Consider the following 357,294-nt stretch of genomic DNA (forward strand, 5'->3'; position numbering starts at 1 on the left):
GGTGAGCCATTACCTCACCAACTAGCTAATGCGCCGCAGGCCCATCTGTAAGTGATAGATTGCTCCATCTTTCCTAACTCTCTCATGCGAGAATGTTATTTATCCGGTATTAGCACACGTTTCCGTGGGTTATCCCAGTCTTACAGGCAGGTTGCCTACGTGTTACTCACCCGTCCGCCGCTAAGCTATCCCCGAAGGAATAACTCCGCTCGACTTGCATGTATTAGGCACGCCGCCAGCGTTCGTCCTGAGCCAGGATCAAACTCTCCATTAAAAGAGCTGATTGCTCAAAATTTACTTACTAGCTTGTCTCAATCAATCGCTCGAAAGCGACGATCTCGACTGTTTGAGATTCGTTAGAATCTCATCTATTCATTCACTCGTTGTTCAGTTTTCAAAGGACAATTCTTTATTTCATTGTCTTCCGTGTTACCGGCGACAACTTTTATATCATATCATGTTGGAATACTTAATGTCAATAACTTTTTTTCAACTTTTTTTTCGAAAGTCGTTTTTGTTATTCTCATTTTTTGTCGTGTTCCGAAGTGACAAGGAGTATCTTATCAAAATTAACGACACAATGCAACATTTTATGCACAGGTAAAATCATACAGTTACTATACAATAAAAAAACCACTTGTGAGTTAATATCTAACTCCACAAGCGGTTCTTATCACAAAGCATTTTACAACAAACAAATCATGTATCTATGTTCATCAATTGAACTGGTTCTATGCGCGTCCAACTGAATTATTCCGAGTGCACTTTAAAGTTCCTTGCAATATATAAGAAAGGCGTCGATGCTGCCGATACCACAAACTTCAATATATAAGTTGTAATTACAATCTCAATCCAAATATCAAATGGATACAACTCGGATCCTGCAAAAGCAATGGTACAGAATACGATAGTATCTAGCAATTGACTGATTCCTGTACTTCCGTTATTACGAATCCACAATTGATTTCGATGTGGGAACACTCTCTTTAGGAAAGAGTAAATCTTAACGTCTAAGAACTGACTCAAATAATAGGAAACTAGGCTACCTAGCGCTAAACGAGGCATTAAACCAAAGATCGTCTCTAATGAAGTCTGAGCGATATCACCATCTTGCAAAGGTTTAAAGACAAGTACCATCTGCATAATGATCAGCGCCATAACAAGTGAGAAGAAGCCGAACCATACAGCTTTCTTCGCTTCCTTCTCTCCATACTTCTCATTAAGAAGGTCGGTCGTCATATAAATCGTCGCATACATCGTGTTACCGAGCGTCATCGCAATACCGAACATCTCCATCGTCTTAACGACTTGAATATTCGCGAGCACCGTAGCAACTCCGATCCACATAAAGAGTCCATTCTTACCAAAGAATCGATAACAGAGCAAGAACAAAACAAAGTTCACTAACACAAAACCAATGCCCCAATAAAAATTAAACATGAATAAATAAAACCTCCTAGTTTTGATAACGCGGGAGTTCTCGAACCGCGTCCGTTAATTCCGGAACAGGCGTTATTATATTGCCCACTTCAATTAAAAAAGACTGCGCATAGAAAGCCGCAGTCCATTATAGTACGTTTTGTTATTCAGCGCCAATGAAAATATAACGTGCAAGTACAAGAATTGCCAGAACCCACATTAACCAATGTACTTTGTGCTCACTTTTACCACTTGCGCGACCTACTGTTGCAAGCACGACATACGTTACGATTCCAAAAGAAATACCGTTAGCAATCGATGACGTGAAAGGCATTAATACAATTGTCAAGAAAGCTGGAATTGCGAGTACCATATCCGTAAAGTCAATTTCACGGATTGATTGCATCATGAGAACCCCTACTATAATAAGTGCTGCTGCCGTTGCCTCACCTGGAATCAAGAAGATAACCGGTGCCAAGAACAAGGAGAGCAAGAAACATACGCCAGTTGTTACAGCCGTTAGACCTGTACGACCGCCTTGAGCAATACCCGCTGAACTTTCAACGAATGCTGTTACAGTAGATGTTCCTAGCAAAGCCCCGCCACTAACGCCGATCGCATCAACCAGCATTGCTTTACCGACTTTTTTCGTACCTTTTTCTTTATCCTTCATAATACCTGCACGATTTGCTGTACCTACCATTGTGCCGAATGTATCGAACAATTCAACGAATGTAAAAGTAAGAATGACCGTAACAATACCTGTGTTCATGACACCAGCAAAATCGAAATCAGCAAAACGAATTTGTGTAAAGTCAGGAACCCACTGTGTACCCGAAGCATTTAATGAGTCAAAATTAACAAGACCTACACACATTGCGAAAATAGTAGAACCGATAATACCATATAAAATTGCACCACGTACATGCAATACCATTAATACAGAAATGAGAATAAGACCAAAGATAACGGTTAGAACACCTGGATCTGTCAAACTACCTAATGAAAAGATTGTTTCGAAATACTTAAGTTTCGTGTGCGTGTGCGCTGCTACATCATTACTTGTCTCAACTGCAATGGAGAGTAGACCCGAGTTTTTGATACCAAGTAGTGCAATAAACAATCCGATACCAACTGTAATCGCATGTTTGAGCGCATCCGGCACTGCCACAATCATTAACTGACGCACTTTCGTTACTGTAAGAAGAATGAAGATAATACCGGAAATAAATACAGCTGTTAAAGCCATTTCGAACGTAAACTTACCTTGCGAGCTAAGAATGACTGCTGCAAAATATGCATTGAGTCCCATACCTGGAGCAAGTGCAACCGGGAAGTTAACGAGTAGACCCATAATAATCGTCATTACGCCTGCAGCAATCGCTGTCGCCAAGAACACTTGATTCCAATCGCCGCCTGTTGCCCCAGATCTAAATGCAGTAAGAACGTTCGGATTTACAGCCAAAATATACGCCATTGCCATGAATGTCGTAATACCCGCCATAATCTCGGTACGAATATTCGTACCATTTTCCTTCAACTTAAAAAAACGGTCCATTTGTAGTTTTCCCCCTAGATACAGATCATTACGGTGATCTCGTAGATACTCTCAGGCCAATTCCCGAGATTATAGTATTTGTGCTCATTGTAAGGGACAAACTCGAATTTTGTCAACAGAAAACACGAACATTAATATTAAATTATTAAATAGCGTTCGGTTTTGTGAATTGCATACTAAGTCACCTAAAATAAGTAAAAAACAAAAAAACGGAGTTCGAGTACCTGTTAAGTACTTGAACTCCGATTTAATTAAATCGTTATACGATCCTATTCCCACTCAATGGTGAGGGTAGGGCTTATAAAGCCTGTTGTTATCACATTTCTACGGTGTCTACACTACCTTGGAGACAGTTTTGGCGACATTCGTTTCACCGTTTGATTACCGACAAATGTAAATTGCTTACTCGTTGCAGTTTCAATTTTGATAATGCCCGCCATTGATTCGGCGACAGCATCATCAATCCCACGCCACAAATGTGCATAGTGTTTTAGCGTAATTTCTGGCGAACTGTGCCCGAGACGTTTTGAGACAACCAAGACAGAAGCATTTAATTCATTGATGAGAAAGCTTACATGTGAATGTCGTAGACCTTTTGCCTGTATTACTGGAGCACCTGCAAGCTTCGCATAACGAGCAATAATTCGGGCAATCGTTGATTTAATCATGGGTAAGCCATCATAGGAGAAAATGAAGTCCATATTTCCATGTTGTGCTTGTCGCTCTTTCCATACACGTAACACTTCAAGCGTATCATTATCTAAAGCAAGTACCCGTTTTCCATCAACTGTTTTCGTGTGGTTCTTCCGAATGTAATTCTTGCGACTCTTAGTAACTAGCATATGATGAACACGAAGCTGTTTTTTCTCAAAATCAACATCATTCCACCAGAGAGCTGTTCCTTCGTTCACACGAACACCTGTCATATAGTAGACCCACAACATCACAAAACACATATGCTCATAAAAATCTTCGGTGTAAATCTTTGAGATTACTTTCTCAATTTCGTCTTTCGTCCAGTAAGGAACATCCGTCTTCACTTTAGGAATTGGTTTTACTTGCTGAGCAACATTCTTATCAAGATAATTGAGAGTAACGGCAAATTCAAGAATTTTTTTCAACATTCCAAAGACCAATGAAGAGTATGACTGTGAATATCCTGCCGCATTTTTATCTAGAAGCCACGTTCTGAAAAATTGAATATCGTGCAAAGTAATCTTCCGTAATGCTTTCTTTCCAAAACGTTCGAGCAGAATTTTCAAAGATGGATTCCGTGACTCAAATGTATCTTCTGTCACCTCAGTCTTATAATGTGGAATGTAGACATTATTCATGAATTGTTCAAAGGTCATACCATAATCAGAATATCCTTGAGTTTGCAAAAAGTCATTTTTTACACGGATAGCTTCCGCATAGGCTTCTTTTGCTGACTCAAATTTCTTTCCAGATTGCGACTTGCGACCTTTACGCTTGATACGTTTTCCTGTGATTTTGTCCGTACCTAAGCTTACCTCATAATAGTATTGCCCATTTTCATCTTGATAGATATCTTGGTAGCTAGTTTTTGGCAAAGTTAATCCTCCGTTTCGGACAACTCAACATCACCGATAACGGATTTTACTGCCTGTAAGGGGACAACAGAAATACGCCGCCCCTCGTAAAACTCATACCCTTGTTGTACCATATAGTGTTTTGCTTGTCTAATGATATTGGAAGCCGTGTAAGGTGAGAAGCCAGCACGCTTTAAGTCTTCTGAGTTCACCATTGTTTTACTCATCGCCATCCCCCATTTCTTTATAAATTTTCTTAATAGGTCTTTCTGAACTGTATCGCCTTGAGTCTAGTAACCTTGAGAAGAAATACGTTTTATCTACGATCAACTCAAGTAACAAATAATCATTTTTTCTTGCGTACATTACAAGTTCTTCAAATTCCTTAAAATCTTGTTCTGCAATCACATCAATAATGCTGTTCAAAAATTCACCCGTATTATGCTCAACAATGAATTTTCCAAGTTCAAATCCACACCCCCACTCAATATCTTCTGTTTGGTAGGGTGTCTTATCTGGATTTTCTGCGTGTGTGAAATACTCATACATTCCTTTTGGAGACATAACAACCTCAACATGCTTTGGAGCGTTAAGCTTTTCGCTAATCAGGCATGAAACCTGCGAATAGCTTTTCAAAGAATCAAAGTATAGTGCACCGTGCTTGTGTGGCTTTTTAATTTCCCCAGTCTCTTTATTCACGTCCTTATCGTGCCAAGGGCTCAACACAAAAGGTATGTGCATTTCTTCTATAATTTCTAAATAGTTCTTCGGGGCACTCTCTTGATAGAAAATGAACGCCCATTTATTGCTTCTCTGCTCTTTTTTCTTTTCCATAGTTCATTTCCCTCGATTATTGATTATTGATTCCACGGGGGTCGTAGTAGCCCCGTGGAATATCGTTTTCTGCCATCTTTCAAGAATAGCGGAGCTCCTTTGCTTCTGCCCAAGGCAGGCAAAAGCTCCGCTATTCTTTATCTAATTTTTGTTCCTTCAATCCTCAGCCAGTGTTTGTACCGCTCAAAATTCGAGAATGAGTAGGCTGGAAAGCGACTTGATATTTCTTCACGAAGAATTTCTTTTGATTCAAGGAGTAGTTTTTGTGCCAGTACATCATTTGGCAATTTAACGAGATAGGTGATTTTTTTATTCCTAATATCTATGACAGATTTTCGTATTGATTTGTTATGCTGTTGAATCTTGAAAATCCCTTCACCTTCATGGTCTGCCTGTCTTATTAAGAATTTTCTCAAACGGAGGCTGACCCATATTGAAGAGAACCAATTTGATAATGAATCATTAACAATCCTTGTTACCAGTTCAGGAACTACCAGTAGTAGCAATGTTGCGACAGATAGCACAATCACCCCATCCAATGCATTGAATATTGCCCCCACTGCTTTAGACATAAATTCTGAGTATTCTGTCAGGAATGAACTTGTCTCATTGTGTAAAAAACTTTCTATCATTTTGAACGGAACTCGAACTAAGAGGAGTATCAATGAAATAAATAATAGAAATCCGTTAATATGAAACGTCCGAATGAAGAATGATTTACTTGGGTTTTTCATCTACATGATCCCTTTCAAATTATTAAATGTTGGTGTTAGTAATGGAATAATTTGAAATGGGTGCTCCGAGTCAATAACCTGTATCAGTCCCGTCCCAATTCCTTGCGGTATGACTATCCCCTCAAGTGAGAGGTCGGGAAATAGAAATTGCGTTGTCTTGGAATTAATATTCCCAACCTGAATTAACACATTGAGTTGCTCTCTACAAGAAATAGGAATTGCATTGTTATCAAACCTCTGTGATACCAGTAGCAAATGAACCTTTGAAGCTCTACCTAATAATGAAATCTGCGACAGAAGACTAAAGAATGCTTCCTTAATCGGCTTTGCCACACCATCACTCAATGCTAGAACCTCGTCAATTACCAACGTATAGTGTTCAAAGTCGGCTTGAGGGTTATCGTAAAGCACCTGCTGCCGTTGATGAATTAGCTCCAAGCACTGGCTAAGCTCTGCATTCACACTTGAGACAAAATCATTCTTGTTCCTGTTATCAGTTGGGGCTATGACTTTGACATGGTTTTCCCTTCCCCATCTGCTAGGCATATCAAATTTCGGATCAATAATTACGATCCTTGAACTCTTTTTCAATACACATAAAAAATATGTCAACACATAGGACTTGCCTGAACCTGAATTTCCTGCGATAGCAATACTTGTAACTTTATTTAGATTGATAGTGTAATTCTCCATCACAGGAACTTGGTTAAGTGGCAAGTCATCAACATATTTTTCGATATCCCGTATAATCAATCTTTTTGAAATGCCTTGCCTCCAAGGGAAGAACAATGCCCTTTTTACATGAATATCTTCTGTATCCAGTGGGACAAAATACGATCCCGTTTGCTTTAAAAGCGTGTAATCTGGATATAAAACAGCATTACTGATGAGGTAGATCTTTTGATAAAGCTCATTATCAACGACATAGCTTGCAGGAAGGCGAGGGACGAAGTAAAAACCTTCGTCCGCTACCCTTACATCAAATGAGTTCGTATAAGAAGTCTCACCATTTATCTGTAATGCCATGTTCAGAGCTTGGATCAAGTAGCCTTCAAGTTCTGAGTTTTTCATTATTTAACAACCCGTACCCCTTCTGAACGGAAATACACATTCGAGCGGATTTCGATTGCTTCAAGTTTATCTAGCCTTACTTCAGAAAGGAACGGTGCTAATGATGGTTTATTAACAAATTTAACCATAAAGGGGTTAACTCCTTCCTGTACAAAATAAAGCTTGTACCCTGTTACTTCATCTGTGCGTTTACCATCGATCCAGTTATATTGTGTTTCTACTTCGGGAGAAACACTGATGATTGGTTTCTCGTCTGAAATATACTGCTTTGCTGTATTCTCGTTGTATGCGTTTCGCGAATTTTTTGTTTTCATAAAGGTCTCCTTTTGCAGTATGACTAATGCATATTGCATAGATTTATTTATCCCTGGACTCATGCTTCCTTTGACTTTTTTATTCTCCGCTGCATAGGCTACATACAGGCTGCATTCCATTTACCTGTGAACCGTCATTCACCTTAAAGCCAAGCTCCCTAGCACCTAGTAAAAGCATTTTCTATTATGTGTTCATCACCTTGTAATTAAATTCAACATAGCCATGTCGTAGCTATATTGTAAAAAAACCATATTCAGATAACGAGAACCTAAACGGCTAATTGAGGGCATCATTTTCCGCGATTGTCACTATACGACTTTGTATAGTAAAATAACTTCATGGACTACGAAAGGAGCGGAAAAATGACCGACAAAAAAGGATCGAACAAGCGAAAAAAAGATATTACACTTGGGCGCGTTAAAGAATTAAGAGAAATAAAGAATCTTACACAACTCGAATTTGCAGAAAGTATTGATGTTTCATCCAACACCATTAGCCGCATTGAGCGTGAAGAAATGAGCCTTTCATCTGACCTAGCTTTGAAAATTGCAGATACATACGGAATTAGCCTTGATTGGCTTTTTTATCGTGGCAATGAACAGTTAAGTCCTAAGTTTCGAGCAAATTTGGAAGAAGCCTTTAAATGTATACAGGAAAGCACCTCAATTCCTATACGCTTAAAAATCAACAAAAAAACGCCCTCGGATTAAAATCCAAAGACGATGTGATAATATCAATTTCTAGAATTCAAATTTTTAACCGTTATTATAGATTTATTAAATCTTTCCTCCTACTCCCTTAAACTTATCTACAAAGGCTGAAATTTTCTGAAAAACGCTTTGTTTTTTTGTTAAATACTGAGGATTAAGAGGACTCATTTTAGGAAGAACTTCATTAAGCTCCGTTCCATTTTCACTGGCATATTCTCTTTTTAATGAAGTTAAAATATATCTCTTTGCAGCCTCTTCATTAAGATTTTCAGTATTAATCAATTCTTCTGCTTCACGTTTTTGCTCAGTTTGAGCAAATGAGAAGAAGGCTTCAATAATACTAGTTTTGTCTTGAATACTATCTAGATCAGCTTGATTAATAAAATCAACTACCAAGCTTTCTTTAGCTCGGTTTCCTATGCTAGAACGAATTAAGCGACGAACTTCTTCCACCAAGGATGCTTTATCTTTCACTTTTTTATTATGCTCAAATATTAGTTCAAGAATGTAATCCAAATTGATCTCTTGGGATTTTAGAAGATCCACTTCAAAAACAACATCATCCCAATCCACAGAGGAATTACCTTTTTCTTTGCCAGTCTTCTCACGGCGAATCCAATCACGAATATCATTGTAGGAAGAACGATAATCTTGAACATTTCTTTCTTCTAACACTTGAATCTGTTGCATAACAGCTATATCTTCATCCGTTACATAGTGAGTAGACTTAAAATCTTCTACTGCTTCGGGATTAGTCATATCTATTGTTTGTAAAGCTTTTAAACCTGAAAACTCATCATAGTTCTGTAGTATATTTTCAACTCGCAAATATTCACCAAACAGCTTTACAAAATCTTTCTTATCTTTTTCAGTTTCAATCAAATCCACATCAGGAAAACGTTTCTTTAATTCTTTGACTACGTCAACGTATCCACGACGGGCGTCACCCGTTACCACATCGGTGAATCCTTCCATATACTCTTTATAACTTTTTTCTAGCACCACATTCTTAGTATTTTTATCTCCGAATAGCGTAATTGCGTCTACTGTTGCTTGTTCTAAATCTCTAAAAGTAACAATATTCCCAAAGGTTTTGGTGGAATCATAAATACGATTTGTTCTTGAGAAAGCTTGCATTAATCCATGATATTTAAGATTTTTATCAACAAATAACGTATTTAATGTAGGTGCATCAAACCCAGTTAAGAACATTCCTACAACTATCAATAAATCAATCTCTTTATCTTTAACTCGTTTCGCAAGGTCGCGATAATAATTTTGAAATTCCTTACTTTCTACGCCGTAGTTGGTCTTAAACATAGCATTATAGTCTTTGATGGCTAAACTCAAAAACTCTTTTGCACTACTATCCATTGCTGTAGGTTCAAACGTTTCATCAAGGATTTCACCTATCGCGCTTTGTTCTTCATTCGCAGCGAAGGAGAAGATTGTCGCAATCTTAAGAGGTTTGCTACTCTCATGTTGTATGTTTTTTAATGATTCATAGTAGAGTTTGGCTGCGTCAACACTACTCACAGCAAACATGGCATTAAACCCTTGTCCAGTCGCATTTAAACGATGGGTCTTTATTCGGAAATTATGAACAATATACTGAGATATTTCTTTAATCCGCTCAGGATGTAGTAATGCTTCTTTATTTTCTGCCGCCGAGAGCTTCTTCTCGTCCTGCTCTTTTTCAATAGATTTGAACTTGGGACGTACATCGTTATAATCTACTTTGAACTTTAATACTTTCTCATCTCTAATGGCATCCGTAATGACATAAGAATGTAACTCTCGGCCGAAGACAGAAGCAGTCGTGTCAGAACCTAATGCATTTTGTGGGAAAATAGGCGTACCCGTAAATCCGAATTGATAGAACTTCTTAAACTTCTTTTTAATATTTTTTTGCGCTTCACCAAATTGTGAACGGTGGGCTTCATCAAATATAAATACCACTTGCTTATGATAGATAGGTAAGTCCGCTTCGCTTTTCATTAGGTTGTTCAGTTTTTGAATCGTCGTCACAATAATTTTGTTATCATCTTTATCCATGTTACGCTTTAAGCCTGCGGTACTCTCTGAACCATTAACACTGTCAGGAGAAAACCGCTGATACTCCTTCATTGTCTGGAAATCCAGGTCTTTCCGATCTACAACAAAAAATACTTTATCGATAAAATCCAGTTCAGTAGCCAATCTAGCTGCTTTAAAACTAGTAAGTGTTTTCCCCGAACCTGTTGTATGCCATATAAATCCTCCGCTTTCAATGGCACTCCACTTGCGGGATTGGTATGTACTCTTTATTTTCCACAATATTCTCTCAGCAGCAGCAATTTGATAAGGACGCATGATCAACAGATTATCACTCACATCAAACACGGAATATTTCAGTAGTATATTCAACAAAGTATCTTTCTGAAAAAATGTAGCTGTAAAATCTTTCAAATCTTTAATTAAGATATTGTCCGCTTTAGCCCAATTCATCGTAAAATCAAAACTATTTTTGTCCCGTTTCGTCGTATTCGCAAAATATCGGCTATCTGTCCCATTAGAAATTACGAATATCTGCACATATTTAAAGAAAGAGTTGTCAGAATTAAAACTCTCTTTGCTATAGCGATGAACCTGATTAAAGGCTTCACGAATCGCAATCCCGCGCTTTTTGAGCTCTACTTGCACTAACGGTAAGCCATTGACCAAGATGGTTACATCATAACGATTAGTATGCGTTCCTTTTTGTTCAAATTGCGCAATGACCTGCACTTTATTGTTAGCAACATTGTTTTTGTCTACTAGATATATATTTTGAATATGTCCGTCATCGAATACAAAGTCATAAATATAATCGTCATGGATTTTACGAGTTTTATCAATGTGGTTATCGCTAGGTTTATCTAAGTACTGCTCACAAAATCTAATCCATTCCGCATCGGAAAACTGCATATGATTCAGATTTTGCAACTGCACACGAGCATTAGCAAGCAAAGCTTCAGGAGTTATGATACTTGGTAGGTGTTCGTACCCTTGATTAATTAGATCTTGAATCAATTCTCGCTCTAAGTTAGCTTCTGTTTGATAGCCAACCCCTTGTTCTGCTATCTTCGTATACTTATCTAACACGATATAGTTATTTGCTTCTGCGATGGGTTTGTAATCGTACATCCGACTTCCCTCCTTAAATCTTTTTAAACCTATATAATTCATTAATTTCACTAAACAGATGTCTTAATATATTCTTGTCATCATTTGTGAGCTCAACAATTTCTTCACCCGAATGCTTTGAATGACTGGATAAGTTTAGAATCCTGTTTTCATATCCTACACCGCTTCCTCTGACTGGCACTAATAAATCTTTCCAATGAGAATAGCCTAAGAACGTGGAGGTTTTCTCCAATGCATTTCGAAGGAAGTTAAAATGATATTTATATATTTGCCCCGATTCAATAGCTTTTTCGATTTCATTCATTAGAAAAAGATGATATGAAAACGGTGAATCATTGTTCTGATCTTTTAGTTGGAATGTGCCCACTTCATTCTTTTCTAATCTATGCTTTTTAAAATGTTTCTTATCGTTGTAACCTGTTCGTCTATCAGAATTATTAAACTCACTACACAACACATTATAAAATAGAGGATTATGTGTGGTTATAATAAACTTAAGGTCTGACTCATTAGATTTTATTAATTCTGCTAAATTTACTGCTAATTCAATCAAGTGGTTATCATCTAAAGAACTTACAGGATCATCTATGAATACATACTTCAGCTGGTCGAACTGATTTGTTTCTCTATCACTTGGTTCAGCTACATTTAATATTTCAATAACTTGTTTAAGTAGAGAATAAAAAACACTCCATACAAAGTTACTTTCTTCTCCTTTTGAAATTTTAATGTTATCTGAGCGCTCTTCATTCCCCCTCTGATATGAAAATGTGATTTCTGTAAAAGATTCGACTGTTACGTTATTTCCATTCATATCTTTAAAAGTATATTCTTCATTAAAATGTGGTGTTAATTTTTCGTCGGTATAATTTTGAAAAATAGATATAATGTTTCTATCTTGTCCTTGCTCTTCAAAAATCCATTTTGTAAATGAATTGGGATGGATTTTAAGTTTTGGTTCAGCATCATCTTCTAAATCATTATCCCAATAAAATAGATCTTCTGTAAAAGCATTGTAGTAGAGAATCTTCTTACCGCTCGCCTTTAACTCCTCAATCTCTACATTCTCCTCGACAGATTGTGTAAGTAACGATTTGAACTCCCTTGAAAGTCTTGTTTTACCTGTTCCATTAAATGCATAAATTAATTGGACTTTCTTGTTGTTGCTATCCAAATTCCGTGCAACTTCATTTAAACTTATTCCCATATTAAGCTTCTACCTCACTTTTCGGAAATGAAAGCAACATATTACGGTAATATTCATATTGTGTTTGACGCAACTCTATTTCACGAGGTAATCCCTCGGTAATTGAAGAGGTCAAGGCATCGAATTTGTCTAAAATTGATACAATGCGATTTTGATCTTCAAGTGAAGGTAGCGGTATCTCGAATTTCTCCAATTTCTCTCCATGTACTCGAATAACCTTTGTTCCTGTTCTACTTTTCTTTTTGTAATCAAAAAACATAGGTGTTTGGAGATAATACGCTATATACTTTGGATTTTGGTTATGCTTAAATATATAAGTCTCTCCACTGACACAGACCTCATCTTCACCCAACCAAACTAAAGGCTTACAAACATCTTCGATATTTTCACTTGTAGTCGCGATAATCAAATCGCCTTTCTGAGCTTTTCTCAACTTGGTTGCCAATGTTGGTGAAACGAAAGATTTTGTCTGATATGCAAAATTCCCGTAGTAAGTATAAATTTGACCATAATGGATACAGCCTACACCGCTCTCTGCAAAATCACTTTTTTGCAAGCCGCTCCCTCTAACAAAAACACCTATATCCCCAAGCGCTTTCCACTCAACTTCACCCTCTTCAAAAGTTAACAACTTATCACGGTAATAAGTATATTGACTTTTACGAGCTGTAAGCTCTGCTGTAAGCTCTGCTGTAAGCTCTGCTGTAAGCTTTATGAAAGCGTCCAAAATACGGACGATTTCGGTTTGGATTTCAAGGGATTTTTCTGGATTTTCTGGACATGGGATAGGAATTTTAAATCCAATTAACTCTTTTCTATTTAATGCAGGAACACCTGTCATATTTGCTAGTCCAATTATATCAGCCATGCTATTCGACATCACATAATAAATGAATCGAGTTTTAATATTTTTATCTATGCTGCGTATTCTGTAGCAAAGCGGCCCACACCAAAAATGGTTATTTTGATAGCCAACAAATCCAATACCACCTTGACCACGCGAAGGAGTAGTTATGGTGTCGGGCTCTGTGTTAAAATTAGACAAATAACCTGATGGAGTTGTGCCTGCATTAACAAATGGGTATTCACCTGTTCCAGTGTCATTTGGACTCTGCCCTACACCAATACTACAAACTTCTCCTAACGTTTTCCATTCAACCTCAACCCCATCAAGCAATTTTTCCAAATAACTCAGCTTACTCATGATTCAATCCCCTTAATAATGTCATCAATTTCGGCACGAAGTTGGTCTATCTTTGCCACTGTCGTTTTTATCTCTGCATTCAGCTCATTTATATCTATGACTTCCCTAGTATCTCTTGCTTCCACATAGGAGCTAACAGATAGGTTGTACTCATTCTGAACGATTGCATCATAATCAACGGATCTTGCAAGATGGTCAACATCTTCTTTGCTGTCAAACATACTCATAATTCGCTCAATATGGACATCTGTGAGGATGTTATTATTGGTTTCTTTTTTATAGAAATCCACACCACTTGCGTCAATAAATTGAGTGGCATTATTTTCTTTATGTTTAGATAGAACTAAAATATTAACTGCTATTGATGTCCCAAAAAACAGGTTAGGTGCTAATGAAATAACAGTTTCAACAAAATTATTATCAATTAAATATTTCCTAATTTTCTGCTCAGCCCCAGCTCTGTAAAATATACCAGGGAAGCATACGATAGCTGCACGACCTTTACTTGATAGATAACTAAGCGAGTGAAGCACAAAGGCGAAGTCAGCTTTCGATTTAGGAGCTAATACGCCTGCTGGAGCAAACCTTTCATCATTAATAAGCGTTGGATCATCACTACCAATCCAATTCACGGAATAAGGTGGATTAGATACAATAGCATCAAATGGCTTTTCATCACCAAAGTGAGGGTCTAATAGCGTATTTCCCAAAGCAATATTAAACTTATCGTAGTTGATGTTGTGTAAAAACATATTCATACGCGCAAGATTATACGTTGTATGATTAATCTCCTGCCCGTAGAAACCATCTTCGATGATGTGGTCATCAAACTGTTTTTTGGCTTGTAATAAAAGAGAACCAGAGCCAGCTGCCGGGTCATAAATTTTATTAATGGTTGTTTGATTGTGTATTGCTAATTGAGCAATAAGTTTAGATACACTTTGCGGTGTAAAAAATTCTCCTCCAGATTTCCCTGCATTGGCAGCATAATTAGAAATTAAATACTCATAAGCATCACCAAAAAGGTCAATGTGACTATCTTCAAAATCACCAAAATTAAGCCCTTCAACGCCTTTAATAACAGCAGCTAAACGACTGTTTTTATCTTTCACTGTATTCCCTAATCTATTGCTTGTCGTGTCAAAGTCAGCAAATAATCCTTTAATATCCAATTCAGAAGGATAACCATTTGCTGAACTTTCAATAGCTGAAAATATGGCAGCTAAATCCGTATTTAAGCTTTCATTTGTGTTGGCGGTTTTCGCAATATTAGCAAACAGCTGACTCGGATATATGAAATAACCTTTTGTTTTAATGGCATCCTCTTTGATTTCTTTCGTTATAATACTATCAGGAAGGTCTGTATATTTGATGCTTTCGTCTCCAGCTTCAATATAGCCAGAAAAGTTCTCACTAATGAAACGATAAAAAAGCGTTCCTAAAACATATTGTTTAAAATCCCATCCATCTACTGAGCCACGGACATCATTGGCTATTTTCCAGATTTGAGATTGTAATTCGGCACGTTGTGTTGCACTTGACATTTGTATACCTCCAACTTTCCTTCTTATACATTGATTATAAAAGCAATTCTAGATAGGTTTGTAGTTTACCTTCCACCATTAGTTTCTTTACTAAATTAATGACATGATTGTACCTCCATATTATACACCATGCCGCCGTGGTGAAGCCGCTCGATCAGAAATATCCTAAAGGAAATCCCAAGGCATCCTCTTCATGTTTCGCGCGTTTCACGTACTCAACCGGCTAAAGCCTAAAGAAAAACTCCCACCGACAATCATTCGGCGAGAGTTTTTGGCGACAATCTTGGAGACAATTGAAAGGAATTTTGGTCTCAGAAAGTCATATGAGTTTTACCTAAACGGCGTAAAATCAACGTTTTTCAGTGTATAGAGTGTCGCTTGCCTATTCCCACTCAATCGTTGCTGGTGGTTTGGAAGTTACGTCATAAACGATACGGTTTACGTTCTCCACTTCATTCACGATACGAACGGAGATTTTCTCAAGGATATCCCAAGGGATACGTGCCCAATCCGCTGTCATGCCGTCGATGGAAGTAACTGCGCGAATACCTACTGTGTAGGAATACGTACGCTCATCACCCATTACGCCAACACTCTTCATGTTCGGAAGTGCAGTGAAGTACTGCCAAATTTCGCGGTCAAGACCAGCCTTAGCAATCTCATCACGTAGAATCGCATCGGATTCACGAACGATGTGTAATTTATCTTCTGTCACTTCGCCAAGAACACGAATCGCTAGACCCGGACCTGGGAATGGCTGACGCCAAACGATAGCTTCAGGAAGACCGCATTCTTCGCCGACTTTACGAACTTCGTCTTTGAACAATGTCTTAAGTGGTTCGATCAATTCGAACTTAATATCTTCAGGCAATCCACCTACGTTGTGGTGAGATTTGATTGTTTGTGCTGTTGCAGTACCACTTTCTACGATGTCCGTATACAGTGTACCTTGTGCCAAGAAATCGAATTGACCCATTTTCTCAGACTCTTCTTGGAAGCAGTAAATGAATTCGTTACCGATAATTTTACGCTTCTGTTCTGGATCATCAACGCCTGCAAGTTTACCTAAGAAACGATCGCGAGCATCGATCTTCACAACGTGCATATCGAATTTGCCTACGAATGTTTCCATTACGCTCTCTGCTTCACCTTTACGAAGTAGACCGTGATCAATAAACATACAAGTCAACTGATCGCCGATTGCTTTGTGAATCAGAATCGCAACTACGGAAGAGTCCACACCGCCGCTTAGTGCACATAGCACTTTACGGTCGCCAACTTGCTCACGAATTTCACGAATCGCGTCTTCAACGAATGTTACCATGCTCCAGTCGCCTGTGCATCCACATACGTTATACACGAAGTTACGAATCATCTCATTACCTTGAACAGAGTGACGAACTTCTGGGTGGAATTGTACCGCATAGAATTGTTTATTTGGATTGCTCATTGCCGCGATTGGTGCGCTCTCTGTGCTTGCATCGAGTACGAAGCCTTCTGGAAGCTCAACTACGTGGTCGCCATGGCTCATCCATACAAGTTGGTTATTCTCTAGTCCTTCAACTAGACGAGAACCCGCTACGAATTCAACTTCAGATTTACCGTACTCACGCTTGCTTGCTCTTTCTACTTTACCGTTCATTTGGTGAGCCATTAGCTGCATACCATAGCAAATTCCCATGATCGGAACATTAAGCTCATATACACCTGGATCTACTTGCGGCGCGCCTTCACCGTATACAGAAGAAGGTCCACCGGAGAACACGATACCACGTGGGTTCATTTCCTTGATCTTTTCCGCTGGTGTATTGAAAGGAATTAATTCACTATAAACACCAAGATCACGTATTCTTCTTGCAATAAGTTGGTTATATTGACCGCCAAAGTCGAGTACGACGATCATTTCATTCGGTTTAGACATAATCCGCAATCCTCCAATATTTAATAATGCTCAGGCTTATTTCGGAAAACTAAACGACGTTAGCTGTCCGTATATCTTGTCCATTATATAGAACGACTGGAGGAGGGTCAATGGTAACTGCTAGTGATTCATGCGTCTCCATAATTTTGTCAACTCCTGTGTCGAAATGGTTCTAGTTGCTTGATCATGCTTAATTCCTTCGTACAAAGTGACAAACTCATCGAGTGCTTTTTTTATGGAAGCGCTTGATGTATTTAATGACATTACATATTCACGTGCTGTCTGATTGGGTTGTTTCGAGCCATATTTGTGAAAAATTCGTCTCCACATCCGCTCCATTTGCCTCACAATCGTTCGATTCTGCACAGGAACAGGATAAGAACGATACGAATTGAATATCGGATCTTCTTTAAGTCGTCTATGCTGTCTGACCATTCGACGTCTGAACACGATCACGACTACAATCAAGAACAGCAGGACACTACTTACTACAACCGGTATCCATGACGATAGTAGGTTTGTATCTACCCACTCACGTACATGTTGTGCAGATTTGATCAATATTTGTATCCCATCATGCAGTAGTCCTGTTTGATTCGAGTTATCAGCAGCCTTACTCTCGTTCCATGCAGGGCTCGATTGTTCAGTAACCTTGTCACCAACAGCAGCCTGCAAGCTAGTACCTGAATTCATCGAAAATCCTGGTGTCGGTTCATAGGATATCCAACCTACGTTAGTTTCATAGACCTCAACCCATGAATGTGCATCTCGATTGCGAACATTGACGATGAAATTGCCGTCTTCTGCTTGGTCTACGACTTCACCGGGTGTGAAACCTTTAACAAACCTCGCAGGGATATCAATTGAACGCAACATGACAACCATCGCACTTGAAAAATGATTGCAATAACCACCGCGATCAACGAATAGAAAGTGATCGACAAAGTCTTCACTTTTCCCGGGAAATGTTGGTTTGTCGAGACTGTAGGCATAATTTGTCCGCAGATACTCCGCAATCGCTTTTGCCTTCGCAGAATCTGTCACCGCTCCAGCTGTTACTTGCTTGGCTAATTCGCGAATACGCGTCGGAAATTGCGATGGAAGTTGTACATACTGCTCCATACTCGGGGTCGCTTGATCCTTAACCAATCTAAAACTTGCATCGGAACTTGCATTTGACCACTTGAGTGGCTGAACTCTTACTTTATAGAAACCAATTGAATCCGATGAGGAGACAAGTCTATTTTTCCCAGATACCGAATCTCTATGAATTAAATTCGACTGAATTGCCTTGCCATCTGCGGTTAATAACGTGTCGATTCGCTCGACTGTGCCCCCACTAAACAGAAGATTACTACGTGAGCTGTGCTTCCACATAACTTCTTGATCAATGAAGTTAGAGGAGGATTGGGCATCATTAGATATACGTTCATTCTCATACTCAGTTTGATCATCTACGCTCGCATTTTCTCTCCATCCACTGCCTGTGTATAAACTCTTGGATTCTCCACGCCAATATGTAAGCTGTGGCGTACGAGCTGTAAATACAATCTCGTCATTCATCTTAATTGGACCACCAAGAAGTGAATCATCTTCCCCATAACCAGTCGTTGCGTTCCTATCACTTGCCCCGATTCGATCATTCATCCAAGTTGTTAAATTGACACCCGTAAGCTTCCCAATATTTGCGGCAAACTGCTCAGATGAGAACGGTTGCATGAGAGGTTTAGGCGCTTGCTGCGATGCAAATTGTCCACTTGCATAAACAATCACACCTATTAAGATACTTCCAATAATCCAATGTGTTGGCCAATTTTTCGACTCTGTCGGAATATCGTAAATCCATTTCAATTCCTTTAAGTGCAGTAAAGCCGCCATCATGAGCCCAATGGCAATGACGCGGATCATGGAGCTTATCGTGTCAAACTCTAAGAATATTTGCAGCACAGCTAAATAGAGTAATGTCAAACTAACAAACCAAACAATCGCATTATATTGCAACATGACATGCTGAACCAGATGCAGCATCACGGTTAAACATATCAAGAAACTGAGCATTCTTAATTGTGAACTGATCGATAATAAATCGCCCATAGAAAAGCGAATGATATCCTGCATGAGCGCATGACTGATGTCTGTCACCCATTGACCTGTCCACGCTGGATCGAACATGGATCCGAGAGTAACTAGCAGGATTAAACTTTTGATTAACCATCCTAAATATTTAGGAATTGGCAAGCAATTAAGCAACAGAAAGATGCCGCTCATGATCAAAATGGAAGAGACAAACTGTGGTTCACCGATACCGATCTGACTTTGCATCGGTCTTAACCACTCCCAAATAAGTAGGAATAACCCTACTGACAACAGAAGCCGACTAGCAAACTGGCCGCTTGGCACTATTTTCTTAGGAGAATCAAGAGATTTGATTGGCAGCATCACCTTCACCCCCTCTAATCGAAGTGTGTTCCAGCATGCTGACCTGACATCCCATATCTCTTAAATACGAAGCAAAGGCTACAGACTCAATCGCGACTCTACTTGTAGATTGTGGATCATGCACCATATATAGCTGTACGGATTGATTGCGCTTGTTCCACCGTAATAAAACCTCAGCCAAGTATTCATTTAACGTGGAGGTCACACACACAAGTGACATGGACTGATCCAATTGCGCACTTTCCCGTATTAATAAATCGGCAAACGATATACCCGCTCCAGCATGCAAATATGCCAACCCTTCACTGAAAACTTCAATCCCCATATGTTTAGACTTCATAAAATAAGCACTTGCTGCATCACCTTGCAAAGCATTGGTGGCGAATCGTACTTCCCTACCCGTATATTTAGCTTCTTGTAAGATACCAGCGGTAAGTTCGACCCTGCGTTCAAACAAATGATCCATTGGCTGAACAGGTGCATATTTGACTACAGACTTTCCCTTTCCTTTATTACGAGATCGATTCAATTGAATATGCGCGGCATCAATAGAGCCATCCAGCACTAACAGCATGCGTCTAGACTGCGTGTTCTCCCGATCTTTGGTAAACCATTTACCCGTCTTAGCAGAAGCTTTCCAATGGATCGCATGCATCGGATCACCTTGTACATACTCGCGTATCCCAGAACGAGCAGCATGATATGTCGGCATGGAAAGATTCCGCAGTCGCTGTCCCTCACCATCTACTTGGTTATTATCCACCCACTGTCCTAACCAAGCTTTCGGTGTAACGAGGAATGCCTGCTTCGCATCCACTTTCCGCTTGCGCAATGTAAACCCGAGAAAATCACCTGTGATCAGCTCGGTATGTACTAGACGATACGTGCCGCGATGCAAGTTATTCATCACATATGAACTGTTTAGTCTGCTATAAAACCATGGAAAAACAAGCTGTCGAAATTCGAGTTCCCCACTACCGCCTTCGTGCTGCCACGTTTCTTGAATAATGAGCCAAGGCAGAGGAATAAGTGATCTTTGTTTAATGTCTAATGAGACGAAAAGTTCAGTACCACTTTGAATTCGATTAGTAGATAACGTATGTGACACTTCCACTTGAATGAGTGCTACTAACGGAAATAATATGGAGGTAATGAATAACAATCCAAATACACCCGTAAGAAACCAACTCACCACACCGCCGAATGTGAGACTAATCGTAAGCCAGATCGCGCTCATGACCAGTAAAAACAACCATTTTCCACCGATTCTCATGTCTTCACCTACCTAGATGAAACATGCGACATGAATGGCGTCACAACTTGCTTCAATATTTCATGCAAAATATGCAACACATCATGCCCTGCCATCTCTGCTTGTGGAGTTAGGGCTAGTCGATGTGAGAGCACATCTATACTTAACATCTTCACATCATCGGGAATGACATAGCTGCGACCTTGCATCAAAGCCCTCGCTTGTGCAGCACGCATTAAGGCGTACGATGCCCGTGGACTTGCCCCGCTCCGAAGAAAAGGGTGATTACGTGTACTAGACGTCAGACCAACAATGTACACTTTGATTGATTGATCCACGTGGATAGCAGCTGCCTCCCGCTCGAGTAACAACCATTCTTCAGGTAATACAACGGGTTTCCATTCTTCAATTGCACGCTGTTCTCGCACACGCTCAAGCATGCGCACTTCATCTTGAATGGCAGGATAACCAATACTTAAACGCATCATAAATCGATCAAGCTGCGCTTCTGGCAGCGGATAGGTACCTTCATAATCTAGTGAATTCTGTGTGGCAATGAGATGAAAAGGCTGCGGCAGTGCATACGTTACACCATCTACACTTACTTTGCGTTCTTCCATTGCTTCAAGCAATGCTGCTTGTGTCTTGGGTGTTGTTCGGTTGAGTTCATCTGCGAGGATAAAAGAAGTAAAGAGAGGACCTTGTCGAAATTCAAATTCATGGGTTAACGGATTTAATACAGATACACCTGTAATATCTGATGGCATTAAATCTGGTGTGCACTGAAGTCGTTTCAAATCACAGCCCATTGATTGTGCAAGAGCACGTGCGAGTAAAGTCTTACCTACACCTGGTGCATCTTCTAGCAACAAATGCCCGCCTGTAAGCATCGCTATGAGCGCTTTTTCAATGACGTCTTTCTTACCGATTAATACTTTCTCTAACTGCTGAGCTATTCGCTCTAAAATTTTGGCTGGTTCATCATATAATAGAATCGGAACTCGCATGCAGAAGCCTCCTCTTATTCTCACGTACAGAAGATTATGCTTCTAGCATTTCCTATTCTCTATCAATTTAGACGTACTTAGGTTAGCACATAGTACTAGATTTTAAGAAGCTCTGCATGGATGGCGGGTGTGACCGTTAGCTTCAGCATTTTCTCCCCTGAGGAGAAGACCCCCTTCTGCCTGAGCTGTTCAACAATCACTTGCCAAGGGACGTATATACTACCATCTCGCCATTCTATATCCATCCACGCATACGACTTCAATTGTTTACCCATATAATAAATAGTCGCTTTATGATGCACCGTGTCATAATCAACGTTCAGTGCCCCATAATGAATGACGACTTTCTGCTTCACTTCATCCCACTTGATCGTTCCACCCATACTCTCAACGATGGTTCGAAGAGGTACTTTCAAATTGTTATTACCCGATAACATATATTGGACAGGTGGCATGATTAACTGCTGCTTACCTATATCAAGCTCAAGTGATGGGCGCGTTTCTACTGCAGGTTCCTTCTCTTTGACTGCCACAGGCTTCGGATTAGGATTATGATCAACCGCATATTTCTGCATGACACCTAATTGTTTGGTAAAAGAAGCATCCTTCACACTACGCGTCCACTTTAATTTCTTAACCGCAAATTGCTCAGGGTTCGTTTTGGTCGTAATAGGTGCAAAGGAATAGCCTTTATTTTTAAAATAGTGAATGATCGTTGGCAATGCTTCGACAGAAGTCTTATGACCCGTTCCATCGTGCATCAAGACGGTTAGTTCATGACGCAATGGACTGCCCTCTACCGTAGAAATGATCTCCTTCGTCGGTACATTTAACTTGCGTGAATCTCCGCTATCAATGTTCCAATCATAGATCGTATAACCTGCTTGATCTAAGTAATAGAAGTAAAATGCATCAAAGTTCGTCGCTGTACCACCTGGTGCGCGTAGTAAAGGTGTACGTACTCCTGCTACCTCTTGAATGATTTTCTCCGTCTTCTGAATCTGTCCCCAGAAATGATCGAAATCGGAATACAAGTCCTTATATTCATGATTATACGTATGATTGCCAATGGCATGGCCCTCATCTACAATGCGTTTCAATATATCTTTCCTTATCGCAACTTGGTTGCCGCACACGAAGAATGTTGCGCGAATGCCTTCTCTTTTCAAAATATCAAGAACTTCAGGCGTTAAATCACTAGGACCATCGTCAAAGGTCAAGTAAACGGTAGGTTTCTCTGGCTTGTCATAGGAACGAGATTGCATGATCTTCTTGCCAGACACAAGCTGATCATAAACAGGCGTGGAGGAATCTTTGGCAGACACTGCTCCAACTGGAACGATGACCACGAAGACGATGATAGCTAGAAAAAGAAACATCGAGCGTGTAACGATACGTTTGGCATTCTTGTAATTATTTCGCATAACAAGGGGTCCCTCCATACAATCTACTATTTGGCCTGCTGCTAGATTATATGGTAGTAGGAACTAGAGTATGACTGAAATCAATCGAAAACTCATAGAAACCCTACCCCACTCTAGCAAACTCGCTGCGCTGTGGATTCGACACCTACTTCGCGACTGTTCACATGATTCTGGATTATGAAATTAGATTCTTACATATAAAAAATTACACACAAACGCACCAATTCCCTCCTTTTTCCTAAAAAGTCATTGTTACCGATTGAAGCCCATCCGAATATAAATAACTAACATTTGCCTATGGGATGTTAGAGGTGAGACGAACATGATCAAGATTAGTCTGTGCATGATTGTAAAGAATGAAGAAGAAACGCTCGGACGATGTCTGGCTTCCATTGCTCCATTCATGGATGAAATCATCATTGTAGATACAGGCTCAACGGATCGGACGATTGAGGTGGCTTCTGCTTATACGGACCAGATTCATCACTTTACTTGGATTGAAGACTTTGCAGCAGCTCGCAATTATGCCTTTAGCCTTGCCTCACAAGACTATGTAATGTGGCTGGATGCGGATGATGTGCTAAGAGAGCAGGATCAAGCTAAGCTTCAATTACTCAAGCAAACGTTAGATCCAGCTATAGATTCGGTAACGATGGAGTATCACCTTGCTGTCGATGAATATGGCAATATCACAGCACGCAATCGTCGCAATCGAATCGTCAAACGCGCGAATCAGTATCAATGGATCGGTAAAGTTCATGAGTATCTAGAGGTATGGGGCCAAGTATTAAACAGTGATATCGCTGTCACCCATGTCAGTATTCATCACGAAAGTGACCGTAACTTGCGAATCTATGAGACTGCTCTCGCATCAGGTGAAGCCTTTTCACCACGTGACTTATACTACTACGCTAATGAACTTCGGGATCATCAGAAATTCGATAAAGCAATCATGTACTACAATAAATTTCTTAATACGAATCAAGGTTGGATAGAGGATGTCTTATCTGCATGTGGAAAAATCGCGGATTGCTATCATGAACTTGGGGATCTAGATCTGGAACTGGAAAGTGTACTCCGATCTTTGCGTTATGCATCTCCTCGTGCAGAGACTTGCTGCCGGTTAGGGTTTCATTTTCTACAAAAAAATGATCTACACTCTTCTATTCACTGGTACAAATCAGCCTTACAAGTCGGTTCGCCCACTAGCAATCTCGGCTTCGCAAGTCCTGCCTGCTCAACATGGCTGCCGCACCTTCAGCTCTGCGTCTGTTACGATCGATTAGGGCGATTCAAGCAAGCTTATGAACACAACGAACATGCCTACAAATATCGTCCTCAAGATCAGCGTATCATTTACAACCGTAAATATTTACGCGGTATGATAAAAGCTAGCAAGAGTAAAAAGGAGGAGCATGTACACTGTGAGTAAACATATCGCTATTGGCTCTCCTATTCACCAAGAACCTGAGATCTTAAAGCATTTTCTCACTTCATTAATGCGGTTAAATAGGGGTGATTACCGATTCTCATTCTTTTTTGTGGATGATAATCAAGATGAAGTCTCACGCGGGCTTCTTGCTCAATTTGCGAGTCTAGTACCCGATGTACACATTCATAAGTCCACTCAACATGATGCTTATATCCGCAATGGACTTACGCATTACTGGAATGAACAGCTTGTGTGGAAAGTTGCTCATTTCAAAGATCTCATGATTGAACACGCTACGCTTATACATGCAGATCATTTACTCCTCGTTGACTCCGATCTCCTCTTCCACCCCGATATGGTAAGTCATTTATTTCATGCTAATAAAGATATTGTGTCGGAAATTTTCTGGACTAGGTGGGAACCTGAAGCTGTGCTGCAACCACAAGTGTGGCTGTGGAACGAGTATCAGCTATGGGATCAAGTACGAGGTGAGCATGTATCCAGTGAAGAAATTAGTCATAGGTATGATCGATTCGTTAGTCAACTAAGAGAACCAGGTGTCTACGAAGTTGGTGGACTCGGCGCTTGTACCTTAATTAGTAAACATGCGATGCAAGCAGGTGTGAATTACAAACCGATCCCAAACTTATTGTTCTGGGGAGAAGATCGACATTTCTGTATTCGCGCGGCAGCATTAGGGCTGACACTACATGTGGACACCCATTGTCCGGCTTATCACATCTATCGAGACTCCGATCTAGATGGAGCGATAGGATTCCTACAAGAGACAGCTTCAGCAAGCACAGAGCCTATATTCAATTGGGAGCCTGTTCACCCTTCCTCTTTAGAATCCTCCATCGATCAATCTCACAACTACCCCAAACCCCTCATCAAACGTAACAAATTATGTTTATCCATGATTGTTCACAATGAGAGTAAGCGTTACCTCGCCTCCATGCTTGAATTACATCGTCCATACATTGATGAAGCTATCATTATTGACGATGCTAGCACGGATCAGTCAGCTTCCATCTGTCTGGACACTTTATCTGGCATACCGGTACGCCTTATTCGCAATCCACATTCCACATTCCACAATGAGGTCAAACTCCGTAAACAGCTATGGAAAGAGACGATTAACTCCGACCCGAACTGGATTCTGCATATGGATGCAGACGAACAATTCGAATCGATTATTCCTGAACAAATTCATGCGCTGCTCGAACAGACCGGCTGTGATTTATTCAGCTTTCGCTTATATGATATGTGGAATAAGACTCACTACCGAGAGGATGAATATTGGCGGGCTCACCTCACCTACCGCCCTATGTTGTTAAGGTATCGCAGCAGCATTCCTTACTTCTGGCGAGAAATCGCGCAGCATTGCGGTCGTTTCCCTGAAAACGTGTTTAAGCTGCCGAATGATATTTCTCCGATTCGTGTGCAGCATTGGGGTTGGGCTGATCAGCTAGATCGATGTCGCAAATTCGATCGGTATATGCGGCTTGATCCCGAAGCCAAGTATGGATGGAAGGGGCAATACGATTCTATACTGGACAGCAATCCGCATTTGGTGAAGTGGGAGGAGGGAATATAGAGTGTGCTCAAAAAGTTTGGGGGCACTGCAGAGAAAATAGCACTTCCGGTCGCTGTCTCAATCGTGAATTTGAATGGATTATATGGTAGTTTCACGATTTCAAAGGCGAACGCTACGCTCCTCCAGAGCTTTTTTCTCTTTCGTTTTCACTTTTTGAACACACTCTGCTTGTATAGCAGTAAAAAAAGGCTCTCCGATCCTGTTGGACGGAGAGCTTTGCTTTCAGTACATAAGTTCAAACAATTAAATTCAAACCAATAAGATCAAAGAAATAAATTATGAAGTAGATGATGCCTGTAAGACTTGATCGACGTGGCCTTTGACACGCACTTTGCGCCAAGCTTGAGTAAGCTTGCCTTCTTCGTCGATGAGGAAGGTAGAACGTTCAATGCCCATATATTCTCGTCCGTACAGCTTTTTCAGCTTCCAAACACCGAAGAGCTCTGCGACTTGATGTTCAGGGTCAGACAGCAGCGGGAATGACAATTCATGCTTCGCTGCAAATCGATCATGCGATTTCATAAGGTCAGGCGAGATGCCTAGCACTACCGCATTATGATCTGCAAAAAGCTTGGTCTGATCACGGAAGTCACATGCTTCTTGCGTACAAGCAGGTGTTGAATCCTTCGGATAAAAATAAATGATGACTTTCTTGCCGCGATAATCACTTAACGTAATATTACTGCCTGTCGAAGCTGGCAAGGTGAAATCCGGCACGACTTGACCGATTTCAAGTTCGGACATGGTGAGTCAGCTCCTTTATATATATTTAATTAAGTAAAGTTGCTAAACGAGCATATTCAAAATGGTTAACGGAAGAGAAAAATGCACTGTAGGAACGAAGTGTTCGCCTTTGAAATCGTAAAAATACCATTAAATAAATTCAAAATTTACGATTGAGACAGCGACCGGAAGTGTAATTTTCTCTGCAGTGATCCACTTTTTGAATAGGTTCGTAGCTTCGCTACGAACCGGCTCCGCGGTAACGATGTACACCGGTATTCCAGATGAATAAACCAAGCGAGAAGAAGACAATTCCCACAACTGGCGTCATTAGCGCGTAGCCCATCCAGTTGGCAGGATCTAAGAAATACGCAGCTGGGTAAAACCCGACAAATGCGAACGGTAAGAGGAATGTAAGGATTCCTTTAAGCAGCTTATTATAAATCGTAATTGGGTAACGTCCATAGTTCTGAATGTTCCAGATCAGCGGCATAATCCCAGTCGGCGCATCTGAATAAAAAGATGTTGCTGTAATGGCGATAAACACACCAAAGTAAATCATGACTGCACCAATAATGAGTACGATAAACACGAACGGGTCATACCAAGACCACGCGATGTCTAGCTGCGCCCATGAATACCCCATTACGATAGCTCCTGCAAGCGAACTAAACAGTGCCGCGGGGTCCAAGTTCTCCAGTATGATCTGATACAAGTTATACGCCGGGCGTGTGAGGATACGGTCCATCTCCCCTTTGACAATATATCGCTCGGAGAAGCCGTACAAGTTAAATAATGCCGAGAACAATCCATAAGGGATCATGAAGAACCCATATATGAACAAGATCTGCTCCCGATTCCAGCCTCCCAGGGAGTCCGTCTGATTAAACACGATCAAAATAAACAATAAGTTAAGACCATTAAATAATAAGTCGGACAATACTTCGATCCAGAAGTCCGCACGATAAGTCAGCTTGGTCTTAATATAATTTTTCAAATAGCCAGTTGCCAGATTAATATAGAACATCGTGCATCACCCTCCCTGAACGAACAGACGCGTGCGTGCTGCTCTCCATAACAGGATCATCGGAATTATGAGCAGGGCAAACCACATGATCTGAAGCCCAATTAATCCCCATACCGCACTGCCTGTCACTCTACCTGTAAACACAGAGCCCGGTAAGTACGTAATGGCTTGGAACGGTAAGTATTCGAGGATCTTTGCTGCCCACCCCGGGAACAATGCAATCGGTACGATGAGTCCGGAAAATAAATCAATGGCTACGCGCTTCATGCGCATTAAGCCTTCGGCATTTTCCAAGAAAAAGGCAGTTAAGCCGGTAATGATGTTGATCTGCGAGTTAATTAAGAATGCAAACACTAACATCAATAAGTATATCCCCCACACCCCGATATCCCGTGGCAGTTCAACTGGGAACAGCAGGGACACGATAATAAGTCCTGGTGTTGTGAACAGTAGCAATCGGAAGATGCCTTCTCCGAAGCCTTGCATCATTTTGACAATGATATAGTTATAAGGACGAATGAATTGCACCGCAACGGAACCATCCCGAATGTCATTGGCAATTTCCCGATCCAAGTTGTTAAAATAAAACGCGCGACTCATCCACGAAACAACGACGTAAGTCGTCATCTGTGTCAGTGTTAGACCACCTAGCTGCTCGGTACTGCCATAGATCGCTTTCCATAAAAAATAATAAGACCCAATATTAATGGCATAAATCAAAATGCCGCTATAATAATTGACGCGGTAAGCAAGCATCATCAAGAACCGCATCCGAATAATTTCTACATACGCGCTAAACATGAATGCTTAACCTCTCTTCTACCTCCGCTCGCGGTACACTGGCTGATCCAGACTTATAAATTTCGCGTACGATGTCATCCGTATTCGTCTCAATGATCTGAATGTCGCGAATCGCAAGGTTACCTACAACACGTGCTAGCATATCGGATACGTTCGCAGTTTTCTGAGGAACAAAAGCGGTCGCGCTTTGATCATCATTCATTTTCCAAGCGACATCTAAGCCTTCGGTTAATGCCACAAGTGTCTCGAGTGTAACGGACTGTTCAAACTTGAGGACGACTTCTTTCCCTTGACCCCAACGCTCCTTCAATTCCTCTAGACCACCATCGTAAATGATACGACCATCATCGAGCATTATAACTCGTGAACATAAAGCTTCAATATCTTGCAGATCGTGCGTTGTCAGCAGGATTGTCGTGCCGTAGCGGCGGTTCAGGTCTTTTAAAAATTCACGAATTTCAGTCTTTACCACGATATCCAGTCCAATTGTCGGCTCATCCAAAAATACAATCGATGGATTATGTAGCAATGATGCTGCGAGTTCACAACGCATCCGCTGACCCAAGCTCAGTTTACGAACAGGTCTGGACAACAATTCACCGAGATCAAGGCGCTGAACGATTTCATCCAACATCGCCTTAAAATCATTCTCTGGAACTCGATAAATTTTGCGTAGCAATTGGAACGACTCAATCACGCCTAAATCCCACCACAATTGAGAACGCTGACCGAAGACGACACCAATCTCGCGCACAAATTTCTCACGCTCTTTATAAGGCACATGCCCATTAACAATGATGTCCCCTGACGTTGGAACAAGAATGCCTGTAAGCATCTTGATCGTCGTCGATTTCCCTGCCCCATTCTCACCGATATAGCCACAAATCTCCCCTTGCGGGATGGAAAAAGAAATGTCTTTCACTGCTGTTACTTGCTTATATTGACGATTAAATAAGTCACGCATGGCACCCTTTAGCCCGCCTCGATTAACTTGTACGTTAAATTCTTTGCGCAAATCATGCACATCGATTGCTAGCATATGTTTCCTCCTTACAGCTACCCTACTGTGCGAAGCTGGGTTGCTATCCCTGTTTTGAAACCTCTATAATTGAGTCATAATATGCGAGACCCTCACTCGCAAAAGACATTATTACATCATACAACAAGACCTTGAGTTTGGAAAAGGAGGGGACAATTTGCGAAAAAAGTGGAAATGGTTTCTACTTTTGCTTCTTATCGTCCTATTAGCTGGGGCTGGCTATTATGGTTATTCGTTATACAATTTCGCCAATAATATCTCCAATAAATCGGAGCAGAATTCCTATTTTTCTAAGGAACAACAACAAGAAAACTTGCCTCCTATATGGGAAAAGAAAGATCGGGTTAACATTCTGCTTTTAGGCGGAGATGCTCGCGTATCCACGATTAAAGAGCGTCCAAGGTCGGATACGATGATCTTGCTGTCCGTCGATCCGGTCACGAAAAAAGCATCGATGATGTCGATCCTCCGTGACTTGTATGTCAAGATTCCGGGCAAAGGACAGAATCGAATTAATGCCGCTCTAGCGTTCGGTGGACCTAACCTTGCGATGCGAACAGTTAGTGAGGCGCTCGACATTCCTGTTCAATATTATGTGTATACGGATTTCAAAGGATTTATTGCACTTGTTGATTCCATTGGCGGCGTTACGATTGATGTTGAGAAGAACATGAAGTATACAGATTCTGCAGATAAGCATCTCTTCGACATCAATTTGAAAAAAGGTGTTCAGCAGATGGATGGTAAGACGGCGCTACAATACGTTCGCTTCCGTCATGACGCTGAGCACAATATTGGTCGCTCCGAGCGGCAAAGAAAGTTTATCTCAGCAGTCGCTCAAAAAATGCAATCCACATCCTCGATCCTAAAGATGCCGACGATTCTAAACAATATTGAGCCTTTTATTGAAACGAATCTTAAGGTCAGTGACTTAACGAAGCTGGCAGGACTTGCATTCGAAGTGAATACGAAGGAAATGAGCTCTGTACAATTACCTCCAATGCACTTGTATAACGACCGAATGATTGAGGGCATGGCCGTTGTAACGACAGACAAGAAAAAGCTACAACAATATGTACAAGGTATCTTTAATGGTACGATCAGTCCAGATGGAAAACCTGTTAATAAATAAGCATAGGATCAAATAAGCATTAGCAGCTTGTCAAGAGCACTTCACATGGGAAGAAGTCGCTCTTGATCCGCTTGCTGTTATTCATGAAAAGAAAAGGGGAATTTTCATTATGGAACGTACAAGATCGGCAGAGTTGTATACGGAAGCACTTGAGCACATTGTAGGCGGTGTTAACTCACCATCACGCTCATTCAAGGCTGTTGGCGGCGGTGCGCCCGTATTTATGAAGCGCGGTGAAGGTGCTTACTTCTGGGATGAGGATGGCAATAAATATATCGATTTCTTAGCAGCCTATGGTCCGATTATTACTGGACATGCGCATTCGCACATTACGGAAGCGATCTGCAATGCGGCAAAAAACGGGACACTATACGGAACACCAACTGAGCTTGAGATCAAATTTGCGAAGATGCTAAAAGACGCGATTCCATCGCTCGATAAAGTTCGCTTTGTGAACTCAGGAACGGAAGCGGTTATGACGACGATTCGCGTTGCACGTGCCTTTACAGGACGGACAAAAATTATTAAATTCGCAGGCTGTTACCACGGACATTCCGATCTTGTGCTTGTTGCGGCAGGATCTGGTCCATCTACACTGGGAACGCCAGACAGTGCAGGGGTCCCTGCTTCGATCGCACAAGAAGTGATCACAGTACCGTTCAACGATCTCGACGCGCTAAACGCAGCACTTGATCGTTGGCAGGGTGAGATCGCTGCCGTTATGGTCGAGCCCATCGTCGGTAACTTCGGCATGGTGATGCCGAAGCCAGGCTTCCTCGAAGGGCTCTGCCAAGCGGCACGCAGCCACGGCGCCCTGGTCATCTACGACGAGGTTATCACAGCGTTCCGGTTCCACTACGGAACGACGCAAACCTACGATGACCTAGGCGCGGACCGCGCAGCCATCGAACCCGATCTGACGGCCCTAGGCAAAGTGATCGGCGGCGGACTGCCGATCGGTGCTTATGGTGGCCGTAAGGAAGTGATGGCGCAGGTCGCTCCGCTTGGACCTGCTTATCAAGCCGGCACGATGGCGGGTAACCCTGCCTCCATCTCCGCAGGCATTGCCTGCCTCGAGGTTATGCAAGAGGCAGGGTTGTACGAGAGGCTGGAGCGCATGGGCGCACGCCTCGCAGATGGTTTGGCAGCAGCGGCAGCGAAGCATAGCGTGCCACTTACGATCAACCGCATCGGCGGTGCAATCTCGACGCACTTCTGCGATCATTCCGTGACGAACTTTGATGAAGCTCAAGATACGGATGGCGAGCAATTCGCTGCATTCTTCCGTCACATGCTTGAAGAAGGAATTCTTCTCGCTCCATCCAAATATGAAGCATGGTTTATCACGATTGCGCATACAGATGAAGATATCGAAACGACAATTGCAGCGGCAGAACGTGCTTTTGCCAAAATGAATAGCTAATCCCTTGTAATAAACGAACCTTATACACTCAAATTCACGAACTATACTCGAATATCGGGTATAGTTCGTTCGTGTTTAATGAAATATTTATCAGCCATATAAAATATTTCATTCATAAATATGCAAAATGCAAACGCTTCCACGTCAGATAACCTGACATAGGATATTGTATGTCGAAATAATTTCATGCTATTCTTAATGTACTAGTTTTTCGTATTTTCTATTTAAAAATAGCGTATTTTCCCACTTTTCTAATCAATTTATTAGATGCAATTCCATTCCACCCTCATTCTCTTGCCAAATTAGGCAGCAAACTCGGGCATACAATCCCTCTTTCGCCACATATAATTATTCAATATGTTGAATTTTTATACAACATTAATGCATAACCTATTATTCCGTTTTTTCGCAAGATCCATTGCTAAAATAGAACTAATTATTGCTCACATTTTGAGGAGGTGAAGGTCAGGTAACTGACCCTGTGCTATGAACGAATCTATGCGTAATGAAGGCCGTTTTGAGAATTTATTGCTTACTGAGCACGATAGCTGCGGCATTGTATGTATCATCGAAAAAGATGGTCATCCGTCCACTAGCAACATCCAAAAAGCGATTGATGCCCTCGTCAAATTGGAGCACCGCTCTGGCTTTATTGCTGGTGAAGGTGATGGATGCGGAATTCTTACCGATATCCCGCGCGCGTTATGGGAGCGTAAACTTGTTGATGCGAGCTTAGATGGTGCTCTTGCTTATACAGATGCTTTCTCTGTCGCTCATATTTTCGTTCCAAGACGGGATGAATTTTCAGTCGAAACGATCCAAGCAGGCATCCGCCAATTGTTCGCGGATCACAAGGTTTCGATTATTTTAGAACAAGAAAACGGTGTTGACCGCTCTGTCCTCGGTGCTAATGGTCTGAATGATGAGCCTTTATTCTGGCAGATCGCAGCTCTAGGCGATGAATCCCATGAGAATCTGGCAAATGCCCTTTATGAACTTCATGTTGCCATTGAACAAGAATACCGCGTGCATGTCGCAACGCTTAGCCATGTAACGTCTGCTTATAAAGTGATGGGTTCTGCAACAATCTTGCAGCAATATTTTGACGACACACGCGATCCACTATTCGCTTCTCAAGTGACAGTTGGTCATAACCGTTATTCCACGAATACATTGTCGTCCTTCTTCCGTGTACAACCATTCTCGCTCCTCGGACACAATGGTGAAATTAACACGGTTAAGAAAATGCGTATTGAAGCGGATATGATCGGTGTTCCGCTTGTCGATGGCGGCTCTGACTCACAGGACATGAACCGTGTTATTGAAACATTCATTCACCGCTTTGGCATGAGCTTATTCGAAGCGATGGAGCTTGTCTTCCCTCCTATTATTAATGAAATGAAAAGCTTCCGACCGGAGCTTCAAGACTTATATGTGTACTTCCGTCAAATCTGGGGTCACTACGCACAAGGCCCTGCAGGGATCGTGTCCCGTTATGGCAATGAGTGCATCTTCTCCGTTGATGCTCTTGGCCTTCGTCCTGTGTGGATGGTTGAAACGGCTGAATCCTTCTACTTCTCTTCAGAGCAAGGGGTTGTGTTCGTCAGCGACATGGTTGCTGAACCGAAACCGATTGCTCCTGGTGAAAAAATAGGGGTTCAGCTCACGCCAGGTCAACCTGTTAACATCGTTCCTTACTATCAAGTACAAAATCTCGTGCTGGAGCGCGCATCCAAACGTGTTGATTTTACAGGATTACGTAAGCATCTTAATCCATCTCTTGAAGGCCTTGCAGTTGAAGCTGCTCCTGCAAATGGTGAAGCTACCGATTCTATATACAGCGCATTTGGCTGGGATCGTGACGGCATCTCGATGATCGAACAAATGGCAGAGACAGGTGCAGAGCCGATTCGCTCCCTTGGGCATGATGCACCGCACGCGGCTCTTCACTGGGAACGACAGAACATCCCTGACTTCATTAAAGAAAGTGTTGCTGTCGTAACGAATCCAGCGATTGACCGTGACCGCGAAATGGAGCACTTCTCTACTCGTATCGTCGTTGGACCTCGTTCGGCTGTGTATGGCAGCTTAGATCATCGCTTGCGTGTTGAACTACTTGCACCACTTGTACTTGAAGGTGCGAATGGTGTAGATTCCGAGCAGCAATTGTCCCAACCAAGCTATGAGGCGTTACTCGCAATGTTCGCTGGGTCTACGACTGTATTATCGACGATATTTGCTCGTGGCACTTCGCTCCGTGATGCTCTCGATCAATTAGCTGAAGCTGCTGCTAATGCAGTTCACAGTGGCTCTACCCTACTCGTTCTTGATGATACAGGTGCACACGAGAATGATCGCCTATGGATCGAACCACACCTAGCTGTATCCAAAGTCGATATTCGCTTACGTTCAGAAAAAATTGCACTCGGTGACAACTTACGCCGGCAAGCATCGATCGTTCTCCGCTCCGCTGGAATTCGGAACTTGCATGATATCGCGGTTGCTTGTGGCTTAGGTGCTGATGTGATCTCACCTTATATCTTGTTCCAGACTGCGTCTGTTAAAGAAGGTGCTGTTGCAGCGCGTAGAGTATATGCGGCTTTGTCCAAAGGCTTGGAGAAAGTGATCTCTACAATCGGTACGCATGAATTACGCGGTTACACGCGCTTCTTCTCCTCTATTGGCTTAAAACCTGAAATTGCAGAAGTACTTGATATCGTCAACTATTTAGGTAATGAAGAAATTGGAACAGGATTTAGCGAGCTAGAAGCAGATGCGGAGAAGCGTTATGCCGATTTCTCAAATCCAAAGGCAAAGGCGGCGAAGAACTTCCGCTTCTTCCAGCGTATGTGGAAAGCGCTTGGTGATGCAGCTTCAGGTGCTGCACCATATAGTGACTACCGGGATAAACTCCGCGAAGAAGAGAAGAAGAATCCGATCTCCATTCGTCACGTTGCTGAATTCAACTATGCAAAGTCATTACAAGAAGGTCGCACAGCTCTTCAGCCGTCTGACGTCAATATTGCGGTAGGTAATCACTCCTTACCTATGTTGATCTCTTCCATGTCATTCGGATCGCAGAACGAAACGGCATTCCGCGCTTATGCAGAAGCTGGCGAGCGTCTGAACATGGTTACGATGAACGGTGAGGGCGGCGAAATTAAAGATATGCTCGGCCGCTATAAGAACACCCGCGGAGCGCAAGTCGCTTCTGGTCGATTCGGCGTCAACATTGAACTTGCGAATGCTGTTGCCTTCTTAGAGATTAAGATCGGTCAAGGCGCAAAGCCCGGTGAAGGCGGACACCTTCCTGGTTCCAAGGTAACACCGAAAGTCGCTGCGGCTCGTAATGCAACGATTGGTTCTGACCTCATCTCGCCTTCGAACAATCACGATATTTATTCAATTGAAGACTTGGCACAAATGATCTCTGAGCTTAAAGAAGCAAGCGGTCGTAAAGCGAAGATCATCGTGAAAATCCCAATTGTCCCTGGTATCGGTACGATTGCTGTCGGTGTTGCCAAAGCAGGCGCTGATGTCATTACCTTATCCGGCTTTGATGGCGGTACAGGTGCAGCTCGTGTACACTCCTTGACTCACGTTGGTTTACCAACAGAAATCGGTACGAAACTGGCACATGTTGCCCTCATTGAAGCAGGTCTACGTAATCAAGTCGAACTGTGGTCTGACGGTGGCTTAAAGTCAGGTTCTGATGTTGTCAAAATGGTGATGTTAGGCGCAAACCGCTGCGGATTCGGCTCCATCTCGATGCAAGCAATCGGTTGTACGACATGCCGTGGTTGTCACCTTGATACATGTCACGTGGGTATTGCTACGCAAATCGACTCGATGGAAGAAGCGGAGGAAAAAGGTCTTCGCCGCTTCGTACCTCGTCAATTCGATCTAGCTGTTGACTCTCTCGTTCGCCTATTCGGTGGCATAGCAGATGAAATTCGTGAGATTGTCGCAGCACTTGGCTTTAAAGACCTGCAAGAACTAGTAGGTCGATCTGATCTACTTGAACAAGTGAGCCACCAAGAGCGTATTGATCTATCCAGCATCCTACGCCCTGCTCCAATGCCGCTTGCTACACTTGAGCTTGCACATGCACATGCTGAAGTTGCAATCGCATCTTCTGATATTAAGATCGCTGAAGGCGAACTTGGTCAAGAGTGCTTCCCAGATGAAGTATCATGGGATGCGCCAGTTGAGCGCAATTGGAGTAAAGTGAATGCGGAGACTCGTATTCTTGGTGCAAGATACGGTTCACATCGCGTAAGAGACCGCTTCGATGGCTCTTATGATGAACTGCCAGCTGTGTCGCTCAACATGCACGATGGCTCCGTTCCGGGTAACGGATTAGGGGCATTTAACGCACGCGGAGTTAACATTACGGTACACGGCGGTGCGGAAGATGGCGTTGGCAAAGTGGCATTCGGTGGTAAGGTTGCTATCTTGAAGTCCCCTGGCCAACATGGCGTGTATATCGACGGTTCTGTAGGTAAATCATTCGGCTACGGTGCACAGAAAGGCTTGTTCTTAATCCAAGGCAGTGCAGATACTCGTGCTTGTATCCGCTTCTCAGGTGCTGATGTTGTATTCGGTGGTGAGATTAAGGAACCGATCCGTGATGAACTTGGTGGTCTTGCAGCTCGTGCAAACCTAAAGGGCTTCGCCTTCGAATACATGACGAACGGTCGTGCTGTTGTACTCGGTGATCCAGGTCCTTGGATGTGTGCAGGGATGACTGGTGGTGTCATTTATCAACGTGTGAACTACGCAATGGGTCTTGATCTCAAAGCAATCGAACGCCGTATTGCCAAAGGCGCTAAAGTGAAGATCGAATCCGTCGGACCGCAAAGTAAACAAGACCTAAATGAACTATTAGGTGCTTATCGCGCAGAACTTGCGAACTCGGGTCAAGCTGAAGCTGCTGCTCGTGTGGATGCCCTTCTTGCTGATCTCGACAACAACTTCGTGCGTATCGCACCAGTTGCTTTACAAGCCGATCAAAGCGTAGCAACCGAATAATCTAGCTTAATCGTAAATAAGCATGCCTCTCTTCATCTGAGAGTGCATGCTTTTTTTCTTCTATATAGAGCACTAGTCATCAGTGAAACGAAATCGGCTTCTTTTACGTATAAATAGTTAACAAATAACGGATTAATATCCTTTATCAAGAAAGGTGATACAAACATGAGTAAATCTAGCTTTAACGTAAACCTATCTCCGAGAGAAGTCTTTCACCTCGTCATGAATGAACAAAACGCTGATCTGATCCATGATGAATTCCAAGAACTCGGCGATGGACGCTCCATGGGAACCCTTGTTTTTGAAAAATACTACATGCGCACCAGCAATCGTGCTGCGCTAGTCGTCCTCATTGATAATGTGCAGGGTGTTACCAATGTCCGAGTGATCTCTACTGGAAGTTCAGAGGGCGTATTTTTCAAATTCGACTGGGGTGCAAGTGCTAACTTTGTGGACAGCGTAGAAAACATTCTTGCACGCTATATCATTTCATAGCCCGTTACACAAAATGTCGTAAAATATTCTGAAAACATTCGCGTTTTCGCATTTTAGTGAGACATTTGTCACAGTGAACCTGTGCGATTTGTTGCATGATGATGATGGATATCATTTTATCATGCGAAGGTGATGCTTTTTGAAATTGGGATTAGTGAAGAAAATTTTGCTCGGTATTATTACAGTATCCATCATAACGTATGGGACGAGTGCAATTTTTATTTTTTACTTAAAAGATATTATTGCACCATCCATGCCTCAGTGGATCTACAACTGTGGGGTTCTTGCCCTCGGGATATTCTGGACAAGCTTACTTGCCTATTTGGCTGCCAAATGGTTTACCCGACCTCTAATTGCACTCTCGCATTCCATGAATGAGGCGGCTGGTGGAAACCTGCGCGTGGATGTACCCAAGCACCCTTTTGACGATGAAATTCAGACCCTTACCTTATCATTTGGTACCATGCTTCATAATCTCAATCAAATGATCAAAGAAATCGCTGATCATGCCGTTGTCACGAATCAAAGTGCTGACACAGTAAGTCAAGCAATCATGCAAGCCGCACTGCAAGTCGAGAGCATTGCCAAAACCATTGATCATGTTTCCAAAGGAGCAGATGTGCAAGCAAATTCCGTCTCTCATGCGCTTCATGCCGTCGGACAAATCTCCGATGCAGCAGCAATTGTAAGCGAGAAGGCGACACATACTTACAAAACGACACAGGATCTATGTCATCTACTCGAGGAAAGCATGCAATCTGTGCAATCCTTGATTCATGGGATGAATACGGTCGCAAAATCTAATGCCCTTACGATGGAAGATGTACATAAGTTAGAACAACATACGATGGAAATTAGTGAAATCACGCAGGTTGTTAGGGAGATTTCCGATCAGACGAATTTACTCGCACTTAACGCTTCTATTGAAGCAGCACGTGCTGGTGATCATGGACAAGGCTTCTCCATCGTTGCCCAAGAAATTCGTAAACTGGCTGTGAAAAGCTCACAAGCCGTGGATCACATCACAGAGCTGATTGTTCAAATTCAAGATCAAGTCACAAGCGTAGTTGCCCAAACGAATGAGCAGCTGCACATTGTTGAGAAAGAAGCTGCGAAAAGTGAAGATATGCAGGAAGCCCTTCACGGTATTAATTCTTCAATTCAAGAGACGTCCGAATCTGTAACGAGCATTGTTGAAGTCGTCTCCAATCAGAATGTCCAGATCAAGCATACGCTTGATCAAACATCTGGGATTGCGGGGATTGCAGAGCAAATTGCAGAAGGTGCTCGCGAGATGGCAGCATCCACACAGGAGCAGACCGCTATCATGGAGGAAATTGCCGCATCATCCGAAATTCTTAGAGAGTACTCGTCGAACTTACAGACGAAGACAAAAGTATTCCGATTCGAACAAGCTTAAAATGTTCCCTTACATAGATGCAAAAAAAGCATGTCATCTGAAGTGGATGGCATGCTTTTTCATTGGATTGTTTATTGAAGCTATTGTCTTGCCTTCGTAAGTTCACTCACCATTTCATCATGAATAAGTCCGTTTGTCGCAAGCATGTTGCGCACAGCAAGTGAATATGGTTTACCGTCTGTATCTGTCACTCGCCCACCCGCTTCTTGAATGAGCAGTGCTCCTGCAGCTACATCCCAAGCATTCAGACCAATTTCCCAGAAACCACTAAGTCTGCCTGAAGCCACATAGGCCATATGCAAGGCTGCAGATCCTGCAACACGTAAGTTACGTACTTGTGGGCTGATCACATTCACACCGGCTAAATTCAGTGGCAATGCATATTGTTGATCGGGTGGGAATCCTGTAGCAACAAGGGCTTGTGCTAACGTCTCTTCACCTGATACTTCAAGCACTTTGCCTCGAAGATAGGCACCTTTACCTTTTTCCGCAACGAATAATTCATCTCGCATCGGGTCGTAAATGGCAGCAACGATCACTTCTCCACGATGTGCCAGGGCAATAGACACACAGAAGAATGGGAATCCATGTACGAAATTCGTCGTTCCATCAATCGGATCTACGATCCATAAGTATTCAGCATCACTCATCTCTCGCAAAGCTTGAGCAGATGCCGCTGGACCTGGCTCTACCCCTTCTTCACCAAGTATCGAGTGATCAGGAAAGTGAGTTAGAATTAAATTACGAATAAGTTTCTCTGCACCTTTGTCAATTTCAGTGACCAAATCTTGTGAGGATTGTTTCAAGTTAACTTCTCGAATGTTGCCTAGTTTGCTTTTAATCCACTCCCCCGCTTTAGAGGCTGTGTTAATTGCGACGGCAGTGAAGCTTTTTGATCCAATCGTATACATCTATAATCAACTCTTTCTACTATATTCAACATCATTATTATAGTCGATAATACGTGAGAAGAGAGTAGGACGTTTCATTAAGATTTGACAAAAAAAAGAAGCGCACACCGATTCGCAAATCAGTGCACGCTTCACTTGTTCGTTATTTGACTGGGGATGTTATTAAACGCCCATAATGTGGAATCCAGCGTCCACGTAGATCACTTCTCCTGTAATACCGCGGGAAAGTGGGCTAAGCAAGAACATTGCTGTGTCGCCAACCTCAGCTACATCTGTTGTACGGCGAAGAGGTGCTCTCTCTTCTACTGTATGAAGGATAGAGTTGAAGTCTTTGATGCCTTTTGCAGCAAGTGTACGGATTGGGCCAGCAGACACACCGTTCACACGGATGTTGTGAGGTCCAAGGTCAGCTGCTAGGTAGCGAATACTTGCTTCAAGTGCAGCTTTCGCAACACCCATTACATTGTAGTTCTTCATTACGCGCTCAGAACCAAGGTATGTCATCGCCATGATCGCGCCGCCTTCTGTCATAAGCGGATAAACACGCTTCGCAACAGCTACTAGGGAGTATGCGGAGATGTCGTTTGCAAGTGCAAATCCATCACGGGATGTGCCTAAGAACATACCATCAAGCTCTTCGCCCTTAGCGAATGCGATAGAGTGTACGAAACCATGTAATACGCCGAACTCTTCCTTCAGCTTGTCCACTAGTGTATCGATCTCAGCATCTACTGTTACGTTACACGGAAGAACGACTGAACCTGGAAGTTGGTCAGCTAGCTTACGAACACGCTGTTCTACACGCTCGCTCTCATATGTAAAAGCAAGTCTTGCACCTTGTGCAGATAAAGATTGTGCAATCGCCCAAGCAATACTGCGGTCATTGGCTACACCCATTACGAGTACGTTCTTACCTGTCATTAATCCATTCATTACGTTTATATTCCCCTCTCAAACTGTATATAAAGTTCGTTACGTGCCTATGTGTGTTACTACATATTCTACAAATTAACCGATTTCCCCTCTTATTTCAAGTTTTGATGGAAATGGAAGCTTCATCTATTTGCTCCACATCCGTCTCATTAATCAAGTCTTGAACCAATTGTATCAAGGCACTGTCCTTCATCTTAGCCTCAATCATTACATCTAAATGGGGTGTAAATGGCGCAATCCCCCTCATAAAAGCAAGCAGTCCCACTGGGTCTACATAATCCGCATGACTGCGCGGGTTTGTTTCATTTTTCGGGGAAGAGACATGAATTTTCGGTGGTAAAGGTGCGTCTTGTTCCCATGTTTTTAATATGCGCGGCCACAGCTCCACACTCGTCTGCTCGCTTAGATTTACTTCATCATGATGAATATCGAGTACCATGGGAACTCCAACCTGTTCACATACTTCCAAAGTCTCAAGCGCTGTAAACGTCTTATCATCATTCTCTAAAGTAAGTCTCGCACGCACTTCCGGACGAAGCAAGGCAAAGTGCTCTACAAAACGTTTACTTGCCGTCACCTTGTCACCATAGGCACCACCGATATGAATATTGCTCTTCGCATCGGTATTTAGCCCCATGGCTTCAAGCATCGCCGTATGCCGCTCTATATCTCCAATTGAAGATTGCAAGACCGACTCTCTTGGCGTTGATAACACGGTAAAATGGTCCGGATGAAAGCTCACCCGCATCTGATGCTGCTTCACATAATCTCCAACCGCTTTGAAATCATCCGCAAGCACAGGCATCGGGTTCCATCCTTCTACGGATTCATGCCCAATTAACGGAATGAGCTTAGAGGAGAAGCGAAATACCACTATGTCGTGTGCGCGATTATGTTTGAGCAGACGTAAGGAATTGTGCAAGTTCTCAGCAGCTAACCGTTCAAGCTTACGAAGTCCCGCTTCTCGATCTTGGAGCTTGTTAAATGAAGTGACGGTCATTGTTCGGGAAGGTGATGCCTTCTCTACAATTGTTGACATGGCAACATAGCCGAATCTTACGATCAAAGGTATACCTCCTACAAAAGATACATACGAGTTCTTTGGTTATTATTTCATTAATTATCGTTATCATGTACAAAAGGCGAACTCCCAACTAAATTGGAAATTCGCCCTCTTATTTAAGCTATTCGTTTAATCTACTCGTTAACTGCTGCTGAGGCTTCAACCGGCAAATGGGTATGAACAATTTCGTGATACGAAATTTTGGAACCGATAATTGGGCTATCAGCTTTCTCACCATGCCCATGACCTTGCCCTTCTTGCTTGTTCTCTTCTTTTTTCTTATGACCATGCGCCGCTTTGAACGAATCGCTCGCTACCCACGCCTCAAAATGCGCTTTGGACTCCCATACCGTGTTCACTTTGATTTCTTCATACTCGGTAAGTCCTTCTGTGCGCAGAAGATCAAGTCTTACAAACCCTTCAAAGCTTTGCACACCTTTAGCCACTTTAAATCTTTCTAGAATCGCGCTACTACATCCCAATTTCACTTGAATCGTATTCGTTACAATAATCATCCTCATACGCCTCCCTTAATCTCCACATGGTTTAATTCATCTTCACAACAACGAACTCTTCTCGGTGTAAAAAATGGCTTATTCCCATCATCGTATATATCGACGTCAATTTCAAATACGTGCTGAAACATCGATTTGCACAGCACACACTGCGGGATGCCGTCGTAGACGACCTCCCCTTTCTTCATGACAATGAGTCGATCGCTATACTGTGCCGCCTGATTAATATCATGAAGTACCATAATAATCGTCATCTTGAACTGTCTGTTCAAATTCTGAACAAGTTCCATGACTTCCAGTTGGTGTGAAATATCCAGATAAGTCGTAGGCTCATCCAAGAGCAACACTTTCGGACGCTGGGCAATCGCCATCGCAATCCACGCTCGTTGCCGCTCCCCTCCTGATAAAGAAGGCAAGGTGCGATGCTCATATGTGGTCAGATTCGTGACCGAAAGCGCCCACTTGATAATCTCCTCATCTTCACCACCAAGACGCTCGAACCAATTCTTGTGTGGATGTCGCCCGAATTCCACCAGCTCTCGTACGGTAAAATCGAGCTGATGATCATGCATTTGCGGTAGCATGGCAAGCTTCTTGGCAATATCTGCACTGCTCATCACCCGCAGTTCTTTCCCATCCAGCCACACTTCACCTCGAACCGGATCGAGCAAGCGAGCCAAGAGCCTAAGCAGCGTAGACTTCCCAGACCCGTTTGGTCCAATCAGGCTAACAATTTCACCCTCTCGAACTTCCAGACTAATCGTATCGAGCCCAAAATGCTCAGAGTACCGATAACTAAGTTCTTTAGTATGCAGAACGTTGTCCTGATTGATCTCCAATTCGCTTTCCTCCCTTTTGCAAAATGAACAAAAAGAACGGGCCACCAATAAACGACAGTAGAATACCAACAGGCAGCTCAATCGGATCAAACCAGCTTCTTGCAATGGCATCTGCTACAACAACGAGAAGTCCACCTCCAAGTGCTGATATCGGAAGTAGGAATCGATAATCATTGCCTACAATCAGGCGAACGATATGTGGAACAACAAGCCCCACAAAACCGATTAAACCTGCAACACTCACAGCAATTCCAGATAATAAAGTACTCAGAACGATCAAGAAGAACCGACTTCGCTCCACCTTATGACCGATGAGCTTCGCAACTTCATCCCCTAACATCAGGATACGTACGTGCTTAACCGCAAATGCAGATAGTCCAAGTGCAAACACCGCATAGTAAATGATCATCTGAAACTGTGACCAGCCTGCGCCAGATATTCCTCCAGCAAGCCATGGCAGCACTGCTTGAACCCGATCACTATATAGCAGCATAATCGCTGACATCGATGCGCCAATAACCGCATTAATCGAAATCCCAACCAAGATAATCCGTCCAGGTGATGCGCCTTTATTCCACGCTAAACCATAAATCACAAACGCTGTGATACAAGCACCTAGAAAGGCTGCTAGAGGGAGAAAAATAATATATTGCGGGAATACGACCATAATCAGTGTTGCCATCAGACCTGCTCCAGACGATACCCCAATAATGCCCGGATCAGCGAGTGGATTACGCATAACCCCTTGCAATAAGGAGCCTGCCGTTGCCAGACACATCCCCACAATTACCCCAACAAGCACTCGAGGTATTCTTAGGTCCCATATGATGGAACGAGCCATGGAAGACTCGGGATTCCATATCCCTTCGATCACCTCTTTATAAGTGAAACTCACAGCGCCGACAACCAGTCCATACAAGCAAGCAAGTATCAGCAGGCCGCCTATTGCGATCATGATGATCCAGCGTACAGAAGTTTTCATCTTATTTCGTTACCTTTTGCAAGCTAGTTGCCATGAAATCAATTGCTTCCGTAATCTTCGTTCCTGGATTCGCACCGAATAAATTTGCTGGTAAGATGACAACTCTTCCCGCTTTCACTGCATCGAGATTTTTCCACGCTGCATTCTTCGCCATCTCTTCTTCAAAAGCTTTCTTCACTGCTTCTGGATCTGCATGTGTAATGAGATAAACGATGTCGGGTTTACTCTCGATAATCCGTTCCACACTAAGTGTTGCATATTGTGGGAAGTCGGTTGCTTTCGGATAATCCGCAGCAACGTTCTCGCCGCCTGCCTTCGCAAGAATGTCACCCGTTAGTGAGTTCGGTAATGCCACCATATAAGTACCTGGGGCACCGTAGACAAGTAATGCTCGCACTTTCTTGCCTGCTGCTTTGTCATAGCTGCTAACTTTATCCGAGATTTGCTTGTTTAATGCTTTGGCTTGATCCGATTTATTCAAAAGCGTTCCATATACATCAATGCTCTTCTGAATATCTTGAATCGAATTGGCACCTGCTACGAAGATCTTAATTCCTTGAGCCTCGATATTCTTACGATCTTTCTCAATGCCCGCACTTGCAATGAGTACATCCGGTTTGATACTCACAATTTTCTCAATGCTCACTTGATGCGCAGTTCCGATTTCCGTAGCTGCTTTCAATTCCTCCGATGGAAGTGGTGCTTTGGATGTCGGGCGACCTACGATCTTGCCACCTAATTTATGTATGATTTCCATATCTCCAGAGCTTAGCGTAGCGAAAGTTTGAGGTGCTTTATCAAACACAAGCTCACGATTTGCAAAATCTTTGACTTTAATACCTGTTTGCCTTGTTGCCGGTACAGGTGTACTCGTAAATGGCTGAGCTGTAGCGGGTGTTTGAGTTGCTGGAGCAGTTGTTGCCGCTTCTTTCCCACAACCAGCTACTGCCATAACAATTAATCCAACAACGATGAAGCGAATGAATAATTTTCTCACTTTCTTAACACCCCTTATTTTAGTCGATAATGATAATCATTATCAGTTATTATGCAATCATCATAATTGATATTGATTCTCATTGTCAATTAGAAGTTTTCAGTTTTATTCATAAAAAAGAAGACGCTAGCATCTTCTGCTACCGTCTTCTCTCATAAGTCCATATTTATCGTTCGTTCCTACTCATCCATCGTATATTGAATTTGCTGCTTCGCCGCATGACGTTCAATCGCAAGACCTATCAAATCATTAAGAAGCTCTGTATAAGGCTTGCCTGTTTCTTTCCATAGCAATGGATACATGGAAAATGGCGTAAAACCAGGCATTGTATTGATCTCGTTGAGCATCACCGCTTGATCTTCCTTACGTACGAAGAAATCGACACGGGACAAACCAGAACAATCGACCGCTTGGAATGCACGAATTGCCATCTCACGCAGCTCTGCAGCTAGTTCAGCAGGAATTTCCGCTGGAATGATCATAGTGGATGTACCGTCTACATACTTCGCTTTATAATCATAATAATCGCTGGAAGACACAATCTCACCCGGTACAGAAGCTTGCGGCTCATCGTTACCAAGCACTGCGACTTCAATCTCACGAGCGTCAATGTTCTCTTCCACGATCACTTTACGGTCAAAACGCAGTGCATAAGCGACTGCTTTAACGAGTTCATCGCGATTGCTTGCCTTGGAAATTCCAACGGAAGAACCTAAGTTAGCCGGCTTTACGAAGCACGGGTAGCCAAGGGAAATTTCCATCTCCATGATTAGATCATGCTGCGACTTCTCCCATTGTGTTCTTGTAAAATGACGATACACACATTGCGGCAAACCTTCTGCTGCGAATGCTTTCTTCATAAATACTTTATCCATACCGACTGCAGATGCCAGCACACCAGCACCAACATAAGGTATATTCGCCATCTCAAGTAAACCTTGAATCGTACCATCTTCTCCGAACGTTCCGTGCAATAATGGAAAAATAACATCTAGTGCGTCACCGCTTGCTTGCTGGGAAGTTACAGTTGGCAAGCCTGAAATTTGCGCTTTCTCTTCGGTTTGAAGTCCGCTGAAGATCGCTGTCATCGCTCTACCGCTTGATGATTGCTCATAAGCCAGTGCAGTTGCAGATTGTGGTGCGCTAAGAAGAGGTGTCCCCTTGTTCCACTCGCCTTGTTTCGTTATATAGAAAGGAATAATTTCATATTTGCTGTAATCCAATGCTTTTGATACAGCGAAAGCTGTCTGCAAGGATACTTCATGTTCACCTGATTTACCACCATAAATAAGTCCAACTCTTGTTTTCGTAGTCATAATATCCCCCTAGAACACTCACTATGTTTCCATCATATCATCGATATGTATTAATGAGTATCTTGTGTTAGCTGTCCAAGCATAAGAATCACGATACGCCCAGAAGCGATGCTTACTGTTCGTCGTATGTGCATTAACAAGTGGCATCCCATAGCTGTCTTTCGCCACAACGATTGTAGAATGGGTATAGCGCCCATCCCCCTCCCAATCGTATGAGATCATGTCGCCAATGTCGAGTTCCTTCGGTGAGGAGACGATCCTGCCTCGCAGTCCCTTTTTACTATTAGGCACATGATGACCCAAAGCGTTAGCGACCGCCCAGGAATAACTCCACAATTCTTGGTTGTAGTTCTTGCCGACATACCACCAGCCGATGTCCCTTTTTCCAGTATAATTCATTGGTGCTCCCCCTGCAAAGATACATTGGGAGACATAATTCGTGCAATCGACATCAAATTTCATATACGATGGATTGTAAGAATCCCACCACTGCTCCGCATATTCCGCAACACGCGCTCGATTATACGTCACACGGCTTGGATAAACGTCGAAGCCTCTTTTTAGTATACTATAGTTGTAAAAAGGAAGCGACGGCGCAGCTAGGTTGTCATCCTCTAAGTCCCCTCTTAATGAGAAGATCTCAGATTCAGGATGCTCAATGCGCGTAATCCACCATTTGTTCTGAAAATAGTGCAACGTAACTCGCTCATGTGTCATTCGCTCTTCCATATATTGACCTCGGGGTGAATCGTGAAGCAAGGACTGCGTTAGTACGATATGGGCAATTACGCTATCTTTCAACACCTCAGCATCTGTAATGCGAAGCTTCACTTCACCCGAATGCGGCCAAACATTGCGTTCGCGCGCGAGTTCATGCAGTCCAAGCTGCATCGACTGCTCTCGCATAATAAACGATTCATCCGAAATGTAATCGGTTAATTGATCTGCCGAAAATTCGATACATATTTGGTTTTTGCATTGTACATATCCATAAATCGTGTTTGTCCAAGACATACTGAATTCCCCCAGCTTAAATTAATAAAATATATGAAAAAATTGCGAAAAAAATGATAGAAATCATCTTTACGCTAAGGGACACACAGAGTATACTGAATATAGAGCAAATTATGAAATCATGTTTCACGCAATGAAACGATACAATGAGTTTGCAGAATGACCTATATCAAGGAGGCAACCCATCATGGCGAAGAACGATCATTTTTCCGTTCGTAAAGAGCTGAACGTCGGAAACAAGCCTTACCACTATTACAGCTTGCAAAGCTTTGAGGAGCAAGGTAACGGTTCGATTACAAACCTTCCATTCTCCATTAAAGTGCTATTAGAAGCTGCTATTCGTCAATACGACGGTAGAGCAATTACACCTGAACATGTTAAGCAAATCGCAGGCTGGGCGGAAGGTCGCGATGATAACAAAGAAATTCCGTTCATTCCAGCACGTATCGTGCTACAAGACTTCACAGGCGTACCGGTAGTTGTAGACTTAGCAGCAATGCGTGATACAACAGCTCGCGCTGGTGGAGATCCGAAGCGTATTAATCCACTTGTTCCAGTTGACCTTGTAATCGACCACTCGGTAATGGTTGACGCATTCGGTTCCAAGGATGCTTTAGAATACAACATGAATGTTGAGTTTGAGCGTAATGAAGAGCGTTACCGTTTCCTTCGTTGGGCACAAACCGCATTCAACAACTTCCGTGCAGTACCACCAGCAACAGGTATCGTTCACCAAGTAAACTTGGAGTACCTAGCGTCTGTTGCAGCTACAAAAGAAGTAGACGGTGACACAGTTGTGTATCCAGATTCTCTAGTAGGTACGGACTCCCACACAACAATGATTAATGGTCTTGGCGTTGTAGGTTGGGGCGTTGGCGGTATCGAAGCTGAAGCAGGTATGCTTGGTCAACCGCTTTACTTCGTAGCTCCTGAAGTTATTGGTTTCAAACTAAATGGACAATTGCCAGAAGGTTCAACAGCAACTGACTTGGCACTTACAGTTACACAAATCCTTCGTAAAAAAGGCGTAGTTGGTAAGTTCGTTGAGTTCTACGGACCAGGACTTAGCAACATCTCCCTTGCTGACCGTGCTACAGTAGCGAACATGGCTCCTGAATACGGCGCAACAATCGGCTTCTTCCCAGTAGACAGCGAAACGCTTAGCTACATGAGAGCTACAGGTCGTGAAGATCAACAAATCGCGCTTGTTGAAGCTTACTACAAAGAGCAAGGCATGTTCCGTACGGATGCGACTCCAGATCCTATTTTCTCAGACAAAATTGAACTGGATCTATCTACTATTGTGCCAAGCTTAGCTGGACCAAAGCGTCCGCAAGACCGTGTTGAATTGACTGCGATGAAAGATGAGTGGAACACCATCATCCGTAATCCAATCGACAAAGGCGGCTACGGCTTAACAGAAGAGAAAATCGCAGAAGAAGTGCCTGTCACACATGCAAATGGCGTAACAGAGCAAATGAAAGCTGGCGCAGTTGTAATCGCAGCGATCACTTCTTGTACGAATACTTCCAATCCAAGCGTAATGCTAGGTGCCGGTATTCTTGCGAAGAAAGCAGTTGCTCGTGGACTTAAGAAGCCTGCTTATGTGAAGAGCTCCTTAACTCCAGGTTCCCTTGTAGTAACTGAATACTTGAACAAATCCGGCCTCATGGATTCCCTAGAAGACCTCGGATTCCACGTAGCAGGTTATGGCTGTGCTACTTGTATCGGTAACTCCGGTCCACTTCCAGAAGAAGTAGGTAAAGCAATCGCAGACAACGATATGACTGTAGCTGCTGTGCTATCCGGTAACCGTAACTTTGAAGGTCGTGTACATGCTCAAGTAAAAGCAAACTACTTGGCTTCCCCACCACTCGTTGTTGCTTACGCAATTGCTGGTACAGTGAATATTGACTTGTCTACAGAGCCACTTGGCTACGATGCAGACAACCAACCTGTATTCTTGAAAGACATTTGGCCAACTAAAGCGGAAATCGATGCTGCAATGGGTAATGCGATGAATGCAGATCTATACCGTGCTAAATATAACGATGTATTCCGTGCGAATGAGCGTTGGAATGCAATCGACGTTCCAGAAGGCGAATTGTATGCTTGGGATAAGAAATCCACATACATCCAAGAACCTCCATTCTTCACTAGCTTAAGTCCAGAACTTACTGATATTGCTGAAATCCGTGGTGCGAAGACACTTGCGCTTCTAGGTGATTCCGTAACGACTGACCATATCTCTCCTGCTGGTAACATCAAGGCTGACAGCCCTGCTGGTGAGTACTTGATCGAGAACGGTGTACAGCGTCAAGACTTCAACTCCTACGGCTCCCGTCGTGGTAACCATGAAGTAATGATGCGTGGTACGTTCGCGAACATTCGTATTCGTAACGCAGTTGCTCCAGGAACAGAAGGCGGCGTAACGACTTACCTTCCAACTGGTGAAGTGATGTCGATCTATGATGCTTCCATGAAGTATCAAGAGAGCGGTACATCCCTAGTTGTAATCGCTGGTAAAGAATACGGTACAGGATCTTCTCGTGACTGGGCAGCGAAAGGTACATTCCTGCTAGGCGTTAAAGCTGTTATCGCTGAGAGCTTCGAGCGTATTCACCGTTCGAACCTTGTGGGTATGGGCGTTCTTCCACTTCAATTCACAAACGGTGACTCCTGGAAGTCCCTAGGCTTAACAGGTCGTGAAACATTCGACATTATCGGCCTAAGCAACGATGTACAACCAGGCGAGAACATGAAAGTGATCGCAACTCGTGAAGATGGTTCAACATTCGAGTTCAACACGGTTAACCGTCTAGATTCCATGGTTGATGTAGACTACTACCACAACAGCGGTATCTTGCAAACTGTACTTCGCCAAATTATGGCTGAGTAAGAGCACTTATAAGCTTATACAAATAGCCCCGATCATCATTCGTGATGATTGGGGCTTTTAATTTGTGAGGAGCTTGTTCAAAAAGTTGGGTCACTGCAGAGAAGAATGCACTTCCGGTCGCTGTCTCAATCGTGAAGTTTAATTAGGTTTTATGGTATTTTCACGATTTCAAAGGCGATCGCTTACGCTCCTCCAGTGCATTCTTCTCTTTCGTTTAGCTTTTTGAACTCTCTTTATGAAACAATCAAGCCTCTGCTTATTCGGAAGAAATTCGTTAAACTTCTCACAGTAATAAATACAAATAAATTAGCTTGGTCAACCCCAAAATTCGTACTGGAACACGCAAAAATAGCGGAGGAGACGATTCGTTCTGGAGGAGCGAAGCGTTCGCCTTTGAAATCATGAAAATACCATAAAATAAATTCAAAATTCATGATTGAGACAGCGACCGGAAGAATGAATCGTCACCGTAGCGGTCTCTATGCGCAGGCAAAAACTAAATATTGATAGCAGTCGACTTCGAATTTGCCATGACTTCCTCTGCCGTAACTTCACGTCCAAGCTCGCTGGACATGTAGATGCCTTCGCTAATGAGCATTGTCCGCAGGGTGATCTCCGCGGTTGGCAGCATCGGTACTCGTCCTTGTAGTGCTGCGATGAGGTGGTGCTGGGAGGAACGGTACGCATCATAATCCAACAACATACGCTCACGTCTTATGAGAAAATGATATTCCCCCAGATGAAGGAACACACGCCAAAGAATTGATCAAAGTAACCCTAAGGTTGTCCGATGCTTATTCTAAGACTTGTATTTTTAATAGTAAACTATTTAGATAAATTTGTTGTTACTTCATCATATTGTTATAACTACTAATTAAACTAGAAACCTTTTTGCTGTATTTATCCAGATATCCTACTGTCTCACTTGACTTTACTTTACCGTCAGCAGGCTTGTTTAAGTTGGTACTCTTTGTTTGTAAGACCTGCATGATATCTGTAGCGCTTGCCTTCACGTCCGGTATGATCTCATCAAATCTCGCTAAAATTTTGATGCCTTCTTTTTCAAGTCTCTTCTTGTCCTTGGCGTATTCCAAGAACTTATCCATATCTGCCGTTAATGAGTCATACTTTGTTTTGTATTTATTGGCGTCATAATCCAGTATGTTACTGTCATTTACCTTAGCTAAGTCAAAATCAGTTTGAATTTCCTGCGCTTTCATTACTATGCTCTTCGCATAATATCTGACCAGATAATCTTCCTTTTTTAACTTTTCCAAGTCCGCCTGTTCCATTTTCTTCGTTACTTCAGAGAAGTCTATGAAAAATTTATCTCCTAAAGCTGTGTATTCATTGTACGTCTTATAAAACTTTTTATGTAATTCTTTTCCTTTTGCGAAATCATCCTGTGCAAAGGCTTTGGAACGATAATAGCCATCTAATTCATTTATTAAATTTAAGTAATCTTTCATTTTAGGCAGTAAATTCTTCATAGAATCATCTGCTGCACCGAAAGAAGGCTTCTTAGACGTGTATGCCAGCGCCGTTTCCACTTGATCAAAAGCGAATTTGGCAATTGGAGATAAGATCTGACCATCGAACTTTTTCGCGTCAAAATTCTTTTTAAATTTAAGCTCTTCTTCAGTTCCAAAATTATCTAAATATTTGCGAATACCTGTCTCCAAAAATCCCGTCATATAATTGCTTATGTCTACATAGGAATTGTATTTCTCTACATCTACTGCTGCTGAATCAATTTTTCCTTCCTTCTCCTGAGAACCACATGAAATCAAAAGAACAGACAATACCATTAATACTGTAAAAACGGATACTAATTTCTTCAAAACAATACACTCCATCTTTATTTTATTATAAAGCTCTATTTTACCAAAATTTACATCGAAAAAAAGGGGGAAATTTGACGTAATGGTTAACAAAGTAGGCTGGAATGGTGGCTTCTATGTGCTATTGACTGTTGTTATTGAAATCCATATATTAGTATAAGTAACGAATGACTACTATCTCTCTTTCAAGAGGTGTCGTATTGGGCACAATGGCATGGATTGATCTAAGTGTTTTTCTCCTGTTATTCACTTTATTCGTATATGTATTTGCTACTGTCACGATAACTAGCCTGCATAAGGTTTATTTGGCATTCCATTTTGCGATGATGCTATGGCCCTTCTGTCAGTTTGCAATCAAAGCGACGGCAAATACCGAGCTTCAATTGTTTTATGTCAAACTAGCATTCGTCGATGCTGTGCTGCTAGCCATTGGATGGCTATTTTTCACATTGTTTCTTACCGGTCAAACGCTAATCCGAAGAATACATATATCGATTATAATTCCGGCATTGCTAATAATACCGATCATTATCATCAATCCAAATGCCATGTTTGTTCTTCCCGTAGAAGGTGGATATGTAGAAAGAGATTATGGTACCCTGTTTTGGTTCACGATGATCATCCTCTTAGGCTATGTTATCGTCTCGCTATTTATCATGCTTCAAGCTTTAATACGCGACAATTCGACACGGATCAAAAATCAAGTGAAGCAAGTCCTTATCGGGATGTTAGTGATGACTGCATTCGTATTATCGGATCTATTGCTTAATGTCGCATTTCCGCAAAATCAAACGGTCATTCAAGGATTAACTTCCTTCGGAATCCTGTTTTCTGCAATCTTTTTTGTCATTGCCATTCATCGCAATAAAGTATTTGACATTGTGACTATCGCTCATCAAGATATAATTGATACGATCGATCTAGGGATTCTAGTAATCGATGACAATGAAATCATTATTGAAATCAATCAATTGTTATCTCCCTATTTGAACTTACATGTAGGCGATCAATTTGATATTGAAGATATCCTTCCGCAAGAAACGCAAGCCGATATGGCCGAACCCTTCATTCAAGCTTACCAAGAACATCCGCTTGAACGAACTGAAATAGAAGTCGTCTATCATGCAATCAAGGATTCCCACGTTCATATTCAAGTTTCTCCTATTCTGGTTGAAGGCTCAATGGTCGGACGGATTATTACGTTCCAAGATATGAGCGAATTGCGTAGTCTGATCGAGGAGACCAAGCTTCAGAACGAAATCCTGCGGAATCGTAATGATTCCTTAATCACGATTCAGCAAGAGCTTTCCAGAACCAATCTAAAGCTGGAGCAAATGGCGGTAACGGACAGCCTGACGGGTTGTTATAACCGTCATTACCTGATGCAGCAATTAGAGCAAGATATCAATCAGAATTTACAGGATCAAATACCATTCTCGATCCTGCTGCTCGATATTGATCATTTTAAGTCAGTCAATGATAATTACGGTCATTTGGTCGGAGATGACGTTCTATGCCGAACTGTCGGAATCATCCAACATTATCTGAGACAAGATGATATTCTGGCTCGATACGGTGGCGAAGAGTTTATCGTCTATTTGCCAGATACGGAGCAATCAGAGGCTGAAATCTTAGCTGAACGAATCAAATCCGCTGTGGAAATGAACACCATAAACATATCGAAAGGCGCCTCATTATCTATTACGATCAGTATCGGTCTGCAATCCAATCGTACATTCGCTTCGGATCCTTCTATGCATTCTGAAACTGCTTTAAATGAAATGTTTCAGGCAGTAGACGAAGCCTTGTATCAAGCCAAAAGAGAAGGCCGAAACCGAATTGTCAGTACGAGACTGACCCACCCCATAACGTGACACAAACAAATCAAAACACCTTCAAGAGATTGCTCTTATATCGTAAGATATAGGAGACAGCCTTGAAGGTGTTTTTGCGTTGGCAACTAGAGTGAGCTACCCAGTAGAAGTCAAGCTCCTCCAGTGCACTCTTCTCTTTCGCTCCTTTTTTAATTAAATAATGATTGCCGTCGACTTTGACTGTGCCACGACTTCTTCAGCGGTGACTTCGCGTCCAAGTTCGCTGGACATGTAAATGCCTTCGCTGATGAGCATCGTCTGAAGGGCGATCTCTGCGGTTGGCAGCATCGGTACGCGTCCTTGAAGCGCTGCGATTAAGTGATGCTGGGAAGAGCGATACGCATCATAGTCGGATGACATCCGCTCACGTCTGGTGTTACTCGCATTCACATCGATGATGCTGTCGAGATCCATGTCGCTTAATGTACTATGGAACGTCATTGGCGATTGTGCCTGACCGCTCTTGTAAGCAGGCAAGCGAATACCGCCGTCTGCTCCGATGACACAACTGCCTTCGAATCCACCTAAGTGAACCGACCAGGCTTCCATGATGTCGAGCGTTGCTCCACCGTCAAACTTAACGAAGCCAAGACCGAGTTCTTCGACGTTAAAGCCGCTAATGGTACGACGTTCTTGATCCATGTCCATTTCTTGATAGGTCTGACCTGTGATCGTACGAACGTTAGGAATACCGAGTAAGTACAAGATTTGTGAAATATGGTACACGCCCATATCGAACAGCGCTCCACCACCTGCTGTTTCTTTGCGCGTAAAGCTTGGCGTGCCGTATCCATCCACATATGGACGACCGCGTCTGCGATATCCGTTCGAACGTGCATGGTACAATTTACCCAGCTTGCCATCTTCGATAAGTTCCTTCGCAAGCTTCGTTTCCTTGTGATACAAAGTCGCAATTTGAATATGCAATTGATTGCCGGTACGCTTCGCCGCATCGACCATCGCTTTTCCATCGTAATAAGAGCCTGCAATCGGCTTCTCACAATACACTTGCTTACCCGCTTCAAGCGCTGCGATTGTAACGGGTGCATGGAAGTTATTATGTAAGCACACGTCTACACAATCTAGATCGTCACGCTCTAGCATTTTTCTAAAATCCGTATATACATGTGGAATGTTGTATTTGGCAGCAACAGCGTTCACTTCAGCCTCATTAATATCGCAGACTGCAACAACTTCTGCTCCTGGTATGTCCGCATACTCATCCAGATGCATTTTTCCAATTAAGCCAACACCAATAAGTCCAATTCGAATCGTTTTCATGGCATTACCTCCCTACCATTCAATATACCATGTGTACTAGGCACTTTGAATTATTTTGTAAAAAAATCGACCTATATGTTGTAATTAATTGTAAAAAGTATAAAATATATACTAGATCTTGTTTATCGATGTCGACACCTATCTCTTACCAAGATGAGGAACTCCTATGCTACAAAATATTCTAATTCAATTCGCAATCATTACGATCTCGCTCTATTTATATGAATATTGTTTCACCCGATTAAAAACTTACTTGCCCCGTACCGCCCCATTAATACTAGGGATTTTCTGTGGAATAACGACCGTACTCTGCATGTTGCTCCCTTTCTATACCGTAGGTACGATTATTTTCGACCTCCGTCACATTCCGATTATTATATGTATGTTCTATGGAGGGGTTAGCCCTGGAATTATAGGTATTACCATTATGATCATTGCTCGGCTTCTCACTGGCGGAGATATTGTGCTATTAGTGCCTACAAGTCTATCCATCCTATGCGTGTTCCTCTTCATCTATAAAGCACATTATCAACGCGCACTGCCTCTTCAACGAAAATTAATTATTCATATTTCATCATGTATCGTCTTCTTGTTAATCGTCTTAAGCTGCTGGCTCTATTCGGATTTTCATCAAATTCGTTATGATCGTTCCGAGTTCTTGATCGCAATCGGTTACTTGTTCATAGGCTCGATTATTACGCTCCATCTCTGTATGCATTACATGGAAAACATGGTAGAACGCATGTTTCTGCGAGTATCCATCGAACATTCCGATAAAATGCACACGATTAGTGAAATTGCAGCTTCTGTCGCCCATGAAGTGCGTAATCCCCTTACCGTTATGAAGGGATTCCTACAATTGATGAAACGTGATGCCAAGGAGCAGCAGCTGAAATATATGGATCTCGTATTATCTGAACTAGATCGTGCCGAGTTTATAATTACCGATTATTTAAGCTTCGCTAAGCGATCTGGTAGCGATAAAATTGAGATTCTAGATATAAGTAAGAACATCATTGAAACTACACAAATTATGACCGCTTATGGTCTCATGCAGCGAGTTGAATTACAAATTAGGAATGAGCCTAACTTATTCTTACTCGGAGATCATGCGAAATTCAAACAAATTCTTATGAATGTGATGAAGAATGCCATTGAGGCTAGTCATTATGGGGATATTATTACGGTTACCTCAAGCTGCGATATGGAACGTATTACAATCAAAGTAGCTGACACCGGCGAAGGAATGACCAAAGAACAACTTTATTCCATCGGTAAGGCATTCTATTCCACGAAGACGAATGGTACAGGACTCGGGGTAATGGTCACCTTCCGACTTGTTGAAGAGATGGGCGGGACCATCCATTTTGACAGCCAGATGGGTCAAGGCACTGTAGTAACTCTGTCTTTCCCGATCGCAAAGCCTCAGCTTGCTACTAACGCTTTAACCAGTTAACTCATTAACCTTAGAAAATGTAAAAAACGAGCAGCAATGATGCAGCTCGTTTTTGTATGTTGAGTCGTACATTATTCCGACTCGACTTGATTATGAGGTTATTCATCCTCTGGGTACCACGGATTTAAGTGAACAAGCACTTCATCTACTTCCGGGTAGGCAGTCATAATATCGTTCTTCATAACACGGATAATATCATGTCCTTCTTGTACAGTCAGCGTACCAAGTACACTTACGCGGGCATCGACCAGCTTGTAATGACCATGTTCACGTGCGCGCAAGCGATCGATTCGCTTAATGCCAGGTACAGCAAGGATGTGCTCAGCAAATGCATGAAGCTCCTCCGGCGGAAGTGACTTCTCCATCAGAATATCGTAGGAGTCCTTCCCCATATCCCAAGCTAATTTCAGCACAAGAAAAGATACAATAAGTCCTGCAATTGGATCCCCATATGCTAGAATCGGAAACCCATACATATTTCCCAACAACCCAATTCCAATACCAGCTGCAGCAGCAATTGAAGCATACACATCTGCCAGATGATCATACGCAGTTGCAATTAACCCCTTCGAATTCGCTTCACGCCCTACACGCATCGTATAGACGTATAAGACTTGCTTCGCAATTAGTGAGACAATCGCTGCACCAAACGCAATGATATGCACACTTGGTGCCGGCTCGAAGAATGCTTCTATCGCATGAAAGCCCATATAGACGGCGGCAAGCCCCAGAATAATAGCTACCATAAGCGCACCGAGCACTTCGGCCTTCCCGTGACCATATGGGTGATCATCATCAGCTGGTTTATTCGAGACTCGCATCGCACTGTAAGCTGTCGCTACAGCAATCACATCACCTGCATTATGTATGCCATCCGCTATTAATACTTGCGAATTAAACAATAGACCGATGACTAGCTTAATACCAGTTAGCACAATATTTGCAACTAGTGAAATCCAAACAGCAATCAAAGAAGAGCGGTTTTGCAAAGACATGAGGATTCCTCCTTCATGCTTAGTATAGCCGCTTACCCGTGATTAATGCCACCTACGTTATTCTTTAACAGCACCTGCAACGATGCCAGCGAATATATATTTTTGGAAAATAAGATAAATAAGCAGGGTCGGCAACATGACCACCACAATCGCCGCGCTTAAGTACTCCCAAGCCCCGAACTTCGAGCTACTGAAGTACATCAGCGTTGTCGTAAGTGTCCGCAGCTTCTCAGATGGCATATACAAGTACGGCACGTACATATCGTTAATGACATCAACGGCCTTAATAATGCCGAGAGTCGCGGTAGCTGGCGCCATGAGCGGGAAGACTATTTTCCAAAAAACAGTGAAGTAGTTCCCCCCATCAATAAGTGCACTCTCATCCAAGGATCGTGGGATCTTCTCCATGAACTGAAAGTAGATGTAGAGCTGCATCAAATTCGCAGCCGCATAAATGACAATCGGAGCCCATATTGAATTGTATAATCCCAAGTTCTTAATGACCGAGAAACGAGAGATCTCTGTTATCATCGCCGGCATGATCATTCCAACAACAAACAGCCCTAGTACAACTTTCTTCAATTTAAAATCGAAGCGATTGAGGCAGTATGCCGTCATTGCACTGAGCAGCGCATTCACGACAACACTCACAACAACTAGAATCATCGAGTTCATAAATCCTGTAAAGATTTTACCCTGCGTAAATACGATCTTATAATTATCGAAGTTTAGCTGTGAAGGCGGCTTTAGTGAGAACTCCCCACCAATCTGAATCGTCGTCTTAAAGGAGGAGAAGATCGCAATCAGAAGTGGAACTATGACAATCACACAGATCGCTATAAGCACAATATACCGTGCTGCAAGACTTAACCAAGTGCTGCTATTCAACTTAATCGTGGGAGTACGATGATTAATCTCCATATTGGCTTTCATTCTTCCCCCACCCCCTTCGTCCGCAACGCTCGGTTCTGGATCCAGTTCAATATAATGATGAAGAACAACATCGTAATCCCCATCGTAGACGCCATGCCAAAGCTGTTAAATTTGAATGCTGTCTCCAGTGTATATAGCGTAAACGTACTGCTATCATGTCCCGGTCCACCTTGCGTCATGATATACGGAATATCGAACACTTGCAGCGCACCGTTCACATTGAGGAACAGTAAGATTTGCAGCACACGTTGTACACCAGGGATCATGATGTAACGAAACCGTTGTGTAACTGACGCTCCATCAATCATCGCAGCCTCAATCTGATCACGAGGTATCGACTGTAACCCAGCAAGGAACAAGATAATATGGAAACCGCTGAATCGCCACAAGGATACAACAACCAAGCTATAATTGACGACATGCTCATTCGTTAACCAGCCTGTAATCCACGATTCGAGCCCCAGAAGCTCCAGAATACCGTTCAATCCACCATTCATCGGACTGTAAAAGAAGGCAAAAATATACGAAATCGCAACCCCATTAATAATATAGGGCATAAATACCATCGTCTTGAAAAATTTACTGCCGCGAATTTTACTATCCAGCACAATCGCAATGATTAATTCAATCGGGATAAAGATCAGATGGACGACAAAGTAAATCAGGTTATTTTTAAGAGAAAGCCAAATATCTGCAGAATCCGTGAACACTTTAACAAAATTACTTAACCCTACATAAGTTTGTGTCTTGCTGAGTCCATCCCAATCGGTCAGACTAATGCGCAGCAACTCAAAGGTCGGGTAGATGACGAACAAGATGAGTAAAACAACGGGGATAAATAAGAAAGTAATGAGCAATAACGTTTTTTGCCGAGCTAGTGTAAGCATGGATCGCTGCCGCCTCCTTTATTCATGTGTGCAAGATGACTTACACCTCATAATAGCGCTTACAACAAGTCGATTGAATGATGTTTCTTTCGGTTAGCATGATATATCATTGGATTGCGGATATCGACTCCTGATGCTTGAAGTGCGCAGGGGAATAACCCGTTACTTTCTTGAACACGCGGCTAAAATGCTCCGTATTCGTATAACCGACTTTCTCTGCAATTTCGTACACCTTCATATTCGTCGTCGCAATCAGTTCCTTCGCACGCTCCACTCTTGTTTTCGTGAGAAAATCAGTGAATGTGCCTCCCGTTTCTTTGGAAAATAAATGACTGAAATGACTTTCGCTCAGTTCCACGAAATCACTGACCATCTTGAGCGTTAAGTCCTCACAATAATTCGTACGAATAAATTGCTGGGCACGATTAACAGCACTAATTAACGTCGAATCTTTGTGTGATTTCATATATTGGACGATCTGCTCCGTCATCAGACGCATGGCAGCATGAATTTCTTCGCAGGTCTCTAGCTTCGTCATGGAGTAATAGAGCTGCTTCGCCTCACGATTCAATTCCTCCGCTTCAACACCAAGATCATAAAGAAACCGCATGACAATAAATTGCAGCTCCCGATATTGGCTATACCACTCATCAAGCTGATCCGGCATCCCTTGCATAATAATCGCAAATAATTGATCCAGCTCTTGCATCGCCTTCTCTTTGTTTGAATCTTTGAGCGCTTGAATATAAGCAGCTTCCTTACCCGTTAAACGTGCCCCTGTCGAGCCAACAAACGCCTTCGCATGCTCTGGAAAAATAAGCTTCGATTTCCCCAATATAAAGCGGAAACTCGCATTCTTCTGGGCTTGGGTAAAGAGCGGATGGATCTGATCGAAACCAGATCTCACATCACTTATTCCGATTGAAACGCTGATGTTCATATAATGCTTAAGATTGGAGAAGATCTGGGACAGTAATTCAGTGAGCGTCAGTCGCAGTTGACTATACCCGGAGTTCGGAAGGGACAGCATACACACATACTGCTGCTTGGTGAGGTGATAAGCTTCTCCCATATTCGCTTCATCCAGACATTGATACATGACATTAAGTGCGGTTGTTTCAAATGTCCTCTGCTGCGATTCATCGTATTTGTCCGTGATGAGCTCGTAATCATCAATCCACAAATAACAAACCGCTAGATTACGTGAGGTGATGCGAAGCTCTTGGTCTTCCACCTTCTCATACAATTCTTCGCTCCACTTCGCAGTCGTGATCTTCTTAAGCAATTGGACTTTGGATACTCTCGTTGTAATCACCTGAGGTCCGTTCTTGTCCGTCTCGTGACGCTTCTCCTTACTCACATCAAGCTTCGCCTTAATGTCTTGAAGCAGCGCAATCATATGCTCAGGGTCCATCTCATTCTTGAGCATGTAATCCGATGTTTGCAGTTTGAGTGCTTGTCGAACCAGCGCATAGTCATCGTAAGCACTCAAAATAATAATCTGAGGCGATAGTCCAAGCTGCCTGATTTCCTTAATCATCTGCAAGCCATCCATAATCGGCATGTTAATATCTGTGATAACAACATCAATATCAGGATGCTGCTGCAGAATGTCTAGGCCCTGCTTCCCGTTCGACGCTTCATACGTGTAATCAAAACCGTAATCGTTCCAGTTAATTAATGACTTTAGAGCGACCTTGACGATGTGCTCATCTTCGACAATCAACATCTTATACATCCCGATTCACCTCGTCTTCATTCGTTAGGATCGGTAGAATCATGCGTACATGCGTATACTGATCGACGACACTTTCTACTTCAAGACCGTATTGCTGACCATAATTAAGCTTGATTCGTTGATCGACGTTACGCATGCCAATGCTGTTAAATCCGTACTTCATTCGATTACCCCGTGACAATAACTGCTCAAGTTGTTCTTCTGTCATGCCAACCCCGTTATCTCTCACTTCAAAACACAGTCGATTATCCGCTATATAACCACGAACCGTAATGATTCCTTTGTGCTCAACTTGATTCACTCCATGCAAGATCGCATTCTCAACAATCGGTTGCAACAGCATCTTGAGCATAAGGTTGCTTTGAATCTGATCATCGATATCATACTGAACATCAAATTGCTCGCCATACCGTACTTTCATGATGTAAATGTAGTTGTTCAAACTCTCCATCTCTTGCTGAGCAGACCCTAGCGTCCCGCCTTTGCCAAATGAATTTGAGAGCAGCTTCGTAAAGGCTTCAATCATCTTGCGAATGTTATCCGCCTTCGCAATCATTGCCATCAGTCGAATGGAATTAAGCGTATTTGCGATAAAATGCGGGTTAATCTGCGATTGCAGCGCCTCAATCTCTGCTTGACTGCGCTGCCGCTCTTTGAGATCTCTCTCTGCAATGAGCACCTTAATTTCTGTGGTCATTTTGTTAAACGTATGTCCAAGATGGCGTATTTCTCCGTCGCCTTTCAGGTCAATTTTGGCGTCAAAATTGCCACGCTCTACATCTTTCATTTTCCTAATGAGATCATTAACAGGGTTTAATATCCCTCTAAAGAACAAGATCGAGAAGATGAAGAATAAGATAACGATCGCGACTGATATGTAAATTGAAATCCAGAACACTTTCGAAATATCTTGAGTAATCACTTCATAGTCCATCTCGTTGACGATACTCCAGTGAGTCGAATGAATCGGGAACGTCGTGATCATCTTATCTCTACCGCCAACTTCTACTTTGGCTGATTTCGCTTCACCATCTAGATAAGGCTTAAGTGCATCATAATGATCGAGCTTCGTCCCCATCAAATTCTTGTTCTGACTGACGACAACCGTCCCATTCTCATCAAGAATGATCGTGTCACCAATTCGATTGTACTGAAATCCCGAGTAGAAAGTGTCCAAGTAACTGGTCTGCAGCGCCATGTAGATCATCACCACATCATTACGTGCACCACTTACATCTGGACTGAGCAGGATCGATAGCAAATACTTATCGTTCGTATTCTTCGTAATCGTCTTGAGCGCCCCAGGAAACACCGCACGCCCCTTGTTCTTGACTGCTGCTTGGTAAGAATCCAGCTCCCGCACATCATCTTCAGATAGATTCAGACCGCTTTTGTAAAAGTAATGACCCTCGTCTCGGAAAAAGAAAATGACCGCTTGCAAGTCACTGCGGAAATTAAATAGAAAACCAAGTCTCGCATCAATATTGTCCGAAATCTCGAATTTAGCGGATGAGTCTTCGACTCGATTCCAATTGGTCACAAGCTCCACAATCTCATTCTTATTGCCATTAGCGATACTGGCCGCAGCGAATATAAGTCGCTTCACTTCACTCTCAATCGCGAACGAGATTTGCTCAACAGCTTGCATATTCCTATCGATCGAATTGTTCAATATAATCTGGGAATAAATCGTGTAGATTAAGAAATTAATGAAGAATATGGGGATGACGATGAGCAAGATGAACACTTTCAAATACTTGTAGGTTAAACCTTTACGCTTGATGACAGCCCACCATCCATTCAGATAACAACGAATTCATGAATTAATTATAATAGATTAAGTAGAGGGATTCCTAGACAAATATAGCAGCTGCCAGCGATCAGCAGCTACTATATATAGAAGGGAGTTTTTATTCGAATAATCGATTACTTGATCTTAGACTTCGCATCTTTCCACTGCTTGTTCATATCGGTCATCATCTTCTCGAAGTCTTTGCCTGCCATCATGTCTTGACCCATCTTCTTCACGTCAAACTTCGTCGCAGACTCAATTTTCTTGTACGTTTCGTTCGTACCTGCATACACGACATAATTCACATCTACACCCTCATATGCCGCTTTAAAGGTAGCACCTAGATCGATGTTAATATCCTTCATTGTGGAGGCGATCTTAGATTCCGTCATAAGCTTCGTGTACCAGTCTTTACTGAAGTACCATTCCAAGAACTCCTTCGCTTCTTGCTGGTTCTTCGAAACTTTAGGGATCGTGTAGAACGAATCCACCATCGTGATGGTGTTTAGCTTATCGGTTTCCTTCTCTCTGACAGGTAGTAAGAACGTGCCGATATCGCTCATGTCGCCGTTCATCATTTTCTCAACATCGGATACGAACCATTGTCCGGAAGCGATCATTGCACCTTGTTTCGCGCCGAATGCTGCTTTCGCTTGATCCCAACCGATCCCTAGTGGATCTTTGCCCATGACTTTAGCATCGTACAATTTCTTAATCTTCGTATAGGATTTGTAGAATGGCTGGTCCTTGGAGAATGGCTCATCGACTGCCGCCATCGAGTTCCAGATATGACCGTCGCCGCCTTCAAGAGCTGGCATGAACTCGTTGAACGGATAATCCGGCCAACCGTCTTTTCCACCCATCAGGATCGGTGTGTACTTGCCACTAGCCTTAATTTTCTGAGCGGTTTCGATGAATTGATCCCATGTCTTTGGAACTTGAAGGTTCAGCTCTGTGAACACACTTTTTCTGTACCATACGAACTCGTTAAAGCGATCTTGCGGAATACCGTACACTTTACCGTCAATGGCATATTCTTTGGCAAACAAGTTATTCTGCGTTGCTTTTAGGTCATCAAGTGGAATGATGTTATCCTTGAAATTCAAGAGCCAACCTGGTTTAAGTGGTAGAATGTCTGGCAGTTCACTCGCTGCATTGCGAATTTTCATCGTATTCTCGAACTCGGTGTCTTTCAGAAGCTCAAGCTCAATCGTGACGTTCGGCTTCACTTTCTTGTATTCTTCAACTAACTTTAATTTTGTAAAAATATCTTGTGTGATTGTTGACCAGATAGGGAATTTGAGTGTAACCGGTTTGGCTGTAGGTGCTTGCGAAGGCTGCTGCGATGCTGGTGCTGCGGAAGGTGTTGCCGCTTCTGGACTCGTTGTAGCTGCTGTATCTGTCTTTGAACCGCAAGCAGCAAGTCCTGCACCCATTGTCATTGCTAGTGCTCCGATCAAAAGCTTCTTCGTCACAACTAATTGTTTCATTTCGTAATCCCCCTTACAAGAATCATGCTTTTGTATGATACATCCCAATAATAGCGCTTACATGGATTTCTCTGTAATGATCTATTTTTCGATTCCATGATCATTTATTCGATTTACCTTGTTGCACGGGAAAATCGAAATCAGACCTTGCGCGTGGCAAGGTCTGATCTTAGAAGTTAGTCGTAGGGTGTATAGGGATAAGTGATCATACACGATTTAATTCAAGTAAAAAGAGTATCAGCTTGTCACGGTTAGGACAGCATCGTACCCATGCGGCGAGCTGCTTCGAGCAGAGTCGGCGCGTACGCCTGCATCATCTCAGGTGTCAGGCGGTTCGCCGGGCCTGACACTGCAATTGCCGCAGCGAGCTTACCGCTGCGTCCGAGAACCGGCGCGGCAATCGCCGCAGCGCCGGGCTCGCGCTCTTCAAAGGATGTGGCGAAGCCCATCCTGTGGGTCTCCCGCAGCTGCTGCAGATAGGAGTCTCGGTCGAACCCAGGGGTCGACCGCTCCGCTTCCTGCAGCACCTGCGCCTGCACCGCCTCGTCGGCGTAGGCGGTGAGCACTTTGCTCGATGCCCCAACGAAGAGGGGCATCCGTGCCCCCACCGGTGCAACACGCCGGATGGCGTGGTTACTTTGCACCGCTTGGATGCGAACGCGCTCCATACTGTCGCGTAAGTATAGCGATACCGTTTCGCCGATCACATCGCGCAGACGCTCCATCTCCGGCAGCAAGATGGCGCCAAGATCATCGCCCTGCGATAAATTCGCTGACAGTTCCCATAGACTAAAGCCCAAGCGATATTTATCGCTTGCCGCATCTCGAATTAAGAATCCTTTCCCTTCAAGAGAAGCGAGCAAGCGATGAACCGTACTCTTATGTAAATCCACACGCTGTGAAATTTCCGTTAATGACAGCTCATGAACGTGAGTAAAGCATAACAAAATATCCAAGGCCCGCTCTACAGCACGAACCGTTAATTTACCATCTTCCATTTCATCATCACCCTCGATATTGTTTCACCATATGAAACACAGTTTCTTATAGTATAACTGAAAATGGAAAGGATCGTAAATAGCAGATTGTATCATTTAACCCAATTGAGCATGATTTTGTAGTGTAACAACAGGCGAATTAGCCCCATGCAGTTCGAAGATCACAATCTCATTCTCACCTTCGCGCAAGAGTGGTGCAGGTACGTAAAGTGTCTGCTGCGGTCCAACCTCCCAATAACGTCCCAAGTTAAAGCCATTGACGTAGGCAACGCCTTTCGTCCAGCCTTCAAGCTTTAGGTAAGTGTCCCCAATCTCTCCCACATGGAAAGTACCTTTATAGAAGGTTGGCTGGTAATGTGAGGCAGGACTATTTTCACTATAAGATAAGGCACTTAGATCCGTTAATGGCAGCGAATGAATCGTCCAATCGAACAAGAACTGATAGCCATAACGCACACCCTCGGTAATGCCCTTCGAATCTCTAAGACGCGGTCCATAATTCACTCTACCCATGTTCTCGACGAGCAATTGCAGGGTCGCACCCTCAGGTGGCACTGTAAGCTTCACTTCTCCTTCTGGATTCCAACTCTCTATAACACCTCGATACTGACCATCTAAGAACACAAGCGCACGGTCGCGCACTTCTTGAATATTGAGCTTCAGCTCTTCTCTTGGCCCAGATAATTTGGTTGTATACAAAATAAATCCGTAATCCTGACCGAGTGCCTCCATCGTCTCCGGACAAGTGCGCTGAACAGGCGTAGAAAGTACATCTAACGAATTGAACAAGCCAGCCTGCGCAGTCATCTGAACTTCGCCATAACTACGCTTTGGCATCTGCTCAGGAAGCTGTAACTCAGGTACATCGACATACTTACGAATGACATCACGCACTTTAAAGTATTTATCTGTAGGCTCACCCGATTCATCCAGCAGTACATCATAATCATAACTCGTAATCGTCGGTTCATATTTGGTGGAATAATTCGCACCGTTATAGAAGCCGAAATTCGTTCCACCGTGGAACATATAGAAGTTAACAGAAGCGCCTGCAGCCAGCATCGTCTCGAATATTTGCGCGACGTCATCCGCATCACGTGTATGGTGCTTCTCACCCCAGTGATCAAACCAGCCATTCCAGTATTCCATACACATCAGAGGTTGATCGGGTTGATACGCTTGTAACTTCTCGAATGCCTCTACAGGTCTGGAGCCGAAATTCACCGTTTCCAATACACCTGGCACCATACCACCTTGCAGCATAATATCCTCAGGGCCATCGGATGTGAATAGCAATACATCAATACCACGACTAATCATACTTTCTTTTAAATGGGTTAAATATTTCACGTCGTTCCCATAGCTGCCATACTCATTCTCAATCTGCATCGCAATAATCGGTCCGCCATTTGTGCAGAGCAGCGGAACTAATTTAGGTAGTAGCACATCATAGTAAGCATCTACATGATTGAGGAATGGCTTGTGGTAGCAGCGAAGACGCATTCCTGGATCTTCAAGTAACCATGCTGGCAAACCCCCGAATTCCCACTCTGCACAAATATATGGGCTTGGACGCACGATTACATGTAGACCTAGATCACCTGCAATCTCAACAAACCGAACTAAATTCGCAATCCCTTCAAAGTTAAACTGCCCTTTTTGCGGCTCATGAATGTTCCACGCCACATAGGTCTCTACCGTATTAAATCCGCAAGCTTTAAGCTTTAGCAGTCGATCCGCCCAATACTCAGGCAACACCCGGAAATAATGAATAGCACCTGAAATAAGCTGTACAGGCTTACCGTTACTTACAAAATGTTTCCCTTCGATACCAAATGTGTTCATTCGATTCGCTCCTTTATGATTTAAATGAATGATCTATCTTACCTTAGCCTTCAGCTACTCGAGATAGCTTCGAAGAAGCCTTCACTAACACACAATCTGACCGGAGAGTCGACATGCATAACAATCTTCGGCCTGCTGCAAGTTCTGCTGGAGAGATTAAACACAGATCCGGATCTTCTTGAACGACCGTTCCAGATCCAACGGTATATATACAAGTACGACACGTTCCATTACGGCAGGAAAAAGGAATCTTCACCCCTTGCCGAATCGCAGCATCGAGCACTAATTCATTTGATTCCACGGTAAACACTTCTCCTGTTGCCTCAAGCCTCGCCTTGTAATCAGCCATGATGTCTCGCCTCGATCTCAGCAATTTTCTGCTGAATTCTTGACATAAACGGCTCGTAATCCCACTGCTCTTGACGCTCTTGCCACCAGGCACGCCATCGGTTCAATGTCTCTTCCTTCTTCGCTTCAAGCAGCTCCATATCGCCACCTAATCGGTGTAATGTCCACTTGTACCCATAAGCAAGGTGAATGCTTTCATCCGCCCAGTCATAGTCAAAATCCTGCGAGCTTGCGGTATCGCCTTCTTCTTCAAAATCCTTCTTCAGTCCGCTCTTCCAAGCTGGACCACTTGTTTCAAGGGTATGAAGTAGGGCTAGTAGATTGAGTTCACCGTGAGCTGCTTGTGATGCGTAATGATCCCCATAGACGGGTACATCCACACCAATCTCAAATCCCCATGCTTTCAATCGTCTCTCGCCCATTAACGCATGACGGCATTCGTCATACGCCCATCTCGAACAATCAAGATAAAATTCCCACGGCATGTCATTCCACTTCCAAAGTACAGTCGCTGGCACTTCTGCCGCCCAAATTTCATTCACATGGTTAATCCCTTGCCATACTTGACGCTCGATGAAGTTACGTGGCTCACGTGGTGGCATATGGTATTTTGCAGGTAGAAACCTTGGATCCCGTACGGGCTCAATCGGCAAAGTATATACAGGACGCTGTGGCAGACTTGTAGGGATCGCGGATCCTGTCTTCTCACCAAGTAAGCCACCCATTTCGCTTAAACATGCTGTCAATGCTTGCCCCCAAGTGGTCACTTCTGGACGGTCAAAATGCTCGAGCCTCGAATATATTTTTAATATTTCGTTAATTTGATCTCGAGCTTCCTGTACAAAGCGTGGTAAGAATGCGAATGTCGGTGCATCAACGAGATCATCAATTTCTTTGAGATAATCTTCATAAGCAATCACAAGTTGTACCTTCGTTACAAGAAACACACCTTGTACCAACTCTGCATCATTGGCAGCCAATATTAACGTCTGCAAATAACTTTGAAGCGGTGCATAATGCTTCTGATCTACATCCCGACGTGGATAACGCATCTCAAGCACCCGTGTCCGTAACATATCTGCTCTTTGAGCGTCCTGCCACAATAAACGCGGTATGCTTTTTTTCAACTCCCAATTCGAAGCACTGACCAAATAACCAGCTAACGTGCGCATCGTCTCTCTTTCTACCAAGTACATCTTTTTCAACATATCGGATGCTTCATCAACCGTTCTTCTGCCCGGATTGCCCATTACAATTGTTTGATTTGCCATTAGGTATTCCTCCCTAACATGACTTCACAACCTTCATGTCTTCATCCTAGCATCGAATAAGCAAGCTAACCATTTCAGATCGTCCTGAATTTTTATATAATTGTAGTTAAGATGGATATGACATTAAGATAAAGGGGTCGTTAATGGGGATGGATAACTTATTTATCTTAGACAATTTATATAGCGCGATTCGACTTCCAGGAATTGAATATGCCAAGCAGCTTGCTGGTTGGACGTATCCGAATCATCGACATCCTTTCTTCGAATACATCGTCTGTGTCGAGGGTGTGATCCATCAATGGGTCAGTGGACAACTGTATGTCTTGTATCCAGGCGATGGCATTATCATTGGGTCTGACATGTTTCATCAGATGGAGATGATGGAGGATTGCTCATTCTTCGTCTTTCATTTTGACGTGGAACAAAGTGATATTCATGCCATTTTCCAAATGTCCGCTCACCCTATCATTCGACATGCAGAATATCCAGAGCTGTACGAGCGTGTGCGTCAATTCTTAACCGCGTATGGCGAGCATTTGCGGCTCATTAGTCGAGGTAGTCCCTTAAGCAATAAAGTGCTCTCATCCCAACACGACATTCGTGTTCAGATGGAGCACTCCATTAAGCTGCTTCATATTCATTCTAGCCTGCTCGAATTAGTCGGGATGCTGGCAAGCTGGTTCTTACAAGCCAAAGAAGGGCAATTAACCCTCGCGCAAGTGAAGCCGTCCCAACTCAAGCTTGCTCGCGAAGCCGCCTATTGGATCGAAGAGCATCTCTTGGACGAAGTACGAATGAGTCTGCTTGCCAAACACTTAAACGTTCATCGCACCCATCTGCATCATTGCTTCAAAAGTGTATATGGCACCTCGCCAAGTGACTTTCTACGTCATGTACGAATTCGCGAAGCGAAATTACTGCTCACTACAACCGATTGGAGTATGGAGAAAATTGCCCTAACCTTGCGCTTCTCTTCATCTGCTCATTTCAGTCGAGCGTTCCGCAGCGTCGTCGGTATGCCACCGCTTCAATTCAGGCAACATGCCAAGGAGAAGTAGTCCCTTACTTCCTTTAGACTCGATACTTCTCCCGATACTGCCCTGGTGTAATACCTTCACTCTTCTTAAAGATTCGAACCAGATAAGAGGCTTGATAACTAAGCTGTTCAGCAATTTCACCTACTTTCAGATCAGTCGTTACGAGCATTTCTTTACATCGATTGAGTCGTACGGTGGTGACATAATCAATGAAATTAACCCCCATTACCTGCTTGAACGCTTTACTCAGCTTATACGGACTTATCTGATATTCATCAGCGTAATATTCAAGGGAATAATCGTGCATATAAGCGCTGTGAATACGATCGACCACTTGATCGACGATGTCCTTCGTTGATGTATTGTAATGGGTCGATATTGCTTCGATATACGGCTTAATGATTCTTACCTCGAACCACTTCACCATCTGGTCAGGCTTGCGAATCTGCATGAATTCCTCGTAGACGTGTACACCTTCATAGAGGGAATATGGATTCATGCCTGACTTCAGAATCGTATCGTGTATACTGCCGAGCAACTTCATCATCCCTTGATGGATGTATAGATGCGTACCAATACTTGCTTGCAGGGCAGCAATATAACGCTCGATCTGCTGCATCGCTTCTACTTGTTGTCCCATCCTTAGCGACTGCACAATATCCCTCTCAATTTCAAAAGGAAACTGCACGGCCTGCTCCCCATTTGGAATTAAGTCCTTCACTGCAAGTATTTGATGGGAAACATTCATATCTCGATAGCGCCACGTCTTCTGCGTCTCGTCCACTAAATCTGGAAGCTCTGCAAAAACTTCTGTCATGTTGCTAACAACGATCGTCGTATTGCTGCGAAGCAGCTCACGAATAACACGATTCATTTCCTCCGCGAGTTCCAATAAAAGCTGATCATGTTCCTCCATAGAGCAATCGGCATTCAGCACGATCATCGCACCGATTGTTGAATCCTGATAGTCCGTCACATTTACATATACCGCCCTCTGCAAGCACAACTCTTCCACAATGTTCGATGCCCCGAAGTTAATTAGTTGCTCCGTATGACTTGCGAACTGCTGATCCGCATCTGTCATCCCATGGATCTGAATGAACAAGTACGCAAATCGCTTCGAAGTAATGTCCCATTCCAATTGCTGCATTCGACTAATGAAATCTTCTTCCCGCCAATGCTTGAAATTGCCATGTTTGAATTGGAGTAAGAAACTTGCACGTAAGGCAGGAATCGCATCATGGATTTGATTACGCAGTACTTGTCTCTCATCTAGGCTTAATTTCCACTGCTTTTCGATAAATTGAATTTCATCCTCATCCCATTCCGTGTCAGGTTCGCCTTTGGACGGTTGGAATATCGCAAGTAAGCGACTTAGCGGATTATAGATACGTTTGGAAGCAAACCATGCGAGTAGTAAAGCAACGGTAAGTCCGATTGAGCTAATGATGAGAATCGTGCGGGTGATGTCAGTAACAGGTTGTAGAATTCGATTCACAGGTGTTGCGGATGCATATACCCATTCATTACCGAATCGCTGCAACTTGCCGTAGGATACCGAGTAGTTCATCTTTTGATCTTGATAAATAAAAGAATTTCTATCTAGATTTTGCTGCATAATCTGCTTAAAAATGGGCTCCGTCATGTTCATATCCTGATTTTCGTTGTATCGATTCGTAAGGGAGGTCGCAGCCTGTCCTTTTTGATTCATGAGAAAAGAAATCCCTGTGCCTGTCGTCTTCTTCTGCACAAGTTTATCAAGCGTCGACTGATCGATATAAATAAGAAACATGCCGTAAGGGGATTGTGTAACCGATTGAGATAACTTGATCACAAGCATGTGGGAATTAAAATTCGTGTTTTTCAAGTTCTGCATCGGATACATCCAGAACAATTTGCGAGGCTCTGCAAGCAGAGCATTATAAATATCCAGCTCGCTTTCATTCACAATACTGTTAACTCCGTATTCGTCGCTGATGAGTTTGCGGGGTTCTTTTAAATATAAGGACACATGGTGAATCAGTGGATTGGCATTGCGAAGTAAGGAGAGTGAACGGAATAGTTCATTGGTTTGAACGAATTGCTGCGGGAAATCAAGCTGACTTATTGTCTCGTCAAATCCCGGATTGAACCCTAATTGCGCAGAGAACAGCTCTAATTGGGATAAATAATCGTCAAAATGCTGAATCGTCTCGTTCACCTGAAGTTGATGCGAATGATTAAGCTCACTCACAATCTGCTTGCTCCCTGTGTAGTAAATTCCGATACTGATCAGGGCGATTGGCAGGCAAGTAATGAAGAGGACAAGCATAAGACTGTTCCGGTAAAAAGAACCCCGACGCGACGATTGCTTCATCAGAAATTGCTTCAACGTCATCACCTTTTCTCGTCCAAGTTTGTATTTCATATCGTAATGGATACGCTAAAAACTTACAATAACAAGAAATTACTATCGCCGGAAATGCGTATACAAAAACGGACAATTGAAGGAAATAACAGGCTTCCCTACAATAAAAACATTCATTCCCCCACCATTAAGTATCAGATTGGAGATGAGCCAAGCAGATGGTAACCAAGCGATCAGGCGTAGAACAAATTCGGATGGAACTATGGAAAAACAAATACTTATACTTACTCGCGCTTCCAGGTCTCATCTATTTTTTCATTTTCAAATTCATTCCGATTGGCTGGCTGCCGATGGCTTTTCAGAACTACTCCCCCTATTTAGGTATCTTAAAAAGTGAATGGGTCGGTTTTGAGCACTTCGCACGATTTTTCGGTAATGAAGATTTCATCATCCTACTGCGGAACACGCTTGCAATCAGCTTCTTTAATCTCCTATTCTTCTTCCCGCTTCCGATCATCCTTGCCCTCATGTTAAACGAACTTAAGAATATGGTGTTTAAACGTTTCGTGCAGTCTATTATTTACATCCCTCACTTCCTATCATGGGTCATCATCTATGGTCTAACTTACCTCATGTTATCGAAATCCGAAGGACTCATTAACAAGATCATCGCAGCAGCCGACTTTGCTCGCATCGACTTCCTCACAACGCCGAATTTCTTCTGGGGACTCGTTACTGCACAAGTCATGTGGAAAGAAGCGGGCTGGGGCACGATTATATTCCTTGCCGCGATTTCCGGGGTCGATCAACAGCTATATGAAGCTGCCAAAGTTGATGGTGCAGGGCGCTTCAGACAGATGTGGCACATCACGCTTCCCGCCATTCGCAACGTCATCATCATCTTGTTCATTCTTCAATTGGGGTCTGTGCTCGATACAGGCTTTGAACAAATTTACTTGATGACGAACGGCGCTGTCTCACAAGTTGCCGATGTGTTTGATACGTATGTATTCCGTGTGGGTATTAAACAAGGTCAATTCAGCTACAGCGCAGCAATTGGGCTGTTCAAGTCAATCGTTGGCATCATCCTCATCTTCCTCGTCAATTACGGGGCTAAGCGTTCAGGAGAAGAAGGCGTATTCTAATTCACTTAATGGAGGCTATCGATATGAAATCTAATTGGGGTGATCGCACCTTTCGGGTCGTAAATGCTGGGTTTCTCATCCTATTCACAGTCATCTCGTTTTTTCCGATCTATTTTACAGTTGTCCTATCGTTCACAGACCCCGTCGAATACTATCAGAAGCCTTTAATCCTTTTTCCTGAAAAATGGTCCTTCGATGCTTATCACCACTTGCTCAGCAACAGCAACATTCTCAAAGCGCTTCAGGTTAGCGGATTTCTCGCTTCCGTCGGTACACTGCTGAGCCTACTCGTCACATCCGGCATTGCTTATGCAATCTCACGAAAACGACTCAAATACCGCCGCGTTATTATGTTAATTATCCTGTTTACTATTATATTCACACCGGGACTCATTCCCTCTTATATGGTCGTTCGAGAGATGGGGTTAATTGATAGCATCTGGGCACTCATCGTCCCTACAATTACAAGTGGCTGGTACGTTCTGCTCATGAAGGGATTCTTCGACAGTCTGCCGGAGAGCTTGGAAGAGGCAGCATTCATTGATGGTGCAAATGACATTCGCATCTTCTTCAGCATCGTGCTCCCCCTATCCCTACCTGCACTTGTCGCCTTCGGTCTGTTCTATGCGGTCGGCTACTGGAACACGTTCTTCAACGCACTGATGTACATGAATAGCCCTGAGAAATGGCCGCTACAAGTCCTGTTGCAAAACATGCTGGTCGATCCTTCTGCCTCCATTGACGGTGCGGCCGCGATGCGTGCTACGAAGAAAATGCCCACTGAGACACTCAAGATGGCTGCCGTTGTCATTACGACATTGCCGATTATGTTGGTGTATCCATTCTTACAGAAACATTTTGCCAAGGGAGCGTTAATTGGTTCTGTAAAAGGATGATTACATAAAATCAATTATGATGGAGGGGCTACTATGATCATAAACAAGAAAATGAAGCATTCCCTTGTTTGCCTGACCTTACTTGGAACTATCGTGCTGCCAGCATGTTCTTCCAAGGAGGCGTCGACAACTACTTCACCTGCTGCTACATCTGATTCTACGGCTAAATCTACCGACACCCCGAAGCAAGAAGCTCCAACTGACATCAGCATCGAAGTCATTAACTATGCAGATACGTTCGTCGATGAGAATAACCCCTTATGGAAAGAAATTGAGAAACGGACCAATACCAAGCTCAAGATCAACTGGCTCTCTGCTAACACGTACGACGACAAAATTAACGTCCTCTTGGCATCAGGTGACTTGCCTGATCTGACGTATGTTGATGACTCCAATACGAAACAGCCCAGAGAATTAATCAGCCAAGGTGTGTTCTGGGACTTAACGCCGTTTATTAAAGACTACCCGAACTTAAATCGTCCTGAAATGAAGGATGCTTGGGCGAATACGAAGGTTAATGGCAAGAACTATTCCGTACCACGCTACTTCCCAACTGCCGGTGGAGGCGTATTCCCTCAATTGCGTCAAGACTGGCTCGATCAATTGGGACTTAAAGTACCGGAAAATATGGATGAGTTCTTTAACGTGCTTAAGAAATTTAAAGAAGCCGATCCAGCTGGAGGCGGCAAGACGGTACCTTTCTCCACAAGTGCCGATTATATTGTCTGGGTGAATGGCATTTTCAATGAGACACAAGGCGTATGGAAACTGAAAGAAGACGGGAAGCTTTATGCGACCATGACGCAACCTGGTTCACGCGAAGGATTGCTATGGATCAAGAAGGCCTATGATGCTGGTCTCTTTCCACAGGACTTTGCGATCTTGAAACTGACTCAAATTATGGATCTCGTTAAGAGTGGGAATTCTGGAGGATTCGCCGTATCTATGGCGCAATCTTGGATCAATACCGAGCCGATTCGCAAAACCAACCCGAAAGCCGAGGTATTACCACTGCCCTACCTTGCCAGCCCGAATGGTGTGAAGTTTGCCCCTTCCAACTCTGGATTCTATGGTGAGTTCTTCATTCCTAAAAAAGTGCCAGAAGCCAAAGTAAAGAAAATTCTAGAGTTCTTGAATTGGGGCTATGGTAAAGAAGGCAATGAAATGGCATTCTTCGGTATTCCAGGCGTTCATTACAAAGAAGAAGGTGGTAAGAAAATACCGACTGAGCAAGCAGCTAAAGATTTAGTTGGCGACAGCAACATGAACTCCCTCTTCCTGCTCGTCAATCCAGACATGAACATCCAATCGATTGGGGTTCCAGAAGATTTTTACGCGAAGCAGAAGAAAATTCTCGATGGGCGCTCAGCTGTTAAGACACCGAAGCCAGCCGAGGGCTTGCTCTACTCCGAAGCCTACAATACGTACTACCCTGACTTTAATAAAAAAGTGCTCGATATGCGAACAAAAGTCATTTTGGGGCACCAGAAAATTGAGGATTTTGACGCTCTAATTAAAAAGGTTAAGAATGATCCAAACTTCCTGAAGATGGAGAAAGAAATTAACGAAGACTACGCGAAGAAAATGGCGAAGTAGTAAGTGAGATCGATAATAGGATTTGAAAAAATGAAATAGATATGCAAATAGGTAAGAGACTTTGGAGTAGATCCGAAGTCTCTTACCTACGTATAAAGTACCTTATCCTAGTAACGATGTACGATGTCGAGCAGAGTATTGCTTGTTGTATGTTTTATACCCAGAACCGATTGCGTGCGATCACTTCAACCAGACGCTCCATATCTGCTGGATGTACATCACCGATATTGCCGATGCGGAAAGTATCCGCTGCCGATATTTTACCTGGATAAATAACGAAGCCTTCCTCTTTAAGCCTGTTATATAACTCCTTAAACGTAAAGTTGGAGCTATCTGGATAACGGAATGCGGTAATAATCGGAGATTGAACATCTCTCGTAAGCAGCGTCTGTAATCCGAGCCCCTCCATCACTTCGACGAGAATACGTTGATTAAGCGTATAGCGCTCCTCACGTGCTGCAATGCCGCCTTCTTCTTCGAGCTCTATGAGTGCTTGATGGAATGCCCGTACCACGTGAGTTGGCGATGTGAAGCGCCATTTGCCCCCTTGTTTCTCCATCGTTGCCCATTGATCATACAAATCGAGTGACACCGAGCGCGCCTGCCCTGCGCACACCTCTAAAGAAGTTCTTTTTGCCACTATAAACCCGAATCCCGGTACGCCTTGAATGCATTTGTTCGCCGAAGAGATAAGGAAATCGATCCCGAGCTCCGTCACATCCATCTGCACCCCACCGAACGAACTCATCGCATCAACAATCAAGACTTTATCGTGGCGCTTCACAACTTCAGATAGTGCTGCAAGTGGATTAAGAATGCCTGTTGTCGTCTCACAGTGGACAAATGCGACATGCGTAATACTAGTGTCTGCTTCTAGTGTTGCCTCTAGATCCTCACATGTAGCCGGACTTACCTCGCCAAAATGCACGACTGTCGTCGCAATCCCTAGCACTTCTGCCATTTGCGCAATACGCTGACCGTAAGCACCATTCACCAGTACGAGTAGCTTACCCGTCTTCGGAATAACGGACCCGATCACCGACTCCACACTGAATGATCCACTGCCTTGCATAAGAACGGCTGTATAATCATCAGTTTGCGGTGTGGCAAGACTCACCAGCTTCTGACGAACTTCTTGCACAAGATTGTTGTAATCATCATCCCACGTACACCAGTCCCGCATCATCGCGCCTTTTACAGTAGGGGTCGTGCTAAGTGGCCCTGGAGTCAGCAGTACATACGGATTGTCTTGTCTGATTGCCGTGATCATCACTTACACCTCACCTTGTTTTTGTAAAATAGGCTGCTCGCCTCGTGCCAATCGCTCATTAATCGCTGTTACGACTTGATCTAGCTCACCAATCGACTCGATCACATAATCAGCGCCTTCGCGAAGGAATGACGTACGGATCGCTTCTAATTGCTGTTGCAATTGTGTGCGTCCTTCTTCAGTCGCTTCAAGCGCTGTCACTTCCTCTTCCGTTAAGCCAAGCTCATTGCTGCCCTTCAGAACGCCGACTGTCCATACGCCTGCGTTTACCCCTTCCCCAATGTCCACGATCGTATCGCCGCACTTCACGACTGCAGCAAGCGGGTAAACACCAAGCTCCATCGTATTGCGATAGATCATCCAAGGATACGGTCTGCCTCCTGGCACTTCATTAGGCGTCACGACATAATCAGGTGCATAGCCAAGCTCACGTGCTTTCGGCTCGACTACATCCATCATCTCACGTGTGTAGCCTGTTGAAGAACCGATCTTAATGCCCTGATCACGTAAACGTGCAATCATCTCAAGTGAACCTGGAATCGGTGCTACATAGTTATGCAAAATAGCAAACAAGCTTGGCTCGAACACTTCATACAGCTCGTCCACATCAGTTTCTTCCGGTTTACGATCATATTTATCGACCCACATCTGCTCAATACGAGGCATTTGCAGCATCGTACGCAGGTGGTCTTTCTTAAGCATACCCATCGGTTTGCGTACTTCTTCATTCGTAACTTCTAGTTCACGACTTGCGAACACTTCCTTAAAAGCCGCAACGGGTGCAAAACAACCATAATCGACAACAGTTCCTGCCCAATCCAAAATAACACCTTGTACCTTCACTTGCTGCACACTCCTTCTATGATCTGCATTTGTTGATCTACATTTGACGATCTACATTTTATGGGAAGTATTCTGCCAAGCCTCTGTCCGTTTGCGCAAATTACGCGTTACGACTTCATATAAGATTCGGACGAGAATATTCGTAACGAGAATGAGCAAAGACATCGCTGCTGCAGGGGCAATATCTCCCGCATCATCCATATTCACAATGGCTACAGAAGCTAGCTTAAAATCTGCCGCATACAAGAACACAACTGCTGAGATCGTTACCATCGCATTCACGAAGAAGTACGAAGCAATCTCCAAGATCGCAGGCAACGACATCGGAACCGTTACTCGGAAAAATGTTTTGTAGAATGGCACTCGCATCGATTCAGAGACCAATTCAAATTCTTTGTCAAGCTTCTTCAGAGCGGTTGTGGCTGTGATAAACGGTACCGAGTAAAAATGTACGATATTCGCAAGTACAATGATGATCGCTGTGCCATAAATCGCATGCAGTGGATTGTCTGGGTTATTAAAGAAGAAGATATACGCAAGTCCAATGACCATACCCGGCAACGCCAGTGGAATGATGGACAAGAAATAACCGACCTGACGCAAACCGCGCCAAAACCTTATTTTTTCAATGAGATAAGCAAATCCGAAAGTGAGCATCGTCCCGATAACCGCGGTATAAATGGACACGGTCAGTGAGTTCCAGAACGGGGTTAGCCCCTCACCCGCTGTCTGTGTGAAGTCAAAATGCTTCCATGTGAGTGATAACTGATACGGCCAAACTTTGATAAAGGCTGCTAATATAACGGTTAGATTAAGTATGAGGATCAGAGTGACGATTAGGATGCAATATACGTAACTAAGTGTATCTCGCATGCGACCGTCTTGAATCCGATACGGTGTCGATTTCGCCGTAATACGTGCACTCTGCTTACGCTCTACGAATCGATCCACGATAAAAGCAAGTAGTGCGGGTAACGTAAGGAGAATGCCGACTGTTGCGCCCATTCCCATATTCTGCTGACCCACCACTTGCTTATAAATATCCGTTGCCAGGACATTAAATTGTCCACCTACTACCTTCGGTGCCCCAAAGTCCGTGAATGAGATTGTGAAGCAAACAAATATCGCGCTAACGAGTCCGTATTTCATATTCGGCAGCGTTACTGTCGCAAATTTACGAAGCTGACCTGCGCCTAGTGTCTCTGCCGCTTCATAAAGACGATTATCTGACACCGCAAGTGCAACACTTAAGATCAAGAATGCCTGTGGGAACGCATAGATCACTTCGGAGATAATAATGCCTGTCGCTCCATACAGCCCAATATCCCAAGAGAAAGGCAATGCGCCAAAAAAGCCCGTTGTGATTAGCCCCTGCTTGCCGAATAAATACGTTAGCGCAATCCCGTGCATCATCGTCGGTGCGAATAAAGGCAGAAGTGCGATGTAACGAAACAGCATCTTGCCCCGAATTTGAGATCGGTTAATGGCATAAGCAAAGGCAAATGCCAAGATAACTGTAATAACGGTCGTAACGGACGAGATATATAACGTGTTGTTAAAAGATTGCGCAAGCGCAGGTGTATCAAAGTAATGAATAAAGTTACTTATTCCGATAAATTGACCATTCTCATCTGTAAAAGCTTTGCTAAATAGGCCGTACAGAGGCAATAAGATGCTTACAAACAAGATGACAATCATGATGACCATTAGTAAGGTTTGCAGCCATTGATCGCCGCCTCGCCTTTGACGTACTGATTTTCCACCTATCATTGCTATTCATTCAGCTCCTCATGTCAAATGCCTGCTAGTTCGCCATTGCTTCTGCTTCAAATTCCAATACACGCTCCATCGGCAACTCCAGTGATAGTTGCTGATTTTTCGAGAGCCCAAGCCCTTGTGATACATGAATGGACAGATCAACTGTCATCACATGATCCGTTAACTCTTCTTGTTCATTGAGCATTTGCAACATGACACGATTGAAAGGACCTCTAAATTCGACATGGCGAACAAGGGCATTCACGCTGTTAGGCGTACCTGCTTCGACGACACGTATATGTTCGGGGCGCACTGCATACATCCCTTGATCCTGCGCCTTGCCACGTAGGCGTGTACCCGGAAAGAAGTTAATTGCTCCTATAAAATCAGCTACGAACGGAGTTGCTGGCTTCTCATATACCTCTTGCGGAGAGCCGATTTGCACGATATTGGCATGATTCATCACAACAATCCGATCCGCTAGTGTCAGCGCTTCTTCTTGATCGTGTGTCACCATAATCGTCGTGATGCCTATCTTCTCTTGCAATTGACGTAATTCTTGACGCAGCTTCAGACGTACCTTCGCATCAAGTGCTGACAAGGGCTCATCAAGCAATAAGAAATCTGGCTCTAAGGCAAGGGCGCGTGCAAGGGCAATACGCTGCTGCTGTCCGCCTGATAGTTGAGCAGGATAACGGTCGTGAACATGCGCTAAGCCAACAAGCTCCAGTACTTCGCGTACTTTTGCATCCACGTCTTTTTTGCTCATTTTTCGACCCTTTAGACCATAAGCAATGTTGTCATAAGCCGTTAAGTTCGGGAATAACGCATACGATTGGAACACCATCCCGAAGTTGCGTTTAGCTGGAGGTAAACCTGTGATATCTTGACCTGCAAGATGAATTCGACCTGTATTGGGCATCTCAAGTCCTGCCAGAATTCGAAGTAAAGTCGTCTTGCCGCAGCCACTTGGGCCAAGCAAGCATACAAATTCACTTTGGTTGATATTAAGCTCAATATGATTTAATGCGGTAAAGGAACCGAATGATTTGGAAATGTGTTGGATCGATAAAAAGGGTTGCGTCATCACTTACCTCTCCTTTATAAAAAAATAACAATTCGTTAATTAAAATATAGGGAGGAAGTGTTAAGAGGGGGTAAAGTTGGTATTAAGATATTGTTGAGTGTGGTGGGAAGAGCATCTCACTGCGTGGAAGCCTAGTACTTCGGTCTCCGTGAAATCGTGAACTCTGAATTGATGTTATGGTATGTTCACTCTTTCAAAGTCGAACGCTCCGCTCCTACAGTACTAGGCTTCCCCTCCGTTCGATCTCTCTACATTCCTCCCCAGGTGGAGGCAGGCAGAAAAGAATGAGCGAATGAAGCAGTTTCACGGCATTCGCTAAACCAACTTAATTTAATTAATTTAAGTCAAACCACACAAAAAAAGCCGAGCAGGATGACCTGCTCGGCTTGATAATAACGTTTATAACTATTGAAATTATCACTATTCTTTGATTAAAGATAAGAACTCGGCGCGCAGATTGGAGTCTGTGCGGAATTGGCCGCGTACGCCGGAAGTGATGGTTTTGCTGCCTGGTTTCTTGACGCCACGTGCGCACATGCACAAGTGCTCGCCTTCAACGACAACCATTACACCTTGCGGGTTTAATACTTTCTCCAAGATGTCCGCGATCTCAGAAGTGATACGCTCTTGAACTTGCAGTCTGCGTGTTACGGCTTCAACTAAACGCGCAAATTTACTCAGTCCTGTGATTTTACCGCTTGGCAGGTAGCCGATATGAATTTTACCGAAGAACGGTGCCATATGGTGTTCGCATTGGCTGTAGTACACGATGTCTTTAACAATGACCAGCTCTTCATGCTGTTCGTCGAAAGTTACACCTAGTACGTCTTCCACGTCTGCGCTATACCCTGCAAAAATTTCCTCATACATGCGAGTTACACGTGCTGGTGTATCTAGTAGGCCTTCACGGTCTGGATTTTCCCCGATTAAACGTAAAATTTCACGAATATGTGATTCGATCTGTTCCCGATTATTTCCTACATACTCATTCTTGTATTCTTTAGCTGGCATCTGCCATTCCTCCCCCAACAACCATATAAACATAATGATGTGCAGACAATTGCTTGTTGCCGCATGCCTACACATCATTGTGTTACTTATTTAAACTTTTGTTTTTTCATCATACCTTGCATTTTATTCATTTGCTGCTTATTAAGATTGTATCCCATTTGTTTTGCCATTTTTTGAATCATCTCTGGATCGTTCTGCATTTTTTCCATCTGTTTACGTAAGTAGAATACGCCGATGAAGAATCCGCCTGCTAGTCCTACAATTAGGGCTAGGACGATAAATAACCAAGTCATACCGCAATCCCTCCGAAAGCTACAATAATGTTAAATTTTAAACACATCATACCATGCTATCCTACCATTCTCAAATAGCAATATTTATCGTAGTGGGGTGTGTAAAAAAAGTTTGGGACACTTCAAAGATCAAGAACACTTCGGTCTCCGTGAAATCGTGAACTCTGAATTGATTATATGGTATGTTCACTCCTTCAAAGTCGAACGCTCCGCTCCTACAGTGCTCCTGTTCTTTTTCGTTAAGATTTTTTTACACACCTTATGTGAGGACATCCTCAACGAAGACGGTAGTATGCTTGGAGAGATCGACTTCGGTAACATCCATATCACGACCGCCGTCGCTTTTGACGATACGGATGACAGGACGACCAGGTAAACCACGGTGTTGACCGACGACTACGCCGGTTTCTTTGGTGGATAGACGAACGGATGAACCTGTTGAATAGATCGACACGGTCTTAAGGAAATGAATCAACACATCCCGATCCAGCATCGTATTCGACCAGCCCATCATATGCTCACAAGCCTCATGCGGCAGCATGTTCTTCCCATCTATTTGATTAAACAATAAGTTATCATAAGCATTTGCAACGGCAACAATCTTAGCGTAGAGATGAATGTCCTCACCGATTAAGCGACGTGGCTTACCTGTACCATCGATGGCTTCATGATGCTGGAATGCGCAGTGTGCGATGAGCAGTGAATATTCCCGTTTACTTTTCAACAACTCATAACCACGCCACGTGTGATGAAGCTTTACATCCTGGGCTTCATCATCTGCAGTTCCATCGACTTTGCCGACATCATGCAAGAGTGCACCTGTGGCAAGTTCCTTCAACTGCAAAGAATTCAGTTCCATCGAAATCCCAATTAGTGTAGACATCATACACACATTCAGTGCATGTACGTACATCTCATTATCTTTGGAACGAATGTCAGTTAGCTGGAGCAAAATATCTTTATTCTTCAACAACTCATCTAGCATTCGTTCAATAGACTGCGACAAAGTGCGCGTATTTAACTCCTTACCTGAACGAAGGGATTCGAACGTATCCCCCATCTGTTTCATAACAACTTGCTTCGTTTCATCGGATACAACATCTTCAATCACAACGTCTTGGTAATTCGGATCTTTAATATATACCATCGTTACGCCAATTCGACGCAGCGTCGTAATCATATACACCGTTAGTTGTACGCCTTCAGACAGTAGTACTACGCCATTGCTAGTAAAAATCGTTCTTCCTAAATATTGTCCTGACTCTACAGCGTCAATATGCACATATCTCATAGGACCAACCTCCCAGAGATTATGTCGGCTTTTTTGAAGGTAAATGTTATGGATATGGATTATTTCCCTACAATACTTCCTTTAATATTCAATTTCTCAATCTGTTCAGGTGTGTAATCTTTAATCTTGTTATTAGCAGGTACACCTTTGAGAGTAATGTTATATTTTTGGCTAATATAATCAGTAAGCTTCTCAAAATCCTGTTCTTTCAAATCCACTAGATTCTTCTTGCCCTTAATCTGCCCCAAGATATAACCGATCGTCTCCCCTGCAAGTGAAGTGTTGGGCTGAATCCGCGCACTACCGAATGCAATTGCCGATGCACCTACATTCTTGCCTGCTACAATGACGTTGCTGTATCCCTTGGTCATGAATGAGCGTAGCGGCATCCCGTATTTATCAGGTTTAGCAATTGTCTTGCCCCAAACTTGAGATTGGATACCTTGTAAATCGATTGAATAGCCCGCGATACTCACATCATCCCAGTGCATTGTACCTGACATCAGATCAGATGCTTGCAGCACATAGTTCGTCTCATAACGATCCGAATCCCGGATATACAGATAAGGTGTCGCCTCATTTAGCTCCGCCTTCTCCCAGCCTGGCAATGTTTCACGTAGATGTTTCACAACATGTTCGGATTCCGATTGCCCTAATTCAACACTATCCTTAATGCTTGCTGGGTCACTCGGATTTACACCGAAGACAAGTAACGCATTAATCGCTGCTTCACCATTGAGCATATTGATCGTGTTCAATCCTCGTAAGTATACTTTCTCGTTAGTCGGTTTATAACTTCGTCCAATGTTACCGAACCCATAAGTAAAAGTATGACTTACATTCGTGTTACCACCATACTTCTCATCCCGCTTTTCCTTACTCAGTGCATTCACTTGTTTATCAAATTGTTCCCAGTTCACGTTCTTGAACTTCATCATATAAGTGGCCGCCATGTGCTCTTTATTCTTACTTCCAAAGAAGGTTTCAATTCCCGGAATTTGTTCCACGCCTAGCTGACTTGTGAGAGCTGCGAAATCCGTATTTTCAACAAAATATGAAGCCGTTATATGCTTCTTCTCTCCTGATACCGTCTCATATGCGATAGACTTTACTTGCTTAGGAGATTTAATAGAATCGATCTCGATGTCCGTCACACGAATACCCGATTCAACTTGGATGCCTTCGAGTAGAGATTCATAGTATTTCTGAAAATCTGCCGACTTACGAATCGTGCCTTTCTTGTATTCATCAAAAAGATGCTTCACGCGCCCTTGCAGGAGCGACTTCCCTTGATCATCAAATGGCTCGTCTAGATAAAGCATTTGCCCTTGAATGAGCTGACCGCCTAGGTGCTCCCGAGGGTCAAGAATCGTAACAGAGAGCCCCTCATCCTTGGCAGCTCGTGCCAAGTAGACACCTTCAATCTCGGAACCGATAATCACTACATCAGTAGTAGGTAAGTTCGCATGATCTTCCTGCGTCGGTTTGGTTGTATTTTCACATGCCATAAGTACGAACACCAATAGCAACGATACGAATATTACACTTCTCTTACTCCATCTATTCTTCATTCATTAATTCTCCATTCTAAATTCTGATTCAGCCATTTATCTTAACTTATCTTGTGCGATAACCTGTAGTTTGTTCGTTCTTGCTGCAGTTCGTTCTTGATTCAAATTCAATTTCGCTTGAATATGTTTCGGAAAGATCAAATTCATATCGTTTGCATACAAATTGCCGTCACGTGGTGAATCATAGTCTCTCACGATTGTCCGACCATTCTCGTTATGGAGTAAAAAAGCGACAGGTAAGCTCACCGCTGTACCATCCATTACCTTCTTACCGTCTTTATCGATCGTGTACTGACTTTTCAATACCCAAGTATAGAGATAGGTCTGTGCACCTCTACGATCAAAACCAACCTCATCATACGCCGCAACGGTCGGCTTCCCACCAAATGTGCTTACATTAAGTTTCTCTTCAATATAAGCATCCAGATCAGCTTGATTCACATAGCTATATGCCGGAGCAGGCTTATAATCAAGCTGAATTAGTAAAAAGAATGCCGCAACAACGATTAGGAACATGCCGATATCAAACAATTTTCTCATTAAGTATCACCTTCCACACAAAAATACCCCTACCTCGCTCGATAGGGATATGACTGAACATGATGTGCAAAGCTTCGGTTAAATTAATAAGTAGCCTTCAAGCTTAAGTAATGATTCTTTAATCGGTAAACCTCCGCCGAACCCGACCATTGCGCCATTCGCACCGATCACACGGTGGCATGGAACAATGAGTGCAACCGGATTATTGTGATTGGCACCACCCACAGCTCGTACTCCTTTTGGTGATCCAACCGCTATGGCAATGTCTTTGTATGATGCTATACACCCATAAGGAATGCCGCGCAGCGCCTGCCATACACGCATCTGAAAATCCGTGCCACGCAAATCCAGTTCAACATTGAATTCGGTCAAATCTCCTGTAAAATAAGCTTCCAGCTGCTCAAACACATGACGTAAACGCTCAGGTGAGTGCTCCCATTCATAATCGCCCACATAACGAGATGCCCAAGCTTTCACCTTAGGTTCCGCATCCGCTTGATTGGAAAATGAGAGCGAACACAGACCCTCATCTGTAGCGGCTAGGGCAAGTGGTCCAATCGGTGTGTCCAACATCTCGTCCCAGTACAATTTAGTAACTTTCGCCCTATCCATCACGATCAATCTCCCTCATCCACTGTAACTGCCTGCATTAACCTCTCATAAGATCGTTCAAGCTCTGTGCGTACGAGGTTTTCTTGTTCGAACTGGATCGCTTTACGAACCACATCAAGTGCTTCTTCACCGCCGATATTGCCAAGTGCCCATGCGGCTGTTGCCCGAATATCGGGTCTTGGATCGTCCTTAAGCAACTTCCCTAAGACGGGAACTGCAGAACGATCCTTGAAATTACCCAGTCCGAGAATGGCATTACGCTGAATCGGCTTCTTGCCCCGCCAAGCAGCGGCACTCATGCCGTATTTCTCTTTAAACTCACGATTACCCATCGTAAGAAGTGGAATCAATAACGGCTTCACAAGCTCAGGATCCGGTTGTAACTCCTCATTCTGCGTCCAGTTCTTTCCTTTATTAAAAGGACATACGATCTGGCACGTATCACATCCGTACAACCGATTGCCAATCTTCTTCTTCAGTTCATCATCTTCAATAACGCCCTTGGTTTGGGTTAGAAAAGAAACGCATCTTGTTGCATTTAGCTGTCCCGGGCCTACCAATGCACCAGTCGGACAAGCATCGATGCATTTGGTACATTCTCCGCACATTTGCGTAATCGGCGTGTCCTCTGGGAATGGAATGTTCGTTATAACTTCCCCCAAATACACCCATGAACCCCATTCTGGGGAAATAATCATGCAGTTCTTACCTATAAAACCTACGCCAGCACGCTCAGATACCGCGCGATCCACAAAAGCACCTGTATCGACCATACTCAATGTGCGAACACCGCTAACACGTTCTTTGAGCCAATTCTCAAGCTTCGCTAGCCTGTCCCGTAATACGTGATGGTAATCGATCCCCCATGCACTTCGCGCTATCATTCCACGATAGGCACCCGTTTCAGATCGCGGAGGATCTTGCATCTTAGACGGATACGCAACTGCGATTGCAAGAATGGACAAAGGACCTTCAAAGTTCAGGTCTGGCCTTACTCTTTTATCCAAATCCGATTCTTCGAATCCCGACTCGAAACCTTTATCCCGATGATTCTGTAAAATCTCCTTTAAGCCTTCGAACGGCTTGCCAGATGTAAAACCAATTGAATCAATGCCTAGATCCACGGCTGCTTCCTTCAATTCTTGCTTTAATTTACTCCAGTCTCTAGGCGTTGCCTCATCTATATCCCATTGCAAGTCTACTCACCTCTGCCGATCAGGCATACTTCCTTTCCATGCATGATAGTAATTCATTATTTGCTCTTCTCCAAAAGGCACAGTATGCAGCTTAATTCGCTCCAATAGGGCATCTAAGCCTTGCTTTACCTTGGTCTCCACTTCAGGAGTGTACTGATACTGCTGCTTGTGAAGATCATACTCATCTTGATCTACCACTTGGACATAGCCGCTAGGTGAAACCGTAACATCTAAATCATAATCAATATAAGTGACCAAATGGTCGTTAATTTCGGGTGGCGAAGCGATGTTACAATAGTAACGAACGCCTTCATCTACGAGCAGTGCAACAATATTAAACCATTCATTCGGTATAAAAAATGTGACACCTGGTATGCGGCTTGTCCACTCTTTGCCGTCTGCTTCGATAATTTTTGTATATTCATTAATGGTGACTGTCATCGATTGTGCAGCATGATCAGCATGCAACAATTCCTTCGGTACCATCCAATTCTGGGCCCACATCCGGTGCAAGTGACCGTCGTGTTTATAACTTTTAATGATACAAGAAGTAAATGCATGCATGATTCCGACAGCCCCTTTCACCTTCATGATTACTACTTTTATTGTTAGAGGTTTTTCTTATAATTGTACCCGATACAAATAAAAAATCATATCTTTTCCCAAGATACACAAGAGAAACGATATGACTATAAAAGTTAAAATAATCGATCGATGATTACATTACATTCTTCACGATACTAAGACGTTCTGGTGATCTTGCAAAATCAGATTCTTGATAACCTGCTGATAAATAAGTCGGAATTGCAATCTCATTATGACGATCAATGCTGATCATAACCTTCTGCACTTGTCTAAGTTCAAAGCGCTGTTTAAGCGCGTTAACCATCGACATTCCGATGCCCTTACCTTGATGTTCTTTGATCACAGCAATTCGGTAAAAGTATCCCTTATTGTTATCAATCGTTCCAATAATCATACCTACAACCTCACCGTTTAATTCTGCTACCAAAATTAATTCGCTATCCCATGATAATTGTCTTCCTAAAGCTTGCATTGTCTCTACAAAACATTCTTCGCTAAGCGTATCTTCTAGTAGTGCAGAAATCAGACCATAATCAGAGAGTTTAAAATCACGAATCAGCATTGTACTCGCTCCCACTTTTTGGTATTTTTCAATCGGCTACCGTCAAAGCAATGGAAGTCGATCAGTACGACAAACAGTACAGTATAAAAGATTAACAATTACGACAAGATTTTACGAAATCCTGCTATTATTTTAAACGAAAACACGATTATCGTCAAAATTCTCCGTTTTTCTCGTGAAAGCGCTTAATATCAAGCGTTTTCATTAAAATATAAGGCTAAAGTACTAGTATTTGTAAATTTTTATTGGATCAAATGACTGAAATATCAGAAGGGAATTCACAAAACTCTGAACCTCTCTTTTTCAATAGATTAAATGCTTATCTACTAAACTATTTAATTCCATAATATCGTTATAGCTAATCTTCTGTATATTTGATATGATCGAAACATAACTGAAACTTAGGGACCGGGCTAACTCCGTGTTTCTAAGTTTTTCATATTTTTGTAAGTCAGACATAGGAGGAAATCGCATGACCAAATGGGACATTTTTATGAAAGCAACCCGCTTTCAAGTTGCGCCTGTGATGGTGCTTCCTGTTGTTATAGGAGCTGTCGGAGCGGTGACTTGGGAACAAACTTTCTCCATCGGTTGGTTCCTGCTCACACTACTTGGTGCGGTAAGTCTCCATCTGTTCTCCAATATGGTCAATGACCTATGGGATTATCGCAGCGGTGCAGATAAAGTACAAGCCGTAACGCAAGACACGCTACGTACCCATTCGGGTCTATTAACAGGAGAGTTGGTCCCGGAGAAACAATTTGCTAGATGGACATGGGGGATGCTGCTCTTAACTGTCGTCTGTGGGGCGTTACTCGCTGTGATGCGTGGGCCGATGGTATGGGTGTATGGGATTCTCGGTGCGCTGATCGCTTATTTCTATGTTGCTCCTCCGCTACGTCTTGCTTATCGCGGCAAAGGATTTAGTGAAGTTTCAATTCTTGTATCTTTTGGAATTCTACCTGTGCTCGGTAGTTACTATGTGCAGACCGGCACTTATGATATGAAGGCATTGCTAGTCTCCCTACCTATTGGATTATTAACGACATTAATATTGTTCAATCATCATTTCTTACACTGGCAAGCGGATGAGGAAGCTGGTAAACGAACATTAGTCGTTGTACTTGGTGAAGAACGTGCTCTTGCATTCTCTCGTTTCATTCTTATTCTAGCGATTCTATCCTTACTAACAGCAGTATGGATGGAAGCATTCCCAATCTATGTGCTGCTAGCTCTTGTGTTCGTGTATCCGATCTGGGCGATCTATCGTAAATTAGGTGCACAGAACCCAGCACATGCATATGGGCCGCTAATGGGTGCATCACTTAAACTAACGCTTCGCAGTGGACTTGTGATGATTGCGGCGTTGTTGATTCAGCGATTCATAGGTTAGCAAAAATTGTTCAGAAAGTCTGCTCACTACGAAAAAAAGAATCACTTCCGGTCGCTGTCTCAATCGTGAAATTTGATTATATTTTATGGTATTTTCACGATTTCAAAGGCGAACGCTACGCTCCTCCAGTTGATTCTTTTTTTCTTCGTTCGACTTTATGAACAATTTTATTCATGACAAATCAACAACTTGAAGGGAGATTATTCATATGGAAAAGCAATTTACAGTTGGTAACTTTGATACGATTCTAAATGAAGGACAAGTATGGCAAATGGGTGGCTTCCCGCTTCCTGATGGTTCGTTCTGGACGTTCCGTGAACCGAATGCGACGGTTATCGTACGCAATGGCATTCTATACGTGCGCGCGCCACTTAGTCGTTCTAATGATAAGATTCAGTTCTTAGATAATGCGAAGCATATGTATTATTCGGTTGAGAACTTCCCTGTTGAAGACGATCAGGAAATTAGCTTTGAACTGCAAATTCGTGCACGCACGCAAGGTACTGCACCGAACGACTTATACGATGGCTTCGTATCCTTGAACTTGATGGACTTCTCTACGGGTGCAGCGCTTGATTTCTTTGTCAGTAATGACACGTACGCAAGTGTGTACGCGATTCTGCCTTTCCCAGGTGTTACCGTTCCAGAGATTGATACGACGCGTCATTTCTGCATTTTTAAAGAAGATACGAACTTCAAACAGCGAGAATTTAATACGTACCGTATTACGTACAACCGCGGTACGGACGAGATTGTATTCTATGTAAATGGTGAAGAAGTTCGCCGTGAGCAGCGTGTACCGATCAAATTCAACGGCTTCAAGATTGCACTTGGTATTATGACAGAAAAAGACATTTCACCTGAGGGCAGCACTTCCCTGCATGGTCAAACAGTCGCAGCAGAATGGACGCCGATTACGGTGACTTATAAGTAATGGGATTAGATTGTGTTCAAAAGCAGGTCACTGCAAGAAATGAGGGTGCTTCCGGTCGCTGTCTCAATCATGAAATTTGAATTTATTTAATGGTATTTTTTATGATTTCAAAGGCGAACGCTGCGCTCCTACAATACACTCATTTCTTTTCGTTCACTTTTTTAACACACTCTATTTTGTAGAAAAAGGGCTAGCCAATGAATGTTGGCTAGCCCTTTTTTATTTCAACATGATTACTACTTACTCACAAACTCTGCCTCACCCGGCACAAGCCGATCCTTACAAATCTGCGCGTACAATCTACCACTTGGACGAATCGTACGCTGTAGCGTTTCGTAATCGACATGAATGAGTCCGAATCTCCTGCTAAGTCCCTCTGCCCACTCGAAGTTATCGATTAGAGACCAATGGTAATACCGCTCGACGGAAATACCTTCTTCCCTGAGTCGAATCACTTGCTTCAGATGATCAATAAGAAATTGAGATCGCTTCTCATCTGTCGCATCACAGATGCCATTCTCCGTAATAAAGATCGGCATCGGATACTTGGCATACAATCTCGCACATACCAGATACAACCCTTCGGGGTAAATCTCCCACCCCATTTCACTCGTAGGCGCACCTTGCTCGACAGTCAACTTGCCGAACGCGTTAGCTGGATTCCATGTGAAAGCAACACGGTCTCTGGAATAATAATTGATACCTAGAAAATCACAGAATGTCCCTTGTCCATAAGGGTAACCTCCAAGTCCTATAGGAAATAAGAAATTTCCTTTTATCATGCCTTCTAGAAAAATACGATGAAATACATGATCCAATATACCGCTTGCCATCCGATCCCTTATGTCTGTACTTATCGGATCAAACACTCTAATATGGTTCGCTACTCCAACACGCGTGTCGGTGTATCCCATTGATTGACGAATTTGGTGAATAGTCTTATACGCCTCTATATGCGCGGCTATCATATTCCTTGCACCTTTCATATAGGACACGATGTTAGACTTCGCAGGAGGCGCATTGACTTCAATATATCCTTCATATAAATAGACGCTAGGCTCATTAATCGTTACCCAATCTGAGACAAGTCCCCCAAACACTTGAATGACTTTGGCTGTATAACGCACAAAGCTAGCCACTACACGCTGATCAATCCAACCACCGGCATTTTCTAACCATAATGGATGGGAAAAATGATGCAGCGTCACGCATGGTCGTATACCTGCTGCAACTAATTTCGATAACTCGTCGTGATAATGTTCCAAAGCTTCTTCGTTAAACACACCCGCTTCTTGCTCAATTCGACTCCATTCCAGGCTCATCCGATACGTATCTTGATGCATCTCTTTCATGAGCGCAATATCTTCCTCAACCCGATTCCAGTGATCCGCTGCAATTATGCAATGTGTACCATCCTTTATTCGACCTTCCTCACAGAACCGATACCAATTGTTGTTCCGATCCCCACCCTCTATCTGAAGCGAAGCTGTCGCCGTTCCAAGTAATAAATCCTGTGGTAACTGCCAGTACTTATTCATGCCTATCCCCCTTTCCTTGTCCACCTGCTGGCAACGCTTGATGAATACGTGTAAATATTGCAGAGGTCATGTCCCACTTCTAAGGGCTTACAAGATGCATATGTTTCGTGCATAATAAAAATCCCGAAAATCAATTACTCGATCTTCGGGATGGATGGTTATGTTATGAATTTATTAGTGCCTTATTCTGATTAAAAAAATTTCGGTAAGTACGCCTTATTCTGCTCTAGCATTTCGTCTAGCATTTTCTCCGCAACATTCACGGAAGGTACAAGTGGATTGCACGCCATCGCTTGCAATGCAATGCCGCGATCACCCGTTACTGCCGCTTCGATCGCTAGGCTTTCATATGTCTTAACAGCTAGAATCAATCCCGGTGCAGCAGGTGGAATGTTCGTTACCGCAATTGGAATTGGACCTTGCTTCGTTACGATACAGTTCACTTCAATGCTTGCATCCTCTGGTAAGAACGGTAAGATGCTACCATTACTAACGTTCAGTGTGTGAATGTCGCGCTTGTCATTATACAAGGAGCACATGAGGTTAACAGCCGCTTCGGAGTAGAACGCTCCGCCACGCTTCTCTAGTTGTGCTGGCTTCACATTAAGATCTGGGTCTTTGTATAGTTCGAACAACTCGTCTTCTACACGCTTCACCACTTCAGCACGAGAGCCTTCTTTTTGCGCGGACTCTTGTAATTCAGCCAGCATCTCTGGTGTGAAATAGAAGTATTTCAAGTAATACGTAGGAATCGCACCTAGCGCTTGAATGAAGTTCGGATTCCAATCCATACCCGGTACGTTCTTAGCCGAATAGCTTTCTCCACCTTGCAGCAATTCCTCAAGCTTCGATTCGCCATTCACATTCACTTGGGTTACCCAGTGCAAATGGTTCAAACCTACGAATTCTGCGTACACTTGCTCCGTCGGTACCTCATACTGCTTCGATACCCACTTGTACACACCAACCGGCGAATTGCATAGACCGATCGACTTGATCTTACTATGTTTGTTAATGGCTTCAGTCACCATACCTGCAGGATTCGTGAAGTTGAGCATCCATGCATCAGGGCACAGCTCTTCCATGTCACGACACACATCAAGCAGCACAGGAATCGTACGAAGAGCTTTCATCATGCCGCCAGGACCTGTTGTTTCTTGTCCGATCACTCCATATTTAAGAGGAATTGCTTCATCCCAAGCACGTGCTTCCAGCAAGCCAACGCGCATTTGAGTCGATACGAAGTCTGCTCCTGGTAGGGCTTTGCGACGATCTAAAGTCAGCTCAACACGAATTGGTAGTCCCGACTTCTCAACCATTCTTTTTGCCAAGTTACCAACAATGTTTAGCTTGTGCTCACCTTGTGGAATATCGACTAGCCATACCTCTCCGATAGGAAGCTGCTCATGATTCTTAATAAGTCCCTCGATTAGTTCCGGTGTGTAAGAAGAACCCCCGCCAATAACGACTAATTTCAAATGTTTACTCATGTTATCCACCATCCTAGTCCATTAGAAATTGAGAAAGCTTGTCGTACGCTTCACTTGATACTTCCGTTCCTGCACGTTCCATTGCCATATAAATCGCCCCAACAAGTGGCTCCACTTGAAGTTTTCTTATACCATGATTCGGTGCGACCTTCCCAACAACCTCTGTAATGCGATTCTCAATCGTTGGATCTTGACCACGTGTCAGCACAGATCCTGCCAGCACAATATCAAATGTATCCTGCTGCATATTCAAACGCTCGATTGTCGCTGCTGCTGCAAGCCCTAATTCTTCTCCCTGCTCTAGAAGAATCTGCTTCGCTACCTCATCCCCTGCTTGTGATGCTGGCATGAGCAGTTTGGCTAATTGAAGCGGAATCGGCAATTCTCGATCCAAGAAGTCGTTGAACATCGCTTGAACAGAGTTATAACCAAGCTCTTGAAGCGTAAGCTCCGTAAGCATTGTTGCTTGACCACGACCTTCCCAATTACGAATAACAGAGCGGAACACTTCTGTTGCAAGTCCGTATCCTCCACCAAAATCTCCGAACGCGTAACCAAATCCACCACATTGGAATACATCACCGCTGCGGTTCATCCCTACACAGTTCAAGCCGCTGCCGCACAGCAGCACAACACCATCTGCCTGAGTCGTACCCGCACGCATCGCGATCATCGCATCACCGCATATGTACGAATTTTTGAATCCTAATGTATCAATAAATGGCGTTAATATATTGTAATCTGCTTCCCGATCCGCACCTGCTAATCCGAAAACAGCATAAGTAATGTCTTCCTTCGTAAGCTTCGCATCTTCTAGTGCAAGACGCACCGATTCGCGCATGCTATGAAAAGCAGGTTCTTTGCCAAGCTGGTGATTGCCACCGCCGCCTCTTCCTTTTCCAACAATCGTTCCTGTCTCATCTGTAATCACAACGAACGTTTTACTTCCACCTGAATCCATTCCTAAGTAATAAGCCAATTGATTCACCTCTTATGGTGTAAATTTGGATGTTGACTCACGAACTACCAATTGCGGTTTTAGCTCGATAAAAGAATCCTTAATCTCTCGTCCATTAATTCGTGCAAGCAGCCTGTTAACCGCTTCACGCCCCATCTGATCAGCGGGCTGCTTGATCGTTGTCAGTGCCGGATAGATTTGCGATGCAAATTCCTGATCGTCATAACCAATGACTGAGATATCTTCCGGAACTCTACGTCCATGCTTCTGCAAAGCTTGAATCGCACTAAGCGCTAGGAAATCGTCTGCTGCCGCCATTGCTGTAATCTCAACACCTTGCGACATCCACTCATTCACAATGTGGAAACCATCACGAATATTAAAATCACCCTGTGTTTCAATAACGGGTTTAAGGTTCGCTTCTTCCATTGCTTTCATAAATCCCCTGCGACGCTCTCTTGCACTAAGGTACATATCCGGTCCATATAGATGTCCGATACGTGAATGACCCAGTTCGATCAAATGCTTCGCAGCCATGTATCCGCCGGTATAGTTGTCAACACGAACCATCGGTGCCTCAATATGAGATAAATCATTATCGACGAGTACATAAGGTATGCCTTTACTGCTTAAAGCCTCTGCATACAGCTCCTCATGTCTTGGTGACAACAGGATGACCCCATCCACACGATCTTCTTGGAACAAGAAGTTAGCCGGATCTTCACTTCCGCTTTCCCTCTGTTTGTTCACATCGTCGATTGATAAGGCTAGAAAATATCCGTGCGCTTCAAGCTGCACATTCGCTTCTTTTACCACTCCATCAAAGATACTGTCCTGCAAAGTCGTAAGTACTAAGCCCACAACACCTGTCTTCCCCCGAGCAAGTGATCTTGCTGCCGAGTTCGGAATATAATTAAGCTCTTTCATCGCCTGCAGTACTTTCTGACGATTGCCTTCTCGAACAGAAGATGCGTTATTGATGACTCGTGAGACGGTGACGACAGACAGTCCGCATTTGCTTGCTACGTCGTAAATGCTTACTTTCATCCTGCTTCTCCTTTAAAATACTATAAAATTAAACCGCTTTAACTTTTGATCTAAAAAAATAGGAACTACACCACTATTGTGCTCGCGAATGCACAAATTGTCAACTATTTTTACAGGAATCGTTCAATTTAGAATGTTTGCTTTACGATGCAAAATAAGCCATAATTTAGAGTATCGTTACCATCACTCTACATACATTCTAGGAGGTTATTCAATTATGGCATACCAATTACCAGCTCTACCTTACGCAAACAATGCACTTGAGCCGCACATCGACGAAACAACAATGATGATCCACCACGATCGTCACCACAACACATACGTTACGAACGTAAATGCAGCACTTGAAGGTCACGACGAGCTTGCAGCGAAATCCGTTGAAGAATTGATCGCTAACCTAGATGCAGTTCCTGAGAACATCCGTACAGCAGTACGTAACAATGGTGGCGGTCACGCGAACCACTCCCTATTCTGGGAAATCATCGGTCCTAACGGCGGCGGCGAGCCAACTGGCGCAATCGCAGCTGCAATCGATAGCGAGCTTGGCGGTTTCGCGAAGTTCAAAGAAGATTTCGCTAAAACAGCTACAACACGCTTCGGTTCCGGTTGGGCATGGTTGAGTGTTAATGCAGAAGGTAAACTTGTTGTTTCCTCCACACCTAACCAAGACTCCCCAATCATGGAAGGTTTGACACCTGTTCTTGGTCTTGACGTATGGGAGCACGCTTACTACCTGAACTACCAAAACAAGCGTCCTGACTACATCGCAGCGTTCTGGAACGTTGTGAACTGGGAAGCAGTTAACGCTCGTTACGCTGCGGCGAAGTAAGATTTTTCTTCGCAAAACAGCTTACAAAAACTTCTCCAACTCATTTGAGTATGGAGAAGTTTTTTCTTTTATCAGGACTTTCAAGTCTATTATCATTTATGGTAATATATAGTTAATAAAGACCAAGTGCGCTAACACTTGGCCTACAATTGGCTTGGATGGTTGTTTCCTTCTAAGTCTTAGAACGCACAAACCCACCTTCTGCTGCTAATCTTCGGGTGGGTTTACTTCTTCTGGTTGCGATTAATGTATGTTAAAAGTGCAAGAATAAACTTTGGAAACCATGCCCACCCAAGATTCAATTGTAGTTATATTTTACCTTTTTAGGGATATACAAACAAGTGTTCTCTATTACTTTTTTGCGTAATTATACTAAAAAAGCACCCAGTCGGGTGCTTTTACTATTTTCTCATAAAACGAATATCCTTACTTCGGCGCAATCGGAATCAATGCTTCAATCACAATAGTCAGTGTCTCCTGACCACTTACATACCACTCTAGCATTGGTTGATCGACAAGCTGAAATGCACTCGTTGGCAACCAATCTTGTAAAATATGCTTGAACGCATGATCCACCTGCTGAACCGCTTGTCCCATTGCACCGGGAAGTGAGCTATCCACTTCCACACGGCATGAAGCATATTGACCTGTTGGAATCTCTTGAATATCAATCCCATCTGTTCCTGTTAGTACCTCACCTGGAACTGTAACAGCTGCATCATAGCGACGATTACTGCTAGATGTGACTAGATTATCGTCAAAGAACATGCCGAGTACCATCGTCTCAGGTGCATATAATTCTCGTGCTCCAACCCATCCACATACTTTATTGAAAGCCGCATCAATACTAGCACTTAATTCACTAGGTTCATAACCTTCATATACACGGACATAAGCTACACGCAGATCAGGCAACTTCTTTACTATAACATTCATGGACTCGAAACCCCTTTGGATTATACTCTCAGCGGCCGCTGCTGTATAAGTATCATAACGCTCTGCTGGGGAAATCGCTTGCCAATCCTTGCTGTCCGTTTTGCAAATCTTGCTATTTGGACTTGCTATATATTGCTCCCGATACTGTGTTGCACTCATGCCGAATCTCTCTTTGAACGCACGGGAAAAAGTCGATACAGACGAAAATCCAGAGTCCAGTGCAATAGAAGTTAGTTCTGTATTCAGATTGTGCACCAACATCTTAGCAGCACGCTCAATCTTCTCACGTCGTACATAAGCATTCACTGGAATTCCAACGACTTGCTTGAAAATCCGGTGAAAATGATACGGGGAAAACGCCGCCTGCTCCGCTAACACCTGCAAAGACAAATCCTGATCCAAGTTATGCTGAATGTAATTAATGACTTTATTCATGCGAACCACATGCTCATCCTTGTGCATTACAGCAACCTCACTAAGCGATATTTTTACTGGTCAAAATAATGGTCTAACACACGAATGAACACGTTCGGAAACGCGTACTTCTCCATCTCCTCTTGCGCCATCCAGCGATAATGGAAAGGCAAGAAACCCTGAACGCCCGCCTTCTCATCTGCGATACGACCGCGATACACACTCATCTGCCACTGAATATGAGAGAAAGTATGCTCCACATCCATCACCCAATCCGATGCTGTAACCGGAATATGTTCCTCTGTCGCCATGTATCCTTGGATTTGTGCGTGGTAAGCTTCATCCTCCTGCTTGTACACAAGCGGATCAGTCCCTTCTTTACGCTTCACCCACTTGCCCGCTTTCGCTTGCCTTTTCTTATCTGACTTCACGTCAGAATTTGCTTCAAGCTCCATATGCGGCAATTCCCACATACGTGCAAGAAGTCCTTCTTGTGGACGTTGACGAATGAGAACTTTCCCTGCGTGCTCACCGGTTCCTTCGATCAACAGCATCAGTCTGCGCTCAGGGCGCGGCGGCTTCGCCTTCGTCTTGACAGGCAGCTGATCTTCTTTACCCGCAATTCGACCTGCACAATGCTCCATTACTGGACACGTTAAGCAGCTCGGCGACTTCGGTGTACATACCGTTGCCCCGAGTTCCATTAAGCCTTGATTAAAGTCCCCAGCTGCTCCTTCAGGGATTAACTCTTGTGCTAACTTCTCCATCATTACACGCGTGCGCGGTTTAGCAATATCATCATCCAGGTTAAAATATCTCGACAGCACCCGCATCACATTCCCATCAACTGCAGGTTCTGGTTTATTGTAAGCAATACTAAGAACAGCACCTGACGTGTAAGGTCCAACCCCTTTTAACGAGGAAATGGCTTCTTTCTCATCAGGGACAATTCCACCATAGCGCTCATGTACCTCACGAACCGCTAATTGCAAGTTACGTGCACGAGAGTAGTAACCTAGCCCTTCCCAAGCCTTCAGTACTTCCTCTTCCGGTGCATCTGCCAAAGCTTGTACCGTTGGGAACTTGTCTAGAAACCTATGCCAATACGGAATAACCGTGTCCACCCTTGTCTGCTGCAACATCACTTCAGATACCCAGATATAATATGGATCACGACTTCGGCGCCAAGGCAAGTCCCGCTTATGCTCGCGATACCAGTCTAATAAATGCTTTGAAAAATAGTTTTTTTGTAAGTTTTGATTCATCTCAGTCATCGTTTCTTTCTTCTCCATCCGTTAAGCGTTATAATAATTATACTTGAAACCCGTTTAGGAGGCTTGTTATTTTGTACAACCAAAGAAAAAATACAGTTAGCAGCCTATCCGTCCTCATCCCACTTTTCTTCATTTGGGGCTTGGAGTGGATTGTTAGAGCTGGTCTTTTGCTTGCCGAAAAAAAATATAATGTCGAAGGATGGAGTACATACGCGTTCTATGGCGCTGTCGGTTTAAGCGTAATTGCGATCATCGTGAGTCTAATGCGACCAAGTTGGAGTGCGAGCTCACATATTACAGGATTGTTCCTAATCCCCATGCTCTTATTCGTCCTAGCTTGCTGGATCTTGCAATATATCGGTGCAGTTAACCTGTTCTTTATCCCTATCTTCCAATCATTCTTACTCGCAACAGGCCTTGTTGCACTTGGGATTATGTTGGGTCGGACATTAACGTTTATCGGATTGTGGCTATTCGCTATGGCAGCAACACTCAGCATTCTGTACCTTGGCTACTCCCCGCTTATTTTATACGCAAGTGGCGGAATTGCAATGTTCGTAGCTGCTATTCAGCTTAGAATGTGGAATCGATTTTAAAAGCTTAACATCGTGCTCGGCCATAGACCGTGTCCATCCTGTCCCTTTATTCATATGCTAAATGAGTTAGGGAAGGAGTGGGAACCATGCCAAGTAACAGCTCACTCTGTGAGCAATTCTCAAGAATCATCGGAGGGCAAGCCGGCTTCGCTGGTGGTAAGTGCGTCTCAACGATTAATCGCAACGAGATTAAAGCTACGATTCTAGGAAAAAGATTTCAAGTCACGTCTTCCTTTTCCTTTGAATCCCTCGATACACGTACGGGTAGAGCACTTTGCCTAGGACGAGCTGCCTTCTTGGAACAAGAAGTGAATCCGTTTATTACGGCTATACGAAGTCAAGGCATCATCGTCTCGTCCATTCGCTCGGAATGGCTGTTTGATCGCCCCCAACTCATCTATGTGAACATTGAAGCTGTGGCTAAGCCGCTTGTGTTTGCTAGAAAAGTGAGACGGGCATTAGATGCCATTCATGGTAATGGTAAAATAGCTAAATAGCAAAAAAGTCACCTCGTAAAGGTGACTTTTATTTATTATGCCAACTTATTACTAACTACACCGTGAACCGGTACCCCGCTCCCCACACCGTCTCAATATATTGTGGATTCGAAGGATCAGCTTCCATCTTCTCGCGTATGCGACGGATATGGACGGTTACAGTCGCAATGTCGCCTGCGGATTCGAGCCCCCATATTTTCTCAAACAAATGCTCTTTATTAAAAACATGGTTCGGGTTCTGTGCCAAGAATGCGAGCAAATCGAATTCCTTCGTCGTGAAGACGACTTCCTTCTCGTTCACGTACACCCTTCTCGAACTTTTGTCGATCGACAATCCACGAATCCGAACCTCATCCAGCACAGGCTCTTTTTTCCCGATTAACCGTTCATAACGAGCAAGATGCGCCTTCACTCTGGCTACTAACTCACTTGGGCTAAATGGCTTGGTCATGTAGTCATCCGCACCTAAGCCAAGACCTCTAATCTTGTCGATCTCTTCTTTCTTAGCTGAGACAATGAGAATCGGAACATCCTTCACCGCACGAATTTGCTTACAGATGTCAAAGCCATTCACCTTAGGCAGCATTAGATCGAGAATGAACAAGTCATAATCCTCTTCTAATGCACGGCGCAGCCCCTCATCTCCAGAGAAGCACATCTCCACAGCGTAGCCGTTAATTTCTAAGTAATCGCGTTCTAGCTCGGCAATACTGGATTCATCTTCAATGATTAGAATGCGTGTCATCTTGCCTCACCTGCCTTTACTAGCTGCTTTTTTAATGTGAAAATAATCCGTGTGCCTGCATGTAGCTGGCTTGTCACTCGTATATCCCCGCCATGTTCTCGAATGATTTGCTTCGCAATCGCAAGACCAAGACCACTGCCCCTTTTATCCATGTTCCGAGAAGGGTCTGCTCGATAGAATCGGTCAAAGATGTACGGTAAATCCGCTTCCTCAATGCCCGCTCCATTATCTTCGATTACAATTGTCACCTGCTCCAGTTCCTCTGTTACGTCCATCTTGATGCTTTTGTCCAATTTATCCATGTACTTTACACTGTTGTCGACAATGTTCATGATTGTACGCTTGAGTTGTTCCCGATCTGCTGTAACGAAAGTTGGCTTTGCCAAATGAACGTTTAGTTCCATCTGAATGCCTTTCTGATCAAGATCAAATCGGATCTCATCCATGCAGTCTGTCAGGTATTCGCTGATCTCTACCTGTTCAAAAGTAAATGGGAGTCGCTTTAAGTCCAGCTTCGAGAATAAGAACAATTCATCAATTAATCGATCCATGTCGCTTGCCTTGTAATAAATCGTCTTTACGTACTTGTCCATTTTCTCAGGTGTATCCGCAATGCCATCTCGAATGCCCTCCACATAACCTAAGATCGTCGTGATCGGTGTCTTCAGATCATGGGAAATATTCGAGATCAACTCCTTGCGATTCTCCTCATATTGCAGCTGCATATCGACCGAACTCTTGAGTCTTTGGCGCATTTCCTCGAAGGAGAGGAACAGCTCACCGATCTCGTCCTTTTTTGTAGAAGTCATCTTGAAATCGAGTGTACCTTCCGTAATCTGTTCGGCACCTTTCCTCAAAGCATGAAGCGGTTTAATAATACTCTTCGTCACAAAATAATAGAGTACAAGATAAATCCCAACTAATAGGACAAACAAGCCCACGAGCCATAGAGGGAATAAGCTTCTAGACAACTGCGCGAACGGACTGACTTCTTTCATGGTGAAAATCGTTCCGCTCGTCTGATCTTTGAAGAAGAAATCAAATTTGACGTATGTGAAATAGCGATCCCCTGCTCGTACAGTGTCTCGCACATTAATATTCGCTGGTTCATGGGCAGGCAAACTTGCTTCTAAGCCTGCATTCTTCAAGGATTCCGACATGTACACAATATCCGAACCTTTGCGTACAAGCATGCCAGAGTGAATAAGTGCCATTTCGCGATCGGCTTGCTGCTGGACTTGCGGTTCAAGAAGCTGTTCAGGAGTACCTTTCGCGATCAGCTTCACATCGATAAAAGCATTCTCTTCCTGTGGTGTTAGTGGTTTTAATGCGTATTGGTTCGTATAAATGTTCGTGATTGCTTTGAAATCTCCCGTAATGGCAGAGGAGATGAGTAGTCCCGCTGCCACGAACAAGGAGATCGTGAGGATCAGCATGACCGTATACGATAATAGTAATTTATTGCGAATCGACATGCTTAGCCTCCCTAGATTAAAAGTTAGGTCGTTCCAGATAAAAGCAGCACTTCCGGTCGCTGTCTCAATCGTGAATTTTGAATTTATGTATTGGTAGTTTCACGATTTCAAAGGCGAACGCTACGCTCCTCCAGTTGCTCCTTTTACCTTACTCTTAACTTTTAATTATCTTTTTTAAAACTAAAAAAATTCAATAAACTCCAGTCGGTTGCCGAACGGGTCTTCCGTATGGAAACGCAGTCTGCCTTCGATCTGTTCGTCTTCGACGATAGATCGTCCTGCTTCAATAAACTTCGCACGTAATGCTGGTAAGTCATTCACTTCAAATCCTGGATGCGCTTTGCGTGCTGGCTTAAAGTCAGCTTCTACACCAATGTGAATTTCGTGCTTTCCACACTGGAACCATACACCACCACGCTTTTGCAAATTAAGAGGTTTAGGCAGTTCAGGTAATCCAATTAGTTCACCATAAAAAGCTCTTGCCTCTTCTTCACACCCTGCTGGTGCTGCTAGCTGCACATGATCAAGCCCTACAAATGTATAACTCATTTAAACCAACCTCCTCTGATTTAAGTTTCATCAAACGAAACTAAGTTTCATTTATCTGAATATTATAATATTATCGGAGTTTGGAGCCGATGTAAATATATTAGAATCTTGAATCCCTACCTAATTCTCCACTACAGCAAATGCTGCCGCAAGCCCCTCACTATGGGAAATGCTCACATGTACGCGGAAGCCTTCAGTCAGTCCTAAACGTGCTACACAAGCATCAGATAGCATGCAATGTGGTTTTCCTAGCTCGTCTGGTGTAATCTCCATATCTTGAAAACCGACAATTGCACCGATCCCGCAGCCGAGCGCCTTAACGACCGCTTCCTTCACGGCGAACCGACCTGCAACGAATTCGGCTAATCTGGCTTTACGCTCCTCTGCCAGCTTGCGTTCAGCTGGTGTCAGCACACGCTCTATAAATCGCTTTGCACTTGCTGATTCTAGCATGCGGCCAATGCGCTCGATCTGAATAATATCGTTACCAATGCCTTTAATCATGAACGTCTGTTCCCTTCACTTGCATAATTAATCCTTGCATTCATCATTACGTAACGCACATAAAAGGTCAAGCGATGAGCAAAGATAACGGATAGCTATAAGCCAAACTTTTGACAATAATGGTATTTATTATCTGTCTCTGGTACAATGAAAATCATAACGGATTATGCTGGAAAGAGAAAAACAGGGGGCTGAAAAATCCATGGAACTCATCATCCTTACAGGTTCATCGCGTGGGCTTGGCGAAGCCTTTGCCCAGCAATTACTCGCACCAAACCGCCATATTATCTGTATCTCACGTCATAAGAATATGAAGCTCATTGCCCTCGCCTCAGAAGCTGGCATTAAGCTGGACAACCTCGAATTTGATCTTACTGCAACCGAACATATCGATGCGCTGACAGCTCGAATTTTTGCCAAAGTAAAGTTATCAGAACTTACAGCTGCCTATCTGATTAACAATGCAGGCACTTTGCATCCAATGGCACCACTTAGCAAATGCGACTGTGAAGCAATCGACCAGAACATCAAGATCAACCTCACAGCGCCAATGCTGCTTACCACTAATTTCATGAAATGGGCAGCAAAAGCAGCAATCGATAAGCGTGTACTCAACATCTCCTCGGGCGCAGGCAAGAAACCGTATCACGGATGGAGTGCCTATTGCACGGCTAAAGCCGGCCTCGACCATTTCACTAGATGCGTAGCTCTCGAGCAGGTTGATGCTGAATTCCCCGTTAAGATCGCTTCGGTCTCCCCTGGGGTTATTGATACAGACATGCAAGAGCAGATTCGCAAGACAAGTGCAGAGGATTTCAAGCAAGTTGGGCGCTTCATTGATCTGAAACAATCTGGCGATCTCCTAACTGCTGAAGCTGCTGCTACACGTTTAATTGAGCTATTAATGTCGGATGAATTCGGACAAGAACCGGTTATTGTATAGGTTTGTTAAATGAATATAACGCTCGTGGACATCAGTCTACGAGCGTTTTTTGCGTGATCAGAAGCAGGTTCATATCTGGATTACAATCTAATCTTGCACAAAACCTTCGCTTGTTATATATTATATATAACAGATATTTAACTTATTGCAGGAGGTGTACCCATGATCATTCAACTAGACTTACAATCCGAAACACCCATCTACGCACAGCTATGCAATCAAATTATGGAAGGTATCGCGAGTGGACAATTAAAGCCTGGCGACCCTCTTCCATCCGTTAGAAGCTTGGCAGCAGATATTGGTATTAACCTGCACACAGTGAATAAATCCTACACACTGCTTAAAGCAGATGGATTTATTCAGATTCATCGGCAGAAAGGGGTCGTCATTCAGCCCGATTCCATGCCAACGGTGACCAAAGAATACGAAGCCAAGCTAAGTCAGGAGCTAAGGCCGATTATCGCTGAAGCCATCGTAAGAAACATGTCCGCCGAACAGCTTAAGCAGATTGTAAGTGAGTTGTATCAGCACATTAAAAATCCCGACTAAAGGAGAAATGCTCCATGAATACTTGGATCTGGCTTTATATGATTACGATGTTCATTCCGATTGGAATTTTGCTCATTTTTGGACCTTATTTTACAAGAAAAACCGTCAGCTTTGGGGTGTCGATCTCGGAAGAGATTTATTACTCCCCCATTGTGCGTGGCTTGCGTAAGCAATATGCGATCCTTACAGCAGTCATCCTCGCGGTTTTATTAGCAGGAAGTATCACGCTCTTAGTGGGTAATCGTGACGCGATTGAGATGGTGTTCCCCATTAGCATCATTGCGATGATCGTCCTCTCTATCTTGCAGTATCTCTATTTCCATAATCGGATGAAAAAGCTGAAAGCTGCCCATAACTGGAACGCTCAGCAATTAAGTCGGGTCGCTATCGATCTTACTACTCGCAAGAAATCTGTGATCTCAAACTGGTGGTATCTCCTCTATGTAGCGATTATCGCGGGATGTTTCTTCTTCACATTATCAAACTATGACATCATTCCGAATCAGATTGCCATGAAATTTGACTTCAATGGGAATGTAACAAAAATGTCCGATAAGTCCTATGGTGTCGTGTTTATGCCGCAAATCATTCAATTGTTCATGCTGGCATTATTTATCATCATTAATTACACCATTCGTGCAAGTAAACAAATCATCGATGTATCCAAACCCGAAGTATCGAAAAAGCAAAATCTTGCCTTCCGTCGTCGCAGCTCAGTGTTGATGTTCATCTCAGGTTTAAGTATGACGCTGCTCTTCGGACCCATTCAATGGAATTTCGTCTATCCAATGGATGTTCAGATGATGAATTATATCATTCACTTCTTCGTGATGATCACGATATTCGGTTGCCTGTGGCTTGCGATTTCAACAGGACAAGGCGGCAGCCGTATTGCTGCTCTTGACGATCAAACGGGATCTGGCCAATATTTTAAAAATGATGATGCGTATTGGAAGCTTGGTGTTGTGTATATCAACTCGAACGATCCTGCAATTATTGTTGAGAAAAGAGTCGGCATCGGCTGGACGCTGAACATGGGCAATCCAATTAGTTGGATTTCGCTATTGGGACTGCTTGCCCTTATAGCAGGCGTTGCAATCTATGCTGCAGTTGTAGGTGCTTAAGATTTTTGCACATGAAAAAAACGAGCCTTAGGATCTTATAAAAGTTCCTAATGGCTCGTTTGTTTGTTTATAGGATTAAATACCTGGAATTGCTGAGCGCTTATGCTCGGTCTTCATGTACTGACGCTCTAGCTTCTCTTGAATCTCAGGTGCAATTTGCTTGCCCTCTAGATAGTTGCTGTTATCCTCGTACGTGATACCTAGCTCACCTTCATCCGTTTGTCCATCCCATAGACCAGCCGTTGGCGCTTTGTCCAGAATACTTTGTGGAACCCCAATCTTGGCAGCAACCATACGTACTTGACGCTTATTCAGTGTGCTAAGTGGTGTAATATCGACCGCGCCGTCGCCCCATTTTGTATAGAAGCCAGTGATTGCCTCAGACGCATGATCGGTACCGACTACTAGCAAGTTCAAGTCGAATGCCAGTGCATATTGCACGACCATCCTCGTTCTCGCCTTAACGTTTCCTTTGCCAGCGCGGCTAATGTGCTGATGCACACCAATCTGCTTCATACCGTACTCTGTTAGAATACCGATCTCATCGACCGCATCCTCAATGTTCGTCTCCACTTGGTGCTTCATATTGAACGCACGCGCGGTTGCGTAGCTATCCTCAATGTCTTCTTGTGTACTATAAGGTTGGAATACGCCCACTGTCTTGTATTCTTTACCTTGCTCCGCCGTCAACTCATCTGTCGCTTGCTGGCACAGCCCCGCTGCAACCGCGGAATCAATCCCACCGGAAATCGCAATTAGAAGTCCACTAACATCTGTCTTTAATACATAATCCTTCAAAAAGTCGACCCGCTTGCGAATCTCCTGATCCACATCAATCTCAGGCTGGACGCCAAGTCTGGCAATGATCTCTTGTTGTAAGCTCATATACGTTTACCCCCTTCAATATGTACGGCAATAGCTTCTATCCCTTAGTATAATCCGAACTCGTAAGATTACAAAATGCATGTAAACTCTTTTTAAAAAGTCCAATGATCGACAATGCTTACATACTTGTGCTAGCATCAAGTTAATTGTTATTTCAGCTTATTTTATCGAAAAAAGGAGCGTTTATTCGAATGTCTACTAAGCCAACAGTCATTGTCTATACCAAGCTCGAACCTTTCCTTATGGATGAAATTCGTGATAACTGCGAAGTGATTGAATTAAACTCCAAAGCGCCTGATTTTCGTGATCAAATGAATGAAGCTTTAGCGCATGCGGATGGCATTATTGGTGCTGGATTGAAAGTAAGTCATGATCGACTTGAACTTGCGCCTAAACTGCGTGTTATCAGCAACATCACCGTAGGTTACGATAACCTTGATATACCTGCGATTACGCAGCGTGGAATTATGGCAACGAATACGCCTGATGTGCTTACAGAGACGACTGCTGATCTGATGTTCGGACTCCTGATGGCAACAGCTAGACGCCTTCCAGAGCTTGATCGTTATGTAAAAGAAGGTAAATGGACAAGTTCAATTGCAACCGATCTGTATGGACTTGATGTCTATGGCAAAACGATCGGTATCATCGGTATGGGTCGCATCGGACAAGCCATCGCAAGACGTGGTAAGTTTGGCTTCAACATGCCCATTGTGTACCACAACCGCTCGCACTCAGTGGATGCAGAACAAGAACTTGATGCTTGTTACTGCTCACTAGATGAGCTATTGTCTCGCTCCGACTTCGTTATGCTCATGACCCCACTAACGCCTGAGACGGCAAACTTAATGGGTGACCGCGAATTTGCTCTTATGAAGAAGTCCGCTATCTTCATTAATGGATCACGCGGTAAAACTGTCGATGAAGATGCACTTGTCCGTGCGCTTGAAGAAGGCGTAATCGCATCAGCGGGACTCGATGTGTATGTCAAAGAACCACTTCCACAGGATCATCCGCTGCTTCAAATGAATAAAGTTGTAACCCTGCCGCATATTGGTTCGGCTACGATTGCTACTCGTACTGAGATGCAAAGACTTGCTGTTCGCAATCTATTATGTGCAGTTCAAGGCGTACGTCCGCCGTCATTAATCAACCCGGAGGTCTTGGTAGACAAGGCTTAACAAGCGTTGTCACTAAGTTGTCATTTGTTTTGCTTTTTCTTGTTGTACAATGTGGATACGCCAGAGGATATATGAAACACTTTCCTGTTTTTCCAAATATTTATGGCCAATCCACTACCAAGAGGTGTACATCATGAAAAAACTTGTTATGGTTACAACATCAGTTGTACTAGCATTATCCACTCTATCTTCCGCTGCTTTTGCAGAGCAGGCAACGTCGCTCGTAAATGGGAAACCTTTTGCAATGAAAGGGATCGAAACAAAGCCAAATACATATGTTATTCAGCAAAAATGGGCTGACCTCAACCATGACGGTGAGCAAGAACATATCATTCTAATTGGTACGAAAGAAGATCCAGGCGATTCTTACGTTGAGAATTTGAACCTCGTCGTGCAAGATGGTAAAACGAGTAAAATCAAACAAACTAAAATGACCGAGTATTCAGGTTATGCTCCATATATTTCGTTCGTTGGCGATTTTAACGGCGACCATAAAGAGGATGTCATGTTAACCATCGACCCAGGCGACGATAGCATAAAAATTATGAATCGCATCTTCTCATTTGCTGGAGACGAACCAAAAGTTATTTTTGAAGATGCAACGAAAGATCGTAACTACTATCTACTTGATCCTGTTGATCAGAACTCGGATGGCATCTATGAGTTAGTCGGTACAACTAGAGTGCATGGTGAAGATAAGACCCAAACGCTGGGCTTTGAGCAGTCTACGCTTGCCTACGACAAATCCAAAGGTACTTTCGTTGTAAAAGATAAGACAAAGAAAGCTACTATGAAGGATGCAATCAACCAATATCACAGTAAAATTGGTGGATACACGTTCATCATTCCACGCGGCATGAGCAAGCAGGTAAAAGTGTATGAAGCCGATGCAGCGAAGCTAAAAGAACTAGGTGAAGATGCTCAATCTGCGACGTATATTGAGTACACGCCGAAGCATAAAGATGCTGATGGTAAACAGTACCCTGAATTCCTTGCGAGCTTCAAAATATATGACAAGGCTTACTACCAGCAGCATCAGGATGGACCAGGTATGGGTGAAGTCGTAGCCGATGAGGATGGTAAAGTGGTTACATGGAACACGCCGCAATCCAATCCATTTGAACCGGGCGGCGAAGATTATGCCAATTTCGATGAGCAATTGAAATACTTCTCTAGCTTAACGATGAGCTTCTATATGAATGGAGTAACGAATGATTATCACAGCGAAGTTGGTGGATATTCGTTCGTCCTTCCAACTGGCTTAAGCAAGCAAGTTAAAGTAAGTGAAGTAACTGCAGCAAAGTTGAAAGAAGATGGTGATGCGGCTGTTTCCGCAACACGTATTGACTATACGCCTGTACACAAAGATGCTGAAGGCAAACAGTCCCCTGCGTTTCTTGCTAGCTTGAAGGTGTATGACAAAGCTTACTACGAGCAGCATAAAAACGAGCCCGACATGGGTACGGTCGTATTGACAAATGGCGCTAAAGTGATCGTACTAAATGCAGCTCAATCCAATCCATTTGAGCCAGATAGCGAAGATTATAAACTTTTCGAATCGCAAGTGGAACTACTATCTAACTTAAAGGAAAGCTTGACTATTACACCAGTCGATTCCAAAGACGGTGAAGCTGCTAAACAAAAGCTAAAGCTTACTCAGCAAACATCCGTATTCGATGCTATCAATGGTAAAATTTTATTCTCAGCTTCTCCTCAAGAAGTGACAGTTGTAAGTAAGAAAAAAGATCCTAAAGGCAATGAGTGGATCGAGATCGTTACTTGGTTAGGCAACTCTTGGATCAAAGCACCTCAAGCAAGTAAATAATATAAATAACGGCAGTCAGGATGTCTTTCAACATCTTGAGCTGCCGTTTTATTTTTTTAAAAAGCAAACAAAAAACCAGCCCTCACAGGCTGGTCTCACGCTTATTACTCTCGTTTTACTTGCAGAACTCGTTGTATGCACCAACTAAAGAGTCAGCGATCATCTCAGCTGAGCGGTCTTCGATTTGGTGACGTTGGATGAAGTGAACAAGCTCGCCATCCTTGAACAACGCGATTGAAGGTGAAGACGGAGGATAGTTCGTGATGTACTCACGCACTTTCGCTGTCGCTTCTTTCTCTTGACCTGCAAATACCGTGTAAAGGTGCTCAGGCTTGAGCTCGTTCTCAAGGGAACGAACTGTACCTGGGCGGCACAATCCCGCTGCACAGCCGCATACGGAGTTGATCACAACAAGCATTGTTCCTTTGGTATTATCCATTACTTCTGTTACTTGCTCAGGTGTAAGCAATTCTGTAAATCCGTTGCGCGTTAAATCCTCACGCATCGGACGAATCATATCTTTCATGTATGCATCAAATGACATCGACACGGGTACATTCACTCCTCTAAGTATAATAAATGGTTGATAATAATCATTCTTATCTTATTATACCGCTCACAGAAGTGAAAGCAAAGAGCTAATCCCTTATTTGATCACGGGTTTAGAGCTATTATGTGTCGGATGAGGCATGATCCCACTTGACGGTTCAATTCCTTTTTCAAAATAATCCTTATTCGCTGGAGTATGGAACCCGACATCCTTATAGGGATGCACCCACTGGTCACCTGCCATGATCGCGGGATCGGTATTCTCTGTCCACTGCTCGAGTGGTGAATTCGGTGAGGCGTACTCATGATCCCCAATGACCACCCCGTACTCATTCACGAAAACTTCTCTTGGTCCGCGCCCCTGCTCAAACTTAGACAAAAATTCGATCTCAAAAGGGTCTATATTCGTTTGTTTCTGCTTATGTTCACTCATCGTCTTGTACAAAAACCCTCCGACCTACGTCGAAGGGCGATTAGGACCATTTAGTTTTTTATCAATACCCGGTTGATCTTGTCTGGACTTGTCGTGCTTCGCTTGTTGTTCTTGCTCTTTGGAATTTCCACTTGCTGACATGGCTCTCACTCCTTTCCGACGTTAGTATGTGCCTCCCCAATTACGTCTATCCAAGTAGAACTAACCTTCGGAAATGCAATACTTGCCAACGTCAGAACGATAAATAATAACTGCATGCTGCTTAGATATAGAAAAGCGATGGTTTGTGGAGTTAGCAAACTAACTGCAAGTCCCCCGACACCAAATCCCAGTAAGACGAATTGTGCAACAGCACCATCGCCGTTCATCCATGTATTCTTTTTTATAATCAAAATACAAATAATCGCTGCGCTCAATAATGCCATGTACCAATGACTGGAATCATCACTTAGAGCTTGATATAAGAGTACAGCAGCAGTGGCAAAATAACCAGCAGCATCCATAACTGTTAGCGCGGATAGACCTGTCTTACGCATTCTCACTTGCATGTAAACAAGCGCGATGACTACCCCTGCAAACAGACCATCGTTGGATCCTGAAACCATAAGTAACTTGAGAGGATCCGTCCATATTAACGAAGGCTCCGATAGTAATGGACTTAGCTTCCAACCTGCAAAAACGATAAGAATGACGCTTGCAAAAAGATCAAAGATTGGCGATTTCGTATCGCCTATCCTGCGCAACTGCCACATTAATATTCCAAACCCAGCAATACAGCTGAGCACGAGTGTAAGTAAACTTCCTCTTATTACAAATGGTCCGATTTCCACAATAGACGGCATGTTTCCCCTCTTTTCAATTGTACGGTCTAAGGAACTGATACGTACTTGATGAACGTCTTAGCACATCAAATTGATATCCTTGTCCCCTTAAATAATTAATAATAGCAGGAAGCGCTTCTGCCGTCATCTGCTTTCCTGGCGCATCATGCATGAGAACAATAATACGACGTTGACCTGCTGTATAATACCGTACACTTTGATAAATATCTCGACTACTCATCTTCCGACCTGATGCGTCCTCTGAATCCACGTTCCAGTCGAAATACGTGTAACCATCCGCCAACATTCGCTCGGTAATATCGTTCATAATGTATGGCCCACCCGCGCGATGACTCACTGTATTATTCGATCCTCCAGGAAAGCGCATGATGGTAGGACGATAACCGACGACTTGCTCAAGCAGCTTGCCAAGTCGTTCCACATCCCGTTTATATGCCTTGGGAGAGCGGTAGATGGCTGCATAGTGATGGGAATACGTATGATTGCCAATCGCATGACCTTCTTTTGCCATACGCTTATACATTGCAATTCCGAGCGCCGAATCATTCCCATTTACGAAAAATGTCGCATGTACGTTATTCTTTTTCAACGTATCCAATACCTGAATAGTCGTCAAAGATGGACCATCATCAAAAGTTAAATAAGCAATTTTCTTGCCCGTATGAGATAAATTGGTATACGGTCTTACTCGGACATGGCTTCCCTTCGGTGTATTTGGTAACTGTGAAGGTGATGGTTTATTTAAAGTTTTAGTTTTCGGTTGTGGTGGATTTGATGGTATGGGTTTTGGAGTAATTGTATGGGTACGTGACTTTAATAAAGACGAAGGTGGTGATGGTAATTTCTCTATCTTGATGGGTGGAAAATGCGTGGGAATTAGCGGTATGCTTGAACGTGATGGTGATGCTAATGGGGTAGGGATCTTGTTCAAATCGTCTAAAGCTTGGTCTTTTGCCTTCTGCACATGCTGACAGCCGAGCATTCCCATCATCAGTAGTCCCAAACCCATCATAATTACGAGCAATTGCTTATTCATACAGTCTCCCCCTTCACACAGTTCCCCTTAATCTTTATAAAAAAGGTAAACCTAGTATGACCGAGAAAGAACATGCATCTAGCGCTAAATTATTGGGATTCAGCCTGCAAATTACCAGTACCTATTTAGCATGAAAAAGACGGCTTCTGCCTAAGCAGAAACCGCCTTTCGCTCCTATCCGATATCGGATTTCTATATTATTCGTTGCTGTTAAGTTTTTGCTTCAATTGCTCAAGCTGCTCATCCACTTGTGCTTGTTTCGCAGGGTCTACGAAAGTTTGACCGCCGTAAGCACCTGTACCGGAGTAAGGTCTGCGAACAACATCTGCTTCAGCTTCCATTTGCATGATTTTCTCTTCCATACGGTGGAAGCCGCGTGATGCAGTTCCTGCTTCGATGGAACCGTTGTAAACCGTTTGAGCCATTTGCTTCTTCGCTTTTGCCATTTGAGCACGAGTAACTAGCTCGTTACGCTTATTGCGCATTTTGTAGAAATCGTTCTTAATTTCGTGCAATTGTTGAGTCAAATCTTCAGCTTGTGCTTTGGACGATGCATGCAAGTCAGCAAGATCGTTAGCACGCTCAGCATAGTGTAATTTTTCTTCCAACGCTTGACGCGCTGCTGCTTCATTACCACTTTTCAGTGCTGCACTTGCTCTGAACTCACGTTCTGCTGCAAGACGAAGGTTCTCTTCCATTTGACCTTTCAATTTACGCTCATTTGCCATTTGGCGAGCAACTGTTACTTCGGACTTCGCAATTTCTTCTTCCATTTCACGAATGTATTGGTTAAGCATTACGATTGGATCTTCCACTTTATCTAACATTTCATTAATAGACGCTACTGTCATTGATTTGATTCTAGAAAATACTCCCATTGTTACACATCTCCCTTAGGTTCATTATTTTGATTTTTGTTTTGGTTTTTTTCTAATTGATTCAGCTTGATACGAAGATCTTCAATTTCTCTTTGCATCGCTTTTTTCTCAATGTCTTTCATCATGTCATCAATGTTGTCACTGCTTTGAGGTTCTTGATACGTTGCACGATATTGACCCGGTCTTGGTGGTGCTTCTGGTCTTCTGTAATCATTTCTACCATAATTATTGCTGTTTCCATAAGGATTGCCGTATGGATTATTGTGATTATTGTTATAAGGCCCTCTTTGGCCATAAGGATCGTAAGGATCCGTAAATCTTGGTTCTTTCGGGACGATCATGGCGGCCACGAAGTAAACGAGGATGACTGCGCCGCTTGTAAAAATCGCTGCTACTGCAACAACTAAACGAAGCAATGTCACATCAATATTGAATACTTCGGATAATCCACCACATAGTCCAGCTACTTTTTTGTTCGTACGGGAACGAAATAGTTTCGACGAGGACATGGATACTTACTCCTCTCCTTTAAGTTTATTGCGTAAATTCTCAAGTTCTTGCTCAAGTCCTGGATGCCCTTGACCATAACCGGAATTGTACGTACCCTCCTGCGTCATTCTACGTAAATCACGCATGCTTCTTGCTTCAAGTTCCATATCTGTTACATGCTCATTGATGCGATCATACACTCGTGGCATGTTGCCACCCATTGTATTCATGCGAGCATTCATTCGATGTTGTAATCTTGCAGATTCCATACGAGCGATGTAGTAGCTGCGCTTGCTTGCCGCTTCTTCATAATCGACGCGAAGTTCAGCAATCTGCTCTTCCATCTCCGTTAGCGATTCTTTGGACTGTTCATATAAACCTTTGAACTGTTCACAACGCTCTTCTGCTTGCATCTTCTCTTGAAGAATGATGCGCGCCATGTTGTCCTCGCCTGCTTTTAGAGCAAGTATCGCTTGGGATTCGCGCTTTTCTTTTATTTCAAGTGCGTTTAAATATTGTTGTCTCAGACTATTTGCATGAATTGCGCATTGTTGGTGCAATCGCTCAGATTGTCTAAGCTGATCACGCATTCCAGCAAGATAATGATCTAACATCCGTACCGGATCTTCTGCTGCTTCCAATCTTTCGTTTAATGTTGCAACTGTGATGTCTCTCATCCGTTTCCAAATACTCATTGTTTTCACTACACCTACCTTATGTTTTACTTGTATTCATTTATGTTCTTATACTCTTCTACGTTTACCGGTTAACATGGTTACACCTAAGCCTACAAGGACGATTGCGATGATGATGATGAAGAATGTTGAAAGCTTCGCTAGAAGAATCAAGACCCCCACCGTTGCAACGATCCAGCCCATCGTGCTACCTCTCTTAATTCCGTAAACCCCTAGTCCGATTAAGACTGCTGGAATAAGATATGACATGATCGGACCTAAGATAAATCCGAACTTGCTAAGTAGGATGATACCACCGATTGCGATTAACGCTAGTGCCAAACCTGAGTTACGATTCCAAGCCATTTTGTTGTCACCACCTTTCGTTTTGTTTCTCGTTTGCTTCATGTCCTTATTGTAGACTGAATCCCACTTGTGCAAAACGGACTCACGGCGGTATTTGATACTAGACCAAGGTCGAGGTGCCCCTCCGCCTCTGGTGCAAGATGGACTCAGACCCTTGTCGGACAAGGGATTGAGGGGAAAATGAAAAAGCCCCGTGGGACGCGGAAATTGTCGTCTCATGGGGCGATAGGTGTTTGAAAGTCTATTTGAAATAGATACACTTCTATATGTTTAAAAAGTCAGGTTACTGCGTGTAGCAGATACGCTACTATGTGCTCGATAAGTTGGGAGCTTCGTAAAACAGATACACTTCCGGGATTCCAATTCGCCCTCCAGCGGATCTGTTTTACTTCGCGCGTGCTTTTCACACTACTTTTAAACTATAGAACTAAAGAACATGCTATTAAACATTTTAACTCTAACACCTTTAAAACTTGAATCAAAGTCTCCGTAGAAACACTTCAGCGGCTTAGATCAACAAATTAAACAACAATGGGTCTTTGTTGAGCTCGTTATAGGTAATACCTTTCTGGTTCATCCGTTCAAGCAGAGGTTCGTAGTCTTCGCGGCATTTGAGTTCAATGCCGACGAGGGCTGGGCCGTTGTCTTTGTTATGTTTTTTCGTATATTCGAATCTAGCGATATCGTCGCTTGGTCCAAGCACTTCATCTAGAAATTCACGTAGTGCTCCAGCACGTTGTGGGAAGTCGACGAGGAAGTAATGTTTGAGTCCTTCATAGATCATGGAACGTTCTTTCACTTCCTGCATGCGGTCGATGTCGTTGTTGCCGCCACTGATGACACAGACGACGTTCTTCCCGACGAGTTCATCTTTATAGAAGTCTAATGCACTAATCGGCAGTGCGCCTGCTGGTTCCGCGACGATGGCATTCTCATTATATAGTTCAAGCAATGTGGTACATACTTTGCCTTCTGGTACGGCTACGAGTTCATCGATTACATCTTTACAAATCTCGTAAGTGAGTTCGCCAGCACGCTTCACGGCAGCGCCATCTACGAATTTATCGATCGAGGGCATTGTAATTGCACCTTGATTATCAAAGGCTTCTTTCATAGAAGCAGCACCGCTTGGTTCTACGCCGATCATTTTCGTATGGGGGCTGAACATTTTGACGAAAGTACCAACTCCAGAAGCCAATCCGCCACCACCAACGGTTACGAACAAATAGTCGACTGGTGCTTCCATGCTCTCCATGATCTCCATCGCGACTGTTCCGTTGCCCGCGATAATGTGCGGATCATCAAACGGATGGACGAATGTCATTTCCATCTCATTACAAGTCTTCATAGCTTCTGCGTAGGCGTCATCATAAGTATCACCGATCAATACGACATCAACATAGGATCCGCCGAATTTTTTGACTTGCGAGACTTTTTGGCGTGGGGTTGTACTTGGCATGAAGATCTTACCCTGGATACCAAGGGATTGGCATGAGAATGCAACGCCTTGTGCATGATTGCCTGCGCTTGCACAGACGATTCCTTTGGCGAGTTGCTCTTCGGTTAAGCTCTTGATCAAGTGATACGCACCGCGAATCTTGAATGATCGTACGATCTGCAAATCTTCTCTTTTTAAGTACAAGTTACAATTGAATTTGTCGGATAAGTGCGGGTCACGAATTAAAGGTGTTTTCCGTACGACTTCCTTGAGTGCGTGATGTGCACGAACGATTGATTCTGCGGTTACTGCGGTTGTGGTGTATAGCTCCATTTTCTCCACCCTCTCCTTGTTAGAGTTAGTTCAAAAAGTAGAACCACTTCAGTAAAAAGAGTGCTTACAGGCTCCAATGTAATCGTGAAAATTTGAATGGATTAGTATGGGGTTTTTCACGATTCCAATTCGCCTTCCAGCTCTCTTTTTACCTCCGTTCACTTTTGGATCAAACTCAGATCTTTATAAAAAAACAAAAAATCTCGCCCCTGAAAGGGACGAGATTAGCTCGCGTTACCACCCTAATTCTGCCGAAGTCTGGTTATTCCTTTTGTACAAAAGGATAAGAAGAGCAAGGACAGCATCTTCATCACGTACAATCATACGTGTTCCTGATAACGGTGGATGCCGTTAAAGCTTACTTGAAATTTCAGCTTTACTTCTCAGAGATGATATTCGGCTAGGTTCTGAACATTGGCTTTCAGCAGGTGCCAACTCTCTAGGGAACAGAATCGCAAGCGTACTCCTTCTCTTCAATGAATTATTTGAATAATGTATATCTTATTCTCAGTTATACTGCTAATTGAATTTGATGTCAATGTCCATTTATTGACCGTTTACGATCTACGTCCTCCGCGGCCACGTCTAGTCTTGTTGCGGCGTTTTCTCATTTTCCAAAGGGCTATACCCAAAATTGCAATGACTGCAACAAATAACAACGATATCGCGAATCGGAAAATGAGCGAATGTCCATCCATCGATAGCTTGTCACCTAAGTTACTGAAGAAGCCCGGTTTCTTAGGCGCATTCTGTGGCTGTTCGAATGTGTGAATTCGATCAATGGAATCGACTAAAGCCAAGGAGCCTTTAAGTTTGCCATCTTGTTCTGGAGTATGAAGAATATCGTTCCAACGCGAAATCTCATCTCGCTCTGTGCTCGTGTAAAGCAGCAAGGACTTGTTCTTGTTCCAAGGTGAAACCGATAAGCTTAGCATCGCGGATTGGTTCTGCGCTTGCGGTAATAGCTGCATATTAGGCATCGTTGGAACAATAGTCTTGCCTTCCATCCGATATGGAAGTGAACCACTTTCCCAGAAAGCTGCCGGAACGGTCTCAACACCACCGATCATAATGAGATTGTTCTTCTCAAGCGTAGCTTTCATATTTGCTGAAGCAAGTGCAACACTTACACCTTCGTCGGAATCGATGATTTTACCCATATTGCTACGAATGAATGTAAACAAGCTTAGCTCTTTGGACGTCGGATTCTCAGGAAGAACGAAGGTCGTTGTATCCCATTTGCCACCTTTAATGAAAGGTGCAGGCAGGTTGCTTAGCTGATAATTGTTACGATCTTGAAAAGGTACTGTCAGATAAGAAGCTTTATCCACAATCGCCCATTCGCCAAGATGTGGACTTGCTTCCGCGCACGTATCACGGTCTTTGGTCGTCCATAACTGGAAGGATATATCGATGATCATGCTTGGTTTGCCAACAACTGCATCCTTCGGAATTGTAATTTCGAGGATACCTGTATCACTGGATTCTGCATTAAGAAACTTGCTGGCAGCAGGTGTATTGTTAACAGATACTGTCATCACGGACTCCGCATAATTTAACGCTTTGGAATGGCGGTATAGCAGCTTGAGCTTCATCTTGCCGTTCACATCCCACTCGGACGGGAATGTATATTGAATTCGAGTATGCCCGACAGCCACGTTCTCCATCACCATATCCTGATAACCTAGCTGCTCAAATGTTACTTTATGATTCGTCGCATCCTGTGGTTTAGCAGAAGGTGCAGGAATCTTAATCGTATCAGGGATGATAGCTCCCGTGCCTTGCAATTGACCATACAGGGACGGCTCGGAGAGCAGGTCTGCTCCCCTTTCAATTGTTTTCTCATCTGCTTCCAGCATGAGTAAGGACTTGCTCGCATTCCATGGGGATGGAGCAAGTGCTATGTATCCTTTTGCCGGATCAGTCACTTGTTTACGCGTTTCGGTTGCTGCCCTCAATCCCTTGTCTTTCCAGCCATCCTTATGCCCGATCCAAATACTGTGGCGATTAGCTAGAAGCTCCTCTGTCACTTCGGATTCTTTGTAAACGGCATAGTTCAGACGACTATCCGGTACTTGCTTCGCAAAAAAGCGTGATAGCTTGCCCAGTGCCTGCAACTGCGTAGCTTGCATCGTGTCAGGTACGACGAAGATTGTGCCAAGCGGAGTTAGACTTCCTTTTTCAAGAAAAGGATTCGGATACCACTTTAGGTCTGGCGTGCTGTTCGACTTTGCGATGTTCAAATGAACGAGACTATCTTTGTGTAAAATGAGCCAGTTGCCTGGATTGCGCAGGTCATCACAGATGTTCCCACGCGACTCTAGATTCGACACCAACGACAATTTATGAAATCCGGGTTTATTCAAATGCTTGCTCAGATCGACGAGGTAACTAGTCCGTTCTTTGTTCGTCTCATCTAAATATTGACTATCCAGCGGAACATCATCAAGCAAGACGGTAAGCACAGAGTGCTTCGGATTTAGCATGCCAGAATGACTGATAAACAGCTCCACATAGGACCCTTCAAGCACTCGACGCGCCGGATTAATTTCAAAATAAAAATCGTTACTGTTGCGCACTTCCTTATTCACTACATCGCTTGGGAACAAGGGAAGATTCTCTGTACCAGAAGCATCCGCATTCGGCGGAGTCTGCAATGTAGCGATTGTCGGTTGTGTAGTTTCTCCCGTTTCTGGAGCGGCATCCACCACCGATTGTCCCCCATTTACCTCTTCCGCACGCACTGCTGGGGTGAGCACGAATGAGGCGAGGAGTACAAAGCATAATATTCTCTTGAATGTATGGTTCCAAAGTTGATTCGACATACAAATTCTCCTTACTTAGGATTGAAACCTCTGGGTTTTGTCCCATTTCACTTCTTGTTTCTTGATAATACTTTTCACTTGCATATACATAGCGCGAACGACAAGAATGAGCCACAATTGCGAATAACTCAAATACATCAGCATGACGATCAGAAAGTTCTTGGAGTTCATCTCGGTTCGTTCAATGCCCAGCGTAATCATAATCTCGACAATGAAGAGAACATACGCCAGCATCCAGATAAGTAAGAATGGCCCTGGAACTGATACATGCAACCAATCCATTAGACCGGCAATAAATAGGAAGTGAGATAAGGCCACGCCACCAAGGAATAAGAAGTAGGTGAAAAAATAATAAATGATATCAAATAAGATCCGTTTTCTTTTTAACTTAAAAAATTGTTTCATGTATTTAAAAATGACGTATTGATTACCCATCGCCCACCGCGTGCGTTGTTTAAACCATACTTTCCATGTCTCAGGCTCTTGTTCCCATGTGATAGCCAGCGGATAAAATCGAATAATGTACCCGGCTTCATACACACGAATGCTTAGCTCTGTATCTTCTGCAAGTGCCTTAACATCCCATCCCCCGACCTCATCAAGCACCTTTCTACGAATCATAAAATTCGTTCCAGGAATCGTACTGATCTTAAACCAGAACCACCTGCCTGCTTGCACCATCCATTGGAAACTGATCGTCTCAATATTAATGAACTTAGTGAGCAGATTCTTCTTCGCATTAATAACTCGGAATTTACCGACGACAGCGGCTACTTCAGGTCGATTAATTAAGCCAGATACCAGATTCTTAACAGCTGCTGATTCCGGTGTGTTATCCGCGTCATAGACGGCGATCAGCTCACCTTTGGATATTTTTAAAGCACGGTTAAGCGCATGTGACTTGCCCTTACCTCCCTCTGGCGGAAAAGTATGCAAAGGGATGATGAACGGATATTGCGCGGCAAATTCATCTACAATCTCACCCGTGCGATCCGAAGAGTTGTCATTAATGACAATGACTTCAAGCTTATCCTTCGGATAATCGAGCGCGACCATGGCGTTAAGCGTCTGCCTGATCACGATATCTTCATTTTGTGCAGGAATCATGATCGAGACAGATGGCCATGTTGTACGGTCGGCAGGCATTGGATCTGGGCCACTAAGCTCCAGCTTGTTGGAATACAAGTACCCGCCAAGCGTCAGAAACATGTGATACAGCAACATGACCCATATCGAAGTTAAGGCAATTAAGAATAAATAGTTACCGATCATTCGAAGAATCCTCCTCCTGGAATAGTCGATATTTCTTGCGCTTTTTGAGTAGGATCATAAACAGAATGAAGAGTAGAATGAAAATCCCAACAACAATCGCAATCCCCCATGTAAAAAAGAACGAAAAATTCGTAAGCCACTTCGGCTGACTAGAAGGTTTATGTGTGCCGCTTTCGCTAGCGATTTCGAATTTGTCTTGATTCGTTATCTTTGGAATTATTTGACCATCGTTCAATTGAATGGATGCGAAATCGGTTCGCACCGAGTGAGACTCTTTTTTCAAATCAATAAAAGATACGTGCTGTTTCTGAAGTCCATCCACAAGTTCTCGCAATAAATCAATGGAGATCGTCGTATGGTAAAAAGCGCTAAACAAACTGTCGCGCACAATCTTCAAATCATTCATGCGAGTAAGCATGAGCGGCACATGACCCGGGTCTTCCTCTACATAGCCAAGTGTCTCTGGAATAATGTTCATCCCATCGCTCTGGTAACGGCTTCGATAAGGAATCGCCTGTGAGATCGCATACGTACTATCCGTTAGTTGAACCGATGCGACCATTGTAGAAAAGTATCGATTAGCAATCTGGTATCCACGCTGTGACATCGTATAATGTGGCGGCTCGAAAGCCAGCGGATAAAGGCCAAGATCCATCAAGAGCGCAATACCCCGCTCCAATTTCTCCTCGGTATATAGTTCTTCATTGGGAACTGGCTGATCATTCTCCGCATCCCAGAACTCAAAGCCCTCGCCAGTCTCAGACTGGTAATATTGATGAGTGTAACCATGCATCACGATACTTGCCCCATGTGCTACGGCATATTGAAGTGCCTCTACCACCTTCGGTTGATCGCGGAGCGACATTTTCTTGCCCGTATCAGGATTCACATAGAGCGGAATCGTTGCAATCATAAACGGAATGTCCCGCTCCGATAATAAATCCGCAATCGCCTTGAGTTTATCCGGGTCTGTTGTAGGACTGACATCTTCAATCCGGATGAATGCTTCATGACCTTGAATGTGTGGCTCTCCAAAGAATAGATGCAGCCAATCTGCAAAGATAAGTCCGATCTTGTCGAGTAACTGAGTCGAAGCGAAGCCCCACTCCCGATCATCGGAATACCCAAGCGGATAAACGTCGTTTCCATTAGAGGCTGTTATCTGCACTTCACTTGTGCTTGGAGGGGAAATAGGTGCAATCATGTGGTTGCGCATTGGGTGCTTCTGTCCCATATAGGTTGCATCGATGATGTTCATCTTCTGCATGCCAATCGTACCCGTGTCACCGCCAACCCACATCATTCTAATCGAAAAAGGTTCCGCTAGTGCACGAAGCTTAGCAAAGTCAGCCTCTCCTCGCTCACTAATAGCAAACAGATAGTTTATACCCTCAAGCGCCTCAGCCGTCACTTGATCTTGGCTCATGATCCGCGCATCGATGTTAAAGTGCCCTGTTAAGTTCCAGATCACCCGTGCAGTTGCCTGATGTTTCACATCGTTGTAGACGATTAAACCTTGCTTCTTCGGGACTGGATTAGCGTTCTTGGCTGCATTCTGTTGGGCTTGATCAGCCGCGTAAGCAATTGACACTGGCGCTAAGCTTGTCAGGATAAATGCTGTTAGTAAGCTGATCAGCAGCAGGTAGCTGGTCCGCTTTCTTTTACTTAACATACTGAAGTAATCCTTGTTTCGCCTGATCGTACAATTCGTCTGCATCTGTGCCATCAGCTGGGCAACCTGCATATCCAAATTTCAGATTGAGCTTCACCTTCCGCGTCCGGTTCGCCCGATTTACTTCAATCATGTCGAATTTCTCAGTCATCCGATTGATGACGACTTCCACATTGCCAATTTCGGTTTCAGGGAGGATACCCGCAAATATACCGTCCTCAAAGTAATACTTTTTGTCAATTTGGCGCAGCACTTCGTCCACGTGTTCAGCAACTTTTTTTAGTAGAACATCGGTCTGAACGGGTCCGTATTCTTTTTGAAACTGGTCGAAATATTCAATCTCCATAAGAAGTACCGTCACATTACGTCCGTATCGAACCGAGCGCTGCACTTCATCGTGCCACTCCAGCTCAAACTTACGCGTATTCATAAAACCTGTCACTTCATCCACCCATACGAGATCTTCATATTTGTTCTCGTATTGATTAATACTGTTAACAATCCGCCCTACTTCCTCGCCAAGATGTGCCGCGACGAACGCTGCAAGCGGGAAAGACAACAGCCATACGATGTCGTTAAAGGTGATTTCAGATACCGTCTCCAGCATATACATCTGGACTAGGATATACGTACTATACCCAAATACCACAATTATCGAGCTAACAAGTGCAGGTAAGAGTGTGCTCATGAATGAAAATAAGGAAAGTACAACCACGATCATGAACCACACATAATTAAGTGGGTGCCACTGAATCGTGAACACTAAATACAGCGATATTAAGATGAAGAACAAAAATTCGTACAAAAGTCTGACATAGATGCGATCATTTTTCATGTGATGCGTTCCTTTCTGCCTGAACTAGAAGTGCTTGTAAATTATCGAAGGAATAACATTGTAACGTGGGTAAATCGACATAACCGCCGACATACTCTGAATTTGGATCTTGGACGGCGAACTGCTGCATACGAGCTGTAAGCTCTGCTTCAAGCTCATGAAGATTTACTTTGTGGGCAAGGCGTGCGGCAATTGCGTAAGCGGCAGGCGACTCCACTTGGTCGGCACTGTGACCTTTTTCACTATAGTGCGCATATAACTGACGGTCCTTCGCCCAAGTTTGTTGCAGCCAATTTATTGTCGGAGTAATGGATATACCTGCTTCAGCGGCATGATAAGCCGCAATTAGGGAATCAATCGCATTGTATTTCCCTTCTCCTGGCACCCATTGATTACTCTTCAAATCATGTGTTTTCATGTACAAACCTGATGGCATCTGCGCCTTCGTAAGAAGCGCTTCTGATGCCTGTTTAACCGCTAGCCATTCTGGATTAAAGGCTGCTAACCGCTTCATAGTCGGAACATCAAGATACGAGATCGTCACTTGGTTAGCGCGGTACTTACTTGGGATATCATAATAATCGACTAAGAGGTCGCCCTGACGATTCGCCTTAAGTAGCGCATCCCCAAGTAGTAGCGCGTACGTCTGGTACGACTCATCTCCCCACTTATCATGTGCATTTAACAGGTTTCGAATTACACGAAGATCATCAAGCGAGGCATTCGTCTTCGCCTTCTCCCCACGTGGTCCGTCATACTTCCAGCGAAGCAATCCACCAGCAGCCTGCAAATGTTGGGTTATAAAATGTAATTGCTGATCGAATAAGTAGCGGCGGTTAGTAAGAAGTGCGTACTCTAAGAGTAAGCCTGTTGATTCCAGTAGCATGTCATGATTCTTCGCCAAATGAGGTTCTTTGGGTAAATCTGAGCGCAGATTTGTGTAGATACCGCCGCTCTTGTCCATCAGGTGAGTGATGATGAATTTATATAATGAAGTATCGCTCTGTGCGATGGTGGCACGGTTGTCCTCATCTGGGGTGCTACTCTTGTTGTACCAGTATGTTCCGCCTAATACGAGAAGCGCAAATAGTGGCGTTAGGATCGAGATGTTGATCTTGGTTCTCTTTTTCATATGTAAGGAAAGTCCTTTCGTTCTTTGTGCATGATTTTAGATATTATAGCGAATTTAGTATGGGCAGAAAAACGAATAAAATCACTATTGAGGGATAATATGGAAAGTTAATGTAAAAAAACTGATACCTATATAGTATCAGTTAAGCAACAACAAATTGATTTCGTGAATATATTTTTTCTACCAAAGCCCTCCAGCCCGTTTATAATTGTTTTCCTTTATCCACAACTTAGATAATTCAAATATACGCTCTTCTTCATTAAAACTACCCTCTGGAATAATCTTCTCAAGCTTCTCAAATTCATTTTTATGAATTGTAACTTGGATGTCTCCATATCCACCTAAAGATAAAAAACCTCCTGCAATAAAAATAACTTGAACTTTATTTATTTGATAAGGTAATTTATATTTTTCGAGATACAACCAAATTCTCATAGCTTGATAAACTTCTACTGGCTTTTGAAACAATCCCATACTTGATACTTTTATTATGTTCTCTACAAACTTGTTATCATTAACCTTCTGATTATTTTGCTCCTCAGACTGCAACAATTGAACGCGATAACCCTTCCCACCACTCATACTATTCAGATAAGTAATATCCTTTAATAATTGCTCTTCAGTAACTTGAACCCCAATTGAAGCGAAAGTGTATTCCTTATTTTCATAAAAATAATAACCTACTACTATAGCTATTAAGAGGACTAACCCAAAAATTATTTTCTTTAATTGAAAAAATGCTGCAAAAACAATTCCAGTAATAAAAGATATCAATGCTAAGATATATTCTCCATTTAATAAAAAGTTTACCGATACCAATAATGAAAAAATTAGATATAAGAACGAACCAATCTTCGCTATCTTCTTCATAAGAGTCCCCTCAAAATTATTTAAATGCTCATAGATACACCTCTTAGCAAATCGTTTTCATTATTATGAGTTTAAGTCTCTAATTAGTGATTGCCATTGCTTAAAACCAACTATAAAACTTCTTGCTAAATGAAGGAGAGGAACCAACTAACACATAAACAAAACTTTCTTTTTCATAAATAATTATTTGCCAACCTTCTTCAAAATCATTATATGGATCTGTTATGGAACCAAGTGGAATGTTTTCTATAGTAAAATCCTTTATGTCACGATCAGCATGATCCCACCATGGGAAATCCACCGATATTCCATGATTATGGCTGAAGAACTTGATCTGATTCCCAAATTCATGATATTCACAATCTATTATTATAATTTCGAAATCATCTTATAGTTGGAAAATTAGAAGTATCACTTGAGGTAAAATTGTATACATCTATTCCGTCATAGATAAACTCAATAGATGGTTCATAATAATTTATTGAGTAGTATTCTCTTCCTCTAGTACCATAAATAATTTTCATACTTTTACTCCAATCTTCAAAGTTATTATAGATGATAATCTAGTATTTCTTCTCTGATCTGTATTACATCCATCGTATCTCCCCAGTACGCACTTAAAAAATTTCCTTGAAACCATATTTCTATCATCCGATTATCGCTCTTAATGTAGTTTGCAATTGCTTGATCTATGTCTATTGATACAAAAAGATTACCGTTCATTCCCGTTTGCTCCTTAACGGTAAACAAATAGTATATCTCTTGAAAAACTACACTTTGCGGTTTAATTTTGTTTATTATTGCCTCGACTAATATATTAGCTTCAACTTTAACATTCTCATCCGTAATATTAGTTATTAATGATTTTAAGTGTATAATATTACTTATAACTTCTTCTTTTAAATGATTTGTTATCATTACCTACCATCGCTCTCCTTTTTATACTCCTTTTCTAATTCTGTTCGGACTTCTTTTGTTCGTTAAAGCGATTCCGCTACTATTTCCTTATCTTTCGGATCATTTTTCTTTCTAATGTTTAATTTTGGGAGATACCTCATTTCAATTTTCAACATTATCCTATGTTTTCCTCTTTTAACCTACACTTTCAACAAAAAAACGCCCCCTCCACACCTGTGGAAGAGACGTCCCTCTTTTATAATTTTAAAATAATTCCCTCTAAACTCTTACCCCGCAGGCATTGCACCAATGTAAGTGGATTGCGGACGGAAAATGCGGTTGATTGGGGCTTGCTCTAGCACGTGTGTGGACCAGCCCACAACGCGGCTTGCTGTAAACGTAGGTGTATACAATTCTTCTGGCATATCGACTGCGCGAAGAACAGCTGCTGCATAGAACTCCACGTTCGTGTACAGCTTGCGACCTGGTTTGTATTCATCTAGTAGACGAATCGCGATATCTTCTACTTCAATTGCAAAGTCTAGCCACGGATCTTCGCCTTCCAATTGCTTCGTCACTTCGCGAAGTGCTACTGCTCTTGGATCTTTGGTCTTGTATACGCGATGTCCGAAGCCCATTAGGCGACCGCCTTTTTCAAGCTCCGCACGAATCCAAGGCTCTGCCCCTTCAACCGTTCCGATTTCATTAAGCATCGCGATAACTTCAGATGGTGCCCCTCCATGTAGAGGACCTTTCATAGCGCCGATTGCGCCTGAAATCGCAGATACAATTTCAGATTGTGTAGATAGAATAGTCCGTGCTGCAAAGGTCGAAGCATTCATGCCATGCTCCATTGTCAGAACAAAGTAAGCAGAAAGCGCTCTCACATGAGCGTGTAAAGGTTCTTTTCCAGTTAACATGTACAAGTAGTTCGCCACATGACCTAGTTCCTGGTTCGGTTCTACGAACGCTGTACCCTGCTTGCTGTGGTAACGGTATGCAATAATAGAAGGCATAATTCCGATCATACGAAGCGCTTGACCATAAGTCGGATCGAAGCGATATTCGCTAGTTCCTAGACTTGAGATAACCGTACGCATTACGCTCATCATGTCCATGTCCTTAGGCAGGGAATCGATAATGATTTTCGTATATTCAGGTAATTCACGTTCTGCTTTAAGTGCTTGATCAAATGTTTGCAATTCCGATTCTGTCGGCAAAGCTCCGTTCAGCAGTAAATAAGCCACTTCTTCGAACGTCTTGTTAATCGCCAAATCACTCGCCCAGTGACCTCGATAAACCAAATGACCCTTTTCACCATCAACCAAACTAATCGCCGTCTCCGCAGCCACAACTCCAGCTAATCCCGTCACCATCATGTTGTTCATGACTCCTTTTCAATAATCTTATGTTTAGTGTACAATAACGAGATAGTTATGAATATTAAATTAAAACACGATTTTTGATTATAGATCTTTATTAATTGACCCAAGGAGAATAAAATGGATATTCAATGGCTAAGAACGTTCGTTTCAACAGCACAACATGAGAATTTCCGCAAAGCTGCCGAGCAGCTGTATCTGGCTCAGCCGACCGTCACGATGCATATTAAGCACTTGGAAGAACTGCTCGGTATCTCTTTATTCGAACGGCGTGGTCGCAATGTGCATCTCTCGCAAGCTGGCAGACGGTTTCTACCTTATGCCGAGGGGATGATTCATACGCTCGAGACAGGTGTTCACGATCTGGAAAGCTGGAGACAAGGTTATCGGAAAAAGATCCGTATTGCGGTATCCCCACTAGTCGCTGCCTCCACCCTCCCTCCGATCGTTAGCCGGTTTCTTGCAGAGCACACGGATATTGAAGTTGCAATTGAAGTGATGGAATCGCTCGAAATTGGGGAAGCTGTCATTCGTGGCTCAGCAGATATTGGTCTGACGCGAATGCGCCCACCGCAAGTTGGCTTGCACACCCAAAAGCTCAAGGAAGACCCTGTTCTGCTGATCGTTCCGCATGACGGAAGCGATTTTGAAACGGCACCGCATATGGATCTTGAAGCCATCCTGCAAAATCATCTTATTCTTACACATAATCACCCCGAATATTGGGACACATTGCTTAACGTAATTCGAATTAAGTACCCACGTATTCGGACGATGAAAGTGTCGCAGGTGTATATTACGAAGCGTTTTATTGAAGAAGGTTTAGGGATTTCATTCTTACCTCGTTCGACGGTTATTCGTGAATTAATGGAAGGTCGTGTACTGGAGGTCAATCCAGATGATCTGGTACTACCTGTTGCTTCCACCTACCTCGTTCACCGTAATGAAACCGAAGAGATTGAGCAATTCATGCAGTTTATTATTGATTTTTATAGTTAACACTGGTTTCTAATCATGCAAAAAGCAAGGAGATAGTATGGCATACGATGTAATAGTAATTGGCGGCGGTCCATCGGGTCTGATGGCATGTGTCGCAGCTGCTGAGCACGGCGCGAAAGTTTGCTTAGTGGATAAAGGAGACAAGCTCGGTCGCAAGCTAGGAATTTCAGGCGGCGGCAGATGTAATGTGACTAACGCCAAAGATTTGGACGAACTCATTAAGCATATTCCGGGCAATGGACGGTTTCTGTACAGTGCCTTCGATACATTTTCCAATCAAGATATTATTTATTTCTTTGAAGAAATGGGCATTGCACTGAAAGAGGAAGATCGCGGTCGTATGTTCCCGGTATCGGATAAGGCGAAGACGGTTGTGGATGCGCTTGTGAATAAGGTTCGCTCGCTTGGCGTGCATATCCGCACGAATTCCCCTGTAAAGGCTGTCCGTTATGATAACGCAGGGATGGTTAAGGGCATTGAACTTCAATCTCGTGAAAAAATAGACGCACGTGCCGTTGTCATCGCAACTGGCGGTAAATCCGTTCCTCATACAGGGTCCACAGGTGATGGTTATGCTTGGGCTGAGGCAGCAGGTCATACCATTACTGACCTCTATCCGACAGAAGTTCCGCTTACTTCGAATGAACCTTGGGTTCGCAGTAAGGAGCTTCAAGGGTTGGCGCTTCGCGACATTAACATTACCGTATGGAGTCCGAAGGGGAAGAAAATCATTCAGCACGAGGGCGACATGCTGTTCACGCATTTTGGCATCTCAGGTCCTGCGGTACTACGTTGTTCGCAATTCGTAGTGAAACTGCGGAAGCAATTCTCTGTACGGGATATCACATTAACGATTGATCTATTCCCTCTGCAAAATAAAGACGAACTGAATCAAGAAGCAACAGCGATGCTCGCAAATGAACCGAAGAAAGCGATCAAGAACGTGCTGAAGGCATTGCTGCCTGATCGTCTAATCCCGCTACTAATGAAGCAAGCAGAAATTGCGGAAGATGTGACGTATCACAATCTGCAGAAGGCGCAGTGGCTAGCGCTGATTGATCTGTTGAAATCTTATCCGATCGTGGTGAGCGGTACATTATCCATTGAAGAAGCGTTCGTCACTGGCGGTGGTGTGAACTTGAAGGAACTTGATCCGAAGACGATGGGCTCGAAGGTCATGGACGGACTGTACTTTTGCGGGGAAATTCTTGATATTCATGGATATACCGGTGGATATAACATTACGGCTGCATTTACGACGGGATATACGGCAGGTAAGAGTGCGGCGGAGGGTTTGTAAGTTTAAATTACATTTATATTTTTAAATTAAGCTGCTGAAGTATCAATCACTATGATACTTCAGCAGCTTTTTTGCTACTAACATAATCAAAAGAACCAAAGATTTGTTCTAACTGTGTCGGAAAAGAAGAACTCCTAGAACAATTCAAAACCACTATTCCCCCGAACTTCAAATGACTCTAGAATTGTTTTCCGAATATTAAAAGGTCGGCAATCAATACTAATACTAAAAGAAACAATATAACTGTATACTTCCAAGATATTTTCACGAAAAAAAGCAAAGGAAAACCAACCATATACACAATTATTATCAAAATACCAATAGTTCGTTCTGACTGATTCGATGGGGAAATAAAACCATCAATCATAAATAAAACCGGTAGTGCAAGAAGTACCCCTAGAACAATATAGAGTACCTTAGCAATATTTATTACGACTTGCTTCCAATCCATCAATAACCCCCTACGACTGAAAAATCATCTCTACTTCTGGTTGTCCGTATCCAACAGAATGATAGATACGATTGCAGCTTTTTTGACTACCTATCCTAATAAAAAAAAACATATTATCAATGCTATCAATAGTGCAAACAGAGAAACAGTAATTTTCCAAGAGAATTGAAAGAAAAACAACAGGGCAAAACCAAGAATATACACAAATATAATCAAAAAGACTATGAATTGTTCTATCAGTGACGGCCGTGAGAAAAAACCGCCAGACAAAATCAATATAGAGAGTCCAAGGAGAGTTCCAAAAATAATATAGATCATTTTGGTAATCCCAATTAAAATTTGCTTCATATTCATTTTTATTTCCAAATCACACAACCATCCATTCATAGAAAATACTAGTAAACTTATCTATCCGATATATGTATTTCTTCACGATTCTTATCTATGAAATAGCCTCCAATATAGATACTCGTCATCAAAGCTAGCATTATAACAAACAATAACACAGTAATTTTCCAAGAAAATTTAACAAAGAATAGCAAGGAAAAACCAACAACATACACAATTGCTATCGATATACCAATGATCTGCTCTAGCTGTGTTGGTGGCTTAAGAAATCCTGAAATCAGAAACATCATAGGAAGTGCAAGAATAACTCCTAGAACAATATAGATCCCCTTAGCAGTAATAACTACGATTTTACGAATATCCACTCTTGTATCCCCTTAGTTGAACGTTAACTACCAATTATGTATAGGTAAATTTGAGTTCAATACATCAGCTACCCAAAACATAATAAAAACTGAAACGATTAGAAAGCTCGCTAATTTCCAAGCAGGTTTTGAAAAAAATAATAATGAAAAGCCAACACCATACCCTCATATAATCACAAAACCTATAACTTGTTGCAGACGGGTAGTTTTAATAGCATAATAGGGAACATCAGAAAAATACCAAGCAAAAAGTAGAGTATTCTAGCTATTATTATATAAATATTATGATTATCCATCCTTAACTCCTCTCCTCTCCTCTTTGAATCCTTAATAACTATCAATATTATTGTTTTCCTCTTATATCAAAGTCCCTCCCACCATTAATTTAGTGAATATTCAGTTTTAATTAACTACAAAGTTAGTATACATGGATCTCTTCTATCCTAATATAGGTACTTTTTCATAAGAAATACAACATCTGAATTTACATAATCATAGATACTATTTTGTAACACCTTTTACTGCAAGATTTAGTAGGATATTACTTATGAAATCACATCGTAGGTAATTATTTTACAACAAGAAAGGAAAGGATTGCAGTGATAAGTGAAACGCAGCAGGTTCCCCAACAGAAACGACGATATATGCCAGGATTGGATGGGCTTCGAGCACTCTCCTTGGTCGTCATTATCATTTATCATCTTAATCCGAATTGGCTGCCAGGAGGTTTCCTAGGGGTCGGCATTTTCTTTGTCCTCTCCGGATATTTAATCACAGACCTTCTAGTCACAGAATGGAACAACAGCGGAAAGCTGAATTTAAAGAACTTCTGGATAAGACGGTTCCGTAGGCTGCTGCCTTGTATGTTCACCATGCTGCTCTTCGTTGTTGCGTGGCTGTCTCTCTTCGACCCATCTCGGCTTGCAGCTTTACGCGGGGAAATCGCGGCATCGGTATTATACTTTAATAATTGGTATTTGATCTTTCATGAAGTCTCTTATTTTGAACATTTTGGACCACCATCTCCACTTACACATCTATGGTCACTATCCGTAGAAGAACAATTCTATATATTCTGGCCATTGATCCTATTTGTTGGATTTAGAATTATCCCAAAACGGAAGAAGTTAGCAGGTTGGATTATTGTTGCAGCCGCTGTCTCTGCATGTGTAATGGCTCTAATCTATGAACCAGGTTCTGATCCAAGTCGTGTCTACTACGGCACCGATACACGTGTATTCGCACTCCTAATCGGAGCCGCACTGGCATTAATCTGGCCGAGCCAGAAGCTCTCTAACCGAACTTCACCACGCGGACGTATCGTTCTGGATACGATCGGAGGGATAAGTTTAGCTGTCCTACTCATTATGATTTATACCGCTAACGAATATGATGCTAGACTTTACTATGGTGGGTTAGTATTCGCTTCCCTAACTGCGGCTATGTTAGTCGCTGTTATCGTCCATCCTTGCAGTCGTCTTGGTCAGATGTTCAGTATAAAACCACTACGTTGGATTGGTGTACGTTCGTATGGCATTTACTTATGGCACTATCCTATTATCGCGCTAACTACATCGAAGATAGGCACAGAAAGTAACCTGCAACTACTTATTCTACTTCAAGTAGCAGCTAGCTTCATTCTTGCAGCACTTTCATACCGTTTTATTGAAACCCCTATTCGTAGTGGTGCAATGGATCAGTTATGGAGACAGATGCGTACATGTGAATGGTGGCAGGGATGCCTAACTGTAAACAAAGGCAGAGGGCTGATTGTAGGATGCAGTTCCATCCTCCTGCTCATATCTATTATTGGTCTCATTCTTGTGCCCGTGCCCGCACATCGTGTCGGGAATGCTTCAGAAATTCCTTCTGTTCAGAGTGATACGTTGAATGACTCTCTTCAAAAGAAAGAGCAAGAGAAAAAGCAAGAACAAGAACAGAAGGTACTTGTTAAAGAACCTGCACCTACGACAAACGTGCAACCTTCTCCAAAACCACCTATTAAAAGTCCGAACAATTCCGATTCAAATAAATCAACAACCAAGGAATCGAAAGAGAGCGCCAATCCCAAACCGACTTCATCTGGTAAAGGTATTACTGTTATTGGGGATTCCATTATGGTAGATGCCGCACCTTACTTACAAAAGTATTTGCCAGGCATTCAAGTTTACTCCAAGATCGGTCGCCAAATGTCTCAAGCATCCGGCATTATCGATCAGTTAAAATCAGATGGTAAGCTTGGAGATAAGATTGTTATTGGACTCGGCACGAATGGCCCTTTTAGCCAGAAACAGCTTGAATCTTTACTTAACTCGCTTAAAAATATCAAACAAGTTGTACTCATTAATACTCGTGATTCTGAGAAATGGGAGAAAACGGTTAACGATACCCTCGCAGGCACTGCCGCTAAATTTGCTAATACGACTGTTCTAGACTGGTATGCAGCAAGTAGTGGTAAGAAGTCAATTTTTGAACCTGACGGGGTACATCTTGTTCCTGAGGGGGCTAAGCTATACGCATCACTTATTGTTGATAAGGTCACTTCTTAAAAGTCAGTTTGCATATTATATCTCCTCCCTATTTGTTATAATAGGAAAAAAACGGATATGGAGGGGATCTACAATGTCTAGAAGTGATTATCTGATGAACCAGATCGAACAATTAACGAAAGTGATTGGCACTATATTGGGTCTTCGCCAAGAGCAAAAGCCGATTGAAGTGCAGAACACCATTGATGAATTCCTCAAACGACAATTTGGACTTACGCTAAATCTATTGCGTTCCCTCCAAGTGAATGAACTAGTAAAGATGCATACCAAGCATGAAATGCTGGATACCGAGAAACTGTTCTCACTAGCTAAACTATTACGCGTTGCAAGTGATCCCAATCCAAGTCATACAACAGATGAGAAACGAATCGAGAAAGCTCGTGAAGAGCACTACCACGATCAGTTGAAAGCTCTTCATCTAATTCTCATTTGCGCTAATAGTGATTCTAAGCCTAATGAAGAATTCATAAGTGAAATCGATTCGATCTTAAGCGATCTTCGTTCCTATGTCATCCCTTATGAAATTGGTAGACTCGTATGGGCGTACTATGAGCAGCAAGGTAAATTCGCGCAAGCAGAGGACTTGCTATTCACCATGCTTACCGATGATCGAGCCATTGGCGGTACGCGTATTCCGGCACTTACTACAGAAGGTGCTGCTTTCTATGACCGATTACTTGCACGAGATGACGCACAACTCGAAACTGGTAATCTTCCACGCATTGAAATTGAAGCTTCACTTATCGAACTGAATAAATGGAAGTAACCCATCAATAAAACTATATTTCTATATAAAAGAAGACTGTTTCCCTCTAAGCCCACTTCATCTGGACTAAGAAAGAAACAGTCTTCTATTTACCTTTGATAATGTCATAACAGTAATCGTAATATTAAACCTTTCCCACATAGCACCTCGTCTTATTACGCATGACCATCAAGCCATTTACACTATTCCTCTGAAAAAGGTTCTTCAATTCGCTAACATACTCATCATAATTGGAAGAAGTCTTGTGCGGTGCGTAAGATGCTGATAAGCTGCGGCCAATGAAACTTTCTTCATCCAGAGTCAGATCATAATTGAACACTTTAAATTCATAATCTCCATTGCTAAAAAATGCATCAAAAACATCTGGATTGTCTCCGATCCCACCCGAGAAACCTTTAAATTCTGGGCAAAATCTTTGATTCATTTCTGCGCACTCTATCGTTACTTGATCCGTGTAGTCCCTACTATTCCACACAAGAACAACTTTGCCGTTATCTTTCAATATTCGTTTACATTCTAGCTTGAATAGAGCCGGTTCAAACCAATGGAACGCTTGAGCGACGGTAATATAATCAACGGAATGATCAGCCAAAGTTGTATGCTCAGCAGGTGCTTTTACAAAGCTGCATGTTGGTTCATGTGCAAGATTCTCTTTTGCCATATTCAACATATCAACATTCGGTTCCACACATATAACTGAGCTGTTGCGAGAGGCTAGAAGCTTACTCCATATGCCTGTTCCTGCACCAATATCCGCTACCGAATGTGCCTGATTAAACCCCACCTCAGAATAGAGATAATCCAATAACTCCTCTGGATATGACGGTCTATATCGCATATAATCTTCAGCTTTACCTGAGAACTTTTCTTCGTTCATTGGTTTTCCTCCTAATAATTAAATTTTTCACCCTGACCAGCCCAGAACGATAAGACGAAGGCGTATAGGATGACTAAGGCTATTATGATTAGGATAATGAGGATAGTGAAATTGATGCTAAGCAGAGATATCATGTTTAGTTGCACGACGAAAAACGGGATAACGATTAAGAAGCTTGCTGTAATCATAAAACATGACCAAGTACGGCGGTAAGTTACGTCTTGTCTGATGGAACGGTTAGGATCAGTCGGTTGAACCTGCTGCTTCACTCTGCGAATACGCCAATTCTCAAATATGAATATAAGTGCTATGAGCACTTGGATTATCGTAGGCATAAACACAGAATTATAAGATTTAACTGCATAGCGGTCTGCGTCCCAACTGCTGTTGTAATGGATCGGAATCTGATCAGGAATCTGATCGTAGTAGCGTAACACAGTTACAATCCCAACAACAATAATTAAACCATGAATGAGGAACCAACTACTAGACAAGCCAATCTTTCTTTTCCGAAATCCAGTGTCCACTGCCATGAACGATGGTTCCGCAGCAATAGGTAGCATAGGTAGTAAACTTTTCATTCTGAAATGATAGCTACTGTTTATGACTAGGGAGATTACGACCATGGCAAGTGAATAAGTGATAATGATCCAACTTTGTTGCTTGGAATGTTCATCACCGAATATTAGGCAGATGATACAAGCAATGAATAGGATGGTATGCAAGGTAGCACTAATCCAAGCATATGACTTCCGCATCTGGCGCAGAGGTTCACTGTGGAACTGTACAGCGCTGACGGTGACCCCAAAACTAATCGTCTCTCTAGATAAATAAGGCATGCTTACCATGAGTACAATGGTAGGTACAAATACTAAGATCATTACTATAACTGGCATTATCGTCATATCATTCGCCTCCACTTATGCATAAGTGTGTATTCGAAAATTCTATAACACTTGTAGCATAGGCGATTCATCACTATGCCTTTTTACGTATGGTTATCATATTAACTTAGGATAGGTAATCGACGCGATAATCTCCTCTAATTCCTTTATACCATAATCGCGCACCACCTTTGTAAAATTTTTCAACTTACCCTCTACCTTCAAACCCTATTTATAGCAAAAAAAAGAGACTGACCCTCACGCTTTCCATCCAACAAGAAAACGTTTAGATCAGTCTCATTCTTTATTCCTATCCTCAACTCGTTATCACCGGCAGCCTCACTGTAAACTCCGTCCCTACACCAACAGTGCTCTGCACCTCAATCGTCCCCCCATGCAGCTCCACAATCTTATTCGCTATCGCAAGCCCGAGTCCACTTCCACCTAGTGTGCGGTTACGAGACTTGTCTGTCTTATAGAATCGATCGAAGATGAACGGTAGATGCTCTGCTGCAATACCTATACCTGTATCACGAATCCGCACGACGACTTGATCTTGCTCTTTGCTAACAGACACGCCAATCGTCCCACCACTTGGTGTAAACTTGATGCTGTTATGCACTAGATTAATCCACACTTGGCTCATCTGATCTTCATCAGCCTGCACAGTGACTTCTTCCAGCTCAATATCCATCTCCAAGTTCTTCTCCATCCACTGCGGTTCACACGCTAGTATGATATGGCGCAGCTGCTTATCCAAGTGATATTCTTTCTTCTCAAAAGGATGGTGATCCGACTCGAGCGAGGTGAGCTTAAGCAAGTTTTCACTAAGTTTCGCTAAGCGTAAGCTTTCTTTATCAATAATGGATAAGTAATGATCGCGCTCCTCTAATGTCAACTGATCACTGCGCAGCAGCTTGGCAAACCCGCTAATTGAGGTTAATGGCGACTGAATTTCATGCGATACGTTGGAGATGAAATCCTGCCGCATCTGCTCCAGCTGCCCAAGCTCCTCTGCCATATCGTTAATGCTCTTCGCGAGCTCCTGCATCGGATGCTCCCTACCGCCTTCGTCAACCTTAATTTTTACAGAAAAATCACCCTTTGCCATCCTTCTGAGGGCATCCGTCATCATGTAAAACCGATCCATGTGCATCTTACGAGTAAATTGAGAAATAATCCACATGATGGTACCAAGGATAAAGAATCCTCCAACCAGTATGATCCACTGCGCAATCAAATCATGGGGTTCCCAGCCAATTAATGTATAGATCCATGCAGATAAATAATAGGAACCTAGCCAACAGACCGAGATCAGTGAGAGCATCAAGATCGATCCACCGATACTTTTCAGCGCCCGCCACAGCTTCGACTTCTTCATTCGCGTTCCTCCAACCGATAACCTAACCCACGAATCGTCGTAATGACGAAGCCATACTGCCCTTCAGGAAACCGCTCACGAAGCCTTCTAATATGCACATCAACGGTTCGATCATCGCCTTCATAATCAAAACCCCAAATTTGTTCAATTAACTGGTCTCTTGCAAAGGTTTTGCCCGGACTACTCGCTAGCTTGAACAACAACTCAAACTCCTTGAGCGGCAAGGTCATCGGCTGATCCCCTGCTTTAATCTCGAACGTCTTGCGATTCAGTTCAATTGTCCCAATACTCACGTTCTGCGACACTTCAATTCGATAACGCTTAAGCAGAGATTTCACCCGTACCACGAGCTCCTGCGGGTCGAATGGTTTAACTAGGTAATCGTCTGTACCTAGATTAAATCCCTTCACCTTCTGTGCAGTTTCACCCTTGGCAGTCAACATTAAGATTGGCAGGGAGGACGAATAGTCCCGTAGCCTGCGGCACAGTTCCCATCCATCCATATTCGGCATCATAATATCGAGAACAACCATATCGTGCTTCGTAGACTCATACATGCGAAGCGCCTCTTCCCCATCTGAAGCCTCGCTAATCTCAAGTCCTTCTCTTTGTAAGAATAAGCGTACGAGCTCCCGAATATGCGGATCATCATCCACCACTAACAAGTGTGTCATGGTCAATCTCCCCCTTGCTCTGATAAGCGGAACTGTTCCGTTGCAAATTCCCGATACAAGTCATGAGACTCGAACAACTCATCGTGTGTGCCTCGACCTGTAATACTCCCTTTTTCCACAAATAGAATTTGATCAGCATCTACGATCGTCGATAATCGGTGCGCAATCACGAAGGTTGTACGCCCAATCATTAGATTGTTTAACGCTTCTTGAACCGCAATTTCTGACTTGGTATCAAGCGCCGACGTTGCTTCATCTAGCATTAAGATTTTCGGATCACGTAGCAGTGCTCTTGCAATTCCAATCCGCTGACGCTGACCGCCTGATAATTTCACACCGCGCTCCCCAACTTCTGTCGCATACTGCTCTGGGAACTCCTCAATAAAGTCACTTGCATACGCCATTTGCGCTGCAAACTTAATCTGTTCGTCCGTCACATCGACATCTAATCCATAACAAATATTATCTCGAATTGTACCTGCAATAAGCGGGCTTTCCTGTGAAACATAACCGATCTGCTTTCTCCAAGAATGAAGCGTGAAATTCTCAATTCTCTCATCCCCAAGCTTGATCGATCCACTGCTAGGTTCATAATAACGCTCTAATATGGAGAATAACGTTGTCTTCCCGCCCCCGCTCGGCCCGACGATCGCCGTTACTTTACCAGGCTCCGCCACAAAGCTCATGTCTTGCAGAATCGCCTCGCCTGACTCATAAGCAAACGTCAGATTGTCCACGACAATCGGCAAGTTTGCTTCCTTAAGTTCACGTCCAGAAGCATGATCCTCTTCAGGAGCATCTAGCGTCGTAATGATACGTTCCGTAGCACCCATCGCTTTCTGTGCTTGCGTGAAGAACGTTGATAGTTGCGTTACTGGCATAATAATTTGGAACATATATAAGATGAAAGCAACTAAATCCCCTGCCGTTAATACGCCCGATGATACACGCACACCGCCGTACCCGATAATAACGACTAACAACATCAATAAAACAAACGAGATAATTGGTGAGATTAACGCTTGAATACGAGCTTCTTTTAGCCCAAATTTGAGTAGATTTGTGATGCCTTTATTGCCGTTCTTATATTCACTTGCCTCAGCATTCGAAGACTTCACAAGACGAATTTCAGATAACACTTGATTCAGAGTCGCTGTAAAGCTTGCCGTCTCATCCTGCATCCCCTTAGATATTTTGTGCATCTGTTTGCCCAGTGGAACAAGTACAAGTGCTGCAATCGGCACAGCGATAAACATGATTAGTGTCATCTGCCAATCCAGATACAATAGGAATGCTAATGATCCAATAATCGAGATTACACCTGTAACCATGCTAGATAAGTGATCGGTAATAAGTCCTTTTACCACAGCAGTGTCATTCGTCATTCGGCTAATCGTCTCGCCTGTTCGGTGATTATCATAGTACGGGACAGGCAGTACGAGGAGCTTTTTCCATAAACGATCACGTAGTCCTGCTACAATCTTCTGCCCAATATAGTTCAAGATGTACAGCGACACCCCACCCGCAATCGCCTGTGCAACGAATGTAAGCGCCATGAGCGCGATTTGCATCGGTTCCATCGACGTGACGGATGAGAAACTATCCACTAGATTTTTTGTAAAAAGAGGAATGATTAGCCCCACTGTCGTTGCGATAACGCTCATCCCTAAAGCAATCGATAGCAATAGCTTAGAAGGCTTCGTATCTCTAATAAGTCTATAAAATTGCTTCCAACTTGCCCTTGATTCTACCTTCTCTTCTGCTTGTTCTTGTGTTTGTTCTGTTGCAATATGTTCGTTCATTGTATGTTCACCTCATCCAAATTCAGCATACCATGCTTGCTTGATCTAATCATAGTTTTGGAATATGAACTGAGTATGAACTTCTAATCAGTATGCAAAAAAAGCAGCCCGAAGCATATCGCTATCGAGCTGCCCTATTATCCAATCCATACTCCGCTTCTAAATATGTATACCTGCATCAAAGCCGTTCAAATCCTCATCCGAAGACAGTGTGTTGACCTCGATCTCACTATCATCGATGGAAGCAAATAAATCCTGCCAATCCTCATTCACAGTGTGCGCTGGGATCCGCACACCATCGTACACATTGCCAGACGTCATATGCATGTTGTAAGCATTCGCTAGCGTATCAATTTCCGACCCGACTATCCCCTCCACTAAGTTCCCGCCATAGGATTGGGCAATCTCAAGGGCAGACGTTAAATCTTGCTGTTCAATGTGGATATGCACCACAGCCTGCCCTCCCTGCTCAGTAACGATAGCTTGATAACCTAGCTCCTCGAGTGTACCTTGTGCAAGGTTCGCTTCTGATTCAGACTGGAATTGAAAAAAGATCGGAGCAGAGCTCATCTTCATTATCTCCCTTTCTATATAAATATTGTCCTTAAACCTATGTTGCGCAAGATTCATACATTTCATTCCCCTGCATAGGATGAACATATAGGACAAATCCTGCTTGGACCGAGGTGGATCTGATGTATCGTAATCCCGAAGTAAGACGCAGTAAAATGGTTGCCGCAAGCGCGTATCTTCTATTCTTCATTCCTCTACTAATCGCAAGACATAACCGATACGCCATGTATCATTGCAATCAAGGACTTGTTCTATTCCTAACATTCCTCGCCTGTAATGTGTTTCTCACTTTAATTCCAGTCATCGGTTGGGTACTCATACCCATTCTCAATATCGCCTTCATCTGCCTTGCCATCTTCGGCATATTAAATGCAATTGGCGGTGTCATGCGTCCGCTGCCGATCATCGGCAAACTCTCTTTTATCTAAATAGTTTGACAACCCCTCTCAACTAGTGTGATAATAGTTGCTAAAAAATAACGCCGGATAACCCGGGAGAGGGGCATTAATCAATGAAGCAATATGATCACAAGATTATTGATTGTACGATTCGCGACGGAGGACTCACAAACAACTGGGACTTTAGTGTTGAGTTTGTTCAAGACATGTACAAAGGATTAAGCGCCGCTGGCGTTGAGTATATGGAAATCGGGTACAAAAACTCACCAAAACTCTTAAAAGGCGCACCCGCTGGACCTTGGCGTTTTCTTGATGAAGGCTTTCTAAGAGAAGTGCTTCCTCAAAAAACAGATACAAAACTATCTGCTCTAGTTGACATTGGTCGTGTGGATGAGAATGATATTCTACCACGTGAAGAGTCAATGCTAGATATGATTCGCGTTGCTTGTTACAATCATGACCTCGACAAAGGTCTTGAGCTTGTGAAGAAGTTCCACAACATGGGATATGAGACTTCCCTTAACATCATGGCACTCTCTCACGTTATGGAAAATGATCTGAATGAAGCTTTCATCGCGATCAACAACAGCCCTGTTGATGTTGTGTATATCGTTGATTCCTACGGTTCTATGGATCACAAAGACGTGGACTACATGGTAACGAAGTTCCAACGCTTGATTCCGGAGAAAACGCTTGGGGTACATATGCATAACAACATGCAGCTTGCCTTCTCCAACACGATTGTAGGTGCCGACAAGGGCGTAACTTTCCTAGATTCCTCTGTCTATGGTATGGGTCGTGGTGCAGGAAACTGTACAACAGAATTACTCGTATCCTATTTGAAAAATCCACGTTATGATGTTAAGCCTGTTCTTGATATTATTGAAAAGCATATGATCGCCATGCGTGAGAAAATCGAGTGGGGCTACCTCATTCCTTACATGATCGCTGGTGTACTAGATGAACATCCACGCACTGCAATCGCGCAGCTTGCGTCTGAGGATCGCAACAAATTCTCCGAGTTCTACGATAAACTAACGAATACGGAAATCATTGTTCCTTCAAAATAACGCTAAACCTAATCATAAATTTAAGCCTTGCCTTTATTTTCTGTATAATAAGGGTAAGGCTTTTCTTATTTAGCCACATAGTTTGATCAGACTTCCCAAATACTACATAAAGCTGTTTAAAGGGGGCTACTTACCTTGAGTAAAATATTAATCGTTGAAGACGAAACGAAAATTGCACGTGTTCTGCAATTGGAATTGCAATATGAAGGCTATGAGGTCGGTCATGCAGAAGATGGACGTAAAGGGCTTGAGATGGCGCAAGGAGGCGATTGGGATCTCATTCTCTTAGATATCATGCTGCCGGAACTCAGCGGCCTAGAAGTACTGCGTAGGGTTCGACAGACCAATACAACTGTACCTGTTATTCTGCTTACCGCGCGTGATGCTGTTCCAGATCGGGTATCGGGCCTTGATCAAGGCGCGAATGATTATGTCACGAAACCTTTTGCCATTGAAGAATTATTGGCTCGCATTCGTAATTTACTGCGCATCACAACTAAGATTACTTCTGCGGAGTCTGATCAATACTTAACGGTCGATGACTTGCAGATGAATCCACGCAGCCGTGAAGTGACGCGTGCCGGTAATTCCATTGAACTAACGCCTAAGGAGTTCGAGCTTCTTCATTACTTAGTTGAGCACAAGGGTGAAGTGCGTACACGTGAGGACATCATTTCCGATGTGTGGGGCTATGACTTTGTTGGGGATACGAACATTGTGGATGTCTACATCCGTTATTTGCGTCAAAAAATTGAGAAGGGCTTCCCTACCAAGATCATTCACACGCTGCGCGGTGTCGGTTATCTCATAAAGGATAGTGACGGGAATGAGTCTTAAACTAAAGCTCACGCTCCTGCTTTCCTTTTGGCTAATCATTATTCTGATCTTGTTCAATATCTTTGTGTTCTACTTCTTCGTGAACGCATCTGCCAATTCCGAGATCGAATTATTGCAGAAGAAAGCGGCTACGTTAATTGAGAAACGGCTACTGGACAAGCCAGAATTTTGGAAAGACCCCACGCTGATCAAAGAATTTTTACTACCTAGTGAAATGATTCGTATCATTGATAAAAACTCGAATGTGAAGCATGTCCTTGGCGCCGAAGATTCCTTAACCAACACGCCCGCCAAATTTGCCAATCTGAATCACCCGGCTTCTTCACTCAAGTTCAATCCTTGGAAGGGCTTTGTGGTGTTTATTAAAGTCCCTATTGTGGATAAGAATAATGAGCCTGAAATTCTGGAGATGGGACGGCAACTCGAGACACTCGATAAATACATTACGATGCTGATCTCCATTCTAGCATTCGCCTCTATCGGTGCGATTATCGTCTCACTTGTAGGTGGTTATTTCTATGCGAAGATCATCTTTGATCCGATCAAAAAGCTCGCACAGACGATGGAAGCAATTCAGAAAAGTGGTACATTCCGCCGTATCGAAATCGCCTCTTCTGAGCGTCACAATGAGATTTCACAACTCGGTATGACCTTTAATGAGATGATGGGTCGCTTAGAAGAAACGTTTGAGAAACAGAAGCAATTCATTGCGGATGCTTCTCATGAGCTTCGCACACCGCTAACGATTATTGAGAGCTATGCCAACTTGCTTCGCCGCTGGGCAGCCAATGATCCCAAGCTTCGTGAAGAAGCGCTTGAGGCGATTCATTCTGAAGCCATTCGTCTGAAAGAAATGACACGCAACTTACTTACAATCATGGATACGGATGAAGCTGAGCGTATGAAGTGGGTTCCTTTTGACTTAACAGCCCTTATTAATTCGACTGCATCATCCATTCAGCATACATTTAACCGTCCGATTCATACCCAATTTATCAACGACGACGATACGCCTCTAACCATGGTTGGAGACCCAGAGAAGATCAAACAATTGTTAATTATTCTCCTAGATAATGCAATAAAATACAGTAAAAAACCGATTCATGTCGTCGTAGAAAAAGAACAGCGCCACCTCAAGATCGAAGTGATTGATGAAGGGATTGGAATTCCAGAGGAAAGCATTCCTCGCCTTTTCGATCGGTTCTACCGGGCAGATAAAGCACGAAATCGAAAGTCCGGCGGAGTTGGCCTAGGCCTTGCTATTGCTGAGAAAATCGTCACTATTCATGAAGGAACAATCGGCTATACAAGCAAGGTTGATGTCGGCACAACTGCGACTATTCGGGTACCTAGGAAAGATTAATTATGTAAGCATTTGTATTTTTAATCACTTTTTAATCGGTTTTTAATAAAAGCTCTGAAACCCGCGCCACGCCCAGATTTCACTCATTTTTGTTAAAAATACCCTGGGAATTCATTTGCTATACTTGGGTTGTTCGAAAAGACAACTAGACGCCCCAGGAGGTACCAAATGAATACAACTACGAAAACAACGATGATGAATAGATGGGCAAAGCGCATTACTGTACTAACTATCAGTTTTACGATTGCTTTCTCCGGTATGTTCGTAGCTTTACCAGGATCAGCAAACGCTAAAGCAGCTGAGAAGAACCAAACAGAATCGAAAGCTAAAGCGAAGAATGACACTACTAATAAAACCAGCTCTGCTGATAAGACAGCAGCTAAACAAGATACAGTCGCAGACGTTGCATACAGCAGCAACACAAGCCAAGTCGATCAATTATTGAAACATGCGGCGAAATACTTGGGCACACCTTATAAATTCGGTGCTTCCGCTAACCAAACCAAAACGTTTGACTGCTCTAGCTTCACCCTTCAAATGTTTAAAAAATTTGGCGTGAAGCTAGAGCGTACAGCTCGTGCACAAGCGAAGCAAGGTAAATATGTTGCACGTAAGAATTTGCAGAAAGGTGATCTTGTATTCTTCAAAATCCCTTCCCGTCCGTATGATGTTGGACATGTTGGTATCTATGTTGGTAACAACACGATGATCCACGCTTCTGGTTCCAAAGGTGTTACGTACTCCAAGATTACTGGATATTGGGACAAGAACTACCAAACTGCACGTCGTGTTGCCCTATAATCATTCGTATTCATAGATAACTTCTCATAGATGATAGAATAGATTTTCAAACCGAAAGAGCTCATGCTGCTGAAGCATGGGCTCTTTTTCATGTCTATTTTTAAATAACTAGTACGTATAATTAGCCCCTATTCAGGCAATGCTTGCAAATAGATAGATTAATAGATTCATATAAAGGAGCTACTCCTAATGAAACGATCCTTTGCATTCATAACATGTCTAATCATTACATTGCTCGTCATATGGAACAAGCAAGCAGCTGAAACCTCACAACCAATTGAACGAACTCCAACGCAAGATTTAACGATACTCATGGGGCAGTCTAAGCCTCTTATCGATAACAGCATTACACCCGCGAATATCACAGCGAAGCTAGGTGTAACTTACCAAACCTATAAGAGTATATCCGATCTTGAAACACAAGGCGCGAAATTATGTACACAATTTAAGCTTCCTACAGGCATGCTATCTGAAGAAGAGGGACATCCTACTTATACATGTACGAAGCAAATAGATCCGATGGAAATTACACTTAAAGTCGTTGGAATGTCTGATAATCAATCCTATTTACTGGTAAAAGGTACATCGTTACACACAGAGGGTATGCAGCCATTACTCCAATGGATTGATCAAGCGGATCACATACTGTTAGGTGAGAAGATTCAGGGGAAGTGGAACTTTCTTGTTAAGGGATTACAAATTCAAGATGTGAACACAGCTTCAACTGTACTCTCACAAATTGAGGATCAATTCCAAGCGACAGAAGTTGAGCGTTATGCCGATAATCGTAGTGTTGTTATTTCGTATGACACCAAATTATTGAATGAAGTCGTTCACAGCGGTAACAAACCCGTCAAACTTCAAGTATCTATGCACTTAGATTCGCAGTCGAACAATTGGTTTATTACACTAGGTACACCAATGATCACAGGAGAATTCTAACAGATCGGAGCAACCATCATGTCAGTCACCCCATCTACGTATCGGGATAAAGGAAAGTACTTGATCATTATCGTTCTCTTACTCGGACTATTCCTTCGTCTGCATTATATTGCGAATACGGAATTCGAACCTGTGAACTGGGATCAGAAAAACTACACGAACATGGCGATTCAAATTATCGAAAAAGGCATCTATGGCTACCTGCGTGAAGAATCCAATACACTTGTAACCCCGGGATTTCCTATATTCCTTGTTGGGGTTTTCTCTATATTCGGCTACTCCGATATTCAGGAAACACACATGATTGTGCGTTATATCCATGCCTTTATGTCCATCATATATATGTGGCTCATTTATCGCATTGGCCAAGAGCTATTTAATCGACCAACTGGATTATTAGCCGCTTTATGTGCAGCGGTTTATGGCACATATGTATGGATGGCCTCACTCATCTTAACAGAGACGATCTTCCTGACGAGTTTCTTAGCACTCCTCTATTTTCAAGTACGAATACTGAAATACAATCACTTTCTGGATCATATTTGGGGCGGAATCCTTCTTGGCATCACTGTCCTCATCAGACCTAATGCCATAATCATTGCGGCTACACCTTATATCTTCCTTATGATTCGTCACAGGCGGATTTTATTTCGGCAAATCATATGGGGTGTCAGTACCTTTGCCGTTGTAATGCTTCCGTGGTGGATTCGCAATATAATTACGTTCCATGAACTCATACTTGTCTCCAAAGGCGGCTCCGCCAATCCTTTCTTAGGCGGTACAGACCCTTACTTAAAAGGGACAATTCCTTGGAACAATATTAAACCAGAAGATGAGATGGCAGAGGGTATTCGACGGGTCAAGGAAGGCTTTCGAACTGATCCATGGTTATGGATCAAGTGGTATACCATCGGCAAGATCAATAATATGTTCATCAAGACGATGTACCTCGGACCTTATCCGAGCTTCGTACCTTATTGGTATGAGAAATGTTTAAAGGGTCTCCATTACGCACTTGTCTACTTCGGCTTCGCAGGCGGTTTCTTGGCATCCTTCTGGAATCGAAATGCGCTGTTCCTGTATATTAATTTCTTGCTATTCCTTGGTGTGCAATTGCTCTTCATCCCTGAGGCGCGCTATACCATTGGGATGATGCCGTTTCTCATGATCCTATGTGCGTATCTTGCGCAGCTTGTCTGCCGCGGTGTTGTGCATTTAGTCAGAAGGTAAGGAGGCACCTATGTCTACACTCATTATTATTCCTGCCTATAACGAAGAAGGTTCCATTCACTCGGTTATTCACGCCATTAAGCGCACACATCCCGAAGTCGATATTGTCGTCATTAATGATGGTTCACGAGATCGTACAGTCCAAATCGCTGAAGCAACCGGACTTGCGCATGTGATCACCATGCCCGTCAACGTCGGTATTGGTGGTGCGATGCAGACTGGCTACTTGTATGCACTTCGTCATGGTTATGATATTGCCGTACAGATGGATGCAGACGGACAGCATGATCCCGAATATTTGGCTCCACTCCTCCGAGGTATTGAAAGTGGAGAAGCAGATTGCATGATTGGATCGCGTTTTGTGGAGAAAACCGAATACCGCTCCAGCCTTTCACGCCGAATTGGTATCCTCTTCTTCTCTTGGCTCATCTCGATTAGCACGAAGAAGCGATTTACAGATCCGACTTCTGGATTTCGCGCTGCGAATCGCCAGGTGATCGAAGTGTTCTCCAATTATTACCCGGATGATTACCCGGAAGTGGAAGCCATCGTCTTGTTGGAACGGCTGGGCTTCAACGTTAAGGAGGCTTCTGTCTTGATGCATAGCCGTGAGACGGGGATGTCCTCCATTACACCCATTAAATCTGTGTATTACATGCTCAAAGTATCACTGTCCGTACTTATGACCTTACTGCGAACGCGTAGGAGAGCTAAAGCATGATTATTTTTCGTATATCGATCGCATTCTGTTTGGTGTTCTTAATTATCGTTATTGAGCTTATACGCCGCAAAAAGCTGGAGGAGCGCTATTCGATCCTCTGGTTTGTTGTGGGTATTATTATGTTGATTCTGTCCTTGTTCCCAAGGATGCTCGAGCAGATTGCGCGACTTCTTCATGTCGTATATGCGCCCTCCGTACTCTTTTTCCTCGGGTTCATATTCTCGCTTATCATTATCTTGCATCTAACAACCGTCATCTCACGTATGCATCGCAAAATGACCCGCCTCATTCAAGAGGTCGCTTTACTTAAACGCGAACAAGAAGATATGGATCCTGTAAACAAAAAAACCTGATCGATTATGCGACAGGTTTGTAAGCAAGCCTCTATGTTAGTCCCCGTTCCCTACTTTTTCTACAATATGTTTAGAAGGTACCGGCTGTAATGGTACCGTTATATATTGATAAATAATGCCAAAGAAAATTAAACATATTAAGATGATCCCCACATAACTCCATACGTGTCTTTTCAAAATTCGATGTCCTCCTACAAACTTGTCGACTGAAAAGGTAGCTATCCACCTACAAAGTTACATCATTCGACTTATTTCCGCACCGAAAAGTAAATCAGTAAACACCGCATATTTTTTGCGCTATGAGGGGTATTTCGTTGATCTTTAATTGCGTTAATCTTTGGTTTAATTCTTCGTATCTACCCAACCCTTACGATGGGCATAAATCGCAAGTTGTGTGCGATCTTCCAGAGAACATTTCATAAGTAGGTTGCTGACATGTGTCTTCACCGTCTTAATACTAATAAACAACGCGTCCGCAATGTCTTTGTTCGTCTTCCCGTCCGCGATAAGGGTTAGAACTTCTTTCTCACGGAGCGTCAAACCTTCCGTATCATCTTGCTGGGTTGTACGCTGTCTAAGTCCACGTGTAAGCGCAAGTGAAATCTCAGAATTCATTGTGGGGATGCCCTGTGCTGCGTTCTCAATGACGCGAATAAGTTCATCGGAGGAGACCGTTTTGAGCACATAGCTCAACGCTCCCGCTTCCACTGCTTTCACGACCTTATCTTCTTCAAGGAACGATGTTAGCATAATGATATGAATATCCGGGAATCTGCTACTCATCTCCCCCGTCGTCGTAATTCCATCCATCACAGGCATCGATAGATCCATTAAGACAACATGCGGTTGTTCCTCTACTTTCATTGCGGCAATCTGATTAAGCGCATCTTGTCCATTGGATGCCTCAGCAATTACTAAGAATCTGGGGTCTAGCATAATGTAAGTTTTGAGTCCCATTCTAACCATCTGATGATCATCGACTAACATCACTCGAATTGCTGTACTCATTGTTCATTCTCCTCTTCTCTTCTATCTTCTGGATCTGTGAACTTCGGTATTTGTACTTTCACTCTTGTCCCTGCATCTATCTTACTGATCACTTGTGCGTCACCACCAAGTTTCTGAGCACGTTCGCGTATTGTATTCAATCCATGTGAGGTATTCGCAATGCTGTTACGATCGAACCCAACACCATCATCCACAAGCTGCAATACATATTGATGCTCATATTCATGGAAGCTAAGTGTCACATGCGAGGCAGCGGCGTGTTTCACCACATTCGCCATCGTCTCTTGAATAATGAGGAACACTTGATGTTCAATCGCTTCCGATTCAATCTCATCATGAAGCTCTACATTCATGACCCCTTGCAGACCATTGGCGCGGCAATAGTCGGGAAACCACTTCTCGAGCGCTTCTTCAAGTGACGTCCCATCGAGTTCAATCGGCCTGAGCTGCGTAATCAGACCTCGCATTTGCTTCTGTGCATGGTTAGACATTGCGATAAGCTGCTCCATAACACTGGAGACAGCTTGGGGGTTCATTTCGATCATTTTCGGTAAAGAGGAAGCAGACATATGGATCGCGAACAGCTCTTGGCTTACCGTATCATGCAGATCACGCGCAAGACGTCTACGCTCTTCAAGCACAGCCTCCTCCACAATTTGCTGCTTCTCAACCATATCTTGCATCCCGATCTTCTGCAGCAGTGCCGTTCGCTCTTCAAAGCTTGCTGCCATGTTATCGAATGCTTCATAAATGTACTGAAACGCTTCGTCAGACTCTTCTTTCAAACGATTCTTATAATTCCCTTTGGACAGTTCCAGCATCGCTAGATACAGTGTATCCATACGACGCTGTACACTTCTGCCCTCCCAATACCCAATGACTTGACCAAGCAGAATCAGGAGCAAGGCCCAGCTGACTTTGGACTCCACAGCTAGGCTGTTATCAGGAAAGAAGTAGTACAGAGCGATAAAACTTGCTACAGTTACGAGTAGACTTAGGATAAAGAAACTTGCCATGATCCGCCACTTGATATTCATTCCCCGAATTCTCAGCATCCGTTCACCTTACCCAATCTTCTTGACGCGAACATCACCGATAAACATGCTAACGTTCACACGTAATTTGCGAGGTGCATCTTCATAGAATGGCGTCTGCATATTCATTGAACGCATGAATCCATCCTCATGTCTTTCGAATACCCGCATATCACCAATAAAGCTGTTTACTGCTACTTTTACTTCAATATCCATATCATTCGGAACTAGAATCTTCACATCCCCAATGAATGCAGAGATATTAAGTTTCGTCTCCCCATATGGGATGCTTGCTGTTGTCAGATCAATCGTCGTATCGCCAATAAAGCTAGAGATATTCATCGGGTGAAGCTCCCAATACTCCCCGCCTCTGCCCATATGCACGTCCCCAATAAAGGTACTGCGGTTCTCTGTCTTCCCTGTGGAGTACGTATTCACATAATGATAATTAGGTTTCGTATCATATTTCTTCGAATGTGGTGCTCCAGTGGCGCCTATATCGTAATCTTCTTCTTTATACTCTTTATAACCTTTGTAAGAATGATCCTCTTTGTAATCATAACGAGATTCATCGTAGTCGTACTTGGATTTTTTTTTGCCACGTCCGAATATCACTCTAAGCCCTACCACAATCAAGATCACTGGTAGCATATAACGGAAAATATCACTAAAGCTGAATTCCGACCAGCCTAAGTGTCTGGATAGGAAGATGGATCCGATCACAATCATCACAATACTCCCTATACTTGCGCCAAATCCATAATTCCGTTGTGCTATAAGCCCGCGTAATCCAAAGTAAATAAGAATCACTGGCCAGAAAGTACTGATGATTTCCCTGATGCTTAAATTAATGTGTATGACGCCTGTAAAGTGTAACAAGAACAAGACGCCAATCCCTATCAATACAAGCCCTGTTAGCCCTCTTTCTAAAAATCGTAGGTTCATGACCTTAACCTCCACTGTTTTCCATCAATTATTTAATGTTATTGTACAAAAAATTCCTGTCCACTTCTAGATTCTTAAGATTGAATTCAATCTCAGTCTCGAGACTGATGTGCTTTTGCATACCATACTTATTAAGGTCTTTGTGGTTCTTGTAATCCTCATTATATTCCATAGATTCCATTACAAAACCTTTCTTTGTCACTGCGATTTTCTTTCCGAATACGACGATACTCATCGTTCATTCCTCCAATTAATGGTTTATAGTTTAAGTGCTAAAAAAGTAAGTTTAGAGCACTGCTGAGAACAGTAGCACTTCCGGTCTCCGTGAAATCGTGAATTCTGAATTTATTTTATGGTATTTTCACTCTTTCAAAGTCGAGCGCTCCGCTCCTCCAGTGCCACTGTTCTCATCCGTTGACTTACTTTTCAGCGCGTTTCTTATAAACCAATTATAAAATACATCGCATGCTGCTCACAGATTCTAGAGGTTGAACTAGAGGTCAGTCTTCAGAATGAAAATCTTCTACGACTTTCGTTCTTAAGGCTTGTATATGCGTAAAAAAGCGACCACTAGGGTCGCTTCATATTGGATTGCTATCCGTTACAGTTACAAGTGGATTCCACTCACGAGCTTATCTACTACGATATGAATATCGAACTTCGCCTTCGGATATTGTTCGTTCCAGTCAATCTTCTTCCATACTTTTGGATAATAAGCAATTAGGCGTCTGCCAACAGCAAGACCATCGAAGTTTTGCTTTTGCATTTTCTTAATGACCTTCCGCGCTTCTTTGGTTAATTCTTGGGTCAGCATCTTCTTCACATTCTCCTCCCCCATCGAGATATAACCCTCTTCATTTAATATTTCCACTTTCAAGTGCATCGTTAACGTTACATTCACTTGCCCGCTATCTTCTGCTTTCACTTTATATTTGCGCTTCGATTTAATTAATTCGAAAGATAAGGGAGACACGAGCTTACCGTCCGTTTCATTGTTATTTAATGTGTACCTGAAGTCGTTGGAAAAAGCATCCTTCATAAGCAGATACAGCATACCTTCTTCTTTCTTTAACGTACCGATCATCTTCTCATCTTTAAAAAGCGCAAGACCATCAATGACAATTTGATCATCTTGTATCGAGAGTAAAGGCACACCAAAGTCTTCACCAGGATCGACAATCGTCTTCGTCTGTAGGTGAGTCGGCGGAACGACGGTATTCTTCTCGGCATTATCAATGAGCTTCTCATAATATTGAGAAATAAGCTGAGAACCGATTTTTTGTAGCCTAATGAAGTCTTCACCCCTACCTCGAATGACACTGATTCGTGAGTTAATCGATACAGTAGGATCCCAATAGAACGTATCTAATGCTTCATTAATCCCCTTTCGCGCCATATCTTCACCAAACAAGATACCTCGAATTCGCGATAAGCTTAAATAACCGGGAGATTTATCTTTGAGCTGCTCAATGGCGTCAAATGCGCTTTTACCGCTCGCGGTGGATACAACATTGCTTTCCTTCGGGTCTTTTTCCGTTAAAGGTGTATCACTTAAAGTCGCAGCTACATGTACTTTCCGCTCGTCTTCCTTCTCTACATCAAACGCAATTAAATAAGGGATAGCGCGATCTCTAAGCAGCTTCTGATCCCAACATCCGGTAAGTAAGAGCAGCATGCAACATGCAACTAGAACTCTCATACGTATCAAGATGTACCAAGATGTCGTACGTTTCATCTGAATGCTCTCCTTTACTTGAATCGTTTGCGAATCTTGGTTGTAATCAGCGCAAGTAATGGGATGATCAAGACGGTGAAGAATGAATAGTACGTGGAGAACAAAGCCATCGAATCTTTGATCGACTCGATCCCCCATAAGAAGGACATACCTAGAATGATCAACGACATGATGAGTATGAACGGTTTGTGGTCTTTTTTCCCAAATATTGTTGCCGTACCAACAGCACCCATGAATAAGTAGAGCGTAATGGAAGTGATCGACAGCACCGTCCACAGCGATAGGAAATATAGATCAGAGCGCATAATATTCCGAACGCTGACGGCTTTTAGCATGTATAGTACCGGTTCTGAAATATGTTCAAGTTCATCTCCTGTAAAAAAAGAAAAGCAGATGATTGTGATAAATAAGTAGTAAAATGCGGTGATCGTCATCGATAAAGAAACGGATTTGCGAATCTGCTTATTCGTACCATTAACAAATGGATATACAACAAGCAAAATTTCAAATCCTAACATGGATTGAACGGTAGTCTTGGCGCCATCCAGAATAGAAGGGATATCCGTTTGGTAAATGGGCAGCAAATACAACCATTCACTATATTGAATGGCAAAGATCGGGATGATAAACAGCAGTGGAACGATTAAATTAATAATCACAATGAATCGAGCGATGATCCGCAAAGATTCTATAGCTAAATAAATGCATACAAGCAAGATAAGTATGATCAGAACAACCATAGGCGTCCTGGGGAGGATCCACTTTCGAAGGATTTGGCTATTCTGATAAAAAAATTGACTTACTGCAATAATGCAATACAGAATATAGACGATATTTAGGACTAACCCTATCTTCTTCCCAAAAACAATCGGTAGAAACTCATAAACATGTTTTCCAGGATATTGTTTGCAAAGTGCACAAAGCATATAGATAAGGAGCAGTACCCCTAATAATACAAGGATAATGGAAATCCACGCATCAACTTTTGTTGTTTTGTAAAGTCGATGCGGTAGTTGTAGAATAGCAATCCCGATCGTAACTTGCATGACCATATGAAAGAGCTGCGTTCGTGTAATTGTGGACTGCTGATTCGGTTGCTGGCTCATGATTGATCCTCTTTGGTGTTAGTCGATGGTGGTTTCTCTTGCACATCGTTAGGTAACTGTTGAACCGCTTGTATCGGTGCACGAATAAATGTATCTAGGAAGTTTTTGATCCTCATCGGACTAAGTGGGAACAAGTACGGTCGACCTAGTGGCTCTAGCTTGCATAGATGAATAAGCAGAATCAACACAATCGCAACGATGCCGATAAATCCAAATAAGGAAGCCATAAACATGATCGGGAATCGAATTACACGAATGGAAATCGACATTTCATGATTCGGCACCACATAAGTAGCCAAGGCAGTCATCGCAACTACGACGATCATCACAGAAGAGACAAATCCAGCATTAACGACCGATTCACCAATAACTAAACCACCTACGATACCGATCGTCGAGCTAATTGGACCTGGCAATCGAATACCTGCCTCACGAACTAACTCGATCGTGAACTCAAGGAATAACGCTTCCACAATAGGTGCAAACGGAATACGAAGCAAGTTCGCTTTGACAACCGTGAACAACCCTTCTGGAATAATCTCGCTATGAAAAGAAGTTACAGCGATATAGAATGCAGGCAACAGAATCGCAATCAAAAAGCTAAAAAATCTTAACAATCTGATAAATGTTGCCGGAATCCAGCGAATCGCATAATCATCTGTACTTTGATAGAACGAGAAGAAACTGACCGGAAGCACGAACGCACAGGCTGTTCCTTCCACAAAAATGATCACTCGACCTTCAATCAGATTGGCACAAGACCGATCCGCACGCTCCGTCGTTAATATTTGGGGAAAAGGGGAATACGGATTATCTTCGATAATCTCATGAATGATGTTGCCTGGAATTATATCTTTCATCTGGATCGATTGAATCCGATTTTCGATTTCTTTGACGATCTTTGGACAAGCGGTATTTCCCATGTACATGACAGCAATCTTGGTATCCGTTGTGCTCCCCACTTGATAATAGCGCACGGTAAGATCGCGGTTATGGATTGTTTTGCGAATCAGCTGTAAGTTTGTATTCAGATCTTCAATAAACCCCGTATGAGCCCCATAGATCACTTTTTCATTAGGTGGTTCTTCAGGAGTTCGTGCTAAGGCCGCTACTGCTGCGAATGCATATCCTTGTGAGGACCCTTCAATAAAGAATAGTGCGAACCCACGTAATAAATGAGAGATTAATTGTTCAATGTTGGTTTCATATTTGAACTTCAGTGTCGTTACAATATCTTCAGGCGTGTCGATCTGATCAGCCTTAAGTAAGCGATTTATAATATCGGTTTTGATAATATTCGGGTCGCAAATCCCTTCTAGATAGATCAGCTGTGCGGTTGTTCCTTTTTTCGTAAACGTACGGGTTTGCAGATCATCAGTTTGAAATAAAGCTTGCTGAATATACGCTAAATTACTTGCAAGATCGGAGGTTACCAGAACTGTCTTGGAATTCGCATTCGTATTGCCCGATGACTGCTTCTGATTGTTGGGCGATTTGGACTGAGACTGAAATATTGATTTCCAAAATTCCATCCGTTAACCCCCTCTCTTGGTGTCAATTTTTCATCGAGAATTGCCTTATGGCAAGTAAGCCGCTACTTCGAATCTGTGATGAAATTAAAAATCATCGAGTCTGTGAGCATTTCAGTAGGTGCATGGTTGTCTGTTAATAGAAGTGCGGAGTTGTATTGTCCCTTCTCCACACGCTTCATTTGATCCCAACGCGATAAGTCCAGTTTTTGTAGAGGACTATTCTTGTCAATCTTGCTTAAATCATTGACATCAAGCTCATGAAGCGCCCCAATGACCATATAGTTATTGATACCAGAAGACTTGATCATATACGTGTAAGGGAACACAGCATCAATTGTCTTGATCATGGATGTCAGTAGCTTAGAGTCGGGTGTAGTCGCATTAATATTTAAGGCTACTAATCCTTGATCAGTTGTATGTTCTTTAAGCGTCTTGAAGAACTCTACAGTCGATAAGTGAGCCGGAATATAAATTTGATTCGAATAGCAGTCAACGATAGTGATGTCATACTTTTTGTTCGCATTGTTAATGAACACACGCGCGTCCTGCGAGACAATCTCTGCATCTTCCTGCTTTAATCCGAAGTAATCATAGCTTAACTGCACGACTGCAGGATCAATCTCCACTCCCGTCACTTTAAGATCAGGCAACTGCGGTTTCACATATTGTCCAAGTGAGCTGGCTATGGTTCCGCCTGCAGAACCTAATATGAGCAGTTCTCGAGGCTTGTCCACTAAGAATGGAAGCGATAAATAGTCATTGTAATAATCGTTACTATTTAGTGCATTAGTCGCGCGTTTAATAGACTGTATCCCACCGCCCTCATTATAGACAAGCGAGATATCACCTTGTCGATCTTCTGTTACTTTTACAAATTGATAAAATGTATCCCCTGACCACAGTACTTTCTCACCTGCAGCCATGGTCATGTTGCCACTTGTCAAATAGTAAGACAACAGAGGTATTATTACGAGAATTGCAAGCCAGCTTTTTCCCCACTGACGCAGTCCCCAGCTACTAACAAGAATCAACGCAGCTGACCAAATATAGATCGATTCTTTCGCACCGATGAACGGAATCGTAAGCATAGCCGTACCGAAAGTACCGACTAAGCTGCCGAGTGTAGAGCACGCATATAAATTTCCAGCAACCTTACCTAAATCGCTCGTTTGTCCACTTAGTAGACGGATCGCAAAGGGACTAACCATCGCAAGCAGGAAGATTGGTGGTGCAAATACAATAAGTACGGCAAAGAAGGAACAGAAAATGACCCATACCGGCGTATTCATAATACCTTTAGATAAGAGTGGGAAGATTAGATCACCCCATAAAGGTAGCAGTGCTACGAATGTACCCGATAGAAGCGTTAGCATCATTAATAGCTTGCCACTCGGCCATTTATCTGCCCATCTCCCCCCAACAAAGTAGCCAATTGCAAGCGACAGCAAGCAAAGTCCAATAATATTCGCCCATACGATCATCGAAGTACCGAAATACGGGGCTAGGAATCGAGAAGCTGCAATCTCAATCGCCATTACAGAAGCACCTGTAACAAACACATAGAAGTAAAGAAAACCAATTCGTAATGGATTACTCATGAATACGTACACCTCAGTTTCTTAGTTGTAAAAAAATATGTAATATATGAGACTTACGCTAGTATATGCTATTTTACAATTTTAATAAAATTAAGGGAAAATTTAAAAAAGCGACCCTAAGGGCCGCTTGCACGGTAAATTAATATTCCACGATCATCCAGTACTACGTAGTGCTTAGCTGCACTTATTTTTCTTTGACGGCTTTCAACATTTCACCAATGGCACCGATCGAACCTAATGTCTCTACTGCACGAGTAGGAATAAATACTTTATTCGCTGGGCCTTTGGACATTTCTTGAAGCGCTTCGAAAGATTTGTAAGTTAGAATGCTTTCATCCAATCCCGCTTCCTTGAGCATCTCAATCCGATTCCGCTCTGCCTCTGCGACGGCACGAATCGCTTTCGCCTGACCAACTGCTTCAAGCTCTTGCGCTTGACCTAGACCTTCTGCCTCACGAATACGTGCTTCTTTATCCCCTTCTGCCTTGAGGATCTTACTTTGCTTATCCCCTTCAGCACGAAGAATCATGTCTTGCTTCGCTGCTTCTGCTTCCAATACAATTGCACGCTTACTTCGCTCTGCTTTCATCTGCTTATCCATTGCTTCTTGTATATCAATTGGCGGCTTGATGTCAATGACCTCGACACGCTCGATTCGCACGCCCCACTTTTCCGTTGCCTCATCCAGTGCAACACGGATTTCCAATGAAATTTTCTCACGACCCGATAAAGTTTCATCCAGTTCCAACTTACCAATAATTTGACGCATCGTTGCAGTTGAGATATTACGAACCCCATATACATAATCGGAAATGCCGTATGTAGCTTGTTCCGGCCCTACAACTTGATAGAAAATAATCGTATCGATCTGTACCTGTACGTTGTCTTTGGTAATCACCGTTTGCGGCGGTACGTTCGCTTGTTGAATCCGCAAATCATGATACTTGCGCACTTGATCAATAACTGGAATGACAATGTTCAGACCTGGATGCAGCAATCGGTTGAACTTCCCGAGTCTCTCAATAACCCCCACACGCTGTTGCGGAACAATCTTAATCGTTAATGCAGCAAATACGATGACAAAAACAACAATAATTCCTATTAGAATCCACATTGACATTGATTAAACGCCTCCCATTCTTGTCACTTCGATTACAGCACTTCCTTTGCTAACGACGATGACTGTCGTACCTGGTTCAATTGTTTCCGATGCGGATGCACTCCAGATCTCCCCACCCACTTTTACAATCCCAAGTGTACCGACTTCGATCTTCTGAATGACCTCTCCTTGCCTGCCTACAATCACATCAATTGCATCCTTGAAGCCCTTGGAGTGGCGTACTTTTCGTGTTAATGGCTTCGTAAAGATAGTAAGTATGATTGCAACAACGGCACCTGCAAGAACTTGTACAAACACTGCATCTGGTATAAATAGTGCCAGAACACCAGCTGCGAGTGCACCGATCCCTAACCAAAGTAAGTAAAATGTGAATGTCATCATCTCTGCAATAATCAGGATGACACCGATTACTGCCCATACAATCCATGGAACCATGTTATCACCACCTATATGGGTTGTTTACCTAATTATACGTTTAGGTAGGGGAAAAGTGTCATAAAAATGAAAAATTAACCAAAGTAGATAGGAAAGAGTGAGATTGGAAGGTAGGATTCATGAGCAGATTGTGAGGAGACTCCGTGAGGGCTATATCCTTCCGTCCGCTGTCGCAATCGTATTCCCTTTGATTAGGTTGGTAGGTTGGAATACGATTGCAAAGACGGATCACTACCGTTCTCCAGGACATAGCCCTCTCTTCGTCTTCTGCTCAAAGTAGTTCAACTTCCTCCTTGGCTACTCGGGGAGCAGCAAGGGAGATCTACCGCTGACGCTACCGATACAGGGTAAAGAGCACATAAAAAACCAACCACGAATGTGGTTGGCTTGGGGAGCGTTGATTTGGCTTCGCGTAATCAACGGCTCCTACTTTCTGCTTGCCATGCGTTGTCCCTTTCAACGCATGGCTACTACTTCATATCACGGCTTGACACTATGTGTCTTCGTACTCGTATCCTTAATACCATGCTTAATTATCAGTACTATCCTCACTTACTAACCATCTTGCCCTTGCCTACACCCACCACATGCTGCCCAGTGGTTCTTCGATGAGGACTTGCTTAAGGTTAGATACGGCTTTCGTGAAGCCTTCGTTGATGGACATGAGGCCATCTTCGTGTTCGATGCTGACAACGTAGTCGTAATCAACTAAGCGCAGAGCGCTCATCATGTCTGCCCATACTTTGAGGTCATGACCGAAGCCCACAGTACGGAATTGCCATGCACGCTCTTGGGTTAGAGCGTAGGACTGCATGTCAGTGATGCCATGTTTATGGATGTTAACAGGGTCAAAGGACGTATCCTTCGCATGGAAGTGATGGATTGCACCCTCTTTACCTAAGATATGAATCGCTTGAACAGGATCGATACCTTGCCACCACATGTGGCTTGGGTCAAGGTTCGCACCGATCACTTCACCCGCAGCTTCACGCAGGCGAAGGAGTGTACCTGGGCTATGCACGGAGAAGCCACCATGTAGCTCAAGACCGATCTTCACATTACGATCAGCCGCATACTTACCCCACTCTGTCCAATACGGGATTACTTTCTCTTCCCACTGCCACTTTAGCACCTCTTGGTAATCGTGCGGCCAAGGTGAGATCGGCCAGTTCGGGTACTTCGCGCCTTCATGATCACCCGGACAACCTGAGAAAGCATTGACGACTGGCACGCCAAGTCGCTCAGCTAAATCAACTGTTTTCACGTAGGTATCATGGAACGGTTTAGCGATGTCTTTTTGCGGATGAAGCGGATTACCGTGACAGCTTAATGCACTAATGATGAGTCCACGGGATTCAACTGCGTGTTTGAACTGTTTCAATGCTTGCTCATCGTTAAGCAAAATATCTGGATTGCAATGCGCATTGCCTGGATAATTGCCCGTTCCGATCTCTACGGCTTTCAATCCTTGGGATGCGATATAATCAAGTGCTTCTTCTAACGGACGATTGCCGAATAGAACTGTAAATACGCCTAATTTCATGGGGAATCCCCTTCCATTATGTTAATTATATGTGTGCAGTCTCTGCGACCTTGGACAAGCTCCAATTTAGCTAAAATATACGGGTTTCCCGCTCTTAGCTGACTCATAAATTGCTTCTAAAATCTCCGTTACAACTAGTGCTTGCGCAGGATCAACGACTGGCTCGGTATCATTAATCACACACTCAATCCATTGGCGAGCTTCAATGTCATGATCACGTTCAACTTCACCGTCATAGAACGCGACACCGCCGCCTTTGAGATCAATTTCGTTCACGAACATGCGGCTGTGCTTTTCTCCATTGATACGAAGTCCATCCTCCATATCTGCCCCACCTTCTGTACCGCACAACACCGTCTTCGACTCACCTACTTGGAGTGTATTGAGCGCCCAACTGGATTCGAGCACAATTGTTGCGCCGTTCTCCATCGTGATGAATCCGAATGCAGAGTCTTCAACACGGAACTCTTTAGGATCCCATGGTCCCCATGCGTTGGCTGCATTCTCCCGTTGTCCCAATTTATGATACACCGAACCTACGACCATCTTCGGCTTGTAGTTATCCATCATCCAAAGCGTTAGATCCAGTGCATGTGTCCCGATATCAATAAGTGGACCTCCGCCCTGCTTTTCTTCATCAAGGAATACACCCCAAGTTGGCACTGCACGACGGCGAATCGCTAATGCTTTGGCAAAATAAATGTCTCCCAAATCACCGTCACTACACACCTGCTTCAAGTACTGACTGTCTGGACGAAAACGGTTCTGGTAACCAATCGTCAGCTTCTTGCCCGTACGGCGTGACGCATCGAGCATTTCTCTTGCTTCTGCAGCTGTCTTCGCCATCGGCTTCTCGCACATGACATGCTTACCAGCCTCCATCGAAGCAACAGAAATCGCACAGTGCGAATCATTCGGCGTACACACATGAATCACTTCAATGCTCTTATCTTCAAGCAGCTCCACATAGTCGGAATATACTTTGGCCTCGGCCGTACCGAACTTTTCAGCTGCTTTAATCGCTCTCTCTTCTACAATATCGCAGAAAGCGACGATCTCCACTTGCGCAAGCTTCGCTAGACTTGGCAAATGCTTGCCCAGCGCAATCCCTCCACAGCCAATGATTCCTACGCGTACGATACGATTACTCATCAATTGCTCCCCCTACTCCAACTTTCAAATTTTGACGAATCCATGCAATATTGTTCGCTACACTCTCAAGCGACGGCTTCTGACACTCATCCTGCTCCACGATCAGCCACTGCGCACCAATCTGCTCCGCTGCTTGCGCAATTGCAGTAATCGGCACTTCACCTGCTCCTAGTTCACATGTCTGTATGCTACCGTCCTCTAACCTTCTCATATCTTTATAGTGAACAAGCGGTAATCTACCTTTATATTTATGCATGTAAGCAACTGGGTCATAACCTGCCACATACGCCCAGCAGCTATCTAGCTCCATTTGCAAATCAGATGCAGGCACTGCTTCAAACATCGCATCTAATACATGTGTTCCATCCACTTCAGCTAAAAATTCGAATTCGTGATTGTGGTAGCACAGCACCATATCTTGCTCCGCACATCTAGCACCAATCTCTTGTAAATTTGCATAAATCGCTTTCCAGCTATCCGCATCCTCACGCTTCTCAGCCTGCATATAAGGAATAATTAAGTAGCGATTGCCGATCGTCTTGTTGTATGTAATCTCTTCATCTAGCGCTTCTAATAGACGCTCGTAGCTTACGTGAGTCCCTGCAACTTCCAGCTTCAATTCGTCCAGCAATTCTCTTAACTGCTCCGCCGCTAATCCACCATACCCAGCGAACTCCACACCATCATAACCGAGTCTTGCAACTTCACGCAGCGTCCCTTCAAAGTCCCGCGCCGTCTCATCCCGCACCGTATACAATTGCAATCCAATCTTGTAGCTACTCATCTTCCATTCCTCCTATTCAATCTTACTTTTTGTTGTAAAAATGATAGCGATTTCATTGTGATGATTCATGCTAGCTATAACCTCTACTAATTTGAGCTGGTTACCTTTTCATCATAGTAAATGATCCCGTATAATAAAATGACGAAACGGACAAAAACATGCACAATCTGGCTATTATCTTTTGTACATACAGGAGGTTCATATGGTATTTGCACACATAGATAAAGACGATTTGGAAGTACTACATGCGGGTTATGCGTATCATTCCAAACCTTTTCATACGATTGAGCGACTCAAGCAATATCTCATACGAATTCAGATCGAAGGATTCTGCCGCGCCTCAGTCGGGAGTGAGATTACATTAATCGAGCCAGGTGACATGATTTTGCTTAAGCCGAACTCTCCCTATGAACTGATTATTGATCAGGAGAAACAGACAACAGGTGAACCGCGCATCATGAGCGGAGATTATTATATTTTTGCTAAAGGAACGTGGATGGATGAATGGTGGAATCAGACTCACCGCCCTCACAAGATCAAGGCACCACTGAATGAAGGCATCCTTACCCTCTTCCGTCAATTGACTATGGAGCAGCGCCGGTTGCTTGATACGAGTCAAGAAATCAGTCAATATATTTTGAAAATATTATGTTTGAACATCGACCGTATCGTCTCTGAACAGCCTTCTAAGAAGGGCAACGCGTTCCTCGCCTACCGAATTAAGACCTATATTGAAGAACATGCGATTCAATCGTTTAAGCTGGAGGATGTAGCAGTCCATTTCGACATCAGTGTATCTCGCGCGGTGCATCTATTTAAAGAAGTGTTCGGGCAAAGTATTGGACAGTACGCCCTTGATGTGCGCCTCAGTATGGCACGTGATCGCATGATGCTGACGAATATGCTGCTTGAAGACATTGCAGAAAGTGCAGGTTTTGCCAACTACAGTTACTTCCACAGAGCATTCCGTGCGAGGTACAACATGTCGCCGAGGGAATATCGGAGCACGTTTTAACAACACAAAAACCCTCAGCACTCTCAGCTAAGGAGTTCTCATGTCTATTATTCATAATCAACGATGCTTAATAATCGTGAATTGCCCAATCAATGGGAGTGGAACAGCTTTACCCGTGACTGCATTGGAGATGCCGATAATAAATAGAACGAGGATAAATAAACTAAAGAGCGGAATAAGCATCCATCCGATGAACGGGATTAGCCCCAGAACAAAATTCCCTGCAACCGCACAAATGAGCAACATCAACCCTTGATTTGCATGATAGGTGGCGTACTTCGAGTCTTTTGCAGCAAGCAAGGGAATGAAGAACAGAATATAACCGACTAGCGAGATCATTTTGTTGGATTCAATGTCCTGTTGATCAAACCGGTCGTCCATTCAGATCACCTCTCCTACATTGTAGTGATGAACACGTCCTATTTTATTCATCCTTATTTATGTATGTGACAGACAAAGCGGATATGTATGTGCATTTTAACAACCAAAAAAGACCTGTACACGAAGTACAAGTCTTTTTTTCCATGTTCGAATGCTTTAAGTCAGTACAAACGTGATTTCTTCAGCCTGACAATCTATTTGAAGGTCTTTATCATTCAAAAACCATACATCATTCTCTTCCATGAAAAATGTGATATCCCCCTCAACGTGGGAAATCGCCATGCGAATTGGGGTATGTCTCGAAATACCGAATGCGAATGCATCCTCCGATCCACCGCTATAACGCACAAAAATTCGAACGTGTTCACCTGATTGATATCCCCAGACATCCTTAAAGCACGCGACAGCATCTTTAGTTACCGTAAGATTCACGACGAAACACCTCTTTCTATCCTTATTTAACAAGGCCAAATGAAAAAACGCCATAGTCTTATTATGGCGTTTTTTCAATAGAAGTCCAACATTAAAAGTTAAGGTAAATCGATAAGCATGAAGACCGCGCCGCTTGTCGATTGCAACGTTAGTGCAGTCTCTTCTGTAATTCGCGCAGAGTCTCGTTTACCAAGCTCCGAAGTTTCATTAATGGTGATGGAACCTTCCAGTACGAACACGAAAGTACGACGGTTATCTTTTTGTGTAAAATGGATCGTCTGACCTGCTTCAAGCTCACTCATATAAATCGTCAAATCTTGGTGAATGTCTGCAACATTCGGACCAGACTGCTGCTTGGAGACAACAGGCAGCAAATTATTTTTCATTAGAGATAGATCATAATCGGTTGTTTCATAAGAAGGTTCAAGTCCGTTGCGCTCTGGCATAAACCACATTTGAAGAAAATGAACCTCATCGGCTCCCCCATTCATCTCGGAGTGCATCACACCTGTTCCTGCGGACATGCGCTGTACTTGCCCATATGTCGTTACTGCGGCATTCCCTGTGCTGTCCTCATGCTTGAGGTGACCGCTAAGTACGATGGACACAATCTCCATCTCGCGGTGCGGATGCTTGCCGAAGCCATAATGCGGTTGTACGACATCATCATTGAGAACACGCATAACGCCAAAGTTCATATTGTTAGGATCATAATAATCGGCAAACGAAAAGCTGAAGTTACTTTTTAGCCAGCCGTGATCGGCTGTGTATCGTTCTTGTGCTGGATATAATTGAATCATATAGAGTGCCTCCATTTCTGTGATTAAGGTGCTTAAATAACTTATTCAAAAGTTTGGAAACTTCAGAGAAAAAGTACTTCCATGCTTACGATGTGGCTTTCTTCGAAAGCCTGTGAGTCTCAATCATGAATTTTGAATTTATTTAATGGAATTTTCACGATTTCAAAGGCGAACTCAAACTTTTCCGTAGGAAAAGTACTTCGGAAGCATCCTACAGTGCATTTTTTCTCTTTCGTTACAATTTTTAAAACTCACTATTATAGCAATGCATCAAGGGAGTAGTCCCCAGCGCCGATTAGAGCAACGCCTACTGCAACTGCGATTAACACAAGAGTATACTCATAACCGTTCGCTGTAATCCACAAGCCGTTCTTAAAGTGTACTTTGACGAATGCACCTAACATGGCAAGGACGATTAATGCAGCGCCGACCCAAGTGAACAATCCTGCTGCGAACAGTAATCCGCCAACTAACTCCATAAGTCCTGCAAGAATTGCCATCTGAACGCCTGGCTTAATGCCGACCGATTCCATCCAACCGCCTGTTCCCTTCGGTCCATAACCGCCAAACCATCCGAACAACTTCTGTGCCCCATGCCCTACAAATAGTAAACCAACTACCACACGAATAATCAATAACCCTACACTTAACATAAACAATTCCTCCTAAAAAATAATTTTTTGTGTACGTTTTTCAACTATCTTGAAATTAAGATATGTGATCCGAAGCTAATGAATGCCTATTCTCTTTCGCTTAATAACAACTTTACATTTGCTGCCGCGATTTGTATTGTTCGCTTGTTCATATATCTTTAATTTAAGATTCTTAACTTGAAACTAATATACTACGTCGCTTACTTTTCGTCAACACCTAATTTTTAAAAAATAGATCTGCATGCAAATAAAGACCACCTTTTATAAAGGTGATCTTTCAACTTTGGCGTTCCTTACTCGCCCTTACCCTTCTTCTCAATGATCGAGATCAGCGTAATTTTCTGTGTAGCAATCAACTTGCGCTTGCCTTGGAATTCATCGTAAATCTTAATCGTACCTGGCTTGTAGGTGTGATCATCTGCGACAGGATCTGTGTTTGGAATCGTAAAGGACAACTGACCTTTGCCAATCTTCATGACACCGCCTGCTTCTTTACCACTTGTTGTGGCTGATTCGAATTCATTGACATTAAATGACTTCTCGAAGAAGTTATATCCACTCGCGTCTTCAATGGCAATGACGAGATTACGTTTCTCATTGTTCGCTTGGACAAGCTTGCTTTTTAGAATCTCATAATCAAGCTTGAAGGCGAAGTCGCGCACGTTACTGCTTGTGTTCATATTACTGAACTTAATTGTATACGGGTAAAGATCTAGTTGCTTGATTTCACTTGCCACATTGTACTTCTCACTTGGCAGCCACATACCGACAGGGTTGATATAACTATCTGGAACTGCTTCACCCTCTGTTAATTTGTTACCCGTTACCGCATCCCCCATCACCAGATGGAGTGAAGAAGTCGCATAATCCTGCGGAATTTCACTCCAAATTTCAAGAAGTGCGGTTCCTCTTGGACCTACCTTCCCTTTCACAGCAGATATTTGTGTCGGGAATATATCGCCATCTTCCGTCTGTAAGTACGCTACAATTCGCGATAGATCAGAGGAACGTCTCTCCAGATTATCGACTTCCACTTGAACGGCAAAGAGCTCACTATTTCCGCCTTTGTAGCGATTAACGCCATGAACGGCGTAATAGGCTTTGCGACCTGCTTGTGCTGTCTTGTATCCATCTCCTGCACGATAGAATGGAATACGCGGTAGCACCGTTCGCTCTGTGAATTCTGCGATATCGTAGAGTTTCGCATCTTCACTCTCCGATTCTTTTTCCTGAAGAACGAGTTTAATGGACTTGAACGCTTGGTCAATCGGCAATTTGCCGACCACCTGAAGTACTTCACTGCTACCTGTACCAATACTAAGCGCACGGGATGTCTGCACAACATTCGCAGGCACTTTTACTTTACCATCAAGCAGATAATAAGCGCTTAATTTTGGTACAGTTAGGGAATGATCTTGATCTGTATTGGATATCGTCACATTCGCTGTGATCATGTCCTCGTCTTCCCAAGGGACTCGATACATACTGCCGAGTTCACCTGTATACATCCCTGCGTTCGTACTGAATTTTAGATGTTCACCCGAACCAGGAGCAGCACTTTCCGATTCTGCAAGCTCGAAAACAGCAACAGGTACATCCAGTTTCGCTGCTTCGCTGTGTTCAGCCACAACAAGTTGCCAGCCTTCCGGATCAACAGATGTAGGAATTGTGCCCGTTAAACGCCACGGGGTCGTTATATTTGGGTTCAGACTTTTCAGCTCATCTCGGCGAATGATCGGATATGTCGAGCCGTCTTTAGTCCGAATAAAGAATTGGTAATCTGGCGGAGTAACCGCCGTACGGCCGTTGTGTTTGAGATCTATGTATAGGGTTGGGATATAGTTGTCTCCACTTTTCATCTGGTGAAATTGGGATACCGACATCTCAATGGGTGTGTCACCGATAAGAATTGATTCGGTCAAACCATCAGTAACCGCTCCTGTAAAGGTGTCTGGAACTGCCAAGTTCCCTTGGTTTGCTTCGTACTTTGGTTTGCTGAAATCCCATTTGATCACATCGACTGACAAGCCGCTGAGATCAACCATATCGCCGACCTGTGCATAATAGATCAAGTCTTGCGTACTGCCTGCCGCGAGCTTTCGCTTGCTCTTATCTTGAGGGGCAAGCCGCGTCAGGTACGTTTCCCCTGATGCATCTTTCAGACGCGCCATATAATCGGTTAGAGCAATTGGCTGACTGCCGTCATTCTTAACCGTTATGGTGAAGGTGACGGTACTGCTCTCTTTTTGCGGCAGAAGCCGTATATTCTTTAAGCTAAATGATACGGAATTCTGTCCCACAATGGATGCAATCTCTGTGACTTGGTTAGACGCGCCCTCCGAAGCCGCCCATGCCGATGGAACAGCCAGTGAGAATATCAAAGTCGTGGTTAGTGCAAGATGCGTTACCTTCAATCCGAACCGCTTATTCATCCTTTTTCGCTCCTTCTATGTATGTGGTTCAAAAATTTGAACACTACAGAGAAAAAGAACACTTCCGGTCGCTGTCTCAATCGTGAATTTGAATTGATTTAATGGTATTTTCACGATTTCAAAGGCGAACACTACGTTCCTACAGTTGTTCTTTTCCTCTTTCGTTTAATTTTCGAACCACCTAATCTCTCTCGTTCAATCACTCACCCAAGTACGTATTCACCCTGTTCTGAATGAGCTTACTAACTTCTTCCGCTGACTTCTGACCACTCATGTAGGACTCGAACTCCTCCATTGCAATGGACTGCACTTTCATATCACCGGTACTTTTATTTCCCGCTCCAGCAATGAGCTTATCCATTGCAGCAATCGCATCCGCGACTTGTTCTTTGCTTGGTTTGCCTTTTGGCATTTTTAAGATGCCATTATTGATCTGCTCTTGCTGCTCCTTCAGCATGTTCTCCAGCACAGACTTCGAGATAGGAAGACTTTTCAGCTCAGGAGAAGATTGCATCTCATCTGACAATAAGAATTTCATGAACTGCCATGCCTCATCTTGCACCTTCGACTTACTGTTAATGCCCAGCGTCAGATAGGTCTGGAATACGCCTCCACTAGATTTACCATTCGCCGTTGGTTTCTGGAACAGCTTCGAATCCGGTGTCAGCATCATCATTAAAGCGCTCTGAACGTCATACAATCCTGATTTTGCGAATAACGCTTTGCTGTAATCGTACGTAAACTCTGCCTGAAGTACCTCTTCATCATATAAAGATTTAATCTGACGCATCATATCTCGGAATAGATCGGTATCAAAGTTGCCCTTGCCATCTTTCACAAGCTCACCATAATTGTCTGCCACATACTCAGCCATCAGTTGATTCGGGAACACGTTAATGAAGGCGAAATAGTCTTTACCTTTCTGTTCACGCAGCTTTTTCGAAATCTCGCGGAATTGCTCCCACGTCCAAGTATCATCCTTGATCGTGATGTTCGCTTTACTTAACAGATCCGTATTACCTGAAATCGCCTCTAACGTGAAATTGAACGGCATTGCATAAAGCCCATCCCCATTCTGGGAATGCTTCAAGATGTTCGTGTAATATTGGTTCTGGTCAAATGAAGTATCCTTCTTCATCAGATCATACAAATTAACGAGTAACTTCTTATCCACAAACTTGTCCTGCGGTAGGCTCTGCATCATGATGATATCCGAACCTTTACCAGACATCGCCTGCGTGGATACGGTCTGAACGTATTTCTCCAAATCTGCTTGCGATATCGCTTCACTCATCGCACCTTCACCTGCTGTGTTCGTCGCCATATGTTCTTTAATCTCGATCTTGATGTTCGGATTAGCTTCTTGGAACTTAGCAGCCGCATTTTTTAGAAAAGAATCTGCTTGCATGACCGATATTGAGACGGTCTTCTCCTCACCTGAGGTCTTTCCCCCTCCTGAACATCCTGTGAGCAACATCATTGATGCCAATACGGTTCCTACAACTTTTCTCATAATAAAAATCTCCTCTCCTCTCCTTATTGGACTCGAATTCGATTTCCTTCTTGTAGCGGTTCACTTGTCTCAATGATGATGTCGTCTTTCGCTCCTACACCGGATAGAACGATAACCTCATCCCCACTGGATTCACCAGTTTTGAGGTAGCTTTTGCGGACGGTAAAGGTATTGCCAAGTGAGCTTTTATTCTCTTGAATAACAAAGACATAACTGCCTTTTCCATCTTTCTTGATCCAAGACTTTTGGATGACAAAACCTTGCTGTTTCACGGCTTTATCCAGTGCGACATTGACGCGTTCCCCCCCGCCAAAGTCACCGCCATTTACAGTTACGATGACTTTTTTCTTCGGCTGTGCAGGTTCATCTGCACCACCGCCATTAGCGGGATCTTTACCGGATTTGGCACTCATTTCACCACCTCCACCGCTACTAGAGCCTTCACCCGCATCCAGGAATTCAGCAATTGTCCCTTCACCTTGGAATGGTTTATCCTTCTTCCCATCGAATTTAATCACTTCACCAACCTCAAGTAATGCTGCTGCATCTGCATCAATGGTGAAGTTAAACTCGAAACCTTCATCTTTTTTCATCATTGTAAATGCTGCTTGACCGGAAGCTGCATTCATACCTTCGGTAAGATTTACATTAGCAATTTTTCCGTCAAAAGGAGCCTTAACGGACCCTTTCTTTGCTTGGTCCTTACGCATACTTGCAATTTTGCGCTCTGCGATTTCAATATCCAATTCATCACTCTCTAAATCTCGCTGCGCTTTCGTAATTGCTTCTTCATTACCCTCTTGTTGGGCGGTTATGTATTGTTCTTTCAGTACATCACGGTTGATGTTCATCTTCTTAAGTCGCGCCTCTTCATCCAGCAAATCTTGCTCGCCATCACTTGTGTCAAAAGTCGCAAGCACTTGCCCCTTCTTCACAGCGTCATCCTTCTTCACGTGAATCTTGGTGACCTTGCCGCCGCCTTCACTTGGGATGTCAGCTTTATGTTTAGCGGTTATGATACCGCTTCCTTTTATCGCATGAGCTAAATTCTTCTTCTCCGCCTTCCCCGTTAAGACTTTGGGTAACATTGCTGCTTGAAACGTATTGCTAAATAGTGTGAATCCGGCCAACAAGGCAAAGAACACAGCAAGAGCTGTGAACTTTAAACGTTGTCGTTTCGTTGCCTTATCCATTTATTATCCTCCTTCTTGCGCTACACAAAATATGATTTATCCTTTAATACCTGATAGCTGTACGCCTTCAATAAAGTAACGTTCTGCGGATAAGAACAACAGCAACATTGGCAGCATATAGATCACGGAAGCTGCGAATGCAACGTCGAATGCATCTTTTTGAATGCGAGATAAGAAGACCGAAAGTGGTTGTAAATCGGCATCCTGTAAGAAAATAAGCGGCTGCTCAACCATGTTCCAGTGATCTGCGAAGAGCAGCACGACAAGTGCAGCAAGACCGGGCTTTACCATGAATATAATGATCGTCCAGAACGTACGCAGATAGCCTGCTCCATCCACTTTCGCCGCTTCCATATAGGCTGATGGAATGTGCAGCATGAACTGACGCAACAAGAACACCCCGAATGCCGCGAATATACCTGGGAAGATGATCGCACTCGGCGTATTTAACAGCCCTAATCGATCGACCATAATGTAGTTCGGTACGAGTGTAACTTGGAAAGGCATAAGCATCGTGATCAGATACACGAAGAAAATCGTGTCACGACCAGGGAAATTCAGCTTACCGAACGCAAATGCAGCCAGTGCAGATACGATAACCTGTCCGATAATAATCGGAATCACCATAAATACCGAGTTCCAGAACATGTGTAAGAACTGTGGTGTAGTAATCAATACTTTCGTGTATTGGGCAAACGTGACCCAATCTGGAATCCATTTTAAATTAACAAATTCATTCGTCGTTGTACTGCCCAGCATCCCGTAATTCGCTGTAATCTCTTTGGCTGACATGAATGAATTGACGAACGTCAGAACAACGGGCACAAGGACAATGAGCGCAATAGCGGCCAGAATCAGCGTGCGAAGCGCGGGTAATATATGCTCTTTTTTCATAAGGTACCTCCAATTACTCCATAAATGACCGGAATGACTTTTCGACGCGGAACAAAATGAAAACAAGAACAAGAATGACAAACGCCATCAAAGTCGCTGCTGCAGAAAGCTTCTGAATATCAAGCGATAGGAACATGTTGTTCATATAATGCTGCAGCATATAGATGCTGTCATGCGGATAAGCCCCTGCCACGAGATACGTCTCCCGGAATACTTTAAATGAATTTAGAATCGACATCAGAATGACTAAGAAAGTTGACGGCGTTAAGTAAATCAGTGTAATCCCGAAAAACTTACGTGCCGGACTTGCGCCTTCCAAATTCGCAATTTCATAATACTGGTCAGGAATGTTCTGCAAACCTGCCAAGAAAAGAATGATGTTGTAACCAATATTTTTCCAAACGTAAATCAAGATGATGACATACTTCGCGTACTCCGACTTCATCCAATCTATACGATCAACACCGAAGAAAGTCAGAATCGCATTAATCGAACCGTTCCAGTCGAATAGAATCTGCCAGATCAGCACGATGGACGCCACCGGAACAACTAGCGGCAATACATAAGACGTACGCAGCCAATTACGAATAAACACCTTCTGATTCAGCAAGAGTGCAAGTCCTAAGGACAGAATCACAATAATCGGTACACTCGTAATCGTGAAAATGAATGTGTTATTCGCGGCTTTTTGAAAAGAAGCACTCGCAAACAAATCTTGATAATTGCCGAATGTTAAGCCCCCTGTGCCAAATTCATCTTTAAAGGAATAGAACATGCTTTGGAAAAAGGGAATGATATAAAAGATCGAAAATCCAACAAGGCTCGGAGCGACGAAGCATAGAGCTGCAATCATCTCCTTACGTGCTAGAGGTCTAATTCTCATAAAATAAACTCCTCCATGGTCAAACGGTATTGTCGTGCCGTAGCTACTCGATACTATTTCATTGTAAAGATCACCTTCGGCAAAACTTTGGAAGAAGTGTGGAAAAAGTATGTAAACGCCCATTCCAGTTGTCATATTTGTTAAAATGAATAAAAAGAGTGTGTTCAAACAGTCTGGTCACTGCGAAGAATGAGGGTGCTTCCGGTCGCTGTCTCAATCGTGAATTTTGAATTTATTTAATGGTATTTTCACGATTTCAAAGGCGAACGCTACGCTCCTACAACACCCTCATTCTTCTCCGTTTAACTTTTTGAACCCACTTAACGAGTAGGAATATGCAGGAGGTAACTCGAATGAACTCTTATCGAATCGCCGTCGTTGACGATGATAACCATATTCGTGAAATAGTAGAAGCCTATCTGCACAAAGAAGGCTACGAGACAGTTGGAATGGATAACGCGGAAGCCGCGCTCGAACTGTGGAAAACAACACCGCCAGACATGTGGATTCTGGACATTATGCTGCCAGGAATGAGTGGATATGAGCTGTGCCGCCACATTCGCCAAGAAGCGGAAGTGCCGATCATTATGATCTCTGCGAGGGATGAAGAAGTCGATAAAATTCTAGGACTTGAGCTTGGTAGTGACGATTATTTAACGAAACCATTTAGTCCAAGGGAACTTGTTGCGAGGGTAAAGCGTCTTATGCACCGCTTTGAACTGATGAATCAATATAAAGAACAATCACCAGCTGCTGAATCGAAAAAGACAACGCAGATCGGTGCGTTGAAGCTCGATCTCGAAGAACGTCGCGTGTTCTGGGACGAACAAGAAATTGAGATGACATTCAAAGAGTTCTCGCTCTTACAGTCGCTAACCGATCGCCCGAATCGGGCATTTTCACGGGACGAGCTACTCAATTTAGTATGGGGAAATGATTATTTCGGCAGTGACCGTGCGATTGATGATCTTGTGAAACGTCTTCGCAAGAAACTGCCCGATATGCCAATTGAAACCGTATGGGGATACGGATATCGCCTGCGTGTGGAAGGAGAGATGAGCTGATATGAAGTTAAAATATCGCCTCTATCTCGCCTTTGGTGCGCTATTGTTATGTGTACTGGTCGTAACAGCTCTAAGTATCTATCCCCTACTGTTTAATACCCTCGTTCAGAATCAAAGAGAAGTGATGAAGCGTCAAGGAGAGTTGATCATCAATAATACTGACCTTCAAGCTTACAAAACTAATCCTGCAGAAGTTGCGCCAGCTATGAGTGTAATGCCATCCACTAAAGTACCGCTTACACGAATTAATCTGAGCACCATCATCCCCCTTAATCAAATGCTTCAAGGTCAATTAATAGGGATGGAAAAGCTTCGAGGGGATTTAAAGCATATCCCTGATCTCTCACATTCTGGTATGAATGAAGAGGATTATATCGTTGAGACGGTAAAAGCTGCCCATGTAGCTAAGCAAACGACTGAGGCTACACGGATGGTTATTCTCTCGACACCATACAGTGAAATAGAAAAAATGCAGAAAGATTTATTCCTGCGTATGATGCTGATCTTAGCTATTGGCGGGATTATCGCCTTTCTTCTGAGCATGCTCATTACCAAGAAAATCGTCACACCGCTTACTAAGCTTAAAGAGGAACTAAAGAAAGTGAAGAATCGTCAATTTGCAGATGTACAGTGGGTGAAGTCCGGCGGGGAAATTGGTGAGGTATCTAGAAGCGTATGTGAACTAGCCGCGGAGTTAGGCAGCTACAACCGAGCGCAGAAACAGTTTTTCCAGAATGCTTCCCATGAGTTAAAGACCCCCCTGATGTCCATTCAAGGGTATGCGGAAGGGATTCGCGATGGGGTATTTATAGATGAACATGCGAACAAAGGGCTTGATGTCATTGCGAGCGAGTGTGATCGCTTAAAGCGGATTGTCACTGAGATGACGCTGCTCGCGAAGCTTGAGAGTGAGGATGGCATATTCGAACCGAGTGATCTCGATGTACCTGACCTGCTCGAAGAAACAATCGAACGGTTAAACCCGCTTTTGCTGCAAAAAGGTCTTGAAGTGAAGGTACTTTATAATCGGGAACATCGCTCCAGACTGCTTATTCAAGCCGATCATGAGAAGCTACTGCAAGCTTTCCTCAACATTGTCGGCAATGCCATTCGCCATGCGAAGCATCGAATTGTCATCTATGTAACGATCCATAATGGAAGTATCAATATCGAAGTCACAGACGATGGGGACGGTATTCCAAGCACGCTGCTCCCTCACCTCTTCCAGCGATTCATTAAGGGCAAGAACGGTGAGAATGGCCTAGGTCTTGCGATTTCCCGTGCGATTGTGGAACGCTGCCGAGGCGACATCTCCGCTTATAACCTAGCAAGTGGTGGCGCGGCATTCGTTATGAAGTTTCCCGCTATGAGGCGAGGACAAGTAATGTTGATGTAGGGGTAAGATTGATAGATATGCAAAAAAACAAGGTACGAGGCAGCTGCTTCGTACCTTGTTTTTTTATATAGTCTAACGTAAATTTTGTCTCTTCTCTTTTTAAGACTTCATCCCCATCCCCAGCTTCACACACATCGCCACATTACGTGCCGCGCGGATCATGTTCGCTTCGCCATCTTTCAATGCTTCTTCTAGAGTTGTTACCCCTGGTACGATGGAGAACAAGGCGTTAATGCCGATCTCATGAACGGCTTCACTACCTGGTGCAACCATTCCTGCAAGTGCAATAACTGGAATGCCTTGCACCTTGGCTGTCATGGAGACACCCATTGGTGTTTTGCCGAAAACAGTCTGACGGTCGATCTTCCCTTCACCTGTGATGACAAGATCTGCACCTTCCATATGCTTGGCTAGATTCGCCGCTTCAATGACGATATCCACACCACGCTTGAGCTCTGCGTTCAAGTAGGCAAGAACTGCTGCGCCCATACCACCTGCTGCACCCGCCCCTGCTTGTGCAACGACTTCTTTACCTGTCGCTTCTGTCAATTTCACTGCGTAATGAGCAAGATTATGATCAAGTAGCTCGACCATCTCTGGTGTTGCACCTTTTTGCGGACCGAAGATTGCAGATGCTCCACGTTCACCTGTTAATGGATTATCCACATCGCAAGCAGCGATAAATTCTACATGACGGATACGGCTATCTAGCTGTTTCAAGTCAATCTTGTCTACTAGATTCAATTCACCGCCGCCGTAGCTAATTTCTTCGCCTGATTCCTTGAGGAGCTTCGCACCTAGTGCTTGTGCCATACCCGCTCCACCATCATTCGTCGCACTGCCCCCAAGACCCATAATGATCTTTTCTGCACCTTGATCTAGCGCAGCTAGAATTAGTTCACCTGTCCCATAAGTCGTTGTAATGAGCGGATTTCGCTGCTCTCTTGCCACATGGTGTAAACCTGAAGCTGCTGCCATCTCGATGATCGCTGTCTTGCCGTCTCCCATCATTCCGAAGAAAGCTTGTACGGGTTCGCCTAGCGGACCTGTTACTTCAAGATGAATCAATTTTCCGTTCGTGGCATCAACTAAGGATTGCACCGTTCCTTCTCCACCGTCAGCCATTGGAACTTTGATATACTCCGCATCGGGTAAGATTAAACGCATGCCCGTTTCAATTGCCTCTGCTGCTTGCATTGCTGTCATACTTTCTTTAAATGAATCTGGAGCAATAATAATTTTCATCTTAATCCCACCTTATCCGAAGAATTGGAATACACCAAAGATCAATGTTGATACGATCGCAAGTACTAGACCGACTACTGTTTCATAAGGAATCAGTTTCAGACGCTCACCCATCGACATGTTCACACTACCACCCGTTGCGTGGAAGAAGCTGCCGTGTGGCATGTGATCGAATACTGTTGCACCGGCATGAATCATCGCTGCACCTGCTAGCGGCATAATACCGAGTTCAAGAATGGTGTTACCGAATACCGAGCTTGCTACTGCTGTACCTGCTGTTGTCGAAGCTGTTGCTAGTGACATCAAGGAACCACTGATTGGAGCAAGCATGTAAGCTGGTAAGCCTGAAGAAGTTAAGAAGTTAATAATGACGTCTTTCAATTGCGAGTTCGCAATAATTCCTGCAAGTGTACCTGTACCGAGGAGCATGATTGCTACACCCGACATTTTATTTAAGCCCGAAATGGCAAATTGGTTAATTTGTTTACCGCGTCCCATCACGATCGCACCGACTATACCCCCGACTGGAAGTGCAATAAGCGGATCAATTACGATGTTAAACAAAGGACGAAGTGCGAGTAAAATAATCGCTACAAGTGGTGCTACAATCGCGGCACCGAAACTTGGAAGAGTACTGCGGTCTACCTCTTTAATCTCTTCCATGCCTACTTTGCTGCCGCGACCTGAAATTCGCTTCGCTAGCCAGTACGTCATCGCTACCCCGAAGATTGCTGGAATAATACCTGCCATCATAACGGAAGTTAGTGGAGCGCCGAATGCTTCAGATGCTGCAATCGCATTCGGATTCGGGGACATGATGTTACCCGCCTTACCTCCCCCGATCATCGCAAGCAAGATTGCAAGCTTGGAGATGTTTGCACGCTGTGCAATCGCCATCGCGATTGGTGCTACTGTAATAACGGCAACGTCGATGAATACACCGATTGCTGTTAAGATCATTGTTGCTATTGCAAGAGCGAGCAGCGCTTTCGTCTCGCCCATTTTCTTCACGATTTTCTCGGCAATGGATGCTGCTGCACCTGATTCAATCAGCACACCTGCGAGCACACCCGCTGCAATAATACGAAGTACGGCTGGTATTACGCCTTTGGATCCTTCCATCATTAAGGATACGGTCTGTACTAAGTCCGCACCTCCGATGATTCCCCCAACTAGCGCCCCAGCAATCATCCCATATGCAGGTGGAACCTTGCGAAGAATAAGTACAATCGCAACGACGAGTGCGGCTATGGCGCCTAGAACAGATACAGAAATGTCCATTTTATTATGCCTCCTTGTTGTATCAGAACAACTAGTGTTTGCTTTCTATATCCCTATAATAGCGCTTTCATGAAAACGCTTCATCGTTCATACAAACAAAAGTTTGCGCTTTCAAACTTCTCTTTTTTGTGCATTTGCACAAATGATGCATTGAACGTCATTTAGGAGTTATTTTTCGATACAAATAAAGCCACATCGCCGTCTGCAAAGTAAACAGATCTCTTAGATTCCAAGGATCTTTATCCGTAATTTCGTATATACGCTGCAAGCGATAACGAAGCGTATTACGATGAATGCTGAGCTTACTTGCGATTAGCTGCTGATCCCCATTCTCTTCGATATACGTGAGTAGGGTCTGCCACAACTCTCCAAGCTTATCTTGTTTCACAAAACTAGCCGCTAGTTCCACCAATTCATCTGTATTCCAAGTTGGTTTTAAATTCACAAACAAGGTTTCATTAATAAAATCATTCGCATCATAAACCGTCTGCTCAGGTGAAATCACACGACCCGCATAAAGCGCATCACGCGCGGAAGTATAGCACTTAATCAATCCTTCAAGATCACTATAAGCTTTACCGATTGCTACTTTAACAGAAGGATTCCATTTATCACGAGCGCTGACTAAGAGGGTATTAATCCCTTTATGTATTCTCTCTTGCATATCTCGACCACTCAAAACACGTTGCAACCACACCACTTGCGAGGAATTACGAATCGTAATCGTATCTACCGACTCCCTCTGCTGAAGCACACTAACGACCTGTTGCAGCATATGTAATGCCTGAACCTCATCCCCTGTTTGGTCGTCTTGAAGCTCCAGAATGCATGCAATTCGCGGTATGGACAGATCAATCCCCAATCGCTTCGCCTGATCCTTCATCATCGGATAGTCAGCAGGACTTGCATGAATAACACTGAGGAGAAAATCTTCTCGGAGTCTCTTATCCCACTGCGCCTGCTCCTGCAGGTACAACTGCTCCAAGTACATCTCTGCCGTCATTTTGACAAGCTGGCCATACTTCTCTACTTCTATTGGGTTGCCTGTAATTCCGATTACACCGACGACTTCATTCTGGAACTCGATCACAAGGTTCGTACCATGCTGCACTCCGGATAATTTCTCTTGTAGGTCAGCATCAACCTCAAATCGCCCTCTGCGTTCAATTGCAATAACAGCCCCTTCGTGCAGCTGTCCAATTCGCCGATTATCGCCCGAACCGATAATCACCCCGTGCTCATCCATTACGTTCACATTATATTGAATGACATTCATCGTCCGTCGCACAATCTCTTGTGCAAGCCGCCGTGTCAATTTACTCATATCGCTCACCAACCTATTATCCATACTTAAAAACGAGGACATCTCCAAGATACCCTCGTTACAAGCATATTATTATTGAGTTAGGATGTGCAACTACCGAAACATACATCTGCAAACTCTTGGATCAAGCAGACTGCTCCATCTGAGAAGCGAGCTTCGTGCGCTTGGCACTTTCTCTATCCCCCTGCGGAATCAACTGCGGAACAACAATTCCAAGTAGGATTAAGACAATCCCAACCCACTGTAACACAGAAACCATTTCACCTAACACCACAATCGACACGATGACGGCTGCAGGCAGTTCTGCGGCACCTAGAATCGCACCTAAGCCCGGGCCGATCTTCGGTATTCCAATTGCGAAGAATACGACAGGGATAAAGCTTCCCATAAGCGCCTGTGGAAGGGAAAACTTCCATGCTCCCTGTACAATTGAACCATCGAACAAGAAGGTTGGTGTAAGTATAATAAGTAGCAGAATAAGCGCGCCAGTCAGCATGATGAAGCTTCTTGAGAACACAGGCACGTTCGTGGCTACTTTACCACTAGCGAAGATATAGATTGCGAATGTTAGGGCAGCTAACAGACCGCACAGTACGCCCATAAGCGTCCATTGACCACTATTCTGCTCAAGTACGCCTCCTGCCAGCAACGTCCCAACGATCAATACTGCAATCGAGATCAGCTTACCGCGGCTTGGCATCTTCCGTTCCCAGATTGCTTCTAGTACAACGCCCATCCATGTAAATTGAAACAGCAATAGAACAGCTAATGAAGCTGGAAGCTGCTCCACCGACACCCCATAGAACACCCCAGTTAAGCTCATCGGAATCCCTGCAAGCAGTAGTGTTCCAACTTGCTTAAGCTTCACCTTCACACGTGAGAATAGCAGCATTGCAACCAGCAGTATGAGCCAACCAAACAAATATTGCCCGCCTAGAATTTGCGATACGGTAAACCCTTCTGCAAGCCCCAGCTTAAGAATCGTCGATAAAACACCATAGCTACATGCACCTAAAAATACAAGTACTGAATATTGCAAATTTTTCACCCCTATACTCCCCTTCCTAACCATCATTATGATTTTTGGCAAATAAAAAGCCCCCTCGTTCGTCAATTCGAACGAGGGGGCGAATGAAACCAAAGCTTTCGCTTTGTCAAAATTTCGCCTTCTACAGCATCGAGCATTACACTCTGCTTGAAGTTTAAATATTCACTTGCTGCTATTCATTGTAAAAGGGTTTATAGGAAATATCAACCATTAATTTGGTTATATCTATAATTCCATTGCCCGCCCGTATCTCGCTAGGTATGCTTCCTTCTCCTTATAGTCCGGCATGATACTGCCGACAAGCCTCCAGAAGGATCGGTCATGATTCATATGAAAGAGATGGCATAGTTCATGAATCACCACATAATCAATAACAGCAAGCGGCGCCATCGCCAAGCGATAGTTGAACGTAAGCTGCTTGCTGGAGCTGCAGGTCCCCCACTTGGTTCTGGATTCCACAATTTCGAATGATTTCGCTTTAGCCTTGAGCTGCTGTTGATAAACCTTAAGACGCTCCCCAATCACTTTTTTACAACTTGCAAAATAAAACTTCTTCAGACTCACCTTCAGCTCATCCTCAGTTCGTCCTTCTGTCTCAATTAATTCCTGTAACGCGTAATATTTACCCAGATGAAGGAACTTCCCTTCCTCTTGATATTCTCTGATTCCTGTCGTATCCTGGCTTTGCTCAATGGCTCGCAATTGCTGCAGAATTTGTTTGCTATGCTTTTTCACCGCAGATTCAATTACCTCTTCACTAGTCCCATTCGGTGCTTTTACCGTAATAAATCCAGAAGCATCCATCGCCAGCGAGATTTTCTTCCTCACACCGTATTCCAGATGAATCCGCACCCTGTGACCTTCTAATTCAATGTTCATTGTTTGCCTCGCTTTGTTAGTTCATATATAACTAGAGCAGCTAATCAATAAATCCTATTCGCCACTCCCTACTCCCTTTATCTTCAAGTTCAAAAGAATAAACTCTTGTTTCCTCGCTAACCTCATTTGTGCTCAACTCATAGATGACAAGAGTAACAAATACTGTACCATACTGTCCGCCCTCATTACGACTAAATTGCGGATTTTTCATATCTATGATCATACTATCTTTCTCAGTGTAATATTTGTATAACGGATAGACTTGATTAGATGTCTTCTTAGAAAAGGTTCCTGCAAATGCTGCCTGATCTCGATTATTGAGCGCTTTTACATGCTGAACGATCAACTGGATAAATTGCTTCTCGGTAGGGTTATTAAACGAGTCCGGATACAAGTATCGTACAGGTGGTATGGAGACAACGGCATTCGTATGCCAAGTATCTCCCCCATCTGTTGTTGTATACTTCACCCTCCGTTTACTAAGTCTCCCCCGATCCGAATTCGATACATATTCCATTACCAGCTGCCCACGATTTAAATCACCAGCATCAAATACAGGCGGATAGCTATTGCCATATGCATAACCAGCAAGCCTATCCAGCTTCTGCAATGTCCACGATTTCCCGCCATCTTCTGTCCGGTATAGAGGCATTAACTCAGTACCATGCTGTATGGCCGTTATCCAACCTACTCGTTCATCGCGAAAAGCCACACCTGTCACATATCCATCAATCTCTTGATCCAGTTCACGGACTTTCAGGACATTCCCCTCATCACCATTAATCTCATAAAGCGACTTTGACATTAGCCCAGCACTAGAATCAGAATTCAGTAAAATCCAAGCTTTCTTCTCTTTCGGTAGAGCTGAAATATGTATATCCTTCTTCTCAACCAAGTTCTCCCAAGCTTCTGTAGTTGGTAACTTCCACGTCATTGCGGTTTCACCATTATTAAAACGCGCTGACACTTTAAGGCCATTCTTCCCGTTATCTAGCACACGAATGATGCTAATAGTTGTACCGTTATGTTGGATATCTGCAATCTTCCATTCATTCGGCATTATATGTAATGAAAGTCTCTCATCCCAGTTGCTGAAGCCCAAATGATCTGCTGTTTCGTTCCAATTTTTGAGCCTTAATGATCCATCATCTGCTGTAGTGAATTGAAAAGCCTGCTTTCCCTTCCAATACGGCTGAAGATCTTGAGGTGTATAACGAATTTCTACATCCGCCGCGATAAACACATCACGCGCTTGAGTTACAATATTCGAAGTGGCTTTAATCGTGATGTAATTCCCCCCAGGATTGAAGTTCCCAGCCGGATCAACCGCTCCAAATTTATCTTCATAGTTTTGTGGGAAATCGTTATTGGAGATGAACACATAATCATCAAGCAGTGCCACTACTTCTTGCCCAATTGGATCAAGTTTCATGCGTTCCTCACGGCTCATCACTTCTTCATTAATGGGTACATGATCGGCATAGGGGATGAGATAGATTGGCTTTGGATTGGGCGACGGACTTGGTGCGGTCTCTGATGTAGGTGTGGATATAAGAGTTGGAATCGGCTCATTACTTGGGGATACTTCGGAGGTCGTACAGCCTGTTGTGGTTAGTAGCATAATGCTTAATAGAAATAGAAGTCGTTTAGCCATCCATATACCTCCTGGTGATAGTATCAAGAGTTTCACTAGTTTAGACTAGTTATAGATGCGAAAGTTACGATGATGCACAAAAAAACCTCGAAACCATTTGATTTCGAGGTACTATTTGTCAAGTTTACATATTGAATCAGTCTCAACTATATTCCGCCTGTAACCCGCTCATACACATAATACCGATATCGATACGGATTCTCCTCATCTGTCACCCCGTCCACCACTGACACCTCTTTCCACTCACCCACATTAATCTCTGGAAAATAGGTATCTCCTTCGAACTCATAGTCAATCTTCGTTAGGTACATCTTCGTCACATAGGGCAGGAATAATTGATAGATTTGTTCCCCACCAAATATAAAAATCTCTTCTTCCTGCGCACAACTAGCGAAGACTTCTTCTACCGTATGTACAATCTCGCACCCTTTTGCCGAATAATCCCGATCTCTTGTCAAAATGATATTGCGTCGCCCGGGCAGCGCTCTTCCAATCGATTCATAATTTTTACGTCCCAATATAATCGAACGCCCCATCGTCGTCTGCTTCACATACTCCCATTCCTTCGGCAAGCGCCATGGGATGTCATTCTTGTATCCGATCACTCGATTGTTGTCCATCGCAGCTATTAAACTAATTTTTGTGTTCATGATTACCCGCTCCTCTGCACTAGTACTTCCCTAATTGATTACAACTTCTGTGGTTCAGACAAATTATCCTGCACAATTTCCTCACTAATAACACAAAAGCAGCAATCCTCCCTTAACAAGAGAATTGCTGCTCCATTAAACAAATCATTTATAACAATCTGATAATTATTCTTATAACGTCAATCCGCCATCAACCACAACGATTGAACCTGTCATATAGCTGCTCTTCTCAGAAGCCAGGAATACGACCATTTCAGCAAGCTCTTCTGGCTGTGCATAGCGTCCTAGACGCATATTCGGCAATTCATCTGGAATATAGCCAGACTCTTGAAGCATCACGGGTACTGCTTGAGTTAGTGCTGTGTCTACACCACCTGGGCAGATTGCATTGATGCGAATGCCTTTTTTTACATATTCAAGTGCTGCAGATTTCGTTAGGGATACAACCGCATGCTTACTTGCGGAATAAGCCGCCATACTATGCTCAGCACGAACGCCAGCAGTGGAAGCTGTATTGATAATTACGCCAGCACCTTGCTTTTCCATCACTTGAATGACGTACTTCATGCCAAGGAAGATCCCTTTCACGTTGACATTGAACATCCGATCAAACTCAGATTCCTTAATGTCTGCTAGCAACGAGAAGTTTTGAAGCACACCAGCGTTATTGAAGAGAACATCGATACGTCCATACGTCTCCACAGCTGTATTCACATAGCGCTGAACATCTTCGCTGTTGCCAACGTTAGCTTGTACGAAGATCCCTTCGCCACCTTGCTCTTGAACTAGTTTCAACGTCTCATTGCCTGTCTGTTCGTTATAATCAACGAGCACGACTTTAGCGCCATTGCTTGCAAATTTCAAACTTGTTGTACGACCGATTCCGCTACCCGCACCTGTGATCAAGACAACTTGCTGTGTGTTAGACATATTTAATCGCTCCTTTAAGAATAAAGTTATGATAGTAATAATACTGATGTGATAGTTATACTATCACTATAATGAATTATACTCCTGATTTTAGAAAACAACAACATTTATCACACCTTTATTGACAACATTCTGGGCTTCTGTTACGATCACGAGCAACTAAGAGAACGGATGAGGAAGGAATGTGAAGGAAGTGGTAGCCAAAACCAGATGGCAACAAGAACGTGAGGATGCCAAACAACAACGCGTTGTCCTCATGATTGATGCTGCCGAGCGCGTGTTTAACGCTAAAGGGATCGATAAAGCGACCATGCAAGATGTAGCGACAGAAGCACGAATGGGGATCGCGACAGTGTTCCGCTATTTTCCGAAGAAAGATAAACTGATCATTGCCGTTGCAACCCGCATTATTGAATCGCAAATTGAGACGTTCGATACCATCGCAAATGGACAAGAAACATGCTATGAGAAGCTAGAGAAGATACTCGATTTCTTCATTACCTTAATAGGACCTGCACACAGCAAGAATACCAAGCTACTTGAAGCGTTCGAGAGCTATGCCGCTCAATCCACCGAGCCACTGGAAGATCTCGATCTGTATAACGATGCGATGAGCCGCATTCAGTCTTCGATCATGAACATTATTAAAGACGGGATGAATGACGGCTCCATACGCGCGAATCTATCCCTCGACGATACGATTGCAACAATGACAAATTCATTTGCCCTGTTCGCGAAAAAATTATCTTTGCAGAGCAGCATCCCGATGCTAGAGTTCAAGATCGAATCTGCAAAGCAGCTTCATATTTTGAAAGACATTTTCTTAAGTTATTTAAGACCCTAATAAACAAGAGCTGAAGCCCCCTTTTTAAACAAAAGGAACTTCAGCTCTTCGTTCATCTTCATCTTATTCCAACACCCTAGCCACAATCCTCGCAATCGACGAATCTGCACGTATATGAAGTGGCAGCGCAATAATCTCAAACTTCCCTACCTCAAGTAATTTCTCAACATGAGTCAAATTCTCTGCGATCAGGATGTTATTTGCAAATAACAACTGATGAACTTCAAATGGATATTTATCAGGGGAAGGCATGTCGAGACAGACCATCTTCACATGCTTTCTCACTAACAACTCAGCAAATGCCAATGTCAGAACGGGATAGTCTGTAAAATAGCTCGGCTGTCCAAACAACCGGCTATGCTCCGTATGCAGAACGACAATCTGCGCTTCTGGAATAAGCTCTTCATACTCTTCCAAGTAGTCAATCTCTGTTTGCCCCGCAACATCAATAACTGTTCCACTCCCGATAAAACGATCCAATGAGAACTCATTCAGATAAGTTGGAACATCCAGCAGATGCATCGGTCCATCAATATGAGTGCCTTCGTGCATATTCACGCTTAGCTGATGATTCGTATAGTGATCCGTATGTATAAACTTCGTTTGCGTCAGAATCGTCTCTGCATCGCCTGGATAAGGCGGTAAACCATCTACTATTAAGTGAGATAGATCTATAATCATAAGAAGTTCCCCCATTCACTAATCAAAAACCTTTTAAAAATTGTACCACATTAATATTTATCCATTAAAAAAAGGACTCACCCCGGTCTCTCAACCGAGGCAAATCCTTAACCCCATTAACCCTTAAATGCCTGCATTGCTTTTCTAAACTCTTTAATCGTCGGACGCTTACCGTAGAGCATAATACCCGTGCGGTAGATCTTAGCTGCAAGCCAGCTGAAGAAGCCGATGGAGACGAATAGTAATGCAATGGATACAAGAACTTCCCACTGCTCCGGATCACCCATACCGATGCGCAGGAACATTACAAGTGGCGAGAAGAACGGAATATAAGACATCACCACGACATACGATGCGTTCGGATTTTGCAAAGCAACCATACTTACCATGAAGCCAGCCATCATGAGGAACATAATCGGCATAACCGCCTGCCCCACATCTTCCACACGACTTACGATGGAACCAACAGCAGCATACAACATCGCATACAAGAAGAATCCACCTAAGAAGAAGATAATAAAGTAGATGAATGTACTTACGGGAATATCGGACAATGAAATACCAAGCGAAGCAATCTGCTTCTGGTTATGTGGCAGCATCAAGTTAATGAAGGCAGCAACACCAACGACCGCGAGTTGCGATAGAGCAAGTAGACATGTACCAATAATTTTACCTAACATTTGCTTGAGTGAATCCACACTCGTTACGATTAGCTCCATAACACGAGAGCTTTTCTCTTGCGTAATCGTCGTTGCAACCGCTGTACCGTACATCATAATGCTCATATATTGCAGCATCAGCATCCCGTACACCATGATGTAAGACATGATGAGTTGACCTTCTGTCTTCGTCTGACCCACTTCATTCGAAGTAGAAATTTGCAGCGTATCGATTGCGATTGGCGTCTGAATGATTTCCAGCTGCTCTTTCGGAATATTTTTCAGAATACCATCCATCTTCACAGCCTGTAGACCAAGCTGCAATTCACGTACAAGCGAGCTGTCCTTCGTATCATTAGACTTATACGTCACTTTCGGGAAACCGCCCACCAGCTGATCACTAATCTCGATGTAACCTTTTATATCACCAGACTTAATCTTATCTTTTGCTAACTGCTCATCTGCGTCTTTACTTGAACTCGGAAGCGTTACGATCTCTACCTTAGCTTCACCTTGCGCTTTATAATAGGCATCGAGCTTCTGCGCGATCTCAGTTTGGTTTGCGAACACCCCTACTTTATCTGCCTCATGAGAGGAGAAATAGTCAATCACGGCCGGTAAGTTAATTCCAATCGTCACAAGAATCGCCATAATCAAGGAAGAAACTTTGAATGATTTAGCTGTAAACGCCGTCATGAACGTAAATCTGATAACTGTAAAAATACTATTCATGCGATCCACCTACTTTCTTAATAAAGATTTCGTTAAGCGTCGGCTCCATCACTTGGAAGCGATTGATCTGCGTCTGTGCCATTGCATGTTCCAATATTGCTCGTGCTGCCACTGGCTGTGCAATCTGAATTTCATATCCAACTGCGCTCTTGTTCACCGATTTCACACCTGCAATTTGCTCAAGCCCTGTTACATCATCAGTTGTCTCAAGTAACACTCTTTCTTTTGGGAAAGACGCCTTAATCTCTTTCAAATTACCCTGCAATACTGTGTTCGATCTATGTAGAATCGAAATGTTCTCACACAATTCCTCAACATGTTCCATACGGTGACTGGAGAACAGAATCGACTTCCCTTGCTCACGTAGTGTAGTAACCGTCTTCTTCAGTAGCTCCACATTCACCGGGTCAAATCCTGAGAACGGTTCATCCATAATAAGAATTTCCGGATCATGAATCACAGCCGCAATAAACTGGATTTTCTGCTGATTCCCTTTGGATAATTCTTCTACCCTCTTGCCATAATACTCCGGCACATCAAAGCGCTCTAACCATGTCTTAAGGGATTGATCCGCTGCTTTGCGCGTCATTCCTTTAAGTTCTGCCAAGTATAACAGCTGATCGCTTACTTTAACCTTGCCATACAAGCCTCTTTCCTCTGGCAAGTACCCCATAATTGCACGCAATTCCTTGGAATAGCCTTTCCCTTTCCATAGAATGCGACCCTCGTCTGGAGCCGTCAGTCCTAGCACCATCCGCATCGTTGTCGTCTTACCCGCACCATTTGCGCCGAGCAATCCATAAATCTCACCTGCTTTTACGTTAAAATGATTGCCATCCACCGCTACATTATCACCAAAGCGCTTTGTTACATGCTCCACTTGAAGATTAAACATCGATATCTCTCTCCTTTGTTTAGATCCTTAATTATTTTCCATGTAAAACGATAAGATTTCATCAAGCTCAAGTGACTCCACACTGATAATCGGAATCTGCTGTCTTATAAGCTCACTTTCTGTTGCTTGCACCTGAGATGTAATGATGCGAACTGGACCTGTTACTCTTCCTGTAAGGTCCACACGGATCACACCAGGTGTTTGCTCTCCTTGTTCAGGCAGTCTTTCTATCCAATACGCTTTTGTGGTGCTTAAGAGCTCATCTTTTTCAAAAATTCCTTTAATCACGCCGTTTTCTTGCAAAATAATATAGTCTGCTAATCGCTTAATCTCATCCAAAATATGAGTGGCAAACACCACTGTTCTTCCATCATTATCCATAAACTTGCCGATTTGATCTACAATAATTTTGGATGTCATAAAATCGAGTCCATTCGTTGCTTCATCCATGATGAGTAGATCCGTGTTCTTCGCCAGGGCCACTGCAATAGACAGACGCTGCCGTTCGCCAGTAGACATCTTCAATAATTTCGCATTACGATCAATCCCGAATTTCTTTACCAGATTCGTAAACTGATTTGAATCCCAATTTGGATACCATAGAGATTCGAAATCAACCAAATCCTTCACCGTTGAAAGCTCTGCTTCCTCCCACATCTGACGATTGGACGCGTATGCAATGCGTCGTTTGATCATGACATCATCTTGCTCATAATCCATACCGAACATTTGCACTTGACCCTGGTCTGGCTTTAATCCGTTCATCAGCATGCTGAACAGCGTACTCTTCCCAGCCCCATTGGGTCCGACTACTGCATATACGAACCCTTCTTCAAGCTGCAAATCAATCGTTCCGATCTCGAACGTATCGAGTCTTTTACGTACACCCTTCATTGCTACTGCAATATTAGCTTCCATATACCCCAGCTCCCAACCTTAAGCTTTCTCTTGATCCCGAACTTCCTGTAATGCTGCTCTAAAAAGTTCTTCTAGTTCCGCATCTGTACACTTCACTCGTATCCCCGTCAGAATCGCTTCTTTCATTGCTGTGAGCACCGCATCTGTTCGATAATTGTCTCTCGCCGTCTGTCCTACATTTGCAACAAACGTCCCCGTTCCTTGCCTGGTACGCAAGATGCCTTCATTCTCCAAGTCCTGATACACCCTTCGAATCGTAATAACGCTGCATGCCAGTTGCTGTGCCAGTTCTCGTATCGATGGAAGGAGGGCCCCTTCTGCCAATTGCCCACTTAGAATAAGAGCTTTAAGCTGCACTTCAATCTGATAATATAATGGCTCTGCGCTGTCATTCGATATCTGAATGGGAATTCTCATCCGCCCTCACCTACTTTCTAATCCCTGCCTTTTAAACGTACAAATCTCGCTTATTGAGCGACTTCTCCATTACTTTACCTACACCAAGCATGATGCATATTCCGAGTACAATAAAGGCAGTCGGTATGATCCAGCTGTATGTCTTAATCCCAGTTGTGACAAGATCCCAGACAGATTGTTGCATCCCCAAAAGCGCAACAAGAATAACTGCTACGATACCAACCGCGAAACTCATTACCAAGTACATTTTTCCTGAAAGCGACATCTCAAACCACAGATACAGCGTGCCTGTTACCATCGAATAACCCATTACTGTAAGTACCATCTGAACATACTGCATGGTTGTTATATCGTAGGTGCTGATCATGTCCGTAAATATATACAGTAAGCTGAATAGTATCGTATTTAAAGCGAAGACATGAATGATAAATTTCATAAATTTCGATTTCACGATTTGACTTGATGAGATCGGCATTAGCTTCAGCCAAGACAATTCTTTCCTGAATGCATCCGTCTTCCAGTAATTTTTCATATAGCTGTTCTTAAATCCAAATCCCATAAGTGATAAGTACGTTACAGAGATAACGTTAACTGGAAAATAAGCGATACTCGGTCGTTTTGCGTAACTTTCAATTGGGATCATCACCAGAAACATTAAGAAACAAGCAACAAGAAATAGAGTCGTTCCCACATACCCTGCATTACGATACGAAAATTCCCTCTTTACCAGAAACTTAATTCCTTGCCAATTCGTCATATCCGATCACCTTCCACATTCACAGTGTATATAGTCTTTATAGTGTGTATATCTATATGTACAGTATACTCGCATCGGAACATTTTGCAATACCTTTTTTTCAGAAAAATTGAATACAAAAAAAGCAACCTCTTATAAACAAGAGATTGCTTCCTCATCTATCCCTGCTACTTCTAGCAGCTTATTGCATTTCAACCGCATTGACACCCGGTATTTCCTGAATTAAAGGCAATAAATCATCAGGCTCATAAGCGTTTGGCAGCTTCACATTCATCGACAATTCGATTTCAAGCATATTCTTATCCAGCTTCTCCGCATGGAAATTAAGTATTACAATTTGTTTATCACGAAGCGTATGCTGAATCCTGCTGATGAGATCTGGCTCATTCTCAATACGTAATATAAGTTGTTCGGATTTAGGGAACGATAACCACCGAAACTGACGATGTAGCATCTTCTGTCCGATTAGGATAAGTATGGTAACCCCAACACCTAGTGTATACATACCTGCTCCTAGCGATAAGCCAATGCCTGCTGTTGTCCATACACCTGCTGCTGTCGTAAGTCCCTTAACCGTCTGCCGCTGCAAGAAGATCATCCCCGCACCCAAGAATGACACCCCACTGACAACCTGTGCCGCGATCCTCGAAGGATCTAAGCCAACACCTTCTGTACCTAGAATATCGGCAAAACCATACTTAGATACCACCATCATAAGCGATGCCCCTACTGCAACTACGAAATGGGTACGTACGCCAGCCTCTTTCATCCGACTTTTCCGTTCATAACCAATCATCACACCACATATGCCAGCAATCACAAGACGTAGTAAAAATTCCAGTTGCATCATCATTCGATAATCCCCTCCTCATCTTTGGGTATCCGCTTCTACAAGCGAGATCCTGCTATACTTGGACGAAGTTTACTATTGCAAAAAACTGCTGTACCCCAATAGGATACCGCAGTTTTGAACATCGAATCTATGATATTTCATTTCGTATCAAACTAATGAATGCCGAAGATAACTTTCCACACCGGCTCAGACATACCGCCTGGATACAAGATATATAGAAGCACATATACCGCAACTCCTGTTGGAGCTGTAAGCAGCCATACAATTGCAGCTGTCTTCCCGATTCTGCGGTGCTTCATGAAATTCTTCTTGTATGCATGCCATAGCGTAATGAGACCAAGCACACCGCCAGTTGTCGCAAGTGCGATATGGAAGAACAAGAAGATATGATAATACAGCTTAATGGACTGTGGTCCGTTAAACATCGTATTTCCTACGAATATCGTGCGAGACATATAGATAATAAAGAAGGTTAACGCGAACACTGCTCCCCAAATCATCAGCTTCTCGTGCGTTTGACGATTGCCTTTCACAATATGGTACCAGCCAAACCCGACAAAGATAGCGCTGATCACAATAAACATCGTGGATAACGTTGGCAAAATCTGCATACGAAGTACTCACCTATTTCCTTAAAATAATGAATGGACTACGACTTCACTGGCTCGAAGGTGTGCTTATACTCAACACCCTCACGTGGTTCATCAGATAGTTCAGTATCATGTGCCCGTTCTGAATTGTACCATTTGCGGAAAATAATAAACAGTACGAACCCATATGACAACTCCTGCATAATCTTCATGACAACTCCACCAAGCTGTTGATCGTCCAGTACCGGCAAGAACTCAAATGGCAGCACAACGTCCTTGTACATCGCATACATCGGTGTTTCTGCAAAAATAATGAGCGCACACGCTGGTGTTAGAAGCACACCATTGACGAAGATGTAACCCATCTTCTTCACGCCTGTCATCGAGCCATAGTCTGGAATTGTCGTAAACACCGGGAACCACATCGTAAATGCCGTAAATAACAGCACCGAATGATACGCGAATCGTGCCAATTCATTCATCATAACGAAATCCATGACCAGAGGCAAATGGTAGACCGAGAATAACAGATTAAAGAGCAATACAGCGATAATTGGACTTGTAAAAAACTTCACGATTAGATGAACCCAGCGTACTTTAAGCACAGGCTCAAGCGCCCATGACGGCATACCGGTAATAATATATATCGGTGCAATCAAATACAGTATCGACTGCTGCAACATGTGAATGCTGAACATATAATGATGACCTATGTAATCCAACGGACTGCCTTGCGCAATATAGACCAAGATGAGCCCTGTATAAAAAGCCGCTTTTGTCTTCGTACTAACCGGCTCAGAATTCGCAAAGCTCTCTCTCCAAGAGCCTACTAGTCGATAATACAGCAGGCCTACAACGCTGAGAAACAAGATGAGCAGAGGACTCCATAATTCAAAAAAACTTGCCGATTGCCCCATAATCTGTGTGTGATCCATACTGTACATCTCCCTTTCCATGCCCTTATTGAATGAGTTTCTGATAATTCATGCAATTATTTCCTAACAAAAAAGGGGGCGCTTCTAAACAAAGCTGACCCCCTACATGACAATACTTCGAACAACTACTCTCTTACCACCAAGTCCAGTATACAGCTGCTACTACTGCAGTCAGTGCAATAATGAACCCGAAGATGAGACCAATTGCTGCGAACACATGACCTCTTTCTTTCATATGCATCCAGTATGCAAGTTGGAAAATACATTGCACCACTGCAAGCGTAATGATGAAGATCAAGATGAACGAGCGATCAAGATCACCGTAAATAACAACTGCGAAAGCTAGCATCGTAAGCAAAATCGATACGATGTAAGACAAGAAATGCGGAGCCGGGCTCTCAGGCTTGCGACGTCTGTTCGATGAAGCAGTATTTTGTACTTGTTCCATCTTAGTGACCCACCTTCCCCATTAGATACACAACTGTGAAGATAAACACCCACACTACGTCGATAAAGTGCCAGTACAAGGACGCGACATAGAATTTCGGAGCTGTTGTAGTTGTTAATCCTTTTTTCAAACCTTGGATAATTAACAGTGTAATCCAGAGAACCCCGAATAATACGTGAGCCCCGTGGAAACCAACTAATGTGTAGAATGATGTTGAGAATGCATTCTTCGAGAACGTATGTCCTTCATGCACATACTCAACAAACTCGTAAATCTCAAGTCCTAAGAAGCTAAGACCAAGAACAACCGTAACACCTAACCATAGAAGCATTTGTTTAAGTTTCTTCTTATGCATAGCCATCATCGCGAATACGCTCGTTAGTGAAGAGGTAAGCAAGATGAATGTTGAGATCGCAACGATGCTAAGTTTGAACAAATGTTCCGCAGTCGGATCGCCTTCTGGAACGGAATTACGAAGAGCGATGTATGTCGCAAACAAAGTACCGAAGAGTACCATCTCTCCGCCAAGGAAAAGCCAGAACCCTAATATCTTATTTCTCCCTTCAAGCGTTGCTCTTTCGGGATGATCTGGCAATGCGCCAGTATGATTAGCAGCCATTATGCTTTGTCCTCCTTGTCTTCAAGCTCTTCTACTTCAATATGCCAACCGTGATCGTCGTAGACGGAACGAAGGAACATACATACAAGTGTTACACCAATACCGGCAAATGATAAGTAGTGGTTACCCATTTTACCAGCGTAGATAAATCCGAAAGCTGCAATTGTTAGACCAATTGACATTACAAATGGCAAGATCGATGGTGATGGCATATGAATTGGGCCAACAGGCTCTGTATATGTCATCTCTTTGTTACCCGCCATTTTTTCTTTCCAAAGTGGATCTAAACCACGAACAAGTGGTGTTTGTTTAAAGTTATATTCTGGTGCTGGTGAAGGAATTGTCCACTCTAGAGTACGACCATCCCAAGGGTCAGCAGGAGCATTCGCTTTCTTCGCTGCTGTCATGAAGATGTTGATCATGAAGATGATCACACCTACACCCATCAGCATTGCGCCAATTGTTGAAATCAAGTTACCTTCATTAAGTCCAAGATCACCGTCATACGTGAATACACGACGTGGCATACCCATTAGACCTAGGAAATGTTGCGGGAAGAACGTCAAATGGAAACCGATGAAGAACGTCCAGAAATGAACTTTACCCATTGTTTCATTCAGCATCTTACCGAACATCTTCGGCCACCAGTAGTAAGAACCAGCGAAGATACCCATGATAAGTCCACCAACAAGTACGTAGTGGAAGTGAGCAATAACGAAGTAAGAATCGTGATATTGGAAGTCAGCTGCAGGAACTGCAAGCATAACCCCTGTCGTACCACCCATTACGAAAGTTGGAATAAACGCTGTTGCCCACAAGTTAGCAGCCGTAAAGCGGATATGTCCTCCCCATAATGTGAACAACCAGTTGAAGATCTTAACCCCTGTCGGGATTGCAATTGCCATGGTCGCGATCGCGAAGATCGAGTTCGCAACAGGGCCCATACCTACTGTAAACATATGGTGAACCCACACCATGAAGCCTAAGAAACCGATAAGCACAGTCGCGAATACCATGGAGCTGTATCCGAACAAACGCTTGGAAGAGAATGTCGATACGATCTCAGAGATAATACCGAATGCTGGGAGAATCAAGATATAAACTTCCGGGTGACCGAAAATCCAGAAAAGATGTTCCCAAAGTACCGCGTTACCACCCTTAGCCGGGTTAAAGAACGCACCGTCGAATAGACGGTCAAACATGAGCTCGACAAGACCTACTGTAATAGCAGGGAATGCGAATAGAATAAGTGCAGATGTAATGAACGCAGACCATGTAAATAGCGGCATACGCATGTATGTCATACCTGGAGCACGCATGTTAATAATCGTTACGAGGAAGTTAATACCCCCGATTAGTGTACCTAGACCAGCTACTTGAAGACCTAGGACATAGAAATTCATACCGAAGTGATCCGGACCAGTAGAAAGCGGTGCATATGCCGTCCAACCTGCATCTGGTACTTCGCCAACTAACCAAGATACGTTCAGTAAAATTCCCCCGAAGAAGAACAACCAAAATCCAAGTGAGTTAACAAACGGATACGCTACGTCCCGTGCCCCGATTTGGAGTGGAACGAGTGCGTTCATGAATCCGAAAATGAGCGGCATTGCTGCCAAGAAAATCATTGTCGTACCGTGCATCGTTGTTAATTCATTGAATGTCTTACCGATAAACAATGTGGAACCCGGAAACATGAGTTGTAGACGAATGAGTAACGCTTCAAGACCGCCTAGGAGGAAGAAGAATCCACCAGCGAAGTAATAAAGCTTACCGATTTTTTTGTGGTCAACGGTGGTTAGCCAATCCATTAATCCACTATATCGTTTCACTTGATGATGCCCATGAGCATGTGCCAACGTGTTAACCTCCTTTTTCCAAAAATTCTTATTTCAAGGTATTTAAGTATTTAACAATTTCGTTAATTTCTTCGTCTTTGAGAGGTACTTTCGGCATCTTATTGCCTACTTTCTCTTCTTGTGGATCTTTAATCCAAGCTTTAAGATCCGCATCCGTATGATCTAGAATACCTGCGATTTTCTGACGGCTGGCAAATCCATTTAAGTTCGGACCGAATGATCCTGTCTTCACATCTGTTGCGTGACAGCTCAAGCAGTTTTGCTTGAACAACTCTTGTCCTTTTTGTGCGTCAGCCGAAACCGTTGCAGGCGTCTTCATCTTATCGACCCATGCTTGGAAGTCTGCGTCTGTCTTCGCGATAACTTTAAAGTCCATTAAGCTGTGTGCATCGCCGCATAGCTCTGCGCACTTACCGCGATAAATACCTGGCTCATCTGCTTGTAATGGTAACGTATTCACACCACTGCCTACGTTCGTGTCAATCTTACCACCAAGGGATGGAATCCAGAAGGAGTGCGTCACATCAACGGAAGATAATTCGAATGCAATCTTCTTACCTGCTGGAATGACTAAATCTTGTGCTGTATGTATGCCGAGTGATGGATACTCGAATTCCCACCAGAATTGGTGGCCTGTTACTTTGACGACAAGCGCGTCTTTGTTTTGTCTCAAATCTTCGGAGCTCTTAAACGTTGTATTAATCGTCGGAACCGCCAAGATCACGAGTAAGATGATTGGAATAACTGTCCAGATCACTTCTAAAAGATGGCTACCTTCCACTTGTTTCGGAACGCCTGTCTGACCTTTGCGCTTGCGGAAACGAATAATAACGTAGAAGTACAGCAAGAATACGACTACTACAACTGAGATCATGATGATCAAACTTAACATCATCAAATCAAATTGGCCCTGCGCGTACGGACCTCTTGGAATTAATGCGGACTGGGTAGGATTACCACAGCCTGCGAGTAAAAGCGACATCACCGCAAATAGGGGGACAAGACGCCACATCTTTTTCCACTGACTCATAAAGTTCATCAACCCCACTTCAAAACCATTATTTTTAGCACGAACTTAACCCATTGTCAACCAACCACATCACACTTCATTTAATATAAATTCAGTATACTTCTTTGTCAATCGAATTGGACGCCCCTTCAAGCATAGTTCACAAATTGTTCTAAAAACTCAATCTCATGCGAAAATTATTACAAAGTCAGTACTATATTAATGAAGAAATGTGGATTGAAATGTAAAAATCAACTATTTTTTGCGGTTTTGCTGGGAAAGGTTATAATGAGATATTCCGATTACGGATTTGACCGTAGATTTAAACGTATATATAAAGGAGACTATTTACCCCATGACATTGAAATTTGCCGATTTAGGTGTTCTTACAGAACTTGTTAATGTACTTTCCAAAAACGGGATTACGGACCCTACCCCTGTTCAAAAAGAAGCGATTCCTCTCGCACTTGAAGGTGATGATGTAATCGCACAAGCACAGACGGGTACGGGTAAGACACTTGCATTCGCACTACCTATGCTTCAGCGTATTCGTACGGAAAACGCGGTAACGCAAGGTTTGATCTTAACACCAACACGTGAACTTGCGATCCAGATTACGACGGAGCTGAATAAGCTTGCTCCAGTAATGGGCGTTCGTGTTCTTGCAGCATATGGCGGTCAAGACGTTGAGAAACAGCTTCATAAGCTAAAAGGAAACATTCACCTTGTCGTAGCTACGCCAGGTCGTTTGCTTGATCATATGCGCCGCGGATCCATTGATCTAAGCCAAGTCAAAATGCTCGTGCTCGATGAAGCTGATCAAATGCTTCATATGGGCTTCTTAAAGGAAGTTGAAGAAATCATCATGGCAACGAATTATCGTCGCCAAACGATGTTGTTCTCTGCAACGATGCCAAATGCCATTCGTGGACTTGCGATGCAATATATGCGTGAAGCTAAAGAGATTCGCATTGCTCCGAAGCAAGTAACGTTGAAGGAAATTGAGCAAATCGTTATTGAAACGTCAGATCGTGCGAAGGAAGATACACTTTGCCAAATGCTTATCGATATGAAGCCGTACCTAGCCGTTGTCTTCTGTCGTACGAAGCGTCGTGCAGCAGCACTTAATGAAGCTTTGCAAGAGCGCGGCTTCTCTTCGGATGAATTGCATGGTGATTTGAGTCAAGCGAAGCGTGAAGGCGTCATGAAACGTTTCCGTGAAGCTAGAATTCATATTCTTATCGCGACTGACGTGGCAGCTCGCGGTATTGATGTGGAAGGTATCACTCATGTATTCAACTACGACATCACACCGGATGCTGAGAGCTACATCCACCGTATTGGCCGTACAGGCCGTGCAGGTGAGCACGGAACGGCGATTACATTCGCGACTGGAAGAGATGCTCAAAACCTTGAAACAATTGAACGTGCACTCGGTCATTCCTTGAAAAGACAACGCGGACAGTTTACAAGTACGAGTAAGAAAGAATCTGCAGATGAAGTGTCCTACACGACATCACAAGGTCGTAACGCAGGTAAATCCCGTGGCGATCGCGGGAATAGTCGCACAACTGGCAATGACCGCGGTGGACGTGACGGCGGTCGTAAGACACGTGGTGACTACCAACGTAATGTGCTTAAACGTGATAACAAGCGTTCAGGCGGACAAGATCGTGAGAACGCGGTACCACAAGGTCCATGGCGCCGTAGCAGTGAAAGCGAAGCTGAGCGAATCGTAGAGCGCGTTGAGCGTTCTGCAGAACGTGCAGCTCGTAACAGCGCAGATCGCGTAGCAACTCGCAGTGTACGTGCGGAGCGTGAAGGCTCTGCTGAACGCAGCAATGCACGCGGCGGCGCACAAGGCAATCGTGGCGGACGTAGCAACAATAACAACAATAGCACGAAGCGCTGGGAAGGTCGTGACAACGATACGCGCAGCGCAGATCGCGGTGGACGTGATCAAGCAGATCGCGGAGCATCCCGCGGGGAGTTCGGCGGACGCGGTGATGCAGGACAGCGTGATGGACGCGGCAGCGCTCGCGCAAGCTTCGGCGGCGGACGTAATGCTGGTGCAGGGCGCGGTGAGTCCAGCGGACGCGGTAATGCTGGCGCAGGGCGCGGCGAGTCCAGTGGACGCGGTAATGCTGGCGCAGGGCGCGGTGATGCAGGACAACGCGGTGGTCGCAATAACTCTGAGCGCGGTGCAGAGTCAGAATGGTTCAGTGGTCGTGGCGATGCGCAACAACGTGAAGGTCGCGGCAGCGCACGCCCTAACTTTGGCGGTGGCCGTGCGAACAGCGGCGGTCGCAAACCAGGCGGTCGAAAGCGTTAATTTACGCGCTAAGTGATTGTTATACTAGCATCAGTGGACGAGAGTCTGCTGGTGCTATTTTTATATAGATCGCGAAATTTTTATTATTAAAAAAATATTAATTATGCAAATTAGTTGACCTTTGGTATGTTAAAGGCTGGAAATCGCATATAAAATAAACTACAATAAGGAATAACATTAGCCCAATACTGGATGCCCAGACTTAATGTGAAAGACTTCAATCCCAACGTTGTTTTCCAAAGAAGGGAGTGTTCATTCTTATGTACAGATTGAAAGATGACGAAATACTATTCGTATTTACAGGCCCCCATGGTGCAGGTCGCAAAACAGTTGCCGAGATGTCAGGTGCTACGCTTGGAGTCAAACAAGTGTTATCCTATACGACTAGACCGCCCCGCCCTACTGAGGTTGAGGGTCAAGACTACCGATTCATATCCCCCGTCGAATTTTTCAATGCACAAAGTAAAGGCGAATTCCTTGAAGTCATGCAAACGGACAGTCATTTTTACGGTGTAAAAAGCCAAGATGTTGCTAACATGCTACATGATCGTGGAAGCGCATTCCTGATTCTGAACGCTGAAGGAGCGACGAAACTCAAAGATTTGTATGGAGATAAGCTCGTTCGAATAATGATCTATGTAGATCGCAAGACCCTTGTCCAGCGTATGAAAGAAAACGGAGAGTCTGACGCGGATATTGAGCGTTACAATTCTCATTATGATTCATCCGTTGCCTATCGCAGTGAGTGTGAGCATTCATTCGAGAATGTTGATCTTGCGCATACGGTATTCGATCTGACGAAGACACTAGACACTTACTTAAATCGCAACCTTGTCGATATGGACTAATCCGATATTGCCCTAGACGCTTCGCGTTTGGGGCTTTTTATATACCTTGGTTAAATATGCCCCCCTCCCCTATAAATAAAAGTTTATGGTATGATACTAAAGTAGACTTTTCATAACATTCCAATTTGCGTGTAACGCATATCCAATAAAGGAGGGTTTATCGCCCATGAAGATCATCTCGATCGAACCAACACCGAGTCCCAACTCCATGAAACTGACGATGGATCAGTCACAGCCTGCTAGCGTTCGCTTAACCTACGACCAAACAAACGTTTCAAAGGCACCTGAATATGTACAACAATTGCTCCAAATACCAGATGTCAAAAGTGTATTCCTTGCAGCAGACTTTATTGCACTTGATCGCAAACCAAAAGGTGACTGGCAGCAAATCTTAGCTGCCACACGCGAAGTGTTCGGTAGCACTGGACAAGGTGCCGCTCAGCAAGAGAGCGTTGCATCAGACGATCCATGGGGTGAAGTACACGTATTCCTCCAGAAGTTTCGCGGCATTCCGCTGCAAGTACGTGTTCGTGCTGGTAACGAAGAGGTTCGCGCTGCGATGCCACAACGATTTACAGATGCCGCAATGAAGGCAACAGCAGCATCTCCAAGCTTACTGAAAGAGCGTCACCTTGATGAGTTCGGTATTCGCTACGGTGAGTTAAATGAAGTGCTGGAGACGATTGTTCAAGAGGTTGATGCTTCTTATGATGACGAGACACTTCACCTATTAACGGAGCAAGCTACTCAAAGTGTAGCAGCATATACCGCTTTACCCGAAGATAGCAAAGTGATTAAGCGTAAGCTTACACTCGAAGAAATTCAAATACAGTTGCAAGCAGACGATTGGAAAAAGCGCTATGCTGCGCTAGACGCAATCGAACCATCATCTGAGACGATGCCGATTCTGGTACAACTTCTACAAGATGATCAAACTTCTGTTCGCCGCCTTGCAATGGTATTGTTAAGCCAAATTAAAGATCCTGCTGTTCTGCCTCATCTCTATCAGATGCTGCAAGACCGCTCCCCTGTTCTGCGTCGTACAGCAGGTGACTCCCTATCCGACATTGGTGATCCTGCGGCAACACCTGCAATGATTAAGGCGCTTCAAGATGATAACAAGCTTGTTCGTTGGCGCGCTGCTCGCTTTTTATACGAAGTAGGCGATGCAACCGCAGTTGAGGCCTTGCGCCAAGCAGCTGAAGACGATGAGTTCGAAGTGCGCATGCAGGCGAATATCGCGCTCGAGCGAATTGAGAGCGGTCAAGAAGCCGAAGGAACCGTGTGGCAGCAGATGACGAGACGACAAAATAGCTAATCACTCACCCTCTCTCCTTGTTACAAAGGCGGGAGGGTGTTTTATTTCAACCCAACGTGGCAACAATGATAGAGATTATCGCCATGGAGGAATCTGATGAACATCTATCTTGAGATCACATTACGCGCCTTAGCCGCTTTTACCATCCTCATGTTAACAGCACGTGTCTTAGGGAAACAGACGCTCGCGCAAATGACTTACTTTGACTTCATCTCTTCCGTCACATTAGTCGTGATTACAGCCAATATTGTGTTTAATACCGACTACAATGTGTTTCACCTTATCTATGCCCTTCTCCTGTTTGCAACGATCATCTTAGTCGTAGCACAGATCGCCTTGAAGAATAGAAAATTCCGCAAGCTACTAGCGGGTGATCCAACAATCGTTATCCAAAACGGTAAAATTCTCGAACATAACATGCGCAAAATGCGCTACACGCTAGATTCCTTGAATCAGGAGCTGCGTGAGCGCAATATTTTTAATATGAACGAAGTTTTGTTCGCAATCTTAGAAATCAACGGAATCTTAACGGTGTTAAAGAAACCTCAATATCGCACGGTCACCCGCAAAGATCTCTGGATAGCAACCAAGACGGAAACCCGATTGCCTATCGAACTCATTATGGATGGAACCGTCATTGAGAAGAATCTATCCCAGAATAATCTCACAATCGACTGGCTGCACAAGCAATTAACGAAAAATCACTTACAAGTCAGTGATGTTACCTATGCCGTCCTGGGCGTTGATAAGCAGCTCTATATCGATACGTACGATGACCACTTACAATCCCCTATGGACGAGGAATAAGCCTACTGCTTCTTATATTGGTTAAAATAAACCATACGATCCTCAATCGTCGGATGCGATCCTGTAAACCACTGTACTAACGTAGGCTCTGTTACAGGTGCAAGCGATTCCTTCGCGATCTTCTGGAAAGCACGGATTGCCGCGTCACCGTCGTGGGTCATTTGCATGGCATAGGCATCCGCTCGGTGTTCAATGACTCTGGAGAAGCCATTCTGAATCGGACTTGAAGCGAAGCTGATTAAAGTAACAATCGCAACTAGCACAGGATACGCCGCGAAATCTCCACGACCACGTATACCGAAGTGATGACCCCATTTGCCGATAGACCAAGTTAAAAGCCAGAATCCAAGTCCAATTACCGCAAGACTAGAGAGAAGTCCGAATGCTAAACCCCAATAAATATGCCGCTCCACGTAGTGACCCATCTCATGCGCCATGATTGTTAAGATTTCATCGGTTCTCAGCTTATCCAGTGTCGTGTCCCAGAGGACAATCCGCGCATTCGATCCAATCCCGTTCACATACGCATTAATCCCGCCTGTTCGCTCCGACATGTTTACTTGATACACATCATGGGCTGGAATTTGTGCTTCATTAGCTAAATGAAGAATATCCTGCTTAAGCTGTCCATTCGCTAGTGGCTCAAATTTATTAAATAACGGATCAATGACGACAGGCTGCAAGAAGGTCAGGAACAAGGTCAGTGGGATCGTAATGATCCACATCCATAGCCAAGCGCGCTTCTGCACCTTGCGAAGCAGGATATAGATAATACCGAATATGAGCGCCGTACCTACCCATTCGAGCCAGAAGTTCTTGATCAAATCCGTGATCCACACGGTTGTGGATTCCTTCGATACCCCATACGTTCGGCTAAGCAGATGGAACACATAACTGACCGGCACGAAGATTAACGTCAAAATGAGTGAGAAGAAGAGTGCATACGCTGGGAATTGCAGAAACGGTGATCGGAACCATTTTTCAACAATTGTACGTAAGCCAGTAGAGAATCTTAGAAGTCCAATTAACACCCCGATCATCAAGAATGGGTGAACGAAAAAGTACCACGTCCCGATACGTGACATGATCTCTGCCCGCTCAATCTGATCCCCGGTCATAAATGTATGCGGATCAATGAGTGTCCCTGTAAACTTAGCATCAACCCCGAAGAAATTACCCTTCCACACATACCAAGCAACACCGAGACTGTACACAATCAGAAGTCCAATATAGTACGTCCAAAACTTTCGCATGGCGCTTACCTCCTATTCAGAAGCCCATTTATCCGTAACTGTTGTCCATCTTATGGTATGTGTAAGCACCACACAATATCACCTACAATTTGTCCGCACCTAACGTCTCACCATGCAGAAGAATATGGAGTCGCTCGCTAGCAAGCCCTTGTTTCTTCCACTCGGCAACTAGTCGATCCAGCGCTTCCTTAGGCGTATCATCCGCTAGACGAAATGCCCCATAATGCATCGGTACGAAATGCTTCGCCTTCACATCCAAGAATGCTTGAACAGCCTCCTCGGGTGTTACATGCTGAAGTTTCATGAACCATTCTGGCTCATACGCACCAATCGGCATAAGTGCCGTATGAATGTTGAATCGCTCACCGATCAATTGGAAACCTCGGAAGTAACCACTATCTCCTGCAAAATAAACCGCTTGCGGATCTTGAGCTGACGTCTGAATGACATACCCGCCCCAATGCGAAGTGTTCGTATCCGTTAGCGTTCGCTTCGTCCAATGCTGTGTCGGGACAAAATGAATTTCCACTCCACTTACTGTCGTCTGCTCCCACCAAGCTAGTTCTTGTACATTCGCAAATCCTTTGCGAACCATTTTCGCCTTGAGTCCAATCGGTACAATGAGAAGTGGATGATGCTTGCGCTCAATCGCGCGGAGCGAAGCAAGGTGCATGTGATCATAATGCGAGTGGGATAGTAGCATCACATCAATCGCGGGCAGTTCCTCGAGCGTCAACCCCGGTAGAGCTAGTCGCTTCGATACTGCCATGCTGTTTGCCCAGACTGGATCGGTAATCATGTTAAGTCCCCCATGTTGAATGAGAAACGTCGAATGCCCTATCCAAGTTACGGTCGTCTGGGTCCGATTATTAGCAAGGAACGCAACCTCTTTATTCGGAATTACCCCAACAACATAGGACATATCCTTAACCTTCGAGCTACGCTCCTTGCGCCACTTCATTAGCTTGTTGAACGAATTTTCTAATCCTACACCATCTAAATTTTCATAACGCTGTCTTACCATATGTAACAACCGCCTCTCGCTTAAGTTTGACATTTACGAGCCTGCGCTCTATGTTTAAAAGATACGTTAGAATGAGTGAACAAAGGGGATTTGAAATATGAATATGTCGCAAAAAGAAATGGAACAACAGCTTCGCCAGAACTATGAGCGTGATGAGCGCATGATGGCGTTAGTGTTCGCACAGTGGTGTGTAAATCACGATCTCGATCCAATTGAGGTATACCGTAAAGCTTACCCAAACCAAGAGACAAGCCCTGCTCTTATCGAGATGTTAGAACTTACCGTTCCGAAAGAAGAAGCTGGTGAAGTCGCACATGATACTCTGCTTGGCGTGCTATCCCTATTCGACAACTCCGACTTAGCCGCAGTTGTAACGGAAGAAATGCAGACGCTTCGCAATAAGAAATAATAGCCTACGATTTATGATACCGAACTTATCTTCACTTGTAAAAAAAGACAAAAAAACAGCGTAAGGTCAATGACCTAACGCTGTTTTTTTGTATGTTTCGAAATCATTTTTATAACTCACTATTTTTTAATCGTAATAATCGCTTTACCTAGTGGGACAACTGTTTTACCAAAATGTTGGTTCAGTACGTTCCCTGCACAGCCGTAGAAGCTTGCAAGAGCGATCAATAGCTCGCAGACGCCAGCTACATTTTTCATAAATGCAGGTGCAATATCGAATGAGTATGCGGACAAGCCGATGAATAAAAAGTCGATAAAAACGAAAATAATAAACAAGTTTTTGTTCGTGCCAAGCGCACCGAAAGTCATGAACAGTGAGAAGATCAAGTAACCGATGTAAGCAACACCAAGTTGTTTGTGATCAACTGCCGCTGCAAGCGTAGAACCGAATACACCCGCTTCGATTAGCCAAGACGCACCAACTGCGAACCAGAAGAATGCGAATGCGCCAAATGCTGTCGTACCAAAAACGTTATTTCGTTTGGAATCGTTAATGCAAGCGAATAACTGTGCGAAGGCTCCTAAGAAAATTGCCCAAGGCAGTATAAAGGCTACACCCGTTGTTAGTCCAAGCTTTTGTGTAGAAGCGACGAGAGTAACCATCGCAAGTCCGAATAATCCAAGTGCTGACGGATCACAGTTTGTAATTTTTACAGATTGAGTCTGCATGTTCTTTTTTCCCCCATGTTGTTTATCTAGTTGTATTTATCAAAAATAGTAGGCAACAAAACTATATTATTATACACATTTTGCATACGGGAAACAAATGGGAATGTGCTCCAATTCACAATAACAAGATAAGGTGGCTTTCATAGATGCAATCCACTCCTGCTAAAGAGAGATCGTTCTACTGGTTAATCCTCGAAAACACGTTGTTTGCCGCAGCAAGTGCGCTATCCGGTACATTCGTTAACGTCTACTTATGGAAAGCGAGTCAAGATTATGCCGTGCTTGGCTGGTTCTCACTGCTGCAATTCCTTACGATGGCAATTACCTTCTGCCTCGCTGGTATCTGGGTGAAGGAAGGCAACAAAATGAACTGCTTGCGTGCAGGTGTCGCGGCATCTGCCGTCTTCTACCTATGTGTGTTAATGCTCGGGACTAGCAGTGTTACATACGTGTGGTTGCTTGGAATTCTGCAAGGCGCTGCATCGGGCTTGTTCTGGCTGGCGTATAATGTGCTCTATTTTGAAGTGACGAGTCCAGACGATCGAGATGTGTTTAATGGCTGGGTCGGAGCACTTACCTCCTTGTCAGGTATGATTGCACCATGGATTTCGGGATTTATTATCGTCCATATGCCCGATGAAAAAGGGTACTCCGTAATATTCTCCATCTCTATGGGCATATTCATTCTTGGTGTGATCGTGAGTTTCTTTATTACCAAGCGAGAGCCTGTTGGCGAATATATGTGGTCGCATAGCTGGGGACATTTTAAGAAGAAGAATACGCCTTGGAGGCGAATCTGCGCCGCGCTTGCCGCACAAGGGTTTCGTGAGGGGGTATTCGGGTTCATGATTGGGCTGCTCGTCTATATCGCAACTTCCAGCGAGCAAAAGCTTGGTAATTATGCTCTCCTCACTTCTGCCGTTTCGTTCGTTAGTTATTGGATTGTCGGGCGTTATGTCAAAGTGAGATGGCGAAGTACTTGCATGTGGATTGGTGCAGTCTGTATGGTCGCGCTGATTATCCCCTTTTTCTGGCGAATCGATTATGTCACTTTGTTGATCTTCGGCGTTGGGGTCGCGCTTAGCATTCCACTGTATACATTGCCGATTACTTCGGCTGTGTTTGATCTGATCGGTAGTAATGAGGAGCATGTTAGGCTCCGTGAGGAATTCATTATCCTTCGCGAACTTGCGCTCAATGCAGGAAGATTACTAGGTGTTATCGTCTTTATTCTGGTACTGTCATGGCGTACCGATCCGCTTGTCATTAGCAGTATGATGCTCGTGATAGGCAGTGCGCCGATTGCTTGTACGTTACTGCTTCGTCGGCAATTAACTTCGTTCGCTTCAGCTAGCACTGTTAAGACGATACCTCCCAAATACAAATAATCGCAAAAAAAACCTCCAATCGCGTATAATGGACTTCATCCTACTAGATTGGAGGGGCTATTCATATGAACACGCTACAGCTTATTCTCATTGGATTATTCATTGTTATGAACTTCATTAGCTACAGCACAATGGCAAGTGATAAGCGCCGTGCTGCCAAGAATCAGCGCCGCATACCTGAGAAGAAACTATTCCTGCTCGCAGCATGCGGAGGTGCAATCGGCAGTCAAATCGCGATGAATCGCAAACGTCATAAGACGAAACATCTCAGCTTCCGCCTTGGTATTCCGCTACTTATTCTATTTAGTGTCGGCGTATATGGCTACTTACTTGTGCTCGCTCAGAAATTATAACGTAAGAAAAGACTCCAAGATCACACCCGCTGTCTCTTCAATCGCCTTATCCGTCACGTTAATGATTGGACAACCTAGCTTGCTTGCAAGCTCATGCGCATAGTCCAACTCTTCCGTAATCCGCTGCTGGGTTGCGTATTTCGAACCATCAGGCAAGCCAAGGGCACGAAGGCGTTCTGTGCGGATCTTATACATTTTCTCAAAGTCCATCGTCAAGCATACAATGCGCGAGCTATCCACCTTGAACAACTCCGCGGGCGGCTTCATCTCTGGAATGAGCGGTAGATTCGCGACTTTGAACCCTTTGTGCGCAAGGAACATACTAAGTGGTGTCTTGGATGTGCGCGACACCCCAATCAGGACAATATCTGCTTCTAACATTGCCGCCGTCTCACGGCCATCATCGCATCGAACCGTGAACTCAATTGCTTCGACTCTACGGAAGTAATCCTCATCCAGCACATGAAGCAGTCCTGGCTTACGGCTTGGAGAATCCCCGAACGTATCAATAAAAGCTTGCATCATCGGTCCCATAATATCGACCGCGTGGACTTTGAGGCGCTTTGCTTCTTCCTTCATCACTTCACGAAGCTCTGGCTCTACGAGTGTATAGGCAATAAATCCACCGGTCTGCGCTACCTCCTGCACCGCCAATCGAATCTCCGAATCTTGATGCAAATGACTAATCCGACGCAAGCGTACCGGATGATTATAGAATTGACGAATCGTCGCTCGTACCACCGTCTCCGCTGTCTCCCCCACCGAATCCGAGCAAATCGTAATCGTCGGTTGTCCATTCAAATTCATCTATGTGTGACCTCCCTGATCGTCTTCTTTACTCATTTCATCATAACATAGGAGGCAGGAGTTATACGAATTGGGAGGCAAGCTATATGACGAAAAAAAAGCCACTGGGCAGTATGTGCCCAATGACTATTTTTGAAAATGAATGGGTATCAATGCGTTCCGCCAGAACGGAAATCATCATAAGAAGATTGATCCGCATGATAGAATACGACATCGCCGTCACGAAGATTGAACGTCTTACCGTAAGGATCCGTGAAGCTTCTACGGTAACCTTCTAGCGTCCATTGATTCCGATTTGGATCGGTTTGCAGCATCGCAGGTGTGTGAATGTACTGAAGGTGCGGGTTGTTAAAGTCTCTGTTCTGGATGGTCTCTAGATTGAAGTTCACGATGATGTAGCCATCTTTCAAGAAGATCTTCGACTTCTCGTCCAGTACATTTTTAATACCGTAATCTGGGATGTTCGTCCCCTTTCCCACGACATACACAGCAGCAGGAATACTGTATTCCCCGTACCACTGCTGCTCGGCAGCTTGGACACGGTAAGGGTTTACGCCTAACGGAACATACTGTTGACCAATGAGCATTCGAACATCGGAGATGAGCAACTCAAGAGCGTATCCGCCGATATATTTCTTTTCTTTTGACACGTGCTCTGCAAAGGCATCGCTGTAGGTTTTCTTATCCATTTTCCAATTCAGAGGTTTGGAGAACAACTCCCATAGAGCGCTTGATGACCTTGTTATATCACTTGCAGGTACGTTGCGCAGGCGCTGATCGAGTACCATGTATCTTTTCTGGACATCATCTTTAGAGCCAATTTGAATGAACCGCTTGTCGTCCGAGTGGTAATACAGATCGACTTCTTGTCTGTTCTGACCATTCTTGTCTACGTAGTAGAAAGTCGGTGTCACACGAATCGAATCGTCGAAGCGGAACATGTCACCTTTGGTCTTCATATCGAATTTGAACGTATAACCAGTCTTTACCGACACATTACGATAGCCCTTCTCAGGATGACTACCTTGACGGATCGGAAGCAAAAATGGTGCTTGGTTGCCTCTTGGGTCTCCGTCTATCTGGTTCGGACCTGACCAATAGTAGTTGCCTGTATGCGTACTCGCTCCTTGTTGCGTGCGGAATACCGTCTCCCAATTGAAATCCTGAACGTCTGTTATCCTGAAATCGTATAAGCGGCCGATCACATCAACCGGAATAACATCTGATGCTACATGATGTGTCAAATCCAAGTTGGCATTGTGTTGATTTGTAAACGGGTCTGGTGCATTCTCGGCAATCGTTCGGAACAACACATCATAGAATCCTTCATCCACCCATACTGGCATGAAGAACTTCGTCGCCTCTTGGTTTACTGGGATAGAGATCCATGTTTCCTTCGCATAAAACTTCGACTTATCCCCGTTGTACACGTCAAATGGGAACCACACTTGCTTATCTCGTACATACTTCGCATAGTCGCGATCTCCGTAACCTGGAATGTTACGATGTTGACCATCTGTTGGCATATGTATGGTGAACGGTCGATCTAATATCGTTGCAGAGCGATCCCACGCGGGTACGGTTTTCTGGTTGTGAGCTTTATCGTCCGAGATAGAAGCGTAAATGACGACAGGAGTGTGAACGGTGACAGTGTTGATGTTGTTGATTGGGAAGTTCTTGTCTGAACCGCCTTTGATATTGCCTGGAGTGATCAACTGATAATAGATCGTACCACTAGAAGGCTGACTTTCTTTATTAATTAGAGACTTACTGATTACATAGCCGTTACCATAGAGAACATTTTCATCGATACGTTTAGGTTTTGGAATTTCTCCAGGTGTTGGAGCTGTTTTTTCAGTGGAACTGTTATCCATAATAACCGAACCATTGAAGTTGAGAAAGTCGTTCTTCACTTGATTTTCTCCCACAGCACCATCTGCATCAGACTTAAAGTCTTCAGGTGGAGGTGTTTTACCAGCTACTTCTTCTGTTCCTAAATCGACATTATCACAAGAAGCTGGCGTAACATGATCTTCGATCGAATCTGAATTTTTAGCATCTACTGTTGGTGGAGTATACCCTTGTGGTTGAAGATCGACACTCCCACTTAATGCATAGTTCGCCATAGTAGCCTTCTCGATCTTGTTTACTTCCAGGTTGTCGATAACCCAGTAGGAGAAGTCGCGATCAATGTTATAGTCTTTCTTTATAGTCTTCGTATCTTGCTTATCAACATCAGGAAGTGGTTTTCCATCTTTGTCCTTCCCACCTGGTTCCTTCCACTTCATATTGTATGTTTTCGTAACTGTTACCTTAAAGGTGTACTTCCCCGTCTTATTAGTAAACTTGTTCTTATACAAATATTCTAGCCCAAAGGCGTTGGCATACAAGCTTTCAGAAGTTGGTATGCCTTGCAGTACATCGAACCGTTCTGAATGTCGAGTGTCGGCTTTAATCACGCCGTCTGATTGTGGATCGCTAACTTCGCCTGTCATGGAAGATGCGTCAGATGGACCTGTAAGTGTTGAAGAACAAGTGGGACCACCAGAGTTACAGTCGGGATCACCGGGTTTACAAGTCTCTCCTGGTTTATCACCATAGATAGCAACGATTTCTATTGGTGGGAATTCATATACTTGACCAGTAAATGTCAACTTCCAATTATTAAAATATACTAATTTTCGATTTGGTGCTTCAGATGTTACCTGCCCATCAACATCAAATAATGCCAAATACCAAAATTTTAATGTTCTTGCCTTTAAATCTAATTTTATATTTTTTACTTTATCTTTAAAAACTGTTGGATAATGTTCAAGACCTTTGTCTTCATCAAAATCTACCTTCACATCTTTCAATTTATCAATTTCTATACGCAACCCATCATCACTTTCAAGATGTGTTGTAATAATATTATGATTTCGATAATCCCAAGCCTCATCTCCGCGAGTAATTGGGGTATCTCCTTTATTCGCTCCTCCACTATCAATTGAAACAAAATTAGATACTTCTGAAGGAAATGGTCTACCATTAGGCTCATTTCCTGTTCGAGGTAAACTTGCCCACTCTGCACCTGTTGCTCTTGGTTGATCGTATTTCCCTTTATACCTATAGAACATTCGACTTCCCTCGAAATCGTACATCCATACATTCGTCATAGTCTCATCTCGCCACCATGTAAAATTTCCTTGACCAGTGGTTTCAGTTTTTTTTAAATCAATAGATCTTATGCTTTGAATATCTCCAACTTTGAATTTATTGCCAACATCCGGTTTCAGAGGATTTCCTATTCTTTCGTCTTTTTTATTCTTATTTCGTAAATAAACTTCCGTTATATACTTCCCGGGCGGAGGGGCTGGTATTGTAACAGTGTCGTACGACCATTTGGAATATCCACTAATTATGTTATCGTTATGTTTTTGAATAACGAACGAATCATCGACCCCCAAATCCACAACATACTCTGGTTCAGCAGCTACAGCTATATTGGGAAGTAGTCCTATAAACATACTTAATACAAGCAATATAGAACAATACTTTTTCATAGCCCCTCCTAGTTACTAATTTCTTTCCTAGTCCACGAACTCAATAAATTTGACATAGGTGTATTAAACTTCCCTATCGGTGAAAATGTAACTTCCATTGTTGGATCCGCAATCCAATCTCCTTTAGGAATAAATTGACCCGTAATGTATGTTACTGTAGTATTTTCTTTTGCTATTAATGCCCCATTAGAACTTTTATTAGCGTCATTCACAATAAGGCCATCGAGTTTTTGTGCTTTCTTCGATAAATCATTAACATTTCTTATATCACCGCCAATAAATGTGTAAGCACTTAGAATTAAATCGAAGTTAGCAACATTCTTTTTCACCTTTAATTTATTTACAGCAATAACTGCGTATCCACCATTTGACACATCTACAGCCTGACGAGTAGAAAAAATAAAGCGTTTTGATCCTTCAGGTATTAAATGACGATTAGGGTCATTCTTATCATCTAGGTCAATGACAACGAATCTCTCAGTTTCAGCGATGTAATTTCCATCGGCTTTTTCTTCATGCATCAAGTCGTCTCTAAATTTGTCATAACTTCCATCATCATATTTGTATGGTTTTGTAAAATACCTCGGCAACATCGACATCACATTCGTCTTATGCCAATAAATCTCCGCACCTGAAATCGCGTACTTATCAACGGGTAGCTTCTTACCCGCCTTCACATCGGTTACACGATTCACGATCGCAATTGCTTCAGCTCTCGTCGTTGTGCCATCAGGGGCAACGTCCCCATTGCCTTTGCCATGCACGATTCCAGCTTTCGCTGCTTCCCATAGCCACTGTTTCTCTTCAATCTCACCGAACTCATATTTAAGTGCAGCTGCGCGTCCTGCGAGCTTTACCATCTCTTTGCGTGGAATGGCTTCTTCCATGCTGCTTGCTGTAAAATCATTCTTGTAAAAGCCTTCTTTGGTTGCTGCGGCAACAAATTTGTCGTACCAGTTTGCTCCATCCGCACCATTAGGTAACTTGAGTGCTGTCGTTAACAACTTAATGAACTCCGAACGCTTTACTTCCTGATCAGGTCGGAATGATCCATCTTCATAGCCAGCTGCAATGCCGCCTTCCACGGCTTTCATAATATCTGCCGCTGCCCAATGCCCACCAATATCTGTAAAATTCGCTGGAGCTGCATAGGCAACTTTCAATCCCTCACTTTTTCCTTGTAGCAAATTCCCCATACCCGTAAATCCACTACCTACTAACGCTACTAGTAAAGCCGAACTTACAACTACTCTCTTCTTCAATCTCATCACCATTTGCCTCCTTATGTATCATCACAATCAATCTATTAACTCTGAAATTTCAAATAAAATAGCACCCTCCTAGTTCATGCTTGTTCCTACCAATCTTAACTCATTTGGTTAATTCAGTAAATTATTGATACGCTTAATTATGGAAAAAAAGTGCCCAACCTAAATAACAGGTTGGGCACTCGCTGCTTGCGAAGTGTATCTCACATATGAGAAGAAACGATTATTTTACAACAACAATACGATCTTCTGTTTTAGGATTTAGTGTTTTCATCTTAATAATCTCTGCTTCCATCAAGTCGTAGAAAGTTACGCCTGTGTTGAATGCACCTGGTTGCTTCAAGGAAGTATAACCGTCGCCACCAGCGATCATGAAGTCGTTCGTTGCTACCTTGTACTTTTTGCTAAGGTCAAGGTCTTTACCGCCAACTTTCACGTCAATTACACGGGAACCAACTGCTTTCGTTGGGTTGTAAGAGAAGGACATACCACTGATTTGTGGGAAGCGTCCGCCGCCTGTTTCAACTTGGCTTACACCATTTTCAAGTGCTGCTTTAAGGTCGCTTCCTGTTACTTCAACAACTGCTAAAGTATTAGGGAACGGGAATACCGTTTGAAGCATTTTCTTCGTGATATCGCCTGCTAACATCTTGTCACGGATACCGCCACCGTTCGTGATTGCAACGTCAGCTTCAAATCCAGGGATAGATTGAGTACGCTCACGCATAATGTCTGCAGTTAGGTTACCCAAGTTTGTTTCTTGAGCACGCACTAATGTACGATCGCCATCCAAGTTAACTTCAGCTTTCGCGATTACGATGTTAAGAGCATCATCGATTTTCTTCGCGATTTCGTCTACCATTTTCGCTACTTTTGGATCAGCTGCAACTGTCTCGTCGTACTCTTTCAAGCCGCCGGAGAATTGTACAAGCTCATTCTTGAAGTAGAACAAGTCTGCACGACCTAAGGATTTACCGTATTCCCAGTCTTGCACGATGTATGTACCGTTCACCACTTCTGGTGTTTTAAGAGGAGTATGTGAGTGTCCGCCAACGATTAGATCGATGCCAGGAACATTCTTCGCGATTTCACGGTCAACGTCCACACCTACGTGGGATACGACAACAACGTGATCTGCTTTTTTCTTAAGCTCAGGTACTAATTTCTTAGCAATTTCAACTGGGCTCTTGAAAGTTAAACCTTTAACATTGTCTGGGTGTGTAACAACTGGTGTTTCTTCTGTTACAAAACCAAGGAATGCGAATTTCTTACCGCCAATTTCTGCATAATGAACCGGTTGCAAGAACTCTGTACCATCTTCTTTAAATACGTTGGAGCTAATTACAGGGTAATCCAATTGATCACGAAGTTTAAGCAATTGATCTGCACCAAAGTCAAATTCGTGGTTACCAGCAGCCATTGTCTCATATGCCAAGTGGTTCAAAATTGGAAGAATGGATTCACCTTTGAATTGGTTCGTGTAGATTGTACCTTGGAACGTATCCCCTGCATCAAGCAATAGGAAGTTCGGGTTTTCTTTACGCCATTCATTGATCAATGTAGCCATTTTTGCATAACCAAACTCTTTACCGCTCTTATTCTCAACGATGTGACCGTGTACGTCATTTGTGTGTCCAATAGTAATCTGAGTTGTTACAGCAGTACCAAGTGCTTGAATGAATGCTTCTCTTGTTACTGTGCTGTCACCAGTTAAATCAAGCTTCACGCTTAATTTAGCTGCAATCTCAACAACACGATTAGCTGATAGAGTTGCGTCAGGTTTCAATGATTCTTCTTTTGTGATAGCACCAGCTGTTAGACTTGCGTCAATTGCTCCTGCTGCCCAATGCGCTCCGGAAGCTGCTTTAGGAACTTCACCGTTCACTCTAGCAACCAAAGTTACAACTTCTGCTAATGTTACAGCACGTTTCAAAGCAAGATCCCCGCCTTGATCACCTACAACGATAGCTTTCTTTTGCATCCAATCGGAATGATTTACAGCTTGTAGAGGTGCTGCACCTACGCTACCAACAGCAAGCGCTGAAGCAAGCACACCTGCGGAAATCATGACACTAAGTTTTCTTTTCAATTGAAATACCCCTCTCAAAATAATCTCTATGAAAATAGCAACATGTCTATTCTAACCGATAATCTACTAGAATTGTACGTAAGTTAATAAAATTCATTAAAACTTCCGAACATACAACATATACTGTAAATTATGAAATTAATTGTATGCCATAACAGCAAAAAAACCTCAGAAAGTGTCTGAGATTTCATTGCAATTTCCTTATGGCTTCGGAGAATTCGTAGTCTCCGGCTTTTTACTAGCTTCTGTATTTCCTTGATTCGGTGAAGGTTTGGTGCTATTCTTGGCACCATTGTCACTTGGTTTCGTAGTCGAATTACCCGGCTGCTTGGTTCCTTGTGGTTCTGGAGATTTCGTTGCACTTGGCGACTTACTAGGTCCTGGTGAATTCTTCCCTGTAGAAGGAGATGTTCCGGGTTTGCTGCTTGGACTTGGGGATGGTGATTTATTCTTATTGTACCAAGACTTATTCGGATCATATGTACCACCTGGATCAATGCTCTTAAGACCCTGCCAAATGTTATTCACTTTCACATCATCCGAGTTCTCAAATACGAGAAATGCGGTAGGAAGCGTTCGCTCGCCACCATCTGGTGAAGAAGGTTTAGTTATGACATTGCCATCTAACACCATCTCTGCAGATGAACCACCATCAAGGAATCCTGCGTTCACACAACCTTCTGCAAGCAATAAATCTTGCACTTCACGATAAGTTGCTCCAACACTATGTTTCTGTCTACCATCAATGACGATAAAGATAACTGTACCATCTTTACGCTGACCAAGAGCCGTTCGTGGATGAATCCCGCCCCCACCATCACCACTCGTAATTAGAGGTTGGCCATTGGCGATAATACGAGGATAGAAGGAAACAGCTTCACTTACTTGCTTCTCTTTCAGCTCCTTGGTCGAGTATTTGCCGATGAGCAGAACACCATCTTTCGTAAAACCGACAATATGCTGAGGGGTAGTTTCTGCTGTATCATTATGTAAGACCTCACCACCTGACATCACGATACCAATTGGGGCAAAACCGTTCCCAAACCCACCCGGATCGATGAATCCACCCGCATTCACACCTGCAAGCGCGCCAGTCCGTTTCACCATCGACGATACACGCTCACCTACGCCTTGCTTGCCGGGTACGACAATTCGGATCGCTTTAGGATCATATACATACATCTTCTTACCGACCCAACGCGTGCCGGATATATCTTCAACTTTAATTAGTTCACCTTGACGCTTCTCTTCTTGCGTAACATCTACTTCTTTCATGTCTTGAGGGACTTCTGCGTTCTTGTCACTGAGTTCAAATAACGCTTGTACCATTTCATCACGCTTAGCTCCGCCAACGAAGAACCATGCCCAGTCTCGGTGCTGAGTCGTAATCGCTGTCTCAGCAAGCAACATCCGAAGCTTAGCTCCTGCTGGTGTTAAGTAAAGTAAATTTGAACCGATAAATATTGTAACTGCAATCACGAACAAGATTCGTTTCCAGCGACCCCATCTGCGAAAGCCGGTCATCTGTTGTCCTGCGAGATTCACTCGTATCCCTCCCGCCCTAAATTGGAAAAATTTATAGTTCCTTCTCCCATATTACCATACTTCATCTTTACAATCTTCATCCATTTTTGTAATGTAACATGATACAACTATTATCAGGTGAGGTGATTTTCAATGAGCAAAGTGGATCCATTTCAAGCGATGCTTGCTTCCCTGCCCGTCTTTAGCGAACTGAATGAACACGAATTGCGACAATTAGCGAATATTGCACATACGTACACGATACCTCGTAAATCGAACCTTTTTAACCAGAATGATCCGAGAACGAGCACCTTTTTTATTCTAAGCGGTATTGTGAAATTGTATAAAGTCGATGCAGTCGGCAACGAGCATACACTTAATTTTATTAAAGCTGGTGAAATGTTCCCGCACACGGGGTTTTTCGATGATTCTCCATACGATGTTTCAGCTGAGACGGTTGAGGAAACAATTATATCCGTCATCCCGATCCAAGCTTTCGAACAATTATTAATTGAAAATCCTGTTATTTCTGTAAAAGTCATGCGCATGATGGGGCGCCTCGTTCGTGAATTACAGACTAAGCTTCAAGAGTTCGGCAGTGGTGATGTCAATTTACGTGTTGCATCCGTATTGCAGCAACTGAGCAGTAAACATGGCGTCGATCAACCCGAAGGTCTACTAATCAATCTTCCCCTTACGAATCAAGATGTTGCGTCCATGGCGAGCACGTCTCGTGAAACCGTTAATCGTTTTCTAAACCAATTGAAAAAATTAGATATTATTGCGATGAGAAAACATAAAATTACGATTCTAAACATGGTTGCGCTCAGTGCGTACTTAAATAACTTGAACTAACAAAAAAGGGAGTCGGCCGTGTGGCTGCTCCCTTTTTTCCGTATAAACCTGTATTAAAGTGATGCGATAAATTCGATTTCCACAAGACCATCCTTCGGCAGGCGAGCAACTTCAACAGTGCTGCGTGATGGGAAGGGTTCTGCGAAATATGTTTTGTACACATCGTTCATTGCTGCGAAATCGTTCATATCCTTTAGAAAAACCGTCGTCTTTACGATATGGCTCATGTCCATGCCGGATGCAGCAAGAATTCCTTTGATATTGTTCAGAGATTGAATCGTCTGCGCTTCAATCGTCTCTGCAAGTTCACCTGTCTCTGGGTTAATGCCAAGCTGACCGGAAGAGAAAATCATATCGCCTAGACGAATTGCTTGTGAATAAGGACCAATCGCACTTGGTGCTTGTGTTGTTGAGATTACTTCTTTTCCCACTTTACTACACTCCTTTTTCTCGGACATCATGTCCCCTTTTATACCAAATATTATACATGTTATCTTGTTCACATGAAAGAACAGCAAAAAACCGTGGAACTCTCGCCCCACGGTCTCACTTATTTTATAAATACAAACTTAAGCTTTAAGTACATCGTGATCGACATAGCGTTGACCCTTGATCTCGCTAATCACGTTAATTGCAACTCGCGCACCATCACCTGCTGTAATGATCGAATGCACGCTCACACCTGCAGCCACACCCGCTGCCCAGATGCCAGGCGTTGACGTACGACCGAACTCATCCACTTCTGCAACGAACTTAATCCGAGGCTCTGTGCCATCCACAATCGTTAGTCCACTATTCTCTGCAAGCTCTGGAATTGCGCCAGTTGCAAGAATGACATGCTTAGCTTCGTAATTACCGCCTTCTGTCTCAACGACAAGACCTTCGCCTGCTTCCGCTTCCCCGACAAAAGTGACCTTCGTCTCCACGATCTCTGCACCAAACTTAAGCGCCTGCTTCTTGCCTAACTCCACCATACTTGGACCATCAATCTCCATGACCCCATAGTGATTCTCAATCCATGCACGCTTCGTCATGCCTTTATCGTTATCCAGCACCAACGTCTTTAAACCTGCTTTCGCACTAAAAATTGCTGCACTTGCCCCTGCTGGTCCTGCACCTACAATAATAATATCGTACATCTCAATCTCTCCTTTTTTAAAAATATTTTGGGAAATCGTCGCACTTGCGAAACTCTTTTTGTATAATTATCATATATATTAGTATACTAATATTAGAATAGAAAAATACATCTGTCGTGTCAAATCCGTTTCATAATTTACTTCTCACGATAGATCGGGTAAACTGTCAATAATTGTAGAATGAAATTAGGAGGTGACCTTAAATGAAACATAACGAACCAGACCTCTCTACGCGTCGTATCATTCTGAACATGCTTAAGACAAGTGGTCCACTAAGCGCACGTGATATTACCGATAATCTGGAAATTACCGAAATGGCTGTACGCCGTCATATTCAGACGTTAGAACGTGATGGATTGATTAAATCCTCATTACTGCGTCAATCGATGGGACGGCCTACTTCTGTATATACATTAACCGAACAAGCGGAAGAACTTTTCCCGAAAAATTATCATCAGCTCACACTCGACTTTCTCGATCTGCTCTGCGATGAAGATGGCGACGAGAAGATGGTTGAGAAACTATTTGAAAAACGTCAGAATAAGCTTCACGATAAATACCAAACATCCATGAAGGATATGGATTTGGCGGAGAAAGTGAACATTCTCTCGGAAATTCAGAATGCGAATGGTTATATGACAGAGCTTGAGCAAGCAGACAACGGCGATTATATCCTTAAGGAATTCAACTGCCCGATTTCGCAAATTGCGAATCAGTACAATCAAGCTTGCCAATGTGAACTCAAACTGTTCGAATCACTGTTAGATGTAGATGTAACCCGTACAGAATGCTTAGCGAAAGACGGCAACAAGTGCGTCTATGTCATCTCCAACCCGGATAAAAAGAAGAATACAAAAGAACAGCCGTAAGAACGGCTATTTTTTTCACTTACTTTCTATACATTTATATTGACTTATTATAATAAGTGGTAGATAATAACGATATAAGATCCAACATACCAAGGAGGAATTCACTATGGCTTACCAATTACCAGCTCTACCTTACGCAAACAATGCACTTGAACCACACATCGACGAAACGACAATGATGATCCACCACGATCGTCATCACAACACATATGTAACGAACGTAAACGCAGCACTTGAGGGTCATGATGAACTTGCAGCGAAATCCGTTGAAGAGTTGATCGCAAACCTAGATGCAGTTCCTGAGAACATCCGCACAGCAGTACGCAACAACGGTGGCGGTCACGCGAACCACTCCCTATTCTGGGAAATCATCGGTCCTAACGGCGGCGGCGAGCCAACTGGCGCAATCGCAGCTGCAATCGATAGCGAGCTTGGCGGTTTCGCGAAGTTCAAAGAAGATTTCGCGAAAGCAGCAACAACACGCTTCGGTTCCGGCTGGGCATGGTTGAGCGTGAATGCAGAAGGTAAACTTGTTGTTTCCTCCACACCTAACCAAGACTCCCCAATCATGGAAGGTTTGACACCTGTTCTTGGTCTTGACGTATGGGAGCATGCTTACTACTTGAACTACCAAAACAAGCGTCCTGATTACATTGGCGCGTTCTGGAACGTTGTGAACTGGGATGCAGTAAACGCTCGTTACGCTGCTTCTAAGTAAGCTTTTGCTTCGCAGAAATATTTTGCAAGATAAGGAAGCGGAGACCTCAGAATCCCACACTCTTTATCTTTCAAATAGCATGACAAAAGACGTGCAAGCCACTCCTGGTTTGCACGTCTTTTTGTATGAAAAATTGTAACCACCCAGTAAACTATACGTAGAAGTAATGTGCTAATGTTGGGAGTAAAACACCCTAGAGGAGGACTTTCATTTGAAAAAATGGCTTCTTATGGCTACAAGCACACTACTTGCACTCCAAGTTACAAGTACTGCGCTCGCACAAAGTTTTGCCAGCGAACCAGATACTGATCCCCTACCTTTTCCAATTCAAGTGTATGAACATGAACCGAATGATTCACCGTCTACAGCGACTCCTGTCACCTCCAATTGTGATGTTACAGGAATGATTAACGACGTTGTAACGGATGTGGATTATTACGTTTTACATATTAATTATAAGAAGAAAATGAATATCGAAATCAGTAATCTGAGTGTAGATGGGCCGCAAGGGATGCATTTCGATGTGTTAGACAGTAGCCAGAACGTGATCGCAAAGTCCGATTTGTTAGAACTGAAATGGGGATATGTCCTGAGTCAGGATATAACGCTGAAACCAGGTAAGTACTGGATTAAAGTGTACTCCGACAACCGAACGCCTGCGATTGTGAATGAGCCGTATACGCTCGTACTCCAGCCTCCTTTTGAAGAGGATGAAGATTCAGCGGGGACTATCCTCACACCAAAGCCGATCGCTCCAAGTCCAGCCCAACCTGGCAAGATGGAACATGACTATTGGGTGGACCATGATCCGCTTTATGCGATGCAGATTGCTGCCTTTAAACGCTGGAATGAGCATTATAGGGTAACGAAGCTTCCCGTCCATGATCCGCAACTAGAGCGGCAGTATTATCTTGCTCAAATGAATATCTTTAAAGCTTGGGAGACCACCAAAGGCTCATCGCATATTAAAGTTGCGATTATCGATCTGGGGATCAATACAAAGCTCGATGAGCTAGCTCGATCAGCTATGAAAACATTTAATGTGTTCGGCAAAACCGGCCAAGAAGTGCGGCAGAACCACGGGACACATGTAGCGAGTATCCTAGCTGCAGATGGAAGTAACGGGATTGGAATCTCTGGAGTAGCTCCTGGTGTTCGGCTCATGCCGATTAATGCATGGGGTCCAAATGGACGCACCGAAGAAAGTACAGCGAACGCGATTCGTTATGCCGCCGACCAAGGCGCACAAATCTTGAGTATGAGTCTGGGCAGCAACGAGTTTGCTAAGGATACAGGCGGAGACTCCCCTATCATTCGTGAAGCGATTCAGTATGCGCATAGCAAAGGTGTGCTGCTCATCGCTGCCGCTGGTAACGATATTGGAATGGCGAAGCCAGACTTCCCTGCTCGCTATCCAGAAGTGATTGCAGTAGGTGCGGTGACTGATAAAGACATCCTATCCAACTTTTCCGCGCGTAGTTCCGATTTAGTTGCACCCGGTGATGTCATTTACTCGATTGGCATGGATGGCAGATACATCAGCTTATCTGGTACTTCGATGGCAACACCGATGGTTGCTGGTGTAGCTGCGCTCATTCTATCCAAAAATCCGGAGCTATCCAGTGATCAGGTAAAGGATATTTTGTGCAAATCTGCCCTGCCACTTGGCGATCAGCACTTGTACGGACATGGCCGCATCGATGCGGGTCGTGCTTTGGAGATGACACCTTCTCCTGTAAAACCTGTGGATGAAAGTGCTATTTTTCAAGATATGAATGGGCATTGGGCAAAGATTGCAGTGAATGGGTTATGGGATAAGAATTTAGTGTCTGGGGTGGCAAACGATACATTCGCACCAGATGTACCTCTTACCCGCGCACAGTTTGCAGCGATGTTAACACGTTCGCTCCACTTGCCGTTAATTGTGCCACAATCGACTTTTGCTGATGTTCCTGAGGATGCGTGGTACTTTGGAGAAGTGCATGCCGCCGCAAAGGCAGGGATTGTCCATGGGTATGATGCGCGTACATTCGATCCGAATGCGCAGATGACGCGTGAGCAGATGGCTGCGATGTTGGTGCGAGCTTGGGAGTATAAGTTTGGGAATGAGATTAATGGGATGAGTGCTGTTGATGGGGGTAGCGCTCGTCATGACGGTCGCCTAATGGATGAATCCGTGATCAGTACTTGGGCGAAGAGCACTGTGTATCACGCGATAGAGCTGGGGCTTATGGTCGGTAAAGAAGCTCATACCTTCGATCCCCAAGGTACCACAACCCGCGCTGAAAGTGCGCAAGGGATTTATAACTTTTTGCAGGTGAAAAAGTAAACCTATCATGACGCACCAACTGATTACCACCTTTACAAATCCTTCACATCCATTTTTACAAAGATCGATATCATCACCCTCGCCTAACAGGTACACTAGGTATAGAAGCATTCATATCATTCCTAGTTAGGGAGGAAAGACAATGGAAGTATCTCAGTTCAATCAGTTCTTTCATGATATGAATCGTGCGATTGGTGAAGTAGCCTCATCTGCGAACAATTCCCTATACCGCGTCGACACCTCGATTAGAAATTTAGACAAAACGCTCAGCACAACGAATATACTTATTGCCATACTCATCGCAATCTTCATCGCCAACCTCGTATTCAGCATCATTAAGAACTACAAACAATCTAAATAATTCACCCCATTAAAAAACCACCCGTTCTTATAACGAGTGGTTTACTTGTCTATTCATTTCATCCTACCTGTTACCCCATTCGACTTAAAAAAGGTCCGATATCCACGCCGAGTTTCTCTGCCAGCACCGCTCCATATTCCTTATCCGCACGGAAGAAGTTGCAGATGGCAAGCAGCTTCACTTGTTCATCGACCTGCTTCAAGTCATTCACCAAGTTCTTGATCAGATTCGCCTGCTCCGACTCACTGTACGTCCGATACCGCTCACCTGCCTGCTTGAAGTCATTCGGCTTCTCAATCTTCTGCCGCGTCACATGACCTGCAAGTTCTGGCTCACTATCCTTATAGCTCGCATCTTCCACCGGGTTACCTTGGTGACGCGACGGCTCGTAGTTAATGGTAGATGTATCTTGCTTCGTCTGCATGAATCCATCCCGCTGATGATTATGAACAGTTGCATACGGACAATTCACAGGAATGTTCAAGTAGTTCGGCCCTAAGCGGTGCCGCTGTGTATCGGGGTACGAGAACAATCGACCTTGCAGCAACTTATCTTCCGAAGCTTCAATGCCCGGTACGAACGCACTAGGTGTGAATGCAACCTGCTCGACTTCCGCGAAGAAATTAGCTGGATTGCGATTAAGCGTCATTGTCCCTACCTTTTGAAAAGGATACAGATCCTCCGGCCAGATCTTCGTCGGATCAAGCGGATCAAAGTCTAATTGGTCATAGTCCTCTGGCTGCAAAATCTGAACAAGGAATTCCCACTGCGGGAAGTTGCCTTCCTTAATGTGATTAAACAAATCCCGAGTCGCATGATTAAAGTCTCCGCCTTGCACTTCACCCGCTTCTACCGCGCTGTAATTACGTACCCCTTGCAGCGGATTCCACTTGTATTTCACATAGACGGACTTGCCTTCGGCATTGATCCACTTGAATGCATGAACACTGAACCCTTCCATCTGTCGATAGTTCGCAGGCGTCCCATAATCCGAGAATAACCATGTCAACATATGCGTCGACTCCGGCGTTAACGTCATGAAGTCCCAATACCGATTCGGGTCTTGAATGTTCGTATCTGGCGCAGGTTTAAGTGAATGCACCATGTCCGGGAACTTCATCGCATCGCGAATAAAGAACACCGGCAAGTGGTTGCCCACAATGTCGTAATTTCCTTCTTCGGTATACAACTTCACTGCGAATCCACGCGGGTCCCTAGCCGTCTCAGGCGAACCTTGACCATGAATAACTGTCGAGAAACGAATGAATAGATCCATCTCCTGCCCTACATCCTGCAAGAAAGCGGCTTTCGTAAACTCCGACATGCTCTTCTCTACCTTGAATACCCCATGTGCTCCCACTCCACGGGCATGTACAACTCGCTCAGGAATACGTTCCCGGTCAAAATGCGCCAGCTTTTCAATCAGATGATAGTCTTCTAGCAGCGTTGGTCCTCTGCGCCCCGCTGTCCTCGAATTTTGGTTATCCCCCACCGGAACGCCTTGATTCGTTGTTAAACGATCTGTCATGCGACTCACCTCTTATTATAAATAAGTACACACCCTCTATTTATGTGTAATAAGAGTAACCGCAATCTAGACCGAATTTGTACAATTAATCATCATGAAATTATGATGAAGACTTTCCTTCCAGTCGCTCACTCGTATCAATAACAACCCCATCGATACGCTTATTAAACGTCGCTCTCCAGCTCTCAGATAGCGCGTCTACCGCAAGAAGAGTTTGCATGCCCTCAACATTCGTCTTCTCATGATGCATAATCCGATTCGCATAGTCCACCGTAACCCCAAGTTCATGACGGCTCATTAACTCTAGCTTCGCATCTGGCGTCACTATTCCTTCTTCTAACACGCGAAAATAAAATCCCGTATACCCCGTATCTTGCATCTGTACAGGCAATTTCGGTGCTTCATAACGTACAGACAGCTTAAAGCATGGCTGACGCGGCTGCGTAATTTGGACAACTGCTTCTCCAAGCTTAAACGTATCTCCGATGCACACATCCCCTTCTAACATGCCTTCCAGCGTAATATTCTCACCGAATGCACCGAATTCCATCTCACGACCGAGCTGCTCCGTCCAGTACGGAAAATGCTCATAACAAAATGCGCAAACTGCCTTATCGGGTCCACCGTGGTGCTTCGTATCTGCCTGTCCATCACCAATAAATCCTAACTTCGTTAACATCAAACCTTCACTTACGGGCTTCTTGAAAATCCCTGTCGTTACTTCGGTACGGTTATGGGGTACCGTTATCGGCATCCCTATGTTAAGAGATACAAGCTTGCGTGCTGTCATCGATGTACGCCTCCGTTTCATTTTTGCAATCCAAATTATAGTCGTTATTAAACGTTATACCATGAATCTGAATATACCAAAAGACCCCCAACCTGCTTGTGAGCTAGATTGGAGGTCTTGCTATTCATTCCTATGAATTTCCTATCACAATCCGCTTAGCTCGGGTTATGTTGGGAACGTAATTTCATTGCTTTGTTATTATTTTCAGATGGAATTGCTGGTGGTGTAATGAAGAGTGCAATGATGAACGAGATGCCGCATAATGCCGCGATCACCATGAACGTGACGTTAAATCCGCCAAGCAATACCGACAAGAACGAGCCTGTTAATGCTCCAAGACCGAAGCCTTGATAGATGATGCCGTAGTTCTTGCTTTGGTTCTTCAGTCCGAAGTAGTCTGCGACAATCGCCGGGAACACCGTAATGTTACCACCGAAACAGAATGCAATGACCGATACACAAGCGAAGAATATTGCTGTATTAAGTGGTAGATAGCTTAGTGCAAGAACTGAGATTGCTGTTGCACAGATCGCACCTGCTACGACTTTCATACGACCTACTTTATCCGATAGTGCACCGAGAATAATGCGTCCTGTGGTATTGAAAATCGCAACCATTGCCACTGCATTCGCAGCTGTTGCCACATCAAGCCCTGCAAGCTTTACACCTGCATCTTTTACAATACCGATTAGATACAATCCACTCATACATGCTGTGAAGAAAATTACGAACAAGAGATATGCTTCTTTCGTACGCAACATCTCACGAGCTGTAAAGTTACGTTCCATCCCTTTATTCGCTGCCGTTGCAGCAGTAGGTTGATCAACTGCTTCACGAAGCAAGAACGAACCGACTACAATAAGCGACATTGCGATCAAGCCCCAGAATAGGAATGTTTGTGATACACCGAATGATCCAAGGAAAGCTGTGTTTACATATTTGAAAATAAGACTACCTGTACCGAACGCACCGACCGAAATACCAGACACGAGCCCTTTGCGGTTCGGGAACCACTTGATCAAATTCGATAGCGACGTAATGTAAGCTGTACCATCAGCGAAACCTACAACAACACCGATTAATAAGTAAATGAGCCATAAAGAGGATACCGTTGAGCTAAGAATCAAGCCGAGTCCAAGAACAATACCGGATATCATAACAAGCTTGCGAATACCGATTTTCTCTTGAATTTTACCTACAAAAAGTGTGGCGAATGCAAGCGCAAAGCTCGTAATCGAGAACGTAATCGAGATCGAGTTAAGTCCCCATCCGAACTTATCTGCTAGCGGCTGATTGAATAAGCTCCATGTATATATCGTACCCAAACCCATTTGAACAATAATCGTGCCAAGTACAATTAACCAACGGTTAACCTTAGGTGTCGTAGTTTCTGTTTTCATTACGATCGCCTCTTTCTCATGTCTGACTTGTTGTACCCTTATCTTACAGAATCAGAAGGGATATGAGTCAGATTCGTCATGAGATGATCGAATATCGGAATGAATTGCATTTATAGATGCATGAGCTGCCTAAATTCTTTCACTTTGCTGCGACTTACTGGAATTTCCGCATCGCAATCGCGTAATCGGAGCAAGTAAGTATTATTAAACCACGGCACAATTTCATGAATCCGATTCAAGTTCACGGTATATGAGCGATGACTCCGGTAGAATTGATCCTGCGGCAGAAGTGCATGGAATTCTGAAATGCTCATGGGCATCACATACTTGCCGTTCTTCGTATAGACGTTGGTAACTTTCTCTTGTGCTTCAGCATAATAAATATCCGCGGAGTCGGTCACGATAATGTTATCGTTGTTGATTAGATTAATGCGCTTGCCTGGTGATGGTGCTGATTCTTTCACTACTTGCTTCCCGCTTCGCTTGAATGCATCCTCCAGCTTATGCAGCATGGACGCAATCCTACGCTCGTCGTAAGGTTTTAAGATGTAATCGAATGCTTCCAGCTCAAATGCCTGCGCCGCATGTTCTTTATAAGCCGTGGTGAACACAATAAACGGTTTGCGTGCAAACTTACTAATATTGTTCGCGAGCAGCATACCGTCTAAGGACGGAATATTAATATCGAGGAAAATCGCATCCACTTCATGCTCCTGCAAGTATTTCAGCACATCAAGTCCATCTTCAAATCGCTCCACGATCTCAATCTGGCTGTGTGTTGTAATTAAGAACTCCAATTCTTCTCTCGCTAGAAATTCATCTTCAACAATGATCGCTCTCATGATGTCTCCTTCGGTATATCAAAATAGATATCTGTCCCTCTTGCTAGCCGCTTGATCGTCAGTCCGTGTCCATACAATAGCTTCACACGCTTGTGCACATTGAATAGTCCAATATGATGCGCAGCGATGCGCTCATTCATGATATTGTCGATCACGGCTTCATCGATGCCAATGCCGGTATCTGCCACTCCGATTCGCACGGTGTCTTGCAATTCTTTGACATATATCGTAACCGTACCTTTTCCTTTTACTTTCAAAATACCGTGTATGATCGCGTTCTCCACCAGCGGCTGGATTACGAGACTTGGAATTTTCACAGCGACTTCGTCTACTTCGTATTCCACGTTTAGTCGATTGCCGAACCTCGCCATCTCAATCTCTACATAGTTGCGAACCTGCTCTAACTCTTTATGCACATCAATGACTTCGTCAGTTAACTCCAGGTTATAGCGCATATAGCCGGATAAGTTTACGATCAACTCGCGCGCCTTGTCTGGTTTCGTGCGGATTGAAGAACCAATGGCATTCAGCGCATTGAATAGAAAATGTGGCTGAATCGTCGTCTGCAGTGCCTTCAGTTCCGCCTTATTCGCCATTTCTTTCATCTCTTCCACCTTTGATACTTCCATTAAGGTTGAGATAATCTGTGACAGACCCACAGCCATGGTCTGAAGGGGAAAAGTAATCTTGTGTGCGGTTCGGTAATAAATTTTGAGTGTCCCTGTCACGATGTCCCGTTCTTTCAGAGGAATGACAAGTAACGACTGCACCCCTGGCATCGCTTCATCCAAGGCATGATTACTAATTAAAATTTCATCAGATTGAATTGCGCGCTTCGTCAGCACACTTGTTATTTCATGATGAATGAGGTACCGCTCTTCACCGTACCCAACATATGCTTGTACATCATGTAAATCCGTAATAGCTACGGCATCTGCATGTATCTCCTCACGTATAATGGCACAAATCTTATGCAAGGAATCGGGATTAATCGAGCGGAAATACGGCAGTGTCTTGTTCGCGATATCAAGAGCCAGTTGCGCCTGCCGCGCGGCGATGCCTTCTTTCTCCGACTCTACACTTTGCACGAGCAATATAATAAGGCCAACATTCATTTGACCAATGATCATCGGCACCGCAATTTTACTTACAATATCCATACCCAGCTCAGGTGGACTTGCAAAGAATACGATGAGTACCATCGTTAAGGCTTCACAGAGCATCCCGGCGATAATCCCCACAATCCAACGCTTAGCCTTATCTGTGCGCAAATAAATTGCACTTGCTACACAACCCGCAATAATGCTCGTTATCAAACACGGAATCGACGTCACACCGCCAATATCAATCAGATAGCGATGAATCCCTGACACGATCCCGACGATGATTCCAACCCACGGTCCGAACAGGATACCCGCTGACATAATGACGATAATCCGGACATTGACGAGCGACCCTTCCACATCAATCCCCGAATACGTCCCGAAAATTGCAAATAAGCAGAAGATCAGCGTAATAATTGCATATTCCTTCGGTGAACGCGTATCCTTCTGTAGCACTTGCTTCACATTCGAAATACGCAGCATGAAAAATATAATAATGAGCAGCAGCGCCGCTCGCTCAAACAACTTCATCAGCATTTGAAACATCGTATCGTCCACTCGTGTTGCCTCCTACCTATAATGTCAATTCTTGATCGCTCTGAAGTACAACATTGTTATTGTCCACTATTCATGTAAGAAAAATGAATTTCTGTATCACTTAGAATCATGTAAGTGTAGCATATTGCAAAAATAACGGCATGAACAGACGAAGACAATTGTAACTTTGTATATAAAAAAGCACGTACCGCTGCGAGTTGGTACGTGCTTTTCACATTCATAAATATGATTTAGAACTGGAAGTAGATGAACGTGCTCTGTTCACCTTTTAACAACATAAACAAACAGATCAAGATTACACCAGTGTATACAGCCGAACGAATAACCGTCGGAATGCGTGTCTGCCACACGAACGACCAGGTACGGAACTTCTGTACGATGACATATTCCATCACATGCAGGGCGTAGAGCAGTACGATTAGCACCAAATACTTGTACAAGTAAGTTGGTGTCTTTAGCGGGTTGAACCACATCATCTCCTGTAGCATATGGATCGCATTGGTCATATTCGCAGCTCGGAAGAACACCCAGCCGATGACTGTCAGATGGAAGAAGATCAGTACAGTTACGACCTTATACCAACGCTTCTTCACAAGTGAACCAAGACCGATCTTTGTTAGTAACTTACCGTACGCGCGGTGTAGGGCTGAAAGTACGCCTTGGTAGAAGCCCCACGCGATATATTTCCATGCAGCCCCATGCCATAAGCCGGAAATCGTCATCGCAAGAATAAGATTCACGTAAGCACGTGCTTTGCCTGACCTTGAACCACCAAGCGGAATATAGATATAATCCTTGATCCAGTTGGATAACGTAATGTGCCATCTACGCCAGAACTCACTTGGATTGCTGCTCACATAAGGTGTTCTAAAGTTCACATCGAGTCTTAGCCCAAATAGAAGCCCGATCCCGATTGCCATTTCACTATACGCAGAGAAATCGAAGTAAATCTGGAACGCGAACAAGTACGCAGCTACCCAAGATTCGGCTCCACCTAGTGCAGAACCTTTGGCGAACAATTCAGCAACATGTGGTTCTAGCATATTGGCGAGCAGCACCTTTTTACATAAACCCATTCCGATATAGAAAAGTCCTAGCTTGATGTTGGTATGATTGAATCGTATGGTGTTCATCGCGCGAAGCTGTGGGAAGAATTCTTTGCCCCGCAGAATAGGACCTGCCATCGAATGCGCAAATAACGAGATGAATACCCAGAACTCAAGCAAGTTTTTACTCGGCTCCAGCTTCTTCTGATAGACATCGACCATATACGCGATGAGCTGGAACGTATAGAACGAAATCCCGATCGGCAGGATTAGATTTTCAAAAATTGTCCCTTTTAGATTCAGGTGAAGCGATAAGATGTTATCTACATTTTGCAGAAGGAATAAGGAGTACTTAAAGAAGACTAGGTTCCCAATCACAAGAACAAGTCCCGCAATTAAATACTTACGTCCATGCTTGCTAGATAATTGTCTGGATAACAAATAAGCAGTCGATACGACGACGAAGAATAGGACCGTATATCCGACTCCTGCTACGGCATAGAACACGGAATTGGCAACCGCGAACATCGGTAGACGCAGCTTGGGAAGCGCATAGTACAGAATGAAAGCAATGATTAGAAACCCTATGAATAGAAGAGAGCTGAACTGCATGTACGGTCACGACTCCTTATTGTTTCTGATTCCATGAGGACCAGAGATGCCCAGCAAGCTGCTGATAACCTTCTTTGGTATAATGCGTGTGGTCAGAGAACAGCTTGGATGAGATAACCCCTTGCATGTTCACGTAATTCACAGGCTGACTCGCAAAAAATGCATCTAACTTCTTCAAGTTGTCGATATACCCTGGTGTTGTAATATAAGCTTTGGACAAGTCATCATTAATGCCTGACATGAAAATTAGGGTCTTCTTCCCCTTCTGATGCTCGAAAATGCGATTCATCATGTACACATTAGGATTGTTCTCCGTCATGTCGAATGGTTTATCGATAAATCCACTCATGTACTCGGGTTTCTTGAGTAGCTCTGCTAAACCTTCCTTCTCATACCAAGGTCTCGTATCCCCAAGCACGTCATCTGGCTCGATGCCTTTCGTAATTCGATTATAGGCAACCTTCAAATCGTGATGGATAAAATCACGGTACGCATACATCGGCACATGATTCCACACATTGCGAGATAAATAGTCCGTAAAGCGAGTCCATGTACTGCCTTCCTTATAACCATTTAGCTTAAGCTGTGGCAGCACGTGCTGGAATGATGTTTGGTCCGCGTATTTCAGATCATTTTTCAGCCAAAAAACAACCGGTGGGTCAGGAGTACGAGCTACAAAACTAGAGTATCGAACGTCCATGATCACGTTATCGGTCGAGATGTTGCGTTCATCTAACTTAAGCAGCAATGTGTATATATCGCCAGATTGCATAGCTGGAATCGATAGATTAAATACCGCAGGTCTTGATGATTCATCCGGATGTGACTGCTTAATTTCTTGTTCGATAAAATAGGACAGCGAATCACCCGAGCGAACTGGCGTGCTGAATGTTACAGAGTCTCCAAGAATGATAATGTAATCTTTCAGATTGTTCTTCTTAATGTCAGCTGCCATTGCATCAATGACCACATCAACATTGCGCGGATTATCTTTAAACAAGTTATAATCCATGCGGTAATGATAGAGACGATCAAGCGAGTACCACGAACTAATCCCCCACTGTACAAGCAGGAAGAACACGACGATGTAGATGCCGCTAATCAAACTCTTTCTTGCCGTTCTTACTTTGGATAGCTTCATTCTTGCAGTTGCTGTTTGAGGTGGTGCAATTGTTGGCTGTTTCGTAATCGGGATCTGCGGAATCGCCATGTCTCATTTCCTTTCAACATCAATCATCAATATAACTGATTTTATTTTATTTTCTGATAAATTGTCTACAAAAAAAGAACTATTCTCTTGTTTAGACACAAAAGAGAATAGTTCCTTGGATTATCTTCGATTAGATAAGGTTTTTGAGCTTCTGTTCTAATAGGTCCTGATCGGTAATCGGCAAGTCTTCAGTCACTCGAATTAAAGCCCACTTTTCCTGATGATCGCATGCCTCTTGTGGCTGCAAGGTTTGAAGTGCACCAAGCGATTCAAGCTCTAGGATAATGTCATTCGTATAGCACTCGAACGACACGTTATGGTCTGGATAAGTCACATTGATATCGTGATTGTGGTACTTCACGAACAAGCTGTTGTTCTTGTAATACGCCGCCCAACCTGCTTCGTTGTTCGTTCCTAGCTTGAAGGAGTCTTTCTCAGTCGGGTCCTGCTGAATGAAGATGAACTTATCGCCCCAAGTAACACGCGGGTCGTTCATCTTGCTATACGGCCATAGGGATACGATACGATTCGGCAAGAAGCCTGTCTCACGCGATGTTTGCGGAATAATCGCAGTTCCATCCGTTGACATGACTGTGATCGCCCATGGTGCAAGCTCGATTGGCCAAGCATTCACATTCACAATCTTGTGATCAATCGTGACTTCGCCAGTTGTAGGGTTCATCTGAATCGTAATTGTCTTCTGTACACCGTTCCATTGTTCAACATCAGCAGTAAAGATCGCACCGTTCTCGATAAGTTCATAACTTACAGGATTGTTGTCTGGGTAGTACGTACGTGGTGATGCCTCAGGGCTTGTCCATAGTCGATGACCGCCGTACAGCTTCCAGCCTCCACCGCCGAATACGTCGAATTGTTCGCCGTCTTGTCTAATCTTCGCTTCTGTATCTTCAAGTAATAGGTTCTCTTCGCCATTAAATCCAAATCGAATAATGCGAGGTCCAAGGTCTAACGTTACGACTAGCTCTACTGTGCCGTTCGTTAGGAATAAACATTCGCCCCACTGCCCATACGTATCTTTGGTAATTATTGTATTGCTCATGATGAAATCGCTCCTTCCATGATTGCGCTTACAGATATGAGTGTGCGCTTAAAAGTTTGGGTCACTACAGAGAAAAAAGCACTTCCGGTCGCTGTCTCAATCGTGAATTTTGAATTTATTTTATGGTTGTTTCACGATTTCAAAGGCGAACACTTCGTTCCTACAGTGCATTTTTACTCTTCCGTTAAACCTTTAATCTCACACTTAAATAGTATACGCGAATCTGGATTCGCTGGGAAATAAAAAAGATGGCAACTGAGTTACAGGATGAAATCCTGACTCGGTTGCCGTCTTAGTTCAAAAGAATAATTAAAATTTAGAATTTCTCGGATACTAGCTTCGCTTGTGTGAACAGCATTAGGTAGTCGCGACCGCCGGCTTTGGAGTCTGTACCGGACATGTTGAAGCCGCCGAATGGGTGTACGCCTACAAGTGCGCCTGTACATTTACGGTTGAAGTACAAGTTACCACAGTGCATATGGTTGCGTGCATACTCCAAGTGCTCTCTGTTGTTCGACAAGAACGCACCTGTTAGACCGTACTCTGTGTTGTTGAAGATGTCGATTGCATGCTTGTAGTCTGTTGCTTTGCAAACGGCTAGAACAGGTCCGAAGATTTCTTCGTGCATGATTTTCGCATCTTCCGCACAGTCAGCAAATACAGTTGGCTGGATGTAGTAGCCATTGCCTTCTGCTTTGTCTCCACCTGCTACTAGGCGACCTTCGCCTTTGCCGATTTCGATGAATTCAAGCACTTTATTATAAGCATTAACGTCGATTACTGGACCGTTAGGAGCATTCTCTTCTGCTAAACCTACGCGAAGGGCTTGTGTCTTCGCAACAACTTTCTCCAATACTTCATCATAGATGTCTTGGTGTACGATTGCTCTGGAACCTGCGGAACACTTCTGTCCTTGGAAACCGAATGCGGATGCTACGATTGCTGTTGCTGCTTCTTCTGCGTCATATGATGCATCAACGACTACTGCATCTTTACCACCCATCTCAGCCACTAAACGCTTCATCCACTTCTGACCAGGTGCTTGCTTCGCGATACGCTCATTGATGCGAAGACCCACTTCACGGGAACCTGTGAAGGAGATAAAGCGAGTGCTATTGTGGTCAACTAAGTAGTCACCAATTTCGCTACCGGAACCTGGAACGAAGTTGATTACACCTGCAGGAAGACCGATCTCTTCCATAAGTTCAACGAATTTCGCTGCGATGATTGGAGATGTGGAAGCTGGCTTCAAGATGACTGTATTACCCGATACCAACGCTGCACAAGTCATACCTGCCATGATCGCAAGTGGGAAGTTCCACGGTGGAATAACTACACCCACGCCTAGTGGAATATATGTTAGACGGTTGTCTTCTCCATCAAGTGCTACAAGTGGTTGTGGCTCTGCATAACGGATCATCTCACGGCCATAGAACTCCATGAAGTCGATAGCTTCCGCCACGTCTGCATCTGCTTCGCCCCAGTTCTTACCTACTTCGTATACGAGCCATGAAGCGAACTCGAACTTACGACGACGCATAACTGCTGCTGCTTTGAACAAGTAGCCTGCACGTGCTTGCGCGTCTACAAAACGCCATGTTTCGAATGTGTGAAGTGCTGCTTGCATCGCTTGCTCAGCAAGTGCTTGATCCGCTTGGGATACAGCACCTACCAATTGATCCAAATCGCCTGGGTTGATGGACTTAATGGAACGTTCAGTCGTTACCTTCTCGCCACCGATTACAAGCGGGTAAGATTGACCTAATTGACCTTTAACTTTGCGAAGCGTGCTTTCCATTGCTTCCTTGTGAACTGGGTTTGTAAAATCTGTGAATGGTTCTACACGGTATGGAGTAACTGCCATTGATATTTCCCCCTAAAATTTTATTAAAAAATGTATGTTAACCAAAGTTAGCTCTGAATCGCTAAACGGAGGAAAAAGATGCACTGGAAGGCGAATTGAAAGAGCGAAAACTCCTTAAAATCAATTCAAATTTCGCGATTTCACTGGAGCCTGGAAGTGTATCTTTTTCCGCAGTGATGTAACTTTTTGAACAACTACATGACCTAAAATTATCTTTTGAACATGGATTTAAGAACGAACCATACGTTAGCAGGACGCTCAGCCAAGCGACGCATGAAGTAGCCGTACCAATCATTGCCGTAAGGTACATACACACGCATCGTATAACCATCGTTTGCAAGTGACTTCTGTTGCCCAACTTTAATGCCATAAAGCATCTGGAACTCAAACTGAGAGTTCGGGATGTTATGCTTCTTCACGAACTGCTTCACATGATTAATCACATTCTCGTCATGTGTTGCGATAGCCGCATAGTTGCCATTCATAAGATGCTGCTCGATGATTTTATTATAGTTCGCATCCACATCAGCTTTGCGTGGGAATGCCACTTCAGCAGGTTCTTTGTACGCTCCCTTTACAAGGCGCAGGTTCGGCTTCACTCGGTTCAATGCTTCGATATCCGCCTCACTCTTATATAGGTAAGCTTGAATCACAATACCGATTGTCTCGCCATACGTCTCGCGAAGTTCGTAGAAAATATCTAGTGAAGCTTCGTTACGCGCATGGTCTTCCATATCTATCCGTACAAAATTTCCATACTGCTTCGCACGATCCAAAATTTGACGCATGTTGTCCATGCACAGCTCTCTAGAGATGTCTAAACCAAGGGAAGTCATTTTCAAGGATAAGTTCGACTTTACTTTCGCTTCATGAATGGCATCTAAGGTGCGAATACAACAGTCCGTCCCGTGAAGCGTCTCTTCCTTCGTTGACACGAATTCACCGAGGTGATCCAGTGTTGCAACAATACCGAGCTTATTGAGTTCTCTTACCGCATCGATTGCCTCAGCAATTTGCTCTCCAGCTACGAAGCGACTCGCTCCAAAACGCAAACCATACTTCTTCGCTGCGCGATTTGCTAATTTGTTTTTGGATAAGAAGAGAAACGTATTTTGCAGTAACGCTTCCATGTATTAATTTTGCCTCCCTCATTCAGAAAGTGTCAGTTTTTAAACAATTATGAATGTTTTGATTAAATTATAATCATAATTATGATAACTGTAAACACTTACATTCAAAATCATAAAAATATTCTGAAAACATTTAGGTCATGTTGGGAATTGAACTTTTATACGGCGTTATATATACTAGAATCACTATTTATACGGATAATTTAGAAGATTTAATCTCACAAATGATAGGGTGGTGACGTAATGTTCGACACAATGTCCAAAATGAAGTCATTTATGTCCGCTATTCTCGCTGGCGTAAACGATGCGGTTACCGTCGTCGATACGGAAGGAGTGGTTTTATATTGGAACGATGCTGCTGAACGTACATATGGAATCACAACTCAAGAAATTGTGGGACAGCATGTCGGTCATTTTTTTCAAAAAGAATCCGTTATGCTCTATCAAGTCATGGAAAGTAGAAGTCCCGTTCATCAGGTGTATCACGAACCAAGACCCGATATGCATGTGATGATTAATGCACTTCCGGTCTTTGATGACGATGGCAGCTTGCTTGGGGCAATTTCAATTGAACAGAACATTTCGCAATATGTGCAGCTCAATGGTGAGCTTTATGATAAGACAAACAGTGAACAGCTTAGCAGTTCTGGGTTTCCTTTTAAAAAAGAAGAGATCGATGCAGTGTCCGACCTTGGTCGCCTCAACTTCCCTCTACTATTAACAGGTGATTCAGGTGTCGGTAAACGGGCCCTTGCCCAGTGGCTATCTCGTAGTAGTGGTAAAAGCAGTAACTTCGTTTCGATTAGCTGCAGTTCTGTTCCGGGTGGATTAATGGAGTCTGAATTGTTCGGTCTAGAAGGTGGTGTATTGAACGATAATGCAACAACCCGTACTGGTAAGCTAGAAGATGCGGCTAGTGGCTCTGTATTCCTGAAGGATCTACACGCGCTGCCTCCAAGTACCCAGGAAAAATTAGCACACGCGATCAGTACAGGAGAATTTACTCGCGTTGGTGGCTCCACTCCGGTTACGATGAGTTGCCGTATATTCGCATCCGTGCCGAGTGATTACGAGCAATTAGTTGAATGCGGAGATCTACTCAAGGAATTATTCTATGCGTTCCAAATTAAACATGTGCCTTCACTCGCACAGCGCAAGCATGACATTCCTGAACTCAGTCGAATGTTCTTACAGGATGCTGCAAGGCGCATTGGCAAGCCAGTTCCGATCCTAACTGCAGAAATCGTCACAACACTCACTTCATTCGACTGGCCGGGCAATATGCCACAGTTCAAACATGCGATGGAGCATATCTTGATCGCTTCGCAAAACGGAGTTGTCACGATGCAAGATCTACCTCCTACTATTAAGGTAACAACGCTCACGAACCTCACGGAGCAGTCTATGCCACTGAACGTGCAAGCCGATCAGATCGAACGCGCCCGAATTAAGGAAGCTCTAACGGTTACAAAAGGTAATAAGTCCAAGACAGCGCGTTTACTTGCGATTTCTAGAGGGGCGTTATACTACAAGATGAAGCAGCATAATTTAGAATAAATAAAGCCACTTTTCACATAATGGAATCGACCATTAAGGAAAAGTGGCTTTCATTTAACAAGGCTAAAGTTACAACCTTGTCATTTGATAACGGGTTCTCTAAACGGTATAATGGGTTCAAAAATACAATCTCGGATAGGAGCGTTTATGGTTACTAACTTTTTTCAAAGTAAAGAGTTCAAACGGCTGATCATCCTAATCGTGATTGCCGCCATGCTGTATGCGATACGTGATATGCTCAATCTCGTACTCATTATGTTCATCTTCACGTTTCTCATGAATCAACTGCAGAAGTTCATCACTAAGAGACTAGACAAAATCGTCAAAATTAATCCGAGGATCATCGTTGCCATACTGTATATTGCATTCGTCACCTGCTTCGTACTTGTCATTATTAAGTATCTACCGGTCATTATTGAACAGGTTAACCAATTAATTGCGCAAGTGAAGCTGTTCTATGCACAACCGCAAGACAATGAAATCGTCAATTACATCATTACCATGACGAAAGACATGGACATTACGAAGTACCTCGATCAAGGTGTTGGCATTGTTGTTCAGTATGCTACCAACATCGGTAAAGTCGGCATTCAAGTGTTTATTGCGCTTATTCTAAGCTTGTTTATTCTTTTAGAAAAAGAACGCATTATCCGCTTCACATCTCAATTCCAAGATAGTAAAGCATCCGCGATCTATGAAGAACTTGCTTACTTCGGTCGCAAATTCGTTAATTCCTTTGGCAAAGTTATAGAAGCTCAATTCGTAATTGCTGTAGTGAACTGCATTCTATCAGTTATTGCACTATGGTTTATGGGCTTCCCACAGCTACTAGGACTAGGAATCATGATCTTCTTACTCGGTCTCATTCCGGTTGCAGGTGTTGTAATCTCCTTGTTCCCGCTCTGTACGATTGCTTACAGCATCGGCGGATTCATGCACGTGATCTACATCCTGATATTTATCGCTATCATTCACGCACTTGAGAGCTATGTATTAAATCCGAAGCTCATGTCTGCAAAGACGAACTTACCGATTTTCTACACCTTCATCGTGCTGATCTTCTCCGAGCATTTCATGGGCATCTGGGGTCTGATCATCGGTATTCCGATCTTCATGTTCTTACTCGATGTACTTGAAGTTGAGAACAAAGATATCGGTGGACATTAATAAACTTAAAGCTAAGATTGATGCTATAATCGAGTAACAGCGCAGATTCAGGCGTTCGTTACTCGATTTTTTCATTTTTCATGAGAATTGTATAATTTGTGTATTCTTTCAAAATCCATTGTCAAGGCTCACATTTGCGTGTATCGTTAACTTTAGAACAATCGTTCAAATGTGTGGCCATTGCAAGAAGGGACTTCCTAATATGGTGAAACGACGCTATGACGGGGATCAGGCTCAGAAAGACATCGCCGAACATGCTAAGATTCTTTTTTCACACAAAGGCTATGCTGCCACATCCATTGACGATATCTCTAAAGCTGCAGGATACAGCAAGGGTCATATTTATTATTTTTACAAAAATAAAGAGGCTCTGTTCGTTCAATTAGCACTCGCCACTATGCAGGAATGGGGAGAAAAGTGGGAACTAACGTCATCCAAGCACACAACAGCAACAGTTAAACTATACGCGATGGCACACTATGTACTACACCACTACAAAACTCCACTATTACGTGCTGGACAGGAACTAGCTGCTGATCCGAAAACCAAACCCGAGACCGTGCAGCAATTGTATGGACTTGCAGTCACACCGATGAAAGCTTACAGCGAGATCCTGATTGAAGGGGTGGCAAAGCAAGAGTTCAAGCCCATCAATATCGAGGAATACACCCTGCTACTCAGTGCTTGGCTCGGTGGGTTGTGTCACTATATCGGCAGTATCGAGATGGATAAGCTGGAGGGCATGTTTGAAGAGGCAATGCATACTATGCTAGCTAGAATCGCCATGCAGCATACTTAGCTAGATGCATACCAGATGGATACATGCTGATTTAGAGCGGTTACTCCGCTCACCGCGCATAAATTAGAACGATTGTTCAATTCTTTTGAAAAAGTGAGGAGATCTTATGTCCATATTGCTTGCCATTGCTGGGGGAATTGGTGCCTTGATCTGGGGAAGTATCGGTCTTATGTTCATTCTAAACGTTCATCGCATTGGCGTTCTGAATCGTACCTCTTATCAGATTGATGACCCGGCTCCCCCACTTGTCTCGGTTGTGATCGCTGGACGCAATGAACAGAAAGCGATTGAACGTTGTATTGAATCTCTAATGGACCAGACTTACCGCAACCTCGAGATCATCGTCGTCAATGATCGCTCCACAGATGCAACAGGAACAATCCTTACACACATGCAGACGAAATACCCCTTACTTCAAGTCATCACCATTGATGAACTACCTCCAGACTGGCTCGGGAAAAATAATGCCCTGTATCAAGGGACGCTCCGTACGAATGGCGAATGGTTGCTGTATACCGATGCTGATATCCTGTTCACCCCAACCTGTTTGGAGAAAGCACTTGCCTACTCCATACATAACCAATTGGATCACCTTACTCTAATACCAGAGTTCAGCGGGACACATCTGATGTCTAAGCTCTACGCCTCATTCATCTTCTTGAGTGCTTCTTCCTTCGGTATGTTGTGGAAAGTAAAAGAATCGGGAACGAAGCAAACACTTGGTGTAGGTGCATTTAATTTGCTTAAGCGCTCTGTCTATGATGAGGTTGGTACACATGCAGCTATTGCCATGACAACAACCGATGATGCTAGACTCGGGCAGCTGATTAAGCAAGCTAATTTCCGCCAAGACGCAATCTATGGTCGTGATCTAGTATCCGTATGGAATTGGTATGAGTCCACTAGTCAACTGATCCGTAGTGTTGAGAAATCGGTGTTTCGCTTCGGAAATGCAATCGCCGCGACGATCTCTTGCATACTGCTGATGATCTTTCCGTATGTTGGATTATTCGTTGGGACTTCCCTGTCTAGAATCTTATGCGGCATCGCCGTCTTCTCGATCATCACGATGTACGCGGTATATGCTCGTTATGCGAAAAGCGGCATGTGGTACGGCATCGCCCATCCACTAATTGCATGCCTGCTTATTATTGGTGCCTTACGCGGGGCAATCTTGACTTCTATGCGTGGGGGAATGACTTGGCGCGGCACAACTTACGATACGAAGAACTTGAAGTCTTAACAACAACTACCTCAATAAATCGTTCGCCATAAATAAAAGGTAGCATAGGCTTCCCAGCCCGCCCAACCTGTTGAAAGTCCTCGAATCTCTGCGATCGAGGGCTTTTTTTCGAGGTTTAAGAGTTGCTTGATCGCGTTATGTAGACCGACATCTTCAATTGGAAAAGAGTTCAGGAACCGCAAACAACGCATACACACGTAATTGGCTGTCCAAGGTCCGATACCCCGAATTTTCACGAGTTCCTTCTCCGCAGATTTAAGATCCGTATGCTGAAGCAATTGATCTTTAGAGAGACTCCCCTCACTCATGAGCTTCGCTACTCCGATGATATACTCCGCTTTGCGAGTTGTTAGTTGCAAGGGTGTAAGATCGTTCACTTCCAATTGTGCGAGCGTTTCAGGCGTTGGGAACGCCCACAGGGTATGTCCCTCCCACTGGCAGCTCGTACCGAACTGCTCGACGAGTCTTCTTTTTAGCGTATAGGCAAATGCTAGATTAATCTGCTGCCCGAGAATGCCCCAGCACAACGCTTCGAATAAATCTGAGATGCCAAGGATACGCAACCCATGGAAATCAGTAACGACGTTACGTAGAAGATCGTCCCCTCTCGCCTGCTCATAGAAGTTGTCCAGGTCTGTATCAAGATCGAACCAATCGGTAACGTATTGTTTCACGGTGTTTAGTTGTTTGGGTGATAATGGATGTCTACTACGAAGTTTGATATGCAACACATGATCGTCCGGACTATTTACTTCAGCAATGACGTAGGTATCCCCTACTGGGATCATTCTAATTAACCGTTTGTCATCAATCACATACATACATTCATTCGACGAACGCGCTAAATACCCGAGGTTGATCGTGTAGTTGAACGGTTCTTGAGGTTTGATTGTTAAATGATGCTCGTGTGGCATCTCGCCCTTATCTATTACAGGCCGTGAATCTTTCATTATCCTCGCCTCCCCATTCATCTTTATCTTTATAGTGTATCTCGGAATAGCAAGAAATCACATTTCAAATCTTGCGGTTATAATCGGAGTGCAATAGATCGTGGTATAATTTGTAATTATATATCCGGAAAATAGGAGGTATATACATACGATGAAATGGCGACTTTTCGTTGGCATCATGATTACCGCATTTATCCTGCTTACAAGCTGTACGAGTAAACCAACCGATGCTCCACCTAAACAAGATTCAACTTCCTTTGTTTATATGGATCAACAAGGGGAATGGCTGGCTACCTACTCTGTCTTTAAAGTGAAAACCTCTTACTTTGAATCACTCTATTTACAATACATCGGGGAAGATCGTGGCGCGAAAATTGGTCCAATCGAGTACAAACTAGTCGGTGAAGGGATGGAATGGGCAAGTCAATATCCACAAGATCTACAAGGCGTGAGGAGCTTTCACACTTCATCGGAAATTAACGCAGACATCCTACCGCATAAACCTACCAAAGATAGCAACTTCAAGCTTGAAATTAAGTACCAAGGAAAATCAGCCAATTTTACACTGAAAGCAATGCAAACTTCGCATTCTCAATAAATTGGTACCCAAACAGGAGACCTCCACATGAGCACAACTATAACCTTTTCCAAACCAAAAACAATCCTCAACCCTGCAAGTGGTTACTTAGATGGATATACACACACGCTTAATCCATATTCGGGATGCTCGTTCGCGTGTTCGTATTGTTATGTGCGGCAGATGCCAATTGCACTGTTTCACGAAGGAGATTGGGGCAATTGGGTTACGGTAAAAGAAGGAGCCGCCGAAGTGCTGCGCAAAGATTTGGCTAAGGCCCGTCGCAAAGGTGAAGTGACGATCTTCATGTCTTCCAGTACCGATCCGTATCAACCTGCTGAATATGAGCAGCAAGTGACACGCTCCCTACTCGAAGTAATGATTGAATCCCCGCCTGACTTCCTGTTTGTCCAGACGCGCAGCCCGCTTGTTACGAGAGATATCGATCTATTGCAAGCTCTTGGTGACCGTGTACGCGTCAGCATGACGATAGAGACGGATCGCGAAGATGTTCGTCAGTCGTTCACTCCTTCCGCTCCCCCACTGGCAGCACGGTTCAAAGCGCTCCAGCAGATCGTGCAAGCAAACATTCCAGCGCAGGCGACAATTGCACCGGCGCTGCCGTGTACGGAACATTTTGCACAGAAATTAAGTGAGATTGTGGATAAGGTCTGCTTAGACGATTACTTCATGGGTGATGGAATGAAAGGGAAACGAACAGAGCGGATTGGTGTACGCGCCATTTATGAACAAATGGGGTTAGATGAGTGGTACAACCGCGATGCGTATAAGAAAGTGCTAGAGCAACTACAGATGTATTTTACAGAGGATCAGATCGGCATTAGCCAAGATGGTTTCAAACCACAATAAAACCCGCCATCTCCACAAGGCGGGTTTCTCTCATTTATTTAACGGTTATCAATAGTCTCGGGGTACATATCGTGATTAAACAGACGCTGACGCGCCACATCTTCCCACGCTGTTCCTGGCTTGCCATAGTTGCAGTACGGGTCAATACTGATCCCACCTCGCGGTGTAAACTTGCCCCACACTTCAATATACTTCGGCTCCATCGCTGCGATCAAATCATCCATAATCGTATTGACGCAAGTCTCATGGAAATCACCATGATTGCGATACGAGAACAGATATAGCTTCAGCGACTTGCTCTCAACCATATTCACATCCGGTACATAGCTAATATATATCGTTGCAAAATCGGGTTGTCCTGTCATCGGACACAAGCTTGTGAACTCAGGGCAATTAAACTTAACAAAATAATCGCGATCCTGCTTCTTATTCACGAAAGTCTCTAAGATATTCGGATCGTATTCGTACGTGTACTGCGTGTTCTGGTTACCCAGCAAGGATAAACCTGCGATGGGTTCTTGATGATGATTAGGCATATAGGCTGCCCTCCTAGTTTTGTTTTTACAGAGGAGGAGATTACGAACTCTGTTTGGGTTATGAAACACCGCATTTAAGCGGCTATCCCATTATAGCACCCCTAATCAATCTTTTCATTCTTACTAGGTTAATCCTACCAACAAGTGGTATCATAAATAGACAAGTTACACTTATTTTGAAGGATGAAAGGGGATTATATACCCATGAGTTTAGAGCATTTGAAGGCGGAATTAATGGAACGTTTTATTTCCTATGCAAAAGTCGATACACAATCAAGTGATGAGAGCGAGACTTGCCCATCCACACCTGGTCAGCTTGCATTTGCCAATCAATTGGTTGAAGAGCTGAAGCAAATTGGCATGGAAGAAGTAACGATCGACGAGAACGGTTATGTGATGGCTACTCTACTTTCCAATACGGATCGCGATGTTACAACGATTGGATTCCTCGCGCACGTAGATACGGCTACAGATTTCACAGGGGCTAACGTAAACCCGCAAGTCATTGAGAGCTATGAAGGCGGCGACATTGTTCTTAATCAAGAGCTAAATGTGGTACTTTCACCGAAGAGCTTCCCAGAACTAAGCAATTATCATGGTCATACACTCATTACAACAGACGGTACAACCTTACTTGGTGCTGACGACAAAGCTGGCCTTGCAGAAATCGTGACAGCGATGGCTTACTTAATCCAGAATCCTGACATCAAGCATGGTAAAGTGCGCGTTGCCTTCACACCAGACGAGGAAATCGGCAGAGGACCGCACAAGTTCGATGTAGCCGCATTTGGTGCGACATATGCTTATACGATGGACGGCGGCCCACTTGGTGAATTGGAGTATGAAAGCTTCAATGCAGCTGGTGCGAAGATTACGATCAAGGGGTCGAATGTTCACCCAGGTACGGCAAAAGGTAAAATGGTGAACTCCGCAAAAATTGCGATGGAACTAAATAGCCTCCTTCCAGTCGAAGAAGCACCTGAGCATACAGAAGGCTATGAAGGGTTCTATCACTTGATCTCGATCACGGGAACCGTTGAAACAACGAAGCTGTCTTATATTATTCGTGACCACGATACAGATAAATTCGAAGCGAGAAAAGCGAACCTGACACGTATTGTTGGTGAGCTGCAAGAAAAATACGGCAAAGACAACATCATCCTAGAAATGCGCGATCAATACTACAACATGCGTAATAAGATCGAGCCTGTAAAGTTCATTGTTGATATTGCCCACCAAGCGATGGAATCACTTGGTATTACACCAATTACAAAGCCAATTCGCGGTGGTACAGACGGTTCGCAGCTTTCCTATATGGGGCTTCCAACTCCGAATATCTTTGGTGGCGGCGAGAACTTCCACGGTAAATTCGAGTATGTTTCAGTTAACAACATGATTAAAGCGACAGAAGTGATCGTTGAAGTGATCAAGCGCTTCGAGCAACAGGCAGATAAATAAGGAAAGCATCCTATTCGAGTGTTCTTGAGCAATGAGGAAGGGAGATTCTCATGCGTCTGAAACAAGATTTCCATGCATTCATCACCGTTCGCGGAGCTTGGCTGCTGATGATCACCTTGTTCTTATATGGTATTGGAACGGGTATCCTAGCCCCAATGAACGCGATTTATATGCAGGATTCAATTGGTCTCACGAAGATACAGATCGTCACGGTATTCGCCACCTCATTGCTACTCAACATGATTCTTACGATTACAGTTGGACTGATCAGTGATAGATTTGCAAGTAAGAAGCCCATTCCGATCGTTGCTTCGATCCTATGTATGATCGGGATTGGGCTGTATATGCAGGCTACGAGCTTTGTACCTGCTTTAATTGGGATGGTGCTGGCTACCTCTCCTTCGGGGATGATCTTCGGTCAGCTATTTGCGCTAACGCGGAATCATTTTCAAAGATTAGCCCCACAAGTGGTGGAGATTGCTCAGATTTGGATGCGTGCCACGTACAGCGTTGGATTCTTCACGGGACTTCTGCTCGGTGCGAATCTGTTCTTAATCGGAAGCTTTAAAGCGGTGTTATGGGGTAATATTTCGGGTTATGCGGCACTACTTATCTTGTTACTCTTCTACAAAGAAATCACGATCCGTGTGGAGCACAAATCGGCTACTGCAAATGGCGAAGCTTTCTCACTCGTCATGCTGCTCGCCCTGCTTCTACTCTCTTGTGCGGATGCGATTCGAGGATTGTACCTACCGCTTGTCGTACATGAATTATTCGGTGATCCGAAGATCATGTCGTATGTATGGAGTACGCAGGCCGTGTTCGAGCTGTTGTTCATGACAATGGCTGGATATTGGGCAGCGAAGTATGGAAGTAAGCCTGTTATCTTACTTGGCGGAGGCTTTGCTCTGATCACGTATATCACATATACACTCAGCCCTTCACTTCCTGTTGTGTTCATGATGCAACCGCTCTACTCCTTATTCGTCTCGATCCTGTATGGAGTTGGGATGGGATATGTGCAGCGAATGTTCATCCATCGCACGGGGTTCGGCTCTAGTCTGTATGTTGCGATTTCCCAAACTGCATCGCTTATTGGTTACTTTCTGCCGCTCGTCATCGATGGGATTACACCGACTATTTTTGCCATACCGGGAGGACTTGTTCTCTTATCCTTGATCTTAATGGCAAAAGTCATCTACACCGAGCGACGGACTTCTCAGTCTCGAGGAACTGCAATATAACTCTACACCCATAATCAATCCCTATAATGGACATATTAACTTGGACAATGAACTTTTCCAGGAGGGTTATCATGGACAACACGCACGATTTTGTAGAGAAATTGCACGATACACAGGCCAAAGACGAGAAGAATCGTCAACACACGAAGGATCCTCAAGCAAACAAGACACAGAACAAGAAGCACAGCACGAACAAATAACAGATTCGGTTGCGGAAAAAGGCTCCATGCTTGCGGTCACATGACCTTATGCATAGAGCCTTTTTTACATATGAGGATTCAATTCAATCTAAGATCATTAATGGTAAATCTTCGCTTGCTTATCCTTCGGTTCTTCTGTCATCATACCGTGAGCAAGTCGCAAGAAATCCTGCGCTTTCTCAACATCATCTTGATCTGGCAAAAGACCATACCCCGCTCCACTTAGCAGCGAGTACACTTCGATACGCTCGGGTAATTTGCCAAATGCTTGATAAGCGAACACAAGACACATATTCATATAAGCACGAATGACGTTCGGCTCATCCTCAATGAAAATTTTCTTAATTACATAAGAGGACTCCGTCCATTGTGCAATTTGCAGCATCATGGATAGATTCATATTCATCTTGTTAATTGCGACCGACAATTGCTCAAGCAGAATGATCGGAATCGTCTCCGACTCGTCTTCTAATAGATACGAACTAAGAGAGCTTGCGATCTGACGCTTCACATCCGCAGCCTGCATCACTGAGCCCATGCTATCCGCAATGTCCACCCAATTCCGATCCAAACTCTTCCGAATTGCTTCTTCTGATCTTGCTTCAAGCGATAGCTTGTAATAATCCTGAATCACATAATCGATCGATTGTTGAACTTGCCGCTGCCAATTTCCCTGATGTTCATGACTTTGTGACTGCTTACGATGAAAGCAACAAGGACAGCGCACGAATTGCTCCAAATCATGATCATGCATAATGAAATTAGTAGGTACTGTGATTGCTGCCCCTGATACTTCCATGTCGCTTCCTCCTAGTTACTTGTTACAAATCTTGATCCGAATTGTTTACATTGTTCTTTCTGAGCCGTCGTCGGGCCATTCTCCACCTTCAGCCCTTCCAATACGATCTCACAACCACGCTCACGCAGCTTCTCAATTAGAATATCGACCGCTGCACAGTAAATTTCATAGCTCATATCGCCAGAACCGAATACAGCCGCCTTTTTACCCGTCAAGTCCACATCATCTAGGTCTTCATAGAAATCTAGGAAATCATCGGGTAGTTCCCCGTCTCCCCATGTGTAAGCACCAAGTACAATCCCATCATAATTCACTAAATCTCCTGCCGACGCGGTGTACGCTTCACCAACAGTAAGCGCAGCACCCGCCTCGCGAATACCCGCCGCTACTTCATCTGCCATGGCTTCCGTATTCCCCGACAAACTTGCAAAGATCATAACTACATTCTCCATGTTTCTTCCCTCCGATAATTGTTCTATTTATTAAAAATCATTCATTAATTACCCTCGCATTAATTGATAATGATTATCATTTGCAATTGAATTATACAATGACTTCCGTTTGTTAGCAAGTAGGTAGTAGAAAAAAATGTAAAACGCACCCCATGGCTAATCTTAGCCTCCTGGAGTGCGCTTAATAACGGATAAGTGATCTTATGTAGTTATATCCCGAAATTGTTCATATCGAATCGGAATCTGCAATTCATTCAAATGATCTTCCTTGTTGTTCGAGATATACGCATCTATAACCGTTCGCTCGATTGCATCTCCGATGATCTCTGCGCCCTGCTTCTCAATCTCTGTTAACAGCATGCGATAATACTTCGGTGAATCTTGATGGGTACCCCGATAATACACACATGCATACTCTCCCCCCGGAAAATGATCCAAGAGCTCACTCGTCTCGATCTCCTGCTCTAGCAAAATAAAGATCGAATTGTATTCATTGAACTTATGCTTCACCAAATCACTTTGAGCGATTGTAAGTCCCACTCCTCCAATAAAAATGCTTGATACCCGCGTCGAACCATTTTCCAATTGACGTAGATTCAATTCTAATTCTGGCTCTGACGCGAAACGATTATGTAACCGCAAAATGCAACGCCGCTCGATATGCTTGAAGTGTACGCTGTCGATCTGAGACTCCCCAATATTGCGCGCCTGCTGGATCTCCGTAATTCGCTTATCGAATGTGTCCCGAATCCGCTCCAAGCGCTTGATATGCCGATCTGCGGCTTCCCGCTCTTTGGTTAGCAACTGGATGAACGAATCCATATCCCGCTTCTCTAGCTGTTCCTTAATTTCTTTAAGCGAGACGCCAAGCGCTTTCAAGTAATTAATCGTGTTCAATTGCTCGAATTGATCGGTTGAATAATAACGATAGCCATTGCTCTCATCAATTTCGATGGGCTTAAATAGCCCGATCTCATCGTAATAGCGAAGCGTTTTGACAGGTGTATTATGTAATTTGGACATTTCGCCAATGAGAAACTTATTCTTCATAATCGGTGTACTCCTATTCGGACAAGCTTACTATTCAATTAGTATATCGCACTTGACATTCCAGTTACAGGAGGGTTTAGTATACATTCTCAAAGCGATATAAAGGAGAGTTCGATTCATGAATACTGCTACAAAAGAAACGGTCATTCGATCCGCACCACTGCCGCGATCCAAGCGTCTATGGTTCGCCTTGATACTTGGGGCACTATCTGCGTTCGCCCCACTATCGATCGATATGTACTTACCATCTTTACCGACGCTATCGTCAGACCTGGGCACGACAACTTCTCTAGCGCAGCTCAGCTTAACGGCATGTTTGCTCGGGCTGGCTCTAGGTCAGCTCATCGTCGGACCCCTTAGTGATAAATTTGGACGCCGTAAACCGCTACTCATCTCACTTGTGATCTACGCGGTTGCATCGCTACTGTGTGCATTCGGCTCATCGATCTATCTATTGATTGGGCTCCGATTTATTGAAGGGGCAACTGGTGCTGCGGGTATCGTCATTTCACGAGCGATGGTGCGTGACATGTATGAAGGTTCCGAGATGACGAAGTTCTTCTCGCTCTTAATGCTCGTAAACGGACTCGCGCCTATTCTTGCGCCGATTGTCGGCGGAATGCTGCTGAAATATGTGTCTTGGCATGGTGTGTTCGTCGTTCTTGCATTGATTGGGGTCGTGATGTTCCTAGCCGTTCTATTCGGTCTACCCGAATCATTGCCAACAAACAAACGATCAAGTGGCGGATTGACGGGTACACTTCGTACGTTCGGTCGATTGCTGAAGGATCGCAGCTTTATCGGGTATGCCTTAACACAGGGGTTCATCACGGCTGCGATGTTCGGATATATCTCCGGTTCTCCGTTCGTACTGCAAGATATATTCGGTGTCTCACCACAAATGTTCAGTGTCATCTTCGCAATCAATGGAATCGGGATCATTATTGCAAGCCAAGTGGCAGGTCGACTTGCGGGTAAAGTTAGTGAAACGAAGTTACTTGTGTCAGGACTACTTATCGCGGCGACAGGTGGTATATCCCTATTCTTCACCTTGCTGCTAGATGCGGGCATTATCGCCGTACTCATTCCCCTATTCTTAATCGTAGCCAGCGTCGGGATTGTCGGAACAGCAAGCTTCGCACTCGCTATGCAAAATCAAGGCCATTCAGCAGGCAGTGCCTCTGCCTTGCTTGGGCTATTCCCTTATGTCTTCGGCGCGATAGCAGCCCCGCTTGTCGGTCTTGGCGGCAATATGGCTTCCATGCCAATGGGCATTGTTATTGCAGCTTGTGAAGTCGGAGCACTGCTCATCTACTTCTTCATGGTCCGCCGAAAATAACCTTAATATATTGTGGATAATTATTTCTGTGGATATGTGAGTAATGAATTGGATTATAGGATTTATTGGGGATAATTATCTGTTGATGATGTGTATAACTCTGTGGATAACTGTGGATAAGCCCAAATAAAAAGGATAGAGCGTATCAGATTCACACTGATATTCTATCCTTTTTGTATTTAACAGGGGATAACCTTGGGATTAGTCGGAAGTCACGAACACGCTTCTTTTGCCATAAGAACGAATGAGGACAGGCAGAACTTTACCCGCAAGCCAATAAGTACATTCAGCAACGATGATCGCCATGCCAATATCAGCAATCACATGCTGTTTCACAAATATCGTAGAGAGAATGATCAAGATCCCAATGATTCGTACAATATTACGAGCTACTACCTTAAGAACTCTAGCCCCTTTGACCATGAGATAACTCGTCAACACGTGAATACTCGGGAAACAGTTATAGGGCATATCATTGGCATAAATAATCTTCAACATCTGCGTCAGCCAGTCGGAATGGACCAAGATTGGCCGAGGCACTGTCGTCTGGAAGAAATAATAGAACACATAACATACGATTAGCCCGACACAAAGCGCGAACAACGTATTGAAGTACACTTTCACATCTTTGAAAAATAGAAGAACAAGCACAATCGCGATAAATGGATACCACATCACATAAGGGATAATGAACGCAGGAATGAACGGCGTAGCTTGATCTAGACCCGTAATAAGCGTGTACACTTTACCATTATGTTGATTGAGTAGATTATAAAAAATATTAAGAAACGGGATGAACAACATCCAAAGTAAGGGCTTATATTTGCGCAATCGATCTCTTGTAAACAGACTCTTGGTGTTCAGTGTACTTCCCCCTTTTTATTTAATTCTGTATATATTTTATTCCTAATAAAATGACTACGCAACATAACAAAAGAACAGAACCATATTATGGTCCTGTTCTTGTTATTTATCTAACATGAAGGGCTTGCTATTAAGCCTTTGCCCCACGCGCAATATACCAATAGGCAGCCCCAACAAACACCACACCACCTACCATATTTCCAAGCGTAACAGGTACCAAATTCGCTGCAAACCCTAGCCAAGTTATCGAATCTGGATGCGGAATAAAGAGTGCAATGGAAAGTAACGTCATATTCGCTACACTATGTTCATAACCCGAACTGATGAAAGCGAACAAGCACCAGAAAATCATAATTAGCTTCGCCGTATCTTCTTTCAGTTTCATGGAACACCAAATCGTAAGACATACAAGAATGTTACAGAGAATGCCTCGCATAAACAGTTCGAAGAAAGGCGCATTCATTTTGGCAGAGGCAATCGTATGTATGAATTGAGCTGTACTCCCGACAGCAAGCCCTGTATAAACAAACATCACAGCAATGAGCATCGAGCCTGCCAAATTACCAACCAGACTGTACAGCCAGATCCGTCCTGTATCTCGCCATGTTGTCTTCTTCTCAAGCGTGCTTACTGTCATCAGAAAATTATTACCCGTAAATAATTCAGCCCCCGCCATGATCACCAAACTAAGCGCAATCCCAAAGCACATTCCCATGACGATCTTCGTCCCAGGTTCCTGAGCAGCAGATAATTGTCCACCAATTGTAAAAATCAGAATGATGCCAAGTCCAATAAACAAACCTGCCAGCATCGAGGATACGAAATACTTCCCTTTACTGCGATTCAGTAATTCAACCTTACCTACACAAGCCTGACTGATCGTAAGAATAACTTCTCTCAATCTACACACCGCCTATTTTTTACCATAATTAGTATTGTGAACATTGTAGGCATTCACGAATTGAAAATTCAAGAATTTTTTTCTTAAAAAGGATTGGTTTTATTCTCTAATTGATAATAATTATCAAATAAAAATGAATATTGACAAAGTTTTTGAATATCGATATGATCGTGTTAGTCATATTGTTAATCAGTTAACAATAATTAATGATCTAGAAGTTACCATTCACAAATAGAAACTCTTTTTTTCTCCAATAGTTAACTAGTTAACAAAATAATTCTACTACTCTATCGAGGTGATTCCCAATGATTAAACATACGCTTATTGCTGATAACACGATACAACTACTTACCCATCAATTAACTGGAACGATCATTCAACCTAACGATCCTGCGTATGAGGAGGCACGCCATATATGGAATTTGGCGACAGATGCATACCCCAATGCGATTGTCCAAGTAAAGAATGCTCAAGATATTGCGGCTACGTTAAAATGGGCGCAGCAACAACAATTCGACATTGCTGTTCGAGGTGCAGGGCACAGCTTTGCTGGATATAGTGCGGGTCATGGACGAATCGTCATTGATCTCTCGGATCTTAAGCAGATTGAACTGGATGTAGCAACACGCATAACACGTATTCAGCCAGGCGCAACTTGGGGAGATGTGGTTGAAGTACTACAGCCGCATGGACTTGCGATCACTTCTGGAGATAACGCGACGGTTGGAGTCGGCGGTCTGGCGCAAGGTAGCGGTATCGGATTCATGGTTCGTAAATACGGATTAGCGATTGACCGACTTCTAGCAGTTGAGCTTGTAACAGCAGATGGCGAAATGGTTCGTGCAAGTAAGGATGAGAATTCGGAGTTATTCTGGGGTCTACGCGGAGGTGCTGGTAACTTCGGGATCGTAACATCAATGGAGTTTAGCGCACATGACGCTGGAGATATTTACGGGGGTTTCGTATTCTACGAAGGGACGAATGCTGAAGAACTAGCTCAACTAGGCCTGATGGCATCGGAAGCACCAGAGGAACTCACAACATTGATCTCCATCATGACGACGATGGAGTTTCCATTTATCGATGCGAAATACTACGGCAAACCTGCACTTGGTGTGCTGTTCGTCTACACCGGTGATGTTGCCGAGGGTGAGCGTGTGCTAGCACCATTTTTGCAAATTGGAAATGTGATCGGTCATACGCTTGGCTTGAAGATGTATCCTGAATTAATGGAGCGCCTAGGCGCAGAGCGAGTCGGCTATATCAGCCGTAACTTGTACTTAAAAGAACTGAATCTGCAAGCTGCCGAAATGCTGGTCAAGGATATTAACGAAAGCCCCTTCCCACCATTTAGCGCGATTCAGCTTCGTGTGATAGGCGGTGCTGTGAGTCGTATTGCTGATGATGCAACTGCGTACTCTCACAGAAACAAGCCATACCTCGTCTTATTGCAAAATATTTATGTCGCTCCTGAGATGGAAGTTGCTCTTCGGACGCTAAGCGCAAAAGTATGGGAAACAATCAAGCCCCTCTCCGCTGGTGCTGAAGCGAACTTCCTAGGTAGCGATGAGTTGCATCGCATAAGTGAAGTCTACACACCTGACAAGCTAGAGAGATTGAGCGAGTTGAAGAAGCAGTATGATCCTAACAATTTATTTGCGAGCAATCTTAACATTGCTCCTACTCCCTAATATTACGAAAACTTTCCTTCGATAATAGATCATCCACCTCTTAACCGCCGCTGCCTGCTTGATGGGTAGTGGCGGTTGTTATTTAGTATCCTTCTTCCCGTTATCGATCAAGGACTGCTCCAGCTCATCTGTAATATCTTGAATGAGTCTTTTGATAAAATGAAGCTCCTGCAGCGAATATTTTTGCAAAAAATGAAAGAAATGATCTTTGCCCTTCTGGTGCAAATCCTCATGAAGCATGAACAGCTTCTTGCCTTTCGGCGTAAGACGGAAGTAAATTTCCTTCTTATTATCATTCAGTTGTGACTTGCGAATGAAACCTTCCTCTTGCAGCTTCACGCTAATCTTCGAAATGCTCGCTTTGGACAGATCCATCTTGTCTGCGATCATCGTGATGTTAATCGGTTCGTTGTTGCCAATGCAGGAGATGACATGAACTTCAGTCATGTTCTTGCGTGTATCGACAAGCCCTGCCTCGCGCGCTTTCTCCAAAAATTGAGTGACTTCGGCAGTCTCGTATTCCTCCATTAGGTGCATCGCTTTCCAGTACATGGCATGAATCTGTTTACCCGCTGCTTCGATCTCTTCCATTTCAGTCACCTCGCTCTAGCTTAATCTAGCTGTTAATTATTGTTTCGTAATTAACAATTATTTTTCAATTTATCATAGTTGAGATTAATTATCAATGAGAATGAGGTGAGTTTATGATTGGCTCAGGTGTTTGAAGTTTATTTTTGCGTAAAACAGAGAGGGAGAGCGGGATACAGAGAAACGACAGTACGGCAATACTCACGAATATAACGCGAAGGGATGTCTGTGTAAGCAAGAAGCCGACAAACGCTATAGAGATACTGGAAACAAGTTCAGGAACAATCCCCTGCACGCTCATGACACGTCCTTGAACCGCTACAGGAATCTCCGTTTGGCAGATCGTATCCGATGCTGTGTGTACCGCCATCAGTGCCATGTTCATCAGAACTGAACTGATCGCAAGCATAATGAAATTGCCGGACAATGCGTAGATCAAAGACAAGAGGATATGCAAGGTCATACTGATCGGATAGACATAAGTCGGCATATATCGGGAGATCCAGACCGTCTGAAGGATGCCTGCCAGCAGTACTGCTCCCCCATTAAGAGCAATGATCATCGAGTAACTAGAAGAATCTAATCCCAATGTATCTGTAATGAACAGTACTTCATACACTTCCATGATACCGGATACCGAAAGAATTGTCGTCGCCGCTGTAATGCCGAGTAGCGCACGATTTGTCTTGATATATTGGAACGAGAACTTTAAGTCTGAACATAGGATTTGCCACTTACTGCTCCCTGTCTCCCCTAGCGCTAGCGATTGTTCGTCAGAATGAGCTGCCATAGGAACCCGCATACATAAGAAACAAAGTGCTGAGATCAAGAACGAGATTCCATCAAGGAAAAAGGGCAAATACGTATCTTTTAGTACAAGAACCCCTCCGAGCAAGGGTCCTAGAAGAATCGATATGGAGCTAATCACCTCGCGAATCGAATTCACGCGCAGGCGATTCTCATTCGTCGTGAGCATCGTAATCATTGGCGAGTATGCTGCTGAGAAGAAAGAACTTAATATACTACTTGCCCCAACTAATAGGAATAGAATCGGGCTATCCAAGCAGAACGGCATGAGGAAGAACAGTCCCGCCCGAAGTACATCACTCACAATAATTGTAAGCTTATGTCCCACCCGATCCGCAATCGAACCGGCAATGAATTTGCCGATGAATATTCCCGCTATTTTAGCAATCGACATAAATGCAATCGCCGTTCCCCCGCTTTTAGCAAGGATGACAGTAAGTGCGATGAAGTAAATCCAATCCCCGAACGTAGAGACAAATCTAGCAATATATAGAATGATTAGATCCCTAGTAAACGCCGCTTTCACCGCAATAAACCTCCAATAAATTCCAAATATTAACTACCTAAACCTATCATTATTTGAAATTCAGATCAAGTATTTATAAGTACGATTCCTCCCCTTTTTCAGCATAAATTCAGGTTCATAATCTATCATACAAGAAGAAGCTATGATCACGGAGGTACCACATGAATCAGATGGTTAATGGCGTTAAGATCTTGCTTGTTGATGATGAACCACATATCTTGCAATTTCTCGAAATGGGACTAACTGGCGAAGGGTATCAAGTAAAAACTGCACCTGATGGTATGAGTGCCATGATGACAGCGGCTGAATTTCAGCCGCATGTTGTCGTGCTCGATGTGATGATGCCAGGCATGGATGGGTTTGAGACTTGTCGTATGCTTCGCAAAAACGGATCTCCAGTTGCGATCATTATGTTAACGGCTAGAGACGAAGTCGAAGATCGAGTAAAGGGTTTAACACTTGGCGCAGACGACTACTTGATCAAGCCATTTAGCTTCGAAGAGCTGCTGGCACGCATTGGCGCACGGCTGCGCAATCAGTTTCCGACCTTGTTCGGAGAGGTCGTGATGGGTCCTTTTCGACTGGATGATAGACGTAAAGAAATTGTCTTTCAAGGTGATCTGTTAGAGCTGACACCAACGGAGTATGACCTGCTCCATTATCTCGTACTGAACCATGATATTGTGCTCAGTAAGGCAAAAATTCTTGATGGCGTGTGGGGGTATGATTTCGGCGGGGAGGAAAATATTGTGGAAGTGTACATTCGTTCCTTACGTGAAAAGTTGAAGGACAAAGAGCATACGATCATTAAGACGATCCGCGGATCGGGCTATCGGGTTGATCTGTTATGAAAAAGTGGTTCAGCCCTACTTCCCTACGCTTCCAACTCCTAGCCAGATCGCTGCTTATCCTCGCCGTATTGCTGCTTATTATCGGGGGATCTCAGTATGTACTCATGAAAAATTTTCTGTATCAGAATGAAGCCGAGAGCATGTTCTCAGGTTCCCGCGGTTTGCCGAAGGATGGGTTTGAACTACTAGGATTAAGCTCTGACCCTACCGGTAAGGATGGGGGACATCCTAGTAATCCAGCCAGTGAGCGTTATCGAGGGGCAATGTTATTCTTCGAGCAGACTTCCGTTGCTATCGTTGGAGCATCTAATCATCCATTCATCGACCTATCGGGTACGAATAAAGGTGCGTTGTCCCCTCAATTAACGTCTGATGAGTATAAGAACGTATTCGCACGCCCTTTTCACTTGAATGAAAAAGCGCATTACGTCCTTTCCAAAGATGCAACTGGAAGCGAGCAAATACTCGTATTCCGACCGCTAGGCAGTCCAGATAGTAAGCGAGGTATGATGCAGATTGGTAAGCCAACTGCTCCGCTCAAAGCGATTGTCATGCAACAACTGTACATTTTTATCGCGTTATCCGCCGTTGCACTTATCGGGGGGTTAGCGCTATATATCCCTATCTTGCGTCGCACTCTAAATCCACTTCAGAATATGGTAGAAGCAGTGGAACGTACGGATGCAGGTAATTTGGATGAACGCTTCCCACACGGACAAGGTCAGGAGGAAATGGATCGATTGGCGTTGTCATTCAACCGCATGTTAGGCAGACTAGAAAGCTCGTTCATCTCCGAACGTGAAGCCAAAGAACAGATGCGGCAGTTCATCGCAGATGCTTCGCACGAATTACGCACTCCCCTAACCTCCATCCATGGATTCTTAGAGGTGCTACTTCGGGGTGCTGCAAGCAATAAAGATCAATTGCATATCGCGCTTAATAGCATGCATGGCGAATCCGTGCGAATGAAGAAGCTTGTGGAAGACTTACTCATGCTCGCGAAGCTCGACCGCGCCCCTGATTTGCAACGAAAGCATACAGATTTAGGTGACTTGGTGGAGGAGATGCAGCCTCACTTGCGGATGCTTGCTGATGCTCGGACATTATTTTTCAAGTTAGAGGAAGATGTCGTGGGGTATTATGACCCTGATCGGATCAAGCAAGTGATCTTGAACGTCTTCCATAACGCTGTCCAGCACACAGAACCCGAGCAAGGCATCATTACAGTTGCTTTATTGAAAAATGATAGCAGCGCGCTGTTATCCATTCAAGACAATGGTCCAGGTATTGCACAAGAACACCTCCCCCATCTGTTCGACCGCTTCTATCGAAGTGAAAGCTCACGAACCCGTACACATAAAGGCGGCGCTGGTCTTGGGCTGTCCATTTCCAAAGCCATTGCAGAGGCACATCATGGAGATTTGAAGGTTAAGAGTAAACAAGACGGCGGCAGCACATTCACACTTGAGCTCCCCCTTTAATAAGATAAGCTTAAAAAAAGATTACGCTTGTTCGCACAGGAGATAAGTGCGGAAACGTAATCTTTTTGCTATCTATATCATTGTCCACCCATTGACACCACGACAATCCCTGATTAATATATGAGTATATATTCATATTTAATGACTAGGGGTGAATCCTTTGCATAATGAAGAAAATAATGAGAAAAAATCTACAATGAACCCTTGTGAACAGTTGGACGAAGAAACGCTCTTTATGGTCAGCCAAACGTTCAAGGCATTGTCCGATACGACGCGTATTCGCATTCTACACTTGTTATCGCAGCGTGAATGCTCGGTGAATGAAATCGCAGAGGAACTATCTCTTCTGCAAACAACGGTCTCACACCAATTACGATTCTTGAAAAATCTTCGTCTTGTTAAATTCCGCCGTGCGGGCACGACACTGTATTATTCACAAGATGATCAACACGTGATGGATCTACTTCAACAAGCCATTCACCATGCTTGCCACGATTAACTAACGATCGGAGTGATCACCATATGCAAGAGTTTCGAATAAAGGGGCTTTCCTGTGCGAACTGCGCACGGGAGCTGGAAGAGAAGATCCAGAAGCTTGAGCATGGCGAAGGCGCCAAACTTAGTTACAATAGCGGAAAGCTCTGGGTACAAGAGCAAATTTCAATTGCAACCGTCACGAAGATTTTGAAAAAAGACGGTGCTTATATCGCAAGCGGAACTTCAAGTGGAGCAGCAGCGGCGGCTGTCAGTACGCATAGTCATGCACATAGTCATTCCCATGAAGGAGGCTGCTGTTCTAGTGAACATACAACTAACAATGTGCAAGCACACCAACATGAACACGGACATGACCATAGCCATGACCATGGCGCGAATGCCAATAAGCGAATTCGAAATCAATTGATTGGCGCTTTTGTCGCTTATCTGATCGCCATATTTTTACCGAGTAGTGTGCCTAGCTTAGTTCCGATTGCCCTTTATTTGTTTGCCATCGCAATCAGCGGCTATACAACGTTTATCAAAGGTTTGAAGAATATTACACACTTCAAATTCAATATTGATACACTCATGACGATTGCTTTGATCGGTGCGGTCTCTATTGGGGAATGGAAAGAAGCCACTTTGGTCGCGATCTTATTCGGGGTTAATGAATTACTCGAAGGTTTCGGGATGGAGAAAGCACGTCGCTCGATGGAAACCTTGCTGCAAGTCGCACCGAAGGAAGCCCTTCTCATCGAGAATGGAATGGAGAAAGTCGTATCCATTGATTCCTTAAAAGTTGGCGACATCGTACTCGTGCGGTCGGGTCAGAAGATCCCTTCAGATGGCATCGTCGTTGAAGGAAGAAGCTCCGTGAATGAGTCCGCGATTACAGGCGAATCCTTGCCTCTAGAAAAAAATGTCGGTGAAACGGTATTCGGTGGTAGCGTCAATAATGAAGGTGTCCTCAAAGTTCAACTAGAGAAGGCCTATCAAGACTCTTCCCTAGCGAAGATCCTCCACCTTGTTGAAGAAGCGCAAGAAACGAAAACACCAACGGAATTATTCATTAATCGGTTCGCCAAATACTATACGCCAATTATTATCATTGTCGCGCTGCTCGTTATTGTTGTCCCTCCGTTATTCTTTGGCGGGGATTGGGGCAAGTGGTTGTATCAAGGGCTTGCGGTTCTGATCGTTGGTTGTCCTTGCGCCTTGATTCTGTCATCGCCAATCGCAATTGTATCGGGCATTACGCGCAATGCACGTAACGGTATTCTTGTTAAGGGCGGGGTCTTCCTAGAGCAGCTTGGCAAGATTAAGACGATTGCGTTCGACAAAACCGGAACGCTCACCAAAGGGAAACCACACGTCGCGAAGACGGTGGTGTACGATGAATCCTTTTACCAAATTGCAGCATCGATTGAGAAGTCGTCCTCTCACCCACTCGCCAAAGCGATCATGAAAGAGATGACAGCAAAGGGTGTAACGACAATAGAACCCGAGGACATTCGCACTGTATCGGGTCAAGGTATCGTGGCACAGATCGCGGGTCAATCGTATTGGGTAGGCAATGAGAAGAATATGGACCACCTCGTCATCCCTGGCGTCGTCCAGCATCAAATTAATGACCTTAAAGAACAAGGTTACACCCTCGTTCTTGTAGCTAATACAGACGATATTCTTGGCATATTCGGGATTGCTGATGAGATTCGTGAGGAAAGCAGAGAAGTTATCGCTGCCCTTCACCATGCAGGTATTAAGCGAACCGTTATGCTCACTGGCGATCATCAGAAGACGGCAGAGAAGGTCGCACGTGCAGTCGGTGTAACCGATTATTACGGCAATCTACTTCCTGAAGATAAAGTGGAGAAAGTGAAAGAACTAAGCCGTCATGACGCGGTTGCGATGATCGGTGATGGCATTAACGATGCCCCTGCTCTTGCAACTGCGCAGCTTGGCATTGCGATGGGTAAAGGAACGGACAGTGCAATTGAGACGGCGGACATTGTATTAATGCAAGATCACCTCGGTAAACTTCCTGCAGCGGTATCGATCGCGAAGAAGGTCAACCATGTGATCAAGCTGAACATTGGAATTTCGCTAGGTCTTAAGATCATTGCCTTATTGCTCACCATTCCGGGTTGGCTTACCCTCTGGTTTGCTATTCTTTCGGACATGGGGGCAACCATTCTCGTCACCTTGATCAGTCTTACGGTATTGATGGATAACAAGGATAAATCATAAGATGAACAACAAATAAGCGACTACCCTCAATTGTTGAGGGTAGTCGCTTATTTTATTTAAGTCTGATCGGATAATTCCTTCAAACTGGACACACGATGATCGAGTCTCTCGTATCCTTGAACAAGCTCAGATATTTGTCCGTCTTGATGATTCATGCTTGCAGTTACTTCTTCAATCGACATCATATGCTGCTCGGTACTTGCCGCGATTTGAACCATACCTTCTGCCATTCTGCCGAACTGCTTCTGAAGGTCTTCTACCGCTCCACGCATACGTTCCGCTTGATCATTCACTTGATTCGTATTTCCCATGATGTGCTGGACGATTCGCTCTACGGCGCTCGTTGCTTCCACGCTGGAAGTTACAGCCCCAACACCTAGATCCACAATCTTCGCTGCATCTGTAATTTGCTCTTGAATCGCTTGCAAGATAGACGTAATGTCTTCCGTAGCACGCTGCGAATGAACAGCAAGTTTACGTACTTCACCTGCCACGACAGCAAAGCCAGTCCCATGTTCACCGGCTCTTGCTGCTTCAATCGCGGCATTTAGTGCTAGTAAATTCGTCTGTGATGAGATGGAGCTAATCGACTGCACAATATTACTTACCTGATCCGTCTGAGCTGTTAGCTTATGCATCAACTGCACATTCTCACTCACCATCTCTTGAACGCGTCCCATCTGCTGAACAAGCGTTTCAATCTCAGTATTTCCTTGAAGGACAAGCTCCTGCGTCTGCGTTGCAACTTCATCCAGCTGACCACTACCCTCACCTACATGTTGAAGCGAACGTTCAACTTCTTGTACCGAATCATTCATCTGGTGCAAATTGTTCGTCTGCTGCTCAATCGACTCCGAAATGTGGGAGAACGTCCCTGCCACTTCACGTGAAATCGAACTTGTCGTCAGGACACGCTGCTTCTGTTCGTCACTAAAGTCATTAAGCATTACAACAGAGCTCCGAATCTCTTCGAGTAGTTTCTCTGCCTGTTCTTTCGCCTTGGTTGCCGCTTCGCCGCTTTCCATCACTTTACGCTGGAAGTTCTCTGTGAATATAGCCGCTACACATAATGCAATAGTTGCAAACACCACGTAGACGAGTAAATAAGCCAGCGGCTCACTGGCAAACAAAGCCTCGTTAATTTTCGTATTATTGTATACGATGATTGTTAAAATTAAACTTAACACACCCGTCGCAAGAACAGGACGAAAGTTGGAGTACAACGTCATAATACACATGTTTACATAAATAAGCAGGTATGTACTAAATATCGGATTCGGATCGGAGAGGATCAACATCAAAATGAGCCCTGTCATGAGGAAAGGAATCAAATACATAATCGTATGAACGGCTATCCGCTTATAAGTTAAGAACGTTGCAAGTCCGCCTCCAATTAGCCCTCCCCCAATTAAGATATACATCGTTGATGCAGGAGCACCTGCCACAACATTCGTACATATGCCAAGTCCAATCATCGCCCAAATAATTTTGACAAACAATCGATTTCGTTGATCTAATAGCTGTTGATCATTCATTGTTATTCATTCTCACTCCATTTCATCTCTACTGGCGAGTTGTGCCTGTACTCGGATAAGCTAGCTTTGTACGTCCTAACAACCAATCAAATTGTGAACTTTGCTGAAAAATCTCGCCCAAGTAAATAATCGTTGGGACAACATCATCACCCTTATAAACGATTCTCTTCGAAATTTGCCGCATGGGCACATGAAATGAAACCCTCAGCGCTCTAGCAAAAACAGGTTCCAACAAACACACACCATAATAACATTGATGCGCTTTTGCATAATGAACAATTGTGGACATGAGCCTTGCTAAATTATTCCCACGATGTTCTCGAAGCAGAGCAACCTTATCAATTTCAAGAATGGGTCCCTGGGTCCCGATCAATTCAGGCTGCCGGTCAAAAGGCGCAATTAGGTTGAGCGGATTATTCTTGTCCAAATTGTAGCTTTTAAACTCAACGGTTCCCACTTCCATACCCTCTGCATTTCGAACCAATAATTGATCCAGTACATGCTGACAATCTTCCAGTTCATACCCTTTTTCATTCCATACTTCTTTCCAAATATGTTGGAACTTTGATAATTGCTTGTGATTATGAACGAAGGTGTACATCGCAGCCCCTACTTTCTTTTTCATAATAAATGGAATAAATAATTGATTGTATTAACTAATTGTTGGTAAACTATGTATCGGCATTATGGAAGTCTAATTGAAGAACAGACCAAAAAAAGTCCAGTAAATCCCCGGATTTCTCCATTAGAAGGGGACAGCCGTTTATAAAAAATTTTTTTAATAGTAAATAACAAAAAAACGACTTCAACACCAAGTTAAGGACTAGGCGAAGAAACCGTTTCTTTTCTTACTATCGATTAAACGTAAAATCAGCCGTATGCGCGATCTCAATCTGCTGATCATCATACACTTTGACTTGAACCGTCCAAGGGCTTACTGAATTGCTCATACTAGGTGGCACAGCCGCTGTTAATGTATTCATATCCTTCCACGTTGTCACTAACTTCTCACCGTTTACCATAACAGCACTTCCAATACCGAAACCCTGTCCTTTGACCGTTAGTGTTCGATTCTCGATTGATGCCTGCTCAACTTTAAAGTTCGTATACCCTAATACATAAGGCTGCGTGAGCGGCAAGATTTCAGCTAACATTTGCTCCTGAAGCTGCTTATAATGCGCCATCGCCACCCCATCAATAGGGATACTCGCATTTGCATCATCCGGTGGAACAATTGGCATCCGTTTGGACAAATCGAGCAAGAAGTCTGTATATGGCGTCCCCTTAATGCCCGCATGCTCCAGCAAAGTCGGCAGTAAGAACGACGCATTCATTTTCCAATCTTGCTTATTCATCGGCAAGAAGTTGTCCCACATCACGAACGGTGTACTGTACATCTTCCACCATTCTTCGGGATCATTGTCTTTCAAGTAACCTGCCTCACGATAAACCTTATAATCTTTTTCCAAGGACGGTTGATGATCCCCGAAGAATAGAATGATCGTCGGTTCATCGGACGCTGCATAATGTGCGACTAATTCCTGCAAGGCATGATCTGCACCTGACAGCCCCTGTGCCAATGTCTCGACTATACCGGCTGAACCGCCTGGCATTTCACTTTTGACCTTAATCGTATTGGACTTGAACTTACCCGGATAGTAATGATAGTGATTCTCCATCGTGTTCGCAAATATAAAATCAGGCTCGCTCGTTGCAGTCGTCTTATCGATAATCTGCTTCACCACAGCTCGATCAGAAATATAAGGCCCTGTAAAATCACGCGGGAAAAATTCTTGGCTAATAAACTGCGAGAAGCCCAGACGATTGTAAACCTCGCTGCTATTGAAAATATAATGCGTCGCAGGACTAATCGCCGTCGATGTATAACCTTGTTTATTCAAAATCGTCGCAAGCGACTCAATCGGATGTGTTACATTCTTCTCGTAAGCAATGTTCCATTTATTCAAGAAGCGAATCGAGTTGCCCGTCAGCACCTCAAACTCTACATTCGCGGTTCCGCCTCCATGCATCGGTGAAAGCATCCATCCGCCAGGGAACTTCTCACGTAAGGAACGGAAGAATGGAATTGGATCTTGGCTAAACTCCACATTTAATAGAGTTGGATCCCAGAACGCTTCGCTTAATAGCACGATAACATTTGGCTTTTTCGCCGATTCTACTTTTGTCGTGAGTTGATCTTCTGAAATTTCGGCTACAGCTGGCTTTGCATCGTCCATGCGTCTAACATCAGACACAAGCGCCATCAAGAAACAGACAGCAAACACCGCTACAAGTCCGACAGCCCGCCAAATCTTTTTACGTATATGAAATTGCAACATAAATTACCCTCTCTTGGTAAACGATTCATCAACTTTCATCTTCCCTATTCTAGCAGAGGATAGGTGCATTTTGTTGGATTAGCAAAAAAAGGTGTGGCATGCCTCTACCCCTGTACACTCAAATCCTTCCCTACTCCGCGTCTTCCGCTGATGAACCACGCTAGACCTAGCATCACTAAGATCGCCGCTGAAATCCAGTACGTCATACTGATCCCGATAAAATGTTCGGATACATAGCCAAGGAGCGGTCCCATTGAGGCACCAACGTCTGCCATCATCACGTAAAGTGTCATAATAAACGCCCGTGTAGCCCCTACCGTAATATCTGATGCCAATGCATCCATAATCGTAGATAACAAATTTGCGACTATTAATAAGATAAGAATGTTGAGCAACCACAAGCCATAAGGAATCTCCGTGTTCGTTATGGCGATTAACAGTGCAGCAAGCCCTAACAAACCGATTAATAAGCGCCTACGTCCCCACTTCCGATCAGACAATCGTCCAAACCATGGAGACAAGAAGGAACCAAGCCCCCACCTAACTGCTTGCAAAGCACCTGCAACCGTAGCCGATCCGATCACAATCTCGTAGAAGGTAATGTTCACCTGATGACGCATCTCGATCAAGTGGCTTAACGTAGCTGTCAGCATCCCTTCCAAACACATTGCCACTAAAAATACCGTTAATAAGGTTCCTTGCAGCATCGGTATTTTCATAATTTCACGTTTGGCAATCGGCTCTCCCTTCGATTCTTGATGTCCTTTCACATGTGGAACAAATATGTACACAGCAGGTAAAGTTATTAGCGCAAGTAGTCCAAAGATCGATGCAACCACCTGAATACCGAACATCTCCACACCGATACTTCCTACGAGCATCCCGACTAAGCTGCCAAGACGATAAAGCCCATTATATGTACCCATAAAGTGTCCACGATTACTACTATCTGAATTTTCTAAAATCATAAAATATGCGCCTAGTCTTAAAAAGGACCACGCAATTCCCCACACACAGCGCAGCAACAACCACAAATAAAATCCTTCCACCCAGCCATACAAGAACGTTGTCACTGCGGCAATACAGACTGCAATCAGTACACCACTTCGAATACTTAACTTCTGATACAACCAACCAATGACAGGTCCAAGCGGCAGACGAATGAATCGATTCGCAGACAACAAGATTCCGACCTCGATCAAAGAAATGAGTCCAACATCCTTCCAATGAATCGGCAGCACCACATACAACATCGAATCCCCAAACAAAGAAATAGCTGTAATTAATGCAAGTACAACGATTGATCTCATGTCATGACTTCCTTTCGCCAAACCAACATTTGACTCGTCAAATATTCAGTACTAGTATACAAGTATCTGAGTAAAAAGGGAGTATTTATTTTGACAGATCATCATTCATCTGAAGAACGAATTATACCCAATCGAAATTCCTTGCAAGCAGATTGTGAGCAATGCTTTGGTTTATGCTGTACGGCACTACCTTTTGCGGCTTCTGTTGATTTTGCCATAGACAAGCCAGCAGGAACGCCCTGTTCGAACTTACAAGACAACTTCCGCTGTGGCGTACATACGAAGTTAAGACAGATCGGATTTCGCGGCTGTACGGTGTATGACTGCTTCGGGGCCGGACAAAAGCTTTCGCAGATTACATTTAAAGAGAAGAACTGGCGAACCAATCCTGACTCTGCACAGCTCATGTTCGAAGTGTTCCCCACCATGTGGCAGCTTCATGAGCTGATCTGGTATGTAACAGAAGCATCATCGCTTGCGGCGACTCGATCTATTCATAAGGACTTGAAACAGATACTTGAAGAAACCATTACTCTGTCTGACCTTCCGCCTGAGCAGCTGAAAGAAGTGAGCATCTCTGTACAGCGTGCACATGTGAATGTTCTCCTGCTTCAAGTTAGTGAACTCGTGCGTAAGGAAGCGCAAGACAAGCACAAGGCACCTGCTAAACATGGCAAGAAGATCGGGCGCGGTGCCGATCTGATGGGAGCTAATCTGAAAGGTGCTGACCTGCGTGGTGCAAATTTACGTGGTGCTTACCTAATCGCTGCTGATCTGCGAAATGCCGATCTTCGCATGGCGGATCTTATCGGGGCAGATTTCCGTGATACCGATCTTCGAGGCGCAGATCTTTCCACGAGCATTTTTTTAACCCAATCTCAAATCAATGCAGCTAAAGGTGACACCCACACTAAACTACCGCCCGCGCTCACCCGCCCTTCGTATTGGTCGTAATGGAGTAATTTCCACCGTTACTCCTCTTTACTTATCCATAGTTGTTCTAATCCAATTGCCAACATGGTACCGACAAGTAGTCCATTACTGCAAATGTATCGAAGTGTGGAGGGAAGACTCTGAAATACATTTGCAGGCAAGAACATGATTCCTATGCTCACTAACAACGTTATCCCGACTATCGTCAATCGGCGGTGGTCCAGCTTCTCCCGCAAGATAGACTGAAAGGCAATCCCTACAATCTGCACAAAAGTAGCAAGCAGTGCGCTACTTGCAATCGGACCTGGAAGTAACGCTAACTTATTCACGACTGACGGTATGAGCGCGATACCCGATAATAATAGACTGGCAATAAGGAAGGGATGAATTCGCTTTTGCCCCGTAATCTGCATAAAACCCGCCGAAGCTGGTAGTGGAACGACCCCTATCGTCGAGAATAGAGCGGCAATCATATGCGATATCCCGCCTGTCCATATTCCTCGGCTTAATGCCGATCTTTCATCTTGCGATGAAGCTGGAACAACTTGTCTAACTGCAGCAATCGCCGCAATTGTGTTCGATACTAATAAGAACGTGAATAACAGGGACGTAATTACGATCCCAATATCGAATCGAGGCGCGCCCCAAGCAAATAGTTGGGGAAATTGCAGAACGAAAGTTGCAGTTGATGATGTTGGTGCTATTTTGCCCAATATCGCAAACAATCCCCAGCCTAAGCTGATGCCAATCAATACAGCATAACTTCTTATCCAGCCGCGTCCTTTAATGGAGAGCGCAATCACAAGTCCACAGATAAAGAAGGATATAAGTCCAGCTGCAAAATCCGGTTCAGCCTGTGCTCCCTGTACGCCAAGCATGCCTTTTAATAAAACACCGCTCAGTTGTAAGGCAAGGATCAACAGAAACAAACCCGCAACTAGCGGTGTAAATAAAAATTGCAGACGATAAACAAGCTTAGTTGCCCCTAGTAGGAAGAGGAATAGACCTGCAACGATCAAACCCCCTTCTAAAATTTGCAAGGTATGCATTTGATCTTGCCCTTGCATCATAGCCAAATTACCCAATATCACAAAAATGCTTACCCAAGAACCCGCTGGCCCATCTGCAATCGGATATTTATGCCCGAACAAGCCCTGAATAAACGAACTGATTCCAACAACGAAGAATGTCCGCTGCATGAGGGTTGTAATTTGTTCAAATGACAATTGAAAAATACCGCCAATGACAATAGGAAGAGCCACTGCATTAGCTAACAAGAATATAAACCACTGCACCGTGCTGAAACTATCGATAATACGCTTGTTCTCCATATCAACTCCCCTTTCTGATTATGAATATCACGATCTATACGGAAAAAGAAAGCCACCTTTTGATGAACAATCATTAAAAGGTTGCCTTCTTATTCACTCAATCTACTATGAATTCCAAATTCCCCTTAATCAATTACCATTTACGGTATGGCAAGAACTTGCCATTCATCGTTAAGATGATGCGATCACCGTTAGGATCTTCTTGCTTTTGTACATCGAACTGGAAATCAATTGCGCTCATGATCCCTTCGCCAAGCTTCTCCAGAACAAGTTCACGAATCGATGGACCGTATACAAGCAACATTTCATATAGACGATACAGACCTGGATCTGTAGGCGGCATTTCAATCACATCGCCACGATGTGGAATTTGTGTGAGTGCTTGTACAACTTTTTCGTCAAGTTCAAGCAATTTGCCCATTTTATCTGCTTCATCACGAGTCATTGTCGCTTGTCCTAACAAAGCCGTTACAACCCAGCTCTCCGAATGTTCGCTTTCCTTCGCAATTTCAGCCCAAGTTAATCCTTTTGCAAATTTAGCTTCCAGTATCTGTTGTGTCGCTTCTTTTCTGTTCATATTTCATTGCCCCTTTTGGTTTAGTATAATGAATATCGCTTATTGCTTTACGTGACCTGGTACTTGTTCATATCCATTGACAATCAGATCGAGCTTGCCTGTGTCCGGCGCAATCGCAAGACCATGTATAGCAACTTCTTTAGGAATGAGCGGATGATTACGCACAAGTTCAATGTTCCCTTTAATCGAATCCACGACATTCGTAAATCCGAACAACCATTTATGAAGATCGATACCAGCGTATTCAAGAGAAGATAGAATTTCTGGTGTCGCAACTCCGCGATCCATTATTTTTTGAAGTGTTCCTTCTGGATTGCTTTGACTCATCCCACAATTGTGGTGACCGATGATATAAATTTCTTCCGCATTTAATTCGTAGACAGCCGTTACGATACTACGCATGATGCTTCCAAACGCATGCGTAATTGTTCCACCTGCCGTTTTGATGATTTTCGCATCACCGTTATGAATATTTAGCGCTCTAGGCAAAAGCTCAATCAGCCTTGCGTCCATACACGTTACGACAACCATGCGTTTTTTGGGGAATTTCGTTCCCTCATAGGGGAGGTATTCCTTGTCTTCTACAAACTGATCATTAAACTCCAAAATTTCTTGTAATAGCATTGTTGATGCCTCCTTTGAAGTGTTGTAGTATCCTGTTTCAGTAGCGAAGTACTAGCGAATCAGGTTATAAACTAAGTATAGAGATCCCGACCTAAAAGCAGAATAAGTTGGCGAAACGCTTTATGCGCGTTTGCTTTCATCATGAAAGGATTGATATTTATCTTTGATCAAATCGACTTTGAGATACTCGCTTTACTGAAAGAGAACGCCAGAATTCAATGGAAGGACATTGGCGAAAAGATACATATGACAGGTCAAGCCGTCGGAAATCGCATTAGGCGGTTAGAAGATATGGGGATTATTGAGCAATATACAATCGTTACGAATAAAGCGAAGTTAGGCTTGTCTATCACAGCCTTTATTACACTGTTTGTGGAATCAGCTAATCATCCTTTATTCCAAAAATTCGTGATGGCGGAGGCTGCCATTACCGAGGTACATCGGATTAGTGGTGAAGGATGTTATGTGTTAACCGGACATTTTGCTTCGAATGAGGAGCTTGAGGCATTCTTGGCTCAACTGTTAAGCCACGGCAATTATCGAGTGAATTTGTCTATCGGAAAAATTAAATCTTAATTCGAACACAAAAAAAATAGGCCAATCGATTTACGATGCGGCCTATACCTTCTTTCCTATTCTTCTTTCTCCTTACTTGGAAAAGCAACTTTGCGCGCAAGCGTATTGATGACATCTTCCTTCAAGAATGGAGCGATTGGCATCAAAGAGCGCATACCACCCACTTCAAATGCTTTGACAGCAAGTTCATTGATCACATCTTTACTAACGAAAGGTGCAAGTGCAACGATTGAATGAATGCCTTCGGCATCAAAGTTTTTCACAGCTAGCTCATTAATGACCTCCTCACTCATGAAAGGTGCTAGTGGACCAAGCATTTTAAGCCCTCCACCTACATACGCCTTCCGAGCGAGCTCATCTAACACATCACTGCTAATGAAAGGTGCTAGTGGACCAAGCATCTTAAGCTCTCCACCTTCATACGCTTTCCGAGCGAGCTCATCTAACACATCACTGCTAATGAATGGTGCCATTGGGATCAAGTCCTTCAAGGAGAAGTTATCCTTAATCTGATTAAATACATCATCAGCCTGTGTTGTGTTAAGTAGTGGTGCAACGGTTGAGATTTCCTCAATCGTCACATCGTTATTTTGCAGAAATTCTGCGGTATCATATTGAATGACTTTTTTAATAAGTTGAGACTCTTTACCCTCATCTAATATCTCATCAATACTGACTTCGAAAATCTCAGCAAGCACCGGAAGCTTCGAAATATCCGGCATCGTCTCGCCCCGCTCCCAATTGCTAATCGCTTGATAGCTGATGCCAAGATGATCTGCTAAACCCATTTGCGTAATATTCTTTTGCTTTCTAAGTCTTGCGATATTTTTACCGATCTTCTCCATACTGAACATGTGAATCACTCCTCATATTTTATTTAATAATGTTCATGTAGCGATTTTGTTCCATCTGAACCCATTCGTGAACCACTGGATAATCCTTGCTTCTTTGCTCTGCAACATCTATATAGGTGTGTTTGAATATCCCTTTGAACCGCGCTAATTTTTCAACAAGCTTCTCCATGCTGAACATGTGAGCGTCACTCCCTTTATTTGATGCTCTGAGTGTATCGCGTTCGCTCACAGAATTGTATCAACTGGTTCTTGAGTCGCTTTTCCCCTTTACATATAATGATTTCGGCTATGATTCATTTCGTTTAATACTAATTTTAACCCTTTCTCAATCTGTGCTTGAGTTACAGTCGATACATTGATTAATACAATCTTCTCCTTATACGTTCCTTCTAGATAATTGCGATCAATGGACTCAAGCACGACATTCTGTTCTTGTAAACGACGCAGTAGTAAGCTCACATTGACATGCTTGGGTAGCAATAAATGTGTATGCATACAGACTGATTTGGCAGGACGATCCGGATACAAGGTTTGATGCAACAGCTGTGAACGCTGAATATACGGAAGACGTATTTTATCTCGATGTCGCTCGAACATGCCGCTCTTTAAGTAAATCTCAAGCGCTGCTTGAGAGATCATGGAGCTATCTATATCTGTTATGGACTTGTAGGTTTGAAAAAGATCGACTAACGACTCCGGAAGCACAGCGACACCTACGCGTAGACCTGGGAAAATGATCTTCGAGAAGCTTTTTAAATAAATAACACGTTCATTCTGGTCGTAAGCAAAGATGGGGTCGGCCTTCGCATCCTGCTCATAATCGGATAAGTGATCATCTTCCACTATATATACATCATATTTCGTTGCTAAACGTATAATGGCTTCCTTCTGTTCTCTAGAATAAGAAGTACCTAGTGGATTGTGAAAACGGGGCATCGTGTAGAAGAACTTAATCTGATTCGTCGCAAATATCCGCTCCAGCTCCTGAAGATTAATCCCCTGTGCCGTACGCTGAATCCCAATTGCAGGTAACTTTAACACTTTCACTAAGCGCATAAAGATATGATAGCAAGGCTGCTCAACTAACACTTGAGTTCGCCCATTTGGAAAAGGAAGCTGGGTTAATATCGAGATTGCCTGCTGAACACCTGAGGTAATAATGATGTTATTTAATCCTGTAAACACTTGATATTGCTGCAATTGCTTGTGCATGACTTTAATGAGGGAAGGTAGACCTTTGGGTGTACCATAGACGAACAAATCTTTCTGATACGTATCAATCGCCTTATTGATGCAGTGTTGAAAGTCCACATACGGGAAGTTATGCCAGTCTGGAGAGGCTGAAGCAAAGTTGATTACTTCCGGCTCGGTATCTTCCAGTGATCCATAACCCTTTTTCACAACATAATAACCGCTCTTCGGTACTACATAGACCAGATGCTTTTTCTCTAAGTCCGCTAATGCTCGGATGATCGTGCTCTTACTGCATGCATATTGCTCAGCTAAATCTCGAATAGAGGGCAGCTTTTCCCCATCTTTAATTCGTCCCTCTTGAATCATCGTCTCCAAATCATTAAGCAATACCGCATACTTATACATCGCAAACCCTCATTTCTGTACCGATACAGATCGTCTTTATTCGTATTGTATGAAAATTCCACTAACTCTACAATAAGTTTATCGAAAGTAAATGGCCAAGGGGGAACTACCAATGACAGATCAATCCAAAGGTTATATTGCTGCTTTAACAGGAACACTGTTAATCGCGTTTTCATTCTTATTCGTCAAAATTGCATTAAGCTCTGCAAGTCCATTAGACACTTTAGCACACCGCTTCACCATTACATTCTTAGGTGCAACCTTACTTCTCGTTCATAAGAAATTTCGTTTCCGCGTATCCGGCAAAGACATCTTACGTATCCTGCCGCTTGCGGTCTTATATCCAACGATGTTCTTCGCTTTTCAAGCATTCGGACTCATGTATACGACCTCATCAGAAGCAGGCATTATTCATGCCACCGTACCTATCTTTACACTCGTTCTTGCAACCATTTTCCTTAAAGAACGCACAACTATCTTGCAGCGCATATTCACTGTCTTCTCTGTCACAGGTGTTGTCTACATCTTCATGATGAGCGGTCTAAACGTGGCTAACTACAGCATGACAGGGGTCATCTTTATCCTGATCTCCGCGATCACGAACTCGATGTATTCCGTTCTCTCTCGTAAGCTAGTTAAGAACTACAGCCCATTCCAGCTCACCTATGTCATTACAGCTCTAGGCTTTATCACATTTAACGTGATTTCGATCTCCGATCACCTCATACATCCAGAAGCAGCAGGATACTTGGCACCATTAATGAATTCGGATTATCTCTTCGCTATATTGTACCTGGGTATTTTCTCATCGTTGTTCTCCGCCTTCTTATCCACCTACTCAGTATCCAAGATTGAAGCTACGAAGATGAGTGTATTCGGTAATCTAGGAACTTTAATTACGATCATTGCAGGGGTGTTGATACTGAACGAATCTCTACAAATTCACCATTTCATCGGTGCTGTGATTATTCTAATCGGTGTTATTGGAACTAATTTCTCTAAAGCGAAGAAAGCGAAGATTACAACTCCACAAGAACCGTCCATTCTTCCTGTCAAAATAGCTCGGTAAACCGAGCACAAACCAAAGGAGGCGTTCGCATCAAGCGAGCGCCTCTTTTTTTAAGCAAATAACTTGAGATACAGCAGCTTACCCTCACCTGGATAATAGTACTCAGGCAAATGGCTCATAAACTTAAATCCGTTGCGCTCGAACATCTTCCTTGCACTTTCGTATTCTGGTAGGTCACAAGTAAATGTCTCGATATATCGCCCTTGGCGTGACTGACAGAACTGGAACATCGCATCGAGCAGCTTATAGCCTAATTTCCGATGCCGATACGCCTTATGAACGCCGAAATATTCAAAGCGATAACCACCGCTGCGATGTTCATTTTCCACGAAAATAATAGCGGAGACGATTCTACCCTCATCTTCCTCAAACCAGCAGAACACATGCTGCTCCTGCAAGCTTCGAATCGGCAGCCATCTTAATTGTTCAATTTCCCCTGGGGTGAAATTCTGATCATCGAAGCAATCTTTACCGAGTAGGAAATCAGATACTCGACCCGCTTCTGTCCCGCTTGTCACAGGTCTAACTTCTAGGTACGAATGTCCACGCTCCTTGTTTGCGAATCCCATCATACGTTCTCTCCCCTTATATGACTAAGATATACGAAGTGCATGATTCCTCTCGGCAATAGCGCCTTGTTGATAATAGCGATCACTTTCGAAGAAATAGAGCTTAGCTGCAAGGTCATAGCGGTTCTTCTTTAAAACAGCTACAAAGCCCTCGCGCGCGTCATAGAAACGACCATTACGGAATGCTTCCACTTCCTCTTCAAACTACTTCCGAGTCTCATCTTTCAACTTGCGAACATGTTCTAGATCGCCTTCATACCAGTCATATAGTTCTATCGGTTCGTGATCCACATCCATCTGGATAAACCCGAGCTTAGGATACTGTCCCAATCTCGTATGGTGTAATGCCTGCATCGTATCTTCCGTAAGCAAGACACTAACCCCAAGCTTCGCCGACAATCGCTCCAGATCAAGCGTTAGCTGCACATGATTCGATACAACGCTGCCTTCCATCCGCTGCTCTTCCCCAATAATACCGAGCATCACATCACCAGAGTGAATCGCAATCCCTATATCAATTGGCTCAAGTCCTTGACGCTCTCGCTCAACATTAAACTGCTCCAGCATCGTCCGCAGTTTCAAAGCCGCTTTAAGCGATGCGCTGGTTTCATTCGGGAACATGGTGAGCATGCCCGGTCCCAAGTAACGACTCGTAAAACCGCCGTATTCACGAATAATCGGTCCGAACTGCTTGAGGAACGCATTAATGAACTCAAAGTTCTGCTCCGTCGTCAGTCTTGCTGACATCTCACTAAACTTCCGCATGTTACATACCATGATCGTCATGCTGCGATTCTGCTGTTCGCCGAGTATAATCTGCATCATATTCGTCGTACCCAGTACGTTTAAGAACTGCTGGGGTACGAATCGGAAGTAAGAATTACTCAGCTTCGTCATTTCATGAATGTACTGCTTAATGGAATTCGCCATCATATTGAATCGATCACCGAGTTCTTCAACTTCGTCTCTCGTTTGAATATCCACCTTCACATCCCATTCGCCGCTTGCGATCAAGTTCACATTACGGCGAAGCTTGCGAATAGAAGATAAGATGTACACCGTCATGAACGTAATGACAACGAATAATGCGATTGCGATCCATTCGAATATTTTGAAAATACCAACCAGTAAGTTCATGCTGCTGCGCTTAACGCCGATCATGTCCTTACCTGTTTCATAAATACCAATGATCTCGCCTTTGGCATTATACAAGGGACCCATCGCAAACATCCACTGCCCCTTGGCATCTTCCCATTCTCCGACGACGATCTCACCACGCTCAACAACTTTCTTGTTGTCCTCACTTGCCGGAAATGGCTTAAACATCGACACACTGTCATCATCATCCATCACAATGTACAGATTGCCACCGATATAACGATAGATCGTCGTGTAAAGTCCGTCACGATCTTCTCCTGCATGGGAGAACACTTCACTCACCCGAGTCTTAATAGCCGTATATTCATTACTTCGATAGTCAGTCGGTGAATTCAGCTTCTCAAGCTGCGTACCATCTACCAAATATTTCTATTACCTGCTAAGATCTTCAGCTTCTTGTTCGTATCGCTCCTAAGTTCAGCCGAGAAGGAAGAATACACGGAGAACGACAACACCACCATAGATAAGAAGACGACAGGTAAAATAATGCCAAGCTGCTTCATCAGCAAGAATACTTTACGCTTTAAGAGATCGTTATAGATGAAGTAAATCAAATAAATGATGAATATCGCTGCTATCACGATTAGAACCCAATAGCCAATCCGTTTACTCATCTCCAAACTCGTATATTGATAGGAATCTTGAATCTTCGTGATAGCCCCACTAGAATCAAGCTCAATCAGTTGATCCGATGCCACAAGGATTGTACGACCATTACCGCTTGTGCTGAAGTGAAGTATTGATACTCGATTAGAAAATACACTGCGGGCATGAGCGTCATAATCCCAATGACCGTAAGTAGAAATGGTGAGCGAAGCGTCTGCTTCACATAATACCAAGAGAATACGGGTTCGCTGATATCCTGCTCTTGAACCGTATGAAATGTTAATGGCAATAAATATTGCTTAATCGCATTTTTAAAATTTGAAAATCCGAGCAATAAGAAGCATGCCCCAAATACAGAGAGCGACTCTGGACCAAGATGCGGCGCAAGCACATTCGAGATCACCCCCGCAATAATTCCACCTGTAATCGCAGATAAGACGAAGACTGGCATTAAGCGCTTCGCCTGTTGGGTCGGACATAAGTCAAATGCCGTACTCCACATGAGCAAGGTCTGCTGTCGTACAACAAAGTTAGAGGTCAAGAATAGAACGATATAGAACCCGATCCATTCGATGCCTGCATACCGGAATAGCAAGAGTACAGCGCCATTAACAAGGCCAATAGTAATGAAGCAGCCAGCGACGATTCAGAAATCGACGACTGGCTGCTTTCATATTAATTATTTAACCGCCTGACAAAGAATGAAAGACGTGTACTTGACCGTACGTTTCTTGAAGCTCATCAATCACATGTGCGAGTTTAGTTGCGTAATGATCCTCTTCTTGCCACAGTAAAACACCTGTATAAGTGCCACTATGTGCAGTAACAACTCCTAATGCCTCACATTGTTTCGCTACTTCTAACAAATGACACAGTGCTTGAACTTCTCGGCGTGACTGATTCATAATCACACTGCGTGTAACGACTTCACCAATGGTTCGGACATCCTGCTCTTGCAGAGCCATTTTTAAACGATATAACAGTTCAGTGTACTCTTCTTTCTCCTCTGTGGTAAACGGTTTGCGCTCTTGATTATACGTAATCGTGTCTACCTCGCCTCCCTCATCAATCGCCACAACCGTGAATCGAGGAATCGAACCGAATATTTCCCCGATTTCAACTTTACGATGATAGAAGAAGACAACGCCTGGATACATGACCCCATCTGTTGGTTCAATTTCACATAGGAATTGTTGCAGGATCGGAAGCGGAATATCAATGCCATAAGCAGACGCGACAGCACGCGCTGTTGCCACAAGATCAGCCGAAGAACTTGCTAACCCCTTACCGACTGGCAGATCACTCTTAATCGTAAGTGTTCCACCCGGGGGCAACCCATAGTGTTTCAATAATCGCTCTGCAAGCAGCACTGATTTATTCTTGAATGCAGGGGTGACTTTTATTTCTTTGGATGAATCGGGATATAGAATGACCTGTGCATGCCGATCAATTGGAAAAGTAACTAGAAAATCAAGGTCATTATCTACATGCATGCCTTGCAGCAACTCACCAAATGTTCCAAATGCAGTTCCAATCCCAATACTTCCTTGAACCGCTGTACTTGACTTCGATTGCTCTTGAAGCATAGATGACCTCCTCTATGAATGAATATGAATTCAAAATGAATCAAGATTGAAGTAACGGTTCTTTTGCCAATAATAAAGGCCGAATTACATTCGCTAGCTGCTCTGCATGCTCGGGCCCAGCAATTGTGTTGTGATCCCCTGCTACATGAAACACCTGGAGATTACCTGTTGTACGGACACTCCACTCATCTGGGTTCACAAGTGCGTGCTGATGCTTCGAGATTTCCTGAACTCGAAATAGTTGCAGATTAGACTTTATCGGTTCACGGTACCGGTAGTCTGTCGTCGCTTTCCCACATGCTACAAGAACACGAATTTTCCTGTGTAACGAATCAATCGTCATCCCTTGTGGCCAATCTCCACGATCCTTGGACTGTTGTAGAATAAGGGCTAGACCTGCCTCCATCTCCATATGAGCAAAAGGTGCTGGATCTAAATCAAATAAAGTTGCAAAGTAGATCATCGCATCGCGCTTAGTAAACTCTTCCCGCTCCTCTCCTAGGCGATCGAGTGGCTGTACATCGAACAGACCGAGAAGATCGACTTGTTCACCCAACGCTTCGAATTGACGCGCCATCTCATAAGCGACTGTCCCTCCGAATGACCATCCTATGAGTCGATATGGACCATCCGGAATTTCACGACGCACTTGTTCGACATATAGCTCAACCATTGCCTCGATAGAAGTTAGTGGCTGCACATCTGATTCATAACCTACAGCTTGCAAACCATAAATCGTCTCTTGTGAGCCAAGCGCCTTCACCACATGTACATAAGGCAGAATTCCCCCACCTTGTGGGTGAATGAGTATGAGTGGTGGATGTGTGCCGTCACCTTGTTGTAAGCGCAATAAACATAACTGATCATCTGCAATATCTTCTTGCATGTAGGCGCATAGCTTCGCAATGGTTGGCTTCTGGAATAGCGTCACAAGTGGGAGTTCGACACCCAAGCGTTCACGAATGACATTAAGCAGCATTAACGCCTTTAAGGAATGACCTCCACTCTCGAAAAAATTATCATGAATTCCGATTGGCTTCGCTTGTAACACTTCTGCCCATATTTGCACCATGCGGTATTCTTTAAGATCACGAGGCGGAGAATAGTGCTCTAAGTTTATTGGAAGATCCATCGTAAGCAATTGATTACGATCCACCTTCCCATTTGAGGTAAGCGGCATGTCATCCAACACGAGGAATGCGGATGGCACCATGTATTCCGGCAATTGAGCTAAACAATAATCACGCAGCTCGCCCTTCACTACCTGCATATTTGATTCCAATACGATATACGAAACAAGCCGCTTCTCCACTCCGTCACCTTGTGGAATAACTACCGCTTTATGAATAGCAGGATGCTGATGTAAGCGTGCTTCAATCTCCCCGAGTTCGATCCGGTACCCACGCACTTTCACCTGATCGTCGATTCGCCCATAATATTGTAAGTTGCCGTCGGCTAAATAACAGCAAATATCACCGGTCTTATACAAACGGTCATTCTCTTCCCTTGAAAAAGGATTCGGCACGAATCGCTCTGCCGTCAATTGCTCACGATTGTGATAGCCCCTCGCCACACCTAAACCACCAATATAAAGCTCACCTGCTACCCCAATTGGAACAGGTTGCATGTATGAATCAAGAACATATAACTGTGTATTACCAATCGGACGACCGATTAAGACTGGACCTTCCTTGATCTGGGCAGCATGATATACACAGCAGCCAACAACCGTTTCGGTTGGTCCATACTCATTAATAAGCTTCGTCTCTGGTGCTGCTTGCTGCCAGAAGGCGATATTCTCACCTAATAAAGCTTCACCACCAATGACGACTGTACGTACGCGACCTACCAGCTCCTCAGGCGCTAACTGCTGATTTAACAGGTGTAAATGAGCAGGTGTAATTTTCAATAGACTGAGGTTATCATACTGACGTAAAGCTTGACTTACCTGCTCAATCTCTTTTCCTTCATGTAATAAAACAACGCGTCCACCCGTCATCAGTGGGGTAAATAAACTTGTAATGGTTGCATCAAAAGACAAGGAAGAAGAAACGATTGAACCGATACCTTGCTCCACTTCATATGCCCCCACAGCCCACTGCAGATAGTTGCTCATTCCACGATGGGTGATCATCACCCCTTTAGGCTTGCCGGTTGAGCCTGAAGTATAGATCATATAAGCCATATCACCCTCTATGGTGTCTCGCTGTGGTGGACAATCGGAACAAGTTGTAATTTGCAGCCAATCCCGATCTAGACAATACGTCACCGCCTCATGGGAGGGTAATTGAGCAAGCAATCGCTCTTGCGTTAACAATACTGCTACTTGCGAATCGGACAGCAGGTAAGTAAGGCGCTCGCGTGGGTAGGAAGGATCGATCGGCACATAAGCACCGCCTGCTTTGAGTACACCAAGTAGTCCAACCATTAACTCTGGTGCACGCTCCATACATAGACCTACAAATACATCGGGGCCGACACCTTGACCACGTAAGAAATGCGCGAGTCGCTCCGACTGTTCATCCAATTGGCGATAGCTTAACTTCATCTCGTCCATCTCAACTGCTATGGCATCCGGCACTTGCTTCGCTTTCACTTGAAACAAGCGATGCACGAGCTCACCTGAATATGCAATACTTGTATCGTTCCACACTTCAAGTAATTGATGGCGCTCAGATTTACTCAATAGGTTAGGTTGATTAATAATTTGTGTTGGTTGTTCCAACAAGCTATCTAGCAACACCATAAAGTGGTTCATCCAGCGCTCCATCGTCGATGTCTCATACAAGTCGCTTCGATACTGTACGACGAAATCAAGTCCTGCCTCTGTCTCTATACCAACAAAGGTTAAGTCAAAGCTTGTCATATGCAAGTCCACTGGAAGTGGACAAAATTGAACTTCTCCTGCCTCAATTGACTGTGCAGGCAAGTGGTTCAATTGGAACATGACAGAGAATAAGGGTGAGCGACTGGTGTCCCGATCTGGATTTATTTTTTCGACCATTTGATCGAATGGATATTCATGGTGGGTATAGGCATCTAGTGCAGTTTTCTTACAATGCGCAATGACCTCTTGGAAAGTAAGATTAGCGTGTAAATCAAGTCGCAATGGCAGTGTATTGACGAAAAATCCAATCAATCCCTCTAGCTCCATATGATCACGACCTGCTTCTGGAGTACCAATGACAATATCCTCTTGCCCACTCATCCGAGAGAGGAATACACCGACTACTGACAGTAAGATCATGAACAATGTTGCATCTTGTTCTTGCGCCAGCAGCTTAATACGTTCCAAGCGATGCTGGTCGATATGCCGAGTCACTTCTCCCGCAGCGAACAATTGCACGGATGGACGGGGATGATCTGTAGGCAGATCAAGAATTGGCAAGTTGTCTTGTAATTGTGTGAGCCAATAGCGCTCCGCCTCGATTAACTCCCCTTGCGCTAAGCGATTATTTTGCCAGCTAGAGTAGTCTTTGTACTGAATCGATAAAGGTTGAAGCGATGGCTCTGAACCTTTACTGTACGATTCATACATAGCAGCAAGCTCAGGTATGAGCACCTGCCAAGACCAATAATCGCCAATGATATGATGCATATACATCCATAACACATGCCGATCCGCAGCCATTTTGTATACCCGTATTTGATAAAGTGGCCCTTCGTTCAAATTGAATCGCAACTGAGCTCCATGGTGTTCAGCTTGTGTGAGATGCTCCTGTTGTATAGCTTCATTTTCATCAGATAGATCAATGAACGTGCATACGCCTGACGGTATTGCCCCAACACGTTGAACAGGCTGACCCTCTATAACCGTGAAGGTTGTTCGCAGCGCCTCATGTCGCTCCAGAAGCCTCATTACTGCATACTCAAAAGCTTCTTTATGCAGATTACCTTTCATCTCAATTGCGACTTGCATATTGTAAGAACGATTCTCGGGTTCGATACAATCCAGCAAGTAAAGCCGCTGTTGGGCGTGTGACATCGGATAATAATCGGAATCTGCTAGCTTTGGAATGAGCACAGCAGTTTGATGGATTCCTGATACATCTGCAGCGTCGAATATCATGGCAAGTTCACGAATGGTCTGGTGGTCGAACAAATCTTTGAGCGCAAGCTCGATTCCAAGCTGCTGTTTGATTCTCGAACGAATCTGAATCGTGCGCATCGAATGACCGCCAAGATCGAAGAAATTGTCATCAATACCAATTGGCAGAACACCTAACACCTCTGACCAAATCGTCGCCAAAGCCTGCTCCCATTCATTGCGAGGTGCGATATACTGAGATGCCAGCTCGGATTGTTCTGGTTGTGGCAGTGCTTTGCGATCTATTTTGCCATTTCGGTTGAGCGGCATGGCTTCTAGAATCATCAAATGTTCAGGTACCATATATTCGGGCAAATACGTTTGTAAGAATTGACGTATAATTGATACTTCTATCTGCTCACTCAATACCACATACGCTAAGATACGATTATTACCTAAGTTATCTTGATTAATGAGTGCCACACTTTGCCGTACTTGTGGATGTTTGAGCAGAATCGACTCAATCTCACCGAGTTCAATTCGATAACCCCGCACTTTCACTTGGAAATCCACACGGGAATCGAACACCAGACGTCCATCTGGTAAGAAATGGGCTAAATCGCCTGTCTTGTACATCCGTTCTTTTTCATTGCAAAAAGGATTATGAAGATACACTTTACTTGTGCGCTCTTCATCATTCAAATAACCACGTCCTACACCAACTCCCGCAATGAACACCTCACCTACGACACCCACTGGCACTTGGCGCAACCAATGATCCAACAAATAATGTTTCATATTCGGAATCGTTGTACCAAGTACAACTTGTGGATTCGCATTTAGCGGATAATCATAGGAAATCACCTCATGCAGTGTGTCATCCGAACATTCCGTCGCCCCATATGTATTCACAACTTTAACGTGTGGATGCTCTTCTAGCCATTTACGGCATAAAGTTACAGGTAGTCCTTCACCCGTTGAGATCATGAACGCTAGATCAGGCAGGCTGCGCTCTTCAGGTGTAAGGCAAGCTGTCGTCTGCAAGATCATCTCGATCATCGAAGGTACCATCTCCAGTACCGTAACACGGTCTACCTGTACCGAGCGAAATAGTGCTTCCGGGTCAGTAGCTTTCTCATTGTCATAGATAGCAACAACCCCACCTGTCATTAACGGGGCAAGGAATTGCCATACGGAAATGTCAAAGCTATGTGAAGCATTCTGTGCTACAACACTATTCTCGCTAAGTCCAAGCAAGTTAATTTTGGCATAAAGATGGTTCAGCATACCGATATGCTCCACCATCGCTCCCTTCGGTTGCCCCGTTGAACCTGATGTAAAGAACACATTCGCCAAATCGCTGTCATTATTCACGAACGTTGGATTACATTCACTGTACCCGATAATCGATAATAGATCCTCACAACTTCCATCACTTTGGTCCAAGGAAAATACGAGTGGTGAAGGAGTAAGCTTCTGAGCTAACTGCTGACTTCGTGCTCGTAAGTGTGCTTCCGTCAGAATAACTTTTGCCTGACTGCTATCGATAATACCAAGCAATCGCTCATCAGGATGAGCGGAATCAAGTGGAACATACCCACCACCTGCCTTGAGTACAGCAACGATTCCTACTAACATCCCAATTCCACGCTCACTTAGAACAGCAGCGAGATCGTTACGACCAAATCCCTGCTCACGCAGCCAATGTGCAAGTCGATTCGCCTGCTCGTTCAGCGCTTGATACGTCAGGGATACCCCATTACAGATAACCGCAACTTGATTCGGACGTTTCTCCACCTGCTGCTCAATCACTTGATGGGCTAATCGATTGAGCGGTGGTGAAATCAACTTACTTTGGTTAAAATCAACAACGATAAGCTGTCGCTCTGCTCTAGATAGCAAGTTCAGTTCACATAATTTCGCTTCGGGCTGTTGAACGATACTTTCAAGCAGCGTCACGAAATGCTGTTGCATACGATTCAAAGTCTGAACGGAATCTCCTCTTTCTGACTGTAGCAGTTCAATCTCCCAGTTCGTACCAACCGTCACCGTTACTTTTATCAACTCTTGGCTATATTTACTTTGATAATGAGGCGAGCGCGTTATTCCTTCATGCATATGTCGCACCATTACTTGGCTATCAAAGAGAACCGTATCTTTTGCTAAGCCAGCATACGTACATATCGTCTCAACGGGTATACCATCAAAGGTTTGTAGTTGATTCCATTTACCCTGTACAGCCGTTAATAATTCATCAATAGACTGTTCAGACTTAAGCTTCATATGAAGCGGCAGGGCATGAGCAAGTGGTCCAATGATGTGCTCTGCGCCACTTAAATTCGAAGGACGCCCAGATACAACGGCACCACAAATTACATGATCCTCCCTGCTATACACTTGGAGCAATAATAACCATCCTGCTAATGCTAAGCTTTCATACGACACCTGATATCGATCCGCCACTTGTTCTAACATTCGAGACAGAGTTGATGATAGAACGGTTCGAGACCAAAGCCCATTAATTTGGTACTCTAGTCGTCCCTCCAGTGCTTGCAGCATCGGCAGCGGTTCATAATTCGCAAGCTCTTCCTTCCAATATTGCTTGGCAGGTAAGCCGTCCACACTTGCTTGATAAGAGATATAATCAGCAAACGAACGTCGCTCAGATACATAATGTACACCTTCAGCTCTCTGCAACCACTCGGATACAACACGATCTCGACTGTTATCATCCATGCATAACGGATGGTGCGTCCATAACAGCACGACTCGATCTGCATCTAGAATGAATAAGGCGGCGCGTACAAGCGGCTCTTCTTGAATCGCGATGGGATTAAGATGTCGCTTGGATATCTCTTGTAAGCAGACTTGATACTCCTCTTCGCTCTTCCCTTGCAAATCGTGTACGTCAATGGGGTTCGGGAATTGTTTGAGCTGCACCTGTACCGTACGATTCTTGGTTGTTCGATAAACAGTACGAAGTGCCGCATGCGCATGTACCGTCTCCTCCCACGCCTGCAATAGACGCGCGAGGGAAGTAACTTGATTCCATTCATAAGTCACTTGGGTAAGAGTATCCACCGATAACAACGCTTTTTGCAAATGAGATAGTTCTATGACCTGTTCGACGTTCTCTTTGGACAAGTAATTCACTTCAACACACCCTTTAGATTAGTTAAACAGTTCTTCCAATTCATCCTCAGACAGGGCTAAATCAGCTGAACGAAGCGGAATCTCTAGAAGACGTAGTAGAGGATTGTTCGTCACAGCTTCTAGTAACGCGCAATACGCTGCGATTAGTCGTTCAATCGTCGATGCTTCGAATAAATCAGTGCTATATTCCACACTTCCTATTAATTGATCGCTACTCGGCTCCATGAATAAGGTTAGATCGTACTTAGAGGTGTACTGTTCCACTTCCAATCGATCAAATGCGACATCATTACATGTGAAGGATTGTGTCAGTTCCCCCTGCAATGCGAACACCACTTGGAAGATTGGCGAATGAGACAAACTACGCTCAGGCTGGAGTATCTCTACTATTTTCTCAAAAGGCACATCTTGATTGGCGTATGCTTCCAATGCCGAGTGACGAACTTGTTGGAGTAAAGCAATGAACGATGGGTTACCTGACAAATCTGTACGCAATGGCAGCATATTTACGAAGTAGCCAAGCAAACTTTCTAATTCACTTCGATTCCGATTCGCAACAGGGAAACCAACAACCAAATCTTCTTGTTCCGATTCACGATATAGTAACGTTTGGAATGCTGCCATTAACGTCATAAACAATGTCGTCCCAGTCTCACGGCATAACTCTCGAATCGCCGTACTGGTTTCACTAGATAAGCTAAAATAATGCATAGCCCCGCGGTAGGACTGAACCACTGGACGTGAATAATCGGTTGGCAATAATAAGCGCGCCGGTGCACCTGCCAAAATTTGAATCCAGTTCGCCAACTGATGCTGTAATATCTCTCCCTGCATCCACTCTTTCTGCCATGATGCATAATCCGCATACTGCACCGAAAGCGGATCGAGTGGTGATGGCTGCTCATGATCAAACACTTTATATAATTGCTCTATTTCTTGTAAAAGGATCTGCATCGACCAGCCATCCGTAATGATATGGTGCATCGTAAGTACCAGCACATGTTCTTCTTCATTCATCTGAAGGAGATGACTACGGAACAACGGTCCTTTATTTAAATCAAATGGCATTTGAACCAATTCTGTCATTTGTTGTTGAACATCTTCCACGCTGGTTTCAAACATGATCAATTCAATCGGGACGGGATCTGCTATGATTTGAATGACTTGCCCCTCTATTACAGCAAAAGTCGTCCGCAACACTTCATGACGATGAATGATTACCTGAACAGATGATTCCAGAGCTGCTGTATTCAATCCGCCTCGAATACGAATCGCTAACACGTTGTTATACAAATCACTCGTATCCTTGAGCTGTTCTACAAACCATAGGCTCTGTTGGGAAAAGGATGCCGGAATTATTGCCGAACGGTCCACTGGCTTAAGCGGTACTTGTGTTGTAGATCCAGAACCTTGTGCTTGAACATATTCTGCAAGTTCAGCTACAGTTGGTGCAGCAAACAATGCACGTACAGGCAATTCCATATTCCATATGCTGCGAATGCGTGAGATTACTTGCATCATCAATAACGAATGGCCACCATTTTCAAAGAAATGATCATGAATGCCAATTCTCTCAACGCCTAACACTTCGGCAAAAATACCCGTTAACAACTCTTCCACAGGAGTACGTGGTGCGCCATGACTTGAATCACTCGAATCCAAATTAGGAGCCGGGAACTTCCGTGTATCTACTTTACCATGCGTCGTGAGTGGCATTTCATCTAATACAAACACATGAGCTGGCACCATATAAGCAGGTAGCAGATGGGTAAGGCGCTGCTTCACATCATTCCCATCAACGATATATCCTTGAACCTTAGTTATATATGCAACTAAACGCTTATCTTGTGGGGTAAATGGATATACAATGACCCTTGCTTCATGCACCGATTCATCTTGGAGCAGCAGGGCCTCGATCTCGCCGAGTTCAATTCGATACCCCCGCAATTTCACTTGATTGTCGTTACGCCCTATATATTGCAAGTTGCCATCAGGTAAATAGCGACATGTATCCCCCGTTTTGTATAATCTAGAACCTTGTTCTGTTGAAAAAGGATTCGGCACGAATCGCTCCGCTGTTAATTCGGCTCGGTTATAGTAGCCCCTAGCTACGCCAGCTCCCCCAATAAACAACTCCCCTGCTACCCCAATTGGAACAGGTTGCATGTAGGCATCAAGTACATATAACTGGGTGTTTCCGATGGGACGTCCAATTAGGACGGGACCTTCCTTATATTCCGCAGCATGATAAATGCAGCACCCAACAACCGTTTCAGTTGGTCCATATTCATTTATGAGCTTCGTCTCGGGTGCTGCCTGCTGCCAGAACGCAATATTTTCACCAAACAATGCCTCGCCCCCGATCACAACCGTACGAACTCGACCAACGAATTGTTCAGGGGCAATCTGTTGACTCATTAAGGGCAAGTGGGCTGGGGCGATCTTAAGTACACTGAGATTATGATACTTTCGGAATGCTTGAGCCAGCTCTTCAATTTCCTTACCTTCGTGAAGTAGAATGACACGACCACCAGTGACTAGTGGAGCGAATAAACTTGTTACGGTCGCATCAAATGATAGTGAAGTCGAAACAATTGAACCGATGCCCTTCTCAACTTCATACGCTTCAATCGCCCATTCCAAGTAGTTGCTGAAACCGCTATGGGTAACCATTACCCCTTTTGGCTTACCTGTTGAGCCTGAAGTATAGATCATATAAGCCAGATCGTCTGCGGTTGTCGCAAGTTGCGACGGGTAGTCTTGACTCTCAGCAATTTGCTGCCAATCTCGATCTAGACAATACGTTCGGGCTTTGTGCTCAGGCAGTTTAGTTAACAAGCGCTCTTGTGTTAATAACACGGATACTTGGGAATCCTCAAGCACAAAAGCAAGTCGCTCTTGTGGATAAGTCGGATCAATTGGTACATAGGCGCCACCTGCATATAGAATTCCAAGTATGCCGACTAACATTTGAGGTGATCGTTCTACGCAAATCCCGACGAACACATCAGGTCCGACCCCTTGCCCCCGTAAAAAATGCGATAGACGCTCTGCACGCTCATGGAGCTGTTGGTAGGTTAGGACTTCGTCATCCATCTCTACTGCAATCTGATCTGGCACTTGTTCAGCTTTAGTGATAATGAGATCATGAACATGCTGAGCCGAATATACAGCTGCGGTTTCATTCCATTCCTGCACAATCTGTGAACGCTCTTGCTCATCTAGCAGCGGAATCTCCCAGATACACTGATTCGGGTTCTCCACAACCTCTTGCAGTAAATGTGTATAATGTCGTGCCAAACGTTCAATAGTCGAGCGATCAAACAAATCCGTATTGTATTCAAAACTTGTTAGTAACCCACTTCTCGTCATCGCAACATGCAAGGTCAGATCAAATTTCGATGTTCCTGCATCAAAAGGAACTTGTTGAATTTGAAGTGATGACGTCTCTGACTTCACCTCCGACATGCTCTGCATCACGAACATGACTTGAAACAACGGAGAATGGCTTAGATTTCGGTGCGGCTGTAACTCTTTTACTAACTCTTCAAATGGCACATCTTGATGGGTATAAGCTTCCAGCGCCACCTTACTCACACGCTCTAACAATTGTGCAAACGGGATGTTATCTGATAAGTCCGTACGAACAACTAACGTATTCACGAAAAAACCAATGACGCCTTCAATTTCAGTACGGTTTCGATTGGCAATCGGTGTACCGACCAAGATGTCTGTCTCTCCGCTATATCGACTTAATAATATATGGAAAGCGGACAACAAGGTCATGAATAGCGTCATACCCGCTTGTTGAGAAAGCTGATTTAACCTCATCGTTAGATCGTGAGAAACAAACCTGTCAACTGTCGCACCGTGAAACGTTTGAATAGCTGGACGTGAGCGATCAGTCGGTAATTGCAGAACAGGAACGGCATTCTGTAGCTGATGCTTCCAGTAAGCTAGCTGCCTATTCCAAACTTCGCCTTGCAACCATGTCTGCTGCCAATACGCATAATCGGCGTATTGAATCGGTAGCTCAGGTAATGATGAAGAAACACCCGCTATGTAAGAATCGTAGAGGTTCATTAACTCATGTATGAACAACGATTGTGACCATCCATCCGATATGATGTGATGAACAACCATTATCAAGTAATGCTCCTGGGTATCTACTTGCACCACAGTACAGCGGAATAAGGGGCCCTGCGATAACTCAAAAGGCTGATTTCCCAGTTCTCTTGCCAGTTCATGGATCTCATCTTGAGCCAGCTGCCCCATATTTACATACGGAACTTCTATATCCATCTGCTCGGCTATCTGCTGCACAGGTATACCATTTACCTCATGAATGGTTGTGCGAAGCGAATCTTGTCTGTTTACCAATTCCGCAATACTGCGCTTCACTGCCAAATAATCGAGATCACCTTTCATCTGAAGCAGGCTTGTAATGTTATAGACCGAGCTACTTGGGTCAAGTTGATGCAGGAACCAAATTCTTTGTTGGGCGAATGAAGCAGGAATTGATCCTGAATGATTAATTGAAGTGATCTGAACTTGCTGCTTAGGGGTAATTTCTATTCGATTGCTCTCCACCCAAGCAGCTAATTCAGCAACTGTCGCATATTCAAAGAAAGTGCGTACAGATATTTCGACTCCCAATACATTTCGAATGCGGGAAATAACTTGCATCATAAGCAGAGAATGCCCGCCAATCTGGAAGAAGTGATCTTGTACACTTACCTGCTCGATTCCAAGCACTTGAGTGAATATCCCCGCCAACTGCACCTCCATCTCATTACGTGGTTCCACATAATGGCGATCTATGGTGGCATAATTCGGAATTGGCAGCATCTTACGATCAATTTTCCCGTTAGCTGTAAGTGGCATTGCAGGAAGGACAGTAAGAATAGACGGAATCATATAAGACGCTAATGTCGCTTTTAGGTGATCGTTTACTTTCCTAACATCCAGTTCATGACCTTCAACAACCGTTACATAAGCCACAAGACGCTTATCATCTGGCATGTCCTCGCGAACCATCAGGATCGCTTCATTCACACCCGTATATAAGGAGAGAACCGTTTCAACCTCGCCTAATTCGATACGGAATCCTCGAAACTTCACTTGATTATCCATTCGAGCCACATACTCCATTACGCCGTCCGCCTGATATCTGCACATATCCCCTGTCTTATACATACGGGTTCCGGGTGCGAATGGGTTATCTACAAACCGCTCTGCCGTTTGCTCCGGGCGGTTTAAGTATCCCCTTGCTAATCCCTCGCCTGCCAAATACAGTTCACCGGCTACGCCAATCGGAACAGGCTGCAAGTTCGAATCGAGAATGTAACATTGAGTTCCTAGAATTGGCCTACCAATCAGCGGTGCATACGAGAAATCTCGTTCAACAAGCCATACCGTTGAATATGTTGTGTCTTCAGATGGTCCATACAAATTGTACACACGCTCAATTGTCTCCACCGCATAAACCTGCTGCGTTAATTTTAACGTAAGCGGTTCTCCACAAAAGTTAACGGTCTTAACCGAGGAAGGGACACCTTGTATCCGCACTAATTCTTTCATAGCCGATGGTACAGTATTAATTAATGTCACTTCATTACGCGCAGGAAGTTCGGGTAAATATAGTGCATTTTCAACTAAGATGACTTTTCCTCCTGTCACTAAAGGAACGAACAATTCATAGACAGACAAGTCGAAGCAGATCGAAGTTGATGCCAGTACCCCTGCAAGCTCTTCTTGGGAATAGGTCGCTTTACACCAGTTCATAAAGGCAGTGACACTTCGATGTTCTAGCGCAACACCTTTAGGACGACCCGTGGAACCGGATGTGAAGAAGACGTATGCGAGATGATTACGATCCACACCACTCTTTATGGGTGCCGTACTTGCTGATGCTGTAACGCCCCCATCTTGTTCAAGCAGCACCGTATGTACCGAAAGTTGAGGCAGTTGATCCAAGAGTAGCGCTTGCGTCAGAACGACCTTTACACCTGTATCTTCCATAATAAATGCAATACGATCCTTGGGGTAAGCAGGGTCAAGCGGCACGTAAGCACCACCTGCTTTCAAAACCCCGAGCATGCCAATTAACATTTCCGCTGTACGTGTACTAAAAATTCCTACCATGAAATCTGGACCAATCCCCATATCACGAAGGTAATTCGCAACTTGATTCGACCGATCGTCTAATTCACGGTAAGTCAATCGACGCAATCCATCCACAAGAGCTTCAGCATCAGGTGTGAGCTTCGCCTGCTCTTCGAACATTTCATGGATACATAATTCACTATCATCTAGCGGTTGCAGGTGGGCATTCCACCGATCCAACATTAGCTCAAGCTCGTGGTTCGACAATAAACGAAGTTCCGATACTCGAAGCGTTGGATCATCGATCATCGCATGCAACAATTGCACATAATGATCCACCATCCGCTCTGCTGTTGCCCGACCGAATTGAGCTGAATTATAGGTCAGATGAACGCTAAGACTCTCTTCTTGCACCGTCACACGAAGGATAAGACACTGTGAACTGTTTTCATTGTTAGTTACTTCCTCATCGCCCATAACGAACATGACATGAAACAATAGAGTATCATCGCTCCTCGGGTCAACACACAATTCCTGAACAATCTCTTCAAGGGTTGCTGGATTGGCTGCTGCCTCAATAATCACGTGATGAACTTGACCCAGAAGCGCAATGACTGTTGGATTATGAAGCATATCTATTCGTAAGACTAGCGTTTGTCTATCAAGCCCTTTTCCGCCAAGAATAAGATCGGTTTCTCCACAATAGCGATATAAGAACGTATAATACGCTGCTAATAAAATCGTAGACATGGATACACCATACTGTTGCGACAGTCCACGCAGCTTAACTATCGATTCATGAGGAATCAACCGTTTGACAGCGCAAACATGTGCTGTACGATCCAAAAACTGCTCACGATCTGTCGGCAACTGCAAGACGGGAAGCTGACCGCCAAGTTTCTTTTTCCAATAAGATAACGATGAATTCCACTCCATACCTTCTAATTGATGGTCTACCACCACTCCTACCTCCTCTATACGAAACAAGCACGTCACAATCGGAGCTTACAACTCTGCAAACAACTCATCCCATTCAACCTGCTCTTGCAACTTGATTTGAGAGAGACGCAAATTCGTGTTGTTCACCATAAAAGTCATAACTTGCTCTAGCTGCTCGATAAAATGATCTACTGTCTTCGGTCGGAATTTCTGCGGATTATATTCGGTTTCTATCGTTAGTTGGTCGTCATGCTCAAACAATGACATCTGGAAATCAAACCGAATTCGATCATCATCACTAGATGCATCATCGACGAACTGCGCTCTTGCATCACCTTGCAATAAACTCTCAAGTGATCGTTGCTCGAACGTCAATCCTTCCATACCGAGATCTCCCTCAGGTGCATTCTGACCAATTAACACGATGGAATAGAGCTGCGCATCTCGCCCATGAATCGCACGTAAACCCTGAACGACAAGGTCAAACGGATATTCCTGATTCTCATAGGCTCCCAGAGCAGTCTCACGAACCCGCTCCAAAATCTGCAGAACAGTCGGGTTATCGATCAAATCTGTACGCATCGCAACCGGATTAATAAACAGACCTAGAATGTGCTCCGTATCCAGATGAGTTCGACTTGATAGAGTTGAGCCAACGGTAATTGTCTTCTCCCCAGTTAATTGGGCAAGCAGCATCTTAATCGACGCAAGTACAGTCATGTACGTGGTCCCGCCAACCAGCATCGTGAGTTCGCGCAGTAACTTCGTCAGTTCAGGGCCAATCCGATGCGTTCTCACGTCAAAAGGATCCATCTCTTCCGGCAGTATCGCGGTATCGTGTACGATCTCAGGTATATCAATTACCTGCTCCAGTTGTTCCAACCAATACTCTTTTTGTGAATCAAGCTCGCCTTGTGCCAGGCGCTCATTCTGCCAATGCACGAAGTCGACATATTGCAATGGACGTGGAAGAAGATCTTTATCTTCACCCTGAATGATTGCTTGATAAACCTTAAATAAATCCTCCGTAAATACCCGTAGCGACCATCCATCATAACCGATATGATGCACACAAAATACAATAAGGTGCTTATTAGCAGACATCCGATACAGGTTAATCCGATAAAAAGATTCACTCGTAAGATCAAATGGTCTCTGATGGATCTGCCATACTTCTCGTGACAAGTAATCGGACCGCTCTGCAACCGATAACGTTGATAAATCCTCAAAGTGACAAGGAATACTCATCGACTGATGCACTTGTTGATAAGGCTCACCGGACAATTCCACAATCGTTGATTGCATAATGCCATGACGGCTGTATAAGGTACAAAGCGACTCATACATCGCCTTAGAATCCATATCACCTACGATTTCAAAGGCTGATGTATCCCCCAATGCATTACGATTCGTGAATTGAGTCAAAAACCACAAGCGCTTCTGCGCATTCGATAATTGATAGATCCCTTGCGGTAGTTGCGATGTCGCTTCATCCTCAATCACTCTTAATTGAACAGATACAATTGGTTTATAAGTTTGATCCTCTGCTCTTTTCATTAAGCCTGCTAACTTAGATATCGTTGGGGATTGGAACAGCATACTCAGTAGAACTTGCTTCTGTAGTTCCTTCTCTATCCGAGAGAGCATCGTCGTCGCTTCAAGTGAGTTACCACCTAAATCGAAGAAATTATCATCCCTTCGTATATGGGTGATTCCTAATACTTGCTTCCAAATCGTTCTAAGCGTCTCTTCCACTATCGTCCCTTCATCCTCGACGACCTGTGAATCAGCATGCATGACAATCAGATGCAATTGATCCATATCCACTTGCCCATCAGGTGTATAAGGAATCTTCTTCAGCACGATCAATTGACGGGGTACCCAATAGTCAGACAACGCCACTTGCAATTTTTTGCGAAGAACCTCCGGAACGAGGACACGCTCATCCCCCGCCACATATGCTGTCAATACGCTGTTCTGGCTGTACGCATCTCCCTCTGCAACCACGATACAATTCGTTACATGCGGCATCTCTTGAATGAAAGATTCCAGTTGATTTAAATAAACCGGTCTGCCTTGAATGAACACTCTGCGCTGCACGGGACCCAGTATATGCACTTGATTATCAGGATAACGAATGGCTAATAACCCTGTCGGAACAGCGTCTTCATGTTCTGCTTCATTTCCTCGTATGAAAACTTCACCCACTGCTCCAAGTGGAGCTGTCTGTGCATACGTATCCTGCACATCAATTTGGTCATTTTTCCAAATTCCATCTACAAGATGACCGGGTATCCCACGACTAGCTTCATATTTCTCATGTTCAGAAAGCAAGGACAATTCGCTAATTTTGCGATCTATGCCATCTGTTAGGCTGATTAATAATCGATACAACGCATCCTGCCACGTCCTAAACGTATCTGAGTCTGCTAAATTGGAGTTTACATCAAAATCCAGCCACAGCTCATTACCAACTTCCGTCACATTCAAGAACATATCGTATTTACAATGCTGAATAGGCGTTGGCAGTAAAGTGACTTTTAAGTTATGAAGCGATATGCTGCGTTTGGGTCGATCCATGTTGAATAGCACATTCATCTCAGGTACCAGACCGCCTTCCAGCCATTCCGCAATTGAAGATAAGGAGCAATGCTGATGTACCTGTACCTCTTGGAATAGGTGTTTAACCTGTGTATTAAATGTAAAGAAAGAATCATCATCCTTCACTTCACTACAGATTGGCAGTAAGTTTACACAATTACCGATTAAACCGTATTGCTCCATATGGGCTTGACCTGCTGTCGGCACAGCAACTACGACCTGATTGGACCCTGTTAAGCGATGCAGAAACACCTTGTATATGCTTAATAGTGTGACAAATAAGCTGTTACCTCTATTAATACTTAATGCCATTAATTTTTGAGTTCGTGCCGCATCTATTTTCATACTGAAGCGTTCACCTGTGAACGATCTTTTGAACATACCGCCATGTTCAGCAGGCAGTGCCATAACTGAATTTGCTTGCTTCAAGGTAGTTGACCAGAAGTGTATAGCTTCTGTCCAAGCAGACTTCTCCATTTCTTGATGCTGCCATGCTTGAAAATCCCTAAACTGCGCAGAGGCAGGTAATGAAACAACGCTAATCCCTTTTGAAAAAGAAGTGTACAACTGCTCCAATTCCCCTACGAATACAGCCATCGACCAACCATCCGCAATGATATGATGAAACGTCATAACCGCAATGTGCGATTGCTTCGCTAATTTCAGAAGCTGAATACGAAGCAGCGGCTCCTTGGAGGTTAGATCAAACGGTATGCTCCTTTGTTGTTTCAACCACTCTTGAACATGAACTTCTTGCTCGATTTGCGAAATGCTCGAAAAGTCGATAACAGGTACTTCAACCAACAAAGTCGGATGAATAAGCTGGTATTCACCACAAGGATCAACCGTTGTCCGCAGCGACTCATGACGACTTACGATCGTTTGGATTGCTTGGCTAAACGTATGCATCTGCAAGTCGCCCTCTATTTGCAAAGCAATAGTCTCATTAAATGCGGCCGATTCTTCCTGCCTGGACTGAGTTGCAAACCAGATATGCTGTTGCTCAGTTGATAAGGAAGCCTGAATCACGTCATGAGCGATTACCCGTTCTTCGATACGAGCTGTGATCAACTGTGTGCGGGAAGATTCACTCGGAAAGAAGGACGCAGCTCGCAACTCCTCAACTGTTTCCTTTACAACTTGCACAATGCGTTCCAAATCTTCCTCGGTATGGGCTGTAGAGAGGAAGCAATTGCGACCCTCCCATAGATAAACCCCTTTGCTTATCAGCAAATAGTAGAACAACTCGATGTCGCCAAATGAGACAAAACGAAACAGGGATCCGCAGTGAATCATATGAATCGGTACATTACTTTGTTTAAAATAATCATTCAGCCTTTGCATCAACCGTTCTGTTCTCGCATTCAGCTCCGTTTGCAGCGTATTACCTTGTGCTTTCAAGTATTGAAGTACTTGTAGTGCCGCACGCATAGCCATCGGATGGGTACAGAACGTACCACCAACGAACGTCTTCTTCTCCGATTCAATTGGATAGGATTCATCTCCGAACTGCCATACGCCTCCATCAATTGCATTCATGAAAGTTGCCGCACCCGCAACGATACCGATTGGCGTGCCGCCGCCGACGATTTTTCCATAGGTCACAAGATCAGCCTGAATTCCATACATCGCCTGAGCACCACCAACGTGCATACGGAACCCCGTAATCACTTCATCAAATATGAGAGCGGTACCCGATTGTGCTGTAATTTCTCTAATTTCTCGTAAAAAGGCAGTTGGCTGAATGTCCGGTCTACGACTTTGAACCGGCTCTACAAGCACAGCCGCCAATTCATCTGCATGCTGACGAATCAGTTCAAGCGAATCGCGGTTGTTGTAATTTAATATCATGACATCCTGCATGATGCTCGATGGTATACCTACTGCCATCGGCAGCGCCTCACCATCAATTGAATCTGGATTCGATACAGCTAATACACCATCTGACGTTCCATGGTAAGAGCCTGCAAACAAGGCAATCTTCGTTCTTCCCGTTGCTGCTCTTGCAAGACGAATAGCGACCATAACGGCTTCCGTTCCTGAATTATAGAAAGCAACCCGCTGAGTACCAGTTAGCTCAGCAATGAGCTCCGCTACTTCTCCAGCGGTATTGGACATCGGTCCAAGCGGAGGTGTCTCTGGACGTAATTCATGATGCAGTTCGTCCGTTATAAACGTAGGATTATGCCCGAATAAATTAACTCCGAATCCCATCGTCAAATCCAAATATTCATTACCATCTACGTCCCACATCTTCGAACCCATTGAGCGTTCAGCGACAATCGGATACACCATCTCTTTCCAGTAGGAACGAAAACCCGATACATGACGATTATTCGCATGAACGAATCGATAGCGTTGTGTGAGGGACTTGGATTCCTGCGTTCTTACTGTATACGCAGCACTAAATTGTTCGATAAACTTGCGTTGCTGCTCGGTGTAATCCCCTTTATCCCCAATTACAATTGGTTGATAGGGAACGAATGGCTTCGTTGTACTTTTATTATCCGATCGCTGCTCCTTCGAATGGAGACTCGAAGCTGGTTGTGCAACTTGTGTTCTTGTTGAACGAGAAGCACCTGCTAACTCATTACGTTGTGGCTTAAATTGTTGAGCGTCCCCAGCATCTGGACGAGCTTGGTACGCATGCAATACTTCTAGTTGCTTCGCCATCGTCTGCTGATGTTCTTGCATTACTTGAAGCTGTTGATTCACGATCTGTTGAAGGACAGTTAGCTTAGAATCAGTAGATATCGTCGTTAAAGTGGAGGAATCCGACATCGCATGATTTTCACTTCTAATCGAAGATTCAACTTGTACCGCTACTGCAACCTCACGTCCTGCTGTCTCTTGTTGCAGATGTGATGCTAACTTCTCTAGTGTTGTGATTGTCTCAAAGAAATGATTAACCGGAATATCGACTCCAAATTGATCCACAATTTTACGTCTGACTTGTGTAATCATGATTGAATCCAATCCCATCTCTAGGAAATGAGCAGATTCCTTTAACTCATCTAACGAATACCCAGAAGCATGACTTACAATTTCTTTAATTGCTGGCATTAGATTCGTATCCACGAGGGTAGGAACTGCTACTGGTGAAGATATTGGCTGTAGTGTGACGACTTCCACCTCCCTAGTGGCTTGATTTGTAGCCAAAATCTTGAATGATTTGCTAGATGCCGGTTCTATCCAACAACGACGCTTCTCAAATGGATACACCGGAAGTGGAACTTTCTGACTTGGTGCATCATACAATGCCTCCCATGAAATGTCGGCGCCACTCACATACAACTGACTCAGTTCAAGCAAGTCTTGCACATCCTGCCTACCACCATACACATACCTTCCTACAACCGTCTCTGCTAATTGAGAATACGATCTAGAAGCCTCTGAAGAATGATGCACACTCATAAAGAGCTGTTGCGGCATGCCGCCACTTACCCACTCCGCCAATTTGTAGCGCAGTTCTTCTATACTTACCACAACCATCACTACCCGATAGCGGTGATGACTTCTACCCGTTGTCACGGTATAGCTAACATCTGCTATTGACGCATTTATTGGCATTGCCAAGTACTCTGCATAGTGCTGCGACAATTTATGTAGCGCTTGTTCGGTCTTAGCCGAAAGGGTGAAGAGATATTGTTGATGGTTCGAAACATCTGTATTGGTACCACCTGACCCACCTTGCATCATCTCGTATTCTTCCAACACCACATGACAATTCGTACCACTGAAACCAAATGAGCTTACTCCGCATCTTCTTGGCGTTTCTCCCGTTTCCCATTTCACCAATTTAGTAGGTATATAGAAAGGTGAGCTTTCTAACGTGATGTGTCGATTTCGCTGTTTGTAGTGGACGAGAGGTGGGATCATCTTATTCTTCAAACAGAGAACAGCTTTAATCAGACCCGCAATTCCTGCCGCTTCATACAAATGTCCGATGTTCGCTTTCACTGCTCCGATTGCACAGAATTGTTGCTTCGTCACCGAATGTTGAAACGCCCGCTTCATACCATCAATCTCAACAGGGTCCCCTAATGAAGTTCCCGTTCCATGCGCTTCAATGAATGTAATGGTCTCTGGGGAAATATTCGCATCCTGCCATGCATGGCGGATCAAATCTCCTTGTGATTGTGGATTAGGAGCGGTTATGCCAGCTGTTGCCCCATCTTGATTAATCGCACTTCCTTTAATCACTGCATGAATGTAATCACCGTCAGCCACTGCTTGGTGCAAAGGTTTAAGCAGAATAGCGCCGACACCTTCTCCCCAACCTGTTCCATCCGAACGGTCGTCGAATGGTCGTGCACGCTGATCGCTGGACTCCATCCCTATACCTGCTTCAATTGGCAGCAGAATCGTCTTCACCCCACCTGCAAGTGCCATCTCACAATCCCCGCTTTGAATCGCACGACATGCCATATGTACAGCAACAAGGGATGAAGAACACGCTGTATCCACTGTCACAGCTGGGCCTTTAAGATCGAGATAATATGCAATTCGTCCCGATACAACTGAGGGCAAGTTGCCAACGGCATACTGCGGAATCTGCTCAGGTGCTACAACCGACAATAATCGCTCATAGTCATAACCTGCCTTGGAGTATCCCACATACACACCGACATTTTCTCCCGATAACCGGTTGCCGCCGTAACCTCCATTTTCAAGTGCATGCCATGCCGTTTGTAAAAATAGTCGTTGATTCGGGTCCATCAAATTGGCTTCCTTCGGTGTCAGTCCGAAAAATGGATAATCGAAACTATCGATTTCATTCAAATAGCCACCTTCTACAAACTGCCCCTCCAGACGACTATGTCCCAACTCCTGTACATATTGCTCGGCATCCCGCTTGCGTTCCTCTGGGTATGGGATAATACAATCCCTTCCTGTCGAGAGATTTCTCCAATACTGATCCAAGTTATCTGCCATCCCGAACATGCCGGATAAGCCAACAATCGCAATATCTGCTGCATGTTGGGCACTGGATTGCTCCGGCGTAGCAGATCCAGTTGGAGCAGCCGCTTCCTTCTGTGCCATATAGCCTGCCAGCATTGATATCGTTGGATAAGCGAAGAAATCCGCCGCCTGCAGGGTAATTCCGAACCGCTCCTCTAACTGATCCGCGATCATAACTAATTGCATAGACGTTACACCAAAGGCAAAGAATCGATCATGAATACGAATCTGATTAGACTCTAATACATCATGGAAAATCGTCAGTAACACGCTCTCCAGCTCTACAGTTGAGCGCTTTTGATTCGGTTCAGAGGTTTGTATATGAGGCTCATTGGGCTCAAGTATTGCCTTTAACTGACTCGATAAAGCCATATATTCACCATTCTGATACTCCTCTGCAAGCTTATAACGCTGCACTTTACCACTTGTCGTCTTCGGAATCTGACGAATCGGAATAACATCGCTCACTCGCCAACCCGTACGTTCTGCAACATGGCGTTGTACCTGCTGTGCGAGAGATATGAATGGCTCCAGCGCATTTTTGTACCAGATAAACATGACAATTTCTTCACTTTGTGTGGCTGAGTTGTAAACACCACATGCGACTACTTTATTCAGTTCGATCCCTTCAACCTCTTCCGCCACTCGCTCAATATCATGTGGATAGACGTTCTGTCCATTTACGAAAATAATGTCTTTCGCACGCCCCGTCATCACAATACGTCCTTCATGAATAAAACCAATATCTCCTGTCCGAAGCCATCCATCTTGTGTTATGACTTTCGCAGTTGCAGCCTTGTTGTTATAGTAACCTTGCGTCACATTCGCACCCTGGATCTGAATATGACCGACGATGTGTGCTGCCACTTCCTGCTCCTCATCATTACATATGCGAAACTGACACTCATTTACAGCCATTCCTTCATCCACGAACGCCAAACAATCTGCATGATCCGCTTCTACTTCTCGTATGAATTCCCCCACATTCAGGTAGTGCCGATTCAAATACACTTGATTCCCTTCATAACGACCAACTGCCACACATACCGATGCTTCTGCAAGTCCATAGCCCATAAACATCGTGTTTCGTTGTAAACCGTACGGTGCCATGCAATCGAAGAACTCTTTTACCAGGTGAACATTGATCGGTTCCGCTCCATTGGATATGACTTTGACATGTGACAAGTCCCAACCCTCAGCATACTTCGCCGTAAACTTGGATAAGAAGTACTTATACCCAAAGTTCGGTGAAGCAATATTCGTCGCACGGTGCTCATTAGTCTTCTTCAGCCATAGAATCGGACGCCGAATAAAGAGTGTAGTTGGCATCAAGAATTGTGTAACTCCTGCAACTATGGGTCCCAAATGATACGCAATTAAACCCATGTCGTGTGTTAACGGCATCCAGCTCAAGTAACGATCCTCCGATTCAACCTCAAACCGCTCATTAATCCCACGTGTATTGGCAACCAGATTCGTATGCGTTAACGTTACACCCTTCGGATCACCTGTTGATCCCGACGAGAATTGAATAAATGCGATATGCTCTGGATCTGCTTCATACACTCGCCCAGGTTCGCTATATCCTTGAAGATCTGGCAGCAGCAGCGCTCGTTCCTTCATTTGTGCAGCAAATTCGGTATACGAACTTTCCTCCGCATGCTGCATCAATCGAGCGAAATTCGCACTCGTTGTTACCATATAACCATGGCTTAAAGTTCCCCATATCTTAAACAGCTTCCTACGCTGTTCATCATTACTTCCAATACTCACGGGTACCGCAATAATACCGCCTAAGATACAGCCCCAGAACACGGTAACGAATGATTTGAGATCACTATCATCAATTTGTAGCACCAATTCATCGCCGGGTTTAAGCCCTATATGCTGTAAATAGCCTAATGCCACAAGCGCATTCTCATATAACTGTTTATAAGAAACAAATTGTTCATCCTCGTCTCCAAAAATGAATGTAACCCCTCTGTCTGTCACATTATTTAACGAGGTGATGAATTCGATTAAGGTCGTGCAGGTTTTCATTGCGACTGTCCTCCAATCTCAAATTCATGGCATGGATCTGAGCGTTCACATGTTCAACATCTACACTCGTCCCTAAGGCTAAGGCTTCGATCGTTGGGTTATCCATTTTCTTGAGTAAATTACGAAGCACATTCTTAGGCCCTAATTCAATTGCAACCGGAATCCCCTTCTTTTGAAAATAATCCATCGTCTCCGTCCAACGAACAGGACGTGTCATTTGCCAAACAAGCATTTCCTTCATCTCATTCACACTCATATAAGGTAAAGCATCTACATTGCTTATAACCGGATACAATCCTTCGCTGAATGAATATCGAGCAAGTTCGGTCACCATCTGAACAGCTGCCTCTTGCATAAGCGCACTATGGAATGCTCCTGACACATTTAGATCACTGCAAGAAATTCCGTGGGAGTGGAGTCGCTCTTTATATGCTTTAATCGCCTGCTGATGACCCGATAACACATACTGACCTGGCGCATTGTAGCAAGCCATTTGAAGGGGTTGACCTTGTATGAACACTTCATCAATCAACTGCTCCAACTGTTTCTTGCTGGAATGAAATACCGATAACATACCGCCTGACGTACGCTCACCTGCAGCTTGCATCCACTGTCCACGTCGTCTGACGATTGTGACTGCATCTGCAAAAGATAAGACACCGCTGCAAGCAAGCGCAGAGTACTCACCCAAGCTATGTCCTGCCGCGAGTAAAGGCATCACACCTATTTCTTGCTGATACACCAAATATGCTGCAACACTTACAGTCAGAATCGCTGGCTGTGCATTGCACGTCTTCGTAAGCTCCGAACCACCATCGAAGCATAATTGTTTCATATCCATATGCAGGATATCACTTGCTTCCTCAAAAACTTGATTCGCAACAGAAAAATCTGCGCATAGCTGCTGCCCCATCCCTACATACTGCGAACCTTGCCCGGAAAACATTAATGCGATTGACACTACGTCTACCTCCTCTTGTTCTACCCGAAGGAAAGTTTAGGAAGACAGCACCTTACGAATAATATCCAGTGCTAGATCAATATCTTCCGAACCTATCCCTGAATGAGTAACCGCACGTATACGCCCATGACCTAACTCAGCTACTTGTAGACCCTGTGCTTGCACAGCTTCTACGAATGTTTCCCACGTATAATTCGGATGCTCAATTCGGAAGAAGACAATATTCGTCTCTACCTCTTCTAGATTCATTACAATCCCTTCAATCCCAGCAAGTCCTTGGGCTAGACGTTTCGCATTCGCATGGTCGTCCGCCAAGCGATCCACCATCTGTTGAAGGGCAACGAGCCCAGCTGCAGCAATAATTCCAGCTTGACGCATACCACCTCCGAGCATTTTACGAAGCCGATAGACGCTTTGGATAAACGTATGCGTCCCCGCTACTATGGAACCAATCGGGGCAGATAAACCTTTAGACAAGCAGAATTGCACCGAATCGGCATATTGTGCGATTTCCGAAGGTGCCACTTGAAGGGCCACTGCGGCATTGAACAGACGAGCACCGTCCATGTGCACAGGTACTCCTCTGGTAGCAGCAAACCGCTGTACTTCTACCAGATAAGACAAAGGCAGTACGCGTCCACCCATTCGGTTGTGTGGGTTTTCCAGGCAGATAAGCGCTGGCAATGCAAACTGTGGGTCAGATGGATCTAGTGGAAATGCACTTTCCAAATCTTCTATGGCAAGCCTGCCATCAGGGAGTGTAGGAATCTGCTCGTACATAATTCCTCCACATACCGTAGCTCCAGCTGCTTCATAAATATAAATGTCGGTCTCATTGCCGACGATCACTTTCGATCCACGCGGACAATGCGCCATGATTGAGGTGAGATTCGCCATCGTCCCGCTTGGCATCAAGATCGCTGCTTCTTTTCCTAACATACGAGCTGCTTCTTCCTCCAATTGCTTAACAGTCGGATCTTCGCCGTACACATCATCTCCAAGGACAGCCTGCTGAATAGCCTCCATCATCTGACTTGTTGGCAATGTAAACGTGTCACTTCGCAGTTCTATCATCTCAATTTCACTCCTATTTGGTGGCTTAAATATGGACTTGCAACTCCAACAATTGCTCCACTTCTTTCAAGCGTCTCACGGTCTCCTCATAAGTAGGACCCGTTACAATTACATGCCCAAGACGATGGGAGAAATTTTGCGGAAGCTGCACGGATTGCCCTACACGTGCTTTTACAGCAAGCTCCTTGAACCCTGGTATACGACGTACTTCCTCTAACCCGGATACATCCGTTAAAGTCCCATTCTCCTTAGCGATCAAGAAGTGAATCCCTGCATGATCCTTCCGCTCAATCTCGTCCAAAACAGGGGCAACTCCTAACGCACATAACAATTGCTGCTCCAAGAGATCGATGCCTGTTGCGTGACGAACCAGTTCAGGTATCATGCCACCTGCAAGCCTTGCATTAATCTCAATTAATACACATCGTTCTCCTGTCCACTTCACTTCTGTATGGGATGCCCCGTATTGATAGCCTACGGTTTGGAGTGCACAATTTACTGTATCTATGATTTCTTGTTCGATAAATGGGGGCAGTTTAGCTGAGAATAGATGCCCAGACTCTACAAAGTATGGGAACCCCGTCACCCGCTTTTCAGTTATACCTAGACAAGTTGATTCTCCTTGCCAGGTAAACATCTCAACGCTATATTCATGACCTTCCACATATTGTTCCAGCAGAACCGTATGAGCCGTCTCTTGACCACGTGCATTCGTTTGATTCGCTAAGATTTGCACCGTCAGCTCTTCAACTTCAGACCAAGTGGTGCATAGACGTACATGATTCGATCCACTATCATCTGCAGGTTTTACTACACAAGGTAATGGAAAAGAAGCATCGATCTCTACAAGTTGATTAGCCGAAGTTATCACTTGAAATTGTGGTTGTCCTACTTTCCCCCCATGCAACACTTCCCTTAGTCGCGCCTTATTACGGCATACCGCAATCGTCTCTCGCGTGTTACTTCGAAGTCCAAGCTGCTCCGCAATCTGTGCCGTAGCTTCCAAATAATAATCACTTGTCGTCATCACACCAGAAACAAGTGCAGGGTTCTCTTCTTCCACACACATCGCGATACTTTCTACTGCATTGGTATCTGCTACAATGACTCGACAATTCATCTCCGTTAAACCTGCATAAGTGCTTGGATTGCGTGTAATAAAGACGGGTTCATAACCAAGGCTAACCGCCTTACGAATGGCTAACATTCCTGTGCCTGTCGTATTGGCTTCAATGAACAATATTTTTTTCTTCATGTGAATACAACCCCATTAGTTTGGCATAAGACCACGCAGACACCACCGAGCTGACATGCACACAACTAGGTCGCTCAGGAATCCATAAGTTCGAAATTTGCTTCTCTTCATGGTAGTTCTCGTTAAATATGGTATCGGTATATCGATCTCCGCGATCCGGTAAGATCGCAACAATATTGCAATCCGACTTCGCTTGACTCGCTAACCAATTCGCAACAATATAGACCGACCCGGAACTATTACCTGCAAAAATATGCTCTTCTTGTGCCAATTTGATTGTGCCAGCAAATGCTTCTTCATCATTTAACCAGTGCACTTCATCGATCACACTGAAATCAACATTCGGTGCAATTAAGCTGTTACCAAGTCCTCCTTGCAGACGTCCTGGACGATCAGGTTGCCCAAAGATGACACTACCAGTCGCATCTACGGCTACGACCTGCATATGGGGGTTTGATCGCTTTAATGATCGAGCTGTTCCAGATATAGATCCTCCACTGCCTACCGATGCGACAAGTATATCTACCCGCCCAATATCATTCATTAGCTCATCTGCTAGCTGTTGATAGGCATAGGGATTGTCTGGATTCTCATACTGCCTTGGCCAGAACGCATCCGGATGCTGCTGCATCAATTCATCTAATCGCTCAAGACGAGAGCCTTGCCATCCTTGTTTGCTCATCTTCGAAACAATATGTACTTCGCATCCTAGAGACACTAGCTTCGCTTTCGTAATCGGGTCAATTCGAGGATCCGTTACAATATGTACAGGATGACCAAGCTGCCTACCTACCAGTGCAACACCGCATGCCATTGTCCCTGAAGAGCTCTCAATAATCGGCGCTCCCTCTTTCAACTCACCTGATAACTTTGCCGAGAGGATCGATTGTCTGGCTACTCGATCTTTCATTCCGAATGGGTTCATTAACTCTAACTTCGCAAATACCGATCCTACTGCTTGATCATTAAGACGAAGCTTTACCAGCGGTGTATTGCCAATAACATCGACCATGTTAGTAAATAGCATTTATAACCCCACTCCCTTACCCGTGATTGCATGTAATTCACCAAGTAAACGTTGACGCTTTGCATCTGCTGCATGTAACTGCACCTGAAGCTCATTCACCTCTTGTTCGAGTTCATAACCACGTACTTGCTGATGAAGTAGCAGCTTATGTACTTGCTCAGGATGAGTTGAACCTGAGGACTGTTTCGCATATAAGTTTTGATGTACATCAAAGGCACTCCTGATCATTTCCTCTGCATTGGAAAGTATGAAACCCTCCTCTTTGCATAATTGAAGTAATAAATAGGCATCCTCTTGGCTTGGAAGCAGCCCCCTTGCCGTCACATTTCGGATATACTGACCTACAATAACTTGGGATTTACGGTACGGAATACCGATATCCATTGTTAAACGATTAGCAAGTGTAAATCCGCCGAAGTAATCTCGCTTACATATAGCTAACATGCGTTCCTCATGAAAACTTAGATGATCTACAACTGTTGTAAGCAGACGTAGGAGTGATTGTGTTGTTTGAAGTAATACTAAGAAATGTGTACTTGCTTCTTTTGAAGTTTCCACCAAATTGGTAAATGCGGTGTTTCGCTGTCCAAGCACCATATCGATATGAAAAGCAGACAAATGCGCGCTTTTCCCACGGATTCTTTCTAAAATTGGGAAGTTCTTCTTCTGCGGCATGGCTGAAGATATTCCTGACAATTGATCCGGAAGATCAATCAGACACATTTCACTGCTCCCCCATTGAATGAGATCTGTTACAAATCTGGAGACCAATACCGATAATAAGGAAAGTTCAGCGGATATTCGAAGCAGCCACTCTCGCGAAGCGACCGCTGCAAGTGCACTTGCACGAGGCTGATGAAATCCTAATAATGAAGCAAGTCGGTCTCGATCCCAAGCAAGCTCCACACCTGCCATCGCGCCTGATCCAAGTGGACATTGATTGATCTCCTGATAGACTTGAATCCATTGTTGCAGATGGTGCAGAAGTTCTTCGTTAATTGTTGCTAAATAGAAACCCGGAGTGATGACTTGGGCGGATTGGTAATGGGTATACCCAGGCATTGGGGTCTGTCGATATTGCTCCGCTTTCTCAGCAACTGCTTCAATGAGTTGTTTCATGTACTTAATTGTTAATAACCATTGTGTTCGCCCGAACATCAGTTGGGCACAAGCCTGAATATCATTACGACTTCTATCCATATGCCAACAAGCAACGGGCTCTATGAGTGAAGACACAACTTTATGTTCAATTGCAAATGCGATGTCCGACATATTCTGCTTAAGATCAGGAACTAGCGTCTCAGAAGTAATCGACTGCAAGGCAAGTGCAATTTCATTTGCATCCTCACTCTCGATCCATCCCATTCTTACATACTCCAAGAGCATCACCTGTTCAATCTGAATATACGCTGGCAGAAGGTTTTCCACTTCATACATGAATTGCGGCTCTAGAATCTCTTCATTCAAAAGCTGTGAAGGTGCTTCGACAATACGTCCTGTTAGTTTATTGCCCATCTCAGTGACCACTTCGCTCTCTTTTCACCAAATGTATAAATTTCAATCATTTTCCACACACATATCACTATGATATAATTGACATAATTAATCATCATCACATTTTATTTGCATTTAATTGCAAAGTTTTCTTCATATAGAAGAAAATGGGTGCAAAAAATCATAATAATTTGTATGATAGAAACGGAAAGATTAACGAATAGGAGTGATCTATTACCCTGCTGTCTACAAGACACACATCATTAAGAGAATGGAAGTGGAGATATGGAGCTAGGAAGGATGAGTATGGAGGACATACGTATATGAATGAGATGATAAAAACATTGATAGTCGATGACCATCCGCTGTTTGCTTATGCAATTAGGGAATTGCTGAACAAATTAGAAAGTGTTGAAGTGATCGGTATCGCAAATAATGGAGCAGAATGCATGATTGAACTTGCGAAGCATCAGCCCAATCTCATATTCCTTAACGACCAACTGCCCGATCAACTTACGACTCAAGTCGCTGCCCAGATTAAGGAAGACTATCCAGACGTACATATTGTTATATTAACTAGCCGCGATATGACGGAAGATATGGAACAATTAATAGAGTTAAAGATAAGTGGCATCCTCCCTAAAGACTCGAGTCTAAGAACGATCAGAACGATGGTGAACTGTATTCTAGATAATCACACCATGCTGCCGATCTCACTTTATCATCAAATTCATATAAATGGGTCTATCTCACAAGAGGAGTTAACCCCAGAAGAAGTTCGAATCATGAGCATGCTCGTTAAGGGCAGTACACATCAACAAATAGCCGAACAGATCCATATGAGTAAACGTTCCGTGGATAACTATCTTAAGCGTATCTATAACAAATTGAATGTGAAATCACGTACAGAAGCGATGGAGAAATTTATTAAGAGTAAACATTACTCCCGCTATTTAAAAGCCTCCACAGAATAAACTTAAGAATGAGAATAAGCCTTGCACATCGCTGTGCAGGGCTTTTACGATTTACTCCAAGATGGACTAGCGCATATAATATGAGTTACATCGGTAATTATTGTTTTTTTCAGAAATTATAGATTAGGAGTTAATCACATGAACAAAATCTTTCTAATATCAGGTAGTGCCGCAAATCCAGCCCATACAACAACATTAATCCACTATATTGCTCGTCAATTAGAGGAACATGAGTGTGAAGTAACAGTCTGGAACCTACAAGAGAAGCCACTTCCTTTCATCGACCCTGCATTCCACCACAACCCACAAGACCATACTGTACAGGTTGTTCGTGAGTTTGTGCAACTAGCAAGTGAAGCGAATGCATTCGTCATTGGCACGCCTAACTACCACAACTCCTACACTGGTATCGTGAAGAATTCCTTAGACCTTTTAAGCTTTGCTCAATTTAAAAATAAACCTGTCGGTCTCGTTGCAAATGGCGGCGGTATCCGCAGCACACAGCCAGTCGACCAACTACGTATCGTCATTCGCGGTGTGCTAGGGATTGCAATTCCAATGCAGGTTGTGGCATCTAATAGCGATTTTATCGAAGTACAGGATGGCTACGAGCTTCAAGATGAAGCAATCAAGTCCCGTGTCGCAATGTTTACAGAGCAGTTGGTTGATTTTACAGAGCGATTTAAGGATTAAATATCAAAAAGCAAAAAGAGCAGTCCTCCACTTTATGTTTCAAAGGGGTGGGCTGCTCTTTTTTAGTAATCATATGCGATTAATTTAGCTTGATCTCGATTTGGTTGGTTGGGTCTTTGTAATAATAGAAACCTGGGTTCAGCTCCAATTTACTGTTTAAGTCTACATTCTTATAGCGTTCTACATTCTTTTTCACACGAGACGGACCACTCGGAACGTATTCTGGGTAAATATCTGTTCCATTACTCCGCATCACAGATTGGCTGATACCAAGAAATTGAGGAGAGTCGGAGTCCGATTCAACGACTAGATCCTTACCCTCTAGGTAGTACGTGAACGGAATATCCATACCGTCTAGTCGAATTTCCACATGTTGCTTATTAGTCGTTGGTTTATTGAGCACCATCCAATGTTTGGATGTGTCTCGCTTTGATACCGTCGCATCTCCCAAGAGAAGCTTCATCGGCACCTTCGACCAATCTTTAAACCACTCCGGCGACTGGAATGCATACATCTCATCAAATTTGTCACCCTCCCCCATCTTCAAACCAAATGATCCCTTTACCTCTTGTTCTCCTATCATTAGACGTGCTGAGTTGTAAGATACCCTTCCATTCTTTGGAGCTACTAGGGATGGATCCTTTTGAATATCAATTCGAATTTCAAGAGGTGTAATTACAAGCTGATCTAGCTTCTGTCCCGTTTGCTCCTGTTCTGCTTTAGTAGTCACTAACTTACGTTTATAGATCGCCTCGCTCGCTTTCTTACCATCTACCTTCAGATTAAAATTCCATTTACTCGGTATGACTTTTGTCTCTTCATTATATTTCAAATACAATCCAGCTTTATCCCACTCTTGTGCAGTTATATTGAAAATCTGTGAAACATACAATCCAGACTGATCATTCGGTAATACAGTGGTATTCGCGTTTATTTCTTTACCATCACTCGTCTTGAGACCAAGGCGTAGGTAAGCATTGTTCAAGGTTGGAGCATCACCCTTTATCCGATAACGAACCTCTAATTGGTTATTTGACTCTATCAATGACTCCACCTGGATACTTGGAGACATCTTCACCCCCGTATCGATTATATCGCCAGCTTTCACACCTGATTTCAAACTCACTTCTTTATTATTTATGAAAAAGAGTCCTTCCGCTTCAAGCGCGTAACTTTTCTTCTTATCCTTCAGTTCGTCCTTCATTTCATATATACCTAGCAGCTTGCCGCTAGCTTGATCATATTTCAAGTAACCATTTAGTTTCGTACTATTGCCTGACTCATCTTTCATCGTCATCTGTTTGATGCCAATGATGTCCGACTGATTAACACCTTCTGGCAACTCAACGGATACCATCACTTTCATTTTCTCCCCATCGGTCACAACGCCATTAACCGTCATGGTCGCCCCTTCACTCTTCGCATGAAGATCATAACGCTGACCAAATCCGTTATCTAACGCCGTAGTTACCGTTTTACCTCCCATCAAGCTATCCCAATTCAGAGCTACCCCTGCCACAGCAGCAGGTACAGCGACGATCATACAGCAAGCAAATACGACAGCTGCGGGAACCAATTTTCTTTTTTGCATATTCGAATTCGACTCCTTCATCTCTAATTTACGCTTCGTAACTTCTTTCTCAATGGCATTCCACATTGCATCATAATCGGGCTTCACTACTGGTCATCTCCTTTACTTGGGGTGTCGTGGCCATTTTCTGTAGGTTCTTCAGACCACGGTTTAATCGAGACTTCACCGTTCCTTCCGGAACCCCCATCGCACTTGCAATCTCTGGTACAGTCAGTTCGTTCACATACCGTAGAGTCACAACCATCCGCAGTTTATCTGGCAACCTGCTATATAACTCATAGAACTCCATCTTCATCTCTTGCTGATCATAACCTTCTTCAACTGGATTTGAGTTACGAGGACGGGATAGTAAGTATGTAAGTAGTTCTTTCGTCCATCCATTCTTGCGCCGCTTGAGCACACTGTTGCATTCATTCGTAGCAATTCGCAGCAGCCATGGTTTCAACTCTTGTATCTGTGATCGATTCGCTAGGATCGCTTTCACGAACACTTCTTGGCAAATATCTTCCGCATCCGCATGGCTACGCATCATGTAATAACACAGACGGTACACCTGCTCCTTATAGGTTTCGAACAGTTCGCGGTCACTCACCCCATCAGCACCTCCTTTATCGTGGTCTCGATTGTATGACTAACAACGGGCTTGAATCGTTCCGTTCTTATTGGAATTTTTTTAAAATATTAAAATAATGATAAGCCTTATTGAGCAATCCCGTACAGGCTTTCATTCTTCGGGCAAAAAAACTTTTTAAATATTCATTGACAAGAATATTCTTAATAAGGTATATTCAAAACAAGAAATCGATACGGACTTCTCAAGCGAAAATAATAAGATACTTGAGACGGATCGAAAAAAAAAACCAATTTTAGGAGGATGTTTTCAATGAAAAAAACAACAATTCTTTACTGGGTATTCACAGTGTTGCTAGTCGCTTTAATGGGTATGGGTGCCATTCCAGATATGCTCTCTGATCCTTCCGCAGTTGCACTGTTCGATCATCTCGGTTACCCTGCATACCTTCTTCCCTTTATCGGGTTTGCCAAGTTGCTAGGGGTTATCGCAATCCTTGTTCCTAAGTTTTCAAGAATTAAAGAATGGGCGTATGCAGGTTTCGTCTTCGATCTTACTGGTGCGATGTACTCCAATGTTATGGTAGACGGCTTTGCAAGTGTGACCATGTTCCTTATCGGCTATGTCGTTATCGCAGGTTCTTACATCTACTCTCACAAAAGACAGAAAGCACGCCTTCTTCAAACAAACGGAGTACGTGAAACAAGCGGAAAGCGCACTTTGAGCTTGGGTTAATCGTATCGTGATAAATAATAAAACACCTTCAAGGATTACCATTTGATAAAGTGGTAATCCTTAAAGGTGTTTTTTTCTAGATATATTATGCCAATCGCCCTACATACATCATTTCATCCACTTCACGCTGATCGACAGCACCATCCATAATCTGCTGCACATCTTGCATCGTCTCTTGCAGCGTAACACTTACGCCAGCTTTACCTGTAGCAGGTTCTGCTACATAGAACGGCTGTGTGAAGTACGCCTCAAGACGCTCACCGCGCAAGAAAGTTTGCACTTCAGAAGCAGGCAATCTCTCTTTACCTTGTGCTTGCACGAGGAAGCGTAATTCTTTGTACCGGCGAAGCAGCTTTTTCGCTTTTTGACGAATGAGCTGATGCTGAGCTTCCACATACGTTCCTTCAACAATTTCAGAAGTAGACTGAATCGGATTCACAGCCGGGAAATATCTTCGTGCCGCCATATCAGCGTCTAATTGCCACAGCGTTTCAAGCGGACCATATGGTAAATCTTCATCCACCGCTTCGCCTTGCAGATCCACAAGGAATGTGGTTAAGGAAGCAATGCCCGCATCATGCAGACGATCTTGCAGCTCGTAAATTTGATTGTTCAGCACATGGGAACGATCCGCAGCCAGGATAACATCACAAGAATCGCCCAGCTTCTTCACTTCAGCAAACACTTCATCTACACTACTGCAACGAATGTTAGCTTCACCTGCCACATCTTCAATGCCTACATGCGTACCTTCCGGCTCTAGAAGTATCGCCCTAAACCCTTGCTTTTTCAACCGATTGAACAATTCAGCGAGTAACACCAATTGCCCCATCATCGGTCTGGCTACCAGTCCAATATTGCCACCTTTAGCTAGTGGTGCAAACAAATCCAGCGATTTAATTCCGGTTTCGATCATTTCGAATCTCTCCCCTACTAGAATTAATTCGTCTAAGCTGCAATTCGCGAGTGATGCAAGTGATACCAGTGTTCGAACTTCTGCACGCCCTACAGGAATTTTTCCCGTACATAGATTGGAGACCGTTGCCGATCGGAGCCCTACCGCGCGTGCAGCACTTGTTAGATTTGGAACACGTTTACGAAGTAACGCCACGTTGAGTCGAATATCTTCCAATATTTTCAACCTCCTTTACGTTACAGCGTACTTTATTTTACCTTAGAACGCAATAGGTATTTACGTTGAAAATAATATTTGTTGCGCTATAGCGTAATTCAATTCACGTAATCGTCAATTTCCCTACCCATGCCCATTTTCCAACATCAAAATTTCTTCATAATTTACAACTTGAAGCATATCTAGCTTCGTAGCTGACGTTATCTGCTTATCGTCATCAAGCAATTGAATCTCATCACGCTTAATCTGAATGTTGCGCATCTGAATTTGCTTGACCTGTTGCATGAATTGCTCGTCATCTTTCCCGTACTCATGCTCCTTTATGATCTTCGGGTAATGATGAATCACGAGCAGCGATTCCAATCGGTGTTCGGGTCTAGTCTGCTTCTTAATCGCAACAACCGCTGCCAGCTGCAACTGTTTCTCAATCGATTTATATTCTTCAACTAACCTCGTAACCCGTACTTCATTCGATGCCTTCATCTTGAGATAAACCTGATTCAACCTCCTGCGCATCAACATGAACTTGATTCTCCCCCAGAACCCGAACGATTGTCGCTCCTGCACTAACATGGGGTAGATCATCTTAAGCTCAGGTGATATGACGTCATCACGGATAAGCTCCTCTAACTTCTCTTCTTGTGCTACCCGTCCAATCTGCTGAAACTCTCGAATGGCCGATTCCGATAGCTTAATTGAACCATGCTGTACATCGCGTAATTGCTCCTCAAGCTGCCTAATGATAACGGCAGTCGCCCTCCGATTGTCTGGCTCTATCTCTGCGGTTAACTGCTGAATCACTTGATGAAGCATTTGACTGCTTGCCTCTTTTCGAGACAAAAGTACAGAGTCTGTTATCCCTTCATCCGCCTTAACGCCAAGTATCGGAATGATAAAAGTCGCAACGAGTAAGCTAATGAGGATCACACTTGCCGCGATAAACAGAATCGTATTTCGAAGCGGAAAAGGAGCCCCGCTCGTTAGCAGATACGGGGTCGACAGCGCCGTTGCAAGTGTGATCGTTCCATGCACTCCACATACACTCGCGGCAAATGCATAGCTGATTCTTGTTGGCAAAGAGCTACTTCCATTCTTCTTACGACTCGGAGCTATGAATTTTTCAAACAACAGATACACCCATCCAAAGCGTGCCACGAATAGCGCAATGAATATCGTAAACGCCAATAGCACTGCAGTCAGAATCGAGACCTCTCTACTTACTAGGAGTCCTTGAATCACATCAGGTAATAAGAAACCAAGGAGAACGAATACGAATCCATTGAGTACATAACTAAACACTGACCAGGTATTGGAGGTCGTAATCTGTAATTTCGTCGACGTCTGCTTTAAGCGATCCCGCTCCACCCCATGAATAATCCCTGCGATTACCACAGCGAGAATGCCGGATACATGCAGTTCCTCTGCAATAATATAGATCAAGAACGGAGTCATCAGCAGAATTACAACTAAGGAATGAACCTCTTCCAGTCCTCTCTTCCGTAAAAATAATCGGAAGTTCACAACCAGAATACCTAACACAATCCCTACCAATAAACCTCCAATGGACACGAACACAAAATTACGAGTTGCACCACCTAATGAGAACACACCTGTCATGACAACACCGAGTGCTACTTTAAAAGACACCAATCCCGCCGCATCATTGAGCAGTGACTCCCCTTCCAAAATCAACATCAGCCCTTCTGGAAACTTCTTGCCGCGTGTCATCGATTGAACGGCAACCGCATCCGTAGGCGACAACACGGCCGCAAGTGCAAATGCAGCTGCAAGCGGCATCGCCGGGAGTAGAAGATGAATGAAGTAGCCAATCCCTACTACCGCGAAGATAACAAGCCCCAGAGCCATAAGTAAGATTGGCTTGCGATACTCCCACAAGTCTCTACGTGAAATATTCTGAGCATCTCCGAACAGAATCGGCGCGATCAGACAAATCAGGAACACTTCAGGTTCGAACTGAAATACAACAGGGATCGGCACCCATGAGAGCACAGCACCAAGTCCAATTAAATAAAGCGGTAACGGCACTTTCGGAAACAGAAGGTGCAACACCGTACCCAATACGATTAAGATCGAAAAGCTCAAGAATGCATACATCAATTCCAATGTCGGACAACCTCTTTCCTCTATTTTCATAAAAAGGATATTTGCAAGTAGGATGCCCATCTCATAAAAAAACCGAGCACGCTCAGAATCTAAATTCCAAGTCACTCGGTTTATCCTTCTTACACTATGAAAGATTACTCGTCATACGTAGATCTAATTGCTCCAATACAAACGGCCAAGCCTGTTCATGCCCATCTCTAGATTCTTCGTCTGGGAAGCCTGCATGTGTAAGAATGATACGACTTCCACTACTACTAGGTTCAATCTCAACAGTAACCACTGTCTCTGCACCCTTCGTTCCACCGGCTCCTGTCACCCAAGTCAGTTCAATTAGACGATCTTCCACGAGCCTTAAGAATCTTCCGTAATGCGGATGACGACTGCCATTAAACTCGGTCTCGAAGAAAAATGGTGTATTGACTATACCCTGCATCAGCACGCTATCCGGTGCGGCGAACCAACTACCTATCTGCTTAGTCCATGCTCGATAAATCACCTCAGGTGAAGCCGCCATCTGGCGTTCTACCTGCAAATTATAGGGTTTTAATGACAAATCTGGCTTACGGATGATCTCCATAATTCGCCCTCCTTCTTATCCTACTTTTATTATAACAACCATCTTGTCCAAATATTCCTTTACAAGAATATTCTCCATATGGTATATTCAATTCAAGAAGAAAACAACCAAACAAAAAATGAAAATTAGAGGAGAATGACAAATGAGAAAAGTAATCGTATCCGAGTTTATATCTGTAGATGGTGTTATCGAAAATCCAGGTTGGACGTTCCAATTCCACACAGAAGAACAAGATAAGTTCAAATTCGAAGAGTTGAAAAACTGCGATGCACTGTTGCTTGGTCGTGAGACTTATACAGGTTTTGCAGGCGCTTGGCCGAACATGACAGAAGAAGGCTTGTATGCAGAGTGGATGAACAACTACCCGAAATACGTAGTGTCCACAACTTTAGAGAACCCAGAGTGGAACAACTCCACTGTCATCAAAGGTGACCTTACTGAAGAGATTAACAAGCTCAAAGCACAACCAGGCAAAGACATCGTAGTGTTCGGAAGTGCAACACTCGTCCAATCTCTACTCAAGCTTGGTTTAGTCGATGAACTTCGCCTTATGGTCTATCCAATTATCAAAGGCACGGGCAAGCGCTTGTATGATGAGGCTGCTGATGACAATCTACTTAAGCTTGTTAGCACAGAAACTTTCCCAACTGGTGTTGTGGTTCTTACTTACCACAAAGCATAATTCCCTGATGCTATTTGATAATAAATAAAGGATTGCAACGCTGCCCATGAAACGGCTGGTTGCAGTCCTTTTTACACATCCAAGTCCATTATTTAAAATACGATTGTAAATGAGGGGGAATAGACTCTTTATCAGGACCCTTTAAGTGTGCATAATCAATAAGCTTTACATGTACAATCGGAGATATTTCAAATGTAAAACGATCTTTCCCTATTGTATTATGTGCCCCTATTGAAGGAGTCACATCAATTGTAGTTAAGAAATCGAATCCGCGGAATCCGTTCACCCGCTTAACTTCTATCCACTGCACTTCATAAGGATAAAATATCGGCGGTACTTTCAATACACCTGAATATGTTTCGTTCAGTTTACTTTGAATATATGGAGCTAGAAAGAGTACTAACATATCTTGAACCTGCAATTCCCGAGAATCGTGGTCAGGTAATGTTACTCTCGCATCCACAGATATTGGATTTGTGCAAATCAGACCAACTGCAAGCCAGACGAATAGCAGCTTAATTTTCATTGAATGCTCCCCTTTAGTATCCATCATAACGATAAGGTTTCCTAAAGGGAGGCTTTCATCCCTATTCATGCTGAAGCAGTAAACGGAATCATTGTCTCGAACTGGTATTCCTACACCTAAGTACATCCAAGCGCCACTTACTAACTGATTATCCACATATGCACCTTAGATATGCAAATAAAAAGCACACGAAGGTACTCTTCATGTGCCCCTATTTTCTAAATCCCTACTGTATTTCCTTTTTCAAGTCTCACGATATGCTTCTCGCCTTCTTCCGCTAATTGACGGAATTGAGCAATGGTATCACGCATCTTAGGAAGTGCTTGTTGTTTGTACGTACTAATCGATTCAAGAGCTGCGAACGAGTCTGCGAATGCTTGTTTGAGCGTATCCACGGAGATGCTCGCTTCAATCGCTTGCTTCTGGATCGCTACCCCTTGTTCATTTAACATTTTGGAAGTGTTAGATATGAATTGGTTGGTCGTTGCATTCAGTGCGTTGATACGCTCAAGGACGATTTTCTGATTATACAAAGCACTCGCTACAGTAACCGCTACCCTTAGAGCCGAGATTGTGACGGTATTCGCCCGATCCACCCCTCGAATCAGTTCATTGTTATTTCGAATAACGACCTCGAATGAAATGTACCCTTGCTGATTCACAGCCATCATCGCTTGCATATCCATCGCCCGTTGACGAAGTGGGAACAGAACCTCTTCTGTAATGAACCGAATCTTCTCCGCATCTTCATTCCGCGATTTCGCAACTGCTACTTGCGTTTCAATCGATTCATCCATAAAGTTAACCAGCTGAATTTCTTTTTGCAATCGCTTGGTCAAGTCACGAAGGGCTTGCTGCTCGATCAGTAGCGTTGTATTGTCATCCTTCAAGGTTTGTTTACCGTCATTAAGCATTTTAATAATGTTGTTAATGACTGCATCTGCTCGTTCGAACTTCTGGAAATAGGCGCGAAGCGGATTAAATAGTTTGCCTAGAAAACCTTTTTTCATGAAATCAATCACACTCGGATCAAGATCCTTCAATTGCAGCTGCAACTCGCCAAGTCCCTTGGCAACTACACCGCCTTCATCACCGGATTTAGATAAATTACCGACGGTTATTTGAAGCATTCGGTTCTTATCTGAAGATTGTTTCATGGTAGATACACCGAACACATCGACTGTCGATAGAACCTCTTTTCTTTTTTCAAGCGAATCCATATTCAGATCCATAATCGATTGTACGTTCTGATCAGCTTGTTCCTTGAGCTTAACGAGTTCTTCTGGGATGGGTTGAACTTGCTCCACAGCAACTGCCTTAATCTCTTCATCACTTGCTACATTCATTGAGAATGACATCCATACACGCTCCTCGATTTCATTCGTAGGTAACCCTTACATTTGAACATTGAATAAGTTACCGATCTTATAAACCACATCGTCTGTATCGGCATTGATACTGGCTGCCTCGTTGATACTCGAAATATTCTGGAGCGCCTTAATGTCTGCGTTGTAACCAATCGTGTAGATCGGTATTTTGAATGCACTGATCAAACTTCGAACTTCTTCTAGCGTACTTCCCTTATTGGTGTCTCCGTCACTTAATACGAAAATAATCGGCTTTACATTAGGATCTGCGGCCATATAATCCTGAAGCATCTTAATGGAAACGACAATTGCATCGAACGTTGCCGTTCCGCCCCCAGATTGCAGACTATTCACCGTTCCTACAAATAAAGATTGCTGATTGGTATCATATTTCGCAATGGGCAGATTAATCGTCACGTTATCGGAGTACGAGATTAAACCAATATGGTTATCTTGACCGAGATATTTCTGTCCTTTTTGCAAAGACTCTTTCAACTTCTTAAGCGGCGCACCGTCCATACTACCTGAGATATCGGTTACGAATACCGCAGCAACAGGTTTGTTCACATTCTTCTTTTCTTTCCATACTTTCTGTGCAGATGCGAGTGTGTCTTCCTTAATTGTACCGAGTTCAGATTTGTAGTCTTCAAGACCATTAAATCCTTTATCCTTAGCAGACTGTTGATACTTTGCCTGCGTTACAAATTCAGCGAACTTCTTAACAATCTCAAGCTTTTCTTTCGAAATATCACCTAACGCATAAAGCGGACTGTCGTGCCTTACACCGAATGGATTAAACACGTAGTCATTTTTCAAATCAGACGCATTAATAAAAGTTTGGTATTCCAATACGAAGCCATCAAGCTTTCCTGACTTTGCTGCGTCGCGCATCTGAATTGTCGTCGAAGCTGTAAACGGCACATTCGCTTGGAACTTCTCAAACCCTTGAACTGCTTTCTCGCCAAGAGGATTGGAACTATCGAACGTATTGAGTGCAGTTACCAGGAAGTTCAATCCCGTTGAACTTGCAAAAGGATCTGTATAACCCATCGCAAACTCATTCTTGGATATTGCCTCTGTCACGGTCTTCACATTCACAGACCCATACTTGCTTACAAGTGCATCATTCTTTGCTTTGGATATAACAATACCAGGTACGTTTCCTACTAATCGTTTGTTTACTAATTGTGTTTTCACGCCACTAGCCTTGATCATCTCGCCCCAGAGCTCATTGGAAGGTGTGAAAGCATCCGGCACATATTTGCCAGATTTAATGTAGTCCGCTGCTGTTCCTGAAGCAATATTACGTACCTTGACCGAAGCAGGTTTTCCGTTTACAGCAATCTGTGCTTTGTTAAATTCTTCAGCGACTTCGGTTAGCCAACCATCGACGCCTTTACCCGACTTTTCGGTTGAAGAGAATACTTCAATAAACTGATCCGTTGTATTATTTACTGTAATAGGAAATTTCGAAATGTCTGGGAGGGATTCTGCGAGGTCGACTGGATTGAGGTCAATTTGTCCCTTAACAGGCTTACCATTCGTGACTTTAATATCGGAGTACAATTTGTTCAGCTGCTTGGTTGAATCTTCAGTGCTTACTTGGTCTTTACTTTTCCCTAAATCTGAGGTGAGATTTATCCCCACATACACGGCAATAAATACGACGACGATTATAAGTGCGGACAGAAAGAAGAACTTTTTTTTGTTCATCGTTAATACCCCTCTACTGTTTGTAGTATTTGGTTTGTTTAATCAACGAGTCAATTTCTTGCATGCATGCCATTTGTTCGATATCGCCTAACTCAAGGCTATCTAGAAGAGAGATCTCTAGCAGTAATCGATCTAATTTAAGTAAAATTTCTTCATTTGTATTTATCGAATTTTTGACGAAAGACAGGTAATCATTGTAGATCTTCGTTTTCTCCTGAATGACTTGCGCTGACAATCGAGACGATTTGCCTCGCATCAGACTTTCAAATTCAGCTTCATCAAATACACTCAAACGATTCAGTATACTTCTGATGTTCAAATAAAATAACTTATACACCTCTTGCGTAATTGAAGCGAACTTCTGATAACTCAGCCCCCCTTGATCGAATCGCTGACTCAGCACAGTGGATAACGTTTCTTGCTTTTTTTGCAACCGATCCATCTGCTGCAGGGCAAGATCCATATCGGCTTCGAGCACTTTCACTCGTTTGTATGGCCGAAGTGCAGCTTCATAATCCTCAGGAGTGATCATTTGCTTGATCGGATGTTTCTCTGGTTTCTTCACCAGTATCGTATAGACCCCATATATCACTCCAAGCAAGCTGCCAACAAGCAATGAAACCGCAAGTGCCGACGATAATGCGTTTCCACCTATTTTAAGACCAAGAAATCCCGGTGAGAACACCACAATATTCAAGGCAATAACGCCAATTACAATGACCACAAGCTTAATTAGTTTGCCGGCATTCACAGGCATCGGGCTAGTTCCTCCTTTCATCTGTCATTTAACGAGAAATATCGACTTCTACATATTGGTATTGTATCATCTTTTTTGATTATTCAGATTAAAATGTTTAAATATATAAAATAGCCCTTCTATAATTAATATTAGGATTATTAAGATACAATACGATCCATGTTGATTACGGTCTCAACTTCACGAATGATTGTTTTTGGCATAATTTATTCAATAAAAAAAGCCCTTTAAGGGCAATGTCTCAATTGGGCATTCTGTTCCAATCATATTCCATCAACGTTGCGGCATGAACTGCTCTGTCTTCACCTAGCAATCTCGAGACAACATAGAGTGCCGCATCCATACCTGCCGATACCCCCGCAGATAAGACGATTTTGCCATTATCAACGTAACGCGCATCAGGGATAATTTCAGTTGAAACAGGTATCAGCTCTTGTAACGTGTTAATCGCCGAGCGATTCGTCGTCACCTTTAACCCATCTAACAAATTCGCTTTGGCAAGAATTAGAGCGCCCGTGCAGACAGATAGAAGCACTTCAACTTCATCACTAGCCTCTCTTATCCAATTGGTGAGATTCTCGTTAAGCATTGCTGTTCTCGAACCCCAACCGCCTGGCACTACAAGTATATCCGGCTTCGGACAAGTGTGGATCGTATAGCTTGGGTTGATGCTAAGGCCTCCTATTGCGCTTACAGGTTCATCCTTCTCAGCTACCGTATAGACGTTAAAGTCTTTACCGTAATTACTAGAAGATATAAACACTTCGAATGGTCCTACAAAATCTAGTGGTTCCACGTTGTCGTAGATCAAGATTGCTACATTTCTAGCTTGATTCATCGTTACCACCTATTCATCTCCCCGCTCCTAATGATTAACTGAAGACAAATATAGCCAAGCAAATACCATGAAGTCATCTTCGGTCTGCTAGGCTATTATGTAAAATTATATAACTAATGCAATTGCTAATCCATCATATCCTTTACTTCCTACCGTCTGAAATGCCGTAGCAGTCACACGAGGTTCACTTGCAATTAGATCGAAAAATTGTCTTACACCCTGTACATTCGGATCTGTACTATTACCATCAACAACCGCACCATCACGTACCACATTGTCTCCGATAATCATACTTCCCGTACGGGTAAGCTGAAGGGCATAGTCAAAGTAAACTGGGTTATTTGGCTTGTCCGCATCAATAAAGATCATGTCGAAGCACGTATTCTCTGCAACAAGTTCCTTTAATGAATCAATTGCAAGTCCCACTCGAACTTCCACAATATCGGACAATCCAGCACGTGCTATGTTCGCTTTGGCAATTTCAGCGTGCTTTTGATCATATTCTAGCGTAACGATACGTCCACCTGCAGGTAAAGCCCTCGCCAGCCAGATCGTGCTGTAACCACCTAACGTTCCAATCTCTAAGATTGTACTTGCTCCCTGAATTCTTGCTAACAAATGCAACAGCTTGCCTTGGTTCGGTGCAACATCATGTGCGGGCAAACCCGCTTCAGCATTATGCTTTAGCACTTCATCAAGCACAGGATCTTTCTCAATCAGGCGATCCGTGAAGTATTGATCTACATCCGTCCACTTTTGACTCCGCTTAACACTCGATCCAGCCAAATCGTATGAATTGTTCTCCGTATGACTCATGTAAACACACCCTTTCGATTGTAACTTTATCTCGTTTGGGATCCCACTAGAATCATAACAGTAAATAATAATAAACAAAATATTAATAATATTTTGTTTTTAATAAGGAAAAACTATTGGTCTTAGACGATCAATGACTATAAACTTTCATCTTAGAAATTAATCTACCACAGGATCATTAGGAGGATCGTTTATTGGAGCTTACTTATGTCACTTCAAATGCAGCAAAGTTTGAGATTGCAACAACCGTTCTAAGTGAAACGTCAATTCAATTAAATCAAAGTCATCTAGATATCCCTGAAATTCAAAGTATGGACGTAAACGAAATAGCTCGATTCTCAAGCATTTGGGCAAGAGACAAGCTTGGTGAGTCTGTTGTAGTTACTGACGTTGGTTTATACATCAATGCATTAAATGGATTTCCCGGCCCCTTTGTTAAATACGCAAATAATTGGCTAACAGCCGAACAAGTCATAAAACTTTTAGAAGATAAAGAAGATCGCACCGTATACATAAAAGAAAGTTTAGCCTACTGCCCAGTCGATTCAGAACCTCAGATATTCCAAAGAGAAATAAAAGGTAGCCTTGCTACAGAACTTACAGCCAATAAAGGTTCAGTGATGGATCGATTAGTCATACCCGATAATAATCCCCTGTTAGCAGACATTCCAAGCCATGAATTTATGCAATTTTGGGTCAAACATAGTGCATTTCATCTTTTAAAAAAATTGATCCTCTCTAATATTGAAAAATAAACCAAACGAGCCCTAGCGAATATGCTTAGGCTCGTTTCTGCATTATTTTCAAAACCTATTAAATTCTTAAGGCAGCGTTATTGTAAAACTCTTAAATGCAATTCCATCTGCCTTCGGTGGGGTAAACTCAAGCACGGTTTCTTTGCCATCCTTATCCATAGCCACGCCTCCACCGTTAGTTGGTAACATGAAATACGGCGTAATGGTGAGCGTCTTAACACTAGAATCAATTGGATCGAATAGACGACTTCCTGTTACATATTCCTTCCCTTTGACAGCCTTACCCTCACTGCCTCCCGAATGAGAAGTAATCTCTCGTCCTGATTCATCGACCACTTTAAACTCCAAATAACTTGCTAAGTGATTCTTATCTCCGGAAACCGCACTAAAGTTTAACAGCGCTCCTGCCTGACCCATTTTCAAACTCACAACATGAAGATTAATGTCTCCTGCCTGCTGTTTCTCATCAACTGGAATTAACTTCACATTACTTTGAGCCTGAACTGGAATTGTAAAATTCCACGACTTGCCGCTTTCTGTCTCTAAACTTAAACCAAGCTCAAATTGTTCCGGGAAAGTTTGATTCATATTGATATCTAGAATACTTGTGCGAGAAGTGGAAGTGATCGGAATATCCTTCTGTCCACCTCCAAAGCCACTACTTTTCCCGTTCACAAGAAGACTAGGTCGTAGATACAATTCTTCAATCGGTTGATCCGACTGTACGGAGTAACCAATGGAAAGCCGAGTTCCATCATAGAACACTTCATCAACGGTTATGGATGTACCATCTACTTGCTGAGGTTCACCTACCGCATATGTTAGCCCCTGCTGACTTGCTCGCTGCAAACCTAGATCACCAAACTCACTAAATATAGAGCCTACTAACGGAATACGGGAAACCATACTCGCCATTACCGGCGACACAGCAGTCGAGCCTAGAAGCACAACTACCGCCATTGCTGCAGCACCCACTCCAACCCACAGTTTTCGACGTTTAGGAACTTGACGCATAATCTTCGTTTCATAGACGGTTTGGTGAATAATAGCATCTAGTTTATCTAGTGGTACCGGAATCTTATCCATCTCTTGTTTAAATGAGTGTACCTTCTCTCTCATCCGAATACGCTCCCTTCAACCTTGTTCTTAATAACATTAATCCGCGATGTAAATTGGTTTTCACCGTTCCTTCAGGACATTCCACAATAGCCGCAATCTGCTTGATCGTATAATCCTTATAGAATCGGAGCATCAATACCGTCTTATACTTCTCGTCCAGTTCTTCCAGTGCTTGAAGCAGATCAATCTGATCCTCCAACTTCAGCGAACCCGAACCGACCAATTGCTCCAGAACCTCTTGATTGAGAGGGATTACCCGTCGTTTTTTATTTAAAGTCGCAATCGCTGTATGAATCAGAATTCGTACGAGCCACGAAGAGAAGTACGCATTATCCTTCAGTGAACCTATTGCCGTCAGTGCCTTGTAGATGGTCTCTTGAAACACTTCAAGGGCATCCTCTTCCTTACGCATATACACGAACGCCATCTTGTACAACTTTTCCTTCTCCTCATGAATGAGTGCCTGGAAAGCATCCTTATCGCCATTCTTTGCTCTTTCAACTAACTCTATCTTCGCATGCATGCTTGTAATCCTCCTTTCTCCCCTATTAGATCAGCGACGAACGTAAAACGTTTCAATAAAAATAAAAAAAAAGAAACAGCGGTGACTATGACTTGTAAAATAAAGTCTTAGACTGCCGCTGATTCCACCCTTATCGGGTTTGCTATAAGTTCGCGTATTACACAAAAACCGGCAACTTCTCTAAACCCCGCATTAAATAAGTAGGTCTCCATTTTAAATCGTCAAAAGCACCTCTTAACTGAATATCCGGAAACTCTTTAAACAATGTCTTAAAAGCCACCTCTGCCTCAAGTCTAGCAAGCGGTGCCCCCACACAGAAATGTATCCCAAAACCGAACGCCATATGCGGATTATGGCTTCGTTTTATATCAAATTGATCCCCATTCTCAAATTGACTCTCATCCCGATTAGCAGAAGCCAAGGATACAAGAACTAAATCGCCTTTGCTTAATTCCTGCCCTTTATATATCATATCTTCCGCTGCAAAGCGATTCGTCGTTAATTCGACCGGACTATAATAACGCAGCATTTCCTCAATTGCATTCGGAAGCAACTGTTCAGTCTGCTTCAACTCTTCGAATTGATCGGGATGCTGGAACAGTGCAAGCATGCCATTTCCAATTAAATTAACCGTTGTTTCATGTCCTGCGAGAATAAGCAAGAAAATCATGGACAATAACTCTTTAAGAGATAACGGCTCCTCCTCGCTATCTGTATGTATGAGGGAAGATATTAGATCTTGACTTGGATGGCTTCGTTTGTCATCAATTAATTCCGTTAAATAATCAGTCAATTGGGTGAAGACGAGCCCAACATCTTCAGCAACATCTTCTGAGTTATCACTTTCCAATATGGCATTCGTCCACCTTCTGAACTGCTCCTTGTCTTCTTTAGGAACACCTAACAAGGTTCCAATCACAATAATAGGCAGCTGGAACGCAAAATCTGTAATGAACTCGATTTCATCGTTATTTTTCATATCTGCAATTAATTCATCCGTCACTTCTTGCACCATTCCACGTAAATCTTCAATCGCTTTTGGTGTAAAATCTTTTTGAATGTAATGTCGTAACCGAGTATGATCTGGAGGATCTAAATTGACCATTTGATTCGTAATAAGTTCATTTTCAAAAATAGGTATTTTTTGAACAATTTCTTCTTTGCTCAGTATAACTGTTGGATTCTTGATGAAGCGTTTATCTCTCATCACATCTAATGCCTCATTATACCGCGTAACGAGCCAAGCATTAGCCCCATCACCCGTTGTAAAACGATGAAAGCCCTCTTCTCTTCTTAACTCCCTGTATATCGAATACGCCTCCTCTTTAAAACGTGTCGTCGTAAAATCTACTAATGCTTGTATGGTCATACCTTCAGCTCCTGTCCTTAATTTATAAGCATAAAATAAATATACATAAATTTCCATTATTGAATGTATTCGTCCGATTTTCTTAAAATTCCTTCTTTGGGATCCTTATTATTCGTTTTAAAAAAGGTCATGACATGCAGAAATTAAACAACATCGAATTATAGAACCTGTCGATATGACAGGTTTTTTGTTACTCCCCATTCATTTTGACTTGCACCTTGCAAATTTCATTCCAAAACTTTTTCTGAAAATGAGGATATCAAACAAAATAATAGGATTATTCAGATAAATGTATTTGTATACGTTTACTTCCATATTGTTTCAGTTTTACATATAAAACCACAATATGACATTATGGACATAATACCCATTAATAGGTGGGTATATAGACAGAGAATAAAAAGGAGTGAGGAACTTGTACTATTTCTTATTTGTCACCACCGTCGTTTTTCTTGTTTTTCAGCTTTTGTATACGGTCATTCCTCTATTTTGTAGTAAGGTACGACAACTACAAGCAGGTTTGACTGAGAAATCGATCTCGGTTCTCGTTCCTGCGTACAACGAAGAGCTGACGATTGGAAATTGTATAGATGCCATGCAGGGCCTTCTATACAAGAATTTGGAGATTGTTATTATTAACGATGGCTCTACGGATCACACATTCTCCAAGCTGAACTCGTTATTAGACTTGCATCCTGATCATCGCGCAGCAGATAACAATCTGACTTACAAATCGATTAAAGGGATCTATAGGTCCAAGATCTATCCCCATATCTATGTCATTGATAAATTGAACGGCGGCAAAGCAGATTCGCTGAATGCGGGTATTGACTGTGCACAGGGAGAGATTGTCGTTACGCTCGATGCAGATAGCATGCTTGAGATCCATTCGATGAAGTACGTGAATCAATACTTCCACGATCCAGATATTATCGCACTTGGAGGTACAGTGAAGATTGTCCAAGGTGCAGAGAAGCAAGATGGCATCATTATGGAGAAATTCAAAGGTACCGGACTCATTAAGAGCCAGATCATTAGCTATATTCATAGCTTTTATGTACGTAAGCTGACACAGTCCTTCTTTAATTCAATAGTGGTGATATCCGGGGCCTTTGGTGCTTTTTATAAAGACATCCTCGTGGGGGTAAATGGATTTCGCAGTACAGTGGGAGAGGACATTGATATTACTCTCAAAATCCACCAATACATGAAGGCGAACAACTTGAAGAAGAAGCTTGTATATGCGCCTGAAGCCGTATGTTACACAGAATGCCCTGAGAATATCCGTAACTTCTACAAACAGCGTATTCGCTGGCAAAAAGCATTCGTGGATTGCATCTTAATTTATTGGTCCAAATTATCGCGGAAGTTCAGTGTCGGTGTCAGCTTATTTTTTGCAATAGACGGCTTTATCTTAGGTACACTTACAGCATTTACGACGATCTTCTATGTCATTCAGACTCTAATTATCGGAGACAACTTACTTCGTGCCTTAACGCTGCTTGCCGTTACTTTAGTCGTCAATGCTATTCAGATCGTGATTGCGCTATACTTGTGCAACAAATTTAATAGCAATTATTCCATCAAAGATTATGTACGAATGTTCTTGTTTAGTCAGCTCGAACTTTTAACGTATCGAAATCTGCTTTTGTTTATAAACATTGTCGGTACTTTCAAATACTTTGATAACGATGAGGGCTGGGGATTTGTTGAACGTAAAGGTATTGCTGCGATCAGTCAGAATATGCCTGCCCGCTCCCAATAAGCATCTAAGGAGGACATGATGAATACTATTTTTCAAAACAAACGTATTGTATATATCGATATCTTAAGAATTTTATCCATAATAGCCGTCATCATTCTTCATATTACTGCTGGTCCGCTTACACGAACGAATGATTTTAACACCACTTCCTGGTGGGTCAGCAACATCTTCAACTCTGTATCCCGATTCGCAGTTCCCGTATTCTTCATGATCAGTGGAGCGATGATACTAAGGGTGGAGATTAAGTCTTACGGCGATTTTTATAAAAAAAGAGTGCTGCCTTTATTCATCCCTCTGATTAGCTGGTCGTTCATTTACGGCTGGTACAATCAGTATTACATTTTGAAAAGCAATATCGGCGTAGGTGAATTTCTGCTGGATTTTGGGTATAAACTGCTGGTTGACCGCAATTATGTTCATTTATGGTTCCTTTATGCCATTATCGCCATCTATTCGACGGTCCCGCTCATTAGTAAGCTCATTAAGAACGCCACGGAGAAAGATATTCGCTACTACCTCATCATGTGGTTTATCGTAAGTGTCCTCTACCGGTTTGTCTCAGAGATCATCTTCCGATGGACCAATCACTATATCGATATTTCGATCTTGAATATCCCGATGTTCATGGGGTTTCTCGGCTATTTCATCCTTGGGTATTATGTATTTAATTATGATCTACCTATCAAATGGAAAAATTCATTTTACAATCTAGGCGTCATATCATTCTTCCTCACACCGATCTTAACGTACTTCGCATCTATGTATAGCGGAATATTGGATGAGATGTTCTACGGCAACTACTCCATCACGACCTTCTTCATGGCCATGGCGATGTTTCTCTTTTTTAAAGAAAAAGAAATGTCCATTCACAATAAAACCAATTATAAAATCCAAAAAATGATTAGCTCCCTCTCCAAAGCAAGCTTTAGCATTTACTTGATCCACTTACTTGTTGAACTCATTGCTACAAATAGTATCGATACGGAAGCAACACTACTTGAGACGCTCCTTAGCTTGCTCTTCAACATCATGACCATATTCACGATTAGTTATTTCGCAGTAAAGGTTTTGAACTTAAACAAATGGGTTACCCAAGTATTATTCGGCGGAAGAGGTTGATGCAACATGAGAATCAGTATGTATACCAAAGTCTTTATCACCCTATTACTGGTTGGAATGGGTATTTATTATTATCAGGTTGTACAAGCCAAGGAGCAAAGAATATCCTCGGTATATATTGAGGCATGGCGTGATCCAAAGGATATCGATTTATCAGGAAAAAAAGTGGATATTGCTTTTATTGCCTTTGCCAAAATTGATGGCACCAGCTTGTATTTTCATAAGGATGCCAGTACCAATCTTCAAATTATTGATAATATCAAGAAACTCAAGGAAAACAACAAAGGAACCAAAATGGTCCTAGCAGTTGGTGGATATGGTGTAGATGGATTCTCTGACGCGTCTCTCGATGGGAATCGGTACGTATTCACAGAGAACATCATTAACATGGTTAAAGAATTAAACTTAGACGGGGTTGATATTGATTGGGAATTCCCTGCCTTTGATGCATGGGGTACACAAAAGTCTCGTGAGATCGATACTCAGAATTTCACAAGCCTTATGAAAGAACTAAGAGAGAAATTAAATCGTCTCCCGCACAAAAACAAATCGTATATCCTGACATTTGCCTCCGGTATACAGGACTGGTATTTTGAAAAAGTAGAGGTTAACAAAGTAGAGAAGTATGTCGATTACATCAATGTGATGACCTATGATATGACTGGCAGATGGTCTGATACGACGGGGTACAATTCGAATCTGTATTCAGATGCTAACAACAAAGCCAAAATCAGCATCGACAGCGTCATAAACCAGTATCTTTCACATCATATTAATAGTAGAAAATTACTTCTTGGTGTCCCCGCCTATTCTTATGGTTGGAAGAACGTCAAAGGCGATGCCAATGGTGCTTTTACAACCGGACAGCCTATCGATATTGAGAAAGTGGATTTAAGCTATAAGTCGATCGTGGATAAATATCAGAACCAAAATGGATTCAAGCGTTACTATGATGAACAAGCTAAAGCCGCCTATTTATACGATGGAGACATGTATATTAGTTATGAAGACCCTGAAGCCTTGAAAGAGAAAGTGAAGTACATTAAGGATAAGGATCTAGGCGGTGCGATGGTATGGGAATATAGTCAAGACGCGGAAGATGGAATTGTGACATACTTGTCCAGCCATCTCAATTCAGATAGCGAATAATTAACTTACTCTTGCTGTCGATTTCATGAATAAACCGCTTCAGATGGGAAATAGCATACGTGGAAACGGCTCTTATGGATACCTCTATCCCTAAGGGCCTTCTTTCTTGGGCTGACATTTAACTTGTGATACTTTTTATTTTTTCATAATATTAAGATTGTTAATAAATTCCGTTCGAAAATTTACTCGCAGGAGTGTGTACCATGAATTTAAAAGAAAGACTGATGGCAATTAAAGAAAACAACTACCAAGAACCTCCCCATACATACCCGTTGGTACAAGAAATGATACATCATATCGGTTCTTTGGATGCTGAGCTGCGTGATGATCTCATTTATACAACATTATCGCATTGGATTCCCGGCAGTTGTCTAACTGTAAGTGAACTCGAACAGCTTCTGACCGTTATATTAGATCATAGCCATTTGCTTTATAAGCTTGGTGAAACGAATACCGACTCTGTCTTCACTCGATCTTTCTCTATGCTGGTCATCCCGCTTTTATTGGCGAGGCATAAAGATTCACCATTTCTCACAAGTGAACAGGTTCATCAGATCAAAGAGAACGTATTTTATAATATACGAGAAGAGCGAGATTATCGCGGGTATGACGAAGATAAAGGATGGGCACATGCCATCGCCCATGCAGCAGATGCTTTAGACGACTTAGCTCAGTGTTACGAGCTGGATAAAGATGACCTCTTAACCATCCTCGATTTGGTTTACGATAAGATGACCCAAACAGATCGAATTTACTCTGACGGGGAAGATGAGCGAATGGTACGCCCCATTATAAGTGTCTTGAATAGAAAATTACTCAGTAAATCTTATATCGAGCAATGGATTGAAAGCTTTGGTGATGTGGAGAAAAGCCCAGAATTTCTTCCTGCCTTTAAGCAAAAAAATAACATAAAAAATTTTCTAAAAAGCTTATACTTCCGAGTTAAATTTTTCGAAGCAGATGCCGATCTTTGCCCAACTATCGAGCAAACCTTATATAAAGTTGAGAAGGTATACTACTCCCGCTAGGCAGTAAAAAAAGAGAGTAATCCGAGATCGTTCCCCAGACTCCTCTCTTGAAACATTATTATATTACAACTCTGCTTTCACTGGGCTATAAGAAAGTATTGCCACGCCGGTAGAGGTAGTTTGAACTTTATCTAGCTTTAATGCTTTTATGTAGCTATCATCTTTGAAAAGTCGTTTGCCGCTTCCTTGGACAACCGGTTGGATCATGAGGTGATATTCATCAATGAGATCCCCACTTCCATAGATCAAGATATCCTGACCCGGCAATTGTTTAATTCTAGAAACCTCATCAGCAAGATTTCCTTTGATCATTGTTGCATTCCATGGACCTTCTTCTAGGGTTGTGGAAGCAACATACTTGTGATAACTATTCATTCTGTCTGCAAATCCTTCTTCATCCTCCATAGTCGGCCATGCAGCTGACATTCCCTCATAAGTCACTCGTCCCATTAATAAGGCATCACTTGAGAACAACAAATCCGTTCTCTCTAATCAACCATTTGTAAAGTAGTATCAATAAACAATTAATTTATCATTATTTTAAAAATAAAGCTGAACTCATAAATGAGGTTATCACTGATTTCTTAACCTCTATGCCGCAAGGAAAGTTTGAGCTTCCCAAAAATCCTGCTGATATTGCAGCATTCAGATATAAAGTGAATGTGGAATATCTAATGGATTTCTTGAAGTTTGCGATAGAGAACATACCCGAGAACCGTAACGGTAAAGAACACAGAATGAAAACATTGCATTCTTATGTGTTGGACATGGAGTCCAAGCATGATGATTTCTAGTCTGACGATTTACCCTCTTCTTTATAGTGGCGTTACGGAAATGATCACGGGGAAACCAGCAGAGGACCCGGAATTTCAGAAGCAATGGGCTGAATTCTTAACCCAGATTAGTGAACGCATATTTGAATATGTAAAGCCGGTAAAAGAATAGTCCAACAAAAAAAGCGTACTCTTTATTAAAGAGTACGCTTTTACTTTGCTCGTTCGCCTATTTGGAAATATCGACAAATCCTTCGCCGAACACATCGCGGACATCGTGGATGGTGATAAATGCTTCTTTATCGATCCCTCTCACAATTTTCTTTATGCTGCTTACTTCCTGCTTGCTAATCACAATATAGAGGATTTCTTTTGGATCTTTTGTATAATGCCCATGCCCGTAAATAACAGTAACCCCGCGATTCATGAGCACATTTACTTGCTCCGCAATCTTATCCTGCTCTTTGGATACAATCGTAACAGCCTTTTTCGAGCTAATACCTTCAATAATGAAGTCCATTACTTTCGTCCCTATGTAGAGCATCACAATGGTAAACATCAGACTTTGCGGACCAATAATGAAGTAAGAGGAGAACGCAACAATGAGGTCAAAGAATAAGAGCGCATAACTGATATTCCAATCGAAAAACTTATGCATCATTCGAGCTAGTATGGTACTCCCCGCTGTTGTTCCGCCCACTCGTATGATTAATCCGATTCCCACACCCGCGAATACGCCACCGAATATTGCATTAATCATCAATTCATCCGAGGCAATATGCCAGCTTTCTGTTAGATGTAAGAAAAGTGAATTGAAGGCAACTGCAATAATGGTGTAGATAGTCGTCGTCTTATCCAGAAATTTATAACCGACTATTAATAAGATAGAGTTCAAAATCAAACTTACAAGCCCTGGGGACCACTGAAACAAATAGTACAGGATGATCGTAACTCCCGTAACCCCACCTTCACCAAACCCATTAGGAATTGCAAACAGATTAATCGCCAAGGCAAAAAGAAATGCACCTACGATAATCATAAGAATATCAATACAGCGTTTTTTCATCTTTATGTCCTTTCCTGTTACCATAACAAATTGCTACTAAATTACTGCTTTAAGTCAATCTTCATAATAAAACTTACCTTAGTATTTAGCAAACCTTTGAAGCAAATTCACGAAATTATGAAGAACCTATTAAAGAGAGCAGCCCGGGATCGCTTCCCAGACTGCCCTCTTGAAACATTATTAATTCTCAAAGTCTTTTTAGAAGCGCTCCAATCCGATCTAAATTCTGTTCATTGGCTTCTTCACATATTACTTTGAGGTTTTTGTAATCTTTCGCCGTATCAAAAGCTTGCCGGAAAGTAAGCTCCGTCCCACCATCAACCTCTTCGAATGTAGCGGTCAGCGTAAAGTAATGGTCACAATCGTGCCTGATTACGATACGATCAGGCTCAATCTCTTGGAAAAGACAACGATTCGGATAATTAACTCCGTTAGGCCCATGCATCGTAAATTCCCATATGCCTCCAGGTTTTAAATCGAAAGAATGGAATGTATTCGTAAAACCATTTGGCCCCCACCACTGCGCCAGGAGTTCTGGCTTCGTCCAGACTTGAAATAATACATGCTGCGGAGCATCATATTTTCGACGAGACACGAGCTCAAAGGTATCTGCGTTACTCTCACCAAGCGATTTTCCAAGCAGATTAAGCATTTCACTTGTCCCATGTTCACGTTGCTCCGGTGTATCATGACCATCGAAATACGTTCCCTGCTCCGTATATACTAATTTAACACTATCGCCTAGCGGCGTAATCTCAATCGTTGTAATAGAAACCGACATTCGGTTTTCACCTTGGTCCAGACTGTATGTGTATACGATACGTTCATTCGGCACGATTTCCTGATAATTAGCCTCTAATGTATAGACCGGTCCACCTGGAGGGCCACCCTGACTAAATTCTCTTCCGCCTACACGAAAATCGAATATCTCAGCAGGTTGGAACCAACGAGCTTTCGCATTTTGATCGGACCATGCTGCAAAAACCCGCTTTGGAGTAGCATGATAAATACGTTCCAATTTAAATGTAGAGTGTGTCGTATATCGCTGTGTCATCAGTAAAACCTCCCTATTATTCATTCATTACTAATTATCACTTAGAACATCACCAAGCAGATCAAGTCTTCGTTCCCAGTTCAATCGACGCTCAATCATATACTTCTCATGACTTAATCTCATCGTTTCAAGCAATGGAATAAAAGCATCGATGGAAGGTGACTCCTTGTCGTCCATTCGCTCTTTCAGACGTTCGAGTTCAGCTAGGAGTTTTCGCTGGTTTTCTATATTTTTTCGGACACGTTCAGCTTGAATAGCTACAAGTTCAGACGGAGAATACGTATGACCCTTAAGTAACGATTGTATTTCTTCAAGCGACAAACCCAAGTCCTTCAGAGACAAGATTTGATGCAACCGCTTGATATCCGCTTCGCTATACAATCGATGACCTGTATCGGAATACCCCGACGGAGTAAATAAACCGATCTGATCGTAGAACCGCAAGGTACGTACTGTCAGTCCCGTCAATTTGGCGAGATCCCCGACTTTCCAATGCTGTTGCATAACCCTCTCCTTTCTTTGACGCTAGCTGTTTACCGGTGCCTTTAGTATAGAACGTTACGTTACGTAAGGTGCAAGAACTTTATTTGTGAAGATCCATGGTATCTAATTGGTACAATATACCATTATAGTCTATCACTATATTTTCTCCATTCACAACTAGATATAATAATCTACAACTATGAAACTTTGATTTTTATAAAATAAATTGAACCATTTTACACGATGGAGCTAATAAAGGGTGTATATACAGTTTGGAGGGCCCTAAGATGAATGATCAGGAATTAAGTCCTTGGATAGATCGATTAATAGAAGGAGAACAAGAGGCATTTGAGGTCATATACGATTTAACGAAGAAGAAAGTGTATGGCACGGTGGCGATGCTGATACCTAATAAGGAAGACGTTCATGACATTGTGAACGAAGTTTATTGCCAGATGTTCAAATCACTCCCGACCTTTGACCGTTCACGTCCCTTCTTGTATTGGGTGAATGGAATCGTCATGAATCAAATTAACGGTTGGCGCAGGCAAGTGTGGCGGAGATTCCGCTTATTACAAAAGCAATCCATGAATCAAGAGCATTGTCCTTCGGAGCTTCCAGATGAGTTACTAATCCAAAGCGAAGTTCAACAACAATTGTTGCATTTTATAGGGAAGCTACCCTTTAAATTGCGCGTAGTCGTCTTATACAGGTATTACTACGAATACAGCAACGACGAAATAGCTGAGTTGCTTCGTATACCCGTCGGCACAGTCAAATCACGAAATAGTCTAGCGCTTAAGCAAATTCGACAAAGATTCGGTAATCATCTGGTGCAGGAGGTCGTATTCAACAATGTCTAAACCAAATTTAAATGAAACCATGACGAAGTATATCGAGGAGATTGAAGTTCCAAATGAGCTGGATCAACAGATCCGCCAAACCTTTAAACAACATCACACCCAAAAGGAGAATTCTAAAATGACACTTAAGAAAAAAATATTAGCTTTCAGTATAGCAGCTGCCCTTCTAATCCCTACAGGTGCATACGCATTTAATAGCTCTTACTTTAGCCAAAGTAATGTGAATTTGAACGATCTGGTGAACGACCAAGTTAAACAAGCTGCCGCTAACGGACTCACAGTTCCCATCGATCACAAGATTTCAGATCAAGGTATAACGATTCATTTTAAAGAGATGTATGTAGTCGATTCCAAAGTACTTGTCCACTATCGAATCGAAAAGGCAGACGGAACGCTAGTACCGTATGAATTTGATACTCAAGGTTTGAATGTGCGTAGTGATGGTAAAGAAAATGGTCAACAGACCACAGAGCCTACCTACAATGTATCGGGTCAAGAAGGCTTTAATGCATTGAACTTCTTCGGTACTGCAAAATCTGATAACCTGCCATTCTACCTTACAGATTCCAAAGGCATCAATCTAGAAACTGGGATCGCCGACCAAGGCAAGCCAGAGGGGTTACTAGCGTTCGTAACTGACGGTAAAAAGCTGCCGCAAGAGATGGTGCTCCACGTCAATATGAATCGCATCGGCGGCACGAAAGGAAACTGGCAAGGCGAGCTTCCAATTAATCAACAGAAAGCAACAACCCCTGGCACTAAGTAATCCGTATATTATTTTTCCCATTAAAAAACGTGGACACCTCAAGGTATCCACGTTTTTTGATCTTGTTATTAAGAACATGAAGTTAGATCAGCCCTTGCTCCTTCAGAAAATCTTTCGCGACTTTCTCTGCTTTCAGCCCTTCCGAATCGACTTCAGCATTCAATTTCTGCATTAATTCCTCATTCAGTAGCCCCTCCAGCTTCTGAAGTGTCGCTTCAAGTTCAGGGTATTTTGCGAGTACGTCTTCACGAATCACAGCACCTGCATGATAAGGAGGGAAGAAACCTCTATCGTCTTCGAGAATGACCAAATCATTCGTTATAATCTGACCTTCGGTTGAAAAAGCATTAATCACATCGACATAATCACCTAATAATGAACGGTACATGATTCCTCGATCCATTGCCTTCACTTTCTTGAACTCCATGCCATACATCGCTTGAAGCCCTGGATAGCCGTCTGGACGATCTTTAAACTCAAATTCACTACCAAATACAAGCTGATCTGCCACTTCAATCACATCACTAAACGTCTTGAGGTTATACTTAGCTGCTGTCTCTTTTTTCACAGCAAGCGTATAGGTGTTGTTAAATCCAAAGTTAGCAGGAAACACGATATGATCTTGTTTCAGCAGTTCCCGAGCTTTATGTAACGTTTCCTCTGCATTACCCGTTTCTTGCTGATAGTAGTTCGTCACAACCGTCCCCGTATATTCGGGGTACAACTGAATATCATTACTTTTCAACGCTTTCCATGCGAGATCAGAACCACCGAGGTTCACTTTGCGATCAACGGTAAGGTCTGTATCATGCTCAATTAAATCTGCCATCATGTGGGCTAAGAGTTCATTTTCCGTATAGTTTTTAGATCCAATCGTAATGGAGGCTTGACTCGCCTTATCCGACCCACAACCCGTTAACGATAGGATAATTACTAGCATGAGACTAAGGAAGATTCCATTCTTCTTCATCTGCTCACTCCTTTTCAAAAATCCTATTTTAATCCTTTGGGCGTTGCCAACTTCTCGGTTATGCCAAGGAAATAGTCCAATATTAAGGCTAACATAGCTGCTGGCACGGCTCCCATTAAGATAAGTGCATCCAAGTTACGTGATAATCCTAGGAAAATAAAATCACCCAGACCACCCGCACCAATAAAGGCTGCCAATGTTGCTGTACCGACATTAATTACAGTTGAAGTCCGAATACCTGCCATGATGACAGATAGTGCTAGAGGAAGTTGAACTTTGAATAAAATTTGCAGAGAAGTAAGTCCCATGCCACGCGCAGCTTCAATCGTCGCTGCATCGACATCTCGAATGCCGGTATATGTATTGCGGACAATTGGCAGGATGGAATACAAGAACAAGGCAGCAATTGCCGTATTCATTCCAATACCAAAGATCGGAATCATAAATCCTAATAAAGCTAAGGAAGGAATCGTCTGTAATATGCCCGCTCCACCAATAATCCAGGGTTGTAGCTTCGGCGCACGCGATACCCAAATACCCAGTGGAACACCTACAACGATGGCGAGCAGCATGGATAGGACGACCAGTTCGATATGCATCCCCGTTGCCTGAAGAAGTTCCTCCCAGCGGTTAGCGAATTGTTTCGTTAGTTGATCCCACAGTGATAGATTCATCTAGATTCTCCTCCCTTTTGCCTGCCCAATGATCGGCGAATGTGGTTAGCAAACTTGCTCTTGTAACGACCCCTGTAACTTTCATATCACCTGTTACAATAGGGATAATTCCTTGTTTAGCGTCATTAATATTCATTAAGGCATCTTGTGCAGTTGCCGACTGTTCCAAGTAAAAGTGCTGATCTTTAATAACTTCTCTAATGGTTGCGATCTCATTCATATGCTGTTGCAATTCATAAGCAGATACAATTCCTTCAAAACGTCCTTGCTCATCAACCACGATTAATGTATCCGTTCGACGCTGACGCATTTGAGCGAAAGCCCTTGAAGGTACGAGGTCAGAAGAAGCTACAACAGGGTTTTGGCGCATAATGTCACTTACGGTGATAAATGCAGGGTTCTGATAAATTCGGTTCTTACCAAGGAACTCCTCAACAAAGCTATTAACGGGATTGTTCAATAACTGTTCAGGTGTATCCATCTGTATTAATTCGCCGTCTTTCATGATGGCGATGCGATCACCCATTTTTAATGCCTCATCGATATCATGTGTTACAAAAATAATCGTTTTGTTCAATGTTTTCTGTAGGCGAATAAATTCATCTTGTAATTGCTCTCTCGTAATTGGATCTAATGCCCCGAAAGGTTCATCCATCAATATAATTTGTGATTCTGCTGCAAGTGCACGTGCTACACCAACACGTTGTTGCTGACCCCCTGATAATTGTTTAGGGTATTTATGAGCAAATTTATCTGGGTCAAGTCCAACCATTTGTAACAGCTCATGCACGCGCTCTTTCTTTTTCTCCTTGCTCCATCCCTTTAAATCAGGAATCAATGCAATGTTGTCTGCAATCGTATAATGCGGGAAAAGTCCAACCTGTTGAATGACATAACCAATATTACGGCGCAGTTCAACCGGATTTTGCTTGGATATGTCCTTCCCATCGATTGTAATGACCCCTTCCGTGTGATTCATGAGGCGATTCATCATTTTCATAGTTGTCGTCTTGCCACAACCACTTGGTCCAATCAATACAATAAACTCACCTGCTTTAATTTCAAAATTCAGAGATTTGACTGCACGATAGCCATTGGCATGCTTCTTACTTACATTCTGAAAAACGATCATATAATCTCCCCTTTCATTCTTCCAAAAAACAGTAAATCATTTACTGCTTTATTGTTGACTACTATAACAAACATATTTCTAACTGACAACCCCCTTTATATAAACAGGTTGTTAGTATTAAAATGTAAATCATGTATTTTGCTATACCAAAACACATCAAAAAAGCGCAGCCTGCCGCGGCTGCGCTCCCCTAAATTATTTGAAATTAAATTGGATTAATAAATTTATTTGTACGTTGTAAAACTTCGCCATCACCAACAAGAATAAGAACATCATTCTCCTGAATAATAACGTGTGGCCCAGGAGATATCGAAATACTTGTTCCCCTGCGAAGTGCAATAATCGTTGCTCCCGTCTGCTGCCAAAACTCCAAATTACCAATCGTTTTACCAATGGCATGTGAAGTTTCTTTGACCCGAATTTCAGTTGGATTATACGGCTTCAGATTTTGCAAACGATCTGAAAAACTAATAATATCCGAAAGAATGTTTTCAAACTTATTATCGATTTTCTTTTTTTCTTCTAATAAGTTTTCAAGTTCTTCTTTCAGTGAAAATACCGACTTTAAATAACTGCTTTTCGTTATATAATCTAAGGCACGCTCATCGGATTGTACAATAATTTCTTTCCCTTGCGAGACGGACACAATTCCTTCTTCTTTAAGGAGACCGACAGCCTTTCGAATGGTTTCAGGTGAAACATGATATAAGCTTGCAAGTAGCGACCTGCCTGAAATTTTACTTCCAACCGTAAACTCCCCATTCACGATCCGCTGCGCAATATCCAATGCGATAGATTTGTAGCCCGTGATTTCTTGCACAATCAATCTCCTACCTTCTTTTATATGCATCTATTCCCGTGCTATTATAGCAATTTTCCATACATTTGTATCCTATAGAACGACTTTTGTAAAATTTACTTTTCGTAACAAGTAATCGTATGGATTAGGCGACATCCATGATCAGTTTTATTTCTCGAATCCTCAAGTGCATATCGTTCTTACTTCACAGCGAATTTGTAGGTAATCGGCAGGCTTTCCAGCCCAAGCAGCACAGTACTATGAATCGGCACTAACTCCTTCACACGTATTCGCTCTAGCTGGCTCATATGAGCAAGTAATTCAGTAATTGCTGTTTTCACTTCTAATTTTGCCAGATGAACACCAAGACAATAATGGATGCCGCTCGAGAATGCTAAATGGTTTGTATTATTTTTACGTTCAATATCGAAGGCTTCCGCGTTTTTAAATACCCGCTCGTCCCGATTCGCCGCTCCTAACCAAACGTTTATCGGTTCTCCCCTGCGAATCAAATGGCCGCCCATTTCAATGTCATGAAGAACGATGCGGAACGTTGATTGAACGGGTGAACGATACCGCAGAACTTCATCAATCACTTTGGAAACCGTATCCGAATCATCCCGAATACTTCGCATGACCTCTGGATATTCATCAAGCGTAAGCACCGTATTCGTCAATAGGTGTGCTGTTGTTTCAATGCCTCCAATAATAAGCAAGAAGCAAAAATCAACCATTTCTCCATCGGTATATCCGCCTGTTTCTCCTTTAACAGACAGCAGTGCACTAACCAAATCGTCCTTCGGCTCCTTCCGCCGGCTATCAATCATCCATTGGAAATAGCTGCGAAGCTCTTCTTGAAGCGCTTCACTTTCGTCCTCATAAGCATCCATCCCGCCGGTAAACGAATTATACTTCACTTCCAATTCAGACCACCTTTTAAAAGGAAGTCTATCTTCGGGGGGAACACCTAACCAGTCCGTCAGGACATGAAGAGGCAGCGGAATCGAGAGGCTTCGGACAAGATCCGTTTCTTCCTGCTCCCTCAATACACTGATTAATTCGTCCACAACTGCGGAAATGCGCGGAGCCATTCCCATGGCCATCTTGGGTGTAAACAGCTGGCTCGCCATTGAGCGATACTTCTGGTGCCGCGGGGGATCCATAAATAGGATGCTTCTCTCCTCAAATGAAACCTGAGAAGAGAAGGTGTTATGATTAGTTAGCACATGCTTTACATCCTCATATCGAAACACATTCCAAGAATGATTGATGTCTTTGTACACGGGATTCGTATCACGCATTTGCCGGTAAAGAGGGAACGGATTTAATCCGTCCCAGGTGATAGGTTGATTCATGTCGTCCTCCTCATTGTAAATGGTGCACTAAGTCGTCGTCGATTTCCTATTCCCGATTGATGGCAAATACGGTATCCATAAGTGCACAATCAAATGTGGACGCAAGTCCCTGTAGCAGTGGTATGCGGAACATCGAGTAATGATCTCCCACGACTTCATGGATGATAATTGGCTGAGCTGAGAGAGCACGCCATTTCATGCCCATATGTTCCACTGGACTCGTCAACGCTTGGAAGAAATCCAATCTAGCCTCTATCCGATTGGCAGCCACATAATGATCACGAGCGTAAGTTAGCGAGCGACATACATTATAAATCTTTACTAACTCAGGCAAGCTTTTGCAGTTCTCCAACTCAGGCATATTCGCAATTAACTTCTTGTTAGACAGAAGCATCGTGAGTAGTTCTTTGCTTACTTGCTCTTTCTCTGCCCATGTTAGGAAGGTATTCCACACTTGCTCCGAACCAGCGGTATGCTCCAATAATCTCTCTACAAGCGGCAAATGGATATAGGGTTCGAACATCTTCACTAAAAGCTCCATTTCCGCTGCATATTCGAATGAGTTGGCTTCTACTGCGTCTACTACGTCTCCCTCCACGAACGGGGAATCGAACATCCCAATAAATCCAACCGTACAGCCCAGTTCTTCCAAACGCCGGGCAATTTCGAAGGCAATCGTCCCTCCTATACTCCATCCTGCCAAATAGTAACTGCCATCAGGTTGTATACGACGGATTTTGTCAACATACGATCTCGCGATCTCTTCTATTGTTAACGGTGCGGGTTCATGATCCTGCAGCGAGGCAACCTTGATTGCCCAGCATTGGAAGCTATCGGACAAATATTGGCTAAACGGAACATAGGGCTCCGCTTCTCCATCCCCTGCATGAATGAAGAAGAGATGCTTGTTCTCTTCAGTGCCTTCTTTCAACAGTAGCAGCTGTTCATCCTGCTCTCTCTGTTCTGATGCTGGAAGCAACATGCTTACGAATTCAGCCAATTTGTGAACGGTCGGGCGGTTAAAGATTTCGACCAGTGGAAAATTCACCTTAAGCTCATCGAATATATCGAAAGCAAGCTTAGTGGCAAGCAGAGAATGTCCGCCAATTTCAAAGAAATTATTGTGAATCCCAATGTCATCTTTGACCAGTATCTTCTTCCAAATCGCTAGAAGCGCCTCTTCCATTTTGTTCTTTGGTTTAGCTTCTTCGCGGAGAGGGACATGAGCCACCACCGTAGGTTCTGGCAGAGCTCGACGGTCGATTTTACCGTTTGGCGTTAAAGGCATTTTCGCTAGCGGTACAAAATAAGTGGGAACCATATATTCCGGTAAGCGCTTGGTTAGCTCTTCCCGTATTTTACTTTCCGTAATAAGAGAATCCGTCACGTAATAAGCACAAAGCGATTTTTCCCCTGCTTTCTCAAATATGAGAACAGTTGCTTCTTTCAAAGCTTGAAGCTCCAACATCCGGCTCTCTATTTCCCCCAATTCGATGCGGTGGCCCCTAATCTTAACTTGATGATCGATACGATCCATGAACTCGATATTCCCATCCGGTAAGAACCTCGCTAAATCTCCGGTTTTATAGATTAATCTGTCGGACTCCAGCGGATGCGGCACGAATTTCTCCGCTGTCATCTCCGGTAGGTTCAAGTAACCTACCGCCAATCCGTCCCCGGCAAGGCAAAGTTCCCCCGTGATGCCAATTGGCATCAACTGCCCGCCAACACCCAGAATATAGGCTTCCGTATTGCTGAGAGGCTTGCCGATTGGAATCGTAACTGCGTCGGCAGCAATTTCGTCTACAGGATAGAACGTGGCATAAACGGTACTCTCCGTCGGTCCATACATGTGAATGATTTTACCAGCGCCTACAGCAGCAAGAGCATTACGCACGTGATTCACGGATACGCGTTCTCCACCAAACAATATTTTTCTAAGCTGAGTTAAGCTGTCCAACCGGGTATCGACAAGAAGATTGAATAAAGCGGTTGTGACAAACATAATGGTAATTCGTTGGTCGATGAGGATTCGACTGAGCTGATGGATATCGAGAATATCGGATTTCTGCACAACGACAAGTGTAGCTCCGTTGAGCAAAGCTCCAAAGAAGTCGAACGTAAACCCATCGAAAGCATAATTGGACAATGAAGCTACGATATCATCCTCACCGATCTCCATGTAGTTCGTTCTCTTCACGACACGGGTAACATTAGCGTGTGTCGTCATGATTCCCTTTGGTTTTCCGGTCGTGCCAGAGGTATACATCACGTAAGCGAGATCAGATCCTTCTCTAGGCACAATGACAGGTCCGGTTTCTTGCTTACCTAATTTGATTGCGTCCAACATAACGATCTCCACCAAGGAGCCCAAGACAAACGTTGCTTGAGAGAACACGGCCTCTCGTGTCAACAAGAGACGAGTTCCACTGTCCTGAAGCATATATTGTATACGCTCTTGCGGATACTCCGGATCAATCGGTAAGTAGGCATTTCCTGTTTTCAGAACAGCCATGATCGCCGTGATCATATCGAGCGAGCGATCCATCAGAATCGCAATGATGCCGCCTGGCTGTATTCCTTTTTCCAATAATGCACCAGCTGCTTGATTCGACTTTTCGTTAAGTTCCCGATAAGTTAACTTCTCTTCCCCGAACACGACAGCCACTCGCTCAGAAGTTTTCTCCACTTGCTCTTCAAAGAGGCTGGTTAGCGATTGATGCCTAGGATAAGCGGTCTTTGTGTTATTGAAAATCTCGCACACCTGCTGCTTCTCGTCCTCATCTATCAGTGTGATATCTGAGAGCATTTCATTAGGCCGATTTACCATGTTGTTCATAATATGTACCAAATGTTGACCCATCCGCTCAATTGTACTTCGTTCGAATAACGCAGTGGCATATTCGATGTCGAATCGTATTCCATCTGCATTTCTTTCCTTAGCTGTCCATGTCAAATCTACTTTCACCGTTTTCACATGGATATCCAATGATCGTACGGGCAGAGACATCCTTGGGAGTACGTCAGTCTCCGCACTTTGCAAAGTAAACATGGTATCAAACAGAGGATTGCGATTGGCTTCACGGGCTGAAACTACCTTTTTCACGAGATCTTCAAAGGGATAACTTTGGTTCTCGTAAGCCTGAAGCGAGATTCTCTTCATCTCACGAATAAAGCTTAGGATCGAATGTTTGTTCGTCGGCTGACTACGAATGGCCAGCGTATTGACGAACATGCCGACAATTTTATCGAGATCAGCGTGTAATCTCCCAGCAACGGGAGTTCCCACAACGATGTCTTCTTGCCCTGTGTATACATGCAATAAGATGGTATAGCCTGCAAGCAGAACCATATTCAACGTCGCACCTGTCTCGGTTGCTAATCTACGAAGCCCCATCGTTAAGGCTTCATCAATACTAAACTGGATGGAATCTCCTTGGTTATTGGGCACCTTAGGACGTGGATGATCCGTCAGCAACTGAATAACAGGCAAGCTGCCAGCAAATTGACTCAACCAGTAGGCTTCTTGTTTATCCAGCTCACCTTCCGCAGTCAGCTTGTTTTGCCACACGGAATAATCCTTGTATTGAAGCGGTAACTCCGGTAAGTGTTCACCAGAATAAAGACTTCCCAATTCATCCATCAGAATATCGTTGGATAGGCCATCGCCGATAATATGATGCATATCGAGAAGAAGAATGTGTTGATTCGGATTCACCTGTATCAGTTCTGCACGGAATAACGGAGCAATTTCAAGATCAAAAGGCTGTACGAATGTTTTCATCGTTCCGGCCATAGCTATTTCAATGTCTGTTATATGGTTGATTGCATGCTCCAACTTGCGATAGGTTAACGCAAAGATCACCTCGTCTTCGATTCGCTGAACAGGCTCTGTATCAACCCGAATAAATGAAGTTCGAAGAGATTCATGCCGCTCTATAAGCTTCCGCATCGCCTGTTCCATGAGGTTAATGTCCAAATTACCTTCGATAAGAAGCGCATCGGGCATATTGTAGACGATGGACGTCGGCTGCATCTGATGCAAAATAAACATCCGCTTTTGCGCGGAAGACAACGGATAAACGTCCCTCTTTTCAACAAGATCGATTTGCGTATACACGGAAGCTTCATGGCTTCTGATAAACATCGCTTGATCTTGCAGAACCGGCAGTTTGAATACTTGAGACAATGGCATGTGAACCTGAAATTGCTGAGATACCTGCTTGACTACCGCCATCGCTTTAAGAGAATGACCTCCAAGCTCAAAGAAATGATCTGTTCGGCTAATTCTGTCTCTGCCCAGTATGTCTTCCCAAATCTCGACAAGCTTCACTTCGATCGTATCCAGAGGCGCTGAATAGGCAGCCTCCTCGTCTGCTGTAGTACGTATGGAAATAAGAGCTTTTCTATCGATTTTTCCATTTGGCGTCAAGGGCATCTCATCCAGCTGAATGATAACGCTTGGAACCATAAAATACGGCAGCGTCTGCGCCAAATATTGTCGCCAGAATGCGTTAGTTTGCCGATCTTCAGCTACGATATATGCGACTAATATTTTATCGCCTTCAGAATTTTCATCCGCAAGCACGATAGCTTCGTTAATGGATTGATGCATATAGAGCTGCGCTTCAATCTCGCCCAATTCTACCCTATACCCGCGAATCTTCACCTGTTGGTCCATTCTGCCCAAGTATTCAACATTACCGTCCGGTAGCCATCTCGCAAAATCGCCTGTCCGATACATCTTGTCTCCTGGGACAAACGGGTTAGCTACGAATTTTGCCTCCGTGAGTTCTGGTTGATTCAAATAACCTCGGGCCAATCCAACACCCGCAACATAGATCTCGCCAGGTACGCCAATAGGTTGAACTTGCCCCTGAGGCCCCAATATATAAACTTGTTTATTAGGCATTGGCTTACCTATCGGAACATTGTGGCCGCATGACTCCATGCAGTTGTAATAAGTAGTCGTAACCGTCGCTTCCGTCGGACCGTACATGTTGTACACAAGCCGATCTGTCAAATTAGAGTAATAAGATGGCTTTACAACATCCCCACCTGGATAGAAAAGTCTAATGGGATGACTAGGGGACAAGCGTTGATTTAATTCACTTAAAAGCAACGAAGAACAAAATAGTACTGTAATATTTTCTCGTTCTATGATAGCTTCAAGTAAATCCGTATCTAGCCCTTCTTTCTTGTTGGCAATACATACAGTGCCGCCGCATAACAGCGCTAGATACATTTCGTCAACAGCGCCGTCAAAGGAAACAGACTGTAAATGCAGTACTTTATCTTGATGATTAAGTTGAAACTGCTGAATAAAGGTATACAAATAAGCGGCCAGATTACCATGTTCATTCATAACACCCTTTGGTTTGCCTGTTGATCCGGATGTATAAATAAAATAGGCCAAATGATGCATTTCTGAGACCACTTCTAAATTAGAGCCATCCTCCGCATACAATGCTTCCTCTGCAAGATCTAACACCGTCCCATCGTATATTCTATCCTGCAAAAATCGACTTCTCGTCAATATAATTGAAGCTTTACTGTCTTCAAGCATGTAATCAATACGATCTTGCGGATAGTCAGGATCTATCGGGACGTATGCGCCTCCAGCCTTGAGTACGGCTAGCACGCCAACAATCATGTCAACAGATCGTTCTTCCATGATGGCGACAATGGTTTCCGGTTTGACGCCTTTTCTACGTAACGTTCTGGCCAACCGATTGGCTTTCTCATTCAGTGCTCGATAGCTTATTTGCGTTGTGTCATACTTCAAAGCGATACAATCTGGTGTACGCTCCACCTGATTTTCGAATAACTGATGGGTGGTTTTCTCCACTGGATAGTCTATAGACGTATCGTTAAATTCGACCAATAGACGATGCTTCTCTTGCGGCGTCAATAGATCGATTGAGGCCATTGGGAGCCCTACTTCCTTCACCAGTGAGGTTAACCATTGGCTGAACAAATCCTTCCAGCGTTCGATCGTTTCCCGTTTAAACAGTGCTGCTGAATATTCAAAGCTGAAGGATAAGGTGTCTTCTCCTTCTACAGCGGATAGTGTAAGTTCAAACTGCGTTACGGGATGCTCGAAGGAAAGCGGAATCATCCGCACGCCATGATCCTGACCTTCACGCTTATGGGTCAAGGTGAACATCGTGTCGAATAAAGGGTTTCGGCTCATATCCCGCTCTGCAACCCGTTTCTTAACCAACTCTTCAAATGGATAGTCCTGATTCTCATACGCCCCGAGCAAGGTTTGTTTCACTTCTTGCAAATAAGTAGCAAACGATTTATCTGCCGCCGGGAAAGTACGGATCGCTAGCGTATTGACGAACATGCCGACGATTCCTTCTACATCGACGGATGGACGTCCCGAAATGACCGTACCCATAATCATTTCTTCCTGACCTGCCATACGAGACAGGAATGCGTTGTATGCCGAAAACAGTACCATAAACAAGGTTGCTCCCGTTTTTTGGCCGATTCTATATAAGTCTGCCGTTGTTTCACGGTCAATGGCGAATTCAACTTCGCCACCGATGAAGCTTTGTACCGCCGGATGAGGATAATCTGTTGGCAAGCTGAGCACCGGCAATTGTCCCGAGAGAGACTCCAACCAATAGGCTTCTTGCTTGTCCATCACTTCTGATTGCAGCATCTCCTGCTGCCAGTAAGCATAATCCTTGTACTGCAAAGGTAAAGGTTGAATCACATCACCGTTATAAAGTCTAATCAGTTCTTCCATCATTAGGTTTATGGAAACGCCATCCGAAATGATATGGTGCATATCCATAAGCAATAGGCAGCGATCCCCTGCAACTTGATATAAAGCCACTCGCCATAGTGGAGCCCGTTCCAGATCGAAGGGACGAACAAACGATTTGAGCAGGGAATGAATCTCTTCTTCCGTGGCGTCACCATACTCGAGCTTGAAACCAACCGCTGTATGAACCCGCTGGAATGCTTCCCCATCAACCATTTCAAAAGAGGTTCGCAACGATTCATGTCTGTGCATCAACTGAGTACATGCGTTATTCAGGCGCTGCACGTCAAGCGCGCTTTCGATCAGGAAGGCAGCTGGCATATTATAGCTTTCTTCTGCACCTTCCAACTGCCGCAAAATATAGAGCCGCTTCTGTGCGGAAGAAACAGGGTACAGCTCACTTTCCGGAGCAGGAACGATCGGAGCAAAGCCGCTCTGGTGCTTGGATTGCAACAAATGGGCTAAAGCCTCAATCGTAGGAGCCTGGAATACACTAGTGAGCGATACTTCCAAATGCAGGCGTTTGTATATTCTAGCCACAAGCATCATTGCTTTTAACGAATGTCCACCCAACTCGAAAAAGTTATCCTGAATACCAATGGGCTGGGTTTCTAATAGTTCTTCCCACATCTGGACAAGCTCCTCTTCCAACGGAGTTCGGGGAGCCACTGCCCTATTTTTGCTTCCCAACGTACCGTTAGGAATCGGCAGCAATTTCCGATCTACCTTCCCGTTAGATGTCAGAGGAATGTTGTCTAACCTAACGAAATAGGAAGGAATCATATATTGGGGTAGTAAGCTTGCCAGCGCACTTCTCACATATTCAATTGTTACGAGCTCGTCTGCGGTAAAATAGCCGCAAAGGTGCCTTACGCCACAATCATCTGTAAATACGGTAACAACTACCTCTTCGACCCCTGCAATTAGTAACATGCCAGACTGGATTTCGGTTAATTCAATCCGATAGCCTCGAATTTTGACCTGTTCATCAGCACGTCCCACATATTCGATCCGTCCGTCAGGCAGCCATTTCGCCAAGTCCCCCGTTCTGTACATTAACGTTCCAGGCACATAGGGGTTCGCAACAAATTTGGAAGCGGTCAGCTCGGGTTGATTTCTGTACCCTCTGGTTAAGCCAGCTCCCCCAATACACAGCTCACCGACTACCCCAATCGGTGATAAACGATCATCGGCACTCAAGATGTACATCCGATTGTTGGTGATTGGACGGCCAATTGTAATCGGACGATCGAGCTGAACATTTCGAGTGATACTGCCACCAATGCTATTTTCAGTTGGGCCGTATTCATTGGTCAATTCGATGTGTCCGTACTTCAAATTATGCTGATCAACCAAGCGTTGCTGGAGAGCTTCTCCCCCTAATGTGATGAGCTTTAATGAATAGCTGTCTTCCACACTCATACACTCCATAAGCGCTGCGTACAGGCTTGGAACACACATGAAATGGGTAACGCCATAATTGATAATCGCTTTGCGAATAACGAGCGGATCTTTGGCAACTTCGTCCTGAAGCAGAATGGAAGCTGAACCTGCCAATAATGGGGCGAAAAAGGAAGACAAGAAGCCATCAAAAGCAAAAGAAAAGAGCTGGACCATCCGATGGGAGCTATTGAATCCATATTCTCTAATTCTCCACGTTAGGTAATTCATTACGCTGCGATGCTCAACCATAACCCCTTTAGGCATGCCGGTTGTTCCCGACGTGTAGATCACATAAGCCAAATGGTTCGGAGTGACTGTCGGTTCCAGGTTTACACGATCTTCTGCACCAATCGGTTTCTTTTCAAGCACATCCAGATATACCATATCAATTGAAACATCCGCTTTATGCTGTAAGCCCGTTTGCGTAATGAGCCATTCAGCCCCGCTGTCGGTTAATAAATACTTTACGCGCTCGTCAGGATAAGAAGGATCAATTGGCAAATAGGCGCCACCTGCTTTTAATATCCCGAGTAATCCAACAATCATTTCCACCGATCGCTCTACCATAATTCCGACTACACTGTCTGCTGTCACACCTTTTTCCTGTAAAACCCGAGCTAATCGGTTGGCCCTATGGTTTAATTGCCCAAAAGTAAGCGAGGCTTCTCCACAAATGACCGCAGGATGATCTGGCTGTAGCTCAGCTTGTTCCTCGAACAAACCGTGAATGGTGAGGTTATGCGAAATATCCGATTTCGTATTGTTAAATTCAACAAGTAATTGATGCTTGTCGCAATCCGATAATAGTTCGATGCATCCAATTGGTGTAGTGGCCTCTTGTGTTATGGATTCCAGCCATAGAAGGAATTGCTTGGCCCAACGTTCTACGGTTGACGAGTGGAATAATTCACCAGAATATTCAAACCGGAAGGCAATGTCCGTCTTCAGTTCCATGGCCGTCAATGTTAAATCGAACTGTGCAATCGGATGGTCGGAAGGATATGCACTGACGCTCAGTTCACCAGACATCGAATCCGAATCAAGCATTTCCTCCATAGTGAACATCGCATCGAAAATTGCTGTTCGGCTCGGATCACGCTGAATACCGAGTTGTCTGACTAAGTCTTCAAACGGATAATCTTGGTGCTCATAAGCCGACAATGAGGTTTGCTTCACTTCGTGCAAATAGGAAACAAATGATTTATTCGCTTCTGGAAAACTGCGGATGGCTAACGTATTGACGAACATACCTACGATATTGGCTACCTCCGAGCGCGATCTGCCCGACGATACGGTACCGACGATAATCTCTTCTTGATTCGTTATACGGGACAAATAGGCACTGTAAGCTGCAAGCAAAACCATATAAAGTGTCGTTCCGGTTTGTTGTGCCAACCGACGAAGCGCTTCTGTAAGCCTGGCATCAGCCTGGCAAATCATCTGCTTGCCCTCGAAGCTGCGAACTGCAGGCCTCGGCTCATCTGTCGGTAAATCCAGGATTGGAAGCTCCCCAGAAAAGACTTCTAACCAGAAAGCTTCCTGTGCATCCCGTTCTTTCGAACCCTCTTGTCCTTGCTGCCATACCGCATAATCTTTGTATTCCAAACGATGCTCCGGCAACGAATTGCCCCTATAATGCTCATAGAATTCTTGCTCCAGAATTTGCAGAGACACACCGTCACTAACAATATGATGGATATCCATTAGTAGAATATGGCGCTGTTCCCCGATGCAAATGACACTTACCCGATAGAGCGGCGCAGATGCCAAATCGAAAGGACGTATAAACTGGCGGATGAGAACCGGAACATCTTTTTCCTCCGCTTCGACAAAGTGAACGTCGAAATCGACCTGGGCATGAATTCGCTGGGCGAGCTCTCCATCGCTGAGTTCAAAGGAGGTTCGCAAAGAGGCATGGCGTTCCACCAAGTATGTACATGTACTTGCTAACCGTTGCCGATCCAGCTTACCTTCAAGCAGCAATACATTCGGCATATTATAGGCTGCATGGGCAGAATCAAGTTGATGAAGCAAATATATTCTTTTTTGCGCAGAGGACACGGGATAGACTTCGCTCTTCTCCGCTTGCGAAATCGCGGTGTATTCATTACCGCCTAGCGTTGCAATCACCTTTGCCAACCCCTCTATCGTTGGCGATTGAAACACTTCCCGCAGCGGCACATTCAGCTTCAGTTCCTGATGAATGCGGGATACCAACGCTGTAGCTTTCAGAGAGTGACCGCCAATCTCGAAGAAATTGTCGCGAATACCTACACGCGTCAGGCGCAATACATCCTGCCAGATCACGGCAAGCTTTACTTCCAGTTCGCTCACAGGTGCTACGTAGAACATGTTGCCATCTTCATGGTCTGGTGCAGGCAGTGCTTTCCTGTCTACTTTGCCGTTCGGAGTCAAAGGCATCCGATCCATTCGGACAAAGTGCGACGGAATCATAAAGTGAGGCAGGGTCTTCGCCAAAGTTTCCCGCATAGCGGGTATGTTAAGCTCTTCACCTGCTACCACGTACGCGCATAAATACCGCTCTCCCTGCTGTTCCTCCCGTATGATGGATGCCGCTTCCCGCACAGATTCGATCTGTAGCAGCCTGGACTCCACCTCTCCCAGCTCCACGCGGTAACCGCGCAATTGCACCTGGTTGTCGATCCGGCCCATATATTCGATATTGCCGTCTGGCATCCATCGGACCAAGTCGCCTGTCCGGTATAATTTCTCACCTGACACAAACGGATTAACGATGAATTTCTCCGTGCTAAGCTCCTGCTTCCGGTAGTATCCACGTGCCACGCCAGCGCCCCCGATGACCAATTCCCCCGGCACGCCGATGGGCTGCAGTTGCACACGATCATTGACCACATACATATGCATGTTCGGCATCGGCTTGCCAATCGGCACATACCCCGCGCTTGGCAGCTTGTCCAGTGTTTCCTCATAATAGCTCGTATCTATGCTCGCTTCGGTCACGCCATACACGTTCAGAATTCGAATATGCGCCCCGAACCGACTTTGTAGCTTGGTATATTCTTCAACGGAGCAGCTATCCGAACTGACAATAACTACCTGCAGGTCCTGCAGATCGATTCCTTGCTCCTGCACATATTCGAATAACGGCGTAATCAGCGCCGGCGTTGACTCGAAGATCGTGATGCCACGTTCTTGTATGAGCTTCACCAGTCCCGGGATATCGGCCCTCACTTCCTCCGGACATATGACGCATTGTCCGCCATTCGCGAAAGCACGCGCCAGATCCCCCGTAAACACGTCGAAGGAAAAGCTCGCCATTTGCAGCAATCTCACTGGGAATTGATCCAATTGATAGATCGTTTGATAGGCCATAGCTACGTTGACGAAGCTCCGGTGCTCGATCATAACGCCTTTGGGATTGCCCGTCGTCCCCGATGTATAGATAACGTAGGCCAAATCCTCCGGCCCGCCCACAAGCTCAACATTGTCAGAACTCTCCGCCGCCTCCAGACATCCATCCTCAAAGTAAAGCACTTCTCCGCTGAAGCCAGCACCTTCGAATAGCTCCTCCTCCGCATAACCACCAGTGAGCAACTCCGTGATTTGCCCTTGCAGTTCACGCTGTGTCAGCAGCAATGGAGCATGGCTATCACGCAGCAGATAAGCGATTCGCCCCAATGGATAGGTGGGATCAATCGGAAGATACGCCCCGCCTGCCTTCATGACAGCCAGTACCCCAATGACCGTATCCGCGGAGCGACGCGCCATAATCCCTACGATCGTCTCACGCTCTACGCCTTTGGCTTGCAACAAACGAGCCAATCGATTGGCCTGCGCATTCAAAGCCGCATACGTCCATTCCGCATCCCCGACGATAAGTGCTACTTGATCAGGCGTCTTCCTAACCTGATCTTCAAATATTTCGTGAAACGTCTTGCTCCCCGTTTCATACGCTGCGGAGGTATCGTTAAATCCAACCAGGATTTGTTCCCGCTCATCATCGGACAGCAGCTCAATGTCTCCTAATACGACGTCTGGCTCATGGAGGACTTTCTCTAAGTACACCTCAAAATGATCTGCGATTTGCTTGATCATGCGATCGGAATAATGGCTCGTTTCATATTCGATTTGCAAGGTCAACCTTTCATCACAAGTCAAAAAGGAAAAGGTCGCAAGTGAGCCAACGTCAGCTTGATAGGAAACATCATGAATAGCATCCAACCTTACTATCGTTGAACAATTAGGCAGCCCCTCTGCCGTCTCTGGCAAATGAAGATGCTCCGCTACGATCGCGAAAGGAAAGTTTTGATGCTCGTTAGCAGCTAACACAGTTTCTTTCATGCGGTCCAACCACTGTTTGAACGTTAATGAGGAATCATAGCTTGTTTTTAATAGCACGAATTGATTCATTCGTTCTTCAACCTGTTCTTGCTGCGCGAATGTCGGCATACCCACGATAACAGTGGCTTCTCCCGTATACTTCGATAACAAATACTTAACGCCTGATACTAAAATCATATAGCGCGCAATATTTGACTTGTTAGAAATCCTGTCTATCTTCTCTATCAGCTGCGACGGAATTTCAAGCGAATATTTCCCAGCTCTCTCGTCGGATTGGACGACCAGCTCCTCTTTGAGGAAACCGGATACAACATCATCTTGTTGAAGCAACTGTAACCAATACTGTTTTTCTTTATCGAACTGACCACTTGCGAGCAAAATATGTTGAAAGAGCATATCTGACATCATTTAACCTCCAAGGTTGTTAAAAAATAAACTCAATCGGCTGATCCACAGTATTATTTAAAAGTTTGAATGTTTGAAGGTGGATATCCTTGATCTGAACCTCCACATTTGCGGTAATCGTCTGGAGAATGACTATCCAATCGGTACTCATTCGTTGAACGGTTTCCTTCTTGAATAACGATGTCACGAAATCCAGTGTACAATACAGGGAATTTTCCAACTCTACTACATCCAAAGAGAGATCAAAAAGCGATATAGCAAAAGGAAGCGGAAAGTAACTCATGGCGACATCTGAAAGTTTCTTCACTTGATTTTCCGTATTATGCAGTGCAAATAAGGTATCAAAGATCGGATTTCTACTTAAATCCCTCTTCAGACCCAACTTCTCTACCAAAATATCAAACGGATAATCTTGATGCTCGTACGCAGCGAGCGTTGTTTGCTTCATATCTTGAAGAAAATCGGATGCTGTTTTTTCTCCTGAAAGTGCCGTTCTAATAACCAACGTATTGACAAACATACCGACAATTGGCTCTATGTCTGCATGAGATCTTCCGGCAATGAGAGAGCCCACTCGAATATCTTCTTGTCCGGTATATTTATGGAGTAAGATATGGTAAGCACACATCAGCACCATGTATAACGTTGTTCCCGTTTGAATAGACAAGTCTCTGAGTCTATCAGTGAGATCCTTCTCAATGCTGAACGCTACCGTATCGCCGGAAAAGCTTTGAACGGAGGATCGCGGATAGTCAGTAGGTACATTTAGCGTATTTAGTTCTCCTGCCATAGCAGACAACCAATAATTTTCATGAACCTTGAAAGCTTTACTATTTAAATAATTCTGCTCCCAAACCGCATAGTCTTTATATTGAATGTCCAGCTCGGGCAAATCTTTCTCCGCATAAAGCTCGCCGAGCTCATGATGAATGATTTCAAGTGAAAAACCGTCAGAAATAATATGATTCATGTCCAGCAGCAGTAAGTGACGCTCTTCCGATATAGTAATGAGTTCAATTCGAAACAGCGGTGCTTGTCCTAAATCGAACGGTTTAACGAAAGCTTTAACCATAGCACCTAGCTGTTCTTCTGTTGAATGCCTATACCGGACCTGAAAATCTACGGCAGGATGAATTCGTTGTAACAGCACGCCGTTTATCATCTCGAATGATGTACGCAAGGTCTCATGTCGTTCGATCAATGTGACCAAGGCTCTTTCCAAACGCCCTCGTGCAAGCCTTCCCTCAAGCATCATCGCATGTGGCATATTGTAGATTAGCTCTGACCCTGGCATTTGCTGCAGCACATAGAGGCGCTTTTGTGCCGAGGAGAGCGGGTAATAATCACAGTAATCCGCCTTTGCGATGGTTGCAAAAGGGTTGCCCTTCAGCCCTTCAATCACGAGAGCCAGCCCTTCTATCGTAGGTGATAAGAATACTTCTCGAAGCGGCAGTTGGACATTCAGTTCCTTATGAATTCGCGAAGTCATCGCGGTGGCTCTTAGCGAGTGACCGCCAATCTCGAAGAAATTGTCGCGAATACCTACACGCGTCAGGCGCAATACATCCTGCCAGATCACGGCAAGCTTTACTTCCAGTTCGCTCACAGGTGCCACGTAGAACATGTTGCCATCTTCTCGGTCTGGTGCAGGCAGTGTCTTCCTGTCTACTTTGCCGTTTGGCGTCAAAGGCATCCGATCCATTCGGACAAAGTGCGACGGAATCATAAAGTGAGGCAGTGTCTTCGCCAAAGTTTCCCGCATAGCGGGTATGTTAAGCTCTTCACCTGCTACCACGTACGCGCATAAATACCGCTCTCCCTGCTGTTCCTCCCGTATGATGGCTGCCGCTTCCCGCACAGATTCGATCTGCAGCAGCCTCGACTCCACCTCACCCAGCTCCACGCGGTAACCGCGCAATTGCACCTGGTTGTCGATCCGGCCCAAATATTCAATATTGCCGTCCGACATCCACCGGACCAAGTCGCCTGTCCGGTATAGGTTCTCACCCGACACGAACGGATTAACGATGAACTTCTCCGCGCTGAGCTCTGGCTTCCGGTAGTATCCCCGCGCCACACCAACGCCCCCGATGACCAATTCCCCCGGCACACCGATGGGCTGCAGTTGCACACGATCATTGATCACATACATATGCATGTTCGGCATCGGCTTTCCAATCGGCACATACCCCGCGCTTGGCAGCTTGTCCAGTGTTTCCTCATAATAGCTCGTATCTATGCTCGCTTCGGTCACGCCATACACGTTCAGAATTCGAATATGCGCCCCGAACCGACTTTGTAGCTTGGTATATTCTTCAACGGAGCAGCTATCCGAACTGACAATAACTACCTGCAGGTCCTGCAGATCGATTCCTTGCTCCTGCACATATTCGAATAACGGCGTAATCAGCGCCGGCGTTGACTCGAAGATCGTGATGCCACGTTCTTGTATGAGCTTCACCAGTCCCGGGATATCGGCCCTCACTTCCTCCGGACATATGACGCATTGTCCGCCATTCGCGAAAGCACGCGCCAGATCCCCCGTAAACACGTCGAAGGAAAAGCTCGCCATTTGCAGCAATCTCACTGGGAATTGATCCAATTGATAGATCGTTTGATAGGCCATAGCTACGTTGACGAAGCTCCGGTGCTCGATCATAACGCCTTTGGGATTGCCCGTCGTCCCCGATGTATAGATAACGTAGGCCAAATCCTCCGGCCCGCCCACAAGCTCAACATTGTCAGAACTCTCCGCCGCCTCCAGACATCCATCCTCAAAGTAAAGCACTTCTCCGCTGAAGCCAGCACCTTCGAATAGCTCCTCCTCCGCATAACCACCAGTGAGCAACTCCGTGATTTGCCCTTGCAGTTCACGCTGTGTCAGCAGCAATGGAGCATGGCTATC

The 357,294-nt window shown here is 43.6% G+C and carries 301 protein-coding genes, 1 rRNA gene, 1 pseudogene, 1 riboswitch and 1 other annotated feature; of the genes and pseudogenes, 86 read left to right on the top strand and 217 right to left on the bottom strand.

Going from position 1 to position 357,294, the window contains the following annotated elements; all coding sequences use genetic code 11:
* The 9 genes from NV379_RS10145 to NV379_RS10185 all read right to left on the bottom strand — a co-directional run.
* Nucleotides 1-274: ribosomal RNA gene (locus NV379_RS10145) — 16S ribosomal RNA — on the bottom strand; the annotation flags it as partial.
* Between the two features lie 476 nt (nt 275-750).
* Complete coding sequence (locus NV379_RS10150; protein ID WP_258207201.1) at nt 751-1,440, bottom strand: queuosine precursor transporter; 690 nt, start codon at nt 1,438-1,440, stop codon at nt 751-753.
* Between the two features lie 142 nt (nt 1,441-1,582).
* Nucleotides 1,583-2,977, bottom strand: a complete 1,395-nt coding sequence (locus NV379_RS10155) for an NCS2 family permease (protein WP_258207202.1) — start codon at nt 2,975-2,977, stop codon at nt 1,583-1,585.
* Nucleotides 2,975-3,070: riboswitch (purine riboswitch) on the bottom strand. (Overlaps the previous gene by 3 nt.)
* Nucleotides 3,071-3,315: 245 nt before the next feature.
* Nucleotides 3,316-4,548 (bottom strand): tyrosine-type recombinase/integrase, encoded by a 1,233-nt coding sequence (locus NV379_RS10160; protein ID WP_258207203.1) that lies wholly within the window; start codon nt 4,546-4,548, stop codon nt 3,316-3,318.
* A 2-nt stretch (nt 4,549-4,550) separates the two neighbouring features.
* Entirely contained in the window at nt 4,551-4,754 is a 204-nt protein-coding gene (locus NV379_RS10165; protein WP_016819295.1) for a DUF3173 family protein, read from the bottom strand.
* Nucleotides 4,747-5,361 (bottom strand): replication protein, encoded by a 615-nt coding sequence (locus NV379_RS10170; protein ID WP_258207204.1) that lies wholly within the window; start codon nt 5,359-5,361, stop codon nt 4,747-4,749. Before NV379_RS10170 ends, NV379_RS10165 begins: the two co-directional genes overlap by 8 nt.
* 137 nt (nt 5,362-5,498) lie before the next feature.
* Entirely contained in the window at nt 5,499-5,933 is a 435-nt protein-coding gene (locus NV379_RS10175; RefSeq protein ID WP_258207205.1) for a hypothetical protein, read from the bottom strand.
* A 162-nt stretch (nt 5,934-6,095) separates the two neighbouring features.
* A complete protein-coding gene (locus NV379_RS10180) occupies nt 6,096-7,166 on the bottom strand; it encodes a helicase HerA domain-containing protein (protein ID WP_258207206.1) in 1,071 nt (356 codons plus the stop codon).
* Nucleotides 7,166-7,600, bottom strand: a complete 435-nt coding sequence (locus NV379_RS10185) for a hypothetical protein (RefSeq protein ID WP_258207207.1) — start codon at nt 7,598-7,600, stop codon at nt 7,166-7,168. Before NV379_RS10185 ends, NV379_RS10180 begins: the two co-directional genes overlap by 1 nt.
* A 243-nt stretch (nt 7,601-7,843) precedes the next feature.
* Here NV379_RS10185 and NV379_RS10190 point away from each other — a divergent pair, with 243 nt between their 5' ends.
* Nucleotides 7,844-8,191 (top strand): helix-turn-helix transcriptional regulator, encoded by a 348-nt coding sequence (locus tag NV379_RS10190; RefSeq protein ID WP_258207208.1) that lies wholly within the window; start codon nt 7,844-7,846, stop codon nt 8,189-8,191.
* A 66-nt stretch (nt 8,192-8,257) separates the two neighbouring features.
* Here NV379_RS10190 and NV379_RS10195 read toward each other — a convergent pair whose 3' ends face one another.
* The 9 genes from NV379_RS10195 to NV379_RS10235 all read right to left on the bottom strand — a co-directional run bounded on the left by NV379_RS10195 (nt 8,258) and on the right by NV379_RS10235 (nt 23,354).
* Nucleotides 8,258-11,356 carry a type I restriction endonuclease subunit R gene (locus tag NV379_RS10195; protein WP_258207209.1) on the bottom strand — a complete coding sequence of 1,033 codons (3,099 nt, stop codon included), beginning with the start codon at nt 11,354-11,356 and terminating at the stop codon, nt 8,258-8,260.
* Between the two features lie 13 nt (nt 11,357-11,369).
* Nucleotides 11,370-12,563: an AAA family ATPase gene (locus NV379_RS10200; protein WP_258207210.1), complete on the bottom strand. Its 1,194-nt coding sequence runs from the start codon at nt 12,561-12,563 to the stop codon at nt 11,370-11,372.
* Between the two features lies 1 nt (nt 12,564).
* Nucleotides 12,565-13,767 (bottom strand): restriction endonuclease subunit S, encoded by a 1,203-nt coding sequence (locus NV379_RS10205; protein ID WP_258207211.1) that lies wholly within the window; start codon nt 13,765-13,767, stop codon nt 12,565-12,567.
* On the bottom strand, nt 13,764-15,311 hold the full coding sequence (locus tag NV379_RS10210) for a type I restriction-modification system subunit M (RefSeq protein ID WP_258207212.1): 1,548 nt from the start codon (nt 15,309-15,311) through the stop codon (nt 13,764-13,766). The genes NV379_RS10205 and NV379_RS10210 overlap by 4 nt, the downstream gene beginning before the upstream one ends.
* A 382-nt stretch (nt 15,312-15,693) precedes the next feature.
* Nucleotides 15,694-17,232 carry a glutamine-hydrolyzing GMP synthase gene (gene guaA, locus NV379_RS10215; RefSeq protein WP_258207213.1) on the bottom strand — a complete coding sequence of 513 codons (1,539 nt, stop codon included), beginning with the start codon at nt 17,230-17,232 and terminating at the stop codon, nt 15,694-15,696.
* Nucleotides 17,233-17,352: 120 nt separating this feature from the next.
* Nucleotides 17,353-19,671 (bottom strand): transglutaminase-like domain-containing protein, encoded by a 2,319-nt coding sequence (locus NV379_RS10220; RefSeq protein WP_258207214.1) that lies wholly within the window; start codon nt 19,669-19,671, stop codon nt 17,353-17,355.
* The gene (locus NV379_RS10225) at nt 19,649-20,944 is read right to left on the bottom strand and encodes a DUF58 domain-containing protein (protein ID WP_258207215.1); all 1,296 of its coding nucleotides are present in this window, start codon (nt 20,942-20,944) and stop codon (nt 19,649-19,651) included. Before NV379_RS10225 ends, NV379_RS10220 begins: the two co-directional genes overlap by 23 nt.
* A gap of 8 nt (nt 20,945-20,952) precedes the next feature.
* A complete protein-coding gene (locus tag NV379_RS10230; protein WP_258207216.1) occupies nt 20,953-21,930 on the bottom strand; it encodes an AAA family ATPase in 978 nt (325 codons plus the stop codon).
* Nucleotides 21,931-22,025: 95 nt separating this feature from the next.
* Nucleotides 22,026-23,354, bottom strand: coding sequence for a polysaccharide deacetylase family protein (locus NV379_RS10235; protein ID WP_258207217.1), 1,329 nt, complete (start codon nt 23,352-23,354; stop codon nt 22,026-22,028).
* Between the two features lie 322 nt (nt 23,355-23,676).
* On the opposite strand from NV379_RS10235, the gene NV379_RS10240 reads away from it, so the two are divergent.
* Both NV379_RS10240 and NV379_RS10245 read left to right on the top strand, forming a co-directional pair.
* Entirely contained in the window at nt 23,677-24,786 is a 1,110-nt protein-coding gene (locus NV379_RS10240) for a tetratricopeptide repeat-containing glycosyltransferase family 2 protein (protein WP_258207218.1), read from the top strand.
* Complete coding sequence (locus NV379_RS10245; RefSeq protein ID WP_258207219.1) at nt 24,770-26,383, top strand: glycosyltransferase family 2 protein; 1,614 nt, start codon at nt 24,770-24,772, stop codon at nt 26,381-26,383. Before NV379_RS10240 ends, NV379_RS10245 begins: the two co-directional genes overlap by 17 nt.
* 276 nt (nt 26,384-26,659) lie before the next feature.
* Here the strand turns inward: NV379_RS10245 and bcp are convergent, their stop codons facing one another.
* From bcp to NV379_RS10265, 4 genes are all read right to left on the bottom strand, one after another.
* Nucleotides 26,660-27,127 (bottom strand): thioredoxin-dependent thiol peroxidase, encoded by a 468-nt coding sequence (bcp, locus tag NV379_RS10250; RefSeq protein WP_258207220.1) that lies wholly within the window; start codon nt 27,125-27,127, stop codon nt 26,660-26,662.
* 220 nt (nt 27,128-27,347) lie between these two features.
* Entirely contained in the window at nt 27,348-28,133 is a 786-nt protein-coding gene (locus NV379_RS10255) for an ABC transporter permease (protein ID WP_258207221.1), read from the bottom strand.
* A gap of 6 nt (nt 28,134-28,139) precedes the next feature.
* Nucleotides 28,140-28,934 carry an ABC transporter permease gene (locus NV379_RS10260; RefSeq protein WP_258207222.1) on the bottom strand — a complete coding sequence of 265 codons (795 nt, stop codon included), beginning with the start codon at nt 28,932-28,934 and terminating at the stop codon, nt 28,140-28,142.
* On the bottom strand, nt 28,927-29,973 hold the full coding sequence (locus tag NV379_RS10265) for an ABC transporter ATP-binding protein (protein WP_258207223.1): 1,047 nt from the start codon (nt 29,971-29,973) through the stop codon (nt 28,927-28,929). The genes NV379_RS10260 and NV379_RS10265 overlap by 8 nt, the downstream gene beginning before the upstream one ends.
* A 157-nt stretch (nt 29,974-30,130) precedes the next feature.
* On the opposite strand from NV379_RS10265, the gene NV379_RS10270 reads away from it, so the two are divergent.
* The 5 genes from NV379_RS10270 to NV379_RS10290 all read left to right on the top strand — a co-directional run bounded on the left by NV379_RS10270 (nt 30,131) and on the right by NV379_RS10290 (nt 39,474).
* Nucleotides 30,131-31,105 carry an LCP family protein gene (locus NV379_RS10270; protein WP_258207224.1) on the top strand — a complete coding sequence of 325 codons (975 nt, stop codon included), beginning with the start codon at nt 30,131-30,133 and terminating at the stop codon, nt 31,103-31,105.
* Nucleotides 31,106-31,214: 109 nt separating this feature from the next.
* The gene (locus tag NV379_RS10275; RefSeq protein WP_258207225.1) at nt 31,215-32,528 is read left to right on the top strand and encodes a glutamate-1-semialdehyde 2,1-aminomutase; all 1,314 of its coding nucleotides are present in this window, start codon (nt 31,215-31,217) and stop codon (nt 32,526-32,528) included.
* 486 nt (nt 32,529-33,014) lie between these two features.
* Nucleotides 33,015-37,559 (top strand): glutamate synthase-related protein, encoded by a 4,545-nt coding sequence (locus NV379_RS10280; protein WP_258207226.1) that lies wholly within the window; start codon nt 33,015-33,017, stop codon nt 37,557-37,559.
* Between the two features lie 165 nt (nt 37,560-37,724).
* Nucleotides 37,725-38,054 carry a DUF6054 family protein gene (locus tag NV379_RS10285; RefSeq protein ID WP_258207227.1) on the top strand — a complete coding sequence of 110 codons (330 nt, stop codon included), beginning with the start codon at nt 37,725-37,727 and terminating at the stop codon, nt 38,052-38,054.
* Between the two features lie 139 nt (nt 38,055-38,193).
* Entirely contained in the window at nt 38,194-39,474 is a 1,281-nt protein-coding gene (locus tag NV379_RS10290; RefSeq protein WP_258207228.1) for a methyl-accepting chemotaxis protein, read from the top strand.
* 80 nt (nt 39,475-39,554) lie between these two features.
* Here the strand turns inward: NV379_RS10290 and NV379_RS10295 are convergent, their stop codons facing one another.
* The 9 genes from NV379_RS10295 to NV379_RS10335 all read right to left on the bottom strand — a co-directional run bounded on the left by NV379_RS10295 (nt 39,555) and on the right by NV379_RS10335 (nt 48,044).
* On the bottom strand, nt 39,555-40,385 hold the full coding sequence (locus NV379_RS10295) for an inositol monophosphatase family protein (protein ID WP_258207229.1): 831 nt from the start codon (nt 40,383-40,385) through the stop codon (nt 39,555-39,557).
* 162 nt (nt 40,386-40,547) lie between these two features.
* Nucleotides 40,548-41,318: an enoyl-ACP reductase FabI gene (gene fabI / locus NV379_RS10300; RefSeq protein WP_258207230.1), complete on the bottom strand. Its 771-nt coding sequence runs from the start codon at nt 41,316-41,318 to the stop codon at nt 40,548-40,550.
* Nucleotides 41,319-41,415: 97 nt separating this feature from the next.
* On the bottom strand, nt 41,416-42,384 hold the full coding sequence (uvsE, locus tag NV379_RS10305) for a UV DNA damage repair endonuclease UvsE (RefSeq protein ID WP_258207231.1): 969 nt from the start codon (nt 42,382-42,384) through the stop codon (nt 41,416-41,418).
* A gap of 131 nt (nt 42,385-42,515) precedes the next feature.
* On the bottom strand, nt 42,516-42,896 hold the full coding sequence (locus tag NV379_RS10310; RefSeq protein WP_258207232.1) for an antibiotic biosynthesis monooxygenase: 381 nt from the start codon (nt 42,894-42,896) through the stop codon (nt 42,516-42,518).
* A 2-nt stretch (nt 42,897-42,898) separates the two neighbouring features.
* Nucleotides 42,899-43,657, bottom strand: a complete 759-nt coding sequence (locus NV379_RS10315; protein WP_373426106.1) for an ABC transporter ATP-binding protein — start codon at nt 43,655-43,657, stop codon at nt 42,899-42,901.
* A gap of 43 nt (nt 43,658-43,700) precedes the next feature.
* On the bottom strand, nt 43,701-44,717 hold the full coding sequence (locus NV379_RS10320) for a FecCD family ABC transporter permease (RefSeq protein ID WP_258207233.1): 1,017 nt from the start codon (nt 44,715-44,717) through the stop codon (nt 43,701-43,703).
* Nucleotide 44,718: 1 nt separating this feature from the next.
* Nucleotides 44,719-45,714 carry an ABC transporter substrate-binding protein gene (locus tag NV379_RS10325; RefSeq protein WP_308860274.1) on the bottom strand — a complete coding sequence of 332 codons (996 nt, stop codon included), beginning with the start codon at nt 45,712-45,714 and terminating at the stop codon, nt 44,719-44,721.
* A 179-nt stretch (nt 45,715-45,893) separates the two neighbouring features.
* Nucleotides 45,894-47,030: a D-alanine--D-alanine ligase gene (locus NV379_RS10330; RefSeq protein ID WP_258207234.1), complete on the bottom strand. Its 1,137-nt coding sequence runs from the start codon at nt 47,028-47,030 to the stop codon at nt 45,894-45,896.
* 21 nt (nt 47,031-47,051) lie between these two features.
* Complete coding sequence (locus tag NV379_RS10335) at nt 47,052-48,044, bottom strand: amidase domain-containing protein (protein WP_258207235.1); 993 nt, start codon at nt 48,042-48,044, stop codon at nt 47,052-47,054.
* Nucleotides 48,045-48,231: 187 nt separating this feature from the next.
* On the opposite strand from NV379_RS10335, the gene acnA reads away from it, so the two are divergent.
* Nucleotides 48,232-50,943 (top strand): aconitate hydratase AcnA, encoded by a 2,712-nt coding sequence (gene acnA / locus NV379_RS10340; RefSeq protein ID WP_258207236.1) that lies wholly within the window; start codon nt 48,232-48,234, stop codon nt 50,941-50,943.
* A gap of 496 nt (nt 50,944-51,439) precedes the next feature.
* Here acnA and NV379_RS10345 read toward each other — a convergent pair whose 3' ends face one another.
* Both NV379_RS10345 and NV379_RS10350 read right to left on the bottom strand, forming a co-directional pair.
* Entirely contained in the window at nt 51,440-51,646 is a 207-nt protein-coding gene (locus NV379_RS10345) for a hypothetical protein (protein WP_258207237.1), read from the bottom strand.
* A gap of 142 nt (nt 51,647-51,788) precedes the next feature.
* On the bottom strand, nt 51,789-52,784 hold the full coding sequence (locus NV379_RS10350) for a DUF3829 domain-containing protein (protein ID WP_258207238.1): 996 nt from the start codon (nt 52,782-52,784) through the stop codon (nt 51,789-51,791).
* Nucleotides 52,785-52,993: 209 nt separating this feature from the next.
* Here NV379_RS10350 and NV379_RS10355 point away from each other — a divergent pair, with 209 nt between their 5' ends.
* A complete protein-coding gene (locus NV379_RS10355) occupies nt 52,994-54,658 on the top strand; it encodes a histidine kinase N-terminal 7TM domain-containing diguanylate cyclase (protein ID WP_258207484.1) in 1,665 nt (554 codons plus the stop codon).
* A gap of 153 nt (nt 54,659-54,811) precedes the next feature.
* On the opposite strand, the gene NV379_RS10360 is transcribed toward NV379_RS10355, so the two are convergent.
* Complete coding sequence (locus NV379_RS10360; RefSeq protein WP_258207239.1) at nt 54,812-55,939, bottom strand: Gfo/Idh/MocA family protein; 1,128 nt, start codon at nt 55,937-55,939, stop codon at nt 54,812-54,814.
* Between the two features lie 166 nt (nt 55,940-56,105).
* Between NV379_RS10360 and NV379_RS10365 the strand changes: the two genes are divergently transcribed.
* The gene (locus NV379_RS10365; protein ID WP_258207240.1) at nt 56,106-57,395 is read left to right on the top strand and encodes an ATP-binding protein; all 1,290 of its coding nucleotides are present in this window, start codon (nt 56,106-56,108) and stop codon (nt 57,393-57,395) included.
* Between the two features lie 98 nt (nt 57,396-57,493).
* Here NV379_RS10365 and NV379_RS10370 read toward each other — a convergent pair whose 3' ends face one another.
* From NV379_RS10370 to NV379_RS10415, 10 genes are all read right to left on the bottom strand, one after another.
* Nucleotides 57,494-58,390 carry a cation diffusion facilitator family transporter gene (locus NV379_RS10370; protein WP_258207241.1) on the bottom strand — a complete coding sequence of 299 codons (897 nt, stop codon included), beginning with the start codon at nt 58,388-58,390 and terminating at the stop codon, nt 57,494-57,496.
* Between the two features lie 57 nt (nt 58,391-58,447).
* Nucleotides 58,448-59,323, bottom strand: a complete 876-nt coding sequence (locus NV379_RS10375; RefSeq protein WP_258207242.1) for a carbohydrate ABC transporter permease — start codon at nt 59,321-59,323, stop codon at nt 58,448-58,450.
* On the bottom strand, nt 59,320-60,210 hold the full coding sequence (locus tag NV379_RS10380; protein WP_258207243.1) for a carbohydrate ABC transporter permease: 891 nt from the start codon (nt 60,208-60,210) through the stop codon (nt 59,320-59,322). Before NV379_RS10380 ends, NV379_RS10375 begins: the two co-directional genes overlap by 4 nt.
* 106 nt (nt 60,211-60,316) lie before the next feature.
* Complete coding sequence (locus NV379_RS10385; protein WP_258207244.1) at nt 60,317-61,948, bottom strand: response regulator transcription factor; 1,632 nt, start codon at nt 61,946-61,948, stop codon at nt 60,317-60,319.
* The gene (locus NV379_RS10390) at nt 61,941-63,695 is read right to left on the bottom strand and encodes a cache domain-containing sensor histidine kinase (RefSeq protein WP_258207485.1); all 1,755 of its coding nucleotides are present in this window, start codon (nt 63,693-63,695) and stop codon (nt 61,941-61,943) included. The genes NV379_RS10385 and NV379_RS10390 overlap by 8 nt, the downstream gene beginning before the upstream one ends.
* A 179-nt stretch (nt 63,696-63,874) precedes the next feature.
* Complete coding sequence (locus NV379_RS10395) at nt 63,875-65,230, bottom strand: ABC transporter substrate-binding protein (protein WP_258207245.1); 1,356 nt, start codon at nt 65,228-65,230, stop codon at nt 63,875-63,877.
* 251 nt (nt 65,231-65,481) lie between these two features.
* Nucleotides 65,482-66,228, bottom strand: coding sequence for an IclR family transcriptional regulator (locus tag NV379_RS10400; protein ID WP_258207246.1), 747 nt, complete (start codon nt 66,226-66,228; stop codon nt 65,482-65,484).
* Between the two features lie 96 nt (nt 66,229-66,324).
* Nucleotides 66,325-68,073: a glycoside hydrolase family 35 protein gene (locus NV379_RS10405; protein WP_258207247.1), complete on the bottom strand. Its 1,749-nt coding sequence runs from the start codon at nt 68,071-68,073 to the stop codon at nt 66,325-66,327.
* Nucleotides 68,074-68,116: 43 nt separating this feature from the next.
* The gene (locus NV379_RS10410; protein ID WP_258207248.1) at nt 68,117-68,422 is read right to left on the bottom strand and encodes a 2Fe-2S iron-sulfur cluster-binding protein; all 306 of its coding nucleotides are present in this window, start codon (nt 68,420-68,422) and stop codon (nt 68,117-68,119) included.
* Nucleotides 68,415-69,692 carry a DUF455 family protein gene (locus NV379_RS10415; protein WP_258207249.1) on the bottom strand — a complete coding sequence of 426 codons (1,278 nt, stop codon included), beginning with the start codon at nt 69,690-69,692 and terminating at the stop codon, nt 68,415-68,417. Before NV379_RS10415 ends, NV379_RS10410 begins: the two co-directional genes overlap by 8 nt.
* 149 nt (nt 69,693-69,841) lie before the next feature.
* Between NV379_RS10415 and NV379_RS10420 the strand changes: the two genes are divergently transcribed.
* Complete coding sequence (locus NV379_RS10420) at nt 69,842-70,750, top strand: helix-turn-helix transcriptional regulator (RefSeq protein WP_258207250.1); 909 nt, start codon at nt 69,842-69,844, stop codon at nt 70,748-70,750.
* 13 nt (nt 70,751-70,763) lie between these two features.
* Here the strand turns inward: NV379_RS10420 and NV379_RS10425 are convergent, their stop codons facing one another.
* Complete coding sequence (locus tag NV379_RS10425) at nt 70,764-73,085, bottom strand: helix-turn-helix transcriptional regulator (protein WP_258207251.1); 2,322 nt, start codon at nt 73,083-73,085, stop codon at nt 70,764-70,766.
* 209 nt (nt 73,086-73,294) lie between these two features.
* Between NV379_RS10425 and NV379_RS10430 the strand changes: the two genes are divergently transcribed.
* The 3 genes from NV379_RS10430 to NV379_RS10440 are packed head-to-tail and all read left to right on the top strand — an operon-like array spanning nt 73,295 to nt 76,713.
* Nucleotides 73,295-74,221 carry an ABC transporter permease gene (locus NV379_RS10430; protein WP_258207252.1) on the top strand — a complete coding sequence of 309 codons (927 nt, stop codon included), beginning with the start codon at nt 73,295-73,297 and terminating at the stop codon, nt 74,219-74,221.
* A 23-nt stretch (nt 74,222-74,244) separates the two neighbouring features.
* Nucleotides 74,245-75,117: a carbohydrate ABC transporter permease gene (locus NV379_RS10435; RefSeq protein ID WP_258207253.1), complete on the top strand. Its 873-nt coding sequence runs from the start codon at nt 74,245-74,247 to the stop codon at nt 75,115-75,117.
* Nucleotides 75,118-75,150: 33 nt separating this feature from the next.
* On the top strand, nt 75,151-76,713 hold the full coding sequence (locus tag NV379_RS10440) for an extracellular solute-binding protein (RefSeq protein WP_258207254.1): 1,563 nt from the start codon (nt 75,151-75,153) through the stop codon (nt 76,711-76,713).
* A 154-nt stretch (nt 76,714-76,867) separates the two neighbouring features.
* Here the strand turns inward: NV379_RS10440 and phnW are convergent, their stop codons facing one another.
* The 13 genes from phnW to NV379_RS10505 form a co-directional block, all read right to left on the bottom strand.
* Nucleotides 76,868-77,983, bottom strand: a complete 1,116-nt coding sequence (gene phnW, locus NV379_RS10445) for a 2-aminoethylphosphonate--pyruvate transaminase (protein WP_258207255.1) — start codon at nt 77,981-77,983, stop codon at nt 76,868-76,870.
* A 3-nt stretch (nt 77,984-77,986) separates the two neighbouring features.
* Entirely contained in the window at nt 77,987-78,835 is an 849-nt protein-coding gene (gene phnX, locus NV379_RS10450) for a phosphonoacetaldehyde hydrolase (RefSeq protein ID WP_308860275.1), read from the bottom strand.
* A gap of 42 nt (nt 78,836-78,877) precedes the next feature.
* Nucleotides 78,878-80,596: a putative 2-aminoethylphosphonate ABC transporter permease subunit gene (locus NV379_RS10455; RefSeq protein WP_258207257.1), complete on the bottom strand. Its 1,719-nt coding sequence runs from the start codon at nt 80,594-80,596 to the stop codon at nt 78,878-78,880.
* Nucleotides 80,597-80,630: 34 nt separating this feature from the next.
* Nucleotides 80,631-81,671 (bottom strand): putative 2-aminoethylphosphonate ABC transporter ATP-binding protein, encoded by a 1,041-nt coding sequence (locus tag NV379_RS10460; protein WP_258207258.1) that lies wholly within the window; start codon nt 81,669-81,671, stop codon nt 80,631-80,633.
* A 420-nt stretch (nt 81,672-82,091) separates the two neighbouring features.
* Nucleotides 82,092-82,682: a GTP cyclohydrolase I FolE gene (gene folE / locus NV379_RS10465; RefSeq protein ID WP_258207259.1), complete on the bottom strand. Its 591-nt coding sequence runs from the start codon at nt 82,680-82,682 to the stop codon at nt 82,092-82,094.
* Nucleotides 82,683-82,768: 86 nt separating this feature from the next.
* A complete protein-coding gene (locus NV379_RS10470) occupies nt 82,769-82,975 on the bottom strand; it encodes a YneF family protein (RefSeq protein ID WP_258207260.1) in 207 nt (68 codons plus the stop codon).
* Nucleotides 82,976-83,234: 259 nt separating this feature from the next.
* On the bottom strand, nt 83,235-84,266 hold the full coding sequence (locus NV379_RS10475) for an HD-GYP domain-containing protein (protein WP_258207261.1): 1,032 nt from the start codon (nt 84,264-84,266) through the stop codon (nt 83,235-83,237).
* 59 nt (nt 84,267-84,325) lie between these two features.
* On the bottom strand, nt 84,326-85,837 hold the full coding sequence (locus NV379_RS10480; protein ID WP_258207262.1) for an FAD-dependent oxidoreductase: 1,512 nt from the start codon (nt 85,835-85,837) through the stop codon (nt 84,326-84,328).
* A 36-nt stretch (nt 85,838-85,873) separates the two neighbouring features.
* Nucleotides 85,874-86,377, bottom strand: a complete 504-nt coding sequence (locus tag NV379_RS10485; protein ID WP_258207263.1) for a hypothetical protein — start codon at nt 86,375-86,377, stop codon at nt 85,874-85,876.
* Nucleotides 86,378-86,455: 78 nt separating this feature from the next.
* Nucleotides 86,456-86,989 carry a methylated-DNA--[protein]-cysteine S-methyltransferase gene (locus tag NV379_RS10490; RefSeq protein ID WP_258207264.1) on the bottom strand — a complete coding sequence of 178 codons (534 nt, stop codon included), beginning with the start codon at nt 86,987-86,989 and terminating at the stop codon, nt 86,456-86,458.
* Nucleotides 86,990-86,994: 5 nt separating this feature from the next.
* Nucleotides 86,995-88,185: a tRNA epoxyqueuosine(34) reductase QueG gene (queG, locus tag NV379_RS10495; RefSeq protein WP_258207265.1), complete on the bottom strand. Its 1,191-nt coding sequence runs from the start codon at nt 88,183-88,185 to the stop codon at nt 86,995-86,997.
* 6 nt (nt 88,186-88,191) lie between these two features.
* On the bottom strand, nt 88,192-88,776 hold the full coding sequence (locus tag NV379_RS10500; protein ID WP_258207266.1) for a DUF402 domain-containing protein: 585 nt from the start codon (nt 88,774-88,776) through the stop codon (nt 88,192-88,194).
* A gap of 127 nt (nt 88,777-88,903) precedes the next feature.
* A complete protein-coding gene (locus NV379_RS10505) occupies nt 88,904-89,332 on the bottom strand; it encodes a GNAT family N-acetyltransferase (protein ID WP_258207267.1) in 429 nt (142 codons plus the stop codon).
* Nucleotides 89,333-89,804: 472 nt separating this feature from the next.
* Here NV379_RS10505 and NV379_RS10510 point away from each other — a divergent pair, with 472 nt between their 5' ends.
* Nucleotides 89,805-90,725 (top strand): prenyltransferase, encoded by a 921-nt coding sequence (locus NV379_RS10510; RefSeq protein ID WP_258207268.1) that lies wholly within the window; start codon nt 89,805-89,807, stop codon nt 90,723-90,725.
* Nucleotides 90,726-90,933: 208 nt separating this feature from the next.
* Entirely contained in the window at nt 90,934-91,659 is a 726-nt protein-coding gene (locus tag NV379_RS10515; RefSeq protein WP_258207269.1) for a DUF6081 family protein, read from the top strand.
* A gap of 236 nt (nt 91,660-91,895) precedes the next feature.
* On the opposite strand, the gene NV379_RS10520 is transcribed toward NV379_RS10515, so the two are convergent.
* From NV379_RS10520 to NV379_RS10535, 4 genes are all read right to left on the bottom strand, one after another.
* Nucleotides 91,896-93,197 (bottom strand): glycoside hydrolase family 1 protein, encoded by a 1,302-nt coding sequence (locus NV379_RS10520; RefSeq protein ID WP_258207270.1) that lies wholly within the window; start codon nt 93,195-93,197, stop codon nt 91,896-91,898.
* A gap of 191 nt (nt 93,198-93,388) precedes the next feature.
* Nucleotides 93,389-94,687, bottom strand: coding sequence for a 6-phospho-beta-glucosidase (locus NV379_RS10525; RefSeq protein ID WP_258207271.1), 1,299 nt, complete (start codon nt 94,685-94,687; stop codon nt 93,389-93,391).
* A gap of 13 nt (nt 94,688-94,700) precedes the next feature.
* On the bottom strand, nt 94,701-95,666 hold the full coding sequence (locus NV379_RS10530) for an N-acetylglucosamine kinase (RefSeq protein ID WP_258207272.1): 966 nt from the start codon (nt 95,664-95,666) through the stop codon (nt 94,701-94,703).
* Nucleotides 95,667-95,678: 12 nt separating this feature from the next.
* Nucleotides 95,679-96,692, bottom strand: coding sequence for a LacI family DNA-binding transcriptional regulator (locus NV379_RS10535; protein WP_258207273.1), 1,014 nt, complete (start codon nt 96,690-96,692; stop codon nt 95,679-95,681).
* A gap of 217 nt (nt 96,693-96,909) precedes the next feature.
* Here NV379_RS10535 and NV379_RS10540 point away from each other — a divergent pair, with 217 nt between their 5' ends.
* On the top strand, nt 96,910-97,521 hold the full coding sequence (locus NV379_RS10540; RefSeq protein ID WP_258207274.1) for a superoxide dismutase: 612 nt from the start codon (nt 96,910-96,912) through the stop codon (nt 97,519-97,521).
* Between the two features lie 426 nt (nt 97,522-97,947).
* Here NV379_RS10540 and NV379_RS10545 read toward each other — a convergent pair whose 3' ends face one another.
* Together NV379_RS10545 and mutY are read right to left on the bottom strand one after the other, a co-directional pair.
* Entirely contained in the window at nt 97,948-98,919 is a 972-nt protein-coding gene (locus NV379_RS10545) for an AraC family transcriptional regulator (protein ID WP_258207275.1), read from the bottom strand.
* A 26-nt stretch (nt 98,920-98,945) separates the two neighbouring features.
* Entirely contained in the window at nt 98,946-100,163 is a 1,218-nt protein-coding gene (mutY, locus tag NV379_RS10550; RefSeq protein WP_258207276.1) for an A/G-specific adenine glycosylase, read from the bottom strand.
* 53 nt (nt 100,164-100,216) lie between these two features.
* On the opposite strand from mutY, the gene NV379_RS10555 reads away from it, so the two are divergent.
* On the top strand, nt 100,217-100,741 hold the full coding sequence (locus NV379_RS10555) for a hypothetical protein (RefSeq protein WP_258207277.1): 525 nt from the start codon (nt 100,217-100,219) through the stop codon (nt 100,739-100,741).
* Nucleotides 100,742-100,827: 86 nt separating this feature from the next.
* A complete protein-coding gene (locus NV379_RS10560) occupies nt 100,828-101,238 on the top strand; it encodes a DUF1259 domain-containing protein (protein ID WP_258207278.1) in 411 nt (136 codons plus the stop codon).
* A gap of 55 nt (nt 101,239-101,293) precedes the next feature.
* On the opposite strand, the gene NV379_RS10565 is transcribed toward NV379_RS10560, so the two are convergent.
* The 4 genes from NV379_RS10565 to acpS all read right to left on the bottom strand — a co-directional run bounded on the left by NV379_RS10565 (nt 101,294) and on the right by acpS (nt 104,511).
* Entirely contained in the window at nt 101,294-101,983 is a 690-nt protein-coding gene (locus NV379_RS10565) for a response regulator transcription factor (protein WP_258207279.1), read from the bottom strand.
* A complete protein-coding gene (locus NV379_RS10570) occupies nt 101,980-103,458 on the bottom strand; it encodes a sensor histidine kinase (protein ID WP_258207280.1) in 1,479 nt (492 codons plus the stop codon). The genes NV379_RS10565 and NV379_RS10570 overlap by 4 nt, the downstream gene beginning before the upstream one ends.
* Nucleotides 103,459-103,638: 180 nt before the next feature.
* On the bottom strand, nt 103,639-104,007 hold the full coding sequence (locus NV379_RS10575) for a VOC family protein (RefSeq protein WP_258207281.1): 369 nt from the start codon (nt 104,005-104,007) through the stop codon (nt 103,639-103,641).
* 120 nt (nt 104,008-104,127) lie between these two features.
* Nucleotides 104,128-104,511: a holo-ACP synthase gene (acpS, locus tag NV379_RS10580; RefSeq protein WP_258207282.1), complete on the bottom strand. Its 384-nt coding sequence runs from the start codon at nt 104,509-104,511 to the stop codon at nt 104,128-104,130.
* 202 nt (nt 104,512-104,713) lie between these two features.
* Here acpS and NV379_RS10585 point away from each other — a divergent pair, with 202 nt between their 5' ends.
* The 3 genes from NV379_RS10585 (at nt 104,714) to NV379_RS10595 (ending at nt 107,127) form a co-directional block, all read left to right on the top strand.
* Nucleotides 104,714-105,454 carry a (S)-benzoin forming benzil reductase gene (locus tag NV379_RS10585; protein ID WP_258207283.1) on the top strand — a complete coding sequence of 247 codons (741 nt, stop codon included), beginning with the start codon at nt 104,714-104,716 and terminating at the stop codon, nt 105,452-105,454.
* Nucleotides 105,455-105,616: 162 nt separating this feature from the next.
* Entirely contained in the window at nt 105,617-106,003 is a 387-nt protein-coding gene (locus NV379_RS10590) for a GntR family transcriptional regulator (protein ID WP_258207284.1), read from the top strand.
* Nucleotides 106,004-106,017: 14 nt separating this feature from the next.
* On the top strand, nt 106,018-107,127 hold the full coding sequence (locus NV379_RS10595; protein ID WP_258207285.1) for a DUF1648 domain-containing protein: 1,110 nt from the start codon (nt 106,018-106,020) through the stop codon (nt 107,125-107,127).
* Between the two features lie 75 nt (nt 107,128-107,202).
* Here NV379_RS10595 and nadE read toward each other — a convergent pair whose 3' ends face one another.
* Nucleotides 107,203-108,012: an NAD(+) synthase gene (nadE, locus tag NV379_RS10600; protein WP_258207286.1), complete on the bottom strand. Its 810-nt coding sequence runs from the start codon at nt 108,010-108,012 to the stop codon at nt 107,203-107,205.
* Nucleotides 108,013-108,203: 191 nt separating this feature from the next.
* On the opposite strand from nadE, the gene NV379_RS10605 reads away from it, so the two are divergent.
* Both NV379_RS10605 and NV379_RS10610 read left to right on the top strand, forming a co-directional pair.
* Nucleotides 108,204-109,193, top strand: coding sequence for a 2-hydroxyacid dehydrogenase (locus NV379_RS10605; RefSeq protein ID WP_258207287.1), 990 nt, complete (start codon nt 108,204-108,206; stop codon nt 109,191-109,193).
* Between the two features lie 133 nt (nt 109,194-109,326).
* The gene (locus tag NV379_RS10610) at nt 109,327-111,018 is read left to right on the top strand and encodes a hypothetical protein (RefSeq protein ID WP_258207288.1); all 1,692 of its coding nucleotides are present in this window, start codon (nt 109,327-109,329) and stop codon (nt 111,016-111,018) included.
* 115 nt (nt 111,019-111,133) lie between these two features.
* Here the strand turns inward: NV379_RS10610 and NV379_RS10615 are convergent, their stop codons facing one another.
* From NV379_RS10615 to NV379_RS10705, 19 genes are all read right to left on the bottom strand, one after another.
* Entirely contained in the window at nt 111,134-111,568 is a 435-nt protein-coding gene (locus tag NV379_RS10615) for a BrxA/BrxB family bacilliredoxin (protein WP_258207289.1), read from the bottom strand.
* A 96-nt stretch (nt 111,569-111,664) separates the two neighbouring features.
* A complete protein-coding gene (locus NV379_RS10620) occupies nt 111,665-112,000 on the bottom strand; it encodes a DUF3905 domain-containing protein (RefSeq protein ID WP_258207290.1) in 336 nt (111 codons plus the stop codon).
* A 24-nt stretch (nt 112,001-112,024) separates the two neighbouring features.
* Nucleotides 112,025-112,141 (bottom strand): spore protein, encoded by a 117-nt coding sequence (locus tag NV379_RS10625; RefSeq protein ID WP_258207291.1) that lies wholly within the window; start codon nt 112,139-112,141, stop codon nt 112,025-112,027.
* Between the two features lie 5 nt (nt 112,142-112,146).
* Nucleotides 112,147-112,842: a hypothetical protein gene (locus tag NV379_RS10630; protein WP_258207292.1), complete on the bottom strand. Its 696-nt coding sequence runs from the start codon at nt 112,840-112,842 to the stop codon at nt 112,147-112,149.
* 13 nt (nt 112,843-112,855) lie between these two features.
* A complete protein-coding gene (locus tag NV379_RS10635; RefSeq protein ID WP_258207293.1) occupies nt 112,856-113,878 on the bottom strand; it encodes a polysaccharide deacetylase family protein in 1,023 nt (340 codons plus the stop codon).
* A 197-nt stretch (nt 113,879-114,075) separates the two neighbouring features.
* On the bottom strand, nt 114,076-114,756 hold the full coding sequence (locus tag NV379_RS10640) for a PspA/IM30 family protein (protein WP_258207294.1): 681 nt from the start codon (nt 114,754-114,756) through the stop codon (nt 114,076-114,078).
* A 2-nt stretch (nt 114,757-114,758) separates the two neighbouring features.
* Nucleotides 114,759-115,265 carry a PspC domain-containing protein gene (locus NV379_RS10645; protein ID WP_258207295.1) on the bottom strand — a complete coding sequence of 169 codons (507 nt, stop codon included), beginning with the start codon at nt 115,263-115,265 and terminating at the stop codon, nt 114,759-114,761.
* Between the two features lie 6 nt (nt 115,266-115,271).
* Nucleotides 115,272-115,940, bottom strand: coding sequence for a PspA/IM30 family protein (locus NV379_RS10650; RefSeq protein ID WP_258207296.1), 669 nt, complete (start codon nt 115,938-115,940; stop codon nt 115,272-115,274).
* Between the two features lie 48 nt (nt 115,941-115,988).
* A complete protein-coding gene (locus NV379_RS10655) occupies nt 115,989-116,285 on the bottom strand; it encodes a LiaF transmembrane domain-containing protein (RefSeq protein ID WP_258207297.1) in 297 nt (98 codons plus the stop codon).
* A 508-nt stretch (nt 116,286-116,793) separates the two neighbouring features.
* Complete coding sequence (gene ilvA / locus NV379_RS10660) at nt 116,794-118,056, bottom strand: threonine ammonia-lyase IlvA (protein WP_258207298.1); 1,263 nt, start codon at nt 118,054-118,056, stop codon at nt 116,794-116,796.
* A gap of 211 nt (nt 118,057-118,267) precedes the next feature.
* Nucleotides 118,268-118,542 (bottom strand) — a binding site (T-box leader).
* 71 nt (nt 118,543-118,613) lie between these two features.
* Nucleotides 118,614-120,881, bottom strand: a complete 2,268-nt coding sequence (locus NV379_RS10665; protein WP_258207299.1) for a cellulose biosynthesis cyclic di-GMP-binding regulatory protein BcsB — start codon at nt 120,879-120,881, stop codon at nt 118,614-118,616.
* 15 nt (nt 120,882-120,896) lie between these two features.
* Nucleotides 120,897-122,150: a glycosyltransferase family 2 protein gene (locus tag NV379_RS10670; RefSeq protein ID WP_258207486.1), complete on the bottom strand. Its 1,254-nt coding sequence runs from the start codon at nt 122,148-122,150 to the stop codon at nt 120,897-120,899.
* Nucleotides 122,143-123,879 (bottom strand): polysaccharide deacetylase family protein, encoded by a 1,737-nt coding sequence (locus NV379_RS10675; protein WP_258207300.1) that lies wholly within the window; start codon nt 123,877-123,879, stop codon nt 122,143-122,145. Before NV379_RS10675 ends, NV379_RS10670 begins: the two co-directional genes overlap by 8 nt.
* The gene (locus NV379_RS10680; RefSeq protein WP_258207301.1) at nt 123,815-124,660 is read right to left on the bottom strand and encodes a GGDEF domain-containing protein; all 846 of its coding nucleotides are present in this window, start codon (nt 124,658-124,660) and stop codon (nt 123,815-123,817) included. The genes NV379_RS10675 and NV379_RS10680 overlap by 65 nt, the downstream gene beginning before the upstream one ends.
* Nucleotides 124,650-125,792, bottom strand: coding sequence for a glycosyl hydrolase family 8 (locus NV379_RS10685; RefSeq protein WP_258207302.1), 1,143 nt, complete (start codon nt 125,790-125,792; stop codon nt 124,650-124,652). Before NV379_RS10685 ends, NV379_RS10680 begins: the two co-directional genes overlap by 11 nt.
* Nucleotides 125,793-125,972: 180 nt before the next feature.
* Entirely contained in the window at nt 125,973-126,662 is a 690-nt protein-coding gene (locus NV379_RS10690; RefSeq protein ID WP_258207303.1) for a hypothetical protein, read from the bottom strand.
* 100 nt (nt 126,663-126,762) lie between these two features.
* A complete protein-coding gene (locus NV379_RS10695) occupies nt 126,763-126,963 on the bottom strand; it encodes a hypothetical protein (RefSeq protein WP_258207304.1) in 201 nt (66 codons plus the stop codon).
* A 248-nt stretch (nt 126,964-127,211) separates the two neighbouring features.
* Nucleotides 127,212-127,580, bottom strand: a complete 369-nt coding sequence (locus NV379_RS10700) for a hypothetical protein (RefSeq protein ID WP_258207305.1) — start codon at nt 127,578-127,580, stop codon at nt 127,212-127,214.
* Between the two features lie 266 nt (nt 127,581-127,846).
* A complete protein-coding gene (locus NV379_RS10705) occupies nt 127,847-128,947 on the bottom strand; it encodes a citrate/2-methylcitrate synthase (RefSeq protein ID WP_308860276.1) in 1,101 nt (366 codons plus the stop codon).
* 114 nt (nt 128,948-129,061) lie between these two features.
* Between NV379_RS10705 and NV379_RS10710 the strand changes: the two genes are divergently transcribed.
* Nucleotides 129,062-129,940 carry a LysR family transcriptional regulator gene (locus NV379_RS10710; protein ID WP_258207307.1) on the top strand — a complete coding sequence of 293 codons (879 nt, stop codon included), beginning with the start codon at nt 129,062-129,064 and terminating at the stop codon, nt 129,938-129,940.
* Between the two features lie 37 nt (nt 129,941-129,977).
* On the top strand, nt 129,978-131,240 hold the full coding sequence (locus NV379_RS10715; RefSeq protein WP_258207308.1) for a BaiN/RdsA family NAD(P)/FAD-dependent oxidoreductase: 1,263 nt from the start codon (nt 129,978-129,980) through the stop codon (nt 131,238-131,240).
* Nucleotides 131,241-131,418: 178 nt separating this feature from the next.
* On the opposite strand, the gene NV379_RS10720 is transcribed toward NV379_RS10715, so the two are convergent.
* Nucleotides 131,419-131,691, bottom strand: coding sequence for a hypothetical protein (locus tag NV379_RS10720; protein WP_258207309.1), 273 nt, complete (start codon nt 131,689-131,691; stop codon nt 131,419-131,421).
* Nucleotides 131,692-132,095: 404 nt separating this feature from the next.
* The gene (locus NV379_RS10725) at nt 132,096-132,404 is read right to left on the bottom strand and encodes a hypothetical protein (RefSeq protein WP_258207310.1); all 309 of its coding nucleotides are present in this window, start codon (nt 132,402-132,404) and stop codon (nt 132,096-132,098) included.
* Between the two features lie 644 nt (nt 132,405-133,048).
* Between NV379_RS10725 and NV379_RS10730 the strand changes: the two genes are divergently transcribed.
* Both NV379_RS10730 and NV379_RS10735 read left to right on the top strand, forming a co-directional pair.
* Nucleotides 133,049-134,953, top strand: coding sequence for an acyltransferase family protein (locus NV379_RS10730; protein WP_258207487.1), 1,905 nt, complete (start codon nt 133,049-133,051; stop codon nt 134,951-134,953).
* 73 nt (nt 134,954-135,026) lie between these two features.
* Nucleotides 135,027-135,719 carry a DUF6483 family protein gene (locus NV379_RS10735; RefSeq protein WP_258207311.1) on the top strand — a complete coding sequence of 231 codons (693 nt, stop codon included), beginning with the start codon at nt 135,027-135,029 and terminating at the stop codon, nt 135,717-135,719.
* 124 nt (nt 135,720-135,843) lie between these two features.
* Here NV379_RS10735 and NV379_RS10740 read toward each other — a convergent pair whose 3' ends face one another.
* From NV379_RS10740 to NV379_RS10765, 6 genes are all read right to left on the bottom strand, one after another.
* A complete protein-coding gene (locus NV379_RS10740; RefSeq protein ID WP_258207312.1) occupies nt 135,844-136,596 on the bottom strand; it encodes a class I SAM-dependent methyltransferase in 753 nt (250 codons plus the stop codon).
* 11 nt (nt 136,597-136,607) lie between these two features.
* Nucleotides 136,608-137,501, bottom strand: a complete 894-nt coding sequence (locus NV379_RS10745) for a DUF1648 domain-containing protein (protein ID WP_258207313.1) — start codon at nt 137,499-137,501, stop codon at nt 136,608-136,610.
* A 295-nt stretch (nt 137,502-137,796) separates the two neighbouring features.
* Nucleotides 137,797-138,861 (bottom strand): sensor histidine kinase, encoded by a 1,065-nt coding sequence (locus NV379_RS10750; protein WP_258207314.1) that lies wholly within the window; start codon nt 138,859-138,861, stop codon nt 137,797-137,799.
* Nucleotides 138,858-139,535 (bottom strand): response regulator transcription factor, encoded by a 678-nt coding sequence (locus NV379_RS10755; RefSeq protein ID WP_258207315.1) that lies wholly within the window; start codon nt 139,533-139,535, stop codon nt 138,858-138,860. Before NV379_RS10755 ends, NV379_RS10750 begins: the two co-directional genes overlap by 4 nt.
* A gap of 2 nt (nt 139,536-139,537) precedes the next feature.
* Nucleotides 139,538-141,337, bottom strand: coding sequence for an ABC transporter ATP-binding protein (locus NV379_RS10760; protein ID WP_258207316.1), 1,800 nt, complete (start codon nt 141,335-141,337; stop codon nt 139,538-139,540).
* Between the two features lie 159 nt (nt 141,338-141,496).
* On the bottom strand, nt 141,497-141,907 hold the full coding sequence (locus tag NV379_RS10765; protein WP_258207317.1) for a hypothetical protein: 411 nt from the start codon (nt 141,905-141,907) through the stop codon (nt 141,497-141,499).
* A gap of 125 nt (nt 141,908-142,032) precedes the next feature.
* Here NV379_RS10765 and NV379_RS10770 point away from each other — a divergent pair, with 125 nt between their 5' ends.
* The 9 genes from NV379_RS10770 (at nt 142,033) to NV379_RS10810 (ending at nt 149,625) form a co-directional block, all read left to right on the top strand.
* Nucleotides 142,033-142,338 carry a hypothetical protein gene (locus tag NV379_RS10770; protein ID WP_258207318.1) on the top strand — a complete coding sequence of 102 codons (306 nt, stop codon included), beginning with the start codon at nt 142,033-142,035 and terminating at the stop codon, nt 142,336-142,338.
* A gap of 83 nt (nt 142,339-142,421) precedes the next feature.
* Nucleotides 142,422-143,378: an aldolase catalytic domain-containing protein gene (locus NV379_RS10775; RefSeq protein WP_258207319.1), complete on the top strand. Its 957-nt coding sequence runs from the start codon at nt 142,422-142,424 to the stop codon at nt 143,376-143,378.
* Between the two features lie 135 nt (nt 143,379-143,513).
* Nucleotides 143,514-144,215 (top strand): response regulator transcription factor, encoded by a 702-nt coding sequence (locus NV379_RS10780; protein WP_258207320.1) that lies wholly within the window; start codon nt 143,514-143,516, stop codon nt 144,213-144,215.
* Nucleotides 144,205-145,578, top strand: a complete 1,374-nt coding sequence (locus NV379_RS10785) for a sensor histidine kinase (RefSeq protein ID WP_258207321.1) — start codon at nt 144,205-144,207, stop codon at nt 145,576-145,578. Before NV379_RS10780 ends, NV379_RS10785 begins: the two co-directional genes overlap by 11 nt.
* A gap of 168 nt (nt 145,579-145,746) precedes the next feature.
* Entirely contained in the window at nt 145,747-146,379 is a 633-nt protein-coding gene (locus NV379_RS10790) for a C40 family peptidase (protein WP_258207322.1), read from the top strand.
* Between the two features lie 189 nt (nt 146,380-146,568).
* Complete coding sequence (locus tag NV379_RS10795) at nt 146,569-147,321, top strand: YwmB family TATA-box binding protein (RefSeq protein WP_258207323.1); 753 nt, start codon at nt 146,569-146,571, stop codon at nt 147,319-147,321.
* A gap of 18 nt (nt 147,322-147,339) precedes the next feature.
* Nucleotides 147,340-148,551, top strand: coding sequence for an ArnT family glycosyltransferase (locus NV379_RS10800; protein WP_258207324.1), 1,212 nt, complete (start codon nt 147,340-147,342; stop codon nt 148,549-148,551).
* A gap of 10 nt (nt 148,552-148,561) precedes the next feature.
* The gene (locus NV379_RS10805; RefSeq protein WP_258207325.1) at nt 148,562-149,272 is read left to right on the top strand and encodes a glycosyltransferase family 2 protein; all 711 of its coding nucleotides are present in this window, start codon (nt 148,562-148,564) and stop codon (nt 149,270-149,272) included.
* Complete coding sequence (locus NV379_RS10810; protein WP_258207326.1) at nt 149,269-149,625, top strand: DUF2304 domain-containing protein; 357 nt, start codon at nt 149,269-149,271, stop codon at nt 149,623-149,625. The genes NV379_RS10805 and NV379_RS10810 overlap by 4 nt, the downstream gene beginning before the upstream one ends.
* 342 nt (nt 149,626-149,967) lie before the next feature.
* Here the strand turns inward: NV379_RS10810 and NV379_RS10815 are convergent, their stop codons facing one another.
* From NV379_RS10815 to NV379_RS10875, 13 genes are all read right to left on the bottom strand, one after another.
* Complete coding sequence (locus NV379_RS10815; protein WP_258207327.1) at nt 149,968-150,633, bottom strand: response regulator; 666 nt, start codon at nt 150,631-150,633, stop codon at nt 149,968-149,970.
* A complete protein-coding gene (locus tag NV379_RS10820; protein WP_258207328.1) occupies nt 150,630-151,688 on the bottom strand; it encodes a sensor histidine kinase in 1,059 nt (352 codons plus the stop codon). Before NV379_RS10820 ends, NV379_RS10815 begins: the two co-directional genes overlap by 4 nt.
* Nucleotides 151,689-151,697: 9 nt before the next feature.
* Entirely contained in the window at nt 151,698-152,612 is a 915-nt protein-coding gene (gene liaF, locus NV379_RS10825) for a cell wall-active antibiotics response protein LiaF (RefSeq protein WP_258207329.1), read from the bottom strand.
* 28 nt (nt 152,613-152,640) lie between these two features.
* A complete protein-coding gene (locus NV379_RS10830; RefSeq protein ID WP_258207330.1) occupies nt 152,641-152,847 on the bottom strand; it encodes a hypothetical protein in 207 nt (68 codons plus the stop codon).
* 372 nt (nt 152,848-153,219) lie between these two features.
* Nucleotides 153,220-154,347: a Ger(x)C family spore germination protein gene (locus tag NV379_RS10835; RefSeq protein ID WP_258207331.1), complete on the bottom strand. Its 1,128-nt coding sequence runs from the start codon at nt 154,345-154,347 to the stop codon at nt 153,220-153,222.
* Between the two features lie 14 nt (nt 154,348-154,361).
* Nucleotides 154,362-155,453 carry a GerAB/ArcD/ProY family transporter gene (locus NV379_RS10840; RefSeq protein WP_258207332.1) on the bottom strand — a complete coding sequence of 364 codons (1,092 nt, stop codon included), beginning with the start codon at nt 155,451-155,453 and terminating at the stop codon, nt 154,362-154,364.
* On the bottom strand, nt 155,450-156,985 hold the full coding sequence (locus tag NV379_RS10845; RefSeq protein ID WP_258207333.1) for a spore germination protein: 1,536 nt from the start codon (nt 156,983-156,985) through the stop codon (nt 155,450-155,452). The genes NV379_RS10840 and NV379_RS10845 overlap by 4 nt, the downstream gene beginning before the upstream one ends.
* Nucleotides 156,986-157,047: 62 nt before the next feature.
* Nucleotides 157,048-158,583 carry a spermidine synthase gene (locus tag NV379_RS10850; RefSeq protein WP_258207334.1) on the bottom strand — a complete coding sequence of 512 codons (1,536 nt, stop codon included), beginning with the start codon at nt 158,581-158,583 and terminating at the stop codon, nt 157,048-157,050.
* Nucleotides 158,584-158,767: 184 nt separating this feature from the next.
* Nucleotides 158,768-159,703: an SPFH domain-containing protein gene (locus NV379_RS10855; RefSeq protein WP_373426103.1), complete on the bottom strand. Its 936-nt coding sequence runs from the start codon at nt 159,701-159,703 to the stop codon at nt 158,768-158,770.
* A gap of 3 nt (nt 159,704-159,706) precedes the next feature.
* The gene (locus tag NV379_RS10860; RefSeq protein WP_258207335.1) at nt 159,707-160,138 is read right to left on the bottom strand and encodes an NfeD family protein; all 432 of its coding nucleotides are present in this window, start codon (nt 160,136-160,138) and stop codon (nt 159,707-159,709) included.
* A gap of 574 nt (nt 160,139-160,712) precedes the next feature.
* Nucleotides 160,713-161,681, bottom strand: a complete 969-nt coding sequence (locus NV379_RS10865; protein ID WP_258207336.1) for a sugar phosphate isomerase/epimerase family protein — start codon at nt 161,679-161,681, stop codon at nt 160,713-160,715.
* A gap of 66 nt (nt 161,682-161,747) precedes the next feature.
* Entirely contained in the window at nt 161,748-162,833 is a 1,086-nt protein-coding gene (locus NV379_RS10870; RefSeq protein WP_258207337.1) for a Gfo/Idh/MocA family protein, read from the bottom strand.
* Nucleotides 162,826-163,617 (bottom strand): sugar phosphate isomerase/epimerase family protein, encoded by a 792-nt coding sequence (locus NV379_RS10875; protein WP_258207338.1) that lies wholly within the window; start codon nt 163,615-163,617, stop codon nt 162,826-162,828. Before NV379_RS10875 ends, NV379_RS10870 begins: the two co-directional genes overlap by 8 nt.
* Before the next feature lie 202 nt (nt 163,618-163,819).
* On the opposite strand from NV379_RS10875, the gene NV379_RS10880 reads away from it, so the two are divergent.
* On the top strand, nt 163,820-164,632 hold the full coding sequence (locus tag NV379_RS10880; RefSeq protein ID WP_258207339.1) for an AraC family transcriptional regulator: 813 nt from the start codon (nt 163,820-163,822) through the stop codon (nt 164,630-164,632).
* Nucleotides 164,633-164,689: 57 nt separating this feature from the next.
* Here NV379_RS10880 and NV379_RS10885 read toward each other — a convergent pair whose 3' ends face one another.
* The 9 genes from NV379_RS10885 to NV379_RS10925 form a co-directional block, all read right to left on the bottom strand.
* Nucleotides 164,690-165,013 carry a magnetosome magnetite crystal formation protein family gene (locus tag NV379_RS10885; RefSeq protein WP_258207340.1) on the bottom strand — a complete coding sequence of 108 codons (324 nt, stop codon included), beginning with the start codon at nt 165,011-165,013 and terminating at the stop codon, nt 164,690-164,692.
* 156 nt (nt 165,014-165,169) lie between these two features.
* Nucleotides 165,170-165,445, bottom strand: a complete 276-nt coding sequence (locus NV379_RS10890) for a HesB/YadR/YfhF family protein (RefSeq protein WP_258207341.1) — start codon at nt 165,443-165,445, stop codon at nt 165,170-165,172.
* Nucleotides 165,446-165,543: 98 nt separating this feature from the next.
* Nucleotides 165,544-166,245 (bottom strand): pirin family protein, encoded by a 702-nt coding sequence (locus NV379_RS10895; RefSeq protein WP_258207342.1) that lies wholly within the window; start codon nt 166,243-166,245, stop codon nt 165,544-165,546.
* 257 nt (nt 166,246-166,502) lie between these two features.
* Nucleotides 166,503-166,898: a DoxX family protein gene (locus NV379_RS10900; RefSeq protein ID WP_258207343.1), complete on the bottom strand. Its 396-nt coding sequence runs from the start codon at nt 166,896-166,898 to the stop codon at nt 166,503-166,505.
* Nucleotides 166,899-167,191: 293 nt separating this feature from the next.
* The gene (locus NV379_RS10905; protein ID WP_258207344.1) at nt 167,192-169,330 is read right to left on the bottom strand and encodes a hypothetical protein; all 2,139 of its coding nucleotides are present in this window, start codon (nt 169,328-169,330) and stop codon (nt 167,192-167,194) included.
* A 199-nt stretch (nt 169,331-169,529) separates the two neighbouring features.
* Nucleotides 169,530-170,843, bottom strand: coding sequence for an ABC transporter substrate-binding protein (locus NV379_RS10910; RefSeq protein WP_258207345.1), 1,314 nt, complete (start codon nt 170,841-170,843; stop codon nt 169,530-169,532).
* 23 nt (nt 170,844-170,866) lie between these two features.
* A complete protein-coding gene (locus NV379_RS10915; RefSeq protein WP_258207346.1) occupies nt 170,867-172,036 on the bottom strand; it encodes an efflux RND transporter periplasmic adaptor subunit in 1,170 nt (389 codons plus the stop codon).
* Between the two features lie 36 nt (nt 172,037-172,072).
* Nucleotides 172,073-172,930, bottom strand: a complete 858-nt coding sequence (locus NV379_RS10920; RefSeq protein WP_258207347.1) for a carbohydrate ABC transporter permease — start codon at nt 172,928-172,930, stop codon at nt 172,073-172,075.
* Nucleotides 172,931-172,943: 13 nt separating this feature from the next.
* Complete coding sequence (locus NV379_RS10925) at nt 172,944-173,813, bottom strand: carbohydrate ABC transporter permease (protein ID WP_258207348.1); 870 nt, start codon at nt 173,811-173,813, stop codon at nt 172,944-172,946.
* Nucleotides 173,814-174,166: 353 nt separating this feature from the next.
* Here NV379_RS10925 and NV379_RS10930 point away from each other — a divergent pair, with 353 nt between their 5' ends.
* Together NV379_RS10930 and NV379_RS10935 are read left to right on the top strand one after the other, a co-directional pair.
* Complete coding sequence (locus NV379_RS10930) at nt 174,167-174,877, top strand: response regulator transcription factor (RefSeq protein ID WP_258207349.1); 711 nt, start codon at nt 174,167-174,169, stop codon at nt 174,875-174,877.
* A 1-nt stretch (nt 174,878) separates the two neighbouring features.
* Nucleotides 174,879-176,273, top strand: coding sequence for a sensor histidine kinase (locus NV379_RS10935; RefSeq protein WP_258207350.1), 1,395 nt, complete (start codon nt 174,879-174,881; stop codon nt 176,271-176,273).
* 99 nt (nt 176,274-176,372) lie between these two features.
* Here NV379_RS10935 and NV379_RS10940 read toward each other — a convergent pair whose 3' ends face one another.
* The 8 genes from NV379_RS10940 to NV379_RS10975 form a co-directional block, all read right to left on the bottom strand.
* On the bottom strand, nt 176,373-177,518 hold the full coding sequence (locus tag NV379_RS10940; protein ID WP_258207351.1) for a glycerate kinase: 1,146 nt from the start codon (nt 177,516-177,518) through the stop codon (nt 176,373-176,375).
* Between the two features lie 12 nt (nt 177,519-177,530).
* Nucleotides 177,531-178,799, bottom strand: a complete 1,269-nt coding sequence (locus tag NV379_RS10945) for a GntP family permease (RefSeq protein WP_258207352.1) — start codon at nt 178,797-178,799, stop codon at nt 177,531-177,533.
* A 157-nt stretch (nt 178,800-178,956) separates the two neighbouring features.
* Nucleotides 178,957-180,123 (bottom strand): sugar diacid recognition domain-containing protein, encoded by a 1,167-nt coding sequence (locus NV379_RS10950; protein WP_258207353.1) that lies wholly within the window; start codon nt 180,121-180,123, stop codon nt 178,957-178,959.
* Between the two features lie 124 nt (nt 180,124-180,247).
* Nucleotides 180,248-181,171, bottom strand: a complete 924-nt coding sequence (locus NV379_RS10955; RefSeq protein WP_258207354.1) for an EamA family transporter — start codon at nt 181,169-181,171, stop codon at nt 180,248-180,250.
* 225 nt (nt 181,172-181,396) lie between these two features.
* Nucleotides 181,397-182,050 carry a M48 family metallopeptidase gene (locus NV379_RS10960; RefSeq protein ID WP_258207355.1) on the bottom strand — a complete coding sequence of 218 codons (654 nt, stop codon included), beginning with the start codon at nt 182,048-182,050 and terminating at the stop codon, nt 181,397-181,399.
* A 40-nt stretch (nt 182,051-182,090) separates the two neighbouring features.
* Nucleotides 182,091-183,704, bottom strand: a complete 1,614-nt coding sequence (locus NV379_RS10965) for a hypothetical protein (protein WP_258207356.1) — start codon at nt 183,702-183,704, stop codon at nt 182,091-182,093.
* Between the two features lie 146 nt (nt 183,705-183,850).
* Nucleotides 183,851-184,354 carry a dihydrofolate reductase gene (locus NV379_RS10970; RefSeq protein ID WP_258207357.1) on the bottom strand — a complete coding sequence of 168 codons (504 nt, stop codon included), beginning with the start codon at nt 184,352-184,354 and terminating at the stop codon, nt 183,851-183,853.
* A 171-nt stretch (nt 184,355-184,525) separates the two neighbouring features.
* The gene (locus NV379_RS10975) at nt 184,526-185,284 is read right to left on the bottom strand and encodes an SDR family NAD(P)-dependent oxidoreductase (RefSeq protein WP_258207358.1); all 759 of its coding nucleotides are present in this window, start codon (nt 185,282-185,284) and stop codon (nt 184,526-184,528) included.
* 184 nt (nt 185,285-185,468) lie between these two features.
* On the opposite strand from NV379_RS10975, the gene NV379_RS10980 reads away from it, so the two are divergent.
* Nucleotides 185,469-186,128, top strand: a complete 660-nt coding sequence (locus tag NV379_RS10980) for a TetR/AcrR family transcriptional regulator (protein ID WP_258207359.1) — start codon at nt 185,469-185,471, stop codon at nt 186,126-186,128.
* Between the two features lie 63 nt (nt 186,129-186,191).
* Here the strand turns inward: NV379_RS10980 and NV379_RS10985 are convergent, their stop codons facing one another.
* From NV379_RS10985 to coxB, 13 genes are all read right to left on the bottom strand, one after another.
* Entirely contained in the window at nt 186,192-186,809 is a 618-nt protein-coding gene (locus tag NV379_RS10985) for a cyclase family protein (RefSeq protein WP_258207360.1), read from the bottom strand.
* 116 nt (nt 186,810-186,925) lie between these two features.
* Nucleotides 186,926-188,200 (bottom strand): ABC transporter permease, encoded by a 1,275-nt coding sequence (locus tag NV379_RS10990; RefSeq protein ID WP_258207361.1) that lies wholly within the window; start codon nt 188,198-188,200, stop codon nt 186,926-186,928.
* Nucleotides 188,193-189,095 carry an ABC transporter ATP-binding protein gene (locus NV379_RS10995; protein WP_258207362.1) on the bottom strand — a complete coding sequence of 301 codons (903 nt, stop codon included), beginning with the start codon at nt 189,093-189,095 and terminating at the stop codon, nt 188,193-188,195. Before NV379_RS10995 ends, NV379_RS10990 begins: the two co-directional genes overlap by 8 nt.
* A gap of 27 nt (nt 189,096-189,122) precedes the next feature.
* Complete coding sequence (locus tag NV379_RS11000; protein WP_258207363.1) at nt 189,123-190,013, bottom strand: ATP-binding cassette domain-containing protein; 891 nt, start codon at nt 190,011-190,013, stop codon at nt 189,123-189,125.
* An 18-nt stretch (nt 190,014-190,031) separates the two neighbouring features.
* Nucleotides 190,032-190,430 carry a GntR family transcriptional regulator gene (locus tag NV379_RS11005; protein ID WP_258207364.1) on the bottom strand — a complete coding sequence of 133 codons (399 nt, stop codon included), beginning with the start codon at nt 190,428-190,430 and terminating at the stop codon, nt 190,032-190,034.
* A gap of 31 nt (nt 190,431-190,461) precedes the next feature.
* Complete coding sequence (locus NV379_RS11010) at nt 190,462-191,187, bottom strand: hypothetical protein (protein ID WP_258207365.1); 726 nt, start codon at nt 191,185-191,187, stop codon at nt 190,462-190,464.
* A gap of 181 nt (nt 191,188-191,368) precedes the next feature.
* Nucleotides 191,369-192,037 carry an MgtC/SapB family protein gene (locus tag NV379_RS11015; RefSeq protein WP_373426107.1) on the bottom strand — a complete coding sequence of 223 codons (669 nt, stop codon included), beginning with the start codon at nt 192,035-192,037 and terminating at the stop codon, nt 191,369-191,371.
* A 155-nt stretch (nt 192,038-192,192) separates the two neighbouring features.
* Complete coding sequence (locus NV379_RS11020) at nt 192,193-192,651, bottom strand: DUF420 domain-containing protein (protein ID WP_258207367.1); 459 nt, start codon at nt 192,649-192,651, stop codon at nt 192,193-192,195.
* Nucleotides 192,652-192,689: 38 nt separating this feature from the next.
* Complete coding sequence (locus tag NV379_RS11025; RefSeq protein ID WP_258207368.1) at nt 192,690-193,565, bottom strand: cytochrome c oxidase assembly protein; 876 nt, start codon at nt 193,563-193,565, stop codon at nt 192,690-192,692.
* A gap of 133 nt (nt 193,566-193,698) precedes the next feature.
* The gene (locus NV379_RS11030) at nt 193,699-194,013 is read right to left on the bottom strand and encodes a cytochrome C oxidase subunit IV family protein (protein ID WP_258207369.1); all 315 of its coding nucleotides are present in this window, start codon (nt 194,011-194,013) and stop codon (nt 193,699-193,701) included.
* A gap of 1 nt (nt 194,014) precedes the next feature.
* Nucleotides 194,015-194,632 carry a cytochrome (ubi)quinol oxidase subunit III gene (locus NV379_RS11035; protein ID WP_258207370.1) on the bottom strand — a complete coding sequence of 206 codons (618 nt, stop codon included), beginning with the start codon at nt 194,630-194,632 and terminating at the stop codon, nt 194,015-194,017.
* Nucleotides 194,632-196,443 (bottom strand): cytochrome c oxidase subunit I, encoded by a 1,812-nt coding sequence (ctaD, locus tag NV379_RS11040; protein WP_258207489.1) that lies wholly within the window; start codon nt 196,441-196,443, stop codon nt 194,632-194,634. The genes NV379_RS11035 and ctaD overlap by 1 nt, the downstream gene beginning before the upstream one ends.
* Nucleotides 196,444-196,519: 76 nt before the next feature.
* Complete coding sequence (gene coxB, locus NV379_RS11045; protein WP_258207371.1) at nt 196,520-197,521, bottom strand: cytochrome c oxidase subunit II; 1,002 nt, start codon at nt 197,519-197,521, stop codon at nt 196,520-196,522.
* A 334-nt stretch (nt 197,522-197,855) separates the two neighbouring features.
* Here coxB and NV379_RS26065 point away from each other — a divergent pair, with 334 nt between their 5' ends.
* From NV379_RS26065 to NV379_RS11065, 4 genes are all read left to right on the top strand, one after another.
* Complete coding sequence (locus tag NV379_RS26065; protein ID WP_308860277.1) at nt 197,856-199,832, top strand: DEAD/DEAH box helicase; 1,977 nt, start codon at nt 197,856-197,858, stop codon at nt 199,830-199,832.
* Between the two features lie 260 nt (nt 199,833-200,092).
* Nucleotides 200,093-200,680 (top strand): guanylate kinase, encoded by a 588-nt coding sequence (locus NV379_RS11055; RefSeq protein WP_258207372.1) that lies wholly within the window; start codon nt 200,093-200,095, stop codon nt 200,678-200,680.
* Between the two features lie 166 nt (nt 200,681-200,846).
* Nucleotides 200,847-201,998: a virulence factor gene (locus tag NV379_RS11060; protein WP_258207373.1), complete on the top strand. Its 1,152-nt coding sequence runs from the start codon at nt 200,847-200,849 to the stop codon at nt 201,996-201,998.
* 96 nt (nt 201,999-202,094) lie between these two features.
* Nucleotides 202,095-202,805 carry a DUF421 domain-containing protein gene (locus NV379_RS11065; RefSeq protein WP_258207374.1) on the top strand — a complete coding sequence of 237 codons (711 nt, stop codon included), beginning with the start codon at nt 202,095-202,097 and terminating at the stop codon, nt 202,803-202,805.
* Nucleotides 202,806-202,807: 2 nt separating this feature from the next.
* On the opposite strand, the gene NV379_RS11070 is transcribed toward NV379_RS11065, so the two are convergent.
* Both NV379_RS11070 and NV379_RS11075 read right to left on the bottom strand, forming a co-directional pair.
* Nucleotides 202,808-204,058 carry a M48 family metallopeptidase gene (locus NV379_RS11070; RefSeq protein ID WP_258207375.1) on the bottom strand — a complete coding sequence of 417 codons (1,251 nt, stop codon included), beginning with the start codon at nt 204,056-204,058 and terminating at the stop codon, nt 202,808-202,810.
* 82 nt (nt 204,059-204,140) lie between these two features.
* The gene (locus NV379_RS11075) at nt 204,141-205,082 is read right to left on the bottom strand and encodes an MBL fold metallo-hydrolase (protein WP_258207376.1); all 942 of its coding nucleotides are present in this window, start codon (nt 205,080-205,082) and stop codon (nt 204,141-204,143) included.
* Nucleotides 205,083-205,185: 103 nt separating this feature from the next.
* On the opposite strand from NV379_RS11075, the gene yxiS reads away from it, so the two are divergent.
* On the top strand, nt 205,186-205,491 hold the full coding sequence (gene yxiS, locus NV379_RS11080; protein WP_258207490.1) for a protein YxiS: 306 nt from the start codon (nt 205,186-205,188) through the stop codon (nt 205,489-205,491).
* A 119-nt stretch (nt 205,492-205,610) separates the two neighbouring features.
* On the opposite strand, the gene NV379_RS11085 is transcribed toward yxiS, so the two are convergent.
* Complete coding sequence (locus NV379_RS11085) at nt 205,611-206,219, bottom strand: acetate uptake transporter (RefSeq protein ID WP_258207377.1); 609 nt, start codon at nt 206,217-206,219, stop codon at nt 205,611-205,613.
* Nucleotides 206,220-206,365: 146 nt separating this feature from the next.
* Here NV379_RS11085 and NV379_RS11090 point away from each other — a divergent pair, with 146 nt between their 5' ends.
* The gene (locus tag NV379_RS11090) at nt 206,366-207,607 is read left to right on the top strand and encodes an MFS transporter (RefSeq protein ID WP_258207378.1); all 1,242 of its coding nucleotides are present in this window, start codon (nt 206,366-206,368) and stop codon (nt 207,605-207,607) included.
* Between the two features lie 65 nt (nt 207,608-207,672).
* Nucleotides 207,673-207,960 carry a DUF1294 domain-containing protein gene (locus NV379_RS11095; protein ID WP_258207379.1) on the top strand — a complete coding sequence of 96 codons (288 nt, stop codon included), beginning with the start codon at nt 207,673-207,675 and terminating at the stop codon, nt 207,958-207,960.
* Here the strand turns inward: NV379_RS11095 and NV379_RS11100 are convergent.
* From NV379_RS11100 to NV379_RS11120, 5 genes are all read right to left on the bottom strand, one after another.
* Nucleotides 207,955-208,767 (bottom strand): pyruvate, water dikinase regulatory protein, encoded by an 813-nt coding sequence (locus NV379_RS11100; RefSeq protein WP_258207380.1) that lies wholly within the window; start codon nt 208,765-208,767, stop codon nt 207,955-207,957. The genes NV379_RS11095 and NV379_RS11100 overlap by 6 nt on opposite strands.
* 149 nt (nt 208,768-208,916) lie before the next feature.
* Entirely contained in the window at nt 208,917-212,309 is a 3,393-nt protein-coding gene (locus NV379_RS11105) for a DUF5704 domain-containing protein (protein ID WP_258207381.1), read from the bottom strand.
* Nucleotides 212,310-212,317: 8 nt separating this feature from the next.
* On the bottom strand, nt 212,318-213,577 hold the full coding sequence (locus NV379_RS11110) for an S-layer homology domain-containing protein (protein WP_258207382.1): 1,260 nt from the start codon (nt 213,575-213,577) through the stop codon (nt 212,318-212,320).
* Nucleotides 213,578-213,800: 223 nt separating this feature from the next.
* Nucleotides 213,801-215,645: a bifunctional metallophosphatase/5'-nucleotidase gene (locus tag NV379_RS11115; RefSeq protein WP_258207491.1), complete on the bottom strand. Its 1,845-nt coding sequence runs from the start codon at nt 215,643-215,645 to the stop codon at nt 213,801-213,803.
* 222 nt (nt 215,646-215,867) lie between these two features.
* On the bottom strand, nt 215,868-217,211 hold the full coding sequence (locus tag NV379_RS11120; RefSeq protein WP_258207383.1) for a phosphodiester glycosidase family protein: 1,344 nt from the start codon (nt 217,209-217,211) through the stop codon (nt 215,868-215,870).
* Between the two features lie 132 nt (nt 217,212-217,343).
* Between NV379_RS11120 and NV379_RS11125 the strand changes: the two genes are divergently transcribed.
* Complete coding sequence (locus NV379_RS11125) at nt 217,344-218,045, top strand: Crp/Fnr family transcriptional regulator (protein WP_258207384.1); 702 nt, start codon at nt 217,344-217,346, stop codon at nt 218,043-218,045.
* A 53-nt stretch (nt 218,046-218,098) separates the two neighbouring features.
* Here the strand turns inward: NV379_RS11125 and NV379_RS11130 are convergent, their stop codons facing one another.
* Both NV379_RS11130 and NV379_RS11135 read right to left on the bottom strand, forming a co-directional pair.
* Nucleotides 218,099-218,476, bottom strand: a complete 378-nt coding sequence (locus NV379_RS11130; protein WP_308860278.1) for a RidA family protein — start codon at nt 218,474-218,476, stop codon at nt 218,099-218,101.
* A gap of 138 nt (nt 218,477-218,614) precedes the next feature.
* Nucleotides 218,615-219,184: an FAD-dependent oxidoreductase gene (locus NV379_RS11135; RefSeq protein ID WP_258207386.1), complete on the bottom strand. Its 570-nt coding sequence runs from the start codon at nt 219,182-219,184 to the stop codon at nt 218,615-218,617.
* Between the two features lie 203 nt (nt 219,185-219,387).
* On the opposite strand from NV379_RS11135, the gene NV379_RS11140 reads away from it, so the two are divergent.
* From NV379_RS11140 to NV379_RS11155, 4 genes are all read left to right on the top strand, one after another.
* Complete coding sequence (locus NV379_RS11140; protein WP_258207387.1) at nt 219,388-220,053, top strand: helix-turn-helix transcriptional regulator; 666 nt, start codon at nt 219,388-219,390, stop codon at nt 220,051-220,053.
* A gap of 106 nt (nt 220,054-220,159) precedes the next feature.
* Complete coding sequence (locus tag NV379_RS11145; protein WP_258207388.1) at nt 220,160-220,771, top strand: superoxide dismutase; 612 nt, start codon at nt 220,160-220,162, stop codon at nt 220,769-220,771.
* 211 nt (nt 220,772-220,982) lie between these two features.
* Complete coding sequence (locus NV379_RS11150; RefSeq protein WP_258207389.1) at nt 220,983-223,100, top strand: S8 family peptidase; 2,118 nt, start codon at nt 220,983-220,985, stop codon at nt 223,098-223,100.
* A 142-nt stretch (nt 223,101-223,242) separates the two neighbouring features.
* On the top strand, nt 223,243-223,461 hold the full coding sequence (locus tag NV379_RS11155) for a hypothetical protein (protein WP_258207390.1): 219 nt from the start codon (nt 223,243-223,245) through the stop codon (nt 223,459-223,461).
* A 70-nt stretch (nt 223,462-223,531) separates the two neighbouring features.
* Here the strand turns inward: NV379_RS11155 and NV379_RS11160 are convergent, their stop codons facing one another.
* The 10 genes from NV379_RS11160 to NV379_RS11205 form a co-directional block, all read right to left on the bottom strand.
* Nucleotides 223,532-224,989, bottom strand: coding sequence for a catalase (locus NV379_RS11160; RefSeq protein ID WP_258207391.1), 1,458 nt, complete (start codon nt 224,987-224,989; stop codon nt 223,532-223,534).
* A gap of 100 nt (nt 224,990-225,089) precedes the next feature.
* Nucleotides 225,090-225,779 carry an MOSC domain-containing protein gene (locus tag NV379_RS11165; protein WP_258207392.1) on the bottom strand — a complete coding sequence of 230 codons (690 nt, stop codon included), beginning with the start codon at nt 225,777-225,779 and terminating at the stop codon, nt 225,090-225,092.
* 155 nt (nt 225,780-225,934) lie between these two features.
* On the bottom strand, nt 225,935-227,179 hold the full coding sequence (locus tag NV379_RS11170) for an L-lactate MFS transporter (protein ID WP_258207393.1): 1,245 nt from the start codon (nt 227,177-227,179) through the stop codon (nt 225,935-225,937).
* 110 nt (nt 227,180-227,289) lie between these two features.
* Nucleotides 227,290-228,021: a LytR/AlgR family response regulator transcription factor gene (locus tag NV379_RS11175; RefSeq protein WP_258207394.1), complete on the bottom strand. Its 732-nt coding sequence runs from the start codon at nt 228,019-228,021 to the stop codon at nt 227,290-227,292.
* A complete protein-coding gene (locus tag NV379_RS11180; RefSeq protein WP_308860280.1) occupies nt 228,018-229,661 on the bottom strand; it encodes a LytS/YhcK type 5TM receptor domain-containing protein in 1,644 nt (547 codons plus the stop codon). Before NV379_RS11180 ends, NV379_RS11175 begins: the two co-directional genes overlap by 4 nt.
* A 251-nt stretch (nt 229,662-229,912) precedes the next feature.
* On the bottom strand, nt 229,913-231,340 hold the full coding sequence (locus NV379_RS11185) for an MBOAT family O-acyltransferase (protein WP_258207395.1): 1,428 nt from the start codon (nt 231,338-231,340) through the stop codon (nt 229,913-229,915).
* A 16-nt stretch (nt 231,341-231,356) separates the two neighbouring features.
* Nucleotides 231,357-232,550 (bottom strand): hypothetical protein, encoded by a 1,194-nt coding sequence (locus NV379_RS11190; RefSeq protein ID WP_258207396.1) that lies wholly within the window; start codon nt 232,548-232,550, stop codon nt 231,357-231,359.
* 130 nt (nt 232,551-232,680) lie between these two features.
* On the bottom strand, nt 232,681-233,610 hold the full coding sequence (locus NV379_RS11195) for a hypothetical protein (protein WP_258207397.1): 930 nt from the start codon (nt 233,608-233,610) through the stop codon (nt 232,681-232,683).
* A gap of 316 nt (nt 233,611-233,926) precedes the next feature.
* Nucleotides 233,927-235,474, bottom strand: a complete 1,548-nt coding sequence (pruA, locus tag NV379_RS11200; RefSeq protein WP_258207398.1) for an L-glutamate gamma-semialdehyde dehydrogenase — start codon at nt 235,472-235,474, stop codon at nt 233,927-233,929.
* 209 nt (nt 235,475-235,683) lie between these two features.
* Nucleotides 235,684-236,604: a proline dehydrogenase family protein gene (locus tag NV379_RS11205; protein ID WP_258207399.1), complete on the bottom strand. Its 921-nt coding sequence runs from the start codon at nt 236,602-236,604 to the stop codon at nt 235,684-235,686.
* A 243-nt stretch (nt 236,605-236,847) separates the two neighbouring features.
* Between NV379_RS11205 and NV379_RS11210 the strand changes: the two genes are divergently transcribed.
* From NV379_RS11210 to NV379_RS11225, 4 genes are all read left to right on the top strand, one after another.
* On the top strand, nt 236,848-238,161 hold the full coding sequence (locus NV379_RS11210; RefSeq protein ID WP_258207400.1) for a sigma 54-interacting transcriptional regulator: 1,314 nt from the start codon (nt 236,848-236,850) through the stop codon (nt 238,159-238,161).
* 147 nt (nt 238,162-238,308) lie between these two features.
* Nucleotides 238,309-239,328: an AI-2E family transporter gene (locus NV379_RS11215; RefSeq protein ID WP_258207401.1), complete on the top strand. Its 1,020-nt coding sequence runs from the start codon at nt 238,309-238,311 to the stop codon at nt 239,326-239,328.
* A 202-nt stretch (nt 239,329-239,530) separates the two neighbouring features.
* Nucleotides 239,531-240,127: a TetR/AcrR family transcriptional regulator gene (locus tag NV379_RS11220; RefSeq protein WP_258207402.1), complete on the top strand. Its 597-nt coding sequence runs from the start codon at nt 239,531-239,533 to the stop codon at nt 240,125-240,127.
* A 106-nt stretch (nt 240,128-240,233) separates the two neighbouring features.
* Nucleotides 240,234-241,370: a glycosyltransferase family 2 protein gene (locus NV379_RS11225; protein WP_258207403.1), complete on the top strand. Its 1,137-nt coding sequence runs from the start codon at nt 240,234-240,236 to the stop codon at nt 241,368-241,370.
* Nucleotides 241,371-241,381: 11 nt separating this feature from the next.
* On the opposite strand, the gene NV379_RS11230 is transcribed toward NV379_RS11225, so the two are convergent.
* Nucleotides 241,382-242,284, bottom strand: a complete 903-nt coding sequence (locus NV379_RS11230; RefSeq protein ID WP_258207493.1) for a DNA-3-methyladenine glycosylase family protein — start codon at nt 242,282-242,284, stop codon at nt 241,382-241,384.
* A gap of 187 nt (nt 242,285-242,471) precedes the next feature.
* On the opposite strand from NV379_RS11230, the gene NV379_RS11235 reads away from it, so the two are divergent.
* Together NV379_RS11235 and NV379_RS11240 are read left to right on the top strand one after the other, a co-directional pair.
* Complete coding sequence (locus NV379_RS11235; RefSeq protein ID WP_258207404.1) at nt 242,472-242,918, top strand: hypothetical protein; 447 nt, start codon at nt 242,472-242,474, stop codon at nt 242,916-242,918.
* Nucleotides 242,919-242,945: 27 nt separating this feature from the next.
* A complete protein-coding gene (locus NV379_RS11240; protein WP_258207405.1) occupies nt 242,946-243,767 on the top strand; it encodes an SPL family radical SAM protein in 822 nt (273 codons plus the stop codon).
* 38 nt (nt 243,768-243,805) lie between these two features.
* On the opposite strand, the gene queF is transcribed toward NV379_RS11240, so the two are convergent.
* On the bottom strand, nt 243,806-244,303 hold the full coding sequence (gene queF, locus NV379_RS11245) for a preQ(1) synthase (RefSeq protein WP_258207406.1): 498 nt from the start codon (nt 244,301-244,303) through the stop codon (nt 243,806-243,808).
* Between the two features lie 204 nt (nt 244,304-244,507).
* On the opposite strand from queF, the gene pepT reads away from it, so the two are divergent.
* From pepT to NV379_RS11260, 3 genes are all read left to right on the top strand, one after another.
* Entirely contained in the window at nt 244,508-245,761 is a 1,254-nt protein-coding gene (gene pepT, locus NV379_RS11250; RefSeq protein WP_373426105.1) for a peptidase T, read from the top strand.
* A gap of 50 nt (nt 245,762-245,811) precedes the next feature.
* Nucleotides 245,812-247,005 (top strand): MFS transporter, encoded by a 1,194-nt coding sequence (locus tag NV379_RS11255; protein ID WP_258207407.1) that lies wholly within the window; start codon nt 245,812-245,814, stop codon nt 247,003-247,005.
* Between the two features lie 71 nt (nt 247,006-247,076).
* Nucleotides 247,077-247,205, top strand: coding sequence for a DUF4023 family protein (locus NV379_RS11260; RefSeq protein WP_258207408.1), 129 nt, complete (start codon nt 247,077-247,079; stop codon nt 247,203-247,205).
* 97 nt (nt 247,206-247,302) lie between these two features.
* Here the strand turns inward: NV379_RS11260 and NV379_RS11265 are convergent, their stop codons facing one another.
* From NV379_RS11265 to NV379_RS11275, 3 genes are all read right to left on the bottom strand, one after another.
* The gene (locus NV379_RS11265) at nt 247,303-248,004 is read right to left on the bottom strand and encodes a hypothetical protein (RefSeq protein ID WP_258207409.1); all 702 of its coding nucleotides are present in this window, start codon (nt 248,002-248,004) and stop codon (nt 247,303-247,305) included.
* An 11-nt stretch (nt 248,005-248,015) separates the two neighbouring features.
* Complete coding sequence (locus NV379_RS11270; protein ID WP_258207410.1) at nt 248,016-248,456, bottom strand: flavodoxin; 441 nt, start codon at nt 248,454-248,456, stop codon at nt 248,016-248,018.
* Between the two features lie 201 nt (nt 248,457-248,657).
* Entirely contained in the window at nt 248,658-249,506 is an 849-nt protein-coding gene (locus NV379_RS11275; RefSeq protein ID WP_258207411.1) for a MerR family transcriptional regulator, read from the bottom strand.
* Nucleotides 249,507-249,624: 118 nt separating this feature from the next.
* On the opposite strand from NV379_RS11275, the gene NV379_RS11280 reads away from it, so the two are divergent.
* Nucleotides 249,625-250,845: a Bcr/CflA family multidrug efflux MFS transporter gene (locus tag NV379_RS11280; RefSeq protein WP_258207412.1), complete on the top strand. Its 1,221-nt coding sequence runs from the start codon at nt 249,625-249,627 to the stop codon at nt 250,843-250,845.
* 201 nt (nt 250,846-251,046) lie between these two features.
* On the opposite strand, the gene NV379_RS11285 is transcribed toward NV379_RS11280, so the two are convergent.
* Together NV379_RS11285 and NV379_RS11290 are read right to left on the bottom strand one after the other, a co-directional pair.
* Nucleotides 251,047-251,649 (bottom strand): phosphatase PAP2 family protein, encoded by a 603-nt coding sequence (locus tag NV379_RS11285; protein ID WP_258207413.1) that lies wholly within the window; start codon nt 251,647-251,649, stop codon nt 251,047-251,049.
* Between the two features lie 190 nt (nt 251,650-251,839).
* On the bottom strand, nt 251,840-252,619 hold the full coding sequence (locus NV379_RS11290; RefSeq protein WP_444850922.1) for a formate/nitrite transporter family protein: 780 nt from the start codon (nt 252,617-252,619) through the stop codon (nt 251,840-251,842).
* A 296-nt stretch (nt 252,620-252,915) separates the two neighbouring features.
* Here NV379_RS11290 and NV379_RS11295 point away from each other — a divergent pair, with 296 nt between their 5' ends.
* Nucleotides 252,916-254,301: an FAD-binding oxidoreductase gene (locus NV379_RS11295; protein ID WP_258207415.1), complete on the top strand. Its 1,386-nt coding sequence runs from the start codon at nt 252,916-252,918 to the stop codon at nt 254,299-254,301.
* Nucleotides 254,302-254,379: 78 nt separating this feature from the next.
* On the opposite strand, the gene NV379_RS11300 is transcribed toward NV379_RS11295, so the two are convergent.
* Nucleotides 254,380-254,892 carry a MarR family transcriptional regulator gene (locus tag NV379_RS11300; RefSeq protein WP_258207416.1) on the bottom strand — a complete coding sequence of 171 codons (513 nt, stop codon included), beginning with the start codon at nt 254,890-254,892 and terminating at the stop codon, nt 254,380-254,382.
* Nucleotides 254,893-254,983: 91 nt separating this feature from the next.
* Nucleotides 254,984-256,222: an MFS transporter gene (locus NV379_RS11305; RefSeq protein WP_258207417.1), complete on the bottom strand. Its 1,239-nt coding sequence runs from the start codon at nt 256,220-256,222 to the stop codon at nt 254,984-254,986.
* 161 nt (nt 256,223-256,383) lie between these two features.
* Here NV379_RS11305 and NV379_RS11310 point away from each other — a divergent pair, with 161 nt between their 5' ends.
* From NV379_RS11310 to NV379_RS11325, 4 genes are all read left to right on the top strand, one after another.
* Nucleotides 256,384-257,073 carry a response regulator transcription factor gene (locus NV379_RS11310; RefSeq protein WP_258207418.1) on the top strand — a complete coding sequence of 230 codons (690 nt, stop codon included), beginning with the start codon at nt 256,384-256,386 and terminating at the stop codon, nt 257,071-257,073.
* Nucleotides 257,070-258,554 carry a sensor histidine kinase gene (locus NV379_RS11315; protein ID WP_258207419.1) on the top strand — a complete coding sequence of 495 codons (1,485 nt, stop codon included), beginning with the start codon at nt 257,070-257,072 and terminating at the stop codon, nt 258,552-258,554. The genes NV379_RS11310 and NV379_RS11315 overlap by 4 nt, the downstream gene beginning before the upstream one ends.
* Nucleotides 258,555-258,750: 196 nt before the next feature.
* Nucleotides 258,751-259,053, top strand: coding sequence for an ArsR/SmtB family transcription factor (locus NV379_RS11320; RefSeq protein ID WP_258207495.1), 303 nt, complete (start codon nt 258,751-258,753; stop codon nt 259,051-259,053).
* Between the two features lie 23 nt (nt 259,054-259,076).
* Nucleotides 259,077-261,281, top strand: a complete 2,205-nt coding sequence (locus NV379_RS11325; protein ID WP_258207420.1) for a heavy metal translocating P-type ATPase — start codon at nt 259,077-259,079, stop codon at nt 261,279-261,281.
* A gap of 56 nt (nt 261,282-261,337) precedes the next feature.
* On the opposite strand, the gene NV379_RS11330 is transcribed toward NV379_RS11325, so the two are convergent.
* From NV379_RS11330 to NV379_RS11345, 4 genes are all read right to left on the bottom strand, one after another.
* On the bottom strand, nt 261,338-262,816 hold the full coding sequence (locus NV379_RS11330) for a methyl-accepting chemotaxis protein (RefSeq protein ID WP_258207421.1): 1,479 nt from the start codon (nt 262,814-262,816) through the stop codon (nt 261,338-261,340).
* Between the two features lie 28 nt (nt 262,817-262,844).
* Complete coding sequence (locus NV379_RS11335) at nt 262,845-263,441, bottom strand: hypothetical protein (RefSeq protein WP_258207422.1); 597 nt, start codon at nt 263,439-263,441, stop codon at nt 262,845-262,847.
* Nucleotides 263,442-263,667: 226 nt separating this feature from the next.
* On the bottom strand, nt 263,668-265,155 hold the full coding sequence (locus NV379_RS11340; protein ID WP_258207423.1) for a sulfatase-like hydrolase/transferase: 1,488 nt from the start codon (nt 265,153-265,155) through the stop codon (nt 263,668-263,670).
* A gap of 104 nt (nt 265,156-265,259) precedes the next feature.
* Nucleotides 265,260-266,465: an MFS transporter gene (locus tag NV379_RS11345; protein WP_258207424.1), complete on the bottom strand. Its 1,206-nt coding sequence runs from the start codon at nt 266,463-266,465 to the stop codon at nt 265,260-265,262.
* Nucleotides 266,466-266,555: 90 nt separating this feature from the next.
* Here NV379_RS11345 and NV379_RS11350 point away from each other — a divergent pair, with 90 nt between their 5' ends.
* On the top strand, nt 266,556-267,419 hold the full coding sequence (locus NV379_RS11350; protein ID WP_258207425.1) for a pentapeptide repeat-containing protein: 864 nt from the start codon (nt 266,556-266,558) through the stop codon (nt 267,417-267,419).
* Between the two features lie 17 nt (nt 267,420-267,436).
* On the opposite strand, the gene NV379_RS11355 is transcribed toward NV379_RS11350, so the two are convergent.
* From NV379_RS11355 to NV379_RS11365, 3 genes are all read right to left on the bottom strand, one after another.
* On the bottom strand, nt 267,437-268,729 hold the full coding sequence (locus tag NV379_RS11355; RefSeq protein WP_258207426.1) for a purine/pyrimidine permease: 1,293 nt from the start codon (nt 268,727-268,729) through the stop codon (nt 267,437-267,439).
* A 133-nt stretch (nt 268,730-268,862) separates the two neighbouring features.
* Complete coding sequence (cynS, locus tag NV379_RS11360) at nt 268,863-269,306, bottom strand: cyanase (RefSeq protein WP_258207427.1); 444 nt, start codon at nt 269,304-269,306, stop codon at nt 268,863-268,865.
* A gap of 39 nt (nt 269,307-269,345) precedes the next feature.
* Entirely contained in the window at nt 269,346-269,930 is a 585-nt protein-coding gene (locus NV379_RS11365; protein WP_258207428.1) for a beta-class carbonic anhydrase, read from the bottom strand.
* Nucleotides 269,931-270,071: 141 nt separating this feature from the next.
* Here NV379_RS11365 and NV379_RS11370 point away from each other — a divergent pair, with 141 nt between their 5' ends.
* Nucleotides 270,072-270,506: an Lrp/AsnC family transcriptional regulator gene (locus NV379_RS11370; protein WP_258207429.1), complete on the top strand. Its 435-nt coding sequence runs from the start codon at nt 270,072-270,074 to the stop codon at nt 270,504-270,506.
* Nucleotides 270,507-270,562: 56 nt separating this feature from the next.
* Here the strand turns inward: NV379_RS11370 and NV379_RS11375 are convergent, their stop codons facing one another.
* The 3 genes from NV379_RS11375 to NV379_RS11385 form a co-directional block, all read right to left on the bottom strand.
* On the bottom strand, nt 270,563-271,360 hold the full coding sequence (locus NV379_RS11375) for a helix-turn-helix domain-containing protein (RefSeq protein ID WP_258207430.1): 798 nt from the start codon (nt 271,358-271,360) through the stop codon (nt 270,563-270,565).
* A 19-nt stretch (nt 271,361-271,379) separates the two neighbouring features.
* Nucleotides 271,380-271,538, bottom strand: coding sequence for a hypothetical protein (locus NV379_RS11380; protein ID WP_258207431.1), 159 nt, complete (start codon nt 271,536-271,538; stop codon nt 271,380-271,382).
* Between the two features lie 89 nt (nt 271,539-271,627).
* Nucleotides 271,628-272,959: an aminotransferase-like domain-containing protein gene (locus NV379_RS11385; protein ID WP_258207432.1), complete on the bottom strand. Its 1,332-nt coding sequence runs from the start codon at nt 272,957-272,959 to the stop codon at nt 271,628-271,630.
* A gap of 112 nt (nt 272,960-273,071) precedes the next feature.
* On the opposite strand from NV379_RS11385, the gene NV379_RS11390 reads away from it, so the two are divergent.
* The gene (locus NV379_RS11390; RefSeq protein ID WP_258207433.1) at nt 273,072-274,028 is read left to right on the top strand and encodes a DMT family transporter; all 957 of its coding nucleotides are present in this window, start codon (nt 273,072-273,074) and stop codon (nt 274,026-274,028) included.
* 50 nt (nt 274,029-274,078) lie between these two features.
* On the opposite strand, the gene NV379_RS11395 is transcribed toward NV379_RS11390, so the two are convergent.
* The 5 genes from NV379_RS11395 to NV379_RS11415 are packed head-to-tail and all read right to left on the bottom strand — an operon-like array spanning nt 274,079 to nt 276,902.
* A complete protein-coding gene (locus NV379_RS11395; RefSeq protein ID WP_258207434.1) occupies nt 274,079-274,600 on the bottom strand; it encodes a GNAT family N-acetyltransferase in 522 nt (173 codons plus the stop codon).
* Between the two features lie 21 nt (nt 274,601-274,621).
* On the bottom strand, nt 274,622-274,789 hold the full coding sequence (locus NV379_RS11400; RefSeq protein WP_258207435.1) for a hypothetical protein: 168 nt from the start codon (nt 274,787-274,789) through the stop codon (nt 274,622-274,624).
* Between the two features lie 12 nt (nt 274,790-274,801).
* Nucleotides 274,802-276,118, bottom strand: coding sequence for an adenylate/guanylate cyclase domain-containing protein (locus tag NV379_RS11405; protein WP_258207436.1), 1,317 nt, complete (start codon nt 276,116-276,118; stop codon nt 274,802-274,804).
* Nucleotides 276,112-276,453: a hypothetical protein gene (locus NV379_RS11410; protein WP_258207437.1), complete on the bottom strand. Its 342-nt coding sequence runs from the start codon at nt 276,451-276,453 to the stop codon at nt 276,112-276,114. Before NV379_RS11410 ends, NV379_RS11405 begins: the two co-directional genes overlap by 7 nt.
* Nucleotides 276,435-276,902 (bottom strand): hypothetical protein, encoded by a 468-nt coding sequence (locus NV379_RS11415; RefSeq protein WP_258207438.1) that lies wholly within the window; start codon nt 276,900-276,902, stop codon nt 276,435-276,437. Before NV379_RS11415 ends, NV379_RS11410 begins: the two co-directional genes overlap by 19 nt.
* A 31-nt stretch (nt 276,903-276,933) precedes the next feature.
* Between NV379_RS11415 and NV379_RS11420 the strand changes: the two genes are divergently transcribed.
* Nucleotides 276,934-277,056, top strand: coding sequence for a hypothetical protein (locus tag NV379_RS11420; protein ID WP_258207439.1), 123 nt, complete (start codon nt 276,934-276,936; stop codon nt 277,054-277,056).
* On the opposite strand, the gene NV379_RS11425 is transcribed toward NV379_RS11420, so the two are convergent.
* From NV379_RS11425 to NV379_RS11465, 9 genes are read right to left on the bottom strand one after another with little or no spacing between them, the layout of a single operon-like run.
* Nucleotides 277,045-277,947 carry a GHMP family kinase ATP-binding protein gene (locus NV379_RS11425; protein ID WP_258207440.1) on the bottom strand — a complete coding sequence of 301 codons (903 nt, stop codon included), beginning with the start codon at nt 277,945-277,947 and terminating at the stop codon, nt 277,045-277,047. The genes NV379_RS11420 and NV379_RS11425 overlap by 12 nt on opposite strands.
* A 40-nt stretch (nt 277,948-277,987) precedes the next feature.
* Nucleotides 277,988-285,127, bottom strand: coding sequence for a non-ribosomal peptide synthetase (locus tag NV379_RS11430; RefSeq protein ID WP_258207441.1), 7,140 nt, complete (start codon nt 285,125-285,127; stop codon nt 277,988-277,990).
* A gap of 18 nt (nt 285,128-285,145) precedes the next feature.
* Nucleotides 285,146-292,192, bottom strand: a complete 7,047-nt coding sequence (locus tag NV379_RS11435; protein ID WP_258207442.1) for a non-ribosomal peptide synthetase — start codon at nt 292,190-292,192, stop codon at nt 285,146-285,148.
* Between the two features lie 45 nt (nt 292,193-292,237).
* Nucleotides 292,238-301,774, bottom strand: coding sequence for an aminotransferase class III-fold pyridoxal phosphate-dependent enzyme (locus tag NV379_RS11440; RefSeq protein WP_258207443.1), 9,537 nt, complete (start codon nt 301,772-301,774; stop codon nt 292,238-292,240).
* The gene (gene fabD, locus NV379_RS11445; protein ID WP_258207444.1) at nt 301,728-302,735 is read right to left on the bottom strand and encodes an ACP S-malonyltransferase; all 1,008 of its coding nucleotides are present in this window, start codon (nt 302,733-302,735) and stop codon (nt 301,728-301,730) included. Before fabD ends, NV379_RS11440 begins: the two co-directional genes overlap by 47 nt.
* Nucleotides 302,736-302,771: 36 nt before the next feature.
* Complete coding sequence (gene ltaE, locus NV379_RS11450; protein ID WP_258207445.1) at nt 302,772-303,809, bottom strand: low-specificity L-threonine aldolase; 1,038 nt, start codon at nt 303,807-303,809, stop codon at nt 302,772-302,774.
* A 25-nt stretch (nt 303,810-303,834) separates the two neighbouring features.
* Nucleotides 303,835-305,064 carry an ATP-grasp domain-containing protein gene (locus NV379_RS11455; protein WP_258207446.1) on the bottom strand — a complete coding sequence of 410 codons (1,230 nt, stop codon included), beginning with the start codon at nt 305,062-305,064 and terminating at the stop codon, nt 303,835-303,837.
* Nucleotides 305,039-306,091 (bottom strand): PLP-dependent cysteine synthase family protein, encoded by a 1,053-nt coding sequence (locus NV379_RS11460; RefSeq protein ID WP_258207447.1) that lies wholly within the window; start codon nt 306,089-306,091, stop codon nt 305,039-305,041. The genes NV379_RS11455 and NV379_RS11460 overlap by 26 nt, the downstream gene beginning before the upstream one ends.
* Nucleotides 306,092-307,606, bottom strand: coding sequence for an argininosuccinate lyase (locus NV379_RS11465; protein ID WP_258207448.1), 1,515 nt, complete (start codon nt 307,604-307,606; stop codon nt 306,092-306,094). It lies immediately after the preceding gene.
* Between the two features lie 311 nt (nt 307,607-307,917).
* Between NV379_RS11465 and NV379_RS11470 the strand changes: the two genes are divergently transcribed.
* Both NV379_RS11470 and NV379_RS11475 read left to right on the top strand, forming a co-directional pair.
* Nucleotides 307,918-308,559: a response regulator transcription factor gene (locus NV379_RS11470; RefSeq protein ID WP_258207449.1), complete on the top strand. Its 642-nt coding sequence runs from the start codon at nt 307,918-307,920 to the stop codon at nt 308,557-308,559.
* A 138-nt stretch (nt 308,560-308,697) separates the two neighbouring features.
* Nucleotides 308,698-309,252 (top strand): NADPH-dependent FMN reductase, encoded by a 555-nt coding sequence (locus NV379_RS11475; protein WP_258207450.1) that lies wholly within the window; start codon nt 308,698-308,700, stop codon nt 309,250-309,252.
* A 79-nt stretch (nt 309,253-309,331) separates the two neighbouring features.
* On the opposite strand, the gene NV379_RS11480 is transcribed toward NV379_RS11475, so the two are convergent.
* Together NV379_RS11480 and NV379_RS11485 are read right to left on the bottom strand one after the other, a co-directional pair.
* On the bottom strand, nt 309,332-310,930 hold the full coding sequence (locus NV379_RS11480) for a DUF4179 domain-containing protein (RefSeq protein WP_258207451.1): 1,599 nt from the start codon (nt 310,928-310,930) through the stop codon (nt 309,332-309,334).
* Nucleotides 310,914-311,435: an RNA polymerase sigma factor gene (locus NV379_RS11485; RefSeq protein ID WP_258207452.1), complete on the bottom strand. Its 522-nt coding sequence runs from the start codon at nt 311,433-311,435 to the stop codon at nt 310,914-310,916. The genes NV379_RS11480 and NV379_RS11485 overlap by 17 nt, the downstream gene beginning before the upstream one ends.
* 291 nt (nt 311,436-311,726) lie before the next feature.
* Between NV379_RS11485 and NV379_RS11490 the strand changes: the two genes are divergently transcribed.
* Complete coding sequence (locus tag NV379_RS11490; RefSeq protein ID WP_258207453.1) at nt 311,727-312,149, top strand: DoxX family protein; 423 nt, start codon at nt 311,727-311,729, stop codon at nt 312,147-312,149.
* A gap of 85 nt (nt 312,150-312,234) precedes the next feature.
* On the opposite strand, the gene NV379_RS11495 is transcribed toward NV379_RS11490, so the two are convergent.
* The 3 genes from NV379_RS11495 to NV379_RS11505 all read right to left on the bottom strand — a co-directional run bounded on the left by NV379_RS11495 (nt 312,235) and on the right by NV379_RS11505 (nt 315,982).
* Nucleotides 312,235-313,281: a P-loop NTPase family protein gene (locus NV379_RS11495; RefSeq protein WP_258207454.1), complete on the bottom strand. Its 1,047-nt coding sequence runs from the start codon at nt 313,279-313,281 to the stop codon at nt 312,235-312,237.
* A 123-nt stretch (nt 313,282-313,404) separates the two neighbouring features.
* A complete protein-coding gene (locus NV379_RS11500) occupies nt 313,405-315,435 on the bottom strand; it encodes a Na+/H+ antiporter (RefSeq protein ID WP_258207455.1) in 2,031 nt (676 codons plus the stop codon).
* A 94-nt stretch (nt 315,436-315,529) separates the two neighbouring features.
* On the bottom strand, nt 315,530-315,982 hold the full coding sequence (locus NV379_RS11505) for an SRPBCC family protein (protein ID WP_258207456.1): 453 nt from the start codon (nt 315,980-315,982) through the stop codon (nt 315,530-315,532).
* Between the two features lie 142 nt (nt 315,983-316,124).
* On the opposite strand from NV379_RS11505, the gene NV379_RS11510 reads away from it, so the two are divergent.
* Entirely contained in the window at nt 316,125-316,664 is a 540-nt protein-coding gene (locus tag NV379_RS11510) for a dihydrofolate reductase family protein (protein ID WP_258207457.1), read from the top strand.
* A gap of 88 nt (nt 316,665-316,752) precedes the next feature.
* Here the strand turns inward: NV379_RS11510 and NV379_RS11515 are convergent, their stop codons facing one another.
* The 6 genes from NV379_RS11515 to NV379_RS11540 form a co-directional block, all read right to left on the bottom strand.
* Nucleotides 316,753-317,190, bottom strand: a complete 438-nt coding sequence (locus NV379_RS11515) for a DUF3888 domain-containing protein (protein WP_258207458.1) — start codon at nt 317,188-317,190, stop codon at nt 316,753-316,755.
* A gap of 218 nt (nt 317,191-317,408) precedes the next feature.
* Nucleotides 317,409-318,548: a toxic anion resistance protein gene (locus NV379_RS11520; RefSeq protein WP_258207459.1), complete on the bottom strand. Its 1,140-nt coding sequence runs from the start codon at nt 318,546-318,548 to the stop codon at nt 317,409-317,411.
* 36 nt (nt 318,549-318,584) lie between these two features.
* Nucleotides 318,585-320,270, bottom strand: a complete 1,686-nt coding sequence (locus tag NV379_RS11525; RefSeq protein ID WP_258207460.1) for a vWA domain-containing protein — start codon at nt 320,268-320,270, stop codon at nt 318,585-318,587.
* A gap of 13 nt (nt 320,271-320,283) precedes the next feature.
* On the bottom strand, nt 320,284-321,027 hold the full coding sequence (locus NV379_RS11530; protein WP_258207461.1) for a hypothetical protein: 744 nt from the start codon (nt 321,025-321,027) through the stop codon (nt 320,284-320,286).
* A gap of 241 nt (nt 321,028-321,268) precedes the next feature.
* Complete coding sequence (locus tag NV379_RS11535) at nt 321,269-321,865, bottom strand: DJ-1/PfpI family protein (protein ID WP_258207462.1); 597 nt, start codon at nt 321,863-321,865, stop codon at nt 321,269-321,271.
* Nucleotides 321,866-321,970: 105 nt separating this feature from the next.
* Complete coding sequence (locus tag NV379_RS11540; RefSeq protein WP_258207463.1) at nt 321,971-322,681, bottom strand: O-methyltransferase; 711 nt, start codon at nt 322,679-322,681, stop codon at nt 321,971-321,973.
* A 194-nt stretch (nt 322,682-322,875) separates the two neighbouring features.
* Here NV379_RS11540 and NV379_RS11545 point away from each other — a divergent pair, with 194 nt between their 5' ends.
* On the top strand, nt 322,876-323,436 hold the full coding sequence (locus NV379_RS11545; RefSeq protein ID WP_258207464.1) for a non-canonical purine NTP pyrophosphatase: 561 nt from the start codon (nt 322,876-322,878) through the stop codon (nt 323,434-323,436).
* Nucleotides 323,437-323,502: 66 nt separating this feature from the next.
* Here the strand turns inward: NV379_RS11545 and NV379_RS11550 are convergent, their stop codons facing one another.
* The 3 genes from NV379_RS11550 to NV379_RS11560 form a co-directional block, all read right to left on the bottom strand.
* On the bottom strand, nt 323,503-324,555 hold the full coding sequence (locus NV379_RS11550; RefSeq protein WP_258207465.1) for a DUF4179 domain-containing protein: 1,053 nt from the start codon (nt 324,553-324,555) through the stop codon (nt 323,503-323,505).
* Nucleotides 324,530-325,078, bottom strand: coding sequence for a sigma-70 family RNA polymerase sigma factor (locus NV379_RS11555; RefSeq protein ID WP_258207466.1), 549 nt, complete (start codon nt 325,076-325,078; stop codon nt 324,530-324,532). Before NV379_RS11555 ends, NV379_RS11550 begins: the two co-directional genes overlap by 26 nt.
* A 157-nt stretch (nt 325,079-325,235) precedes the next feature.
* Nucleotides 325,236-326,447 (bottom strand): cytochrome P450 family protein, encoded by a 1,212-nt coding sequence (locus tag NV379_RS11560; protein ID WP_258207467.1) that lies wholly within the window; start codon nt 326,445-326,447, stop codon nt 325,236-325,238.
* A gap of 415 nt (nt 326,448-326,862) precedes the next feature.
* On the opposite strand from NV379_RS11560, the gene NV379_RS11565 reads away from it, so the two are divergent.
* From NV379_RS11565 to NV379_RS11580, 4 genes are all read left to right on the top strand, one after another.
* Nucleotides 326,863-328,212: a glycosyltransferase family 2 protein gene (locus NV379_RS11565; protein ID WP_258207468.1), complete on the top strand. Its 1,350-nt coding sequence runs from the start codon at nt 326,863-326,865 to the stop codon at nt 328,210-328,212.
* Between the two features lie 18 nt (nt 328,213-328,230).
* Nucleotides 328,231-329,331 carry an acyltransferase gene (locus tag NV379_RS11570; protein ID WP_258207469.1) on the top strand — a complete coding sequence of 367 codons (1,101 nt, stop codon included), beginning with the start codon at nt 328,231-328,233 and terminating at the stop codon, nt 329,329-329,331.
* A gap of 6 nt (nt 329,332-329,337) precedes the next feature.
* Nucleotides 329,338-330,480, top strand: coding sequence for a glycoside hydrolase family 18 protein (locus NV379_RS11575; RefSeq protein WP_258207470.1), 1,143 nt, complete (start codon nt 329,338-329,340; stop codon nt 330,478-330,480).
* 203 nt (nt 330,481-330,683) lie between these two features.
* On the top strand, nt 330,684-331,508 hold the full coding sequence (locus NV379_RS11580; protein WP_258207471.1) for a DUF2785 domain-containing protein: 825 nt from the start codon (nt 330,684-330,686) through the stop codon (nt 331,506-331,508).
* Nucleotides 331,509-331,571: 63 nt separating this feature from the next.
* Here the strand turns inward: NV379_RS11580 and NV379_RS11585 are convergent.
* A pseudogene (locus tag NV379_RS11585) lies at nt 331,572-331,994 on the bottom strand (dihydrofolate reductase family protein); the annotation flags it as partial.
* 107 nt (nt 331,995-332,101) lie between these two features.
* Here NV379_RS11585 and NV379_RS11590 point away from each other — a divergent pair.
* Nucleotides 332,102-332,302 carry a hypothetical protein gene (locus NV379_RS11590; protein WP_258207472.1) on the top strand — a complete coding sequence of 67 codons (201 nt, stop codon included), beginning with the start codon at nt 332,102-332,104 and terminating at the stop codon, nt 332,300-332,302.
* Entirely contained in the window at nt 332,289-332,453 is a 165-nt protein-coding gene (locus tag NV379_RS11595; RefSeq protein ID WP_258207473.1) for a hypothetical protein, read from the top strand. Before NV379_RS11590 ends, NV379_RS11595 begins: the two co-directional genes overlap by 14 nt.
* Before the next feature lie 57 nt (nt 332,454-332,510).
* Here the strand turns inward: NV379_RS11595 and NV379_RS11600 are convergent, their stop codons facing one another.
* The 3 genes from NV379_RS11600 to NV379_RS11615 all read right to left on the bottom strand — a co-directional run bounded on the left by NV379_RS11600 (nt 332,511) and on the right by NV379_RS11615 (nt 334,905).
* Nucleotides 332,511-333,347, bottom strand: coding sequence for a YitT family protein (locus NV379_RS11600; RefSeq protein ID WP_258207474.1), 837 nt, complete (start codon nt 333,345-333,347; stop codon nt 332,511-332,513).
* Nucleotides 333,348-333,534: 187 nt separating this feature from the next.
* Complete coding sequence (locus NV379_RS26070; RefSeq protein WP_308860279.1) at nt 333,535-334,401, bottom strand: SRPBCC family protein; 867 nt, start codon at nt 334,399-334,401, stop codon at nt 333,535-333,537.
* Nucleotides 334,402-334,431: 30 nt separating this feature from the next.
* Nucleotides 334,432-334,905 (bottom strand): MerR family transcriptional regulator, encoded by a 474-nt coding sequence (locus tag NV379_RS11615; RefSeq protein ID WP_258207475.1) that lies wholly within the window; start codon nt 334,903-334,905, stop codon nt 334,432-334,434.
* Between the two features lie 266 nt (nt 334,906-335,171).
* Here NV379_RS11615 and NV379_RS11620 point away from each other — a divergent pair, with 266 nt between their 5' ends.
* Nucleotides 335,172-335,747 carry a sigma-70 family RNA polymerase sigma factor gene (locus tag NV379_RS11620; protein ID WP_258207476.1) on the top strand — a complete coding sequence of 192 codons (576 nt, stop codon included), beginning with the start codon at nt 335,172-335,174 and terminating at the stop codon, nt 335,745-335,747.
* Nucleotides 335,740-336,513, top strand: coding sequence for a DUF4179 domain-containing protein (locus NV379_RS11625; protein WP_258207477.1), 774 nt, complete (start codon nt 335,740-335,742; stop codon nt 336,511-336,513). The genes NV379_RS11620 and NV379_RS11625 overlap by 8 nt, the downstream gene beginning before the upstream one ends.
* A gap of 82 nt (nt 336,514-336,595) precedes the next feature.
* Here the strand turns inward: NV379_RS11625 and NV379_RS11630 are convergent, their stop codons facing one another.
* The 7 genes from NV379_RS11630 to NV379_RS11660 all read right to left on the bottom strand — a co-directional run bounded on the left by NV379_RS11630 (nt 336,596) and on the right by NV379_RS11660 (nt 357,177).
* Entirely contained in the window at nt 336,596-337,483 is an 888-nt protein-coding gene (locus NV379_RS11630; RefSeq protein ID WP_258207478.1) for a glycine betaine ABC transporter substrate-binding protein, read from the bottom strand.
* 23 nt (nt 337,484-337,506) lie between these two features.
* Nucleotides 337,507-338,157, bottom strand: a complete 651-nt coding sequence (locus tag NV379_RS11635; RefSeq protein ID WP_258207479.1) for an ABC transporter permease — start codon at nt 338,155-338,157, stop codon at nt 337,507-337,509.
* A complete protein-coding gene (locus tag NV379_RS11640) occupies nt 338,114-339,289 on the bottom strand; it encodes an ABC transporter ATP-binding protein (protein ID WP_258207480.1) in 1,176 nt (391 codons plus the stop codon). Before NV379_RS11640 ends, NV379_RS11635 begins: the two co-directional genes overlap by 44 nt.
* A gap of 205 nt (nt 339,290-339,494) precedes the next feature.
* A complete protein-coding gene (locus NV379_RS11645; RefSeq protein ID WP_258207498.1) occupies nt 339,495-340,109 on the bottom strand; it encodes a GntR family transcriptional regulator in 615 nt (204 codons plus the stop codon).
* 179 nt (nt 340,110-340,288) lie between these two features.
* Nucleotides 340,289-341,443 (bottom strand): cytochrome P450, encoded by a 1,155-nt coding sequence (locus NV379_RS11650; RefSeq protein ID WP_258207481.1) that lies wholly within the window; start codon nt 341,441-341,443, stop codon nt 340,289-340,291.
* Between the two features lie 46 nt (nt 341,444-341,489).
* Nucleotides 341,490-354,389, bottom strand: a complete 12,900-nt coding sequence (locus NV379_RS11655) for a non-ribosomal peptide synthetase (RefSeq protein WP_258207482.1) — start codon at nt 354,387-354,389, stop codon at nt 341,490-341,492.
* A gap of 19 nt (nt 354,390-354,408) precedes the next feature.
* On the bottom strand, nt 354,409-357,177 hold the full coding sequence (locus NV379_RS11660) for a condensation domain-containing protein (RefSeq protein ID WP_308860281.1): 2,769 nt from the start codon (nt 357,175-357,177) through the stop codon (nt 354,409-354,411).
* Nucleotides 357,178-357,294 lie beyond the last annotated feature (117 nt).

The organism is Paenibacillus radicibacter, from assembly GCF_024721995.1.
In the GTDB taxonomy this organism is placed as follows: Bacteria; Bacillota; Bacilli; order Paenibacillales; family NBRC-103111; genus Paenibacillus_AM; species Paenibacillus_AM radicibacter.

Coding starts and splice junctions, on each gene's coding strand:
- NV379_RS11425 (WP_258207440.1), bottom strand. CDS start 277,947: ATGCTTCAAGAGCAATCGAAGTCAAGTACAGCGGTTCAAGGAAGTATT.
- NV379_RS10885 (WP_258207340.1), bottom strand. CDS start 165,013: ATGGACGACCGGTTTGATCAACAGGACATTGAATCCAACAAAATGATC.
- NV379_RS10280 (WP_258207226.1), top strand. CDS start 33,015: ATGAACGAATCTATGCGTAATGAAGGCCGTTTTGAGAATTTATTGCTT.
- NV379_RS10655 (WP_258207297.1), bottom strand. CDS start 116,285: ATGGCTTGGAATCGTAACTCAGGTTTGGCACTAGCGTTAATCGCAATC.
- NV379_RS10965 (WP_258207356.1), bottom strand. CDS start 183,704: ATGGCTAAACGACTTCTATTTCTATTAAGCATTATGCTACTAACCACA.
- NV379_RS10210 (WP_258207212.1), bottom strand. CDS start 15,311: ATGTCAAGTGCAACACAACGTGCCGAATTACAATCTCAAATCTGGAAA.
- NV379_RS10790 (WP_258207322.1), top strand. CDS start 145,747: ATGAATACAACTACGAAAACAACGATGATGAATAGATGGGCAAAGCGC.
- NV379_RS10485 (WP_258207263.1), bottom strand. CDS start 86,377: ATGAGAAAATTGTTTGATATCGGCATGTTCCTAATCGTTGTTGCGGCA.
- yxiS (WP_258207490.1), top strand. CDS start 205,186: ATGTCGCAAAAAGAAATGGAACAACAGCTTCGCCAGAACTATGAGCGT.
- NV379_RS11475 (WP_258207450.1), top strand. CDS start 308,698: ATGAACAAAATCTTTCTAATATCAGGTAGTGCCGCAAATCCAGCCCAT.
- NV379_RS10395 (WP_258207245.1), bottom strand. CDS start 65,230: ATGAAACAATTAGTTGTGACGAAGAAGCTTTTGATCGGAGCACTAGCA.
- NV379_RS11620 (WP_258207476.1), top strand. CDS start 335,172: ATGAATGATCAGGAATTAAGTCCTTGGATAGATCGATTAATAGAAGGA.
- NV379_RS11320 (WP_258207495.1), top strand. CDS start 258,751: ATGAACCCTTGTGAACAGTTGGACGAAGAAACGCTCTTTATGGTCAGC.
- NV379_RS10995 (WP_258207362.1), bottom strand. CDS start 189,095: ATGTTTAATCTTCAAGTGGAGCATGTAACAAAGCGCTTTGGTGATAAT.
- NV379_RS11310 (WP_258207418.1), top strand. CDS start 256,384: ATGAATCAGATGGTTAATGGCGTTAAGATCTTGCTTGTTGATGATGAA.
- NV379_RS11125 (WP_258207384.1), top strand. CDS start 217,344: ATGAGCAAAGTGGATCCATTTCAAGCGATGCTTGCTTCCCTGCCCGTC.
- NV379_RS10470 (WP_258207260.1), bottom strand. CDS start 82,975: ATGACTTGGTTATTTATCGTCCTAGCCCTAATTGTAGGACTAGCAGGC.
- NV379_RS11510 (WP_258207457.1), top strand. CDS start 316,125: ATGAGAAAAGTAATCGTATCCGAGTTTATATCTGTAGATGGTGTTATC.
- coxB (WP_258207371.1), bottom strand. CDS start 197,521: ATGAGTCAGTGGAAAAAGATGTGGCGTCTTGTCCCCCTATTTGCGGTG.
- NV379_RS11285 (WP_258207413.1), bottom strand. CDS start 251,649: ATGTTGTTCATCCCGTTTCTTAATATTTTTTATAATCTACTCAATCAA.
- NV379_RS10605 (WP_258207287.1), top strand. CDS start 108,204: ATGTCTACTAAGCCAACAGTCATTGTCTATACCAAGCTCGAACCTTTC.
- NV379_RS10490 (WP_258207264.1), bottom strand. CDS start 86,989: ATGGATAGGGCGAAAGTTACTAAATTGTACTGGGACGAGATGTTGGAC.
- NV379_RS10850 (WP_258207334.1), bottom strand. CDS start 158,583: ATGAGTAATCCATTACGAATTGGTTTTCTTTACTTCTATGTGTTTGTT.
- NV379_RS10710 (WP_258207307.1), top strand. CDS start 129,062: ATGGATATTCAATGGCTAAGAACGTTCGTTTCAACAGCACAACATGAG.
- NV379_RS11185 (WP_258207395.1), bottom strand. CDS start 231,340: ATGCAGTTCAGCTCTCTTCTATTCATAGGGTTTCTAATCATTGCTTTC.
- NV379_RS10240 (WP_258207218.1), top strand. CDS start 23,677: ATGATCAAGATTAGTCTGTGCATGATTGTAAAGAATGAAGAAGAAACG.
- NV379_RS11280 (WP_258207412.1), top strand. CDS start 249,625: ATGAATACTGCTACAAAAGAAACGGTCATTCGATCCGCACCACTGCCG.
- NV379_RS10860 (WP_258207335.1), bottom strand. CDS start 160,138: ATGGTTCCATGGATTGTATGGGCAGTAATCGGTGTCATCCTGATTATT.
- mutY (WP_258207276.1), bottom strand. CDS start 100,163: ATGGAGAAGAAAGAAACGATGACTGAGATGAATCAAAACTTACAAAAA.
- NV379_RS10195 (WP_258207209.1), bottom strand. CDS start 11,356: ATGTACGATTACAAACCCATCGCAGAAGCAAATAACTATATCGTGTTA.
- NV379_RS11170 (WP_258207393.1), bottom strand. CDS start 227,179: ATGAAAACAGAAACTACGACACCTAAGGTTAACCGTTGGTTAATTGTA.
- NV379_RS11085 (WP_258207377.1), bottom strand. CDS start 206,219: ATGCAGACTCAATCTGTAAAAATTACAAACTGTGATCCGTCAGCACTT.
- NV379_RS10475 (WP_258207261.1), bottom strand. CDS start 84,266: ATGAGATATGTGCATATTGACGCTGTAGAGTCAGGACAATATTTAGGA.
- NV379_RS11145 (WP_258207388.1), top strand. CDS start 220,160: ATGGCTTACCAATTACCAGCTCTACCTTACGCAAACAATGCACTTGAA.
- NV379_RS10155 (WP_258207202.1), bottom strand. CDS start 2,977: ATGGACCGTTTTTTTAAGTTGAAGGAAAATGGTACGAATATTCGTACC.
- NV379_RS10990 (WP_258207361.1), bottom strand. CDS start 188,200: ATGAATAGTATTTTTACAGTTATCAGATTTACGTTCATGACGGCGTTT.
- NV379_RS10620 (WP_258207290.1), bottom strand. CDS start 112,000: ATGAGTGAACATAAGCAGAAACAAACGAATATAGACCCTTTTGAGATC.
- NV379_RS10400 (WP_258207246.1), bottom strand. CDS start 66,228: ATGGAAGATGGTAAATTAACGGTTCGTGCTGTAGAGCGGGCCTTGGAT.
- NV379_RS11255 (WP_258207407.1), top strand. CDS start 245,812: ATGCGTCTGAAACAAGATTTCCATGCATTCATCACCGTTCGCGGAGCT.
- NV379_RS10460 (WP_258207258.1), bottom strand. CDS start 81,671: ATGACGCAACCCTTTTTATCGATCCAACACATTTCCAAATCATTCGGT.
- NV379_RS11465 (WP_258207448.1), bottom strand. CDS start 307,606: ATGGGCAATAAACTAACAGGACGTATTGTCGAAGCACCTTCACAGCTT.
- NV379_RS10455 (WP_258207257.1), bottom strand. CDS start 80,596: ATGATAGGTGGAAAATCAGTACGTCAAAGGCGAGGCGGCGATCAATGG.
- NV379_RS10505 (WP_258207267.1), bottom strand. CDS start 89,332: ATGCTGATTCGTGATTTTAAACTCTCTGATTATGGTCTGATTTCTGCA.
- NV379_RS10180 (WP_258207206.1), bottom strand. CDS start 7,166: ATGAAAAACTCAGAACTTGAAGGCTACTTGATCCAAGCTCTGAACATG.
- NV379_RS10410 (WP_258207248.1), bottom strand. CDS start 68,422: ATGGCTGATTACAAGGCGAGGCTTGAGGCAACAGGAGAAGTGTTTACC.
- NV379_RS11535 (WP_258207462.1), bottom strand. CDS start 321,865: ATGAATCAAGCTAGAAATGTAGCAATCTTGATCTACGACAACGTGGAA.
- NV379_RS10510 (WP_258207268.1), top strand. CDS start 89,805: ATGACCAAATGGGACATTTTTATGAAAGCAACCCGCTTTCAAGTTGCG.
- NV379_RS10905 (WP_258207344.1), bottom strand. CDS start 169,330: ATGAATAAGCGGTTCGGATTGAAGGTAACGCATCTTGCACTAACCACG.
- NV379_RS11655 (WP_258207482.1), bottom strand. CDS start 354,389: ATGTCAGATATGCTCTTTCAACATATTTTGCTCGCAAGTGGTCAGTTC.
- NV379_RS11075 (WP_258207376.1), bottom strand. CDS start 205,082: ATGGTAAGACAGCGTTATGAAAATTTAGATGGTGTAGGATTAGAAAAT.
- ilvA (WP_258207298.1), bottom strand. CDS start 118,056: ATGGAGCTATACACCACAACCGCAGTAACCGCAGAATCAATCGTTCGT.
- NV379_RS10430 (WP_258207252.1), top strand. CDS start 73,295: ATGGTAACCAAGCGATCAGGCGTAGAACAAATTCGGATGGAACTATGG.
- NV379_RS10900 (WP_258207343.1), bottom strand. CDS start 166,898: ATGTTAAGTGTAGGGTTATTGATTATTCGTGTGGTAGTTGGTTTACTA.
- NV379_RS11345 (WP_258207424.1), bottom strand. CDS start 266,465: ATGAGATCAATCGTTGTACTTGCATTAATTACAGCTATTTCTTTGTTT.
- NV379_RS11005 (WP_258207364.1), bottom strand. CDS start 190,430: ATGAGAATTCCCATTCAGATATCGAATGACAGCGCAGAGCCATTATAT.
- NV379_RS10200 (WP_258207210.1), bottom strand. CDS start 12,563: ATGGGAATAAGTTTAAATGAAGTTGCACGGAATTTGGATAGCAACAAC.
- NV379_RS11470 (WP_258207449.1), top strand. CDS start 307,918: ATGATAAAAACATTGATAGTCGATGACCATCCGCTGTTTGCTTATGCA.
- queF (WP_258207406.1), bottom strand. CDS start 244,303: ATGCCTAATCATCATCAAGAACCCATCGCAGGTTTATCCTTGCTGGGT.
- NV379_RS10810 (WP_258207326.1), top strand. CDS start 149,269: ATGATTATTTTTCGTATATCGATCGCATTCTGTTTGGTGTTCTTAATT.
- NV379_RS11195 (WP_258207397.1), bottom strand. CDS start 233,610: ATGAGCAATACAATAATTACCAAAGATACGTATGGGCAGTGGGGCGAA.
- NV379_RS11370 (WP_258207429.1), top strand. CDS start 270,072: ATGAAAGGATTGATATTTATCTTTGATCAAATCGACTTTGAGATACTC.
- NV379_RS10640 (WP_258207294.1), bottom strand. CDS start 114,756: ATGGGAGTATTTTCTAGAATCAAATCAATGACAGTAGCGTCTATTAAT.
- NV379_RS10225 (WP_258207215.1), bottom strand. CDS start 20,944: ATGAGAATCGGTGGAAAATGGTTGTTTTTACTGGTCATGAGCGCGATC.
- NV379_RS10800 (WP_258207324.1), top strand. CDS start 147,340: ATGTCAGTCACCCCATCTACGTATCGGGATAAAGGAAAGTACTTGATC.
- NV379_RS11190 (WP_258207396.1), bottom strand. CDS start 232,550: ATGGCGATTCCGCAGATCCCGATTACGAAACAGCCAACAATTGCACCA.
- NV379_RS10795 (WP_258207323.1), top strand. CDS start 146,569: ATGAAACGATCCTTTGCATTCATAACATGTCTAATCATTACATTGCTC.
- NV379_RS11215 (WP_258207401.1), top strand. CDS start 238,309: ATGGTTACTAACTTTTTTCAAAGTAAAGAGTTCAAACGGCTGATCATC.
- NV379_RS11240 (WP_258207405.1), top strand. CDS start 242,946: ATGAGCACAACTATAACCTTTTCCAAACCAAAAACAATCCTCAACCCT.
- bcp (WP_258207220.1), bottom strand. CDS start 27,127: ATGTCCGAACTTGAAATCGGTCAAGTCGTGCCGGATTTCACCTTGCCA.
- NV379_RS10935 (WP_258207350.1), top strand. CDS start 174,879: ATGAAGTTAAAATATCGCCTCTATCTCGCCTTTGGTGCGCTATTGTTA.
- NV379_RS11500 (WP_258207455.1), bottom strand. CDS start 315,435: ATGAAAATAGAGGAAAGAGGTTGTCCGACATTGGAATTGATGTATGCA.
- NV379_RS11640 (WP_258207480.1), bottom strand. CDS start 339,289: ATGATCGTTTTTCAGAATGTAAGTAAGAAGCATGCCAATGGCTATCGT.
- NV379_RS10805 (WP_258207325.1), top strand. CDS start 148,562: ATGTCTACACTCATTATTATTCCTGCCTATAACGAAGAAGGTTCCATT.
- NV379_RS11380 (WP_258207431.1), bottom strand. CDS start 271,538: ATGTTCAGCATGGAGAAGCTTGTTGAAAAATTAGCGCGGTTCAAAGGG.
- NV379_RS10425 (WP_258207251.1), bottom strand. CDS start 73,085: ATGAAGCAATCGTCGCGTCGGGGTTCTTTTTACCGGAACAGTCTTATG.
- NV379_RS11375 (WP_258207430.1), bottom strand. CDS start 271,360: ATGTTCAGTATGGAGAAGATCGGTAAAAATATCGCAAGACTTAGAAAG.
- NV379_RS10675 (WP_258207300.1), bottom strand. CDS start 123,879: ATGGCACAGATGCAGACGAATTGTACGATCAGGCGAAACAAGGATTAC.
- NV379_RS11295 (WP_258207415.1), top strand. CDS start 252,916: ATGATTAAACATACGCTTATTGCTGATAACACGATACAACTACTTACC.
- guaA (WP_258207213.1), bottom strand. CDS start 17,232: ATGTCTAAACCGAATGAAATGATCGTCGTACTCGACTTTGGCGGTCAA.
- NV379_RS11580 (WP_258207471.1), top strand. CDS start 330,684: ATGAATTTAAAAGAAAGACTGATGGCAATTAAAGAAAACAACTACCAA.
- NV379_RS10975 (WP_258207358.1), bottom strand. CDS start 185,284: ATGTCTAACACACAGCAAGTTGTCTTGATCACAGGTGCGGGTAGCGGA.
- NV379_RS11090 (WP_258207378.1), top strand. CDS start 206,366: ATGCAATCCACTCCTGCTAAAGAGAGATCGTTCTACTGGTTAATCCTC.
- NV379_RS26065 (WP_308860277.1), top strand. CDS start 197,856: ATGACATTGAAATTTGCCGATTTAGGTGTTCTTACAGAACTTGTTAAT.
- NV379_RS11155 (WP_258207390.1), top strand. CDS start 223,243: ATGGAAGTATCTCAGTTCAATCAGTTCTTTCATGATATGAATCGTGCG.
- NV379_RS10715 (WP_258207308.1), top strand. CDS start 129,978: ATGGCATACGATGTAATAGTAATTGGCGGCGGTCCATCGGGTCTGATG.
- NV379_RS11160 (WP_258207391.1), bottom strand. CDS start 224,989: ATGACAGATCGTTTAACAACGAATCAAGGCGTTCCGGTGGGGGATAAC.
- NV379_RS10540 (WP_258207274.1), top strand. CDS start 96,910: ATGGCATACCAATTACCAGCTCTACCTTACGCAAACAATGCACTTGAG.
- NV379_RS11270 (WP_258207410.1), bottom strand. CDS start 248,456: ATGGAGAATGTAGTTATGATCTTTGCAAGTTTGTCGGGGAATACGGAA.
- NV379_RS11030 (WP_258207369.1), bottom strand. CDS start 194,013: ATGGAACAAGTACAAAATACTGCTTCATCGAACAGACGTCGCAAGCCT.
- NV379_RS11505 (WP_258207456.1), bottom strand. CDS start 315,982: ATGGAGATCATCCGTAAGCCAGATTTGTCATTAAAACCCTATAATTTG.
- NV379_RS10515 (WP_258207269.1), top strand. CDS start 90,934: ATGGAAAAGCAATTTACAGTTGGTAACTTTGATACGATTCTAAATGAA.
- NV379_RS10610 (WP_258207288.1), top strand. CDS start 109,327: ATGAAAAAACTTGTTATGGTTACAACATCAGTTGTACTAGCATTATCC.
- NV379_RS10220 (WP_258207214.1), bottom strand. CDS start 19,671: ATGCTGCCAATCAAATCTCTTGATTCTCCTAAGAAAATAGTGCCAAGC.
- NV379_RS10415 (WP_258207249.1), bottom strand. CDS start 69,692: ATGGCAAATCAAACAATTGTAATGGGCAATCCGGGCAGAAGAACGGTT.
- NV379_RS11550 (WP_258207465.1), bottom strand. CDS start 324,555: ATGAGAGAGAAGGTACACTCATTTAAACAAGAGATGGATAAGATTCCG.
- NV379_RS10435 (WP_258207253.1), top strand. CDS start 74,245: ATGAAATCTAATTGGGGTGATCGCACCTTTCGGGTCGTAAATGCTGGG.
- NV379_RS10370 (WP_258207241.1), bottom strand. CDS start 58,390: ATGTCTTTGCAAAACCGCTCTTCTTTGATTGCTGTTTGGATTTCACTA.
- NV379_RS10575 (WP_258207281.1), bottom strand. CDS start 104,007: ATGAGTTATACATTTGTAGGGCTTGATCATGTGCAGCTAGCAGCACCA.
- NV379_RS10285 (WP_258207227.1), top strand. CDS start 37,725: ATGAGTAAATCTAGCTTTAACGTAAACCTATCTCCGAGAGAAGTCTTT.
- NV379_RS11330 (WP_258207421.1), bottom strand. CDS start 262,816: ATGAATGATCAACAGCTATTAGATCAACGAAATCGATTGTTTGTCAAA.
- NV379_RS11355 (WP_258207426.1), bottom strand. CDS start 268,729: ATGGAGAACAAGCGTATTATCGATAGTTTCAGCACGGTGCAGTGGTTT.
- NV379_RS11300 (WP_258207416.1), bottom strand. CDS start 254,892: ATGGAAGAGATCGAAGCAGCGGGTAAACAGATTCATGCCATGTACTGG.
- NV379_RS11455 (WP_258207446.1), bottom strand. CDS start 305,064: ATGAAGAAAAAAATATTGTTCATTGAAGCCAATACGACAGGCACAGGA.
- NV379_RS10330 (WP_258207234.1), bottom strand. CDS start 47,030: ATGACTACGAAAACAAGAGTTGGACTTATTTATGGTGGTAAATCAGGT.
- NV379_RS11230 (WP_258207493.1), bottom strand. CDS start 242,284: ATGCCACACGAGCATCATTTAACAATCAAACCTCAAGAACCGTTCAAC.
- NV379_RS10740 (WP_258207312.1), bottom strand. CDS start 136,596: ATGAACGAAGAAAAGTTCTCAGGTAAAGCTGAAGATTATATGCGATAT.
- NV379_RS10700 (WP_258207305.1), bottom strand. CDS start 127,580: ATGATAACAAATCATTTAAAAGAAGAAGTTATAAGTAATATTATACAC.
- NV379_RS11540 (WP_258207463.1), bottom strand. CDS start 322,681: ATGAGTCATACGGAGAACAATTCATACGATTTGGCTGGATCGAGTGTT.
- NV379_RS10665 (WP_258207299.1), bottom strand. CDS start 120,881: ATGTCGAATCAACTTTGGAACCATACATTCAAGAGAATATTATGCTTT.
- NV379_RS10775 (WP_258207319.1), top strand. CDS start 142,422: ATGAAGCAATATGATCACAAGATTATTGATTGTACGATTCGCGACGGA.
- NV379_RS11340 (WP_258207423.1), bottom strand. CDS start 265,155: ATGTTGCAATTTCATATACGTAAAAAGATTTGGCGGGCTGTCGGACTT.
- NV379_RS10915 (WP_258207346.1), bottom strand. CDS start 172,036: ATGGATAAGGCAACGAAACGACAACGTTTAAAGTTCACAGCTCTTGCT.
- NV379_RS10480 (WP_258207262.1), bottom strand. CDS start 85,837: ATGAAGAATAGATGGAGTAAGAGAAGTGTAATATTCGTATCGTTGCTA.
- NV379_RS10420 (WP_258207250.1), top strand. CDS start 69,842: ATGGATAACTTATTTATCTTAGACAATTTATATAGCGCGATTCGACTT.
- NV379_RS11265 (WP_258207409.1), bottom strand. CDS start 248,004: ATGGAAGTATCAGGGGCAGCAATCACAGTACCTACTAATTTCATTATG.
- NV379_RS11010 (WP_258207365.1), bottom strand. CDS start 191,187: ATGACGAATTGGCAAGGAATTAAGTTTCTGGTAAAGAGGGAATTTTCG.
- NV379_RS10375 (WP_258207242.1), bottom strand. CDS start 59,323: ATGAAAGCCAATATGGAGATTAATCATCGTACTCCCACGATTAAGTTG.
- NV379_RS10960 (WP_258207355.1), bottom strand. CDS start 182,050: ATGAACATTGAATTAGAAGGTCACAGGGTGCGGATTCATCTGGAATAC.
- NV379_RS10165 (WP_016819295.1), bottom strand. CDS start 4,754: ATGAGTAAAACAATGGTGAACTCAGAAGACTTAAAGCGTGCTGGCTTC.
- NV379_RS10940 (WP_258207351.1), bottom strand. CDS start 177,518: ATGAAAATTATTATTGCTCCAGATTCATTTAAAGAAAGTATGACAGCA.
- NV379_RS11140 (WP_258207387.1), top strand. CDS start 219,388: ATGAAACATAACGAACCAGACCTCTCTACGCGTCGTATCATTCTGAAC.
- NV379_RS10365 (WP_258207240.1), top strand. CDS start 56,106: ATGCTACAAAATATTCTAATTCAATTCGCAATCATTACGATCTCGCTC.
- NV379_RS10170 (WP_258207204.1), bottom strand. CDS start 5,361: ATGGAAAAGAAAAAAGAGCAGAGAAGCAATAAATGGGCGTTCATTTTC.
- NV379_RS10735 (WP_258207311.1), top strand. CDS start 135,027: ATGTCTAGAAGTGATTATCTGATGAACCAGATCGAACAATTAACGAAA.
- NV379_RS11635 (WP_258207479.1), bottom strand. CDS start 338,157: ATGAATCTATCACTGTGGGATCAACTAACGAAACAATTCGCTAACCGC.
- NV379_RS10845 (WP_258207333.1), bottom strand. CDS start 156,985: ATGGAATTTTGGAAATCAATATTTCAGTCTCAGTCCAAATCGCCCAAC.
- NV379_RS10565 (WP_258207279.1), bottom strand. CDS start 101,983: ATGACACGCATTCTAATCATTGAAGATGAATCCAGTATTGCCGAGCTA.
- NV379_RS11105 (WP_258207381.1), bottom strand. CDS start 212,309: ATGAAAAAGTATTGTTCTATATTGCTTGTATTAAGTATGTTTATAGGA.
- NV379_RS10570 (WP_258207280.1), bottom strand. CDS start 103,458: ATGTCGATTCGCAATAAATTACTATTATCGTATACGGTCATGCTGATC.
- NV379_RS11065 (WP_258207374.1), top strand. CDS start 202,095: ATGAACATCTATCTTGAGATCACATTACGCGCCTTAGCCGCTTTTACC.
- NV379_RS10175 (WP_258207205.1), bottom strand. CDS start 5,933: ATGTCTAAAGCAGTGGGGGCAATATTCAATGCATTGGATGGGGTGATT.
- NV379_RS10950 (WP_258207353.1), bottom strand. CDS start 180,123: ATGAGTAAATTGACACGGCGGCTTGCACAAGAGATTGTGCGACGGACG.
- NV379_RS11015 (WP_373426107.1), bottom strand. CDS start 192,037: ATGATGCAACTGGAATTTTTACTACGTCTTGTGATTGCTGGCATATGT.
- NV379_RS11515 (WP_258207458.1), bottom strand. CDS start 317,190: ATGAAAATTAAGCTGCTATTCGTCTGGCTTGCAGTTGGTCTGATTTGC.
- NV379_RS11110 (WP_258207382.1), bottom strand. CDS start 213,577: ATGAGATTGAAGAAGAGAGTAGTTGTAAGTTCGGCTTTACTAGTAGCG.
- NV379_RS10595 (WP_258207285.1), top strand. CDS start 106,018: ATGAATACTTGGATCTGGCTTTATATGATTACGATGTTCATTCCGATT.
- NV379_RS10260 (WP_258207222.1), bottom strand. CDS start 28,934: ATGTTTAGCGCGTATGTAGAAATTATTCGGATGCGGTTCTTGATGATG.
- NV379_RS10750 (WP_258207314.1), bottom strand. CDS start 138,861: ATGAAGAAGTCGAAGCTGTGGCGGGCGCTGAAAAGTATCGGTGGATCG.
- NV379_RS10685 (WP_258207302.1), bottom strand. CDS start 125,792: ATGAAAAAGAGAACCAAGATCAACATCTCGATCCTAACGCCACTATTT.
- NV379_RS10265 (WP_258207223.1), bottom strand. CDS start 29,973: ATGCTAGCAATCGATGTGCATGATTTGCGCAAAGAATTTAACGTACAA.
- NV379_RS10680 (WP_258207301.1), bottom strand. CDS start 124,660: ATGAAAAATGATCGCATCTATGTCAGACTTTTGTACGAATTTTTGTTC.
- NV379_RS10865 (WP_258207336.1), bottom strand. CDS start 161,681: ATGAAATTAGGCGTATTTACAGTTCTATTCGGCAATCGTCCGTTAGAA.
- folE (WP_258207259.1), bottom strand. CDS start 82,682: ATGCCAGCTAAAGAATACAAGAATGAGTATGTAGGAAATAATCGGGAA.
- NV379_RS10295 (WP_258207229.1), bottom strand. CDS start 40,385: ATGTATACGATTGGATCAAAAAGCTTCACTGCCGTCGCAATTAACACA.
- NV379_RS11025 (WP_258207368.1), bottom strand. CDS start 193,565: ATGGATCACACACAGATTATGGGGCAATCGGCAAGTTTTTTTGAATTA.
- NV379_RS11440 (WP_258207443.1), bottom strand. CDS start 301,774: ATGAAAACCTGCACGACCTTAATCGAATTCATCACCTCGTTAAATAAT.
- NV379_RS10310 (WP_258207232.1), bottom strand. CDS start 42,896: ATGATTATTGTAACGAATACGATTCAAGTGAAATTGGGATGTAGTAGC.
- NV379_RS11615 (WP_258207475.1), bottom strand. CDS start 334,905: ATGCAACAGCATTGGAAAGTCGGGGATCTCGCCAAATTGACGGGACTG.
- NV379_RS10815 (WP_258207327.1), bottom strand. CDS start 150,633: ATGAGTACAGCAATTCGAGTGATGTTAGTCGATGATCATCAGATGGTT.
- NV379_RS10630 (WP_258207292.1), bottom strand. CDS start 112,842: ATGCCGTCTATTGTGGAAATCGGACCATTTGTAATAAGAGGAAGTTTA.
- NV379_RS11070 (WP_258207375.1), bottom strand. CDS start 204,058: ATGCGAAAGTTTTGGACGTACTATATTGGACTTCTGATTGTGTACAGT.
- NV379_RS11630 (WP_258207478.1), bottom strand. CDS start 337,483: ATGAAGAAGAATGGAATCTTCCTTAGTCTCATGCTAGTAATTATCCTA.
- NV379_RS10255 (WP_258207221.1), bottom strand. CDS start 28,133: ATGTTCTATATTAATCTGGCAACTGGCTATTTGAAAAATTATATTAAG.
- NV379_RS11235 (WP_258207404.1), top strand. CDS start 242,472: ATGAAATGGCGACTTTTCGTTGGCATCATGATTACCGCATTTATCCTG.
- NV379_RS11600 (WP_258207474.1), bottom strand. CDS start 333,347: ATGAAAAAACGCTGTATTGATATTCTTATGATTATCGTAGGTGCATTT.
- NV379_RS10830 (WP_258207330.1), bottom strand. CDS start 152,847: ATGAGTATCGTCGTATTCGGAAAGAAAATCGCAGTGACAAAGAAAGGT.
- NV379_RS11420 (WP_258207439.1), top strand. CDS start 276,934: ATGCCTGCATACCGGAATAGCAAGAGTACAGCGCCATTAACAAGGCCA.
- NV379_RS11165 (WP_258207392.1), bottom strand. CDS start 225,779: ATGACAGCACGCAAGCTTGTATCTCTTAACATAGGGATGCCGATAACG.
- NV379_RS11115 (WP_258207491.1), bottom strand. CDS start 215,645: ATGATTTCCGCAGGTGTGCTTGCTTCAGCGCTTGCTGTTGGTAGCGTA.
- liaF (WP_258207329.1), bottom strand. CDS start 152,612: ATGAACCTACGATTTTTAGAAAGAGGGCTAACAGGGCTTGTATTGATA.
- NV379_RS11625 (WP_258207477.1), top strand. CDS start 335,740: ATGTCTAAACCAAATTTAAATGAAACCATGACGAAGTATATCGAGGAG.
- NV379_RS11060 (WP_258207373.1), top strand. CDS start 200,847: ATGAAGATCATCTCGATCGAACCAACACCGAGTCCCAACTCCATGAAA.
- NV379_RS10910 (WP_258207345.1), bottom strand. CDS start 170,843: ATGAGAAAAGTTGTAGGAACCGTATTGGCATCAATGATGTTGCTCACA.
- NV379_RS10690 (WP_258207303.1), bottom strand. CDS start 126,662: ATGAAGAAGATAGCGAAGATTGGTTCGTTCTTATATCTAATTTTTTCA.
- NV379_RS11520 (WP_258207459.1), bottom strand. CDS start 318,548: ATGTCATTCTCAATGAATGTAGCAAGTGATGAAGAGATTAAGGCAGTT.
- NV379_RS11315 (WP_258207419.1), top strand. CDS start 257,070: ATGAAAAAGTGGTTCAGCCCTACTTCCCTACGCTTCCAACTCCTAGCC.
- NV379_RS10525 (WP_258207271.1), bottom strand. CDS start 94,687: ATGAGTAAACATTTGAAATTAGTCGTTATTGGCGGGGGTTCTTCTTAC.
- NV379_RS11000 (WP_258207363.1), bottom strand. CDS start 190,013: ATGGAAGCTAATATTGCAGTAGCAATGAAGGGTGTACGTAAAAGACTC.
- NV379_RS11530 (WP_258207461.1), bottom strand. CDS start 321,027: ATGCCTGTGAATGCCGGCAAACTAATTAAGCTTGTGGTCATTGTAATT.
- NV379_RS10870 (WP_258207337.1), bottom strand. CDS start 162,833: ATGAGTAATCGTATCGTACGCGTAGGAATCATTGGCTGTGGAGGGATT.
- NV379_RS10275 (WP_258207225.1), top strand. CDS start 31,215: ATGGAACGTACAAGATCGGCAGAGTTGTATACGGAAGCACTTGAGCAC.
- NV379_RS10650 (WP_258207296.1), bottom strand. CDS start 115,940: ATGAGTATTTGGAAACGGATGAGAGACATCACAGTTGCAACATTAAAC.
- NV379_RS10925 (WP_258207348.1), bottom strand. CDS start 173,813: ATGAGAATTAGACCTCTAGCACGTAAGGAGATGATTGCAGCTCTATGC.
- NV379_RS10875 (WP_258207338.1), bottom strand. CDS start 163,617: ATGAGTAGCTACAAGATTGGATTGCAATTGTATACGGTGCGGGATGAG.
- NV379_RS11590 (WP_258207472.1), top strand. CDS start 332,102: ATGCCGCAAGGAAAGTTTGAGCTTCCCAAAAATCCTGCTGATATTGCA.
- NV379_RS10355 (WP_258207484.1), top strand. CDS start 52,994: ATGGCATGGATTGATCTAAGTGTTTTTCTCCTGTTATTCACTTTATTC.
- NV379_RS10185 (WP_258207207.1), bottom strand. CDS start 7,600: ATGGAATGCAGCCTGTATGTAGCCTATGCAGCGGAGAATAAAAAAGTC.
- NV379_RS11100 (WP_258207380.1), bottom strand. CDS start 208,767: ATGAATTTGAATGGACAACCGACGATTACGATTTGCTCGGATTCGGTG.
- NV379_RS10755 (WP_258207315.1), bottom strand. CDS start 139,535: ATGACACACTTGTTAGTGGTGGATGATGATCCGCATATTCGGGAGCTC.
- NV379_RS11460 (WP_258207447.1), bottom strand. CDS start 306,091: ATGCTATTTACTAACATGGTCGATGTTATTGGCAATACACCGCTGGTA.
- NV379_RS11095 (WP_258207379.1), top strand. CDS start 207,673: ATGAACACGCTACAGCTTATTCTCATTGGATTATTCATTGTTATGAAC.
- NV379_RS11210 (WP_258207400.1), top strand. CDS start 236,848: ATGTTCGACACAATGTCCAAAATGAAGTCATTTATGTCCGCTATTCTC.
- NV379_RS11225 (WP_258207403.1), top strand. CDS start 240,234: ATGTCCATATTGCTTGCCATTGCTGGGGGAATTGGTGCCTTGATCTGG.
- NV379_RS10770 (WP_258207318.1), top strand. CDS start 142,033: ATGTATCGTAATCCCGAAGTAAGACGCAGTAAAATGGTTGCCGCAAGC.
- NV379_RS10970 (WP_258207357.1), bottom strand. CDS start 184,354: ATGAACACAAAAATTAGTTTAATAGCTGCGATGGACAACAATCGAGTG.
- NV379_RS11560 (WP_258207467.1), bottom strand. CDS start 326,447: ATGACCATACAAGCATTAGTAGATTTTACGACGACACGTTTTAAAGAG.
- NV379_RS10855 (WP_373426103.1), bottom strand. CDS start 159,703: ATGTCAATGTGGATTCTAATAGGAATTATTGTTGTTTTTGTCATCGTA.
- NV379_RS11575 (WP_258207470.1), top strand. CDS start 329,338: ATGAGAATCAGTATGTATACCAAAGTCTTTATCACCCTATTACTGGTT.
- ltaE (WP_258207445.1), bottom strand. CDS start 303,809: ATGATAGAACTGCGAAGTGACACGTTTACATTGCCAACAAGTCAGATG.
- NV379_RS10345 (WP_258207237.1), bottom strand. CDS start 51,646: ATGTTGTTGGATTATGATGCGTACCGTTCCTCCCAGCACCACCTCATC.
- NV379_RS10560 (WP_258207278.1), top strand. CDS start 100,828: ATGCCAAGTAACAGCTCACTCTGTGAGCAATTCTCAAGAATCATCGGA.
- NV379_RS11555 (WP_258207466.1), bottom strand. CDS start 325,078: ATGCATGCGAAGATAGAGTTAGTTGAAAGAGCAAAGAATGGCGATAAG.
- nadE (WP_258207286.1), bottom strand. CDS start 108,012: ATGAGCTTACAACAAGAGATCATTGCCAGACTTGGCGTCCAGCCTGAG.
- fabI (WP_258207230.1), bottom strand. CDS start 41,318: ATGAATGGATTAATGACAGGTAAGAACGTACTCGTAATGGGTGTAGCC.
- NV379_RS11390 (WP_258207433.1), top strand. CDS start 273,072: ATGACAGATCAATCCAAAGGTTATATTGCTGCTTTAACAGGAACACTG.
- NV379_RS11180 (WP_308860280.1), bottom strand. CDS start 229,661: ATGCTGATGAAGTTGTTTGAGCGAGCGGCGCTGCTGCTCATTATTATA.
- NV379_RS10205 (WP_258207211.1), bottom strand. CDS start 13,767: ATGAGTAAGCTGAGTTATTTGGAAAAATTGCTTGATGGGGTTGAGGTT.
- NV379_RS10985 (WP_258207360.1), bottom strand. CDS start 186,809: ATGATTATAGATCTATCTCACTTAATAGTAGATGGTTTACCGCCTTAT.
- NV379_RS10230 (WP_258207216.1), bottom strand. CDS start 21,930: ATGCGAGTTCCGATTCTATTATATGATGAACCAGCCAAAATTTTAGAG.
- NV379_RS11220 (WP_258207402.1), top strand. CDS start 239,531: ATGGTGAAACGACGCTATGACGGGGATCAGGCTCAGAAAGACATCGCC.
- NV379_RS11205 (WP_258207399.1), bottom strand. CDS start 236,604: ATGGAAGCGTTACTGCAAAATACGTTTCTCTTCTTATCCAAAAACAAA.
- NV379_RS10360 (WP_258207239.1), bottom strand. CDS start 55,939: ATGAAAACGATTCGAATTGGACTTATTGGTGTTGGCTTAATTGGAAAA.
- NV379_RS10335 (WP_258207235.1), bottom strand. CDS start 48,044: ATGTCTTGGACAAACACGATTTATGGATATGTACAATGCAAAAACCAA.
- NV379_RS10880 (WP_258207339.1), top strand. CDS start 163,820: ATGGTATTTGCACACATAGATAAAGACGATTTGGAAGTACTACATGCG.
- NV379_RS10720 (WP_258207309.1), bottom strand. CDS start 131,691: ATGGATTGGAAGCAAGTCGTAATAAATATTGCTAAGGTACTCTATATT.
- NV379_RS11385 (WP_258207432.1), bottom strand. CDS start 272,959: ATGTATAAGTATGCGGTATTGCTTAATGATTTGGAGACGATGATTCAA.
- NV379_RS10730 (WP_258207487.1), top strand. CDS start 133,049: ATGCCAGGATTGGATGGGCTTCGAGCACTCTCCTTGGTCGTCATTATC.
- acnA (WP_258207236.1), top strand. CDS start 48,232: ATGGCGAAGAACGATCATTTTTCCGTTCGTAAAGAGCTGAACGTCGGA.
- NV379_RS10590 (WP_258207284.1), top strand. CDS start 105,617: ATGATCATTCAACTAGACTTACAATCCGAAACACCCATCTACGCACAG.
- NV379_RS11020 (WP_258207367.1), bottom strand. CDS start 192,651: ATGCAGATTTTGCCAACGTTATCCACGATGTTTATTGTGATCAGCGCT.
- NV379_RS11055 (WP_258207372.1), top strand. CDS start 200,093: ATGTACAGATTGAAAGATGACGAAATACTATTCGTATTTACAGGCCCC.
- NV379_RS10760 (WP_258207316.1), bottom strand. CDS start 141,337: ATGAACGAACATATTGCAACAGAACAAACACAAGAACAAGCAGAAGAG.
- NV379_RS10895 (WP_258207342.1), bottom strand. CDS start 166,245: ATGATTCAATTATATCCAGCACAAGAACGATACACAGCCGATCACGGC.
- cynS (WP_258207427.1), bottom strand. CDS start 269,306: ATGAACAGAAAAGAAGCGACACAACAGATACTGGAAGCTAAATTTGCA.
- NV379_RS11650 (WP_258207481.1), bottom strand. CDS start 341,443: ATGAATCAACCTATCACCTGGGACGGATTAAATCCGTTCCCTCTTTAC.
- NV379_RS11365 (WP_258207428.1), bottom strand. CDS start 269,930: ATGCTATTACAAGAAATTTTGGAGTTTAATGATCAGTTTGTAGAAGAC.
- NV379_RS10840 (WP_258207332.1), bottom strand. CDS start 155,453: ATGAGCCAGCAACCGAATCAGCAGTCCACAATTACACGAACGCAGCTC.
- NV379_RS11490 (WP_258207453.1), top strand. CDS start 311,727: ATGAAAAAAACAACAATTCTTTACTGGGTATTCACAGTGTTGCTAGTC.
- NV379_RS11035 (WP_258207370.1), bottom strand. CDS start 194,632: ATGGCTGCTAATCATACTGGCGCATTGCCAGATCATCCCGAAAGAGCA.
- NV379_RS10150 (WP_258207201.1), bottom strand. CDS start 1,440: ATGTTTAATTTTTATTGGGGCATTGGTTTTGTGTTAGTGAACTTTGTT.
- NV379_RS10765 (WP_258207317.1), bottom strand. CDS start 141,907: ATGAGCTCTGCTCCGATCTTTTTTCAATTCCAGTCTGAATCAGAAGCG.
- NV379_RS11135 (WP_258207386.1), bottom strand. CDS start 219,184: ATGTACGATATTATTATTGTAGGTGCAGGACCAGCAGGGGCAAGTGCA.
- NV379_RS11260 (WP_258207408.1), top strand. CDS start 247,077: ATGGACAACACGCACGATTTTGTAGAGAAATTGCACGATACACAGGCC.
- NV379_RS10380 (WP_258207243.1), bottom strand. CDS start 60,210: ATGCTTACACTAGCTCGGCAAAAAACGTTATTGCTCATTACTTTCTTA.
- pruA (WP_258207398.1), bottom strand. CDS start 235,474: ATGGCAGTTACTCCATACCGTGTAGAACCATTCACAGATTTTACAAAC.
- NV379_RS11570 (WP_258207469.1), top strand. CDS start 328,231: ATGAATACTATTTTTCAAAACAAACGTATTGTATATATCGATATCTTA.
- NV379_RS10545 (WP_258207275.1), bottom strand. CDS start 98,919: ATGCACAAGGATGAGCATGTGGTTCGCATGAATAAAGTCATTAATTAC.
- NV379_RS10835 (WP_258207331.1), bottom strand. CDS start 154,347: ATGAAACGTACGACATCTTGGTACATCTTGATACGTATGAGAGTTCTA.
- NV379_RS10705 (WP_308860276.1), bottom strand. CDS start 128,947: ATGAACAACATGATGGTGACGGGATTAGCTGGAGTTGTGGCTGCGGAG.
- NV379_RS10635 (WP_258207293.1), bottom strand. CDS start 113,878: ATGAATAAGCAATTGCTCGTAATTATGATGGGTTTGGGACTACTGATG.
- NV379_RS10320 (WP_258207233.1), bottom strand. CDS start 44,717: ATGAAAACTTCTGTACGCTGGATCATCATGATCGCAATAGGCGGCCTG.
- NV379_RS10440 (WP_258207254.1), top strand. CDS start 75,151: ATGATCATAAACAAGAAAATGAAGCATTCCCTTGTTTGCCTGACCTTA.
- NV379_RS10945 (WP_258207352.1), bottom strand. CDS start 178,799: ATGGACATTTCTGTATCTGTTCTAGGCGCCATAGCCGCACTCGTCGTT.
- NV379_RS10520 (WP_258207270.1), bottom strand. CDS start 93,197: ATGAATAAGTACTGGCAGTTACCACAGGATTTATTACTTGGAACGGCG.
- NV379_RS10625 (WP_258207291.1), bottom strand. CDS start 112,141: ATGTCAGCAAGTGGAAATTCCAAAGAGCAAGAACAACAAGCGAAGCAC.
- NV379_RS11275 (WP_258207411.1), bottom strand. CDS start 249,506: ATGAAGAATAAGTTTCTCATTGGCGAAATGTCCAAATTACATAATACA.
- NV379_RS11175 (WP_258207394.1), bottom strand. CDS start 228,021: ATGAGAGCGATCATTGTTGAAGATGAATTTCTAGCGAGAGAAGAATTG.
- acpS (WP_258207282.1), bottom strand. CDS start 104,511: ATGATTAAAGGCATTGGTAACGATATTATTCAGATCGAGCGCATTGGC.
- NV379_RS11395 (WP_258207434.1), bottom strand. CDS start 274,600: ATGATGGGATTCGCAAACAAGGAGCGTGGACATTCGTACCTAGAAGTT.
- NV379_RS10405 (WP_258207247.1), bottom strand. CDS start 68,073: ATGAACACATTTGGTATCGAAGGGAAACATTTTGTAAGTAACGGTAAG.
- NV379_RS10235 (WP_258207217.1), bottom strand. CDS start 23,354: ATGCGAAATAATTACAAGAATGCCAAACGTATCGTTACACGCTCGATG.
- NV379_RS10500 (WP_258207266.1), bottom strand. CDS start 88,776: ATGAAGGTGAAAGGGGCTGTCGGAATCATGCATGCATTTACTTCTTGT.
- NV379_RS10785 (WP_258207321.1), top strand. CDS start 144,205: ATGAGTCTTAAACTAAAGCTCACGCTCCTGCTTTCCTTTTGGCTAATC.
- NV379_RS11595 (WP_258207473.1), top strand. CDS start 332,289: ATGATGATTTCTAGTCTGACGATTTACCCTCTTCTTTATAGTGGCGTT.
- NV379_RS26070 (WP_308860279.1), bottom strand. CDS start 334,401: ATGACACAGCGATATACGACACACTCTACATTTAAATTGGAACGTATT.
- NV379_RS11525 (WP_258207460.1), bottom strand. CDS start 320,270: ATGAACAAAAAAAAGTTCTTCTTTCTGTCCGCACTTATAATCGTCGTC.
- phnW (WP_258207255.1), bottom strand. CDS start 77,983: ATGATCACGGCAATCAGACAAGACAATCCGTATGTACTGCTGACTCCA.
- ctaD (WP_258207489.1), bottom strand. CDS start 196,443: ATGGATTGGCTAACCACCGTTGACCACAAAAAAATCGGTAAGCTTTAT.
- NV379_RS10820 (WP_258207328.1), bottom strand. CDS start 151,688: ATGCTGAGAATTCGGGGAATGAATATCAAGTGGCGGATCATGGCAAGT.
- NV379_RS11325 (WP_258207420.1), top strand. CDS start 259,077: ATGCAAGAGTTTCGAATAAAGGGGCTTTCCTGTGCGAACTGCGCACGG.
- NV379_RS10645 (WP_258207295.1), bottom strand. CDS start 115,265: ATGTCCTCGTCGAAACTATTTCGTTCCCGTACGAACAAAAAAGTAGCT.
- NV379_RS10245 (WP_258207219.1), top strand. CDS start 24,770: ATGTACACTGTGAGTAAACATATCGCTATTGGCTCTCCTATTCACCAA.
- NV379_RS10585 (WP_258207283.1), top strand. CDS start 104,714: ATGGAACTCATCATCCTTACAGGTTCATCGCGTGGGCTTGGCGAAGCC.
- NV379_RS10190 (WP_258207208.1), top strand. CDS start 7,844: ATGACCGACAAAAAAGGATCGAACAAGCGAAAAAAAGATATTACACTT.
- NV379_RS10745 (WP_258207313.1), bottom strand. CDS start 137,501: ATGACGATAATGCCAGTTATAGTAATGATCTTAGTATTTGTACCTACC.
- pepT (WP_373426105.1), top strand. CDS start 244,508: ATGAGTTTAGAGCATTTGAAGGCGGAATTAATGGAACGTTTTATTTCC.
- NV379_RS10920 (WP_258207347.1), bottom strand. CDS start 172,930: ATGAAAAAAGAGCATATATTACCCGCGCTTCGCACGCTGATTCTGGCC.
- NV379_RS10930 (WP_258207349.1), top strand. CDS start 174,167: ATGAACTCTTATCGAATCGCCGTCGTTGACGATGATAACCATATTCGT.
- NV379_RS11335 (WP_258207422.1), bottom strand. CDS start 263,441: ATGAAAAAGAAAGTAGGGGCTGCGATGTACACCTTCGTTCATAATCAC.
- NV379_RS10535 (WP_258207273.1), bottom strand. CDS start 96,692: ATGAAAGTAAGCATTTACGACGTAGCAAGCAAATGCGGACTGTCTGTC.
- NV379_RS10385 (WP_258207244.1), bottom strand. CDS start 61,948: ATGTATAAGATGTTGATTGTCGAAGATGAGCACATCGTCAAGGTCGCT.